This window comes from Zobellella maritima (assembly GCF_003075035.1).
In the GTDB taxonomy this organism is placed as follows: Bacteria; Pseudomonadota; Gammaproteobacteria; order Enterobacterales; family Aeromonadaceae; genus Oceanimonas; species Oceanimonas maritima.
The window spans coordinates 114,033-438,904 of record NZ_QCZE01000002.1; the positions used below are offsets into that span (position 1 = coordinate 114,033).

Annotated in this window: 315 protein-coding genes, 1 rRNA gene and 5 pseudogenes (1 of these 321 only partly in view); 163 read left to right on the top strand and 158 right to left on the bottom strand. The window is 57.3% G+C overall.

The genetic code is table 11. From position 1 onward, the window contains the following. Together DCS96_RS12415 and DCS96_RS12420 are read left to right on the top strand one after the other, a co-directional pair. Positions 1-723, top strand: partial view of a TRAP transporter large permease gene (locus DCS96_RS12415; protein ID WP_116474724.1) — the 3' portion only. 621 nt of this gene lie to the left of the window's left edge; only the last 723 of its 1,344 coding nucleotides appear in the window; its start codon lies beyond the left edge, outside the window; its stop codon occupies positions 721-723. A gap of 81 nt (positions 724-804) precedes the next feature. Continuing rightward, entirely contained in the window at positions 805-1,983 is a 1,179-nt protein-coding gene (locus DCS96_RS12420) for a M24 family metallopeptidase (RefSeq protein ID WP_116474725.1), read from the top strand. A 546-nt stretch (positions 1,984-2,529) separates the two neighbouring features. Here DCS96_RS12420 and DCS96_RS12425 read toward each other — a convergent pair. Beyond that, positions 2,530-3,471: a LysR family transcriptional regulator gene (locus tag DCS96_RS12425; protein ID WP_116474726.1), complete on the bottom strand. Its 942-nt coding sequence runs from the start codon at positions 3,469-3,471 to the stop codon at positions 2,530-2,532. A gap of 158 nt (positions 3,472-3,629) precedes the next feature. Between DCS96_RS12425 and DCS96_RS12430 the strand changes: the two genes are divergently transcribed. Together DCS96_RS12430 and DCS96_RS12435 are read left to right on the top strand one after the other, a co-directional pair. Further along, a complete protein-coding gene (locus DCS96_RS12430; RefSeq protein ID WP_157953634.1) occupies positions 3,630-5,042 on the top strand; it encodes a sodium/glutamate symporter in 1,413 nt (470 codons plus the stop codon). Positions 5,043-5,216: 174 nt separating this feature from the next. After that, positions 5,217-6,668, top strand: coding sequence for a M20 family metallopeptidase (locus tag DCS96_RS12435; protein ID WP_116474728.1), 1,452 nt, complete (start codon positions 5,217-5,219; stop codon positions 6,666-6,668). Positions 6,669-6,729: 61 nt separating this feature from the next. On the opposite strand, the pseudogene DCS96_RS12440 reads toward DCS96_RS12435, so the two are convergent. Continuing rightward, positions 6,730-7,466: pseudogene (locus DCS96_RS12440) on the bottom strand (IS5 family transposase). Between the two features lie 227 nt (positions 7,467-7,693). On the opposite strand from DCS96_RS12440, the pseudogene DCS96_RS12445 reads away from it, so the two are divergent. Together DCS96_RS12445 and DCS96_RS12455 are read left to right on the top strand one after the other, a co-directional pair. After that, positions 7,694-8,444, top strand: a pseudogene (locus DCS96_RS12445) (IS5 family transposase). A gap of 406 nt (positions 8,445-8,850) precedes the next feature. Then, positions 8,851-9,330: an Lrp/AsnC family transcriptional regulator gene (locus DCS96_RS12455; RefSeq protein ID WP_116474729.1), complete on the top strand. Its 480-nt coding sequence runs from the start codon at positions 8,851-8,853 to the stop codon at positions 9,328-9,330. Positions 9,331-9,589: 259 nt separating this feature from the next. On the opposite strand, the gene DCS96_RS12460 is transcribed toward DCS96_RS12455, so the two are convergent. The 5 genes from DCS96_RS12460 to DCS96_RS12480 all read right to left on the bottom strand — a co-directional run bounded on the left by DCS96_RS12460 (position 9,590) and on the right by DCS96_RS12480 (position 16,125). Then, on the bottom strand, positions 9,590-10,744 hold the full coding sequence (locus DCS96_RS12460; protein ID WP_116474730.1) for an amidohydrolase: 1,155 nt from the start codon (positions 10,742-10,744) through the stop codon (positions 9,590-9,592). 150 nt (positions 10,745-10,894) lie between these two features. Further along, a complete protein-coding gene (locus tag DCS96_RS12465; protein ID WP_116474731.1) occupies positions 10,895-11,668 on the bottom strand; it encodes a maleate cis-trans isomerase family protein in 774 nt (257 codons plus the stop codon). A gap of 525 nt (positions 11,669-12,193) precedes the next feature. Beyond that, positions 12,194-13,588 (bottom strand): APC family permease, encoded by a 1,395-nt coding sequence (locus DCS96_RS12470; protein ID WP_116474732.1) that lies wholly within the window; start codon positions 13,586-13,588, stop codon positions 12,194-12,196. A gap of 135 nt (positions 13,589-13,723) precedes the next feature. Further along, entirely contained in the window at positions 13,724-14,887 is a 1,164-nt protein-coding gene (locus tag DCS96_RS12475; RefSeq protein WP_116474733.1) for a M24 family metallopeptidase, read from the bottom strand. Between the two features lie 35 nt (positions 14,888-14,922). Further along, a complete protein-coding gene (locus DCS96_RS12480; protein ID WP_116474734.1) occupies positions 14,923-16,125 on the bottom strand; it encodes a cystathionine beta-lyase in 1,203 nt (400 codons plus the stop codon). A 178-nt stretch (positions 16,126-16,303) separates the two neighbouring features. Here DCS96_RS12480 and DCS96_RS12485 point away from each other — a divergent pair. Then, positions 16,304-16,705, top strand: a pseudogene (locus DCS96_RS12485) (transposase); the annotation flags it as partial. 12 nt (positions 16,706-16,717) lie between these two features. Here the strand turns inward: DCS96_RS12485 and DCS96_RS12490 are convergent. From DCS96_RS12490 to DCS96_RS12535, 11 genes and pseudogenes are all read right to left on the bottom strand, one after another. After that, positions 16,718-17,809 (bottom strand): annotated as a pseudogene (locus DCS96_RS12490) (ISAs1 family transposase). Between the two features lie 82 nt (positions 17,810-17,891). Beyond that, positions 17,892-18,113 (bottom strand): hypothetical protein, encoded by a 222-nt coding sequence (locus tag DCS96_RS18615; protein ID WP_157953635.1) that lies wholly within the window; start codon positions 18,111-18,113, stop codon positions 17,892-17,894. Between the two features lie 279 nt (positions 18,114-18,392). Continuing rightward, entirely contained in the window at positions 18,393-19,355 is a 963-nt protein-coding gene (locus tag DCS96_RS12495; RefSeq protein WP_116474735.1) for a DUF1177 domain-containing protein, read from the bottom strand. An 11-nt stretch (positions 19,356-19,366) separates the two neighbouring features. Further along, positions 19,367-20,083, bottom strand: a complete 717-nt coding sequence (pepE, locus tag DCS96_RS12500) for a dipeptidase PepE (RefSeq protein ID WP_198650063.1) — start codon at positions 20,081-20,083, stop codon at positions 19,367-19,369. 29 nt (positions 20,084-20,112) lie between these two features. Beyond that, positions 20,113-21,294: an aminotransferase class V-fold PLP-dependent enzyme gene (locus DCS96_RS12505; RefSeq protein WP_116474737.1), complete on the bottom strand. Its 1,182-nt coding sequence runs from the start codon at positions 21,292-21,294 to the stop codon at positions 20,113-20,115. A gap of 44 nt (positions 21,295-21,338) precedes the next feature. Next, a complete protein-coding gene (locus DCS96_RS12510) occupies positions 21,339-22,958 on the bottom strand; it encodes an OPT/YSL family transporter (protein ID WP_116474738.1) in 1,620 nt (539 codons plus the stop codon). 11 nt (positions 22,959-22,969) lie between these two features. After that, entirely contained in the window at positions 22,970-23,728 is a 759-nt protein-coding gene (locus DCS96_RS12515) for an IclR family transcriptional regulator (RefSeq protein ID WP_116474739.1), read from the bottom strand. A 1,000-nt stretch (positions 23,729-24,728) separates the two neighbouring features. Further along, positions 24,729-25,103 carry a RidA family protein gene (locus DCS96_RS12520; protein ID WP_116474740.1) on the bottom strand — a complete coding sequence of 125 codons (375 nt, stop codon included), beginning with the start codon at positions 25,101-25,103 and terminating at the stop codon, positions 24,729-24,731. An 88-nt stretch (positions 25,104-25,191) separates the two neighbouring features. After that, complete coding sequence (locus DCS96_RS12525) at positions 25,192-26,754, bottom strand: BCCT family transporter (protein WP_116474741.1); 1,563 nt, start codon at positions 26,752-26,754, stop codon at positions 25,192-25,194. 57 nt (positions 26,755-26,811) lie between these two features. Continuing rightward, positions 26,812-27,822, bottom strand: a complete 1,011-nt coding sequence (locus DCS96_RS12530) for a dipeptidase (RefSeq protein WP_198650065.1) — start codon at positions 27,820-27,822, stop codon at positions 26,812-26,814. Positions 27,823-27,835: 13 nt separating this feature from the next. Next, positions 27,836-29,278 carry an aldehyde dehydrogenase family protein gene (locus DCS96_RS12535; protein WP_116474742.1) on the bottom strand — a complete coding sequence of 481 codons (1,443 nt, stop codon included), beginning with the start codon at positions 29,276-29,278 and terminating at the stop codon, positions 27,836-27,838. A gap of 94 nt (positions 29,279-29,372) precedes the next feature. Between DCS96_RS12535 and DCS96_RS12540 the strand changes: the two genes are divergently transcribed. The 7 genes from DCS96_RS12540 (at position 29,373) to DCS96_RS12570 (ending at position 37,844) form a co-directional block, all read left to right on the top strand. Further along, positions 29,373-30,263: a LysR family transcriptional regulator gene (locus DCS96_RS12540; protein ID WP_116474743.1), complete on the top strand. Its 891-nt coding sequence runs from the start codon at positions 29,373-29,375 to the stop codon at positions 30,261-30,263. Between the two features lie 432 nt (positions 30,264-30,695). Next, complete coding sequence (locus tag DCS96_RS12545) at positions 30,696-32,417, top strand: hypothetical protein (protein WP_116474744.1); 1,722 nt, start codon at positions 30,696-30,698, stop codon at positions 32,415-32,417. Then, positions 32,417-33,166, top strand: coding sequence for a DUF3726 domain-containing protein (locus tag DCS96_RS12550; protein WP_116474745.1), 750 nt, complete (start codon positions 32,417-32,419; stop codon positions 33,164-33,166). Before DCS96_RS12545 ends, DCS96_RS12550 begins: the two co-directional genes overlap by 1 nt. Before the next feature lie 300 nt (positions 33,167-33,466). Next, the gene (locus DCS96_RS12555; RefSeq protein ID WP_116474746.1) at positions 33,467-34,216 is read left to right on the top strand and encodes a sulfite exporter TauE/SafE family protein; all 750 of its coding nucleotides are present in this window, start codon (positions 33,467-33,469) and stop codon (positions 34,214-34,216) included. Positions 34,217-34,341: 125 nt separating this feature from the next. Then, the gene (locus tag DCS96_RS12560; RefSeq protein WP_198650066.1) at positions 34,342-35,838 is read left to right on the top strand and encodes a sugar ABC transporter ATP-binding protein; all 1,497 of its coding nucleotides are present in this window, start codon (positions 34,342-34,344) and stop codon (positions 35,836-35,838) included. Then, the gene (locus tag DCS96_RS12565) at positions 35,835-36,809 is read left to right on the top strand and encodes an ABC transporter permease (protein ID WP_198650067.1); all 975 of its coding nucleotides are present in this window, start codon (positions 35,835-35,837) and stop codon (positions 36,807-36,809) included. Before DCS96_RS12560 ends, DCS96_RS12565 begins: the two co-directional genes overlap by 4 nt. Before the next feature lie 15 nt (positions 36,810-36,824). After that, positions 36,825-37,844, top strand: coding sequence for a substrate-binding domain-containing protein (locus tag DCS96_RS12570; RefSeq protein WP_198650068.1), 1,020 nt, complete (start codon positions 36,825-36,827; stop codon positions 37,842-37,844). A gap of 91 nt (positions 37,845-37,935) precedes the next feature. Here DCS96_RS12570 and DCS96_RS12575 read toward each other — a convergent pair whose 3' ends face one another. Then, complete coding sequence (locus DCS96_RS12575; protein ID WP_198650069.1) at positions 37,936-38,847, bottom strand: LysR substrate-binding domain-containing protein; 912 nt, start codon at positions 38,845-38,847, stop codon at positions 37,936-37,938. A gap of 237 nt (positions 38,848-39,084) precedes the next feature. On the opposite strand from DCS96_RS12575, the gene betC reads away from it, so the two are divergent. Genes betC through betT form a run of 3 tightly spaced genes read left to right on the top strand, consistent with a single transcriptional unit; the run spans position 39,085 to position 44,321 of the window. Continuing rightward, positions 39,085-40,617, top strand: coding sequence for a choline-sulfatase (gene betC, locus DCS96_RS12580; RefSeq protein WP_116474750.1), 1,533 nt, complete (start codon positions 39,085-39,087; stop codon positions 40,615-40,617). Further along, entirely contained in the window at positions 40,614-42,251 is a 1,638-nt protein-coding gene (locus DCS96_RS12585; protein WP_198650070.1) for a SulP family inorganic anion transporter, read from the top strand. Before betC ends, DCS96_RS12585 begins: the two co-directional genes overlap by 4 nt. A gap of 12 nt (positions 42,252-42,263) precedes the next feature. Beyond that, complete coding sequence (betT, locus tag DCS96_RS12590) at positions 42,264-44,321, top strand: choline BCCT transporter BetT (protein ID WP_116474751.1); 2,058 nt, start codon at positions 42,264-42,266, stop codon at positions 44,319-44,321. Between the two features lie 110 nt (positions 44,322-44,431). On the opposite strand, the gene DCS96_RS12595 is transcribed toward betT, so the two are convergent. Both DCS96_RS12595 and DCS96_RS12600 read right to left on the bottom strand, forming a co-directional pair. Next, positions 44,432-45,202, bottom strand: coding sequence for an amidohydrolase (locus DCS96_RS12595; RefSeq protein WP_116474752.1), 771 nt, complete (start codon positions 45,200-45,202; stop codon positions 44,432-44,434). Then, entirely contained in the window at positions 45,190-46,335 is a 1,146-nt protein-coding gene (locus tag DCS96_RS12600; protein ID WP_116474753.1) for a pyridoxal phosphate-dependent aminotransferase, read from the bottom strand. The genes DCS96_RS12595 and DCS96_RS12600 overlap by 13 nt, the downstream gene beginning before the upstream one ends. 391 nt (positions 46,336-46,726) lie before the next feature. Here DCS96_RS12600 and DCS96_RS12605 point away from each other — a divergent pair, with 391 nt between their 5' ends. From DCS96_RS12605 to DCS96_RS12615, 3 genes are read left to right on the top strand one after another with little or no spacing between them, the layout of a single operon-like run. Next, positions 46,727-47,341: a methylthioribulose 1-phosphate dehydratase gene (locus DCS96_RS12605; protein ID WP_116474754.1), complete on the top strand. Its 615-nt coding sequence runs from the start codon at positions 46,727-46,729 to the stop codon at positions 47,339-47,341. Then, positions 47,338-48,024 carry an acireductone synthase gene (gene mtnC, locus DCS96_RS12610; protein ID WP_116474755.1) on the top strand — a complete coding sequence of 229 codons (687 nt, stop codon included), beginning with the start codon at positions 47,338-47,340 and terminating at the stop codon, positions 48,022-48,024. Before DCS96_RS12605 ends, mtnC begins: the two co-directional genes overlap by 4 nt. Positions 48,025-48,026: 2 nt before the next feature. Further along, on the top strand, positions 48,027-48,569 hold the full coding sequence (locus DCS96_RS12615) for a 1,2-dihydroxy-3-keto-5-methylthiopentene dioxygenase (RefSeq protein ID WP_116474756.1): 543 nt from the start codon (positions 48,027-48,029) through the stop codon (positions 48,567-48,569). Between the two features lie 94 nt (positions 48,570-48,663). On the opposite strand, the pseudogene DCS96_RS19070 reads toward DCS96_RS12615, so the two are convergent. The 6 genes and pseudogenes from DCS96_RS19070 to DCS96_RS12645 form a co-directional block, all read right to left on the bottom strand. Next, positions 48,664-48,747: pseudogene (locus DCS96_RS19070) on the bottom strand (transposase); the annotation flags it as partial. 90 nt (positions 48,748-48,837) lie between these two features. Continuing rightward, positions 48,838-49,881 (bottom strand): methionine synthase, encoded by a 1,044-nt coding sequence (locus DCS96_RS12625; protein ID WP_116474757.1) that lies wholly within the window; start codon positions 49,879-49,881, stop codon positions 48,838-48,840. Positions 49,882-49,924: 43 nt separating this feature from the next. Further along, positions 49,925-50,908 carry a DUF1852 domain-containing protein gene (locus DCS96_RS12630; protein WP_116474758.1) on the bottom strand — a complete coding sequence of 328 codons (984 nt, stop codon included), beginning with the start codon at positions 50,906-50,908 and terminating at the stop codon, positions 49,925-49,927. Positions 50,909-51,511: 603 nt separating this feature from the next. Next, positions 51,512-52,396, bottom strand: coding sequence for a LysR family transcriptional regulator (locus DCS96_RS12635; RefSeq protein ID WP_116474759.1), 885 nt, complete (start codon positions 52,394-52,396; stop codon positions 51,512-51,514). 313 nt (positions 52,397-52,709) lie between these two features. After that, positions 52,710-53,240: a chromate transporter gene (locus DCS96_RS12640; RefSeq protein WP_116474760.1), complete on the bottom strand. Its 531-nt coding sequence runs from the start codon at positions 53,238-53,240 to the stop codon at positions 52,710-52,712. Further along, positions 53,237-53,806: a chromate transporter gene (locus tag DCS96_RS12645; protein ID WP_116474761.1), complete on the bottom strand. Its 570-nt coding sequence runs from the start codon at positions 53,804-53,806 to the stop codon at positions 53,237-53,239. The genes DCS96_RS12640 and DCS96_RS12645 overlap by 4 nt, the downstream gene beginning before the upstream one ends. 394 nt (positions 53,807-54,200) lie before the next feature. On the opposite strand from DCS96_RS12645, the gene DCS96_RS12650 reads away from it, so the two are divergent. Further along, positions 54,201-54,827, top strand: a complete 627-nt coding sequence (locus DCS96_RS12650) for a GntR family transcriptional regulator (RefSeq protein ID WP_198650071.1) — start codon at positions 54,201-54,203, stop codon at positions 54,825-54,827. A 56-nt stretch (positions 54,828-54,883) separates the two neighbouring features. On the opposite strand, the gene mtnA is transcribed toward DCS96_RS12650, so the two are convergent. Continuing rightward, the gene (gene mtnA / locus DCS96_RS12655) at positions 54,884-55,915 is read right to left on the bottom strand and encodes an S-methyl-5-thioribose-1-phosphate isomerase (protein ID WP_198650072.1); all 1,032 of its coding nucleotides are present in this window, start codon (positions 55,913-55,915) and stop codon (positions 54,884-54,886) included. A gap of 236 nt (positions 55,916-56,151) precedes the next feature. Here mtnA and mtnK point away from each other — a divergent pair, with 236 nt between their 5' ends. The 3 genes from mtnK (at position 56,152) to DCS96_RS12670 (ending at position 59,325) form a co-directional block, all read left to right on the top strand. Then, on the top strand, positions 56,152-57,348 hold the full coding sequence (mtnK, locus tag DCS96_RS12660) for an S-methyl-5-thioribose kinase (protein WP_116474763.1): 1,197 nt from the start codon (positions 56,152-56,154) through the stop codon (positions 57,346-57,348). 66 nt (positions 57,349-57,414) lie between these two features. Next, on the top strand, positions 57,415-58,275 hold the full coding sequence (locus DCS96_RS12665) for an IclR family transcriptional regulator (RefSeq protein WP_116474764.1): 861 nt from the start codon (positions 57,415-57,417) through the stop codon (positions 58,273-58,275). A gap of 243 nt (positions 58,276-58,518) precedes the next feature. Next, a complete protein-coding gene (locus DCS96_RS12670; protein ID WP_116474765.1) occupies positions 58,519-59,325 on the top strand; it encodes a hypothetical protein in 807 nt (268 codons plus the stop codon). Positions 59,326-59,406: 81 nt separating this feature from the next. Here DCS96_RS12670 and DCS96_RS12675 read toward each other — a convergent pair whose 3' ends face one another. The 8 genes from DCS96_RS12675 to DCS96_RS12710 all read right to left on the bottom strand — a co-directional run bounded on the left by DCS96_RS12675 (position 59,407) and on the right by DCS96_RS12710 (position 69,823). Then, positions 59,407-60,858 carry a YfcC family protein gene (locus tag DCS96_RS12675; RefSeq protein ID WP_232818273.1) on the bottom strand — a complete coding sequence of 484 codons (1,452 nt, stop codon included), beginning with the start codon at positions 60,856-60,858 and terminating at the stop codon, positions 59,407-59,409. An 860-nt stretch (positions 60,859-61,718) separates the two neighbouring features. Next, entirely contained in the window at positions 61,719-62,219 is a 501-nt protein-coding gene (locus DCS96_RS12685; protein WP_116474767.1) for an ureidoglycolate lyase, read from the bottom strand. Positions 62,220-62,341: 122 nt separating this feature from the next. Then, a complete protein-coding gene (locus DCS96_RS12690) occupies positions 62,342-63,610 on the bottom strand; it encodes a glycerate kinase type-2 family protein (RefSeq protein ID WP_116474768.1) in 1,269 nt (422 codons plus the stop codon). 202 nt (positions 63,611-63,812) lie between these two features. Next, positions 63,813-64,700 (bottom strand): 2-hydroxy-3-oxopropionate reductase, encoded by an 888-nt coding sequence (glxR, locus tag DCS96_RS12695; protein WP_116474769.1) that lies wholly within the window; start codon positions 64,698-64,700, stop codon positions 63,813-63,815. A gap of 201 nt (positions 64,701-64,901) precedes the next feature. Further along, on the bottom strand, positions 64,902-65,684 hold the full coding sequence (gene hyi, locus DCS96_RS12700; protein WP_116474770.1) for a hydroxypyruvate isomerase: 783 nt from the start codon (positions 65,682-65,684) through the stop codon (positions 64,902-64,904). A 72-nt stretch (positions 65,685-65,756) separates the two neighbouring features. Beyond that, positions 65,757-67,532, bottom strand: coding sequence for a glyoxylate carboligase (gene gcl / locus DCS96_RS12705; RefSeq protein WP_116474771.1), 1,776 nt, complete (start codon positions 67,530-67,532; stop codon positions 65,757-65,759). Between the two features lie 454 nt (positions 67,533-67,986). After that, on the bottom strand, positions 67,987-68,118 hold the full coding sequence (locus tag DCS96_RS18875; RefSeq protein ID WP_232818274.1) for a putative transporter small subunit: 132 nt from the start codon (positions 68,116-68,118) through the stop codon (positions 67,987-67,989). Positions 68,119-68,131: 13 nt separating this feature from the next. Continuing rightward, entirely contained in the window at positions 68,132-69,823 is a 1,692-nt protein-coding gene (locus tag DCS96_RS12710) for a sodium:solute symporter family protein (protein ID WP_116474772.1), read from the bottom strand. An 866-nt stretch (positions 69,824-70,689) separates the two neighbouring features. Here DCS96_RS12710 and phaP point away from each other — a divergent pair. Beyond that, positions 70,690-71,334 carry a TIGR01841 family phasin gene (gene phaP / locus DCS96_RS12715; RefSeq protein ID WP_116474773.1) on the top strand — a complete coding sequence of 215 codons (645 nt, stop codon included), beginning with the start codon at positions 70,690-70,692 and terminating at the stop codon, positions 71,332-71,334. A 41-nt stretch (positions 71,335-71,375) separates the two neighbouring features. On the opposite strand, the gene phaR is transcribed toward phaP, so the two are convergent. Together phaR and DCS96_RS12725 are read right to left on the bottom strand one after the other, a co-directional pair. Beyond that, complete coding sequence (phaR, locus tag DCS96_RS12720) at positions 71,376-71,909, bottom strand: polyhydroxyalkanoate synthesis repressor PhaR (RefSeq protein WP_116474774.1); 534 nt, start codon at positions 71,907-71,909, stop codon at positions 71,376-71,378. 138 nt (positions 71,910-72,047) lie between these two features. Beyond that, a complete protein-coding gene (locus tag DCS96_RS12725) occupies positions 72,048-72,530 on the bottom strand; it encodes a cupin domain-containing protein (RefSeq protein WP_198650073.1) in 483 nt (160 codons plus the stop codon). Positions 72,531-72,705: 175 nt separating this feature from the next. Between DCS96_RS12725 and DCS96_RS12730 the strand changes: the two genes are divergently transcribed. Then, positions 72,706-73,188 carry an FKBP-type peptidyl-prolyl cis-trans isomerase gene (locus DCS96_RS12730; RefSeq protein ID WP_116474775.1) on the top strand — a complete coding sequence of 161 codons (483 nt, stop codon included), beginning with the start codon at positions 72,706-72,708 and terminating at the stop codon, positions 73,186-73,188. A 93-nt stretch (positions 73,189-73,281) separates the two neighbouring features. On the opposite strand, the gene DCS96_RS12735 is transcribed toward DCS96_RS12730, so the two are convergent. Further along, positions 73,282-73,737: an aminoacyl-tRNA deacylase gene (locus DCS96_RS12735; protein WP_116474776.1), complete on the bottom strand. Its 456-nt coding sequence runs from the start codon at positions 73,735-73,737 to the stop codon at positions 73,282-73,284. Positions 73,738-74,307: 570 nt separating this feature from the next. Here DCS96_RS12735 and DCS96_RS12740 point away from each other — a divergent pair. After that, positions 74,308-74,778, top strand: a complete 471-nt coding sequence (locus DCS96_RS12740; protein WP_116474777.1) for an FKBP-type peptidyl-prolyl cis-trans isomerase — start codon at positions 74,308-74,310, stop codon at positions 74,776-74,778. Between the two features lie 503 nt (positions 74,779-75,281). Here the strand turns inward: DCS96_RS12740 and DCS96_RS18620 are convergent. Together DCS96_RS18620 and gorA are read right to left on the bottom strand one after the other, a co-directional pair. Continuing rightward, positions 75,282-75,602, bottom strand: a complete 321-nt coding sequence (locus tag DCS96_RS18620; protein ID WP_157953636.1) for a hypothetical protein — start codon at positions 75,600-75,602, stop codon at positions 75,282-75,284. Between the two features lie 300 nt (positions 75,603-75,902). Then, on the bottom strand, positions 75,903-77,255 hold the full coding sequence (gene gorA, locus DCS96_RS12745; RefSeq protein ID WP_116474778.1) for a glutathione-disulfide reductase: 1,353 nt from the start codon (positions 77,253-77,255) through the stop codon (positions 75,903-75,905). A 299-nt stretch (positions 77,256-77,554) separates the two neighbouring features. Here gorA and prlC point away from each other — a divergent pair, with 299 nt between their 5' ends. Together prlC and DCS96_RS12755 are read left to right on the top strand one after the other, a co-directional pair. Continuing rightward, positions 77,555-79,597, top strand: a complete 2,043-nt coding sequence (prlC, locus tag DCS96_RS12750; protein ID WP_116474779.1) for an oligopeptidase A — start codon at positions 77,555-77,557, stop codon at positions 79,595-79,597. Between the two features lie 129 nt (positions 79,598-79,726). Continuing rightward, on the top strand, positions 79,727-80,485 hold the full coding sequence (locus DCS96_RS12755; RefSeq protein WP_116474780.1) for a class I SAM-dependent methyltransferase: 759 nt from the start codon (positions 79,727-79,729) through the stop codon (positions 80,483-80,485). Between the two features lie 5 nt (positions 80,486-80,490). Here the strand turns inward: DCS96_RS12755 and DCS96_RS12760 are convergent, their stop codons facing one another. From DCS96_RS12760 to DCS96_RS12770, 3 genes are all read right to left on the bottom strand, one after another. Beyond that, positions 80,491-81,489 (bottom strand): CobW family GTP-binding protein, encoded by a 999-nt coding sequence (locus tag DCS96_RS12760; protein ID WP_116474781.1) that lies wholly within the window; start codon positions 81,487-81,489, stop codon positions 80,491-80,493. A gap of 161 nt (positions 81,490-81,650) precedes the next feature. After that, the gene (gene acuI, locus DCS96_RS12765; protein ID WP_116474782.1) at positions 81,651-82,625 is read right to left on the bottom strand and encodes an acrylyl-CoA reductase (NADPH); all 975 of its coding nucleotides are present in this window, start codon (positions 82,623-82,625) and stop codon (positions 81,651-81,653) included. 91 nt (positions 82,626-82,716) lie between these two features. Further along, positions 82,717-83,589: a carboxylate/amino acid/amine transporter gene (locus tag DCS96_RS12770; protein ID WP_116474783.1), complete on the bottom strand. Its 873-nt coding sequence runs from the start codon at positions 83,587-83,589 to the stop codon at positions 82,717-82,719. Between the two features lie 471 nt (positions 83,590-84,060). On the opposite strand from DCS96_RS12770, the gene DCS96_RS12775 reads away from it, so the two are divergent. After that, positions 84,061-84,975, top strand: coding sequence for a LysR family transcriptional regulator (locus DCS96_RS12775; protein ID WP_116474784.1), 915 nt, complete (start codon positions 84,061-84,063; stop codon positions 84,973-84,975). 12 nt (positions 84,976-84,987) lie between these two features. Here the strand turns inward: DCS96_RS12775 and DCS96_RS12780 are convergent, their stop codons facing one another. Together DCS96_RS12780 and DCS96_RS12785 are read right to left on the bottom strand one after the other, a co-directional pair. Continuing rightward, positions 84,988-85,422, bottom strand: coding sequence for a universal stress protein (locus DCS96_RS12780; protein ID WP_116474785.1), 435 nt, complete (start codon positions 85,420-85,422; stop codon positions 84,988-84,990). Between the two features lie 132 nt (positions 85,423-85,554). Then, positions 85,555-86,727 (bottom strand): methyltransferase, encoded by a 1,173-nt coding sequence (locus DCS96_RS12785; protein ID WP_116474786.1) that lies wholly within the window; start codon positions 86,725-86,727, stop codon positions 85,555-85,557. A 201-nt stretch (positions 86,728-86,928) separates the two neighbouring features. Between DCS96_RS12785 and DCS96_RS12790 the strand changes: the two genes are divergently transcribed. After that, entirely contained in the window at positions 86,929-88,101 is a 1,173-nt protein-coding gene (locus tag DCS96_RS12790; RefSeq protein ID WP_116474787.1) for a BaiN/RdsA family NAD(P)/FAD-dependent oxidoreductase, read from the top strand. 95 nt (positions 88,102-88,196) lie between these two features. Here the strand turns inward: DCS96_RS12790 and DCS96_RS12795 are convergent, their stop codons facing one another. After that, complete coding sequence (locus tag DCS96_RS12795; RefSeq protein ID WP_116474788.1) at positions 88,197-88,664, bottom strand: hypothetical protein; 468 nt, start codon at positions 88,662-88,664, stop codon at positions 88,197-88,199. Between the two features lie 958 nt (positions 88,665-89,622). Here DCS96_RS12795 and DCS96_RS12800 point away from each other — a divergent pair. After that, positions 89,623-90,807, top strand: a complete 1,185-nt coding sequence (locus DCS96_RS12800) for an aromatic ring-hydroxylating oxygenase subunit alpha (protein WP_116474789.1) — start codon at positions 89,623-89,625, stop codon at positions 90,805-90,807. Between the two features lie 254 nt (positions 90,808-91,061). Here DCS96_RS12800 and DCS96_RS12805 read toward each other — a convergent pair whose 3' ends face one another. Continuing rightward, positions 91,062-91,952 (bottom strand): aldo/keto reductase, encoded by an 891-nt coding sequence (locus DCS96_RS12805; protein WP_116474790.1) that lies wholly within the window; start codon positions 91,950-91,952, stop codon positions 91,062-91,064. A 199-nt stretch (positions 91,953-92,151) separates the two neighbouring features. Here DCS96_RS12805 and DCS96_RS12810 point away from each other — a divergent pair, with 199 nt between their 5' ends. Beyond that, positions 92,152-92,505: a hypothetical protein gene (locus tag DCS96_RS12810; protein ID WP_116474791.1), complete on the top strand. Its 354-nt coding sequence runs from the start codon at positions 92,152-92,154 to the stop codon at positions 92,503-92,505. 2 nt (positions 92,506-92,507) lie between these two features. On the opposite strand, the gene murQ is transcribed toward DCS96_RS12810, so the two are convergent. The 3 genes from murQ to DCS96_RS12825 are packed head-to-tail and all read right to left on the bottom strand — an operon-like array spanning position 92,508 to position 94,738. Continuing rightward, positions 92,508-93,425 carry an N-acetylmuramic acid 6-phosphate etherase gene (gene murQ / locus DCS96_RS12815; protein ID WP_116474792.1) on the bottom strand — a complete coding sequence of 306 codons (918 nt, stop codon included), beginning with the start codon at positions 93,423-93,425 and terminating at the stop codon, positions 92,508-92,510. Continuing rightward, positions 93,426-94,535 carry an anhydro-N-acetylmuramic acid kinase gene (locus DCS96_RS12820; RefSeq protein WP_116474793.1) on the bottom strand — a complete coding sequence of 370 codons (1,110 nt, stop codon included), beginning with the start codon at positions 94,533-94,535 and terminating at the stop codon, positions 93,426-93,428. A gap of 2 nt (positions 94,536-94,537) precedes the next feature. Next, positions 94,538-94,738: a hypothetical protein gene (locus DCS96_RS12825; protein WP_116474794.1), complete on the bottom strand. Its 201-nt coding sequence runs from the start codon at positions 94,736-94,738 to the stop codon at positions 94,538-94,540. A 110-nt stretch (positions 94,739-94,848) separates the two neighbouring features. Between DCS96_RS12825 and DCS96_RS12830 the strand changes: the two genes are divergently transcribed. Continuing rightward, positions 94,849-95,298 (top strand): EVE domain-containing protein, encoded by a 450-nt coding sequence (locus DCS96_RS12830; protein ID WP_116474795.1) that lies wholly within the window; start codon positions 94,849-94,851, stop codon positions 95,296-95,298. 64 nt (positions 95,299-95,362) lie between these two features. On the opposite strand, the gene DCS96_RS12835 is transcribed toward DCS96_RS12830, so the two are convergent. The 5 genes from DCS96_RS12835 to gmk form a co-directional block, all read right to left on the bottom strand. Further along, positions 95,363-96,157: a Cof-type HAD-IIB family hydrolase gene (locus DCS96_RS12835; RefSeq protein WP_116474796.1), complete on the bottom strand. Its 795-nt coding sequence runs from the start codon at positions 96,155-96,157 to the stop codon at positions 95,363-95,365. Between the two features lie 14 nt (positions 96,158-96,171). Further along, a complete protein-coding gene (locus tag DCS96_RS12840; protein WP_232818275.1) occupies positions 96,172-97,173 on the bottom strand; it encodes an alpha/beta fold hydrolase in 1,002 nt (333 codons plus the stop codon). A gap of 145 nt (positions 97,174-97,318) precedes the next feature. Continuing rightward, positions 97,319-99,439: a bifunctional GTP diphosphokinase/guanosine-3',5'-bis pyrophosphate 3'-pyrophosphohydrolase gene (spoT, locus tag DCS96_RS12845; protein ID WP_116474798.1), complete on the bottom strand. Its 2,121-nt coding sequence runs from the start codon at positions 99,437-99,439 to the stop codon at positions 97,319-97,321. Between the two features lie 92 nt (positions 99,440-99,531). After that, a complete protein-coding gene (gene rpoZ, locus DCS96_RS12850; protein WP_116474799.1) occupies positions 99,532-99,807 on the bottom strand; it encodes a DNA-directed RNA polymerase subunit omega in 276 nt (91 codons plus the stop codon). Between the two features lie 49 nt (positions 99,808-99,856). Beyond that, entirely contained in the window at positions 99,857-100,486 is a 630-nt protein-coding gene (gene gmk / locus DCS96_RS12855; protein WP_116474800.1) for a guanylate kinase, read from the bottom strand. A gap of 425 nt (positions 100,487-100,911) precedes the next feature. Here gmk and DCS96_RS12860 point away from each other — a divergent pair, with 425 nt between their 5' ends. Then, positions 100,912-101,787, top strand: coding sequence for a DMT family transporter (locus tag DCS96_RS12860; protein ID WP_116474801.1), 876 nt, complete (start codon positions 100,912-100,914; stop codon positions 101,785-101,787). 780 nt (positions 101,788-102,567) lie between these two features. Here the strand turns inward: DCS96_RS12860 and DCS96_RS12865 are convergent. The 10 genes from DCS96_RS12865 to DCS96_RS12910 form a co-directional block, all read right to left on the bottom strand. Next, positions 102,568-103,215 carry a hypothetical protein gene (locus DCS96_RS12865; RefSeq protein WP_198650074.1) on the bottom strand — a complete coding sequence of 216 codons (648 nt, stop codon included), beginning with the start codon at positions 103,213-103,215 and terminating at the stop codon, positions 102,568-102,570. An 830-nt stretch (positions 103,216-104,045) separates the two neighbouring features. Then, positions 104,046-104,885, bottom strand: a complete 840-nt coding sequence (locus tag DCS96_RS12875) for a 5'-nucleotidase, lipoprotein e(P4) family (RefSeq protein WP_116474803.1) — start codon at positions 104,883-104,885, stop codon at positions 104,046-104,048. Between the two features lie 2,043 nt (positions 104,886-106,928). Continuing rightward, complete coding sequence (locus DCS96_RS12880; protein ID WP_116474804.1) at positions 106,929-109,352, bottom strand: primase-helicase zinc-binding domain-containing protein; 2,424 nt, start codon at positions 109,350-109,352, stop codon at positions 106,929-106,931. Beyond that, on the bottom strand, positions 109,349-109,642 hold the full coding sequence (locus DCS96_RS12885; protein WP_116474805.1) for a hypothetical protein: 294 nt from the start codon (positions 109,640-109,642) through the stop codon (positions 109,349-109,351). Before DCS96_RS12885 ends, DCS96_RS12880 begins: the two co-directional genes overlap by 4 nt. Beyond that, a complete protein-coding gene (locus DCS96_RS12890; RefSeq protein WP_116474806.1) occupies positions 109,639-109,950 on the bottom strand; it encodes a hypothetical protein in 312 nt (103 codons plus the stop codon). Before DCS96_RS12890 ends, DCS96_RS12885 begins: the two co-directional genes overlap by 4 nt. Further along, complete coding sequence (locus DCS96_RS18975; RefSeq protein WP_269801916.1) at positions 109,947-110,075, bottom strand: hypothetical protein; 129 nt, start codon at positions 110,073-110,075, stop codon at positions 109,947-109,949. The genes DCS96_RS12890 and DCS96_RS18975 overlap by 4 nt, the downstream gene beginning before the upstream one ends. A gap of 179 nt (positions 110,076-110,254) precedes the next feature. Next, the gene (locus DCS96_RS12895) at positions 110,255-110,728 is read right to left on the bottom strand and encodes a hypothetical protein (RefSeq protein ID WP_157953637.1); all 474 of its coding nucleotides are present in this window, start codon (positions 110,726-110,728) and stop codon (positions 110,255-110,257) included. Next, positions 110,704-110,919, bottom strand: a complete 216-nt coding sequence (locus DCS96_RS12900; protein WP_232818276.1) for a helix-turn-helix transcriptional regulator — start codon at positions 110,917-110,919, stop codon at positions 110,704-110,706. Before DCS96_RS12900 ends, DCS96_RS12895 begins: the two co-directional genes overlap by 25 nt. 236 nt (positions 110,920-111,155) lie before the next feature. Then, on the bottom strand, positions 111,156-112,424 hold the full coding sequence (locus DCS96_RS12905; protein WP_116474809.1) for a tyrosine-type recombinase/integrase: 1,269 nt from the start codon (positions 112,422-112,424) through the stop codon (positions 111,156-111,158). A gap of 183 nt (positions 112,425-112,607) precedes the next feature. After that, positions 112,608-113,471: a YicC/YloC family endoribonuclease gene (locus DCS96_RS12910; protein ID WP_116475023.1), complete on the bottom strand. Its 864-nt coding sequence runs from the start codon at positions 113,469-113,471 to the stop codon at positions 112,608-112,610. Between the two features lie 194 nt (positions 113,472-113,665). Between DCS96_RS12910 and rph the strand changes: the two genes are divergently transcribed. Further along, positions 113,666-114,382, top strand: a complete 717-nt coding sequence (rph, locus tag DCS96_RS12915) for a ribonuclease PH (RefSeq protein WP_116474810.1) — start codon at positions 113,666-113,668, stop codon at positions 114,380-114,382. A 158-nt stretch (positions 114,383-114,540) separates the two neighbouring features. Then, a complete protein-coding gene (gene pyrE / locus DCS96_RS12920) occupies positions 114,541-115,182 on the top strand; it encodes an orotate phosphoribosyltransferase (RefSeq protein WP_116474811.1) in 642 nt (213 codons plus the stop codon). A 46-nt stretch (positions 115,183-115,228) separates the two neighbouring features. On the opposite strand, the gene mscS is transcribed toward pyrE, so the two are convergent. Genes mscS through coaBC form a run of 4 tightly spaced genes read right to left on the bottom strand, consistent with a single transcriptional unit; the run spans position 115,229 to position 118,389 of the window. Further along, on the bottom strand, positions 115,229-116,068 hold the full coding sequence (gene mscS / locus DCS96_RS12925) for a small-conductance mechanosensitive channel MscS (protein WP_408646011.1): 840 nt from the start codon (positions 116,066-116,068) through the stop codon (positions 115,229-115,231). A gap of 60 nt (positions 116,069-116,128) precedes the next feature. Beyond that, the gene (gene slmA, locus DCS96_RS12930) at positions 116,129-116,725 is read right to left on the bottom strand and encodes a nucleoid occlusion factor SlmA (RefSeq protein ID WP_116474813.1); all 597 of its coding nucleotides are present in this window, start codon (positions 116,723-116,725) and stop codon (positions 116,129-116,131) included. Between the two features lie 16 nt (positions 116,726-116,741). After that, positions 116,742-117,200 (bottom strand): dUTP diphosphatase, encoded by a 459-nt coding sequence (dut, locus tag DCS96_RS12935; RefSeq protein ID WP_116475024.1) that lies wholly within the window; start codon positions 117,198-117,200, stop codon positions 116,742-116,744. Continuing rightward, positions 117,184-118,389 carry a bifunctional phosphopantothenoylcysteine decarboxylase/phosphopantothenate--cysteine ligase CoaBC gene (gene coaBC, locus DCS96_RS12940; RefSeq protein ID WP_116474814.1) on the bottom strand — a complete coding sequence of 402 codons (1,206 nt, stop codon included), beginning with the start codon at positions 118,387-118,389 and terminating at the stop codon, positions 117,184-117,186. The genes dut and coaBC overlap by 17 nt, the downstream gene beginning before the upstream one ends. A gap of 145 nt (positions 118,390-118,534) precedes the next feature. Between coaBC and radC the strand changes: the two genes are divergently transcribed. From radC to mutM, 4 genes are all read left to right on the top strand, one after another. Further along, a complete protein-coding gene (gene radC / locus DCS96_RS12945) occupies positions 118,535-119,209 on the top strand; it encodes a RadC family protein (RefSeq protein ID WP_116474815.1) in 675 nt (224 codons plus the stop codon). 132 nt (positions 119,210-119,341) lie between these two features. Continuing rightward, positions 119,342-119,578, top strand: coding sequence for a 50S ribosomal protein L28 (rpmB, locus tag DCS96_RS12950; protein ID WP_014291125.1), 237 nt, complete (start codon positions 119,342-119,344; stop codon positions 119,576-119,578). A gap of 11 nt (positions 119,579-119,589) precedes the next feature. Further along, positions 119,590-119,757: a 50S ribosomal protein L33 gene (gene rpmG / locus DCS96_RS12955; RefSeq protein WP_071472289.1), complete on the top strand. Its 168-nt coding sequence runs from the start codon at positions 119,590-119,592 to the stop codon at positions 119,755-119,757. Positions 119,758-119,851: 94 nt separating this feature from the next. After that, the gene (gene mutM, locus DCS96_RS12960) at positions 119,852-120,664 is read left to right on the top strand and encodes a bifunctional DNA-formamidopyrimidine glycosylase/DNA-(apurinic or apyrimidinic site) lyase (protein WP_116474816.1); all 813 of its coding nucleotides are present in this window, start codon (positions 119,852-119,854) and stop codon (positions 120,662-120,664) included. A gap of 100 nt (positions 120,665-120,764) precedes the next feature. Here the strand turns inward: mutM and coaD are convergent, their stop codons facing one another. Then, on the bottom strand, positions 120,765-121,247 hold the full coding sequence (gene coaD / locus DCS96_RS12965; protein ID WP_116474817.1) for a pantetheine-phosphate adenylyltransferase: 483 nt from the start codon (positions 121,245-121,247) through the stop codon (positions 120,765-120,767). 106 nt (positions 121,248-121,353) lie between these two features. Here coaD and DCS96_RS12970 point away from each other — a divergent pair, with 106 nt between their 5' ends. After that, positions 121,354-122,373 (top strand): glycosyltransferase family 9 protein, encoded by a 1,020-nt coding sequence (locus tag DCS96_RS12970; RefSeq protein WP_116474818.1) that lies wholly within the window; start codon positions 121,354-121,356, stop codon positions 122,371-122,373. On the opposite strand, the gene DCS96_RS12975 is transcribed toward DCS96_RS12970, so the two are convergent. Together DCS96_RS12975 and DCS96_RS12980 are read right to left on the bottom strand one after the other, a co-directional pair. After that, a complete protein-coding gene (locus DCS96_RS12975) occupies positions 122,342-123,121 on the bottom strand; it encodes a glycosyltransferase family 2 protein (RefSeq protein WP_116474819.1) in 780 nt (259 codons plus the stop codon). The genes DCS96_RS12970 and DCS96_RS12975 overlap by 32 nt on opposite strands. Beyond that, entirely contained in the window at positions 123,118-124,179 is a 1,062-nt protein-coding gene (locus tag DCS96_RS12980; protein WP_116474820.1) for a glycosyltransferase family 9 protein, read from the bottom strand. Before DCS96_RS12980 ends, DCS96_RS12975 begins: the two co-directional genes overlap by 4 nt. A gap of 83 nt (positions 124,180-124,262) precedes the next feature. On the opposite strand from DCS96_RS12980, the gene DCS96_RS12985 reads away from it, so the two are divergent. After that, positions 124,263-124,970 (top strand): 3-deoxy-D-manno-octulosonic acid kinase, encoded by a 708-nt coding sequence (locus tag DCS96_RS12985; RefSeq protein ID WP_116474821.1) that lies wholly within the window; start codon positions 124,263-124,265, stop codon positions 124,968-124,970. On the opposite strand, the gene waaA is transcribed toward DCS96_RS12985, so the two are convergent. Beyond that, positions 124,955-126,220 (bottom strand): lipid IV(A) 3-deoxy-D-manno-octulosonic acid transferase, encoded by a 1,266-nt coding sequence (waaA, locus tag DCS96_RS12990; RefSeq protein ID WP_116474822.1) that lies wholly within the window; start codon positions 126,218-126,220, stop codon positions 124,955-124,957. The two genes, DCS96_RS12985 and waaA, sit on opposite strands and share 16 nt — an antisense overlap. Positions 126,221-126,292: 72 nt before the next feature. On the opposite strand from waaA, the gene DCS96_RS12995 reads away from it, so the two are divergent. Next, positions 126,293-127,381, top strand: a complete 1,089-nt coding sequence (locus DCS96_RS12995; protein ID WP_116474823.1) for a glycosyltransferase family 9 protein — start codon at positions 126,293-126,295, stop codon at positions 127,379-127,381. A gap of 140 nt (positions 127,382-127,521) precedes the next feature. Here the strand turns inward: DCS96_RS12995 and waaF are convergent, their stop codons facing one another. The 6 genes from waaF to rfaD all read right to left on the bottom strand — a co-directional run bounded on the left by waaF (position 127,522) and on the right by rfaD (position 134,126). Beyond that, the gene (waaF, locus tag DCS96_RS13000; RefSeq protein ID WP_116474824.1) at positions 127,522-128,556 is read right to left on the bottom strand and encodes a lipopolysaccharide heptosyltransferase II; all 1,035 of its coding nucleotides are present in this window, start codon (positions 128,554-128,556) and stop codon (positions 127,522-127,524) included. A 66-nt stretch (positions 128,557-128,622) separates the two neighbouring features. Beyond that, positions 128,623-129,624 carry a hypothetical protein gene (locus tag DCS96_RS13005; protein WP_116474825.1) on the bottom strand — a complete coding sequence of 334 codons (1,002 nt, stop codon included), beginning with the start codon at positions 129,622-129,624 and terminating at the stop codon, positions 128,623-128,625. A 1-nt stretch (position 129,625) separates the two neighbouring features. Next, positions 129,626-130,660, bottom strand: a complete 1,035-nt coding sequence (locus tag DCS96_RS13010; RefSeq protein WP_116474826.1) for a glycosyltransferase family 9 protein — start codon at positions 130,658-130,660, stop codon at positions 129,626-129,628. 46 nt (positions 130,661-130,706) lie between these two features. Beyond that, positions 130,707-131,318, bottom strand: a complete 612-nt coding sequence (locus DCS96_RS13015) for an acyltransferase (RefSeq protein WP_116474827.1) — start codon at positions 131,316-131,318, stop codon at positions 130,707-130,709. Between the two features lie 28 nt (positions 131,319-131,346). Beyond that, the gene (locus DCS96_RS13020; protein ID WP_116474828.1) at positions 131,347-133,116 is read right to left on the bottom strand and encodes a polysaccharide deacetylase family protein; all 1,770 of its coding nucleotides are present in this window, start codon (positions 133,114-133,116) and stop codon (positions 131,347-131,349) included. A 56-nt stretch (positions 133,117-133,172) separates the two neighbouring features. Further along, positions 133,173-134,126 carry an ADP-glyceromanno-heptose 6-epimerase gene (rfaD, locus tag DCS96_RS13025; protein WP_116474829.1) on the bottom strand — a complete coding sequence of 318 codons (954 nt, stop codon included), beginning with the start codon at positions 134,124-134,126 and terminating at the stop codon, positions 133,173-133,175. Between the two features lie 344 nt (positions 134,127-134,470). On the opposite strand from rfaD, the gene DCS96_RS13030 reads away from it, so the two are divergent. Both DCS96_RS13030 and tdh read left to right on the top strand, forming a co-directional pair. Continuing rightward, positions 134,471-135,661 carry a glycine C-acetyltransferase gene (locus DCS96_RS13030; protein WP_116474830.1) on the top strand — a complete coding sequence of 397 codons (1,191 nt, stop codon included), beginning with the start codon at positions 134,471-134,473 and terminating at the stop codon, positions 135,659-135,661. Between the two features lie 12 nt (positions 135,662-135,673). Next, positions 135,674-136,699, top strand: a complete 1,026-nt coding sequence (gene tdh, locus DCS96_RS13035; RefSeq protein ID WP_116474831.1) for an L-threonine 3-dehydrogenase — start codon at positions 135,674-135,676, stop codon at positions 136,697-136,699. Positions 136,700-136,758: 59 nt separating this feature from the next. Here tdh and DCS96_RS13040 read toward each other — a convergent pair whose 3' ends face one another. Continuing rightward, positions 136,759-137,772, bottom strand: coding sequence for a substrate-binding domain-containing protein (locus DCS96_RS13040; protein WP_116474832.1), 1,014 nt, complete (start codon positions 137,770-137,772; stop codon positions 136,759-136,761). A gap of 290 nt (positions 137,773-138,062) precedes the next feature. Between DCS96_RS13040 and DCS96_RS13045 the strand changes: the two genes are divergently transcribed. The 14 genes from DCS96_RS13045 to DCS96_RS13110 all read left to right on the top strand — a co-directional run bounded on the left by DCS96_RS13045 (position 138,063) and on the right by DCS96_RS13110 (position 151,304). Then, on the top strand, positions 138,063-139,178 hold the full coding sequence (locus DCS96_RS13045; protein ID WP_116474833.1) for a branched-chain amino acid ABC transporter substrate-binding protein: 1,116 nt from the start codon (positions 138,063-138,065) through the stop codon (positions 139,176-139,178). Between the two features lie 99 nt (positions 139,179-139,277). Continuing rightward, positions 139,278-140,201, top strand: coding sequence for a high-affinity branched-chain amino acid ABC transporter permease LivH (gene livH / locus DCS96_RS13050; RefSeq protein WP_116474834.1), 924 nt, complete (start codon positions 139,278-139,280; stop codon positions 140,199-140,201). Continuing rightward, positions 140,198-141,439, top strand: coding sequence for a high-affinity branched-chain amino acid ABC transporter permease LivM (locus tag DCS96_RS13055; RefSeq protein WP_116474835.1), 1,242 nt, complete (start codon positions 140,198-140,200; stop codon positions 141,437-141,439). Before livH ends, DCS96_RS13055 begins: the two co-directional genes overlap by 4 nt. After that, positions 141,436-142,200 (top strand): high-affinity branched-chain amino acid ABC transporter ATP-binding protein LivG, encoded by a 765-nt coding sequence (gene livG, locus DCS96_RS13060; RefSeq protein WP_116474836.1) that lies wholly within the window; start codon positions 141,436-141,438, stop codon positions 142,198-142,200. Before DCS96_RS13055 ends, livG begins: the two co-directional genes overlap by 4 nt. Before the next feature lie 2 nt (positions 142,201-142,202). Further along, entirely contained in the window at positions 142,203-142,907 is a 705-nt protein-coding gene (locus tag DCS96_RS13065; protein ID WP_116474837.1) for an ABC transporter ATP-binding protein, read from the top strand. Positions 142,908-143,104: 197 nt separating this feature from the next. Further along, a complete protein-coding gene (gene glpE, locus DCS96_RS13070; RefSeq protein WP_116474838.1) occupies positions 143,105-143,422 on the top strand; it encodes a thiosulfate sulfurtransferase GlpE in 318 nt (105 codons plus the stop codon). Further along, a complete protein-coding gene (glpG, locus tag DCS96_RS13075; RefSeq protein ID WP_116474839.1) occupies positions 143,422-144,255 on the top strand; it encodes a rhomboid family intramembrane serine protease GlpG in 834 nt (277 codons plus the stop codon). The genes glpE and glpG overlap by 1 nt, the downstream gene beginning before the upstream one ends. Before the next feature lie 76 nt (positions 144,256-144,331). Beyond that, the gene (locus DCS96_RS13080; protein ID WP_232818277.1) at positions 144,332-144,889 is read left to right on the top strand and encodes a chorismate--pyruvate lyase family protein; all 558 of its coding nucleotides are present in this window, start codon (positions 144,332-144,334) and stop codon (positions 144,887-144,889) included. Next, positions 144,886-145,749 carry a 4-hydroxybenzoate octaprenyltransferase gene (gene ubiA / locus DCS96_RS13085; protein ID WP_116474840.1) on the top strand — a complete coding sequence of 288 codons (864 nt, stop codon included), beginning with the start codon at positions 144,886-144,888 and terminating at the stop codon, positions 145,747-145,749. The genes DCS96_RS13080 and ubiA overlap by 4 nt, the downstream gene beginning before the upstream one ends. A 137-nt stretch (positions 145,750-145,886) precedes the next feature. Next, a complete protein-coding gene (lexA, locus tag DCS96_RS13090) occupies positions 145,887-146,516 on the top strand; it encodes a transcriptional repressor LexA (RefSeq protein ID WP_116474841.1) in 630 nt (209 codons plus the stop codon). 690 nt (positions 146,517-147,206) lie between these two features. Beyond that, positions 147,207-148,280, top strand: coding sequence for a cytochrome c oxidase subunit II (gene coxB / locus DCS96_RS13095; RefSeq protein ID WP_232818278.1), 1,074 nt, complete (start codon positions 147,207-147,209; stop codon positions 148,278-148,280). A gap of 9 nt (positions 148,281-148,289) precedes the next feature. After that, the gene (gene ctaD / locus DCS96_RS13100; RefSeq protein ID WP_116474842.1) at positions 148,290-149,894 is read left to right on the top strand and encodes a cytochrome c oxidase subunit I; all 1,605 of its coding nucleotides are present in this window, start codon (positions 148,290-148,292) and stop codon (positions 149,892-149,894) included. Then, the gene (locus tag DCS96_RS13105) at positions 149,895-150,422 is read left to right on the top strand and encodes a cytochrome c oxidase assembly protein (protein WP_116474843.1); all 528 of its coding nucleotides are present in this window, start codon (positions 149,895-149,897) and stop codon (positions 150,420-150,422) included. 12 nt (positions 150,423-150,434) lie between these two features. Then, positions 150,435-151,304 (top strand): cytochrome c oxidase subunit 3, encoded by an 870-nt coding sequence (locus DCS96_RS13110; protein ID WP_116474844.1) that lies wholly within the window; start codon positions 150,435-150,437, stop codon positions 151,302-151,304. Here DCS96_RS13110 and DCS96_RS13115 read toward each other — a convergent pair. Beyond that, positions 151,301-151,510: a DUF2909 family protein gene (locus DCS96_RS13115; RefSeq protein ID WP_198650076.1), complete on the bottom strand. Its 210-nt coding sequence runs from the start codon at positions 151,508-151,510 to the stop codon at positions 151,301-151,303. The genes DCS96_RS13110 and DCS96_RS13115 overlap by 4 nt on opposite strands. Positions 151,511-151,535: 25 nt before the next feature. Here DCS96_RS13115 and DCS96_RS13120 point away from each other — a divergent pair, with 25 nt between their 5' ends. The 6 genes from DCS96_RS13120 to dinF are packed head-to-tail and all read left to right on the top strand — an operon-like array spanning position 151,536 to position 156,622. Next, positions 151,536-152,225, top strand: coding sequence for an SURF1 family protein (locus tag DCS96_RS13120; protein WP_116474846.1), 690 nt, complete (start codon positions 151,536-151,538; stop codon positions 152,223-152,225). Beyond that, on the top strand, positions 152,215-152,646 hold the full coding sequence (locus DCS96_RS13125; protein ID WP_116474847.1) for a hypothetical protein: 432 nt from the start codon (positions 152,215-152,217) through the stop codon (positions 152,644-152,646). The genes DCS96_RS13120 and DCS96_RS13125 overlap by 11 nt, the downstream gene beginning before the upstream one ends. An 8-nt stretch (positions 152,647-152,654) precedes the next feature. Continuing rightward, positions 152,655-153,692 carry a COX15/CtaA family protein gene (locus DCS96_RS13130; protein ID WP_116474848.1) on the top strand — a complete coding sequence of 346 codons (1,038 nt, stop codon included), beginning with the start codon at positions 152,655-152,657 and terminating at the stop codon, positions 153,690-153,692. Next, positions 153,689-154,588: a heme o synthase gene (gene cyoE / locus DCS96_RS13135; RefSeq protein ID WP_116474849.1), complete on the top strand. Its 900-nt coding sequence runs from the start codon at positions 153,689-153,691 to the stop codon at positions 154,586-154,588. Before DCS96_RS13130 ends, cyoE begins: the two co-directional genes overlap by 4 nt. Next, the gene (locus tag DCS96_RS13140; RefSeq protein WP_116474850.1) at positions 154,578-155,222 is read left to right on the top strand and encodes an SCO family protein; all 645 of its coding nucleotides are present in this window, start codon (positions 154,578-154,580) and stop codon (positions 155,220-155,222) included. Before cyoE ends, DCS96_RS13140 begins: the two co-directional genes overlap by 11 nt. A 44-nt stretch (positions 155,223-155,266) precedes the next feature. Next, positions 155,267-156,622 (top strand): MATE family efflux transporter DinF, encoded by a 1,356-nt coding sequence (gene dinF / locus DCS96_RS13145; RefSeq protein ID WP_116474851.1) that lies wholly within the window; start codon positions 155,267-155,269, stop codon positions 156,620-156,622. On the opposite strand, the gene trmL is transcribed toward dinF, so the two are convergent. Then, positions 156,604-157,065 carry a tRNA (uridine(34)/cytosine(34)/5-carboxymethylaminomethyluridine(34)-2'-O)-methyltransferase TrmL gene (gene trmL, locus DCS96_RS13150; protein WP_116474852.1) on the bottom strand — a complete coding sequence of 154 codons (462 nt, stop codon included), beginning with the start codon at positions 157,063-157,065 and terminating at the stop codon, positions 156,604-156,606. The two genes, dinF and trmL, sit on opposite strands and share 19 nt — an antisense overlap. Before the next feature lie 119 nt (positions 157,066-157,184). Between trmL and fieF the strand changes: the two genes are divergently transcribed. The 3 genes from fieF (at position 157,185) to DCS96_RS13165 (ending at position 159,267) form a co-directional block, all read left to right on the top strand. Next, complete coding sequence (gene fieF, locus DCS96_RS13155) at positions 157,185-158,117, top strand: cation efflux pump FieF (protein WP_116474853.1); 933 nt, start codon at positions 157,185-157,187, stop codon at positions 158,115-158,117. Positions 158,118-158,120: 3 nt separating this feature from the next. Beyond that, the gene (gene cysE / locus DCS96_RS13160; protein WP_116474854.1) at positions 158,121-158,903 is read left to right on the top strand and encodes a serine O-acetyltransferase; all 783 of its coding nucleotides are present in this window, start codon (positions 158,121-158,123) and stop codon (positions 158,901-158,903) included. A 154-nt stretch (positions 158,904-159,057) separates the two neighbouring features. Further along, positions 159,058-159,267: a cell division protein ZapB gene (locus DCS96_RS13165; protein ID WP_116474855.1), complete on the top strand. Its 210-nt coding sequence runs from the start codon at positions 159,058-159,060 to the stop codon at positions 159,265-159,267. Positions 159,268-159,328: 61 nt separating this feature from the next. On the opposite strand, the gene rraA is transcribed toward DCS96_RS13165, so the two are convergent. The 5 genes from rraA to argS form a co-directional block, all read right to left on the bottom strand. After that, the gene (gene rraA / locus DCS96_RS13170) at positions 159,329-159,814 is read right to left on the bottom strand and encodes a ribonuclease E activity regulator RraA (protein ID WP_116475027.1); all 486 of its coding nucleotides are present in this window, start codon (positions 159,812-159,814) and stop codon (positions 159,329-159,331) included. Between the two features lie 97 nt (positions 159,815-159,911). Continuing rightward, entirely contained in the window at positions 159,912-161,240 is a 1,329-nt protein-coding gene (gene hslU, locus DCS96_RS13175; RefSeq protein WP_116474856.1) for an HslU--HslV peptidase ATPase subunit, read from the bottom strand. Between the two features lie 75 nt (positions 161,241-161,315). Beyond that, entirely contained in the window at positions 161,316-161,846 is a 531-nt protein-coding gene (hslV, locus tag DCS96_RS13180; RefSeq protein ID WP_116474857.1) for an ATP-dependent protease subunit HslV, read from the bottom strand. Between the two features lie 81 nt (positions 161,847-161,927). Continuing rightward, entirely contained in the window at positions 161,928-162,494 is a 567-nt protein-coding gene (locus DCS96_RS13185; RefSeq protein WP_116474858.1) for an SPOR domain-containing protein, read from the bottom strand. 3 nt (positions 162,495-162,497) lie between these two features. After that, entirely contained in the window at positions 162,498-164,252 is a 1,755-nt protein-coding gene (argS, locus tag DCS96_RS13190; protein ID WP_116474859.1) for an arginine--tRNA ligase, read from the bottom strand. Between the two features lie 167 nt (positions 164,253-164,419). Between argS and DCS96_RS13195 the strand changes: the two genes are divergently transcribed. Then, on the top strand, positions 164,420-165,010 hold the full coding sequence (locus tag DCS96_RS13195) for an LON peptidase substrate-binding domain-containing protein (protein ID WP_116474860.1): 591 nt from the start codon (positions 164,420-164,422) through the stop codon (positions 165,008-165,010). 211 nt (positions 165,011-165,221) lie between these two features. On the opposite strand, the gene priA is transcribed toward DCS96_RS13195, so the two are convergent. Then, complete coding sequence (gene priA, locus DCS96_RS13200; protein WP_116474861.1) at positions 165,222-167,426, bottom strand: primosomal protein N'; 2,205 nt, start codon at positions 167,424-167,426, stop codon at positions 165,222-165,224. A gap of 139 nt (positions 167,427-167,565) precedes the next feature. On the opposite strand from priA, the gene rpmE reads away from it, so the two are divergent. The 4 genes from rpmE to DCS96_RS13220 all read left to right on the top strand — a co-directional run bounded on the left by rpmE (position 167,566) and on the right by DCS96_RS13220 (position 172,587). Beyond that, complete coding sequence (gene rpmE / locus DCS96_RS13205) at positions 167,566-167,781, top strand: 50S ribosomal protein L31 (protein WP_116474862.1); 216 nt, start codon at positions 167,566-167,568, stop codon at positions 167,779-167,781. A gap of 102 nt (positions 167,782-167,883) precedes the next feature. Beyond that, positions 167,884-168,624 (top strand): thermonuclease family protein, encoded by a 741-nt coding sequence (locus DCS96_RS13210; protein ID WP_116474863.1) that lies wholly within the window; start codon positions 167,884-167,886, stop codon positions 168,622-168,624. A gap of 119 nt (positions 168,625-168,743) precedes the next feature. Continuing rightward, positions 168,744-169,988: a malic enzyme-like NAD(P)-binding protein gene (locus DCS96_RS13215; protein WP_116474864.1), complete on the top strand. Its 1,245-nt coding sequence runs from the start codon at positions 168,744-168,746 to the stop codon at positions 169,986-169,988. A gap of 451 nt (positions 169,989-170,439) precedes the next feature. Next, the gene (locus tag DCS96_RS13220) at positions 170,440-172,587 is read left to right on the top strand and encodes a S9 family peptidase (RefSeq protein WP_116474865.1); all 2,148 of its coding nucleotides are present in this window, start codon (positions 170,440-170,442) and stop codon (positions 172,585-172,587) included. 33 nt (positions 172,588-172,620) lie between these two features. Here DCS96_RS13220 and DCS96_RS13225 read toward each other — a convergent pair whose 3' ends face one another. From DCS96_RS13225 to DCS96_RS13235, 3 genes are all read right to left on the bottom strand, one after another. Beyond that, positions 172,621-172,950, bottom strand: a complete 330-nt coding sequence (locus DCS96_RS13225; protein WP_116474866.1) for a DUF1820 family protein — start codon at positions 172,948-172,950, stop codon at positions 172,621-172,623. A gap of 325 nt (positions 172,951-173,275) precedes the next feature. After that, complete coding sequence (locus tag DCS96_RS13230; RefSeq protein ID WP_116474867.1) at positions 173,276-174,625, bottom strand: sodium-dependent transporter; 1,350 nt, start codon at positions 174,623-174,625, stop codon at positions 173,276-173,278. Between the two features lie 187 nt (positions 174,626-174,812). Next, entirely contained in the window at positions 174,813-175,928 is a 1,116-nt protein-coding gene (locus DCS96_RS13235; RefSeq protein WP_116474868.1) for an acyl-CoA desaturase, read from the bottom strand. A gap of 142 nt (positions 175,929-176,070) precedes the next feature. Here DCS96_RS13235 and fabR point away from each other — a divergent pair, with 142 nt between their 5' ends. Further along, on the top strand, positions 176,071-176,682 hold the full coding sequence (fabR, locus tag DCS96_RS13240; RefSeq protein WP_116474869.1) for an HTH-type transcriptional repressor FabR: 612 nt from the start codon (positions 176,071-176,073) through the stop codon (positions 176,680-176,682). Between the two features lie 24 nt (positions 176,683-176,706). Beyond that, on the top strand, positions 176,707-177,069 hold the full coding sequence (locus DCS96_RS13245; RefSeq protein ID WP_116474870.1) for a YijD family membrane protein: 363 nt from the start codon (positions 176,707-176,709) through the stop codon (positions 177,067-177,069). A 78-nt stretch (positions 177,070-177,147) separates the two neighbouring features. On the opposite strand, the gene sseA is transcribed toward DCS96_RS13245, so the two are convergent. Beyond that, positions 177,148-178,014 carry a 3-mercaptopyruvate sulfurtransferase gene (sseA, locus tag DCS96_RS13250; protein WP_116474871.1) on the bottom strand — a complete coding sequence of 289 codons (867 nt, stop codon included), beginning with the start codon at positions 178,012-178,014 and terminating at the stop codon, positions 177,148-177,150. Between the two features lie 592 nt (positions 178,015-178,606). Between sseA and DCS96_RS13255 the strand changes: the two genes are divergently transcribed. After that, positions 178,607-178,936 (top strand): putative signal transducing protein, encoded by a 330-nt coding sequence (locus DCS96_RS13255; protein ID WP_116474872.1) that lies wholly within the window; start codon positions 178,607-178,609, stop codon positions 178,934-178,936. On the opposite strand, the gene DCS96_RS13260 is transcribed toward DCS96_RS13255, so the two are convergent. Together DCS96_RS13260 and rsmD are read right to left on the bottom strand one after the other, a co-directional pair. Continuing rightward, positions 178,933-179,214, bottom strand: a complete 282-nt coding sequence (locus tag DCS96_RS13260; protein ID WP_116474873.1) for a DUF1145 domain-containing protein — start codon at positions 179,212-179,214, stop codon at positions 178,933-178,935. The genes DCS96_RS13255 and DCS96_RS13260 overlap by 4 nt on opposite strands. Beyond that, positions 179,211-179,807, bottom strand: a complete 597-nt coding sequence (rsmD, locus tag DCS96_RS13265) for a 16S rRNA (guanine(966)-N(2))-methyltransferase RsmD (RefSeq protein WP_116474874.1) — start codon at positions 179,805-179,807, stop codon at positions 179,211-179,213. The genes DCS96_RS13260 and rsmD overlap by 4 nt, the downstream gene beginning before the upstream one ends. Before the next feature lie 243 nt (positions 179,808-180,050). Between rsmD and ftsY the strand changes: the two genes are divergently transcribed. The 7 genes from ftsY to phnX all read left to right on the top strand — a co-directional run bounded on the left by ftsY (position 180,051) and on the right by phnX (position 187,234). After that, positions 180,051-181,691: a signal recognition particle-docking protein FtsY gene (gene ftsY, locus DCS96_RS13270; RefSeq protein ID WP_116474875.1), complete on the top strand. Its 1,641-nt coding sequence runs from the start codon at positions 180,051-180,053 to the stop codon at positions 181,689-181,691. Continuing rightward, positions 181,692-182,357 (top strand): cell division ATP-binding protein FtsE, encoded by a 666-nt coding sequence (ftsE, locus tag DCS96_RS13275; RefSeq protein ID WP_116474876.1) that lies wholly within the window; start codon positions 181,692-181,694, stop codon positions 182,355-182,357. It abuts the gene before it with no gap. Then, positions 182,354-183,307: a permease-like cell division protein FtsX gene (gene ftsX, locus DCS96_RS13280; protein ID WP_232818279.1), complete on the top strand. Its 954-nt coding sequence runs from the start codon at positions 182,354-182,356 to the stop codon at positions 183,305-183,307. The genes ftsE and ftsX overlap by 4 nt, the downstream gene beginning before the upstream one ends. 176 nt (positions 183,308-183,483) lie before the next feature. Then, complete coding sequence (rpoH, locus tag DCS96_RS13285) at positions 183,484-184,341, top strand: RNA polymerase sigma factor RpoH (protein ID WP_116475029.1); 858 nt, start codon at positions 183,484-183,486, stop codon at positions 184,339-184,341. A gap of 88 nt (positions 184,342-184,429) precedes the next feature. Next, on the top strand, positions 184,430-185,086 hold the full coding sequence (gene can, locus DCS96_RS13290; RefSeq protein WP_116474877.1) for a carbonate dehydratase: 657 nt from the start codon (positions 184,430-184,432) through the stop codon (positions 185,084-185,086). Between the two features lie 36 nt (positions 185,087-185,122). Then, positions 185,123-186,130 carry a class II fructose-bisphosphatase gene (gene glpX / locus DCS96_RS13295; protein ID WP_116474878.1) on the top strand — a complete coding sequence of 336 codons (1,008 nt, stop codon included), beginning with the start codon at positions 185,123-185,125 and terminating at the stop codon, positions 186,128-186,130. Positions 186,131-186,403: 273 nt separating this feature from the next. Continuing rightward, entirely contained in the window at positions 186,404-187,234 is an 831-nt protein-coding gene (gene phnX, locus DCS96_RS13300) for a phosphonoacetaldehyde hydrolase (protein ID WP_116474879.1), read from the top strand. Between the two features lie 120 nt (positions 187,235-187,354). On the opposite strand, the gene DCS96_RS13305 is transcribed toward phnX, so the two are convergent. Beyond that, the gene (locus tag DCS96_RS13305; protein ID WP_116474880.1) at positions 187,355-188,731 is read right to left on the bottom strand and encodes a class II fumarate hydratase; all 1,377 of its coding nucleotides are present in this window, start codon (positions 188,729-188,731) and stop codon (positions 187,355-187,357) included. A 121-nt stretch (positions 188,732-188,852) separates the two neighbouring features. Next, on the bottom strand, positions 188,853-189,236 hold the full coding sequence (locus DCS96_RS13310) for a GNAT family N-acetyltransferase (RefSeq protein ID WP_116474881.1): 384 nt from the start codon (positions 189,234-189,236) through the stop codon (positions 188,853-188,855). 128 nt (positions 189,237-189,364) lie between these two features. Between DCS96_RS13310 and DCS96_RS13315 the strand changes: the two genes are divergently transcribed. Further along, a complete protein-coding gene (locus DCS96_RS13315; protein WP_116474882.1) occupies positions 189,365-189,937 on the top strand; it encodes a gamma-glutamylcyclotransferase in 573 nt (190 codons plus the stop codon). A 192-nt stretch (positions 189,938-190,129) separates the two neighbouring features. Beyond that, positions 190,130-190,381 (top strand): YkgJ family cysteine cluster protein, encoded by a 252-nt coding sequence (locus DCS96_RS18625; RefSeq protein WP_157953638.1) that lies wholly within the window; start codon positions 190,130-190,132, stop codon positions 190,379-190,381. On the opposite strand, the gene envC is transcribed toward DCS96_RS18625, so the two are convergent. Together envC and gpmM are read right to left on the bottom strand one after the other, a co-directional pair. After that, positions 190,367-191,614, bottom strand: coding sequence for a murein hydrolase activator EnvC (envC, locus tag DCS96_RS13320; protein ID WP_116474883.1), 1,248 nt, complete (start codon positions 191,612-191,614; stop codon positions 190,367-190,369). The genes DCS96_RS18625 and envC overlap by 15 nt on opposite strands. Before the next feature lie 10 nt (positions 191,615-191,624). Further along, the gene (gpmM, locus tag DCS96_RS13325; protein WP_116474884.1) at positions 191,625-193,157 is read right to left on the bottom strand and encodes a 2,3-bisphosphoglycerate-independent phosphoglycerate mutase; all 1,533 of its coding nucleotides are present in this window, start codon (positions 193,155-193,157) and stop codon (positions 191,625-191,627) included. A 224-nt stretch (positions 193,158-193,381) separates the two neighbouring features. Here gpmM and DCS96_RS13330 point away from each other — a divergent pair, with 224 nt between their 5' ends. From DCS96_RS13330 to gpsA, 3 genes are read left to right on the top strand one after another with little or no spacing between them, the layout of a single operon-like run. Further along, on the top strand, positions 193,382-193,810 hold the full coding sequence (locus DCS96_RS13330; RefSeq protein WP_116474885.1) for a rhodanese-like domain-containing protein: 429 nt from the start codon (positions 193,382-193,384) through the stop codon (positions 193,808-193,810). Positions 193,811-193,848: 38 nt separating this feature from the next. After that, on the top strand, positions 193,849-194,331 hold the full coding sequence (secB, locus tag DCS96_RS13335; RefSeq protein ID WP_116474886.1) for a protein-export chaperone SecB: 483 nt from the start codon (positions 193,849-193,851) through the stop codon (positions 194,329-194,331). A gap of 1 nt (position 194,332) precedes the next feature. Beyond that, a complete protein-coding gene (gpsA, locus tag DCS96_RS13340; protein WP_116474887.1) occupies positions 194,333-195,337 on the top strand; it encodes an NAD(P)H-dependent glycerol-3-phosphate dehydrogenase in 1,005 nt (334 codons plus the stop codon). A 248-nt stretch (positions 195,338-195,585) separates the two neighbouring features. On the opposite strand, the gene nfuA is transcribed toward gpsA, so the two are convergent. Together nfuA and DCS96_RS13350 are read right to left on the bottom strand one after the other, a co-directional pair. Then, positions 195,586-196,164 (bottom strand): Fe-S biogenesis protein NfuA, encoded by a 579-nt coding sequence (gene nfuA, locus DCS96_RS13345; RefSeq protein ID WP_116474888.1) that lies wholly within the window; start codon positions 196,162-196,164, stop codon positions 195,586-195,588. A gap of 70 nt (positions 196,165-196,234) precedes the next feature. Further along, complete coding sequence (locus DCS96_RS13350) at positions 196,235-196,930, bottom strand: ComF family protein (RefSeq protein WP_116474889.1); 696 nt, start codon at positions 196,928-196,930, stop codon at positions 196,235-196,237. Positions 196,931-196,962: 32 nt separating this feature from the next. Here DCS96_RS13350 and bioH point away from each other — a divergent pair, with 32 nt between their 5' ends. The 5 genes from bioH (at position 196,963) to DCS96_RS13375 (ending at position 204,625) form a co-directional block, all read left to right on the top strand. After that, positions 196,963-197,727: a pimeloyl-ACP methyl ester esterase BioH gene (gene bioH / locus DCS96_RS13355; RefSeq protein WP_116474890.1), complete on the top strand. Its 765-nt coding sequence runs from the start codon at positions 196,963-196,965 to the stop codon at positions 197,725-197,727. Positions 197,728-197,945: 218 nt separating this feature from the next. Continuing rightward, positions 197,946-198,668 carry a ferredoxin--NADP reductase gene (locus DCS96_RS13360; protein WP_116474891.1) on the top strand — a complete coding sequence of 241 codons (723 nt, stop codon included), beginning with the start codon at positions 197,946-197,948 and terminating at the stop codon, positions 198,666-198,668. A 159-nt stretch (positions 198,669-198,827) separates the two neighbouring features. After that, positions 198,828-200,477: a Glu/Leu/Phe/Val dehydrogenase dimerization domain-containing protein gene (locus DCS96_RS13365; protein WP_116475030.1), complete on the top strand. Its 1,650-nt coding sequence runs from the start codon at positions 198,828-198,830 to the stop codon at positions 200,475-200,477. A 12-nt stretch (positions 200,478-200,489) separates the two neighbouring features. Continuing rightward, on the top strand, positions 200,490-203,849 hold the full coding sequence (locus DCS96_RS13370) for a response regulator (protein WP_116474892.1): 3,360 nt from the start codon (positions 200,490-200,492) through the stop codon (positions 203,847-203,849). Between the two features lie 59 nt (positions 203,850-203,908). After that, positions 203,909-204,625 carry a YebC/PmpR family DNA-binding transcriptional regulator gene (locus tag DCS96_RS13375; RefSeq protein WP_116474893.1) on the top strand — a complete coding sequence of 239 codons (717 nt, stop codon included), beginning with the start codon at positions 203,909-203,911 and terminating at the stop codon, positions 204,623-204,625. 173 nt (positions 204,626-204,798) lie between these two features. Here the strand turns inward: DCS96_RS13375 and DCS96_RS13380 are convergent, their stop codons facing one another. Beyond that, complete coding sequence (locus DCS96_RS13380; RefSeq protein ID WP_116474894.1) at positions 204,799-205,674, bottom strand: LysR substrate-binding domain-containing protein; 876 nt, start codon at positions 205,672-205,674, stop codon at positions 204,799-204,801. 167 nt (positions 205,675-205,841) lie between these two features. Between DCS96_RS13380 and DCS96_RS13385 the strand changes: the two genes are divergently transcribed. The 3 genes from DCS96_RS13385 (at position 205,842) to DCS96_RS13395 (ending at position 208,438) form a co-directional block, all read left to right on the top strand. Next, a complete protein-coding gene (locus tag DCS96_RS13385; RefSeq protein WP_116474895.1) occupies positions 205,842-206,693 on the top strand; it encodes a bifunctional allantoicase/(S)-ureidoglycine aminohydrolase in 852 nt (283 codons plus the stop codon). 107 nt (positions 206,694-206,800) lie between these two features. Then, positions 206,801-207,730 (top strand): LysR family transcriptional regulator, encoded by a 930-nt coding sequence (locus DCS96_RS13390; RefSeq protein WP_116475031.1) that lies wholly within the window; start codon positions 206,801-206,803, stop codon positions 207,728-207,730. A gap of 99 nt (positions 207,731-207,829) precedes the next feature. Beyond that, positions 207,830-208,438 carry a LysE family translocator gene (locus tag DCS96_RS13395; protein ID WP_116474896.1) on the top strand — a complete coding sequence of 203 codons (609 nt, stop codon included), beginning with the start codon at positions 207,830-207,832 and terminating at the stop codon, positions 208,436-208,438. A gap of 205 nt (positions 208,439-208,643) precedes the next feature. Here the strand turns inward: DCS96_RS13395 and DCS96_RS13400 are convergent, their stop codons facing one another. The 3 genes from DCS96_RS13400 to DCS96_RS13410 all read right to left on the bottom strand — a co-directional run bounded on the left by DCS96_RS13400 (position 208,644) and on the right by DCS96_RS13410 (position 210,409). Then, positions 208,644-209,024: a VOC family protein gene (locus DCS96_RS13400; protein WP_116474897.1), complete on the bottom strand. Its 381-nt coding sequence runs from the start codon at positions 209,022-209,024 to the stop codon at positions 208,644-208,646. Between the two features lie 150 nt (positions 209,025-209,174). Then, positions 209,175-209,966 (bottom strand): universal stress protein, encoded by a 792-nt coding sequence (locus DCS96_RS13405; protein ID WP_116474898.1) that lies wholly within the window; start codon positions 209,964-209,966, stop codon positions 209,175-209,177. A 101-nt stretch (positions 209,967-210,067) separates the two neighbouring features. Beyond that, positions 210,068-210,409, bottom strand: a complete 342-nt coding sequence (locus tag DCS96_RS13410; protein ID WP_116474899.1) for a hypothetical protein — start codon at positions 210,407-210,409, stop codon at positions 210,068-210,070. 386 nt (positions 210,410-210,795) lie between these two features. On the opposite strand from DCS96_RS13410, the gene DCS96_RS13415 reads away from it, so the two are divergent. Further along, positions 210,796-212,151, top strand: coding sequence for an MBL fold metallo-hydrolase (locus DCS96_RS13415; RefSeq protein ID WP_116474900.1), 1,356 nt, complete (start codon positions 210,796-210,798; stop codon positions 212,149-212,151). Here the strand turns inward: DCS96_RS13415 and DCS96_RS13420 are convergent. From DCS96_RS13420 to DCS96_RS13460, 9 genes are all read right to left on the bottom strand, one after another. Then, positions 212,148-213,038 (bottom strand): ribose-phosphate diphosphokinase, encoded by an 891-nt coding sequence (locus DCS96_RS13420; RefSeq protein WP_116474901.1) that lies wholly within the window; start codon positions 213,036-213,038, stop codon positions 212,148-212,150. The two genes, DCS96_RS13415 and DCS96_RS13420, sit on opposite strands and share 4 nt — an antisense overlap. After that, positions 213,035-214,543: a thymidine phosphorylase family protein gene (locus DCS96_RS13425; protein ID WP_116474902.1), complete on the bottom strand. Its 1,509-nt coding sequence runs from the start codon at positions 214,541-214,543 to the stop codon at positions 213,035-213,037. The genes DCS96_RS13420 and DCS96_RS13425 overlap by 4 nt, the downstream gene beginning before the upstream one ends. A 146-nt stretch (positions 214,544-214,689) precedes the next feature. Next, complete coding sequence (locus tag DCS96_RS13430) at positions 214,690-215,856, bottom strand: glutathionylspermidine synthase family protein (RefSeq protein ID WP_116474903.1); 1,167 nt, start codon at positions 215,854-215,856, stop codon at positions 214,690-214,692. Then, a complete protein-coding gene (locus DCS96_RS13435) occupies positions 215,856-216,473 on the bottom strand; it encodes a DUF1190 domain-containing protein (RefSeq protein WP_116474904.1) in 618 nt (205 codons plus the stop codon). Before DCS96_RS13435 ends, DCS96_RS13430 begins: the two co-directional genes overlap by 1 nt. 10 nt (positions 216,474-216,483) lie before the next feature. Further along, positions 216,484-216,900: a DUF350 domain-containing protein gene (locus DCS96_RS13440; RefSeq protein ID WP_116474905.1), complete on the bottom strand. Its 417-nt coding sequence runs from the start codon at positions 216,898-216,900 to the stop codon at positions 216,484-216,486. A 243-nt stretch (positions 216,901-217,143) separates the two neighbouring features. Beyond that, a complete protein-coding gene (locus DCS96_RS13445; RefSeq protein WP_116474906.1) occupies positions 217,144-217,785 on the bottom strand; it encodes a YjfK family protein in 642 nt (213 codons plus the stop codon). Between the two features lies 1 nt (position 217,786). Next, positions 217,787-218,473: a PspA/IM30 family protein gene (locus tag DCS96_RS13450; protein ID WP_116474907.1), complete on the bottom strand. Its 687-nt coding sequence runs from the start codon at positions 218,471-218,473 to the stop codon at positions 217,787-217,789. Further along, positions 218,470-218,871, bottom strand: a complete 402-nt coding sequence (locus DCS96_RS13455) for a DUF2170 family protein (protein WP_116474908.1) — start codon at positions 218,869-218,871, stop codon at positions 218,470-218,472. The genes DCS96_RS13450 and DCS96_RS13455 overlap by 4 nt, the downstream gene beginning before the upstream one ends. A 135-nt stretch (positions 218,872-219,006) precedes the next feature. After that, entirely contained in the window at positions 219,007-220,101 is a 1,095-nt protein-coding gene (locus DCS96_RS13460; RefSeq protein ID WP_116474909.1) for an ADP-ribosylglycohydrolase family protein, read from the bottom strand. A gap of 157 nt (positions 220,102-220,258) precedes the next feature. Here DCS96_RS13460 and DCS96_RS13465 point away from each other — a divergent pair, with 157 nt between their 5' ends. Then, a complete protein-coding gene (locus tag DCS96_RS13465) occupies positions 220,259-221,005 on the top strand; it encodes an endonuclease/exonuclease/phosphatase family protein (RefSeq protein ID WP_116474910.1) in 747 nt (248 codons plus the stop codon). Here DCS96_RS13465 and DCS96_RS13470 read toward each other — a convergent pair whose 3' ends face one another. Together DCS96_RS13470 and DCS96_RS13475 are read right to left on the bottom strand one after the other, a co-directional pair. Next, positions 221,006-222,244 (bottom strand): glycosyltransferase, encoded by a 1,239-nt coding sequence (locus DCS96_RS13470; RefSeq protein WP_116474911.1) that lies wholly within the window; start codon positions 222,242-222,244, stop codon positions 221,006-221,008. A 106-nt stretch (positions 222,245-222,350) separates the two neighbouring features. Beyond that, a complete protein-coding gene (locus tag DCS96_RS13475) occupies positions 222,351-223,040 on the bottom strand; it encodes a pseudouridine synthase (protein WP_116474912.1) in 690 nt (229 codons plus the stop codon). Between the two features lie 236 nt (positions 223,041-223,276). Here DCS96_RS13475 and DCS96_RS13480 point away from each other — a divergent pair, with 236 nt between their 5' ends. Continuing rightward, positions 223,277-225,061 (top strand): BCCT family transporter, encoded by a 1,785-nt coding sequence (locus tag DCS96_RS13480; protein WP_198650077.1) that lies wholly within the window; start codon positions 223,277-223,279, stop codon positions 225,059-225,061. 94 nt (positions 225,062-225,155) lie between these two features. On the opposite strand, the gene DCS96_RS13485 is transcribed toward DCS96_RS13480, so the two are convergent. The 4 genes from DCS96_RS13485 to DCS96_RS13500 all read right to left on the bottom strand — a co-directional run bounded on the left by DCS96_RS13485 (position 225,156) and on the right by DCS96_RS13500 (position 228,124). Next, a complete protein-coding gene (locus DCS96_RS13485; protein ID WP_116474913.1) occupies positions 225,156-226,403 on the bottom strand; it encodes an MFS transporter in 1,248 nt (415 codons plus the stop codon). Between the two features lie 33 nt (positions 226,404-226,436). Beyond that, positions 226,437-226,865 carry a YybH family protein gene (locus DCS96_RS13490; protein WP_116474914.1) on the bottom strand — a complete coding sequence of 143 codons (429 nt, stop codon included), beginning with the start codon at positions 226,863-226,865 and terminating at the stop codon, positions 226,437-226,439. 159 nt (positions 226,866-227,024) lie between these two features. Further along, positions 227,025-227,444: a GNAT family N-acetyltransferase gene (locus DCS96_RS13495; protein WP_116474915.1), complete on the bottom strand. Its 420-nt coding sequence runs from the start codon at positions 227,442-227,444 to the stop codon at positions 227,025-227,027. Between the two features lie 119 nt (positions 227,445-227,563). Continuing rightward, the gene (locus DCS96_RS13500; protein WP_116474916.1) at positions 227,564-228,124 is read right to left on the bottom strand and encodes a DUF1285 domain-containing protein; all 561 of its coding nucleotides are present in this window, start codon (positions 228,122-228,124) and stop codon (positions 227,564-227,566) included. A 488-nt stretch (positions 228,125-228,612) separates the two neighbouring features. Here DCS96_RS13500 and DCS96_RS13505 point away from each other — a divergent pair, with 488 nt between their 5' ends. The 10 genes from DCS96_RS13505 to DCS96_RS13550 all read left to right on the top strand — a co-directional run bounded on the left by DCS96_RS13505 (position 228,613) and on the right by DCS96_RS13550 (position 241,824). Beyond that, complete coding sequence (locus tag DCS96_RS13505) at positions 228,613-229,641, top strand: LacI family DNA-binding transcriptional regulator (RefSeq protein ID WP_116474917.1); 1,029 nt, start codon at positions 228,613-228,615, stop codon at positions 229,639-229,641. 563 nt (positions 229,642-230,204) lie between these two features. Next, entirely contained in the window at positions 230,205-232,625 is a 2,421-nt protein-coding gene (locus DCS96_RS13510) for a GcvT family protein (protein ID WP_116474918.1), read from the top strand. A 58-nt stretch (positions 232,626-232,683) separates the two neighbouring features. Beyond that, positions 232,684-233,637, top strand: coding sequence for an ABC transporter substrate-binding protein (locus tag DCS96_RS13515; protein ID WP_198650078.1), 954 nt, complete (start codon positions 232,684-232,686; stop codon positions 233,635-233,637). Between the two features lie 252 nt (positions 233,638-233,889). Further along, positions 233,890-234,642 (top strand): electron transfer flavoprotein subunit beta/FixA family protein, encoded by a 753-nt coding sequence (locus DCS96_RS13520; RefSeq protein ID WP_116474920.1) that lies wholly within the window; start codon positions 233,890-233,892, stop codon positions 234,640-234,642. Positions 234,643-234,654: 12 nt separating this feature from the next. Further along, positions 234,655-235,584 carry an electron transfer flavoprotein subunit alpha/FixB family protein gene (locus DCS96_RS13525; RefSeq protein WP_116474921.1) on the top strand — a complete coding sequence of 310 codons (930 nt, stop codon included), beginning with the start codon at positions 234,655-234,657 and terminating at the stop codon, positions 235,582-235,584. A 34-nt stretch (positions 235,585-235,618) separates the two neighbouring features. Beyond that, complete coding sequence (purU, locus tag DCS96_RS13530; RefSeq protein WP_116474922.1) at positions 235,619-236,479, top strand: formyltetrahydrofolate deformylase; 861 nt, start codon at positions 235,619-235,621, stop codon at positions 236,477-236,479. An 18-nt stretch (positions 236,480-236,497) separates the two neighbouring features. Continuing rightward, a complete protein-coding gene (folD, locus tag DCS96_RS13535; protein WP_116474923.1) occupies positions 236,498-237,403 on the top strand; it encodes a bifunctional methylenetetrahydrofolate dehydrogenase/methenyltetrahydrofolate cyclohydrolase FolD in 906 nt (301 codons plus the stop codon). Between the two features lie 90 nt (positions 237,404-237,493). After that, positions 237,494-239,140 carry an electron transfer flavoprotein-ubiquinone oxidoreductase gene (locus DCS96_RS13540; RefSeq protein WP_116475033.1) on the top strand — a complete coding sequence of 549 codons (1,647 nt, stop codon included), beginning with the start codon at positions 237,494-237,496 and terminating at the stop codon, positions 239,138-239,140. A gap of 118 nt (positions 239,141-239,258) precedes the next feature. Next, positions 239,259-240,317 carry a quaternary amine ABC transporter ATP-binding protein gene (locus tag DCS96_RS13545; RefSeq protein WP_116474924.1) on the top strand — a complete coding sequence of 353 codons (1,059 nt, stop codon included), beginning with the start codon at positions 239,259-239,261 and terminating at the stop codon, positions 240,315-240,317. Further along, entirely contained in the window at positions 240,307-241,824 is a 1,518-nt protein-coding gene (locus DCS96_RS13550; RefSeq protein WP_116474925.1) for an ABC transporter permease, read from the top strand. The genes DCS96_RS13545 and DCS96_RS13550 overlap by 11 nt, the downstream gene beginning before the upstream one ends. Positions 241,825-242,398: 574 nt before the next feature. On the opposite strand, the gene DCS96_RS13555 is transcribed toward DCS96_RS13550, so the two are convergent. The 3 genes from DCS96_RS13555 to zigA all read right to left on the bottom strand — a co-directional run bounded on the left by DCS96_RS13555 (position 242,399) and on the right by zigA (position 246,719). Further along, positions 242,399-244,717, bottom strand: coding sequence for a Tex family protein (locus tag DCS96_RS13555; protein ID WP_116474926.1), 2,319 nt, complete (start codon positions 244,715-244,717; stop codon positions 242,399-242,401). 202 nt (positions 244,718-244,919) lie between these two features. Continuing rightward, complete coding sequence (greB, locus tag DCS96_RS13560; RefSeq protein WP_116474927.1) at positions 244,920-245,399, bottom strand: transcription elongation factor GreB; 480 nt, start codon at positions 245,397-245,399, stop codon at positions 244,920-244,922. Positions 245,400-245,519: 120 nt separating this feature from the next. Beyond that, positions 245,520-246,719 carry a zinc metallochaperone GTPase ZigA gene (gene zigA, locus DCS96_RS13565; RefSeq protein ID WP_116474928.1) on the bottom strand — a complete coding sequence of 400 codons (1,200 nt, stop codon included), beginning with the start codon at positions 246,717-246,719 and terminating at the stop codon, positions 245,520-245,522. 90 nt (positions 246,720-246,809) lie between these two features. Here zigA and DCS96_RS13570 point away from each other — a divergent pair, with 90 nt between their 5' ends. After that, the gene (locus tag DCS96_RS13570) at positions 246,810-247,436 is read left to right on the top strand and encodes a DUF1826 domain-containing protein (protein WP_116474929.1); all 627 of its coding nucleotides are present in this window, start codon (positions 246,810-246,812) and stop codon (positions 247,434-247,436) included. A gap of 387 nt (positions 247,437-247,823) precedes the next feature. Here the strand turns inward: DCS96_RS13570 and DCS96_RS13575 are convergent, their stop codons facing one another. The 4 genes from DCS96_RS13575 to DCS96_RS13590 all read right to left on the bottom strand — a co-directional run bounded on the left by DCS96_RS13575 (position 247,824) and on the right by DCS96_RS13590 (position 252,554). Further along, positions 247,824-249,422, bottom strand: coding sequence for an N-acyl-D-amino-acid deacylase family protein (locus tag DCS96_RS13575; RefSeq protein ID WP_116474930.1), 1,599 nt, complete (start codon positions 249,420-249,422; stop codon positions 247,824-247,826). Between the two features lie 191 nt (positions 249,423-249,613). Continuing rightward, on the bottom strand, positions 249,614-250,909 hold the full coding sequence (locus tag DCS96_RS13580) for a TRAP transporter large permease (RefSeq protein ID WP_116474931.1): 1,296 nt from the start codon (positions 250,907-250,909) through the stop codon (positions 249,614-249,616). Beyond that, on the bottom strand, positions 250,906-251,490 hold the full coding sequence (locus tag DCS96_RS13585; RefSeq protein WP_116474932.1) for a TRAP transporter small permease: 585 nt from the start codon (positions 251,488-251,490) through the stop codon (positions 250,906-250,908). The genes DCS96_RS13580 and DCS96_RS13585 overlap by 4 nt, the downstream gene beginning before the upstream one ends. A 77-nt stretch (positions 251,491-251,567) precedes the next feature. After that, the gene (locus tag DCS96_RS13590) at positions 251,568-252,554 is read right to left on the bottom strand and encodes a TRAP transporter substrate-binding protein (protein WP_198650079.1); all 987 of its coding nucleotides are present in this window, start codon (positions 252,552-252,554) and stop codon (positions 251,568-251,570) included. Between the two features lie 141 nt (positions 252,555-252,695). Between DCS96_RS13590 and DCS96_RS13595 the strand changes: the two genes are divergently transcribed. After that, positions 252,696-253,637 (top strand): LysR family transcriptional regulator, encoded by a 942-nt coding sequence (locus tag DCS96_RS13595; RefSeq protein ID WP_116474934.1) that lies wholly within the window; start codon positions 252,696-252,698, stop codon positions 253,635-253,637. Between the two features lie 229 nt (positions 253,638-253,866). Continuing rightward, the gene (locus tag DCS96_RS18715; RefSeq protein ID WP_198650080.1) at positions 253,867-254,022 is read left to right on the top strand and encodes a hypothetical protein; all 156 of its coding nucleotides are present in this window, start codon (positions 253,867-253,869) and stop codon (positions 254,020-254,022) included. A 106-nt stretch (positions 254,023-254,128) separates the two neighbouring features. On the opposite strand, the gene DCS96_RS13605 is transcribed toward DCS96_RS18715, so the two are convergent. Then, entirely contained in the window at positions 254,129-254,644 is a 516-nt protein-coding gene (locus DCS96_RS13605; protein ID WP_116474935.1) for a DUF2199 domain-containing protein, read from the bottom strand. Between the two features lie 136 nt (positions 254,645-254,780). Here DCS96_RS13605 and DCS96_RS13610 point away from each other — a divergent pair, with 136 nt between their 5' ends. After that, positions 254,781-255,047 (top strand): DUF3303 domain-containing protein, encoded by a 267-nt coding sequence (locus DCS96_RS13610; RefSeq protein WP_116474936.1) that lies wholly within the window; start codon positions 254,781-254,783, stop codon positions 255,045-255,047. Positions 255,048-255,147: 100 nt separating this feature from the next. On the opposite strand, the gene DCS96_RS13615 is transcribed toward DCS96_RS13610, so the two are convergent. The 9 genes from DCS96_RS13615 to DCS96_RS13655 form a co-directional block, all read right to left on the bottom strand. Beyond that, entirely contained in the window at positions 255,148-255,492 is a 345-nt protein-coding gene (locus tag DCS96_RS13615) for a hypothetical protein (protein WP_116474937.1), read from the bottom strand. A gap of 41 nt (positions 255,493-255,533) precedes the next feature. After that, positions 255,534-255,779: a Rho-binding antiterminator gene (locus DCS96_RS13620; protein WP_116474938.1), complete on the bottom strand. Its 246-nt coding sequence runs from the start codon at positions 255,777-255,779 to the stop codon at positions 255,534-255,536. 104 nt (positions 255,780-255,883) lie between these two features. Next, complete coding sequence (locus tag DCS96_RS13625) at positions 255,884-256,240, bottom strand: RidA family protein (RefSeq protein ID WP_116474939.1); 357 nt, start codon at positions 256,238-256,240, stop codon at positions 255,884-255,886. A gap of 52 nt (positions 256,241-256,292) precedes the next feature. Next, on the bottom strand, positions 256,293-257,684 hold the full coding sequence (locus DCS96_RS13630; protein ID WP_198650081.1) for an FAD/NAD(P)-dependent oxidoreductase: 1,392 nt from the start codon (positions 257,682-257,684) through the stop codon (positions 256,293-256,295). Further along, a complete protein-coding gene (locus DCS96_RS13635) occupies positions 257,671-258,003 on the bottom strand; it encodes a (2Fe-2S)-binding protein (protein WP_116474941.1) in 333 nt (110 codons plus the stop codon). The genes DCS96_RS13630 and DCS96_RS13635 overlap by 14 nt, the downstream gene beginning before the upstream one ends. Next, entirely contained in the window at positions 257,981-259,108 is a 1,128-nt protein-coding gene (locus DCS96_RS13640) for an NAD(P)/FAD-dependent oxidoreductase (protein WP_116474942.1), read from the bottom strand. The genes DCS96_RS13635 and DCS96_RS13640 overlap by 23 nt, the downstream gene beginning before the upstream one ends. A 274-nt stretch (positions 259,109-259,382) precedes the next feature. Then, positions 259,383-260,384 (bottom strand): TRAP transporter substrate-binding protein DctP, encoded by a 1,002-nt coding sequence (dctP, locus tag DCS96_RS13645; RefSeq protein WP_198650082.1) that lies wholly within the window; start codon positions 260,382-260,384, stop codon positions 259,383-259,385. An 18-nt stretch (positions 260,385-260,402) separates the two neighbouring features. Next, a complete protein-coding gene (locus tag DCS96_RS13650; RefSeq protein ID WP_116474944.1) occupies positions 260,403-261,701 on the bottom strand; it encodes a TRAP transporter large permease in 1,299 nt (432 codons plus the stop codon). Next, positions 261,694-262,251, bottom strand: a complete 558-nt coding sequence (locus DCS96_RS13655) for a TRAP transporter small permease (RefSeq protein ID WP_116474945.1) — start codon at positions 262,249-262,251, stop codon at positions 261,694-261,696. The genes DCS96_RS13650 and DCS96_RS13655 overlap by 8 nt, the downstream gene beginning before the upstream one ends. Before the next feature lie 164 nt (positions 262,252-262,415). Between DCS96_RS13655 and DCS96_RS13660 the strand changes: the two genes are divergently transcribed. Further along, positions 262,416-263,351: a LysR substrate-binding domain-containing protein gene (locus tag DCS96_RS13660; RefSeq protein ID WP_116474946.1), complete on the top strand. Its 936-nt coding sequence runs from the start codon at positions 262,416-262,418 to the stop codon at positions 263,349-263,351. Between the two features lie 66 nt (positions 263,352-263,417). Here DCS96_RS13660 and pckA read toward each other — a convergent pair whose 3' ends face one another. The 3 genes from pckA to hslR form a co-directional block, all read right to left on the bottom strand. After that, the gene (gene pckA / locus DCS96_RS13665) at positions 263,418-265,031 is read right to left on the bottom strand and encodes a phosphoenolpyruvate carboxykinase (ATP) (protein WP_116474947.1); all 1,614 of its coding nucleotides are present in this window, start codon (positions 265,029-265,031) and stop codon (positions 263,418-263,420) included. 168 nt (positions 265,032-265,199) lie between these two features. Further along, positions 265,200-266,069 (bottom strand): Hsp33 family molecular chaperone HslO, encoded by an 870-nt coding sequence (hslO, locus tag DCS96_RS13670; protein ID WP_116474948.1) that lies wholly within the window; start codon positions 266,067-266,069, stop codon positions 265,200-265,202. A 10-nt stretch (positions 266,070-266,079) separates the two neighbouring features. Continuing rightward, positions 266,080-266,472, bottom strand: coding sequence for a ribosome-associated heat shock protein Hsp15 (hslR, locus tag DCS96_RS13675; RefSeq protein WP_116474949.1), 393 nt, complete (start codon positions 266,470-266,472; stop codon positions 266,080-266,082). Positions 266,473-266,631: 159 nt separating this feature from the next. Between hslR and nudE the strand changes: the two genes are divergently transcribed. Beyond that, the gene (gene nudE, locus DCS96_RS13680; RefSeq protein WP_116475034.1) at positions 266,632-267,192 is read left to right on the top strand and encodes an ADP compounds hydrolase NudE; all 561 of its coding nucleotides are present in this window, start codon (positions 266,632-266,634) and stop codon (positions 267,190-267,192) included. After that, positions 267,189-268,004, top strand: coding sequence for a 3'(2'),5'-bisphosphate nucleotidase CysQ (gene cysQ / locus DCS96_RS13685; protein ID WP_198650088.1), 816 nt, complete (start codon positions 267,189-267,191; stop codon positions 268,002-268,004). The genes nudE and cysQ overlap by 4 nt, the downstream gene beginning before the upstream one ends. Before the next feature lie 73 nt (positions 268,005-268,077). Here cysQ and DCS96_RS13690 read toward each other — a convergent pair whose 3' ends face one another. Then, positions 268,078-268,572: a TIGR00645 family protein gene (locus DCS96_RS13690; RefSeq protein ID WP_116474951.1), complete on the bottom strand. Its 495-nt coding sequence runs from the start codon at positions 268,570-268,572 to the stop codon at positions 268,078-268,080. A gap of 20 nt (positions 268,573-268,592) precedes the next feature. After that, complete coding sequence (gene metJ, locus DCS96_RS13695; protein ID WP_116474952.1) at positions 268,593-268,922, bottom strand: met regulon transcriptional regulator MetJ; 330 nt, start codon at positions 268,920-268,922, stop codon at positions 268,593-268,595. Positions 268,923-269,108: 186 nt separating this feature from the next. Here metJ and metB point away from each other — a divergent pair, with 186 nt between their 5' ends. From metB to DCS96_RS13715, 4 genes are all read left to right on the top strand, one after another. Next, on the top strand, positions 269,109-270,269 hold the full coding sequence (gene metB / locus DCS96_RS13700) for a cystathionine gamma-synthase (RefSeq protein WP_116474953.1): 1,161 nt from the start codon (positions 269,109-269,111) through the stop codon (positions 270,267-270,269). Beyond that, positions 270,269-272,698: a bifunctional aspartate kinase/homoserine dehydrogenase II gene (gene metL, locus DCS96_RS13705; protein WP_116474954.1), complete on the top strand. Its 2,430-nt coding sequence runs from the start codon at positions 270,269-270,271 to the stop codon at positions 272,696-272,698. Before metB ends, metL begins: the two co-directional genes overlap by 1 nt. Positions 272,699-272,962: 264 nt before the next feature. After that, positions 272,963-273,907 (top strand): LysR family transcriptional regulator, encoded by a 945-nt coding sequence (locus tag DCS96_RS13710; protein WP_116474955.1) that lies wholly within the window; start codon positions 272,963-272,965, stop codon positions 273,905-273,907. Positions 273,908-274,105: 198 nt separating this feature from the next. Further along, positions 274,106-275,590 (top strand): aldehyde dehydrogenase, encoded by a 1,485-nt coding sequence (locus DCS96_RS13715; RefSeq protein WP_116474956.1) that lies wholly within the window; start codon positions 274,106-274,108, stop codon positions 275,588-275,590. Positions 275,591-276,085: 495 nt separating this feature from the next. Here the strand turns inward: DCS96_RS13715 and DCS96_RS13720 are convergent, their stop codons facing one another. The 9 genes from DCS96_RS13720 to DCS96_RS13760 form a co-directional block, all read right to left on the bottom strand. After that, the gene (locus tag DCS96_RS13720) at positions 276,086-277,279 is read right to left on the bottom strand and encodes an MFS transporter (protein WP_157953639.1); all 1,194 of its coding nucleotides are present in this window, start codon (positions 277,277-277,279) and stop codon (positions 276,086-276,088) included. A gap of 199 nt (positions 277,280-277,478) precedes the next feature. Continuing rightward, positions 277,479-278,582 carry a class II histone deacetylase gene (locus DCS96_RS13725; RefSeq protein WP_116474958.1) on the bottom strand — a complete coding sequence of 368 codons (1,104 nt, stop codon included), beginning with the start codon at positions 278,580-278,582 and terminating at the stop codon, positions 277,479-277,481. 85 nt (positions 278,583-278,667) lie between these two features. Further along, positions 278,668-280,062: an aminotransferase gene (locus DCS96_RS13730; protein WP_116474959.1), complete on the bottom strand. Its 1,395-nt coding sequence runs from the start codon at positions 280,060-280,062 to the stop codon at positions 278,668-278,670. Between the two features lie 430 nt (positions 280,063-280,492). After that, positions 280,493-281,926: an APC family permease gene (locus tag DCS96_RS13735; RefSeq protein ID WP_116474960.1), complete on the bottom strand. Its 1,434-nt coding sequence runs from the start codon at positions 281,924-281,926 to the stop codon at positions 280,493-280,495. Between the two features lie 125 nt (positions 281,927-282,051). After that, a complete protein-coding gene (gene argE / locus DCS96_RS13740) occupies positions 282,052-283,209 on the bottom strand; it encodes an acetylornithine deacetylase (protein ID WP_116474961.1) in 1,158 nt (385 codons plus the stop codon). Positions 283,210-283,390: 181 nt separating this feature from the next. Further along, the gene (locus tag DCS96_RS13745) at positions 283,391-283,588 is read right to left on the bottom strand and encodes a hypothetical protein (protein ID WP_116474962.1); all 198 of its coding nucleotides are present in this window, start codon (positions 283,586-283,588) and stop codon (positions 283,391-283,393) included. A gap of 148 nt (positions 283,589-283,736) precedes the next feature. Continuing rightward, positions 283,737-284,408: a DUF1028 domain-containing protein gene (locus DCS96_RS13750; protein WP_116474963.1), complete on the bottom strand. Its 672-nt coding sequence runs from the start codon at positions 284,406-284,408 to the stop codon at positions 283,737-283,739. 10 nt (positions 284,409-284,418) lie between these two features. Next, entirely contained in the window at positions 284,419-284,838 is a 420-nt protein-coding gene (locus DCS96_RS13755; protein ID WP_116474964.1) for a RidA family protein, read from the bottom strand. Between the two features lie 73 nt (positions 284,839-284,911). Further along, positions 284,912-286,270, bottom strand: a complete 1,359-nt coding sequence (locus DCS96_RS13760; protein WP_116474965.1) for a flavin-containing monooxygenase — start codon at positions 286,268-286,270, stop codon at positions 284,912-284,914. A gap of 913 nt (positions 286,271-287,183) precedes the next feature. Here DCS96_RS13760 and ltnD point away from each other — a divergent pair. The 7 genes from ltnD to DCS96_RS13800 all read left to right on the top strand — a co-directional run bounded on the left by ltnD (position 287,184) and on the right by DCS96_RS13800 (position 293,972). After that, on the top strand, positions 287,184-288,083 hold the full coding sequence (gene ltnD / locus DCS96_RS13770; RefSeq protein ID WP_116474967.1) for an L-threonate dehydrogenase: 900 nt from the start codon (positions 287,184-287,186) through the stop codon (positions 288,081-288,083). Then, positions 288,083-289,348 (top strand): 3-oxo-tetronate kinase, encoded by a 1,266-nt coding sequence (otnK, locus tag DCS96_RS13775; RefSeq protein WP_198650083.1) that lies wholly within the window; start codon positions 288,083-288,085, stop codon positions 289,346-289,348. The genes ltnD and otnK overlap by 1 nt, the downstream gene beginning before the upstream one ends. Further along, on the top strand, positions 289,341-289,982 hold the full coding sequence (gene otnC / locus DCS96_RS13780; protein WP_198650084.1) for a 3-oxo-tetronate 4-phosphate decarboxylase: 642 nt from the start codon (positions 289,341-289,343) through the stop codon (positions 289,980-289,982). The genes otnK and otnC overlap by 8 nt, the downstream gene beginning before the upstream one ends. Before the next feature lie 10 nt (positions 289,983-289,992). Then, on the top strand, positions 289,993-290,778 hold the full coding sequence (otnI, locus tag DCS96_RS13785; RefSeq protein WP_116474969.1) for a 2-oxo-tetronate isomerase: 786 nt from the start codon (positions 289,993-289,995) through the stop codon (positions 290,776-290,778). Between the two features lie 3 nt (positions 290,779-290,781). Continuing rightward, the gene (locus DCS96_RS13790) at positions 290,782-291,558 is read left to right on the top strand and encodes a DeoR/GlpR family DNA-binding transcription regulator (protein ID WP_116474970.1); all 777 of its coding nucleotides are present in this window, start codon (positions 290,782-290,784) and stop codon (positions 291,556-291,558) included. 63 nt (positions 291,559-291,621) lie between these two features. Further along, entirely contained in the window at positions 291,622-292,584 is a 963-nt protein-coding gene (denD, locus tag DCS96_RS13795) for a D-erythronate dehydrogenase (RefSeq protein ID WP_116474971.1), read from the top strand. Then, on the top strand, positions 292,581-293,972 hold the full coding sequence (locus tag DCS96_RS13800; RefSeq protein ID WP_232818280.1) for a GntP family permease: 1,392 nt from the start codon (positions 292,581-292,583) through the stop codon (positions 293,970-293,972). Before denD ends, DCS96_RS13800 begins: the two co-directional genes overlap by 4 nt. A 68-nt stretch (positions 293,973-294,040) precedes the next feature. Here DCS96_RS13800 and proX read toward each other — a convergent pair whose 3' ends face one another. The 5 genes from proX to ybaK form a co-directional block, all read right to left on the bottom strand. Further along, on the bottom strand, positions 294,041-295,036 hold the full coding sequence (proX, locus tag DCS96_RS13805) for a glycine betaine/L-proline ABC transporter substrate-binding protein ProX (RefSeq protein WP_116474973.1): 996 nt from the start codon (positions 295,034-295,036) through the stop codon (positions 294,041-294,043). 18 nt (positions 295,037-295,054) lie between these two features. Further along, positions 295,055-296,176, bottom strand: a complete 1,122-nt coding sequence (proW, locus tag DCS96_RS13810) for a glycine betaine/L-proline ABC transporter permease ProW (protein WP_116474974.1) — start codon at positions 296,174-296,176, stop codon at positions 295,055-295,057. After that, the gene (gene proV / locus DCS96_RS13815) at positions 296,173-297,372 is read right to left on the bottom strand and encodes a glycine betaine/L-proline ABC transporter ATP-binding protein ProV (RefSeq protein ID WP_116474975.1); all 1,200 of its coding nucleotides are present in this window, start codon (positions 297,370-297,372) and stop codon (positions 296,173-296,175) included. Before proV ends, proW begins: the two co-directional genes overlap by 4 nt. Positions 297,373-297,558: 186 nt before the next feature. Beyond that, entirely contained in the window at positions 297,559-297,807 is a 249-nt protein-coding gene (locus tag DCS96_RS13820; RefSeq protein WP_116474976.1) for a GlsB/YeaQ/YmgE family stress response membrane protein, read from the bottom strand. Positions 297,808-298,240: 433 nt separating this feature from the next. Beyond that, complete coding sequence (ybaK, locus tag DCS96_RS13830) at positions 298,241-298,708, bottom strand: Cys-tRNA(Pro) deacylase (protein WP_116474978.1); 468 nt, start codon at positions 298,706-298,708, stop codon at positions 298,241-298,243. Between the two features lie 173 nt (positions 298,709-298,881). On the opposite strand from ybaK, the gene DCS96_RS13835 reads away from it, so the two are divergent. Next, entirely contained in the window at positions 298,882-299,841 is a 960-nt protein-coding gene (locus DCS96_RS13835) for a bile acid:sodium symporter family protein (protein WP_116474979.1), read from the top strand. Between the two features lie 220 nt (positions 299,842-300,061). Here the strand turns inward: DCS96_RS13835 and ppc are convergent, their stop codons facing one another. Then, positions 300,062-302,683, bottom strand: coding sequence for a phosphoenolpyruvate carboxylase (gene ppc / locus DCS96_RS13840; protein WP_116474980.1), 2,622 nt, complete (start codon positions 302,681-302,683; stop codon positions 300,062-300,064). A gap of 115 nt (positions 302,684-302,798) precedes the next feature. Continuing rightward, positions 302,799-303,950, bottom strand: a complete 1,152-nt coding sequence (gene argE / locus DCS96_RS13845) for an acetylornithine deacetylase (protein ID WP_116474981.1) — start codon at positions 303,948-303,950, stop codon at positions 302,799-302,801. Positions 303,951-304,201: 251 nt separating this feature from the next. Between argE (DCS96_RS13845) and argC the strand changes: the two genes are divergently transcribed. From argC to DCS96_RS14015, 34 genes are all read left to right on the top strand, one after another. Next, a complete protein-coding gene (argC, locus tag DCS96_RS13850; RefSeq protein ID WP_116474982.1) occupies positions 304,202-305,215 on the top strand; it encodes an N-acetyl-gamma-glutamyl-phosphate reductase in 1,014 nt (337 codons plus the stop codon). A 5-nt stretch (positions 305,216-305,220) separates the two neighbouring features. After that, entirely contained in the window at positions 305,221-306,006 is a 786-nt protein-coding gene (argB, locus tag DCS96_RS13855; protein WP_269801917.1) for an acetylglutamate kinase, read from the top strand. A 9-nt stretch (positions 306,007-306,015) separates the two neighbouring features. Beyond that, positions 306,016-306,936: an ornithine carbamoyltransferase gene (locus DCS96_RS13860; RefSeq protein ID WP_116474984.1), complete on the top strand. Its 921-nt coding sequence runs from the start codon at positions 306,016-306,018 to the stop codon at positions 306,934-306,936. Further along, the gene (locus tag DCS96_RS13865; RefSeq protein WP_116474985.1) at positions 306,933-308,144 is read left to right on the top strand and encodes an argininosuccinate synthase; all 1,212 of its coding nucleotides are present in this window, start codon (positions 306,933-306,935) and stop codon (positions 308,142-308,144) included. The genes DCS96_RS13860 and DCS96_RS13865 overlap by 4 nt, the downstream gene beginning before the upstream one ends. 156 nt (positions 308,145-308,300) lie before the next feature. After that, entirely contained in the window at positions 308,301-310,181 is a 1,881-nt protein-coding gene (gene argH, locus DCS96_RS13870; RefSeq protein ID WP_116474986.1) for an argininosuccinate lyase, read from the top strand. A gap of 215 nt (positions 310,182-310,396) precedes the next feature. Continuing rightward, the gene (rpsJ, locus tag DCS96_RS13875; RefSeq protein ID WP_013343788.1) at positions 310,397-310,708 is read left to right on the top strand and encodes a 30S ribosomal protein S10; all 312 of its coding nucleotides are present in this window, start codon (positions 310,397-310,399) and stop codon (positions 310,706-310,708) included. Between the two features lie 21 nt (positions 310,709-310,729). Next, positions 310,730-311,368: a 50S ribosomal protein L3 gene (gene rplC / locus DCS96_RS13880; protein WP_116474987.1), complete on the top strand. Its 639-nt coding sequence runs from the start codon at positions 310,730-310,732 to the stop codon at positions 311,366-311,368. A gap of 17 nt (positions 311,369-311,385) precedes the next feature. Then, positions 311,386-311,991 carry a 50S ribosomal protein L4 gene (gene rplD, locus DCS96_RS13885; protein ID WP_116474988.1) on the top strand — a complete coding sequence of 202 codons (606 nt, stop codon included), beginning with the start codon at positions 311,386-311,388 and terminating at the stop codon, positions 311,989-311,991. Then, complete coding sequence (gene rplW, locus DCS96_RS13890) at positions 311,988-312,290, top strand: 50S ribosomal protein L23 (protein ID WP_116474989.1); 303 nt, start codon at positions 311,988-311,990, stop codon at positions 312,288-312,290. Before rplD ends, rplW begins: the two co-directional genes overlap by 4 nt. 17 nt (positions 312,291-312,307) lie before the next feature. Beyond that, positions 312,308-313,132: a 50S ribosomal protein L2 gene (rplB, locus tag DCS96_RS13895; RefSeq protein ID WP_116474990.1), complete on the top strand. Its 825-nt coding sequence runs from the start codon at positions 312,308-312,310 to the stop codon at positions 313,130-313,132. 21 nt (positions 313,133-313,153) lie between these two features. Beyond that, a complete protein-coding gene (rpsS, locus tag DCS96_RS13900; RefSeq protein WP_116474991.1) occupies positions 313,154-313,432 on the top strand; it encodes a 30S ribosomal protein S19 in 279 nt (92 codons plus the stop codon). Between the two features lie 10 nt (positions 313,433-313,442). Further along, a complete protein-coding gene (gene rplV, locus DCS96_RS13905; protein ID WP_116474992.1) occupies positions 313,443-313,775 on the top strand; it encodes a 50S ribosomal protein L22 in 333 nt (110 codons plus the stop codon). Between the two features lie 18 nt (positions 313,776-313,793). After that, complete coding sequence (gene rpsC, locus DCS96_RS13910; protein ID WP_116474993.1) at positions 313,794-314,489, top strand: 30S ribosomal protein S3; 696 nt, start codon at positions 313,794-313,796, stop codon at positions 314,487-314,489. A gap of 12 nt (positions 314,490-314,501) precedes the next feature. Further along, positions 314,502-314,915 carry a 50S ribosomal protein L16 gene (gene rplP, locus DCS96_RS13915; RefSeq protein WP_116474994.1) on the top strand — a complete coding sequence of 138 codons (414 nt, stop codon included), beginning with the start codon at positions 314,502-314,504 and terminating at the stop codon, positions 314,913-314,915. Continuing rightward, positions 314,915-315,106, top strand: coding sequence for a 50S ribosomal protein L29 (rpmC, locus tag DCS96_RS13920; RefSeq protein ID WP_116474995.1), 192 nt, complete (start codon positions 314,915-314,917; stop codon positions 315,104-315,106). The genes rplP and rpmC overlap by 1 nt, the downstream gene beginning before the upstream one ends. A 1-nt stretch (position 315,107) precedes the next feature. Further along, on the top strand, positions 315,108-315,368 hold the full coding sequence (gene rpsQ / locus DCS96_RS13925; RefSeq protein WP_116474996.1) for a 30S ribosomal protein S17: 261 nt from the start codon (positions 315,108-315,110) through the stop codon (positions 315,366-315,368). Positions 315,369-315,525: 157 nt separating this feature from the next. Then, a complete protein-coding gene (rplN, locus tag DCS96_RS13930) occupies positions 315,526-315,894 on the top strand; it encodes a 50S ribosomal protein L14 (RefSeq protein ID WP_071473721.1) in 369 nt (122 codons plus the stop codon). Positions 315,895-315,905: 11 nt separating this feature from the next. Beyond that, complete coding sequence (rplX, locus tag DCS96_RS13935) at positions 315,906-316,223, top strand: 50S ribosomal protein L24 (protein WP_116474997.1); 318 nt, start codon at positions 315,906-315,908, stop codon at positions 316,221-316,223. A gap of 14 nt (positions 316,224-316,237) precedes the next feature. After that, positions 316,238-316,777, top strand: a complete 540-nt coding sequence (rplE, locus tag DCS96_RS13940) for a 50S ribosomal protein L5 (RefSeq protein WP_116474998.1) — start codon at positions 316,238-316,240, stop codon at positions 316,775-316,777. 11 nt (positions 316,778-316,788) lie between these two features. After that, positions 316,789-317,094, top strand: coding sequence for a 30S ribosomal protein S14 (gene rpsN, locus DCS96_RS13945; RefSeq protein ID WP_116474999.1), 306 nt, complete (start codon positions 316,789-316,791; stop codon positions 317,092-317,094). Between the two features lie 22 nt (positions 317,095-317,116). Beyond that, positions 317,117-317,509 carry a 30S ribosomal protein S8 gene (rpsH, locus tag DCS96_RS13950; RefSeq protein ID WP_116475000.1) on the top strand — a complete coding sequence of 131 codons (393 nt, stop codon included), beginning with the start codon at positions 317,117-317,119 and terminating at the stop codon, positions 317,507-317,509. Between the two features lie 9 nt (positions 317,510-317,518). Further along, complete coding sequence (gene rplF / locus DCS96_RS13955) at positions 317,519-318,052, top strand: 50S ribosomal protein L6 (RefSeq protein ID WP_116475001.1); 534 nt, start codon at positions 317,519-317,521, stop codon at positions 318,050-318,052. 9 nt (positions 318,053-318,061) lie between these two features. Next, positions 318,062-318,415, top strand: a complete 354-nt coding sequence (rplR, locus tag DCS96_RS13960; protein ID WP_116475002.1) for a 50S ribosomal protein L18 — start codon at positions 318,062-318,064, stop codon at positions 318,413-318,415. A 14-nt stretch (positions 318,416-318,429) separates the two neighbouring features. Continuing rightward, positions 318,430-318,930: a 30S ribosomal protein S5 gene (gene rpsE, locus DCS96_RS13965; RefSeq protein WP_116475003.1), complete on the top strand. Its 501-nt coding sequence runs from the start codon at positions 318,430-318,432 to the stop codon at positions 318,928-318,930. Between the two features lie 6 nt (positions 318,931-318,936). After that, a complete protein-coding gene (gene rpmD, locus DCS96_RS13970) occupies positions 318,937-319,119 on the top strand; it encodes a 50S ribosomal protein L30 (RefSeq protein WP_094201091.1) in 183 nt (60 codons plus the stop codon). A 4-nt stretch (positions 319,120-319,123) separates the two neighbouring features. Further along, a complete protein-coding gene (rplO, locus tag DCS96_RS13975; protein ID WP_116475004.1) occupies positions 319,124-319,558 on the top strand; it encodes a 50S ribosomal protein L15 in 435 nt (144 codons plus the stop codon). An 8-nt stretch (positions 319,559-319,566) separates the two neighbouring features. Then, positions 319,567-320,898, top strand: coding sequence for a preprotein translocase subunit SecY (gene secY / locus DCS96_RS13980; protein WP_116475005.1), 1,332 nt, complete (start codon positions 319,567-319,569; stop codon positions 320,896-320,898). Between the two features lie 26 nt (positions 320,899-320,924). After that, the gene (gene rpmJ / locus DCS96_RS13985; protein WP_116475006.1) at positions 320,925-321,041 is read left to right on the top strand and encodes a 50S ribosomal protein L36; all 117 of its coding nucleotides are present in this window, start codon (positions 320,925-320,927) and stop codon (positions 321,039-321,041) included. 140 nt (positions 321,042-321,181) lie between these two features. Next, positions 321,182-321,538, top strand: coding sequence for a 30S ribosomal protein S13 (gene rpsM, locus DCS96_RS13990; protein ID WP_116475007.1), 357 nt, complete (start codon positions 321,182-321,184; stop codon positions 321,536-321,538). A 14-nt stretch (positions 321,539-321,552) separates the two neighbouring features. Then, positions 321,553-321,945, top strand: a complete 393-nt coding sequence (gene rpsK, locus DCS96_RS13995; protein WP_116475008.1) for a 30S ribosomal protein S11 — start codon at positions 321,553-321,555, stop codon at positions 321,943-321,945. Between the two features lie 30 nt (positions 321,946-321,975). Next, on the top strand, positions 321,976-322,596 hold the full coding sequence (gene rpsD / locus DCS96_RS14000; RefSeq protein WP_116475009.1) for a 30S ribosomal protein S4: 621 nt from the start codon (positions 321,976-321,978) through the stop codon (positions 322,594-322,596). Positions 322,597-322,620: 24 nt separating this feature from the next. Beyond that, complete coding sequence (locus DCS96_RS14005; protein WP_116475010.1) at positions 322,621-323,610, top strand: DNA-directed RNA polymerase subunit alpha; 990 nt, start codon at positions 322,621-322,623, stop codon at positions 323,608-323,610. Between the two features lie 44 nt (positions 323,611-323,654). Next, positions 323,655-324,047, top strand: a complete 393-nt coding sequence (gene rplQ / locus DCS96_RS14010; RefSeq protein ID WP_116475011.1) for a 50S ribosomal protein L17 — start codon at positions 323,655-323,657, stop codon at positions 324,045-324,047. A 759-nt stretch (positions 324,048-324,806) separates the two neighbouring features. Next, a 16S ribosomal RNA gene (locus tag DCS96_RS14015) occupies positions 324,807-324,872 on the top strand; the annotation flags it as partial.

Here is a 324,872-nt window from a genome sequence, read left to right on the forward strand (position 1 = left end):
TGCTATATCTACAGTCACAAGAACGCCGACGGCATTGAGCTGGTGGAGAAAACCGACTGGGCTGAGAAACTGGCAGCACTGAAGAAATCGATTCTGCCACTGGGTTTTCCGGTGCTGATCGTTGGTGGGATTTACTCCGGCATCATGACCCCTACCGAAGCGGCGTCTTTCTCGGTGCTGTATGCCGTGCTGGTAGAATGCGTCATCTATCGGCAGCTCAATACGCGTGATCTGTTGGACTCCGCTCTCAGTACCGGGCTGATAACAGCCGTGGTCTTTATTCTGGTAGGAATTGGGCAGGCGTTTTCCTGGTATATCTCGTTCGAGCAGATCCCGCAGGAGTTGCTGGCGCCGCTGAACCTCGAAGACGCTTCCCCCGAGTTTGTATTGTTCGTTATCGCCCTGGCCTTTTTTGTGGGCTGCATGTTTGTCGACTCCCTGGTGGTGTTGCTGATCCTGACGCCCATCTTTATGCCGATCGTGGAGACTGTGGGCCTGGATCCGGTACTGGTCGGTGTGATGGTGACCCTGCAGATGGCAATCGGCTCGGCAACCCCGCCCTTTGGTTGTGACATCTTCACCGCCATCGCGATTTTCAACCGTCCCTACATGGATGTGATTCGTGGCACGCTGCCGTTTATCCTGCTGCTGTTCACCATGACCGCTATCCTGATTTTCTTCCCGGGCGTAGCCCTGTTCCTCAGGGATCTGGCGTTCAACTGAACTATATGAACAGGTATGGCCGATATTCTGGCCATGCCTGTGTAGTGTGGGCCTCAGGCCATAACAACAAGAGTAGCCAACATGACCCAAACCTTGATTGCACCACCTCGTGGATTTGACAATTCAGAATTTGAAGCGCGCACCCAGAAGCTGCAGGCACATATGGCCGAGCAGAGCATTGATGCGGTTTTTCTGACGACAGAGCCGGAGTTCCGTTATTTCAGCGGTTTCAAGTCCCAGTTCTGGGAAAGCCCTACCCGACCCTGGTTTCTGGTTGTGCCCGCCAGCGGAAAGCCTATCGCCGTGGTGCCGGAAATTGGCGCAGCCGGGCTTCATCAGACCTGGCTTGAAGATGTACGCAGCTGGCCTTCTCCGCGGCCGGAGGACGACGGTATCTCGCTGCTGGCCGATACTCTGGCTTCCTGCGCCCGGCGTCATGGACGTATTGGCGCCATGTTGGGGCCGGAAACGCACCTGCGCATGCCGGCCGCGAACTTTGCCCTGCTGCAGGAGCGCCTGAGCCTGCATCAGCTGGTGGACGTTTCCCAGATCATCAGGGCCTTGCGCAATATCAAGTCCGAAGCAGAGATCGCCAAGGTTCGCTTTGCCTGTGAAGTGACTGCCGCCGGCTTTGATTATTTGTTGGAAAACATGCATGCGGGCATGACCGAGCGGGAAGCCTGCAAGGCCATGCACCTGGAGATGCTGCGCCTGGGAGCGGATGCCTGCCCGTATTTGATTTCGGCTTCGGGACCGGGCGGTTACGACAATATCATTATGGGGCCAACCGACCGGCGCCTGGAGCGTGGGGATCTGTTGATCATCGATACCGGTGCCAACTTTGATGGTTATTTCAGTGACTTTGATCGTAATTATGCCTTTGGCGAGGCTGACGATCTGACCAAAAAGGCCTATGAAGCCGTGTATCGTTCCACCGAGGCCGGCTTGCAGGTCGCTGCACCGGGGCGCACTACCGGTGACGTCTGGCAGGCCATGTGGTCGGTGCTGGAGCAGGCCGGGGCGCTGGGGAATGACGTGGGCCGGATGGGCCATGGCCTCGGCATGCAGTTGACGGAGTGGCCGTCGAATGTGCCGAACGGTGATGTGGTATTGCAACCGGGCATGATCCTCACCCTGGAGCCGGGCATGACCTATGCGCCGGGCAGGATGATGGTGCACGAAGAAAACATTCTGGTAACCGAAAACGGGTGCGAGATGCTGCACAAGCGGGCCTGGTCAACCCTGCCGGTTATTGGCTGACCCCGGGCAGGCTGCTGTATCGCATGAACGCAGCAGCCTGTATCACTGACTGTATAGGGCGTGGTTGTTCAACAGTTTCATTCGTCAGGTATTGGCGATAGAAAACCGATGAGCCTGCCCGGCGTTGAAATAATCAAAGCGAATCTTAAAGACGAACCGCGCCGGTTAGTTCCCGTAATGGCTCCGGTGCGATTAACCTGGTGTGCAAATGGCTTCCCTACCTATGTACAGGTCACGCCGCTGAAGAGGGCGCGGGTGCGTGGACATGCGGCTTTCCATGGTGCTCGTATCATTCTGTGACCAATGGCGATGCCTCCCTGCTTCATGTATTAACCCGGCGGGATAATGTCGGAATTTTCTCCTCGACCAGATCCGTCATGCTGCACGTAAACTGCAATAGGCACTTGGCGATGGGATGCTGTTCTCGTCGCCGGTATGGGGGGCAGCGCCGGGCCGAGGTTATCGATTTATATATTTTGCAAGGCACGCTGGACCGGCTGCGCTTGCTGTCACCCACAGGAACGCTGCAAACTGCATGTTTCGGCGTTAAGTGTCAGTGAGGCCTTCCGTTCGTTGCGCGTGGGCTGCAATCTGCTTTTTCAGATAGGCTTCTACCGCCGGGGCATGGGATTTCCGATCCACATAGATGACGCCGAGCGGATCGTTCGACATGCCGGGCGGTGTGGCAAAGCGCTGCAGTCCATATGATTGATGCCATGCCTCGGCCAGCGGCGCCGGGCAGAGCGACAGACGGTTGCTGGTACTGACCAGGCCGAAGATCAGTTGAGTGTTATCAACGGTGATGCAGTCCGGGGGCATCATATGTCCTGTCCGCGTGAGCAGGGCGTCGAACTCATCGCGCATCGGCGTTCCCGCAGTCGGCAGGATCCATGGTCGTTGCATCAGGGCCCCCAGATCCTCGGGTGGCGGGGCGGTCTGTCTGCCGGCGATGATGGCGATCTCGCCCGATGACATCGCATGGCTCACAAGGCCCCGCTCGGTCAAGTCGCCACCGAGCCGGGCATAGACCAGATCAAGGCGGTTGTGTTGTAGGTCATCGATTAGCCGCGATCGGATACCTTCATGCAGCCGAATATCCACATTCGGATAGTTCTGCTTGAAATCCACCACCGTGGCCGTGATCTGGGTGAACAATGAGCTGGCTTGCACCCCGATCCTGACCTCTCCCCGGCTCAGCCCGGTGAATTGCCCGGCAAGTGTCTCAAGCGCGGAAATATCGTCGATGATGGCGCGAACCGCACGGAGCAATTGCTGCCCGTGAGAGGTGCGCAGCAGGCCTCTTGGATGGCGGTCAAAGATTGCGAAACCGAAGCCTGCTTCGAGTTCACAGAGGGTCCGTGACACTGCGCCCTGCGAAATATGCAGCCGTTCGGCCGCACGGCTGACGCTCAGTACCTCGTCCAGCATCACGAGGACATGGAGATGCCTGAGCTTCAGACCTCTGCGGAGAAAGCTGGACAGATCCATGCAAAACCCCCGTTGTGACTCGAACAGATATTACCAAATGGTAATGCATCGTTATAAATATAACACTTTTTTTAAACGCGAGATGTCACATACTGCATATGTCACCCGGCGCGGCAGATGCCCGGGGGGACCTTATAGACACACAAGGAGGGCTCTCTATGACGGGTGCATCAATGACAAATGTATTGCAGGCGTTTTGCCTGCTTGGGTTGTTCCTGCTGATCGGTACCGTGTTACGCGCCAGGATAGGCTGGCTGCAACGGCTGTTCATTCCGGCCTCGGTCATCGGCGGCTTCGTCGGATTGCTGGCCGGGCCGCAAATCTGGGGCGATCTGACGCCGATTCAGTACCCCGAGGACTGGATCAGGATGTACAGCCTGCTGCCGGGCGTGCTGATCATTCCGGTGGTGGCCTCGGTACCGCTGGGGATCCAGCTTTCCCAGAAAGGCGAAGGCGCGGCCACGGCCCGAAACGTCTTCAACATGTTCCTGCTCATGCTCACGCTGTTCTCGTTGCAGATTTTCATTGCCGGCGCGGTCGGTGCCCTCTTTGCCACCACAATGCCTGATCTGGGCATCTACAACACCTTCGGGATGGAGATGCCCATGGGCTTTTCGGGTGGGCATGGCACCGCCGGCGTTGTCGGCAATATGCTGAATGGCATGGGGCTGGAGTATTGGGAGATCGCCCAGGGCGTGACCGTTACCTATGCCACCATCGGTCTGATCGGCGGCATCATCATCGGCATCGCCGTCATTCGCTGGCTGAACACGCGGCAGCTGCTGGAAGGCTCCATGAACATGGCCAGCATTCCGCGATCCTGGCTGACCGGGTTGGAGCCCGACACCGACAAGCAACGTCCGGCGGGTAAGGAAACCACCATCTCAACCTCAATCGACGTCATGGCCTTCAATGTCGCGCTGATCCTCGCCGGCTCCGGTCTGGCCATCCTGCTGCGCGGCTGGGTCAAGGCCTCTGGACTGCCGGTGATCTCGGCGGTGCCGGTCTGGGCCTATGCGATCATCGTGATGTGGGTGGTCTGGATCATGATGAACAAGCTGAAGATCGCATGGCTCGTCGATGCCGGTGTCAAGGGCAAGATCGCCTCGACCCTGACGGACTTCGCGATTGTCGCGGCGCTGGTTTCCATGCCCGTGCATGCGGTGGTGAGTTTCCTGGTTCCGGTCCTCGTGACCGCTGCGATCGGTGTTGCGATAACAATTGGTGTCGCCTTCTTCCCGGCCCGGAAAATGTTTTCGTCGGCCCCGTTTGAGCGTGCGCTGCTGATCTTCGGCACCGCCTCCGGCGTGTTCCTGACCGGGCTGCTGCTGCTGAAAATATGCGACCCCGACTTCAAGACCGCCGCCATGCGCGACGGCTCGTTGGCTTATTCAATGAATACAGTGGCAGGCTTTATCCTGCTGCCGATCATGGCCAGCATGGCGGCCGCTTCCGGGCCGATTGCCCTGGCAGGACTGGGGGCCGCCGTGGTCACAGCCTGCCTTATCGGGCTCTTCCTTGTCTCAAAAATCAAGAGCGGGGCGCCCCTGAACAACGTAATGAACCGATGATGAGCAGGGCTGTTACCGGCCCCTGTTGCTACTGGACCTGTCCTGGGAAGCCAATACATCACTTTAATTTTTCATTAATTATTAGTGAATTATGTTTAAGCCTTGTGGGTTTACAGGCATCAGGTTCGTAGCACTCAATGTGTTCAATGTTGAAACGGATAAAGAGATACAAGAATGACTGATCACAATATTATCGACTTTGTTAATGCCTATATCGAGGGAGAAGCGGCCAGCTTCACCAGTTTGAGCGACCAGGTATGGGAGTTTGCGGAAACCCGCTTCGAAGAGCATGCGTCGGCCGAACTGCTGGCCGAGCACCTGGAGCAGCAAGGCTTCAGCGTTGAGCGGGAAGCAGGCGGTATCGAAACCGCATTTGTCGCCAGTTACGGCCAGGGCAAGCCGGTCATCGCGCTGCTCGGTGAATATGATGCGCTGGCCGGACTCAGCCAGCAGGGCGGCTGTGCCCACGCCAGCTGCGTGACCGAAAATGGCAACGGCCACGGCTGTGGACACAACCTGCTCGGCGTGGCGGCGCTGTCCGGTGTGCTGGCGGTCAAGGAGTACATGGATCGCAACAAACTTCAGGGCACCATCCGATTCTACGGCTGCCCCGGTGAAGAAGGCGGCTCAGGCAAAACCTTCATGGTGCGCGAAGGACTGTTCGACGACGTCGACGCGGCTCTGACCTGGCACCCCGGCACGTTCAGTGGCATTTTTAGTCAACCGACCCTGGCCAATATCCAGGCCGAATTCAGTTTCAAGGGCATCTCCTCCCATGCGGCAGCATCTCCCCACCTGGGGCGCAGTGCCCTGGACGCAGTGGAACTGATGAATGTCGGCACCAACTATTTGCGCGAACACGTCATTCAGGAAGCTCGCATTCACTACGCCATCACCAACGCCGGCGGCGATGCCCCCAACGTGGTGCAGGCTAACGCCAGCGTCCTGTATCTGATCCGGGCACCGAAGATCAGCGATGCTCAGGCCATCTATGACCGAGTGGTCAAAATTGCCGAAGGCGCCGGGATGATGACCGAAACTGAACTGACAGTCCGCTTCGACAAGGCGTGCTCAAACTTTGTGCCCAACCGTCACCTCGAACGACTGATGTACCAACACATGCGCGCCTTGGGACTGCCGGACTACAGCGATGAAGAGCAGGCATTTGCCGCCCAGATCCGTGAAACGCTCAACGAGAGCGACGTAGCCAGCGACTATAAGCTCATCGCCAATATGGCCGGGCTTAAAGGCAATGAGTTCGTCAAGTCTCTCGATGGCAAGGTGTTGATGGATGAAGTGGCCCCCTATGAGCCGACATCCAGCCTGCTGTCCGGTTCGACCGATGTAGGCGATGTCAGCTGGGTAGTACCCACCGCCCAGTGCTTCTCGCCGTGCTTCGCCATTGGCACCCAGTTCCATACATGGCAGGTGGTTTCTCAAGTGCAAACCTCCATTGGCCACAAGGGCATGCTGCTTGCCAGCAAAGCGATGGCTGCAACGGCTATCGACCTGCTGCTGGATCCGAAACATTGCGAAATCAGCCAGCAGGAGCTCGCAGACTATACCCGCACCGACAACTACAGCTGCCCGATTCCGGATTCTGTATCTCCTAGCAGGTTGGGCTGATACCGCTCTGAACAGCGCCGTTGACCTTGATGCGGCGTTTTTTTGCTATGGGCTGTCGTCATCAGATGGCGGCCCATAATGTCACGCAACGGATCTGTGTCGCCGCCACGAACGAGCCGGAATTTTTTGCATATCTGGTCGCTGTCCCTCGCCATTGCTTCAGGTAGAGAAAGGCATTTTCTACCAGATACCCTATCTTATAAATTTCCTTGTCGTGCTCTCGCTTTTCCTTACGATTCCGTGTTGACGGGATCATCATCCCTTGAGATATAGCGTCGTAACCTCGGTCTGCCGGCAAATACGCGGCTTCCAGGCCATCAATCAAGGACTTAGCCTGAGTACAATCTGCTGTCGTTCCTGGGGGCTCGATACATTTAACCGGCATACCATGAGCGTCAACAGCCAAATGGGTCTTGCTGTTCAGCCCCCCCCTTGTGATCCTCATGTTCTGATTGCCACCCACTGCACCGCAGGTATGAGGGTGAACCTTGATATGGCTGGCATCGAACGTCAACCATTCAAAATCCGGTTCGTTTATCAGCCGCTCCTGGAGTCGCGCCCAAATTCCCGTATCACGCCAACGGCAAAAGCGACGGTGGGTATTTTTCCATTCTCCATAGTCAGGTGGCAGGTCTCGCCAAGGAGCACCGGTACGCAAGATTCAAAATACAGCGTTAATAAACAACCTGTATCACGCGCCTCTCGGCCCCAATCGCCCTTTTTACCCAGTAAGTGAGGAGCGAGCGGTTGCCATACATGGTCAGAGATATAGTGGCGGCGATGAGCAGGGATAGTCATGATATCGTTAGATATTGCCGTAATGAGATAGGGATTGTACTGAAAACAATCGGCGTATGACGACAGCCTCTAGCTGATTGGAAAATGCAGCTCTGGCTACGATAAGCGGTTGCTGGCAGACACAGTAATGTCCCGCTACAAGCAGCTGGAGAGTCTAGGGAGTGTTCTTAATTATTAGGAAGTCCTGCCGATGGTAAGTGTATCATGGCATCGTGGAGAATGAGTCAATGTGTCGGCAGGTACTGAGAGATGACCAATGGGGGCGTCTCAAAGACTTACTTCCGGGCAAGGCCAGCGACTGTGGGGTCACGGCGAAAGACAACCGCCTTTTTGTTGAAGCCGTACTGTGGATCGCTAGAACGGGGGCACCATGGCCGGATCTGCCAGCATCCTTCGGACACTTACATCGCGTGTATGTAAGCTATAACCGTTGGTCATATAAGGGCGTTTGGACACGCATTTTCGACGTTATCTCGGATGGCCCCGAACTCAAGTACCTCATGCTTGATGGCAGTATTGTCCGGGTCCATCAGCATGGGGCGTCAAAAAAACAGAACGCGATGAGCAAGCCCAAGGTAAGTCACGGGGAGGATTGAGTACCAAAATCCATGCTGCGGTTGATGCCTTGGGAAATCCGGTTCGTCTGATTTTGACGGCAGGGCAGGCTTCAGAGTATGGCCAAGCCGACAACCTGATTAAAGACATAGAAGCAGGCTTTGTGCTGGCAGACAAGGGCTATGATTCAGATGGCTTTGTCGCTTCGATGTGTGCCGGTGGGGAAGCACCAGTGATTCACCCCAGGAAGAACCGGAGTACCCCACGGGGCTACGATAAAGAGCTGTATAAAGCACGTAACCTGGTTGAACGTTTTTCCAGAAGCTTAAGCATTACCGCCGCATAGCGACTCGATATGAGCGTTTATCGAAAAACTACGCAGCTATGTTCAGGCTCGTGTCGACGGTGATATGGCTGACATGATTGAGAACGCTCCCTAAGGCTTTGTCTGTGTAACTACAGCGGCCAGTTCGGTGAAATCCTAGCCGGCGTGACGGTGATGAACAAAGTCATAGGGCTCGGTATACCTGTTCGTCAGCCGGTCAGTTGAGGCCCGCAAGCCCTGTAGGGACAAGCAGTCCCGCTGAAGATTAACAACTCCATCCTCTACCACACTCGTTTTCTTTTGAATACTACCTCTGAACCGTGGTAAGTTGGTTTGGCTAAAGATGCAAGCCTTGGAACAGCAAAAGTTTTTGGTTGAATGAATCAACTATGCCAGTGTATAAGAACTTCCAAGTAGAGAGTAAATTTAATATGCTACGATACTATCTTTATTAGGCTGGGGGTTGTGCCCTAATTAAACCATATTTTTGATGAAGTTTTTCACATGACCTCAATAGTTGACAATTTCGATCGTGCTATCTTAAGTGTTTTACAAAAAGACAATACAACACCTTTGCGTCTTATCGCAGAGTTAGTTCACCTTTCTACGGCCTCGGTCCAGAGGCGTATTAAGCGTATGGAAGAAAATGGGGTGATCAAAGCAAACTCTGCTATTATTTCCCCCGAAAAAGTAGGTAAGGTTATCACAATTATTGTGGAAGTTCATGTAGTACATGCACACGCTTCTTACATGAAAGAAATGAAGAAAGTTTTTTCCGGGCCTGAAGTGCAGCAGTGTTATTATGTAACAGGTGAGGCGGATTTCATGTTGATATTGACCGTTTCAGACATGTCGGAATATGAAGCCATTAGCAACCGTTTATTCTATAATAACGAAAACGTAAAGTGGTTTAGAACTATCGTTGTGATCGATCGGGTCAAAACAACGATGGATACACCTCTACCTTTTTTATCTCCGTCATAAATCACGCTTTCCAATTTAATACTGTTGTTTTAATGGTTTTCTGCTTATGGTTTTCGTTTGTTACATATCACCCTTAATCAAGATAAGTTATAGGTTTTTATTGAGTTTTTACGTTTTCTTGATATTTTGGTTTTAAATTAAATAAAAGCCTAATCTTACTTAAAGCAGGAGTGACTCATTGGTTTTCACAATCAACAGTTAGCTCAAACGTATCTAGCATATTGACTGCATATCACAGTCAATATGCTTCCATATTTCGTCACTTGGCAAGCTGATCGTATACAAGGTTAACCCAGAAATTAGTGCCAACCTGCAATAAGTCATCGTTAAAGTCATAATTTGGCTGATGCAATGGCACACCACCTTTTTTTCCGGTTAAACCATTGCCGACTAATATGTAACAGCTCGGCACTTCACGTTGCATAAATGCGAAGTCTTCAGAGATACAGTAAGGTTTGAAGTTTTCATTAACCTTGCTTTCACCGACAAGTTTCTTCGCTATTCGAGCTGCAATTTCAGAGGTCTTGGCGTCGTTAATAGTTGATAATACGCAGTTCGAAAACTCATAGTTATAAGCAAGCCCGGCTGCAGAAGTGACACCTGAAACAACACGCTCTATCGCATTTTTAATGTACTCTTGCGTTTCATCAGAGAAGCAACGCGTGTCACCTGTTAGCGTAATAATTGTAGGAATAACATTGGCACCACCATTGGTCTTTATGTCGGTAACTGATAAAATTGCAGGCTCGTTGATCGCATCTAGATTACGAGTAATAATGCTTTGTAACGCAGGTACAATGCTGCATGCGGTAATCATTGGGTCACTGCCTAAGTGAGGCATCGCAGCATGGCCACCATCGGCAAGCACTTCAATTTTAAAATGATTTTCACTTGCCATTACTGAGCCTGGGCTGATCAAGAAACTACCGACGTCTATACCTGGCAAGTTATGCATCGCATAAATGGCGTCAATCTTCCAACGAGTGAACAATCCATCTTCAATCATGGCTTTTGCGCCAGTACCCAACTCTTCTGCAGGCTGGAAAACAAAGTAAACAGTACCATCAAAGTCATTTTGTAGTGACAGTTGATATGCCGCACCAAGTAACATAGAAGCATGACCATCATGTCCACAACCATGCATCATCCCGTTATTTTTCGAAACGTAGGAAAAGTCATTTTTCTCTTCTATAGGTAGCGCATCAAAATCAGCACGTATTGCGATAGATTCCGTTGATGTGCCACGGCTTAGAATGCCCACAATCCCTGTTTTGCCAATGCCCCGTACAACTTCAATACCAAACTCTTCAAGTTTCCGCGCAATAAACTCCGATGTTGATTTTTCTTTAAAACCAATTTCAGGAATGGAGTGTAAGTGGTGTCGCCACTCTATTATTTCATTTGATAAACTCATATTGGCCTCTTGGTGAGGTGATGGGGTCTATAGTATAAGATGTAAAAATCAAAATTGTTTAAAATTTGATTTTATAGTTTTTGTTATTTTTAGCAAACAAAAAATAATATTTTTAATATTCACAATGTTTAGGATAATGAATTGCCTTTTCTAGATGTCTCCGGATAGTAGTTTCCCATATCCTGGGCATACTGCTTTTTTTCCACATAAATGCATTGAGTGCCAAAATAAAGCTGAGTTGCTAGATACAATAGGAATGCCATACTTGTTTTCTAAGTGTTGTATTCTTTCTACGGCTCGAAGGCTGGTGCATGACATAAAAATAACATCGACATTACCGTCCTTAGTTATTTTTTCGATGCCTTCATTAAACGTTTCTAACGTAACTTTATGGATCATGTTATCGTCAATAATGCCTAGAGACGCCAAGCCTACAACGTTAAATCCTGCATTGGTTAATTGCTCGTAAAGAGGGAAGTTAACATCTGTTGGGTAAGGTGAAAATACTGCTACGTTCTTAGCGCCTAAATGCTTAAATGCAGCTTGAGCGGCAGACCATGGATTGGTTGTTGGGGTCACTTCGCGCCCTTTAGTTAATAACTTGGACACTTTATTTTCACCAATGAGAATGGAGGCGGACGTACATGCGAATGCCATTACATCCATTGATAACCCATCACCAACCAATGCTGCACCATCGCTAATGCTTTCCGCTACAGCGTCTAATGCTTCAGGAGTCATGCCATTTTCTTTAAATATTCTGGTGCTAAAAAGTGAAGCTTGTTCGCGCAGTAGGTGAGACCAATCTGTTTCTAAGGAATGATCATTGGCTAGCTGAACAAGACCAATATGAACTCGTTCAGGGCGAGGGGCAGGTTCAAACCCGATTCTTACTTCAAACTCATGAAATTGTTCTAAATTCATATTAGCATTCCTTCTTGTCAGTTTCATTTTGGAGAGCTTCGTTTTGTCAGCCCCTGCAATTGTTGAGTGAGGATGAACCCTGATTTCTTTTACTAAAAAATTAGTGGTGACACACGAATTCTCTGTATGGCTATATTAATTTATCTGTAACTTTGACTTGTGGTTATACTCGTCCATATGTTGTCTTTGATGTGCTTTTATCCAACTATTGGGATGAGATTTATTTCGGGTTGCTTCTCTGTCTTAGGCATCGCTTTAATTATTTTTGGGACGTTCTTCATTAATGAATTTTCCGCAGTAATTTCACCCAGAATGAAGTAATGTCTGGAGTGGTCGTTTCATATTATTAAGTGCTAAGTCTTGCTCCATAGTATAAGTCCAATACGACCGTGATATATTATGAAATAGGGTCGACACTATCATATTCAGGGGCTTTTAGTTTCCTGGTAATAATGATGTCGACCCACTTTTTCAGTGTTTAAATGACTTAAGTTCTTGGGGTGAAGCCAGTTCGGCTCAACTAAACTACCTCAGGTTACTTGCTAGAGAGTCGGTGTTCTTTTCAAGGCTTGGTTCTATGTTAGCTCCACCATTAGAGGTGACTATATTGATTTCCTTGTCTTTTTTAATGGCATAGAGAATTCCTATGGTAAATGCTGCTGCAGTTACAATCACAATATACAATTTAATAGAAGTCACTGAATTATATATAAGTATGCCCTGAACGACACCGGCGAGGCCTATTAGCACATAAAAAAACCACAAAGGAACATTTTTGCCAAACTCTCGCGTTGCCCAAGCACTTGGGAACTTCTTAGGTAGCATTGCGATTGCTACCATCATGAAGATGCCAATGCAAATATCAGTAAGGATATAAGTGTTTGCAATGGTGCTAATATCCCAGCCAAGAAGGATTGGTAACATAGAAGCAAGCCAGCAAAGCGTTAATATCTTCCAGGGGCTGCCTCTTCTGTTTGTAACGGCGAAGCTTTTCGGGAACCATCCATCATGTGTAGCAGCCTGGATTGGTTGTACATAAGATGCATAAACACTGTTAATTGTCGTTGTCAGAGCCATAAATGGCCCACAAACCATAAAGAACACAAAAATTGGAGTTGAAAGAATTTCACGAGCAACAATTGTTAGAGGCTGATTAGCTACTTCATTAATTGGAAGGGTGCCGGAAGCTACGACCGAAACCCCCAAGTAAATAAAGATAATTGCTATTGTTGTACCAATCATGCCAAATGGGATATCTTTTTTGGGGCGTGCAGCATACTTGCTAAAGTACATCAAATAGTACTGGCAGTATGTCGCAAAGGAAAGTAAGCAAGCCGCTTTAAAAATCCCCATGTTACCTTGTGATGCAAAGTCTGGATTAGAACTTGGAGATAGAAGAGTCAAGTCAACTTGCCCGAAGCCAATTAAAATAAATGTTGCGATACCAACCGCAAGCAAGGTTGTCATTATGTTTTGGAATCTAGATAGAGTATCCAGACCAAACAGGTTTACGATGTAGAATACCGTTAAACCTGCGATGGCTCCTGCTGATGGAGTGATAGTTGGTAGTAATGAGTTAATGTAAAAACCTAGCGCCAGGGCATAAATGGCTACAGTAGGAAAATATAGGAAAAAACTTACAACATACATACCAGAATACTTCTTCCCTAGTATTCTGCTGATAAGGGCGTAAGGACCACCATCCAAAACGAGTGTGCCACTCGCGAATAACATGGGGATGTTATAGAAGATGCCGAATATAATGGCGATACCAAAAGCTAACCACAATGCATGACCAGTTAAACCAATACCTGCACCGATAAGTGAAAACAACCCTGCACCGACAGTAATACCGATACCCATGGCCAAAAGTGTCCATTTTCCAAGGGCTGTGTTACTTGAGGTTTCTAAATGTGACATCTTAGTTTCCTCCCTTGGGAAGGCTGATAGGATATACTTTATCCCACGCAGGTATATAGCATTGTATGAAGTTCATATTAGAATCCTTTCTTGTTTTTTCTGTTTATATAAATTCCAGTTTATTACTCAGTGAGATTAATCTATGATGATCAGTTCCGGTTCTGCACGCTCAGACAGCCATTCAGCACCCTCCTCTGTAATCACAATGTTTTCCTCGTGTAACATTGTTTTTCCCTTCGCATAAACCATGCCCGGTTCTAGAGTCATCACCATACCCGGCTTCAATACTGTATTGTCTGTGGCAGTGTTAGATGGTCGCTCAGTTAGCTCCATGCCTAAACCATGACCAACTCGACCGATGTCATTTCCCAATGCACCATTGGCCTCTAGTACTTTCCACATTGCGTTATAGATGTCAGTTGTCGTTGCACCAGGTCGGGCAACTTCAAAGCCTTTCGTGGTAGCTTCATAAGTCGCACGATAAGCTGCTTTCGTTTGCTCACTGACATTACCAAATGCCCAGTTCCTATCGAAATCAGAGAAGTAACCATCCCATACCGCGCCTGTATCAATAAGTAATACATCGCCAGGTTCAATGATGCGATCTGTGGGGCCCATTAAAATATCGTCGTACCCGTCAGGACCCGATCCAGCAATGATAAATGGACACTCATCAGCACCCTCTTGTAGCATGTCTATACCAAATCTCTTGCAGATCTGACGTTCAGTCATGCCTGCTCGGGCATATTCTGGAATACGCTTGAAGGAAGCACTGGTGATGCGGCAAATTTCACGGGTTTTCGCTATCTCAGCAGCTGATTTAATTTGTCGAAGCTCATGGGTGGCCAACGAGATATCAACAAACTCTTTGTTCACAATGGCGGTCAGTTTTAAATAGTTATTAACCGGCATGCGAAGGTGAGACTCGATGCCTAAAGTGGCCCCAATCCTGCCATGACGGTTTGGTAATTTTTTCAAGGTATCGGCAACAAGACTAATGCCATCATCTTCAGGACGTGGAGCGGGCCAGGTGATAATAGTGTCGATCCATGTTTTCGACATTCCCTTCGCTCCAATCTCAGGAATGATAGCTATCGGTTTTCCTTCGGCTGGAATAACAACAAACCAAGGGCGAGTTGGACTGTGCCAAAATTGTGAATGGAAGCCAGTGAAATAGCGAACGTTTGGTTCAGTAGTGAAAAACATGGCGTCGAGCTTCATGTCATGCATCACTTTTTGAGCACGAAGGGTACGTTGCTCAAATTCTTGTTGGGTAAATCCACGAGTAGGGATCGTCATTTTATTTGCCTTCCATTTCTAACTATTGCATGTTTTTATAGCGAAACCAAACTTGACCTAATTTCGTCTTGGTTTTCTTTCTGTTTAGATATAGCCTGGAACGCATGCTCAAGATCTTGGATTAGCTCTGCTGGGTGTTCTAAACCAATGTTTAGACGTACCAGTCTACCCGCATAGTCTTTACCTGGGCGCTCGACATTTGGATAAACCAACGCCAAACTAGTGACACCACCCCAACTCATTCCAATTTTAAACATTTCTAACGTATCGATGAATTGTTCAACTTGCTGAGCCGTGAAATTATCTGTAAATAGGAAAGAGAAAACGCTACTAGAACCTATGAAATCTCGCTTCCATAAATCATGGCCTGGGCATGATGGGAAGGCGGGATGAAATACCTGTTTAACCTCTTTTTGCTCGGTTAGCCATTCAGCAATCTCAAGGGTTGATGCCTCCAGGTGCTTCAGCCGAATACCAAGAGTTTGCAGGCCCCTTAGAGCGAGGCTACAGTCATCTGGAGAAACAGCTAAACCAAGTTGCTTGTACGTAACACCTACTTTAGCTTTTAGCGATTCATTGTTTACCGATACTGTTCCAAGCAATAGATCGCTATGACCGCCGACATATTTTGTTAACGCCTGCATACTTATATCAACCCCATGACCGAAGGCATCAAACAATATGCCCGCGGCATAGGTATTATCCAATGCAACCATAACATCTCTTTCATGAGCTGCTTTACAAATGGCAGGGATATCTTGGATTTCCATCGTGACGGAGCCTGGACTCTCTACCCAGATTAGGGTTGTATTCTCGCGAATAAGATTCGCAATTCCAGCGCCAATAAGAGGGTCATATGGTTCAATATCGATACCCAAATTTCTAAGTAACCCTTGGGCCATTTCTTTGTTGGGGCCATAAGCGCTATAGGGAACTAAGGCGTGGCTGCCCGCTTTACACATTGTAAAATACACGAGAGCGATAGCTGCTTGTCCTCCCGGCACGACAAAGCTGTATAGAGCACCTTCTAACTGTGCAATGCGCCCTGATAGCTCTAGAGCTGTTGGTGTACCATACAGGCCGTAACTATAACCGTTTTCAATCTGTTCCCAATCATCTACCACATCAGCTTGTTTTTTGAATACTACTGTTGAACCGCGATAAGTTGGTGTGGCTAAAGATTCAAACCCTGGCGCGGCCAAAGTTTGTGGTTGTACAAGTCTGCTATGCCAGTGCATATAAAACTCCAAGTCGAGAGTTGATTGAATATGCTTCGATATTATTTCGTTTAGGGTGAGAAGTGCGCTCTATTTAAGCTAGGTTTTTGGGAAAATTTATCACATGTCCTAGGGGCTGTCGTCATGAGCCGATTGTTATTACAAACCCTATCCCATTACAGCAAAATCTAACGATAACATGACTATCCCTGCTCATCGCCGCCACGATATCTCTGACCATGTATAGCAACCACTCGCTCCTCACTTACTGGGTAAAAAAGGCGATTGGGACCAAGAGGTGCGTGATAACCGGTTGTTTATTAACGCTGTATTTTGGATCTTGCGCACCGGTGCTCCTTGGCGAGACTTGCCACCTGACTATGGAGACTGGAAAAATACCCACCGTCGTTTTTGCCGTTGGCGTGATACGGGAATGTGGCCGGGCCTCCAGGAGCGGCTGATAAACGAACTGTATTTAGAATGGTTGATGATCGATGCCTGCCATATCAAGGTTCACCCTCATGCCTGCGGTGCAGTGGGTGGCAATCAGAACATGGAAATTACAAAGGGAACTGAACCAGAACGAGAGCACGTATGTTTACTTTTTACCCAGTTACGCCAGTCCGGCATTGATCACCTTCTTCAGATAGGCACTGTTCATGCTCACCATCTTCTGTTTTCGCCGGATACTGGCCTTTTTCGAGGTCTCAGAGCGTAATATGTTCAGGGCTATGTGGCGTAAGCTGGCGAGGGTTTCTGCTGCATTTTCGCGATAAATGGGGCAACCACCTTCCTTCATGGAAACGTCCGTACCCAGTGCAGATTATTTTCCATGGCCCAATGACCACGAATAACAGCGGGAAAGTGGACTGTGTTCAGCTCAGCTGAACTGATGTAGTAACGATACTCCAGAGATGACTTGCCTGATTTATCTTGGCGATAACTTATCGCCACGCCCAGGGTCTTTCCCAGGGTCTTTATATCAGTCCACTCGGGAAACCTGTCAAGCAGTGCATCAGCTGGCAATACGTGGTATTTCCGGGCTTCGGTGCGGCCATGTCCGTGCTCGATGGTGACATTTTCCGGGCTGGTCTCCGCATTGTGTATCGGACGCAGCTCACGCTGAACGGCCCGGTGCAGTAGCGCTTGATTATCTATTACCGCGAGCAGGTAATCTCCACCCCGGTTGATAATGGCTTCCGCAACCTTGGTCTGGCACCCCATGGCATAAATGGAAACCAGGCAGCCGTTGATATCCAGTAGGCATAGCAGTGCGGGGATTGCCTTGATTTCATTGGATTTGGCCTCTGTTTTCAGCTGACCCATGACCACCTTGCTATCGACAGCAAAGGCGCTGACCATATGAATGGCTGAACGCCTGTTTTCACGTTCATATGAGCCCCTTAAGGTTTTGCCGTCGATGGTAATCAGCTCGCTGCCAGTGCGCTTATTGACCGACTTTGCCCAATGAACAAAGCGTTGCTGGAACTCGCTTGGATCAAGGGCAGAGGTACGGGCGATGGTGTCATGTACCGGCAGTCCATTGGGGAAACAGGCCTTTACCCTGAAACCAGTCGAGACGTGCCTCACCGAAATCTTCAATGTCTTCCCAACCTTCGGCACCAGCGATGACTGCACAGACCGTCAGGAACAGAACATCAAACAGCGGGTAACTGATTTTGACCGTCTGGCGCGGATCTTTCAGTCTACCAAAGTACTCGAAAAGGCATCAAGGCTCATGGTCGTGCTCCCAAAAAGGAGTATAAGATTACAAGTCGATCTGCGAGTCAAATTACTCCAACCTGGTCATAAAACATTCGTGATCTTCTCAAGGCCCTGAACTCCTGTCCCAGCGTCATCGGCACTGTATTCTGCAGCGTGATGCCGCTGAGGGCGAAGTTTTTGCTGGCATGCAGGGAGTGAATGCCATAGTAGACCTCGACCGGAACGGGCTGCTCGCCCAGCAGCTCTATTTCCTGCCGTACTGCGGCTACATTAGGGGCCTGCATCGTTCGATTCTCGCAGGAATGGTTGAATAGAATGAAAAGACCCATCCGGAATATTCGAGCGGGGTTCCGGATGGGGGGCTTAACTTAAAAGGCTGAGGCGTGATGGGAAATCACTGCGGTATGTCGAAACTTAGGGTGCCGGTAAGCGCAGCGCACTGTTGCGCATCGAATGGTGCGGTTCACATGCTCACTGTCACCCTACGTCCGAGCATTCGATTACCGACTCGGTACACTTTTTCTGCGGAAGAGCGTTGGCTACCTCCGCTCCCGGCACCACAATCAGTCGGTATTTTCCAGCTTAGCCACTTCCGTCTGCAATACGCTCAGCGAACCGTACAGCGAGATCAGACGCTGGTACTCGCTGTCATCGTAGAACTCGCAGGTATAACGCTTCGCATCACCGAACTGGATCGCCACTTCGACGCAGAATCGTACCGCCTCGGCGATATCGATTTCATGGCTGGCGCCTGAGGCGCTGCCGGCCACGGCGCCCTGAGCCACGATCGGCACACCCACCACCGGTGCCGAGGTCGCCACGGTCGGTTGCATGATGCTGTTGATGTGATAGACGCCGTTGTCATACGCCGTAATGTCCTGGGTCGTGATCGGCATCACCCGCGGCAATTCGCCGGTGGTCTGTTCGAAGATCCGCAACAGGTCGTTGCTGACGCGCAGTACGTACCCTTCCTTCGCGGTCGGCGTGATACCGAAGCCACGATGATTGAAGATCCGGTTGCCCTTGCTGGTGTCCACCGACAGAATCGCATCCATTTGCGCGTCAACTTCGTAGTGGTTCATGGTCGTGGAGGAGACCGGCATGCCCATGAAGTCCACCGGCTCGCGCGGCACGATCTCGGCATTGGTCGACAGGTGGGTGGTGACGATGACGTCGCCTTCCAGGCGATCGCCACGGGCTTTCGTTTGCGCCAGCTTCAACGCCGCGGCAATGACGGTAACAGCACCGTCCGCGTCCGATACCATGCCTAGCCGGTCAGGACGGGCGCCAATAGCCCCATTGCGGCCGACCAGGCCCAGGGTACGCGCACTGCCGCCGTTGCTCTTGCCGTTCTCACCTTTCACCAGGATACGGATGAAGTCGGCGCGACTTTCCTCGGTCACCTGCTCAACACTCACCTCCACGCCGAATTCACGGTAGGGTTCGAACAGCTGAAGAACCGCATCGCCGGTGACATTGGCGCCATCCAGCAGTTCATAAACAGTCAGGGTTTGCTGTAAGCTCATTTCATCACTCCTTAGTCTGCAATGCTGTCGAGATTGAACCGGGAACCGCTGGCAATCTGACGGCTTTGGTTGTCCCGGCCGAATACCAGCGCATCGAATTCACCCAGTACCGTCGCACGATCGCCTTCGCAGTACAGCGCGGTGCCTTCCTTGATGCCGACCACCCGCTCGCCCGGGCTCATAACGAGAAACTCGGCGAGTCGTTCTTCGCGGCTTTCGCCGTTATGGCCGGCGGGTTTGCCGCTGATGAAGTGCGGGTTGATCTGGAAGGGCACCAGGTTGAACGCCTTGAACGACGGCGGCTCGACGATCGGCATATCGTTCGTGGTCCGGATGGTGGGGCAAGCAACGTTGGTACCCGCGCTCCAGCCCATGTACGGCATACCGGCTTCGACGCGCTCGCGCACCAGCTCCACCAGGCCGTTGTCGTACAACCGCTTCAATAGGGTAAAGGTATTGCCGCCGCCCACTGCCAGCGCCTCGGCTGACTCAACCGCCGCCCGGGCGTTCTCGAAATGATGAATCGAAACCAGCTCGTAACCCAGACGCTCGTATACCGGCTTAACGATATTTTCATAGTCGTCGAAGCTGAAGGTGACACCGGCGTAGGGAATAAAGAGCACCCGAGTCGGTTTTTTTTCCAGGATGGTATGAATCTGCTCGTCGGCATGTTCCAGATAACCCAGGTTTCCTTTACGGGAGCTGCTCATTAACAACAACTTTTTCATAATAATCAGAGCCTTTGTCTTTTTATAAATTAAACCATTTGTTCAATCAGGTTGGCTGTACGTTCGATCTCTTCTTCCGAGTTGAAGTAGTGAAGCGAGATGCGCGCCATTTTATCGATGCCGTAGCGGTTCATTATCGAATGCGCCATAAAGTGGCCGGCTTCAATAATGATGTTGTTGGCTTCGAGATACGCCACGATTTCACCGGCATCAACTCCCCTGATATTGAAGGGGATAATGCCAATGCGGTCGGATATGTCGGCAGGTCCATACAGCTCGAATCCCGGAATTGAACGCAACCTTTCGATGGCAAAAACCGTCAACGCCCGCACCCGTTCGAAAATGGCCGCCACCCCGAGTTCTTCGGCATAGTCAACCGCCGCCCCCAGGCTGAGGATGGCCGGAACCACCGGACAGCCGGCCTCGAAACGGCGCGCCCGGCTGTCCAGGGACAGCGTCTGGGTATTCAGGTCGAAAGCGCTGTTCCACCAACCGACCAGGCAGGGTTCGATGCTCTCGATCAGCGACTTGCGAACGTAGAGCATGCCGCTGCCTTCGATGGCACGTAATGCCTTGCGGCCGCAGGCCACCAGGTAATCGCAGTCCAGTTGCTGCACGTCGATCGGAATCAGTCCCAGGCTCTGGGCGGCGCAGATCAGAGTCTGAACACCACGCTGTTTGGCCAGCGCGCAAATCGCCTGTGCCGGCTGAACGGCGCCCGTGGCATTGGGTAACTGCGAAAAGCTGATCAGCCGAGTTTTGTCGGTGATCGCTTTTTCGATATCTTCCGGCATCACCAAGCCGCTTTCGCGCGCTTCCACGGTGATCACCTTGATGCCCCGTGTTTCCTGTAGTCTGAGCCAGGGCACCAGGTTGCTGAGGTTCTCGAAACTGGGCAGTATCACCTCGTCACCCGGCTTCCAGTCGATACCTTGGGCGATGATCGAAATGCCTTCGGTGGCATTTTTGACGAAGGCCACCTCGTCTGCCGAGGCATTGATGAATGCCGCGGTCCTGACCCGTATCGCTTCCAGCTCCCCATAGACTTCTTTGCGGAAGGAGGGGTTGTACAGCCCTTGTGCCGCCGTCCGATCGAGGTAGTTCGTTACCTTCTGGACAATATCCTGCGTGGGGGCAGAAGCCGCCGCAGTATCAAAATAGGCGTAACTGGAGCACACGGGTGAATCTGTCCTGACTTTATCGATATCCACTTTATCCTCCTCACTTATATAAGCATTCAAACATCAGGTTTCGATTACTTTCTCAAGCCCAGGGTCGATGAGAAAAAGGTGTAGAGGGCGTCGCCGGCAATCAAGCCACCGGCAAAGGCGCTGGTTTCGGCCGTTTTCTTCCCTTTGGTGAAGTACTCGATGGCGATGCGCACGGCGAGCGCGCCCAGTACGGTCCAGCCCGCGATCGGGTAATTGATCAGCAGCCCGGTACCGAGCAGTACCCCAAGCTGACGGCTGGTTCCGCCCAACCACTGCACCAAGGCACCCGGGATCGCCCAGATCAGCAACTGAATGGCGATATCCGGTGACGCACCTGCTGCAATGGTGGAGGCATAAACACGATCGACGGGCGGGATCAGATCCTGTGCGAAGAAGTAAGGATGGGCGAACGCCACCACTGCAGCGGCAACGCAGAAACCGACCAGAGCCGCCACGTACTGCTGACGACGCCCCGCGCGCTCGTAGGCGGGATCGGCGTTATTGCCACGAATCAGATAACCGGTTTTCAGGTCATACCCCATATCCGCGAAAGCGGGCCCGGTTGCCGCGCTGTAGCCGACCAGCAGGCCCAACGCCGCCGTCGGGAAACCGATCAGCATACCGATGATCAAGGTGATCAGGGCCACGGCAAATGCCGGAAACCAGCCCGAGTGCATGGCCGCGATGCCCACGATGAGTTCATGCGCATAAGCGGCGAATGCGGCAAACAGCAGGAATCCAAGCAGCATCGGCAGGCTCATATCCGACACGATGCCGGCGAGTACGGTCAGGATGAACGCCACAACGATATAGGCGAAAAAACCACCCCACAGGAGCCGAAACACCCCTTTCCCTCGGCCTTCCGATTCTGCCTGCCCCGCCGCGGCTTCGCCGCGAATGCGATGTATCTGCTTGGCGACCTGAAACAGCGCAATAATGCCGGCGCCGATCATGAATCCGTGAGGCAAGTACATGGCGTTGATATCGACACCAAACACCGGATCCGCATAGCCCCTGATCAGCATGCCAATCCCGAACATCGATAAAGCGGCAACGTTACCAATAAAGGCAACACCCGCGGCCGACATTGGAATGCCTGCCATCGCTCCACCGATACCGCCGGCAATGCCGAGGCCCAGGAACACGGCCTTGCGCCCGCCCTTGTCACCGGCCCACAGCGCTTCGGCGGTGGCGACACCGGCGGGCCAGGTGCCCGTTGCCGGAAACGGACGGGTGTTGAATAACCCGTATAACATGGTGCCATCGATCAGCATTGCCAGAGTGGCACCGACCAGCATCGGCATGATCAACTCAGGCATGCCCATGGCAAAGGGAACGCCAATCGGGATCATCAGGCTGTTGGCTGCGCCGAAGGTGGCGGAGGATATTGCTGTTTGCAGCAGATTCTGCCGATCCAGGGATCTGAATCGACGGAGCAGTGCGAGCGGTAGGCGCGCAAACAGCATGGCGATAAGGGCGCCGATAATGGAGGTATTCGCCGAGATGCCCAGCGTTACGATCAGCTGCATGCCGACGATCGCGCCAAGTGATGACAGCAAGAGCAGCGGAACGATAACAGCCAATTCCATTACCCTGGGGTGCAATGACGACGGCTCGGTTTTTCGAGAATCGTGATCTGTTATTTTGCTAATCGCTTCTTTCATTTGTAAGTCCCTTAGGATGCAACGGTTGCGAACAATGATTTCTCTATGACATCCTGTTGTTCTTTGAGAAGTTCGACAAAGTAGGGAACCCTGTCATTGCCCATCCGGAATAAAGGTCCGGCGATGCCCAGTGATCCCAATATATGGTTGGCTCCGGTAAAAAGAGGCACGGCAATACCGAAGGTGCCTTCAGAAAACTCCTCCTCGGTATAGCTCCAGCCATCTTTCTTAATTGTTTCTAGCTGCTTTTCGATTTCCTCCCAGTCTGTTTTCGTATTTTTGGAAAGTTGCTTGATGCCTCGCTTGCGTATTATTTCCCGTTGTTCATTGCCCATGTAGGCCAGAATCACCTTGGCATTGGCTCCGGCGTACATAGGGAATCTTGTACCGACTTCAACGGTATATTTGAGGCTGTTGGGGCTCTCGGCGATCTCGACACAAACACCCTCCAGGCCATCGTTGAAGGTCAGGAAGACCGTCTCGCCCGTTAACTGCGCCAGCCGGTTCATCGCCGGTCGCACCAGATCAGCAAGATGAAGCCGTTCCTTGACCTGCAACCCCAGCTCATAGAAGCGAATGCCCAGAGCGTATTTTTGACTCTCCCGGTCCTGGTACAGGAATCCCGCCTCCGCAAACGTCGCGAGCGTTCTGTGGACCACGGCATGATGCATGCCACTGGTTTTGGCCAGGTCCCTTACGCCCCAGACTGGTTGCTCCCGGGTAAAGAAGCTCAGCAGGTTGAGTGCATTCGCAAGTGTTTTAAGCGCCATGATGATTTTCCTCTTGTATCTGTATTAGAGACACAGTATCATATATAGATACATGTTACTCTCGCCTGGCAGGTTTCGCAACTATTGCCCGTTTTTTATCCTGTCGCCGCTTACACCCTTTTCCTGTCCCCCCTCTTTTAGCTGAGCCCGAAACGGTGAACTGCCCCGGTTTTGCCGGAGACGCCAAACCTTGAGAGGAGGGAGTCATGAACTCGAGCGAGACGCATTTCTTGGATTTGCGAGAGCCGGCCGTGCGTGTTCAACAAGGCGGATTTGCGTTTCGGTGGGCTATGATCGGCTCGAGCGCCAATAAAATTGGCTGTACGTCTCGGCTTTTTAAAGGCGGGGTAACGCGTAGAAGGTGTCCAGACAGCCCTGGCCATGTTTCAACCTGAGCTGGAACGGAAAAACCGGGAGTTGAGCATCAACGAAATTCTGTTTTCGTTCAGGGGGAGCACGACGCGCCGGTCCTCCGGTGCAAAATGAAGTGATGGCCTGTTCATCGAGGACACCCCGCCGGTATGGGAACGAGCCAATCTGCGCCTGGCGGCCGATCGCCCCATTGGCGTATTACCAGCCCATTACCAACAGAAGGCTCGTGAGACGGAACCATCCGCTAGACCGATCGGCTGGCGGAAGCCGACATCGATGCGTCAGTCGGTACAACTGGCGTTTGATACGACAACGCCTGGGCGGAAAGATTATTGGCCTGGCAAGGCGGGGATACCGTCGAATACGCCACTCTGGACTGGCTGGAATCCTGGCGTCCGTCGCGAAATCTAGCGGTGTTTGTATCAGTTATTTTGAATGAGGCTTGTGAGCAGGAGAGTTGTGTCCGACGGCTCAGGTACCGCCTGTGAGCATGCATTGCTCGGCACCGGGAAGCTGCCGGGGGAACCCGAGGGAGGAGATTGGGCAGGAGATGAGTTTTTCCCATAAAAAACAGGACCTGCTTTCCCCTCAAGCAGGCCCTGTATCATATTGAGCTTGTAAAATCGGCTCAGGGTTGGGCGGCGTAGGCCACGATTTCGCAGAGCATTTCTTCCCGGGCCAGGCCGGCGACGATCATGGCCGCTCGGTTGGGGTAGGGGGCCTCGAAGTATTCGGCATAGACCTTGTTGAACACCGGCAGCTGGTCACGGGCGGTGACATAGATCAGCACCTGGGTCACATCCGCCATGGTCAGGCCGGCCGCTTCCACCGTGTGCTTGAAGTTGTCCATGGTCTGACGGGCCTGAGCCTCGATGCCACCATCCACGACCTTGCCTTGCGCATCGATGGGGATCTGGGCGGTATAAAACTGGCCGTTGGCCATCACGGCCCATTCCAGGGGAGCCTTGGAGGCGAAGAGTTCGGTTTTTACAGGAGTTTTCATCTGTTTATCCTCTACTGATTCGGGTGAAAAAAAGAGCGGCTCACGCCGCTCGAAGATGCTGCCGGGAAACTACCGTACAGCGTGCTGCTTAGAGACCCTGGTCTTTTGCCATTTTTTTAATGATTTGCGGTGCCGTCCACAGGGTGGGTAGTAACACCAGGGAAACCGGTACCGCAGTGACCACGATGAAGGACTGCAATGCCGAGATGCCGCCGGACCCGATGGATATAAGGATAGCAGCCACTACCCCCATCATGACGCCCCAGAATACCCGCACACCGGTGTGAGGATGGTCGGAACCTGTCATCACCATGGATACCGCAAAGGTCATGGAGTCACCTGTGGTGGCAACGAAGATGGTGGTCAGCACCATGAACAACACCGAGATGGTAAAGCCCAGCGGCAGCTGTTCGGTGATAGCCAGCAGGGCGGCGGGCAGGTTAAAGCCGGTGAAAGGACCGGATACGCTGCCGGGACTGGCCAGTTCAAAGGCCAGGCCGCTGCCGCCCATAATGGTGAACCAGAAGCAGGTGATCAGGGGCGCTATGATGGATATCAGCATGATCACCTGGCGCACGGTGCGGCCGCGGGAGATGCGTGCTACAAACATCGCCATCAGCGGGCCATAGCCCAGGAACCAGCCCCAGAAGAACACAGTCCACCAGTCCAGCCAGGCCGGATCGGCGCGGAACGTCGCCATCGGGATGAAGTTGTTCAGGTAGAGGCCGAAGGCATGCAGATAGGCATCGATAATAAATGCAGTCGGACCGAACAACAGGATAAACAGCATCAGGAAGGCCGCCAGCAGTATATTGATGTTACTGAGGATCTGGATGCCGCGGGTGACGCCGCTCATTGCCGACAGGGTGTAGATGGCGATCAGCCCTACCAGTATGGTGACCTGGGTGCTATAGGTGTCGGGGATACCGAACAGCTTTTCCAGGCCAAAGCTGACCTGCAGGCCCAGGAAGCCGATGGGGCCCACGGTACCGGCAACTACTGCCAGCACACAGCAGGCGTCAACCAGGGCGCCCAGCCAGCCTTTCATCACCTTGTCGCCAAACACCGGATAGAGCAGGGTACGTGGCTTCAGCGGCAGACCCTTGTCATAGTGCAGGTGCATGAAGACCACGCCGGTCAGGCTGCCGAGGATGGCCCAGGCCAGGAAGCCCCAGTGCATAAAGCTCTGGGCCAGGGCATTGAGGGCCATGCTGGTTTTGTCGGTCTCGCCGGCATACAGGGGCGGCGGCGACATGAAGTGGGCCATGGGTTCGGCGGCAGCCCAGAATACGCCGCCACCGGCCAGCAGGGTACACATGATGATCGACATCCACTGGAAGGTGGACATCTCCGGCACGCTCAGGCCGCCGAGGCGTACGCTGCCGCCACGACCGACAGCCATGACCAGGCCGATCAGGAAGGTCAGTAACAATAAGATCTGCCAGTAGGCGCCAAACAGCTTGGTTGACACCGCAAAGGCACTGTTTACCCAGGCGGAGACCAGTTCGATATCGTACAGGGCCAGTACAACGAACAGCAGCAGGGCGCCGCCACTGATCATAAATACCGGTAAATCGATACCGGTCAGGAAGGTAGGTCTGGCGTTGATATCCTTATTTTCCGCCAACGACGCTTGTATCTTGTTGCTCATGTTCACCTCCATAATGGAACATCATGCATAGGGGAGCCTGAGCTCCCCTGGTAATCCTTAACGACCAGCGGCTTGCGGCTGCAACGCATCATCGAGAAAGTTGAGCCAGTTCAGCCCCATGATCTTGGCCACTTCTTCCCGGTTGAACCCCCGGGCCAGCAGGCCCTGGGTCAGGTTCGGAAAGTCACGGCTGTCCTTGAACCAGGACAGTGGCCGGGGCCAGTCGGCATTGGACTTGGAACCTTCGCCGTAATCCATTGATTTGGACCAGCGACCGTTACGCATCCACTCCAGTACCGACAATGGCTGTTCCTGACACAGATCGGTACCGATACCGATATGGTCGATACCCATCAGATCTGCCGTGCTGGCCACCATGTCGCAGAACTCTTCGAGGGTGCAGTCCGGACCGTTCTTCAGGTGGAACGGATAGAGACTGAAGCCCAGCAGGCCACCGGACTCGCCCAGCGCCTTCAGCACTGTATCCGACTTGTTGCGCTTGGCTGCGTGGAAGCTGATCGGGTTGGCGTGCGAGATCACGATCGGACGCTCGGAAATCTCGATGGCATCCAGGGTGCTGCGCTCGCCGCTGTGGCTCATGTCGACAACCATGCCGACCCGGTTCATTTCCTTGATCGCCTGACGTCCGAAGCGGGTGACACCGCTGTCTTCCGCTTCGTAGCAACCACAGGCCAGCAGGCTCTGGTTGTTGTACGTCAGCTGCATGATCATCAGGTTCAGCTCGCGCATCACCTCGACCATGCCAATATCGTCTTCGATGGGGGAGCAGTTTTGCGCCCCGAACATGATGCCGACCTTGCCTTCGGCCTTGGCGCGGCGGATATCCGCCGCGCTGCGTACTGGCATGATCAGATCGCTGTTCATTTCGAAGTGACGGTTCCACTCGGCGATACGCAAAAGGGTTTCGCGGATCTGTTCGTGGTAGACGATGGTGGCGTGAACCATGGTCACACCGCCTTCGCGCAGTTGTTCGAAGATCTCCCGGTTCCAGTTGGAGTACTGGAGACCGTCGACCACGATCATTTCGTTATGAAGCTCTCTGCTCATAAACCTGCTCCCGTTAGGCGCGGATGTAGGTGGTTTTCACAACGGTGTAGAATTCCTTGGCGTAAGTACCCTGTTCACGAGGGCCGAAGCTGGAATCTTTACGACCGCCGAACGGTACGTGGTAGTCGGTGCCCGCGGTCGGCAGGTTGACCATCACACAACCGGTCTTGGCGTTGCGTTTGAAGTCACTGGCGTACTTCAGGGACTCGGTGCAGATACCCGCAGTCAGGCCGAAGTTGGTGTCGTTCAGGGTGGCCAGCGCTTCTGCATAATCCTTGACCTTGATGACACAGGCGATCGGTGCGAAGGCCTCTTCACGGTTGATGGTCATGGCGTTGGTGGTGTCGGTGAACAGAGCCGGCTGCATGTAGTAGCCTTCTTTCTCTTCGTTCAGCACTTCACCGCCGTATACCAGTTTGCCGCCCTCGTTCTTGGCGATTTCCAGGTATTTCAGGTTGGATTCCATCTGGCGGGCATCCGCCACGGCACCGATGTGTACGCCTTCCTTCAGCGGGTGACCCACCACCAGTTTCTTCATGCGCTCGATAACGGCGGCAACAAAACGGTCGTGAATGCCTTCGGTGACGATCAGGCGGGAGGACGCGGTACATTTCTGACCGGTACCACCGAAGGCACCGTTTACGGCACATTCAACGGCGTTGTCCAGATCGGCGTCATCCAGCACGATCAGGGCGTTCTTGCTGCCCATCTCCAGCTGGCACTTGACCAGGTTTACAGCAGTCGCTGCAGCAACCTTGCGGCCGGTTTCCAGGGAGCCGGTGAAGGTCAGGGCGTTGATATCGCGGGAGTTGATCAGCACATCACCGACTTCAGCCCCCGGACCCATGACCAGGTTGAAGGTACCGGCAGGCAGGTTCTGGCGAGAGATGATCTCGGTCAGGGCCCAGGCAGAGGCAGGGACCTGATTGGCCGGTTTCCAGACGATGGCATTACCAAATGCCAGTGCCGGGGCGATCTTCCAGGCGCCGGTCGCAGTCGGGAAGTTCCAGGGGGTGATGATGCCGACCACACCAACCGGCTCGCGACGGGTTTCAATCTCGACACCGGGGCGTACGGAATCGGCGGTTTCGCCCATCTGACGCAGTACTTCGGCGGCGTAGTAATGGAAGAACTGGCCGGAGCGATAGGTTTCGCCTGCACCTTCTGCCAGTGTCTTGCCTTCTTCACGCGCCAGGATCCGACCCAGTTCGTCCTTGCGGGCGATGAGTTCGTCACCGATGGCCATCAGTACGGCATAGCGCTGCTCCAGGCCGCTCTTGGCCCATTCCTGCTGACCTTTAACGGCGGCATCGATGGCGGCCTGGGTCTGGGCGGCGTCGGCCTGGGCGTAGTGACCAATCACATCGCCGAGGTCGGCGGGGCTCACGTTGGCAACGGAACCCGGGCCTTCAACCCACTCACCGGCAATATAGTTACGAAAAACTGAATCAGACATAGTAGACCTCCTGTACCTAGTTGGAATCATCATAGGAGCTGTGCTTTAATAACAAAAATTAATTAATGATATTGCTTGATAAGGAAGCCTTATCATGTTGCCGGAATTCAAGATCACTCAACTGCGCCATTTTGTTTGGGTCGCCGAGCTGAAGGGCTTTCATGTCGCCGCCGAAAAGGCACACCGCACCCAGCCGGCCATCTCTTTGTCTATTCGCGATCTGGAAAACAAGTTGGGGGAGGCGCTGTTCGAGAAACGCAACAGTCGCACGGCCAAGACCGAATTGACCCCCTTTGGCAAGCAGTTTCTGCCCAGGGCCAAGGAATTGATCGCCCACCACGATCGCATCGCCGAAGACATGACGCTGCTGGCCGAGCACAAGACCGGCCACCTGCGGCTGGCCTCGGTGCCCTCCATTGCCAGCCGGTTTCTGCCGGAATTGTTGTTGAACTTCATCGGCGACAGCGAATTGCACGTCAGCGTGTTCGACGATAACTCCAGTGCGGTGTTGCAGATGGTGGAAAACCAGCAGGTGGACTTCGGTATCGCCGGCCTGTTCGATGAGCAGGATCAGAGTGAGAAACACTTTATTCCGGTCTGGGAAGACCATATCGGGGTGGTCTGCCCCCACCAGCACCCGCTGGCCGCGAAAAGCGAGCTGCACTGGCGGGAGCTGCAGCCCTACCGGTTGATACGCAACGGTACCTCGCTGCTGCTGGAAGACAGTGAGGCGCAGCCCCTGCTGGTGAACTCCCAGTACTACATTTCCAACATGATTTCCCTGATCGCCATGCTGGAAGCCGGTTTCGGCATCACCACCCTGCCCTGGTATGCCTTTCCCACGGACAATACCAAGCTGGCCTTTATCCCCTTGCATACGCCCCTGGTACGCCGGCGTATCGGCATCGTTACCCTCAGTAACAAGTCGCTTACCCCACCGGCTCAGGCCCTGGTCGATTTTATCCTGGCCAGCCATACCGGCTGAGCCGGCCTCGATGGGGCCGCCGACGCGAGCGCCTGTTTACTTTTTGGTTACCCTGTCCTTACCCACCCCCTACCTGGTTTCTTTTTTTTAACCTTATTTAGCCATCCTGGCCGGGGATCCGGCTGTCAGACATCAGCAACAATGCGCTTTCCAAGCATATTGATAAGTTTGTCTTATCAAATGATACAACCTTTTAATTTGTATGGGCTTGTGGCTTTGGATGAAGATGTCGGTCATGAGGAAAGCACTGGCTCTGTCACACGGTGGTGGATCCCATGACGGTTGACTGTACTGTTAAGCGTTTGCTCACCCGTTCGAGACTCTCGGGACAAGCATCAGGTGTCGCTTCCTCTGGCAACAGACATTGAGTTGCCGGCGGCTTAGTCCGGCACATGGCACTTAGGGATATGTAGCAATTACGCGAGGATATAAATGATGAGGTTAGCTGCGATTAAAGCCTCTTTGACAGGCCGGAATGCCCTGCCGCTACGACCTGTCAGCCAGGTGATGGATCTGGAACGGCTGGGTGCCATGCATCAGAGCCGGCTGAGTTTTATGCGTACCCTGGTGCGGCGCATCATGTTGGAGCGCTGGCAGATCGACACCGTTCGTCTTGACCTGTGTGCCGACGGCTATGGCACTGTGATCTATGAAATCAATACCCCCCAGGGTTTGTTTAACTTTGTCATTTTTTCCAACTACCTGAGCCCGGAAGAACGCAACGACAGGGTAATTGCCAGCAAGTGGGATCTGACCATGGCCTTGGTCGAAGGCCGGGTCGAAGACGAGTACCTGGAGTTCCTGAGGCAGAACGTCCCTCTGCAGGAAGCAGGCAGGGTGGATTCCCGTGTCTTCGTCTTGTCCCGGGCCAATCGCAGCGCTCGTAATTTTGATTATGTGGTTGATCAGCTGGCCAAGGGTGAGCAACCCGATGCTGACAATATCGCCAAGGTCGGTTATCTCTACCGTACTACGGCCGTCTATGGCAGCGGCAAGCTGGGCATGGCCGACTGGGACAAGGTGAGCAGTCGCTATCCGGATTTTGCCCGTCCCTTTGCCGCCGAGATGTTTGTCTGTTTCATGCTGAGAAACTTCAGCCTGTTGCAGGTGGAGCATATTGCGCGAGAGCGCTCCCCGCATCAATTTGCGCCGATGAAGACCGAAATAAAACGTTACTTCGGCATCGGCAATGCAACCGGGCTGGGCATGGCCCCCTATCTGATCAACCACCCCATGCTGATCAACCAGTGGGTGGAATTGCGCGAGCTGGCCCTGGCCCTGGTACGGACCCTGGGTCATATCGACAATGGGGTGCGTCGGCAGTTCGACACCCTGTTGGCACGCTGCGCCCGGCATATGGCCGAAACCGTGACCGAAGATGACTGGCAGACCAAGAATAACCTGCGGGTGATCGAGGATATCTCTGCCCTGCGGGAGCAGGCCGGTGCCGCCCTGGACAGCTGGGATACCCTGCTGACCTGGAGTGAACAGCACTGCTCGCTGCAGGCACAGGAGCTGCTGGTCTCCGTGATGCTGGAGCTGTACCCACAACTGGTCGACGGCCTGGATGACTACTACTGCGCAGAAGAATTTCTCGATCTGGATCCACTGATGCCAGTACAGCAGCTGAAAGCGGTGATCGAGCGACGCTATGACTGGGCGCTGAAGATCGATTTTGGCGAAGAAGGCGCCCGGGATATCTTCTGGTATCGTTCAGAAGAAAAAATGGAACCTCGACTGGGCCTGAGTGCCCTGGACACCGGCAAGGAAAAACAGATGGCGCTGGGCGTCGGCTATGCCGTATTCAAATGTTACGAACAGCTGTGCCAGTACATAGAAGAGCACCCGCAACATACCACGGCCCGCTTTATGGTGGCCCGGCCCAAGCTGCGCGGCATAGTGCGCCGTATCCAGAGTATGGATCGTTGCGTGTATGGCGATATCCAGGCCAACCTGCTGGCCAGGGATATCCTGCCCATGCATCTGTTGCGTGCCAAGCTGTCGTTCTTCGGCGTCAGCAAGTTTGATCCCCGCTCTCGTCTTTGGGTGCGCAATACCATGTATCAGGGCGCCCCGTTACTGGAAGATATAGGCAAGACCTATAACGACGACTGGTTTATGCCCCTGGCCCCCGGACAGCAAGGAGAAGCCTGATGCAGGTATCGATGAATGAGCTGAAGGCGGCGCTGCGCCGCTGCTTTGAAGCCGCCGGTTATTTTGTCGGCAATTATGAAGATGCCGCCAACATGGTATTGTGGCTGGAAAAGCACGGCCTGGGCGGGCTGGCGGAACTGGAGCGGGCTTTGCCCTATATCAAGTCGGATGCCGATAAGCCGCTGAGTACAGTGGTCTATGAAGACAGCACCTCGGCCATTATCGACAGTAACGGCCGCAGCGCCCTGAACTGCATCGCGGCCTCGGTGGACCTGGCCCATGCCAAGGCGCTGGAAAGCGGCATCGCCACCATTACCGTGCATAACTGCCATAACCGCATGTTTGCCCTCAAGGCTCTGACCGACTGCGGGCGGCGCGGCATCAGCGTCACCGCCTACTGGCAGAACGGCAGCGAGACGGTCAAGGAGTATGCAGCGGCCATTAAGGCAGGGGAGCGCTATCCCAGCTTTAGCGAGGCAGCCACCAGCCTGGTAACCAATCCGGATGAACAGCAGGCGCTGACCATTGTCTGCAGTTCCCGGGTTGATCTGGCCGGTTCGCTGCAGCGTTCGAAGGGCAACCGTAACGCCCGCTACATCAGCCCCGAACAGCTGGCCGAAAACAAGGAATACATCATCGACAACGGCATCGCGATCGACGAGGCGCTGTGGGCCGAGATCAACCGTATTGGTGCCGGTATCCTGGTGGAAAATACCGACCGTTCCCGGCAAGGGGCGGGGGGCCAGTAATAACATCAAGTGTCTGGCTACCGTATTCCGGCTCTAAGCTAACAGGGCCAGCTCCGTCAACACCTCGGGCACCAAGGCCACCAAGGCCACCAGCACTGGATAACGGACGCGAACATGCACCGGATGTTCGCTCCGTTAACCCAGCTTGGTGCAGGCAGCCAGCACGCTGACCCATGGCGTCTTGCACGTCGCCATATGACCGCCATCAACCGGTAAACAAGCATGCCTGGTTGATTCCCCTCCCACCGTTTTATCTGCCCCTGTGCTAGACTGCCTGCCTTTCTCTCCCGGATATTCATCATGTTGTATTCTCCCGATGAACTATTGGCCTTGCTGATCGTGACCGGTGGCATCCTGGTGCAAGCCTGGGTGGGCATAGGCTTTGGCCTGCTGGCGGCGCCGCTGCTGTACCTGATTGAGCCCGCCTATGTGCCTGGTCCGATACTGATGCTGGGCTGGATGTTGTCGGTGGTGGTGGTGCTGAAACAGCGGCATACACTTAACTGGCGGCGGGTATTTCCTGCCATTGTTGCCCGTCTGCCCGGCTCCTGGTGTGGTGCCCTGTTGCTGGTGAGCATAGCGCCTTACCAACTGAGCCTGTTCTTTGGTTCGGCGCTGTTGCTGGCGGTGTGGTTGAGCAGCCGTCACTATGCATTGCCGCTTTCTCCGGTGAGTCTGACCGTCGGCGGGTTTTTCTCGGGGCTGTTGGGTACCGCTACCTCGGTCGGCGGCCCCCCCATGGCATTGCTTTACCAGCATGAGCCGCGTTTGACTGCCCGCAATGAAATTGCCGCCTTCTTCCTGATCGGCACCCCCATGTCCATGCTGATGCTGCTGTTGCAAGGTGGGCTGGCGTTGCTCAGCCCCATACTGATCCTGAAGATGATCCCCGGCGTGCTGCTGGGTTTTTGGTTGTCCAGGCGGCTTGAGCGCGTGTTCAAGAGAGACAGTGCCCGCTTGGCCATCCTGTGGATCTCGGCCCTGTCGGCCCTGGTGGTGTTATGGCGAGGAATAATGGAAGGGCTGGCGGGCCAGCTTGCTGCCGGCTAATGCATCAGCCGTTGTTCGACATGATTGACTGCCGGGCCAGGAGGGCTTTGTTCCATTTGACAACGAGTTATCGGATAGATAAGTTGCTCGACGGCTAAGTGTTTAGACGTCTGGATGGAGTTTCATTGGAATTACAGGATACCACCAAGGCCTTTGGCCCCCATCAGGTACTGAAAGGCGTAAACCTGCGTCTGCCGGCCGGTAAGGTGACTGCGCTGATGGGAGCAAATGGTGCCGGCAAGTCTACCCTGGTCAAGGTGCTGTGCGGCATGCACCGGGCTGATACGGGGCGCCTGCTGATTGACGGTCGAGCGGTGACATTGAACGATCCACGCCAAGCCAATGCCGCCGGTATCGTCACCGTCCACCAGCATATCAACGACAATGTGGTGCTGACTCTGACGGTGGCGGAAAACCTGTTGCTGGACCAGCTGAGCGACGGCCGGCTGCGTGGCCTGCTCGGTCGCAGGCGGTTGGCGGAACGGGCCCGGCCCTTGGCCGAGGCGGTCGGCCTGGATATTCCGATGGACATCCAGGTTGCCGAGCTGGGCCAAGCCGAGCGTCAGTTGCTGGCCATCGCCCGGGCCCTGGCCCATCATCCTCGCCTGCTGATCCTCGATGAGCCAACCTCGACCCTGTCCGATGCAGAAGCCGAGCGGCTGTTCGTGTTGGTGGAGCGGTTGCGGGCACGGGGGACCGGGGTACTTTATATCAGCCACCGCTTGAGCGATATCCGCCGGCTCGCGGATCGGGTAGTGGCACTGCGCGACGGGGTCATCGTGCTGGAGCAGGACACCCCGGACCTGCCCCGGGCGGTGCAAGCCATGCTGGGCCATGGTGTGGGCGAGGTGACGCATACATACCGGCGGGGCGGTAGGGAGCGGTTCCGGCTGCAACAGGTTAGGCTGGCAGGCGGTACACCGCCTTTCTACCTGAGCCTGCGCGAGGGGGAGATCACGGTCGCCACCGGCCTGTTGTCGAGCGGTGCCATGGGCCTGCTGCAGGCCATCTACGGCCTCAAGCCCCTGGTATCCGGCACCATGTACAAGGGCGGCAAGCCTTGGTCGCCGAGGGGGCCGTCCGAGGCTATAAAGGGGGGCGTGTTTATGGTCCAGGAAGACAGGGCCAGCGCCGGCATCATTCCCGGTTTTTCCCTACGCCAGAACCTGAGCTTGCCGTTTCTGTCCCGTTTTAGCCGGTGGGGGCTGCTCGACCGCCACCGGGAAGCAGAGCGCGCCAAATACAGCCTGGATCAGGCCGGGGTTGTCTATCAGTCCGACAGACAGACGATGAGCGCCCTGTCGGGCGGCAACCAGCAGAAACTGATGCTGGCCCGCTGGCTGCAGCAACCCTGCGAACTGTTGCTGCTGGCCGAGCCCTTTCAGGGGGTGGATATCGGCGCCCGCCGGGATATCGGACACCTGCTCAGGCGGACTGCCGACGAGCGGGCCACCCTGGTGGTGTGCACGGATCTGGAAGAGGCCCTGGAGCTGGCCGACCGGCTGCTGGTGTTCAATCACCATCGGCTGGTGGGTGATCACCGGGTTGAGCAACTGAATATGGAGCAGGTGCTGCAACAGATCGCCGCCCTGCCGGAACACATCGATGAGGAATGGACATGATACGGCAAGGCGCCATCAAATACGGGCTGGTTGTGCTGCTGGTGGCCATGGTGCTGGTGTTCAGCTACCTTCAGCCGGCCTTCGGCAGCATGCGCAACAGCTTCATTATTCTGCAGTCGGTTTCGATCGTGGCCATTCTGGCCCTGGGCGTGACCGCCACCCTGGCGGTGGACGGCTTTGATCTGTCGATCGGCGCCACCGCCGCCCTGGCGATGATGACCTCTTCCTATGTGCTGGTGGTACTGGATGGCGGTACCCTGGCGGCCGTTGTAGCCGCCCTGGGGGTGGGCGTGCTGGTGGGGCTGCTTAACGGCTTCCTGACGGTGCAGATGCGCATCCCGGATCTGCTGGCGACCCTGGGAGTCATGTTTCTGCTGCTGGGGCTGCAGTTGATCCCCACCGAAGGCCGTTCCATCGCCGCCGGCATGATACTGGGCGATGGCGGCACGGCGCCGGGTCGGTTCAGCGCCGGCTTCCTGGAACTGGGCCGTACCCGGTTGTTCGGGGTGGTGCCGGTGCCGGTGGTGATCATGCTGGTGCTGGCGCTGATCACCTGGCTGTTCCTGGAGCGCAGCCGGTTTGGCCGGCTGTTTTACGCCATCGGCGGCAACCGCTCCGCGGCCTGGCTGGCGGGCGCGAATGTGTCTGCCTATCGTTACGGTGCCTATGTGATTTCCGGCGTCTATGCGTCCATTGGCGGTATCCTGCTGGCGGCACGCATGGGGCGGGGCGATGTCAGCTCCGGCAACAGCCTGCTGATGGATGCGGTGGCGGCGGCGCTGGTGGGCTTTGCCGTGCTCGGTGCGGCTCGCCCCAATGCCCTGGGGGCCGTGGTGGGGGCGCTGTTTGTGGGGGTACTGCTCAATGGTTTGACCATGCTTAATGCCCCCTACTATACCCAGGACTTTATCAAGGGCGCCGTGCTGGTGGTGGCGCTGATGTTCACCTTTGGCCTGGCCAAACGTAGTTAAACAAGGAAACGAATGATGAAATGGTTCAAATCTCTGGCGGCCGCGGCGCTGCTGTTACCGGCCGTGACCATGGCGGCGGAGTTGCCGGCCGGATTGGAAAACAAGAAAATTGCGCTGGTTCGCTTTATCTCCCAGGGGGATTTCTTCCAGGCCTATCTGGCCGGGGTCAAGGCCCAGGCCGAGGCGCTGGATCTGGAACTGCAGGTGTTCGATGCCCGCCAGGATGCGGCCCGCCAGCGAGATATGCTGGATCAGGCGATCCTGCAGGGCTTTGACGGCATACTGCTGCAGCACGGCTTTACCGACAGCATCAAGGACAAGGCCGCCGAGGCGGTGGATGCCGGTATTCAGGTGGTGGCCTTCGATGTGGATGCACAAAACGAGGCCATTCCCCAGATCCAGCAATCCGACGCCGAGCTGGCCCGGCTGGCGTTGGAACAGCTGGTGGCCGACAACGGCGAGCAGCTGGACCTGGGCTATGTTTATGTGCCCGGTTTTCCGCCCCTGGAACGCCGTGATGCGGTGTTCAGTGAATTCAAGCAAATCTATCCCGGGCTGAAGGAAGTGGCCCGCTTCGGTACCGTCAACAACCCCATCGCCAACTCGGTCGCGGATCAGGCGGCTGCGGTGCTGCGTGCCAACCCCACCATCAGCGTGATCTTCGCGCCCTTCGATGAATTTGCCAAGGGTGCCAAGATCGCCCTCGAAGAAGCCGGCCTGGCCCAGGATGTGAAGATCTACAGTGCCGATATTTCCACCGCCGATATCCAGGCCATGCGCGAACCGGGCAGCCCCTGGGTGGCCACCGCCGGCACCAATCCGGTGGTGATGGGCGAGGTCAGCGTGCGGGCGCTGGCCATGCTGCTGGCCGGCGAGAACCCGGGCCGGCAGGTGCTGGTGCCGCCGACCCTGATCACCCGGCAGCTGCTCAACGAGCAGGATATCCAGAATATGGAGCAACTGGGCCAAAAGCTGCCCGCCTTTGCCCATGCGGATGTGGCCAACCCCGAGTGGATGGTGCTGCCCAACCGATAATGAATAAGGGGGTCGAAGTCTCTATATTCCTGCTCAGGCGAACATAAAACAGGCTGGACTGATACTTGTAGCGATCCTTGACCTGGCCCACTCACAATGCCGGTTGTTGTGTGGCTGTCTGTGGTTGCGCTGCACAGTCCAGTACCCATTGCTGCAGGGCCTGTTTGGCCTCGCTGGCGACTTCGGGATGGGCATCGATCAGGCCATAACCCCGTTGAGAGCGCAGCGGCTGGGTGTCGAGGGCGACCAGGATGCCGCTTTCCAGCAGGCTGTCGACCAGCCCCCGCCACCCCATGCCGATGCCCTGGCCGGCGATCACCGCCTGTAACAGCAGGGTATAGTTGTTGAAGGTCAGCTCCGAAGATTCCAGGTAGTTGAAGCCCGCACGCTGCTGGAAGTAGCCGGTCCAGTTCATCCAGCTCTGTCCCTGATCGGCGGTCAGGGTCAGCAGCGGCGCCTTGGCCAGCCGGGCGAGCTCATCGAACGGCCCGTACTGTTGCAGGAAGGCGGGGCTGCAGACCGGGAAGACCTCTTCGGGAAACAGCCGCGGCACGGTGGCGAGGGTCCGCTCGTCACAGAAAACGATGGCCACGTCGACCCCCTTGTCCCGCCAATCGAACACCCCCTGGTTGGTCATGATGCGTACGTCGATATGGGGATGCAGGCGGCGAAACAGTGGCAGCCGCGGCATCAACCAGTAGGCCGCGAATGAGAAGTCGGTAAGGATATTGACCCGGGGATGGCGATGCTGGTGCTGGAGGCGATCGAGGGTGCGTTCAATGGTGGCGAATCCCTCCTGTACGCTGACAAACAGTGCCTGGCCCGCCTCGGTCAGCCTGACGCCACGATAGACACGCTCGAATAACGGCAGGCCCAGCTGCTCTTCCAGGGTGCGGATCTGCTGACTGACCGCCGACTGGGTCGAGCGTAGTTCCTTTGCCGCGGCGGTAAAGCTCAGTTGGCGGGCTGCGGTTTCGAATACCCGCAGACTGTTGGGTGACACTGTTTTGTTCAGCAACGACATTAGCTCAGCAGATACCCGGGCAAGATGAGTGGACCACTATACAACGCCTAGCTTAGCAGAAATACCGCTTAGCGACATGATGGTGCCTTGCAGCGGCATTAGCTGTACTAATGAGATGCATAAAAATTTAACGAGTTTACAACCTGTGGGGTTGGCTGGGACACTGGCTGCAGAGTCGGATTCCGGCGATATCAACCACTCAGGGAGAGCCCGTTCATGACTGCCAAGCAGCCTAATATCCTGTTCCTTATGGCCGATCAGATGGCCACCTCATCACTGCCATTTTACGGTCACCCACTGGTCAAGACGCCACATCTGTCCCGCCTTGCAGACGAAGGCGTGGTGTTTGATTCGGCCTACTGCAACAGCCCGCTGTGCGCGCCGTCGCGCTTCACCCTGATGTCCGGCCAGCTGCCGTCGCGGATCGGTGGCTATGACAATGCCGCTGACTTTCCCGCCGATATCCCGACCTTTGCCCATTATCTGCGCGATGCAGGTTACTACACGGCCCTGTCCGGCAAGATGCACTTTTGTGGTCCCGATCAGCTGCACGGCTTCGAGGAACGGTTGACCACCGACATCTATCCGGCCGACTATGGCTGGTTCGTCAACTGGGAGGACTTTGAGACCCGCCCCAGCTACTACCACAACATGTCCTCAGTGACCCAGGCCGGCCCCTGCGTACGCTCCAACCAGCTGGACTTCGATGACGAGGTCAGCTTCCGGGCCCAGCGTTTCCTCTACGACTATGCGCGCAATGGTGAACAGCGGCCGTTCTGCCTGACGGTGTCCTTGACCCACCCGCACGACCCCTACACCATACCGCAGCAGTACTGGGATCGTTACAACCACGACGACATCGACATGCCCCGGGTGCCTTTCTCCCAGGAGACGGCGGATCCCCATTCTCGGCGGCTGCGCTATGTCTATCAGCTGGACGAGAATACCCTGACCGACGTCCAGATCCGCAATGCGCGTCATGCCTATTACGGAGCCATCAGCTATGTGGATGACCAGATCGGCGCCGTGCTCAAGGTGTTGAAGGACACCGGGCTGGACCAGTACACCATTATCGTGTTCTCCGGCGATCACGGCGACATGCTCGGCGAACGCGGCCTCTGGTACAAGATGAGCTGGTTCGAAGGCTCGGCGCGAGTGCCCATGATAGTCCATGCCCCGGGCCGCTTCGCCCCGAAACGGGTCAGCGAGTCGGTGTCCACCATGGATCTGCTGCCCACCTTTGCCGAACTGGCGAATAACAATATGGCGCCCGACTATGCCGCGCCCCTGGACGGTCGCAGCTTGTTGCCGCACCTGACCGGCAACGGCGGACATGATGAGGTGATCGGCGAGTACCTGGGCGAGGGCGCGATAGCCCCCCTGCTGATGATCCGCCGTGGTCGCTACAAGTTTGTCTATTCTGCGCCCGATCCCGACCAACTGTTCGATCTGGAGGCCGATCCGCTGGAACTCAGCAACCTGGCCGAGGATGCTGCCCATCAGGATCTCCGCCGGCAGTTTCGCGATGAGGTAGCCCAACGCTGGGACTACGAGCGGCTGCACGACGAGGTGGTCGCCAGCCAGCGACGTCGCAAGCTGGTGTCTCGCGCCCTGAGCACCGGCAAGGTCACCACCTGGGATCATCAGCCGGTGTTTGATGCCGGCACCCAGTACATGCGTAATACCATCGATCTTGACGACCTCGAGCGGCGTGCTCGCTTCCCGATGGCACCTGAACACCAGTCATGATGACGGTACCGGGCAAGGCACAGCGGTATCAGGCACTGTTGCAGAGCCTGGTTCCCTTCATGGGATGGCTGCCCACACAGAGCACGCGTTCCCTGCGGGCGGATGTGCTGGCCGGGCTGACCGGCGCGGTACTGGTGGTGCCCCAGGGGGTGGCCTATGCCCTGCTGGCAGGCCTGCCCCCCGAATACGGCCTGTATACCGCCATTATCCCGACCATACTGGCAGCGCTGTTCGGATCTTCCCGGCATATGGTCAGCGGGCCGACGGCGGCACTGTCGATCGCGCTGTTTGCTACCCTGCAGCCCTTTGTCGAGGCCGGCAGCGGGGAATTCATTTCGCTGGTGTTGACCCTGACCTTTCTTACCGGGGTGTTTCAGCTGTTGCTGGGCCTGGCGAGGCTGGGGGCCCTGGTCAATCTCGTTTCCCATTCGGTGGTGACCGGTTTTACCGCCGGGGCGGCGCTGATCATTGCCACCAGCCAGCTTCCCTATGCGCTGGGGCTGGGTCCACTGGCCGGCAACGGCATTTTCGATACCTGGGGGGGGCTGTATGAGCGGCTGGACGACATCCGTCTGGATGCGGTGCTGGTGGCCGGCATTACCCTGGCTGCCAGCCTGGCATTTCGGCGCTGGCTGCCCCGCTGGCCGGGTATGCTGCTGGCACTGGCGGGGGCGTCACTGCTGGCCGCCTGGCTGGATCCGCAGGGGATTGATATCCAGCGTATCGCGGCGGTGCCGGCAGGCTTGCCCCCGTTTTCGGCGCCGGACTTGTCCTTTGACATCTTGCGGGTGCTGACACCGGGTGCCATCGCCCTGGGGCTGCTGGGGCTGGTGGAAGCCTCGGCCATTTCGCGGTCCCTGGCATTGCGTTCGGGGCAGCGTTCGCACAGCAACCAGGAATTTATCGGGCAGGGGATATCCAACATGGGAGGCGCCTTCTTCTCCGGCTATGTGTCTTCGGGCTCTTTTACCCGTTCGGGGCTCAATGCCGATGCAGGGGCACAGTCACCGCTGGCGGCGGTTATGGCCGCCTTGTTTCTGGTGCCCATGGTGCTGCTGGCGACCCCGCTGCTGCATCATGTACCCATGCCCGCCATGGCCGGCCTGCTGCTGCTGGTGGCCGTCAACCTGATTGACCGGCACAGTATCCGCGAGGCGCTGGCCGTCAGCCGCTCGGAAACCACTGTGTTGGTGATCACCTTTGTCAGCACCCTGCTGCTGGCACTGGAATTTGCCATCTATTTCGGGGTATTGGCTTCACTGGCACTCTACCTGCTAAAAACGACACGACCTCCTGTGGTCGCCTGCGCCCTGTCGCAGGCACCCGATGAAATTCGCCGGGCAGTGAAGGAAGATTCCTGCACCGTGGTCAGGATTGACGGCTCCCTGTTCTTCGGTGCCTGCGGTTCGATCGCACGGCGGCTGGAAGGTTATGACAGTCCCAACCTGGTGATCCTGGCGGAGGGCATCAATTTCATCGATCTCAGTGGTATCCATCTGCTTCAGCAACAGGCAAACCGTTGCCAGGCGATGGGAGGAAGGCTTTATCTGGCCAGAACCAAGACCGACGTCCAGTCTCGCCTGCAGCGAGCCGGCGTTATCGATCAAGACCGACTCACAGTCGTCACAATATGAGAGGGATTCTCTATGACACATCAAGATACTGACCAAGGGCAGGGAGGCCGCCTCAACCCGGCTGTCTTCCATGGCTCGGTGGCGGGCATACTGATATTTCTGATCTATACCATCGCCTTTACCGATCATGCCACGGCGTTCTTCAACGCCGGGCTGGACTGGATCGGCCGGACCTTCGGCTGGTATTACATGCTGGCGATCGTTATCTATCTGGCGTTCGTAATAGTGGTCGGCGTTTCGCGCTTCGGAAAGATTCGATTGGGGCCGGATCATTCGCGACCGGAGTTTTCGCTGCTGTCGTGGTCGGCCATGCTGTTTGCGGCCGGGCTCGGCGGTGCCATCCTGTTTTTCGTGGTCTCAGAGCCGCTGACCCACTACCTGACGCCGCCGGTCGGTGCTGGGGGCGGTGCGGATGCCCAGCGTCGGGCCCTGGTACAGACCTTTATGCACTGGGGTATCTCGGGCTGGGGGCTGTATGTGCTGATGGGCATGGCGCTGGCCTATTTCAGCTATCGTCACCGCTTGCCGCTGGCCATTCGTTCGACCCTCTATCCCCTGCTGGGCAAGCGCATCTACGGGCCCATCGGTAACGCCGTGGACATCGCCGCCGTGCTGGCTACCGTATTCGGCATCGCTACCGCCCTGGGCATAGGCGTCATGCAGATGAACTACGGGCTGACCTACCTGTTCGAGGTGCCGGAGGGATTGTCGGCTCAGATTATGCTGATTGTGTTGGTGGTGTCCCTGGCGACCTTGTCGGTGGTAAGCGGGGTCAACAAGGGCATACGCCGGCTGTCGGAATTTAACCTGCTGATGGTCGCCGCCGTGGTGCTGTTCGTGCTGTTGCAGGGTGACACCCTGATGTTGCTCAATGCCCTGGTGATGAATACCGGCGATTACCTGGCTGCGCTCACCGGCAAGAGCTTCGAGACTTATGCCTACAACCCCGAGGCCCAAGGCTGGTTCAGCGGCTGGACCGTGTTCTTCTGGGGATGGTGGATTGCCTGGGCCCCGTTCGTGGGTCTGTTTTTGGCGCGTATCTCTCGTGGCCGTACCATTCGCGAGTTTGTCGCCGGCGCCCTGTTCATCCCGCTGATTTTCGTGATGATCATGATGTCCGTGTTCGGTAACAGCGGCATCGGCATGGTGGAACAGGGTCTGGTGGTGCTGGGCGAGCAGGCGGTGAATATGCCGCAGGCGACCATTTATACCTTCCTCGAGCAACTGCCCTGGGTCGGCCTTACCGCCAGTCTGGTGACCCTGCTGAGCATTATTTTCTTCGTGACTTCGGCCGACTCCGGGGCCCTGGTGTTGTCCAACTTCACCTACATCCTGCGCGATGTAAACCATGATGCGCCAATACGCCTGCGTATCTTCTGGTCGGTGCTGATCGGTCTGATCACCCTGGCCCTGCTGATGGCCGGTGGCCTGAGGACACTGCAGAGTGCGGTGGTGATCACCGCCCTGCCGTTTTCGGCGATTATCTTCCTGGTTATGATCGGCTTGTACCGCTCGCTCAAGATTGAAACCGGCAAGCTGGAGGCTCGCCAGCAGGTGGTGACCGGCAACGGTGCCGTACTCGACTGGCGTGAGCGGCTCGATCGTACCCTGGATGCCGGCACCCATGACAGGGCAGAGGCCACCATACGCCATGCCATTCGTCCGGCCCTGACCGAGCTGGCCGAAGAGCTGAAATTGCGGGGCCAGCAGGCCAGCCTCACCGAGCGGCAACTCGAAGAGAATCAGTTGGCATGTCCCAGGCTGCGGGTGGACTTCGATGGTGCCCCCAGCTTCGTCTACGAGGTTCGTACCCGGCGTATGCAGCCACCGAGTTTTTTGCCGGCGGACGACGACTACTATCTGCGCCTGGATGTGCATCTGGCCGATGGCAGCGTGGGGCAGGACCTCAATGGCTATACCCGGCTGCAGGTGGTGCACGATGTGCTGAATGAATACCAGCAACACCTGCACTTCCTGACCCAGGCCGGCGTGGATGGGAGCCTGGAGAACATCCCCGGTCATCAGCATCAGCTTGAGGGCGATATGTCGTTGCGGGCAAAACCTGCGTGACCCCGGCTCCTCCCTTCCCGACAGGCAAGCCGGGGAGGGCGTTACGAGGAAAATAAAACGGCCCCGCAGGGAGTATCCTGCGGGGCCTTTTCTTTATTCCCAAGGGCTGGTTATTCGAGCCGAAAGTCGTCTGAGTCCATCCAGGCGGGGAAACGTTCCCGGTAGTCGCGCAGTTCGGTCAGACTAAGGCTGGCTTGCAGGACGGCAGCCTGGTGATCGTCGGCCTTGGCGAGGATCTCGCCCTGGGGATCGATGATCAGGCTGTTGCCGCTGTAGCTCAGGCCGTTGTGATCGTGGCCGACCCGGTTGCAGCCGGCGACAAAGGCCTGGTTTTCGATGGCTCGGGCGGTCAGTAGGCTGGTCCAGTGGTGGGCGCGGGGCGCCGGCCAGTTGGCCACATATAGCGCCAGGTCATAATCATTCCGGTTGCGGGACCAGACCGGGAAACGCAGGTCGTAGCAGATCTGCGGCAGTATCCTGAATCCCTTCCACTCGATCACCAGTCGCCGGTCTCCCGGGCTATAAACTTCGTGTTCGCCCGCCATGCGGAACAGGTGGCGTTTGTCGTAGCGGTAGATGGCGCCGTGCGGATTGACCAGCAGGAAGCGGTTAACTGCGCCCTGTTCGGTTTGCAGGGCCACGCTGCCGCCGATCATGGCCTGCAGGCGCTGGGCATGATCATACAGCCAGTCGTAGACTTCGCTTTCGGGCAGGGCATGACGGGCGGCATCCATGGCAAAGCCGGTGGTGAACATTTCCGGCAGTATGATCAAGTCCTGATCATGCATCCGGCTCAGCAGGCTGTCGAAGTGAGCCAGGTTGGCCGGGCCGTCGTGCCAGTGCAACGGCTGCTGTAACAGGCTGAGGTTCAGAGTCGGCATAAACGGGCTCCCGCTTCATCCAGAGTGTCGTCTTGCTTGGCAAAGCATAGCCGAACCAGTCGGTGTGGGAAGGGACCGTCACAGAATACCGACAGCGGAATGGCGGCCACCCCGGCGTGCTCGGTCAGCCAATGGGCGAAGGCGACATCGTCCAGCTCGCTGATGGCGCTGTAATCGACCAGCAGGAAGTAGGTGCCTTGGCTGGGCAGCACGGTGAAGCGGCTGGCTGCCAGTGCCTCGGCAAAACGGTCCCGCTTGGCTCGATAGAAGGCGGGCAACTGCTGCCAGTGCTCGGGATGGGCATTGAGCATGTCCGCCAGCGCCAGCTGGGCCGGGGTATTGATGGAAAAGGTCAGGTACTGGTGCACCTTGCGTAGCTCGGCGCTGAGAGCGGCGGGGGCGATGGCGTAACCCACCTTCCAGCCAGTCATATGGAAGGTCTTGCCGAAGGAAGAGACGGCGATGGTCCGTTCCCGCAGGTTGGGGTGCGTCAGGGCACCGTAATGCCCCTCGTGGGTAAAGCAGATATGCTCGTAGACCTCATCACTGAGCACGAAAATACTCTGATCGGCGATGGCCTGCCACAGCTGGTTGTAGTCGTCGGCCTGCCACAGGGTGGCGGAAGGATTGTGCGGACTATTGATGATCACCAGCCGGGTACGGGGGCTTAACGCCGCGCGAAAGGCGGACCAGTCCACCCTGAATTCGGGCGGGCTTAACTGCAAGCGCACCAGCTTGCCACCGGCCAGGCTGACCGCCGGGGCATAGCTGTCGTAGCTGGGATCGAAGCAGACCACCTCGTCGCCGGGCCGTACCAGGGCGGTGATGGCTGCATAGAGGGCTTCGGTCGCGCCGGCGGTGACGGTAACTTCGTTGTCGGCACAGACAGCCATGCCATACTGTTGCCGGATTTTGGCGGCGATGGCCTGGCGCAGGGCCGGGGTGCCGGTCATGGGGGCATACTGGTTGGCGCCTTGGGCCACGTGGTAGGCCAGCCGCTCTTTCAGGTAGGCGGGACCATCGAAATCGGGGAAGCCCTGGGAAAGGTTGATGGCCTGGTGCTCGGCCGCCAATGCGCTCATCTGGGTGAAGATAGTGGTGCCCAGCTCGGGCAGTTTGCTTTCCAGGTTCATCTAGGGCTCCTCGCTCGGCGTGTTGCCCGGCACTATAGCAGAGTGTTAGGATTTGGCAATCAAGACACTTGGACGGTTAAACGTCTAAACAGCCGAGTGGTAGCTTGTTCTGGTGGAATCTAACCCTTTGGCCAGCTTAAGTTCTGTTTGAACGGTGACAAGTAACGGACTTAACACAGCACCATTTGGCTGATGATCTGATAGATGTCAGGATCTGATAAGCAGACCGTCGGCGGCAGGGTCGAAAAATGCTCCCGCATCGGCGATATTTTGTCATCCATGGTGGTTAAGTGGCACATTTGAGTCTATATGGATGTATTCTCGGCGAGTCTGCGTTCGCCCCAGGCCTTTGTAACATTCTTGGGCTCAGTTATTTATAAAGGTAATCATTATGTCATATACCTCAGAGCTGGCAGAGCTGGTGGCCACCTGCCACTGGATTGGCGCCAAGGGCTGGTGCCCGGCCACCGGCGGTAACATGTCGCTACGCCTGGATCTCGACACCTGCCTGGTGACCGAATCGGGCAAGGACAAGGGCAGCCTGAGCGAGGCGGACTTTCTCAATGTGCGCCTGGCCGACAACGAAGTCGCCGATGGCCGCCGCCCTTCCGCGGAAACCGGCCTGCATACCCTTATCTACCGGCTGTTGCCGGAAACAGGGACTGTGCTGCATACTCATTCGGTCAATGCCACCGTGCTGTCCCGGGCCGAAACCGGACCGGCGTTGGCGCTGAACGGCTACGAGATGCAAAAATCCCTGGCTGGCCAGCAGACGCATCAGGATACTGTACTGATCCCGATTTTTGACAATGACCAGGATATCGATGCCCTGGCCAGGCGGGTGGCGGACCATCATCAATGCCAGCCCCTGGCCTATGGCTTCCTGGTGCGTGGTCATGGTTTGTACTGCTTTGGCAGATCAGTGGCCGAGGCCCGCCGCCACCTGGACGGGCTGGAGTTTTTATTTCAATGCGAACTGACTCGCAGACTGCTGGAGGCAAAGTGATCAAAGCCATCGTTACCGATATAGAAGGCACCACCAGCGACATCCGCTTCGTGCATCAGGTGCTGTTTCCCTATGCCCGGGAGCGCATTGCAGACTTCGTGCGGGCCACTGCCCATGATGCGGAAGTCATGGTACTGCTCAATGATGTCCGTGCCGACATGGGCCAGCCCGGAGCCTCGCTGGATGATGTGATCGCCGAGCTGTTGCGCTGGATAGACGAAGATCGCAAGGCCACCCCGCTGAAGGCCCTGCAGGGCATGATCTGGCGGCACGGTTATATCAACGGCGACTTCAAGGGCCATATTTATGAGGATGCGGTCAATTGCCTGCAGGACTGGCATAGATCCGGTATTCGTCTCTATGTCTATTCATCCGGTTCGGTGGCGGCCCAACAGCTGTTGTTCGGCTACAGCGAGGCGGGCGATCTTACCCCGTTGTTCAGCGGTTATTTCGATACCAGGATCGGCGCCAAGCGAGAAGTCGGGGCCTATCAGACCATAGTCCGGGAACTGGCGCTACCGGCGGACGAGATCCTGTTCCTGTCGGATATTCACCAGGAGCTGGATGCCGCCGAAACAGCCGGCATGCACACCTGCCAGCTGGTCCGCGACGAGCCCGACCCGGCCAGCCATCATCGCCAGGTAAGCCGTTTTGATGAAATCAGCCTGACTTCAAAGGAGTGACCATGAGTGCCTTGACCATTTTTGCCGACAGCAAGCCTGACCAGCCGCTGTTTACCAGCCAGGATGGCGCCGAGATCGCCACCGAACTGGCGAAGATTAGTGTGAGTTTCGAACGCTGGCAGGCCGACCGGGAGCTGGCCGCCGATGCGGATAACGCCACCATCCTGGCCGCCTATCAGGCCGAGATTGACAAGCTGGTAGCGCGTGCAGGTTATCAGAGCTGGGACGTAGTCAGTATGCAGCCGGATCACCCTGATCGGGCGGTGTTTCGCGAAAAGTTTCTGTCCGAGCACACCCATGGCGAGGATGAGGTGCGCTTCTTCGTCGAGGGGGCAGGTCTGTTCTGCCTGCATATCGAGGGCAAGGTGTATCAGGTACTGTGCGAGAAGAACGATCTGATCTCGGTGCCGGCCAATACCCGCCACTGGTTTGATATGGGTCCGGCGCCGCGCTTCACCGCCATCCGCCTATTCAACAACCCGGAGGGCTGGGTCGCCCAGTTCACCGGCGACGCCATCGCCGACGGCTTCCCCAAGCTGGATTGACAAGTTTTTCCTGCAGCCAACCATTGCGCCCAGGCTGACACTTCGAGCCTGGGCGCAATGTCGTCCTGGAGGGCCGATATGCGCGATGACATGCCATCAACTGAAAAATAGAGTTAATGAATCCTTCCAGTGCCCTCAGTGGCAGGCCAAAGAAGGCCTTGAGCATGAGGGCGGGTTGCTGATGTTGTACCGCGCTTTGCCCATCTGTCCGATCCTGAGTCCGTTCGTCAGGCGATCAGATCATGAGTGAGACAGATAGTGCATTGATTTAAGAAACAACGCCCTGGGCCGAGAGTTCTCTGCGGAGGATTTCTGCACCTGCACTTAAGGCATTTAGCTTGCCTCTTGCTACTCGACGAGATAAGGGGGCCATGCCACAGTTGGTACAAGGGTAGAGCTTGTCGGCATCTACAAACTTAAGTGCGCTTCGCAGAGTATTGGCTACTTCCTCTGGCGTTTCAATGCTATTGGTTGCAACATCAATGGCCCCTACCATCACCTTTTTACCTCGAATGAGTTCAAGCAGCTCGATTGGAACACGAGAGTTGTGACATTCTAATGAGATAATATCGATATTAGATTTTTGCAGTTTGGGAAAGACCTCTTCATACTGTCTCCACTCAGAACCCAATGTCTTTTTCCAATCTGTATTGGCTTTGATGCCATAGCCATAGCAAATGTGCACAGCAGTTTCACATTTTAGGCCCTCAATTGCTCTTTCTAAAACAGCAATTCCCCAATCATTTACCTCATCAAAAAAAACATTAAATGCAGGCTCATCAAATTGAATAATGTCAACACCAGCTGCCTCTAATTCCTTAGCTTCTTGATTGAGTATGTTGGCAAACTCCCAGGCTAGCTTTTCACGGCTTTTATAATGGTTATCATAAAGAGTATCTATCATAGTCATAGGTCCAGGCAGGGCCCATTTAATGGGTTTGTTGGTTTGCTTACGTAAAAATTTGGCATCGTCAACAAAAACTGGCTTTTGGCGACTTACTGCACCAACGATCGTCGGTACACTCGCATCATAGCGATCACGAATTTTCACGGTCTTACGTTTCTCAAAATCAACACCGCTAAGGTGTTCAATAAACGTCGTCACAAAATGTTGGCGTGTTTGTTCGCCATCACTGACAATATCAATACCTGCTTGTTGCTGCTCTTGCAACGACACACGTAAAGCATCCTGTTTACCCTCAATTAATTCATCTTCTTGCAATTTCCAGGGTGACCAAAGTGTCTCAGGTTGTGCAAGCCAAGAAGGTTTTGGTAAACTGCCTGCCGTTGAAGTGGGTAATAATTTTTTCATGATAAGTACCGTTTTATATGCTCGTCAATTATAAATCCCGAATTTAGGAGGAGTAGCTAGCAGACCATTGCTCAAGAATAGATTGGTATGGTTTGATGAAGTGCTCTTCAGCAAACTCCCCCTGCTTAATACCTAACTTGCTACGTTCTTCTCGATCATAAACAATTTGAGTTAATGAATGATCCAGATTCTTCAAACTTGGTTTATAGCACTTTCCTGCTGCAGCGTTAGCATTATAAATCTCAGGTCGGTAAATCTTTTGAAAAGTTTCCATCGTGCTGATGGTGCTTATAAGCTCAAGATTACTGTAATCATTAAGTAAATCACCAAAGAAATAAAAAGCCAGAGGCGCAACGCTATTTGACGGCATAAAGTAACGAACTTCCAACCCCATTTTTTTGAAATATTGTTCGGTCAAAGATGATTCGTTTGGCTGGTATTCAACACCCAATGCGGGATGCTGATTTTCAGTCCGATAATAGGTCTTGTTATCTGAAACACTGAGGCAGATAACAGGTGGTTTAATAAAGTTTTGTTTGTAAGTGTCTGAATTAACAAAACACTTAAAGAGTTTTCCATGCAGATCGCCAAAATTATCTGGAATGCTAAATTTGGGTTGATTCTTGTTATGTTTCAATAGTAATACACTGAAATCATAATCTCGTACATAAGAGGAAAAATTATTTCCTACAATACCTTCAATACGTTTGTTAGTTTTGTGGTCAACAATGTTTGTTTTCAATATTTCAATCGTAGGAAAGGTATGACCATTGCCTTCATTATCAATATCCATATCAACGGAAATAATCTCCAGTTCGACAGAATAACGATCTCCTTTGGGATTATCCCAATGCGCCAAGGCATTGAAACGATTGTCAATCATCTTTAAGGCGTTGCGCAAGTTCTCTTGGCGGCTCTCTCCTCTAGCCAAATTAGCAAAGTTGGTAGTAATACGCGTATTGTCTGAGGGTTGATAATTTTCATCGAAACCAATGCTGTCTATAGCAAATGTAAAGTCGTTACTCATCGTGATCTGGCATCCAATTTTCCGAGATAAAATCTGAATTTATTACTTGCTCTCTATGGGCTTGCTGACTCTTAAATCACCAAGCTGCACAGTTTTTTCTGGTTTTTGTCTAATTAACAATCAACTGCAATGTTATCTAGAAGTCCAGATGTCTAGAGCAAAGCGTAGATATGTTATACAGGGGTAGTTACATGAAAAATAATGATTTCATTGCATCAAATTATGAACAAAGCTCATGATTGATTGTAAACCAGTGCTCTGCCAGTTGAGCGGTGTGCCACCTTCACGGTTTGTGCGCACTTATAGATGCAGCGGTATCCGGCGGGTCAGGGTACGTCTATCAGCTGAAAAATGGCGGTACCGCTGCCGGATAGCCTCTTCATCCATCAGGAAGGTCAGTAAACAGCGATGGAGCAAGGCCAGGATGTAATGCCGTCAGTTGCTGATGTTGTGACGTGCTTTACCCAGCTGTGTACTCCAGAGTCCGTTTGTTAGTTGTTCAGATCATGGGGGAGACAGATAGTTCACTGTATAGGAAGCAACGCCACCTGACGGTAGCTGTATTAGTGAAAAGATATGTGAGTTTAAAGGTAAGGCTGGTCATTACCTGATATTCTGAGCCTGAGCAATGAAATCACTCAGGTAATTAATCTGTTCTTCGCCTTTTCTAATTCCCAAAAAGATTTGTTTTCTAATCCCTTGTTTACCGAACCGGAGGCTTTTAATGGCCATTGTTTTGGCGAACTCATCTACTAACCAACCAGGCAAGGCACAGACGCCTCTGCCTGCTGCCACCATTTGCAACATTATTTCCGTAGTTTCGATGGTCTTGTGTTTTTTGACCGTACATTTTGCGGGGTTCAAAAACTGACTGTAAACATCCAGCCGCTCAGGCTCTACCGGATAGCTAAATAAAACTTCTTCATTTAGCTGTTCAGGCATGACCGAGTCTTGCATGGCAAGGCGGTGAGATGCCGAAACGACAAGTCTATGCTCATAGTCAAATACCGGTATAAACGTCACCTTGGGTTTATACAAGGGATCAGGTGTGACGAGGATATCTATCTCGTAGCTATGCAAGGCGCCTAGACCACCGAACTGAAATTCCTGCTTCACGTCAATATCAACGTTTGGCCACTTTTCAAGATAAGGTTTAATTACTTTTAACAACCATTGATAGCAAGGGTGGCATTCCATGCCGATGTGAAGTGAACCCATTTCGCCTTTCGCTATCTGACGTAATAGTAGTTCAGTGTGTTTGAATTGCGGCAATACCCGATTGGCAAGAGTCAAAATTTGTTCACCAGCATTGGTAAGGCACAAGTTTCTACCTTCTTTTTGCCAAACAGGTGTTTTGATCTGGCCTTCTAATTTTTTTATGCTATGACTCAATGCAGACTGGGATAAATTCAACGATTCAGCAGCTTGGGTTAACGTTCCTTGCTCTTTTATTGCTGCCAGTACTTCAAGGTGAAACCGCTCCAACATAACTTAACTCCGGTCTTTTTAGTACTTGATATTATGAATATAATTCATGACTTATTGAAAGTATATCATTGTTTTCATTGATTAATGTCGTTATTTATTCTCGGCATGTACTGAGGGGCGGCAACAAACGTCAATAAGGGAGTTGTAATAAGATCGGCTAATGACTTGAGTTTAATATCTACACATCCTTGTTAAAAAAGTTTCTGGTAAAAGCGATTAAATAATGAAAGATAGAAATCCTTAACTAAATTGGAAATGCATTAATATAATGCTGCCGGTAATTAATTTTAGCTCTTGTTCACTCTTGGACTCGTTAGTTGAGCAGCAACCCGCCATAAATAAGTGAGCAAAAGACTACCAGAGCCGGGTGGATTTTAAATCTAATCAGGGCAATGCCTGAGAATGCAGCTATTACTAGCATATGTATCGGACCTGAGTTCTCAATCCCTTCGGTAAAGAATCCCATGGTCAACCAAGCCATCATCAGAGCGATAACTGGCCGTACCCACTGGCTCATGCGCTTTACACGGAATGAATTACGATAGCGATAAAGTACACCAAGGGAGCCTAACATTAATAATAATGAAGGGACTACAGTGGCAAACACGGCAACCATCGCACCGGTAATGCCAGCCACTTCGTAGCCCACGTAGCCCGCCATCTTTGTTGCGATGGGGCTGGGGAGTGCATTACCCAGCGCCAAGGTTTCAGCAAATTCTTGAGAGTTCATCCAGCCATAATGGCCAACCACCTCTGATTCAATTAGCGGGATGATCGCCGGCCCGCCACCATAGCCGATGATGTTTGGAACAAAAAAAGCACAGAACAGATCCCAGTAAATCATTCAGTGGCCTCGTTATTTTTGTATGTCTGTTCGGGGAGCAGCCATGCCATCATCAGTAAACTGCCAATAATCCAACCCGGATGGATTCCCAGCCAATAGATAAGCACTCCGGCCACAATCATAATAATTAAGCTTACGAACAGTCCAAGGGTCTTGTGGGATTTATCCCAAAAATCCCAAGTCAGTTGACCCATCATGACCATGACTACAGGTACGACTGCTTGGCCCATGCCCTGAATCCAGCCAATATCCCGATATCGACTAAAAATACTTAGCAATAGGATCATTCCTGCAATCATCGGCAGAATAACGGCCAGGACTGCACTGATACAACCAAGTACACCACCAACGCGATATCCGATATACCCGGGGAGCTTAGTGGCTATTGGCCCCGGCAAGACGTTGGCAATGGCTAGTACATCGGCAAATTCTTCCTCTTCGAGCCAGCCGTAACGTTTGACCACTTCTTGATGCACGAGAGGGATCATCGCAGGCCCTCCACCGAATCCAAGCAGGCCGATACGTATAAAGGCCATGAAGAGAGAGCCTTGTGATGCTGGCTTCATACGAAATGCCTCGCATGCAAGCAAGGCATGAGGCAAAAACAAAAAGATGTTATCTTCAGATGAAGAGTGCCCATAAAGTATTTTTCCTGATTAATCGTTATTTTTATGAAAAATCGATTATTATCGGAATCTATACTTAACGTAACGTTGCGTCAACTCTTAAATAACTGATCCTAATAGTGCTACATCGACAGGGCCGGTAAGCAGACACGCCGTAAACTCATCCCTGGGGGCTCCGCCGCGCCATCCCTGGCGCAGAGGGTCCGCTTAGCGGAACCCAGTCACTGTCGGGAGTGATCTACCATTCGGAGCAGTTATTTAATTCAGAATGGTTTAATCAGGAGAAATAGTGGACATGAAGCACACGAGTAGCAGTACCACGGCGGCGAGCTGTATGTTCAAGACATTACGCCAGGACCTGATCAGCGGACGCTTTGCTGCGGGAGAGAAAATCTCTATCAGTGCGCTCAAGGAGCATTACCAAGTAGGATTGAGCCCACTTCGTGAAGCGCTGAACAGGCTGGCTGCCTACGGCCTGCTTATCCAGGAGAATCAACGTGGTTTTCGTGTGCCTAAACTGTCGCACAACGAGCTTGATGACATTACCGACATGCGCTGCAAGCTGGAAGGGATGGCGTTAGAGCGGGCCATATCCAACGGAGATGCAGAGTGGGAGTCCCAGCTGGTAGCAGCTGCATATCGACTAAATCGTGTGGAGCATGGTCAAGTGGAGACCTCTGAGTGGGAGGCTGTTCATGTGCACTTTCACCGGACACTGGTAGCTCCTTGTGGCTCCGAGTGGTTAACGCGTTTCATCGAGCAATTGCATGATCAATTTGATAGGTACCGACGTTTGGCTCCGCCGATACCTGAAAGCCGTACTATTTTGGACGCACAGCATAATGAACTCGTAGAGCTGGCACTCCAACGTAGGACTATTGAGGCTCAAGAATTATTAACAGAACATATCCGTTTGTCCTATAAGATAGCGCTGGGTAGCTGTCGGGATCAGCATGATTGAGCATGCAGTGGCGCCTGCCATTCTGTAGCTGCGTTTGTGCGCACCTGCTGCCTATATTACCGCAAGGCTTGTTTGAAGATGCCTGCCTCGACCTGCTGCGGGGTGACTACGCCGGTATCCAGCACCCAGCCGCTGATAAGCTCGGCCGGGGTGACATCGAAAGCGGGGTTGAACACCCGCGCCCGCTCCGGGGCCCATTGGCAACTGCCGAAACTGCCGGAAACACCGGTGACCTCCGTCGGCTCACGCTGCTCGATGGGAATGGCGCTGCCATCGGGGCAGCTGGGATCGTGGGTGGTGTGCGGCGCGGCCACATAGAAGGGGATGCCATGGTGCCGGGCCAGCACCGCCAGGTTATAGGTGCCTATCTTGTTGGCGACGTCGCCGTTGGCGGCGATGCGATCGGCACCGACCCAGATGGCGTCCACCTCGCCCCGGGCCATGGCTACTGCGGCCATGGAGTCACAGATCAGCTGATAGGGTATATCCAGCTCGCCCAGCTCCCAGGCGGTGAGCCGGCCGCCCTGTAGCAGGGGACGGGTTTCATCCACCCACACGCCGGTGACCTTGCCCTGCTCATGGGCCCGACGGATCACTCCCAGGGCGGTGCCGATGCCTGCGGTGGCCAGGCCACCGGTATTGCAGTGGGTCAGCAGCCGACTGCCGGGGCTGACCAGCTCGCTGCCGTGCATGGCAATGGCATCGCACAGTGCCCTGTCTTCGTCTACCAGCCGATAGGCCTCGGCGATAACCGCGCTGACCATGTCGGGCTGCCCGATGGCCTGGGCCATGCGATCCAGGTTGTTCATCAGGTTGACTGCGGTGGGACGGGATGCGCGCAGGGTGAGCAGTGATTGCTGCAGCTCGGCCTGGTCGACGCCACGGCTGGCGAGCACCGCCAGCAGCAGGCTGGCGGACAGGCCGATCAGCGGCGCGCCGCGCACCTTGAGGGCGCGGATATAGGAGACCAGTTCTTCAACCGACTCGCAGGGCAGCCACAGGCTTTGCTGGGGCAGGGCCTGCTGGTCCAGTATCCACAGGCGGCCATCGGTCAGTTTCAGGCTGGTGGCGGCAAGGTCTTTCATCATCACAGGGCTCCTCTCGGCGGTTGCGCATCTGCCACCATTCTGCCAACATGCCGTTTGGATGTATAGGCGTCTACACTCTTTTACGCCTACGGGTTTTATTTTATATTGCTGCTCCTTATGGCAGATGCTTCCGGCCCAGGCGGAGAGTCTGCTTGTCAGGCCATGACTTGGTTCCGGGAGGAGTGGCTTTAACTAACTCTAGTGATTATCACCAGCAAGCAGGGAGACCTTGCCCCATGAGCCGTTACCGTATTTTCAACACCCAAGATGCCATCGAATACGCCCGCGAGTTCGGTCACAGTTTCGACGCCGACAGCCGGCTGAGCGCCGAAGAGATCGGAGATGGCAACCTGAATCTGGTGTTTAAAATTCACGAAGAAGGTACGGATCGGCGGCTGATCGTCAAGCAGGCTCTGCCCTATGTGCGCTGTGTGGGGGAGTCCTGGCCGTTGACCCTGGATCGGGCGCGGATCGAGGCGGAGGTGCTGCTGCGTCACGGTGAATTCTGTCCCGAGCACACGGTGGCGGTACTGCATCACGATGCCGAGCTGGCGATCATGGTGCTGGAAGATCTGTCCCACTGCCAGGTCTGGCGCACCGGCCTGATCGCCGGTAAAACCTACCCCAAGGCAACGGCTCAACTGGGGGAATACCTGGCACAGACCCTGTATCATACCTCGGACTTTCATCAGTCTACCCAGGCCAAGAAGGCCGATGTGGCCCGCTTTATCAACCCGGAAATGTGCGAGATCACCGAAGATGTGTTCTTTACCGATCCCTATCGTGACCATGAGCGCAACAATATCAATCCGGACATCCGTGCCGACGCCGAGCGGCTGTGGGCCGACCGGCCGCTGAAGGCTCGGGTGGCGACGCTCAAGCATGCCTTCCTGACCCGTGCAGAGGCGTTGTTGCATGGTGATGTGCACTCCGGCTCCATCTTTGTCGACGAGGATACTCTCAAGGTATTCGATGCGGAATTCGGCTATTACGGTCCCATGGGCTTTGATGTGGGGTCGGCCATTGGCAACCTGCTGCTGAATTTCTGCGGCCAGCCCGGTCTGCGGACGCCGGAGCAGGCACCGGGCGCCCAGGATGCCCGCATTCAGGATGTGCTCATCCTGTGGCAGACCTTCAGCCGGCGGTTTGCCGCCCTGGCGGCCGACAACCGGGATCAGGCCCTGGCCGAGCCCGGCTATCTCGATGCCTTTCTGGGGCAGGTATGGCGGGACAGCCTGGGCTTTGCGGGTACCGAGCTGATCCGCCGCACCATAGGTATCGCTCATGTCGCCGATCTGGACGGGATCGCCGATGCGGCTGTCCGGGCTCGCTGTCAGCGTACCGCCCTGGCGCTGGGCCGGGATCTGATCCTGTCAGCCGACAGCCTGCACGACAGCCAGGCTCTGGTGAACCTGCTCACTTCTTACCGCTAAGATGCGGGACTTGGCCGGTATTTATCAATACAATGTCAGGCAGGTCTTTACAGCTGACGGTTTTCCATGGCAGACGAAACGACAAAAACCAAGAAGACGAACACACTAAAATCGGCCAAGCCCGCAAAGTCGGGCAGCGGCAGCCAGGTGCAGTCACTGTCCCGAGCCCTGCTGCTGCTGGAACGACTGGCAGACTCCGATATGGGCATGTCCCTGACCGAAGTGGCCGGCAGTCTGGGGCTGGCTCCTTCCACCACCCACCGGCTGTTGAACAGCCTGCGCAGCCATGATTTCGTGGATGTGGACGAGTCCCAGGGCCTCTGGTCGATCGGAGTCAATGCCTTTTCCATCGGCAATGCCTACCTGAAAAAGCGGGACTTTATCGCCCAGGCCCGGCCTTTTATGAAACGGCTGGTGGCGGAAACCGGCGAAACCTCCAACCTCGCCATCCTGGAAAAAAACAGCGTGGTCTATGTCGGCCAGGTGGAATCCCCCCAGACCATGCGCATGGTGGTATCGCTTGGCAGCCGTTCGCCGCTGCATGCCTCGGGAGTGGGCAAGGCCTTGTTATCGGCGATGCCGCGGCGGGAGGCCATGGACATCATCAAGAAAACCGGCATGGTCACCTTCACCGGCCATACCATTACCAGCCCCAGCCAGTTTGAGCAGGAGCTGAACAAGATCAGTCTGCAGGGCTATTCCCTGGACGACGAAGAGCAGTTCGAGGGCCTGCGCTGCATTGCCGCCAATATCTACAACGAGTATGGAGAAGCGGTTGCCGGCATCTCCATTTCGGGCCCGGCGGTACGGGTTAAGTGGGAGCGCATCCCCATGCTCAGCGCCCTGGTGATGGATGCCGCCCGAGAGGTGACCAAGGCCATTGGCGGCCAGGTGCCGGCGCTGTTGAAGAAAACTCACGACGGCTGATGCTGCCGGCCGGCTCCTGAAAGCCATAGCGAGCGACCTCCGATGGCGGTCGCTCTCTCACTTACTCCTTATTCCAATCAGTACATCCCGCTTCATTGTTTCAATCGCCTGCTTGCTGCTCCTGGCCCAGGTGCATCATCAACCGGCCCCGTCCCCGGCGAACCCTGTTATTGATCCGAGAATACTGGCGAAAACCAGGCTCAGCTGTTTGACTTAATATCAACTCAGGGAGGAGGTCAGACAATGAAAATGGCAAAACACTATCCGGGCTTGGGTGGCGTCGCACTGGCTGCGGGCCTGCTGCTGGTATTTCCGCTGCTGGATTCGGCTACCAGCCTTGATACGGGTGGCACTGTCCATGCGAAGGCGGGAGATAATGGTCACGGCAACGGCAACGGCAACGGCAACGGCAACGGCAACGGCAACGGCAACGGACGCAGTGCCGATGGCGGACATGGTCATGCCGGCCGGCAGCACTCGTCAGAACATTTGGGCAGAGGCAAATCATCCGGTTATCACCATGGCAGCCTGACCAGCGCATTGGGCAGCCTGAATGCCGGCCATGCTTCCGCCAATGCCCGCCTCCATGCCAACCCCGACTCCAGGGTCGGCCTGATCGCCCGCTATGAGCAGGCGGTATTGGCAGGGCGGGAACTCAGTGGCGAACTGGCGGCTATCGATACGCAACTGGCGGAGCTGAGCAGCCGGCGTGAACAGTTGCGGGCTGTTGATCCCGAGGATGTCGATCAGCGGATTATCGAGCTGCAAGCCGAGATAGCGGCCCTGGATCCGAACTCACCCGGCTATCAGCAGGATTTTGATGCCCTTAACCGGGAACTGGACGAACAGCTGGATGCGGCGCTCTATACCAAATCGGATCTCAAGACGCTCGAGGGGCAGATTGTCGAGCTTGAAGCCCGACATGCCGAGGTTGAACAATCACTGGAATATGCCGAGCAGGCCGAAGCCGATGCGCTGGACGCCGCCGCCAACAAGCCGGTGACCGATAAGGTAGTGTCTGGCTTGAAGGCGTTGCTGGGACTGGAGTAACCAGTGTGGTGTTAAATTGACGGCGCCTGAAAACAATAAAAGCACCCGAGGGTGCTTTTATTGTTTATTGGAGTTAACGGTTTAGCCGACCCACTGAGTAACCTGGGCGTAGATAAGGAAGCCCATGGCGATGGCGATCCAGACGGCAAACAGGGGCAGGAAGAACTTCACCCACTTGTTCCAGGTAACACCGGCCAGGGCCAGGGTCGCCATAAAATAGCCTGAGGTGGGGTAGAGGATATTGCCCAGACCATCACCCAACTGGTAGGCCAGTACCGCAGTCTGGCGGGTCACACCGACCAGATCGGACAGGGGGGCCATAATCGGCATGGTTACCAGGGCCTGACCGCTGCCTGACGGTACCACGAAGTTAAAGCCAAGCTGGGCAAAGAACATGCCGATGGCCGATAAGATGGCGGGGAAACCGCCGACCAGGTTGCCCAGGCCATAGACCAGGGTATCCATGATCTGGCCTTCTTCCAGGACCACGGCAACGGCGCGGGCGATACCACAGATCATGGCGCCTACCAGCACATCGCGGAAACCTTCGTTGAAACCTTCACAGATATCGGTGGTTTTCAGGCCGGCAATCAGCCCCACGACCACACCCATGATGATGAACAGACCGGCCATTTCCATCATGAACCAGCCCTGGGTGAGTACGCCCCAGACCAGCAGGCCGAAGAAGCCAAAGGCGGCGAGGGAAGCCCACTTCTGACGGCTGGTCGCAGTCAGTTCAGTCTCGTCGGCACCATGCAGGTAGCGGGCACGCTTTTCTTTTTCCTTGGCATCGTCGCTCATCAGGCTCAGCTCGGGATTAGCGCGTACCTTGAGGGCGTAGCGGGTAACATAGAAGATACCGACCAGCAGGATGGCGGCAAAGGCCAGGGCGCGCAGCAGCAGCCCGGAGTAGACAGGCAGATCGGCCAGTTGCTGGCCCAGGCCGGTGTTGATGGGGTTAAGCACACCGGCGGTAAAACCGGCGGTGGTGGCGCACAGGGCCACGGCGGCGGCGGTGACCGAGTCGAAGCGCAGGGCGATCATCAACGGCAGGATCACGGGAACATAGACCAGCGCCAGCTCCTGGGTCCCGATCAGGGTGGCGATCACCGCAAAGGTGGTCATCAGCACCGGGATGATAACTATGCTGTTGTTGGCAAACTTGCGGGTAAGCTTATCTACGCCCACCTCGATGATGCCGGTGCGGCGCAGCACCATGAACATGCCGCCAATGATAAAGGTGAAGAACACCACGGTACCGGCGCTCATCAGGCCCTTGGGAATGGCCAGCATAAAATCGACCAGGCCAATCGGGTCGGACTCAATCACCTGGTAGGAGTTTGGATCTATGGTCGTGCGACCGTTGGGGCCGGGTATCCGATCGTATTGACCGGCGGGCACTATGTAGGTAAGTACAGCGGCAATGGCGCTGAACACGAACAAGATGACATAGATATGGGGCATCTCGAACGACTTCTTTTTCTGTTCTACCGTGTCGGCGGAAAACTGATTGGCTTTAGGCATGGGTTCCATGACCTCTCCCTCTTTACACATCAACTGATTAAAGTCCATTTATGCTGGGCTTGCGTAACTTTTTAATAAGGCGACTGGTGCAACTCGTTTCCAGTATTTTTGGGCTGGTTGGCGGTGTGCTTTTATCAACCTCACAAGCATTATTAAACATTCCATAACAAGAGATCAACATTTTTGGAATCTATTTCCACTGAGTGGAAGTTGAGTCCCTTGTGATTTTCTCGCTGGTTATCAATCAGTTTTTCATTTTAAGTAATTGTTTTTTAATGGTTTTATTGTTTCGTGTCGAGCCTGGCAATAACTTCGTTAATATTTATATCTTTTTTCTTAAGCCGTTGTTTTATTTATTTTTTGGATTTTTTGTTCTGATTTTAAAGGAGTAAAAATACAATTTTATTATTTTTTGTATTTGTAATTATTATTGGTTGATTACATTATCTTATCGGTCGTTGTTTTTATTTTGTTTTTGTTTTGTGTTCATTTTTAATGTGCTTATGGCGGGCCGGCAATATTCGAGGGGCCATGCCACTGAATATCTGCGGGGAAGGGGGCTTCCATGGCGACTTGGCAGCGCCACACTTGAGGTGATGTCTCATGCCGTGATGGGCGGATAACAAGCAGGGTGGCGCGAGCTCGCCGAGTGGGGACAGTGCCCATAACCAGATTGCCGGGCGATAACCGCAGGTAGGGCTCTTCAATCAGGGTAAACAGGTCGCGTAATCTGACTTCAGGCGTTACCGAATGCGTTGGGAAAGGGCGGTGCAGGCCTTGCCGACGAGTGGGGAACTAGCAGCCGGGGAGCGGCAAAATAAAAGACCCGCCGGGTGGCGGGTCATGAGGCAACAGGCAGGTGGAGTGGCTCAGTCTAGGGCGACTTCCAGCTGGCCCGGCTCGATATGGAACAGATCGCAGTTGTCATCCTTGCCGATACGGTCGACGATGATAAAGCGCTGAGAGTCATTGAGCGAGATCAGCGGGTGGTGCCAGGAATCGGTGTGATAGTTCACCCCCTGTCGGCCATTGGTAATAAACGCCTTTATCTCTTCTGGCTTGATTTCAGGCCCCCGGGGGGCCACCAGCACCAGGAAAGGCTGGTTATCAAGCGGGATAAAGGCCTGTGAGCCCTTGGGATGTTTTTCCATCAGGGTTATCGCCAGCGGCATCTGGTAGGGCGCCACATCTACCAGGCTGATACCGACATGGGCCTGCTCACCCTGGTATTCGGCCTTGGCTACATCATGAAAACGCAGGGCATTACCATCATTGATGTAGAAGTTGTGCTGATTTTCAGACTCAATCACGTCACCGAAGGCGGCGAAGGCTTCCGCCGTCAACGGCTGGGCAATAATTCTTAATGTCATAATTCATCCTTGGTGCTTTGACCTTAACGTACTCTATCGAACCTGTGCATGGCGGGGCTCGCCTTGAGTCACGGTGTGTTCGCCGGCCTATGGCCGGCTTTGTATCCCTAAGCGCTTGATGCCTATTCGGGCAGGATCAGGATCGCGCGAAAATCATTGACGTTGGTGCGGGTGGGGCCGGTGTCCACCAGGCTGTCCAACTGGGCAAAGAAGCCGTAGCTGTCGTTATTGGCCAGGTAATCCTCGGCCTGTAGGCCGGCCTGCTCGGCCCGCCGGTACAGTTCCGGGGTGATCAGGGCACCGGCGTTGTCTTCCACCCCATCGATGCCGTCGGTATCGGCGGCCAGGGCATAGACCCGGCTCAGCCCCTTCAGCTCGTTGAACAGGCTCAGCATGAATTCGCTGTTGCGGCCGCCCCGACCATTGCCCTTGATGGTCACCGTCGTTTCACCACCGGACAGGATCACGCAGGGCGCCGAGATCGGCTGGCCGCATTTGACCACCTGTTTGGCGATGGCCGCGTGCACCTTGGCCACCTCGCGTGCCTCCCCTTCGATGCAGTCACCCAGTACCAGAGGGGTGATGTCGTGGGACATGGCCAGATCGGCAGCCGCGTCCAGGGCATCCTGGGGGGTGGCGACCATATGGAACTCGGCGCGGCTGAGGCGTTCGTCGCCGGGTTTGATGGTTTCCGATTCCGGGCTCTGCAGCCAGGCGCGGACATGATCCGGCACCTCGATGCCATAGTTGTCCAGGATGGCGAGGGCCTGGGCCGAAGTGGTGGGGTCGGCGACGGTGGGACCGGAGGCGATAACAGTGGGCTCGTCGCCGGGCACATCGGAAATCCCCAGGGTAATCAGCCGGGCTGGATAGACGGCGGCGGCCAGGCGACCACCCTTGATGGCGGACAGGTGCTTGCGCACGCAGTTCATCTCGTCGATGGCGGCACCGGATTTCAGTAGCGCCTTGTTGACGGCCTGCTTGTCGGCCAGGGTCAGTCCCGGTGCCGGCAGGCTCAGCAGGGAGGAACCGCCGCCGGACAGCAGACAGATCACCAGATCGTCTTCTCCCAGGGAGCTGACCAGCTCCATCATGCGTCGGCCGACCCGTTCGCCGGCATCGTCGGGCACCGGGTGGGCGGCCTCGATAATCTCGATGCGCTCGCAATCGGCGCCGTGTTCATAGCGGGTTACCACCAGCCCGGACAGCTCGCCTTGCCAGATGGAGTCCAGCTCGGCGGCCATGGAGGCGGCGGCCTTGCCGGCACCGATGACAACGGCTTTTTGACGAGTATCTTCCGGCAAAAAGGCGGCCAGGTTGCCTTTGGGCAGGGCGGCGGCCACGGCGGTGTCGAACAGTTGCCGTAAAACTGCTTCTGCGTTTATGTCCATTGCAAGATACTCCTTAAAAAACCTCTGTTTATTTTACTTACTGTTGTACTGCAGCGGAACGAGGCATGAGTGGGGCAGCCAACTTGCTTACAGAGCTTGCACAAAGCCCCCTGAGTGAAAGGTCTGTGCGGCAAGCGGCTGCCCCTTGTGCCAGCTGCTCGGTGGTTGAAGCCTAAGACCCCCGAGCGGCTATGCCGACCTGTTACTCGCCACGGATATTGTGGTTAGCCAGGTGTTCCAGTGCCTTAACCATGCCGGAATGATCCCACTCGCTGCCACCCAGGGCGGCGCAGGTGTTGAACAGTTCCTGGGCGCTGGCGGTGTTGGGCAGGGCGACACCCAGCTCGCGGGCACCGGTCAGGGCCAGGTTCAGGTCTTTCTGGTGCAGCTTGATGCGGAAGCCTGGATTGAAGGTGCCCTTGACCATGCGCTCGCCATGGACTTCCAGGATCTTGGACGAGGCGAAACCGCCCATCAGCGCCTCGCGCACTCGGGCAGGATCGGCACCGGCCTTGGAGGCGAATACCAGGGCTTCGGAAACCGCCTCGATATTCAGGGCAACGATGATCTGGTTGGCGACCTTACAGGTCTGGCCGTCGCCATTGCCGCCCACCAGGGTGATGTTCTTGCCCATGGCGTCGAACAGCGGTTTGATGCGATCGAAGGTAGCCTGCTCTCCGCCCACCATGATGCTCAGGGTGCCGTTGATGGCGCCCACTTCACCGCCGGACACGGGGGCGTCCAGGTACTGGGCACCCAGCTCGTTGACCCGTTTGGCAAACGCCTTGGTGGCGATGGGGGAAATGGAGGACATGTCCACCACGACCTTGCCTTCGGACAGGCCCTTGCCGATGCCATTGTCACCGAACAGCACTTCTTCCACCTGGGGGGTATCGGGCACTATGGTGATGATGACTTCGGCGGCGTCAGCCACGGCGGCGGGGGTCGGCAGGGCGATGCCGTTGTCACCCAGCAGATCGGCCGGAGCCGGCTTGTAATGCTCGGAGAAATAAAGGGTATGGCCGGCTTTTTGCAGATTCTGGGCCATGGGCTTGCCCATGATACCGGTACCGATAAAACCTATTTTCATGATGTGTTCCTTCTTGATTTGGTGGGGCGCCGGCCCCGGAGGGAGCTAGTACTCCAAAGCCGGCGTCCATAAACATGTTCAGGCCGTGTTCAGATGAAGGAAGGATGCAGCCAAGCCGACCGTTGGTGCCAGGGCCGGACAATGCTCTTGCCGTTCCGGCGTGCTGCACCTTCCTTCGTCTGTTCCAACCATCAGGTCTGGTTAGTTCAGGTTATACTGCTGCAGCCAGCCCAGACCGGCTTCGGTGGTGGTGGCCGGCTTGTATTCGCAGCCAATCCAGCCTTGGTAGCCCACTTCGTCCAGGTACTTGAACAGGAAGCCGTAGTTTATTTCACCCGTGCCCGGCTCGTGGCGGCCCGGGTTGTCGGCCAGCTGCACATGGTTGATGTTGGCCAGGTTGTTCTGCACGGTACGGGCCAGGTCGCCTTCCATGATCTGCATATGATAGATGTCGTACTGCAGGTACAGGTTGGCGCTGCCCACTTTTTCACGGATGGCCTGAGCCTGTTTGGTGTTGTTCAGGTAGAAGCCGGGAATATCCAGGGTATTGATGGCTTCCATCACCAGCCTGATGCCGGCCGCTTCCAGTTTGTCGGCGGCGAATTTCAGGTTGGCGACGAAGGTGGCCTCGGCCTCTTCCTCAGACACACCGGCAGGATGGATGCCGGCCAGGCAGTTCACCTGGGTATTGCCCAGTACCTTGGCGTAGGCAATGGCCTGCTCCACGCCGGCGCGGAATTCCTCCACCCGATCCGGATGGCAGGCGATACCGCGCTCGCCACCGTCCCAGTTACCCGCAGGCAGGTTGAACAGCACCTGGGTCAGGCCGTTGGCGTCCAGACGGGCCTTGATCTCTTCAGCAGGGAAAGCGTAGGGGAACAGGTACTCCACCCCCTTGAAGCCGGCCTTGGCGGCGGCATCGAAGCGGTCCAGGAAGTCCACTTCGGTAAACAGCATAGACAGATTGGCGGCTAATTTCGGCATAACAATGTCCTTCACTTGATTCATGTGAGCCGAGCAGCTGGCAGGGGATTACCTCCCCTGCCAGAGACCAGCTTAGTCGAGCAGTGAAATGGCGGTCGGGGCGTCGGCGCCTTTCTCGGCCAGTTCTTCGAATTCGTTGATGGCGTCGATTTCCACACCCATGGCGATATTGGTGACCCGCTCCAGGATGATTTCAACCACCACCGGTACCTGATGCTCGGCCATCAGTGCCTTGGCCTGCTCAAAGGCGGGGGCGATCTCTTCCGGCTTGAATACCCGGATGGCCTTACAACCCAGGCCTTCGACCACGGCCTTGTGATCGACACCGTACTCACCCAGCTCGGGGGCATTGATGTTTTCAAACGACAGCTGTACGCAGTAGTCCATGTCGAAGCCGCGCTGTGCCTGGCGGATCAGACCCAGGTAGGAGTTGTTCACCAGTACGTGGATGTAGGGCAGCTTGAACTGGGCACCCACCGCCAGTTCTTCAATCATGAACTGGAAGTCGTAGTCACCGGACAAGGCAACCACCTGACGACCGGGCTCGGCGGCACACACACCCAGGGCGGCCGGAATGGTCCAGCCCAGGGGGCCGGCCTGACCACAGTTGATCCAGTTACGCGCCTTGTACACGTGCAGAAACTGGGCTGCGGCGATTTGCGACAGGCCAATGGTGGACACATAGGTGGTGTCGCGACCGAAGACCTTGTTCATTTCTTCGTATACGCGCTGTGGCTTGACCGGCACGTTGTCGAAGTGGGTCTTGCGTTGCAGGGTGCGCTTGCGCTCCTGGCACTCGCCAACCCAGGCGCTGCGATCCTTCAGCTTGCCGGCGGCCTTCCATTCCTTGGCCACTTCCACGAACAGCTTCAGCGCTTCGCCGGCGTCGGAGACGATGCCCAGGTCCGGCCCGAATACCCGGCCGATCTGGGTCGGCTCGATATCCACGTGCACGAACTTGCGACCCTTGGTGTAGACGTCGACGGAGCCGGTGTGGCGGTTGGCCCAGCGGTTACCGATACCCAGCACGAAGTCAGAGGCCAGCAGGTTGGCGTTACCGTAGCGGTGTGAGGTCTGCAGACCGCACATACCGGCCATCAGCTCGTGATCGTCGGGAATGGTGCCCCAGCCCATCAGGGTCGGGATAACCGGTACGCTCACCAGCTCGGCAAATTCGGTCAGCAGGTCGGCGGCATCGGCGTTGATCACGCCACCACCGGAAACCAGCAACGGCTTGTCGGCATCGTTGAGCATGGTCAGGGCCTTTTCCACCTGGATACGGGTGGCGGCCGGCTTGTACGGAGTCATCGGCTGATAGGCTTCGGGATCAAACTCGATCTCGGCCATCTGTACATCGAACGGCAGGTCGATCAGGACGGGACCGGGGCGACCGGAGCGCATGATGTGGAAGGCCTGCTGGAAGGTACCGGGTACCTGGGCCGGTTCCATGACGGTTACCGCCCATTTGGCGACCGGCTTGGCGATGGACTCAATGTCGACCGCCTGGAAGTCTTCCTTGTGCATGCGGGCACGGGGGGCCTGGCCTGTGATGCACAGGATCGGAATGGAGTCGGCAGAGGCGGAGTACAGGCCGGTGATCATATCGGTGCCGGCGGGACCGGAGGTGCCGATACAGACACCGACATTGCCCGGGTTGGCGCGGGTGTAACCCTCGGCCATATGGGAGGCGCCTTCCACGTGGCGGGCCAGCACATGGCTGATCGAGCCAAGACCGCGCAAAGCGGCGTAGAAGGGATTGATGGCCGCGCCGGGAACACCAAAGGCTTTGGTAACACCTTCCAATTCCAGGATTTTGGCGGCTGCTTCGATTGCTTTCATTTTAGCCATAGCTGGTACCCATTCATCTGCGGTGCCGAGGCACCTGAGTTATTTGTTGATACTGGGGTTGGAAAGCGGTCCCGCCTGGTGACGGCGGTTAACAACTGCTTAACCCATGCACTGATAATACAAAAAAAAATGTGACGATCAACATGTTTTTGGAAATCATTTTTGTATTGTGGAATCTTGTCGATTTTGCGATTTTGGCTGTCGCTTTGGTCGATTATTGATAAGTTATTGATATTATTGCTTTTAGTTTTATTTATTGAGTGTGTTAGGGGTTTTGGGGCGCTTTTTTAACAAAAGAATCAGGCTTTTTTGTTTTTTTCGTATTGTGGAAATGGATATTGATTTTTCTGTCTGGGGTCTTGGTGCTGTCTGGGGAACGTGACCATGCGGGTCGGTGTGGGGGAGGGGATGAGGGTAGGCAGGCGCCGCCGCGCCTGCCGGTTGGCTGTGCCTGTCAGACCAGGCCGCGATGCTCCCGCTTGGCGGAGCGTACATCCTTGATGATGGCGCCGAGGATGACGACGAGGACCAGGGCCGAGACGGTCGGCCAGATCAGGATATAGGCGGCCATTGCTAATTCACTCATGTTGTTGCTCCTGTTAGTGCTGTGCCATTGGGGCATCTTGGGATGAGGCTGAGGCGGCCACGATATCGGTTTCCTGGTGATCGAAATGGCCGGTTCGCCGACGGATCAGTTCGAAGTCGAAATGTGTGGGCTTGAGCAGGCTGATGCCGGTACATACCAGGGTGCTGACCCCGTAGGCGGTCAGCGATGACAGCAGCACCGTGTAGTCCCGCAGGAAGCCGATGCTGAAGATTGCCAGCAACAGGCCTCCGAGCAGGCCGCTGAGCAGTCCGATCCTCTTTCCGCAGAAACCGAAGGCCATCAGTCCGATCACGACGCCGCCGCCGATACCGGCAATGATTTCGAACAGCACGGCGATGGCCCCGCTCATTGGCAACAGTTCGAAGCGGGCAACACAGAAGAAGGCCAGCCCGGCCAGCACCGCCGAGGTAAAGGCGGTATTGGTGACCCGGCTCCAGTACATGCTGGCGATGACGGGGAAGACCACGGCTCCCCACAGGGCGCCGACAAACACCAGCATGACCAGTATATTGAGCGAAAAGCTGGCCATGATGATGCCGATGGTGGTCGCGACGACCATGGTCAGCCGGCCGAGCAGCAGCATCTTGCGCGGGTCGGCCTTGCCCCTGGCGATATTCTTGCCGTAGATATCGGTCATTACTATTGCCGACAGGGCCGCCAGGTCAGAGTCGGCGGTGGAGGACAGGGAGCCGATGACCAGGATAAAGAACAGGCCAATCATCACCGGCGACAGGTAGCTGGAGATAACTTGCGGGATGATATTGTTGGTGTCGCCGTCAAGGGGCTCCAGTCCGACGATGGCGGCCATCAGCCCGATCATACCCAGGCCGATGACGATGGCGGCATAGCTGATGGTGGCTGTGATAAACGTCGGTTTGATCAAATCCTGGCGCACCGCGAACAGGCGTTGCGATATGGTCTGGTTACCGATGGCATAGGCCAGCACGGCGACGAAGAAGGGCGCGCCCTGCTCCATGATGGCCTCGGTGGAAAAGAAGTCGGCCTGCTCGACGGTCAGCGCCGACATGTTGTCGACCAGTACCTCGGGCCCGCCCATGGCAAACAGCACCATGGGGATGATCACCACTGCGATGGCGATCATCGCTGCCACCTGGGCCACATCGGTGAGTACAGAGGCGCGAAATCCGGACCAGAAGGTATAGGCCAGCACGCCGACGCCCGCCATCAGCACCCCGTGCTGGAAAGACAGGGGCGACAGCACCGAGACCAGGGCGCCGGCGGCGGTGAAGTTTACCATCAGGCTGATCAGGCTGCCCAGCAGGTTGGATAAGGCCAGCATCAGCTGGCTGGAGGAGCCGTGTCGGGCGTGGATTACCTCACCCAGGGTATGGGCCTGGGGGGCCAGCTTGCGGATGCGGATGCCGAAGGGGTAGATAAATAAAATCATCAGTGCCCCCCATAGTCCATAGTGCAGCGGTCCGGACAGGCCATAGGTAAAGCCGGAGGTGGCTGCCGCGTAGAAGGACGCGGCCCAGATCCAGGTGGCGGTCATGCTGGCCGCGGAAATGCCGTAGCCGATATTCTGGCTGGACACCATATAGCCGTCGGCATCTTCATCCTTCTTGTTGATGAACAAGGTCATCAGGAAGGTAGCCAGGTAGAAGCCGGCCATCAGCAGGAAAACGGTGGTGGCGGAAAACTGATAGAGAGGGCTGTCTGTCATTGTTGAAGTACCTTATTTTTTCTTCGCAGGGCCAGGCTGGTGGAGAAGGTGGCGACGAATTGAAATGGGGGAGTGAGCGCCGGTTGTGGCGGCGGGGCATGGCAAAGCAGCTGAGGGTGATCTAGATCACCCTGAATCATATTCGGGAGCATTCCCTAACACCTCTTGATGTTGTCGAACGGACGTTAACCGGAGCATGCGGGCCCGGGAGGGCGGCATGCTGTTGATGGCCAGGCTAAGTGGCCGGTAGTGGTTCGGCGGAGCGAGTCGGTTCCGGCCGCCAAACAAATTAGTCAAAACGGCTGTATCGATGCCATTTTGGACGGCCATTATACACATTTTCGAGCTGTTATGGCCTTTGGGGGCGATTTTTGTTTAGTGGGCGAAGCTGATTTAGGTGTGTCATTATTTGTTTTTTAAATGCATCATTTTGATATTAAATGATTTTTGTTTTTGGTGATGTGTTTACTTCAGGTTGTTTCGATGAAACTGCTTATCGTCGTTACTATTTTTTCTTGAGTGTTCTCTGGCGCAGGTCGTGGCTTTTCGTGTGTGGCAAGGGCGACGGAAGGGCTTTGTTCACGTTGTTATTGCTTTGCAAAAATCCGTTTTGCAAAGGTAAAGGCAGTATCATTCGTCCTATCTGACCAGGAAAGCGCCCATAGGATCATGCGTTAATGTCTGTGGTAGAGGTATAAAGGGCATCTCAGGTCGCTGCTTCACATGAATTTTGCGATGCACAAAAAAAGAGTTGTAAAAGCTTTTTGTGCAGTGCAATAATGCTCTTGCGCGCCGAAGCTGTTGTCTTGGTCTGACTGTTGGCGTGCCGGGCGATATGGCCCCTTCATTCTCAGGAGACTTCAGATATGTCATTTTTCGATTTCGATAAGATTCAGAACGCCCAGAAAGCCAACCTGGAGCTGTTGCAGCAACTGAACGGCGCCCTGTTCACCGGTGCCGAGCAGCTGGGTCAGTTACAAGCCAAGGCGCTGCGTACCATCGGCGAAGAGTGCTTCGAGAACGCCGCCAAGTTCTATGCGGTACGTGACGCTCAAGCCTTTGCCGAGCTGCAGCTCTCCCTGTTCAACCCGACCGTACAGCTGGAACGGGCACTGGAGTTCAATCGTGAGGCCCTCAGCCTGATCTCCGGTGTGCAGGCCGATATCGCCAAACTGGGCGAACAGCAGGTTGCCGCCGGCACCAAGCAGGCCAAAGAAGTGGTAGATGCGCTGGTCAAGAATGCCCCTGCCGGGTCCGAGCCCGCCGTGGCTGCCCTCAAGTCGGTCATGGCCAATGCCGACAGCGCCTATGAGAGCGCTCAGAAAGCGACCAAGCAAGCCGTCGAGATGGCCGATAATGCCGGCAAGAAAGCGGCTGAGTTTGCCGAGAATGCCGCCAAGCAGGCCGCCGAGATCGCCGAAAAAACGACCAAGCAAGCCGCCGAAACCGGTATCAATGCCGCCGCTGCGGCCAGCAAGAACAACCGTGCCGCCAGCAAAGCAAGTGCATAACGACTAATTAAGCGGTACAGAGGTATTTGCGGCGACTTGGATTATTCCTTGTCGCCGCTTTTTTTGTTATCCGGGTCGTCGGCGCCGGATTTGTCCGTAAAGCCGCCGAACAGGCCGAACATGTTCTGGGTGTTCTGGTAGAGGGCCTTCGACTGCTCCATGTACTGGCGCATCAGCTCCTGCATCATGGGGGCCTGTCCGTGCATGAAGTCGCGCCACGCCTTGGATGACTGGGTGCCGGCCTGGGTCTGAATATCGATCATTGACTGGATGCTGTCTTCCAGGTAGCTGCCGAGCACGCTCTGAAAGGGGCCGTAGAATCGGATGATGTTTTTCAGCATGTCACTGGAGAAGATAGGGTCCCCGTCGCTTTCCGCTTCCTGGATGATCTGCAGCAGTATGCTGCGGGTCAGATCTTCGCCTGTTTTGGCATCCACCACCTGAAAGGGTTCCTGTTCGAGCACCAGGCGGCGAATGTCGGCGAGATTGAGGTGGCTGCTGGTGCGGCTGTCGTACAGGCGGCGGTTGGGGTATTTCTTGATAATGCGGATATCGTCCTGACTGCTGTCTGACATGCGACCTGCTCTTATTGCTTGAATATTAAGGAAGTGTATCCCAATCGACGGCACCGCTCAATTTAGCGGCGCCTCCCCGGGCCGGGCCGATCTTGACGCGGGTGCAGGCCCGCGCCGCAGACGGGCGGGCCTGGATTATTACTGCCGCGGATCATCGGCCGGATTGACATAGTTGACCTGCCAGGGGCCGACCGAGTTCAGCTGAACCACGGTTTCACCCTCCGCGATGGCATAGTGGCGCATGGCCGGCGGCATGGCAGTGTAGCTGCCGGCCGGCAGGCGATGCGCATTCTCCCTGGCCTGGCTATCATCCATGCCCAGGTAGAAGGTGCCACTCAGCACCGTCACCCGCTCTACCCCGGGATGCCAGTGCAGCGGTACCCGGTAACCATCGGGCAATTTCAGCCGCAGGGTAAAGATACCGGGTTCGGCCGGGTTACCCTCCAGAACCACAAAGCGGGAGCCGGCCGGCAGCGAGGCCGGACCATCCTGCCAGCTCATCTGATCTGGCGGGTAGAGCAAGTGCTGCCCCGGGCCCGGGTCCGCCATATCGGCGGCCAGTGCCAGCATGGGCAGGGCGGCGCTCAACAGGCAGCCGGCCAGACCTGTTCGGAGTTTCATGATATTTTCCTCCCTAGAACGGGCCCGCTCATTCGACCGGGCCCTGTTTAAAGCGTAATACAGAAGGCATAAGGGTGGAGCCGTGCTGTAACCCCTTGGACGAGGACACTGAACTGGACCTGACCATCTGCTATTATTCCGCCACGAACAGGCTCTCAACTGACTAGGAAAACAGATGCAAATTGCTGATAACACAGTGGTGCAGTTCAACTACACCTTGAAGGACGAAGATGGCCAGGTGCTGGACACCAACACCGGCAAGTCGCCGCTGGCTTACCTGCACGGTCACAACAACATGATGGAAGGTCTGGAAAAGGTGCTGGCCGGCAAGAGCGAAGGCGACAGCTTTACCGTGACCCTGCCCCCCGCCGAAACCTATGGAGAGCGTGACGAAGAGCTGACCCAGCGTATTTCGGTCAAGCACCTGCAGGGCGCCAAGCGCTGGGAGCCGGGCATGGCGGCGGTGATCAACACCGAAGAAGGTCAGCGCCAGGTGACTGTGCTCAAGGTCGGCAAGTTCATGGCCGATGTGGACTTGAACCACCCGCTGGCGGGCCTGACCCTGACCTTTGATCTGGAAGTGGTCGGTGTGCGTGCCGCCACCGAGGAAGAAATCGCCCACGGCCATGCCCACGGCGAAGGCGGCCATCACCACTGAGCCGCAAGGGTGAACCAGCAAAAAGGCCGGGTAGATACTACTCGGCCTTTTTGCTGGGTGAGGCTGATGGGGGCATGGGCGCTATGGTCCGGGCTAGAGCGCTATCTCCTTCGGCTCAACCAGCCTCAGGTAGTCTTTCATGGTCAGGCTGAACAGCTCACGGTAACTGCCGGCACTGAAGACGATCTCTTCCTGTTGGGCGAGTTCGCTGTCTATATACACCGGCATTTCATACAGGTTGCCGAAGGGCGGCAGGGCGCCGACTTCGCAGTCGGGAAACTTCTCGCGGAAATTGCTTTCATGTATGAAGGTCGCCTCCTGCGCCGACAGGGACCGGGCCAGGCGGTCGGGATGGATTATCTTGGGAGCGGGCAGCACTACCATTGTCATCTGGCCATCCAGCGTCATAATCACCACCTTGGCCATCACCTTGCCCGGTATATGGGCGGCCTCGGCCACCTCCTGAGCGGTAAACGCCGGCGAGTGGGAGATGACCCGATATTTGACTCCCTGTTGATCCAGGTATTGTTGCAATCGTTTGGCCGGCATAATCAGCCCTCCTCGACAGATACTGAACGTCGGTTGAAGTATAGGCCATGGGGAGGATGCGGGCGGCGTAGCATGAGCCCTGACGGGAGTTCGGTCTGACTGATCTTCCCCCGATAAAGCGGACACCCCTTTCGAGCACGCCGTCATGACTTCATATTCGGACTGGGGAAAAGGCAAGACCTGATCCCGTGATCAATTGCCATTAACAGGCAAAAGAACCCTAAATAACTGATACAAATACCGCTACATTTCGAGACAGAAGTCAGGATTCGATAAGCAGACCCTCCGCGCCAAGGATGGTGCGGCGGAGCCCCCAGGGATGGGTTTACGGCGAGTCTGCGTTCGAGCCTGATCTCTGTAGCACAATTATGAACAGTTATTTACTAAAAAGGATTTTTTCTCTATTGTAATTTCAGGGTTAAGCATTCCATGTAGTACCGTTTTCTAGTTATCGAAGTATATTTCCTGCCCTTCGGACACCCACTTGAATACCGTGGCGAAATAAAATGCATTACCTCAATAAGCATCGAGTGTTAGAATACGAAAATCTCAACATTAGCAGGGTAAGACATGAAATTTGTTATTTTGGCGTTAATCATTGCATTCTTAGCATTTTATTTCATCAGGAATTCAAACAACAAGAAGGCAGCGCTTGAAAATATCGCGGCAGGAAACGCGTTTTTAGCCCAAAATAAAACCAACGAAGATGTGCTGACAACCGCTTCCGGCTTGCAGTATCAAATATTAACCAAAGGCGAAGGCAGTGTTCACCCCAGCGCCGGTTCAACGGTAACCGTGCATTATCATGGCACCTTATTGGACGGCACCGTATTTGATAGTTCGGTAGAACGTAACGACCCCGTCAGCTTTCCTTTGAATCGAGTCATAAGGGGATGGACCGAAGGTGTACAATTGATGGTGGTGGGTGATAAACTCAAATTTTTCATTCCGTCCAAACTGGCCTACGGCAACCGCGCAGCTGGAACCATAAAGCCGGGGTCCTTGCTTGTTTTTGAAGTGGAGCTACTGGAGATCCAATAAATTCAATAGCGCATTCTTCTCGGTGCAGCTGACACACTGACAAAAAGACCTGGCTGACCAACTGGCATCATGCGGTTGGCCAGCCAAAGCCTTCATAAAGTAAGTTTATCAGCTCTGCTTAACCAGGCTTGGGGCCTGAACGAACCGAGCTAGGTGTATAACTTCGACTTATGGGGCGGTTGAAAACCGTCCCACATTAAGTTTTTGTTATAGCCCTGCCTACTGAATTTTTTTCTCTTCTAATGAAGGTGGTAATACAGCCGAAAGAAGGACAGGCACAGATTCCACTGAGATTTTGCCATCTTTAATCTTTTTCTGAATATATGCAGGGTATTTTTCTGGAAGATAAGTTTCTTCAAACCATGACCTAAATTCAGCTATTGCTGATATGGGGTACGCTAGGACTTCAGGGTTTAACTGCCTATATGATTCTGGGAATTTGTGTTGAATTCTGATTTTTGACTCGTATTTTCTATCTAGATTGTGGTCTTTCAGTATTTAGACTAGTGAATACCCAAGCTACCATCAGGCATTATAGAGTCATCTACTACAATGTTGTGTCTAATTAGTGACGTAATGATTGCTGTAGACTCATCAAACATCGTGAAAAAATCTTTGGGAGGTTGATTGTTCAGAATTCTTTCTTTGAATAAATCCCAACTCTGAGTAATTTGATTTTGTTGGCTATAATTTAGCCGCTCATAAATATAGGTTCTTAAGCCTAATTTAGCTGCTTTACGATAATTCGTAAGAGCTTCACTTTTAGTAGTTTGAGCAAAGTGAGCATAGTAATCGGTTATTGCCATAACGATCTGTTCTGGCACTGCATGGATAACACCTGCTGCCCGCAGACAGCATCGACAGGCGGTCCCGGAATATCAGGGAGAGCAAAGGGCCTGCTCCGCCGGCTATCTGACCGCCATGGATGGCGGGAATGCCTGGACGGCAGGAGCATTTCCCGGCCGCGCCAGGGAGGGCGCGGCGGAGTCCCCAGGGATGGGTTTACGGCGAGTCGGCGGAGCGGCCCTTTGTCCGACCCCTATCGAGTAACGAAACAGAGTGCTGGTTTAAGACAAACAAAATGCCGAGCACCTGCTCGGCATTTTACTATCTATATCAAACAATTAACGCATGGTCACAAACTCTTCCGCCCCGGTGGGATGGATGGCCACACAGGCGTCGAAGTCGGCCTTGGTGGCGCCCATCTTCACCGCGACCGCAAAGCCTTGCAGGATCTCGTCCATGCCAAAGCCGATGCCGTGGATGCCGACGATCTTCTCGTTGTCGCCCACGCACACCAGCTTCATCTTGCAGGGCTGGCGATGCTGGGTGACGGCGGTATACATGGCGGTAAAGCTGGAGGTATACACCTTCACCTGGTCGTCGCCGTGCAGCTCCCGGGCCTGGGGCTCGGTTAGCCCTAAGGTACCTATGGGCGGATGGCTGAATACCACGGTCGGCACCAGGTCGTAGTCCATTTTTGCGTCGGGCTTGTTGTTGAACAGCCGCTCCGACAGCTGGCGGCCGGCCTTGACCGCCACCGGGGTCAGCTCCACATAGCCGATGTTGTCGCCCACCGCATAGACGCCGTTGGCGGTGGTGTTCTGGTATTCGTCGACCTTGATATAGCCGTGCTGATCCACCGATACCCCGGCGGCCTCCAGGTTCAGGCTCTTGGTCATCGGGCGGCGGCCGATGGCCCAGATCAGGCAGTCGACATTGATATTGTCGCCGTTATCCAGGTGCAGGGTCAGGCTGCCATCGACCTGTTTTTCTACGCTTTTGGGAACCGCTTCGGTATGCAGCTGCGGGCCTTCGGTATTCATGACCTCGACCAGGGTATCGGTAAGCAGGGGATCGAAGTTGCGCAGCGGGGCGTGCTTGCGCACCAGCAGGTGGGTTTCCGACCCCAGGGCGTTCATCACCCCGGCCAGTTCTACCGCGATGTAGCCGGCACCGACCACCGCCACCCGCTTGGGCTGTTCGCTCAGCTCGAAGAAGCCGTTTGAGTCGATACCGTATTCGGCCCCGGGAATATGGGGGATGATGGGCTCGCCACCGGTGGCGATCAGGATATGGTCGGCGGTGTACTCTTCACCGTTTACTTCTATGGTGTGAGCATCCTTGAAGCGGCCGAAGCCCTTGATCACGGTTACCTTGTTGTTGCCCAGCACCCGGTCGTAGGACTGGTGGATGCGGCCGATATAGGCCTGGCGGCTTTCTACCAGGCGGGACCAGTCATGGCCCTTGAGGTCGATATCGAAGCCGTAGTCCTCGGCGTAGAGCTTGATCGCATCGGCTACCTGGGCGCCGTGCCACATCACTTTTTTCGGCACGCAACCGACGTTGACGCAGGTGCCGCCCAGGTCCTTGGCTTCAATCAGTGCTACTTTCTTGCCGTACATGGCGGCCCGGTTGGCCGAGGCAATACCGCCGCTACCGCCGCCGATGGCGATATAGTCGAAATGTTGTGCCATAAACTTCCGCTCCGTTTGTGAGTTGGCCCGATATTGAACAGTCGGCCAATGGTACACCAAGTTAACTGACTGCCGGAAAAGAGTGAAGCCGGTTCTTTTTTCCGTTACTCCATGTCCGGCGCAGGCGGGTTTTCCCGATGGAAGGATTATCCGCTTAAAAATTGGTCGTTCCGCCGGCAAATCATCACTGTTCGCCAGGAAACGCTTGAACATCGGAGGCAGTATCACCATCTTAGGGGTATTCCCTCGTCGGCCTGCCGGGCCAGGCGATGGGCCATAACGATAAGAGGTAACTGGTGATGAATAATCCGCTACTGACCATGGACGGTCTGCCGCCGTTCAGCCAAATTCAGCCGGACCATATCAGGCCGGCGGTGGAGCACGCCATTGCGGATTGCAAACGCCGGGTCGAAGCCGTGTTGGCGCGTGATGAAGAGTTTACCTGGGACAACCTGGTTGCCCCCCTGGAAGAAGTCAATGATCACCTGAGCCGTATTTGGTCCCCGGTCTCCCATCTGAATAGCGTACTCAACAGTGATGAGCTGCGTCAGGCCTATGAGTCCTGCCTGCCGCTGCTGTCCGAATACCAGACCTGGGTCGGCCAGCATGAAGGCCTGTTTGCCGCCTATCAGGGGCTGGCCGAACGGGATGACTTCAAGAAGCTGAGCCAGGCCCAGCAGAAGGAAGTGGACAACACCCTGCGCGACTTCCGGTTGTCGGGTATCGCCCTGGAAGCCGAGCAGAAGCAGCGCTTTGGTACCATCCAGGCACGGCTCTCCGAGCTCTCTTCTACTTTCTCCAACCGGGTGCTGGACGCCACCCAGGCCTGGTTCAAACAGATTACCGACAAGGCCGAGCTGGCCGGGCTGCCCGAATCGGCCTTGGCCGCCGCCGAGGCCCAGGCCAAGGCCCGGGAATTGGAAGGCTGGGTGTTTACCCTGGATATTCCCTCTTATCTGCCGGTGATGATGTACGCCGACAACGCCGCCCTGCGTGAAGAAATGTACCGGGCCTATTGTACCCGGGCTTCCGATCAGGGCCCGAATGCAGGCGAGTTCGACAATACCGCCATCATCGAAGAAATCTTGGCATTGAAGCAGGAACTGGCCGAGCTGCTGGGTTTCGAACAGTATGCTCAGCTGTCGCTGGCCACCAAGATGGCGGACAGCGAGCAGCAGGTGCTGGCGTTCCTCGACGAGCTGGCGAGCCGCTCCCATCCCCAGGGGAAGGCGGAGCTGGCGGAGCTGACCGAATTTGCCCATCAGCATCATGACATCGCCGAGCTCAACGCCTGGGATGTGACCTACTATGGCGAAAAACTTAAACAGCACAAGTACACCATTTCCGACGAAGAGCTGCGCCCCTATTTCCCCGAAGAGAAGGTGGTGCACGGCCTGTTTGAAACCGTCAGGAGGTTGTTCGGCATCAAGGTCAAGGAGCGTCTGGGAGTGGAAGTCTGGCATCCGGATGTGCGCTTCTTCGATATCTACGATGAAACCAATGAGCTGAGGGGCAGCTTCTATCTGGATCTCTATGCCCGCGCCAACAAGCGGGGCGGGGCCTGGATGGATGACTGCATCGGTCGTCGTTACCGGGAAGACGGCAGCCTGCAGAAGCCGGTGGCCTACCTGACCTGCAACTTCAACGGCCCGGTCGGCAAGGATCCGGCGCTGTTCACCCATAACGAGGTGGTCACCCTGTTCCATGAGTTCGGTCACGGCCTGCATCATATGCTGACCCAGATCGATGTGGCCGGGGTGGCCGGTATCAACGGCGTGGCCTGGGATGCGGTGGAGCTGCCCAGCCAGTTCCTGGAAAACTGGTGCTGGCAGCCCGAGGCGCTGGCCTTTATCTCCGGTCACTACCAGAGCGGCGAGCCGTTGCCGGCGGAGTTGCTGGAGCGGATGCTGGCGGCGCGGAATTTCCATTCGGCGCTGATGATGCTGCGCCAGCTGGAATTCTCGCTGTTCGACTTCCGCCTGCATATGGCCAGGGACGGTGCCGAACCCGGACGGGTGCAGGAAATATTGAATGAGGTACGCAAGAAGGTATCCGTACTGCCGCCGCCCGACTTCAACCGCTTCCAGCACAGCTTCTCCCATATCTTCGCCGGTGGCTATGCGGCGGGCTATTACAGCTACAAGTGGGCGGAAGTGTTGTCCAGCGATGCCTTCTCTCGCTTCGAGGAGGAAGGGGTGTTCTCGGCCAAGGTCGGCCGTGACTTCCTGCATGCCATACTGGAACAGGGCGGTTCCCGGGCGCCGATGGAACTGTTCAAGCAGTTCCGGGGCCGTGAGCCGAAAATCGATGCGCTGCTGCGGCATTCGGGTATTGCGGCCTGAGGTATTGTGTCATTGGGGCAAGCTGGGCGGCGTTATGACCTGCCATCCCAGCCTGCCTGAACATGTTGTTAACCGGTTGATATGACTCAACGGCTGGCCTCCGGGCCAGCCGTTGTCTGTGGTAGCCCTATGAATGATGATTTGATCCCCCTGTGTATCGAGTTGGAAGACCCGGCCCTGCAGGCTGAGGCCGAACGCCTGGCTCAGGCCATGCAAGGGGTGGTGGCCGCTGCGCCTTTCGCCCTGGTGCTGGTCGAGGGGCGGCTGGAGTTGCGCAAGCTGGATGAGCCCAGGCTGGGCGCCGTTTATGTGGACTTTGTGGCCGGCGCGGCGGCGCACCGGCGCAAGTTCGGCGGCGGCCGGGGCCAGGCCATTGCCAAGGCGGTGGGGCTCAAGCATGGCCATAACCCTAGGGTGGTGGACGGCACCGCCGGCCTGGGGCGGGACGCCTTTGTGCTGGCCTCGCTGGGCTGCTCGGTAACCCTGTGTGAACGCCATCCGGTGGTGCATGCGCTGTTGGAAGACGGCCTGCGCCGGGCCGCCGCCGATGTGGAGATCGGACCCTGGGTACGGGAGCGGTTGCATCTGCTGCCCTTTGGCTGCACCCTGGGCGACATTGAACAGCAACCGGACGTGGTCTATCTCGACCCCATGTTTCCCCACAAGAAAAAGGCGGCGCTGGTGAAAAAGGAAATGCGGGTGTTTCACTCCCTGGTGGGGGCGGATGAGGATGCCGACGGCCTGTTGCCGCCGGCGTTGGCCCTGGCCCGGGCCCGGGTGGTGGTGAAGCGTCCCGATTATGCCGGCTTTCTTAATGGCGCCACACCCTCGGCCCAGATCGCCAGCAAAAACAACCGCTTTGATCTGTACGTTAAACAGGCGCTGTAACCACCTTATGGGGTGGGCAGCGAGACCACCGTTTTCATCAGTTGTTCATGCAGGGGGGCCGCCGCCAGGGGGCTGGCGTCAATCAGTTCTAACCGGCTTTCTCTCTGGGGGGGCAACCGGTACACACTGAGCCGGTCGGTCTGGTTGAAGGCCCACCAGCCGTCCGCCGTGCGCACCACTGCCTTGAGTCGGGCCACGCGCTGCGCCTCGCAAAAGGTGCGCAGGGCGTCGAGATCAAATACCACCTCGTCGAGAAAGCGCCAGCCCACGGAAAAATGGTCGTCGCCATGGTTGCCGTAGCGCCGCCAGGGGCGTGCCCGGCTGAGCGAAGGCTCGTGGGTCGCCAGTTTGGGCCGCTCGGCCTTGCCGGCGTGAGCCTGGGGATGGGCGGCCCGCCGCTCGGGAGCATGGGGATGCTGCAGCCAGGCGGCGTCCAGTCGACCCTGACTGGTCTCAACCAGAACCTGTTTTGGCGCCGAGCCGCCTGCGATGTCCCGGCGCAGCCGGGCCAGCTCGGCGTCGCCGCTCAGATCGATCTTGTTGGCCACCACCACGTCGGCCAGGGCCAGCTGATCCTGATAGGTTTCATGTTCCCGGTAACGGGGGTCGGCCCACTGGCGCGGGTCAATCAGGCAAAAGGCGGCGCCCAGGCTCAGCACCTTGCGGTAATGCTCGTTGGTGAGAATGTCCATCACCCGGCTGGGGTGGCCCAGGCCCGTGGGTTCAATCAGCAGCCGGTCGGGCTGTGCCTTGTGCAACAACGCGTTCAGGCCAATCTGAAACGGCAGTCCGGCCACGCAGCACAGGCAGCCACCGGGAATTTCCTTGACCAGGGCACCCTGCTCGCTCAGCAAGGCGCCATCTATGCCCACCTCGCCAAACTCGTTGACCAGAATGGCCCAGCGTTCGTGTTCCGGCTTGTGGGCCAGCAGATGGCGCAGCAGTGTGGTTTTGCCGGTGCCGAGGAAGCCCATGATCAGATGGGTGGGAATGGCTGTCAGCATGGTGGAATCTGTGGTCGGGAATGATTTTGTTATCTTATAACACTTTTAACCGCTGGCAAACCGGTGCAAGGTCCGTGCAGTACGAGTCAAATGGGGTCAGCTCCGGGTGAAGCTGACCCCTGTTTGCGACGTTGATGGCCCGAGGGCATTGAGCATCGGGCTTACGGCTGGATCACCACCCGGCCCACCGGCTTGCCGGCGATCATGTCGTGAGCGGCCTCAATGGTTTGCTCCAGGGTCAGCACCCTGACTTCGTCTTCATAGTTCACCGGCAGGCTCTGGTGCAGCCGCTGCCAGGCCTCGATGCGCTGTGCTTTGGGAATATGCACCGAGTTGATGCCGAGCAGCTGCACGCCCCGCAGAATAAAGGGCATGACGGTGGTGTTGAGCGCTACCCCGCCGGTCAGGCCACAGGCGGCCACGGCGCCGTACATTTTGGTTTGGCTGAGAATGCGGGCCAGGGTGCGGCCGCCCACGGCGTCGATGGCGCCGGCCCAGTGCTGGGATTCGAGCGCTGCCGGCTCCTGATCCAGCTTGATGCGATCGATGATCTCGTGGGCGCCCAGGCTTTTCAGCCAGTCACTGTGCTCGGGACGGCCGGTGGAGGCGTGCACCTCATAACCTGCCTTGGCCAGCAGCCGCACCGCGATGGAGCCCACGCCGCCGGTGGCGCCAGTGACCAGCACCGGGCCCTGACCCGGTTTGATGCCGGCCTGCTCCAACGCCATCACTCCCAGCATGGCGGTAAAGCCGGCTGTGCCGATGGCCATGGCACGCTTGGCGGTCATGCCGGCCGGCAGCGGGATCAGCCAGTCGGCCCTGGCGCTGGCCTTCTCGGCCAGGCCGCCCCAGTACTGTTCGCCGACCCCCCAGCCGGTAAGCAGCACTTCATCACCGATGCGATAGTCCGGATGGTCGGAAGACAAGACGGTGCCGGCATAATCGATGCCGGGCACCATGGGCCATTGGCGGACTATCTTGCCCTTGCCGGTAATGGCCAGGGCATCCTTGTAGTTAAGGGTAGAGTAATCCACTTTCACCAGTACATCGCCATCGGTAAGCCGGCTTTCCGGCAGCCGTTGCAGGCTGGCTTTGGTGTTTCTACCTGCTTCTTCCAATAGTAAGGCGTTAAACATGGTGAGCTTCTCCCGTGCATTGTTTCCTGGACCCAGTCTAAATAGCATGCGATGGATTACCAGCCCACCGATCGGGAAAAATCCAGGCAAATTATGATTTTGTGAGCTCGGCGATACTTGTGGTTTTTACCCAGCGCTCGTTGATCCAGAGTGACGCCAGCAACAACAGGCTCCCCAGGGTGAGCTGGAGCAGGTTGGCCTCTCGGTTCCAGATCAGCAGGTTGACCAGCAGGCCGGCGGGCACCAGGGCATTGTTCATGATCGCCAAGGCGCCCGCATTGACCAGGGTCGCGCCCTTGTTCCACAGGAAGTAGCCCAGACCGGAAGCACCCAGGCCCAGCCAGATCAGAATGCCCCATTGCACGCCGGTTGCCGGGTAGCGGTCACTCCCCAACAGCAGCCAGGCGGGGATCACTACCAACAGGGCACCCAGATAGAAATAGCCGAACAACCTGTGCTGGGGCTGGTGGTTGGGATGGCGTTCCATCAGCACCTTGTAGCCCACCTGGCCCAGGGCGAAGCAGAGGTTGGCCCCCTGCACCACGGCAAAACCCTGCAGGTAGGAGTCGGTGAGGCCATCGAAGCGGATAACCAGGGCTCCCAGTACCGCCAGGGCGGCAGTGAGCAGGTAGCCGGGGTTGAAACGGCGTTGCAGCAGATCGTAGATCAGGGTGATATATATCGGTGTGAGCACCGTAAAGATCAGTACTTCCGGTACCGTCAGCAGCAGGAAGGATTGATAATAGAACAGATACATCAGGCCGAGCTGTACCGCGCCGGTGGCCATTAGCCCCAGCGCCAGCCGGGGAGGCTGACGCCAGGACATAAAGGGCATAAACAGCAGGGTGGCCAGCAGGATACGGCTCAGTACCGAGAAGTAGCTGTCGACGGCACCGGCCAGGTACACGCCGATCAGGCTGAAAGAAAAGGCCCACAGCAGGGTTACGATAACCAGGTACGACATCGGGTGATTATTCATCGGTTGTCAATCGGGCGGGTATGATGGCGTAAACACCGGCGGCAATCCAGCCGAAATAAAAAAGCCGGTGCATTGCACCGGCCAGGGACCAAGCATCAGGTTTGTCATAAAGGAGAGAATTGCGTCCCTAAAAAGTGGTGTGACACCACAGACAGAACTCATGCCGCATTGCTGCGGCCAAACGCAGAATCAAAAGGTTGTCAGCGTGGCAATCCCGATGTGGGCGAGAAGACAACACCCTGTTTTTCCATGACGGCCAAGACACTTGGCCTCAATGCCGTCAGGAGACAGGTAGAACCCCCCATGATGCCACCATGCCCTTGACGTTGCTTACGCCCGGCACCGGGTTCAAGGTTTATCACCACGCCGACGATTTAATCGTCAACAGCACGCATTCTAAGGCCAGATTTTGTATGCTGGAAATGAATTATAACCATTAAGGTATGGTAAATATCGATGGACAACCTCTTTCAACGGCTCGATCTCAACCTGCTACGGGTGTTCGACACCCTGATGCAAAGCCGTAATGTCACCCGGGCCGCAGAGCGCCTGAACCTGTCTCAGTCCACCGTTAGCCACGCCTTGTCCCGGCTGCGACAGACCCTGAACGATCCCCTGTTTGTGATGACCCGCAAGGAGATGCGGCCCACCGAGCGGGCTCAGGCACTGGCGGCGCCGGTACGGCAGGCCCTGGCCTTGCTGGAACAGGGGGTCCGACAGGTTGCCGGCTTCGACCCCGGCCATGCCCGGCGTACCTTTCGCCTGGCCGTGCCGTCGTCCATTGAATACTGTGCCGTGCCGTTGCTGGTGGAATTGTTGCACAGCCAGGCCCCCGGCTGTCGACTGGCGGTCACGGAGCTGGTCGACTCGGATTATGAAGAGGATCTGGCCAGGGGGAGCCTGGATATGGTGGTGGCGTTCGCCGGGGCCGGCCATTTGTCCCCCCGTCTGCTGACCCGTCCCTGGTTTGACAATGCGCTGGTGTGCCTGGCCAGTCGGACGCTGGGTCTGGAGCAAGAGTTGTCGCCGCAGGCACTGGCGACCTGGGTGCATGTCTGTACCTCGACCTGGGGCCATAGCCAGACCCGGGTAGAGAGCTGGTTGACCAGTCGGGGCGTGAGCCGGGAAATCGGCGTCTGGGTGTCGAGTTTTGCCGCCCTGCCCGGCTTGCTGGCGACGGGCCGTTACCTGGCGGTGGTACCCGAGTTGATCGCCCGGGATTTTTGCCATTATTATCCGCTCAGCCAGCATAGTCTGGATGAGCCACTGGCGACCACCTATATACTGGCCCAGCATCCGCTGACCGAGTTCGATCCGGCGCTGATTTGGTTCCGACAGTTGTTGCAGGAAGTGGGCGAGCAGCTTGGCTGATCGCCCGGCTATTCAGGACTTGGGCAGGGGCACCACCAGCATGTCGCAGGGCACAGTATTCATCAGCTGGCGGGCGGAGGAGGTCAACAGGCTCCAGAAGCTTTGTTCATGGCCACAGACCAGCAGGTCGACCTGGTTTTTTTCCACGGCTTCACAGACTTTCATCGTGAGATCACCGCAAATCACCAGCTTTTTTTCGATCGGGTAGTCGACATCGGCCAGGTATTCTTCCAGCCGCTGTTTGGCGTCGGCCACCACCTGATCCTGGATATTGTCGATATCGATGTCGATCATCTCGGTATAGAGATCTTTCAAGTCCACATCCACATGGATCACCGACAGCTTGGCATGGTTGGCTCTCGCCCTGTCAACCGCCTTGGCGATCACCTTGCGGTTCTTCTCGCTCATATCAACTGCCGCGAGCACATGTGTGTACTGACCGGTCATGGCATTTCTCCTTTTTTACTAACTCTATCAACCCGTTAAACGTTAAACCATGATCTGGGTAAAGTTTTGACCGAGTTTTCAGTCCGCAGCATAACGTTAGTAGAAGTATGGGCAAAAAGTCGAGAGTGCCGTTCAGCTTTTCATGGCCCGGATCAAATACCGGCGTGGGGTATTGAGCTGTTCGGTGAAGGTGCCCAGGCTGACCCGGTAGCCCTGCTCCAGCAGAAACAGGGCCCGGTCGAGCAGCAGCCAGAGCTCGAGGGGATAACGATACAGATGGCGCACCAGTTCGATGCGTTTGACCAGCAGGCGTCGCCGCTCGGCGCGAGCCAGCCAGTAAGCGCTGTCGAGCCGGGGCGGTAGCGCCAGGCCTTTTTCGGCGCAGGCCCAGGCGGCAAAGTCTGCAAACTCACCGCTGAGCAGCCGCTTGGCAAAACTGGGCAGGGGCAGATAACTGTCGCACCCCCTGAGCGCCCGCTGCAGCTCGTCAAACGCCAGCCGCCAGGTCAGTTCGAGGTGGCGCAGCCGGCGCACGCGCACGCCGCCGGTGACCTGTTGCTGCAGCGGCAGCCGTAGATCCTGCCTGTCCAGTCCCAAATCCAGCTGTCGGCCCAGGCGAGACAGGGGCGCATAGTTGGCTTGCGGGATCAGATGGTAACAGCAGGGCGACAGGGTCAGGCTCCGGGTGCCGGCCCGGACGCCGTGCCGCAGAAACTGCAGGTGCAGCTCGCCGCAGGCATGGAGCGCCAGTGCCTGCTGCTCTTCCTTGAACAGCCGATGGGCATCCGCTCCCAAGGCATCGTCGCAGACAAACTGGTGGTCAATATCCAGTTTTTCTGCCAGCTCTTCGCCCTGCCGGCAGAGCACCGGGTCCCGCTCCAGGCTGAGCACCGGCCGGCCGGAGTGGATTGCCAGCAATCGGCCCAGGTGGCCCTTGCCGGCACACCATTCCAGAAAGGGGGTATCAAGGGAAATACAGCTGGCAAAGTCGCGGATCTGCGCCCATTTTCGACCGGGGATACCATTGCTCCAGCGCGGATTGCCGGTGTCCTGGGGGCGATTGAGGGCCGGCAGCGTCAGCCGGTTGATGGCCGCAACCTCGGGCCTGATATCCGCACAAAAACGCCATTTTGCCTCATCATCTGCCTCCAGGGCGTCGACGGCCGCTTCATCCAGGCCATTGAGGTGCTCAGCCCATTCGGACCAGGGCAGTTCGGTGCAGGCAAAGGGATAGCGTTGCCAGTCGCCATGGTATTGGCGCAGCAGTCGGCTGATATCCTGAAACAGGGGGGCAAGGTCACTCATGGCTGTGGATTATAAGGGGTGAAGCAGGGCGCGTCATCCACGGGGAAAGATGATGGTGCCGACGGGGGGATCGGTAAAATGCCGGCCTTGATGTTTTATGTCGGTGAGTGCCTGAGGTGCAGATGGATGATGGTGCCAGCGGGAGGGGATCGGTAAAATGCCGGCCTTGATGTTTTATGCTGGTGAGTGGTTGAGGTGCAGATGAAAGCCTGGGATGTGATTATTATCGGTGCCGGTGCCGCCGGCCTGATGTGCGCTATGGAGGCGGGCAAGCGGGGCCGTCGGGTGCTGGTACTCGACCATGGCAAGCGTATCGGCCGCAAGATCCTGATGTCCGGCGGTGGCCGCTGCAACTTCACTAACTACCATGTGGAGCCAGGCGCCTACCTGTGTGGCAATCCCCACTTTGTCAAGTCGGCGCTGGCCCGCTATACCCAGTGGGACTTTATCGCGCTGGTGGAAAAGCACCGCATTGCCTACCACGAAAAGACCCTGGGGCAGCTGTTCTGTGACGACTCGGCCCAGGATATCGTCGATATGCTGGTCAGGGAATGTAACGAGGCCGGCGTCACCATTAGCCTGCGCGCCGATATTTTAGCGGTGACCGAACTGGGCGAGGGTTTCAGTGTGGACACCGAGGACGGCCAGTACAGCTGTCAGTCGCTGGTGGTGGCCAGCGGCGGTCTGTCGATGCCCAAGATAGGCGCCAGCCCGTTCGGTTACCGGTTGGCGGAGCAGTTCGGACTCAAGCTGTTACCCACTCGGGCCGGGCTGGTGCCCTTTACCCTGCAGCCGGAAGACAAGGAGGCCCTGGAACCCCTGGCAGGAGTCAGCCTGCCGGTGGTCGCCGAAAGTGCGGATGGTACCCGTTTTGCCGAAAACCTGCTGTTTACCCACAGAGGTGTTTCGGGCCCGGCGGTGCTGCAGATTTCTTCTTACTGGCAGCCGGGAGAACAGGTGGTGTTTCAGTTGCTGCCCGAAGGCAGCCTGGCACAGGGGTTGGCCGACAGCCCCAACCAGGAACTGAAAACCTGGCTGGGCCGTCAGTTGCCCAAACGGTTGGTGGAAACGCTGCTGACTCGGGAGCAATTTGCCAACAAGCCACTCAAGCAATATGTGCCGAAGGAGCTGGCGGCCATTGAGCAACGACTGGCCGCCTGGCCTTTGCAGCCTGGCGGTACCGAGGGTTATCGTACTGCCGAGGTTACCCTGGGCGGGGTTGATACCAATGAACTCTCCTCCAAGACCATGATGGCCAGCAAGGTGCCCAACCTCTATTTTATCGGCGAGGTGATGGATGTCACCGGCTGGTTGGGGGGCTACAATTTTCAGTGGGCCTGGAGCTCGGGCTGGTGTGCGGGGCAGGTGGTTTAATTGTGTACTGACAATAAAGTTTAGGCTCTATAGCATGACCTAATGGAGCCGGGTGACGCGCTCCATGGCTTTGTCAGAGGGCCTTGCCGCTATCTTCACTGACTTTTCTCGCTTTCATTTGTGCTCTGCAACCGCCGCCCGGCCAGCTGACTTCCAATCTTGAAGGCGATCGCGAGGATTGTCGCCACGCCAAACGTGACAACCGGCAGGTTATAAAGTATCAGGCCACCCATGCCCAGATCGGGGCGGTCCGATGCGCTCTGCCACAGCAGCAGTACGGCCATGGCGACCACCGGAAGAAGGAGTGAAACGAGCAAGCCAAGTTGGCAGCCTCGACGCACCACCTCGGCCGGCCGGGCTGCACCATGGAGGGGCCAACCCAGGGCGAGGCCGATTGCGGCCACCGCCGCCGTATAACGAAAGGTGGTGGATGGATTCTCGCCGGTGAGGCCGAAGCAGAGATACACCGCCTCAAACCAGGCAACCGCAGCCACCGGTAACGCGAGGCCAGCAGCCGCGACATAGCCCAGTGGACCGGGTGCGAATGGCCGATGTGCTTGCATATGCCGTTGCTCCTTCTTCTGTATATTCAGCACGAAACCGACAGGGATTGCTGCTATCCCTCTGCGTCCTTATGCCCGCAGCAGCTCGGCGATAGATATGGTGTTCCCCTGGCTGAACGCGGCGGCACAGCCTCAGCCCTTCGGATCATGGCCCAACAGGGCGCGCTCTGCGTTAACAGCCTTACCCATAGGCCCACTATGCGTTGCGCCTGCTGCCTTGATCGTGCCCTGTTGGGGCGGCGACGACATCATGAGCCGTATCGGAACACACCCTAAGCCGTGGCGGAATTGAGGAATGGCGTCAGTCGGTATTTTAGACGAATAATATTTATTGGCTTCGTTGGAGTTTTAGTTTTGTTTAGCAACTAACATCAGATCAAAATTGAAGCCTTTGTTATTTATATTTCATGGTATTAGGATTTAAGTTCCTGTCTATGAGCGGGCGCAGGGCATAGGTATTGCCAACTACTATCAGCATTGCGTTGTTCTGGATAATTATAGCCACTTCACTTACGGCTTTTTATAAATAACTGTTCCTAATTGTGCTACAGAAATCGGTTTCGAACGCGGGCTCGCCATAAACCCGTGCTTGGGAGGCTCCGCCGCGACATCTCTGGCGCAGAGGGTCTGCTTATGGAATCCTGACTTCTGTCTCGAAATATAGCGGTATTTGTATCAGTTATTAATTATGGCTTGATTCATCCTCCTTGTTACACATTCCTGTTGCTCATCAATAAAGTCTGATAAGTCACTTGATGATAACTATTTGTTAATGAATGATGCATGGGCTGTACAGCACAAGGGACGCTCGAAGTCAGGCGCACACTGCGGGCCTGGAATACGTGCAAATTGCACCGTAATCTGAACGTGCTGGGTTGTACGCAAGATGCAATATTTCCTGCAAAGCGTATATGTTCGCTGAACGACTTTTCTTGGCCTGCCCGGAGGGACGAACCTAATGAGCTATGTTTCTGGAATGGGATTATCCCAGGAAGCGCTCTTTGATCTTGAGCGCGCCAAGCGCCTCTATTCAAAGAAATGGTTTTTTGTGGGCACGCGCGGGGATGTTCCAAAACCAAGAGATTTTCTCAAATTTTCTCTTTTTGAAGACGAATATTTCCTGCTGCACGGTACGGATGGCACCATTCGTTGCATGGTGAACCGCTGTGCGCACCAGAGTGCCAGGTTGCTACGCGAGACGTATGGCAGTTGCCCGCCCATGATCATGTGCCCCAATCATCAGTGGGTATATGACCTCAATGAAGGTAATTTGATCAGCGCACCCGGTTTCGCCCCCGATTTTCCGGGAACAGAGCTGGGAAAATCATTGAGCCTGGACAGTCTGCCCGTGGTCGAGATACACGGCTTGTTGTTTGCCAGCCTGGATCATGAGTGTGATCGCAGCGACCTGGACGAGATCGAAAAAATTATCGCACCTTACGTGACGCCTTTTGGTTTACACAAGGGGGGCTACAAGCTGGCCCATCATGAGTGCGAAATTGTCGATGCCAACTGGTTCCTGGTGATGATCAACAACCGGGAATGCTGTCATTGCAACCTGAACCATACTGGTCTGGTCAAGTTATTCGACCCGTCCAGTTTTAACGGTGCCCAGACCTCTGCCTATGAGCAGATGTTTGCCAGAGCGGTAGAACGATGGGAGTCGCTTGGGTTAGCCTGGAAAGAGCAGGCCTTCTCGCCGAATGACTGCTGCCGGGTGGCACGTTACCCCATGCAGGAAAATTATCAGTCCATTACTTTTGACGGCAAGCCGGCCAGCAAAAAGCTGATTGGTCCCTTCAAGGATTATGATCAAAGCACGCTGTCGATGTGGTTCAACCCCAACACCTGGATTCACTTCACCTCGGATCACATTGCGACCAACTGGGTGTTGCCTCTCGATGGTGACAAGTGTGCGCTCTACACCAGCTGGATTGTTCATGAGGATGCCATAGAGGGTGTGGATTACGACCTTGAACACCTGACAGAAGTCTGGAGGGTGACCAATGCGGAAGATATTGCCCTGTGCAAGTCAATGACCGCAGGCGCAAAGTCGGCATCATACCGGCCGGGACCCTTCGCAAAAGATGAGCGCTTCTGTATCCAAATGAGCGACTGGTACATGAAGCATTCGGGGGGCTGATTCCTCATCATATCGGGAGAGCCCGTTTCGCATCCGCATGGTGGTGCCGCTTCAGAGAATCACCGCATAACGCCATCCACGGGATGATTCAGGCATGGATGACCGCCAGTCAGGCGGTCATCCTCTTGCCGTTATAGTGCGGCCATCTCCCCAGGCGCATGCAGGCAGTGCTCATATCAGGCCATGGGGCAGAGGTCATGCAATGGACCTGGGCGTTGTCGGCATGCGGTACACACTGTATTGTCAGTGCACACTCAAACAATATCCAGTGGGGTTTTGCGGCCGGGCGCCGGGAAGGCGGCGTCGAGGCGGGCCAGCAGGGTCTCGTCCAGCCTGATGTCCAGGGCCTCGGCGTTCTGCTGCACGTGCTCGGGTTGTACCGCCTTGGGAATGGCGATCAGGTCGCGCTTGCCGTTCACCGGACGTATGGCCCAGGCCAGCAGCAGCTGGGCCACGGTGGCGTCCAGCTCGGCGGCGATGGCCTGCAGCTCGGGGTGAGCAAAGAGCTCTCTGCGCAGCCGGCCGCCCTGGGCCAGCGGGCAATAGGCCATGGTCGGCATGCCCTGCCGCCGCTGCCAGGGCAGCAGTGTATGCTCTATGCCACGGGAGCCCAGGTGATAGAGTACCTGGTTGACGGCGCATTGTTCACCGTCATGAATGTGGGTTAATGCCTGCATCTCGTGAATATCGCAATTGGACACCCCGAAACGCTTGATCTTGCCGTCGGCCTGCAGTCTTTCAAAGGCTTCCAGGGTTTCTTCCAGCGGAATGCTGCCCGGCCAGTGCAACAGATAGAGATCCAGGTAGTCGGTGTTCAGCCGTTGCAGGCTGCGCTCGCAAGCCTTGATTGCGCTGTCTCGACCGGCATTCCAGGGATAGACCTTGGAGACCAGGAATGCCTGTTCGCGACGGTCTTTGAGTGCCTCGCCCACCACTTCCTCGGCGCCGCCATCGGCGTACATTTCGGCGGTGTCAATCACCCGCAAACCGAGCTCCAGACCCTGTTGCAGGGCGCGTATCTCGTCGCGACGGGGCGCCAGGCCTTCACCCATATACCAGGTGCCCTGGCCGATGGCAGGCAGTTCAGTGGCGTGCTGGGCGCGGGTGGCGGGGAGTGTTATCCGGGGCTCCGGGATTGCGTCCATGATCACCTCTAGGATTATTATATTTTGGAAATGACTTCCATATTATGGTGGCGCAGGGTGCCGGACTTTGCAATGGCCGGGTGGTGTTCGGTTAAAGGCAAGAGGGCGGTTGCATATCGACAGCTCACGGAGGCTGGTGTTGAGCGGCGCCTTGCTTTTGGGCCCACTTTGCTCTTAACTCGGCGAGGAGCATAAAGAAATGAGCCGACACAAAGGAGGGCGCGCATTGGATACCGAACACCCAGGCCAGGAAGAGCACGCCCTGGTGCGGCGCCATTTAAAGCTTGATCATATGAACCAGTTGCAGATAGAGCTGCTAGCCGAGGTGTTTACCGCTGAGCCGGGGGTAGCCAAGGTGGTGGTCCGCAAGCACTGGCTGGATATCGATTACGATGCCGCTGAGCTGACCCTGGACCGGGTCATCGCCCTGCTCGAAGCCCACGGCGGCGAGTTGTCTCATGACTGGTGGACGGCGTTCAAGGCGCACTGGTATCGCCGCCGGGAAGAAAAGCTGCGCTCCCGGCTGGCGAAGGACGATGCCGCCGACGACTGAGCTCAGCCCGCATCCAGGGCCTGGCGCAATGCCCCCTGGCTACGGACCAGTTGCTTCCGGGCGTCGGCTTTGTCCAGGCCGCTTAACAGCATCAGGATCGCCAGTTTCACTTCGCCATCTGCGTCCTGCAAGGCCTGTTCGGCACTGCCGGCGTCTACCCCGGTTGCCTGCATCACGATGCGTACCGCCCGTGCCTGCAGCTTGAGGTTGCTGGCGCGCAGATCCACCATCAGGTTCTGGTAAACCTTGCCCAGACGGATCATGCTGGCGGTGGTCAACATATTCAGCACCAGCTTCTGGGCCGTGCCCGCCTTCATGCGGGTTGAGCCGGTAATGACCTCCGGGCCGACCAGCGGGCTGATGGCTATGTCCGCCTCCCGGGCGATGGCCGAGTCGGCATTGCACGACAGGGCGATGGTGCCAGCTCCCTGCTCGCGGGCGTAGCGCAGGCCGCCGAGCACATAAGGGGTGCGACCGCTGGCCGCGATGCCCACCAGTACATCCTGGGTGTTAAGCCGGATCTGCTGTAAATCGAGTCGGCCCTGTTCCGGGTTGTCTTCGGCGCCCTCCTGGGCCCGGAAGATGGCCTCGGGCCCACCGGCGATCAGCGCCACCACCATGCCTTCGGGCACGCTGTAGGTGGGCGGGCATTCGGAGGCATCCAGTACCCCCAGGCGGCCGCTGGTGCCCGCGCCCATATAGATCAGCCGGCCACCCTGGCGGAAGGCCGCCACTATGGTATCGACGGCGGCGGCTATCTCGGGCAGTACCTGTTCCACCGCCGCCGGCACCTGCCGGTCCTGCTGGTTGATCCTGGTGACTATGTCCAGGGTCGGCAGCAGATCGATATCCAGGGTGTCGGCATTGCGCCCCTCAGAGGCGAGCTTGTCCAGATCCGCCAATAAATCCCGTATCTGCATTTAGGAGTCCTCGGTTGCGTGTGGGGCCGGGTGAATAGCGCCCAATACCGCGCCCTGGCGGGCGCCGGTGGCTTCGGGCAAGTTGCCGGGCAGGCCGTTGACCGTCTGCTGGGCCAGCCAGGCGAAGGCCATGGCTTCCATATAGTCCATATCCACGCCGGCGGTGTTGGTGGTGCTGACCTGCCAGTCCGGTAGCAGGGCGGTCAGGCGGGCCATCAGCAAGGGATTGTGGCCGCCGCCGCCACACACCAGCAGTTCGCCTGCTGGCCATTTGCCGACCTGATCGGCTATGGCGACCGCCGTCAGCTCGGCCAGGGTCGCCTGGACATCGGAGACCCGGTAGGAGGCGGGCAGTCGAGCATCGAGCCAGGCCAGGTTGAACAGCTCGCGGCCGGTACTCTTGGGGGGCGGCAGGGCAAACCAGGGCTCGCCCAGCAGCTTGTTTAACAGTGTCGTGTCGACCCGGCCCCGGGCAGCCAGCTCGGCATCCTTGTCATAGGCATGGCCGGTATGGCGCTGGCACCAGGCGTCCATCAGCATGTTGCCCGGGCCCACATCATAGCCCAGTACCTTATGAGCGGGCGTCAGCACGCTGATATTGGCGATGCCGCCGATGTTGAGCACGATGCGGGTGTGCGGGCAATTGCCCAGCACCATTTTATGGAAGGCAGGGACCAGGGGAGCGCCCTGTCCGCCCAGGGCCATGTCCATGCGGCGGAAGTCATTGACGGTAAGAATGCCGGTATCGGCGGCGATCCGGTTGCCATCTCCCAACTGAAGGGAGAAGGGCAAGGGGCCCTCGGGCTGATGCCAGAGGGTCTGGCCATGGCAACCGATGGCGGTCACCTCGGCGGCCGTCACCCTGGCCTTGGCGAGCAACTGATTGACCGCCCGGGCATACAACTGACCCAGTTCGGCATCCATCTGTCCCACTGCCTGCATGGTCACCGCCTGGCCGCCGGCCGCGGCCAGCAGCCGGGCCCTGAGTTCGCCGGGCAGGGGATAGCCGTCGGCGGCCAGCAGGCAGATCTGCCTGCCATCGGTTTCAACCAGTACCGTGTCTATGCCGTCCAGGCTGGTGCCCGACATCACCCCGATATACTTATCCATGGTTAGTGACCATTCTCCCAGGCATCGCCGGACATGTCGGTCAGCGGGCTGACCGGTACGCTGATCACCTCGTTTTCAAACGGTTGGGGCCCCGGAGCCGGCAAGGGGGCTTCCGGTTCGGGATCGGGAACCGGCGCCGGCTCCTGGGCGCCCTGGCAGCCGGCCAGTAACAGCCACAACAAAAACCCGATATATCTGACCATTGTGCTTTTCTCCGGGAGGGGTCACCATTAACGGCATTCAAATTGCCACATGACGCTGTAAGCCGCCAGAGGCATCATCACAAAAGTTTAGTTAACCCCAAGGAGTCATCATGGCCTACTGGTTATTCAAGACCGAACCCGATACCTTTTCGATCGATGATCTGGCCAAGAAAGACACCATTTGGGAAGGGGTGCGCAACTACCAGGCGCGCAACTTCCTGCGCGATGGCGTCAAGGAAGGGGATGAGGTGTTTATCTATCATTCCAGCTGCAAGCGAGTGGGGATTGCCGGCATCGGCCGGGTGACCCGGGCGGGATTCGCCGATCCGTTCGCCTTCGATCCGGACAGCCGTTATTTTGATCCCAAATCCAGTCCGGACAAGCCAATCTGGTACGCGGCCGAGCTGACCTTTGTGCGACGGCTGCCGCTGCTGCCCCTGGCCGAGCTGAAGAGCAACCCGGCCCTGACCGAACTGGCGCTGGTGAAAAAAGGCAGTCGGCTGTCGGTTATGCCGGTAACCCAGGACCAGTGGCAGGCGATACTGGCGATGGCGGGGTAAGCGGCGGTATTCGGCCACGGGGCGGAGAGTCTGTCTGGTGTGGCTGACCTGGAGTCATGCGAACTCAGAGCCCGAATACCCGTTGCAGGTAGTGCGCCACCCCGTCCTCATCTGAGCTCAGGGTGCGTTCGTGATGGGGCAGGGCCTGGTGCAGGCGGGTGTGGGCATTGGCCATTATCACCCCCCGGCCGGCACGGGACAGCATTTCAAAATCATTCATGCCGTCGCCGAAGGCCAGCACCCGGGTCATGTCCATCTCCCGCCGCTCCATCAGTGAGGCGATGGCCGAGCCCTTGTTGACCTCCCCGTGCATCACTTCCAGGCACTGAGGCAGGGAGAAGGTGATATTGAGCCGAGCGCCGAAGCGGGCGAGTAACCCTTCTTCCACCTGCAACAACCGTTCGTGCTCGCCGATATAAAATACCTTCTCCACCCCCTGCCTGTGAGTACGGAGCTGATCGGTCAGCCGGTAGCGAAACCGGGACTGGGGACTGAAGTCCAGCGCGCCCGGCATGGCTTCCTCGACCAGCCAGTGATCGCCCCGGAACATGTTCAGATGTACCCCGGGCAGGCGGTAATCAGCGACCAGCTCGTCCACCATCTCGGCGGGAATGGTCCGGTTGAAGAGCAACTGGTCATCGGGATCATGCACCATGGCGCCGTTGCTGGTGATCAGGCTGACGTTTAGTCCCAGGCTGTCACGGATTGAGCGGACATCCACATGATGGCGGCCGGTGGCGACGATGAACTCCACGTCGCGGGCAACCAGCGCATGCAGGGTTTCCCGGGTTTGAGCCGACACCAGATGCCGGCTGTTGAGCAGGGTACCGTCAAGATCGGAAACAACAACCTGATACATGGGGCCCTCGGGTGTTAGTTACGGTCAAAAAAATCCAGGACTCTGTCCAGTGCCTTCTGGCGATAGCGGTCCCGCTCAAAAAAGAGTTCATGGGCAGCACGGCCGATACGTCTGGGACCGCGGCCTTCGCAGTGCTTGAGGGCCTTGCAGAAGGCATCTTGCGCCTTGTTGTCCACTATCACGTCGGCACCGGCCTGCAGCACCAGCAGCGGGGCCACAATACGATGGGCCCGGGCTATGGCCCGTTCGCTCGCCGTGAAACTCTGCGCCAGCCACTGCAGGCTGGGGCCGCCCAGCTGTAGTCCTGTCTGCTCCCGATACAATTTCCGAAACAGTTCATAACGCGGTTCGCTGTGGGTCAGCTGGTTCTCGGCGAAGGAGGGAGCTTCGTAGCCGCCACCCTGGCCCGGGACGTAACAGGCCGATTTGCCGATCAGGCGGCATCCTCCCTGAAAGGCGTTGATTAGTCCCTTGGCCAGCCAAGTGGGCAGGGGGCCCAAATAGATGCCCATCATCGGCGAGGACAGGGCGGCCGCGTTGATGCGTACCCTGGTATCGCTCAGCCAGAGGGCTGAGATGGTACCGCCCATGGAGTGGGCCAGCAGATAGAGGCGGTCATGAGGGGTGGTAAGCACCTGTTGCTGTACGAACTGTTCGAGATCCTGCACATAGTCATCAAAGTTGTCGACATGGCCCATCAAGGGGTCGTCGAGCAGGCGTGGTGACAGGCCCTGGCCCCGGTGATCGTACAGGTAGAGGTTATAGCCGTTCCGGTACAGATCCCGCGCCAGTTCCTGATATTTGAGATAGCTTTCGGTACGGCCATTGACCAGTATGATGGCCTTGTTGTGATCCGGAGAAACCAGTTTGGCATAGCGCAGCGAGAGGCCGTCTTCGCCGGTAAAGGTGCCTTCCTGAGCGGTAGCTTGCCAGAACGCCTGCAGGCCATCCAGGCCGAGTTCGTCGAGCTCGGCTTCGGTGGTAAAACGCAGCGGTGAGGCAATGGCATGATTCATCAGTAGGCAGATCCCGACTAAGAGTAGGCGACCAAGCATAAGGACTCCGGTGAGTATTTTTTACCCGTCAACAAGCAAACAGTGCCTGGCAGTGTACCGTTAACGCAAGGGATAGCAAACGCCGAGACTTGTTCAAGTCGACGTCTTAGTTCCGTTGCCGGTGAACCTTGAGCACATTGGGCGTGACCCGGATCTTGCGCATGATATTGGCCAGATGGATGCGGCTCTTGGTGGTGATCAACAACTCGACCACATAGACCCGGCCGTCTTTTTCCTCGGTACTGATACTATGGATATTGGCGCCGGTGGCGGCAATGACGTTGGCCAGCTCCGCCAGGGCCCCCTGATGGTTGATGATTTCGATGCCGATCTCGGTCTTGAACTCGAAACCGAAATCCTGCTCCATGTCCCACTGTACCGGCAGATACTTGTCCGGTTCCTTGCCGTAGCCACGGATATTCTTACAGGGCTCAAGGTGTACCACCAGGCCCTTGCCGGGGCTGATATGGGCGACGATGGGATCGCCGGGAATGGGGCGACAGCAATTGGCGAAGGTGAGCAGCATGTCGTCGGCGCCGCGGATCGGCATCTTCTTCACCGTCTTTTGGCGTTCGGCTCTGGGCATCTCATCCAGCTTGCCCTGCAGTCGCCGTGCCACCACCAGGCTCATGGCGTTGCCCAGGCCGATATCGGCCAGCAGGTTGTCGAGTGAGCCGTGTTTGGTGTCTTTCAGTACTTTCTCTATGCGTTCGGTCGGGATATCTTCCAGGTTCTGGTTGCCCAGGGCATGGTTGAGCAGCCGCCTGCCCAGCAGGATGGATTCTTCGGTGCGCAGGTTCTTGAGGAATTGCCTGATCTTGGTGCGCGCCCGTGCGGTCACTACGAAGTTCAGCCAGGCCGCATTGGGGCGGGCGCTGGGAGCGGTGACGATCTCCACCGTCTGCCCCGAATGCAGGGGCTGGCTCAGTGGGAAGGGTTGCCGTTCGACCCGGGCACCGACACAGGCGTGGCCGATGTCGGTATGCACCGCATAGGCAAAGTCCACCGGCGTGGCGCCCGAGGGCAGCTCCAGGATGCGGCCTTCAGGGGTAAACACATAGATTTCGTCGGGGAACAGATCCGTCTTCACCCCTTCGATAAATTCGAAGGAAGAGCCGGCACTCTGCTGCAGTTCCAGCAGGCTCTGCATCCAGCGCTGGGCGCGTACCTGGGCGGTGGTACCCGGGGCTTCGTTATCCTGCTTGTAGGCCCAGTGGGCCGCGACCCCCTTGTCGGCCATCTGCTCCATGTATTCGGTACGGATTTGCACCTCGACCGGCACCCCGTGGGGACCGACCAGGGAGGTGTGCAGGGACTGATAGCCGTTGGTCTTGGGAATGGCGATATAGTCCTTGAAGCGTCCCGGCCTGGGCTTGTACAGGGTGTGCATCTGACCCAGAACCCGGTAACAGGTATCGATGTCCTTGACGATCACCCGGAAGGCATAGATATCCATCACCTCGTGGAACTGCAGTTCTTTCTTCACCATCTTGTTGTAGATGGAGAACAGGTTTTTTTCCCGGCCCTTGACCTGCGCCTCGATATGGGCGTCTTCCAGCCGGCCCTTTATTTCTTCCTTGATCGACTGGATGATTTCCCGCCGGTTGCCCCGGGCGCGGCGTACCGACTCCCGCAATACCCGGGTGCGCATGGGGTACAGGGCTTCCAGGCCCAGTTCTTCCAGTTCGTTCTTGATACTGTGAATACCTAGCCGGTTGGCGATGGGGGCATAGATTTCCAGGGTTTCCCGTGCGATCCGGCGGCGCTTGTCCGGCCGCAGTGCGCCCAGGGTACGCATGTTATGGGTGCGGTCCGACAGCTTGATCAGGATGACCCGTATATCCTGGGTCATGGCCAGCACCATCTTGCGGAAGTTTTCGGTCTGGGCTTCCTTGCGATTGCGGAACTTGAGCTTGTCGAGCTTGGATACGCCTTCGACCAACTCGGCGACCGGGGTGCCGAACTGCTGGGCAAGCATCTCTTTGGTGACGGGGGTATCTTCAATCACATCATGGAGCAGCGCCGCCATCAGGGTTTCGTGATCCAGGTGCATCTCGCCCAGGATCCTGGCTACGGCGACCGGGTGGGTGATATAGGGCTCGCCGCTGGAGCGGGTCTGCCCCTGATGGGCATCCCGGGCCAGAATGTAGGCGGCCTTGAGCTGTTCGACCTGCTCGGTGGGAAGGTAGCTGGAGGCGAGCTCCTTGAGTGATTCAAATAGATACAAATGGTACCCCGACAGTCAACGCCGTTTGCACATAACAGAGGGCCCCACTCAACTCAGGGGCTGGCCCGCCATGGAGGCCGGGCCGGAAAGGCTCAGCCGCGCCCTTCGGCAATGGCGGCAACCGCGGCGAGCTCGGCCGCTTCCAGTTCCTGTTGCTCCTGGCGGTCCTGTACATCCATCACTGCATGGTTGACCAGGCCTTCTTCGATCTCGCGCAGGGCGATCACGGTTGGCTTGTCATTTTCTTCGGCGACCAGCGCATCTTTACCCTGGGTGGCCAGTTGGCGGGCGCGACGAGCGGCGACCAAGACCAGATCAAAACGGTTACCTACCTGTTCTACAGCATCTTCAACAGTAACGCGTGCCATAATGGACTCCAATGATTAAAAAAGGTGCAAAATTCTAATGGATCTTAGCTTATTCCGCCAGTAGCCGGGAAAGCAAGTCCTGGTAACGGACCGCCTGCTTGGCGGTATTGGCCCGTTCGGCGTGGATGATGGCATTGAGCTGGCCCAGGGCGTGCTCGAAGTCATCGTTCACCAGTAAATAGTCGTATTCGTCGTAGTGCGACATTTCCGAGACCGCCTTGGCCATACGGCCCCGGATCACCTCGGCGCTGTCCTGTTGACGGGCATTGAGGCGGCGCTCCAGCTCTTCCCGGCTGGGCGGCAGGATAAAGATCGATTTGGCGTCGGGGGACTGGGCCCGGATCTGACGGGCGCCCTGCCAGTCGATATCCAGCAACACATCGATACCCTGTGCCAGCAGCTGCTCTATCCACTGACGGGAAGTGCCGTAGTAGTTGTCGAACACCAGGGCCCACTCATAGAAGGCATTACCCTCGATCAGGCGCTTGAATTCGGCTTGCTCGACAAAATGATAGTGCTCGCCGTCCACTTCACCGGGACGCTTGGCCCGGGTGGTATGGGACACCGACACCCGCAGATTGTTGTCGCTGTTGTGCCGTTCTAGCAGGGCCTTGATCAGGCTGGATTTGCCTGCGCCGCTGGGAGAGGAAATGATAAACAGGGTACCGCTATGCGCCATATGTGTTGCCCGTCGGATGTATTTTACCAGCACCAGGTGTGGCGGCTGGAACCAGGGGCGGCAAAGCTTACCAGAAGACGGTAGATAAAAAAATGGCCGCTGTAGAGACAGCGACCATATAAAAGTAACTATAGCTTGCTGTGGAAGTGCCCTCCACGCAATCTGCATTATGGTGACCTGCCATATTCGGCTCTATCAGTTTATACCGGCATAATAACTCGTTAAAACCGAGTTGTTGGCTGGCGATTAGCCGAATGGTTAGTACGTTTGCTTGCATAGTTTGTCGGCCCAGCCCGCTTCCTGGGGTGTATTGACCCCACCGGGGCGGACCGTTATGCTCCGCCGGTCACCGGGATTTCGCCCGGTGGCCCCTGACCGATGCTTGTCTCATCTACCCTGCCGATTGCCGGCGCTAAGGCCTGAATATGCTGTGGATCCCCTTTACCCTGATGGCCGCTTTTATGCAGGCCTGGCGTAATGCCTTTCAAAAACAACTGAGTAAAGAGGTGAAGTCCGCCGGGGTGACGCTGGCGCGCTTTATCTGGGCCGGACCACTGGCTGGCGCTTATTTGTGGGGTCTGTACCAGTGGCAACCGGGCGAACTGCCTCGCTTCACCCCGTTATTCTTCGGCTATATTCTGGCAGCGTCCGTGGCGCAGATCCTAGCCACCAATTTGATGGTGAAGCTGTTTCAGCTGAAGAACTTCGCGATCGGCGTGGGTCTGGCCAAGAGCGAGGCCATCCTGGCCGCTGCCCTGGGGGTGGTGTTCTTTTCCGCACCGCTGACCGCCCTGGGTTGGCTGGGGGTACTATTGGGCGCGGTGGCGGTGTTTCTGCTCAGTGGGGTAAAAAAGTTGCGCGGCCTTTCCTGGCGAACCCTGGCGCTGGGGTTGGGTAGTGGCCTGGCCTTTGCGCTGACCTCGTTATGGGTCAGGGAAGCCAGCCTGGAACTGGGCCTGCCGTTTCCCTACGGCGCCGCCTGGGTACTGCTGCTGGTGATCTCCCTGCAAACCCTGCTGCTAACCGGCTGGCTCTGGCTGAAAGACAGGGCCACCCTGCGTGCCTTGCTGGCCAGGCCCAGACTCACCTTGTTGATCAGCGGTTGCAGCTGCCTGGGATCGATCGGCTGGTTTACCGCTATGAGCCTGGAAACGGTGGCCATGGTCAAGACCCTGGGCCAGGTGGAAGTGCTGTTCACCCTGCTGATTTCGGCCTTTTTTTTCAAGGAGGTGCTGGCGCGCAACGATCAGCTCGGCCTGGCGCTGATCGTGACTGCCGCCCTGTGCGTGATGTGGTCCTGAGCGGCAGTGGCGGTTCAGGCTCTGCGGGCAGTCCAGCTTGACCAATCCACTTGCTGCGGCCCTCTCGATGTTCGGCGTAACAGCCACTGACACAGCAAAACGCCCTGACCAGCAGGGCGTTTTGTCTTGAGAAAAACCGCAGGGGTTATTCGATATTGGATCTGAATGTTGAGTTGTTTGGGTGAGGCTAGGTAACAAGCGGGGTTGAGGTTTTTGATAAATGTCCTTGGTACACTCTTTGGTACACCTTATTCGGTTGCGCTTCTCGTATAGTCCTGTTTGCTGCGCATAGCCATGCGCAACTGCGCCATTCAGCGCGCAAGCAATCAAGCAGCCTTAATGTCCTGTTAGCTTTGGTGCTGTGGACTATCCATTGGGGAGTTATTGCCGCCGTTTCGGTTTCGCTAACTTGTCATGCGCTCTCTGAGTGCGCAGCAAAGTGCGCAGTGAGCAACCGCAGCTAACTTCACTGCTGGCCCGGCTTGAATGTCAGTCAGTAGCATTGATAAGCGGCCCGTCTACGATTTGGTATTGAACAGGCAGCCCCTGAAAAAATGCGCAGCCAGAAAAAATTCCAACCTTGACCAAGCGGTGCTGCCCATCCAATGATGGGTCGATACATCAAACACAGGAAGGACTGAACATGAACAGCAACCAGGAAGAAGTCAGCAAGCAGGACAAAGGCCAGGATGAGCTGAAAGAGTATCTACCCATACCGCATGTTATTTGCCGGAAGTGGGCAAGCCAGGGCAGCTCCCTTCCGAATACCATACTCCAAGATCAGCCCAGCAGGTTTTCCAGAATGATATCAAAGTGCCTGTTGTTTTTAAGGTCATTGTTCAGCAAGTAGCTCAGCACTGCTTTGGCTTCGGCCTTGTGCCGAGGCCGGATCTCGGCCAACAGGGATATGGTGAAGGTTTCTCGGGCGTACAGCTCGGGCGGGCCATCCCAGCCGGTAGCAGCGTTTCGCAGCCGGTACAGGTCGTGATGGAAAGCCAGCTCATAAAGACAGTTCTCCAGGGTGTGCGGCACCAGCTCCGGGTGTTCCCGGAACCGGGCGGCGGCCTCGTCGTCATCGAACCCAAAGCCGTCACTCTTTGCGCCCTTCAGCGTGCGGATACAAAAGCGGTCGGCCTCGGTCAGCATGTCAGGGTCGTCGGTGCCAAAACAGGCGGCGGCTATGGTGTTGCCGGTGGTGTCAGTCAGGTGTCGGGCATAACGGCGTTCAAGCTCCTTGGCCGGGGTCTTGATGCGGGTGGCGGCGTCCAGGGCCTTATCAATGAAGGCCGGGTGCCCGGTCTGTATGGTCTCCCTCAGCCACAGCATGGCATCCAGCTCTTTATCACCAGTGACGGTGCGTTGCTCCGGTAGTTCGACGACGGCCACCTTGGTAGCAGTGCTGTCTTGCCTGGGCGGTAGGGTAAACAATGCCCGGTGCCCGGTGCCCGGTGCCTGGGGTTGTCGGTGAATGCGCCTGAGCGCCGGGCTATGGTCTTCACGGTGCCCACGGGCAAGCCAAGTATGGCGGCTACTTCTGAAAATGAATGGCGGCGTTTCAGTTCAATGATCTGCCGATACTGGTCATCAGTCATGGTTCGGGGTCGAGCCATGGGGCTTGTGTCCGGATTGGGGTAAGTCAGCTATTGTATCAGCATTTGAATCCGGTGGTTTCAACGGCGAACGTGATGGTATAGCGTTTTATCCCCCCACCTAAGGACTAGCCTACTACATTGATTACTCCGATAGCTCTGGCTTTGATTAAATAACTGTTCCTAATTGTGCTACAGAAATCAGGCTCGAACGCAGACTCGCTGTAAACCCATCCCTGGGGGCTCCGCCGCGCCATCCATGGCGCGGAGGGTCTGCTTATCGAATCCTGACTTCTGTCTTGAAATGTAGCGGTATTTGTATCAGTTATTTAACATGCGCCTTGATTAGTTGACCACTACAAGTTGAGTATGTTTGGCGACTGATCAGATCGCACAAACTGGACTGAGTTCCCTGCCTCCACTGATCTACTATTCGGAACAGCTATTTAGCTCATATGAGGGGATAGCTGAGCCTTGGCACATGATTCCGTTTAACTTTATTAATCTTACTGGATCAGATAATTATACACACAAAGCAATCTTTCAATATCAGCCAAAAAGCCATACCTCCGATAAAAGAGTGCATGGCTCTTTCAAAAGTCACTCAAACACACTGATCCACATTGACTCTTTATTTACTACGAGAGCCAACATTAAGCTTACAACTTATCACTTCCATGACTTATTAGTTGCAGCAGAACGGAACTTTTCTAAATTTTCAGGGCTTGCAGGCGGTTCTGATTCACCAAAAATCGCTCTCACCCAATGACCATCTGTGGGATTGGGGAAAATTATATTTTCAAAACCATACTTTCCTTTATTTACATCTACTATGTTTAGTCTTTCATTCACACCATTAACATAATATTCTCGTGAGAAGTCGTTAAGGTTATCACCAAGATACAAGATAACATTAAAGTCCTTGGCTATCTCCTGCTGCCTTATCTCTTTATTTGAGCTATCCTTCAAAACTGTCAGGTGTTGCTCGTCAACAAAAGGGAAGCCATTACTTCTCAAGTTGCTCAAGGCTATATCGTAGGTTGCATCACCTTGATTTCGGCTGGTCACATAGAATACCTCAACACCATTCGATGCGGCATAGTCCAAAAACTCTTTGGCACCCGGTGTAGCCGCAGCCCGGTTGGTTGCCACCCATTCATCCCACGCCTCATCGTCAAAGAACTCTTTATTATTCTTTACGAGGTAGCCAAAGTAATCGTTGGTACTGAGAATGGTGTCATCGACATCGGTGATAATTGCCAACGGTTTACCTTCACCATTATTTTTTGCCAAGGCGTTGTCAAGGTGCAGCCTCGCAACATTGAAGCCCTGATAGAATAAAGCTCGATATTCGGCAGCCGTTTGCTTCCATGCGACTGCCGATATCAACAGATTAGAATCACCGATGGATTTAGGTTCATTTTCTGCAACTGCCAATCCGGAGTAAGCAACCGAACACAACAGTATGGCTGGAAATACGGTCTTCTTATATAAAGGTAATAATTTCATACAAAGTCCATTTGAAAATAAAATTAAAATAACTAACTTTCGGAAAAAGAGTATTGCACAAAACAAACAACACAGCAACAAATATGGGTGGAGAATAAAAATACATGACCAATGACTTTAAATTCACACAATTAACAGAACCATCGACTTTAAATTTACATCGCTGAATTTAATTTCAAAACATCAGAGAATAAAATGCTAAAGAGCTGTTCCGAATAGTAGATCAGTGGAGGCAGGGAACTCAGTCCAGTTTGTGCGATCTGATCAGTGCCTCAGGTGATGTGGAAAACGTGTGCTCATTGTCGAATAAAGCGGAGCCCCGGTGAAACTGGCAAGGGACATGACAAAACCAGCCCTACACCTACACCTACACCTACACCTACACCTACACCTACACCTACCCGTACCGAAGCGGGAGCGGGACTCCTCCACCAGCTTAGCAGCCCGAGCCATGTTTGATTGGCTGGCTTGCTATCGCCAGAAGTTGCCCTTAATCCTATCAAGCCACGAGCGTTGCCGGTTGCGTTTCATTGACCTTGCTTTAGCTATCTGGAGTAGCTCGGATGAGCTGAAGTCGAGTGGTGTTGCGGTGAGAGGCTTTGATGGCAGAGTATCAGATACCTCCTGCGGGGAGGCCTCCCGGCCAAAAAGAGGAGGCACGGTTAAGTATCCATCTTTCATGTTGTCCTTGCCCTGCTTCATGTTTAGCTCTCCCACTTGATCTGTTTGAGAGCTTAGCAGTTGAAGGTAGCTGTACGGTAGGGCTCGATGGTTAACTCCCTTTCTCCTGCGGCGGTTACCCCCAAAGCCGGAAAACCGGCATTGCCATATGACAACGGTTGCCCGCCTTCACAGCGAAGGCGGTTTTCCGCCTTTAGGTTTCAACTTTCTTCAATTTCTCGGGGCTGGTAGGTTCCATCGTGGACCGAGATAGTATCCAGGCGGGTGCCGGGTAGGTTCGCAGCACCAGCAGGCCGGGCAGAAACGGTATGCGGTGCGAACCGGCGCGGTTTTCCGCCCGTTGCCGGGATCTCGGTATCGGCCCGACTATTACGGAAAATCCCGCAGCGCCTCAGCCCGACTATTACGAATAGTTTCATAGTAATCGAACCGCTGACTTTTCAGCAGTGAGCTAAGGCCGGTGTTAACGGTCTGGTTTTCGGCGGTTGCAAGGGTGAACGAATCGTTCATCCAGTAGCGGCCCGGCCTTGGGGTGGCTGGCAAAGGGTGCGCCGTTTCGCGGCTCCCTTCACTTCTGGCTTTTCCTCAATGTGAGTAAATCCCACTTTGCCATGCTGGTGATAAACCTGCGGATCTTCGGAGTTGTCGCCGGCCAGCCAGGTGTGGGCATCATGCCCATGCCCTGCTCCCTGTGCTCCCCAAAACGGGGGAGCAAACAAAGCTCCCGCTTTCTATACGGCTCTGTGCGGGGCCGTTGGTGCCGGTGGTGTCTTTGCCTGCCCTATGCTCTCGGGTTGCGCTGATGTCGTTCCTGCTGGGCCGGGGAATCCTCGGGTTAGGGTGTACGTCCACCAGTGGTGGATTCAGTACGGGATCTTCACTTATCGGGCTCGGTACGGTTTGGTGGCAAGGTTTCTAGGTTATGGGAAGATGGTTTTCCATATTTTGGAAAGGTAGAAGTGTTGGGCTGGCGGCCTTGGCTGTCGTACTGGGCATCATTTGTCAGAGCCAGCAGGCCAGGGGGGAAGGTGTTGGGGGTTGCGGTGGTGCCTAACTTCGGTGAGAACCAGCCCGGCCAAGGCGGAGGGGATTTTTTCTATGCGCCTAAATACCCCAAAAACTGTTCACACTGTTCACCCTTTCTTAAATCCCTTTTATTTCATGGCGTTAAGGGGTGAACAGTTTCAATCGAACTATTCACCAACTGTTCATCAGGGTGATCACTCTTCTTGGCTGGGTGAATAGCGGTGAACAGTAGATGAATAGTTTACCTCCAACTATTCACTCTTTAACTTTCTGTTATTATTGATTTTTTTTAACGGGTGAACAGTGGTGAATAGTTTTCAGGTAATTCCGTTTAACTCACTCTCTGCCGATAGCTTGCAGCCAGTCCACGGCAGCATCCTCGTTCAGGTCAAGGTTGGTTCTCATACCGAGCTTGGTTCTCGTCTTGAGGTAGCGGGCACCGAACTCCTCCATGGCATAGGGCATAGCCTTACCGAAAGCGGTCAGGTTTAACGGGCGTTGGTGCGCAGTGCCAGCCATGAAGGCTAGGTAGGCGTGATAAAGGTACTTACGGGGCACCAGCGGGTTGATGTTGGCGTTACCCACCAGCATTCCGTCTGCCTGGGAGTTAGCAATCAGGTAGCCGCAGAAGTCCACCAGACTATCGGCTTCCCGCTTGATCTCCAGAGCCTCGGCAGAACGCTGCTGCTCATGCAATAGTCGCTTAGCTTTGGCTGGGTCGGAGAAGCTGGTCAGTAGGTGACGGATAATCACTGGCAGCTCAGCGGCGATCTTGTCCTTGAGCTGGTGATCTCGCTCTTTCTCGGGCACGACCTCGCTGAAGTTAAAGATCACTCGGCGGCGGGATATGCCCCCGGAACGGTCACTGAATGCCATGGGGTTGTTGTTCACGGCCAGCACTACGGCGGGCAGCCGTGCGGAGTAGGGCGGCTTGTGTTTAGGGTCTACCATGACCGCATCCCCGCCGGTAATGGCTTTAAGGCCGGCTCCCTCCCCCACATAGCGGGGTTGGTCGGGCAGGATGATCAGCGAATAGCCGACCAAGGCGGCTCGCTCCCGCGCGTTCTCTATCGCCTCGATGGTGCCGGACGTGGTGTTACCTGCCCCGGCCAGCATGGTACACACCTCGGCAAACAGGCTTTTACCGCTGCCCCCCGGCCCGGTCACTTCCAGGAATAACTGCCAGTCATAACGGTTGGCCAGCACCATGAACAGGGCGGCCAGGATGCGGTCTGCCTTGGCGGAACCGTTGGTGGCCTGGCTCAACCATCGGCTGAAATTGGGGGCTTGGTTTTCCAGGCTCTCCCCCGGCTCGGCCTCGCTGTAATCCACGTCAAGGGCATGGGTCAGACCGTCCGCCTTGCGGTGCCCCCTGAATGATCGGCTCGCCATGTCGAACACGCCATTACGGAAGCCAATTAGGCTGCGTTCAGGCTGAGTGAGAACCGGCACCGATAGCCGCATGGTATCTATTACCTGGGTAACGCCTCGAGCTGAATAGGATACCTCCACCTCACGGTAAAACTGAGCCATCTCTCGGCGCAGTGCTTTGTCGCTGATCGGCTGCCAGGTGATGCCATCGTACCGATAAAAATCGTCTGAGTTATCATCCAGGGCCAGATTGCCACCATACCGGGCCAGTAGTAGGTCGGCCCGCTCGCTGGTTTTCATCTGTTCCAGTTCGGCTGCGCTGATGCGGGGTTGGCCGGCATTCTCTCGGCAGCCATCAATCACGGTTAATTCCGGTGCGGTGTTCATGGGGTGCTCTTCCTTCTGGCCGGGCAGCTCTCCGGCTGCGGTCTTTATGTTGTGCTGAAAGGTGGTGGCGGCCTGCGCCAGCCCGTGTGCCTGCCGGTAGTCGTCCCAGTCCCCCTGCTCGGGCGGGATAGCGGTCAGTGCGCCATGGGTCAGGGCGGCGGCGATGGCTTTACGCTGTCCGGTGCCGTTGCGGTCGTGGTCAGCGGCGATAATCAGGGTCTTGCCCGGTTGCTGGCGCTGGGCAATGGCGGTCACGGCGTCCAGGTTGCCGGCGTCAAAGGCCACATACACCGGGCCCTGTGTCAGCCGTTGCACAGATAGGCCCGTGGCCAGCCCTTCCACTACGCACACCGGCTCAGACTCCTGCCCGGTCAGCAGGTGATAAGCGCCAGCCTTCTGACTGCCCGGCAAAAACCGCTTGTTGCCGCTGGCGTCGATAAGCTGGACGTTCACCAGATCCCCGGCCTCATTGACCAGGGGGATCACCAGTGTGCCGGGAATGAAGTCGATACCGCCCACGGTTTGCCCTGCTGTTAAAACAGAAAAGGGCCGTGACAGGCCCTTGGAGTGGAGATAGGCACTTGGCCCCGGCTCGGTGTTGTGCGTGATGCTCTCGGCCCTCAAGGCGGCGCTGTGCCGCTGGCGTTCCCTTTGTGCGGCTTCCTTTCTGGCCAGTGCCTGGGCGTTGCGCTGGTGGCGCTGTGCCGCTTCCGGGTCGGGCTGGCGGCCTTCCATACCAAGCACGGCAGCCACCTCGCGGGCGGCCTCCAGGGTGCTGTTGCCGTTAGTCAGCTTCACTAGGTCGAGCCCATCCCCGGCTCCGCACTGGTTACAGATAAAGGTGCCACGGCCCTCCTTGTCATCAAACCGGAAACGGTCTTTGCCACCACAGGAAGGACAGGGGCCGTGCTGGCCCCGCTTCGGTGTGGTAATACCCAGTTGTAACAGGATAACCGGCCACTGGCCTCGGGCGGCCAGGGTCACGTTGCTGATCTCCTTCATGGCCGGCTCTCCTGCTCGATACCGAACAGGCGCAAGCCCTCACCCTCGTTCCAGGGGATCAGCTCGCTCGGCAGGATGGCCACGTTAAACAGAATGGCGCGAGGCTGGTAGCCGGTGCCGGCCAGTGCTGCGCGGGCCTCGGTGGCAGCCTTATCCTGATTGGCACAACTGGCAGCGAACGGGCCCGGCATAATGTCACGGCCTGCCGGGTCGGTGGCGTGAATGAAGAACACCAGCGGGGCGGCGGTGCTGGCGTTGGTCTGGGGCCGGGTAATGGCAACGGCGGTCATGCGGCCACCTCCTGCCGGCGCTGTGCCAGCAATAGCTTGTCTTCCAGTCTGCTGATCTCGTTGTGGGCAACCATAATCGACTGTCCCAGCCGGCTAATCGTCCAGCCTATGGCTCGCTTGTGGTCGTCGCTCAGACCGCAATCGTCGTCATGCTGCGCCAGCAGTTCCCCTATTGCCTCAATAGCCATAGCATCGTGAAAAACAGCTTCGCGGGTTTCCTGGATCTGGACGTTCAGATCGGCAACGTTGAGGGCCTGGGTGGCGGTGATTTCATGGCCCGGCGCTGTGGTGGTGATGGTGCGGCTCATGCTTTCACCTCCCGTGCGGGGCAACGGGACAGGAACACCAGTGGCAGCCCGGCCAGATGAGAGCGTGCCTCGGCCTCAGTACGGCCATAGGCGGAAACGGTGCGGATACGGGAAAGCTCGGCCACCTTGCGGCCAGAGCCCTTGGAATGGGGCGATCAGATTTTCCTGCTTGGTCTAACGCTTGTGGGTGTCTAGTCCACCAGCTATGCCGGGTATCTAAGCCGACAATTGAAATCATACACAGTGAAACCGGGGGAAACAATGCCCCCTCGATAGAATGGCGTGTCATGGTAGTGGCTCCGGGTCAGACAATAGGGGTGTCGTTCTGGGCGGAGTAGCGGGCCAAGATTGCAGCCCTCTCAGTGTTACTAATGGGGCGTTCGCCACGTTGCCGTGCCCAGTGATTTACCAGGGCAATTCCCTGATTGGCGGTGTCAGCGGTCAGCCAGTAGCGGCGACAGCGGGCCATTTTCCCGCTCAGGTTTTGGCGCAAGAACCATTCCCCACAAATATCCAGGCCGTGACGGCAATGGAGCTTTGAAACGGCATCCTTGAAGTAAGCCACCTCCGCCTTCCGCCCGCTGGTAAAGTTATCAATCGGCCTGCCGGCGGCGTGAATCAGCTCTCTCAATGCTTTGCTGATCCCGGTGGGTTCGGTATGATTGCTGTTCCAATCTGCACTTTGTGCATTGTTATGGGCGGTATCGCTTTGCGGTGCTGCCTTATTTTTTTCATCATTTCCAAACCCTCCCCTTACTTCCCTTGAGCCTGAAGCCAAGCATGAACTTCTTCTGCCCGCCAGGCCGTTACTCGTTCGCTCAGTTTGACCGGCTTCGGAAACCGTCCATCCGCCACCATGCGCCACAGCGTGGCCGGGGAAATGGGAACCAGTCCTTGCGAGCCTGTCTTGCGGTTGGGCAGGATTTGCGACTGACGCAGAAAACCAGATTGCTGAATGTTGTTGGTCATGGGTTTTTCTCCGGACATAAAAAAACCCGCGTGAGGCGGGTTTGATTCGGACACAAAAAAGCCCGCTCAGGGCGGGCTTGGTTTGGGCACAAAAAAACCCGCTCTATGGCGGGCTTTCGGTGCTTTTTATCACTCCGTAGGTCTTTAGGTTAGACGCTCGCCGAGTATGGGAATATCCTAACGTCTCATGCTTTACAGATCAATACCTAGACAAATATTGCCAAGTCATTGCCTTGTTAAGCTTGGCGCTTTCCCTGGCCAATAGGAGTCACATTATAGTGCTCCCCTTTGTCCAGCGCATCAAGCAGGCCGGCCCAGCGAAGCAAGGCACCCTTACGCTCCTCAAAATATTGGTGTCGGTTATAGATGCCTTCTACCCCCCGGATTTTATGGTTGAGGCAGCGTTCGGCCACCACAGGGTCAACTCCAAGGGCTGCCAATTGGGTACGGGCCGTGCGGCGCAGGTCGTGAACGGTAAATGCTTCCATGCCGTCCAGATACGGGCGCAGTTTCGACAGAGTCACGGGGAGAGTGCTTTCCACGATATGGGGGATCATGCGATTTTGCATCTTGCGGGCGGGCAGAACCCAAGTACTACCACAGGACATCCGCTTCAGCTCGCCCAACCACTCCAGCGCCAGCGGGGGCAGGGGAATATCAATCGGTGTACCGGTCTTGGTTCGCTCGCCGGGCAAATACCAAACTCCGGCATCCAGATCGAATTCAGACCACGGGGCGGCACACAGCTCCATCTTCCGGCAGCACAGCAGCAGTAACAGCTTGACCGTCAGCTCATTCTGAACGCTGAACCCCTTGGCGGTCTTCATGGCTTTGAACAGGGTGGCGAGCTCATCCCGGCCTAACGCCCGGTCCCTGGCATCCTCCTTGCCCCCTGCGTCTGACAGGTCAAAGGCCGATGCCGGGTTGTATTCGGCCATGCCCCGCTTAATCGCGTAGTCGAACATGCGCCGAACCCACCGAAGGACGTCATTGGCAATGGTGGGAGCCCCTCGCTTCACGATGGCTTGCAGCATGTCATCCACATGGCGGGGCTTCACCTCCTCTACCTTGAGTTTGCCAAGATGGGGGCGAATGTCCTTGTCTATCCGGCTGCGAACAATGTTCGGGTGTTTCCAACGGCCAACGATTTGTCGGCTGAAATATTCCTCGGCCAGCATGGCGACCGTAACGGCGTTTTTCTCTGCGGCAATTTTGGCTAGAGCCTCTGCTTTGCGGTCCTGTTTCTCCGCCGCCACATCATGGCCCAGCGCCACCTTAGCAGATAGCCCCCTGGCTACCTCCCTCGCCTTGGCCAGTGACAGGTCCGTGTAGGTGCCAATCCACATTGAGCGGGACTTGCCGGCTAGCTTGTAGCGGAATTTCCACTTGGGGGTGGCGAAGTTTTTCCGATAGCAGAAGTACAGGCCATTCCCGTCAGATTTGCCTTCCGTTCTCACATCGGCCTTTATCCAGGCCCTTATCTGTACATCTGTCAGCTTGCCCATAGCGCCCTCTTGTTTGGCAGGGGTGTACCAAATCGAAGTGTGCCAAATAATCAAATGGTACACGTCTTGGTACACGCTAAATGCGAGCTTATGCCATATGCTGTGATACGTCCAGATACAAAAAACCCCGCTATAAGCGGGGCTTGCGTGTGTGGATGCGATTGAGTGAAATGGAATGAAACCTTACTCAATATTTTGGATCTGCTCGCGCATCTGCTCGATCAGTACCTTGAGCTCGACGGCCGAGGCGGTGATCTCGGTGCTGATCGATTTGGAGCCCAGGGTGTTAGACTCCCGGTTGAATTCCTGCATCATAAAGTCCAGCCGCCGGCCGCAGGCGCCGCCTTTCTTGAGGATCTTGCGGGTCTCAGTGATATGGGTATTGAGGCGGTCCAGTTCTTCGGCCACATCCACCTTCTGGGCCAGCAGCACCATTTCCTGCTCCAGGCGTTGGGGATCCAGCTCTATTTTGGCTTCTTCGAAGCGCTCCAGCAGCCGTTGCCGTTGCCAGTCCATGATGGCGGGCATCCGGGTTTTGACCTTGGCCACTTCCTGCTCAATGCCGGTCAGACGCTGTTCTATCAGCTGCTTGAGTTTGTCGCCTTCGCTGGCCCGGGCGGCGAGAAAATCATCGACGACCTTGTCCAGGCACGTCATTAGCTGCTGGCTGAGGGCATCCATGTCCTGGGCCTGGGCTTCCATCACTCCGGGCCAGCGCAGGATATCGAGCGGATTCATGCTGCCGTGGCCGGCTTTTTCCATTACCCAGGTGGCACCTTCAATCAGCTGCTCGGCGAGGGCTTTGTTCATCTGTAGCTGGCCCTGGTTGGCCAGGTTGGATTCAAAACGCAGGCCGCACTCTACCTTGCCCCGTTGCAGGCGGGCACGCAGTTTTTCCCGTACCAACGGCTCCAGGCTGCGGAACTGTTCGGGCAGCCGGGTATAGGTTTCCAGATAGCGCTGGTTGACCGAGCGGATTTCCCATACGGCTGTACCCCAGTCTTGTTTGAATTCCTGCCGGGCATAGGCGGTCATGCTGTGGATCATGTGGTTCTCGTGTGTTGTGTTGCTCTTGTATAGGGTCAGTTTGACACAGGCCATCTGCATGCGCCAATGCTTGCCGGCTGCAATGGCGCGCCGCATTCCCTATAATAGACCGCGAAATTTCTTAAAGGATGCAACAAGCGGCCTCGTGTCGGAAAAACTGCTTCCTTTGAATCCCAAACGACTGGAGTACCCCTATGCGCGCAAGCGGACGAGCGGCCGACGAGATCAGGCCGGTAACCATTACCCCCAATTACACCCGTCATGCCGAAGGGGCTGTGCTGGTGGAGTTCGGCCATACCAAGGTGCTCTGTACCGCGACTGTAGAAACCGGGGTGCCCCGCTTTCTGAAAGGCAAGGGCCAGGGCTGGGTGACGGCAGAATACGGCATGTTGCCCCGTTCGACCCACAGCCGCATGCACCGCGAGGCGGCCAAGGGCAAGCAGGGCGGCCGCACCATGGAAATTCAGCGGCTGATCGCCCGCTCGCTGCGGGCGTCGGTCGATCTTAAGGCCCTGGGTGAACATACCATTACCGTCGACTGCGACGTGATCCAGGCCGATGGCGGCACCCGCACTGCGTCTATCACCGGTGCCTGTGTGGCAATGGCCCATGCGCTGAACTGGATGCAGGAAAAAGGCATGATCGCCGCCAGCCCGCTCAAGACGCTGGTGGCCGCGATTTCCGTGGGCATTGTCGACGGCCAGGCAGTGTCGGATCTGGAATATGTGGAAGACGCGGCCGCCGAAACCGATATGAACGTGGTGATGACCGCCGAAGGCCGGATGATCGAGGTGCAGGGCACCGCCGAAGGCGAGCCCTTCAGCCACGAGCAGCTGTTGGAAATGCTGACCCTGGCCCGTAAGGGGATTGACGAGCTGGTGGAACACCAGCGTCAGGCGATTGAAGGCTAAATTATCGGCCTACGTAGTCAAGATATCAGGCAGAGGCCAGATGCCGGTAAGCAGACCCTCCGTGTCAGGGATGGCACGGTGGAGCCCCCAGGGAGGCTTTACGGCGTGTATGTGTCCGGAGCTGGCCTCTGTGAGCAAGCAATATTGCGGAGATAAAAATGAAAGCCTACCAGCGTGAGTTTATCGAATTTGCCATGGCCAAAGAGGTGCTGAAATTTGGTGAGTTCACCCTCAAATCCGGGCGAAAGAGCCCCTATTTCTTCAATGCCGGCCTGTTCAACAGCGGCCGGGATCTGGCGCGCCTGGGCCGCTTCTATGCCGCCGCTTTGGTCGATGCGGGCATCCGGTACGATGTACTGTTCGGCCCGGCCTACAAGGGCATTCCCATTGCCAGCGCCACTGCGGTGCAGCTGGCGGAAGTGCATGATCAGGACGTACCTTATTGCTTCAACCGCAAGGAGGCCAAGGATCATGGCGAGGGCGGCAACTTGGTGGGCAGTCCGCTTGCCGGCCGCATCATGCTGGTGGACGATGTGATCACCGCCGGCACCGCCATTCGCGAGTCGATGGACATCATCCAGGCCAACGGCGCCGAGCTTGCCGGTGTGCTGATTGCTCTGGATCGTCAGGAAAAGGGCAAGGGCGAGCTGTCGGCCATTCAGGAAGTGGAACGGGACTATCATGCCCAGGTGATCGCCATCATTACCCTGGCCGATCTGATCGACTATCTGAGTGAACAGCCGGCCATGGCCGAACACTTGGAGCGGGTGCGCGGTTACCGAGAGCAGTACGGTATTTAAATAAAAAGCCGCTGAAAAGCGGCTTTTTTGCGGGCAAGTGCAGCGATTAGGCCTTGTCCTGGCGGAACAGGTGCACATCCATCTGCGGGAAGGGAATGCCGATGCCGTTGGCATCCAGTTCGTTCTTGATCTTTTCCAGCAGGTCGAACTTCAGGTTCCAGTAGTCTTCGGCGTTCACCCAGGGGCGTACCACGAAGTCCACCGAGGAAGCGCCCAAGTTGCTGACCGCAATGCGGCACTCGGGCTCCTTGAGAATGCGGGGCTCTTCGTTGATGATGCGGGTCAACACGTCCTTGGTCAGTTTCAGATCGGCACTATAAGAGACCCCAATCACCAGATCGAGACGGCGGGTTTTTTCCTTGGAATAGTTGACTATGTTGTCGTTGAGGATCTTGGAGTTGGGCACCACTATCATGCGGTTGTCCGGGGTCATCAGCACTGTGGTGAAGATCTGCACCGAGTGCACGGTACCGGCGGTGCCGCCCGCTTCCACATAGTCACCGGCCTTGAAGAACCGAAAGCCGATCAGCAGCACTCCGGCGGCGAAGTTGGACAGGGAGCCTTGCAGCGCCAGGCCCACGGCCAGACCGGCGGCACCCACAATGGCCACGAAGGAGGCGGTCTGTACCCCGACCCGGCTGAGGGCGGCGATGATCACGAAGGCCAGCAAGCCGTACTTCAGCAGGCTGGTGACAAAGTCGGAGATGGTGTTGTCTATCTTGCGCGCCTTCATCACCCGGTTCATGCCGCCGGTGAGCATGCCCACCGCCATAAACCCGATCATCAGGGTGAGGATGGCGGCGGTCAGATTGACCGCATACTCGATGATCAGTCCCTGATTGTTGACGATCCAGCTCTGGGCGTCGTTCAGGAAATCGGCGTTCAGCAGATCTGTTTCCATGGAATGGGAACCTCTTTGTTGTGGGATGTCTTGGTCCTCGGGGCGCTACGCCAGAGCCAGCTGCCGGTGCAACAACGACCAGTGGCTATCAAAATGCTGGCTGGGTTTGAGTCGGAACTGGCTGCGCACATACTGGTTGATACGGCCTTCCACATAGGCCAGCAGCAGGTTGGCCAGTGCGCTTTCATCTTCGGCCAGCCCTTCGCCTTCACGCAGCCGGCGCTCCCGCATCACCTGTTTGAGCTGGGTTTCCAGCCGGTCAAACAGCTGGTTGATGCGCACCAGCAGGCGCTCGTGTTCGCCCTGCAAGGCGTCGCCGTTGAGCAAGCGGGTGATGCCCGGATTGCGCTCGGCAAAGCCGAGCAGCAGCTGGATGATATAGCGCAGGCGCAGCGAGCAGTCCTTTTCTTCCTGGAGGATCAGATTGACCCGCGAAAACAGCGTTTCTTCAATAAAATCAATCAGTCCCTCAAACATCTTGGCCTTGCTGGGGAAATGGCGATAGAGCGCCGCTTCCGATACGCCGACGGCGCCGGCCAGTTTGGCGGTGGTGATGCGCTGTCCCGGGCTGGTCTCCAGCATATGGGCCAGGGCCTGCAGGATCTGCTCACGACGATTTTTTTTATTCTGGGTATTGGCCATGGTCGCACTCGATTGTTCAGTGGCGGCCGGATGATCCGAAGCCGCCTTCTCCTCGTTCGCTGGCGTCAAATTCATCCACCAGGGTGAATTGGGCCTGAACCACGGGCAAAATCACCAGCTGGGCAATCCGCTCGCCCGGCTGTATGGTGAAGCTGTCCTGTCCTCGGTTCCAACAGGATACCATTAACTGACCCTGGTAGTCCGAGTCAATCAGCCCCACCAAATTACCCAACACGATGCCGTGTTTGTGACCCAGGCCGGAGCGGGGCAGTATGGTGGCGCACAGCCCCGGATCCTTGATATGCATGGCCAGGCCGGTGGGCAGCAATTGGGTTTCACCCGGTGCCAGGCTCAGGGGCGCGTCCAGGCAGGCGCGTAGATCCAGGCCGGCCGAGCCGGGGGTAGCGTAGGCGGGCAGGGGAAAGTCGGTGCCGACACGGGGGTCGAGGATCTTCAGCTCAATGGGTTTCATGATATTTGTCTGCAATTAAAGTGATAAGGCTTCTGGCCAGCTCGGTTTTGCCGGCCAGTGGTAAGTCGCTCTGCCCCTCGGGCCAGAATACGGTCAGGGCATTGTCATCGGCATTAAAGCCTTGTCCCGCCTTGGCGACGTCGTTGGCGGCGATCATATCCAGCCTTTTGCGGCTGAGTTTGTCGCGGGCGTATTTTTCCACATCCCGGGTTTCCGCCGCAAACCCGACGGTAAAGGGTTTGTTCGGCAAGGCGGCGACATCGGCGACGATATCCGAGTTTTTGGTCAGTTCGATGACCATGGTATCGCTGCTTTTCTTGATTTTCTGGCTCGCGACCTGCCTGGGCCGGTAATCGGCCACGGCGGCACAGGCGATAAAAATCTGTTGCCTGTCGATGTCGGCCATCACGGCAGCGTGCATCTGGGCGGCGCTCTCCACATCGACTCGTGTCACTCCCTCCGGGGTGGTCAGTGATACCGGCCCGCTGACCAGAGTGACCTCGGCGCCCAGTTCGGCGGCGGCGCGGGCCAGGGCAAAGCCCATCTTGCCCGAGCTGTGGTTGGAGATAAAACGCACTGGATCCAGGGGCTCCCGGGTGGGGCCGGCGGTGAGCATCAGCCTGATACCGGCCAACGGCTGCTCTTTCGGCGCAAAATGCTGCTCGGCCAGGGCAACCAGCTCCAGGGGCTCCAGCATGCGTCCCGGACCCATATCGCCGCAGGCCTGGCTGCCTTGGGCCGGGCCCCAAATCAGGGTGCCGCGGCTGGCCAGGGTCGCCAGGTTGGCTTGGGTGGCCGGGTGGCGATACATCTGTTGGTTCATCGCCGGCGCGATCGCCTGTGGGGCCGGGGTCGCCAGGCAGAGGGTGGTGAGCAGGTCATCGGCCAGCCCCGCACTCAGGCGCGCCAGGGTATTGGCACTGGCCGGGGCGATCAGCACCAGATCGGCCCACTTGGCCAGTTCGATATGGCCCATGCCGGCCTCGGCGGCCGGATCCAGCAGGGCATCCGATACCGGTTCGCCCGACACGGCCTGCAGGGTCAGGGGAGTAATGAAGGCCTTGGCCGACTCGGTCATTACCACCCTCACCAGGGCGCCCCGCTCCTTCAGGCGGCGCACCAGATCCGCGCTCTTGTAGGCGGCTATGCCGCCGCTTAGTCCAATCAGAATGCGTTTGCCTGCTAACGACATCTTCTTTTCCCCCTTGCTGAATGGCGCCAAAGATATCACAAACCGGGGAGGGAGGTCAGTTCACTTACCCGGGTATTGCTGTCGTTCGGGAGGGCATTCGGCGGCGGATCGGCTAGTCTTGATCGGACGGCATTGGAGAGAAAACATGAGCATAAAGGACTGGCCCGAGGGGGAGCAGCCGCGGGAAAAACTGCTCAGTCGCGGACCGGGCAGCCTGTCGGACGCCGAACTGCTGGCGATTTTCCTGCGTACCGGCGCCAAGGGCATGGATGCGGTGACCCTGGCTCGGACTCTGCTGGTGGAGTTCGGTTCGCTGCGTCAGTTGTTGCAGGCGGATCAGCGGCGGTTTTGTCAGGGGCCCGGGCTGGGGCCGGCCAAATTTGTGCAGCTGCAGGCCAGCCTGGAGCTGATGCGCCGCTTCCTGGATGAGAAGCTGGTCCGGGCCCATGTACTTACCAGCCCGCAGCTGACCCGGCAGTATCTGCAGGTACTGCTCAGGGATCAGCCCCGGGAAGTCTTTGCCCTGCTGTTGCTGGATAACCAGCACAGGGTGATCAAGTATCACGAATTGTTTTACGGCACCCTGGATGCCGCCGCCGTCTATCCGCGGGAAATCGTTGCTTTAGCGCTCAAACTGGGTGCCGCGGCGGTGATTTTGGTGCATAATCATCCATCCGGAGTGGCCGAGCCCAGCCGGGCGGATCGCATGATCACCGAACGTATTCAGTCCGCTCTGGGGCTACTGGATATCCGGGTGTTGGATCATCTGGTGGTTGGTGATGGTGAAACCGTATCTTTTGCCGAGCGCGGCTGGCTTTAAGTGCCGGGCGCTTGGCTTTTTGTTGATCTCGAGCTCAGTATGCTGTATAAATTGCCGCCTTATTTTGCCCCGATAGACGGCCAACGGGGTGATTAATTGCTCGAGCAAAAGTAAGTTTTGGAGAAGACTGACATGTCTAAAGTATGCCAAGTAACTGGTAAGCGGCCAGCTGTTGGTAACAACCGCTCTCACGCGAACAACGCCACCAAGCGTCGCTTCCTGCCCAACCTGCAAACTCACCGTTTCTGGGTTGAAAGCGAAAAGCGTTTTGTAAAACTGCGCATCACCACCAAGGGTATGCGTATTATCGACAAAAAAGGTATCGACAGTGTCCTGGCTGACCTGCGTGCCCGTGGCGAAAAGGTCTAAGGAGATAACCCATGGCTAAAGGTATTCGCGAGAAGATCCGCCTGAACTCCAGCGCTGGTACTGGTCACTTCTACACCACTACCAAGAACAAGCGCAACATGCCCGAAAAAATGGAGATCAAAAAGTTTGATCCCGTGGTTCGTCAGCATGTGATCTACAAAGAAGGCAAAATCAAGTAAGATTTTGCGTTCTCAAAAAACCCGGCCCAGGCCGGGTTTTTTTATGGACGTTACGCTGGGGTATACTGCTGCCAGACAGATGGGGGAGTAACAGATGCCGGAATTGCCAGAAGTGGAAGTCAGTCGCCAGGGGATTACCCCCTTTGTGCTGGGGGAATCGGTGATGCGGGTGGTGGTGCGCAATGCCGGGCTGCGCTGGCCGGTGCCGGCGGAGATCCAGGAGCTGGTAGGGCTGACCATCACTGCCGTACGCCGGCGGGCCAAATACCTCTTGCTGGACACCGACTGGGGCACGGCCATCCTGCATCTGGGCATGTCCGGCAGCCTGCGAGTGCTGCCCCATGGCACGCCGGCGGGCAAGCATGACCATGTGGATATTGAACTGGCCAACGGCAAGCTGCTGCGGCTTAATGATCCCCGGCGCTTCGGTGCCCTGCTGTGGACCCGGGAGCCGGTCGAACAGCACCCCTTGCTGGTAAAGCAGGGGCCGGAGCCTTTGACCGACGATTTCAGCGGTGACTGGCTCTATCGGCACAGCCGGAGTCGGACGGTGGCTGTGAAACAGTTCATCATGGATAACCATGTGGTGGTGGGGGTTGGCAACATCTACGCCAATGAGTCGCTGTTTTCCGCTGGTATCCATCCCCAGCGAGAAGCGGGCCGGATCGGCCTGACACGCTACCGGAAGCTGGCGGAGGAGATCAAGATTGTGCTGGCCCGGGCCATTGCCCAGGGCGGCACCACGTTGCGCGATTTTACCGGTAGCGATGGCAAGCCCGGCTATTTTGTCCAGGAGTTGCAAGTCTATGGCCGCCGTGAGCAGCCCTGTGTCGGCTGTGGCATGTCCTTGCGTGAGATCCGCATGAATGGCCGCAGCACGGTATTCTGCCCGCGCTGCCAGCGCTGATCCCGGGTTGAATTGGCCGGTGATGGCGGCTCAGGTTATGCAAGGCGTTTTTGGCTGGCCAACATCGACAAGGGGGCCCGCCTGCTGTTTCGGAGGCACCTCAGGGCGCTAATTTTTTGGCGATGGCCTCGGCCACGGCAGTGGGCACAAACTGGCTGATATCGCCGCCGTGCAAGGCCACTTCCTTGACCAGCGTCGAGGAGATAAAGGAGTTTTCCTCCGCCGGGGTGAGAAACACGCTTTCAAGCGTTGGCATCAGCCGGCGGTTCATGTTGGCCAGCTGGAACTCATATTCAAAGTCGGAGACGGCGCGCAGGCCGCGGATCAGCACATTGGCCTGGTGACTCTTGGCAAAGTCGACCAGCAAGCCGGAAAAGCCGACGACGGTGACGTTACCCAACGATGTGGTAACCTCCTTGACCAGATTGACCCGCTCCTCCAATTCGAACAGCGGGCGCTTGCTGGGGCTGAAGGCCACCCCGACAACCACCTCATCGAACAGCAGCGAAGCTCGCTCGATCAAATCCAGATGGCCATTGGTAATGGGATCGAAGGTACCCGGATAGATCACCCTTATGGTCATAACCTGTGTCCTTAGTCAAAGTGCGAAGAGGGATTATAAGAGTTTGGCTTGAGAATAGCAGAGCCTTTGGCAAGAATACCCAATCGGTAACAGAGCGAGACAGAGAATGAAGCGAGTGCTGGTGATACGCAACGATAAAATTGGTGATTTTATGTTGGCCTGGCCGGCGTTTGCCTTGCTGAAAGGCTCGCTGGATTGTGAGCTGACCGCCCTGGTGCCGGCCTATACCCAGGCCTTGGCCGAGCTGTGTCCTGCCATCGACAGGGTGATACTGGATCCCGGTAAAGACGCGGAGCCGGCGTTTCAGACAGACTTGCTAAATCAGCTCAAATCCCGGCGCTTTGATGTGGTTATCTGCCTGTTTTCCAATTTCCGCAACGGCAAACTGGTCTGGCAGGCCGGGATTCCCGAGCGCTGGGCGCCGGCGACCAAGCTGGCTCAGCTGTTCTATAACCACAGGGTCAGGCAACGGCGTTCCCGGTCGGAGAAGCCGGAATATGAGTACAACCTGGATCTGGTCCGGGCCTATTTGCAGGCCGGCCGGATAGCGCCACTTGAACCGCGCTCTCCTTATTTATCTTTTAATGCCGAGGAGCAGGCGGCCTTCCGGAGCAAACAGGCGCAATCCCTGGGGATTTCGGCCGAGCGGCCCTGGCTGTTGGTACATGCGGGCAGCGGCGGCTCGGCCAACAACCTGTCGGTGCAGCAATATGCCGAGCTGCTTGGACAGCTGGGCCGTGATTTCCCCGAGGCTCAGCCCATATTAACCGCAGGCCCGGGCGAACAGGCGTTGGCGGAGCAGGTTGCGGCACAGGTGAAGGCACCGATCCCGGTTGCCCATGGTCTGGCGTTGCCGGATTTCTGCCGGCTGCTGGCCTGTGGCCAGCTGTTTGTGGCCGGCAGCACGGGCCCCTTGCACATTGCTGCCGCCTTGGATGTCCCGACCGTGGGTTTCTTCCCGCTGCGCCGTTCGGCCACGCCGTTGCGCTGGCGACCGCTCAACAGTGAGGGGCGCCACCTGGCCTTTCATCCTCCGGCGAACAGTGAGCTGGAAGATATGGGCCAGATTGATATGGCCGAAGTGGCCGGCAAGGTCAGGGGTTGGGCCGCTCCGTATTTGTCTTGATCCAGAGGTCGGCGTATTTCACGAAGGTGGAGTGAGCCGACAGCAGGCACAGCAGCAGACCCTGCTTGCCATCCAGGAAGCCGGCCTTGAGCACATACATCTTCAGGAAGCAGCCGATCCCGTGCAGCAGACCCTGGCTCAGCGAACCTCGTTTGCCGCGTTCGGCCCGCTGGCGTGACCAGGCGGCGGCATAGCCGGCGGACTTCACCAAGTAGTGTTCCAGATCCCGGTAGGTATAGTGCAGCAGATCCCCCTTGAGCCGGGCGGTTTTGATGCCGGCTCCCAGTTCGACCTTTTCATGTACCAGGGCGTCGTTGTACCCGGTCAGCGCCTTGGGGTAGAGACGCAGCACCCGGTCCGGGTACCAGCCACAATGGCGGATAAAGCGCCCGAATACCCAGGACAGGCGAGCGGCGGCATAGACGGTATTCGTGGTCGGCCGGGCCAATACGGCCTCTATGCTGGTCCTGAGTTCGGGGGTGACCCGCTCGTCCGCATCTACCCACAGCACCCAGTCTGACTGCACATGGCTCTGGGCCAGCTGCCGCTGGCGGCCGAAACCGGGCCAGTCGTCGTTGACAAAGAAGCGGGCACCGGCGGTTTCGGCAACCTGCCGGGTCCCGTCGGTGCTGCCCGAGTCGAGCACCACTATTTCATCCACCCAGTCTAGGGTAGCCAGGCAGTCGGCCAGGTTTTCTGCCTCGTTTTTGACGATCAGGACAGCGGCAAGGGTCGGGCGGGCGCTCATGATGGCTCCTTGTGAATGGCAAGTGCTTGGGTGACCTGGTCAAAGCGGGCGATGACCATCTCGGGGCTGATAAGCTGCATGGCGTCGGGATTTTTCACCCGGGTACGCCAGGGCAGTTGGGCGGCGGTTTTGCCTGTTTCTGACAACAAGGCCTGGTCATAGGCGCTCACCACATATGAGCGGCACAGGTAGGGGCCGGTGCGTTGGGGATTATGGTGGGCATAGAGGCCAATCACAGGGGTGCCGACCATGGTAGCCATATGGGCGGGTCCGGTATCCGGGGCCACCACCAGGCTGGCTTGGCTGATCAGCGCCAGTAGCTGGGGCAGGCTGGTCCTGCCCACCAGGTTTTCGTCGATATGGCTGGTCAGGGTACATATCCTGGCGGCAAGCTCAATTTCCGTCGGTGCCGGACTGCCGATCAGCATCACCCTCATGCCCTGGCGATGGGCGTGTTCGGCAAGCGCGGCATAGCCTTCGCTGGTCCAGTTTTTGTAGGCCTTGCTGGATGCGGGACAGATCAGCAGCAGTGGCTGTTCCGCGTGATAGTGTCGGGCCCAGTCGATGGCCTCCGGCTGGAGCGGAAACTGCCAGCAGGGCTGGAGATCGGTTACTCCCAGGGCCTTGCCAAAACCCATAAAGCCGTCCACCACATGCTCGCCCAGGCTGGTAACCTTATGGTTGGTAAACAGCCACTGTCCGTCCTTGGCCCTGTCTTTGGGCAAGCCCAGCCGGTGTCGGGCCCGGATGCCTAAGCTGAGCAGACTGGCACGCATGGCGGCCTGCATATGCAGTAGGGCATCGAATTGCCGCCCGCGCAGCTGCTGCCAGATCTCGACATAACCCCGCCAGCCGGCCTGCTTATCGAAGACGATAACCTCAATATCCGGCAGCTGTTGTAATAGTTGCGCTTCTAGCTTGCCGGTAATCCAGGTAATACGGGCATGGGGCCATTGTCGCTGGATCGCCTGCACCAGGGCCACCGCATGGCAACAATCACCAAGGGCGGACAAGCGTAGCAGGCAGATGGAGTGAGGAGGCTGGGAAAATAGCGCCATATGTTAGATCTCTTAATACTGAGTCCGGCATTATGCAAAGGCTGGCGAGCCATGTAAAATTTGCTTTTTTACGGGGGATGGCGATGGAAAGGTTAGTTCACGGTTCTGAGATTATCTGGTACGACCCGGAATGTTTCGACGATTTCGAACGGGATTATTTTGAAATTGATTATTGGCGGGAACGCGACGCCATTCGCGGCAAGGCGGTGGGGCGCAATACCACCTGGTTTGTAGATGATGGGGTCGGGCACAAGGTACTGCGCCATTACTATCGTGGCGGCCTGATTGGTCGGGTAATGGAAGATACTTTCCTGCATGTGGCCGAGTCCAAAAGCCGGGCCATGGCCGAGTTCACCGTGTTGGCCAAGCTGTATCGCCGAGGGCTGCCGGTGCCCAGGCCCTGCGCGGCACGGATGATGCGTTCCAATCTGGTATATCGTGCCGACATCATCCTTGAGCGTGTAAGCAATGCTCGCGATCTTGTGGCTATTTTGAAAGAGCAGCCACTGAAGGCCACGCAGTGGCGGAACATCGGCAAGATGATCCGCCAGTTTCACCTGGCCGGTCTCTACCATGCGGACTTGAACAGCCATAATGTGTTGCTCGATGACCAGGGCAAGGGGTGGTTGATCGATTTCGACAAGTGTCACTTCCGACAGCCCGGTAGCTGGGCCCGGGAAAATATGGAGCGCCTGCTGCGCTCATTCCGCAAGGAAGTCAGCCTGCATCCCGGTTTCCAATGGGATGAGGCCGATTGGCAGATCCTGATGGATGGCTACAAAGCCAGCTGAGTCTTGATTACCGTCAGGGTTCTGTTCAGGGCGCCCTGGTTGGCCTTGACCACGGCGAGGGCCTGCTGGCCCATGAGCCGAGTCTGGTCTGGCTCATCCAGTAGCCGGCTCAGCTGCCGGGCCAGGGCATCGGCATCGGCAACCACACGGGCTCCACCGGCCTCGATCAGCTGGCGGCTGATATCGCTGAAGTTGAAGGTGGAGGAACCGGTGAGTACCGGCTTAGCCAGGGCGGCCGGTTCCAGCAGGTTGTGTCCGCCCCGAGCAATCAGGCTGCCGCCGACAAAGGCGATATCGGCCGCTGCCAGCATCAGGGGCAGCTCACCCATGGTATCGCCCAGATAGACCTGGGCCTCTGCGGTGGCGACCTGTTCGGTACGCCGGGCGAGGGCAAAGCCCTGCTGCCGCACCAGTCCGGCAACCTGATCGAAACGCTGGGGGTGACGGGGAACCAGGATCAGCAGCGATTCGGGATATTGGCGCAGAAGTTGTCGATGGGCGGCCAGCAGTTGTTCATCTTCACCCTCGTGGGTGGAGGCAGCTATCCACACTGGCCGGGATGCACCCAGGTGTTCACGCAGGGCCTTGCCCTGCAGGTGAACTTTTTCGTCATAACCGATATCGAATTTGACCGAACCGGTGACCGTCAGCTTGTCTGTGGAGATCCCCAGGGTGGCGAAGCGACGGGCATCGTCCGGGTGTTGACAGGCAATGTGCTGCAAGTGGGGTGATAACTGGTTGAATACCCCCTGGAAACGCCGGTATCTTTGACAGGAGCGGGCAGAGAGGCGGGCATTGAGCAGGAGCACCGGCACCGCCCGTCTGCCGCAGGCCGCCAGCCAGTTGGGCCAGAGTTCGGTTTCCATGACCAGCAGGGCAGAGGGGCGGACGCGGCTCAGGAACAGGGCCACAGACCAGGGAAAGTCGAGCGGCGCATATCTGTGTTCGACCAGATCGCCCAGTTTGGCCGCCTGATCGGCGCCGGTTCGGGTCGTGGTGGTCACCACTATCGGCAAGGTCGGATATTCGGCCTTCAGTGCCTTGAGCAGGGGGGTAGCGGCCACTACTTCGCCCACGCTCACCGCATGGAGCCAGAGCGGTGCCTGCTGGCCGGAGGCCGGCACCAGCCCCAGGTGTTCTGCCCAGCGCTGTCCGAAACCGGGTTTGCCCCGTTTGGGCCAGTAGAGCAGGGCCAGCAGCAGCGGGCTGAACAGGTGGATCAGCAGGTTGTAAACTAGGCGATATATCATAACGACACGGGTCAGGGACGAAGGCCCAAGTATCCTAAAAAGTACAAGTCATGCACAAGGTTAACAAACGCGATGAAAAAATTCCTGGTGGTACAGACCAAAGAAATCGGTGACGTCCTGGTGTCTACCGCCTTATGCAACAACCTGAAGCAGGCATATCCGCAGGCGCGGGTCGATTACCTGGTGATGGATTATTGTGCCGGCATGGCGGAGGGAAATCCGTACATAGATAATCTGATCACCCTGGATAAAAAAAAGAAGGATGATTGGCGTTATCTCTGGCAGCTGATGAAGGGTATTCGCCAAACGGCCTATGATGCGGTGATCAACAGTCAGGGACAGATTATCGGCCTGCTAACCTGCCTGTTTAGTGGCGCTAGGACACGTATCGGTTTCGACTCTTTGCCCTGGCGGCTGGGGCATAATCGGATCGTGCATTTTGGCAAGGATACCGATCACCAAGGCAATGCCTATATGGTGGATGACAGGTTTTCGCTGTTGGCCCCCCTGCAGCTTCCGAAAGAAGACAGGAACTATTATCTTTGGTTGTCGGAGCATGAAAAGCAGCTGGGCCGAGAGAAACTGAAGGCTGCGGGTATCGACGGCGAACGGCCATTTATCACCTTTGGTGTTAATTCCAAGGGGGCCTACAAGTGCTGGCCGGTCGACTATTTTGCAGAGCTGGCCGAGATGATGATTGATAACTATCAGGCACAAATCCTGGTCTATTGTGGCCCGGGTGAGGAAACGCATAATCGCCAGCTGAGAAAGCGATTGCCCGACGCAAAAAAAGCGTATGTGTTCGATAGCATAGCAACAGGATCCATCAGGGAGCTGGCAGGGCTGATAGTCCATAGTCACTATTTTATCGGCAATGATACGGGGCCCAGGCATATAGCGCAGGCGTTGGAGGTGCCAACCCTGTCCATTACCGCGCCGTTCGGCGACAAGCGGATAGCCAATCCTGACGATCATCATAAATTCAGGACAATAGATATTCCCGGCGCCCTGGGACTTACCGTGGAACAGTGGGATAACATGCGCAGGGGCGTTCAGCGAGGCTCACCGGAAGAGCAGGATGTCTTTAGAAAGCTGACCCCCAAGCTGGTTTGGGAAAGTACTGTCAAGCAAATCGATGAGCTTGGATTATTGAAGCCATAAATGATGATTAAAATAGTCGCCAGCTTTACCCGCTGGCAACTATCTTAGCCGTTAACTTGATGATTAAAAGCCTCACCATTTGAATTCATCCGTTTTGCCGAGCCTGCAATAAGGCAGCATGGTGTTCCTGAGTTGAACACTCAGGACGATATCGTGCCGATAGCCTTGATAATGGTCTGTGGCGGCAGTTCTTTCAAACATTTCAGGTGGCCCAACGGGCATTCCCGTTTAAAGCAGGGTCGACACTCGATGTCGGTATGGACCACAGCGACCTTTTTCGCAAGCGGGGGTGTGTATTGGGGGGATGTCGAGCCATATACACCGACCAGTGGCCGTTGCAGGGCGGCGGCGATATGCATCAGGCCAGAGTCGTTCGAGACAACGACCGAGGCCAGGGCCATCAGGTCGATGGCCTGATGCAGGGAAGTCTTTCCGGCCAGCAGATGACAGTGCGCCCGCATGGCGTCGGGTAAATGAGCTTTGATCGCTTCGGCGACGAGCACATCCTTGGCCGAACCGAAAATCCATACCTGATGTCCCTCGCTGATTTGTTGCCTGGCAACCTCGGCATAGTGCTGCTCCGGCCAGCGTTTAGAAGGACCGAACTCGGCCCCCGGGCAGAGAGCCAATATGGGCCTGTCGGTGTTCAGCTGCAGGCTGTGCAGCGCCTGCTGTTGATTCTGAAGATCAACGGCGAGCGCCGGCCAGGGTAGCGCCGGTAAACAGTGATGGTCTTTCATCTCCGACTTGGGATAGGCCAGAGCCGCGTAGCGCTCGACCATCAGCGGGAAGTCGACCTTGTTGCTGCGCAGATCGGTGAGCAGGCCGTAGCGGGATTCACCTTTCCAGCCTGTTCGCTTCCTGATGCCGGCGAACAAGGGGATCAGCGCCGATTTCATCGAGTTGGGCTGCACTATCGCCCAGTCATAGCCCTCGGCGGCCAGTTTTCGCCCCAGCCGGAAGCGTTCGGTCAGCTTAAAGTCGCCATGACCCAGCGGCATGACAATGGCCTTGTCTACTTCCGGCATCCGCTCCAGCAGGGCGCAACACCAGGCCGGGGCCATCACATGCAGTTCAGCATGCGGATGTTGCTGCTTCAGGGTGATGTACAGGCTCTGGGACATCACCATATCGCCGACCCAGGAGGGGCCTATAATCAGGATTTTGTTTGCCATAGAGAATGTTACCTTATTTAGTTGACCTTATTATACACTCTCGCAAAACTCGGATGCAGCCTTTCCTTAATTTAGTCCTATTTTGAAGAGTATTTCATCAATAAATCCATCTGTACTGTATCTAGACAAAACAGTAGGGTTAGGCTCTTGGTAAGGCGATGTGAAAAAATCGAGAGGTATTTTTTTGATATCTTGATCGGTGTTTAAAACGAAAATGTTTTGCTCATTGTAGAAATCATACTCTTTAATATGTTTGTTATTCGTTATCAGTTTGCACTTTGCGAAGAGGCACTCCAAGCTGCGTATTGTCAACCCTGCTTGTTTTTCTAAGTTTAGTTCCAGAATTACTCTTGCTCTTTCTGAAAGACTTAGATTGTATTGATAGCTGATTTTTCTATTAGTTATAATGGGATGGGAAAATGACTTGTCGATTTTCTTTTTATTTACATACAGTCTGATGTCAGAGTTAATGCCTAATTTTCTACAGTGGTCATATAGTGATACCAGGGTGGTATATCTTTCTTTATTTTTGAACTGCCCCAGATAGTAAAGATCAATGTTTTTACCCACCTTTGCTTCACTAGAGGCTTGCTCGACATAGAAGCTGGGTCTGAATATTAAACCATGCTTTTCACAATCAACAGGGTCAAAGCTGAAGACATGGTCGTATTCCGATATGGTTGTTCTTATGTTAGTAGTTTCATACATGTCCCACATAAATAGTACAGTTTTTATGTTCGGGTATTTTTCCTTCAGGAGTGCGATGAACTCCTTTGAATGAAATTGATTTATTGAGATGAAAAGCTCAAGTGAGCTCGAAGGTATTTTTGTTAATAATTTTACCTCGTGCTTTCTCAGGAGTGAGTTGTAATGATTGTTTATTAAATTAGAGTTCCGGTTAAGTTCTCTAATAATACTAAAATACAAGCCTCGTTGGTTTTTTAATGGATAGGAGCCGTCAATATAGAAAACGTTTTCAAATTTTTTCTGTAGTGCACGTTGTAAACTATAACGCTCAGAACTTTCCTTTGTGCCATCAAGGCCATCTACTGAAAATAATGCATTCATTTCACATGACCACTATATCATTCATTATTATTTTTGAAATTCTATCTGCTAACTCTATTTCATTACAAGTGTTTAGATCACAAGGCATGATAATGCTTTCTTTTCTATCTGACATAGGGGGCCAGTATTTTGCATTGTGTTCATCACGATAAACGGCGACTGTTGGTATGTTAAAGGCACTTGCAATGTGCACTAGTGCAGTGTCTGGAGAAATAACTAAGCTAGCGTCTTTTAATATGGCAATACTATCATGGATTGTATTTATATCTTCATAAATAAATATGCGGTTTGTATTCCCATAAACTCGTTTATACTCTTCTTTTTTATCAGCAGGACAGACTATGACAAAATCAATATCCATCAAATCTAGCCTGTTTTTTATCTCTTTGACAATACCAGCAGGAAAGCATCTTTTTTTATCAAAAGCATCTAGGTTTACAGCAATATATTTTGATAAACCAAAGCGGTTTATAAACATATCTTTCTTGGCGACGGCATCGCTTTTGGTAATAACAGTTGGTCTGTCTTTTGCCGGCAACCCATGTTTTTCTAACTCTTTCTTATACCTGTAAAAAAGGGAACCATCGTTAATGACACCAAGTTCCGGTTGATGCATCATAAATCTTTTTTTCTCAACGACAATATTACACTTTGCCCTTAGTATGCCCATGAATATGTTGGGGGGGATTTTGTTTCCTGCAGTTGGAGAGAAAAGCAGGTCTATTTTACCATGCTTTTTTTTTATTTTTAACGCGGTTTTTGTAATGGAAAATAACGCATTAGAATTTTTTAACGTATAGCATGTAAGATCTGAGTCAGATTGAAATATAGAATAGCTATAGTTGGAGCAAACAACTATTATTTTAGCATTACTATAATGATTCTTGATGGCATTTATTGCGATAGAGCAAGCAATGGCGTCACCAATTCTGTCAATGCTATAGATCACTGCTGTGACAGATTGATTATTATTGATTTTTCCAGGCACTTGATAATCGAAAAACTTAGGTATTATTTTTCTTAGTAACTTTTTCATAATTTTCACATCACAGTTACGTTACTATTTAACATTGGGGATTGAACTAATGTTCCCATGAGATATTTTCTTTGATTACCTTGGCAGGCGAACCCGCGACGATAGTTTTATGGGGAACATGTTTTGTCACAATTGAACCAAAAGCTACGATGCTACCATCATGAACTGTGACTCCCTTCAGGATGGTGGCATTAGCTGCGATCCATACTTTGTTGCCAATAATAATGTCTTCTGGGGAGTTTAAAAGGGACTTTGTTTCAGCATCAAAAATTGGATGGCCATCATAGGTCATCACATTTATATTTCGAGAAAACATACAGTTATCACCTATGGTAAGCTGTGTGCCATCTCCTTTTGCCGAAAGGTAGGAGCCACCAATATCTGTTTTTTTTCCTATTTTAATCAGGCAGTCACTACCAGTCACCTCCAGGTTGCTGTAGCTGATGTTGGCACCTTCTTCAATTTCAATAATGTTGTTATTACCGTGGATACTGATAGTACACCGACGGAACTTTCCTGTGCCATGGACAATCAACTTATTATTTTCACCCCTAAGCTTTATTTTATTCCAGATTAGGTAAGATTTAGGGCTGGTGATGATTTTTCCACCTTTTCCTTTAATTATATTTAACAGCCTCAAGGGCAACTTTGTTGTCATTTTTATTTACTAAAGCAGTAGTTATTAATCATTTTTTAGCCTTTCTGAACACATAGTTTCCCTTTATCTTCCGCCATAACCCGAAGACATCGGTACGGGGGAAGATGGCGATGCGGCGGATCTGATAGGGATCTTCGTGCATCGCCAGGGGGCCACTGTCGGTGGCCACGGCGAAGGGATACCCCAGTTCTTTGGCCAGCTGTTTGCTGTCTTCGTTGTGGATGCCGAAAGGATAGGCGAACGAGGTCAGTGGCCTGCCGATAAGCTCTTCCAGTTGCGCCTTGTTTTCAGCTATTTCATGGTGTTGCGCAGCTTTATCCTGTTGATCCAGACGAGGATGAGTAAGGGTATGGCCCCCGATCTCCACCAGGCCGGAGTCGGCCAGCGCCTTGATTTGTTCCGGGTTCATCAGTTCGACCCGCTTTTCCGGATTATCGGGTTGCTCAACGTCCCAGCGATTAAATTGTTCGCCGGTCACCACATAAATCACCGCCTTGAAGCCGTATTTCTCAAGCAGGGGCAGCAGCAGCTCGTAATTATCCCGGTAGCCGTCATCGACGGTGATAATGATGTATTTTTTGCCAGCCTTTAGCCGACTGGCGATGCCCCGGTCGGCCAGATCGGCGAAGGTGAGCGTTTCATAGCCCAGGCGCTTGAGCAGCTTGAAGTGCTTTTCCAGCATGTTGACGTGCATATAGGTACCATGTACGCCTTTTTCGCTGTCATTCCTGATAAAACGATGATACATGATAATCGGCACTTCCTGACGCAACCGGTGCACGTATACCGACTGGTAATGGTGCTCCAGCTCGTCCACCACCCGGCGCAGGTCGTAGGCCGCTTTGACCCGTTCGATAATACGGTTATCTGTTGTGCTTTCCGCCAAGGCCGCGCTGATTTGTGCCGGAATGGCGGAAAAGTCGATATCCAGATCCCTGGGCCCGATATCGCCGAAGTTGCTTGCCATGGCGGCGGTAATATTGTCTGCCGTGACCAGTCCGACGGCATTGGCTTCGCCGATGGCGAAGGTGGGGCGGCCCATCAGAATTGATTCCATGGCCACCCGGCCGGCGCCAATCACCAGATCCGAGCGGGCGATTAACCCCGGCACGTCCTGTACATAGCCCAGAAACGTCACCTGTTCCTTGAACCGTTCGAAGCGCTCAGGTACTGCCGAGCCGGAGGCGATCTGCACTCGGTAGCTTTCCAGATCCAGGCATCCGTCCAGCAACCGGTAGCAGAGTTCGCCTTTGGGGCCGGTCAGGCGACCGATGAGGCTGATCACCGGCTTGTCATTATCGGCAGGGGGGGAGGGTTGGTAGTGATCGGTGTTGATACCGTTGCGTCCGACGGCAATCAGCGCAGGCGATACCCCCAGGCTGTCGATCAGCTGGTTGCGTACCGCTTCGCACACCGCCAGAGCCCTGTCGCCCAGGGCATGGAATTTCTTGCGCGAAGCATGCACCGGCTGGCGTCCGTGGACGCTGGTGATCATGGGGGTGCCGGTCAGCCTGCAGGCGACGTGGCAGCTCCAGCTCGATGCCCGGCTGTGGGCGTGCACCAGCTGGATGCGGTGTTTCTTGATCAGGTATATGAGGTAGGCCACATGCCAGAAGCGGCGGGGTATGCTGCGTTTGTTGAAGCGCAGCCGGAAATAGCGCCCCTGATGCGGCTTGGTCAGGGTATCGGATACGTAGAAGAGCCGATGGCCCCGGCGGGCCAGTTCATCACCCACTGTGGTGGCATAGACTTCTGCCCCTGTCACCTCGAGTTGGGAAAGCGCCATTAATATATTCATGCGTAATTCCGGCTGACAGGCGGACCCGGGGGCCCGCCTGTGCTATGGGTGGAGGCTTACCTGTTCAGCCAGACCATATAGTCGGCGACCCCTTCGGCAACGGTCTTGAATTGACCATCGAAGCCGGCGGCGCGCAGCTTGGTCAGATCCGCCTGGGTATAGCTCTGGTAACGGCCCTTCAGGTGCTCGGGGAAGGGAATATATTCTACCTGGCCCTTGCCGTGGTGCTTGATTACTGCGTCGGCCACCTGCTGGAAAGGTTCGGCGCGGCCGGTGCCACAGTTATAGATGCCGGATACCTGCGGATTCTGCCAGAACCAGAGGTTCACCTTGCAGACATCTTCCACATAGATGAAGTCGCGCATCTGGCCGCCATCGGGGAAGCCGTCGCAGCCTTCAAACAGCCGGGGATTCTTGCCTTCCAGCAACTGGGTGTTGAGGTGAAAGGCCACGCTGGCCATGCTGCCCTTGTGCTGTTCGCGCGGACCGTAGACATTGAAGTATTTTAGTCCCACTACCTGCGAGTTGGCTTCGGGCAACAGCCGGCGCACATACTGGTCGAACAACTGCTTGGAGTAGCCGTAGACGTTGAGCGGCTGTTCGTATTGGGGCTCTTCGATAAAGTTATCGTTGCGCCCGCCGTAGGTAGCGGCGGAAGAGGCATAGATAAAGGGGATCTCCCGCTCCAGACAGTAGTGCAGCAGATCCTTGGAATACTCATAGTTGTTTTCCATCATGAACTTGCCGTCCCACTCGGTGGTGGCGGAGCAGGCGCCCTCATGGAAAATCACCTCTATGCCGCCCCAGTCGTCAAACTCGTCACCGGAGACGATGCGGGCGATAAATTCCTCTTTATCCAGATAATCGGCGATGTCTAGATCCACCAGGTTGACAAACTTGGTGCCGTCGGTCAGGTCGTCGATCACCACGACGTCTTTGCGCCCCTGGTCGTTCAGGTTTTTTACCAGGTTGCTGCCGATAAAGCCGGCACCGCCAGTCACAATTATCATGATCTTTGCCTCTTGCTGGCCGGAGCATATCCGGCGGTAGGGGGTCGATTGGTCGGGGATTTTATCACGGAATCCGGGGGGAAAACTAACCTTACGCAACAGGGGTACCTGGCGGTGTCCTGCGAAGGGGACTAGGGCTACGCTTATGAAGACTCTACCTTCAGCCACAGCAAGGGTGGAAGCCGATAATGTTGGCGGATCATTACAACGCATTGTGTAACTAAGGTAGTGATCCATTTCACAATAACCTTAATTAGCAGAGTATGTTGTTTTAAAACTAGTCGTTAATAGTAATATGCTCCAAGTTTAAGCAACTTTGCCTGATCTAAGAACGGGAGTTCAGTATGTCGTCGGCCTTTTATGCTCATCTCAACGAGCAATTGAATCAAACCCAAGCGGAAGGGCTCTATAAGCAGGAGCGGGTGATCACCTCACCACAAAGTGCCGCCATTTCGGTCGGCGGCCGGGAAGTGGTGAACTTTTGCGCCAATAACTACCTGGGGCTGGCTAACCATCCCCTGCTTATCGAGGCGGCCCAGCAAGGTCTGGACAGCCATGGCTTCGGCATGGCATCTGTGCGCTTTATCTGCGGTACCCAGGATCTGCACAAGCGTCTGGAAGCCGAGTTGTCCGCCTTCCTGGGCATGGAGGACACCATCCTCTATACCTCCTGCTTTGATGCCAATGCCGGCCTGTTCGAGACATTACTGGGTCCTGAGGACGCTATTATTTCCGATGCTCTCAACCACGCCTCCATCATAGACGGGGTGAGGCTGTGCAAGGCCAAACGCTACCGCTATGCCAACAATGATATGGCCGAGTTGGAAGCCAGCCTACAACAGGCCGATGCGGACGGGGTCCGCTTCAAGCTGATCGCCACCGACGGTGTATTTTCGATGGACGGGGTGATTGCCAACCTGCAGGGCATCTGTGATCTGGCAGATAAATACAATGCCCTGGTGATGGTGGACGACTCCCATGCGGTGGGCTTTATCGGCGCCGAGGGCCGGGGTACCCATGAATACTGCGAGGTGATGGGCCGGGTCGACATCATAACCGGCACCTTGGGCAAGGCCATGGGTGGGGCCTCGGGCGGCTACACCGCCGGCAAGAAAGAAGTGATCGATTGGCTGCGTCAGCGCTCCCGTCCCTATCTGTTTTCCAACTCGGTGGCCCCGGCGATCGTGGCGGCGTCCATCAAGGTGCTGGAAATGCTGAAGGAAGGCGACGCATTGCGGGAAAAGGTTGCGGCCAACAGCCAATACTTCCGTGAACAGATGACCGCCGCCGGCTTTACCCTGGCAGGCAAGGATCACGCCATTATTCCGGTCATGCTGGGCGATGCGGCGCTGGCCGCGCAAATGGCCGACCGGCTGCTGGCAGAAGGCATTTACGTGATTGGTTTTTCTTTCCCGGTGGTGCCCAAGGGGCAGGCCCGGATCCGCACCCAGATATCGGCGGCCCACAGCCGCGAGCAGCTGGACAAGGCAATCGCAGCCTTTACCAAGGTTGGCCGTGAATTGGGCGTGATTTAAGGGGAGCCGACCATGAAAGCACTGGCAAAACTGAAAGCCGAACCCGGCATCTGGATGACCGACGTGGCCGAGCCCGAGCTGGGCCACAACGATCTGCTGATCAGGATACGCAAGACCGCCATCTGCGGCACCGACATTCACATCTATAACTGGGATGAGTGGTCCCAGAAGACCATCCCGGTCCCCATGGTGGTCGGCCACGAATACGTGGGGGAAGTAGTGGCCATCGGCCAGGAAGTGCGTGGCTTCGAGGTGGGCGACCGGGTATCCGGTGAAGGCCATATTACCTGTGGCCATTGCCGCAACTGTCGCGCCGGGCGCACCCATCTGTGCCGCAATACCGTGGGCGTGGGTGTCAACCGGGAAGGGGCCTTTGCCGAATATCTGGTGATCCCTGCCTTTAACGCCTTCAAACTGCCTGCGGAGGTCACCGACGATCTGGCGGCCATTTTCGATCCGTTCGGGAACGCGGTGCACACGGCCCTGTCCTTCGATCTGGTCGGTGAAGATGTGCTGATCACCGGCGCCGGCCCCATCGGTATCATGGCTGCTGCGGTGGCGCGTCATGTGGGGGCCCGTCATGTGGTGATCACCGATGTCAATGACTTCCGGCTGGAGCTGGCGCGCAAGATGGGCGTGACCCGGGCGGTCAATGTCGCCAATGAAAAGCTGGATGACGTCATGGCCGAGCTGGGCATGACCGAAGGCTTCGATGTGGGACTGGAAATGTCCGGTGTCCCGGTGGCGTTTCGGGACATGTTGGCCAAGATGAACCACGGCGGCAAGATTGCCATGCTGGGCATTCCGCCATCGGATATGGCCATCGACTGGAATCAGGTGATCTTCAAGGGGCTGGTGCTGAAGGGCATCTATGGCCGCGAGATGTTTGAAACCTGGTACAAGATGGCCAGCCTGATCCAGTCGGGCCTGGATCTGAGCCCCATCATCACCCATCACTTCCCGGTGAGCGAGTTCCAGCAGGGCTTTGATATTATGCGCTCCGGTCAGTCAGGCAAGGTGATCCTCGACTGGTCGTAAACAGTGAGGGATTAGGGATTGGGGCGAAGAAGTGCTGCAATCCCATCTTTCCCCATATCCTATTCCCCATCCGAGGGTGGACACACCGAATCGCGCACCACCAGGCGGGGAGTCAGTTCCAGCTGGGCCTGCCGGTGATCCTTGTCCTTTATCCGCTTGAGCAGCAGCTCCAGGGCCCAGCGGCCAAGGGTTCGCTTGGGGTGGGAGATGGTGGTCAGCGGCGGGTTGGTAAAGCGAGCCATGTTGACATCGTCATAGCCCAGTACCGAGATATCCTGGGGAACCCTGAATCCCGCCTGGGTAATGGCGCAGATGGCGCCAAAGGCCATGGTGTCACTGAATGCAAAAACGGCGGTCACCGGGAATTTTTGCTGCAGTAACCGCTGCATACCCTGGTAGCCGCTTTCACTTTCAAAGTCTCCCTCCACAATCGCCGAGGCCGGCAGCTCCAGGCTCGCCTCGGCCAGGGCTTTTTTAAAGCCCTCCAGGCGTAGCTGGCTGGTGCCTTTGGTCAGGTGGCCGGTGATGCAGGCGAACCGGCGATGCCCCTGTGCCACCAGATATTGTCCCGCCAAGTAACCGCCAATCTGGGCATTGTCGTGAATAATATCGGCAAAGCTGCTTTCCCTGCTCCAGTCCAGCATCACCAGGGGTAATTGGCTATGGTTCTGCAGCAGGGTCTGCAGTGCAGGGGGGGTGTCGGTACAGATAATCAACAGGCCATCGACCCGTTTCTCCATCAGCATACGTACATGCATCAGCTGACGCTCGGGCTGATTCTCGGTATTGCACAGGATCAGGCTGTAACCCAGTTCGAAGCACAGATCCTCAACCGCCTGCACCACCTCGGCAAAGAACGGATGGGCGCTGGTGGTCACCACCATGCCAATGGTGCGGGTATTGTTCACCTTTAGACTGCGGGCGACCGAGTTGGGGGCATAGTGAAGCCGGCTCACTGCCTCCTCGACCCGCAACCGGGCGCTGTCGCTGACCTTGCGGGTGCCGTTCATAACATGAGAAACGGTGGAAATGGACACCCCGGCCAGGGCCGCGACATCCTTGATTGTTGCCATTTTCAGCTATCCATTAAAAGGGTCTATGATATCAAATCCGAGCCCAGAGAGGCCCGCTGGTATTGCTGTCCATTCCGATAAATAAAAACCGGTGACATAGTGCTGTTCGGTAGGTTAACAACAGTGACCGGAGAGAAACTGAGATCTCGCTCGGCAATTTTGTTTTTATTTTGTTAAGGTCTTCAATTGAAGCATTTTTCGCTTGTACTCTATTCTGACTAGGGTTAGAAGAATGGGCATACCGGACGCGCTTCGGTAGCACCGATATGGATAAGCTAGAGGGAATCTACATGGTCATATGGAATAAAAAGACAGTAGCGGTCGCCGTCTTTGCGGCTCTGGGTTATGGCGCAGCTTATTCCGCCGCCGCCGAAACGGTAAAAATTGCGGTAGCCGGCCCGGTGACTGGAGCCGTTGCCCAGTATGGCGACATGCAGTTTACCGGTGGCCGGATGGCGGTTGAGCTGCTCAACAAGTCGGGCGAACTGGGTGACACTACCCTGGAAGCGGTCGAATATGATGATGCCTGTGATCCCAAGCAGGCGGTGGCCGTCGCCAACCGCATCGTCAACGATGGTATCCGGTTTGTGGTTGGCCATCTGTGTTCCGACAGTACCCTGCCCGCCTCGGATGTATACGAGGACGAAGGCATACTGATGGTGACTCCGGCGTCAACCAACCCGGCCATTACCGAACGTGGCCAGGAGTTCGTGCTGCGTACCATCGGTCTGGACAGCGATCAGGGACCGACCGCTGCCCGTTATGTACTGGATCAGCTCAAGCCCGAGCGTATTGCCGTGATTCATGACAAGAAACAATATGGTGAGGGCCTGGCCTCCAGCGTGCGTGATGAACTGACCAAGGCCGGTGCCAATGTGGTGGCCTATGAAGGGGTGACCTCGGGGGACAAGGACTTCTCGGCTCTGATCGCCAAGCTGCAACGGGATAAGGTTGATTTTGTCTATTATGGCGGCTATCACCCTGAACTGGGGCTTATCTTGCGGCAATCTGCCGAGAAAGGCTTTAAGGCCCGCTTCATGGGGCCAGAGGGGGTCGGCCACAAGGACATTACTTCCATTGCCGGTGATGCCTCAGAAGGGCTGCTGGTGACCCTGCCCAAGAAATATGACCTGGATCCGGCCAACGCCCCGGTGGTGGAAGCGATCGAGGCCAAGGGCGAAGATCCGAGTGGTCCCTTTGTGTGGACCACCTATGCCGCTGTGCAGGCCATTGCCGAGGGTATCAAGCGTAGTGGCACCGACCCGGAGGCCGTGGCCGAAAGCCTGAAGTCCGAGCCGGTGACAACCGTGATGGGCGACCTGGCCTGGGATGACAAGGGCGACCTCAAAGGCTTCGAGTTCGGCGTGTTCGAGTGGCATAAAGACGGCTCATCAACCCAGAAATAACGGCGGCACCTCTTCCCGTAATTACGACGGGGCCTTCACCAGGCCCCGTTTTGATATGACAGTTCCGTCATGTTGCTCTTACGACAAGGACCAAGTTGTATGTCTGAGCCTACTCTCTATTTTATCCAGCAGCTGCTTAACGGTCTGACCATCGGCAGTACCTACGCCCTGATCGCCATCGGTTACACCATGGTATACGGCATTATCGGCATGATTAATTTTGCCCATGGCGAGGTCTACATGATCGGCGCCTACGCCGCCTTTATGGTGATGACCGGCCTGATGATGGCGGGTATCGACAGTACCTTCCTGCTGCTGACTTCCGCCTTCCTGGTGAGCATGGTACTGACCAGTGTCTATGGCTATTCGATCGAGCGGCTGGCCTACCGGCCCCTGCGCAACAGCAAGCGACTGATTGCCCTGATCTCCGCCATCGGCATGTCCATCTTCCTGCAGAACATGATGCGGCTGTCCCAGGGGTCCCGGGATGTGGCCATGCCGACCCTGGTATCCGGTGGTTGGAACTTTGGCGAGGCGGACTTCCAGGCTTCGCTTTCCTATATGCAGCTGATCATCTTCGTGGTGACCTTTATCAGTATGACGCTGTTATCCCTGTTTATTTCCCGTTCCCGCATGGGACGGGCCTGTCGAGCCTGTGCCGAAGACCTGAAAATGGCCAACCTGCTCGGCATCAACAGCAACAGCATCATCGCCCTCACCTTCGTTATCGGGGCAGCGCTGGCGGCCATTGCCGGTGTGCTGCTGGGCTCCTATTACGGGGTAATCAATCCCTATATCGGCTTTATCGCAGGGCTCAAGGCCTTTACCGCCGCTGTACTGGGTGGCATCGGCAGCATTCCCGGCGCCGTGTTGGGTGGGCTGCTGCTGGGGGTGACCGAAGCCATGACCGGCGCCTATTTCAGCACTGAGTACAAGGATGTAGTGTCCTTTGGCTTGTTGATATCGGTGCTGCTATTTATGCCGACCGGCATCCTGGGCAAACCTGAGGTGGAGAAGGTATGAGCAAGTTCAAATCCGCACTGATCGCGGCCGGCCTGTTCCTGATCCTGGCCGGCTGGCTGATGGGGTTTCGCCTGGAAACTGCCGGTACCAGACTGGTGGTCAGCAACCGCCTGGATACGGCCTGGCAATGGCTGGCGCTGGGGGCCGGGCTGGTATTTCTGGCCCAGCTGTTTCATCAACAGATAGCCCGGCCGTTCAAGCTGCTGGCTGAAAAAGGAGCTGGCCTGGCCCTGCCTGCGCCGGAAGAAAAACCCGTGCTGTTTCGCTGGCTGACCCTGTTCGTGCTGGCCGGGCTGATTATCTGGCCCTTTATCGGCTCCCGAGGAGCCGTGGATCTGGCCACCCTGACCTTAATCTACGTGATGCTGGGCCTGGGGTTGAATGTGGTGGTCGGGCTGGCCGGCCTGCTCGATCTCGGCTATGTGGCCTTTTATGCGGTAGGTGCATACAGCTACGCCCTGCTCAATGCCTACCTGGGGCTGGATTTCTGGACCTGTCTGCCGATTGCCGGGGGGTTGGCGGCCCTGTTCGGTTTCTTGCTGGGTTTTCCCGTGCTGCGCCTGCGTGGAGATTATCTGGCAATTGTGACCCTGGGGTTCGGTGAGATCATCCGTATCCTGCTCAACAACATGACCGAGTTGACCGGTGGCCCCAACGGCATCGCCGGCATTCCCAAGCCCACCCTGTTTGGGCTGGCATTCGAGCGCAAGGGAGACAGCCTGTTCCACGAGTTTTTCAATATCAGTTACAACTCGGGATACAAGGTGATCTTCCTCTATCTGCTGGCGCTGCTGCTGGTGGTATTCACCATCTTCATCATCAATCGCCTGCTGCGTATGCCCCTGGGGCGGGCCTGGGAGGCGCTGCGCGAGGATGAGATCGCCTGCCGCTCCCTGGGACTGAACCCGACCCTGATCAAGCTGACCGCCTTTACCATAGGCGCAGCCTTCGCCGGTTTTGCGGGCAGCTTCTTCGCCGCCCGCCAGGGCTTTATCAGCCCCGAATCCTTCGTGTTTATCGAGTCGGCGATTATCCTGGCGATCGTGGTGCTGGGGGGCATGGGCTCGCAGATCGGCGTGGTGCTGGCGGCGATCGTGATGACCATATTGCCGGAGTTGACCCGGGAGTTTAATGAATACCGTATGCTGCTGTTCGGGCTGCTGATGGTGTTGATGATGATCTGGCGGCCACAAGGGCTGCTGCCCATGCACAGACCCCATATGGAGATGAAGTCATGACCGACCTGTTAGCCGTGTCCGGCCTGACCATGCGTTTTGGGGGGCTGGTGGCCGTGGATCAGGTGGCGCTGACCATGAAGGAACGCCAGATCGTTTCTGTTATCGGCCCCAATGGTGCCGGCAAAACCACCATCTTCAACTGCCTTTCGGGTTTCTACAAGCCTTCCGGCGGCACCGTCAACTTCAAGGGACAGACCATTCAGGGGTTACCCGGACACAAGATAGCCCGGCTGGGGATGGTGCGTACCTTCCAGCATGTACGCCTGTTCAAGGAAATGACGGTACTGGAAAACCTGCTGGTGGCTCAGCATCGCCTGCTGAACACCAACTTTATCGCCGGGCTGTTGAAGACCCCCGGCTTTCGTCGGGCCGAGCAGGAAGGGCTGGAGCGGGCCCATTACTGGCTGGAGAAGGTCCGCTTGACCGAGTTTGCCAATCGAACCGCCGGCAACCTGGCCTATGGCCAGCAGCGACGCCTGGAAATCGCCCGCTGCATGGCCTCAAGGCCCGAACTGTTGATGCTCGATGAGCCGGCTGCGGGCCTTAATCCAAATGAAACTGATGAACTGGATGCGCTGATCTGCGATCTGCGGGACAACGAAGGCGTCAGTGTGCTGCTGATCGAGCATGATATGAAGCTGGTGATGGGTATCTCGGATCATATCTATGTGGTCAACCAGGGCCGCCCTCTGGCAGACGGAGCTCCGGCGCAGGTGCAGAATAATGCCGAGGTCATCAAGGCCTATCTGGGAGAAGCCTGAACATGCTGAAAATAGACAATATTTCTGCCAGTTACGGCAAGATTCAGGCGCTGGAAAATGTCAGCGTAGAGATCAGCAAGGGAGAAATCGTCACCCTGATTGGCGCCAACGGCGCCGGTAAAACCACCCTGCTGATGTCGATTTGTGGCGATCCCAAGCCGACCCAGGGCAAAATACTGTTTGAAGAGAAGGAACTGAACAGCCTGGATACCGCCACTATCATGCGCAAGGACATCGCCATCGTGCCGGAAGGGCGGCGTATCTTTGCCCGGCTGACGGTGGAAGAGAACCTGCATATGGGCGCATTCTTTGTCGATAAGAGTGAGCATGCCGGCTTGCTGGCGGAGGTGTATCGCCTTTTTCCCCGTCTGAAGGAGCGGATGAAACAGCGCGCTGGCACCATGTCCGGTGGTGAACAGCAGATGTTGGCCATCGGCCGGGCGCTGATGAGCAAGCCACGCATGTTATTGCTGGACGAGCCGTCCCTGGGGCTGGCCCCCATTATCATCGCCCAGATCTTCGAGACCATAGCCCGCCTGCGGCAGGAGCAGGGCATGACCATCTTCCTGGTGGAGCAAAACGCCAACCAGGCGTTGAAGCTGGCTGACCGGGGTTATGTGCTGGAAAACGGTCGCATCGTGCTGGCCGATACCGGTGCCGCGCTGCTGGTCAACAAGCAGGTGCGGGAGGCCTACCTCGGCGGATGATGTCCGTGTTGCGCCTTACCTGCGTCCTTCCGCGGGGCAAGCGCCCAGGTCAAACAGGCCCGGGGCGCGCTCCTGCACAGTGGGAGCGCCCCGGTATATGCCAGGCAGGGCTCCGGCCGAGATCTGCTCATCCGTGTGAATGATGTCAAACGGCGTGATATTGGGTACACTGCTGCAAAGTTTTCAAGGAGTGCATCATGGAGCAGTTTGCCCATATCTCGGTGGAGGAGGCCAGTGCCATGCTGGCCGAAGGTCAGGCGCGTCTGGTCGATATCCGGGATCCCCAGTCATTTGCCCTGGCTCATGCGCAAGGCGCCTTCCATCTGACCAACGACAGCCTGGTGAGCTTTACCAATGAGGTCGAGTTTGACGTGCCGGTGATCGTGGTTTGCTACCATGGCATCAGCAGTCAGGGGGCAGCTCAGTTCCTGATCAATCAGGGCTATGAAGAAGTCTACAGCCTGGACGGCGGTTTCGAGGCCTGGCGGCGGACCCAAGCCGTTGTTACTGGCTAATGAGGCAACTGCTGGTACTGGATGATCCCCGCCGGGCCCAGGCCTTTGTGGATTATCTGAACGATATCGGGCTGAAATGCGAGCTGACCCTGGATGACGATCATAATGTCACCCTCTGGCTGGTCAATGAATCCCGTTATCAGGAGGCATTGCTGGAAGTGAAGCGCTTCCTGGCCGAGCCGCTACATCCACGTTATCAGGATGCGGCCTGGCGCCAGGGGGATACCCATGTTCATTTCAGCCCGGATCCGAGTCGGTCTGGCCTGGCCGGTGATCTGTTACGGCAGACCGGCCTGGTCAATATGCTGGTGTTGCTGGCCTGTGTCGCCGTGTATGCCCTGAGCTGGCTCGGCCTGCCGCTGTTCCGGATGCTGTCTTTTCCAGCCGATCCAACCCGCCTGCTGGGCTGGGAGTTCTGGCGTGCCTTCACCCCGGCACTGATGCATTTTTCACTGCTGCACCTGCTGTTCAATCTTTTCTGGTGGTGGTATCTGGGCGGCATGATCGAACGGCGACTGGGCCATGGCAAATTGTTGTCGTTGCTGGTGCTGGCGGCGGTAATATCGAACTTTATGCAGTTTGTGGCGAGCGGACCGCGCTTTGGCGGCTTGTCCGGAGTGGTGTACGCACTGGTTGCCTATGTCTGGCTCAGTGGGCGACTGACACCGGCACGGGGAATAGGTCTGCCCGATGGCATGGCGGTGTTCATGGTGGTCTGGCTGGTACTGGGCTTTGCCGATTTGCTGGGTATTCCGATGGCCAATATGGCCCATTTGGGCGGCCTGCTGGTAGGCCTGCTGCAGGCCTGGCTCGACCGGAATAAAGCGGTATGACCCTGAGTCGGTAGCGCTGCCCCCGGATTTGTTTTGTTTGCCGAATCGTTGTTGTTATGTTTTCAGGAATTCAAGAGTGACTATACGAGCCGATCAAGAATGGCACTGGTTGACGGGCCCGGTCCCGCCCGAGCTATCGCCTTTATTGACCGACTGGCTGTATGAGAGAGGCTCGATGACCGAGCGGCTGCGGCGTCATTGCCGGGATTTTCGCGTAGAGGTACGGGCGCAGGCCGATGAAATGGAGCTGGAGCCGGCCCTGGCCGAACGGCTGGGGAGCACACGGGCCTTCTGCCGGGAAGTGCTGCTCTATTGTGATGATGTCCCCTGGATCTATGCCAGCTCCCTGTATTCGCGTGCCAGCCTGGACGCCTGCCCGGCCCTGGCCGGCCTGGGGCAAAAAGCGCTGGGTGAGCTGCTTTTTGAGCAACCCGGACTGGCGCGCAGCCAGTTCGAGTTTGCCGGCCTGGGTCCTGAGCAGCAGGCAGCACTGGCCCGGCGCATCGGTCTGCCCCTGGCTGCGGACTTCCTCCTCTGGGGTCGACGTTCTACCCTGCGGGCCGGCGGTGCACAGGTACTGGTAACCGAACTCTTTCTGCCCCGAGCACGGGCTTATCAGGAGCAATATTCATGACCACAATGACGCGCCCGCGCTGGCGTGCCTACATGGCGCTGGCACGATTGGATAAACCCATCGGCACCCTGCTGCTGCTCTGGCCCACCCTGTGGGCCATCTGGATTGCCGGACAGGGGCGTCCGGATCCCTGGGTGTTACTGGTCTTTGTGGTGGGGGTGTTTTCCATGCGCTCGGCGGGGTGTGTGATCAATGATTTTGCCGACAGGAAGATCGACGGTCATGTCAAGCGCACCCAGGCCCGCCCCCTGGCGTCGGGCGAGCTGACCTCCCGTCAGGCCCTCGGCCTGTTTGCCCTGCTGGTGCTGATTTCATTCCTGCTGGTGCTGACCACCAACAGCCTGACTATCCAGCTGGCCTTTGCCGGTCTGGGCTGGGCGGCGCTCTATCCCTTTATGAAGCGGGTTACCCATTTACCGCAACTCTTCCTGGGCATCGCCTTTTCCTGGGGGATCCCCATGGCCTTTGCCGCCCAGAGCAATGCCTTGCCGACCGGGTTATGGCTGCTGTTTGCCGCCAATCTGACCTGGACAGTGGCATACGATACCATGTATGCCATGGTAGACAGGGACGATGATCTCAAGATCGGTGTCAAATCCACCGCCATTCTGTTTGGCCGGCGCGACAAGCTGATCATCGGCCTGTTGCAGTTTGCTACCCTGCTGCTGCTGTTGTGGGCCGCCCAGGTATTTGCCCTGAGTGCCGCCTTCTATTGGGGGCTGCTGGCGGCGGCGGCATTGTTTGTCTATCAGCAACGGCTGATCAGGGAAAGGGAAAGGATGGCTTGTTTCCAGGCCTTCCTGAACAATAATTACGTCGGCCTGGCGATCTTCGCCGGGCTGATCCTTGCCCTGCTGTAACCACGCATCTTGACCGGCCCGCCTGTTGGCCGGTTTACCGCTTTCGTCTGGAATATGCCCGCCGGGCATTTAGCCCTTGCCCTCGGGAATTTACTGGATATACTGACAGTTAGCTGTATAAAAAAACAGGTCTAAAAATGAAAGCCCTTACCCCTCGTCAAACCCAGGTCTTGGATATTATCAAGGCGCATATGCAGCAAACCGGTATGCCGCCCACTCGCGCCGAAATCGCCAATATCTTGGGATTTCGTTCCGCCAATGCCGCCGAAGAACACCTGAAGGCCCTGGCCAAGAAAGGGGTGATCAGCGTGATGCCCGGCACCTCCCGTGGTATCCGCCTGCTGCAGGACGAAGAGCCGGAAGCGGCTGAACCGGATACCGGGTTACCCCTGATCGGTCGGGTTGCCGCCGGTGAGCCGATCCTGGCCCAGCAGCATATCGAAAGCTATTACCAGCTGGATCCCTCCCTGTTCCGCCCCCAAGCCGATTTTTTGTTGCGGGTACGCGGTATGAGCATGAAAAACATCGGCATCATGGACGGTGACCTGCTGGCGGTACACAAGACCCAGGATATTCACAACGGCCAGGTGGTGGTGGCCCGGCTCGATGATGAGGTCACCGTCAAGCGCTTCCAGCGCAAGGGTAACCAGGTCAGCCTGCTGCCTGAAAACGAAGAGCTTTCGCCCATCGAAGTGGATCTGCGCCAGCAGGAGTTGATTATCGAAGGCCTGGCGGTGGGCGTGATCCGCAACAGCGACGGATTCTAAGCCATCCCAAGGCAGACGCTTCCTAGGTGCGGCCACCGCAAGGGGGGCCGATTCTCTGCCCGTGACAAGGCAGCGCCCGTGAATCGGCTCCTATTTTCCCCTCAACCCCGGACAAAGTGCCAGTACCATCGACTCGCTCGACAACCTCCATATGACGCTTGGCACATGACATCTGAGCGCCATGGACGGCGGGAATACCGACATTGCTGGCGTTGTTGTCGGCCCTGTCATATGCGTGTCGGCAACGCCGCGGCTTTGTCGTCCTGATCCCCCGTCCTCGCCTGTTGGTGCTGTTTGCGGCCCACCCGGTATTCAATTAGCAACAACAGGGTGGCCTCCCAATCGACAGCTGCCAGGGATGATGTTTCCCGAGCCCCTGTATGGGAGTACGGCGTGTCGTAAACTCGGCTGTGTTGCCGCTGAAGCTATGAACGGACTCCGAATGTTATCCCCTGGTCGGGCTTTGCCGATCTTCTTTCCCGCTTTGTCGTACGGCTCCCACTTTTTTCACCTTTCATTTTTTACATTTTTTAAATCAATGCTTTACTTATGATGAGCTGAACCATGGATGCGGTTGTTCAGTTAGCACTGACTCTCTTCTGAGTGCGCCAAAAATAAAGGAATAAAAATTTGGGGGTGCGTGTGAAGCTGTTTTTATTGCTCTTGTCCTTGTCGACGAGTCTGCCGACCTTGGCAAATTCTCGCTTTAATATGACGCCGGGGGTTACCGATATCAGCCAGCAGGTCTATGACCTGCATATGACCATACTGCTGATCTGTGTGGTGATCGGCATCCTGGTATTCGGGGCCATGTTCTGGGCCATCGTGCATCATCGCAAGTCCAAAGGGGCCAAGGCGGCGCAATTTCATGAAAGTACCCGGGTCGAAATCCTCTGGACCCTGATCCCGTTTCTCATCCTGATCGCCATGGCGGTGCCCGCCACCCGCACCCTGATCGCCATGGAGGATCCCAGCCAGTCGGATCTGACGGTCCAGATTACCGGCTCTCAGTGGAAGTGGCATTACCGTTACTTCGATCAGGGGGTCGAATTCTACAGCCTGCTGGCTACCTTGCCCCAGGAGATAAACGGCAGCCTGCCCAAGGCCGGTAATTACCTGTTGGAGGTAGACCAGCCGCTGGTACTGCCCACAGATCGCAAGATCCGCTTCCTGATCACATCCGACGATGTCATCCATTCCTGGTGGGTGCCGGCGTTTGCGGTCAAGAAAGACGCCATTCCCGGTTTTATCAACGAGGCCTGGACCCGGATCAACACCCCGGGTTTTTACCGGGGTCAGTGCGCCGAGCTGTGCGGCAAAGACCATGCGTTTATGCCGATAGTGGTGGATGCACGCGAGCCTGAACAGTTTGCTGACTGGCTGGCGAAAGCCAAGGCCCGGCAGACTGAAGCCAAGGCGGCGGAGCAGGCCCTGGCTGCAATGGAGATGACCCGGGAGGAATTGATGACCCTGGGCGAGCAGGTCTACCTGCGGAGCTGCGCCGCCTGTCACCAGGCCGGTGGCGAAGGGTTGCCGGGGGCCTTCCCGGCGCTGAAGGATAGTGAGCTTATCCTGCAGGACAGGGCAGCCCATATCGACATAGTGCTGTACGGCAAGGCGGGAACCGCCATGCAGAACTTTGATAAGCAGCTGGCGCTGAAAGAGCTGGCGGCGGTGATCACCTATGAACGCAACGCCTGGGGCAATGATACCGGTGATCTGGTACAGCCCGGGGATATAGCGGCGGTACGGCAGGGACAATAGGGGGCAGGGATGACACAGCAAAGCAGGACACAAACGGCCGATGGACATCTGGAGGACGAACATGCCCATCATGGCCCGGCCAAGGGCATAGGCCGTTGGCTGTTTACCACCAACCACAAGGACATCGGCAGCATGTATCTGCTGTTCAGCCTGACCATGTTCCTGGTCGGCGGCAGCATGGCCATGGTGATCCGGGCCGAGTTGTTTCAGCCCGGTCTACAGCTGGTAGAGCCCAACTTCTTTAACCAGATGACCACCATGCATGGCCTGGTGATGATTTTCGGAGCCGTGATGCCGGCCTTTGTTGGCCTTGCCAACTGGATGATTCCCATGATGATAGGCGCACCGGATATGGCGCTGCCGCGGATGAACAACTGGAGCTTCTGGATACTGCCGTTCGCCTTTGCGCTGATGTTGTCATCCCTGTTTATGCCGGGTGGAGGCCCCAACTTCGGCTGGACCTTCTATGCGCCCCTGTCCACTCATTATTCGCCCGACAGCACCGGTCTGTTCGTGTTCTCCATCCATATCATGGGGATCAGCTCGATCATGGGGGCCATGAACGTCATCGTTACCATCTGGAACCTAAGGGCGCCGGGCATGACCTGGATGAAACTGCCGTTGTTCTGCTGGACCTGGCTGATTACTGCTTTCCTGTTGATCGCGGTGATGCCGGTGCTGGCGGGAGTAGCGACCATGGTGCTCACCGACAAGTACTTCGGTACCAGCTTCTTTGACGCCGCCGGCGGCGGCGACCCGGTGATGTTTCAGCATATTTTCTGGTTCTTCGGCCACCCGGAGGTGTACATCATGATCTTGCCGAGCTTCGGCATCATCTCGGCCATCATCCCCACCTTCTGCCGTAAGCCGCTGTTCGGCTATTCCTCCATGGTGTATGCCACCGCCTCTATTGCTGGCCTGAGTTTCCTGGTGTGGGCGCACCATATGTTTACCGTGGGTATGCCGGTGGCGGCCGAGCTGTTTTTCATGTACTGCACCATGCTGATTTCGGTACCGACCGGGGTCAAGGTGTTCAACTGGGTGGCGACCATGTGGCGCGGCTCGCTCAGCTTCGAAGTGCCCATGCTGTTCGCCCTGGCTTTTATCATACTGTTCACCATCGGCGGTTTCAGTGGCCTGATGCTGGCCATGACCCCGGCGGATTTCCAGTACCATGACACCTACTTCGTGGTGGCTCATTTCCACTATGTGCTGGTAACAGGCGCGATCTTCTCGGTGATGGCGGCGGTGTACTACTGGCTGCCCAAATGGACCGGCTACATGTTCGATGAACACCTGGCTAAATGGCATTTCTGGTGCTCGCTGGTGTCGGTCAACGTGCTGTTTTTCCCCATGCATTTTCTGGGGTTGGCCGGCATGCCCAGGCGTATTCCCGACTATGCCCTGCAGTTTGCCGATATCAATGTACTGGTCAGCATAGGCGGTTTTGCCTTCGGCCTGTCCCAGCTGATTTTCGTGGTGGTCGTGGTGAAGTGTATCCGTGGGGGGGAACCGGCCACGGCGGAGGTGTGGGAGGGATCTCATGGCCTGGAATGGACCCTGCCTTCACCGGCACCCTACCACACCTTCACTACCCCGCCGGAGGTCAAGTAGATGGCTCATCGCAGGCAGGCGGCCCGGTTGGCTATGGTGGCGGTGGCCATGTTTGGTTTCGGTTTTGCGCTGGTACCGCTCTATGACGTGTTTTGTGATATTACCGGGCTCAACGGCAAGACGGAAAACCGGGCGGTCGCAGAGTCAGTCAGCCAGGACCAGAGCCGGTTGATTACCGTGGAGTTTGTTACCTATACCGCGACCGGGTTGAATGGGGAGTTCGAGCCGTCGGTGCGGCGTCTGCAGGTGCACCCGGGCGAGATGCAGCAGGTGGATTTTATGGTGACCAGCCATGCCAGTGAAGACCGGGTGGTGCGTGCCATTCCCTCGGTATCCCCTGGGGTGGCCGCCAATTACCTGCGTAAAACCGAATGTTTCTGCTTTCAGGCGCAACCCATCACCGGTCAGTCCGCCGCCGTGATGCCGATGCGTTTCTATGTCGATCAGGGGCTGCCGGACGATATCGAACTCTTCACTCTTTCCTACACCCTGTATGACATCAGCGAGTCGGTTGCCAAGCGAGGCTGACAAGGAGGCGTTATGGCGGTTAAAACGGAATCTTATTATGTACCGGCCCAGAGCCCCTGGCCAATCATCGGGGCCCTGGGGTTGTTCCTGCTGGCCCTGGGAGCCGGTATGTGGTCGGCGGGCATTGCCGGTATCTACGGGCCGGTGATCTTCGGCTGCGGTACCCTGGTGATGACCATCATGCTGTTTGGCTGGTTTGGCAACGTGATCAAGGAATCCCACTCCGGCCTGTACAGTGCGCAGATGGACCGCTCTTTTCGTCAGGGCATGAGCTGGTTTATTTTCTCCGAGGTGATGTTCTTCGGCGCCTTTTTCGGCGCCTTGTTTTACGCCCGGGTGCTTTCCGTGCCCTGGCTGGGAGGCGCCGGCAATAACCTCATGACCAACGAGGTGTTGTGGCCCGACTTTACCGCCACCTGGCCACTGACCTTGACTCCGGGGGGAATCGAAACAACCGCCATGGGCTGGTTCGGTCTGCCGCTAATCAACACCATTATCCTGCTCAGCTCTTCGGTGACGGCCCACCTGGCTCATCTGGCCTTGCTCAGGGAGCAGCGCCAGCCGTTAAAGATGTGGCTGGGTGTGACTGTGTTGTTGGGGGTGACTTTCCTGGGGTTGCAGCTGTGGGAATATGTCCATGCCTACCATGAGCTGGGGTTGCGTCTGGATTCGGGGATTTACGGCAATACCTTCTTCCTGCTGACCGGCTTTCACGGGGCGCACGTCACCCTGGGAGCGCTGATGTTGTTCATCATGTGGTTGAGGATCTTGAAAGGGCATTTTACCCCGGCCCATCATTTTGGCTTTCAGGCCAGTAGCTGGTACTGGCACTTCGTGGACGTGGTCTGGCTGTGTCTGTTTGTGTTTGTTTATATTCTTTAACCACCCGGGGTGGGGTTGGGCTGGATAAGCCCGCCGGCCATGGCCAGTACCAGCAACAACAGGATAATGACGGCAAATAGCAGGCGGCGACCAATATAGCGGCTCATCAGCCGCGGATCCTGGCCCGAGACCAGGGCCTTGAGACCGAGCAGCAGGTTGCCAATCATAAAAATTAATAACAACACTATCAGTAGCTTGATTAGCATAGAATTTTTCCTGGGGGAGTCTGGCTTGAGTATAGGCAAGATGCGCGGATTGCTGGTGTTGACGGTCGTCATGATCGCCCTGATGACAGTGATGGGCGTATGGCAGCTGTCTCGCGCTGAACAAAAACGTCAGCTACAGCGGGAGTGGGACAGCCGCAGCCAGATAGAACTCGGACTAGGAGAGGCCTTGGCGGTGGATGCGCCCTTCGGCCATCGACTGCGGGTATCCGGTGTCTATCTGGCGGGGGGCGACCTGTTTCTCGACAATCAGATCGATGAAGGCCGGGTCGGCTATCGGCTGGTGCGACCGCTGCAGACGGCCGCCGGCCTGCTGGCGGTCGATATCGGCTGGATACAGGCCGACGCCGATCGTAGTCGCTTGCCGGTTGTGTCATGGCCTGGAGATGACAGTGTCGAACTGACCGGCTTTATCGTGCGCCCCTATCTTCCCCCGCTTTCCCTTGCCAGCCACCGCCAAGATCCTCTCCCTGCCCGGGTACAAAGCCTGCAACCCGAGTTACTGGCCCGGCACTGGGGAGAGCCGGTGCTGCCCTTTATCCTGAAAACGGTGGAAGGCACTGTTCTGGAGTCCGGCTGGCAGCCGGTGGTGATGGGCCCGGAGCGACATACCGGTTACGCCATCCAGTGGTTTGCAATGGCGTTGGCGGTGTTGATCGCCGGGCTGATATTTTATCGGAGGTGGCATGAAGCATAAGGTGGTTTGGGCCCTGTTAGCGGTCTTCCTGCTCCCTGTCGGGCTGGCCTATGTCACCCTGCAGATGGGCTGGTTCACCTCGGGGGCGAACAACAAGGGTGAGTGGGTCGAAGGCAACATAGGTCAGGCTCGGCAATGGCGGCTGCTGCTGCCCGTCAGCGACAGCTGTTCCCTGTGTGGCAATGGACGGCAGTTACTGGAGCAGGTAGACCTGGCCCTGGGGCGGGACAGTCAAAGGGTCGAGGTGGTGCAGCTGGCGGCCAGCGAGCAGCTGGAGGCGGGCTTTGTATATATCGCCGATCCGCCGGGTACCCTGATCCTGCGCTATCCATTGTCTGGCGATCCCGGACAATCCCTGCAGATTGGCAAGGCCCTGCTCGGTGATTTGCGGCGGCTGCTTAAATTATCCCGGGCCGGTTAGGAGGCAGGATGCGACAACTTTGCCTGCTGGCATTTATGTTGGCACTGCTGGTGGTGGGGCTGGGCGCCTACACCCGCCTGACCGATGCGGGACTCGGTTGCCCGGACTGGCCCGGCTGTTACGGTTTTCATTATATTCCCAGCTCGGCAGACGATCACAGCCTGGCGGCGGAGCGCTTTCCCGATGCCCCGCTGGAAGTGGCCAAGGCACGTAATGAAATGGTGCACAGATACGCGGCCGGCACCCTGGGCCTGCTGATCCTGGCGATGGCCCTGCTGTCCCTGAAACCGGCGTATCGGGCGCAACGGGTCCCGGCCTGGTTGCTGCTGCTGCTGGTGTCAGGGCAGGCTATCCTGGGCATGCTGACCGTCACCCTTAATCTGCTGCCGCTGGTGGTGATGGGGCACCTGCTGGGGGGATTCACCATCTTGTCGCTGCTATTTCTGTTGTACTGCCGAACCGGCCCGACGCCGGCCAGGGTTGGGGTCGCCGGGTTGGCTCCCTGGTACTTGGCCGGGTTGGGCGCCCTGGTCATCCAGATAGCCCTGGGCGGCTGGACCGCAGCCAACTATGCGGCCATGGCCTGTCTCGAGCTGCCCGTGTGCCAGGGGGACTGGTTGGCCCAGTGGCAATGGAGCGCCTTTCATCCCCATGGAGTAGCGGCGGACAACTATCAATACGGGGTGCTGAGCCAGGCAGAGCGTATCAGCATACACGCGGCGCACCGGCTGTGGGCCGTTCTGACCACCATACTGCTGCTGACCCTGGCCTGGCAACTGCGCCGCCGCCCAGGCCTGCAGGGTTGGGCCTTGGCCCTGCTGCTGGGCGTGTTGCTCCAGGTTTCCCTGGGGGTGGCCAATGTGCTGTTGCATCTGCCGCTGGCGGTAGCGGTGGCCCATAACGGCGGAGCAGCCGGCTTGTTACTGATCCTGGTCGGCATTGGTGAACGCGGATGGCGTACCAGGACGTGTCCCACAGGCCACGACCGGTGGAGATCGCAACAACATCAGGATGATAAAGGGGATATCCCAAGGGAGGCGATATGACAAGAAGTGCATTGTTATCCAGAAGCCGGGGATTGGCCTGGCGGGACTATTTCGCCCTCACCAAGCCCAAGGTGGTGGCACTGATCCTGTTGACGGCGGTAGTGGGTATGTTTCTGACCGGCTCGCTGCCCACCCCCGGGGTGGTACTGGCGGCGACCCTGGGCATCGCCCTGATGGCCGGGGGGGCGGCGGCCATCAACCATGTACTGGACAGGCGTATCGATCTGAAAATGGCCCGCACCCATCACAGGCCCGTGGCCCAGGGGCGGGTACATACAGGCGCGGCCCTGGCCTTTGCCTTCGGCCTGTCCGGGGCCGGACTCGGTATCCTGCTGTTGTGGGTCAATGCCCTGACCGCCTGGCTGACCCTGGCATCCCTGCTGGGCTACGCTGTGGTCTATACGGTGTTTCTCAAGCGGGCCACACCACAAAATATCGTGATTGGCGGTCTGGCGGGCGCGATGCCACCCTTGCTGGGCTGGACCGCGGTGACCGGACAGTTCGACGGCCATGCCTGCCTGCTGGTGATGATTATCTTCACCTGGACGCCGCCCCACTTCTGGGCCCTGGCGATCCATCGCCGCGACGATTACGCCAAGGCCGATATCCCCATGTTGCCGGTGACCCACGGCATTGAATTTACCAAGACCTGTGTACTGCTCTATACCCTGTTGTTGACCCTGGTATGCCTACTGCCCTGGGTGGTGGGTATGTCCGGCGTCATCTATCTGCTGGGCTCCCTGGCTCTGAACCTGCGCTTTATTCAGTGGGCCTGCCGGCTGAAGTTTAGACCCGGCCCGCAAACTGCATTACAATGTTTCCGCTTTTCCATCAGTCATTTGATGTGGCTGTTTGTGTTGTTACTCGCGGATCGTTGGATAGTCTATGCCTGGTAGTTCGAAGCGAATCTGGTGGTATGCCCTGGGCCTGCTGGTGATGGGGGCGTTAAGTGGTGTGGCCTGGCAACAGAGCCGGCAAGCAACACTGAGCGAGGCGGTGGTACTGTATCCCGCGCCTCGCCAGCTCAATGGCATCGACCTGACCGATGCCGACGGCCAGCCGCTGACCGAGCAGGATTTCAAGGAGCACTGGAGCCTGGTTTTTGTCGGCTATACCTATTGTCCCGACATCTGTCCCACCACCCTGGCGGACATGGCGGCCGTGTATGGGCAGCTCAAGCAGGCTTCGGCACAGACCCGGCTGGTGTTTGTATCAGCCGACCCCAAGCGGGATACACAGGAGCGACTCAAGGCCTACACGGCTTATTTCAATCCCGAGTTTATCGCTGCTACCGCCGAGCATGACAAGCTGATGCCGGCGGTACAGCAACTGGGGCTGATCTATGGCATCTATGATCGGGACGGCAGCGATTATCTGGTGGATCACTCCGCCTCCATTGCGCTGATCAATCCGGATGGACAACTGCATGCCTCTTTCCGGCCCAGCTTCACTGATCAGAGCCAGGTTCCGCTGGTGAACAGCGACCTGCTGGTCCAGGACTTTACCCGTATCGTCAACCGTTGGCGGTAACCCGGGCATGAACCAGCCCGCATTCCATTCCCGGTGAAACAGCCATGACCTCCGCCTTCTTCAGTGCCGCCGCCCACAGGCATACCTTTACCCTGGCCTTGCCCATGGTGCTGTCGAACATTACCGTCCCCCTGCTGGGACTGGTGGACACCCTGGTTATCGGCCACCTGGAACAAGCCTATTATCTGGGTGGGGTGGCCGTCGGCAGCACCATCATCAGCCTTATTTTCTGGCTGCTGGGCTTTTTACGGATGTCCACCACCGGGCTGGCCGCCCAGGCCTATGGGGCCCATGATGGTGAACGCTGGGTACAGGTGCTGATGCGCGGGCTCCTGTTGGCATTGGGCCTGGCGCTATTGGTACTGTTGTTGCAGCAACCGCTGATCGAATTGGCCTTCTGGCTGGCCGGCGGCAGTGACCAGGTGCAGCTATACGGCCGTCAATACGTGGCCATCCGTATCTGGAGTGCGCCGGCGGCGCTGGCCAACCTGGTGCTGCTGGGGTGGTTGCTGGGCAGCCAGAATGCCAAGGCACCCATGTGGTTGCTGATCCTCGGCAACAGCGCCAACATACTGCTGGATATCTGGTTTGTGATGGGCTTGGGCTGGCAGGTACGGGGCGCCGCCGCGGCCACAGTGCTGGCCGATTATCTGGCCTTGGCCCTGGGGCTCTGGCTGGTATGGCGGACCCTGCGTCGTAAAAAGTTCGTCCCGGCGGCCGGTTTCTGGCAGCGCACCCTCGAGCGGGGAGCCTTCCTGCATTTATTGGGACTCAACCGCGATATTTTTATACGGGCCTTGTGTCTGCAGTTATGTTTTGTCTTTGTCACCTTCCAGGGAGCCCGCCTGGGTGATGCGGTGGTGGCCGCCAATGCAGTGCTGATGAATTTCCTGATGTTTATTTCTTTCGGCCTGGACGGCTTTGCCTACGCGGTGGAGGCCATGGTCGGCAAGGCTATCGGCCGCAGGCGACGGGATGAGTTTCGTCTGGCCTGTGCCCTCAACCTGTTCTGGGGGGCGCTGGTGGCCGTTTTGTTTACCCTGGTTTTCGCCCTGGGGGGCGAATGGCTGATCGGCATGATTACCAGCATAGAAGCGGTGCGGACGCAGGCAGCCCTGTATCTGCCCTGGTTGGTGTTGATGCCGCTGGCGGCCTGCTGGTGCTATATTCTGGACGGTATCTTTATCGGCGCCACCCGGGGTCAGGATATGCGTGACATGATGCTGCTGTCGACCCTGGGGGTGTTTTTTCCGGTCTGGTGGCTGAGCCAGGAACTGGCTAACCACGGCCTCTGGCTGGCGTTGCTGTGTTTTATGCTGGCCCGCGGACTTAGCCTGGGCTGGGCGCTGTGGCGGCTGAGCAGACAGGACACCTTTCTGGTTCAGCAGGCGCCGCTGTAACCCAACTGACGCCAGCTTTCGTAGACAAAAACCGACACCGCATTGGACAGGTTCATGCTACGGCTGCTGGCCAGCATGGGAATGCGCAGCCGTTGTTCCGGCGGCAGGGCGGTGATCACCTCGCTGGGCAGGCCACGACTTTCCGGCCCGAACAGCAGTACATCGCCGGCGGCAAAGCGGGCATCGCTGTGGGCTCGGGTGCCCTTGGTGGTGCAGGCATAGACGCGGCCGGTCAGCTTTTCCAGACAGGCATCCAGGCTGGCATGGCGGATGATGTGCGCGAACTCGTGGTAATCGAGGCCGGCTCGACGCAGACGTTTGTCATCCCAGTCAAAGCCCAGCGGCTCGATCAGGTGCAGCTGGAAGCCGGTATTGGCACACAGGCGGATAATATTGCCGGTATTGGGCGGTATTTCGGGCTGATAGAGGACGATGTGCAGCATGGTTCAGGGTCTCGTTAAGCAGGTAACAAGCATACCCGGGCGTCACGGCAAGTCAATGCGAGGGTCACATTCGGACAGGGGCAGGGTATACTAGCCGAAACCCTCAATCCGGTCCTGTCATGAACAGCTCGTCCTATTCCCGCCTGGTCACCACGGCGGCTGTCGCCGCCGCCGTGGCGGCAGGCCTGATGATCATTGCCAAGTTGTTGGCCTGGTTTTATACCGGTTCGGCCAGTATGCTGGCCTCTCTGACCGACTCTCTGCTTGATATCAGCGCCTCTCTGATCAACCTGATGGCCATTCGCTATGCGCTGATCCCGCCTGATCAGGAACACAAGTTCGGACATGGCAAGGCAGAATCCCTGGCCGGGCTGGCCCAGTCGGCCTTTATCAGCGGTTCGGCGGCATTTTTGATTATCAACGGCATCTCCCGGTTGCTCAATGCCGAACAGGTTGAGCATGCGGGCATGGGGATTGGGGTGATGATCTTCTCCGTACTGCTGACCCTGGGCCTGATCAGTTTTCAGGGTTATGTGATTAAACGCACCAATTCGGTGGCGATCCGTGCGGATCAGCTGCATTACCGCTCGGATATTTTGCTCAATGTCGGGGTGTTGCTGGCGATAGCCCTGGCCTGGTATGGCTGGCACTGGGCCGATGGCCTGTTTGCGGTGCTGATTGGCGGTTATATCCTGAAGGGCGCCTTGAAAATCGGTTACGATTCGGTGCAAATGTTGCTGGATCGACAGTTGCCGGAAGAGGAGCAAAAGCGCATTATTGAGACCTGCATGGCGGTCGAGGGGGTGCGGGGCCTGCATGAATTACGCACCCGGCAGTCGGGGGCGACCCGCTTTGTTCAGCTGCATGTGGAGCTGGACGACCAGCTGCCCCTGGTACGCGCCCATCGTATTGCCGACCGGGCGGAAAAGGCGGTACGGGCATTGTTCCCCGATACCGATGTAATTATTCATATGGATCCCATTTCGGTCTTGCCGCGCGAGGCCCATTCCCAGGATATGAGCGAACATCAATTTTTAGAAGACAAGGTTTAACCCATGGACGATGCCATTCAATCCAGCACCTGGTTACGCATCCGCGAAGAAGCGCAGCGGATGATCACCGAAGAGCCCATGCTGGGCAGCTTCTTTTACTCCACCATCCTCAATCATGACAACCTCAAGTGCGCTTTGAGTTTTATCCTGGCCAACAAGCTGGAAAGCGCAGTGATGCCGGCCATCAGCCTGCGCGAGGTGATTGAAGTGGCGATGGCCGAAGAACCCGGCATCCTGGATTCGGTGGCCATGGATATCTGTGCGGTGAAGGAGCGGGATCCGGCGGTAGAGCTGTACTCCACCCCTTTGCTCTATCTCAAGGGCTTTCATGCCCTGCAGGGATATCGCATCGCCAACTGGCTATGGCGTCATGAGCGGCGCTCCCTCGCCAGCTACCTGCAGAACCAGATTTCGGTGGTGTTTGGGGTTGATGTGCACCCGGCCGCCCGTATCGGCAAGGGCATCATGTTCGACCATGCCACCGGTATAGTGGTGGGTGAAACGGCGGTGATCGAAGATGATGTGTCGATATTGCAGAATGTGACTCTGGGCGGGACCGGTAAGGAAGGCGGCGATCGTCATCCCAAGATCCGTGAAGGTGTGATGATCGGGGCCGGGGCCAAGATACTGGGTAATATAGAAGTAGGTATGGGAGCCAAGATTGGGGCCGGCAGTGTGGTACTGGAACCGGTACCGCCGCACACCACGGTCGCCGGGGTACCGGCCCGCATCGTCGGGCGGCCTACCTGCGACAAGCCGTCGCTGGATATGAGCCAGGACATTTGAGCGAACCTGCTGCCTGGACCACATTTGACGGCCTGCGTTGAAATTGGCGACAAACTGGGGCCGACATGGTGGCGGGAGCTTGTTGTCTTGGGTAGCTGGAGGTATCCTCGGGCATTGAGGGCCACTAAGGTCAAACATCGATTAGGGGTAACGCATGTCTTTTGAAGTATTAGAAAAACTGGAGTCCAAAATCCAGGCGGCCGTAGATACCATCTCCTTGCTGCAGATGGAACTGGATGAATTGAAAGAGCAGAATGGCCAGCTGGCGCAGGAAAACCAGCAGCTTAAACAGGATCACGACGCCTGGCAGGATCGGTTAAGGGTATTGCTGGGCAAGATCGACCAGGTTGAAGAAAGCGCCTGAATTGCCCACTAGCAAAAAGCCTGTCCAGAGACAGGCTTTTTTAGAAGAAGGTTCTGCCGGCTTATTCTATATCCAGCGGCTCGGGAGACAGGATAACCCCGGTGGTATCGGCGTATAGATGGTCTTCCGGCAGGAAGGTCACCCCACCAAAATTGACCGGTATATCCAGCTCGCCCACATCGCTGTCGCTGGCGCCGACGGGAATCGAGGCCAGTGCCTGGATTCCGATATCCAGCTCTTCCAGGGCGTCGACCTCACGCACACAACCGTAACAGACTATGCCTTCCCAGCCATTATCGGCGGCAATTTCGGCGATTTCCGCATCGATCAACGCACGACGCAGGGAGCCGCCGCCATCGATAAGGAGTACCCGCCCGACGCCGTTTTCTTTTACCACATCGATGATCAGGCCGTTGGCCTCGAAACACTTGATGGTGGAAACCATGCCGCCGAAGGAGCTGCGGCCGCCAAAACTGGAGAACATGGGTTCAACCACATCCACCATTTCCATATAGGTATTGCATAGTTCTGAAGTGTTGTATTCCATGGTGTTGGTCGCATCTGGAAACAAGGTAACTCCAGTATAAAGGGGCGGGAGCGGTTTTCAATCACAATTATATGACCGCCCCTTTTATCTGCAGTTATCAGAGGATATAGCGACTCAGATCCTCATCTTCCACCAGGTCTTTCAGATAGCGATCCACATAGTGTTCATCGATGGTGATGGTATCGCCGGACTTGTCGGATGCCTCGTAGGACAGCTCATCCAGCAGCCGCTCCATCACGGTGTGCAGCCGGCGGGCACCGATATTTTCGGTGGTCTCGTTGACCCGCCAGGCGGCCTCGGCGATGCGACGGATACCCGGCTGGCTGAACTCGATGTTGACATTTTCGGTGGCCAGCAGCGCCTTGTACTGTTCGGTCAGGGAGGCGCTCGGCTCGGTGAGGATACGCTCGAAATCGTCAGTGGTAAGGGAACTCAGTTCCACCCGGATCGGCAGGCGTCCCTGCAGCTCGGGGATCAGGTCCGAGGGCCGGGCCACCTGGAAGGCCCCGGAAGCGATAAACAGCATATGATCGGTACGCACCATGCCGTGCTTGGTGTTGATGGTACTGCCCTCGACCAGCGGCAGCAGATCCCGCTGTACCCCTTCACGGGAAACGTCCGGACCCGAACTTTCACCGCGCTTGCAGATCTTGTCGATTTCGTCGATGAAGACGATACCCTGGTTTTCCACCGCGGCAATGGCCTGCTCTTTCAGTTCTTCCGGGTTGAGCAGCTTGGCCGCTTCTTCTTCGACCAGCAACTTGAGTGCATCCTTGATCTTCATCTTGCGTTGCTTGCTGGTATTGCCGGACAGGTTCTGGAACATGCCCTGCAGCTGGTTGGTCATTTCTTCCATGCCGGGAGGGGCCATGATCTCCACGCCCATCTGTGGGGTGGAGACATTGATCTCTATTTCCTTGTCGTCCAGCTTGCCCTCACGCAGCTTCTTGCGGAAGATCTGACGGCTGTTGCTATTGTCGGCCTTCTCATCTTCGCCCCAGGTGTTGCGGGGGTTGGGCAGCAGGGCATCCAGCACCCGTTCTTCTGCGGCTTCTTCGGCCCGGAAGCGGACCTTTTCCATCTGCTGCTCGCGGGTCATTTTCATGGCGATGTCGGTCAAATCGCGGATGATGGAATCAACTTCCTTGCCGACATAGCCCACTTCGGTGAACTTGGTTGCTTCCACCTTGATAAAGGGAGCATTGGCCAGCTTGGCGAGGCGGCGGGCGATTTCGGTTTTGCCGACCCCGGTCGGGCCTATCATCAGTATGTTCTTCGGAGTCACTTCCTGGCGCAGCTCGGGGGTCAGCTGCATGCGGCGCCAGCGGTTGCGCAGGGCAATGGCCACGGCACGCTTGGCCTCGGACTGGCCGACGATATGGCGATCCAGTTCGTGGGCGATTTCTCTCGGGGTCATGTCAGACATATTGGGGATCCTGTATTCGGGCGGGGGAGGCGGAAATGGCGCTAATATGGCCGGCGGCGGTCCTCCCAGGCTGATTTAATGACTATAGTCGAGCTCTTCGATAGTCTGGTTGCTGTTGGTGTAGACACAGATGTCGCCGGCGATGGTCAGGGCTTTTTGCACTATGTCGTGGGCTTCCAGCTCGGTATTTTCCAGCAAGGCGCGGGCGGCGGACTGAGCAAAGGCGCCGCCGGAGCCGATGGCGATCAGATCCTGTTCCGGCTGTACCACATCGCCGTTACCGGTAATGATGAAGGAATTCTTGTCGTCGGCGACCGCAAGCAGGGCTTCGAGCCGGCGCAGCATGCGGTCGGTACGCCATTCCTTGGCCAGGGCCACGGCGGCGCGCTCCAGGTTGCCCTGATGGGCCTGCAGCTTGGCCTCGAAACGCTCGAGCAGGGTAAAGGCATCGGCGGTACCACCGGCAAACCCTGCCAGTACCTTGCCGTTGAACAGCCGGTGTACCTTGCGGGCGTTGCCTTTCATCACGGTATTACCCAGGGATACCTGGCCATCGCCACCGATAACCACTTTGCCGTTACGGCGGACTGAAACGATCGTTGTCACTGTGAACCTCACTTGACTGTGTAGCCAGCCAGACTGGCAGAAATGTCATGCTCACAGAAATGGGGACGGGAGGGGGAGAGATCAACCCTCCCAGAACCAGATTGCACAGTGATTGACGTTGGCCCTCAGCAGCTGGTGCTTGTCTTTTTCAGCCTTCCGTTTGCTTTGGTAGGGACCCAGGATCACCCGATACCAGGTACCGTTGCTGCCGTCGGAGCGACGCACCTGGGATTCCATGCCCTGGAAGGCGATGCGGGCCTTGAGCTGCTCGGCCTGGCTCTGTGAGCGGAAGGAGCCGCATTGCATCAGGTAAGGCTGGGTATTTTCCTTGGCCTCGGGGACATCGACCAGTATTTCCTTGTTTTCAAGCTGTTCTATATAGCGCCATTTTTCCACCGGTTTCTGATCCAATGGATCGATGGTGGCGGGGACTGCCTGGGTTTGACCGGTATCGGCTGGCGGCCGCTCGGCGGAGCCCTTGACCAGATAAATCAGGTAGCCAAGGCCGGCGGCCAGGAACAGGGCAAATATTACGGCCAGCCAGGGCATTTTCGAGCCCTGAGGGGCAGCCTTACGCTTGCTCCCGCCGGTAGTGCGGGGGTTGCGTTTGGATCTGGGTTGGCTGCGCCGGACGTAATCCTTGGCCATGTCTTACATGCGCTCCATGGTCTCTATGCCCAGCAGGCCCAGGCCCCGCTCCAGCACCTTGGCACTGGCGGCACAGAGCAACAGGCGGCTGGCGCGTTCCTGTTCACCGACACCGTCTTTGTTGATCGGGCAGGCCTCGTAGAAGCTCATGAAGGCACCGGACAATTCAAACAGGTACAGGCACAGCAGGTGAGGCATGCCCTTGTCGGCGACGCTCTTAACGGTATCGTTGAACTGCACCAGCTTTTGCGCCAGCGCCTCTTCGGCGGGAGCGCCTATCTGTACCTGGCCGTTCAGCTGTTCGGCATTCGCCCCGGCCTTGCGGAAGATGGACTGGATCCGGGTATAGGCATATTGCAGATAAGGGGCGGTATTGCCCTCGAAGGACAGCATGTTGTCCCAGTCGAAGATGTAATCGGTGGTGCGGTTCTTGGACAGGTCCGCATACTTGACCGCGCCCATGGCGACCCGGTTGATGACCTGGGCCTTTTCTTCCGGGGTCAGTTCCGTCTGCTTCTGCTCCAGCAGCTGGGCGGCTCTTTGCTCGGCTTCGTCGAGCAGATCGACCAGCTTGACGGTGCCGCCGGAACGGGTCTTGAAGGGACGACCGTCCTTGCCCAGCATCATGCCGAAGGCGTGGTGCTCCAGACTGACCTGCTCGGGGACATAGCCGGCCTGACGCACTATGCTCCAGGCCTGCATCAGGTGCTGATGCTGGCGAGAGTCGATAAAGTACAATACCCGGTCGGCGCCCAGCTGCTGATAGCGGTATTTGGCACAGGCGATATCGGTGGTGGTGTAAAGGAAACCGCCGTCCTTCTTGCGTACGATAACCCCCATGGGATCACCGTCCTTGTTCTTGTATTCGTCCAGGTAGACCACCAGGGCGCCCTGGTCTTCCACTGCCAGGCCCTTGGCCTGCAGGTCCTCGGCGATCTCGGCCAGCATGGCGTTATAGGTGCTTTCACCCATCACATCGGCTGGGGTCAGGGACACATTGAGGCGGTCGTAGACGGCCTGATTGTGACTGAGGGTAACGTCGACCAGCTTTTGCCACATGCTCAGGCAGTAGCTGTCGCCGCCCTGCAACCGGACCACATAGCCCCGGGCCCGTTCGGCAAATTCGGGATCCGCATCATACTGCTGCTTGGACTCCCGGTAGAATTGTTCGAGATCGGCCAGGCCCGAGGACAATACCTCCGGGTTCTGCTTTTCCAGCTCTTCCAGATGGGCGATCAGCATGCCGAACTGGGTACCCCAGTCGCCGATATGGTTGGCACGGATCACCTTGTGACCCAGAAACTCCAGGGTACGCACCACGGCATCGCCGATAATGGTGGAACGCAGGTGGCCGACATGCATTTCCTTGGCGACGTTGGGCGCAGAGTAGTCCACCACCACGGTTTGCCGGTGTTCGGCGACCGGCACATTGGCGCGCGGATCCTGCACCATCAAGGCAATCTGATTGGCCAGCCAGTTACTGTCCAGAAAGAAGTTGATAAAGCCGGGACCGGCCAGCTCGGTCTTGGCTACCAGGGGCGAGGCGGGCAGTTTGTCTACAATTAACTGAGCCAGGGTGCGGGGATTTTGCCCCACCGGCTTGGCCAGCAGCAGGGCCAGGTTGGTGGCCAGATCCCCGTGGGCCTTGTCTTTGGTTCTGTCTACCTGAATACGCGGCTCCAGCTCGGCGGGCAATGCGCCTTCTTGTTTCAGAATAGAGACCGTCTGCTCAAGCAGCGCTTGAATGTGTTCTTTCATCGTCAGTTCACCAAAATTAAGACAAGGTCGGATTGATACCCAGGGGGGATAAATTCTACTCATATCGCGCCGAGAAAACTACCGTTTGCGTCCGGCAGCGGCGGATTGAAAGCAATCGATCCGAAACGGGGTCTCTATAGCTATTAATTGCAGGGGAGGACAGGGCCATGAAACTGGCGATTTTACCGCTGACCCTCCACCTTATGCCCGGTGGCAAACTGCCTTTGCGTATTTTTGAATCCAGGTATATCAGGATGGTCAGCGAAGCAGCAGGGACGGGAAATGGCTTCGGCATCGGCATGCTCGACGATGAGCAGGGCAAGCGAACCCATAGCCTTTTCATGCTGGGCACCCGGGTGCAAATTGTGGATTTCTACAGCCTGGCTGATGGCTTGCTGGGGATTACGGTAGAAGGAACCGAACGTTTCCTGATCCGCTCCCTGAGTCAGGATGCTGATGGTCTCCTGCAGGCGGAAGTCTCGCTGCTGGATAACTGGCAGTCCTGCTCTCTTTCTTCGTTCGAGCGGGTCTTGTCTGATAAGTTACAGGAAGTGTTTGACGAGTATCCTGAGCTGGCCGAGCTGCACCCGTCGCCCCGATGGACGGATGCTGCCTGGGTCACCCAGCGCTGGCTGGAAGTTCTGCCCCTGGGTGGACACCAGACCCAGTTGCTGATGGCCGAGGACAACTGTCGGCGGGCCCTGGCGTTCTTGATGACCATGATCAAACCCGATTCGGTGCCCGGCTTGCGTCACTAGAGCATCGAGCAGTTTCAACGTTGGCCAGGCCAACCTAGATGAAGAGGCTATTCCCCTTGTCTCTTTCAAGCCCCGGCGTCCTCTGATGAGAATGCCGGCAGGCGCCCCCGGACAGGTAGCATTCAGTTCGCAGCAGTCAACAAGGCCTCCGCTCAATAGAGCATGGGGGGATGCCTGAATGTTAACCTGCATGGTGCTTTAGGGAGTAGGGTTACCACAGCTCGGTAGGATCTATATCCAGAGACCAGCGCACCTTGCGCGCCAGAGGGATGGTGTCGATCAGGGCCAGCGCCTGACGTACGGCGATGGCCAGCTGGCGCCGGTTGCCGGCCTGCAGCAGCAGCTGATGCCGGAACTGCCCCGCTTTCTTTTCCATCTGGGCGCTGAAGGGGCCGGCGCAGAGCAGATCGGCGGGCAGCAAGGGTTTGAGCCGTTCCGCCAGTGCCTGCAAAAAATCCTGGCAGGGTTCGGACTGATTGGCCTGAACCCGGAACAGGGCCTGGTAACTGAAAGGGGGTAGCCCCGCCTGTTGCCGTTCCTGCAAAGCGGTACGGGCAAAATGCGCGTAGCCCTGGTTGGCCAGGTCCTGTAGCAGAGCATGATCAGGATGATGGCTTTGCAGTACTACCCGACCGGGTTTACTGGCTCGTCCGGCCCGACCCGCCACCTGGATATAAAGCTGGGCAAAGCGTTCGGTTGCCCGAAAATCGCTGGCGAACAGGGCCGCATCCACATCCAGCAGGGCGACCAGGGTGACATCGGGAAAGTGGTGGCCCTTGGCCAGCATCTGGGTGCCCAGCAGAATCTGATAGCGGCCCTCACGAATACCGGCCAAGTGTTGCTGAAAACTGCCTTTACGGCGGGTATTGTCCCGATCGATCCGAATGGTGCTGTACTGGGGAAACAGGGCGGCCAGGGCCTGTTCGACCTGTTCGGTACCCAGGCCCGTGCCCAGCAGCTGCTGGCTGCCACAGTGGGGACATTGGCGGGGCACGAAACGCTGGTGATCGCAATGATGACAATGCAACCTGGCCTTGCCCCTATGCCAGGTATAATGGGCGTCGCAACGCTCGCAATCGGCCAGCCAGCCGCAATCATGGCAGAGCAGGGCGGGAGCATAACCGCGGCGGTTGAGGAACAGCATCACCTGATTTCCCCGGCTTAATTCCTCTTCCATCAGCTGGATCAACTGAGGAGAAAGCCCCGCATGCAGCTGTACATGTTTGCTATCCAGCAACAGATGCTGGGCGACAGCGGCGGCACCCGGTCGTTGGCGCAGGAGCAGGTGGCGGTATTTGCCGTTGTGGGCATTGTGCAGGGTCTCAAAGGCCGGGGTGGCCGAGCCCAGCACGATGGGAATGGCCAGCCGGCGAGCCCGCAGCATGGCCAGATCCCGGGCATGGTATCTGAAGCCGTCCTGTTGCTTGAAGGAGCTGTCATGCTCTTCATCGATCAGGATCAGACCCAGTTCGGCAAAAGGCGTCAACAGGGCGGAGCGGGTGCCAATGATCACCGCCGCCGATCCATCGCGGCAGGCGAGCCAGGCATCAAGTCGCTCCCGTTCCGACAGGCCGGAATGCAGGGTAACGATCGGTACCCGAAAACGACGCTGAAACCTGGCTATCGTCTGTGGCGTCAGCCCGATTTCCGGCACCAGTACCAGTACCTGCCGACCCTGGCGCAGCACGGGTTCCATAGCCTGAAGGTAGATCTCAGTCTTGCCCGAGCCGGTGATGCCTTCCAGCAAGAAAGGACTGAAGCCGGTGGCCTGGTTGATGCAACTGACCGCCAGTGCCTGCTCGGTATTGAGTCGTGGCTTGTCTTCTTCATTTACCGCATAGCTCCGGCGCCAGTCGGCGGGAGCGGGCAGCTGCTCCCGCTTTTCGGCCAGTCCCTTGGCGGCCAGGCCTTTCAGTACGCCGGCGGTGATGCCCCTGACTTCCAGTTCGCCTGGCGACAGCGGCCCCTGGGCAAGCAGCTCCAGGGCCTGACGTTGTTTATGGGCCTGGGGGGAAAGAGGCTGACTGCTGGCCCCGGGAGGGCAGTTGTGCCAATAGCTGATGGTCTTGTAGTCGGCGGCTTCCCCTTTGCGCAACAGGGTCGGCAGGGCCTGGAAGTACACCTCGCCGGGGGCATGCTGATAATATTGTACGGCCCAATCCAGCAAGCCCATGTCCTGTGCCGATAGTACCGGGTGGGTGTCGAGTGCAGCCTGTATGGACTTCAGCTTGTGGGTGGCGACGCTGGGCTGTTCCGGGTGGGCGACCACCAGGGCGACCTGGGAGCGGTTGCCAAAGGAGACCAGGACCCGGCAACCGATGGCGGGCAGGGGGAGGTCGCTCAGATAATCGAAATCCTGTCTGAGCGGAACGGGGAGCACGACCCGTATCAACCCCTGGGTTACCGGTACTGTCATTGGTGATTTTACCTCCATTTTCCCTTGCCCAGAAATGCGCGATCCTATAATATTCGCAGCCTTCACAAAACATGTATCACTGCGTGTGGTGTCTGGCATAGGATCAGATAGCGACACGGCCTAATGACAGAGGTTGTCCATGAAACAAGGTATCCACCCCGAATACAAAGAAATCGTTGCCAAATGTTCCTGCGGTAACGAAATCAAGGTCCGCTCCACCGTGGGTCACGATCTGAACCTGGACGTATGTTCCTCTTGCCACCCCTTCTATACCGGCAAGCAGAAGGTAGCGGACACCGGTGGCCGTGTAGATCGCTTCAACAAGCGTTTCGGTGCCTTGTCCTCCAAGAAATAAGCAACGATTTCTTGCTAAAAAGGCGCTGCGGCGCCTTTTTTGTTGCCCTTTTTTTCCTCCATTGCCCATCTTTAAATCCTGCTCCTCCTGACGAGACGCAGGATGTCAGCCTTGTCTCTGCCCTGGTTATTGCTGCTGTTGTGTCCTATATGGACTTATCCCGCCTGCCCACGCCTGGCCGCCGATGAAACCGTGCGGGTCGAGCGGGTAGTTGATGGCGATACCCTGAAGCTGAAAGACGGTCGGACCATACGCCTGATCGGTATAGATACTCCCGAGCTGAACCCCTATGACCGTACTCAGGCAGAGCCGGGAGCCACGCATGCCCGGGACTGGTTACGAAATAATTTCAAGAAAGGGTCTCAATTGAAACTGGTTTTTGGTGTTAAAAAACATGATGATTATGGTCGCTGGCTGGCTCACCCACTGTGGCCTTCCGGTGCGCCCCTGACAGAACAGATGTTACTCCTGGGGTTGGGTTCCTTGTTGCTGATAGCACCGAACCATGAACTATGGCCCTGCCTGTTTGCTGCGGAAACAAAGGCGAGGCGGGCCAGGCGAGGGATCTGGTCACGGCCGTTGTCCATGCTGCCCAGCCAAACCGGATGGCAGATGCTACGTGGGCGAGTGACGGCAGTCAGCACCGAAAGCAACCGGGTACGGCTGCTACTGGAAGACAAGGTCTGGTTGCAAGCGGGTAGCCGAAGCAGCCCCGAACTGCGGTTACGATTGGCCCAGATCAGGCCTGGTACCCTGTTGTTTGTCAGGGGATGGGTTTACAGAGACAAGGGCGAATGGCGGCTGTGGCTGAATCGCCCCTGGCAATACAGCAAGGAGAACTGAACTCCCGGATGGGACAACTGCAAGTCAGTTGATTACTACCATATTGTACAAAAAATGTGTTAAATTTGTTTTTCTAAAGAAGTAATAATGTCAACAATCGCATCAGGGTACTCAATAAAATGACCGATTTCCGTCAAAATGCATTGGATTATCATGCGCTTCCAAAACCAGGCAAGATATCTGTAGAAATCAGCAAGTCTGCTGAAACCGCCAAGGATCTGGCCCTGGCTTATAGTCCGGGAGTGGCCGAGCCGGTGAGAGAAATTGCCGCCAATCCGGAAAATGCCTATAAATATACCGCCAAGGGCAACCTGGTCGCCGTTATCAGTAACGGTACCGCCATCCTGGGCCTGGGTAACCTGGGCCCCCTGGCCTCCAAGCCGGTCATGGAAGGCAAGGCACTGTTATTCAAGCGTTTTGCCAACCTGGACTCCATCGACATCGAAGTTAAACACAGGACTACCGAAGAGTTTATCCAGACCGTGGCTGCCATTGCCGACACCTTCGGTGGTATCAACCTGGAAGACATCAAGGCACCCGAGTGTTTCGAGATCGAAAAAGCCCTTATCGAACGCTGCAACGTGCCGGTGTTCCATGATGATCAGCATGGCACCGCCATCGTTACCGCCGCTGGCATGATCAATGCGCTGGAAGTACAGGGCAAGAAGATCGCCGATTCCCGCATCGTTTGTATGGGTGCCGGCGCCGCCGCCGTTGCCTGTATGGAGCTGCTGATCAAATGCGGCGCCCAGCGGGAAAATATCTATATGCTGGATCGCAAAGGGGTTATCCACACCCGTCGCGATGACCTGAACGAGTACAAGCAGCTGTTTGCCAACAACACCGACAAGCGCACCCTGGAAGACGTAATCACCGACGCCGATGTGTTTGTGGGCGTGTCCGGCCCGGATGTACTGCCGGCAGAGGCGGTAGCCATGATGGGGGAAAACCCGGTAATCTTCGCCTGCTCCAATCCGGACCCCGAGATCAAGCCGGAATTGGCTCATTCCGTACGTCAGGATCTGATCATGGCGACCGGTCGTTCCGACTATCCCAACCAGGTGAACAACGTACTTTGTTTCCCCTTTATCTTCCGTGGCGCCCTAGATGTTCGGGCTTCATGCATCAATGACGAGATGAAGGTGGCGGCCGTTGAAGCAATTCGCAGCCTGGCCAAGGAGCCGGTGCCGCAGCAGGTATTGGATGCCGCCGGCATTGAAGCCCTGACATTCGGCAAGGATTATATTATTCCCAAGCCGATGGATCCCCGGCTGCTGCCACGCGTGGCCCGTGCCGTTGCGGTTGCAGCAGTGGAATCAGGTGTAGCTGGTATCGAACTACCAGAAAACTACATGCTGGATTAAGAACTGTCTATCAGCTGTCAAAAAGGAGCCTTACGGCTCCTTTTTTATTTCCTGGCTTATACCTATCGGATTAAATAGCTGTTCCGAATGGTAGATCACGACTGACGGCGACCAGATGTTGTTTAGCAGATCCTTAGCGCCAGGGCCGGAAAATGCTCCTGCCGTTACGGCATTCCCGTGCCTCATGGATGCTTGATGGGGGGGCGTGCGAGACGGCTGTGTTGACTCAGGCGCTATGCCCCAACAGACGCTCAGATACTTAATGGGGGGGGCTATTTCCATACGGAACCAGTTTGACTCAAATTACGGCTCCAGACGGACTTTTTGTTACAGATATGATCACTTTCCATAAAAACCCTTTGGCTAACGAGGTTTTATTGGTTAGAATTTGTGCGTTTTTATGCGTCTTCCAAAGGAGTCTGATGTGCGTAATAGGGTGAAACTTGGCTTAATGTTAGTATGCATGGCTTCTGCCAAACCGTATGCAAAGGGATCCGATTTGGAACTTAAACCACCAGTGGCCAAGAAAATTCCCCACAGCCTGACTCACCATGGCGATACCCGGGTCGATAACTATTACTGGTTACGGGATGATCAGCGGGAAGCCAAGGCGGTGCTTTCCCACCTCTCAGCCGAAAACAAGTACAGCGAGCAGGTGCTGCAACCCCTGTCGGCCCTGCAGGAAAGTCTCTATCAGGAGATGCTGGCGCGTATCAAGAAAGACGACAGCTCCGTGCCTTATCGCAAGGACGGCTACTGGTACCAGACCCGTTATCGTGAAGGCGGTGAATACGGCATTATCGAGCGTTACACGGAAGATCACCCCGAGCGGATCCAGCTGCTGCTGGACTGTAATGAGCGGGCCGAAGGCAAGGCCTATTACAGCATGGGCCAGCTGGCAGTCAGCCCGGATGATCAGGTGCTGGCCTTTGCCGAAGACTTTGTCTCGCGCCGCCAATATGAGATCCGTTTCAAGTCGCTGAGCGACGGTCAGCTCTATGAAGAGGTGCTGGAAAATACCTCCGGCAACCTGGTGTGGGCCAATGACGGCAAGACACTGTTTTACGTGAAGCAGGATGAAGACACCCTGCTGCCCTATCAGGTGTACCGTCATACCCTGGGTACGCCTCAAAGCGAGGATGTGCTGGTCTATGAAGAAAAAGATGCCAGCTTTTATACCAGCATCTACAAGAGCCGCTCCAACGACTATATCGTGATCGGTGCCTGGAGTACCGTTTCCAGTGAAATGAGTCTGGTACCGGCGGATCGTCCCGAAGCCGAGGCCGAGGTGTTCCTGCCCCGTCAGCGGGATCATGAATACTCGGTGGAACACTACCGGGATCGGTTCTACATCCGCTCCAATAAGGAAGGTGCCAACTTTGCCCTGTATCAGACCGAGCAGAGCGGTCCTGAGCAGTGGCAGACGTTGATCCCCGCCCGGGAAGACGTGCTGCTGGAAGACTTTGCCCTGTTCCGTGACTGGCTGGTATTGGAAGAACGTCAGGAAGGCCTGGTGCACCTGCGTCAAATCAACTGGCAGAATGGTCGCGAGCACCAGATCCGCTTCGAGGATCCCGCCTATGTCACCTGGCTGGGTGCCAACGCCGAGGATGAAACGCCCTGGCTGCGTTATGGCTATTCTTCCATGACCCGTCCAGTGACCACTTATGAAGTCAACATGGATACCCTGGAACGCAAACAGCTCAAGCAGCAGTATGTGGGAGAACAGTTCGACGCCGACAACTATCGCAGTGAACGCCTGTGGGTCACTGCCCGTGATGGGACCAAGGTTCCCGTTTCCCTGGTATATCGAGCCGACCAGTTTGAGCAGAATGGCGACAATCCCCTGCTGGTGTATGCCTATGGCTCCTATGGTGCCAGCATGGACCCGGACTTCAGCAGCGCCCGCCTGAGCCTGCTTGATCGCGGCTTCGTCTATGCCATCGCCCATGTGCGTGGTGGTGAGGAGCTGGGGCGCGACTGGTATGAGCAGGGCCGGTTGATGAACAAGCAGAACAGCTTCAACGATTTTATCGATGTTACCCAGGCCCTGGTGGCGCAGGGTTATGCCGACCGTAGCCGGGTATTTGCCTCCGGTGGCAGTGCCGGTGGCCTGTTGGTTGCTGCCGTCGCCAATATGGCCCCCGAGCTGTTTAAAGGGGTGATTGCTTCAGTACCCTTCGTGGATGTGGTGACCACCATGCTCGACGAATCCATCCCCCTCACCACGGGTGAATATGACGAGTGGGGCAACCCGGCTGATGACGATGCCTACCGTTATATGAAGTCCTACAGCCCTTACGATCAGGTGAAGCCGCAGGCCTATCCCCATATGCTGGTGACCACGGGATTGCACGATTCCCAGGTGCAGTATTGGGAGCCGGCCAAGTGGGTGGCCAAATTGCGTGAGTTGAAAACTGACGACAACCTGTTGTTGCTGCACTGCGACATGGACTCTGGCCATGGAGGCAAGTCCGGACGTTTTTCCTACTATCAGGATCTGGCCCGGGAATATGCTTTCCTGCTGGCGTTGGCTGAAGAAGAAGCCCAGGTCAGCCGGATCGCCGGTTTTAGCAAGGCTGAAGGTATAGTCAACTAACCAGCTCCGCTGGTTTGCCAGACCAAAGCCGGGTTAACTACCCGGCTTTGGCGTATAGATAGGGGTGGGAAAGGTGGCCACCTTGTCGCTCAGCTCGGTCAGTTTGGCGGTGCCGCGTCTTTGAACCGCATCGATCCGCAATATCTGGTGCAGCGGGATATAGGTACGATTCACTTCGGCAAATTCGCTTTTTAGCCTGTCTTCGGCGGGATCCACCAACAGCGAGGTACGGGTATCCCAGACGAAGTCCGCCAGTTCGACAAACCCGAACAGGCTTCCCTGGGTTACTTCCCGCACATAGATCTCATAATGTTTGCCGGCGTTGATAAACTGAACACGATACAACAGTTCTGCAGCTTTCATTTTTCTCCAATCCATTCTGAAGCCTGGAGCACCATACAGTGCAAAAGCAGGCATCTCCCATTCTCTCTTGCTCGAAGAGCTGATTGACTGCTGACGAGGAGGATGCTCACGGCCAAAGGATACTCCTCTTCTGCCACGCGGTGAATCCTCAATGGAGGCTCCACCGCACCATCTGACTGTCAGGGATAGTGGGTATGCCGGAATGGCAGGAGCGCTGCCCAGGCACGGAGGACGGCGCGCCTGCCTCCTTTGTCCTCCGATCACCCCGGATGGTCAACTTTTAAACTGCCCGGTGTTCTAGACCCCCCACCGGGGGATGTGCAGCTTAACCACCGATAGACTGGATAATGACCAGCAGCACCAGCACAGGGCATACCAGACGGACATACCAGGGCCAGATCTTCCAGAACCAGCCCTGTTCCAGCTCGGGGTGGCCGGCCTTCAGCTCGGCCAGTACCTGGTGCCGCTGCCAGACCCAACCGGCATAGAGGGTGATGCACAGACTCACCAGCGGTTGAGCGTAATGGGTGGTTGCGGTGATTATCAGTCCGAACAGGCTGCCAAAATTAAACACTATTATCACGCTGATCAAGGTGCATAACAGAGTCATTAGCCAGGTAGCCTTGATGCGTGACAGACCTCCGATTTCCATCGCCATCGACACCGGTGCCTCAAGCATGGAAATCGCAGAGGTAATGGCCGCGACTATCATCAGCAGGAAAAAGGCAAAGGCGATCAGGTGCTGGGCCTGGCCCATGGTATTGAACAGGGCGGGTAGTACCGAAAACACCAGGGTATCCGAGTCGAGCAGGCTGCCGTCTTCTGCAAGGATGGACACGCCATTATGTTGTGCCACGTACATGGCGGGCAGGATCAGCAGCCCGGCGAGGAAAGCAACGCTGGTATCCAGCAGGGTGACTTGGGCGGCCAGCACGGGGATGCTTGCCTGACGGCTGAGATAGGAGCCGTAAATCATCATGACAGCGGCGCCCAATGACAGGGAGAAAAAGCTCTGGCCAAGGGCTCCGATCAGTACCTTGCCTTGTAGCACGCGGGAAAAATCCGGGATCAGATAGGCTTTCAATCCCGCTCCGGCACCCGGCTGAAGCAGCATGTACAGGGTCAACAGCAGCAGCATCGACAGCAGCAGGGGCATCAGCCGGCGTGACCATTTCTCGATACCCTGCTCCAGTCCCTGGCAGACTACATAGAGGCTGAGCAGGGCAAACAGCAGGGTAAATATCAGGTTGCGGGACACCGAAAAATCGCTCAGCCAGGCGGCGCCTTGCGTGGAGCCCATCATGTGGGCCAGCGGCTCAAGGGCATAGGCGACAAACCAGCCGGAGACAATGGCATAGAAGGTGAAAATAAAGCTGACGGTGAGCACGGCGGCCAGTCCCAGCAGGCCTGCGCCCACCCGACCGGCACGATCCTCGGTCAGCTGTTGCAGCGCCCTGAAAGGAGTGGCCTGGCCGTGACGGCCAATGGCCATTTCCGCGACCAGCATGGGGTAGCCCAGCAGGAAAATAAACAGCAGGTACACCAACAGGAAGGCGCCACCACCGTTGCTGGCTGCCTGAGTCGGAAAACCCCAGATATTGCCGACCCCGATCGCCGAGCCCGCCGCCGCCATGACAAACCCCAACCTGCTGCTGAACTGCGCCCTTGATTCCACTTTGCTACGCCCCTGCTCTGGCATACGCCGTAAAGTTTCCAATACAGGCGCCGTTAATGAAAAATGAGGCAAACTATGGTGTTTTGCAGGATTTTTGTCAAATAGAAGCAGGCCGTGTAGCGGAGGATGCCGGGCCTGCCTAAATGAGTAGAGAAATATAAAGGCGGGGGGGGAGCCCCCACCTTTATTAAGCCAGCTGGGTGGTCAGCTTCAGCCAGTTACGCTTTTGAATCTGCAGGGACGCTCTCAACTCATCGCAGTTGAGCCTGAGCCTGAGTTCTTCATATTTGCAGCCTACCGCCTTTTTCTTCATGTCCAGCAGCGTCTTGCGGGCCTGATAATAGGCCTTCAGCTGCTCCAGCAAGCGCTCATACTCGCCATGCAGCAGCGCCAGCCATTGTTCGGTATCGGCTCCCTGGCGACGCAGCAGCCGTTGTCGGGCTTGCTCCAGACGCATTTCCAGCTTGGCCTGTTCGATACGCTCTTGCGGGCTGGTGCGTAACCGGCGAGCAAGGCCCACCCAGCTCATGGACTTGATCAGCCATTTGGTCGGATCGTAATGCCACCAGCAGATGCCGTTGCGGTAATCGGACTCGAACAGGTGATGAAAATTATGGTAGCCCTCGCCGAAGGTCAGCACTGCCAACAGATCATTGTCCCTGGCGGTATTTTTATTGGTATAGGGTTGGCGCCCCCAATAGTGGGCCAGGGAATTGATGAAAAAGGTGACGTGATGGCCGAGTACCAGGCGCAATACGCCGGCCAGCAACAGCATGCCCCACAGGTCGCCGTGCAGCAGCCCCAGCGCAATCGGCAGACCCAGGTTCATGAGCAGGGTCAGGGCCAGATAGTGGCGATGCTGAAACGCCAGGATGGGATTGCGTTTCAGGTCCGGGATATTGCTGTCATCTTCCGGATGGTAATCGCGCAGCATCCAGCCCATATGGGAGAACCAGAGTCCCCGCTTGGCCGAATAGGGATCTTTTTCAAGATCATCCACATGGCGATGATGGCGACGATGATCGGCACACCAGCGCAGAGCCGAATTCTGCAGTGACAGAGCGCCTCCGAGGGCAAACACCCATTGCATCAGGGGATGCGCCTCATAGGCCTTGTGGGCCCACAAACGATGATAACCGGCGGTAATCGACAGGCAGCTGTAGCTGAACAGCAGCAGCAGGGCCAGCCATTGCCAGCCGTCGTAGCCATGGGTCAGGCCATACCAGGGTACCAGCACCAGTGCGGCCAGGCCGGTACCGGCAAAGACGAGGGCATTGGTCCATAACAGGGGGGGTTTACGCATATCAACATCCATTGAGCGAACAACTGTACACTATTTTCCCGGTTCGGCTGGGTGGGGTCAATCAGAAAATGACCAACCGGGGCTGACCCCATTCATACAAAAAGGTATGATCCGGCCATAAAGCGTTAGACCCTGGAGTCTTGTGGGCATTCGAGCCGAACAAAAAGAAAAAACCCGGCGCACCCTGATTGAATCTGCCTTTCGGCAGTTGAGTGCCGAGCGAAGTTTTTCCAGCTTGAGTCTGCGCGAGGTCTGCCGGGAGGCAGGCCTTGCACCCACCTCTTTCTACCGTCATTTTAAGGATATGGAAGAATTAGGCTTGACCCTGGTTGATGAAGGTGGCCTCACCTTACGTCAGTTGATGCGTCAGGCCCGGCAGCGGATTGCCGATGGCGGTAGCGTGATCCAGATTTCGGTCAAAACCTTTATGGAGTTTATCGACAACAGCCCGGATGTGTTTCGCCTGCTGTTGCGCGAGCGTTCCGGCACTTCGGTTGCCTTTCGTCAGGCGGTGGCCAGGGAAATCCAGCATTTTACCGCCGAGCTGACCGATTACCTGGAAGAAAGGCAGCATATCCGGCGTGACTATGCGCTGTTGCAGGCCCAGACCATGGTCACCCTGGTATTCAGTGCCGGCGCCGAAGCCCTGGATATGAATGATGTTGAGCGTTCGGCACTGGCTGAGCGGATGATCCTGCAGCTGCGCATGGTTGCCAAGGGCGCAGATGCATATTATAAGACTAAACGGCCCTAGGCCCTTACGTGAGGAAGGATGTCCATGTTACAAAGTAAAAAAATTCGTCGTAAGCCCATACTATTGGCATTCCTGGTGGGGGTGTGTGGTAATGCCACCCTGGCAACGTTGAGTGTCAGCCAGATGGCATTTTCGGTATTCCCGGCCATTGCGCTGGTGTTGGCTGCCTACATGCTTTATCAGGAGTATCTTAGCGTTCCCATGGAAGGCGATACACCCTTGTGTGCCCTGCTGAGCTTTTTGATTGGGGTGTTTGGGTATTCTTCATTTTTACGGGTACAGTTCCCGGAAATGGGCACCAATTTCCTGTCGATCATGATCACCCTGGGGTTACTGGCCTGGCTGGCTGTCAAACTGGGAGTGGCCGCGCGCCCCAAGGCGGAATAATCGGTTTTACCGGTTTCTCATTGATGCCAGTCGGTTCGGGCCGACTGGCATTTTTTATTGCTGATGGTGGCCGTGGCTTCAGTCCGGGCGTTCTTCGGTGGCCAGCGGTAGTTCGTCCCGGCTGCCCCATTCGGCCCAGGAACCGTCATAAACGGCAATCTGTCGGTGTCCGCTTACCTCGGCGGCCAGGGCCAGAATGGCCGCCGTGACTCCGGAGCCACAGCTACATATCAACTGTTGTTCGGGCTTGAGTACCGTCTTCAGCCGCGCCGCCAGCCGTTCCAGCGGCAACAGGTGACCGTCTTCGAGCAACTCGGTAAATGGCAGGCAAACGGCGCCGGGCATATGACCGGCCCTGACACCCGGTCTGGGGTCGGGCGCCTCGCCATGGAAACGCTCCCGGCTCCTGGCATCCAGTACCAGACAAGCAGGGTTGGACAGGGCATCGAGCACAGCCGTTGCATTCCGCACCCAGTTCGGTGCCCAGCTGGCTTTATAATGACCCGGCTGGGGCCGGGGAGCCGTCCCCTGTTCGGTGAGCAACCCCTGCTTTTTCCAGGCGGGCAGACCGCCATTGAGCACGGCTACCTGTTGATGCCCCATGGCCTTGAACATCCACCAGGCTCGGGGGGCAGAGAAGATCCCCACGCTGTCGTAGACGACTATTCGCTGATGATTTTCCAATCCCAGCCGGGAAGCCTCTCGGGAGAATAGGTCGGCATCGGGCAGCATATGGGGCAGGTGGCTGTGTTGATCCTTGATGCGATTATCGAAGTCAAAATAGCGGGCCCCCGGTATCCGGCAGGCCAGCCACTCCTGTTCGGCATTTCTCTTGGCTACGGGCATATGCCAGCTGGCATCCAGTACCACCAGCTCCGGGTCTGACAGATGCTCGGCCAGCCACTTGCAATCAACCAGGGATGAGGTGAAGGTGGGTTTGGCCATCGGCAATTCTCCTTGTCTGTTAATGGTTTAATATTAACGTCAAAGTGGGGATAGGCGACATCCCCGGGGCCTTGAATTTCGTCGTTCGGGGGGATGAGGTCATCAACGATTTTCTTTGTAAGAGATCTCTCAAAGAGGATGCAGCCAATACATTTTTATGACTGGCTACTTTAACCTGTCGAGACGGTTTTTATCACATAAAACAGTTGGTTAGTTTTTTTATTCAGCGTTAGGTTATTTTTTTATAAAGGGAACTTTCTTGAGGGATTCGAAAATTACTCTATATTTAGAAGGGCAAGGAGCAAGGAAGTCGGTCAGGAAGACAGGCTGCCAGGAAGGCGAAAGGAACACCGCAGGACGCGGTCAGGGACACCTCCCAGGACGGAGATAGTCGAGCGAGTCAGGATGACACGCGGTCAGGATGACCAGGACGCACCGAAGGATCGGGAAGGGGATCACCTTAAGGATAAGGTACAAGTCAAGGACTGCAGGGAGCAATTTGGTTTAAGGATTGAGCCATACGACGACCCAAAAGGGGGTGACATGACGTCACCCCCTTTTTCTATGTAGAGCTTCGGCAAGAAGGGAACATATGAGCGACTGGATCCCGGTTTACGAGGCCGCCAACAGCCTGGAAGCCCACACCCTAAAGGGAGCACTGGAAGTGGTGGGTATCGCTGTGCAGCTGCGGGGCGATGCCCTGTCGGGCGCCCTGGGTGAACTGCCGGCCAATGCGGTGGAAGTGACCCTGCTGATCCGTCCGGTCGATCTGGCGCACGCGCAGCAGGTATTGGCACGATACCGGCAAGGCAGTGAGGGTTCCTGGCAATGCCGACATTGTGGAGAACAGAATGCCGGCAGCTTCGAGATTTGCTGGCAGTGTGGGCATGAGCCCGGTGCCGATGAACAGCAACAGCGCTAGCGTTTTTGTGCCATCAGTTGCTTGAGCCGAGCCCGATGATGGTGCATGGCGAAGGAGCCGAATACCAGCACGGCCAGATAGTCCTTGAGAGTGGGACTGAGCAAACTGGCCACCTGTCTGAGCATCAGCATCTGCAGCAGGTGCATCACCAGCACCACAGCACCCAGTATCAGCGGCAGGGAGCCGACCTCCGCGAACTCCGGGCCGAAAAGGGCATAAAGGATGCCTCCCCAGAACATCAGCATCACCGGCCGCATCAATATATTCAATACTTTCATTTGTTTTGCTCCCGTTGATAAAGCTGATAACAGACCTGGCCGGCTCGTTTGTCCTTCAGGCGCCGCCAGTTGCCGGGCAGGCTCGGCTCGTTTGAGGTCTGCTCCCGCTCGATATAAATCATGGCTTCCGGGGCCAGCCAGCCATCTTGTTCCAATCGCGTACACACCTGTGACAGCAGATCCTGATGAAACGGAGGATCGAGAAAAACCAGATCAAAGGATTCGGGGCTACCCGTCAAATAGGTCTGGGCGTCGCTGTTGACCACTTTCCCCTCGGCTCCGGACAGGCTGGCCAGGTTGAGCTCCAATTGACGGGCGATCCTGACTTCTTTTTCCACCATCACCAAGCGTTTTGCTCCCCTGGACAGGGCCTCAAAGCCCAGGCTGCCGCTGCCGGCAAACAAGTCCAGACAGACAGTGCCCCTGATATCGAACATCAACCAGTTAAACAGGGTTTCCTTCACTCGATCCGAGGTGGGCCTGAGTCCTTTGCTGTTGAGGACCGGTAACTTGCGGCCTCGCCATTGGCCGCCGATAAGACGGATTTGGCCCACGTCCGCAGACGGTTTCTTTACCTGTTTTGCTTTGACCATCACGTTTCGCCGTCTTTCAATAAAGTGCTAGTATAAGGCGGTTTTTCACCCCTAAGGGGCGAGTATTCTAATTAAGGGGCAAGGCCTTGGCCAGCCGGAGCTCGGCCGTCGCGGAAAATCCGAGGAAAGTTTTAATCCGGTGGGTGCGGAGCGCGCTGGTAGAGCCCATGGCTCGATGCTGACGAGCCTTGCCAGCAGGCGATAACTTGTCCGATGTCCCCCAGACTAGTGAGTAACAACAGGATGGCGAAGAAAGGTTTTTTTTCATGGTTGGGCTTTGGCAAAAATAAAGAGCCGCAACCGGAAGCAATTGAAGAGCAACAGACACCGGCAGCCGAGCCCGAAAAGCCGGCTACCGAACCCCTGGAGTCAGAGGTAGAGGTTACGGCAGCGCTGGAAGTGGAAGAAGCCCTGCTGGAGCAACGGGCTGAGGCCGAAGTCCAGGCGGCGGAAGAGGCGCGGCTGGCGGCCGAAGCCCAGGCGGCGGAAGAGGCGCGGCTGGCGGCCGAAGCCCAGGCGGCGGAAGAGGCGCGGCTGGCGGCCGAGGCCCAGGCGGCGGAAGAGGCGCGGCAGGCGGCCGAAGCCCAGGCGGCGGAAGAGGCACGGCTGGCGGCCGAAGCCCAGGCGGCGGAAGAGGCACGGCTGGCGGCCGAAGCCCAGGCGGCGGAAGAGGCACGGCTGGCGGCCGAAGCTCAGGCGGCGGAAGAGGCACGGCTGGCGGCCGAAGCCCAGGCGGCGGAAGAGGCACGGCAGGCGGCCGAAGCTCAGGCGGCGGAAGAGGCACGGCTGGCGGCCGAAGCCCAGGCGGCGGAAGAGGCACGGCTGGCGGCCGAAGCCCAGGCGGCGGAAGAGGCACGGCTGGCGGCCGAAGCCCAGGCGGCGGAAGAGGCACGGCAGGCGGCCGAGGCCCAGGCGGCGGAAGGGGCGAAAGCTGCGGCCCAGGCCGAAGCCAAGGCACCCAAGCAGGGCTTTTTCGCACGCCTTAAACAGGGTCTGGTCAAGACCCGGCAGAACCTGGGTTCCGGCTTCTTCGGACTGTTCCGTGGCAAGAAGATCGATGATGAGCTGTTTGAGGAGCTGGAGACCCAGTTGCTCACTGCCGATCTGGGGGTGGAAACCACCATGTCTATTATCGACAATCTCACCCGTCAGGCCAGCCGGCGCCAGTTGAAGGACGGCGAAGCCCTCTATGAGTTATTGAAAGAGGATATGGGCGATATTCTCGCCAAAGTGGATCAGCCCTTGGAAATCGACAGTAGCCATCAGCCCTATGTTATTTTAATGGTGGGGGTCAACGGAGTGGGCAAGACCACGACCATCGGTAAGCTGGCGCGCCAGTTTCAGGCCGAGGGCAAATCGGTGATGCTGGCTGCGGGGGACACCTTCCGGGCGGCGGCTGTCGAGCAGCTGCAGGTATGGGGTGAGCGCAACCAGATCCCGGTGGTGGCCCAGCACACGGGAGCCGATGCCGCCTCGGTGATTTTCGATGCGGTGCAGGCGGCCAAGGCCCGTAAGATAGATGTGCTGATCGCCGATACCGCCGGCAGGCTGCAAAACAAGGCTCACCTGATGGAAGAGCTGAAGAAAATCGTGAGGGTCATGAAAAAAGTCGATGACCAGGCACCCCACGAAATCATGCTCACCCTCGACGCCGGCACGGGGCAGAACGCGCTCAGCCAAGCCAAGATCTTTAACGATGCGGTGCCTATTACCGGCATAGTGCTGAGCAAGCTCGACGGTACCGCCAAAGGGGGGGTGATCTTTGCCATTGCCGATAAATTCAGTATACCTATCCGCTATATCGGTGTGGGTGAAAAGATAGAAGACCTGCGTCCCTTCAATTCGCGGGAATTTATCGATGCGTTGTTCAGCCGGGAAGACTAAATGATTCGCTTTGAGCAGGTTAGCAAGGTATACAGCGGTGGATTTCAGGCCCTGCAAAAGGTGGACTTTCACCTGGCCAAGGGGGAAATGGCGTACCTGACCGGCCACTCGGGAGCCGGTAAAAGCACCCTGCTCAAGTTGATCAGCGTTATGGAGCGACCTTCCGACGGGCGGGTGTTCTTCAATAACCAGGATGTCAGCCGGATCCGGCGCAGCCAGATCCCCTTTGTCCGTCGGCGTATCGGCATGATTTTCCAGGATTACCAGCTGATTAATACGCGTAGTGTCTTCGATAATGTGGCCCTGCCGCTGGTGATCGACGGTTATCGCCACCAGGATATTCGCCGGCGGGTGTCGGCGGCGCTGGACAAGGTCGGCCTGCACGGCAAGGACAGGTACTTCCCGCCCATGCTGTCCGGTGGTGAACAGCAGCGAGTAGGCATCGCCCGTGCCATCGTCAACAAACCCTCCCTGTTGCTGGCGGATGAACCGACCGGCAACCTGGATACCGAACTGTCCATGGAAATTCTGCGCTTGTTCGAATCCTTCAACCGGGTCGGCGTTAGCGTGCTGATTGCCACCCATGATACGGGCTTGATCGACTCATCCCGTTACCGCACCCTGACCTTGAGCGCCGGCCGAATGTTGGCAGGGGAAGCCCGATGAGTAAAACCGGACCCAATCATAGCTGGTATCACCGTTTTGTCATGTACTGGGTGGATCATCTGCGGCAGCTTTTTTCCAGCCTGGGTGAACTATGGCGTACGCCGTTGAGCTCGCTGATGACCATTGCCGTGCTGGGGGTCAGCCTGGCGTTGCCCGCCAGCTTTTATGTGCTGCTGAAGAATGCCGAGTCGGTCAGCCAGCATTGGCAGAGCAAGGCGCAGATCAGCCTGTATCTGCAGCAGGGTGTGACCGGGCAACAGCTTGCCGAGCTCGGGCAAGCCTTGTCCGGGATGGAGGAGCTGGAGACGGTGACCTATATCAGCCCCGAGCAGGGCCTGAATGATTTCAGGGAGGCAGCCGGGTTTGCCGAGGCCCTCTCCCTGCTGGCGGACAATCCCCTGCCGGCGGTCTTTATCCTGAACCTGTCCGAGACCGGGCGCGAGCCTCAGACGGCAGATGCGCTGTTGCAGCAGTTACAGGCCGAGCCTCTGGTGGCCGAGGCCAGGCTCGATATGGCCTGGCTGGCGCGTCTGTCGAGTATTGTCGATCTGCTGCGCCAGGTGGTGGTGGGCCTGGCTGTGCTGTTGTTGGTGGGGGTGTTGCTGGTGGTGAGCAATACCCTACGGCTGAATATCCTCAATAGCCGGCGCGAAATTGAAATCATGAAGCTGGTCGGTGCCACGGATGGTTTTATCCAGCGGCCTTTTCTCTACGTTGGGCTCTGGTATGGCATTATCGGCAGCCTGCTGGCCTGGTGGCTGACCCTGGTAATGGTGTTTTGGCTGAGTCATAAGGTCGGCGTACTGGCGGCGCTCTACAACAGTGATTTCCAGCTGTTTGGGCTGGATCTGCCGGAAAGCCTGCTACTGCTGCTGACCGGCACCCTGCTGAGCCTGCTGGCCTCGGGGTTCTCTGTACGCCGACATATCAGGGCGATAGAGCCGGGCTGAACTTATCGTCCCGGTTGTGGTTCTAACTGCACGGAGAAAGGGCGACCCGGCTTGACATTTAGTGTAGGATACATACATTTTCCGCATGAGTGCGTGCGGCACCGAACAATCATAGTCATTACAGGCTGCCTTGCCGCAGCTGTTCAATACGGAGTCATGTAATGAGCACGAGTTTGATGACGACAGATTTTCAGCGACATTTTGCCCTGGTACCCCAGGGCAGCCTGGAGGCTTATATCCAGGCGGTCAATACCATTCCTGTGCTGACGGCCGAGGAAGAAAAAAGTCTTGCCGAGCGGCTGCAGGATGGCGGCGACCTGTCCTCTGCACGTCAATTGATCATGTCCCACCTGCGTTTTGTGGTGCATATTGCCAAGAGCTATGCGGGGTATGGCCTGCCGCAGGCGGACTTGATCCAGGAGGGCAATATCGGCCTGATGAAGGCGGTAAAACGCTTCGATCCCAAGGTGGGCGTACGCCTGGTTTCTTTTGCGGTACATTGGATCAAGGCCGAAATTCATGAATATGTACTGCGCAACTGGCGAGTGGTCAAGGTGGCCACCACCAAGGCGCAACGCAAGTTGTTCTTCAACCTGCGCAAGTCCAAGAAGCGGCTGGGCTGGTTTAACCAGCAGGAAGTGAACACGGTTGCCGAAAATCTGGGTGTTTCGCCGGCCGAAGTGCTGGAGATGGAGTCCCGGATGAGTGGCCAGGATCAGGCCTTTGATCTGGCATCCGATGACGATGACAAGGACACCAGCTATTCCCCGGTGCATTACCTGGAAGATAAAAGCTCGGACGTGGCTTATCAGGTAGAAGAAGCCGACTGGGAACAGACGGCAAACCGTCGCCTGCAGGCCGCACTGGCGACCCTGGATGAACGCAGTCAGAAGATCATTCAGGCCCGCTGGCTGGACGAGGATGATAAGTCCACGTTGCAGACCCTGGCCGATGAATACGGGGTGTCTGCCGAGCGTATTCGCCAACTGGAAAAAACAGCGTTGAAGAAGCTGAAAACTGCCATGGACGCCTGAGTCCGGTTAGCGTCAAGCAAAGGCCCCATAGGGGCCTTTTTTCCGTCGGCGGCAGAAGTTTTTAATTCGTAACAGTTAGGATAATGCCATGAAAATGTTGGAGCATTTGTTTAAAAATAATCAGGAGTGGGCCGAGCAGATCAAGGCGGAAGACCCAAGTTTTTTTGAAAAACTGTCACTTCAGCAAGCCCCCGAGTATCTTTGGATCGGTTGCTCCGACAGCCGGGTTCCCGCCAACCAGCTGACCGGCCTCTTGCCCGGCGATGTGTTCGTGCACCGCAATGTCGCCAACCTGGTGGTCCACACCGATTTCAACTGCCTGTCCGTAGTGCAGTATGCGGTCGAGGTCCTGAAGGTAAAACACATTATCATTTGCGGCCATTACGGTTGCGGTGGTATCAGGGCCGCCATGCATAACCAGGAGCTGGGGCTGATCGACAACTGGCTGCGCAATATCAAGGACATCTGCCACAAGCACGAGGAAGCCCTGCAGGCCATCACGGACGAGCAGCTGCGGGAAGACTACATGTGTGAACTCAATGTGGTCGAACAGGTTGCCAACCTGTGCCATACCACCATAGTGCAGAATGCCTGGAAACAGGGCCAGCCGCTGTCGGTACACGGTTGGGTGTACGGCATCAAGGATGGCAAGCTGCATGACCTGGATGTATGTGTCAACGGCTCCGAACAAATACCCGATGTGTATCGCATCGTCCGCCAGCGTATATTGGGCAAAAACAGCTAGGCGAATAGCCTTAACTTGCATGATTAGGACAGCTTAATGAAACGTGAATTGGCCATCGAATTTTCCCGGGTGACCGAAGCGGCTGCCCTGGCCGGCTATAAATGGTTGGGTCGAGGCGACAAGAATACTGCCGATGGTGCCGCTGTGGCCGCCATGCGGCATGTATTGAACCAGATCGAGATCAGCGGCGAAATCGTGATCGGCGAGGGTGAAATCGATGAGGCACCCATGCTTTACATAGGTGAGCAGGTTGGCCTGGGCGGTGAAGAAGTGGATATCGCCGTGGATCCTATCGAAGGCACCCGGATGACAGCCATGGGTCAGTCCAATGCCCTGGCGGTGATGGCGGTGGCCGAGAAGGGAGGCTTCTTGCGTGCCCCCGACATGTATATGGAGAAGCTGATCGTGGGTGCAGGAGCCAAGGGCGCCATCGATCTGAACAAATCGCTTGAACAGAATATCAAGGCGGTGGCCAAGGCGCTGAACAAGCCGCTATCTCGCTTTACCGTGATCACCCTGGCCAAGCCCCGCCATGACAAGGCGATCAAGACCATGCAGGCGCTGGGCGTACGGGTGTTCGCCATTCCCGACGGCGATGTGGCCGCTTCCATCCTGGCCTGTATCCCCGAGAGCGAAGTGGACATGCTCTATGGCATCGGCGGTGCTCCCGAGGGGGTGGTGTCGGCGGCAGTGATCCGTGCCCTTGATGGCGATATGCAGGCACGCCTGCTGCCCCGGCACGAGGTCAAGGGCGTGACCGAGGAAAACCTGGCGTTGGGTCAGCAAGAGATTGAGCGTTGCAGGGAAATGGGTATCCAGGTGGGCAAGGTGCTCAGGCTGGAAGACATGGCCCGTACCGATAATGTGATCTTCGCGGCCACCGGTATTACTAAGGGCGATCTGCTGGAGGGCATCACCAGCGATGGCAAGTATGCCCATACCGAGACCCTGGTGATCCGCGGCAAGTCGCGTACCATCCGCCGTATCCGCTCGACCCATATACTGTCACGCAAGGATCCGGCCCTGCAGGCCATTATACTGTAATCCTTGGCATTACAGTCGATCCTTCCATTCCCCTGAAGGATACAGCCGAGTCGACCACCGGCGCCAGCGATGGCGCCGGTGGTCGACCATATACGGGTTCACTGCGGGTCGGTGTGCCGAGCCTTCCGGCACCTGGTGCCAACATCGCACCCTGCTGTGTCTTTCTGCTGCTCTGTCCCCATCAGCCGGCTCTGACTGGCCGTCGCGTCTTGTCTCCATTGTTGCCTATGCTGGTCTAACGTTAAGCAAATCACGCCTCAGAAGGGCAAGGCAATGAACTATTGTTTCAAGCGCAGTTACACGGGCCCGGTGCAGGCGGTGATTATGGATTGGGCCGGCACTACGGTCGATTATGGTTCCCTGGCCCCGGTGCGGGCCTTCCAGCGGCTGTTCCTTGGGGAGGGAATCCGGGTTTCCCCGGTCGAGTGCCGGGCCCCCATGGGCAGCGAAAAGCGGGACCATATCCGCCAGATGCTGGAGATGGAGCGGATTCGGGAGTGCTGGCTCCAGAGCAGGAAATCCGCACCGAGCGAGGCGGATATTGACCGTCTCTATCAGGCCTTCATCGGCATCCAGGTCGAGTGTATCCGTGACTGTGCCCAGCTGATCCCGGGCATGGGCGAGGTGGTGGCGGGACTCAAGGGCAAGGGTGTCCGCCTGGCGGCCAATACCGGCTACAGCCGGGACATGATTGCCGAACTGCAGGTGCGTGCCGCCGAGCAGGGCTACCGGCCGGAGGTGGTGATCACCGCTTCCGAGGTCAGCCGCGGGCGCCCATGGCCGGAGATGAGTCTGCAGGCGGCCATTGCCCTTGATGTGAGCGCAGTACAGGCCTGCGTCAAGGTGGATGATACCGGCCCGGGAATAGGGGAAGGGCTGAATGCCGGCATGTGGGCGGTAGCCGTTGCGGTGTCGGGTAATGAGGTTGGGCTGTCGCTGTCCGATTGGCAGGCTCTGGCCGAGGCCGAGCAGGCGCGATTGCGCCGCCAGGCCCATGAACGGCTGGCGGCTGCCGGTGCCCACTATGTGATCGATACCATCGCCGAATTACCCGGGGTGATCGAAGATATCGAGGCCCGTCTGGCTCGGGGAGAGCAGCCCTGAGCCGCAGCCGGGCCTGGGTGTGTTCCTCTACTGTGCATAAATTACGCTAAGGCTGTGCCTACCGCCTTGATCGTGTCCAGTTGGGCTGTGACGAAATTATGAGCCGTCGCGGAACACAGCCTATGTTTTATTGCCGCCCAGGGTCAGGGCCATGGGGTCGAGCAGCTTGCGCAGGCTCTGCTCGTCGAGATCCGTTTGCTCCAGGGCCACTTCCAGTATGGGGCGGCCCTGAGCATAGGCCAACTTGGCAATTTCCGCAGCCCGGGCATAGCCGATAACCGGGTTGAGCGCGGTAACCAGTATCGGGTTTTTGGCCAGGCTACGGGCGATATTGTCTTCATTGACGGTGAAGTCGGCGATGGTGTCGGCCAGCAAGGGACAGGCGTTGCTCAACAGTTTAATCATGATCAGCAGGTTGTTGCCCACCAGGGGCAGCATCACATTGAGCTGGAAATTGCCCGACTGACCCGCGATGGTAACCGCGCTGTCCAGGCCGATCACCTGGGCGGCCACCATGGCTACCGCCTCGGGGATCACCGGATTGACCTTGCCTGGCATGATGGAGGAGCCGGGCTGCAACGCCGGTAGTTGGATTTCGGCCAGGCCGGTGAGCGGACCCGAATTCATCCAGCGTAAGTCGTTGGTGATCTTCATCAGGGCAACCGCCAGGGTCTTGAGTTGGCTCGAGACCTCCACCGCCGTGTCTTGGCTGCCCAGGCTGCAGAAGTAGTTGTCTGCGGGACAAAAATCCAGTCCGGTCTGCTGGTTCAGATACTCACAGGCCAGCTCGGCCTGGGCAGGGTCGGCATTGATGCCGGTACCGATGGCGGTGCCGCCCAAGGCCAGCTGCTGTAGCCGGGATTGCAGGCCTTCCAGCCGTTCGCGGCCATGACGAACCTGGGTGGCCCAGCCACCCAGCTCCTGATCGAAGCGGATGGGCATGGCATCCATCAGGTGTGTACGGCCGGTCTTGACCTGGTGATCAAGCTGTTCCGCCTTGCTGAGGATGGCCTGCTCCAGGGCGAGCAGGGCCGGCAACAGTTGGCGGTTCAGCCCCAGGGCCGCACTGACATGGATGGCTGAGGGGATAATATCGTTGGAACTTTGGCCCATATTGACGTCGTCATTTGCGCCGACGTCGGTACCCAGTGCCTTACCGGCCAGGTGGGCCAGCACTTCGTTGACATTCATGTTGGTACTGGTACCCGATCCGGTCTGGTACACGTCAATGGGGAAGGCATTATCATGCCGGCCCTCGAGCACCGCCCCGGCGGCCCGGATGATGGCATCGGCCTTGTTGTTATCCAGGCGTTCAAGGCGGGCGTTGGCGTGGGCACAGGCGGCCTTGAGCCGAGCCACCGCATGGATAAAGGCCATGGGCATGGGCCGGCCCGAAATGGGAAAATTGTTGATGGCCCTCTGGGTCTGGGCGCCATATAGGGCGTTGGCGGGCACCTGTATCTCGCCCATCGAGTCTCGTTCGGTACGCATTTTCATGGCGATTCCCCTAGTCAGACCACCAGACCTTCCCTCCGGGACCTTGTCTAGCGCCAGACGGCTATATGTTTCATCGCTAATTACCCTGTACTGCTCGGTCCCAAGGAAACCTCATCGGTGGTTAATACACAGAGTAGCTCAGCAGTTGCCCTGTGCCAGTAAATCCCTGTTCCTGCAAGAATGCCATCAGGGCGGGCAGGTTCTCGGCGTTGGCCTGTGAGGTGTCGATTTGCAGCCTGGTCAGCCCGGCGTGTTTGGCGTCTTCCTTGATGTGGCGCAGCAGTTCGCGACCGATGCCGCGGCGGCGGGTCACATCCCGTACTGCTATGTAGGCCAGCCGATCATCCTGACGCCAGGCGAGGGCGACGGCCTTGTCATTAAAGGTGGCGAGATAAAAGCAGGCCTGCCCGGGCAACTGGAAACCGGGGGTGGAGTGCAGTATGAGATCCACATGCGCCTTATGCTGCTCGGGGATCTGGGGCGGGGTATGGATGGTCAATCGCATGATGAACTCCTTGCCGAAAAAAGGGCAGTTTAACATGAAGCGGGGACCGTTCTGAGCGGGATTCGACAAGAGCGGCACAGCGTAGCATCATGAAGGTCCGGTAGAAAAACAACAGTAGCTGGATTGCCATGACATTCGACACCACCCGGCACAATCGCCGCATGACTCACTTCGACGACCACGACTCCTTCTGGCTGTTCGGTTACGGCTCCTTGATCTGGAAGGCGGATTTTCCCTTTATGGAGCGTCGACCGGCCTGGATCAGTGGCTGGAGCCGTCGCTTCTGGCAGGGCTCCCATGATCATCGCGGTACTCCGGACGCCCCCGGGCGGGTGGTAACGCTGATCCCTGAAGCCGATGCACAGTGTTACGGTATGGCCTACCGAATTCGCCCCGACACTCTGGACCAGCTGGATATGCGGGAGAAAAATGGCTATCTGCGCGCACTGGTGCCGGTGCATTTTGATGCCGAGCCGTCGGCGGAAGGGCTGATTTATCTGGCTACCGAGGAAAATGCTGCCTTTCTGGGCGAGGCCCCGTTAACGGAAATGGCCGCCCAGATCGCCTACGCACAAGGCCCCAGTGGCAGCAACCGGGACTATCTGCTCAACCTGGCGCGGGCGCTGGATGAACTGGGGGTGGACGACAATCATGTCTCGGTGCTGGCGGCCTCATTGCCCGGCACCGGAACAAAGTTATAAGCCATAAGTGGTCGGCTGTCAGTTTAATCAAAACACCCCAACCTTGTATTGTTGCAGGTGATATTTTGACGGTTGATATTCACCCGCCTAAGGGCAGGATCTTGCGAGTCAATTTGGGGCCAACAATGGCGGGTGTTGCGCTTACAGCTTGCGGCTGAGAGCATTCAGCAGTTTTTTCAGCGAGGTAATGAGATGGAATGTCGAAGTGGTTGCGGCGCCTGCTGTATCGCCCCCAGTATCAGTGGTCCCATCCCGGGCATGCCCGGCGGCAAGGCGGCAGGCGAGCCCTGTGTTCACTTACTGACGGATTTTCGTTGTGGTTTGTTTGGCAGGGCGGAACGACCGGCGGTATGCGACCGCTTCAAGGCGGCGGCGGATGTCTGTGGTAACAGCCGGGAGCAGGCGGTCTGGCTGCTGACCGAGTTGGAGCTAGCGACGAGCTAGCCAGGCCAGGGGGTCGATGGCCTGACCCTGATGACGGATTTCAAAATAGAGACCGGAGCGGGATTGGCCACCGCTTTCACCGCTCAGGGCAATGGGCTGTCCGGCCGATACCTTGTCGCCGGCCTGCAGTAGCAGCGACTGATTATGGCCATACAGGCTCATATAGCCCTGGCCGTGATCGATGATCATCACCATGCCGAACCCGCTGAGCCAGTCGGCATAGAGTACCTGGCCGCTGGCGATGGCGCGTACCTGCTGACCAACCGGGGTGCCGATCAGTAGTCCTTTCCAGGTGAGCTGGCTGGTACGTGGGCTGCCATAACGGTGGATCAACTGGCCGTTGAGCGGCCAGGGTAATTTGCCCTTGACGGCCCTCAGGCCGGAAAAGTCACCACTGGGAGCCACCACCACAGGGGGCGGACGACGAGTCCCGGCTTCATCCTGATAGTCCTGGTTGCGTGCCGCCCTTTCCCGTTCTGCCTGCTCACGGGCCGCTTTTTCCCTGGCAGCCTGCTCGCGGGCGGCTTTTTCCCGGGCTTCCCTGATTTTCTGTTCCAGCTGCCTGGCGGCCTGCTGCAGGCTGCTTAGCTGCAGGTTGCCCTTGGCCAGGGCGGCATTCAGCGCCTTGGCGGTCTTGCTCCGCTCGTCCTGGGTTTTGCCGAGATGGTCTTGTTCCTGTTGCTGGCGGCTCAGTAGGCGATTGAGTTCGGCCTGGGTGTGTTCGGCCTGGCGACGGTTTTCGGCCAGCTGCTGGCGGGTATGGGCCAGCTCGTGCAGGGCCCGGACCCGAACCTGATTGAGGTGGCTGTAGTAGTGAAGCAGGCGATCGATATCCGCGCTGTCCTGGCCATTGAGCAACAGCTTGAGGTAGTCGTGACGGCCGCTCTGGTAGGCGGCCCTGAGTTGTTCGGCCAGCAGGCTTTGCTGGCGTTCGGCCTGCTGGCCAAGCTCCTGGTGCCGCCGGTTGAGCTGCGCCAGCTCCGCCTGGCTGGCGCTAAGTCGATTGCGGGTGTCGTTCAGGCGGCTGGCCAGGGCTGAAATGGCTTTTTCGTCCTTGGCCAACTGTTGTTGCAGGCGCTTGAGTTGGTCCTGTTGCTGCTTCAGATTCTGTTGCTGACTGGCGATCTGGCCCTGTACATCCTTCAGTTCCTTGCTGTCGTCCGCCCAGGCGCAAGCACCGGCCATCAGGCCGGTGCTCAACAACAGGGTTCGGATCAAACTTCGGGTGCCCATAGGGCCCTGATTATTTCAGAACCATCAAGGGCTTGCCAGTCATTTGCGGGGGGATCTCCATACCCATCAAGGTCAGCATGGTGGGGGCGAGATCCGACAAACGGCCATCAGCCACCGGAGTCGCGTCCCGGCCCACATAAATCAGGGGAACCGGCAGGTTGGTGTGGGCGGTATGGGCCTGACCGGTCTGCTCGTTGACCATCTGTTCGGCATTGCCGTGGTCGGCGGTGATTAGTGCTTCGCCGCCCACTTCTTCCAGCGCCTCGATGACCCGGCCGATGGAGCGATCCACCGCCTCGCAAGCCTGTATTGCTGCCTCGTAGACGCCGGTATGGCCGACCATGTCGCCGTTGGGGTAGTTGCAGATGATCACATCGAACTCGCCGCTTTTGATGGAGGCCACCAGCGTGTCGGTGAGCAATTCCGAGCTCATTTCCGGCTGCAGATCATAGGTAGCCACCTTGGGGCTGGGGATCAGTTCGCGCTGCTCGCCGGGGAAGCAGTCTTCCACACCGCCGTTGAAGAAGAAGGTGACATGGGCATATTTCTCGGTTTCTGAAATACGCAGCTGGGTTTTGTCGTGCTTGGCCAGCCATTCCCCCAGGGTGTTTTCAAGCTGCTCGGGTGGATAGGCACAGCTGGTGTGAATGTTGGCGGCATATTCGGTGAGCATGACAAAATCGCTTAAGTCCGGGTGGCTTGTCCGCTCGAAACCGTCAAAGTCGCTGTCGACAAAGGCACGGGTGATTTCCCGGGCCCGATCGGCGCGGAAGTTCATGAAGATAACCGCATCGCCGTCCTGCATGGTGACCGGCTCGCCGACCACGGTGGCTTTTACGAACTCGTCGTTTTCTTCCCGGGCATAGGCGGCTTGCAGCGCTGCCACGCCCTCGGCGTAGCGGTAGTCGGCCTTGCCTTCGGTCAGCAGCTCATAGGCACTCTGTACCCGGTCCCACCGGTTATCTCTGTCCATGGCGTAATAGCGGCCGATCAGGGAGGCCAGGCGGCCCTTGCCCAGTTCGGCAAACAAGCCGTCGAAGCGTTCGAGCGAGGCCTGGGCTGAGCGAGGCGCCACATCCCGACCATCAAGGAATGCATGTAAATAAATTTCATCGGCGCCACGCTCGGCGGCCAGCTTGATCATGGCGGCAATCTGGTCTTCGTGGCTGTGCACGCCACCGGCAGACAACAGGCCCATGATATGCACCGCCCGGCCCTGGCTCACGGCCCCGTCCACGGCCTTGGTCAGCGCCGGGTTGGTAAAGAAGTCGCCGTCTATGATGGCCTTGTCGATACGGGTCAAATCCTGATAAACGATACGCCCGGCGCCAATGTTGACGTGGCCTACCTCGGAGTTGCCCATCTGTCCGTGCGGCAGGCCCACATCTCCCCCCGAGGTGGAAATCAGGGTAGTAGGACGGCTCTGCATCAGCTGGTCGAGTACGGGAGTATTGGCGGCGAGAATGGCATTGTGCTCGGTCTTTTCACTGTAGCCCCAGCCGTCCAGGATGATGAGAGCCAATGGCTTCTTGGTTGCGCTCATGGTGTTAATCCTATTGTTTGATGATGTGAATAAAACTGAATTTGTTGGTTATATTACTACAATTGCCTATTTCGTCGCCAGACTTGAAATCAGGGGATTGACCGATTGCCGGCCCGGTCAGGACGGTTCGTTCGTCCCGGCTTCGACCGAGGTTCGGGCTGTTATTTGACGTTGCCCCATGTATACTCGGGCTTTTCCGAATATTCCCTTAGAAGAAGTAAACCATGCAAGAGTACATTGACTTTGCCGCCAATCATACCCTGCTGACCATGGCCTGGCTGGGCCTGGCCGGTGCCGTGATCTATATGTCGGTCATGTCCAAGCTGACCAAGGTAACCGTGGTCGGTTCCCAGCAGGCCGTGATGCTGATTAACAAGCAGGACGCCGTGGTGGTGGATATCCGCTCCGCCGAGGAGTTCCGCAAGGGCCATATCGCCGGGGCCATTAATGTGCCCAATACTCAGCTCAAGGCCAACAACCTGAACCTGATCGAAAAATACAAGAGTTCCCCTGTGGTACTGGTGTGTGACACCGGTATGACCAGCAGCAGCGCCGGCCGGGTGTTGAGCAAGGCCGGTTTCACCCAGGTTTATACCCTGCGCGGCGGTTTGTCCGACTGGCGTAGTCAGAACCTGCCGATTACCAAACGTTAATCTCCACTATTTGACAGCATACCTATAAGGATATCTTCATGGCTGAAGCAGCAAACGGTGCCAACGCTCAACCTGAACAGCAGGTTGAATTCCAGATCCAGCGCGTTTACGTGAAGGATGTTTCCTTCGAAACCCCGGGTACTCCGATGGTGTTCCAGAAAGAATGGACCCCGGACGTCAAGCTGGACCTGGATACCAAGAGCGCCCGCCTGGGTGACAATGTCTTTGAAGTCGTGCTGACCCTGACCGTCACCTGCAAGCTGAATGAAGAAGAGATCGCCTTCCTGTGCGAAGTACAGCAGGCCGGTATCTTCACCATCGGTAATATGGCCGAACCGCAGCTGGCCCACTGCCTGGGTTCCTTCTGCCCCAACATACTGTTCCCCTATGCCCGCGAAGTGGTATCCAGCCTGGTGAGCAAGGGTTCTTTCCCGCAGCTGAACCTGGCGCCGGTGAACTTCGACGCCTTGTTTGCCGCCCATGTGCAACGCGCGGCCCAGCAGCCACAGGCGGATGCCTGATATGAAAGCGGATGCCGCCATCTCAGTACTGGGTGCCGGCTCCTATGGCACAGCACTGGCCATTGCCTTGGCCCGCAATGGTCATCGCACCCTGTTGTGGGGTCACAGGCCCGAGCAGGTTGCCACTCTGGCCAGCGACCGGTGTAACAAGGTCTTTTTGCCGGATGTAAATTTCCCAGACAGCCTGGAACCGGAAGCGGATTTGGCGAAGGCAGTGCAGGCCAGTCGCGACCTGTTGCTGGTGGTGCCCAGTCATGTCTTTGCCGGGCTGCTCAAGCAGCTCAAGCCCCATCTCAGGGACGACAGCCGTATCGCCTGGGCGACCAAGGGCCTGGACCCCGAATCTGGTTGCCTGTTGCAGGATGTCGCCCGGCAGATACTGGGCGAGCAGATCCCGCTGGCGGTGTTATCCGGCCCTACCTTTGCCAGAGAACTGGCCATGGGCCTGCCCACGGCGATTTCCCTGGCGTCGACCGATGCCGACTTTGCCCGGGATCTCTCCGACCAGCTGCACTGTGGCCGTTCGTTCCGGGTCTACAGCAATACCGATATGGTCGGCCTGCAGCTGGGTGGCGCGGTCAAGAATGTGATCGCCATTGGCGCGGGGTTGTCGGACGGACTGGGCTTTGGCGCCAATGCGCGTACCGCCCTGATCACCCGAGGGCTGGTCGAGTTGCAGCGCCTGGGAGTAGCGCTGGGTGCCGAACAGGAAACTTTTATGGGGATGGCCGGTCTCGGCGACCTGGTGCTGACCTGCACCGACAACCAGTCCCGTAACCGCCGCTTCGGCCTGGCCCTGGGTCAGGGCCAGGACGTGCAGACCGCTATCAGCGGAATAGGCCAAGTGGTGGAGGGTTATCGCAACGCCGATGAGGTACACCAGCTGGCCGCCCGTCATGGGGTGGAAATGCCCATCTGTGAGCAGGTATATCAGGTGCTGTACCAGGGCAAGAATGCCAGGGATGCGGCGCTGGACCTGCTGGGACGGGATCGCAAAGCGGAATAACGCTGTCGAAGCCGGCGGTTCTGCGGATCGGTAGCATGCCTCCAGACAGCTCCGGCGGGCAACGCTGATGCGTATACAGGCGGACAAGGGGCACGGTTATGCCGACCGGCAGCAGTCATATATGGCTGCTGCGAGTATGGATGGGTGCGTCGAGTTGGCCCTGTGGCCGGATTTCCGTGGTTATCAGGTGTAGTCGACAAATAAAAGGGGAGCCATCGCGGCTCCCCTTTTGCATTTCTTTCGGCGGCTCAGTAGTAGGAGTGGTCGCCGCGCTCATGCTCGGTGGCATCGCGCACGCCGGTCAGTTCACCGGGGAACAGTTCCAGCAGCTGCTTTTCGATGCCTTCTTTCAGGGTATAGTCGACCATGGAGCAGCCATTACAGCCACCGCCGAACTGCAGAATGGCCACGCCATCTTCGGTGATTTCGGTCAATACCACCTTGCCGCCATGACTGGCCAGTCCGGGGTTGATCTGGGACTGCAGCACATACTCTATACGGTCGGCCAGGGGAGCATCGTCCGGCACCTTGCCCATCTTGGCATTGGGTGCCTTCAGGGTCAGTTGTGAGCCCATTTGGTCGCTGACAAAGTCGATATCCGCCGCTTCCAGGAAGGGCGCGCTTTGTGGGTCTACTACAGCCTCGAAACCGTCGAAAGACAGATGCGTGTCGTCATGATCGACGGCATCAGGAGGGCAATAAGAGACACCGCACTCGGCGTTGGGCGTGCCTGGATTGACCACAAAAACACGGATCCTTGTGCCTTCCGGTTGCTGCGACAAGAGCTTGCGGAAGTGACCCTGGGCGGTCTCTGAAATTGTAATCATTGCTATCCTCGTAAACCTGACTAAACAACTCAACTTTTATCATACTCTTGTTGCCGGTCGATGAATAGCGTCAGTGTTCAAGAGTTCGGCACAATGCCCACACTTCGATGACGGCTACGCCCTGCCGACGCAGCAGTCCGGTCAGTTCGTTCATGGTCGAGCCCGTGGTAATCACATCGTCGACCAAGGCGACATGACGGTAGTGCACGGGGGACAGTTGAAAGGCCCGGCGCAGGTTTTGCCGTCGGCGGGTCCGGCTCAGCCTGGCTTGCGCCGGGGTGGCACGAATTCGACGCAGGCTGTGGCAGTCGATGTTCACAGGTAGCCGGCTGGCCAGGCCCCGGGCTATCTCTTCCGCCTGGTTGTACCCCCTTCGCCACCGCCGCCACCAGTGCAACGGCACCGGCAAGATGGCCTCCGGCAGAGGCGGGCTGATCCGTTCGGCCAGCAGTTGCCCCAACAGGCGTCCGGCCAGCCGCTGGCGTTGGTACTTGAGTCGCTGGATCAGTTGTTCGAAGGGATATTCATAATCGGCCAGCACCCGCATGCGATCCCAGGCGGGCGGGTGGCGCTGACAATGGCCACAAGTGGCGCCCGGCCGGGGCAGAGGAAAGGCGCATAGTGGGCAGGGATGCTCCAGTTCAGGCAGTTCTTCCCGGCATTGGCGGCAGATCAACGGCTGTTGCCGGCAATCCTGCCGGCAGAGCAGGCACTGCCCCCACCACAGGGAGCCGGATTGTGCGAAGCCGCGTAAGCGTTTTATCATGGGCCAGGTTTTCCGGTTTTTGTTGAGTGTAGATGAGTTTATATATAGAGCGTCGCGGGCAGGGACCCGATCTGGTGCTGTTGCACGGCTGGGGCATGAACGGGGCTGTCTGGCATTCATTTGCCGAGTGGCTGGAGCAGGACTTTTGCCTGCATATGATCGATCTGCCCGGTTTCGGCGAAAGCCCGGCCCTGTCGGCAGATGCGAATCTGCAAGACTGGGCCCAGGCGGTGCTGGAGGTGATGCCCGAGCAGGCCAGCCTGCTGGGCTGGTCGCTGGGGGGGCTGATCGCCACCGAGCTGGCGGCGCGCCAGCCCCGGCGGGTGCGACATCTGGTGACCCTGGCCAGCTCTCCCCGGTTTGTGGCCGAGCCGGACTGGCCCGGCATCAAGCCGGAGGTACTGGCGGAGTTTGAGCGGCAACTGGCCGACGACCACATGCAGGTGGTCAACCGTTTTCTGGCGCTGCAGGCCATGGGCAGCGAGCATGCCCGGGAAGATATCCGCCGGCTGCGTGACAGCCTGAGCCGCAAGCCGGGCCCGGATCCCCTGGCGTTGGCTGCAGGTCTGGCGCTGCTGGGAAGTGTTGATCTGCGGGATTCGCTGACGTCACTGGAGCCGCCCCTGTTACGACTTTACGGCCGGCTGGACGGCCTGGTGCCAAGGAAGACGGCAGCCTTGGTTGACATACTGGCGCCTGCCAGCCAGAGCCATATCGAGGCCAAGGCCTCCCATGCCCCCTTTATATCCCACCCGGAGGCCACGGCGCGTGTTATCCGGGAGTTCCTGCTGGGCTGAGTTTTTTGGAGTGCCACTGATGAACAATTAAGCATGTCTGACCGTTAAAATAAGGGACCCTGACCCTGGTGAGCCGGTCAGGATGCCTTATAGCGGCATTCAACATGAATAACCGGGTCATGAGCAACAGGGTGATGCATCGATGCGTCCGGGCGGGTCAGTGAATATTGGTTGTGCAGCTGCACTATACTGGGAACGACCACAAGGAGGTGCATGCCATGACTACCTTTACCCTCAAGCTCAAGCGAAAAGAATCCATCGCCGACGGTACCCTGGCGTTCTATTTCGACAGGCCGGCAGGCTTTGATTTTCAGGCCGGCCAATGTGCCCGTCTGGGTCTGATTGATCCGCCGGAAACCGATGAGGAGGGCAACGGTCGTATCTTCTCGCTGGCAGGTGCTCCTTACGAACAGGGGCTGATGGTAGCTACCCGGGTACGGGACAGCGCCTTCAAGCGGGTATTGAGTGCCATGGCGCCGGGTGAGGAGCTGACCCTGAAAGGACCCTATGGTTCTTATACTTTGCATAACAAGGCCGAAACGCCGGCGGTGTTTATTACTGGCGGCATCGGTGTGACCCCGGTAAGAAGCATGATACTGCAGGCCCTGCACGACGAGGCCGGTCATCGGCTGACAGTATTTTACGCCAACCGACGACCCGAGGACGCCGCCTTTCTGGATGAACTGACCCGGGCCTGTGCAGAGCACGCCAACTGCACACTTATTGCCACCATGACCCAGATGGATAAATCACGGCGCGACTGGCAGGGGGAAACCGGGTATATCGATCAGGCCATGCTGAGACGCTATCTGGATGATTTGTCGCGGCCTGTCTTTTATCTGGATGGTCCGCCGGCCATGGTCAAGGCCATGCGCCAGATGCTGAACGAGTCTGGAGTCGACGAGGATAATATCCGTACCGAGGAATTTGCTGGTTACTGATCCACCGTGGATCCGCTGGTTGCCGGCCGCCATGGACGGCCCGGCCCTGGTGGTCTCCTGGGGCCTGACCTACCCTTAGCGTATATGTGCTTCAGGATTGGACGCAACTGTGATGACGGGGTTGGTGTCCTGCCGTTTTGCGCCATGAGGGCCGTTGCCATGGTCGAGCTTCCCATTCATCTGCTGCTGATAGAAGACAATCCGCTCCATAGCCGGCTGGTCCTTCAATTGCTCAAGGCCGACACCCAGCTGCAGTGCGAGGTCGAGGCGGTTGAATGCCTGGCCGATGGCCTGGATATACTCGAGCGCGGAGACGTGGATCTGGTGTTGTTGGATTTGGTGCTGCCCGACAGCCAGGAGCTGGAAACCCTGTTGCGGGTGCGTATGGCGGCCCCGCAGGTGCCGGTGGTTATCCTCACCAGTCTCGACGACGTCAAGCTGGCCGCACGGGCGGTGGAGTCCGGCGCCTACGACTACCTGGTCAAGTCCAGTCTTAAGAGTACCGCCCTGAGTCGTTCGATTCGTTATACCCTTTCACGGGCCCGGGCCCGGGGGGGCGAGTGGGATTCCCCCATGTTCCGGCTGGCCCAGCAGCAATTTCTCAAAGCTGCCCAGTATATGGATCTGGACGATAATATCCGCCAGCGGTTGTTGTTTCCGCAGCGTACCCAGATGGTGTCTTTTCCCTTCTTCCGTGATGACAGATCCCAGGTGGAAACCGTGTTCGGTTACCGGGTACAGCATGTACTGTCGATGGGGCCGACCAAGGGCGGGATCCGCTACCACCAGGACGTCGATCTGGGTGAGGTAGCGGCCCTGGCAATGTGGATGACCTGGAAATGCGCCCTGATGAAGCTCCCCTTCGGTGGCGCCAAGGGGGGCGTGCGGGTCGATCCGACCAGCCTCAGCAAACGGGAGCTGCAACGGCTGACCCGGCGCTATACCGCCGAAATCATCGACATCATAGGTCCGGACAAGGATATTCCGGCCCCGGACATGGGCACTGACGAGCAGGTCATGGCTTGGCTGATGGATACCTACAGTCAACAGGTCGGCCATGCGGTCCCGGCGGTGGTGACCGGCAAGCCGGTGGTACTGGGCGGATCCCTGGGGCGTAAGGAGGCAACCGGCCGCGGCCTGGTCTACCTGATCGAGGCCTCGGCGGCACATCTGGGGTTCGAGCTCGGCAAGGCGACCGCCGTGGTGCAGGGCTTCGGTAACGTCGGCAGCTATACCGCCCGTTTCCTCGCGGAGGCGGGAGCGAAGATCATCGGTGTCAGCGACGTCTCTACCGGCCTTTATTGTCCGGAAGGACTGTCGGTGGCGGACCTGCTCGCCTATGTCGCCGAACATCGGGTGCTGGCGGGGTATCCGGGCGCCGAACCGATCAGCAATCAGGCGCTGCTGGAGCTCGATTGCGACGTGCTGGCGCTGGCGGCCCTGCAGAACCAGGTGACGGTTGAAAACGCCGGACGGATCAACTGCCGACTGTTGGCCGAAGGGGCCAACGGTCCGACCATGCTGGAGGCCGACGAGATCCTGTTCGAGCGGGGCATATTCGTGCTGCCCGACATTCTCGGTAATGCCGGCGGTGTTACCGTATCCTATTTCGAATGGGTGCAAGGTATGCAGAACCTGACCTGGACCCTGGAGGAAATCAACGGCCGCCTACAGACGATACTGCTCGATGCCTTCCAGCGTACCTTGCGTCTTGCTCAGGAGAGGAAGCTTGATATGCGTACGGCAGCCTTGATTGAGGGCGTGAAACGGGTCACCGATGCCAAGCTGTTGCGCGGAGTCTTTCCGTAACAGGGGGGAATCATGCAATCGAATTCCGGCAACAACAACCGCAAACACGAACGAGCCCTGCGTGAGAGCCGGCGTCAGCTGGCCACCCTGATGGCCAACCTCCCCGGCATGGCTTATCGCGGCCGTAACGACCGGCAATGGACCATGGAGTTTCTCAGCGAGGGCTGTCATGCCCTGACCGGATATCCCGCCGATGAGCTGATCCGTGGCCGGCCGCCGTTTGCCGAGCTGGTGCATCCGGAGGACCGGGAGGCGCTGTGGAGCCGGGTTCAGGCCGCCATCAAGGCGCGGCGCCCCTACCAATCTGAATATCGCATCCTTACGCGAGACGGAAGCGAAAAATGGGTCTGGGAACAGGGCTGCGGCGTTTTCGATGCCGATGGCGAACTGCAGGCGCTGGAAGGCTTCATCACCGATGTTACCGAACGACGCCGGGCGCAGGACGAGCTGGCCGAGCAGGCAGAGCTGACCAGGGCGGAACAGGCCCGGGCTGAGGCGGTCCACCAGCAGCTGAGCGAAGCCATCGAATCCATCTCCGAGGGCTTCACCCTTTATGATGCCGACGATCGGCTGGTCGTATTTAATTCCCGTTTCCGTGAAGATTATTCCGCCGTCCCCGATATCGTCAGGGAGGGCATGCGCTTCGAGGAGCTGATCCGGGTGCTGGTCGAGCGACAGTTGCTCGAACTCGGCGAGAAAACACCACAGCAGTGGCTAGCCTGGCGGCTGGCCCAGCGCCGCAATCCGGGTCCGTCATTTAAGATCAAACGCGCCGATGGCCTGCAGCTGAGGGTCGGTGAACGCCGCACCAGGGACGGCGGTGTGGTGGCCATCTATACCGACATCACCGAGCTGGAGCGGCAGCGCGAGCACCTCGAAGCGCAGGTACGAATGACCGAGGAGGCCCGGCATCGGCTGACCGAGGCGATCGAGTCCATCGCCGAAGGCTTTACTCTTTATGATGCGGAAGATCGGCTGGTGCTGTTCAACACCCGCTTCAAAGATCATTTTGTCCTGCCCGCTGACGTTGTCGAAGTCGGCATGCGTTTCGAGGACTTGCTGCGAGAGTTGGCTGCCAGGGGGCAAGTGCCGCTGGGCTATGCGTCGGGCGAGACCTGGATCGAGGAGCGCCTCGCCCGGCATCGTAACCCCAAGGGGCCTTACCAATTTACCCGCGGCGACGGCTTGTGCATCCAGGTCAGTGAACACCGCACCGGCGATGGTGGTTATGTTTCCGTCTATTCGGACATCACCGAATTGGAGCAGCATCGTCACCACCTGGAGGAGCGGGTTGAGGCACGAACCAAGGCACTGCAGGCCAAGACCGAGGAGCTGCACCGTTCCCGGAGCGAGTTGCAGCGGGCCCGGGATCTGGCGGAGCAGGCCAGTATCGCCAAGAGCGAATTTCTGGCCAACATGAGTCATGAGATCCGCACGCCGATGAACGGCGTGATCGGTATCGCCGAGTTGCTGGAGCGAACCGAGCTGACCGAGCAGCAGGCGGAATATGTCGCCATCATCCAGAAATCAGCCGATACCCTGCTGGCGCTGATCAACGATATCCTCGACTTCTCCAAGATAGAGGCAGGACGACTCGAGCTGGAGACGATCGCGTTCCAGCTGCGCGACACCCTGGGTGATACCCTGCAGACCCTGGCCCTGCGTGCGCACGAGAAGGGCCTGGAGCTGGCGGTGCATATCCCTGCCGGGATACCGGACCGGCTGCTCGGCGATCCGGTGCGCCTGCGCCAGGTCGTGGTGAACCTGGTCGGCAACGCCATCAAGTTTACCGAGCGTGGGGAAATCGTGGTCGACCTGCGTCTTGCGGCCCTCGAGGAACAGGGGGTGCGCATCGCCTTCGAGGTCAGGGACACCGGCATCGGTATCCCGGAGGCGCAACGCCGGCGGATATTCGAGGCGTTTGGTCAGGCGGATACTTCCACCACCCGTCGCAGCGGTGGTACCGGGCTGGGATTGTCCATTGCCGCCCAGCTGGTGGCGATGATGGGCGGGCAGATCCGGGTCGACAGCGGACCCGGAGGGCAGGGCAGCTGCTTTTCATTCAGCGCCGATTTCGGCCTGGCGGCGGAGCGGCCCGAAGCCCCATTGCCGCCCCTCGCCTTGCACGGCCAGCGGGTGTTGGTGGTCGATGACAATCACACCAACTGCATGATCCTGGAAGAGATACTGTTGGGCTGGGGCATGCGGCCGACCCTGGTGCAGGATGGGGTGCAGGCGCTGGAGGTGCTCGACAAGGCCGGGGGCGATCCCTTCCCCCTGGCACTGCTCGATGTGATGATGCCGGGCATGGACGGCTTTGAACTGGCCGCCCGGATCCGTGAGCGTTCGGACTTGGCCTCCCTGCAGATACTGATGCTTTCCTCTGGGGGGCATTCCGGCGATGCTTCCCTGCGCCGTCGGCTGCAGATTTCGCGCCTGCTGCTGAAGCCGGTCAAGCAGTCGGATCTGCTGGATGCCGTCGGCGATGCCCTGGGAATCGCCACCCGGGCCAGGCAGGCGGTCGTGGCCGCTGAGCACGACGAACGGCCCCGACGGCGGGTGCTGCTGGTGGAGGATGGCCTCACCAACCAGAAGGTGGCCATCGATCTGCTGAGTCAGCGAGGTCATCGGGTCGAGCTGGCCGAGAATGGGGTGGAAGCCATCGATGCGGTTCGCCGGCAGCAATTTGATGTGGTGTTGATGGATATCCATATGCCGGTGATGGATGGTCTCGCGGCCACCCGGGCAATCCGGGAGCTGGAACGGGGCAAGGGAGAGCATGTGCCGATCATCGCGATGACGGCGAGTGCCACCAAGGAAGATCGAGAGCGATGCCTCGCCGCCGGCATGGATGACTATGTGACCAAACCGTTTCGCGCCGCCGAGCTCTACGATGCCGTTGAGGTCAAGGCTCCGGCGGTTACCGGCGGTGGGGGCGCACCCATGCAGGCGACCCCGGTCAGGTCGACGGCGGAGTCGGCCCACGAGCCGCGGCAGACTGCACCCGACGGTGATCAGCCCTGTCTCGACTGGGGCGGGGCATTACAGAACCTGGAAGGTAACAGTGCGCTGTTGGAAGAGCTGGCCAAGCTGTTCCTCGAGGAGTGCCCCAAGCTGATGCAGGCGATTGACACCACCAGTGCCGAGGGGGATGCGGTGGCGCTGCGCCGGGCGGCGCATACTCTGAAGGGCTCGGCCCAGGTCATAGGGGCGAGGGCCCTTGGGGTCGCGGCGCTGGAGCTCGAGACCCAGGCCCGCGCCGGCGACCTCGATAACCTGGACGAGGTTCGTCGGCGCTTGGCGCGGTGCCTGGCCGAGCTGGAGCCCGCGCTCAGGGCCGCCACCGGGCACAGTCGCGGCAATGGGAAATAGATCTGCGTCGGATCTGGGTGTAAAATTCGCCTTCTTTTGACGATAAACGAGACGATCCCATGGGCAGAGCCTATCAAAACCGCAAAGAATCCATTGCCAAGACGGCGAACGCCAAAACCAAGGTCAACGGCAAATACGGCCGTGAAATCTATGTATGTGCCAAGGCGGGCGGCCCGGATCCGGATGGCAACCTGTCCTTGCGGGGCCTGATAGATCGTGCAAAGAGAGACCAGGTTCCTAGCCATGTTATTGAAAAAGCACTGGAAAAGGCCCGGGGCGGTGGCGGGGAGGACTATTCTCCGGCGCGCTATGAAGGCTTTGGCCCGGGCAACTGCATGGTGATTGTCGACTGTCTCAGCGACAACCCCAATCGCACCTTCGGTGATGTGCGTCAGTGCTTCACCAAGACCAAGTGCAAGATAGGTTCGCCGGGCAGCGTCAGCCATATGTTCGATCACTGCGCCATCCTGGCCTTCAGTGGCGATGATGAAGAGGCAGTGCTTGAGGCATTGATGATGGCCGATGTGGATGTCAGCGATATCGAGTGCGAAGACGGCAAGATAACCGTGTTTGCGCCCAATACCGAGTATTTCAAGGCCAAGCAGGCGTTGATCGAAGCCTTCGAGGGCATCGACTTCGAGGTGGATGAAATCCAGTTCGTACCCCAGACCACCACTGAAATCAGCGGCGACGACGTTGCCCAGTTCGAGCGCTTCCTGGATCTGCTCAACGACCTGGATGACGTACAGAACGTCTATCACAACGCCGAGTACTGATATCGGTCGTCAAGGGGGAGCAGGGTGCTGCCCGGCATGAAACAACAGGGGACAGTCCACGGGCTGTCCCCTGTTGTGTGTGCCGGTAGCATTCATAAGCTACGTCTGCCTTAACCTCCGGGTTTAAGGCGGGAGCCAGTTTCGGCATTGCACCTGTCGCCCTGTTGGGCGGGTTATGGGGTGGCCTTGAAGGTTTCGTCGCAGGCGCTGATCAGCCGCTCCGCCAGCAGCTTGCTGTGGGCCGAGAGTTTGTCCTGGGCGTGCAGGGTCAGCTCCAGATCCGGCACCGGGGGCAGGCCGTCCTGTTCATCCAGGATGCGGTGGCTCGGTGTCACCAGCCGCCGGGGCAGCAGCGAAATACCCAACCCCGCCTCCACCGCACAGCACACCCCGGACAGGCTGGTGCTGACATAGGCCAGCCGCCAGCTGCGGCCCAGGCTGTCGAAGGTATGGGCCATTTCACTGCGGTACAGGCCGCCGATGGGAAAGGTGACCAGGGGGATGGGGTGGTTGTCGAGGCTGTTGCCGTGCAGGCTGTCGATCCAGCACAGGGGTTCGGGCCAGCTGGCCAGGCCGGGTGCGCTGCCCTGGCGCTGCTTGACCAGTGCCAGATCCAGCTCGTTGCGCTGGAATTCGCGCCAGATATCGCTGCACAGGCCGCTATTCACCTCCAGTCGGGTACCCGGGTATTCGCCTGAGAAGGCGGACAGGGTAGGCATGATGGCGTGGGTGGCGAAGTCTTCCGGGACTCCCAGGCGGATCTTCTGTTGTTCGGCGCTCAGGCTGGTCTGGGCCACCGCCTCGTTCATCAGCTGCAGGATGCGGCGGGCATAGCTTAGTACCCGCTCGCCCTCCAGGGTGGCGGTAACGTAACGGCCCTTGCGGTGCAACAGCTCGCAGCCAAGCAGGGCTTCCAGCTTGCGTATCTGCTGGCTGACGGTGGATTGGGTGAGATGGGTGCTGTCGGCGGCGCGGGTAAAGCTGCCGGTGTCGACCACGGCGACAAAGCTGCGCAGCAGCACGGGGTCAAGGGTGTTATTCAGGTTCATTATGCTCATATCAGTGGTAAATCCACTGGTTGTCATTCGGTTATTTAATTTATAAATCAAATGGCCATGCTCTACAATCGTAGATGTTCAGCATTTATGCAGCCAGGCCCATGGGCCTGGCTCCTGCTGGCGGCACGCCAGCCACTTAGTATCAAAGGACAGATATCATGGCCCGTAATAGCTACTATGCCCCCACCGGTGGTCTCCCGCCCCAGACTCAGCTGATTAACGACCGCGCGGTCTTTACCGAGGCTTACGCCATCATCCCCAAGGGTGTGATGAGCGACATAGTGACCAGCTTCCTGCCTTTCTGGGATAACACTCGCCTGTGGGTCATTGCCCGTCCGATGAGCGGTTTTTCCGAAACTTTCTCCCATTACATCATGGAAGTGTCTCCCCAGGGCGGCAGCGACAAGCCTGAGCTGGACAGCGGTGCTCAGGGCGTGTTGTTCGTGGTGGAAGGCGAGATGACCCTGACCCTGGAAGGCAAGCAACACCAGATGCAGTGCGGTGGCTATGCCTACCTGCCGCCGGGTGCCAGCTGGACTCTGAAGAACAACGGCGATGCGCCGGTGCGCTTCCATTGGATCCGCAAGGCCTACGAGTTCGTGGACGGTATCGATGTACCGGAAGCCTTCGTGACCAACGAAAACGACATTGAACCGACGCCGATGCCGGACACCAACGATGCCTGGGCAACAACCCGCTTCGTGGACTCTGCCGACATGCGTCACGACATGCAGGTCAACATAGTGACTTTCCAGCCCGGCGGCGTGATTCCGTTCGATGAAACCCACGTCATGGAGCACGGCCTTTACGTGCTCGAAGGCAAGGCGGTATACCATCTGAATCAGAACTGGGTTGAAGTGGAAGCCGGTGACTACATGTGGCTGCGCGCCTTCTGCCCGCAGGCTTGCTACGCCAGCGGCCCGACCCGTTTCCGCTACCTGCTGTACAAGGATATCAACCGTCATATGGTGCTGAATGCTTCCCCTGCCTATCGCGGCAATCGCAGGTAAGCAGCATCTGCCAAGCAAAGGGCGGCCTTCGGGCCGCCCTTTTTCCTTCCTGTACGCCCATTGGCTGACCTAAGATAGCCGGCAAACCCATGATGGAATGCGCAATGGTGCACAAGGCCAATCTTAACCTGTTACCCACCCTCAAGGTGTTGCTTGATACCCGCAACCTCAGCCGGGCGGCCGAGCTGCTGCACCTGAGCCAACCCTCCATCAGTAAACAACTGGCACAGTTGCGCAGCGAGTTCAACGACGAGCTGCTGGTGCGCGAGGGCCAGCGCTGGCTGCTGACGCCCCGGGCCGAGACATTGGCCCGGGAGCTGGCCGATTCCCTGGGTGCCCTGGAGCGGCTTTATGCCGCTCCCGGCTTCGCTCCCGCCCGCTGTAAGCGGGTATTCAGGTTGGCTTCGTCCGATTATGTGGCCCAATACATACTGCCGGATATCTGCGCCGAGCTGGCGCGCCAGGCGCCGCTGGCCACCCTGGAATATGTATTGTGGGACAAGCGCCAACTGCCGAACCTGTGGGAATCGGATCTGGATATGGTGTCGACCATCACCAACGAAGTGCCCGAGCTGATCCGTGGCCTGCATCAGGGCGAGGATGGTCTGGTGGTATTGATGGGTCGGCATCATCCGCTGGCAGGCAAGACTATTGACCTGCCGGAATACCTTGACTGGCCCCACCTGCAGGTGAGCGGCGGTGGTGACAAAGACAGCCCGGTGGAACGGGTGCTGGCCCCCAGGGGACTGGCCCGGCGCTGGTTTGCCCGGGTGCCCTTTTTTCAGGCGGCGGTGGAGGTGCTCTGCCGCACCGACTGCCTGATGACCACCCCGGCCCATATCGCCTGGCAGCTGTCGCAGCAGCATGGCCTGACCTACGGCTTCCTGCCCTTCGCCACCAGGCCCCAGCAATACTATTTGATGTGGCATCAACGGCATCATCAGGACCCGGCCCATCGCTGGTTTCGGGAGCTGGCCTATCCTTTTTTACGGGACCATCTGCAACGGACCGCTCGCGAGAGTCGTACCGGGCTATAGTTTTTGGTTATGTCTTGTATTCATAACTTTCACTTTGTGCATAGTTATGGCGAGACTAAGCTGAACGTCATTGAAGAGCACGAATAAAGGGGTGGGGCAATGGAGTTTTCCAGCTGGCTGGCGCTGGCGGCGATTTGTGTAATGGGGGCGCTCAGCCCTGGTCCCAGCCTGGCGCTGGTCATCCGCAATACGGTGAGAGGAGGGCACGGACACGGGGTGGCCACGGCACTGGGCCATGGCCTGGGGGTGGGTATCTACGCGCTGCTCACCGCCCTGGGACTGTCGCTGCTGATCACCAGGACCCCGCTGTTGTTTGATGTTATCCGCTATGGCGGCGCCGCTTTCCTGGCCTGGCTGGGGATCCGCGCACTGCTGGCCAAACCGGTCGTTGGCGAAAGCAGCAAGGCCCTGCATGCGGTGCACAGCCGCCGGGGCGCCTTTGAGGGCTTTATGGTGGCGTTTCTGAACCCCCAGCTGGCCATCTTTTTTGTGGCCTTGTTCAGCCAATTTGTGCAGGCGGACACCGGCTGGCAACAGGGTGGGATCATGATGCTCACCGCCGGCGGCATCGATGCGCTCTGGTATGTACTGGTGGCGCTGGCATTGTCCCGCGGGCCCGTGCTGGTCTGGCTCAAGGCCAAATCGGGGGTGATCGATAAATTGAGCGGCCTGGTGCTGCTGGGGCTGGCGGTGAAGGTGGTGTTCTAAATGGAATTCAATACCTTGCTGATGTTTATCCTGGCCTGCCTGTCACTCAACCTGACCCCTGGGCCGGATGTGGCTGATGTCGTCTCCAATAGCAGGCGCGGCAAACGGAAATCCGGTCAGGCAGCGGTCACTATACCAGGGCGATAGGAGGCGGTGCCGGGCTGCTGTTGGTGGGGGTGAGCGCCCGTATCGCCTTAGGGAAAAGCTAGTGCATGGAGTGCAGGCCGATCACATTGCCCTCGGTATCGGCCACCAGGGCGATAAAGCCGTACGGGCCGATGGCAAACTTGTTGCGCACTATGTGCCCGCCGTGTGCCGCTGCCCGCCCGGCCTGCTCGGCACAGTCATCGCAGCTGAAGTACACCAGGGTACCACCGCCACCGGGAGGGCAGCCTTCCATCTTTACTAGGGCTCCGCAGGCGCCAGTACCCTCCTCTTTGCCCGGAAACATCCACATTTCCGGCCAGTCTCCTTCCATCTTGTCCGGCTGCTCCAGTGTTACGGCCAGCACGGCTTCATAGAATTTTCTGGCCCGCGCCATATCTGCCACATAGACCTCAAACCAGACTACCGGGTTGCTGTTCATCAGTATGCTCCTTGTTATCGTTCCGGAGTCACCGTTACCGCGTTCCGCCTTCCTGTGCCTGACCGCCAATGTAGTCGATCAGGCGGCGAGCCGCCCGGCGGGGAATTTTTCCAGATCGGTATCGAGGCCGTACCTGGGTGCTGGCCAGGCTCAGGAGGGGATCAGCAGCAACGGGTTGGCTGCCCGTCGGCAGATGCCTTCTGCCACGCTGCCGAGTGGTGGTTCGTTGCCGGATGGGCTGCCATGCTTGCCGATCACGATCAGCGGTGTTTTCAGTTCACTGGCGGTATCGCAAACATCATCCACGGGATCGCCGAGGACGACGCCGATGTCCAGGCGTTCATTGTCCGCGGTAAATCCCTCTTCGGCCTTCAGCTCTTCGAAGTCCAGCTGATGCTCCGGATTGTTGACTATCATCACCCGGCCACTGCGCTTGCTTCCCAGCAGCTCGGTGAAGCAGGCCCGTGCCCGGGTGGAGGCTGGAGAGTGATCCGTGACCAACAGCAGGGGGGCGTTGTCATCGATGGGGCCGAGATCAACCGGGATAATCAGCAGCGGCAGCCGGCTCTGGCGGGCAAGGTCGAGCGCCACATTACCCATAAAGAAATCCTGCCCGCGGGAATGACTGTTGTTGGCGACCAGTATCAGCCCGGCCTGCCGGCGGGTTGCGATCTCCAGCAGGGAGGAAGCGGCGAAGCCCGACACGTAGGCGGGTTCTGTCGGTATTGCCAGGGACTCTGCCATGTCCTTCGCCAATTGTTCCAGGTGAGTACGGCGGTTGGCGCAGGCGTTGGCTTCCTTGTGGGTCCTGTGATGGGGCTCGTCCGCATGGAACAGGGTAAGTTGCCCTATTCCCAGCAGGGGGAGTATGCGTGTCAGCTGGTCCCGGGCCCGGTCCCAGCCGGCGGAAAAATCAACGCCTGCGATGCAATGCCTGAACATAACTCCCCCTTAGTGCGGTGCTGATCCAGCCCGACATCAACGATTATCCTCAGTCCAAGAATAGTTCAGGGTTGTGAGGCCCGCTTTCTTCTGACCTGCGGCTATTTGAGGCGGCTGGCCCGGCGGATGCGCAGCAGTTCGACCCGGATCCCCAACTGGCTGTTATCCCGCAGGCGGGCCAGGGCCTCTATCGCCAGGCCATCCTGCTGGAAGGCGGTCGGCAGGTTAATGGGATGGTAGTAGGTGCCGCGTATATCTCGAATGATATAAAGGCCGCCCTCCAGGTTCAGGTAGCGCACCGTACCGCTGATATATATTCCAGGGTCGCCGGGGGTGATATCCAGCCAGCGTGGGCTGCTGGCATGGGCTGCGATGGGCAGCAGCATGACCAGAGCCAGAAACAGCTGCCGGGCACGCCAGCGACGGCAGGAAAAGCATGACATACAAGGCTCCTGTCGGGTGCCCTCTCGAACAGCATCATGACAGGGTACACAATCCCACTGGTGGGCTGCATGCCGATGGCCCTTACACGGTATCGAACAGCAGGCCCGGGCATTATGTACCCATGACTATCAAGCCCGCCTGCAAGGTGATGATTAATACTCGTGCGCCTTGTCAGGACTCACATTAACTATAGCCGGCTTGGGGCGACGAGAGGCTGGCGGTGTCGCACGGGCGGGAAAGTGGGCGGAAAAACACGGCGTACTGATAAATACTGATAGCAGATGGCGGCGTTGGCCTGGTCGGCCGTAGGGTGTGTGCCAGCGTCAAGGGGACTGTGCCTTCCTGCTTGTCCCCGGCCCAACATCATCAACTGGAGGGAACCAGGGTGAAGATCACTTTTCTTGGTGCTACACAAACGGTCACCGGCTCCAAATTTCTGGTCAGTAGCGGTGATACCCGGATCCTGGTGGACTGCGGTCTGTACCAGGGTTACAAATGGCTACGTGAGCGTAACCGACAGCCGTTGCCCCTGGATATCCGCAAGCTCGATGCCATCGTGCTGACCCATGCCCACCTGGATCACTCCGGCTATATTCCGGTGCTCTATCGGCAAGGCTACCGCGGTCCCGTCTATTGTCATCCGGCGACCCGCGCCCTGTGTGGCGTGCTGCTACCGGACAGCGGCCACCTGCAGGAAGAAGACGCCAAGTTCTTCACCCGTCATCAGCTGGGCAAGCATGAGAAGCCTGAACCCTTGTATGACAGAAAAACGGCGGAACGCAGCCTGGAGCTGTTCAAGACCCTGGAGTTTGACCGCAAACTGGATATTGGCCCTATGCGGCTGCATCTGCAGCCCGCCGGCCATATTCTGGGGGCCGGCAGCCTGATCCTCGAAGCCGAGGGCAAGCGGGTGGGGTTTTCCGGCGATGTGGGGCGGCCGAACGATCTCTTTATGCGGGCGCCCCGGCCGCTGCCCGAGCTGGATCTGCTGTTGCTGGAGTCCACCTATGGTGATCGCCGACATGAGGCGACGGATCCTCTCGAACAGTTGGCGACTTTGGTCAATGAAACGGTGGCCGGCGGCGGTGTCATGCTGATCCCCAGCTTCGCCGTAGGCCGGGCTCAGGTCATCCAGTATTTGCTGGCGACCCTGATGCGTGAGGAGCGTATTCCCCGGCTCAAGGTGTTTCTCGACAGCCCCATGGCCATCGATGTCAGCGATATCTATTGCCGTTTTGTCGACCAGCACAAGCTGAGCCACGGTGATTGTCAGCAGCTGAACCAGGCCATTACCTTTATCCGCAGTGTTGAACAGTCCAGGGCGCTGGCCGATGAGCATTACCCCCATATCATCATCGCCGGCAGCGGCATGGTGACGGGCGGGCGTATCCTCCACCATATGAAGCGACTGCTGCCCGATCACAGAACCACCCTGGTACTGACCGGTTTCCAGGCGGGCGGTACCCGAGGCGCCAAGCTGTCCCAGGGGATGGACAGCGTGATGATCCACGGCGACTGGGTGCCGAATCGCGCCCGTATCGAGATGCTCCATGGGCTGTCGGGGCACGGCGATTACATCGAGCTTCAGCAATGGCTGGCGGCATCGGCCCTGACGCCGGACACCCGTATCCAGCTGGTGCACGGCGAGCCCGAAGCGCTGGAGGCGATGCGCGATCATCTGCGAAGGAGCACACCTTATGAGGTGGAGATCGGAGAATATCAGCGGATCCTGACAGTCTAGTTATTCAGTAGCTGCCGTATCGGCGGCAATAACAGCGGGCTCAGATCGATGGTGTTGGAGGGGTGGGCAACGGCATTGGTGGTGATCAGCCGGCGCAAGCCATGGCTGGCCAGCCTATGCTCGATTCGGTCGGCAAACAGCCCGTGGATGGCGGCGCAATCCACCCGCTGAAGGCCCTGAGCATGCAAGGCTGACAAGGCTTGCAGCACCGTCTGGCCGCTGGCGATCACATCATCGATGATCACTGCGCTATGGTCACGCCATGCGGTTAACACCGGCAGGCTGACCTGTACATCCCGATCCCCACGCCGCTGTTTTTCCCCTACCACATAGTCATGGCCGCTCTCGGCGGCGATTTGCGCCACCCATTGTTCACTCTCGGCATCCGGCCCCACCAGCAGCAATTTTTCCTGATGGTCACGCAGCCACTGAGCCAGCAGGGGGGCTGCCTGGATCACGGTACAGGGCACCTGGTAGATCTGGTCCAGGTTGTGATAGCGGTGCAGGTGGGGATCGACAGTGACCAGCCAGTCTATCTGTTCCGACAGCAGCCGGGCAAAGGTGCGCGAGGTCACCGCCTCGCCCGGATGAAAACGACAGTCCTGGCGCATGTAACACAGGTAAGGGGCAACCAGGCCCACCTGGCTGGCGCCCAGCTCCCTCAGGGTGTCACACAGGAAACACAGGGGCAGGAACTTGTCGTCGGGGCGTGACAGCGCCGCCAGCACCAGGGCCGGGCGTCCGTTTATCTCGTTACCGATGCGCAGGTAGCTTTCGCCGTCCGGAAAACGGCGTTGTTCCAGCTGGCCGGGCTCGGCATGCAGTCCCCGGCAGAGCGGAGCAAACAACGGGTGATCGGTATCCGGGGAAAACAGTAGGGGGATCATGGCGCTTCTCCAATCATGAACAGATCGTGATTGTCGGCGTAATAGGACGCCGCATAATCCAGTTCCCCCTGGCTGTCGGCGTAGAGGGTAAACAGTGGCTGGCCCCGGGCCAGCGCCTGACCCAGCTTGGCGTGCAGGCGCAAGCCGGCGGCCGGGGAAATGGGCGCGCCGGCCAGTTTGGCCAGCCGGGCCAGGCGGCGGTTGTCCATGGCCAGCAGGGTGCCGCTGTGCCTGGCGCCCAGTTCCAGCTGGCAGGCTGCCTGGGGGATCTGCTTCAGCCCGCCCTGGGCGTCGCAAATCCGCTTGAACTGCTGCCAGGCCTGGCCGGAGGCGAGGATATTCCTGGCCCGGGTGTCGGCGGCCTCCAGCGTCTCCTGGCCCGCCAGGCTCAGCAGGTTGGCGGCGATAAAGATCGACCGTTCGTACAGATCGACGGGCGCCTGCGTTTCATTGTGGAGTACGGCCAGGATGTCTTGTGCTTCCTGCGCCGGACCTATGCCATAGCCGATGGCCTGTTCGCCATTGGTGATCAGGCAGCGCATCTCCAGCCCCAGGGCCAGGCCCACAGTGTCAAACAGGGTGGCGAGGTGTCTGGCCTCCCGTTGATTGCGGACCTTGGCGGTGGGACCCACGGGAATATCGATCAGCACATGGGTGGAGCCGGCGGCCAGCTTCTTGGACAATACCGAGGCGACCAGCTGGCCGATGCCGTCGATGTCCAGGGCATGCTCGATGCGGATCAACATGTCGTCGGCGGGGCTGAGGTTGACGGCGCCACCCCAGGCCAGGCAGCCATTGACCTGGCGAACCGTGTCCTGAATTTGTGACAGGCTGAGGCGAACCCTGGTCAGCACTTCCATGGTATCGGCGGTGCCGGAAGGGGAGGTGATGGCCCGGGAAGAGGTTTTCGGCATGATCAGGCCGGCGGCGCTGGCGATAGCCACCACTATCGGGGTGGTGCGGTTGCCGGGCACGCCGCCGATACAGTGTTTGTCGACCAGTTTCGTTTGCCCGGGCCAGCGCAGTCGCTTGCCGCTGGCCACCATGGCTTCGGTCAGGGCGATGATTTCCTGGGTATTGAGGCTGTCGACTCCGGCGGTGATAAAGCTGGCAATCTGCATATCCGAGTAACGGTGGGCGGCGATGTCCGCCACTATGTCGTGGATCTCCCTGGATGACAGGGTATGGCCGTAGATTTTCTTGCGCACCGCACTCATGGAATGGAGCACGGGGGCATGGCTGACCCGGACCCGCTCACCCCCCTTGAGGGCCATGCGTTGCCAGGCAATGTGGGAAAAACCGATATGTTCGGGGGGCAGCACGCTCTCGGTGACCACGTTGAGGGTAGCGATAATGGTGCAGTCCCCCAGGCCGACCTGGATGCGGGTGTTGGCGTTGAAGCCCTCGGCGCGACACACCTCGCAGTCGGCGCGCATAAACACCACCGGCTCCTGGTGGGTGTCTATGCCCATTGCTATCGCGGTTAACGAGTGAACATCGGACATGGCAAAGACCCTGTGCAAGGCGGGATATCTCCCCGGTCCTTAAAGCCTAGGGGGTGTACCGTCACCCTGCATGTTTCTCGGCCGACAATAGCAGGCCATTTATCCGGCGCCGGGAGGGCCGGACAAGCGTCGGCCCGGCAGGCATGTCAGTCGAGGATAATATGGGGCAGGTAGCGGGACATGTCCTGGGTGATCAGTCCTGTGTCTTCGCGGATGGCGATGCCGGCGGGCTGGTCGTCCACCAGCCAGCTGCCGATCAGAGCATGGTAGTCGCCGAATTTGGGCAGCGGGTGGTAGGCCTGCACAATATAGCCCTCCTCGCCATAGGGACCGTCCACCTCGGCTACCAGCTCACCGTTGCGCACCACACTGATGTTGGCGCCTTCGCGGGAAAACAGCGGCTTGCGCACATACTCCCGTAGCTCGCTTTGTTTGGGATCATCGCCGAAATAGGCAGGCAGCAGGTTGGGATGCTCGGGAAACCGTTGCCACAACAGCGGCAGCAGCGCCTTGTTGGACAGTACCGACTTCCACAGCGGCTCCAGCCAATCCACTCGACTGGACTCCAGGCGGGTGGCATATTCTTCCTGGAACATAAATTCCCAGGGGTAGAGCTTGAACAGCCAGTCGATGGTGTGGTGAGCCGTGTCGGTCAGCCAGCCCCCTTCTCCCAGACCGATGTCTTCGATGTGCACGAAGGCGGTGTCCAGCCCGGCTTCCCGGGCGCAGTCTTCCAGGTATTGCACCGTGCCCCTGTCCTCGATCGTGTCCCGGCAGCAGGCAAAATGCAGCCGCTTTCCCGGACGGCTGGCCGCCAGTGCGGCAAAGCGGGCCACCAGTCGTTCCTGCAGGATATTGAACTGATCCGCATCCCGACGCAGTTGTCCTGCATCGACATTATCTTCCAGCCACAGCCATTGCCAGAAGGCGGTTTCGAACAGGCTGGTGGGGGTGTCGGCGTTGTTCTCGTAGAGCTTGGCTGGGCCCCGGCCGGTATAGGCAAGATCCAGCCGGGAATAGAGGCTGGGATCCCGTCGCTGCCAGGAATCCAGCACCCCCTGCCACCGGGCTTCGGGGATGCTGAACCGCCTGAGCCAGCGTTCGTCGCGCACCACCTGATCCACCACTTCCAGGCACATCTGGTGCAGTTCGGCGGTGGGGTCTTCGATATCCCGTTCGATCTGCGCCAGGGTGAAGCGGTAGTAGGCGGTTTCGTCCCAGTAGGGTTCGCCATACATGGTATGAAAGCCGAATCCCAGCTGCTCGGCCTGGGTACGCCAGTGTGGACGCTCCCGATGACTGACCCTCAGCATCAGCCGCCCCAGCTGCGGGAACTGGAACGGCTGCTCTTGCTGCTGCTCCAGCTGCTTTTGGCCTGGGCGCTGGAGCCGAAGCCGCCGCGGGAGATGGTGCGGGTGACCTTGGGTTTGGGGGCCAGCGCCTCCTTGCTCACCGGCATCCGCTTGCCATAGCTGGCCTTGCCCAGCCGGTAGCCGTTGGCGGTGCTCCAGTGGCCGTAGTAGGGCGAGTAGGGGTTGCGGGAGGTATAGACGGGGGTGTGGATATAGCGATTTTGATCGAGCATGCGCCCGAACATGAAGCCGGCCATCGCCGGCATAAACCAACTGTTGCCCTGGTATTGATAGGGTACACAGCTGCCGCCGCCGAAGTCGGCCTCGCAGTCCTGTCGCTGGTTATATTTGGGGCCGGTTTCCGCGGCCTCCGCCAATGCCTGCTGATAGGCGACCTGGCATTGCTCGGCCAGGGACGGGTTGTCGTTGCGGCAATCATCCGGCGACCGATAGACCTGCACTTCAGGATCCTTTTGGCCACAGGCGCTGAGCAGCACGGAACCGGCGATGGCGGCGCCCACCGGCTTGCCGATGCGATCCGCCATGCGAGTCAGCAGCTGGCGTTTGGAACGTTTCATATCGGCCCCCTCAGTAGGTGATGCAGGCGGCGTTGAGCAGCCCGACGGCGACCGACAGGCCACCGACCACGGCGCCGGCCGAGACCTGGCCCTCGTTGATGCGTTCGGCGATCCTGGGCAGGAACAGCAGCCGGACGATGGCAAAGGCCAGCAGTTGGGCGATGAGCGCTATGATGCCCCAGACCGCGAAGTCCAGCAGCGAGATCGAGTTGGCCGCGGCGCTGGCGACCGCCAGCGAGAAGCCGACAAAGGCGCCGATCAGGGCGATGGCCGCCGCCAGGTTCTGGTCTTCCTTGATAAGTTTCCATTCGTCATAGGGGGTGACGAACACGTACAGCCACTTGAACAGCAGCAGCATCAGGATCGACAGGGAAAAGTACAACAAGAAGGGCCCCAGGCCCGAGAGAGAACTGATTAAGGCTTCCATAGGTTTCCTTACGCCAGGCGCTGATAGTCATTGTAATAAAGCCAGATTGAGCGTTGGTGCGCCAGCAGTCAGAAGCGAACGCAGACACGCCGTAAACCCATCCTTGGGGGCTCCGCCACGCGACCGACCGCCATGGATGGCGGGAATGCCGGAACAGCAGGAGCATTTTCCGGCCCTGGCGTGGAGGGTCTGCTTGTCGGCTTCTGACTGCTGTCTGACTCAGTGGTATATTTATACCGCTAACTAGCTGATAAATTTAAAATCGGTGGGGGTCAAATCGATCCCCGTGCTGATGATCAGGCTGCGTTCGGCCTGCTGCTGGTGGATTTTTTCTTCCGCCGCCACCATCAGTACTTCCACCGCGTCTCCGGCCAGGGGCCGATCGTAGATCATCACAAATTGGTCCGTTTCGCTGCAACTGCCGTCCTTGAGCCAGGTGGTTTCGGTCATGGCCACCGGCCGGGTGTTGTCCCAGGCCTTGGTAAAGCGCTGGCCGTTCAGTGTCCAGTCGGGCTGCACCAGCTCGCGGTCGAGCAGCGCCTCCCAGGCCGGGTCATCGTCTATCGGGCGGGTCTGGTAAAAATACCAGAGCTTGACCTCGGCCACGCAGTCATCCGTGGTGCCGCCATCGAGCAGCACCTGGATAAAGCCGTCGTCATCGGTATAGAAGCGCAACAGCTGATGGCTTTCATCGAGGATCACCCGGCCCACGGCCTGGATCAGCTGGGTACCGGCCGCCCCCTCGAAGGTCACCTGGCCCTCGAGCAACGACAGCTTGAGCGGATCCAGCTCGACGCCGCCCCCCAGGCGCAGACCCAGCACTTCGGGGGGCGGTTCGCCCCGGGGTTCATCGGCAGCCAGTTTTTTCTTCAGCCAGTCGAACATGCTAGTTGCCCAGGATCCGCGTCAGTTCGTCTTCGGCGCCCGCAGACCGGCTGCCGGTAATGCCGGCGGATTCGAGTTTCCGGGCCAGGGCGTCGCCGCTCTCGGTGGCGGCCCGCTCGGCGGCCACATCCAGCTCGGCCTGGCGCTGAACCTGCTTCTGCTTGATGCGATCCAGTGACTCCACCGCCGTCTTCATCTTGGTGTTGGCGCCGCTGTGGCGGGAAGATACCGCCGCCTGGGCCTTCTGCACGCTTTCGGTGGCCTTGACCACATCCAGTTGTTGCTCCAGCTGGCGCAGCCGTTCCTTGGCGGTACCTATGTTGTTCTTCAGGCCCTGCTCCGAGGCGGCAAACTGCTCCAGGTAGGCCTGTTCGCCCTGCTGTTCGTTTTTCAGCTCGGCCACCCGCTGGGCGCATTCCAGGGCCAGCTCCCGGTTTTCCTTGGCCATGGCGGCCCGGGCGTGGGCTTCGTATTCCTTGATGCTGGCGCCGATGGCATCCACCTTCTGCTGGGCCAGCTTGCGTTTGGCCATGATGCCGGTCAGGGCCTCATCGGAACGGCGCAGTTCCTCCCTGGCCTCGCGAATTTCCTGCTCCAGGATACGCAGGGCCTGGCTATCGGCCACGGCTTCGGCGGCTTCGGTGGCGCCGCCCTTGATGGCGGTGACCAGTTTTTTCCACACGCTCATAATTCCACTCCTTGCAGATAGTCCTGGTACAGATCGAGAAAGGTCTCGGTGTTGCGGAACAGGGTTTCAACCTCGATGCGCACGCTGGCGTCCTTGGAGCCGGAGGCCAACGAACCGAAGGCGATGTAATAGCTTTCGCCGTTGATGTCGCTGATGCCGACCGTGGTCAGCGGCAGCAGCTGGTGGGTGCGCAGTATGGCGTCGTTTAACGCGGCCGTGTCGGCCACCTGTGAGGCGGGAAACAGCAGGGTTTCTGCGATGATCTGCTCACCGGCCACTGCCAGGTAGGCTTCCAGGCCGTCGGCGTTGGTGATCAACAGGGAGTCGTTCTCGAGCTCGCACTGCCAGCCTTCCCGGGCGGAAAGCAGGTGGTGGAGCTGTTCTAGGGTCCAGGACATATCGATACTCCGGTGTTGGATAGAGGATAGCTAAGACAAGATAGAACAGAGTCGGTTCCAAAAGCCACCTTCATCATGCCGACGTGATCACAGGATCGGCCGTTTACCGGCTGTTGCCTGTGCCGTGCGACCCGCTTATGCCCCTCCGGGAGGCACGGCCTGCGACGCCAATGTCTTGGCCAGTTGCAGCAGTTCGTCGGCCTGCTCCAGTTCTTCGATAAAGCGCCGGGGAATACCCGCCAGGCCCACCTGGGCGCCGACCAGGGTGCCGGTGAGGATGGCGCGCGCCTGGTTTTGTCCGCCGCCATTCACCGCATGGAGCACGGCGGTTTCGAAGTCGTTCCGGAAGCGGGCAGCCAGGTAGTAGGCGGCCGGCAGTTGATGATAGATGGCGCAGGGCATACCGTACACCAGGGACACCTTCCAGGCCGGCTCGATACGAATGTCGGGATCCGCGGCGGCGGCGGCCATAAAAGAGGGTGTGAGCAGGGCATCGGGCGAGGCGAAGTGGCCGACGCGGGGCGGTTCGGGGTCACCCGGGGCTGGTGGTTGCAGCCGGTGGCCGGTCACCGAGTGAAAGGGCAGCTCGCCGCTTTTGACCAGCCCCATCAGCTTGCCCGACAACCCGGTATCCAGGCGGTGCCCCTGCACCAGCAGCCCGGTGACCGCGCCAAACGCCACCGTCATCGAGGTCACTGTTTCATCAATCTGGGTCAGCACCGTATTGGCGGCCACGGCATCGGCCAGCCGGGCCGGTTGCAGGGCATAGCGCACGGCAATGGCCAGGGTGCGCTCTATGGCCTCGGTGGTGTCGGCATGGCCGCCAATCTGCCCCCAGGGCAGTCCCAGTTGCACCCGTTTGTGCCAGGCGTCGCGGATCGACTGGCTGGTATAGCCGCCCGGGCCCGTGAAGGGCGTGCCGTCGAGCAGTGGGAACAGCTGTTCATCCAGGCGCCGGCAGAAGTCCGCCTCCCGGTAGCCGTTGCCCTCCACCAGGGAGTTGAGCAGCAGTTCGAGGATGATCCCCGCCTGGGAAGGTTGCCCGGCCTTAAGGCCATCGTGATAGCGCCCGGGCCTGGGATCCCTGTAGCCGTCGATCCAGTCACCATAGTCCCGGCGCAATTCGGCCAGATCGTAATACCAGTGGGGTCCCAGGCCCAGGGCGTCACCGATAAAGGCGCCCATGATGGCGCCGGCGGCGCGATCCCGGATACACGAGGGGTTTTGCATGGCTCACTCCCTGGTTGAACAACCTTCTGTGACCTGATTTTAGGATCCGGGAGCGTGCTTCACATCATGGCCCGCCATTGCCGAAAGCGGGAGCAAGGCAGGCGCCGGCAACGGTGCTAAGCTGAAGTTCAAACGTTGGCTATCAGGACATGCCATCATGCTTCGCCCCCAGTTCGCCCCCCGTCAGCTTGCCCACCAGCATCTTCGCCTGGAGGAGGAATTGGGGGTGCTGTGCTGGAACACCCAGAAGCTGACCCTGGACGGGGATTTCCGACGCTGCCTGACCCGGCTGATGGGGCAGTTTCCGACTGCGTTGTTGCTGCTGCAGGAAGCCAAGCTGACGGTGGACAGGCGTCTGCATCTGGAGGGCTGGTCCTATGCGGTATCCCCCAACATTCAGACCCATTCGCATCTTTTTGGGGTGCTCACCGCCGCCCGCTGCGCCTTCGATGAAGTGGCGGCCCTGCTCAGCCACACCCGAGAGCTGAACTTTGCCACCCACAAGAGCCTGATCCTGACCCGCCACCCCCTGGCGGACCAGCGGCAGCTGCTGGTGGCGAACATCCATGCCATCAACTTTGTACGTCACGGGCTCTTCTATAACGAGATAGCAGCCCTGAAACGGGAGTTGTTCCAGCACAGGGGGCCGCTGATCGTGGCCGGAGATTTCAATGTCTGGAACAAGAAACGGCGCCGTTACCTCAGCGACTTCTGCTGGGAGGTGGGACTGACCCAGGCGGTGATGGAAGATCCCCACCATATCAAGAGCCTCTTCCGCCAGCCCCTGGATTTTATCTTCTATCGGGATATGACCCTGCGCTCGGCCATTGCCATCGACACCGACGTGGTGTCGGACCATAATCCCATCTATGCCCGCTTCTCCCTTGCGGAAAAGCCGGGTTGATTAACTGTCCCGAGCGGCATTGGCATTTTTTGCCGCTATCCACTGAGACATATATTTGGTGCTCATCATGGAATGATGCCTGAGCATACCGCCGGTGAAATTGTCCAGCCGATGCGCTGCCAGATTGTCCGCCGTGGCGGCGATCCTGGCGATCAACCGGGCACCCAGGGTCTGGCCATCGTACCGCGCAGTCAATAACGCGCCCCCGTTTCTCTGGGCGTTAAGCCAGGCCTGCTCATCCCGGTACAAGGCCACCGCCGCATTGGCGAACTCGCTGGCATCATCCGCAACTACTCCCGGCCAGGGTTCCTGGTCGTGCATGCCTTCGCTGCCCACTGAGGTGGTGATGCTCGGCGTCTGCATGATCATGGCATCGAGCAGCTTGCCCTTGATGCCGGCGCCGAAGCGCAACGGCGCCAGGCAGAGTCGGGACTGTTCCATCACCGCAAAGGCATCGTCGGCCCAGCCCTTGATCAGGAAGCCGGTCCTGGGGTTGTGCAGCGCCGTGGCCTTGGGAGGCGGGTAGGAGCCGTAGATATGCAGCTCGGCATCGGGCAACCGCTGCCGGATCAGCGGCCAGATGGTCTGCATATAGAGCACCGCATCCCAGTTGGGCGCATGGCGGAAGTTGCCGATGGTCATAAAGTGCCGGCGCTCAGCGAAGGCAGTGGTTTCGGCCGGGCAGCTTGCCAGGTCGACCATAAAGGGCAGCCGGTGCAGCAGGCGGGCATCGACCTTGAAGGTCTCGATCAGCAGTTCCATCTCGAAGTCGGAGATGATCAGCGACAGATCGCTGCGCAAGATGGCGGCAATTTCCCGTCGGGCGATGTCGTTGAACAGATCCGCCCGGGTCATGGCCCGGCCCGCCTTGTGGGCCTGATGGCGGCCATGGCGCAAGCACTGCAGGTCTTCGGTATCCAGTATTCTCAAGGCGTCGGGACAGTGCTTCTCGACCCGCCAGCCGAACTGTTCTTCCATCATAAAACGGTCGAACATGACGATATCGGGCCGGTACTCGGCTACATAGGCATCGAAACTGTCGCAATTCAGCGCTATGGCCCTGCTTGAAATCCCCTCGCGTGACAAATCCACCATATGCTCGGTCGGCTGCGCCGGGGTGGCGAACTCCACCTGCCAGCCCTGCCGCCTGTACAGCCGCAGCAGCGACAGCATATGGCTGCCGGCGGCGGAGGAGTTGGGTTCGGGCCAGACATAGCCGATCACCAGTACTTTTTTCATTCCACTGTTTTCCTGTCGTCACCTGTTGCAGCTGTTGCTGGCGCTCAGGTTGTGCGGTTCGGCTCATCAACTGCTTAGTGAACTAAGCGGTCGGGTGCCGCGTTTTTTATTTCCCAACATGCGCTATTTCATCGGCCTGCAGGTGGCGCCACTGGCCCGGCCCGATATCCAGGCGGATATTACCGATCTGTTCCCGGTGCAGGCTGAGCACCCGGTTGCCGACGGCGGCGAACATGCGCTTTACCTGATGGAAGCGACCTTCGGTGAGGGTCAACAGCGCCTCTCGGGGGGCAACCACCTCCAACCCGGCCGGCAGGGTCGGGGAGGCTTCCCCCTGTAACAGCAGTCCCCGGGCAAAGCGGGCCGCCACCTCGTCTGTCAGCGGATCGCGCAGGCCGACCCGGTACACCTTTGCACAGCGCTTTTGGGGGCTGGTGATATTGAATGACCAGCGGCCGTCGTCGGTAACCAGCACCAGGCCGCTGGTATCCGCGTCCAGGCGGCCGACGATATGCAGATCACAGGTCTTGTCCAGCCCGAGCCGATGCAGCAGCGACGGATACACCCCATCCGCATTCGAGCACTGGGTGCCGGGCGGCTTGTGTATCATGAAATACCGCGAAGGCCGGGCGATCAGCCGCCGGCCATTGAGGGCAATGTGATTGTTTTCATGGACCTGGGTCGCTTCGGCAGTGATCACAGTGCCATTGACGGTCACCTCGCCGGCATGGATCACCTTGCTGGCGTCGGCCCGGGTTAGCTCGGTGCTCTTGCAAAGAAATTTATCGAGGCGCATGACAGGGCTCGTTAGCGGCAAAGAGCGTCATTATTGCACACTTTGCCTCCATATTAGCCGGACAGATGCGACACCGATGCCGTCTCTTGCCCTTACCTGATGTGCCGCTCCGCTGTGGTCATTCGTTTTGATATTGACGATAACAAGTTAGGGGTCTAATGAAGTTTGTGACGGCTAGACAGGATGTTAGTATCATGGCCCTGATAATATCCAATAACTAACAGACAGGTGGCAGTGTGCTAGAGCATAAGGAAAAAGTGCATCACTTGGGTACCTTTGATGCGGACATCCGGTTATCGCAGCGACCCCCCGACCATATTCCCGATACGCGAATCGATCGTTTTACCTTCTTCTCCGTGTTATTCATCCTGGCGGCGGTGACCCTGCCGCTGGTGTTGTGGCCCGAGCAGGGCGCCGACTGGGTGGCCCAGGCCAAGACCTATATTACCGACAAGTTCGGGGTATTTTACCTGCTGCTGGGCGTGATGGCGGTGTTCTTTGTTATTTACATCGCCTTCTCGGATATCGGCCAGATCAAGCTGGGTAAGCCCGAGGACGAAGTGGAATTCAAGACCAGCTCCTGGGCGGCCATGATGTTTTGTGGCGGCATCGGCGCCAGCATCCTGTACTGGGGCATTATTGAATGGGCCTATTATTACATGGGTCCCCCTTTCGGTTTGACCCCCGGTTCTCCCGAAGCCATCAGCTGGGCCACCACCTATGGTCTTTTCCACTGGGGCCCGGTGGCCTGGTCCATTTACCTGATCCCTGCGATTCCCATTGCCTATTTTGCCCATGTTCGCCAGTCTCCCCGACTGAAAGTCAGCCAGAGCCTGATGCCGCTGTTTGGTGAACGGTTTGCCATGAGCAACTGGGGCAAGCTGGTGGATGTGTTTTTTGTGTTCGGCATGATCGGCGGTGGCGCCACCACCCTGGGGCTGGCATCACCCTTGGTGACCCAGGGTCTGAACGAGCTGGTAGGGTTGCCCGTTAATATCTGGAGCCAGGTGGCCGTGCTGTTGGGCACCACGGTGCTGTTTGCCTACAGTGCCTACCGGGGCCTGAAAGGCGGGATACAGTTTTTATCCAATATCAACTTCTATTTGGCGCTGGGCTTTCTTGCCCTGGTTTTGCTGGCCGGCCCGACCAGTTTTATACTCAGCACCGGGCTGGAAAGCCTGGGCCGTTCACTGACTCAGATGATCACCATGATGACCTGGACCGAGTCACTCGGGCAATTCGGTGAATATGGCTTCAAGCAAACCAATTTCCCCAAGGACTGGACCATCTTCTATTGGGCATGGTGGCTAGTGTTCGCCCCGACCGTTGGCCTGTTTATTGCCAAGATTTCCAAGGGCCGTACCATTCAGCAGATGGTCGTCGGTTCCATTTTCTTCGGCAGCCTGGGGTGTGCCGTGTTCTTTATCGTGCTCGGCAACTACGGCCTCTTCCTGCAATTATCCGGCGAGCTGGACGTGGTGGCTATTCTCAGCGGGCAGAGCCCGACCGCCGCCATATTCGCGGTGCTGAACACCCTGCCGATGAGTAAGCTGGTGATCGGTGTCTTTACCCTGTTGGCCATTATCTTTACCGCCACCACCTTTGATTCCATTTCCTATATTCTGGCTTCTGTGGTTCAGCGGGAAGTAGATGACGAACCCCATCGCTGGAACCGCCTGTTCTGGGCCTTTACTCTCTGCCTTTTGCCGGCGGTATTGATGTTCCTGGGTGGGCTGAGCACGCTGCAGACGGCATCCATTTTTGCCGGCGCGCCCCTGCTGATCATCATGGCGATGATGATGATGTCCTGCATCAAGGCCGCCAAATATGATCTGCACTACCAGCCGGATTATTCACTGCAGACCATTCATATCGAAGAAGTGCCCGAAAACGCCCCCTGGGAGCAGGGAACAACGTCGGAGGCACCGGACGGTTCTGTCCTGGCTCAGGAGGCCATCTATGAAGAGATCCGCCAGCAACAGGATGAAGACCGGCCGGGCGATGAAAGAAGCATTGCCTGATAGCCGCATGCTTATCGGCACCGGCATGTAAAATGCCGGTTTTAGCGGCGGGTCTGCCCTCATGCCTTGCGCGGTATGGCCGACCCGCTCTTTGTTAGTGCGGAGCGGGCCCGGGCTCCCGCACCCGGGTCAGCAACAGGGCGCCGATCACAAACAGCACCAGCAGGCTGAGAATGGATACCCGGTTGCTGCCGGAGATCAACGCCACCAGGCCGACCAGCATGGGGCCGAGCACCGCTGCGAACTTGCCAATCATGTTGAACAGGCCGAAGTAGGCGCCCGCCTGATCGGCGGGGATCAGCCGTGAATAGAAGGAGCGGGACAGCGCCTGCACCCCGCCTTGAACCAGGCCGATGGCGGCGGCCATCATAAAGAACTGGGACACGGTTTGCAGGTAATAGCCCCAGGCGGTAACCCCCACGTAGACCAGCAGCCCCAGGTAGATGGCCTTGCGGGTGCCTATTCGCTCGCCCAGGTAGCCAAAACCCACGGCGGCGGGAAAGGCGATGAACTGCACCATCAGCAGGGCGGCGATCAGGCTGTTGCTGTCGAACCCCAGGGCCATGCCGAAATCCACAGCCATGCGGATGGTGGTATGCACCGCATCGATATACAGCCAGTAGGCGATCAGGAAGGTCAGCACGCCCGGCCTGGCCACCGCCTGGCGGAGGATGGCGAGCAGGCCGGCGAAGCTGGTGTCGGTATCCGTGCTGGCGGGGCGTTCCCGCACCCGGATAAACAGCGGCAGCGCGAAGACCGTCCACCATACCGCCACCATCACGAAGGATACCTTGACCGCCTGGGCCGCAGACGCCAGGCCGAACCATTCCGGCTTGGTGGCCATGACCACATTGACCGTGAACAGCAGGCCGCCGCCGAGGTAACCCAGGGCATAGCCCCAGGCCGAAACCCGGTCACTGTCTTCCGGACCCGCCACATCCACCAGCAGGGCATCGTAGAAGGTGAGGCCGCCGAAGAAGCCCACGCTGGCCGCTGCAAACAGCAGTGCCGCCAGCAGCCACTGACCCTGACCTGCCCAGAACAGCCCCAGGGTGGGCAGCACACCGATCAGGGTGAACAGCAGCAGAAAGCGCTTCTTGGCCCCCCGCCGATCGGCGATGGCGCCGAGCCAGGGCGAGAGCAGCATCACCATCAGGCTGGCCGCCGAGCTGAACAGGCCCAACCAGAAGGTACTGTGGGTGGCCGCCATCTCGCCGGCCCAGTATTGTTTGAACAGCACTGGAAAAAAGCCGGCCAGCACGGTGGTGGCGAAGGTGGAATTGGCCCAGTCGTACAGGGCCCAGGCCCAGGCGGCGCGGTTGTGTTGCAATGAAATACCCATACGGATCATCCTGTTGCTGTACGCCGGTGGCGGTTAGGAGTGTGGCAAGCGGTCGAGCACCGCCAGCATGGCCGGCGAGATATCCGTGTGATGATGGATCATCTTCCAGCTGCCGCCTTCCCGCTGATAGAGGTTGGTGACCCTGTGTTCGATGGCTATCTTCTGCCCGGCGAGGGTGATCTGGCCCTGTTCGATGCCGGTTTCACAGGCCAGCTCTCCGGCGATGTGGATGCGCTGCTGTTGCAACTCGACCTTGCCCCCCGAGGCCAGCCGGGCAACCTGTTCGAATGATGACCTGACCGCATCCCAGCCGACCTGTCGGCCACCTATGGGATGCAGGGCGGTGACCATGGCCCCCTGGGACCAGACACCCGCCAGGGGTTTGGCATCGCCATTGGCCATGTGGGAAAGGGCTGCATAGAAGCGCAGGGACACGGTGCGAACTTCGTCTTCCGGTGACATAGGGATTCTCCTTGCGTGGCGGGTCGCGCCGGGCGGGTGCCAGGCTTGCTTCGGGCGTTATTCTCTATTCTGGTCGCGATTGCGGGCAGCCACAAATTTGCCGGGGCGTTTTTATGGCCGTAGAGTGACCGCCATGTGGGGAGGGACGGCCTGATGCAGCTAGACTAATGACTTTTCCATGGCGAGATGCGGGATCCCCGCTTCCATAAAGGGCTCGCCGAAGGGCGTGAACCCCAGCCCGGCGTAGAAACCAATGGCCTGCTGCTGGGCCCCCAGGTATACCCGCGGATACCCCCGGCGTGCCGCTTCCTCGATCAGCGCCAGCACCACCCGGGCGCCGAGGCCTTGGCCCCGATAGTCGCGCATTATGGCGATGCGGCCGATATGTCCGTCGTCCAGCATGCGGCCGGTGCCCACATATCTATCGTCTACCGCCACCAGGGCATGTATCGCCGAGCCGTCTTGCCCGTCGAACTCCAGCCCGGGGTCGATGTTCTGCTCACCAATGAACACGGCATCGCGGATGGCGCGGATAGGGGGTTGGTGATCAGAGTCGAAGGCGACGATGGTCACGGACATGATGTCTCCTGTTACCGGTGAAAAGGGCCATTCTACACGGACCCAGGGTCGGAAACAGGCGAATGCGGCTGTGGTGCGGGGCGGCGCAGCACCTGGCGAACCCGCCGAGCCGACCGGTATTACAGGCGGCCCAGGGAGAAGCGGCTGCCCTGGCTGTAGACGATTAGCTCTTCGCCGCCATCGGCGCAGGGTTCGGCCATTCCCAACTCGACCAGTTGATAAAACACATTGCGGTGAAGTCGACCGAACATGCCAAAACGTACCTCCAGTGACGGTTCGGGTTCGCCGGTGGTGCTATTCTCGGTGACAATCAATGCATGGTCAGGCCCGGCCACGATCTCGTCGTCGGTGCTGCTGGTAAAGTGCAGTTCGCGTCCGTTCGGGCCTTCAAGCACTTCCAGCCCGATGAACAGGAAGGGGAGGTCATCGACGCGGATGCCCACCTTCTCAACCGGCGTTTTTAGAAAGTAGCCGCCGCCTTCATGCCACAAGATACGCGCAAACATCTTCACCATCGCCTTGCGCCTGATGGGATTGCCTTCATGGAACCAGGTGCCGTCGCGCGCGATGCGCATGTCCATATCGCCACAAAAAGGGGGATTCCACTTTTCCAGTGGCGGAACTCCCTGACTCTTGGGCGCCAGGTTACTGCTCAGTTTGTTCAGATCGAAAGTGTTCATGATCGTGTCTTTCGTTCCTGTGCTGGGTGGGGGGAGTAACCTGGGATCAGGTTCTTTTTTCCCTGGTGACTGGAATCTAACATGTTTTTTTCTGGTGTGAATGACGTGACGACCAAGGATGCCAGCAAGGCAGGACAATAAGCTACGGTGCATGTAACATATAAGCAGCATAATATCCGCTTTTTCAGTATCCCGCTTGATGGCTGATAAGTCGCTGGCCGGCAAGCCATTGGATGGCGGTTATGAGCCGCGAGAGAAGAAGCCCAGTGCAGCGCAACCTTGCTGGGAAATGAAAATCGTTTGGATCTGACCGTTCCGCTGTTGGGGATTTTAGTGAATCGGTAAAGGGGATATCATCATTTCCGCGGCTGGATGAGGTATTGCAAGGCATATGGGTCGCAATGGCGTAATCAAATGTGCAATAAGCGGTGGTGCCACTCGTCGAATAATGCTTTTATATTTCTATTGGTCCTGTGAGATATTTCTAAATGAAAAAAAACAAAATACCATCGAACAGCCCAACCCTCGATGATGTAGCCCGGCACGCCGGCGTATCCTCTGCGACCGTTTCGCGATTCATGAATAGCCCTGCTGTTGTCAGTGAGCGTAGCAAGCGAAAAATTGAGGAAGCAATTAACATACTGAATTACGTCCCCCACGCAGCCGCACGTGCACTGGCTTCCAACCGGTCGCGTATGATAGGGGTGATAGTGCCATCTTTGGATGATGCGCTTTTTGGTGGCTTTCTCGAGCGATTTCAAAGTCGAGTTTCCTCTGAGGGGTACACGACGATTGTGGCCTCCTCGAACTATAGTGCTGACAAAGAGCGCACCCAAATTAACGAGATGTTGTCTCATGGCGTGGATGCGTTATTGCTGGTCGGTTTATCACGAGATAAATCAATCTACAGCCTGTTGAACAAGAAAAATATTCCTTATGTCATCACTTGGGCGGTAGATAGCTTTGGTGAACACCCCTGTGTCGGCTTCAGTAACCAGTTAGCGGCCGCTAAAATTGCCGATTACCTGATGGGTTTGGGGCACACGAAATTTGCCATGATATCCGGTTTTTTGAAAAGTAATGATCGTGCTTATAGCCGGCTTCAGGGCGTTCGTGAGGCCTTGGCACGACGCCAATTAAGCTTGCCGGACGAGCTGGTTATAGAAAGGCCGCTTGGGGTTGAATACGGGCAGGAGGCATTTCGAATATTAATGTCTTGCTCAGAACGGCCAACAGCGATTATTTGTGGTTCCGACCCTCTGGCTTATGGGGCATTTTTCGAGAGCAAGGCGATGGGAATCGCGGTGCCTGAAGATGTCTCTATTACCGGTTTTGACGATACCTGGCTTGCACGTCATTTAACGCCGCCGTTAACGACATTGAGAACACCCCAACCTCAAATGGCAAAGCTGGCCGCGCAGTATTTAATTTCCAGGCTCCATGGAGATGATGTAGACGCCCCTCCGATATTGGATGTTGAATTGATAGTGCGAGAGTCTTGCTCAAGTCCGTATTAAACAGGCTGCACTATAATATGGCAGCACTGACATATGGCTGCACTGAAAAAGTGCACCATGCCTTATTGTTGAGCATGCCATGTTTTTCTTTCGTAAGTTAAATATTCTGCTATCTTGGGAATATGTATTATTTTACGCTTTTTTATTGAGGGTTATTTCTTCAACCCTCAGGCCAATATCTCGTTCCCTGCCGACGGGTGATTGAGCATGCACTTGCCGAATAACGATCATGCCTATCATTTAAACTTTAACTTAATCAATTTGTTACAGGCTTTATGTGTCTGGAGTGGTGGCGCGTTCAGACCATGTTCCCCTGGTACCGAAAGCCCGACATTGTCTTATTGACTGCCTGGTTTTTATAACAAAATGCTATAAATCACGTCAGCAAATCTTAAAAAAATTCCGATCCGGGTGTTGCGTATGGAAAAACCCAGTGCTAATAATGAAAGCGCTTACATTGTTGCGTTTGTTGGACCTGCAGTCCTGAACAAACCTGAAATGAGATCCTGTTGGTAAGGCCAGCTAGTTGGGCGGGCGTCGCAAAAAACACTTAAGGAAAAGCCATGAAGAAGCATTGTAAGGTAGTTATTATTGGTGGTGGAATCGGAGGTTGTAGTACCCTTTACCACCTGACTCGAGAGGGTTGGACTGATGTGGTGCTGGTTGAACGGAATGAGCTGACATCGGGAACAACCTGGCACTCCGCCGCTCAGGTTACCAATTTTGGTGCGGTACAGACGATGGTTGGCTTAAAGAGCCATAGCATCAAGTTGTATAAAGAGTTGGCCGCAGACCTGGAACACCCAATTAACTATCACCATGCTTCGGGCGGTATTCGATTGGCATCTACCCAGGATCATGTTGATGGGTACAAGCACTTTATCTCCCTGGCAAAGGGAATGGGCGTTGATTTCGAATACATTGATTCCGCCGAGTGTGCAAGGCGCCATCCCTTGCTTAAAACCGACGGCCTGATGGGTGGTCTCTGGGATCCGCTGGATGGTGATATTGACCCCGCTCAGCTTACTCAGGCGCTGGCGCGTGCAGCGCGTAAAGCAGGCGCTGAAATATACCGTCATAATCCAGTTGAAAATATCTATCAAAAGCCGAATGGCGAATGGGTCGTTCAAACCAAAAATGGCGATATCACCTGTGAAAAAGTGGTCAATGCCGGTGGTTATCGCGTCAATGAAATCGGTGACATGATAGGCGTTAAATATCCTATCATTTCGATGGAACATATGTACTTCTTGACCGAGTCGATACCTGAAATACAGGAATTTGGCAAACGCGTTCCTTTACTACGTGATCCACTCGACGATTTCTATAGCCGGCAGGAAAAAGACGGTTTGTTGGTGGGTATTTATGAGCAGCGTTGTAAAACCTGGGGCATGGACGGTATTGATCCCAACTTCGTCAATGCCCTTTGTCCGGATGATCTGGATCGCTGCCTGGATAATATGGAGCGCGTCTTCAAGCGTATGCCGTGCCTGGAAAGAACCGGTATCCGCAGTATTGTTAACGGTCCCATTACCTATTCTGCCGATGGCAACCCGTTGGTAGGTAAGACCCCTGGATTCGATAACCTCTATTCTATTATCGGTCTTCGTGCTGGTTTGGGTGAGGGTGGTGGTCACGGCAAGATCCTGGCTGAAATCATCGTTCACGGTGAGTCAGAGTGGGATACCTGGTGCCTGAATCCGGCCCGTTTCAGCCGTCATGCCAACACCGAGTTCACCGCCCTGAAAGCAATCGAAGACTATCAGAATGAGTTCCGCTTCCACATGCCGCACGAGTCCCGCCCAGCAGGCCGTTTGGCGAAAACTACGCCAATCTATCCGGTGTTAAAAGAACAAAATGCGGAGTTTGGTGTCGTGAGCGGCTGGGAACGTGCCCTGTTCTACAAGCAGACTGCCGACTTCAAGTTTGAACACAGCTTCCGCTTCACCGATGTCGAGAAAGTCGTCGCCAGCGAAATTAAAGCGGTACACGAGGCTGTCGGGCTGATGGAAGTCAGCGGCTTCAACCGCATCGAAATCAAGGGTCCGGGTGCGGCCGAGTGGCTTGACAGCCTGACGTGCGGCAACGTACCCAAGAAGGTGGGTCGCATCGGACTGTGCTACTTCCTGACCGACAAGGGCAATGTGGCCGCTGAAGCCACACTGGCGAAGCTGGCAGAAGATCGTTTCTGGTTCGGCTCGGCGGCCGCGGCCGAAGTGCATGATCTGGACTGGCTGCGTACCCGTCTCCCCAACGAGGGTGTTGAGCTTGTTCCGATGACCAATTCACACACGATTCTGGTGGTTTCAGGCCCCAAATCCAGGGATCTGCTGGCGAAATTGTCCCCCCGCACCGATTGGTCGAACGAGAGCTTCCCCTGGCTCAGCGCCAAGTCGGTATTTATCGGTCATGCCCAAGCCCTTGCCATGCGGGTGAGCTTCAACGGTGAATTGGGCTGGGAGCTGCATGTGCCCAATGAGCAGCTCTACCTGGCACACCAGCTTATTACGGAAGCAGGCGTCGAGTTCGGCCTCAAGCCGTTTGGCTCGCTGGCGACCGAGTCGATGCGTCTCGAGAAAGGTTATCGTCATTGGAAGGCCGAACTGATCACCGAATTTGACCCGTTCGAAAGTGGCCTGGATCGTTTCGTGAAAATGGACAAGGCAAGCTTCCCAGGAAAAGAAGCCCTGCTCGGCAAGGCGGGTACGCCTGCCAGAAGAAAGTTTGTCACCATGATCATCGATTGCGAACATGCTGCCGCGCATCCCGGCGATTCAGTCTGCGTTGACAGTGCTGTCATTGGTACTGTCACCTCGGCAGGATACGGCCACCGGGTGCAGAAGAACATTGCCATGGCCTTTATCGACCCCGCTTATGCCTATGAAGGCGCCGAGATTGAAGTAGAGATCATTGGCGAACCCCATAAAGCCAAAGTGATTACAGGTCAGCTGTTTGATCCTGAAAATACTCGACTCAAATCTTAAGCGTTAAACAACTTTTACCCCCGGCGTTGCCGGGGGCTTCTGAACGGTGGATATGGATATGAAACTAGTCAAGAAGGCACTTTCCTCAGCTTTATTATGTATCACCCCGGGTCTGGCTCAAGCCGCAGACGTAGTGCTCGGCGTACCCAACTGGCCGACGGCAGCGGCATCCAGTTATATCTTGAAAGTGGTTATGGAAGAGAACTACGGTCTGGATGTAGAAATGCAGAACGGGACCAATTCCGTTATCTTCGAGGGAATGGACCGGGGAAGCATGGATGTTCATCCGGAAGTATGGTTGCCAAACCAACAAAACCTGCATGATAAATATGTGAAGGAAAGAGGGACAGTCGTACAGAATAAAAACGGTATCTTGGCGACTCAAGGCATGTGCGTTACTAAAGAAACCTCGGAAAAGTACAATATAAAAAATATTTACGATCTGACCAATCCTGATATATCCGCTTTGTTTGATCGTGATGGCGATGGACTTGGTGAAATATGGATAGGAGAGCCTTCTGCGGCTTCCGGCCCCGTTGAAAGGGTACGCGCGAAGAGTTATGGCTATGATCAAACCTTTACACTTCAAGAGCTTGATGTCGCCCTTCATATTGCGGCGCTCGATGCATCGGTCAAGTCGAAAACACCCTATGTTTTTTTCTGCTATGCCCCTCAGCACCTGTTCGTCATGTACGACTTGGTCAAGCTTGAAGAGCCGGCACACAATCCGCAGACCTGGAATGTGCTGCAACCGGCGGAAGATCCGGACTGGCTGAACAACTCAAACGCCGATAGCGGATGGCCGGATGCCTACTTGTATTTGCACTATGCAAAGGCACTGGAAGATAAGTTTCCACTTGCAGCTTCACTGCTGAAAAACTTCGAGCTCACCAGTGACCAGCTAAGTGAAATCAGTTATTCGCTGGCCGTTGATAAAGTTGATACAGAAACCTTTGCAGTGCAATGGGTGGCTAAAAACCAGGATGTCGTCAATTCCTGGTTACATCAGTAACCTGTCCATGTAGATAGAGTGTGGTATGTGCATATTAAAACGGGCTGAGCATTTTTACTGCTCTCATTCCGTGTTGGATGCACATGCCAGTTCGACGAAATATATCAATAGGCAGCAAGTTAAATGTTTTGGCTGCTGTTTCCCGAAGAGAAAGACTAATTATTCGATCCTTTTTTGTGGGTCAATATATAAATGATTATTTAAAACTTTCCTGTGTCCAGGCTGATTACTTGAAAGTTCAGTGGAGGCTTTATGAAAATTTTAGTGGGTGTAAAACGAGTCGTTGATTATAACGTGCAAATCCGAGCCAAGGCGGACGGCTCTGCTGTCGAGCTGGATAACGTCAAGATGGCCATCAACCCGTTTGACGAAGTTGCCGTTGAAGCGGCCGTCAAACTGAAGGAAGCGGGCCAGGCCACTGAAGTCATTGTCGTGTCGATTGGCCCGGACAAGGCCCAGGAAACCCTGCGTCAGGCACTGGCCATAGGCGCCGATCGCGCCATTCTGGTGCCATTCGACGGAACCACCGAGCCACTGTCGGTGGCAAAAACCTTCAAGGCACTGGCGGAAAAGGAAGGCGCCGGCCTGGTCATTCTGGGCAAGCAGGCGATCGACGATGACTGTAACCAGACCGGCCAGATGCTGGCGGCCCTGCTGGGCTGGCCGCAGGGTACTTTTGCCTCGGGCCTGACGGTATCGGGCGAGCAGATTGAAGTCACCCGCGAAGTGGATGGTGGCCTGGAGACGGTGGTTCTCAAGCTGCCGGCGGTTATCACGGCTGATTTGCGCCTGAACGAGCCGCGTTTCGCCTCTCTACCTGCCATTATGAAGGCCAAGAAAAAGCCGCTGGACAACATCGATGCCGCATCACTGGGTGTGGATCTTACGCCGAGATTGGAACTGGTCGGTGTGGTTGAACCGCCGGCACGTGCGTCCGGTAGTGTGATCTTGGCAAATGCCGCCGAGCTGGTGGAAAAACTGAAAACCGACGCCGTATTAGTGTAAAGGAGACGCATCATGGCCATTCTTGTAATCGCAGATCATGACAACAACAGCATCGCCTCATCCACCTACAACACTTTGGGTGCCGCCACCCAGATTGGCGGGGATATCGACATCCTGGTGATGGGGAGCAACAGCTGCACAGTCACCGAGGCCGCAGCCGCCATCCCGGGTGTGCGCCGCGTGCTCAGCGCCGACAGCGAGCTGTTCACCCAGCCGTTGGCCGAAGACATGGCGCCCTTGGTGCAACGCTGTGCCGAAGGCTACAGCCACCTGCTGGCCTCGAACACCACCTTCGCCAAAAACATGATGCCGCGCGTTGCCGCCTTGCTCGACGTGCCGCAGATTTCCGACATCAGCGCAGTCATCGATGCCGACACCTTCGAGCGTCCCATCTATGCTGGTAATGCCCTGGCCACGGTGCGCAGCCGCGATGCACTGAAGGTGATTACCGTGCGCAGCACCAAGTTCGAGGCCGTGGCTACCACCGGTGGCAGCGCCGAAAGCGTGGCGATTGACGCGCTGCCCGGTCAGTCTCTGGCACGCTTTGTCAGCCGTTCCGAAGCTAAATCCGAAGGGCCTGAATTGTCCACTGCGCGCATCGTCATTTCCGGTGGGCGTGGCATGGGCAATGGCGAGAACTTTGCCCTGCTGGATACGGTGGCTGCCAAGGTCGGCGCGGCGGTAGGGGCATCCCGCGCAGCGGTTGATGCCGGCTTTGTGCCCAATGATTACCAAGTGGGTCAGACCGGCAAGGTGGTGGCGCCCGAGCTGTATATCGCTGTGGGGATTTCCGGAGCCATCCAGCACCTGGCCGGCATGAAAGACTCCAAGATGATCGTGGCCATCAACAAGGATCCTGACGCGCCGATTTTCCAGGTGGCCGACTACGGCATTGTGGGTGACCTGTTCGACGTCATGCCCGAGCTCGACACCGCGCTCTGAGATTCCGATTAACTCATCATGGATGAAAAACAAGATGAAGAACAAACCTGCATATATCCTTAAGATTTCCTGCCCGGGACGGGTCGGTATCGTCGCTGCCATCGGTAACTTCATGGCCGATCGGGGCTGCTTTATCAAGGAGTTTCACCAGTTCGATGACCTGGACTCGGGGCTTTTTTTCTCGACCATCGAGTTCGTGTTTGAAGGCAATCAGAAGCCAAGCGTCGAGCAACTCAAGGCCGCCTTTGAGGTCACCGCACTGCGCTTCGACATGGAGTGGGAAATTCACGACGCCAGCCAGCCGGCGCGTGTATTGATCATGGTATCCAAGTACGACCATTGCCTGCGCGACCTGCTGTATCGTCGCGCCACCGGCGAGCTCAATATCGACATTACCGCCATCGTGTCCAACCACGAAGACCTGCGCTTCCTGGCCGAGCGCGAAGGCCTCGACTTCATCCACCTGCCGGTGACTAAAGAGACCAAGCCGGAACAGGAAGCCAAATTACTGCAGATTGTTGAGCAGAGTGGCACCGAGCTGGTGGTACTGGCGCGCTACATGCGGGTGCTGTCCGACTCCCTCTGCCAGCAGTTGGCCGGTCGCTGCATCAACATCCATCACTCCTTCCTGCCGGGCTTCAAGGGCGCCAAGCCTTACTACCAGGCCTATGATCGCGGCGTGAAACTGATCGGTGCCACCGCCCATTATGTGACCGGTGACCTGGATGAAGGCCCGATCATCGAGCAGATGGTGGAGCGGGTTGACCACACTCAGGATCCGCAGTATCTGACCCAGGTCGGGCGAGACACCGAAGCCCAGACCCTGGCCCGCGCGGTAAAATACCATGTGCGTCACCGTGTCTTCCAGAACGGTCTACGCACCGTCGTTTTTTAGCATAAAGGACTCGCACCGATGACTGATCAGGCAAGCAATATTTATCCAGATCTCACTCCTGCCCAACGTATCGACGGCAAGGCCTTTGCCGCGGCACTGCGTGGCGATGTGGCAGAGGGCGCCGCCCGGTTTCAGGCCGATAGGGGCCGTCAGCCGGGGCTGGCCGTGGTACTGGTAGGGGATGACCCGGCCAGCCAGGTCTACGTCAAAACCAAGATGCGACAGGCCGCCGAGGCGGGTATCAGGTCCTTTCCTCACCTGCTGCCGGGCAGCACCTCCCAGGACGAGTTGCTGCAGCTTATTGCCGCGTTGAACAGCAATGATGAAGTGGACGGCATACTGGTGCAGCTGCCTTTGCCGGCGCAGATCGAGGAAACCGCGGTGATCGAGTCTATTGATCCGGGCAAGGACGTTGACGGCTTCAACCCGGTCAATGTCGGGCGCCTTAGCACCGGTCAGTCGGCGCTGGTGCCCTGCACACCGCTGGGATGCCTGTTGCTGTTGCAGGACCGGCTGGGCGACCTGTCCGGCAAGAAGGCGGTGGTGGTCGGGCGGTCCAATATCGTCGGCAAGCCGATGGCGCAGCTGCTGCTCAATGCCAATTGCACCGTGACCACGGTGCATTCCCGAAGTCGGGAGCTGGCGGCCGAATGCCGCAGCGCCGATATCCTGGTGGTGGCGGTGGGCCGGCCCGAGATGGTCGACGCCAGCTACATCAAGCCGGGCGCCATCGTACTGGATGTGGGCATCAACCGTATCACCCGGGATGATGGCCAATCCCGGCTCACCGGGGACGTCGATTTCGAGGCGGTTTCCACCGTCGCTGGCGCCGTCACGCCGGTACCAGGGGGCATCGGGCCGATGACCGTCGCCTGTCTGTTGAGGAATACCCTGAGTGCCGCCCAGGCGCGGGCCGCGCGTTAAGTCGTTCGGCGTCCGGGCAGGGATATGCAGTATTAAAAAAGGGAGCGCATTACAGTGAGTGATAACGAGCGTACAGTCGAACGCGAGTCCATGGAGTTCGATGTGGTCATCGTCGGTGCCGGCCCGGCCGGGCTGTCGGCCGCCTGCCGGCTGATGCAGCAGGCGCAGGCCGCGGAGCAGGAGCTGACGGTCTGTGTGGTGGAGAAGGGCTCTGAAGTCGGCGCCCATATCCTCTCCGGCGCCGTGATCGAGCCGCGAGCGTTGAACGAGCTCTTCCCCGACTGGGCGGAGCAGGGCGCGCCGCTGAAGACCGCGGTGACCGAGGATCAGATCTACCTGCTCAGTGATGAGCAGCAGGCGCGGAAAATACCCAATGCGCTGGCGCCCAAGACCATGCACAACCACGGCAACTATATTGCCAGCCTCGGTAACCTGTGCCGCTGGCTGGGTGAGCAGGCCGAGGCGCTAGGGGTGGAGATCTTTCCGGGCTTCGCCGCCGCCGAGGTGCTCTATCACGCGGACGGCTCGGTCAAGGGCATCGCCACCGGTGATATGGGGGTGGGCCGTGATGGCCAACCCAAGGACAGCTACATGCCCGGTATGGAGCTGCATGCCAAATACACCCTGTTCACCGAAGGGTGCCGGGGGCATCTGGGCAAACAGCTGATCAGCCGGTTTGCCCTCGACAAGGACGCCGATCCGCAGCATTACGGCATCGGCATCAAGGAGCTGTGGGATATCGATCCCGCCAAGCATCAGCCGGGCCTGGTGGTGCATGGTGCCGGCTGGCCATTATCCGGTAAAGAGTACGGCGGTACCAACGGTGGTTTCTTCCTTTACCACGGTGACAATAATCAGGTGGTGGTCGGGCTGATTATCGATCTGAATTACGCCAATCCCTGGCTGAGCCCGTTTGACGAGTTCCAGCGCATGAAACATCACCCGTTGTTTGCGCAGTATCTCGACGGTGGCAAACGGGTGGCCTACGGTGCCCGGGCCATCGCCAAGGGCGGCTTCAACTCGCTGCCGAAGATGACCATGCCGGGTGCGCTGCTGCTGGGCTGTGATGCCGGTACCCTGAACTTCTCCAAGATCAAGGGCACCCACACCGCCATGAAGTCCGGCATGCTGGCAGCCGAAGCTGTGTTTGAGGCGTTGGCCGCCGGCGACGAAGGTGGTCGGGATCTGGTTTCCTTCACTGACCGGTTCAAGGACTCCTGGCTTTACGATGATCTGTTCCGTAGTCGCAATTTCGGCCCGGCGCTGCACAAGTTCGGCACCTGGCTGGGTGGTGCCTTCAACTACCTTGACCAGAACCTGTTTGGCGGCAAGATCCCGGTGACGCTGCACGATACGCAAGCCGATTATGCGCAGCTGAAGCCGGCGGAGCAGTGTCCGCGCATTGAGTATCCCAAACCCGATGGCAAGCTGAGCTTTGACAAGCTGTCGTCGGTGTTTCTGTCTAATGCCAACCACGACGAGGATCAACCCTGCCACCTGCAACTCAAGGATGCAGGCATTCCACTGGCCACAAACCTGCCGACCTGGGCGGAACCCGCGCAGCGTTTTTGCCCGGCGGGTGTTTACGAGGTGCTGAACGAGCCGAGCGGTCCGCGCTTTCAGATCAACGCACAGAACTGCGTGCATTGCAAAACCTGTGACATCAAGGATCCGTCGCAGAATATCACCTGGGTCGCTCCGGAGGGGGGCGGGGGGCCAAGCTACCCGAATATGTAAGCCTCTATCGGCGAATAATCAGCAGATAAAAAGAGGCTGGCGATGAGACCAATTACGACAGGTACCAGCAGTGTCGGCTATGTAGCCATAGTGCTGGGCAAGATCAGGAGAGATCAGTGTGCAAGCAGACGTAATTAGTTTAGACAGAGTCTGGAAGATTTTCGGTGAAAATACCGAAAAGGCGATGAATGCGATTACTGAAGAGGGGCTCGACAAAAAAGGGGTACTGGAACGATTTGGCTGCGTAGTTGGCATCTCAGATGTTTCATTCAGCGTTAAGCGCGGTGAGATATTCTGTATTATGGGGCTGTCCGGTAGCGGAAAGTCGACGCTGATTCGTCACCTTAACCGTCTGGTCGAACCGACGGCCGGTAGTATCAAGGTCCTGGACCAGGATATGTCTGATTTGACGCCCAAGGAGCTATTGAATATCCGCGCCAAGCACATCGGCATGGTTTTTCAGCATATGGCGCTGCTGCCACACCGAAGCGTTATCGACAACGTTGCTTTCCCCCTGGAAGTTCAGGGAATACCCAAGCTTAAGCGCTGGGAAATCTCCCAGCTCGCTCTGTCCCATGTGAACCTCTTGGGTTACGAAGATCATATGCCCTCTCAGCTATCGGGCGGCATGCAGCAGCGTGTTGGGCTTGCCAGAGCCCTGGCCAGTGATCCGGAAGTACTGCTGATGGATGAACCTTTCAGCGCACTGGACCCCCTGATCCGACGAGAGTTGCAGAATCAGTTCGTATCACTCACCAAAACACTGAATAAAACCACCGTGTTCATTACCCATGACCTGGATGAGGCAATCAGGATCGGCGACCGAATTGCGATTATGAAGGACGGACGATTGATCCAGGTCGGTACGCCGGAGCAGATCGTGATGCACCCGGAAGATGATTATGTGGCGGATTTCGTCAAGGATATTTCAAACCTGAAGCTCATTAGTGCTCGTTCCATCATGAAAGAGCTAGAGCGTTCTACGATGCCTGAGGGAATGGATCTCTCTCGGGCGCCACGAGTCAATGAAAACACACCTCTTGAGCAATTAATTGATGTCTCGACTTCCTCTGCTTTGCCAATCATTGTTTCTGATGCAAACGGTTTGGATATTGGTGTGATCAGCAAAGACACTCTTTTACGAGGTATAAAGGGAGGTGAAAAAAATGACGGCTGATCCAACGAAATATATCACCATCGAAAAAAATCACTCCGTCCATGGTTTTGCCGGACCGAACGGTGATTATTACCATAAAGAGTTCTCCAAAATCGAGTCCAGTAGCAGTACAAGGTTTTCGTTTAACACTCATGCTGCTTTTTGTGGGCCATTCTGGGCGGCAGCCCGTAGTGTTTGGGGATTTTTCTGGTTGAGTGCGCTTGCCAATCTGGTCGCACTGGTCCATATCGGGAAGGGGCTCTGGGGGGAATTAGGCGCCGAAGAGCTGGCGCGTGCCGAGCGGCTCAGCGTCAAGTCACAGGAAATGGCTGTAAAGGCACAGGCTGCAATCGATGCGGGTGCAAGTAATGGTGAAGCCTTGCAGCGTAGTGCCGCCAATTTACAACAGGCGGCCGAGAACGCGATTGCGTCGGCAAATCTGGCCGCGCAAGGGGCCACTCAGTTTTTGTTGTGGGGTGTGATTGGACTGCTGCTTGTTATGGTTGTTCAGGGCATTATGGCCAATCCTGTCTATGAGAAAAAATACTGTCGGTGGCGCAGTGATAAAGGTGAAAAAAGTGGGTTCTGTACACGCAGCTTACTCTTTGGTGCGGGGTTGATATCATTTATATATCCATTGACCATTTATAGATATACCGTCCAAAAGCCAATCGATTTTTTAGTCAGCTTTCCTCTCGACAAGTCTCTTTATATTTCCGTATCCAACTGGCTGGACTGGGGGTTTGATCAGCTGGCCGAAAAAGGAGCCGGATTCTTTGGCGGTATAACGACGGCCATCACGGTTCTTCTCGACACGCTTGAGGTGGTATTGGTGGATACTCCCTGGCCAGTGACGAGCTTGGTGATCGTCGTTATGGCCTGGCGATTGGCTGGGGCCAAGGTGGCAGTTTTTGCGACGGCAGCCCTGGCATACCTTGCCTTTATGGGCTTTTGGGAAAAGAGCATGTCGACCGTTGCCCTGCTGGGCGCGGCTGCGACACTATGCGTTATCATTGGTGTGCCGCTTGGCGTATGGTGTGCAAAGAACCGTTATGCCAGAACGGCCACTGAGCCAGTGCTTGACTTTATGCAGACCATGCCCGCGTTCGTTTACTTGATTCCCATCATCGCCTTTTTCGGCACCGGTAAGCCGCCTGGTATTCTCGCGACCATCATCTTCGGCCTGCCCCCTGTGGTACGACTCACAGCGCTGGGTATCAGGCAGGTGCCGGAGTCCATCATCGAAGGCGCGATCGCCTTTGGTTGCAACAAGCGCAAACTGCTGCTCGATGTGGAAATTCCCCTGGCGTTGCCAAGTATTATGGCTGGCGTTAACCAGACCATTCTGATGTGCCTGTCGATGGTTGTGATTGCCTCTCTGATCGGCGCTGAAGGACTCGGCTCAGATGTATTGATGGCTTTGCAGTACGCAGCAAAAGGGCAGGGCTTGTTGGCCGGTTTGGCTATACTGCTTTGCGCCATGGTCATCGACCGTATAGTGCAGGGACGTTTTAAGCGAAAGGAGTAATAAATGCCTCATGTTATATCTGAGGCTATACATTGAAAATGTTATATGTTCGTAGGGTTAGTTGTAAGTTCGGTAATTGAGTAAGTGTCTTTGCCCTTTTGACCTTGAAAACCGGGCGGGTTTTTAGAAACCCTCTGGCTTTCAAGGATTTTTTTGCTTTCAATGAATCAGATGTATCAGTGCTACTTGAATGCCGTTGTATTTCTGACGATTTATACGCTACTTCCCGACTGATTTTTAATCAATGATGTTGTTTGCCGCCCTTGGGTTGCAGCGGCCTACATGCTGATGGCTACAGGTTTACTTCTGGCCTCAATAGAATCTACACTCTCGGACAACGCCGAAGCCATAAAGAGGCCAAAGGGATCTGCTCCGCCGACCCTCCACGCCAGGGCCGGAAAATGTTCCCTTCCATTCCGCATTCCCGCCATCCCTGGCGGTCAGATGGCGCGGCGGAGCCCCCATGGATGGGTTTATGGCGTGTCGGCGGAGCGGACCCTTTGGCCGATATTACGCCCTGTTTGATGTTGCCAGGCCCGGGTATCCCCGGGCCTTCTTATCAGCATAGCGGGCTTTATTTTTTCTTCTGTAATGCCGCGGCCAGGGCCGCGCCCATGGCGCCCTGCGGGGCCGGTTGTTCGCGGCGAGCGGGCCGAGAGTTGGCTTGGCTCTTGCCACTGCCGCGGTTGGCACCCCGTTCCTCCCGCTGCCGGCCGCTGCCATGCTCGGCGGCGCTCTGCTCCAGGCGCATGGTCAGCGCGATGCGCTTGCGCTGCAGATCCACCTCCAGCACCTTCACCTTGACGATGTCGCCGGCCTTGACCACCTCGCGCGGATCCTTGATAAAGCGGTCGGTCAGCGCCGAGATATGCACCAGGCCGTCTTGATGCACGCCGATGTCCACGAAGGCGCCGAAGTTGGTGACGTTGGTCACTACCCCTTCGAGCACCATATCGGGGATCAGATCGGCGGGCTTTTCCACCCCGTCCATAAAGCGGGCGGTCTTGAACTCGGGGCGCGGGTCCCGGCCGGGCTTGTCCAGCTCCCTTAATATGTCCTGCACGGTGGGCAGGCCGAAATGCTCGTCGGTATAGTCTTTCGGGTTCAGGGTCTTGAGCAGGCCGCTGTTGCCGATCAGGGTGTTCACCGGCTGTTGCAGTTTGACCAGGATGCGCTCCACCACAGGGTAGGCTTCGGGATGCACGGCAGAGGCATCGAGCGGATTCTTGCCGTCGCGGATACGCAGGAAGCCGGCGCATTGCTCGAACGCCTTGGGGCCCAGACGCGGCACCTTGAGCAACTGTTTGCGTTCCTTGAAGGCGCCCTGCTCATCGCGGAAGGCGACGATATTCTGGGCCAGGGTGGGGGTCAGGCCGGATACCCGGGCCAGCAGCGGCGCCGAGGCCATGTTCACGTCCACGCCCACGGCGTTGACGCAGTCTTCCACCACCGCATCCAGGTTGCGGGCCAGCTGGCTCTGGGACACATCGTGCTGGTACTGGCCCACGCCTATGCTCTTGGGATCTATCTTCACCAGCTCGGCCAGGGGATCCTGCAGCCGGCGGGCGATGGATACCGCGCCGCGTAGGGAGACATCCAGATCCGGGAACTCGTTGGCGGCCAGCTCGGAGGCGGAATACACGGAGGCGCCGGCCTCGCTCACCACCACCTTCTGTAATTTCAGCTCCGGGCTTTGTTTGATCAGCTGCTCCACCAGCCGTTCGGTCTCGCGGGAGGCGGTGCCGTTGCCGATGCTCACCAGGCTGACATTATGGCGGCGACACAGCTCAGCCAGGGTGCGCAGGCTCTGCTCCACCTTCTTGTGGGGCTCGAAGGGATAGACGGTGGCCTGCTCCAGCAGCTTGCCGGTGCTGTCGACCACCACCACCTTGACCCCAGTGCGGATCCCCGGATCCAGGCCCATGGTCACCCGGGCGCCGGCGGGCGCGGCCATCAGCAGATCCTGCAGGTTGAGGGCGAATACCTTGATCGCTTCGGCCTCGGCCTGCTCCCGGGCCTGGCCCAGCAACTCGGTTTCCATCTGCAATGAAAGTTTTACCCGCCAGGTCCAGCTCACCACCCCGGCCAGCCAGGTATCGGCGGCCCGGCCCTTGTTCTGCCAGCCCACATGGCGGGCGATAATGGCCTCGCAGGGATGACTGTCGGCCTCGGTTTCCACCACCAGGCTTAACGAGAGCACGCCTTCGTTGCGGCCGCGCAGCATGGCCAGCAGCCGGTGCGAGGGCACCTTGCTTATCGGCTCCTGGTGTTCGAAGTAGTCTTTGAATTTGGCACCGCTCTGCTCTTGCCCGCTGACCACCCGGGCCTGCAGCTGGCTGTGCTGGCTCAGGTAACGGCGCACCGCCTCCAGCAGATCGGCCTGTTCGGCGAAGCGTTCCATTAGAATGTATTTGGCGCCGTCCAGCGCCGCCTTGGCATCGGCGACCCCGGCATCGGCGTTGATGAAGGTGGCGGCCAGCTGCTGGGGATCCTGGCTCGGGTTATCGAACAGGCTGCCGGCCAGCGGTTGCAGGCCGGCCTCGATGGCAATCTGGCCCTTGGTGCGGCGCTTGGGCTTAAAGGGCAGGTAGAGATCCTCCAGCCGGGTCTTGGTGTCGGCGGCCTGCAGCTCTTTTTTGAGCGCGTCGGTCAGCTTGCCCTGTTCCTCGATGGACTTGAGGATAACGCCACGCCTGTCTTCCAGTTCGCGCAGGTAGCCGAGCCGGCTGTCCAGGTTGCGCAGCTGGGTGTCGTCCAAGCCGCCGGTCACCTCCTTGCGGTAACGGGCAATAAAGGGCACGGTGGCGCCTTCGTCGAGCAGGCGCACGGCGGCGTCGACCTGTTGTTGCGATACGGCCAGTTCAAGGGCCAGGGCGTGATTGATGTTGGTCATAATATCCGGGCTCCGGGCGGGGCTGCGAAACAGGTCCTGCCGATAACAGAAAATAGGAGAGAGATGAAGAAACAGCAGCCAGGCTCAAACGCAGACACGCCGTAAACCCCTCCCTGGGGGCTCCGCCGCGTCGTCCTTGACGCGGAGGGTCTGCTTATTGGCTCCTGGCTACTGTTCGACATGCGGCAGCTTTTTAAGCCGATCATTCAAAGGGAGTGTACTGGATCTTGTTGATATACCACTCTTTCAGGCCGGACGGGGTTTGCACCTGCACTTCGTCGTCCACTTGCTTGCCGATCAGGGCGCGGGCCATGGGCGAGTTGATGGTGATATGGTTGTTTTTTGTGTCGATCTCGTCGGTGCCGACGATGCGATACCAGACGATATCGCCGGAATCATTCTCCAGCTCTACATAGGCGCCGAAGAACACCTTGCCGTCCTGCTGGGGTGAATAGTCGACGATCTGCAGCGCTTCCAGCCGCTTCATCAGGAAGCGGATGCGGCGGTCGATCTCGCGCAGCCGCTTCTTGCCGTAGATGTATTCCGCGTTTTCGCTGCGATCGCCGAGGGCGGCGGCCTCGGATACCGACTGGGTCACCGCCGGGCGTTCCACCTTCCACAGGTATTTAAGCTCGTCGTCCAGCTTGTGCCAGCCGGCGCGGGTGATCAGGTTGGTTTTCATACGCACATGTTCAATGGCCTGATAAGTAAAGGCTATTGTGTCCCAGCAAGGGGGAAGAAGAAAGCCCCCGGGGTGAGGGGCAAAAGGTCAGGGCAGTAGGGTACCTGCCCTGGTGCCGTGTTATTCCCAGGCGGGGAAGGGATCGGGCAACTGCTGCCAACCCGGCTGGCCCTGATGCATTTCCTGCTCGGTGAGCAAGCAGGCGTCCAGCTGTCGACGCAACTCGGTTTCGTTCAGGCCCTGGCCGATGAACACCAGTTCCTGGCGTCTGTCGCCGTAAGGCTCCTGCCAGCTCGCCATGATGTGTTCCCGGCCTTCTTCGTCTTCCGGCCAGTCCTCGCGGGGAACCGCCTGCCAGAACAGGCCGGCCCCGCCGTGGTAGGCGATGCCGCCGGCCTGGTTCCACTGGCCGGCAAAGTCCGGGCGGCTGGCCAGCCAGAAAAAGCCCTTGGAACGCAGCAGCTTGCCCTGCTGGTCGGAGCGGTGCAGAAAGTTGAAGAAGCGCCGGGGGTGGAAAGGGCGGCGGGCGTGATACACAAAGCTGCTGATGCCGTATTCGTCGGTTTCCGGCGAGCGTTCGCCGCGCAAGGTCTGCAGCCAGCCCGGGGCGCGGGCGGCACGTTCGAAGTCGAAGCGATGGGTACAGAGTACCTTTTCGATGTCCACCCGGCCCTGGCGGATGGGCAGGATTTCGGCCTCCGGATTCAGCTGCGTCAGTATGGCGGTGAGCTCCGCCAGCTGGGCGGGCGTGACCAGATCCGTCTTGCTGACCAGCAGCAGATCGCAGAATTCCACCTGCTCGATCAGCAGATCGGTCACGCTGCGTTCGTCATCTTCTCCCAGGTTTTCGCCCTGTTCCTGCAGGCTTCGGGCCTGATTGAAATCGGCCAGAAAGTTTACCGCGTCGACCACGGTCACCAGGGTGTCCAGCCGGGCCAGATCGTTCAGGCTGGTGCCGTCTTCATCGGCGAAGGTAAAGGTCTCGGCCACAGGCAGCGGCTCGGAGATGCCGGTGGACTCGATGACCAGGCAGTCGAAACGACCGGCTTCGGCCAGGCGGCGCACTTCAATCAACAGATCTTCGCGCAGGGTGCAGCAGATGCAGCCGTTGCTCATTTCCACCAGCCTGTCTTCGCCCCGGTGCAGGGCCACTTGCTGGTGAACGGTGGCGGCGTCGATATTGACCTCGCTCATGTCGTTGACGATCACCGCCACCCGCAGGCCCTGACGGTTGTTGAGTATGTGATTGAGTACAGTGGTCTTGCCGGCGCCAAGAAAGCCGGACAGCAGGGTAACGGGTAACCGGGAATGGTGCGACATGGATGCCCTTGAAAATAACGGTAGCGGTTTACAATACTGATTGTTATAACATAACATTTTTAGATCGTGAACATCTTTCCAGGAGTCGTCATGTCTACTACCACAGCGCTGTTGTGTGAGCCCGCCAGCTTCAGGATGCAGGGCGGCCAGCCCGTCGCCCTCGGCAACATCTATCAGCCCGGCTGCCATCTGGCGGTGTGGCAACGGCACTTGTCGCCGATGTTGGCCGACTATAGCGAGGCGCTAATACGGCAGGATAGTCGCATCAGTATGCGGACCATGCTGAAGCCTGAGGCGGTGATGGATGAGCTACATGCCCGCCTGCCGGATCTGCCCGGCCGGGAGGCGTTTGCCGCTGACGTACAGCAGCTGGTGGAGATGTTTGCCTGCCTGTTCGAGCTGCCTCGGGTGGGGGTGCGCCTGGCCAGCCTGCACACCGCCATGTGCCCCAATTTTCATGTAGACAGGGTGCCCTGCCGGCTGATGACCACCTATTTCGGGCCCGGTACCCACTGGCTGGACCGGCAGCAACGGGACTTGCTGCTGGCACAACAAGGCAAAGCGCCGGAGCAGTGGCAACAGCTGGCGGTGGGAGAGGTGGCGCTGCTGAAAGGCGATGGTTGGGAAGAGCAAGACGGGCAGGGCGTCTGGCACCGCTCGCCGCCGGTGCCTACCGACCAGGGTCGGCTGTTCCTGTCGCTGGATTTCGCCGACTAGGGTGTGTTCCTAAAGTGACTTAGATATCAGGCTGGCTGAAGAAAATTATAATAATATCCATGCAAGCTGTAATGTCAGTCAGTAAACGGCATGGGGCGGTTTTCAAGTTGGCTTGCTGCGTGAGAAATCGGCAGCAAAGTGCTTTGCGCGTTGCTGACGCTCCAGATGCAGACGCTAAGCATACCGCTTTTTTGTCACTGCTCCGGATGCGTAGCATCAGGAGCAGTGATTAATCCAGCGGCGATGTCGAGCGGCTATTAATCCGGCAGTCTCGGGGCGAACAGACAAGCGTAACCCAATGTGGCCCGCCACCCGACTAATCATGTTTTCTCATGCAGATATTCGGTATTACCTAGATGAGATGCTATTTCCTGGCTGGCCAGCCCGTTATGCACCTGGGCGCAACACCCGCCCTGCATTTTCATGTGTGCGTTGGCCGGCGTGAATGGTTAACTTACCGTTCACCAGCACATGTGTGATACCGGAAGGATATCGGTTAGGATCCTGCATGGTGGAGTTGTCATGGATCTCTGCACTGTTGAAGATGGTTATATCGGCAATATTTCCGACCCGCAAGACCCCGCGATCCTGTATTCCCAAGCGCTCGGCTGCAAGGCCGGTAATTCGCCTCACCGCATCTTCCAGTGTTATCAACTGGTCTTTACGATGGTATTTCTCTATAAATCGAGAGGTCCAACCGTATGAGCTGGGAGACCATCGGGTATTACCCAGTGCACCATATGGGGCCAGCGTGATGGTATCGGAGATAATGCCACACTCGGGCTGGCTAACGCAGAGCCGGTTATCGGCTTCTGCGAAGTTGTTCGCCGCCCAGGTCATATTGAACAAGCCTTCTCCTTCTTCCAGCAGCAGGTTGAGGACGGTGTCATGAGGGTCACTTTCTCTCCGTTTGGCGGCGATTTCCGAGATGGTCATCCCAATCAGGCCCGGATTTTGATTTGATTGAAACAGCATAATCAGGTCCCAGCGACCGGCAGGAATAAGCTGCCAGATCGGGTTGGGATTGTCTTTTAATGCCGCACGCAAGCTGGGTGTTGCCAATCGCTCCAGTATCTTGGCTATACCGCCATCAAATGCCCAAGGCGGTAATATTGACGACATGGTCGTCGGCCCCCAATTATGTGGAATGATATCAAAGGCAACATCTACGCCGTCCTCTCGTGCCCAATTAATCATTTCCAGTGTGTGTTCCATCGCATGAGCGGGGGCGCCGAATTTGGGCGCTATGTGTGAGATCTGCAATCGTACACCGGCGTTACGAGCGACCGCTAGGGCTTCACCAAAACCCTGCTCATAGTAGATATCGCGGTTGCGTACATGGGTGGCATAGAGTCGGTCGTATTGCTGAAGAACTTTGCATAGTTGGGTAATTTCACTGGTTGGCGCCGAGCTGCCGGGTGAGTACTCCAGCCCGGTTGAAAAGCCGATGGCCCCCTCCTCCAAAGAGGCGGCCAGCAGGCGCTCCATTTCCTTTATTTCACGTGATGTGGCAGGACGATTAATATTGCCATCCATCGCCGCTATTCTGAGGGTACCATGACCTACATAGGCAGCCACATTCACACCCAAGGGCTGTTCATCGAGTACCGTGAGATACTCGTCGAAGGTATTCCATGTCATTTTAATATCTGACTGGTAGCCGAAAATAGAGCCCTTTAGTGCATCGCATTTAGGGCAGGGAGCACAACTGTGGCCACAATTTCCCACAACCTCCAGGGTAACGCCCTGGTGGACCTGACTCTCCGCTTTACCATTGACCAGCAGACTGAAATCCGAATGCGTATGGATGTCAATGAAGCCAGGGCTGACAATCAGGCCACTTGCATCGATATAGTTTTTTGCCTGAGCAGAGGAAAGGTCACCTATTGCCGCGATATGCTCACCCCTGATGCCCAGATCGGCTTTCCCTGCAGCTTTACCAGTGCCATCTATTAGCAGGCCATTGGTAATTATGGTGTCAAACATGATTTATACTCCGATTAAATAACTGATCCTGATATTACTGAATTTAGAGCTAAGGCAAGAAGTTGGTAAGCAGGCTTTCTGTAACAGGTAAAATTTACTTACCATTCTGGATGTGTCGTAACACCCATGGACTTAGGCCTGGGTATCAGCATCCGAATTCTTGCCCGAGCTCTACTACTCGGAGCAGCTATTTAATAGCTACTTGGGCCGAAGGCCATGTTAGGTAAAAACAGGACCCATTCATCAAAAAATATAAGCAGTAAAATAATAAGAATGTACGGGATCAACATGGGTAACACACCGATAGATACCTGCTCAACCGAAGTACGGGATATCTTGGATGCGACGAAGAGGTTTACACCAATTGGAGGGGTAAGGAAGCCAACCTCGCATGCCACCACCGTGAAGATACCAAACAGTATCGGATCTACACCAAGTGAGGTCACCAACGGCAAGAAAACAGCCGTGAAAATGATGATCTGTGGGATGGACTCCAACCACATGCCAACAAATACATATAATATGGCGATGAGAAGCAGTACCAACCAAGGGTGTTCACTCAAGGTGCCGAACAATACCGAAATGGATTGTGGGATATCATAAAGCGTCACCAATTGTCCGAATGCTTTGGTTACACCAAGAATGAACAGCACCGATCCGATCATTAATGCCGTAAAGCGAATAGCATGGACAATATCTGGTAGCGTCAGCTTTTTATATACAACCAAACCGACAAACAGTGCGTAAAAAACAGCAACGGCAGCCGCTTCTGATGGTGTGAAAATACCACCATAAATCCCACCAAGGATAAGAACCGGTGCTCCTATCGCCCATTTTCCTTCCCAGATGGCGCCAAGTAATGGACGCCATGAGAACGGTTCACCGTTGCCACCATAGTTGTTTTTACGTGCTATCAGATAGGTCACCAGCATTAACAGCAGACCCAGAGCCAGCCCAGGCACGATACCGGCAAGAAACAACCTGGGTATCGATTGCTCGCTAACCAGACCATAGATGATCAACAGGTTACTTGGTGGGATCATGCTACCCAATGCGCCCGCTGCGGCGGTGACTGCGGCGGCAAAGCGGGCCTTGTAATTCTCCTTAAGCATGGCGGGGATGGTGATTGAGCCAATGGCCGCGGTGGTGGCCGGACCCGAGCCAGAGAGGGCGGCGAAGAACATGCAGGAAACCACAGTAACCAAACCGATGCCACCTTTATAGGCACCGACCAGCCGGTTGGCGATACTTATCAGATGTTCGGACATGCCACCTTTTTCCATGATTGCACCCGCTAGAACAAACATGGGGATAGTCGTTAAAGGAAAAGGTTCAAAAGCCGTGTAGGCTGATTGGGCCAGCAGGGTTAAAGGAATTTCGGCTATCCAGATCCCCGCAACGGTAGCTAATCCGGCGGCAAAAGGTATCGGTACCCCGATCAGCATGGTCATCACGAAGACAGCCATCATTATCATTGGGCCATTCATAAGGGAAGCTCCTGCTCGTTATTACGCCACCAACGGTAGTAAACTTGTGCCATGCGCAGCACCATTAATACCAGACTGACAGGGACGACAATTTGAAACCATTTCTGATCAACGCCAAGGCCTGGTGAAATATAGGTAGTGCTGAATAGTAACTGCATGTAGATACTGGTTTGTACGATCATCAGAATAAGAAAAGCAAGCCAGAGCAGATCGGCCATTACGATCGATGTTAATTGTATTTTTTTAGGGAACCGATTAACCAGCAACAAAATGCGAATATGTGCGCGTTCCTTAACTGCCATGGATGCACCAAGATATACAGCAAATATCATGCTGTATACGGCCAGCTCTTCTGCCCATGGCGCCCCGCTGGACAAAAAATACCGTAACAACACCTGAGTCATAATGCAGCTAGCCATTAAGACTAAACAAAAACCACACATTGCTTCTTCGAAGTGCTTCTCTATGAAAGTTAGGCATCTTAAAATAATATTACTCTCTTTGTGTTCTGGAGTTCTACTATCCAGTGCGTTAATGGATTCTTGACTATTAGAGCCTGGGCTGATTGATTTAATTTTCATTGAATAGTTCCTCTGAAATGCTGTGTCGTAATAATGTTCTATCAGGCACAGCATTCAAGGTTGACGTCAGTCAGTTTTTACTGAGCAGCTCTGTTTATTTTATTCAGCAAGTCCCGAAAATCATCATCTTTTTCCGCTGCAATTTCTTCTTGTATCTTTAACGCTGCTGCAATAAATGGTGCTTTATCCGGATATGTTATTTTCATTCCATTATTAGCCAGAAACTGACGCGTTTCATCGATATCCTTACCAATGATGTCGTTAGCATATTCTCCAGCCTCTTTAGCTGCTTTGAACACAGCCTGACGCTGTTCATCATTTAACTTCCCGATAGCCCTGGAGCTAGCGAACAAGGGCGAGAAATAGGAAAAGTGTTCTAAAACGGCAAGCTGGGGAGCTATTTCGTAGAATTTCTGAGATTTGATAACGTCGGTGCCATTGTCTGCACCTTGCACTGTCCCTGTTTGTAGTGCGGTTGGTGTATCGGACCAGGCCAGAGGCAGGGGGGCAGAGCCAAAGGCTTCGTAAGTCTTGATCATGACTTCATTTTTAGGCACCCGTACCTTGATACCAGCAAGATCGCTAAAGTTATTGATAGGCCGTTCAGTATTGTAAAAGTCACGATGTCCTACATGGCCATAGGTCAGCAGGTAGACGCCGGTATCTTGTTGTAATCTATTGGCAAACTCCTCACCGATAGGCCCTTGAAGCACTTTCCTTGTATGATTTTCACTCTGGAATATATAAGGCAGTACAAAGGCATCCATCAGTGGGAAATGGGGCGATATGTTATTGCTGGTAATGATGTACATATCGACGATACCCAGTTGCATTGATTTGAAGGCCTCGTCTTCGGTGGAAAGCTGGGTACAGCAACGAACTTTTATATCAATGCTGCCATTGGAATATTTTTCTGCCAATTCTTCGAATTTATTGGCAAGAATTGAATAACTACTTCCTTCTGCAGTGCCATAACCGAGGTTCAGAGTGACATCTGCTGCTTGAGTGTTGCTGGCTGTTACTATACCCAGTGCTAGTCCCAAGGATGTTATCAGTTTACTCATTGCAATAATCTCCATATTTTTTTGCATGATTTATCAAAGTGCTGACACAGTAACACTATGACAGTGTAGAAAGACTAATCGATTAATGATACCTTGTACAATATCAATGGCGTATAGTTCGATGCTTATGGGGAATCGATTATGACGGTAAGATATGAAATCCGCCACCTGAAGCATTTTATTGCAGTGGCTGAAGAGTTAAATTTCCGTCGGGCAGCCGAACGCCTTAACCTTGCCCAGCCTGCATTGAGCCGTTCAGTCCAACAACTGGAAGGGGTGCTCGGATTCGAATTGTTAAACAGAACAAGTCGACAAGTGAGTCTGACCAAGCCAGGCCAGATTTTTCTACAGGGCGCATATCGGGCCTTGTCGTTACTTGAAGAAACGAATGAGCAAGCTCAAAGGGCGCTCAAGGGAGAAGCCGGAAAGTTATGTATTGGTTTTACTGATTTCGCGATTACTGGCCGTTTACCGGCGATTCTCGATGCTTTTCGCAGTGCCTATCCAGACATTAAATTGGAACTGACCCACGGCTTTACCTATCGTCAGGTCGAAGATGTGAAAGAAGGAAAGCTGGATTTCGGCTTTGTCACCAGTCCCATTGGCGAGCGGGAGCTGGACGGCATTACGGTGCAGAAGGATCGGTTGGTGGCCGTTGTTCCCAGTCAGCACCCACTGGCTGCCCGTTCTTCTATCTATCTTAAGGAACTGAGTGAGGAACCCTTCGTCATGGGACTGGCCACCGGCTGGCAGCACTTCCACCTACACGTTCAGGCGATTTGTCTTGGACGGGGCTTTCAGCCCAGGGTGATCCAGGAAGCCTATAACAGTGAGGGCATTTTCGGTTTTATTGAGGCCAATATGGGCGTGACGCTACACGTCGAATGTGTACGCAATTACTACCGAAAGGGCACGACTATCCTGGATCTGGAGGACGTTGAAGAACAAATACTCACCGAAATGATCTGGTTGCGAGGTGACAAGACCCCGATTCAACAGCAGTTTATCCGGTTCATTCAACAGCACTTTTCAGAGGATAAGAAGAAATCCGGACCTGACTCTTCTGATGCAGCTGTGGGTTGAACACCGGCCAGAACCCGGCCTTTATATCCCGAATTCCGCCCCTACAATGCGGCGCTTTGTGTCGAAAAAGGAAGCAAAGTCCATGTACTCTCTCCATCTTGCCCTAAAGGAATATCAAGATGGCTATGCCCCGCCCGCTGTTCTGGGGCGAAACCCGGCCAAAAGAGCAGTCCGCCGACGCGGCTCCGCGCATTCATGACTACGGCATGGGCTATCGCTGGCGTTGGCAATGACCCTTAACAGCCTGTATTTACTGCCGGAATGGCAGGGCTATGGGATGGGCTCGGCGGTGAACTGGGTGGTTAGTGAGCTGATCTGCCGGGTGCTGAGCCCACCCCTCAAACAGGCTCTGCCGAGTGATCTGGTCGCGCCGCCGGCGATGTAGTTTGATGCCACCTATACCAGCAGCCGGTCAGCGCCTGGACCGGCAGATAACCAGCGGCTGGCGGCCCTGGCTCGGCGAGAAGCCCGCTATCGCCGGCAAGCGGCACTCAGTCTGCCGAGCGATGCAGACACAGCTCGGCAATTTGCTGCGCCTTGGCCATGCTGATGCCCTGTTTGAAGTCATGCACCAGTTCATGGTCTGCCTCGTGTAGGGTGAGGCTGGGCCTGTGAACCCTGTCGAGGGGATACACGCTGGCCGCCAGCGCATAGGTGTCCGGATACCAGGGCAGATAATTACAGAGCCAGCCAAAATAGGTACTGTTAATGTCCGGTTCATCATAGTGGGCCAGATAGTGCCGATAGCTCTGCCTGCTCAGTGATACCCAGATCCCCCATATAAAGGGATCGGTCACGCCATGAATGGGGATATCCAGTACTGCCCGGGCAAAGTAGTGCTCGCCGTCCCCATCCTGGTAATGGCACAGGTCGCTGTCCAGCCGGCCCCGGGCCTGGATTTCCGCCGGCTGCTCCAGCCAGGGGGCGGGCGCCAGAAATGCAAAGCTGGGCGAGCCCTGATGCCGTTTTCCGCAACAGGTGCATGTAAAACAGAAGGTTTCCGACATCTCCCTCTCCTTCATTTATCAACAGGGCCGTGACTGAAGCGCCTTGCTCCCCCGTGTTCAACGGCGAACCGCTCCTGAGCGATGGGGGACTGCTATCCTTAACCGATGGCATTAATCATAGAAGGTGAGACTCAATATGCACTTTATGATTGTCTGGAGGTTCAGGCCCGAGCACACCCAAAGTGCCATCGCCCGTTTCAATGATACCGGCGGTGCGCCGCCCCCAGGGGTCACCATGCTGGCCAGATGGCACGATGTGGCCGGTTCGCGGGGTTTTGCCATTGCCGAAAGCGATGATGTTGTGGCGGTATCTAAATGGTGTCACGACTGGACCGATTTATTGTCTTTTGAAGTGATTCCGGTGCTGGATGATCAACAGCTTACACAGGTGATCGGAGGCTGAACCGGCGGGCAGGAAAACCGGAGGGGCGGCCCGTAATACGGCACCACAAGGGCCCGAGCGACACAGCAACAGGGTCGGAGAATGGAGAGCGATGGCCGGCTTATCGGTGTGGCGGGGCCAGCCCCCGGTTGATGATGTCAATCAAGCGCCGCTCATTGGCAAAGGCGGCGAACGCCATCACAATCGTTAACGCCACGAATACCAGGAAGGTCAGGGTCACTACCGGCAACAAGGCGGCCATCAGTGGTATGGTGGTGTCGGACAGGGCCCCCGACTGTAGGTCGGCCGTTACTGCCCAAGGGTTGATCAGGTGGGGAACCGACCACCACAGCCAGGCTGCGAATGCGATAACGAGCAGCAGCAGGACGCCGCCGACCCAGGGCCAGTGGCTGGTGAGTGCCGCGCGCCGGGCGACGAACAGCGATTCTTCCGGAGACAGTTTCATCATCTACTCCCTTGCCTGAACCGTACGGACAAGCCGGCGGCTTAGTCGAAATCCACCGCCCTGAAGTGCGGGTTGTCGGTGCCCGCTTCCATCCTTGCCACCGACGCCAGGACCACCAGGCGTTCCGCATCGTCGACCCTGAGCTTGATACATTCTTCCCGATTGTCATTACGCTGGGTATCGAGGGCGATACCGGCTATTTCGGCGCCGGAAGTCAGGGTTAATGTGATCGGATACTTATACAGGCAGGCAATCTCGATATAGTCATGCTGCTCGCAGCTCATCATGATACGACTCCTCACTACTGAATGATTACCTTATAGCAGGGGGAGCGATAATGTCATAAAAAAGCCCCGGGCCATGCCGGGGCAGACAGGATGACGGGCCGACATCAGCTCTCGGGAATGGCGGCGATCACCGAGATTTCCACCAGCAGTTCGGGGCTGGCCATGGCGGCTTCCACACAGGCCCGGGCCGGGGCGTGACCGGCGGGCACCCAGGCGTCCCATACCTGGTTCATTTCGGCAAACAGGCTCATGTCCTTCACATAGATGGTGGCGCTTAGCAGATGCCGGCGGTCGCAACCGACCTCGGCGAGCAGGGCGTCGACCTTGGCCAGCATGGTGCGGGTCTGTTCGGCCATGCCCTGGCTGCGATCTTCGGCGACCTGGCCGCAGAGGTAGACGGTGTTGTTGTGAACCACGATACGGCTCATGCGCTCGCTGGTGTGATGGCGTACTAGGGTCATGATGTCTCCTGATGAGTATTGAGGCCGCCATCCCAGGACGGCGGTCGATAGGTTATTGGTGGTCGCTGTTGTCCAGTGAGGTCAGCTCCTTCAGGAGCAGCGGCTTGATCGGCGAACGGATGCGGTAATAGCCGACCTCGGCCGGGCTGGTCTGGCGGGTATCGGCAATGATTTGCGCCACCGTCAGGCCGCACATGCGGCCCTGGCAGGGACCCATGCCGACCCGGCTGAAGGCCTTGGTCTGGTTGGGCCCGGTGCATCCCATGCGGGCGTAGCGGCGGATGTCACCGGCGGTCACTTCTTCGCAGCGACACACAAGGGTGTCGTCGGCAGGCGTCAGAAACTCCCCGGCGGGTTGATAGAGTACATCCAGGAAGGGGCGGATCGCCATGATCGGGGCCAGCGCCCGCCGCACCGGCGCGGCCTGCCGATCACGTTCGCCGGGAGCCATGCGACCCAGCTGGCAGCTGATTTGCCAGGCCGCCAGTCGGCCGGCCTGTTCGGCGGCCACGGCACCGCCAATACCGGCGCCGTCGCCGGCGATGAAGATACCTTCGATGTCGGTTTCGCCCCAGCTGTCGGTACCGGGGCGCCAGCACAGCTGCTGTTCGTCCCATCTGTGGTTGATGCCGATGGCTCGGCTCAGCTGTACATTAGGTACCACGCCCTGGTGTACCAGCAGGCTGGTGGCGGCCAGGGACTGTTCCCTGCCCTTGTGGGTGAAGCGTACCCGGGCCAGCTTACCGTCGTCGGCCTCGGCCTTCAGCCCGCTCACCCGACTCAGGCAGGGCACGTCGGAGCGCTTCAGTTGTGCCAGATAGCCGAGGCCCTTGAGCAGCATCTTCCAGCCGCGCAGCGCGCCGCCGAGATGTCGGCTGGCCTTGAGGTAGTTGTCGCGCGGTGTGGTATCGAGCACGGCGGCGATCTCGACGCCGGCTCTGTGCAGCTGCAGGGCAATCAGCAGCAACAGGGGGCCGCTGCCGGCCAGCACCAGGGGCGTCGGCGGTGTCAGGCCGCTGGTCTTGAGCATGATCTGGGCGGCGCCACAGCTCATCACCCCGGGCAGTTGCCAGCCGGGGAAGGGCACGGGTCTTTCCTGGGCACCGGTGGCCAGCAGTATCCTGCGTGCCTGCAGGGTGCGTGCCCGGCCTCCCGCAGAAAAACGTACTTCCCGCTCTTGGGTGATTTCCCACACGGTCGCCGACGGTATGTAGTCGACCCGGGCGGCCTTGAACGGCGCCAACAGGCTGCGTCCGTGGTAATAGTCTGCGCCCAGGATGCCTTCGTCCCGGGGGGCCGGCGCCGAGATGGCCCTGTATATCTGGCCGCCGGGGGCGGCCTGCTCGTCCAGGAGGGCGACCGTCAGTCCCTGTTCGGTGGCGGCGCCGGCGGCGGCCATGCCCGCCGGGCCGGCGCCGACGATCACCAGATCATACTGCTTCATGGACATCTCCCTGCGCGAGTTCGCGGGCGCCCAGTTGGCGGCGCACCTTCATGCCTTCCGTTACCTGTACCATGCAGCCCTGCACGTTGGGCAGGCCGTCGATCTCCACCAGGCATTCGAAACAGATGCCCATCATGCAGTAGGGGGCGCGGGGGCTGCCGGACACCGGGGTGGTTCGCGACGGAGTACAGCCGGCCGCGAGCATGGCGGCGGCCACCGAATCGCCCTCGCGGGCGCTGAAGGGCCGGCCGTCAATCTCGATATTGACGGTGGCGGTGATCGTGGTGTCCAGGCGGTTAAAGGGGGAATCGGTTTGCACTGAATGCCTCCAGGGAAATCTCTGTGTCTTTGCCAAGCAGCCAGTCGACCAGGGGGCCGGTATGCACGGCACCCAGGGTCACGCCGCTGTGGCAGGTCACCACATAGGCCCCCGGATACTGTGCCGACTGCTGATAGATGGGATAGCCGTCCGGGGTCATTACCCGCAGGGCACCCCAGGCACGGATCAACCGCACCTTTTCCAATATCGGATACATGCGGATGGCGCGGGCGGCAATCTTGCCGATCTCCTCGGCGGTGGTGCCGGTATCCAGGCCCACATCCTCCTTGGAGTCCCCCAGCTGTACCGTGCCTTCGCCGGTCTGGCGTACATGGCCGGTGGGATAGCTGATAAAGGGTTTGAGTCGCTCGGTGATCAGTACCTGGCCACGGTTGGGCTCAACCGGTGCATGCAGGCCCAGCTGGGGAGCCAGCGCCTTGTTGCCCAGCCCGGCGGCCAGTACTACCTTGGCGGCGCGCAGGCGGGTACCGTTCAGTTGTACCTCGAAGCCGGCACCTGGTTGAGGCAGGATGCGCGTTACCGGCTGGTCGTTGATAAGGTTTCCACCGTGCAGTTCAAAGGCCTGATGCAGGGCCCGGAACAGCAGCAGCGGGTTGAGGTGGCCATCCATGGGTGACCAGGTGGCCCCGGCAATGTCGGGTCCCAGCGCCGGCTCCTTTTCCCGAGCCTGGCCGGCGTTCAGCACTTCGAAGGGATAGTCGCCGTCGGCGTCCTGTTGCATCCGGGTCAGCATCTCGGCCCGCTGTTGCAGGGTGTCCTGCTCCAGGCAAACATAGAGGCCGCCCTGTTGGCGCAGCTCGATATCGATGCCGGTATCCTGTTGCAGACTGGCGGCCAGCGCCGGCCAGAGCCGGGCCGACAGCCGGGAAAGCCGGGCGTAATCGGGGCAGGTGTCGCCCTTGCCCTGCACCCAGACCAGGCCGAAGTTGCCACGCGAGGCCCGCAGCGCCTGATCGCCTTCGTCAAAGACGGTGACCGTTTTGCCCCGGCGCAGCAGGCCGTAGGCCAGGGACATGCCCACCAGGCCGCCGCCGATAATGGCCACATCGACCTCACCGGGGGTGTCATGGTTGCGAACCGACATCATGTTCTCCTTTGGCAAATTGGAGTAAATCACCTTTCCCGAACGGGTTACAGCAGTCAGGATCGAATGCAGACTCGCCGTGCTCTAAAGCCATCTTCGCTTGGTCGCGGCTGCGAATATTCACTGGATATTCGGTCCGCAACCAGGCTCGATACAGGCAGCGAGCTGCCCCTTGGGGGCTCCACCACGCCATCCCTGGCGCAGAGGGTCTGCTTATCGGCTCCTGACTCCTGTCTAACCGCAAGAAAGTGTAAGCGAGTAAGTTGAAGTGGATTTACTTGAACTGGGCCAGTACCTGCTCGGCCCAGTCCTGGCCGATATCCTTCATGATTTCGGGCCAGATTTGCTCACGGGCCACCTCGGCATAGGCATCGATGTTCGTATCGGTAACTGTCACTATGGTGGCGCCGGCATCGGCCAGGCGTTGCTCATAGGCGGCTTGATCGGCCTGGGCGGATTCCCAGCGGCGTTGTTCGAAGGCTTGGGCGGCCTGCTCCAGAGCGGCGCGCTCATCTTCATCCAGATCTGCATAGCGCTCGGCATTGATCTGCAGGAACCACACCTCGAAGTGGGTGTTGAGCGGCACATAAGATTTGGTCACGTCGCGGAACGAGGCGAAGTAGCCCTCGGCGCCTGAGCCCATGACACCGTCCACCACCCCGGTCTGGACCGCGGTGAAGGCTTCGGAGAAGGGCAGGGGTGAGCCGATGAAGCCGGTGTTGTCGGCCAGCATCTGGAACGACTTCATCGGCGGCACCCGCAGCTTGACGCCCTTGTCATGGCCCGGGTCGGCAACCTGGTCTACGTCCCGGTTAAGGGCGATGCCGCCAAAGTAGACCGGCCAGGCGGCCAGCACCTTGATATCCTGGGCCTGATACAGCTCGTCTATGGTGTTGCGCAGTGCCGAGCCCGGCGCGTAAGCGCTCCTGGCGTCGTTCCAGTTTTTCACCATATAGGGCATATAAATAACCTGGAAGCGCTTGTCGGCGCCGGAGGAAGGCGGCTGTACCGCCATGTCGATGGCACCCAGCCCGACCCGCTCCTGCACCACCGTATAGTCGCCGAGGGCATTGGCCGGGTAGACCTTGAGCTTGAGGTCGCCGTCGGTGGCTGCCTTCAGCTCGTCGGAGAGCTGTTGCACGTCCAGGTCGATGGCGGTGCCCTGGGGCCGCACATGGGAAATCTTCAGGGTGGTGGCCTCGGCGGCGGTACCGACCAGGGTCAGCGACAGCAGCAGGCTCTTGGCCAGAGTGGTGTATTCATTCCGTGTTTTCATCATCATTCTCCTTGAGGATTAATAGCCAAACAGGCCGGGTATATATTCAGACAGGTCCGGCCATACCGAGACCAGCACCACTACCGGCAGGTAGCCGAACAGCAGCAGGATCATGGCCGGCTTCACTACCTGGGTGAACGGCACCTTGCCGATGCGCGCCCCCATATAAAGGATGCTGGCGTAGGGCGGGGTCACGCCACCCATGGCGGTGTTGACGCCCATGATGGCGGCGAATTGGATGGGGGTAACGCCGATGGCAGCCATCAGTGGCAACAGCAGGGGCGCAGTCAATATGATGGCGGTGACGTCGTTGACCACCATGCCGATCAGGAACAGGAACAGGTTGATCATGATCAGCAGCAGCACCTTGTCGGTCGTGATCTCGAAGATGGCATCCACCAAGGCCTGGGGGATATCTTCCATCACGTAGATCTGGCTGAGCATCAGGCTGAACAGCACCATGATCAGGATGGCGCCAACGGCGGTGGCGGATTCCTTGCCGGATTCGATAAAGGTGCGCCAGGTCAGCCCCTTGTAGATCATGAAGCCCACCGGGATGGCATAGATAACGGCGATGGCCGCCGCTTCGGTCGGGGTCATGATGCCGCCGTAGATGCCCCCCAGGATGATCACCGGCATCAGCAGCGCCGGCAGGGCGTGGACGGTGCGCGAGGCGCCTTCGCGGATGGCCTCGTTAAAGGGCTTGGGGTCGTCCAGTACCAGCGGGAACTTGCGCGCCATCACCAGGTTGACCAGGGCGAAGTTGAGCATGATCAGCAGGCCCGGCCCCAGGGTGGCGAGGAAGCTGGCGAGGATCGAGGTCTCGGTGACCCAGCCATAGACGATCATGGTCACGCTTGGCGGGATCAGCAGCCCTAGGATGGAGGAGTTGGCGATCAGTGCGGTGGCATAGGCGCGGGGGTAGCCCTGGCGCTCCATCTCGGGGATCAGCAGTGGGCCGATGGCGGCGATGCCGGTCAGGCCGCTGCCGGAAATGGCGCCGATAATGGCGCAGCTGACCGAGGCCACCACCCCCAGGCCGCCGCGGATGCGGCCGACGAACAGGTTGACGAACTTGAGCAGGCTGCCGGCAATACCGCTGACGCTCATCAGGGTGCCGGCAAACACGAACAGCGGCACCGCCAGCAGTACCGGCGTGGCCAGTTGATTGAAGCCCCACAACATGGTGCCTTTCATGGTAGCGTCGCCGAGCAGGCTCATTACCATCAGTCCGGCTCCGAAGCAGAACGGTAGCGGCACGCCTATGGTGAGCAGGATAACGAGCACGGCAAAGGCCAGGATAGCGATCTCAACCATGGAACTTCTCTCCCTTTTGTTGTTCCGTGAGCAGTTTGAACTCGGTCACCTCGACCGGCTCGGGAATGGTGTCGACCCGGTGGACCTCGTCTCCGGTCAGCAGGGTCTGCAGGTGCTTGAGCAGATACCAGCCGACATAGAGGGTCATCACCACCAGCCCCAGGAACAGGGCGGATTCATAGGCGATGGTGGGAATATAGAGGGTCGGACTTTCCTTCCAGACGCGCTTGGCATACTTGAAGTAATCCCAGGCCCACCAGGTCAGCCAGCCGGAGATGACCAGGCTGATAAACTCCGATATCACCGCCAGCCATTGCCGGGCCCGGTCGGTTTTGAGGAACACCTCCAGCACGTTTGCTCGTATCTGGGTGTTTTCCCGGGAGGCATTGACCGCCCCCAGTATGTAGAGCCACATGGTGGGGATCAGCGCCATTTCTTCCAGCCCCATCAGTGGTGTTTCAAACACATAGCGCGAGACCACCTGCACGGCCTGAAATCCGGCCACTATGGTGATCAGCAGGGTCAGTGTGTATCTGAATACCGTTTCCATATTCTTGTCCTTGTCCGTTACACCTGCAGAAACCGGCGGTTATCACCTGTTCTTTCTGTTGTTCATTTTGAAGTCACAAATTAATAACAACAAATCGTTTTATATGGCCTTTGTATAACATTATGTTATTTTGTGGCGAGTCGAATCATAGTGGGGAGCCGGTTGTGGCCAAGTTGAGTTATCGGCAGGTGGAAGCCTTTCGGGCGGTGATGATCGCCGGTACCACCACGGGGGCGGCGGAGCTGCTCTACATTTCGCAACCGGCGGTCAGCCGGTTGCTCAACGATTTTGAAGCGGCGGTGCAGGTCAAGTTGTTTGAACGTCATCACAAGCGATTGGCGCCAACCCCGGAAGCCCTCTTGCTGTTCGAGGAGGTGGAGCGTTCCTTCGTCGGTATCGACCGGCTGGCGACCATGGCGGAAGAGCTGCGTGACTTCCAGCGCGGCAGCCTTAAGGTGGCGGCCATGCCGGCCATCGCGCTGGGCTTCTTGCCCAAGGTGATGCAGAGCTTCAGCGAGCAACACAAGGGCGTCACCCTGACCTTGCAGGTACGCAGCTCCCAGCAGGTGGCCGACTGGATAGCGACCCAGCATTTCGATATCGGCATCGGTGCCGTCAATGTCGCCGATCCCTCGCTGGCGATGGAGGTGCTGGGTGAAGCCGCGCTGATCTGCGCCCTGCCGGCAAATCATCCGCTGGCGGCAAAAGCGGTGATCGTGCCTGAAGACTTGAGAGATCAGCCGTTTATCTCCCTGGGGCCGGAGCAGAGCGTGCGTTACAAGGTGGATGAAGCGTTTGAAAAGGCCAGGGTCAGCCGTCAGCTGGTGTTCGATACCCAGCTTTCCCATGTGGCCTGCTCCTTTGTCGATGCCGGGGCCGGCGTGGCTCTGGTCGACCCGATCACCGCCCTGCACTTTCCGTCCGGCAACCTGGTGTTCCGACCGTTCGAGCCCTGGGTGTCGTTTTCGTACCACCTGATGTATCCGGCCCACAGGGCCAGATCCCGGGCCACCCAGGAGTTCAGCCTGTTATTGAAGCAGAAATTAAGGGAGCTGGTGGCGAACTCGGGCGGTTTGTTGCGCTTAGGCGGGGAACAATAAAAGCGGAGAGACGTGCATAAAAAAGCCCCGGGCATTGCCGGGGCTTGATTGTGACTTTCTGCTGGCTTACAGCTGAGGACCGGCTGCGACCAGGGCCTTGCCTTCTTCGGTATCGGTGAACTTCTCGAAGTTGTCGACGAAACGCTTGGCCAGATCCTTCGCCTTGCCGTCCCATTCGGCCGGGTCGGCATAGGTGTTGCGCGGATCCAGGATGGAGCCGTCTTCCACGCCGTTCAGGGCGGTCGGAATGGCCATGTTGAAGTAGGGCAGCTGAACGAACTCGGCCTCTTCGATGGAGCCGTCGAGGATGGCATTGATGATGGCGCGGGTCGCCTTGATGGAAATCCGCTTGCCGGTGCCATTCCAGCCGGTGTTGACCAGGTAGGCTTCGGCGCCGACCGCATCCATACGCTTGGCCAGTACGTCGGCGTACTGGGTCGGGTGCAGGCTGAGGAAGGCGGCACCGAAGCAGCTGGAGAAGGTCGGGGTCGGCTCGGTGATGCCACGCTCGGTACCGGCCAGTTTGGCGGTGAAGCCGGACAGGAAGTGGTACTGGGCCTGCTCGCGGGTCAGCTTGCTGACCGGAGGCAGTACGCCGAAGGCGTCGGCAGTCAGGAAGATAACCTTCTTGGCATGGCCGGCCTTGGACACGGGCTTGACGATATTGTCGATATGATAGATGGGGTAGGAGACCCGGGTGTTCTCGGTCTTGGAGCCATCATCAAAGTCGATGGTGCCGTCTTCGCTTACGGTGACGTTTTCCAGCAGCGCATCACGGCGGATGGCGGCATAGATTTCCGGCTCGTTTTCCTTGCTCAGCTTGATGGTCTTGGCATAGCAGCCGCCTTCGAAGTTGAACACGCCGTCGTCGTCCCAGCCGTGCTCGTCGTCGCCGATCAGCTCACGCTGGGGATCGGTGGACAGGGTCGTTTTGCCGGTGCCGGACAGGCCAAAGAAGATGGCCACGTCACCGTCTTTGCCGACGTTGGCGGAGCAATGCATGGAAGCAATGCCTTTCAGCGGCAGCAGGTAGTTCATCATAGAGAACATACCTTTCTTCATTTCGCCGCCGTACCAGGTACCGCCGATCAGCTGGACCCGCTCGGTCAGGTTGAAGGCGACAAAGTTTTCGCTGTTCAGGCCCTGCTCTTTCCAGTTGGGGTTGGTGCACTTGGCACCGTTCATCACCACGAAGTCGGGTTCGAAGCCGGCCAGCTCTTCTGCCGTCGGGCGAATAAACATGTTCTTAACAAAATGGGCCTGCCAGGCCACTTCGGTCACGAAACGCACGGAAAGGCGGGTATCCGGGTTGGCACCACAATAGGTGTCAACCACGAACAGGCGCTTGCCGGACAGCTGATTGGTCACCAGTGTCTTCAGCTCGTTCCAGGTTTCGGTGGTCATCGGCTTGTTGTCGTTCTTGCCCTGATCGGCCCACCAGACGGTGTCGCGGGTGACATCGTCACGGACGATATATTTATCCTTGGGAGAACGGCCGGTGAAGATACCGGTATCAACGGCAACGGCACCCAGGTTGGTCACTACGCCTTTTTCATATCCTTCTAAATCCGGGCGGGTTTCTTCGGCAAACAATTGCTCATAGGAAGGGTTATGAAGGATTTCGGTTACATCATTAATACCGTATTGGGAAAGGCCTAATTGTTCCGCCTTGGATGTCATTGTTTTCTCCTGGGTTACAGAGGGGGGTGTTGTTATTAGTGTAATTTTTGGAAAGGAATACTATCAGTAATCAGTAAAAATTTAGGGGATCAGCTTCAAAATTTGCAATTTTTCGCGGCGAAATAAGACCAAAGGGGCATTTTTGCCCCTTTTTAATTAAATAAAACGTTAATGCAGCGTGGTGGAATCATTAAAAATTTGCTGCAGATCGCTATTGTCAAAGCGATAAGAATTGCCGCAATAGTCGCAGTGCATCTGGATCTGACCTTGTTCCTTCAATAGCTCGAGGGCCTCGGCGTGGCCGAGCTGGAGCAGGGCATTTTCACTTTTTTCCCGGGAGCAGGTGCATTTGAAGCTTACCGGCTGGGGCTCGAATACCCGCACCGCTTCCTGGTTATAGAGGCGGTACAGCACGTCCTGGGCATCCAGCTGCAGCAGTTCTTCCGCCTTGATGGTCTGGGTCAGGGCCTGCAGATGTTCAAAGTCCTGGCTTTCATCCGTATCGCCGTTGGGCAGCGCCTGCAGCAGCATGCCCGCCGCCGTCGGCTGCTCGGCGCTCAGCTCGGTGAACAGCCAGATGCGGGTGTTCAGCTGTTCTGACTGGGCAAAGTAGTTTTCCAGGCTGGTGGCCAGGGAGCTGGCGTCCAGCTCTATGATGCCCTGGTAACGCTCGCCTTCGTCCGGGGTGATGGTGATAGCCAGGTAGCCCTTGCCGACCAGGTCGGCGAGTTTGTCGCTGTTGGGCACCTGGCCTTCCCAGCGAGCCACGCCGCGCAGCTGTTGCCGGTGGTCACCGTTGATCACCGCAAGCGATACGGGACCATCGCCCTGCAGCTGTACCGTGATATGCCCTTCAAACTTGAGGGTGGCGGTCAGCAGGCTGGTGGCGACCAGCAGTTCACCCAGCAGTCGTTGTACCGGTGCAGGATAGGCCTGGGAAGACAGTATCTGCCGGTAGCTGTCGCTCAGGCGTACAAGCTCGCCCCTTACTTGATAGTGGTCGAAGAGGTAACGATAAAGCTGGTCATTGTGTGTCATAGTGGCAGTCTCACTCACCCTGTTTGATTTTCAATAAGGTACGTCGTTGTTTCTTGTCCGGCTTGCGCTCCGGGCTGGGGGCAAACTGGCTGTTGAATTTGCGGGCCTCGGCATTCTGCTCCCGCTTGGCCTGGCTCTGGGCGGTTTCTTTATACATGGCTTGCGCCATTTCAGCCTTGCCCCTGACATCCGACAGCATCAATACCACCACGTCTTTTTCGTCATGACCTTGGCGCAGGCGGATGTGGGCGCCGACCTCGACCAGCTTGCTGGGCTTGGTCCGCTGGCCGTTATAGTGCACCTTGCCGCCATCTATCATGGTCCGCGCCAGGCTGCGGGTCTTGTAGAAGCGGGCGGCCCATAACCATTTGTCTAGCCTGATCGGCCTGGTTTCTGTCGTCATCTCGCATTCTCATGCTAAAGCAGACCAGGATTATACCAGATGAGCCAGACTAAGGCGTAGAAGTGGCGTAACATGGCGAGGTGTGCGGAAGTTTGTTATTACTAACGGAACACACCCTATAAGTAACCTCTCTTTATGGGCCAAGGCGCGGAAAAGGGCATGAGCGACGAGAAACAAAAACCTCAGATACTGAGCACGGAACTGGTGGCGGAAAGCCGCTTATTCAAGGTCGAAGCGGTTCATCTGAAATTTAGTAATGGTGTCGAAAGAGTTTATGAAAGGATGCGCAGCAGTGGCCGGGGGGCGGTGATGCTGGTACCCATGCTCGATGACGATACCCTGTTGTTGATCCGGGAATACTCCGCGGGTACTCACAGCTATGAACTGGGTTTCCCCAAGGGACTGATCGACCCGGGTGAAACTGCACTGGAAGCGGGCAACCGTGAGTTGATGGAAGAAATCGGCTATGGGGCGCGCACCCTGCTGCCGATGAAACAGGTATCCCTGGCGCCCGGTTATTTCGGCAGCCGTATGGATATCTTGCTGGCCCGGGATCTGTACCCGGAGCAACGGGAGGGTGATGAGCCGGAGCCGCTGGAAGTGGTGCCCTGGCCCATCAGCCAGCTGGCACAACTGATGACGCTGCCGGAATTCAGCGAGGCCAGGAGTATTTGTGGTCTGTATCTGCTGCAAGACTGGCTCAGAAGAGAGGAAGCCTGATGGATCCTTATGCCTTACTGCCGGGTGTCAAGGTCGCCGCCCGGGAAGCAGGTCGTCTGATCCTGTCGCTGTATGACAGCGGCCAGTATCAGTCGGAACACAAGGATGATGACAGCCCGGTGACCAGTGCCGATCTGGCGGCCCACGACTACCTCGACAAGGCATTGCGGGGGCTGGCCGATATCCCGGTATTGTCCGAGGAAGGAGGCGATATTTCCCTGCAAGAACGGGAGAGCTGGCCCCGCTACTGGCTGGTGGATCCGCTCGACGGAACCCAGGAGTTTATTGCCGGCAGCGGTGACTTCACTACCATGATTGCCCTGGTGGATCAGGGGAAGCCGGTGCTGGGAGTGGTTTATGGGCCTGTGCATGACCTCATGTATTTTGCGGTGCGCGGCCATGGTGCCTTCAAGGAAGTCGCCGGCGAGACGTCGCAGATCCATGCCCGGCACCATGATACGGCGCCGCTGACCCGGTTGCGGGTGGCGATCAGCCGGCGCCAGGATGTGGAGTGGGTGAAGTCCCGACTACACACGGATCTGAAGTGTCAGCTGCTGCCCCTGGGTTCCAGCTCCCTGAAGTCCTGCCTGGTGGCGGAAGGGGGAGCGGACTGCTATATCCGTATCGGCCCCACCGGCGAATGGGATACCGGCGCGACCCAGTGCATAGTGGAAGAGGCGGGTGGACGGCTACTGGATTTAAGTCTGGAGCAGTTGAGTTATAACCGGCGCGAGAGCCTGACCAATCCCAATTTCATTACCCTGGGGGATGCACGGCTGCCCTGGCAGCAGATGCTGGTGCAGCCCGAGTAACATCCCGAAAGCACATCGCCGTCGCGGGCCCGCGACGGCGATGTGTCTTCTGCCAGAGAGGTGGTGTTCGACCTCAGTGGTTCTGCTTGGTCAACTTGTCCAGCAAGCCCATGGCAAATGCCGACAGCACAAAGGTCAGGTGAATCACCACATACCAGAGCAGCTTGCTGTCCGCGATATTCTGGGCGTTCATGAACACCTTCAGCAGGTGGATGGATGAAATGGCAACGATGGAGGCCGCAACCTTCATCTTCAGGGAGCCGGAGTCCATCTTGCCCAGCCAATTCAGCTTTTCCTGGCTTTCATCTATATCCAGCTGGGAGACGAAGTTCTCGTAACCCGAGATCATCACCATCACCAGCAAGCCCCCGACCAGTGCCATATCGATCAGTGAGAGTATCACCAGGATCAGGTCCGCCTCGGCGATGGCGAAGACGTGGGGTAGCAGATGAAAAATTTCTTGGAAGAACTTGATCGCCAATGCCAGTACCGCCAGCGACAACCCGAAATAAATGGGTGCCAGCAGCCAGCGGGAGGCATATAGGAGGTTTTCGACTATACGTTCCATGGTATTTGGAGGCCTTGTTTTTATTCTTCGTCGGCGGCGTAATCTTCTATCTCTATGCCCAGTTCGGTCATGATGGCCCTGGCCCGAGACGGGATCTGGTCGGGTGTATCTTTACGCAGATCTTCGTCTACCGGCAGGGGCTGGCCGGTATAGGCATGCAGGAAGGCCTCGCACAGCAATTCGCTGTTGGTGGCGTGGCGCAGGTTGTTGACCTGCCGGCGCGTGCGCTCGTCGGTAAGTATCTTCAACACCTTGAGCGGTATGGAGACGGTGATTTTTTTGACCTGCTCACTTTTCTTGCCATGCTCGGCGTAAGGGCTGATATATTCGCCGTTCCATTCAGTCTTCATTATCCACCTATTTACAGGTTAAAAATCCGGGCCAGATTGTAACCCTTACCTTTTATATTGGCAATCCAACGGCAAAGCCTTATGGACGTCTGGAAGCCTTGACGGCTTTTATTGGCTGGGGTAATGTGGCTCCCCTTGGAAAACTCTATATGCCCATACAGCTGCCAGCAGTGCAAAGGAGCGGATATGCCCGAATACCAGACCCAGACCCATGCCGTACGTACCGGTATCGACACAGACACCCAGCATGGCGCCGTGGTGCCTCCTGTGTATCTGACCAGCACCTATACCTTTGCCGATTTTAACCAGCCGCGCCAGTTCGACTATACCCGCTCCGGCAACCCTACCCGTCATATCCTGGCCGAGGCGCTGACCAAACTGGAGCAGGGCGCCGGCGCCGCCGTGACCTCCACCGGCATGGGGGCCATCAACCTCATTATCACCTCCCAGCTGCAGGCCGGTGATCTGCTGCTGGTGCCCCACGACTGCTACGGCGGCAGCCATCGGCTGTTCAATGCCCTGGCCAAAAAGGGTAATTTCCGGGTGGAATATGTGGATCAGACCGATGCCGAGGCACTGGCGACGGCCCTGGCCGGCAAGCCTAAACTGGTATGGCTGGAAACGCCCTCCAACCCGCTGTTGCGGGTGGTGGATATCGCCGCCATCTGCGCCGCCGCCAAGGCGACCGGGGCGCTGACCGTGGTCGACAATACTTTCCTGTCGCCGGCCCTGCAACAGCCTCTGACCCTGGGGGCCGATCTGGTGGTGCATTCCACCACCAAGTACATCAATGGTCATTCTGATGTGCTGGGGGGCGCCGTGGTCGCGGCCAGCGGTGAGCTGGCGGAAGAGCTGAACTGGTGGGCCAACTGCCTGGGGTTGACCGGCTCGCCTTTCGACAGCTATCTGACCCTGCGTGGCCTGCGCACCCTGGGTGTACGCATGCGTCAGCATTGTGAAAATGCCGAGGCGCTGGTGGCCTATCTGCAGACCCGGCCCGAAGTCAAAGCCATCTATCACCCGAGCCTGCCTGGCAACGCCGGACACGACATTGCCGCCAGGCAGCAGTCGGGCTTCGGCGCCATGCTCAGTTTCGAGCTGGATACAGACGAAACCGGCTTGAAAACCTTCCTGCAGCAGCTGCAGCTGTTTTCCCTGGCCGAATCCCTTGGTGGGGTGGAAAGCCTGATTGCCCATCCGGCGACCATGACTCATGCGGCCATGGACGAGGCGGCGCGTAATGCCGCCGGCATCAGCAACCAGCTGTTGCGGGTGTCGGTGGGCATCGAAGATGCCCGGGATCTGATCCATGACCTGGACAACGCATTCAAGGTATTGGCGGCATAATGAGCAGCTTTCAGCCAGATCCCGGCCTGCACCGTCGGCCGGTGCATAAATTCGGGGGCAGCAGCCTGGCCGACAGCGCCTGTTTTCACCGGGTGGCCGGCATCATCAGCCGACTGCAGCAACCCGATGCGCTGGTGGTGGTCTCGGCACCCGGCAAGACTACCAACCGTCTGATCGAGTTGCTGAATTTGTTTACCAGCGGCGACAGTGCCGCCCCCGAGGCGCTGTCCGGACTGCATGCCTTTCAGCTGGGACTGATAGAAAGCACCCTGGGTGATGCAGGTAGTGAGCTGGTGGCGGCGTTGAATGACGACATTCAGACCATCGCCAGCGTATTGGAACACCAGCGGCTGGACGAATATACCCGCAACCAGATCCAATCGTTCGGCGAGCTCTGGTCCTCCCGGCTGCTGGCGGCCCTGCTGGCGGGACAGGGCATGCCGGCAGCCAGCCTGGATGCCCGTCGCTTCCTGCAGGTGTCCGGTACCCCGGTGCAGGTAGACGAGGCCGTCTCCCGGCAACAGCTGGCAGAGATCCTGGCAGAGCACCCCGATTGCATCCTGGTGGTGACCGGCTTTATCGCCGCCGACGACAAGGGGCGCACCCGTCTGCTGGGGCGCAATGGCTCCGACTTCAGCGCAACTCTGCTGGCTGCCCTGGCCGACAGTAGCGAGAGTACCATCTGGAGCGATGTGCCCGGGGTGTTCAGTGCCGATCCCCGGCGGGTGAAGGACGCCAGCCTGTTGACCCGGCTGTCGCTGCCGGAGGCGGCCGAACTGGCCCGCCTGGGATCCTCTGTGCTACATAGCCGCACCCTGGGGCCGGTGGCGGCCAGCCGTCAGCAGCTGATGCTCAGGTGCAGTTATCATCCGGACGACGGCCATACCCGTATCCTGCGTCAGGCCGGTCGCGGCCAGGGCGCGCGTATCGTCACCTCGGTCGACGATACCGTGTTGCTGGAACTGACCATTCCCCGCAATTACCAGGCCACGGTCGAGGCCCTCGGCGAGTGGCTGGGCCGGCGTGAACTGGCCCCTCTGGCCAGCAAGCGCAGGCCGGACAGCAAGCTGTGGCAGCTGGCCTATACCCGTGAGCAGGCGGATCAGGTGTTTGAGCTGTTGCGGGATCATCAGCCGGCCGGTGGTTTTGAGGGCCTGCAGGCAAAAGACGGCTATTCCCTGTTGGCGCTGGTCGGCAAAGGCGTGACCGAACAGGCGGAGCAGTGCCTGCACTTTTATCATGCGTTAAACGAACAGCCGCTGGAGTTTATCCAGCCCGCCAGCAATGGCCTCAGCCTGGTGGCCGTGGTGCGCAAGATGGTACTGGATCCGTTGTTGATCCGCCTTCACCAGAGCCTGTTCAGCCGACCCAGGCGGGTGGGGCTGGTGTTGTTTGGCCGGGGTAATATCGGTCAGGCCTGGTTGCGGCTTTACCAGCAGCAGAAACAGCGGCTCGAACAGGAGCTGAATGTACTGGTCACCCTCTATGGGGTGTTCGATTCCCGTGGTGCCATGCTCGCCAGCCAGGGGCTGGAGCTGGAGCAGGTGCTGGACGATTTTCAGCCGAAGGGCGTGGCCTGGCCGGATTGGCTCGAAGCCTTGGAAGAGCATGGTTTTGACAGCCTGGTCGCCCTGGATCTGACCGCCTCCGACAGCCTGGTGCAGTATTATCCGGCCATGGTACAGCAGCATATCCACCTGATTGCCGCCAACAAGCTGGCGGGCGCGGCGGAGCAAGACAGCTACCTCAGGCTCAAGCAAACCCTCAACGAGCACAAGGTTCGCTTCTTAAGCAATGCCACCGTCGGCGCCGGCCTGCCGGTGCAGAGTAGCCTGCAGATGCTGCAGCAGTCGGGCGAACAGATCAGTGCCATCAGCGGTATCTTCTCCGGCACCCTGAGCTGGCTGTTTCAGCATTTCGACGGCAGCCGGCCCTTCTCCGAGCTGGTGCTGGAGGCCTGGGAACAGGGGCTGACCGAGCCGGATCCGCGCGAGGATCTCAATGGCCAGGATGTGAAGCGCAAGCTGGTGATTCTGGCTCGGGAAGCGGGTTTCGACCTGGATCCGGCCCAGGTTCGGCTGACCTCCCTTGTGCCTGATGTCTTGCTCGGGCTGGACAAGGACGGCTTTATCGAGCGGATGCAGGAGCTGGATCAGCCCCTGGCCGAGGCCCTGGCCCGGGCCCGGGAGCAGGGTGGCGTACTGCGCCATGTGGCGCGTTTTGCCGCGGACGGTGAGGCCAGCGTGGGCCTGACGGTGCTGCCGGCGGATCACGCCTTTGCCCACCTGCGCCCCGGTGACAACATCTTTGCCATCGAAACCCAGCACTATGCTGAAAACCCGCTGGTGATCCAGGGGCCGGGCGCCGGGCGGGAAGTCACCGCCGCCGCCGTGCAGGCCGACCTCTGGAGCCTGCTGGCCGGTCTGTAAACTCAGGACCGGCTCCCGCATCAGCAGAAGCCGGTCTCTGATGACATCGACCCCCTTACCAACTGCCTGTTAGTGGCACATGTCTTGTGTCACGGCTTTGCCATGTCAATTTTATTCGTGGGCTGCCCTTATGAGCGAGGATGGGGTACTGTAGCTACTCTTGTATTTGTTTTTTGAATGCAGCTGCATCTTTGGTGAAACTATATGTAGGTCGCCGGGCGTTGCGGCTTATGTCCCTATAACCTTTTGCAGGAAGCAGGCCCTATGCGATTTACCCTGAAACAGCTACGTTACTTTGTGGTCGCCGGAGAGCTCAGCAGCGTGACCCGGGCCGCCGAACAGCTGCACGTTTCCCAGCCGTCAATTTCCTCCGCCATCCTGCACCTCGAGGAGGTGACAGGCTTGCAGTTGTTTGTTCGCCATCATGCCCAGGGACTGTCACTCACCCCCTCGGGGCGGCAGTTTATCGTCAAGGCAAAGCAGTTGCTGGGGCAGGCGGACGGGCTTGCCCATTACGCCAATACCCTGGGCCAGGATGTGGCGGGCTCCCTGCGTATTGTCGGGTTTCCTACCTTTACGCCGATTCTGGTCCCCGGACTGATCCGGCGCTTTAATGACGCCTATCCGGCGGTCAATGTGCAGTGCGATGAAATGCATCAGAAAGATATCATCCAGGGACTGCAGGACGGCCGATACGAACTGGCATTGACCTATGACTTGCAGCTCCCCTCTTATATCGAGTTCGAGCCGCTAATGGAGTTTCCACCCTATGCGGTGATGGCACTGGATCATCCTCTGGCTGATCGGGATGAACTGTCGCTGGCGGAGTTGGCGGAATATCCCATGGTCCTGCTGGACTGGCCGATGAGCCGGGAATACTTCTATTCGCTGTTCCTGAGCCTGGATCTCGAACCCAACTTTGCCCACTACGCAAAGTCGATGGACATGGTGCGAGGCTTGGTGGCCAACGGCTTTGGCTACTCCCTATTCAATACCCCTCTGGCGAACAACCTGGCACTGGATGGTACCGCCTTTAAGCATGTGCCACTGAAGGAAAACCTCCGGCCCATGCGCATGGGCGTTGCCCGGCTTACCCAGTTCAGGGTGACCCCTGTGGTGGAGGCCTTTACCAAGCAGATGGCACTGCAGGCCAAGGAATTGGCTGGTTCCGTCTTTACCGATAGGCGCTTCTATCGGAGTCTGCAGTAGGCACCTTGCAATGGCATTGAATAGAAAAAGTTGATTCAAGCGAAATAATAATAATATTTTACATATACAGGTAGGCTTCTTAGGCTGGCACTTATGGGGAGGCTTGGACCCTGTCTCGCAGGGGCTCGGCCTTTGGTATAAAAGCAGCCGTTAAACCGGTCTCTTATTATCGAATATCAGGGAAAGGTGGAGTCAACGATGACAGTACAGGAAAGAACATACTGGCTGAATAAACTCGAGCAGATCGAGTTGAAGAGTCAGGCCTTTATTAACGGTGAGTTTGTCGCAGCAAGTGATCGGCAAACTTACGATATCGTCAACCCCGCCACCGGCGAGACACTGGCGGCCATTGCCGCCTGCAGTGCCGCCGATGTGGATGCCGCCGTACAGTCGGCCCGCCAGTCGTTTGAATCCGGCGTCTGGTCCGAAGCCGCGCCCCGCGAGCGCAAGGCGGTGATGAAAAAGCTGGCGCAGCTGATTATGGATAATGCCGAAGAGCTGGCCCTGCTGGAAACGCTGAACGTGGGCAAGCCTGTGCAGGATTCCCTGAACATCGATATTCCCGGTTCGGCGGGCTGTTTCGAATGGTATGCAGAGGCGGCCGACAAACTTTATGGCGAGGTGGCCCCCACCGACGGCAACAACCTGGCCACTATTACCCGGGAGCCGGTGGGGGTGGTCGCCGCCGTGGTGCCCTGGAACTTCCCGCTCGATATTGCCGCCTGGAAGCTGGGTCCGGCACTGATCAGCGGCAACTCGGTGATTCTCAAACCGGCCGAGCAGTCGCCGCTGACCGCCCTGCGTCTGGCCGAGCTGGCTAAAGAGGCTGGCCTGCCCGATGGCGTGCTCAACGTGGTGACCGGCCATGGTCATATAGTGGGCAAGGCGTTGGGTCTGCATCAGGACGTGGACTGCCTGGCCTTTACCGGCTCTACCCGAGTCGGCAAGCTGTTTATGGGCTATGCGGCCGAGTCCAATATGAAACAGGTATGGCCCGAGACCGGTGGCAAGAGCCCCAACCTGATCTTTGCCGATTGCGCCCTCGAGGATGCGGTCGATAATGCTATCAATGGGATCTTCTTCAACCAGGGTGAGGTCTGCTCGGCCAACTCCCGCATCCTGATCGATAACCGCATCAAGGCACAGTTTGTCGATAAGTTCCTGGCCAAGGCCAAGTCTCTGAAAGTCGGTGACCCGCTAGACCCGGATACCCGGGTAGGGGCGCTGATCGACGTCAATCATGCCGAGCGAGTGCGTGAATGCATTCGCAAGGCGCAGGCGGAAGGGGCCCGCTTGCTGGCCGGTGGCGAGGGCGAAGCCGGTTCGACCCGCATTGAGCCGACCGTGTTTGATTTGGTTACCCCGGACATGACCATAGCCCGGGAAGAGGTATTCGGTCCCGTGGTGGCATTGATCGGTTTCGATAGCGAAGAGGAAGCGGTGGCCATTGCCAACGACTCCATCTTCGGCCTGGCGGCCTCGCTATGGACCAATGACCTTAATCGGGCCCATCGGGTCTCCCGCAAGCTGAGGGCGGGCAGCGTATCGGTGAATACCATGGATGCTCTGGACTTCAGCACCCCCTTCGGCGGCTACAAGCAGTCCGGTTTCGGCCGCGACTTGTCGCTGCATGCCATCGACAAGTTTACCCAGCTGAAAACTACCTGGATAAAGCTGAAATAATCTGAAAAACGTTACTATCTTGCCATTACCGCCGCCGTCATGTCCGACGGCGGTTTTTTATGGGCGGCTGCTGGACGAAACTTTATAAAGGCCATGCCCAGATTTATACCTTGGGTGTCTTACCGTCGTCCCGCGAAGTGAGGGCGTGTTTGATATAGCTCCATTATTCAGTGCTGTGCAGTGGTGATTGGATACTTGCCTTCACAGGCATGATGAAGCAGGAACAACAGGGCTGACATGACCATCGGAGGGGGCCGGATCAGGGCTGCTGAGTCATGTGCTTCGGCGAGAGGGCTTCTCCACTGAGCCGACCATTGATGCCATGGATGATGCTATTGAGCTCCCAGGGAGGGAGTTTCGGTGAGTCGGCGTATGGAGGAGGGTTCCCTTTTTGCTTAACAAACCGGCATTACCCTTTAGGTGCTCCAGCATTGTGACCCTTTGAGGGGCTAACGCACCTAACCCCCCCGCTTTGCCGGGGGGGCATACTAGACTTTATTCGGCCTGTGGTACTACCGAGGTATGCAGGTCAGACTCGGATTTTTTGGTGGCATAGATGGCATAAAGGCCACAAACCAGGGTCAGGATGACGGCAATGGCAACGAAATAGCCCAGGGTGCCATAGCCACCCAGATCGAAGGCATAACCGGCCAATGCCGGGGCGACGGCGGTACCGGCCATGACGGCGGAGCCAGCGGCGGCAGCGATACGACCTTTTTTGTCTGCAATACTGGCCAGCCCCATCATGCAGCTGTAGGTAAAGAAGTGGGCCGTCGACCAGAGGATGACGATGGCAGTATAAACCGGATAGCTGTCGGTCTGGGTCACCAGATAGGTGATGACGCCGGTGCTTAGGACTCCCAGCACCAGCAGCATGCCACGGCCCAGATATTTACCGGCCAACAGCAGAATGACAGGACCGAGTAGGGAGGTGGCGCCGTGAATGCCGAACAAAAAGCCCAGGGAGTCCGGTGCCATGCCGATGCGGCTGGTACCGATGTGCTCGGCGAACACCCATACCATGGTGTCGCGCACAAAGTAGAAACAGACCATGGCGAGAATGGCCAGTGCCACCGGCTTGAGCAGTACAGAGCCTTGACTGGTGCCACTGTCTTCCTGCTGGCGGGCTGGCTCCGGGTGCTGGGGCAGCATCAAAATCAAGGGGAGCAACAGGGCATGCACTACCGCCAGTGCGCCCATGGCGCCCGCCAGTGACCAGTGACCTATGGCGGAGGGGACTACGTTGAGCAGCACCACCATCAGAATGGTGCCGAGCAGTACTATCTTGTTGGTGCTGGCATCCGGATCCTCGTGGCTGGCGACCACGGCATTCCCGCAGGACAGCGCCAGGCCGCAACCCAGGCCGGAAAGAATGAAGGCCGGAATGCTCTGACCATAGCTGCCGGCGAACATCACCCAGATGCAGCCGGCAATGGCAATCAGGGTACCCAGCATGGCCAGGGTTCGGCGGGGGGCTTTTGCTATCAGGGGGGCGATGGCCAGGGAAGACAGGCACATGGCGGTGATGTAATAGGTGATCAGACTGCCGGCCGTAGATTCGCCTATATTGAACTCACTCATGAGCGAGGTGAAAATAAACGGCAATATCAGCAGGGGGGCCAACCCGACACCATAAATAGCCGCGAACGGCGCCATTGTTTTTTTATCAAGGTATTTTCCCTTTATCATTTTCAACTTCTCCTTTGTTGCAAGATATCGGTATTTCAGGTTCGGCGTGTAAAGGCATGAACATGCCCGTTGGCCCATGTTTTTGCATGGCCAATATGTAGAAGTGTTTAATCCTGTGTCTTATCAGGCTGTCGTTATCATTAGCCAGTATTGGTCCCGGTTTGGCAAAAGGCCGGTGATATCAGCCTTTTGCTTCTTGTTACCTTAAATCGGCGGCAAACTGCTGCGCTTTGCTGATCACCTCTTCTTGGTGGGGCAATATCGCATTGGTGTAACCCAGGGTGCTGCCGAATACCTCGAAGGGGTTTTCGCTCAGAAACTCGGCGCCGCACAGGCCTTCTAGCACACCCAGCCCCATATAGGGGGTTGAGGCCAGGTCGTAACCGCCTTCCTGACTCAGCACCAGGCGGCCGTCGCACAGCCGGGTTGCGCATTCCGCCATGGCTGCGCTCATGTCTCTGAAACAGCTGGGGGTAACGGCCATTCGGCCGAGGGGATCGTAGCAGCCGGCATCCAGCCCGCAGGCGACGATGATGAAGTCAGGTTTAAAGGCTTCCAGTGCCGGCACAACCACCCGCTTGATCACGTCTCGGTAAACTGCATTGCCGGAGCCTGGAGGCAGGGGCACGTTCAGGTTGTAGCCCTCGCCCACGCCTTCCCCTCTGTAATCCAGGGTGCCGGTGTTTTCTTCCAGGAAGTAATAGTCCTGATGGATGGAAAGGGTGAGCACGCTCGGGTCTTGCCAGAATATCTGTTGGGCGCCGTTGCCGTGATGCACATCCCAGTCGACGATGGCTACCCGTTCAACACCGGAATAACTCTGGGCGTGCCGGGCTGCGATGGCGGCATTGTTAAGGATGCAGAAGCCGGCGCCTCTGTCGGTTTCAGCATGGTGGCCGGGCGGGCGCACCAAGGCGAAGGCGTTGTCGACCTGTCGGCTCATCACTTGCTCAACCGCAGCCATGACGCCGCCCGCCGAGAGCAGGGCAATATCGAAGCTGTTTGCGGCAAAGACAGCGCCGGGGCCGGCTTCGCCGGCTATTTTTCCGCTCTGGCGGGTCAGGCTTTCGAAATAGCTCGCCGAATGTATTCGCAGAATTTCTTCCGCTGTGGCCTTGCGTGGTGTGATGGGGGTGAGCCGTTCAAGCACTCCTTGAGCCGAAAGCAGATTGAAAAAGCGTTTCTTGATGTCCGGCCGATCCGGGTTGCCGCCTGGCTCTATGTAAAAAGGAGGAAATGCCTGATTGAGACTGTCGTACCAGAAGTACTTTTCGCTGGAAACCAGCCCGGTTTTTCTTAACATAATCCTGCTCCTTCAGGTTGAGGAAGGGATTTGATATCGGATCAAATCCCTTCCTGAATTTAGGCGTCAGTCGCTTCACATCTGCTTACAGGAAGCCTTCGGTTTTCAGATCCGTCATGGTGGCTTCAATGCTTTCCCGCAGGGTGGCGACCAGGAAGTCGATATGCTCCTTGGTAAGGGTAAGGGGCGGAGACAGCACGTTCATATGGGCCAGCGGGCGCACAATAAGGCCGCGGGCCTGGCAGTGCTTGGCGATGCGGTTGCCGACCTTGGCTTTGGGATCGATCAGTTCCTTGGTTTGTTTGTCGGCCACGTTTTCAATACACATCATGAACTTGCGGCCACGCACGTCGCCAACAATCGGCAGGTCGAGCAAGGTTTTCAGCTGGTTTTCAAAGTAGCCGCCCATATCACGCACATGATTACACAGGTTTTCGCGCTCCATGATTTCGATATTTTTCAGGCCGGCGGCACAGCTGACCGGGTGGCCGGAATAGGTGAATCCATGGGTAAAGATGGCGCCGTCGGCCTGGGGCTTGCTGATCACCTCGTAGATCTCGTCCGAGAGGATGGTAGCGCCCAGCGGCAGGTATCCGGAGGTCAGGCCCTTGGCGCAGGTGATGATGTCCGGCACTATTCCGAATTCGTCTTCGGAGGCGAACATGTGGCCGAGTCGTCCGAAGGCGGTAACCACCTCATCGGAAACATAGAGTACGCCGTATTTGCGGCATATTGCGTGGATTTTCTTGTGGTAGCCTTCCGGCTGTACGATGACGCCCCCGGCACCCATGATGGGCTCGGCGAAGAAGGCGGCAACATTGTCCGGCCCCAGCTCCAGAATCTTGTCTTCCAGCTCCTGTACCTTCTCGTCGCAGAAATCCTCGAGGCTTTGACCCTCGGGGCGGCGGTAGGGGTTGGGGCAGGAAATGTGGTGTACCAGCTGGTCGTCGATATCGAAACCGATATGATCGAACTTGACCCCAGTGATCGACATCGCCATATAGGTACTGCCGTGATAGCCATCGATACGGGAGATGATCTGCTTCTTGCTCTTCTTGCCCAGTTGGTTGAAGTAGAAGTGAATGATACGCACCGCGGTGTCGTTGGCGACGGAGCCTCCACAGCCGTAGAAGACGTGGTTCAGATTGCCGGGGGCCAGCTCGGCCAGTTTGGCGGCCAATTTGGCAGCCGGGACAGTGGTGTGATGACCAAAACAGGAGTAATAAGGGATCTGGCGCACCTGGTCGGCGATGGCCTGGGCCATTTCTTCTCGGGCATAACCGATATTCACGCACCAGAGACCGCCGATGCCATCCAGGTACTGGCGTCCCTCGCCATCGATGACATGCACATTATCGCTGTCCGCCAGTACCATGGAACCTGTTTCTTTAAAGGTAGAGAAGTCTGTCCAAGGATGAATATAATGATCCCTGTCCTGCTGCCATACTTCCTGCATATCTACGTTGTTCAATTTGGACATTTTCGACATCTCCTTTAATCATGCTGAATGTCTAATAAGTGGTTCTGTCAACACCGGGTGCGGCTATGTTTCAGCGCTAACGGGTTAAGTAACTATCTGGTGTTAACAAACCGCTAACCATGAGGTTATGGGTTATTTGGCCATTGTTAAAATATTATTTTTTCTCACATAGGATTAATAAATCCTATGTAGCGGTGGTGGCGAAGTTTGAGTCTGCAAAGTGGTTTCTTGCGGCTCTTATTCTTGTTTCCCCGTATGATAAGCAGCCCGTGGTAGGGGTGTCCCAACAGCTGAGCGGTGGCCTTGCCGTTGCCGAAACCCCTAGTTGCCTTGGAAGTAGTCGTTAAATATCAGTGCATTACATAGAAAGGTGGGCGGGTCTGAACGAAAAACGGCGGCAGATGCCGCCGTTTAAGTCGGTGGAAAGTTCTTAGTCGGCGTTAAGTACCTTTTCAATCGGTTCGGGTTCGAACAGCTTCTTCTTCATCACTACCTTGACCCAGAACACCCCGACAACGGAGACAAGCCCCAACACGATACCGGCGGCGCCGAAGATCTGGCCACTCAGCTCGGGAGCCGGTGACGCGTAGACGATGGCGTAGATCATGCCGGCGATGCCGATGATCTGTGGCAGCGGATAGAAGGGCGTCTTGTATGGGCGCTTGATATCCGGATAGCGCTTGCGCAGGGCGATCACATTGATGTGGGTAATGATATAGGCCAGCAGCCAGGCGATGGCGGCGGAGATCAGCAACAGGCCGATGGCATCGGGATCATCACCCATGAAGACCAGGGGCAGACCGGTGATCGCGGTGACAAAGAGCACCGCGACCCAAGGGGTTTTGGTGCCCGAGGTCAGCTTCTTGAACTGCGGGAAGGCCTGGCCGTTCTGGGCCATGCCGTACAGCATGCGGGGGATGGCGGCCAGCGAAGTGTTAACCGTGCTGCAGGTGGCGGTAATGGCGGCCACCGCGAGGAAGGTCAGCCCGACATCGCCGAATACGGCCTTGGCAAAGTCGTAATGGGGAAGAGCAGAGCCCGCCAGCTCATCCGCCGGAATATAGAAGAGGGCGCCGAGGCAGTAGATGGCAATGGTGGCAAAGATCACGGTTACACCTATGGTCATGGCGCGGGGGATATTACGTTCAGGGTTCTTGGACTCTTCCACCAGAGGGCAGACGAACTCAGCGCCCACATATCCCCATATGGCCAGCGCGACCAGGGTGATGACCTCGGCTCCCATCGGGTTCCAGCTACTGGTGAGATCAATGCCGGCCGGGTGCGGGTTGGCTACCCCGGTGATGGCGGAAAGGCCCAGCATCAGCAGTACTATCACCATCACCAGGGCCAGCACGGACTGGAGCTTGGCGAACATATCTATGCCCATAAGGTTAAGCACGGTGAAAATCGCCAACAGGCCAAAGCCAAGCGTCATCGGCGGAAACATCCCAGGATAGATTTTGTCGATGATCAGATCGACCAGCAACAGCTCCGCGGAGAGCGCAAACATGGCCACCACTATATAGCCGGAGAATACCGACAGAATCGCCGGGAAATGACCTATGGACACCTCGGTGTAGCTGCTCAAGCTGCCGGCGCGGGGGATCATCAGTGACAACTCGGAAAAAGAGGAAACATAGGTCAGTGCCAGTATATAGCCCAGGGTCAGGGGAATGATGAATCCCAGCCCGGCAATCCCGGCACCCTGCAGCATGATCACCATGACGCCCTGAGACACAACCAGGCCTATCGCCACCGCGAGTAGGGAGCCGAGCCCCAGCACCCGGCCGAAACCGGACTTTTTCTCGGTACGCGCCGCGCCGCTAGGCACCGCTGCCGAGTTGTAAGATACATTGTCAGACATATTCTATTCGCTCCTGAAGAGTTTATGTTGTGGCCTCAATGCATAGTCCATAGGGTACCCGCCGAGGCGGGTACTCTGCATTGAGGAAGGGTTAAAGCTGTTGTGAGCGGTTCCCCTCTCCTTTGTTACTGGCTCAGTTGATCAGTCAGCCGCGCCATAAACAGCTCGCACTGTTCGATCTGGCTGACATGAATAAATTCGTCCGGCTTATGGCCCTGATCCATGCTGCCGGGCCCGCAGACCACGGTGGGAATGCCCAGTTCGTTGCTGAACAGGCCGCCTTCGGTCCCGAAGCCGATACGACCGTCGCTGTCGGAGTCGACCAGACTGCGGACAAAATGGATCACTTCGGCGTCTTCGGCTGTGCTCAGGCCGGGATATTCGGTGGTGATATCGATGTCGATCTGGCAGTCGGAGTCAACGTGGCGCATCTCGGCGACCAGCTCATCGACATAGGCCTGGAAGTGGGTCAGTAGCTGGCGGGGATCCTCGGCGGCGACATTGCGAATTTCAAACAGGAAACTGCAATGGTTGGGTACGATATTGAGCGCGGTCCCGCCCTGCACTGTACCGGTATGTACCGTGCTGTAAGGAATTTCATAGCCCTGCTCGAATGGCCCTTCGTTTTTTTTCTGCAGGGCCAGCTGCTCCAACCAATGAATTAGGCGGGCGGCATAGTTAATGGCGTTGACCCCCAGGGGGGCCATGCCGGAGTGGCATTCCTTGCCCTTTACCGTTACCCGGGCGGCCAGCTTCCCCTTGTGGGCTGTTACCACCAGCATGTTGGTCGGTTCGCCGATAATACAGATGGCCGGTCTCACCGGGTGTCCCTGCAGGGTATCGATCAACCGGCGGACGCCGACACAGCCGATCTCTTCGTCGTAGGAAAAGGCCAGGTGTATGGGCGTATGCAGTTCCCGCAAGACCATGTCGGGCACGGCGGCCAAGACCACGGCAAGAAAGGCCTTCATATCACTGGTTCCCCGACCGTAATAGCGGCCCTCTGCTTCGGTCAGCCTGTAAGGCTCTCGGGTCCAGTTCTGGCCGGTGACCGGGACCGTATCCGTATGGCCGGACAGCATGACGCCGCCCTGGTCCTGGGGACCTATGGTGGCGTACAGGTTGGCCTTGTGCTGCTGTTCATCGAAGATCAGCTGGCTGTCTACCCCATGCTCCCTCAGGTGTTGCTGTACGTAGGCCATCAGCGCCAGGTTCGAATTGGCGCTGGTGGTATCAAAGCCGATCAGACGGCTCAGTATGTCGAGGGATAATGCCTTTGCCATGTGTTCTCCTGAATAGACTCAGCACTTGGGAAGGCTGTCGGTGGCTCCGTTCCCGGTATGGCCGCCCTGCTCCGAGCGCTGTTAAGCTTGGGTTTAGGGTATGTAAATAAATTGCATTCTTAAAATATCTTTAAACTTATAAAAAGATTCGAAAAATCTATGCTGACCTCCCGGAGGTATGTCAGCGCACCTGGCTACAATTGCATCTGATCAGGAAGCCCACCGTACGGAAGCTGAACAGGGAAAGGCGGTAGCCGAGCTTGTACGCCATCCGGCTGCGGTAACGGCGATCCTGGGTGATTGCAACGATAATGGTGTGCTGCACCTCCGCATTGGACAACACCCAGGAAAAGGTGCCGCCGATCAGGATGAACTCCACCGCCGTAGGTTAATCTCCATTGACGTCCATTTAGGGTGTGTTGGTGCCTTAACCCCCGTAGAGGGAGATTAAGGCTCCGTTCGGCAGCCTGCTTTCTTTGCTGGTTTTCTTTAGTGGTTAAAATGAGTGATCGCCGCAGGTTCGAGGCTTACTCGTCACCGGGAACACCGAAGGATTCCGCATTGGCGGGATCCTTGGCACGGGTGATGTAAGCCTGCATTTGCGGCTGATAGTTCTGCCAGACCATGCGTAGCTCGGTGAGCGGGGCTATATGCCAGTCCACCCGCAGGTCGACTACCGGCCAGTTGGGCTCGGCGCTCATCAGCAGACCGGCGGAATGTACCGCGCCCAGTTCGCCACCGGCGGCCAGGCCTGCCTCAAGGGCCTGCAGCAGCCGTTCAGCCAGGTGTCCCTGGCTGCCTTCAAAGGCGTTGATCATCGCCTGAGGCACGTCGGTATTTGCCAGCAGGTTGCCCATCGCCAGGCAGTTCCTGCCTTGGGCGGTGGCGTGGATTCCCAGTGCCTGGGCACCGCTGAAGGTGGCGGTTTCACCACGGGTGTTGAGCACGCCGAGCTGACGCCATTCGATGTCAGTGTCGGCCTGGGTCTGGGCCTTGAGGATCTCGGCCGGGGCCAGGCCTTCCTGCAGCAGATTAAGCGCCAGTGGTCCCAGCTCCGGATTGGTCACATTCTGAGTCAGAGACACCCCGACGCCGCTGCGTACAAAGGCACAACGGCTGGCAACTGCGATACTGGAAGAGGTAATGGCACAACCCACCATGCCGGTTTCAGGACAAATGCCCGCGACGGAAAAGGTCATAATTTGCTCCTCAGTTCTGCTCATCGGGGATGACGGCGATGACATCAATCTCCATCAACCACTCGGCCTGGGCCAGACCGGCGACCACCAGGCCGGTGGAGATTGGATAGACTCCCTTCATCCACTTGCCCACTTCACGATAAACCGGCTCGCGAAAACGGGGATCCGTGATATAGGTGGTGGTCTTGACGATATGGCTCATGTCGGAGCCGGCTTCTTCCAGCAACTGCTTGACGTTTATCATCGCCTGCTCGGCCTGGGCGCGAGGATCGCCCAGCCCGACCAGGTTGCCTTCGAAATCGGTACCGACCTGACCTCGAACGTAAACAGTGTTGCCGGCGCGAACCGCCTGGCAGAGATCGTTATCCAACGCCTGATTGGGATAGGTTTCTTTGGTATTGAACATGCGGATTCGAGTATGAGTTGGCATTAACGTGCTTCCATTGTGCTGACTGTTTGAACCTGTGAATAAGGCCAGATGCCATCTGGCCTGCCCTTAGCTATTACTTCAGGGTGGCTGTCTGGCGTGGTGCTGCATCACGATCGGCAACAGAAGTACGTTCGGATGCATCACGATAGTCAAGATATTTACGCTGCGTGGCGATATGGTCCGCAATATGCTTGGCATCGTGCCAGACGCCCCATATGAAGCTGGAGCCACGACGCGACTGCCAGGGCAGACCGAGGAAATAGACGCCAGGTTCGGCCGACACCCCGCGCTGATGCCGGGGCTTGCCGTTTGCGTCGAAGGCGTCGACCTTCAGCCAGCTGTAATCAAGTTTGAAGCCGGTTGCCCAGACGATCGAGGTCACGCCGGCATTCATCAGGTCGAGCTCGAGAACGGGATTGGTCACGCATTCAGGATCCGGCAGCATGTTGTGGGCGTCCGGCTCTTCCGGCAGGTCGAGGCCATTGCGGGCAATATAGTCGTCGGCCGCTTTCAGCAGCGATAGGTAGTTTTCGTCACCGCCCGCAAGGTTTTGTGCGAGATTCGACTCGAAGGTGACCAGGCCGTCATTGAACGCTTTCGTCAAGCCGACGAGTATCATCCCCTCATGGGCAAGGCGGCGGAAGTCAACCGTATGGCCGCCACGGGCGCCGCTGACGGCGATGGTGACGTGCTCTGTTCCCGGCGCCATCGCCTCGGCGTCCCATTCGCCGAGCACGCCCAGCCACCAGCAGAAGTCACGGTTGCGATAGGAGCGGGGAGGGCGATGGTGCGGGCCGACCGAGAGATAAACCTGCTTGCCGGCGCGCTGCAGTTCATCCGCTATCTGTACCCCTGACGAGCCGGCACCGACTACCAGTACGGCACCCTCGGGCAGTTGCCCGGGATTGCGATAGTCGGCAGAGTGGAGCTGCATGAGGTTGTCATCCTTGGGAGCGATCGGAGGTATGACGGGGTGCTGGAAAGGTCCGGTCGCGGCAACTACGCGCTTGGCCTCTATCGAGCCCTTTGAGGTTTCAATGGTGAAACCCGGACGGCCGACATTGCGTTCCACCTTCTTTACTTCCACCCCGGTGCGGATGGGGGCATCAAACTTCTTGGCATAAGCTTCGAAATAGTCCGCAACCTGCTCTTTCGCGGGAAAGGCGTCGGGGTCGATATTGTCGAACTCCAGGCCAGGGAAGCGATCATGCCAGGCCGGGCCATTGGCAACCAGCGAGTCCCATCGCTTGGTACGCCAGGCTTCGGCGATACGGTTGCGCTCCAGAACGAGGTGGGGCACTTCGAGCTTACTTAGGTGTTCGCTCATGGCCACGCCGGCCTGACCGGCGCCGATAACAAGCGTATCAATTTCTGTTTTTTCAACTGTCATGTCTGTGCCCTCCTGGATGGCGACTTGGTGCAGGTCGCTCATAACCTGCTTTATCTGTCTGAAGCCAGATTAGGGGGGAGTGATGCATTGGTAAAATATTATTAACCTTACAATTGAATATGAAAATCCAATACTGGCTTCAAAGTGGCGAGTTTCCGGCAGGTTCGGCATCATGACCAGGCGTGGTGCTTAGGGTGTGTTCCGATACTGCGCATAAATGACGCTGAGGCTGTGCTGCTTCGTGGCAAGACGCGCACCACGCAGTTTGGTGGGCCCAAATTAGTGGTAAGCAACGCCGCAATGGGGCGGCACAGCCTCAGCCCTTCGGGTCATGGCCCAACAGGGCCCGCTCTGCGTTAGCAGCCTTACCCATAGGCCCACTATGCGTTGCGCCTGCTGCCTTGATCGCGCTTTGTTGGGGCGGCGACGACACCATGAGCAGTAACGGAACACACCCTAGGGCGAGCGATGGGAAACCCCGGTAGCTGCAATGCTTTTTCGCTGGGGTATCCATTGATGGGAAGTCTGTGTTTCTTTTTACTCCGCCCTTGGCACGGAGGAGCTGCTTTATTGGCTCTTGGTCACTGTCTTGAATGGAGTGGTATTTGTATCGGTTATTTAGGGTGAATTGATAGGTACCGATTCCGGTTCCAGCCCTGGTTGTCATTGATCAAAGCTGCTTAGGTTCACCTTTTCACACCTTATTTTTATCATCACAATCAACAGTTTGTATTCGGCTCCTGCTAATAGTCGTACTTTTTTGAGACATTTATAACGATTTTGTTCACATAAGACTGTGAATGTTAATTTTTTAACATTATGTAAAAAATCATAAATATCAAATGCTTGCACTTTATTAGTGATTTATCGCTTTGTGACATTTCGTCCTAAACTGTGAATGACTGTGATCAATAATATCAAGGTCACAATATTTCACATTTCAGGAGTACGTCAGATGAGCACTATTTCCCGGGTAGGTGTAGTGGGGTTGGGCTCCATGGGCATGGGCACGGCCCAGTCATTGGTGCGGGCTGGTTTTGATACCTATGGTTTCGACCTGAATACCGAGGCCTGTGCTCGTCTGGCTGACGCCGGTGCCGTTGCGACGGGGCCTTCTGCCCTGCCTTATGCAGGCCAGCTGGATGCGCTGCTGTTGCTGGTGGTCAACGGCGCCCAGGTTGAGTCGGTGTTGTTCGGTGACAAGGATGTGGCAGCGGCCATGCGTCCCGGCAGCCTGGTGGTGGTGTGCAGCACCATGGCCGCAACCCAGACCAAAGTCATACATCAGCGCCTGACCGAGCTTGGCCTGGAGATGATCGATGCGCCCATCTCGGGCGGTGCCGCCAAGGCCGCCGAAGGCCGACTGTCGGTGATGGCCTCGGGCAAACCGGCGCTGTTCGAGCAGGCACAGCGGCTGTTTGATGCCATTTCCGAAAAGCTCTATGTGATCGGCCCCGATATCGGCCAGGGCAGCACTGTCAAGACCATCCACCAGCTGCTGGCCGGGGTGCATATCGCCGCCGCCGCCGAAGCCATGGCGATGGCCGCCAAGGCCGACATCCCCCTGGAGCTGATGTTCGATGTGGTTACCCACAGCGCCGGCAACTCCTGGATGTTCGAGAACCGGGTGCCCCATATCCTCGACGGCGACTATAGCCCCCGCTCCAGCGTGGATATCTTCGTCAAGGATCTGGGCATAGTGCTCGACAGCGCCCACCAGATGAAATTCCCGCTGCCGCTGGCCTCGGCCGCTCACCAGATGTTCCTGGCTGCCAGCAACGAAGGCTTCGGCCGGGAAGACGACGCCGCCGTGGTGAAGATATTCAAGGGCATCCAGCTGCCGGAGGAAAAATGATGGCTCATCGTTTGGGCGTGATCGCCGATGACTTTACCGGTGCCACCGATATCGCCGGTTTCATGGTGGAAAACGGCTGGCGGGTCACCCAGCTGATCGGTCACGGCCCCGCCGACGTGCCGGCGGAGGTGGACGCCGTGGTGATTTCCCTGAAAAGTCGCTCCTGCCCGGCAGAGCAGGCGGTTGCCGATTCCCTGGCGGCGCTGGCGCGGCTGCAGGACCTGGGTTGCGACCGTTTCTTCTTTAAATACTGCTCAACCTTCGACTCCACTGCCGAGGGCAACATAGGGCCGGTAACCGATGCCCTGCTGGCTGCCCTGGATCAGGAGTTTACCGTTATCTGCCCGGCTCTGCCGGTCAATGGCCGCACCGTGTGCCACGGCAACCTGTTCGTGAACGGCGTGCCGCTCAACGAGTCCGGTATGAAGGACCACCCCATCACCCCGATGAAAGACGCCAACCTGTTGCGACTGATGGCGGCTCAGGCGAAGGGGCTGCCGGGTCTGGTGGACTATCAGGTGGTGCTTGCCGGTGCCGACGCGGTGAAGGCGAAGCTGACCGCGCTGACCGCCGACGGCGTGAATTATGCGGTACTGGACACCCTGACCATGTCTGACCTGACGGTACTTGGCGAGGCGGTCAGCGACCTGCCGCTGGTCACCGGCGGTTCGGGACTGGGCGCCGGGCTCGCCTGTTACACCACCGCCGGTCAAGGGGCGAAGCATGCCCGTGCCCTGGGGGCGCCGGCGGCAGCCGGTCGGGCCCTGGTGCTGTCCGGCTCCTGCTCGCTGATGACCAATGCCCAGGTGGCGGCCTACCAGCAACAGGCACCGCACCGCCAGGTTGAGGTGGCGTCCTGTCTCGAGGATCCCCAGGCCTATGCGATTGAGCTGGCCGATTGGGTCCTCGACCAGCCCGCCAGCCCCGCACCCATGCTCTATGCCACTCAAGCACCGGAGCAGCTGGCTCAAATCCAGGCACGGTACGGCGTCGCCCGGGCCAGCGAGGCGGTGGAGGGGGTATTTGCCCGGGTCGCCGCCCGCCTGGCCGAACAGGGATTTACCAAGTTTATCGTGGCAGGCGGCGAGACCTCGGGCATCGTCACCCAGGCGCTGGGCGTGTCCGGTTTCAATATAGGGCCGCAAATCGCCCCCGGGGTACCCTGGGTGCGGGCACTGGACAAGCCGCTGTCCCTGGCGCTCAAGTCCGGCAATTTCGGCGACGAGCAGTTCTTTGCCAAAGCCCAGGAGTTTTATCATGACTGAATTTTCCCTGCGCCTGGACATGGTGACGGTCGCCCAATCCATGTTTGAGCGCGGCTACAGCAGTGGCGGGGCCGGCAACCTGAGCCTGAAACTGCCCGATGGCAACCTGCTGGCGACCCCCACCAACAGCAGTTTCGGCTCCCTGGACCCGGACCGGCTGAGCAAGGTGGACATGGACGGCAAGCACCTGGACGGCGACAAGCCGTCCAAGGAAGTGCTGATGCATATCGCCATGTACCGGGAGCGCCCCGAGGCCGGTGGCATAGTGCATCTGCACTCGCCCTACCTGACCGCGTTGTCGTGCGTGGCGGATCTGGATCCGGAAAACTGCCTCCCGCCGATTACTCCCTACTATGTGATGCGGGTCGGCAAGCTGCCGCTGATCCCCTACCTGCGTCCGGGGGATCCGCGTATCGCCGACGAGGTGGGCAAGCTGTCCAAGGCGCACAGTGCCGTGTTGCTGGCCAACCACGGTCCGGTGATCAGCGGTAAGGATCTACGGGCCGCCATGTTCAATGCCGAAGAGCTGGAAGAGACGGCCCGGCTGTATTTTATCCTGCAGAACAGCAAGATGCGTACCCTGACTCCGGAGCAGGTAGATGAGCTGGAGCAGGTCTTCAAAGGCAAGGTGTAAGGAGTACGAAATGCCCAAGTTTGCTGCCAACCTGTCGATGATGTTTACCGAAGTGCCCTTCATGGAGCGCTTCCGCGCGGCCCGTAGTGCGGGCTTCGAGGTGGTGGAATACCTGTTCCCTTACGCCGAGGACAAGCACGCCATCGCCGCCGAACTGAAGGCCCAGGGGCTGACCCAGGCGCTGTTCAACATGCCGCCGGGCGACTGGGATGCGGGCGAGCGCGGCCTGGCCTCGTTGCCCGGCCGGGAGGCCGAGTTCCGTGCCGGTGTCGCCATCGCCCTGGATTACGCCAGGGAGCTGGGCTGTCGCCAGTTGCATGCCATGGCCGGTTTGCGCCAGGCTGGCGTGTCAGCCGAGCAACAGCAGGCTACCTATGTCGACAATATCCGCTACGCCGCCGATCAGGCGGCAGAACAGGGTGTACTGGTGCTGCTGGAGCCGATCAACAGCCGCGATATGCCGGGCTATTTCCTGTCCACCCAGGTTCAGGCCGAGGCCCTGCTCGAGCAGATCGACCGGCCCAATGTCAGGATTCAGCTCGATTTTTATCACTGCCAGATCATGGAAGGGGATCTGACCCGCACCATAGACCGGCTGTGGGGTAAGTTCAGCCATATCCAGATAGCCTCTGTGCCGGACCGTCATGAGCCGAGTGAAGGGGAGATCAATTATCCCTGGCTGTTTGACTACCTGGATGCCAAGGGTTACCAGGGCTGGCTGGGTTGTGAATACCGCCCGCGCGGCAATACCGAAGCCGGCCTCGGCTGGTTCGCGCCTTGGGCCGCCAAGGAGTAAGCCATGATCCCTGCCGAACGCCGTGACTACATCTACCGCTATGTGCATGAGCGCAACATAGTGCCCATCAACGAGCTGGCCCAGGAGTTGGGCGTATCCCATATGACGGTACGCCGGGATATCCAGTGGCTGGAAACCGAAGGCAAGGTGGTGTCGGTGAGCGGCGGGGTCAAACTCAATGATGCGGTCAAGCAGGAACTGGCCTACAGCGAGAAGGCGGGCATCCGCCATGACAACAAGGTAGCCATCGGCCAGGCGGCGGCGGCCATGGTGGAAGACGGCCAGGTGATCTACCTGGACGCGGGGACCACCACTTTTGAGGTGGCCAAGGGCATTGCCCGCAAGGCAAACCTGACGGTGGTTACCAACGACTTCACCATTGTCAATTACCTGATGCAGTACCCCCAGCTCACCCTGTTTCATACCGGTGGTCTGGTGGATGTACGCAACCGATCCTGCGTGGGCCAGGCGGCAGCCGGGCTGCTGCAGAGCCTGAACCTGGATCTGGCCTTTATCAGCTCCAGCTCCTGGGAGCTGGAACGGGGCATGTCGACCCCCACCGAAGACAAGGTGATGGTCAAGCAGGCCCTATTGCAGGTGGCTCGCCGGCGCATCCTGGTGAGTGACAGCAGCAAATACGGCAAGTACGGCATGTTCCGTATCTGTCCGTTGCAGGCCCTGACCGACATCATCAGCGATGCCGGTCTGGCCGACGAGACGGCGGAGCAACTCCGCAGCCTCGGCCTGCAACTGACCCTGGCGAAGCCGCCAGACACATAATAACGAAAAACACGACCAACCTCTGTAGCTTATCTGGCGTCTGAGGGCGCCTGGGAGAACCACATGAATATCATTATTACCGGTGGTGCGGGCTTTCTTGGCCAGCGCCTGGCCAGGTCATTGCTTGCGCAGGAGCAGATTAAGTTCAGCTCCCTGACCCTGGCCGATGTCATCCTGCCCACGGCGCCGCTGGCGGACCCAAGGGTGCGTTGCGTGCAGGCGGATCTGGGCAATCAGGCCGAGGTGCAGGCACTGGTCAGTGCCGAGACCGGCCTTATCTACCATCTGGCAGCCATTGTCAGCAGCCATGCGGAAGCCGACTTCGATCTGGGCATCAAGGTCAATATCGATGCTACCCGCTATCTGCTGGAAGCGGCCCGTCATCAGGTCCCCGGTTGCCGTTTCGTATTTTCCAGCTCGCTGGCTGTGTTCGGTGGCGAGTTGCCGGAGCTGATCCAGGACAATACCGCGGTTTGTCCTCAGTCCTCCTACGGTATGGAGAAAGCCGTGTGCGAACTGATGGTCAACGACTATGCCCGCAAGGGGTTTATCGACGGCCGGGTACTGCGCCTGCCGACCATCAGCGTGCGTCCGGGCAAGCCCAACAAGGCGGCGTCTTCGTTTGCCAGCGGCATTATCCGCGAGCCGCTGCAGGGTGAAGAGACCGTCTGCCCGGTGGCCCTGAGCCTGCCCATGTGGCTGTCTTCTCCGGCCACCGTGATCGAAAACTTCGTACGGGCTGCTTTGGTGCCGGCCGAGGCCTTTGGTGACAGCCGTACCGTCAACCTGCCGGGCATAACCGTGACTGTGGAGCAGATGATCGCGTCCCTGGCCCGGGTGGCCGGTGATGAGGCCACCCGGCACATCCGTTATCAGGAAGACGAGGCGATTTCTCGCATCGTCGCCAGCTGGCCCGGCCGTTTCGATATTTCCCGAGCACAGGGAATGGGCTTTATCCAGGACGCCGACTTTGACGCGGTGATCCGCAGCTTTATTCAAAATGATATGCAAGGAGCGCAAGCATGACAGAAGCAAGTTCAATGGCCCCGGTGATCGGTCTGGCGGTCGCCGTCTTTGTACTGATTTTCCTGGTGGTCAAGACCCGGGTTCACGCCCTGATCGCCATGCTGGCCGCGGCCAGCATCGCCGGTGCCCTGGGTGGCATGCAGGCAGCGGATATCGTCAATGTGATCACCAAGGGCTTCGGTGGCACCCTCGGCAGCATAGGTATCGTCATCGGCCTGGGGGTCATGATGGGCCGTATCCTAGAGGTCTCCGGCGCGGCCGAGCAGATTGCCTACAGCGCCATCAAGGCCCTGGGCAAGAAGAAAGAAGAGTGGGCCATGGCCATCACCGGCTACATCGTATCGGTGCCCATTTTCGTGGATTCCGCCTTCGTGATCCTCTACCCCATTGCCAAGGCGCTGGCCGAGAAGGGCAAGCGTAACCTGCTGACCGTGGGGGTGGCCCTGGCGGGCGGCCTGGTGGTCACCCACCATACGGTGCCGCCGACCCCGGGCCCGTTGGGCGTGGCTGGCCTGTTCGGTGTCGACGTGGGCGCCATGATGCTGGCGGGTTTGTCCCTGGCGCTACCCTGTGTGGCGGTGATCGTGCTGTACGCCAAGTGGCTGGGCAAGAAGTATCCCCATTTCCATGCCCCCGCGGTTCTGGAAAGCCAGGAGCTGGAAGAGACCTATAACGAGTACATGGCCGCCAAGGCCGGCAAGGCGTTGCCCAGCCTGTTCCTGTCGCTGCTGCCGATCCTGGCGCCGATCCTGTTGATCTTCATCAACACCCTGTTCGCGACCCTGGCCAAAGTGGACGGCTGGAGCGGCCTGAGCGAGAACCCGGTAGTGCAGCTGTTCAGCTACCTGGGCCACCCGGTGATCGCCCTTTCCATTTCTGTGCTGCTGGCGGTGTACACCCTGGTGCCCAAGATGAACAAGCACGACACCATGGAACATCTGGAGGAAGGCCTGCAGAGCGCCGGTATCATCCTGCTGGTGACCGGTGCCGGGGGCGCCCTGGGGGCCGTGCTGCGTGAGTCCGGTGCCGGTGCCATGCTCGGCGAGCAGATCGCCAGCCTGCCGATGCCGCCGGTACTGATCCCTTTTATTGTGTCGACGCTGGTGCGACTGATCCAGGGCTCGGGCACGGTGGCTATGGTGACGGCGGCGTCCATCTCGGCGCCTATCCTGAGCAACATTCCCGGGGTCAACATGCTGGTAGCAGCCCAGGCGGCGACCATGGGCTCGCTGTTCTTCGGTTACTTCAACGATAGCCTGTTCTGGGTGGTCAACCGCATGATGGGTATCAAGGATGTGAAGCAGCAGATCATCGTCTGGTCCATCCCCACTACCCTGGCCTGGGCTACCGGCCTGATTGGGGTATTGGTGTTGAACGCCGTGCTGTAAGCCTGGCTTGCATTCAATAAAAAAGGCCGATGGCAACTGCCATCGGCCTTTTTCATATCCGTCTTGTGTTACTTGGCGGCCTCCATGGCGGCCTGGACCCAGGCGTCGAATCTGGCCTGATTGGCCTGAATCCAGCCGTTGGTATGACGCTCGATATCGGCTTGTGAATCTTCGCCGTTCTTCATCCGCAGGTTCTGGGCGCTGATGTCGTTGGAGGATATCTGCATCACTTCGAACAGCTTGGCGGCGGCCGGGTTGGCATCGGTAAAGGCCTTGTTGGCGACAATGCGCTGGGTGTTGGCCTGGAAACCATAGTCCTTGCCGTTGGGCAGGGCGGTGTTTACATCCTTGCGGGCGCCGGGCAGGGCCGAGAAGGGGACTTCCAGCCAGACCACGTCCTTGCCGGGGACCAGTTCGCCGCTGACCCAGTATGGGGTCCAGGTGTAGTAAAAGATGGACTCGCCGGCCCGGTAGCGGGCTATGGTGTCGGCAATGATCGCCGAATAGGCACCCTGATTATGGGTCACCGTATCGCGCAGGCCATAGGCATCCAGATGATGCTCGATGACTTTTTCACATCCCCAGCCCGGGGTACAGCCGGTCAGATCCGCCTTGCCGTCATCGTTGACGTCGAACAGGCTGGCGATCTCGGGATCCTTGAGTTGGCCGACATTGGTGATGCCATGGGCATCGGCAGTACGCTTGTCGATCAGGTAGCCCTGCAGGGCGCCGGTGGAGTAGACCCCCTGACGGTACAGCTTGGCATCGCCGCCGGCAGCTTCATAGAAGTCCACATGCAGCGGGTCCCAGTGATCCGCCATAAAGGTGGCGTCGCCGTTGGCCAGGGCGATGTGACCGGCGGCATATTCTATCTCCTGGATATCCTTGACCTGATAGCCCAGCTTTTCCAGGCCCTTCATGACCAGCAGGGTCTGGAAGGTTTCTTCGGCGATGGAGCTTTTCAGCGGTTGTACCTCAATGCCTTCCCCCGGGAGGGCGGCGAGGGCTGTGAGGCTGAAGCCGGCGGCCAGCAGTCCGGTGGATAGCGCAGTCGTAAAGTTCATACTTGTACTCCTTGTCGGTTATTCCCTGTGGCCCAGCAGGCGATAAATCACGCCGGCGGGACCGGTTTCGTACCAGTGGCGGATGCCCCGGCTGCGATTGTCCTGGCCCATGGATTGAGTCAGCCGATCGAGGATGATGGCCATCAGCACTATGCCCAGACCACCGACTGTGGCCAGGCCCATATCGAGCCGGCCTATGCCGCGCAGTACCATCTGGCCCAGGCCGCCGACCGCGATCATGGAGGCGATTACCACCATCGACAGGGCCAGCATCAGCGTCTGGTTGATGCCGGCCATGATGGTCGGCATGGCCAGCGGCAGCTGTACCTTGAACAGTAACTGGGCCGGGCTGGCGCCGAATGAGCGGGTCGCTTCCACCAGGTCCTCCGGGACCTGGCGGATGCCTAGGCTGGTCAGCCGGATCAGCGGCGGCAGGGCGAAGATGATGGTTACCACCACCCCGGGCACGTTGCCGATACCGAACAACATGACAATGGGCACCAGGTAGACGAAGGCGGGGGTGGTCTGCATGGCGTCCAGCACAGGGCGCAGGGCGGTCTGGGCCCGGTTGCTGTAGCCCAGCCAAATACCGAGCGGTAGCCCGATAAGTACACAGAACACCACCGAGGTCAGCACCAGCGACAGGGTGATCATAGCCTCGTTCCAGGCGCCGATGGCGCCTATGCTGATCAGAGACAGCAGGGTGCCCAGGCCCAGACGCCAGCTGGAGGCCTGCCAGGCCAGCAAGGCCACCAGCAGGATCAGCAGGGGAGCGGGCATGGACAGCAGGCTCTGTTCGACGCCGGTGAGAATGGTATCAACCGGAGCTCTTACCGCCTGGAAGGCGCCCCGGAAGTTATCGACGACCCAGTCCAGGCCCTGCTCTACCCAGGTGTCCAGCGGGACCCAGGCGTCCTGAAAGGGGTGCAGCCAGTCAAAACCGGCCTGTTCCTCGGGCTCGGCGGGAGCGGCGTCCAGCCAGCTGGTGCCGCTGTCATCGGCAGGCGAGCCTGACTCCCAGGGGTTGTCGTCCGCCGGCTCGGTGGCCGTGGCGCTTTCCCAGGGGTTATCCGTGGCGGGTGTGTCCTGGCTTCCGGTTTCTGCCGAAGCCCAGGGATCTGCGTTCTGTTCCTTGCTCATATGGATGTTTCTCCTTCCCGATCCAGGGTTTCCAGCAGCGCGGCCTTGGTGATCACGCCCAGGTAGATGCCCTGCTCAGTGACCACGGGTACGCCGCAGGGGGCCTGGGCGACCGTACCCAGCAGCTCGCCGAGCGGGGTCTTGGCAGCGATCGGCTGGATTTGCCGGAGCATGGCCGAACTCATGGAGGCGCCGTCTTTTTCTGCTCGAATAAGGGAGTCGATAGAGACGGTCCCCAGATAGCGGCGTTCCCGGTCGAGCACATAGGCATGGTCCCTGTCCTGGTCACGCAGGCGCTGCAGGGCGATGCGGATACCGTCGTCTCCTTTCTGTATCAGGGTGATCTGCCGGCGGCTGGCCACGTCCTTGGCGGTAAAGACCCGGCTGACATCGACACCACGGAAGAAGCTGCGTACGTAATCGTTGGCAGGGTTGTGGAGGATCTCGTCCGGGGTGCCTATCTGGACCACGGCTCCATCCTGCATGATGGCGATGCGATCGCCGATGCGCATGGCTTCGTCCAGATCATGAGAAATAAAGACGATGGTGCGTTTGTCACGGGCCTGCAGTTGAATCAGCTCATCCTGCATTTCGGTGCGGATCAGTGGATCCAGGGCCGAAAAGGCCTCGTCCATCAGCAGCACATCCGGATCCACCGCCAGCGCCCGGGCGAGGCCCACCCGTTGCTGCATGCCGCCGGACAGCTGATCCGGGTAGGAATGCAGGTGGGCGGCCAGTCCGACCCGCTCCAGAGCCTGGCGGGCCCGTTGATGGCGTTCTGCCCGGCCGATGCCGTCCAGTTCCAGCCCGAAGGCCACATTATCCTGGATGTTGAGGTGAGGCATCAGTGCGAATGACTGGAACACCATGCTGATCTTCTTGCGCCTGGCCTGGCGCAATGTCTTGTCATCCATGGTGGCGATGTCTTCGCCGTCCAGGTAGACATGGCCTCGGGTCGGTTCGATCAGGCGGTTGAGCAGACGGACCAGGGTAGACTTGCCCGAGCCGGACAGGCCCATGATCACGAAAATTTCACCGGCATGGATGTCGAAGCTGGTGTCCTTAACCGCTATGGTCAAGCCTGTCCGGCGGAACACTTCGTCCTTGTCGACTCCCTGTTCCAGCAGCGGGAAGGCCTGTTCAGGCTGGTCGCCGAATACCTTGTAGAGGTTGGCGACGGAGAGTTTGGCTTGCATATCCTTGAGCCACCTTATTTCCTTATAGGAAAACTACTTTGTTATCTAAGTAATTGATAACACTATGCACTAGTTTGCGGGCTCAGCACAAGTCGAAGCATGAGGGAGAAAACTTACAGTCCCCTGGGTTGGCTGTTGTCCTGAATCTGTGGCCGAGTCAGGACAGCGCCCGGGGCAGGCCTGCCGCTATTTTCTCAGCAGGCGGAACAGGAACAGCAACGCCAGGGCGCCGACCACGGCGGTAAACAGGCTACCCAGATTAACGCCGGTGACCGAGCCAAAACCGAGCCGGGTACCGATCCAGCCGCCGACAAAGGCGCCGGCGATGCCCAGCAGTATGGTCATGATCAGGCCGCCGCCGTCCCGTCCCGGCATCAGCCATTTGGCCAGTATGCCGGCCAGCAACCCAAGGATAATCCAGCTTAAGATCCCCATGCATACACCCCGCATTGTGGTTGGTTTCTCAAAGCATAGCGTAGCGGCCGTAGAAGAAGGCGTATGGGTCGTTGTCTGCTCAGGGCCGGTCAGTTGGTGTCGATCAGCGCCCAATGGTTATCCCACTGATTGGCTGAGCAGCTCGCCGTTGTCCCGTCGCCACAGGCCATAGCCGTTGCCAATCGGCGAGGTGGCGGCTGTAAAAGGTGACCGCAGCAAGCTCATCCGTGGTGACATCCTGCTCCCCAACTGCGGGATACTGCTCACAACCCTGGGCAGCGGTGCAGTCATCGTTGTCGAACCGGAGCGAGGTCAGCACCATGCCACCGGCGAAGGCGTCGACATTCTGCTGACGCAGGCCGGGCCGGCCGGCCTTCCCGCCGAACTAACGGCTGGCCTCCCTGTGCTTCATACCCAGCCGGAGAGGCTTGCCTCAATCCTGTTCAGCGATATCCGCTTCTCTGGCATCGAGCAGCGTCAGCAGCTCCCCTGGGGCCAGCCCGACAGACAGGCCCCGTTTGCCTCCGGATACCAATACAAAGGGATAATCCCTTGCCGAGGCATCCAGTACCGTGATCAAACGTTTTTTCTGGGCGAAAGGGCTGATGCCACCAACCTTGTAGCCGGTCAGGCGCTCGGCCTTGGCGGGGGGCATCATCTCCAGTCTCTTGACGCCGGCTGCCTTGGCCAGTCGCTTCAGGTTGACCTTGCCGGAGGAAGGGACCAGCGCCACCACCGCCCCCTGCTCACCTTCGGTCAGTAGGGTCTTGAACACCTGACCCAGGGGGACTCGCAGTTGTTGGGCTGCATGGGCACCGAAGTCGTCCTGGGTGGTGCAGTCGTACTGGTGCTGGATAAAACTGGCATTGTTTTTTTCCAGGAACAGGATGGCGGGAGTCATAACGCATTCCGAAATGGTAAGGGGATAGCATGGCTCGATTATGCAATTTTTTGCTGATTAATCAAATGGCTGGCGTCTTGCAGGCTTGTTACGGACCGCTGCTTTGTGTTAACAAGGCCCCTCCCATGATCTGAACGTCGGATCATTCATCTTTACTATCAGAGAGAAATGCCATGCTGGCCCTGGTTACTCAGTTATTTCCGTTATGGGCATTGTTGTTGTCTGTGCTCGCGTTTATACAGCCCGAATTGTTTGTTGGTATCAAGGGGCAGATAGTACCGCTGCTGACCCTGATCATGTTGTGCATGGGGCTGACTCTCAGCCTGAGTGATTTTCGCAAGGTACTGACCAATAAAAAGGCCCTGATGGTTGGTGTCTTGCTGCAGTTTACTGTCATGCCACTGGTGGCCCTGCTGGTAGCCTGGATGTTCGGCTTCGATGCCGAACTGACGGTTGGCATGCTGCTGGTGGGCAGTGTAGCCGGCGGGACCTCCTCGAATGTGATGTGTTACCTGGCCAGGGGAGATACCGCCCTGTCTATTTCCATGACCGCCATATCCACCCTGTTGGGCGTGTTGCTCACCCCGGTGCTGGTGGCCCTGCTGGTGGGACAGAGCGTGGATGTGCCGGTGCAATCCATGCTGATTAGCCTGTTGCAGGTGGTGGTCGCGCCCGTCTTGCTGGGAGTGGGAATCAATTATTTTGCCGCTGGCCTGGTGCGGCGGCTAGAGCCCCTGCTGCCGCTGTTGTCCATGCTGGCCATTGTTCTGATCATCGCCATCGTGGTGGCACTGAATGCGGAAAAAATGGCGCAAATTGGCGGCATAGTGGCGTTGGCGGTGGTGTTGCATAACAGCTGCGGCCTGGTACTGGGGTATGGTGTTACTGCCCTGCTGGGCTTCGACAAGAAGGTCTGTCGTACCATCGCGTTTGAAGTGGGACTGCAGAATTCGGGGTTGGCGACGGCTCTGGCCATGAAGTTCTTTACCCCAACGGCAGCCTTGCCTGGCACCCTGTTCAGCGTGTGGCACAATATTTCCGGTTCGTTGCTGGCGGGTTACTGGGCAAAGAAACCACTCGCCGAAACGGTCTCCTCGTCAGAAGCAGCCAGCAAAACAGCACGCCAAAGCTGAGCTGGCTCGCTAGCCTGATAAAGAAGTGAAAAAGCCCCGGAGCCGACAGGCACTGGGGCTTTTTATCATTTGCACCAGATGGCTCAGAGGTTAAAGAGAGGTGACTGGGATAACCTCAGCCGACCATCACATGACAGGACGTCATGTGCTGAGCGTCGCATGGATGCGGCTTAGCGTGTCGGAGGAGGTTACCCAGTTGCCTCAGAGTATACCCCAGCCATCAACCCGTATTGCGCATGCCGGCGGCGATGCCGGCGATGGTCACCATCAGCGCCTGATCCAGGCTCGGGTGGATATTTCCCTGCTGGCGGGAGCGCTTGAGCAGCTCGGCCTGCAGCACATTGAGCGGATCCGTGTAGGGATTGCGCAGCTTGATGGATTCCTTGCTCCAGGGCTGATCCGACAACAGCTCGGCTTCCTGCTTGAGACGCAGGATCAGCTCGACACTGGCCTGCAGCTCGTCACGCAGCCGGGTTCCCAGCGGCTTGAGCGGCTCGGGGACCAGCACACTGTCGTAGTAGGCCGCCAGCCCCGCATCGGCCTTGAGGAACACCATTTCCAGCATATCCAGGCGGGCGCGGAAGAAGGGCCAGTTGCTGTTCATGGTTATCAGTATGTCCTCCTGGCCTTCGTCTATTGCTTGCTGCAGACCCTTGTGAGCACCCAGCCAGGCGGGCAGCATCAGCCGGTTCTGGGTCCAGGCAAAGATCCAGGGAATGGCGCGCAGGCTTTCCACCCCGCCATTGGGCTTGCGCTTGGCCGGCCGGGAGCCGAGTGGCAGCTTGCCCAGCTCGAGCTCGGGGGTGGCGGCCCGGAAATAGGGCACGAAGTCGGGTTCGCCACGAATGAGTGAACGATAATGGTCGCAGGAAACCCGAGACATGTTTTCCATTAGTTCCCGCCACTCGGGTTTCGGCTCGGGCGGTGGCAGCAGGTTGGCTTCGAGCACGGCGCTGGCGTAGAGCATCAGGCTGTGCATGGCGACCTTGGGCAGACCGAACTTGAAGCGGATCATCTCGCCTTGTTCGGTGACCCGCAGTCCGCCCAGGGTGGAGCCGGGAGGCTGGGCCAGTATCGCCTGACGAGCGGGGCCGCCGCCCCGGCCCAGGCTGCCGCCGCGGCCGTGGAACAGGGTCAGCTTGATATCTTCCCGGGCGCTCAGTGCCACCAGTTTTTCCATGGCGCTGTACTGGGCCCAGCCGGCGGCCATCATGCCGGCATCCTTGGCCGAGTCGGAATAGCCGATCATCACGAACTGCTGTCCCTGCAGGTAGCCCCGATACCAGGGCACATTGAACAGCTGTTCGATCACCTCGGCGCCCTGGTTCAGATCGTCCAGGGTTTCGAACAAGGGCGCTACCGGCAACGGGAAGTCGACGCCGGTTTCTTTCAGCAACAGTTGCACCGCCAGCACGTCGGAGGGTGCGCCGGCCATGGAGATGATATAGATGCCGAAGGCGTCACGCGGATGCTCGGCGATGACCCGGCAGGTGTCCAGCACTTCCTGGGTATCGGCACTCGGTTGCCACTGGCGAGGCAGCAGGGGGCGGCGGGAATTCAGCTCGCTCAGCAGGAAAGCCTGCTTGTCCGACTCGTTCCAGCCGGCATAATCGCCGAGCCCCAGGTAGCGGGTGATTTCGGCCAGAGCTTGGGTATGGCGCTCCCCGTCCTGGCGCACATCCAGCTTGACCAGATGAATACCGAAACAGGCGACCTTGCGCAGCACGTCCAGCAGCATGCCGTCGGCGATCAGCTTCAGTCCGCATTCATGCAGGGACCGATAGCAGAGCTCCAGTGGTTCCCTCAGCTGCGCCGTGGTGGTGATCAGATCCCGAGCATCGGTTTTCTGGCCCTGCACCTTGGCATTCAGGTGCATCAGGGTCTCCCGCAGATCTTCCCTAAGCCGGCGCAGCACGGTGCGGTAGGGCTCGTCACTTTGATCGGCCTGGCGATAGAGTTCGTCGTTGGCCTCGGACATGGACAGTTCGGACACCAGCTCCTGGATATCGTTGAGGAACAGGGAGCTGGCCATCCAGCGGCCGAGCAGCAGTACTTCCCGGGTGACCTTGGCGGTGACGAAGGGGTTGCCGTCCCGATCACCGCCCATCCAGGAAGCGAATCGCACCGGTGCGGCATCCAGCGGCAGGCGGACGCCCAGGTGATCATGCAACTGGTTGTCCAACTGGCGCATAAATTTGGGCAGGGCTGGCCAGAGGCTGTTTTCGATCACCGCAAAGCCCCACTTGGCCTCATCGACCGGGGTCGGACGCTGAGAGCGTATTTCATTGCTGTGCCAGGCCTGGGTGATCAACTGCTGGATACGACCGAGCACCTCGTCCCGCTCCGTTTCGGGCAGATTCAGTTCGAGGGCCGCGAGGCAGTCATTGAGCTGCACATGCTTGTGAATAAAGGTGCGGCGGGTAACTTCGGTGGGGTGAGCGGTCAGTACCAGTTCGATGTCCAGGGCGGCGACGGCTTCCCGGATCTGGTTGTGATCCAGGTTGGCGGCCTGCAGACGGGTGAACATCTGGCCGAGGGAGTCGGGCAGATCGGCATTCTGGTATTCACGGGAGGTGGTATGAAACTGTTCCGCTACGTTGGCCAGGTTGAGGAACTGGCTGAAGGCGCGGGCCACCGGCAGCAATTCATCGTCACTCAGGTTCTTCAGGGTACTCAGCAGCCGGTCCTGATCTTCCTGGTTACCTTGCCGGGCCGACTTGGCCAGTTGGCGAATGGTTTCTATCTTGTCGAGAAAGGCCTGACCATGGTGAGATTTAATGGTATCGCCCAACAGTTGTCCCAGTAGGTTAACATTGGCCCTGAGTGACGCGTGATTATCCATAACAGCCTCTTGATTCCGTTAAATTACTACAAAAATAAATCGAAACTGGATCTTATCTAGCCATTTTTCTTATTCCTGGTCAATATCGGTATGAATTGACCAGGAGTTTTGTAACTTATTTACTTAGGCAGAAGCGCTTGAGCAGTTGTTGTAGCACCTCGACCGTGGGCGTGACAAAGGACAGATCCAGGTATTCGTCCGGCTGGTGGGCCTGGGCGATATGGCCGGGACCCATCACTATGGTCTGGCAGCCCAGTTGCTGGATAAAGGGGGCTTCGGTGCAGTAGTTGACCGCCTCCGCCTTGTGACCAGATATGTCTTCCGCGGCCTTGACCAGCTCGGCATCCGGGTCGGTACCGTAGGCGGGAATAGGCTCATGCAGATGGAACAGTTCCAGGGCATTTGGATACTGGGCCTTGATGGGCTCCAGCGCATGGTGCAGCAGGCCCATCAGTTCATCCGGCCCGACCCCCGGGATCGGACGCATATCGAAGTGCAGCTCACAGCAGGCACAGATGCGGTTGGGGCTGTCACCCCCGTGAATATGACCCAGGTTGAGGGTGGGCTGGGGCACCTGGAAATGCGGATTGGCGTACTTTTCCTTGAGCTGGTGTTGCAGTTCCAGCAGGCGGGCCATCACTTGGTGCATAATTTCCAGGGCGTTGACGCCGTTGGCGGGATCCGAGCTGTGGCCGCTGCGGCCTGTAATACGGATGGCTTCCGACATATGGCCTTTGTGCATCATCACCGGCACCAGGCCGGTCGGCTCACCGATCACCGCATAGTCGGGTTTCAGGGCCTGGGCGCTGGCGATAGCCCGGGCGCCGGCCATGGTGGTTTCTTCATCGGCGGTGGCCAGGATACGGATCGGCTTGTGCAGCTTGCTTAGATCCAGGTCCTTCAATGCCTCGACGATAAAGGCGAAGAAACCTTTCATATCTATGGTGCCGAGACCATAAAGACGATTGCCTTCTTCGGTCAGCTTGAAGGGATCCTTGTTCCAGCGGCCCGGATCGAAGGGCACTGTATCCGTATGGCCGGCCAGCAGCAGGCCACCTTCTCCTTCCCCTTTGCTGGCCAGCAGGTTGAATTTGCCATTCAGGCCAGGGACTTCGGTGACCTCTACCTGAAAGCCCAGTTGGCTGAACCAGTCCGCCAGCAGGCGGATCACCTGCTCATTGCTTTGATCCCAGCTGGAATCAGTGCTGCTGATGGAGGGCAGGGCGATGATGTTGCGGTACATATCCAGGAATGTGAGCGAGCTCATAGGGTCTCCGTCGGGATTTTATCTAATTTAAATTCAATGCAATTGCATAAATATGTTTTTGTTGTTAGGCTGCCAGCATATCTTTATTTGGGTAACGCGTATAGCCGATGGTCATGACTTTCCTTCCTCAATTACGGCGACGATAAAGCTTGCCTGAACCTACTCATCCAGGATGACATAAGCCAAGGATTCAAATTAGGCAGATACCCTGTTTTCCTCAAGCTGATATTGATATTTCGATGGATATGCCCATGTTAAAAGCTGCAATTATTGGTGCCAGTGGCTACACCGGAGCCGAACTGGCCGGTCTAATTCAAGGCCACCCTTCTTTGACCCTTTCCGGCCTCTATGTATCCGCCGGCAGCCAGGATGCCCATAAATCCTTTTCCAGCCTGTACCCACGCTGGCGCGGGCTGATAGATTTGCCGCTGTTGCCCCTGGACGAGGATGCTATCAGCCGCATTCACACCGACGCCGACCTGGTATTGCTGGCCACGGCTCACGAGGTCAGCCATGATCTGGCTCCCGGTTTTCTGGCCAAGGGGCCGCCGGTGTTCGATCTGTCCGGTGCGTTCCGGGTACCGGGTAACGGCTTTTACGACAAATTCTACGGCTTCCACCATCAGCATGGCGACTGGCTGGCCAAGGCGGCCTATGGTCTGGCCGAGTGGAATCAGGACGCCATCAAGGCCGCCCAGCTGATTGCCGTGCCCGGTTGCTACCCTACGGCATCACTGAGTGCGCTCAAACCTTTGCAAGCGGCCGGCCTCATTGCCGGCGGCTCTCGGCCCATCATCAGTGCCGTGTCGGGGGTCAGTGGTGCCGGTCGCAAGGCCAGCATGAACAACAGCTTCTGTGAGGTCAGCCTCAAGCCCTATGGGGTCTTTAACCACAGACATCAGCCTGAAATCAGCCATCACCTGGGCGAACAGGTGGTGTTTCAGCCCCACCTGGGTAATTTTATCCGGGGCATATTGGCCACCGTCTATGTGCAGCTGGCCGACGGTGTGAGTGACGAGCAGATAGCCGAGGCGTATCACAACGCCTATGACGGTCAGCAAATCGTGCGCCTGGCCAGCCAGTGGCCACAGATCAACGATGTGGCCGGCACCCCTTTCTGTGATCTGCACTGGGCCCGCGACGGGAACCAGTTGATTGTGGTATCGGCCATAGATAACTTATTGAAGGGAGCGGCCAGTCAGGCCATTCAGTGTATCAATATTCACCAGGGCTTTTCGCCGCTGGCTGGTCTGGTCAAGGAGTAAAGGAGATGGCAATGCAACAACCGCTGGTGATCAAGCTGGGTGGCACCCTGCTGGAAAGCGACAAGGCCCTGGAGGCCCTGTTTACCACCCTGAAAACCTTCCTGGATGAAGAAGGGCGTCCGCTGGTGCTGGTGCATGGCGGTGGCGTACTGGTGGATAACCAGCTGAAGGCCATGGGCCTGACCTCGACCAAGAAAAACGGCCTGCGGGTGACGCCTTTCGAGCAGATCCCCGTGATTGCCGGTGCCCTGGCCGGTACCGCCAACAAGCTGTTGCTGGCCCAGGCTGTCGCCCATGACATCAAGTCGGTGGGGCTGTGCCTGGGTGACGGTGGCCTGTGCCGGGTCAGCCAGCTGGATCCCGAGCTGGGCGCGGTCGGCCAGATAGAGGGCGGAGACGCTACCCTGGTCAACACCCTGCTGGCCGGCGGATTCCTGCCGGTGGTCAGCTCCATCGGCATCACCTTCGATGGTCACCTGATGAACGTGAACGCCGACCAGGCCGCCACCGCCATTGCTGAAATTCTGGATGCGGATCTGGTGATGCTGTCCGACGTGAGCGGCATCCTGGACGGCAAGGGGCAGCGTATTGCCCATCTGACCGAAGCCGATGCCGAGGAGCTGATGGCCAAGAACATCATCAAGGACGGCATGGCGGTCAAGGTCAAGGCGGCCTTGAAGGCCACCAAGACCCTGGGCAAGCCGGTTGCCGTCGGCAGCTGGCGCTACCCGGATCAACTGTTGTCACTGCTGGCGGGCGAGTCTGAGCACGGCACCCGGATTTCACACTGAGGGTTCCCCATGCAACATTTATTGAGCGTTAAGGATTACAGCAAGGCCGAACTGGAGCAGATCCTGGCTCTGGCGAAACAGGTCAAGGCCAACCCGGCCAAGTTCGCCGACGCCCTCAAGGGAAAAAGCGTGGTCACCCTGTTCGAGAAGCCGTCGCTGCGTACCCGGGTCACCTTCGATGTGGGCGTCAACAAATTGGGGGGGCATGCGGTTTACCTGGACAGCCAGAACGGCGCCATGGGCTCGCGGGAATCGGTACAGGACTTCGCTGCCAACCTGTCGCGCTGGTGTGATGCCATCGTCGCCCGGGTCTACGACCACCAGACGCTGGTGGAAATGACAAAATATGCGACAGTACCAGTGATTAATTCTCTCTGTAACCTGTATCATCCCTGCCAGGCGCTGGCTGATTTCCTGACCATCTCCGAACATTATGATGATCTGAGCAAGGTGCATCTGGCGTATCTGGGGGACGGCAACAACGTGACCCATTCACTGATGTTGACCGGTGCCATCTTGGGGACCAGTGTGACCGCCGTTTGCCCGCGTGGCCACAGCATAGATGCCCAGGTGCTGAAGGAAGCCGAAGCCCTGGCTGCGGTCAGCGGCGCCAGGATCCGGGTGACCGATAGCCTGGATGATATCGAAGGAGTGGATGTTGTCTATACGGACACCTGGGTGTCCATGGGCGATAATACTCCCCTCGAACAGGTGCGGGAGACCTTTATGCCCTATCAGGTCAATCAGGCCCTGCTCGATAAAACCGGAGCGAAACAGGTGCTGCACTGTCAGCCCGCCCACAGGGAGTGGGAAATAACTTCCGAGGTGATGGATGGTCCTGCCTCCCTGATCCTCGACCAAGCTGAAAATCGCATGCACGCCCAGAATGCCGTGCTGCTGACATTGATTAACAGGGATACTCATTCATGAGCCAATTCAAGAAAATTCTCCTGGCCTATTCCGGCGGTCTGGATACCTCAGCCATCATTCCCTGGCTGAAAGAAAACTATGAAGGTTGTGAGGTCGTGGCATTCGTGGCCGATGTGGGCCAGGGTGAAGAAGATCTGGACGGTGTCGAAGAAAAGGCCATCGCGTCCGGCGCGTCCAAGTGCATCGTCGCCGATCTGAAAGACGAATTCGTCAACGACTATGTGTATCCGACCCTGACCACCGGCGCCATCTACGAAGGCACCTACCTGCTGGGCACCTCCATGGCCCGTCCGGTCATCGCCAAGGCGATGGTGGAAGCGGCCATTGCCGAAGGTGCCGACGCCATCTCTCATGGCTGTACCGGCAAGGGTAACGATCAGGTTCGCTTCGAAGGCGCCGTGGCCGCCCTGGCTCCCCAGCTGGCGATTATCGCTCCCTGGCGGATCTGGGACATGCGCAGCCGGGAAGATCTGCTGGCCTATCTGGCCGAGCGCAACATCAAGACTACCGCCAGCGCCACCAAGATCTACTCCCGCGATGCCAATGCCTGGCATATCTCCACCGAAGGTGGCGAGCTGGAGAGCACTTGGAACGAGCCGTCCGAGCAGGCCTGGACCTGGACCGTGTCCCCCGAGCAGGCGCCCGACAAGGCCGAGACTGTTTCTCTGACCGTTGAGAAGGGCTGTATCGTCGCTATCGATGGCCAGGCCATGAGCCCCTATCAGGTGCTGACCACCCTCAACGAACGCGCCGCCAAGCACGGCGTCGGCCGGGTCGACATCGTCGAAAACCGTCTGGTGGGCATGAAGTCCCGCGGTTGCTATGAAACGCCGGGCGGCACCGTGATGATGGCGGCGCTGCGCGCCGTGGAAGAGCTGGTGCTGGACAAGCCAACCCGCGCCTGGCGCGAGCGGGTGGGAGCTGAATTCTCCCATCTGGTCTACGATGGTCGCTGGTTCACCCCGTTGTGCAAGGCGCTGCTGGCATCCGCCGAAGCCATTGCCGAAGACGTGTCCGGTGAAGTGGTCCTGAAGATGTACAAGGGTCAGGTAACCGCCATTCAGAAGTCCTCGCCCAACAGCCTGTATTCAGAAGAATTCGCTACCTTTGGCGAAGATGAGGTGTATGATCAGAGCCATGCCGAAGGCTTTATCCGCCTGTATTCTCTGGCCAGCCGGATCAAGGCACTGAAAAACCAGCAGAAATAATAGCTGTCGGATGATCCAGGAGTAACCACAGGGGGCTTGATGCCCCCTGTGTTTTTACTGACAGCTTACGGCTTGCTTTTCAGTATAATGCGGGCAATAACCGTTCAGTGCGGTTAACAACAATATTCAGTAATGTCGTCAAGGAGTAAAAAGGTTATGGCACTTTGGGGTGGGCGTTTCAGCCAGGCGGCAGATGCCAAGTTCAAGCAGTTTAATGATTCTTTGCGTTTCGATTATCGTCTGGCGGAGCAGGACATCGTCGGCTCCATCGCCTGGTCCCGGGCCCTGGCCAAGGGGGGGGTACTCAGTGCCGACGAACAGCAGAAAATCGAACTGGCGCTCAATGATCTCAAACTCAAGGTCATGGAAGATCCCAGCCAGATCCTCCATTCCGACGCCGAGGATATTCATTCCTGGGTTGAAGGCCAACTGATTGCTGCGGTCGGTGACCTGGGCAAGAAGCTGCATACCGGCCGTAGTCGTAATGATCAGGTGGCGACCGATCTCAAGCTGTGGTGCAAGCAGCAGGTACCGCCGCTGCTGGCCAAGCTGGACGCCATGCAGAAACAGCTGGTGACAGTGGCGCGCGAGCAGCAGAACACTGTGCTGCCCGGCTATACCCATCTGCAGCGGGCCCAGCCGGTGACCTTCGCCCACTGGTGCCTGGCCTATGTGGAGATGCTGGAGCGGGACTTCACCCGGTTGCAGGACGCCTACAAGCGTATGGATACCTGTCCGCTGGGTTCCGGCGCCCTGGCCGGCACCGGTTTCCCCATCGACCGGCACGAGCTGGCTCATTCCCTGGGCTTTTCCTCGCCGACCCGTAACAGCCTGGATTCCGTTTCCGATCGGGATCATGTGCTGGAGCTGATGAACTGCGCCACCAACTCCATGATGCACCTGTCCCGTTTCGCCGAAGATCTGATCTTCTACAACTCCGGCGAATCCGGTTTCCTCGAACTGTCCGATCGGGTGACGTCCGGCTCGTCACTGATGCCCCAGAAGAAGAACCCCGATGCCCTGGAACTGATCCGCGGCAAGTGCGGGCGGGTATTCGGTGCCTACGCGGGCATGATGATGACCCTGAAGGCGCTGCCGCTGGCCTATAACAAGGACATGCAGGAAGACAAGGAAGGCCTGTTCGACGCCCTGGATTCCTGGTACGACTGCCTGGAAATGGCCGAGATGGTGTTGCACGACATCAAGGTCAACGAGGAGAAAACCCGCGAAGCGGCCCAGGGTGGTTACTCCAACGCCACCGAGATGGCCGATTACCTGGTCTCCAAGGGGATTCCCTTCCGCGAAGCGCACCATATCGTCGGTGCCATCGTCGTGCATGCCATCGCCAAAAAATTGCCGATGGAAGAGCTGCCGATGGAAGACTTCAAGCAGTTCAGCCCGCTGATCGGTGACGACGTATATGGCAAGCTGTCACTGGAGTCCAGCCTGGCCAGTCGCTGCGCCTTGGGCGGGGTGGCACCGGAGCAGGTCGAGTTTGCCCTGACCAGTGCCGAGCGCCGGCTCACCCAGCGTGATACCTCGGGTATCCATGTGCGCGGTGCCCGCCTGACCGATCTGGATGCCATCGAGCGGATGGTGAATTACTGGGCCAATATCGGTGAGAACCTGCCGCGTACCCGCAAGGAACTGGTGAAGTCCGTGGGTGAGTTCGCGGTTGCCGAAACTCAGGGCCAGATCACCGGTTGTGCCTCTCTGTATGTATACGACACCGGGCTGGCGGAAATCCGCTCCCTGGGGGTTGAACCCGGTTTCCAGAGCCAGGGGCAGGGCAGGGCGCTGGTCGAGAAAATCCTCAAGAAAGCCGAAGACATGGCCATAGATCGGGTGATTGTGTTGACCCGGGTACCCGAGTTCTTTATGAAACTGGGCTTCAGCGCCACCAGCAAGACCCTGCTGCCCGAGAAGGTGATGAAGGACTGCGATCTCTGCCCCCGTCAGCATGCCTGTGATGAAGTGGCACTGGAAGTGGTATTGAAAGGCAAGGCCGGGCTGATCGGCAAGGCGAAAGTTGCCTAAAAATAGCACTGTCGCCTTGCAAGCCGGAGGCGGATAGGTATAATACGGCTCGCTTGGTTTATTATCAGGCGAGCCGCGAGGCTCTTGTCAGGTAGCTCCTGGCTCTTTACAGGCCCCCGATATGGTGGGCACCGTTATTAAATCACACCCCCTCTTTTTAATAAAAGAGCAGGCGGTGCTGATTTTATGTTCTTTATCCAATTGGAGCTCTGGTAATGCAGAACCAAAGAATTCGTATCCGTCTGAAGGCGTTCGATCACCGTCTGATCGACCAGTCTACAGCGGAGATCGTAGAAACTGCCAAGCGCACTGGCGCCCAGGTTCGCGGCCCGATTCCGCTGCCTACGCGTAAAGAGCGTTACACCGTACTGATTTCTCCACACGTGAACAAAGATGCGCGTGATCAGTATGAAATTCGTACTCACAAGCGTCTGGTAGACATCGTTGAGCCGACTGATAAAACAGTTGATGCTCTGATGCGACTGGATCTGGCTGCTGGCGTCGACGTCCAGATCAGCCTGGGCTAATAACGGAAAGAGGTTTTATCAATGGCAATCGGTCTAGTAGGTCGTAAGCTGGGTATGACCCGTGTCTTCACCGAAGACGGCGTGTCCATCCCGGTCACCGTTATCGAAGTAGATGCCAACCGTGTTACCCAGGTGAAAACACTGGAAAAGGATGGCTATCAAGCTGTTCAGGTGACCACTGGCACCAAGAAAGCTACTCGTATCACCAAGCCGGAAGCGGGTCACTTCGCTAAAGCCGGTGTGGAAGCGGGTCGTGGACTGTGGGAATTCCGCCTGGGTTCAGGCGAAGGCGAAGGTATCGAAGTCGGTGCCGAGCTGAAAGTAGACATCTTTGCCGATGTCAAGAAAGTAGACGTTACCGGTACTTCCAAAGGTAAAGGTTTCGCTGGCGGCGTTAAGCGCTGGAACTTCCGGACTCAGGATGCCACTCACGGTAACTCCTTGTCTCACCGCGTACTGGGTTCTATCGGTCAGAACCAGACCCCGGGTCGCGTATTCAAAGGCAAGAAAATGGCCGGTCACATGGGTGCTGAGCGTGTAACCACGCAAAACCTGGAAGTGGTCCGCGTTGATGTTGATCGCAACCTGCTGCTCATCAAAGGTGCAGTCCCGGGTGCGACTAACGGCAACGTCATCGTTAAACCTGCCGTTAAAGCGTAACGTCTGAGGAGATAGTAATGGAATTGGTAATGAAAGACGCGCAAGGCGCTCTTGAAGTTTCCGAAACTACCTTCGGGCGTGAGTTCAACGAAGCGTTGGTTCATCAGGTTGTTGTGGCCTATGCAGCCGGCGCTCGTCAAGGTACTCGTGCTCAGAAGACCCGTTCTGAGGTGTCTGGCGGCGGTAAAAAGCCGTGGCGCCAAAAGGGCACTGGCCGGGCCCGTGCCGGTACCATCCGCTCTCCGATCTGGCGTTCAGGTGGTGTGACTTTTGCAGCTAAGCCGCAGGATCACAGCCAGAAGGTCAACAAGAAGATGTACCGTGGTGCCATCAAGAGCATCCTCTCCGAGCTGGTACGTCAGGACCGCCTGATCGTTGCTGAGAAGTTCACTGTTGATACGCCCAAGACCAAAGAACTGGTTGCCAAGCTGAAGCAGTGGGAACTGAGCGATGTGCTGATCGTGACTTCCGAAGTGGACGAGAACCTGTTCCTGGCCGCCCGTAACCTGTACAAGGTTGACGTGCGTGACGTGGCTGGTATCGACCCGGTTTCATTGATCGCGTTCGACAAGGTATTGGTAACTGCTGATGCAGTTAAGCAAATCGAGGAGATGCTGGCATGATCCGTGAAGAGCGTATTCTGAAAGTTCTGAAGGCGCCGCATATCTCTGAAAAAAGCACCATGGTTGCCGAAAAAACCAACACTATCGTGTTCAAGGTTTCCAATGATGCTACCAAAGCAGAAGTAAAAGCTGCGGTCGAGAAGCTGTTCGAAGTTGAAGTTAAAGATGTTCGCACCCTGAATGTCAAGGGTAAGACCAAGCGTACAGGTAACCGTATGGGCCAGCGTTCCGACTGGAAAAAAGCCTACGTGACCCTGAAAGAAGGTCAGGATATCGACTTCATCGGCGGCGCCGAGTAAGAGAGGAGTAATCTATAATGGCAATCGTAAAATGTAAGCCTACTTCTCCGGGTCGCCGTCATGTTGTTAAGGTAACCACCCCGGAGCTGTACAAAGGCAAGCCGTTCGCCGCCCTGCTGGACAAAAAGTCCAAGTCTGGTGGTCGTAACAATGCTGGCCGTATCACCACCCGTCATATCGGTGGTGGTCACAAGCAGCACTACCGTATTGTTGACTTCAAGCGCAACAAAGACGGTGTACCGGCCAAGGTAGAGCGCCTGGAGTATGATCCTAACCGCTCCGCCAACATCGCCCTGGTCCTGTACGCAGACGGCGAGCGTCGCTATATCCTGGCGCCGAAAGGTGTTCATGCAGGCGATCAGCTGATGTCTGGCGATGCTGCCCCGATCAAGGCCGGCAACTGCCTGCCGATGCGCAACATCCCCGTTGGTAGCACTGTGCACGCCATCGAGATGAAGCCTGGCAAGGGCGCGCAGATTGCTCGCTCCGCCGGTACTTCCGCCCAGATCCTGGCGCGTGAAGGTACCTATGTCACCCTGCGCCTGCGTTCCGGCGAAGTACGTAAAGTACTGGCCGAGTGCCGCGCTACCCTGGGTGAAGTAGGCAATGCCGAGCACATGCTGCGTCAATTGGGTAAAGCCGGTGCTCAGCGCTGGCGTGGTGTTCGTCCTACCGTTCGCGGTGTGGCGATGAACCCGGTAGACCACCCGCACGGTGGTGGTGAAGGTCGTACCTCTGGTGGCCGTCATCCGGTTACTCCTTGGGGTAAACCGACCAAGGGCGCCAAGACCCGTAAAAACAAGCGTACCGACAAGTTCGTGGTACGTCACCGTAACAAGTAATAGCTTTTTAGAGGTATCACCATGCCACGTTCTCTCAAGAAAGGGCCGTTTATCGACCTGCACTTGCTGAAGAAGGTAGAGAAAGCGGTGGAAAGCGGGGACAAGAAGCCAATTAAAACTTGGTCCCGTCGTTCAATGATCATTCCCGATATGATCGGTTTGACCATCGCTGTCCATAATGGTCGTCAGCACGTACCTGTCTACGTTTCCGATGAAATGATCGGACACAAGCTGGGTGAATTTGCACCGACTCGTACTTATCGCGGTCATGCCGCCGATAAGAAGGCCAAGAAGCGTTAAGGGGTAACAGATGGAAGCTATAGCTAAACACCGCTTTGCTCGTACTTCTGCCCAGAAGGCGCGCCTGGTAGCCGATCAAGTCCGTGGTCTGACCGTAGACAAGGCACTGAATGTCCTGGCTTTTAGCCCTAAAAAGGCTGCCGTTCTGGTGAAGAAAGTTCTGGAATCTGCCATTGCCAATGCCGAGCACAATGAAGGTGCGGATATCGATGAGCTGAAAGTGGCAAAGATCTTCGTTGACGAAGGTCCCACCATGAAGCGTATTCGTCCTCGTGCCAAGGGCCGCGCGGACCGTATCATGAAGCGTACCAGCCACATTACTGTGGTTGTGTCCGACCGCTAAGAGGCTAGGAGATAAGCAATGGGCCAGAAAGTACACCCGAATGGTATTCGCTTAGGGATCACCAAGCCTTTTAACTCGACCTGGTTTGCGAATACCAAGGACTTCGCTGACAACCTGCACAGCGATTTTCAAGTACGTCAGTACCTGAGCAAGGAACTGAAAAACGCCTCCGTTTCTCGGATCGTGATCGAGCGTCCGGCGAAGAGCATCCGTGTGACCATTCACACTGCTCGTCCCGGCGTAGTGATCGGCAAGAAAGGCGAAGACGTTGAAAAACTGCGCAAGCATGTAGCCAACCTGGCTGGCGTGCCTGCTCAGATCAACATTTCCGAAGTGCGTAAGCCTGAGCTGGACGGCCAACTGGTGGCGGATTCTATCGCCTCTCAGCTGGAGCGTCGTGTGATGTTCCGTCGTGCCATGAAGCGCGCGGTACAGAACGCCATGCGCATTGGCGCAAAAGGCATCAAGGTGGAAGTGAGCGGTCGTCTGGGCGGCGCTGAAATCGCGCGTACCGAATGGTACCGCGAAGGTCGTGTGCCTCTGCACACCCTGCGTGCCGACATCGACTATGCAACTTCTGAAGCATCTACCACTTACGGCATCATCGGCGTAAAGGTTTGGATCTTTAAGGGTGAAGTTCTTGGCGGCCTGCAAGCCGTAGCTCAAGAGCCGCAAGCCCCGGCCAAGCCCAAGCGCAAAGGCCGCGGTAAGTAAGGAGACTCGGACATGTTGCAACCAAAGCGTACGAAATTCCGTAAAGTCCACAAAGGCCGTAACCGCGGTGTGGCGACCTCAGGCAACCAGATTTCCTTTGGTTCCTTTGGTCTGAAGGCGACCACGCGTGGACGTATCACTGCTCGTCAGATCGAAGCAGCACGTCGTGCGATGACTCGTCACGTTAAACGTCAAGGCAAAATCTGGATCCGTATTTTCCCGGACAAGCCCATTACCGAAAAGCCCCTCGAAGTTCGTATGGGTAAAGGTAAGGGTAACGTGGAATACTGGGTTGCCCAGATCCAGCCGGGTCGTGTCCTGTATGAGATGGACGGTGTACCTGAGGCACTGGCTCGCGAAGCCTTTGCACTGGCGGCAGCCAAGCTGCCGGTTAGGACCACTTTCGTAACTCGGACGGTGATGTGATGAAAGCACAAGATCTGCGTGAAAAGAGTGTTGAAGAACTGAACCAGGAACTGCTGGGCCTGCTGCGTGAGCAGTTTAACCTGCGCATCCAGGCAAGCACCGGTCAGCTGGCACAGACCCACAACCTCAAAAATGTACGTCGCGACATCGCGCGTGTGAAGACTGTTCTGAACCAAAAGGCAGGTGCGTAAGATGAGCGAAAATACCATTCGTACTCTGCAGGGCCGTGTAGTTAGCGACAAGATGGACAAGTCCATCACCGTAGCTATCAATCGCTTCGTGAAACACCCGATCTACGGGAAGTACATTAAGCGTACTACCAAGCTGCACGTTCATGACGAGAGCAATGAATGCCAAACTGGTGACGTCGTGACTATTCGCGAATGTCGTCCTGTGTCCAAGACCAAGTCCTGGACCCTGGTAAAAATCATTGAGCGTCCGGTTAAAGCCTGACGATCTCTGGTATACTTACCCGGTCAAACGGCCCTGAACAGGGCCGTTTGTTTTTTACCCTACCTTTTCCATATTGGCGGTGCTATAATGCCGCGCCTTCAATGGCAGCCAATGTCCCGAAAGGGTTTTAAAGTAGTCACTTTAGCGGAGCACTAACATGATCCAAATGCAAAGTATGCTGGACGTGGCCGACAATTCCGGTGCGCGTAGCGTAATGTGTATTAAGGTCCTGGGTGGTTCGCACCGCCGCTACGCCGGCATCGGCGACATCATCAAAGTTACCGTCAAGGAAGCAATTCCGCGCGGTAAGGTTAAAAAAGGTGATGTAATGAACGCGGTGGTCGTACGCACTCGTAAAGGCGTTCGTCGTCCGGACGGCTCTGTCATCCGTTTCGACCGTAATGCGGCCGTGATTTTGAATAACAATCAACAGCCGATCGGTACTCGTATTTTTGGCCCGGTGACTCGTGAACTTCGTAATGAGAAGTTTATGAAGATTGTTTCACTGGCACCTGAAGTACTGTAAGGAGTCAAACGATGGCAGCAAAAATCCGTCGCGATGACGAAGTCATCATTCTTACCGGCAAAGACAAGGGCAAGCGTGGCACCGTCACCAAAGTCCTGACTCAAGAAGGTAAGGTTATCGTCGCAGGTATCAACCTGGTCAAGAAACACCAGAAGCCGGTTCCTCAGCTGAACCAGCCCGGTGGCATCATCGACCAAGAAGCACCTCTCGACGTGTCTAACGTTGCGCTGTTCAACCCTGCCTCCGGCAAGGCTGACCGCGTTGGTTTCCGGATTGAAGACGGCAAAAAAGTTCGTTTCTTCAAATCCACCGGCGAACTTGTGAAGTAATTGGAGTTTATACGATGGCGAAACTGCATGATTACTACAACGCAAATGTAGTAAAAGAACTGACTAGCCAGTTCGGGTACAAGACTATCATGCAAGTCCCTCGGATTGAGAAAATCACCCTGAACATGGGTGTTGGTGAAGCTTTGGCTGATAAAAAGATCCTGGATAATGCCGCTGCCGATATGGCTGCCATTTCCGGTCAAAAGCCACTGATCACCTTGGCTCGTAAATCCGTTGCTGGCTTCAAGATCCGTGAAGGCTACCCCATTGGTTGTAAAGTAACTCTGCGCGGCGAGCGTATGTGGGAGTTCCTGGAGCGTCTGATTTGCATCTCTATCCCCCGTATTCGTGACTTCCGTGGCCTGAACCCGAAATCGTTCGATGGTCGTGGTAACTACTCTATGGGCGTTCGTGAGCAGATCATCTTCCCCGAAATCGATTATGACAAGGTAGATCGTGTACGTGGTATGGACATTACCATTACTACTACTGCCAAGTCCGATGAGGAAGGCCGTGCTCTGCTGGCTGCCTTTGACTTCCCATTCCGTAAGTAAGGTGTAGGGTTATGGCAAAACAATCAATGAAAGCTCGCGAAGTCAAGCGTGAAAAGCTGGCTAAGCAGTACGCTGTAAAGCGTCAAGCACTGAAAGACATCATTTCTGACGTGAACACTTCTGACGAAGCACGTTGGGATGCGGTTCTGAAACTGCAGCAACTGCCCCGTGACGCAAGCCCCTCTCGTCAGCGTAACCGCTGTAACATCACTGGCCGCCCGCATGGTTTCCTGCGGAAATTCGGTCTGAGCCGCATCAAGGTGCGCGAACTGATGATGAAGGGTGAAATTCCTGGCCTGAAGAAGGCTTCTTGGTAAGCGAACACGGGAGTAATACACAATGAGCATGCAAGATCCGATCGCGGATATGCTGACCCGCATCCGCAACGGTCAGGCAGCCAACAAAGTTGCTGTCACCATGCCTTCTTCCAAAGTCAAAGTGGCTATTGCCAAAGTACTGAAAGAAGAAGGTTACATTACTGACTTTAATGTCTCTGGTGAAACCAAGGCTGAACTGGAAGTGACCCTCAAGTACTTCCAAGGCGAGCCTGTGGTTGAAATGATCCAGCGCGTCAGCCGCCCTGGTCTGCGTATCTATAAGAAACGCGACGAACTGCCGAAAGTTATGGCTGGTATGGGTGTTGCTATCGTTTCCACGTCTAAAGGTGTGATGACCGAGCGTGCCGCGCGTAAAGCCGGTATGGGCGGTGAGATCATCTGCTACGTAGCTTAAGGAGTAGATATGTCTCGCGTTGCTAAGGCACCTATCGAAATTCCTGCCGGCGTAGAAGTGACGTTGAACGGTCAGGAAATCACCATCAAGGGTGGCAAGGGTACTCTGAATCGTACCATCAATGCTGCTGTTGAAATCAGCCAGGAAGACAACCTGTTGAAGTTCGCCCCACGTGAAAACATGGATGGCGCCAATGCCCAGTCCGGTACTGCCCGTGCGCTGGTCAACAACATGGTTGTTGGTGTTACCCAGGGCTTCGAACGCAAGCTGCAGCTGGTTGGTGTAGGTTATCGTGCCCAGGTTAAAGGCAATGCTATTGCCTTGTCTTTGGGTTTCTCTCACCCGGTTGAGCATGCGCTGCCTGAAGGCGTATCCGCTGAATGTCCTTCCCAGACTGAGATCGTTCTCAAGTCTGCCGACAAACAGCTGATCGGTCAGGTCGCTGCCAATATTCGTGCGTACCGCAAGCCAGAGCCTTACAAAGGCAAGGGTGTTCGCTATTTCGGCGAGCAGGTCCGCAGTAAAGAGGCTAAGAAGAAGTAAGGTAACACTATGGACAAAAAAGCAGCTCGTATCCGCCGTGCTACGAAAGCACGCAAAAAGATGCTGGAACTGGGTGCGACTCGCCTGGTGGTTCACCGTACTCCGCGCCACATCTATGCACAGGTTATTGCACCGAACAGTTCAGCCGTTCTGGCTTCCGCGTCTACCGTGGAAAAGTCAATTCGCGAACAAGTGAAATATACCGGTAACATTGATGCCGCCGCGGTTGTCGGTAAAGCCGTCGCCGAGCGCGCACTGGCCAATGGCGTAACCAACGTCGCTTTTGACCGTTCCGGTTTCCAATATCACGGTCGCGTCGCCGCTCTGGCTGCCGCTGCTCGTGACGCTGGTCTTCAGTTCTAAGGGTGGAGTCGAAAATGGCAAAAATCGAAGCTCAAGCCGGTGAACTGCAAGAAAAGCTCATTGCAGTCAACCGTGTATCAAAAGTCGTAAAAGGTGGTCGTATCTTCTCCTTCACAGCACTGACTGTGGTAGGTGACGGTAACGGTCGTATTGGTTTCGGTTACGGTAAAGCCCGTGAAGTTCCTGCCGCCATTCAAAAGGCAATGGAACAGGCTCGTCGTAACATGCGTACAGTTGGTCTGAACAACGGCACCCTGTTCCATCCGGTCAAGGGTCGTCACTCTGGTTCAAACGTCTATATGCAGCCTGCATCCGAAGGTACCGGTATCATCGCCGGTGGCGCCATGCGCGCCGTACTGGAAGTCGCTGGTGTACATAACGTACTGGCCAAGACTTACGGTTCTACCAACCCGAACAACGTAGTTCGCGCTACCATCGACGCTCTGGCTCATATGAAGTCACCTGAGCAAGTCGCTGCCAAGCGTGGTCTGCGCGTTGACGAAATACTGGGGTAATGCGCCATGGCTAACAAGACTGTAAAAGTAACTCAGACTCGTAGCTCCATCGGTCGTCTGCCTAAGCATAAGGCAACGCTGCGTGGCCTCGGTCTGCGTCGCATTGGTCACACCGTTGAGCTGGAAGATACAGCTTGTGTACGCGGTATGATCAATAAGGTTTACTACATGGTTAAGGTTGAGGAGTAATCGCATGCGTTTGAATACTCTGTCTCCGGCACCCGGCTCCAAGCCGTCTGCCAAGCGTGTAGGTCGCGGTATCGGTTCTGGTCTGGGTAAAACCGGTGGTCGCGGCCACAAGGGTCAGAAATCCCGTTCCGGTGGTAAGGTTCGCAACGGTTTCGAAGGCGGTCAGATGCCGTTGAAACAGCGCCTGCCGAAGTTTGGTTTTACTTCGCGCAAAGGCCTGGTCAGCGCCGAGGTTCGCTTGGGCGAACTGGCCAAGGTCGAAGGCGATGTGGTGGATCTGAACACCCTGAAGCAAGCTGGCTTGATCACCAAGAACATCCAGTTTGCCAAAGTGGTTCTGTCTGGCACCATTGACCGTCAGGTAACCGTAGTTGGTCTGGGGGTCACCAAAGGTGCCCGTGCAGCCATCGAAGCCGCTGGCGGAAAAATCGAGGAATAAAAAGTACCATGGCCAAGAAACCAGGATTAGAAGCAAAAAACACACAGGGTGGGCTGGGTGAACTGAAAAGCCGTCTGCTTTTCGTTCTGATCGCGATCTTAGTGTTTCGCGCCGGCTCCTATGTGCCTATTCCTGGTATTGACGCCGCCGTACTTGCCGACTTGTTCCAGCAACAACAGGGCACCATCATTGAAATGTTCAACATGTTCAGTGGTGGCGCTCTGGAGCGAGCGTCCATACTGGCGCTGGGGATAATGCCGTATATTTCTGCGTCCATTATCATCCAGTTATTGACTGTGGTTCACCCCCCCTTGGCTGAGCTCAAGAAGGAAGGTGAATCTGGCCGTCGCAAGATCAGTCAATATACCCGCTATGGTACGCTGGTTCTGGGAACCATCCAGGCCATCGGTATCGCAACCGGCCTGCCGAATATGATGTCAGGACTCGTGGTTAACCCGGGTTTTGGTTTCTATTTTACGGCGGTTGTCAGCTTGGTCACCGGCACCATGTTCCTGATGTGGTTAGGTGAGCAAATTACCGAGCGCGGTATCGGCAATGGTATCTCGCTGATTATTTTCACGGGTATCGTTGCGGGTCTGCCATCGGCCATAGGTGCCACGGCAGAGCAGGCGCGTCAGGGGGAATTGCACATTCTGTTGCTGTTACTACTGGCTGTGATTGTGTTTGCAGTGACCTATTTCGTGGTCTTCGTTGAGCGTGGGCAGCGCCGCATTGTGGTGAACTATGCCAAGCGTCAACAGGGTCGCCAGGTTTTTGCGGCACAGAGTACCCACCTGCCGTTGAAAGTGAACATGGCGGGGGTTATTCCTGCGATTTTTGCATCCAGTATCATCCTGTTCCCGGGTACCGTAGCCTCTTGGTTCGGTCAGGGAGAGGGGTGGTTTGCCAATATACTGCAGGAGTTGTCTCTGACTCTGCAGCCAGGCCAACCGCTGTATGTGATGTTGTATGCAACCGCTATCATCTTTTTCTGTTTCTTCTATACCGCGTTGGTGTTCAACCCGCGTGAGACGGCAGATAACCTGAAAAAGAGTGGCGCTTTCATTCCGGGCATACGTCCGGGTGAGCAGACTGCACGCTATATCGATAAAGTGATGACTCGCCTGACATTGATCGGCGCGCTGTACATTACCTTTATCTGTCTGGTGCCACAGTTCCTGATGACAGCCTGGAACGTCCAGTTCTATTTTGGTGGTACCTCGCTGTTGATTATCGTGGTCGTCATCATGGATTTCATGGCTCAGGTGCAAACCCACATGATGTCTCATCAGTATGGCGATGTCCTGAGAAAAGCGAACCTGAAAGGCTACAACCGCTAAGGTTCGAGTATTTACGGAGTTAAGCAATGAAAGTCCGTGCTTCCGTTAAGGCAATTTGCCGTAACTGCAAAATCGTCAAGCGCCACGGTGTGGTGCGTGTGATCTGCTCTTCTGACCCTAAGCATAAACAGCGTCAGGGCTAAAAAAGTTACGGTTTAACTTGAAAATTAAAGGCGAGCTGGCTAAAGTAGCCAGCCACCTTTGTTGGGTGTCTGTATAGTCATTACGTATCCTAGACGGGCTTTGTAATGGCTTATTATTTGATATTTTGTAGGAGTGCATAGTGGCCCGTATCGCTGGCATTAACATTCCTGACCATAAACATGCCGTCATCGCTTTGACTGCTATTTATGGCGTCGGCCGTACCCGCTCTAAAGCCATTTGTGCTGCAGCCGGTATCGCTGAGGATGTGAAAATTAAAGAATTGGATGAAGCTCAGGTAGAGTCCCTGCGTGAGCAAGTAGCGAAGTTCACCGTTGAAGGTGACCTGCGTCGCGAAGTCTCCATGAATCTCAAGCGTCTGATGGACCTGGGTTGTTACCGAGGTCTGCGTCATCGTCGCAGCCTACCCCTTCGTGGTCAGCGCACCAAGACCAATGCGCGTACGCGTAAAGGTCCACGTAAACCGATCAAGAAATAACGGGAAGGTAGATCATGGCTAAAACCCCGACTCGTACTACACGTAAACGCGTCAAAAAGCAGGTGAGCGATGGTATCGCCCACGTTCATGCGTCTTTCAACAATACCATAGTAACCATCACCGATCGTCAGGGTAATGCTCTGTCTTGGGCGACTGCCGGCGGTTCAGGTTTCCGTGGTTCCCGCAAGTCCACCCCGTTTGCTGCTCAGGTAGCTGCCGAACGTGCTGGTGAGATTGCCAAGGAATACGGTGTTAAGAACCTGGAAGTAATGGTGAAAGGTCCGGGTCCGGGCCGTGAGTCATCCATCCGTGCGTTGAATGCTGCGGGTTTCCGCATCACCAACATCACCGATGTGACTCCCATCCCGCACAACGGTTGTCGTCCTCCCAAGAAGCGTCGCGTATAACCCTTCTTGTAGGATAGTTGGAGAAAGAACATGGCAAGATATCTGGGTCCCAAGCTCAAACTGAGCCGTCGCGAGGGCACTGACCTCTTCCTGAAGTCAGGTGTTCGCGCGATCGATTCAAAGTGTAAAATTGATACCGCACCCGGTCAACATGGCGCCCGTAAAGCGCGTCTGTCTGACTACGGTGTACAGCTGCGTGAAAAGCAGAAGGTTCGTCGTATCTACGGCGTACTGGAAAAGCAATTCCGCAACTACTACAAAGAAGCTGCGCGCCTGAAAGGCAATACTGGTGAGAACCTGCTGCAGCTGCTGGAAGGTCGTCTGGACAACGTCATCTACCGTATGGGTTTTGGTGCTACTCGCGCCGAGTCCCGTCAGCTGGTAAGCCACAAGGCTATCCTGGTGAACGGTCAGGTTGTTAACATTCCTTCCTTCCAAGTTTCTCCCGAAGACGTAATCAGCGTTCGTGAGAAGGCCAAAAAACAAGCCCGGATCAAAGCCGCTCTTGAGGTTTCCGGTCAACGTGAAAAGCCGACTTGGGTAGAAGTTGACGCTACCAACATGCAAGGCGTTTACAAGCGTCTGCCTGAGCGTAGCGACCTGTCTGCCGAGATTAACGAACAGCTGATCGTCGAGCTTTACTCCAAGTAAAGCTTGCTTCTAAGAGAGGACACAATGCAGGGTTCTGTAACAGATTTTCTTAAGCCGCGTCTGGTTGATATTGAACAAATCAGCCCGACTCATGCCAAGGTGACTCTCGAGCCACTGGAGCGTGGCTTTGGTCATACATTGGGTAATGCGCTGCGTCGTATTCTGCTTTCTTCTATGCCAGGTTGTGCCATCACCGAAGTTGAACTCGACGGTGTATTGCACGAATACAGCAGTAAGGAAGGTGTTCAGGAAGATATCCTGGAAATCTTGCTTAATCTGAAAGAGATTGCTGTCAAGCTGGAAGGCAAGGACGAAGTGACCCTGTCTCTGACCAAAACTGGTGCAGGTCCCGTAACTGCAGGCGACATCACCCATGGTGATGACGTTGAGATCGTTAACCCAGAGCACATCATCTGTCATCTGACAGGGGATGAGGCTGACATCAGCATGCGCCTGAAGGTACAGCGTGGCCGGGGCTATATCCCTGCCGCCGCCCGTGCCCACAGCGAAGAAGATGAGCGTCCGATTGGTCGCCTGTTGCTGGATGCGGCTTACAGCCCCGTGGTTCGTATCGCCTACAATGTTGAGGCGGCCCGTGTTGAACAGCGTACCGATCTGGATAAGCTGGTTATCGATATGGAGACCAACGGCACCCTGGATCCCGAAGAAGCCATCCGCCGTGCAGCCACTATCATGGCTGAACAGCTGGAAGCCTTCGTCGATCTGCGTGACGTCAGCGAACCGGAAGAAAAAGAAGACAAGCCTGAGTTCGATCCTATCCTGCTGCGTCCTGTCGACGATCTGGAACTGACCGTTCGCTCTGCGAACTGTCTTAAGGCAGAAGCGATCCATTACATTGGTGATCTGGTACAGCGTACCGAGGTTGAGTTGTTGAAGACTCCCAACCTGGGTAAAAAATCTCTTACCGAGATTAAAGACGTGTTGGCGTCTCGTGGTTTGTCTCTGGGCATGCGCCTGGAGAATTGGCCGCCTGCCAGCATCGCTGATGAATAAACCGGGTCACGGGTTTTACAGATTTAGTTAGGAAGGATTAGGTCATGCGCCATCGTAAGAGTGGTCGTCAACTTAACCGGAACAGCAGCCATCGTCAGGCAATGTTCCGTAACATGGCCAGCTCCCTGGTTCGTCATGAAGTTATCAAGACGACTCTGCCCAAGGCTAAAGAGCTGCGTCGTGTGGTTGAACCTCTGATCACACTGGCCAAGAGCGACAGCGTTGCTAACCGTCGCCTGGCATTTGCCCGCACCCGCGACAGCGAAGTAGTTGGCAAATTGTTCAATGAACTGGGACCTCGCTACCAGGAGCGCCCGGGTGGCTACACCCGCATCCTGAAGTGTGGTTTCCGCGCCGGCGATAACGCCCCTATGGCTTATATTGAGCTGGTAGGTCGTGATATCGAGGCCGAAGAAGCTGTAGCTTCTGAAGAATAAGTATCAAAAAGCCGGGCTCGTCCCGGCTTTTTTATTTCCTGCCTTTTATATCTTCCTCTAACTCCCCAATCGAATGCGTTCCTCCTCTCCGGTTCACAGCGATGTCTATGCTGATGGCACTTGAGGCTGATACCAAGCAGATGAGATAGCGGCTCTGTGTTGCTGCTCTGTACAGGTCGAACAAGGGGGCCTCCTCCGATACGTATCAAGCATAGTCCCTGCGACAAGCAGACACTCTGCAAATCCGTAGATCTGCTAGACTTAAAGGCGGACTTGGATGCCTATCTTTATAAGTTGAGGTCGTCGATTCAGTATAAGGGAGCAGTACTCTTTCGTTTCTGCATAGGGCTGTTTCTAGCTTTCGGCAGTGCATCAATGATGATTGCTGTGTATAACCCTGTTACTAAGCTGTGCTTTTGCTTGGGGTATAGGCAAATGCACATGAAAGTGCTGTTTTTCACAAAAAAGCCCTTGCGCAAAATCCGCCGGTCCCTATAATGCGCATCCACTGACACGGGGCAAGGCGCTCACGGTCACAAGGGTTGAAAACGAACGACATTAAGTTTGATTCAACGCTTGACGAACACCAAGGATTGCGTAGAATACGCAGCCCTGACCAGCGAAAGCGGTCAACGCTCTTTAACAACTTATCAAGCAAACTGTGTGGGCACTCGCAGGGTTGAGAAACAAAAAAATAGTGTTTTTCAATGACTGTCGAAGTGCACAAACACTTCAGCAATTCATTGAGTATCAAATCTTTAATTGAAGAGTTTGATCATGGCTCAGATTGAACGCTGGCGGCAGGCCTAACACATGCAAGTCGAG

Coding starts and splice junctions, on each gene's coding strand:
- DCS96_RS12420 (WP_116474725.1), top strand. CDS start 805: ATGACCCAAACCTTGATTGCACCACCTCGTGGATTTGACAATTCAGAA.
- DCS96_RS12425 (WP_116474726.1), bottom strand. CDS start 3,471: ATGGATCTGTCCAGCTTTCTCCGCAGAGGTCTGAAGCTCAGGCATCTC.
- DCS96_RS12430 (WP_157953634.1), top strand. CDS start 3,630: ATGACGGGTGCATCAATGACAAATGTATTGCAGGCGTTTTGCCTGCTT.
- DCS96_RS12435 (WP_116474728.1), top strand. CDS start 5,217: ATGACTGATCACAATATTATCGACTTTGTTAATGCCTATATCGAGGGA.
- DCS96_RS12455 (WP_116474729.1), top strand. CDS start 8,851: ATGACCTCAATAGTTGACAATTTCGATCGTGCTATCTTAAGTGTTTTA.
- DCS96_RS12460 (WP_116474730.1), bottom strand. CDS start 10,744: ATGAGTTTATCAAATGAAATAATAGAGTGGCGACACCACTTACACTCC.
- DCS96_RS12465 (WP_116474731.1), bottom strand. CDS start 11,668: ATGAATTTAGAACAATTTCATGAGTTTGAAGTAAGAATCGGGTTTGAA.
- DCS96_RS12470 (WP_116474732.1), bottom strand. CDS start 13,588: ATGTCACATTTAGAAACCTCAAGTAACACAGCCCTTGGAAAATGGACA.
- DCS96_RS12475 (WP_116474733.1), bottom strand. CDS start 14,887: ATGACGATCCCTACTCGTGGATTTACCCAACAAGAATTTGAGCAACGT.
- DCS96_RS12480 (WP_116474734.1), bottom strand. CDS start 16,125: ATGCACTGGCATAGCAGACTTGTACAACCACAAACTTTGGCCGCGCCA.
- DCS96_RS18615 (WP_157953635.1), bottom strand. CDS start 18,113: ATGCAGGCCCCTAATGTAGCCGCAGTACGGCAGGAAATAGAGCTGCTG.
- DCS96_RS12495 (WP_116474735.1), bottom strand. CDS start 19,355: ATGAGCTTACAGCAAACCCTGACTGTTTATGAACTGCTGGATGGCGCC.
- pepE (WP_198650063.1), bottom strand. CDS start 20,083: ATGAAAAAGTTGTTGTTAATGAGCAGCTCCCGTAAAGGAAACCTGGGT.
- DCS96_RS12510 (WP_116474738.1), bottom strand. CDS start 22,958: ATGAAAGAAGCGATTAGCAAAATAACAGATCACGATTCTCGAAAAACC.
- DCS96_RS12515 (WP_116474739.1), bottom strand. CDS start 23,728: ATGGCGCTTAAAACACTTGCGAATGCACTCAACCTGCTGAGCTTCTTT.
- DCS96_RS12520 (WP_116474740.1), bottom strand. CDS start 25,103: ATGAAAACTCCTGTAAAAACCGAACTCTTCGCCTCCAAGGCTCCCCTG.
- DCS96_RS12525 (WP_116474741.1), bottom strand. CDS start 26,754: ATGAGCAACAAGATACAAGCGTCGTTGGCGGAAAATAAGGATATCAAC.
- DCS96_RS12530 (WP_198650065.1), bottom strand. CDS start 27,822: ATGAGCAGAGAGCTTCATAACGAAATGATCGTGGTCGACGGTCTCCAG.
- DCS96_RS12535 (WP_116474742.1), bottom strand. CDS start 29,278: ATGTCTGATTCAGTTTTTCGTAACTATATTGCCGGTGAGTGGGTTGAA.
- DCS96_RS12540 (WP_116474743.1), top strand. CDS start 29,373: ATGTTGCCGGAATTCAAGATCACTCAACTGCGCCATTTTGTTTGGGTC.
- DCS96_RS12545 (WP_116474744.1), top strand. CDS start 30,696: ATGATGAGGTTAGCTGCGATTAAAGCCTCTTTGACAGGCCGGAATGCC.
- DCS96_RS12550 (WP_116474745.1), top strand. CDS start 32,417: ATGCAGGTATCGATGAATGAGCTGAAGGCGGCGCTGCGCCGCTGCTTT.
- DCS96_RS12555 (WP_116474746.1), top strand. CDS start 33,467: ATGTTGTATTCTCCCGATGAACTATTGGCCTTGCTGATCGTGACCGGT.
- DCS96_RS12565 (WP_198650067.1), top strand. CDS start 35,835: ATGATACGGCAAGGCGCCATCAAATACGGGCTGGTTGTGCTGCTGGTG.
- DCS96_RS12570 (WP_198650068.1), top strand. CDS start 36,825: ATGAAATGGTTCAAATCTCTGGCGGCCGCGGCGCTGCTGTTACCGGCC.
- betC (WP_116474750.1), top strand. CDS start 39,085: ATGACTGCCAAGCAGCCTAATATCCTGTTCCTTATGGCCGATCAGATG.
- DCS96_RS12585 (WP_198650070.1), top strand. CDS start 40,614: ATGATGACGGTACCGGGCAAGGCACAGCGGTATCAGGCACTGTTGCAG.
- betT (WP_116474751.1), top strand. CDS start 42,264: ATGACACATCAAGATACTGACCAAGGGCAGGGAGGCCGCCTCAACCCG.
- DCS96_RS12595 (WP_116474752.1), bottom strand. CDS start 45,202: ATGCCGACTCTGAACCTCAGCCTGTTACAGCAGCCGTTGCACTGGCAC.
- DCS96_RS12600 (WP_116474753.1), bottom strand. CDS start 46,335: ATGAACCTGGAAAGCAAACTGCCCGAGCTGGGCACCACTATCTTCACC.
- DCS96_RS12605 (WP_116474754.1), top strand. CDS start 46,727: ATGTCATATACCTCAGAGCTGGCAGAGCTGGTGGCCACCTGCCACTGG.
- DCS96_RS12615 (WP_116474756.1), top strand. CDS start 48,027: ATGAGTGCCTTGACCATTTTTGCCGACAGCAAGCCTGACCAGCCGCTG.
- DCS96_RS12625 (WP_116474757.1), bottom strand. CDS start 49,881: ATGAAAAAATTATTACCCACTTCAACGGCAGGCAGTTTACCAAAACCT.
- DCS96_RS12630 (WP_116474758.1), bottom strand. CDS start 50,908: ATGAGTAACGACTTTACATTTGCTATAGACAGCATTGGTTTCGATGAA.
- DCS96_RS12635 (WP_116474759.1), bottom strand. CDS start 52,396: ATGTTGGAGCGGTTTCACCTTGAAGTACTGGCAGCAATAAAAGAGCAA.
- DCS96_RS12640 (WP_116474760.1), bottom strand. CDS start 53,240: ATGATTTACTGGGATCTGTTCTGTGCTTTTTTTGTTCCAAACATCATC.
- DCS96_RS12645 (WP_116474761.1), bottom strand. CDS start 53,806: ATGAAGCCAGCATCACAAGGCTCTCTCTTCATGGCCTTTATACGTATC.
- DCS96_RS12650 (WP_198650071.1), top strand. CDS start 54,201: ATGTTCAAGACATTACGCCAGGACCTGATCAGCGGACGCTTTGCTGCG.
- mtnA (WP_198650072.1), bottom strand. CDS start 55,915: ATGATGAAAGACCTTGCCGCCACCAGCCTGAAACTGACCGATGGCCGC.
- mtnK (WP_116474763.1), top strand. CDS start 56,152: ATGAGCCGTTACCGTATTTTCAACACCCAAGATGCCATCGAATACGCC.
- DCS96_RS12665 (WP_116474764.1), top strand. CDS start 57,415: ATGGCAGACGAAACGACAAAAACCAAGAAGACGAACACACTAAAATCG.
- DCS96_RS12670 (WP_116474765.1), top strand. CDS start 58,519: ATGAAAATGGCAAAACACTATCCGGGCTTGGGTGGCGTCGCACTGGCT.
- DCS96_RS12675 (WP_232818273.1), bottom strand. CDS start 60,858: ATGGAACCCATGCCTAAAGCCAATCAGTTTTCCGCCGACACGGTAGAA.
- DCS96_RS12685 (WP_116474767.1), bottom strand. CDS start 62,219: ATGACATTAAGAATTATTGCCCAGCCGTTGACGGCGGAAGCCTTCGCC.
- DCS96_RS12690 (WP_116474768.1), bottom strand. CDS start 63,610: ATGGACATAAACGCAGAAGCAGTTTTACGGCAACTGTTCGACACCGCC.
- glxR (WP_116474769.1), bottom strand. CDS start 64,700: ATGAAAATAGGTTTTATCGGTACCGGTATCATGGGCAAGCCCATGGCC.
- hyi (WP_116474770.1), bottom strand. CDS start 65,684: ATGCCGAAATTAGCCGCCAATCTGTCTATGCTGTTTACCGAAGTGGAC.
- gcl (WP_116474771.1), bottom strand. CDS start 67,532: ATGGCTAAAATGAAAGCAATCGAAGCAGCCGCCAAAATCCTGGAATTG.
- DCS96_RS18875 (WP_232818274.1), bottom strand. CDS start 68,118: ATGAGTGAATTAGCAATGGCCGCCTATATCCTGATCTGGCCGACCGTC.
- DCS96_RS12710 (WP_116474772.1), bottom strand. CDS start 69,823: ATGACAGACAGCCCTCTCTATCAGTTTTCCGCCACCACCGTTTTCCTG.
- phaP (WP_116474773.1), top strand. CDS start 70,690: ATGTCATTTTTCGATTTCGATAAGATTCAGAACGCCCAGAAAGCCAAC.
- phaR (WP_116474774.1), bottom strand. CDS start 71,909: ATGTCAGACAGCAGTCAGGACGATATCCGCATTATCAAGAAATACCCC.
- DCS96_RS12725 (WP_198650073.1), bottom strand. CDS start 72,530: ATGAAACTCCGAACAGGTCTGGCCGGCTGCCTGTTGAGCGCCGCCCTG.
- DCS96_RS12730 (WP_116474775.1), top strand. CDS start 72,706: ATGCAAATTGCTGATAACACAGTGGTGCAGTTCAACTACACCTTGAAG.
- DCS96_RS12735 (WP_116474776.1), bottom strand. CDS start 73,737: ATGCCGGCCAAACGATTGCAACAATACCTGGATCAACAGGGAGTCAAA.
- DCS96_RS12740 (WP_116474777.1), top strand. CDS start 74,308: ATGAAATTTGTTATTTTGGCGTTAATCATTGCATTCTTAGCATTTTAT.
- gorA (WP_116474778.1), bottom strand. CDS start 77,255: ATGGCACAACATTTCGACTATATCGCCATCGGCGGCGGTAGCGGCGGT.
- prlC (WP_116474779.1), top strand. CDS start 77,555: ATGAATAATCCGCTACTGACCATGGACGGTCTGCCGCCGTTCAGCCAA.
- DCS96_RS12755 (WP_116474780.1), top strand. CDS start 79,727: ATGAATGATGATTTGATCCCCCTGTGTATCGAGTTGGAAGACCCGGCC.
- DCS96_RS12760 (WP_116474781.1), bottom strand. CDS start 81,489: ATGCTGACAGCCATTCCCACCCATCTGATCATGGGCTTCCTCGGCACC.
- acuI (WP_116474782.1), bottom strand. CDS start 82,625: ATGTTTAACGCCTTACTATTGGAAGAAGCAGGTAGAAACACCAAAGCC.
- DCS96_RS12770 (WP_116474783.1), bottom strand. CDS start 83,589: ATGTCGTACCTGGTTATCGTAACCCTGCTGTGGGCCTTTTCTTTCAGC.
- DCS96_RS12775 (WP_116474784.1), top strand. CDS start 84,061: ATGGACAACCTCTTTCAACGGCTCGATCTCAACCTGCTACGGGTGTTC.
- DCS96_RS12780 (WP_116474785.1), bottom strand. CDS start 85,422: ATGACCGGTCAGTACACACATGTGCTCGCGGCAGTTGATATGAGCGAG.
- DCS96_RS12785 (WP_116474786.1), bottom strand. CDS start 86,727: ATGAGTGACCTTGCCCCCCTGTTTCAGGATATCAGCCGACTGCTGCGC.
- DCS96_RS12790 (WP_116474787.1), top strand. CDS start 86,929: ATGAAAGCCTGGGATGTGATTATTATCGGTGCCGGTGCCGCCGGCCTG.
- DCS96_RS12795 (WP_116474788.1), bottom strand. CDS start 88,664: ATGCAAGCACATCGGCCATTCGCACCCGGTCCACTGGGCTATGTCGCG.
- DCS96_RS12800 (WP_116474789.1), top strand. CDS start 89,623: ATGAGCTATGTTTCTGGAATGGGATTATCCCAGGAAGCGCTCTTTGAT.
- DCS96_RS12805 (WP_116474790.1), bottom strand. CDS start 91,952: ATGGACGCAATCCCGGAGCCCCGGATAACACTCCCCGCCACCCGCGCC.
- DCS96_RS12810 (WP_116474791.1), top strand. CDS start 92,152: ATGAGCCGACACAAAGGAGGGCGCGCATTGGATACCGAACACCCAGGC.
- murQ (WP_116474792.1), bottom strand. CDS start 93,425: ATGCAGATACGGGATTTATTGGCGGATCTGGACAAGCTCGCCTCTGAG.
- DCS96_RS12820 (WP_116474793.1), bottom strand. CDS start 94,535: ATGGATAAGTATATCGGGGTGATGTCGGGCACCAGCCTGGACGGCATA.
- DCS96_RS12825 (WP_116474794.1), bottom strand. CDS start 94,738: ATGGTCAGATATATCGGGTTTTTGTTGTGGCTGTTACTGGCCGGCTGC.
- DCS96_RS12830 (WP_116474795.1), top strand. CDS start 94,849: ATGGCCTACTGGTTATTCAAGACCGAACCCGATACCTTTTCGATCGAT.
- DCS96_RS12835 (WP_116474796.1), bottom strand. CDS start 96,157: ATGTATCAGGTTGTTGTTTCCGATCTTGACGGTACCCTGCTCAACAGC.
- DCS96_RS12840 (WP_232818275.1), bottom strand. CDS start 97,173: ATGAATCATGCCATTGCCTCACCGCTGCGTTTTACCACCGAAGCCGAG.
- rpoZ (WP_116474799.1), bottom strand. CDS start 99,807: ATGGCACGCGTTACTGTTGAAGATGCTGTAGAACAGGTAGGTAACCGT.
- gmk (WP_116474800.1), bottom strand. CDS start 100,486: ATGGCGCATAGCGGTACCCTGTTTATCATTTCCTCTCCCAGCGGCGCA.
- DCS96_RS12860 (WP_116474801.1), top strand. CDS start 100,912: ATGCTGTGGATCCCCTTTACCCTGATGGCCGCTTTTATGCAGGCCTGG.
- DCS96_RS12875 (WP_116474803.1), bottom strand. CDS start 104,885: ATGAAATTATTACCTTTATATAAGAAGACCGTATTTCCAGCCATACTG.
- DCS96_RS12880 (WP_116474804.1), bottom strand. CDS start 109,352: ATGAAGGAGATCAGCAACGTGACCCTGGCCGCCCGAGGCCAGTGGCCG.
- DCS96_RS12885 (WP_116474805.1), bottom strand. CDS start 109,642: ATGACCGCCGTTGCCATTACCCGGCCCCAGACCAACGCCAGCACCGCC.
- DCS96_RS12890 (WP_116474806.1), bottom strand. CDS start 109,950: ATGAGCCGCACCATCACCACCACAGCGCCGGGCCATGAAATCACCGCC.
- DCS96_RS12900 (WP_232818276.1), bottom strand. CDS start 110,919: ATGACCAACAACATTCAGCAATCTGGTTTTCTGCGTCAGTCGCAAATC.
- DCS96_RS12905 (WP_116474809.1), bottom strand. CDS start 112,424: ATGGGCAAGCTGACAGATGTACAGATAAGGGCCTGGATAAAGGCCGAT.
- DCS96_RS12910 (WP_116475023.1), bottom strand. CDS start 113,471: ATGATCCACAGCATGACCGCCTATGCCCGGCAGGAATTCAAACAAGAC.
- rph (WP_116474810.1), top strand. CDS start 113,666: ATGCGCGCAAGCGGACGAGCGGCCGACGAGATCAGGCCGGTAACCATT.
- pyrE (WP_116474811.1), top strand. CDS start 114,541: ATGAAAGCCTACCAGCGTGAGTTTATCGAATTTGCCATGGCCAAAGAG.
- slmA (WP_116474813.1), bottom strand. CDS start 116,725: ATGGCCAATACCCAGAATAAAAAAAATCGTCGTGAGCAGATCCTGCAG.
- coaBC (WP_116474814.1), bottom strand. CDS start 118,389: ATGTCGTTAGCAGGCAAACGCATTCTGATTGGACTAAGCGGCGGCATA.
- radC (WP_116474815.1), top strand. CDS start 118,535: ATGAGCATAAAGGACTGGCCCGAGGGGGAGCAGCCGCGGGAAAAACTG.
- rpmB (WP_014291125.1), top strand. CDS start 119,342: ATGTCTAAAGTATGCCAAGTAACTGGTAAGCGGCCAGCTGTTGGTAAC.
- rpmG (WP_071472289.1), top strand. CDS start 119,590: ATGGCTAAAGGTATTCGCGAGAAGATCCGCCTGAACTCCAGCGCTGGT.
- mutM (WP_116474816.1), top strand. CDS start 119,852: ATGCCGGAATTGCCAGAAGTGGAAGTCAGTCGCCAGGGGATTACCCCC.
- coaD (WP_116474817.1), bottom strand. CDS start 121,247: ATGACCATAAGGGTGATCTATCCGGGTACCTTCGATCCCATTACCAAT.
- DCS96_RS12970 (WP_116474818.1), top strand. CDS start 121,354: ATGAAGCGAGTGCTGGTGATACGCAACGATAAAATTGGTGATTTTATG.
- DCS96_RS12975 (WP_116474819.1), bottom strand. CDS start 123,121: ATGAGCGCCCGCCCGACCCTTGCCGCTGTCCTGATCGTCAAAAACGAG.
- DCS96_RS12980 (WP_116474820.1), bottom strand. CDS start 124,179: ATGGCGCTATTTTCCCAGCCTCCTCACTCCATCTGCCTGCTACGCTTG.
- DCS96_RS12985 (WP_116474821.1), top strand. CDS start 124,263: ATGGAAAGGTTAGTTCACGGTTCTGAGATTATCTGGTACGACCCGGAA.
- waaA (WP_116474822.1), bottom strand. CDS start 126,220: ATGATATATCGCCTAGTTTACAACCTGCTGATCCACCTGTTCAGCCCG.
- DCS96_RS12995 (WP_116474823.1), top strand. CDS start 126,293: ATGAAAAAATTCCTGGTGGTACAGACCAAAGAAATCGGTGACGTCCTG.
- waaF (WP_116474824.1), bottom strand. CDS start 128,556: ATGGCAAACAAAATCCTGATTATAGGCCCCTCCTGGGTCGGCGATATG.
- DCS96_RS13005 (WP_116474825.1), bottom strand. CDS start 129,624: ATGAATGCATTATTTTCAGTAGATGGCCTTGATGGCACAAAGGAAAGT.
- DCS96_RS13010 (WP_116474826.1), bottom strand. CDS start 130,660: ATGAAAAAGTTACTAAGAAAAATAATACCTAAGTTTTTCGATTATCAA.
- DCS96_RS13015 (WP_116474827.1), bottom strand. CDS start 131,318: ATGACAACAAAGTTGCCCTTGAGGCTGTTAAATATAATTAAAGGAAAA.
- DCS96_RS13020 (WP_116474828.1), bottom strand. CDS start 133,116: ATGAATATATTAATGGCGCTTTCCCAACTCGAGGTGACAGGGGCAGAA.
- rfaD (WP_116474829.1), bottom strand. CDS start 134,126: ATGATAATTGTGACTGGCGGTGCCGGCTTTATCGGCAGCAACCTGGTA.
- DCS96_RS13030 (WP_116474830.1), top strand. CDS start 134,471: ATGTCGTCGGCCTTTTATGCTCATCTCAACGAGCAATTGAATCAAACC.
- tdh (WP_116474831.1), top strand. CDS start 135,674: ATGAAAGCACTGGCAAAACTGAAAGCCGAACCCGGCATCTGGATGACC.
- DCS96_RS13040 (WP_116474832.1), bottom strand. CDS start 137,772: ATGGCAACAATCAAGGATGTCGCGGCCCTGGCCGGGGTGTCCATTTCC.
- DCS96_RS13045 (WP_116474833.1), top strand. CDS start 138,063: ATGGTCATATGGAATAAAAAGACAGTAGCGGTCGCCGTCTTTGCGGCT.
- livH (WP_116474834.1), top strand. CDS start 139,278: ATGTCTGAGCCTACTCTCTATTTTATCCAGCAGCTGCTTAACGGTCTG.
- DCS96_RS13055 (WP_116474835.1), top strand. CDS start 140,198: ATGAGCAAGTTCAAATCCGCACTGATCGCGGCCGGCCTGTTCCTGATC.
- livG (WP_116474836.1), top strand. CDS start 141,436: ATGACCGACCTGTTAGCCGTGTCCGGCCTGACCATGCGTTTTGGGGGG.
- DCS96_RS13065 (WP_116474837.1), top strand. CDS start 142,203: ATGCTGAAAATAGACAATATTTCTGCCAGTTACGGCAAGATTCAGGCG.
- glpE (WP_116474838.1), top strand. CDS start 143,105: ATGGAGCAGTTTGCCCATATCTCGGTGGAGGAGGCCAGTGCCATGCTG.
- glpG (WP_116474839.1), top strand. CDS start 143,422: ATGAGGCAACTGCTGGTACTGGATGATCCCCGCCGGGCCCAGGCCTTT.
- ubiA (WP_116474840.1), top strand. CDS start 144,886: ATGACCACAATGACGCGCCCGCGCTGGCGTGCCTACATGGCGCTGGCA.
- lexA (WP_116474841.1), top strand. CDS start 145,887: ATGAAAGCCCTTACCCCTCGTCAAACCCAGGTCTTGGATATTATCAAG.
- ctaD (WP_116474842.1), top strand. CDS start 148,290: ATGACACAGCAAAGCAGGACACAAACGGCCGATGGACATCTGGAGGAC.
- DCS96_RS13105 (WP_116474843.1), top strand. CDS start 149,895: ATGGCTCATCGCAGGCAGGCGGCCCGGTTGGCTATGGTGGCGGTGGCC.
- DCS96_RS13110 (WP_116474844.1), top strand. CDS start 150,435: ATGGCGGTTAAAACGGAATCTTATTATGTACCGGCCCAGAGCCCCTGG.
- DCS96_RS13115 (WP_198650076.1), bottom strand. CDS start 151,510: ATGCTAATCAAGCTACTGATAGTGTTGTTATTAATTTTTATGATTGGC.
- DCS96_RS13125 (WP_116474847.1), top strand. CDS start 152,215: ATGAAGCATAAGGTGGTTTGGGCCCTGTTAGCGGTCTTCCTGCTCCCT.
- DCS96_RS13130 (WP_116474848.1), top strand. CDS start 152,655: ATGCGACAACTTTGCCTGCTGGCATTTATGTTGGCACTGCTGGTGGTG.
- cyoE (WP_116474849.1), top strand. CDS start 153,689: ATGACAAGAAGTGCATTGTTATCCAGAAGCCGGGGATTGGCCTGGCGG.
- DCS96_RS13140 (WP_116474850.1), top strand. CDS start 154,578: ATGCCTGGTAGTTCGAAGCGAATCTGGTGGTATGCCCTGGGCCTGCTG.
- dinF (WP_116474851.1), top strand. CDS start 155,267: ATGACCTCCGCCTTCTTCAGTGCCGCCGCCCACAGGCATACCTTTACC.
- trmL (WP_116474852.1), bottom strand. CDS start 157,065: ATGCTGCACATCGTCCTCTATCAGCCCGAAATACCGCCCAATACCGGC.
- fieF (WP_116474853.1), top strand. CDS start 157,185: ATGAACAGCTCGTCCTATTCCCGCCTGGTCACCACGGCGGCTGTCGCC.
- cysE (WP_116474854.1), top strand. CDS start 158,121: ATGGACGATGCCATTCAATCCAGCACCTGGTTACGCATCCGCGAAGAA.
- DCS96_RS13165 (WP_116474855.1), top strand. CDS start 159,058: ATGTCTTTTGAAGTATTAGAAAAACTGGAGTCCAAAATCCAGGCGGCC.
- rraA (WP_116475027.1), bottom strand. CDS start 159,814: ATGGAATACAACACTTCAGAACTATGCAATACCTATATGGAAATGGTG.
- hslU (WP_116474856.1), bottom strand. CDS start 161,240: ATGTCTGACATGACCCCGAGAGAAATCGCCCACGAACTGGATCGCCAT.
- DCS96_RS13185 (WP_116474858.1), bottom strand. CDS start 162,494: ATGGCCAAGGATTACGTCCGGCGCAGCCAACCCAGATCCAAACGCAAC.
- argS (WP_116474859.1), bottom strand. CDS start 164,252: ATGAAAGAACACATTCAAGCGCTGCTTGAGCAGACGGTCTCTATTCTG.
- DCS96_RS13195 (WP_116474860.1), top strand. CDS start 164,420: ATGAAACTGGCGATTTTACCGCTGACCCTCCACCTTATGCCCGGTGGC.
- priA (WP_116474861.1), bottom strand. CDS start 167,426: ATGACAGTACCGGTAACCCAGGGGTTGATACGGGTCGTGCTCCCCGTT.
- rpmE (WP_116474862.1), top strand. CDS start 167,566: ATGAAACAAGGTATCCACCCCGAATACAAAGAAATCGTTGCCAAATGT.
- DCS96_RS13210 (WP_116474863.1), top strand. CDS start 167,884: ATGTCAGCCTTGTCTCTGCCCTGGTTATTGCTGCTGTTGTGTCCTATA.
- DCS96_RS13215 (WP_116474864.1), top strand. CDS start 168,744: ATGACCGATTTCCGTCAAAATGCATTGGATTATCATGCGCTTCCAAAA.
- DCS96_RS13220 (WP_116474865.1), top strand. CDS start 170,440: ATGTTAGTATGCATGGCTTCTGCCAAACCGTATGCAAAGGGATCCGAT.
- DCS96_RS13225 (WP_116474866.1), bottom strand. CDS start 172,950: ATGAAAGCTGCAGAACTGTTGTATCGTGTTCAGTTTATCAACGCCGGC.
- DCS96_RS13235 (WP_116474868.1), bottom strand. CDS start 175,928: ATGCGTAAACCCCCCCTGTTATGGACCAATGCCCTCGTCTTTGCCGGT.
- DCS96_RS13245 (WP_116474870.1), top strand. CDS start 176,707: ATGTTACAAAGTAAAAAAATTCGTCGTAAGCCCATACTATTGGCATTC.
- sseA (WP_116474871.1), bottom strand. CDS start 178,014: ATGGCCAAACCCACCTTCACCTCATCCCTGGTTGATTGCAAGTGGCTG.
- DCS96_RS13255 (WP_116474872.1), top strand. CDS start 178,607: ATGAGCGACTGGATCCCGGTTTACGAGGCCGCCAACAGCCTGGAAGCC.
- DCS96_RS13260 (WP_116474873.1), bottom strand. CDS start 179,214: ATGAAAGTATTGAATATATTGATGCGGCCGGTGATGCTGATGTTCTGG.
- rsmD (WP_116474874.1), bottom strand. CDS start 179,807: ATGGTCAAAGCAAAACAGGTAAAGAAACCGTCTGCGGACGTGGGCCAA.
- ftsY (WP_116474875.1), top strand. CDS start 180,051: ATGGCGAAGAAAGGTTTTTTTTCATGGTTGGGCTTTGGCAAAAATAAA.
- ftsE (WP_116474876.1), top strand. CDS start 181,692: ATGATTCGCTTTGAGCAGGTTAGCAAGGTATACAGCGGTGGATTTCAG.
- ftsX (WP_232818279.1), top strand. CDS start 182,354: ATGAGTAAAACCGGACCCAATCATAGCTGGTATCACCGTTTTGTCATG.
- rpoH (WP_116475029.1), top strand. CDS start 183,484: ATGACGACAGATTTTCAGCGACATTTTGCCCTGGTACCCCAGGGCAGC.
- can (WP_116474877.1), top strand. CDS start 184,430: ATGAAAATGTTGGAGCATTTGTTTAAAAATAATCAGGAGTGGGCCGAG.
- glpX (WP_116474878.1), top strand. CDS start 185,123: ATGAAACGTGAATTGGCCATCGAATTTTCCCGGGTGACCGAAGCGGCT.
- phnX (WP_116474879.1), top strand. CDS start 186,404: ATGAACTATTGTTTCAAGCGCAGTTACACGGGCCCGGTGCAGGCGGTG.
- DCS96_RS13305 (WP_116474880.1), bottom strand. CDS start 188,731: ATGAAAATGCGTACCGAACGAGACTCGATGGGCGAGATACAGGTGCCC.
- DCS96_RS13310 (WP_116474881.1), bottom strand. CDS start 189,236: ATGCGATTGACCATCCATACCCCGCCCCAGATCCCCGAGCAGCATAAG.
- DCS96_RS13315 (WP_116474882.1), top strand. CDS start 189,365: ATGACATTCGACACCACCCGGCACAATCGCCGCATGACTCACTTCGAC.
- DCS96_RS18625 (WP_157953638.1), top strand. CDS start 190,130: ATGGAATGTCGAAGTGGTTGCGGCGCCTGCTGTATCGCCCCCAGTATC.
- envC (WP_116474883.1), bottom strand. CDS start 191,614: ATGGGCACCCGAAGTTTGATCCGAACCCTGTTGTTGAGCACCGGCCTG.
- gpmM (WP_116474884.1), bottom strand. CDS start 193,157: ATGAGCGCAACCAAGAAGCCATTGGCTCTCATCATCCTGGACGGCTGG.
- DCS96_RS13330 (WP_116474885.1), top strand. CDS start 193,382: ATGCAAGAGTACATTGACTTTGCCGCCAATCATACCCTGCTGACCATG.
- secB (WP_116474886.1), top strand. CDS start 193,849: ATGGCTGAAGCAGCAAACGGTGCCAACGCTCAACCTGAACAGCAGGTT.
- gpsA (WP_116474887.1), top strand. CDS start 194,333: ATGAAAGCGGATGCCGCCATCTCAGTACTGGGTGCCGGCTCCTATGGC.
- nfuA (WP_116474888.1), bottom strand. CDS start 196,164: ATGATTACAATTTCAGAGACCGCCCAGGGTCACTTCCGCAAGCTCTTG.
- DCS96_RS13350 (WP_116474889.1), bottom strand. CDS start 196,930: ATGATAAAACGCTTACGCGGCTTCGCACAATCCGGCTCCCTGTGGTGG.
- bioH (WP_116474890.1), top strand. CDS start 196,963: ATGAGTTTATATATAGAGCGTCGCGGGCAGGGACCCGATCTGGTGCTG.
- DCS96_RS13360 (WP_116474891.1), top strand. CDS start 197,946: ATGACTACCTTTACCCTCAAGCTCAAGCGAAAAGAATCCATCGCCGAC.
- DCS96_RS13365 (WP_116475030.1), top strand. CDS start 198,828: ATGGTCGAGCTTCCCATTCATCTGCTGCTGATAGAAGACAATCCGCTC.
- DCS96_RS13370 (WP_116474892.1), top strand. CDS start 200,490: ATGCAATCGAATTCCGGCAACAACAACCGCAAACACGAACGAGCCCTG.
- DCS96_RS13375 (WP_116474893.1), top strand. CDS start 203,909: ATGGGCAGAGCCTATCAAAACCGCAAAGAATCCATTGCCAAGACGGCG.
- DCS96_RS13380 (WP_116474894.1), bottom strand. CDS start 205,674: ATGAACCTGAATAACACCCTTGACCCCGTGCTGCTGCGCAGCTTTGTC.
- DCS96_RS13385 (WP_116474895.1), top strand. CDS start 205,842: ATGGCCCGTAATAGCTACTATGCCCCCACCGGTGGTCTCCCGCCCCAG.
- DCS96_RS13395 (WP_116474896.1), top strand. CDS start 207,830: ATGGAGTTTTCCAGCTGGCTGGCGCTGGCGGCGATTTGTGTAATGGGG.
- DCS96_RS13400 (WP_116474897.1), bottom strand. CDS start 209,024: ATGAACAGCAACCCGGTAGTCTGGTTTGAGGTCTATGTGGCAGATATG.
- DCS96_RS13405 (WP_116474898.1), bottom strand. CDS start 209,966: ATGTTCAGGCATTGCATCGCAGGCGTTGATTTTTCCGCCGGCTGGGAC.
- DCS96_RS13410 (WP_116474899.1), bottom strand. CDS start 210,409: ATGTCATGCTTTTCCTGCCGTCGCTGGCGTGCCCGGCAGCTGTTTCTG.
- DCS96_RS13420 (WP_116474901.1), bottom strand. CDS start 213,038: ATGATCCCCCTACTGTTTTCCCCGGATACCGATCACCCGTTGTTTGCT.
- DCS96_RS13425 (WP_116474902.1), bottom strand. CDS start 214,543: ATGTCCGATGTTCACTCGTTAACCGCGATAGCAATGGGCATAGACACC.
- DCS96_RS13430 (WP_116474903.1), bottom strand. CDS start 215,856: ATGCTGAGGGTCAGTCATCGGGAGCGTCCACACTGGCGTACCCAGGCC.
- DCS96_RS13435 (WP_116474904.1), bottom strand. CDS start 216,473: ATGAAACGTTCCAAACGCCAGCTGCTGACTCGCATGGCGGATCGCATC.
- DCS96_RS13440 (WP_116474905.1), bottom strand. CDS start 216,900: ATGGAAGCCTTAATCAGTTCTCTCTCGGGCCTGGGGCCCTTCTTGTTG.
- DCS96_RS13445 (WP_116474906.1), bottom strand. CDS start 217,785: ATGTTCGACTGGCTGAAGAAAAAACTGGCTGCCGATGAACCCCGGGGC.
- DCS96_RS13450 (WP_116474907.1), bottom strand. CDS start 218,473: ATGAGCGTGTGGAAAAAACTGGTCACCGCCATCAAGGGCGGCGCCACC.
- DCS96_RS13455 (WP_116474908.1), bottom strand. CDS start 218,871: ATGTCCTGGACCCTAGAACAGCTCCACCACCTGCTTTCCGCCCGGGAA.
- DCS96_RS13460 (WP_116474909.1), bottom strand. CDS start 220,101: ATGCAAAACCCCTCGTGTATCCGGGATCGCGCCGCCGGCGCCATCATG.
- DCS96_RS13465 (WP_116474910.1), top strand. CDS start 220,259: ATGCTTCGCCCCCAGTTCGCCCCCCGTCAGCTTGCCCACCAGCATCTT.
- DCS96_RS13470 (WP_116474911.1), bottom strand. CDS start 222,244: ATGAAAAAAGTACTGGTGATCGGCTATGTCTGGCCCGAACCCAACTCC.
- DCS96_RS13475 (WP_116474912.1), bottom strand. CDS start 223,040: ATGCGCCTCGATAAATTTCTTTGCAAGAGCACCGAGCTAACCCGGGCC.
- DCS96_RS13485 (WP_116474913.1), bottom strand. CDS start 226,403: ATGGGTATTTCATTGCAACACAACCGCGCCGCCTGGGCCTGGGCCCTG.
- DCS96_RS13490 (WP_116474914.1), bottom strand. CDS start 226,865: ATGTCACCGGAAGACGAAGTTCGCACCGTGTCCCTGCGCTTCTATGCA.
- DCS96_RS13495 (WP_116474915.1), bottom strand. CDS start 227,444: ATGTCCGTGACCATCGTCGCCTTCGACTCTGATCACCAACCCCCTATC.
- DCS96_RS13500 (WP_116474916.1), bottom strand. CDS start 228,124: ATGAACACTTTCGATCTGAACAAACTGAGCAGTAACCTGGCGCCCAAG.
- DCS96_RS13505 (WP_116474917.1), top strand. CDS start 228,613: ATGAAAAAAAACAAAATACCATCGAACAGCCCAACCCTCGATGATGTA.
- DCS96_RS13510 (WP_116474918.1), top strand. CDS start 230,205: ATGAAGAAGCATTGTAAGGTAGTTATTATTGGTGGTGGAATCGGAGGT.
- DCS96_RS13515 (WP_198650078.1), top strand. CDS start 232,684: ATGAAACTAGTCAAGAAGGCACTTTCCTCAGCTTTATTATGTATCACC.
- DCS96_RS13520 (WP_116474920.1), top strand. CDS start 233,890: ATGAAAATTTTAGTGGGTGTAAAACGAGTCGTTGATTATAACGTGCAA.
- DCS96_RS13525 (WP_116474921.1), top strand. CDS start 234,655: ATGGCCATTCTTGTAATCGCAGATCATGACAACAACAGCATCGCCTCA.
- purU (WP_116474922.1), top strand. CDS start 235,619: ATGAAGAACAAACCTGCATATATCCTTAAGATTTCCTGCCCGGGACGG.
- folD (WP_116474923.1), top strand. CDS start 236,498: ATGACTGATCAGGCAAGCAATATTTATCCAGATCTCACTCCTGCCCAA.
- DCS96_RS13540 (WP_116475033.1), top strand. CDS start 237,494: ATGGAGTTCGATGTGGTCATCGTCGGTGCCGGCCCGGCCGGGCTGTCG.
- DCS96_RS13550 (WP_116474925.1), top strand. CDS start 240,307: ATGACGGCTGATCCAACGAAATATATCACCATCGAAAAAAATCACTCC.
- DCS96_RS13555 (WP_116474926.1), bottom strand. CDS start 244,717: ATGACCAACATCAATCACGCCCTGGCCCTTGAACTGGCCGTATCGCAA.
- greB (WP_116474927.1), bottom strand. CDS start 245,399: ATGAAAACCAACCTGATCACCCGCGCCGGCTGGCACAAGCTGGACGAC.
- zigA (WP_116474928.1), bottom strand. CDS start 246,719: ATGTCGCACCATTCCCGGTTACCCGTTACCCTGCTGTCCGGCTTTCTT.
- DCS96_RS13570 (WP_116474929.1), top strand. CDS start 246,810: ATGTCTACTACCACAGCGCTGTTGTGTGAGCCCGCCAGCTTCAGGATG.
- DCS96_RS13575 (WP_116474930.1), bottom strand. CDS start 249,422: ATGTTTGACACCATAATTACCAATGGCCTGCTAATAGATGGCACTGGT.
- DCS96_RS13580 (WP_116474931.1), bottom strand. CDS start 250,909: ATGAATGGCCCAATGATAATGATGGCTGTCTTCGTGATGACCATGCTG.
- DCS96_RS13585 (WP_116474932.1), bottom strand. CDS start 251,490: ATGAAAATTAAATCAATCAGCCCAGGCTCTAATAGTCAAGAATCCATT.
- DCS96_RS13590 (WP_198650079.1), bottom strand. CDS start 252,554: ATGAGTAAACTGATAACATCCTTGGGACTAGCACTGGGTATAGTAACA.
- DCS96_RS13595 (WP_116474934.1), top strand. CDS start 252,696: ATGACGGTAAGATATGAAATCCGCCACCTGAAGCATTTTATTGCAGTG.
- DCS96_RS18715 (WP_198650080.1), top strand. CDS start 253,867: ATGACCCTTAACAGCCTGTATTTACTGCCGGAATGGCAGGGCTATGGG.
- DCS96_RS13605 (WP_116474935.1), bottom strand. CDS start 254,644: ATGTCGGAAACCTTCTGTTTTACATGCACCTGTTGCGGAAAACGGCAT.
- DCS96_RS13610 (WP_116474936.1), top strand. CDS start 254,781: ATGCACTTTATGATTGTCTGGAGGTTCAGGCCCGAGCACACCCAAAGT.
- DCS96_RS13615 (WP_116474937.1), bottom strand. CDS start 255,492: ATGAAACTGTCTCCGGAAGAATCGCTGTTCGTCGCCCGGCGCGCGGCA.
- DCS96_RS13620 (WP_116474938.1), bottom strand. CDS start 255,779: ATGATGAGCTGCGAGCAGCATGACTATATCGAGATTGCCTGCCTGTAT.
- DCS96_RS13625 (WP_116474939.1), bottom strand. CDS start 256,240: ATGACCCTAGTACGCCATCACACCAGCGAGCGCATGAGCCGTATCGTG.
- DCS96_RS13630 (WP_198650081.1), bottom strand. CDS start 257,684: ATGAAGCAGTATGATCTGGTGATCGTCGGCGCCGGCCCGGCGGGCATG.
- DCS96_RS13640 (WP_116474942.1), bottom strand. CDS start 259,108: ATGTCGGTTCGCAACCATGACACCCCCGGTGAGGTCGATGTGGCCATT.
- dctP (WP_198650082.1), bottom strand. CDS start 260,384: ATGAAAACACGGAATGAATACACCACTCTGGCCAAGAGCCTGCTGCTG.
- DCS96_RS13650 (WP_116474944.1), bottom strand. CDS start 261,701: ATGGTTGAGATCGCTATCCTGGCCTTTGCCGTGCTCGTTATCCTGCTC.
- DCS96_RS13655 (WP_116474945.1), bottom strand. CDS start 262,251: ATGGAAACGGTATTCAGATACACACTGACCCTGCTGATCACCATAGTG.
- pckA (WP_116474947.1), bottom strand. CDS start 265,031: ATGACATCCAAGGCGGAACAATTAGGCCTTTCCCAATACGGTATTAAT.
- hslO (WP_116474948.1), bottom strand. CDS start 266,069: ATGACACACAATGACCAGCTTTATCGTTACCTCTTCGACCACTATCAA.
- hslR (WP_116474949.1), bottom strand. CDS start 266,472: ATGACGACAGAAACCAGGCCGATCAGGCTAGACAAATGGTTATGGGCC.
- nudE (WP_116475034.1), top strand. CDS start 266,632: ATGAGCGACGAGAAACAAAAACCTCAGATACTGAGCACGGAACTGGTG.
- DCS96_RS13690 (WP_116474951.1), bottom strand. CDS start 268,572: ATGGAACGTATAGTCGAAAACCTCCTATATGCCTCCCGCTGGCTGCTG.
- metJ (WP_116474952.1), bottom strand. CDS start 268,922: ATGAAGACTGAATGGAACGGCGAATATATCAGCCCTTACGCCGAGCAT.
- metB (WP_116474953.1), top strand. CDS start 269,109: ATGCCCGAATACCAGACCCAGACCCATGCCGTACGTACCGGTATCGAC.
- metL (WP_116474954.1), top strand. CDS start 270,269: ATGAGCAGCTTTCAGCCAGATCCCGGCCTGCACCGTCGGCCGGTGCAT.
- DCS96_RS13710 (WP_116474955.1), top strand. CDS start 272,963: ATGCGATTTACCCTGAAACAGCTACGTTACTTTGTGGTCGCCGGAGAG.
- DCS96_RS13715 (WP_116474956.1), top strand. CDS start 274,106: ATGACAGTACAGGAAAGAACATACTGGCTGAATAAACTCGAGCAGATC.
- DCS96_RS13720 (WP_157953639.1), bottom strand. CDS start 277,279: ATGATAAAGGGAAAATACCTTGATAAAAAAACAATGGCGCCGTTCGCG.
- DCS96_RS13725 (WP_116474958.1), bottom strand. CDS start 278,582: ATGTTAAGAAAAACCGGGCTGGTTTCCAGCGAAAAGTACTTCTGGTAC.
- DCS96_RS13730 (WP_116474959.1), bottom strand. CDS start 280,062: ATGTCCAAATTGAACAACGTAGATATGCAGGAAGTATGGCAGCAGGAC.
- DCS96_RS13735 (WP_116474960.1), bottom strand. CDS start 281,926: ATGTCTGACAATGTATCTTACAACTCGGCAGCGGTGCCTAGCGGCGCG.
- argE (WP_116474961.1), bottom strand. CDS start 283,209: ATGGCAAAGGCATTATCCCTCGACATACTGAGCCGTCTGATCGGCTTT.
- DCS96_RS13750 (WP_116474963.1), bottom strand. CDS start 284,408: ATGACCTTTTCCGTCGCGGGCATTTGTCCTGAAACCGGCATGGTGGGT.
- DCS96_RS13755 (WP_116474964.1), bottom strand. CDS start 284,838: ATGCCAACTCATACTCGAATCCGCATGTTCAATACCAAAGAAACCTAT.
- DCS96_RS13760 (WP_116474965.1), bottom strand. CDS start 286,270: ATGAGCGACCTGCACCAAGTCGCCATCCAGGAGGGCACAGACATGACA.
- ltnD (WP_116474967.1), top strand. CDS start 287,184: ATGAGCACTATTTCCCGGGTAGGTGTAGTGGGGTTGGGCTCCATGGGC.
- otnK (WP_198650083.1), top strand. CDS start 288,083: ATGGCTCATCGTTTGGGCGTGATCGCCGATGACTTTACCGGTGCCACC.
- otnC (WP_198650084.1), top strand. CDS start 289,341: ATGACTGAATTTTCCCTGCGCCTGGACATGGTGACGGTCGCCCAATCC.
- otnI (WP_116474969.1), top strand. CDS start 289,993: ATGCCCAAGTTTGCTGCCAACCTGTCGATGATGTTTACCGAAGTGCCC.
- DCS96_RS13790 (WP_116474970.1), top strand. CDS start 290,782: ATGATCCCTGCCGAACGCCGTGACTACATCTACCGCTATGTGCATGAG.
- denD (WP_116474971.1), top strand. CDS start 291,622: ATGAATATCATTATTACCGGTGGTGCGGGCTTTCTTGGCCAGCGCCTG.
- DCS96_RS13800 (WP_232818280.1), top strand. CDS start 292,581: ATGACAGAAGCAAGTTCAATGGCCCCGGTGATCGGTCTGGCGGTCGCC.
- proX (WP_116474973.1), bottom strand. CDS start 295,036: ATGAACTTTACGACTGCGCTATCCACCGGACTGCTGGCCGCCGGCTTC.
- proW (WP_116474974.1), bottom strand. CDS start 296,176: ATGAGCAAGGAACAGAACGCAGATCCCTGGGCTTCGGCAGAAACCGGA.
- proV (WP_116474975.1), bottom strand. CDS start 297,372: ATGCAAGCCAAACTCTCCGTCGCCAACCTCTACAAGGTATTCGGCGAC.
- DCS96_RS13820 (WP_116474976.1), bottom strand. CDS start 297,807: ATGGGGATCTTAAGCTGGATTATCCTTGGGTTGCTGGCCGGCATACTG.
- ybaK (WP_116474978.1), bottom strand. CDS start 298,708: ATGACTCCCGCCATCCTGTTCCTGGAAAAAAACAATGCCAGTTTTATC.
- DCS96_RS13835 (WP_116474979.1), top strand. CDS start 298,882: ATGCTGGCCCTGGTTACTCAGTTATTTCCGTTATGGGCATTGTTGTTG.
- ppc (WP_116474980.1), bottom strand. CDS start 302,683: ATGGATAATCACGCGTCACTCAGGGCCAATGTTAACCTACTGGGACAA.
- argE (WP_116474981.1), bottom strand. CDS start 303,950: ATGAGCTCGCTCACATTCCTGGATATGTACCGCAACATCATCGCCCTG.
- argC (WP_116474982.1), top strand. CDS start 304,202: ATGTTAAAAGCTGCAATTATTGGTGCCAGTGGCTACACCGGAGCCGAA.
- argB (WP_269801917.1), top strand. CDS start 305,221: ATGGCAATGCAACAACCGCTGGTGATCAAGCTGGGTGGCACCCTGCTG.
- DCS96_RS13860 (WP_116474984.1), top strand. CDS start 306,016: ATGCAACATTTATTGAGCGTTAAGGATTACAGCAAGGCCGAACTGGAG.
- DCS96_RS13865 (WP_116474985.1), top strand. CDS start 306,933: ATGAGCCAATTCAAGAAAATTCTCCTGGCCTATTCCGGCGGTCTGGAT.
- argH (WP_116474986.1), top strand. CDS start 308,301: ATGGCACTTTGGGGTGGGCGTTTCAGCCAGGCGGCAGATGCCAAGTTC.
- rpsJ (WP_013343788.1), top strand. CDS start 310,397: ATGCAGAACCAAAGAATTCGTATCCGTCTGAAGGCGTTCGATCACCGT.
- rplC (WP_116474987.1), top strand. CDS start 310,730: ATGGCAATCGGTCTAGTAGGTCGTAAGCTGGGTATGACCCGTGTCTTC.
- rplD (WP_116474988.1), top strand. CDS start 311,386: ATGGAATTGGTAATGAAAGACGCGCAAGGCGCTCTTGAAGTTTCCGAA.
- rplW (WP_116474989.1), top strand. CDS start 311,988: ATGATCCGTGAAGAGCGTATTCTGAAAGTTCTGAAGGCGCCGCATATC.
- rplB (WP_116474990.1), top strand. CDS start 312,308: ATGGCAATCGTAAAATGTAAGCCTACTTCTCCGGGTCGCCGTCATGTT.
- rpsS (WP_116474991.1), top strand. CDS start 313,154: ATGCCACGTTCTCTCAAGAAAGGGCCGTTTATCGACCTGCACTTGCTG.
- rplV (WP_116474992.1), top strand. CDS start 313,443: ATGGAAGCTATAGCTAAACACCGCTTTGCTCGTACTTCTGCCCAGAAG.
- rpsC (WP_116474993.1), top strand. CDS start 313,794: ATGGGCCAGAAAGTACACCCGAATGGTATTCGCTTAGGGATCACCAAG.
- rplP (WP_116474994.1), top strand. CDS start 314,502: ATGTTGCAACCAAAGCGTACGAAATTCCGTAAAGTCCACAAAGGCCGT.
- rpmC (WP_116474995.1), top strand. CDS start 314,915: ATGAAAGCACAAGATCTGCGTGAAAAGAGTGTTGAAGAACTGAACCAG.
- rpsQ (WP_116474996.1), top strand. CDS start 315,108: ATGAGCGAAAATACCATTCGTACTCTGCAGGGCCGTGTAGTTAGCGAC.
- rplN (WP_071473721.1), top strand. CDS start 315,526: ATGATCCAAATGCAAAGTATGCTGGACGTGGCCGACAATTCCGGTGCG.
- rplX (WP_116474997.1), top strand. CDS start 315,906: ATGGCAGCAAAAATCCGTCGCGATGACGAAGTCATCATTCTTACCGGC.
- rplE (WP_116474998.1), top strand. CDS start 316,238: ATGGCGAAACTGCATGATTACTACAACGCAAATGTAGTAAAAGAACTG.
- rpsN (WP_116474999.1), top strand. CDS start 316,789: ATGGCAAAACAATCAATGAAAGCTCGCGAAGTCAAGCGTGAAAAGCTG.
- rpsH (WP_116475000.1), top strand. CDS start 317,117: ATGAGCATGCAAGATCCGATCGCGGATATGCTGACCCGCATCCGCAAC.
- rplF (WP_116475001.1), top strand. CDS start 317,519: ATGTCTCGCGTTGCTAAGGCACCTATCGAAATTCCTGCCGGCGTAGAA.
- rplR (WP_116475002.1), top strand. CDS start 318,062: ATGGACAAAAAAGCAGCTCGTATCCGCCGTGCTACGAAAGCACGCAAA.
- rpsE (WP_116475003.1), top strand. CDS start 318,430: ATGGCAAAAATCGAAGCTCAAGCCGGTGAACTGCAAGAAAAGCTCATT.
- rpmD (WP_094201091.1), top strand. CDS start 318,937: ATGGCTAACAAGACTGTAAAAGTAACTCAGACTCGTAGCTCCATCGGT.
- rplO (WP_116475004.1), top strand. CDS start 319,124: ATGCGTTTGAATACTCTGTCTCCGGCACCCGGCTCCAAGCCGTCTGCC.
- secY (WP_116475005.1), top strand. CDS start 319,567: ATGGCCAAGAAACCAGGATTAGAAGCAAAAAACACACAGGGTGGGCTG.
- rpmJ (WP_116475006.1), top strand. CDS start 320,925: ATGAAAGTCCGTGCTTCCGTTAAGGCAATTTGCCGTAACTGCAAAATC.
- rpsK (WP_116475008.1), top strand. CDS start 321,553: ATGGCTAAAACCCCGACTCGTACTACACGTAAACGCGTCAAAAAGCAG.
- rpsD (WP_116475009.1), top strand. CDS start 321,976: ATGGCAAGATATCTGGGTCCCAAGCTCAAACTGAGCCGTCGCGAGGGC.
- DCS96_RS14005 (WP_116475010.1), top strand. CDS start 322,621: ATGCAGGGTTCTGTAACAGATTTTCTTAAGCCGCGTCTGGTTGATATT.
- rplQ (WP_116475011.1), top strand. CDS start 323,655: ATGCGCCATCGTAAGAGTGGTCGTCAACTTAACCGGAACAGCAGCCAT.